This is a genomic window from Synechocystis sp. PCC 6714 (genome assembly GCF_000478825.2).
Lineage (GTDB): Bacteria > Cyanobacteriota > Cyanobacteriia > Cyanobacteriales > Microcystaceae > Synechocystis.
In genome coordinates, this window is sequence record NZ_CP007542.1 from 461,374 (window position 1) to 922,746 (window position 461,373).

Genomic DNA, 461,373 nt, shown 5'->3' on the forward strand with positions numbered 1-461,373 from the left:
GGAACTGCTCACTAGCCGGGATACCAAAATTTGTCACCAGTTGGCCGCTGAAACAGAAATTTTAAACAGTAGGCGTAAGGGCCTGCAAAAATCGGTTACTACAGAGATTGACAAACGACTTCAAAATATTGACTTGTCCACTACCGGGGTGATTATTCTCACTGATCCCCAATGGCCCACTGGAGTACTGGGGTTGGCCGCTAGCCACGTGGCCCAGACCTGTGGCCGCCCTGCCATTTTGCTCAACACCCAAGACGGAGAAATTGCTAAGGGATCAGCCCGTTCCATTGCCAATATTGATCTTTACTCCTTATTACAAAGTCAACGGCATTTGCTCTTAGGTTTTGGCGGCCATCCCTTTGCCGCCGGTTTGAGTTTACCCCTGGATAAATTGCCTTTGTTCAGCGAAGCGGTGAACCAACAATTTTGGCAGAGCTATGGAGCCCAAATTAGTTTAGATCCCATTTTGCCGGTGGATCTCCAGGTAACAGTGGCGGATCTAGGGCAAGAACTTTTTCGAGAATTTAATTTGCTCGAACCCTACGGTATGGGCAACCCCGCCCCCAAGTTACTGCTGGAAAATGTGCAGGTGCAACGGCCCAGTTTTCGCAACATCAAAGACCGCACGGGCAATAAAGTTTCCTACCTTAAAACCAGTTTTTCGATAACGGACTATCCGCCCAAAACCGATGACAATGGTCAGCCCATTCAATGTCCAGGGATCTGGTGGGGTCACCATCCCGATGAACTGACCCAAAATGAGCCACTGGATTTAGTGGTGGAATTAGACTTCAACACCTACGACCGACAGTATGAAGTGCGCCTGATCGATTTCCGTTTACATCAACCCCAACGGATTATCCCTAGTCAAACTAGTGCTAATTTAATTGACCGCCGTTCCCCCCATTTCCCAGACCATGGTCTTGCTCCCCAAGGTCATGTTCTCCGCACTTGTCCCAGTAGTTGGTCAGAATTACGCCGGGCCTACCAACAGGCGATCGCCGCCCAGCAACCTCTGGTGTTGGATTATCGTTTTCAACCCCAATGTCCTGAAACCATAGTGGAAGAATTGAAAGCACAATGGCACAAACAACAAAATCCAGAGCTTTCTCCCCTCAGCTTGCAAAAACAGTGGGATTTTAGCCATGCCCTGGCTTGCCAAATCCTTACCCTACTCAAGCAGTACACTCCAGCGCTTGCGCCCGGTATTCCCTGGCCGAAAACTTTGATCAGACAAATTGAGACTTTAATTGCTGAAGAACAATTCCAAAAGCAATACTTTAGCCAAGTCCCCCTCACCCCTGAGGTTTTGACTACTGTGGCTGACAGCATCTAAAAATTGTTTTGCCATGCTGTGAATTTAGTGTAAGATTGTTAACTGTCCGTTGAAAGAACAGACAAGGCTTGGTAGCTCAGTTGGTTAGAGCAGGGGACTCATAAGCCCAAGGTCGGCGGTTCAAATCCGCCCCGAGCCATTTTTGTGTTGCAAAATTTTTGCCCAAAACCCTTGACCCGCTTGGTTTTTCGGATTGTTGCGCTTTGTAAATGTGAGTAAACCTTCAGAAATGTTGGTAAATGTGAGTAAATGTTGGTCTGATTTTAGGCAATATTTAGGCAATGAAAAAACTAGAGGCGGCTAACCAAAAGCTAAAAGCAGGCAAAGTACATTTAACTCTGCAAGAATTTGGTGGTTGGTTGTCAGCTCGGGGAATGTTCCCCAGAAAAGATGGCGGGGAAGGAAAAACCCAACAAAGATTGCCTTTGGGGATTACGGCTACCCCGGCGGGGATTGACCGGGCCTTTGCCCTTTGCCTGGAAATTAGGGCGGCCCTGGATTGCGATCGCTTCCGTTGGGCTGACTGGCTCCCTGACTATGCCCCAGAAAAATCTACCTTTGGGGATTGGATCGAGGCTTTGGGGGCGGATTACTTAGCCAAGGGGGGTAAGCAAAAAACTTGGGAGAAGGAATATTTGGGGAAATGCTTTAACAAGGTGGATTGGTCGGCCCCGTTGGATGGGGAAGTGTTGCGGACGATCGTCATTGCTTCCCCGGCGGATTCTCGCACCCGGCGGCGGTTGGTAGGAGCCTATGCCCAATTACTCAAGTTTGCAGGGTTGCCCGATTGCGTTTCGGAATATCGGGGGAAGTATTCACCGCTGACCCCGGTTAACCCAAGGAATTTGCCCCCTGACTCCCTGTTATTGGATTTTTGGGCGGGGTTGGATGCTGACCCCTGGGGGACGGTGGCAGGGTTGATGATTGTCTATGGTCTGCGAAACTATGAATGTTTTTGTTGTGACCTGATTGATTACCCAACCCTGTACGTTGACCGGGGCAAAACCGACCGGGAACGCTTTGTTTTTCCTTTGTTGCCCCAATGGGCGGAAAGGTTAGATCCGTCCCTGCCTTTGCCCGATTGCCATGGGGACAATGAAGCTTTGGGAAGTCGCGTCACCCATGCCTTTAAGCGATTGGGGTTAACCGTTGCCCCCTACAATATCCGCCATTGTTGGGCGCGGCGGGCTTTTGAACAAGGTTTGGCCACTGACTTGGCCGCCGCCCTGATGGGCCATGGGGAGGAAGTACACAGAAAAACCTACCAGCGTTGGATCGAGAAACAATCCTTTTCTGATAGGTTCTATGGGAGTCTTAAGGGTTAGTTAGCCAGTAGCCTGGCCACAAATTCTGCCACAGTTCCCAAGACGGGGCTAAGAACAACAACAGAAGCGGCGGCGATGATGATGGTTCGGGAAGTTTGTCCCTGTTCTTTGACCAGTTGAAAGAAGCGATCGTCCCAGCGTTTAACTTCTTCCCTGAGTTTTTCCTGATTTTCTCTGATTTGGTGCTCTAAACTGTCGAGCCTTTGATTATTAGACTCCACCAAGGTAATGATTTTTGCTAGTTGGTCTTGTTCAGTCATGGCGGGTTATTCCTGGTTAAAGGGGCCAGCTGGCCCCTAGGTTAATTTTAGTTGTTGCTTAAGCTATGTAGAATTTGTCGAATTTCTGAAGCTTGATTGCCACTCAAGCTATATGCCAAGGATCCGTCTTGGTCGTGGACAAGCATCCTTTCCCCTGTGTCGACAACGGAGGCAATCTTGTCCAGATTAATGAAGATCCCATTTTTGCCGGTGTTTGAGTCTGGTTGAAGATAAATAAACATGACAAAAACCCCTGGTTTTCCAGGGGCGATAGGGTTTAAACGATTACGGCGGAAATGTCTTTTTGATTGGCGATCATTGCGTCTAGGTCGGTGTAAATTTCCCAGCCTAGGGCAGTGATGATGTCTTGATCGGCTTGGACTAGCCAGGAAAACCGCCAGGGGACGATTTTTAGGTGCTTTTCAACGTTGACATACCCTTGTTTGTGCAGTTTGCGCTTGACCAGGTTGTAGGTGTCAAGGGCACAGTCGGAATGGGTAGCGATGGAAATGGTAATCATGGGAAAATTAGGTTAGTAAGTGAGTGGCCCCCTGGTTTGGGGGCTTTATTTTGTCTATTTGCCGGGGGCCAAGACTTTCTGGATCTTGGTGTATTCCTCAAAGGTGAGAAGCCCATCACGGTAATACCGCTCGGAGCAACTCCCCAGGTCAACAATTTCCATCCCAGCGGCAAGGGTGGGTAGGAAGAATCGGATTCCCTCAAGCAATAGGCGTATGGCAGGTTCCCGGTTCCCAGTGAACTCTAGGAACATGATCGCCGCGTCGCACAGCTGGGAGATGGATCGCACGTCAGCCGGTGTTAAATGACTCATAGTTATTCGGTTGGTTAGGTACTGTATGTCTAATAATAGACATGGCTAACTGATATGTCAAGTATTAGACATGGCTAACTGATTAAGTAATTATTAGACATGGCAAGCTAATATGTCTATTAGTTGTCATGGAGATTGATTATGGCTTTTGAATTAGTGAGGTTTAGCATTGCAAGCCCTTATGTAGAGATATTGGACAAGCAAAGGGAGGAAGGCGAATCAATTCACCAAGCCGCCAAAAGATTAATTTCTAATCTTCTGGAAGGCGATCGCCAATCATCCTCCCTGCCCCCCGACCTAGGCGATCGCCTAGGGGCGCTTGAGGATCGCCTTGAACGGGTAGAAGAAACCCAAGGTCTGTCCCCTAAAGACCTGGAGCGGTTGGCCAGCATTCTCAGAGGAGATTTGGGGCTTGGTGAAATTGGCGATCGCCTGGAAACAATCGAGTCCCGGTTAGAAAAATTTGAAAAGCATCTTGACTGGGCCAAGCGGGAAATCTTGGATCAGCGAGGAAAAATAAAGAATAAGACACCCTAGCTCAAACCCTTATACAGTAAAGCTTTGAGCCCGTCTTATTCTCTGTCTTATTCTTTTTTTTAGATGAGACATTATTTTTTTATTTTTTCTGAACTCCTTGCACAGCAAGGCTTTTACCCCGTCTTATGGGGTGTCTTCATCTCCGTCTTAGTTCAAAGCTAGTATAAGACACCCCAGGACTATCACCGGCGAAAAAAACCGCCCCCATAGGGACGGTCAAAGGATGTAAGTCAAGGGCTAAACTGCTATACGTTCCAATTGGCGCGGATCCTGGGTTTGGTGGGAGTCTTGCCAGGAACATCCTATTAGTTGCTCAACAGACTTCCCAGACCGCAACCAATATTCCATCAGTCGCCGCCATTGATCTAGTGATAGCCTCGTATCTGTTCCATTTTTTGCGTTGTAGTAGCTTTTTCTTGTCAATCCGATTAGCTCACAAAATCGAGTCACAGGAAGACCAAGCTCCTTTCTAATGGTTTCCAAATCTTTACATCCTTCGCTGTTGACTTTTCTAACACTATCCATTTTAAATAATGGTGTGTAGATTTTACACACTCGACTTTTATTTCTGGGGGCTGTTCTTGGCGGATCACCCCCGGATATCCTTATTTTCTCCTATGAACCCCAAAACCGCAAAAAGACAAAAAACCCCCTTTGGCTGAAGGGGGCTAGCAAGACTGCAAAAGTTAAAAACTTAGGGTTTATGTAGCAGAAGAACACGTCATCTAATACTCTTCATTATATTATGGCAAGCCGGAAAACGCAAGTACAGTCACAAGAAAAGCCAGCTTATTTTCTAGAATGGGAAGCATCAAAAGTAGCCCCAGAAATTATAGATAAAAATGTTACTTTTCTAGAAGGAAACAACGCCTATGAAGCCCTCTTATATTCGCTGGGAGAGGAAGCCAGGACAAATTCCGGTCAATTACGACAGAAATATTTACTGCGTTATAATCACCTTTTTGCTGGTGGTTGGTTTTGTTCAACTCTTGATCCTCTGGCTAACTTTTCTCGTACTGACTGGGGCTGTTTCAAGCCCTTAGAACCAAAGGAAAAAGACGGGAAGACAATCAAGTATGAGCATCCCCCCAATACACCCCCCAGGGCATTCTTTCTAGAAATTGGGGAAGCTCAATATCAGAAAATTTCTGAGCTTTGGGAAGTGGGAAAGACGGGTAAATTTTGGGAATGGTTACAAGCTAACCCAACCATTCCCCTAATCATCACAGAAGGAGCCAAAAAAGCCGGGGCATTACTTAGCGCAGGTTACCCAGCTATAGCGTTGCCAGGGGTGAATTCTGGTTATCGAACGCTAGATGAGGAAAAATATCTCATTCCCGAAATCACGAAAATGGGCCAGCCAGGGCGGGAAATTATTCTCTGCTTTGACCAAGATAGCCGCTTTAAAACCCAAAAGATGGTCAACCGGGCCATTCTGGAAACCGGGAAATTATTGTTAAATCAAACCGGCCGGGTTTCTGTAATGGATTGGGAACCGGCGCAGGGGAAAGGCATTGATGACTGGATCGCCGCCCATGGGGAAAAAGAACTCCATCAGCTAGTGGAGAACCGGCTAAGTTTAGCGGAATTTGGCGAAAAGAAAATCAGGAAAGTCCGAAAAATTACCCAAAATGCCCATTTTTTGGATTTTCTCAGGGAAACAGAACTTGATAAAAAACTTAAATACAATCTGCTCAGCCTGGAAATTGAACTGGATGGAAAACAGTTTGATGACCCCGACTGGTTTTATATGTGGTTTTGCGATCGCTATTCTGTGGAGGTCAGCGAAAAAATATTCTTTGGAGGAGTGAATTATTTTGCTCAGTCCAATAAATATCACCCTGTCAAGGATTACTTGGAATCCGTTGCAGATCTCCCCCCAGTTGACCTGGATAACGCGGCCGCACGCTATTTTGGACTGACTGATCCGATCTCCAATATTTTGTTGAAGCGATGGTTAATTGGGGCGGTGGCCCGGATACATAAGCCCGGATGTAAGCTTCAGGGGGCTTTGATTCTTTACGGTAAAGGGGGGCGGGGAAAATCCACCTTCTTTGAGAAATTAGGCGGCCCCTTTTATGGGGGAGACGTTGACGATATTCGCGGCAAAGATAACCTGCTCAAACAACATAACTATTGGATTATTGAATGCCAGGAATTTGACCAGATTACTTCCAGAAGTCAGGCGGCCGCCCTCAAGGGCTGGATCACCACAGATACCGACCAGATCCGCCCCCCCTATGCGAGAAAAGCATCCCCCCACCGCCGGGGCTTTGCGATTGGTGGGTCAGTTAATGGGATTGAATTTTTGTCCGATCCCACTGGCTCTAGACGATTTTGGATTTTGGATGTTGGCAACAAATTTGTTAACAATGATTTGTTGGAAAGTGAAAGGGACAATCTTTGGGCCGCCGTGGTTCAGGCTTATATCGCTGGGGAACGTTGGCACTTGACAGCCGAGGAAGAAAACAAAGTTTCGGATAGTAACAAACGCTATGAAGTTTCTGATGAGTGGACTGGGATTATAGAGGAATATATTTCTGGTCGTAACGCATTGACAGCCATGGAAATTTTAACTGAGGTTTTGGAGTTTGAAGAAAAAGCCATTACAAGAAAAGAATCTCTGCGAATAACAAACATTCTTACTTCCCTAGGTTGGGGGAAAATTGGGCAAAGGCGGGAAATTTACCAAGGGAGATCAAGACGGGGTAACTGGTGGGTTAGACCAGAGGTTATGGAGGCAATGGAAAGCGGAAAACTCAGTCCCCAAGCCAGTATCGCGGAAATTAAAGGGCTGTATCTTTCTGAGCTAAATCAGGAGGGTGTCTTAACCCCCCCGTCTTATTCTCCCCCCCCGTCTACATCTCCAGAAAGTAGTATAAGACGGCTAGAACCCAATGATAGGAACAAAAATGGGCAAGTGTCTTATACTACCCCTAAAATTGAGCAAAAAAAAGAAAAAGAAAAAACTTCCCCCGGAGAGAACGGGAGCTATGCAAACGAAAAAACTAATAAAACTCCCTTGGGGATACTGGATGATTCCCACAGAGAAAGCCAGATAGAAGAAATAAATGGCTATAAAGAGATATTGGGGTTAACTACTGAAGACTTATGCAAAAAAGCCCAAGAATTAGTGGGGAAAGACTCAATCTTTGATTGCTCCCCCGCCGACTTGATAAACCTAATTTACTGGCTAAGGAGGCAATTACCATGACAAAAAAAGAAATCAAGGGCCTGGTCGATTACTTAACCTACCTAGATGAAGTCTTGCAACAGCTAGGCACTTGGGAGGGAAGCACTGGTTACTGCGATTACCCAATTAATCTCACTCATTGCGAAAAATATCATCTGGCCAGGCTCACCCTGCCCAAGTTCCGCGAAATTAAACGCCACCTAATCGCCATCCATGACAAATTGCCAAGTGAGGGTGAGGATTTTTAGCCATGGGGAAAACCAAATTAAACAAACGGCTCTGGTTATCCACCACTGAAGCGGCTCAAAAATTGGATCGCCATCCTAGTTGGTTCCGAGCCAGGATCAAATCCGGTACATTTAGGGTAGGCATCCACTACCGGAACACTAGCGATGGTGTTCGCCCCACTTATGAGTTCTGCTTAGATGAGATAGACAAGCTGTATGAGTAGATATGCAGACCAGTTGCCCATAGTAACCGAGCCATCCGCGGCCAATTTTTTACTAGGGACGGACGAAAACGACCCCAGAGCATTGGTAAGGATTCCGACTGATGTCATACCAGATGAATTGCCCATTGATTGGGAGAACGCAGAAATAGGTAAGTCCCTGAAATGGGATGGGGAAAAGTTTGTTTTTTTTTGCCTTCCCCTCCTAGTTCTGGGGGAAGTGGCGGCGCTGTTATGGGCTTAGTGATGCAGTCAGCCTTTGCCCATGTTCTGTATGAAGAACCTGTTAGTTATGACGTTATTGGAAGGGGATTTTAATGCCAACAATTTATGTAAACGGAGGCTCACCAAATTACACAGGGGCAATTTTTACCAACGCTAATGAATTATTAGCATTGATAAAACAAGGATTAGAAGACGCTGGTTGGGCAACAATTACCTACGATGTGGGGGTCAACCTATTTGCCAAAGGAACAACTCTAGTTAACGCTCATAGTTGTTGGGTAGAATTTGCCATTTCTGGGGGGACTTTAACCATTCGAGGATGGTTAGAGGAAGCAAAAACAAACGGCTCTCCAAATTCTATCCATACCCACACCTTTACCCCAGAAGGAACCAATAGGCTATGGCTAACTGCTGATGAAGACAGCGGTTGTATCTGTATTTTTAGTGATAGCACGGGGATAAGTGCAGGGACTCATTTTGGCTTTTTGCAACGTATAGATCCAACTGACCCATGGTCTTGGATGATTGGCAGAATTAGGTCTGATGGACATAATTTTGCATATTCCGCCAAGGCAAAACACAATAATGTAAATTGGCGGCAATTAGGCCTTGACTATAGTTTAGTTACTGACTTTAACACTGCAAGTCAAGTTATCCCCATAACAACATTTGACTTAACGTGTCATGGCAAGCCGGGGGGTACAGGAGGCGGTTCTTATCTTAATACTAGCTCTGCAAATGCTTTTTTAAGAGTGCAAGAGGGGCGGCGAAACTATAATAATCAAGCCGCTATTAGTCAATATTATTATTTGGAAGGCATTGGAGCATCTACTGGTTATAGTGTCAATTCAAGATTATATTTTCGGGGACTTGTAAAATTTGCTTTTTGTGGCGTTGCCAGCGAAGCTGATGTTGCACAAGTTTTAGATTCATTAACAGGGAATAGAGTTTTGTCCACCGGAGGGACTATGTGGCAGGGGATGAGGATTTTGTAAATGACTTGTTGTATAGGAAAAGCGCGGATTTATTATAAAGAACCTATTGGCTTTAAATTCAAATATTCAGGTTCAGCAAATGGGGAAGTGACAGCACAAGAACCGCTCATTCACAACTGTAATTTAGTTTTTCCTGAAGAAGACGAAGAAGGATTACCAAATGTTATTTACAACTATGTCTATACTGCATCATGGAAAACAACTGATAATTATTGGCTGCACTGGTATGGTGACTCTCGTCCTGAATCTGGTACGTATAATGGAACAAAATCTAATGTGATTGGGCCTGTATCCTTAATATCTGTGACTAATGAAACTCAAACACAATATGGAGTACGCAAAACTCAAGTAATGAGACTATACAGCAATGGAAATTTTCATTCCGAAATAGGACTGCCTTTTGTTTCTCATATAGACCAAAATTATTCAGTGTCGGTACAAGGCAGTTTAGTCCCAGTTAACGGAGATCCGCCAAAAGAATTCCCTAAACCGACTTATACTTTCAAAGTGATAGGAGAAGAAACGGGAACAATTTACCGGGAAATATCAGGGCTAGAAGAATGCCCCGAAGTAAACAATTTGGGCTGTGTAATGGGGGAGGAAAAATACGTTGACACCTACATGGGAGGTATAAATGGAAAGTTATTAAGATTTATTCCTGGCTTCGCAAAAATTCCAATTCTTACAGAATATAAAGAATGTATAAAAACAAAAAAGACCAATAATTTATTAGGTAATCCAGTTTTAAATGTTTTGAAATATTTAGAAGCGGATATTGTTGATATAGGCTGGAAAGATATAGGTTTTGAAAGTGGAATTTTATCTATTCCAATTATTGAAGGTTGCCCCGATCCACCAGTCAGGGTTGTTTGTTGTCCTGATGGAGATTGTGACCCCAAAGAAAGGTGTCCCCCGGATACAGATTGCTCCCTCGATTGTGGAGATTTTGTATGCTGCTACAAAAATGGCAAAGTAATAAAAACGGTTAGAAAATAATGGCTAAATGTCCCCCCCAAGGGCCGAAAGGCGACCGTGGCCCGGCTGGGCCTCAAGGTGAAAGAGGTGAAAGAGGTTTTCGGGGCCCAGAAGGCCCTCAAGGTGAACGTGGCCCAAAGGGTGACAGAGGTGAGAAAGGGGAGCGTGGCCCAGAGGGAAAACAGGGGCCAAAAGGCGACCGTGGGGAGAAGGGAGATAAAGGCGATCAAGGTCAACGGGGCCCAGAAGGGAAGCAGGGGATACAAGGGCCACGGGGTTGGATGGGGAGAACAGGCCCCAAAGGCGACAAAGGCGACAAAGGCGATCGTGGGCCACGGGGATTACCCGGAGCAAGGGGGCCGGCGGGCAGACAAGGGCCGGCCGGAAAAGACGGCAATGGGGGGATAACAATTCCCATCATCATTACTAAGATTGTCCCCACCCTGAAGGTGGAATTAAAACCCCAGATTGCTTTGGAAGTGGCCCTTCAGGTGAAGGCTTACTTTGAAGCAAACCTGAGTGTCATTGCCAATTTCATTTACGCCAAGTTAGAGGCAAATTTATTTGTCAGACTCCAGGCCAGTGTTGAGGTTTGGCTTCAGAACAACATCAATTTGTTTGTGGCGCTAATTTACGCCAAGCTGGAAGCCAATTTGTATCTGCGGCTTGAGCCAAATATCAAAATTTATATCGACAACAATCCTAAATTTCGGGGGCCAGATGGTGCCAAGGGTGAGAAGGGGGACAAGGGCGATCGCGGTGAGCGGGGTTTGCAGGGATTACCTGGTCAAGATGGTGCCAAGGGTGAGAAGGGGGACAGAGGCGATCGCGGGGAACGTGGGGAACGCGGCTTACCCGGATTGAAGGGGGATAAAGGTGAGAAGGGGGACAAAGGCGATCGCGGGGAACGTGGGGAACGCGGCTTACCCGGATTGAAGGGGGATAAAGGTGAGAAGGGGGACAAAGGCGATCGCGGGGAACGTGGGGAACGCGGCTTACCCGGATTGAAGGGGGATAAAGGTGAGAAGGGGGACAAAGGCGATCGCGGGGAACGTGGGGAACGCGGCTTACCCGGATTGAAGGGGGATAAAGGTGAGAAGGGGGACAAAGGCGATCGCGGGGAACGTGGGGAACGCGGCTTACCCGGATTGAAGGGGGATAAAGGTGAGAAGGGGGACAAGGGCGATCGCGGGGAGCGTGGTTTACCTGGCAAAGATGGGCTAACAGACTTGACCTTTACTCCCCGGTTATTCTGGAACCCGAATAACAATAGGCTTGAGCTAAGGCTCACCATCAATGGCACTACAAAAACCACTACCGTAACCATCCCCATGGAATGCGATTTTTCAGAATTAATCGAATATTTACAAGACATTCAAGACAAAGTGACCATTACTCCAGACATTCAAGCCGGGGAATGTGGTGATCCTTCTGAACCTGGGGACTGGTATCAGTACATCCCTGGCACCGCAGTACCGGCGGGGGGATTAGAGGAAGCCTTTACCCTGCTATCGAATCAAATTAAGGAATTACATGAAACGGCCTGCCAGGGAGTACAGCCAAAAGTCCCTGTCAGAGATTTGCCCCAGGTGATCGAGTGCGTGAAAGATGAAGAAACTGGGGATGTTCAAGTTCAAGCCATGAGCCTAGGCGATATGGAAACAAACCTGGGTTTTGTTCCCCCCTGGGCCATTGGTGTTGCCAAAGATGTCATTGCACCATGGGCGATTGACCAAGCTTTAAATTGGTTGGGGAACTGGTTGACGGAACAGACCAAGATTAACCAAGAAATAATTTGCAAAATTGAGGCTGGGGGAGACTGTAGCGTTCTACTCCCTGATCCGTCGGCGGTTTGGAACACTAAGGGGAGTTATTTGCTGTTTTACTGGTATTTGGAGGGACAACCCAACTGGAAACACACCACACAATTGGCGGAACCGATAGATGCCATTACCAATCCGGGTGATCCTGCCTCTGTTTGGGCTACCTATTTTGCGGGGCTAGAAATCAAAATTGGCAATCAATGGGCACAAATTTATACGGCTGATAAACGACGGCGATCGCCCTTGTACAGGGGATGGTTTTGGGATAAGCAGGAAGCGGAAGACAAACTTTATCAAATTGCCGCCCTATCTAAAATTCCTATCAGGGAATTTAACAATCCCAAATTTACAGAAGTGAAAAACCAAACTGTTCACTTGACCAACCAAGGCAAAATCATGAAGCTACGCAAGGTTTGTGTGGCGGTTAAAACGGAAGATTCAGATCAAATAACCATTGTGAGGGGATATGAGCGCCCACAAGAGAACTAATGGGCAATGGGGAACTGCCCAACGTCACAGTGTTTTTGCCTTTTACCCTAGGGAATTCACCCCCCGCCTTCCCCACTACAAAAAAATTCGTTTCCCGGAATACTGTCGGTTGAAAAATATCAGTCGAGATCAGGCGAAAACGTTGATCAATAAGAAATGGTTGGCTGTAACAAAAGTTCACGGTCGCCTATGGGTACATGAAGTTTGCCCCGACGAAATAAACCAATTTTTCGGGTGTTCCCCGTAGAGTACGAAGGAGTCTAACTTTGGTTTTTCCTTGTTAGCCTTTGGAAGGATTGCCATGATTGGGGTAGTTTATCTAGCTCAATCGGAGAATTTTAATGGCTTTTCAGATTTTCCCTGTTGTAGGGGGTACAGCCGATTTTGACGGGCTTTTTATCCCTGTAGGGGATTTGCTAAATGGTGGTATTGAAGGGGCTAGCGAATTTGCAGATGCGGAACCGGCGGCCCTCAAACGAGATAAGGGGCTATTTGCCGTTTGCGAATTAGTAACTGCGTATGTAGCAGGACTAGCCCCTGGAGTGGCATTAGGCATTTCCGCCAGTCGTCCCAATACTTCAACAGTTAACTATCAATACGGTTTAACCGTACAGCTATACGAAGTTTTAGGGGAAGGATCCCCCTTGGCTCCTCTGCCTGTTCCCAGTGTCGGGGAAAATGCGGGCATTGGCGATTTTTCCATCGAAGATATTTTTCCCAATGCGGTGAAAGTGGCCGCCGCCGCCGATCCTGGTGGCTCTGGAATCTTGATTGAATCCGCAAGTGTGGCAAATTTTGGCGGGCCTTCCCATGCCTCTCTCAACTTAACGACTGACTCTCGGATGTACTTTGGGGCCTTATTCCGATACATGGCCGCGAGTACCGATCTTCCCTTGCGTACTGCCAGCGTTGCCAGTGCCGTAACTGCAAAATCCGCCGCCGCCCCGGTTACGTTCTTCCCTACTGCGGCTATGACTGCGGCCACCAATCCCACCACGGACATTGCCGCCGCTGATTTACCCCGGACAGTCTTTGTTCAGCAATCGGGCAGTGTAACTTTCAATCTGATTGCCTCTCCCCCTGATCCGGTGATGGATCTTGAATTGAATAGCGTCACGATCTAGTCCTACTAGGCCGATGCTCAACTCGTTTAACTTTATGTAGGGTTTAAATTATGTCACGGTACGATCGCTCGCACATGATGGCCACTTATATCGATGATTTAGGCATCGAACATAAGAATCAAGCCTTCAAAATTCAGGGTAACGCCCCTTTGTTGGATGCTTTTTACCAAGCCAGAACAGTAACGGTTTGTTCTAGCTCTCGTTTGTTTAAATTTCGTCATTTGCTGGCTACGTTTGCAGATGGACGGCAATTACAATATCCGGTGCCTGACCCTGGCAATGCTCTCTCTATGGCTCAGCAAATAGCTGGGGAAGGGGCGGCCTGTATTGATCTTGTAGGAGAAGAATGGGGTTTTATACCTAAGCAAATCATTCCAGGGGACTATCGTGACACTCCTTATTCTGGATTGCCGCCCCGTAAAACCTATAAATCAATCACATTTGATTACACCCCAGCTGTTGTGGGAATCGAATCTGTTCGGCTGTCCACCAGAATTCCCACCGACAATGGGGATTTGGAAGCTTGCCAGCAGATCGGTTTGGAAGGAGTGGTGGAAGGGGGTGGCATTTGTAATGCGGCTGGTTTGATCGAACCCCGCCACTTGATCATTCAAGCCCGCGCGGTGGATGCTTTCAACTCAGAAAACTTCAGAGAAGGTAAAGTTAGTCGTAGGGTAATTGTTTCTAGCCCCTTGGCAGTCATTGCTACTGGTAATGCCGCGGCTGAGTGCGCGGAATGCTTTGGCTACAAAGGAGAATCTATTCCTAACATCCAATTAGTAGCTGGTACTGCTGACTAATGGCCCGCTACGTCGGTGATTATGAATCCGACAGTAGCAAACGGTTTCCCCGCGTTGCTTTATCTGTTGGATTTGTAGAGGTGACCAGGGGAGAGATCCAAGGGCAGTTTGAGGTTAGCTCTGAGGCTGACGATCGCCGTTATCTCCCCGGAATTTGGTTCAGCAACACCGATACCGCTAACCCAAGGCTGGGGACTTGCCGATTGCCCCATACTCCCCGGTATGCATTGCTTTGGGTAACTAACACACTGTATTTACGGGTTCCAGTTTTTTGGCGGCCAGGGACGACACTGTATAACCAATTTTTTATTGCTCTGGCTTTTGATTTTGAAAACAGTTTGGTTTCTTTGGGGCAACGGGGAGAGGTTGTTTCTAGTAATTGGCTGAGGGTTTACACAAAATGAGTGCAATTGAGCCAGCAAAAACCACTCGCACTTGGGAAAATCGGATCATGGTCTATGACCGGGATCTGTTGGGACAAACCGTCAACGTTCGTGTGCGTTTTCTGGTAGGGAAAGAACCCCAAACGCCCCGCCCATCAGCATTGGAAGCCCGATTATCTAACGAGGCAGGATGGAAAGCCCCCAGCCGGAATGGTTGGGAGCCACGGCAATTGTCGGCCTGCTTTGCCTTACCAGATAACCCCAATCAAGAAACTAATCGCACCGTGTATAACCCCTATCGCCCCGGTGATAGCGGGCACAATGCCTTAATTCGTCAAACCTTTGCCTGGCCAGGGGTCTTATCCCTGACCTACACCGGGGAAACCCTTAACAAGAAATATGAGGCTTTTGTATCACCATGATTACGGAATTAGTTATTAAACTTCGCCTGGAATCCCTACGCCCACTGAATTCCAAAGTAGCTGAAGAGTACATTTCTGAGTTGCTATTGGGGGAAGATGACAATTTTTTCGGAGGGGAAACGAAGCTTTATGCGATCGCCCTCCCTGACATAGATATTTCCCTGGAGGAAGTCTAGTGGAACTATCCGTTATCTATGACGGTGTTCTAGACCCCTCATCATTTAATCTATCGGAAACATTCAGAAATGCTCAATTTTTGTATTTTTCCGCCGGAAATGACTTTAACTATGAGCTAGAGATTGGGGTCAGTTTGGTGCTTTTTGCTCCCACCATTGGGGGAGGTGACCAGGCAAAGCTTGCCGCTGACCTGGGGGTACTGAATTCCAATCAAATTATCCCTTTGACCAGAGAGGTAAGCGAATCTGGCTTGGATTACCAACTAGCCTTTGGGGTTGACACTTCTGTTCCTGGTTTCCGGGCCTACGTCTGGACTTCTGAAGTAACCCAGGAAGGATTATCCGAGGCGATCGCCCAACTGCAAGAGAACACTTTGGACATTCTGGAAAACCAAGCTACCCAGCTGGCCACCCAATTGGCCATTGGTGCCAACCAGATAGCCCAAAATCAAGCCCTTTCTTTAATTGGCACAGGGTTAATTCCCCTCACCGCCGGAGTAACTGCCCCTGTCCCCTTGATTTTGCAAGGCTCAAGCCTCCTTTTATTGCCAGGAATTTAACCATGAATTTAAACGTCTTCACGGTTTTAGAAACCGACCGGGCCGCCAGGGAATTAGGGCTGGATCTCCCCTATGCCGCTTGTATTGACATAGCAGAAGAAATTGTCCGGTCTAAATTTCCGGTCTGCGTCCGAGAACATTTGCAGAATTGGGAGGAAACTAAATGAGTCATTCGTATAACCAATCAGCTTATTTAGCGGCTCCCTATAGCTTTGAAGCAGTCGAAAACCCTGAAACGAAACAACTTAGACCGCTATCAGGCATAAGAACTTTCTCAAAATTCAACGGTGGGGCCATGACTGCTGACGAAATAAAAGCTTGGGAAATGCCCACCGCCGTGATAGTGAAAAGTTTTTGGGTCAGTTATCCGGTAAGCCCTGAAGGAACTATCACAGTAACTCTCTTTAATCCTTTGGGACAACAACAACAGAACTTGATTTTTAACACTGACAACAATGGGCAAAAGCTTAATAATGCCTGGGCTTATAGCTTTGATGCCCTTTTTGCTATTCCTAGGGATTGGAAAATGCAATTTAAGCCATCCGTTGCTATAAATTCTGTCATTGCCTATCTAGAACCATGTCTATTTTTTGATAATCAGCTTGGATTAAAAGTTAGCTAAGAGACTATTTTTATGATGTTATTTGCTACTACCGATGCTGTTATAAATGGTCTTCTAGCTTCTGGTGATAAGCCATTAACATTAGGCATTTTAGCTTACATTGTTTATTTGCTTTATAAGGCTAATCAAACCTTAAGTGCATCTGATAAGAAGCAAACCATCGCAATAAAATGGCTACAAAGAAATTTACAAAATCTACACATAAGAGTAGAAAACTTAGAACGATTCAATCAAAGGACTCACCCTGAAGAATGGCGGGCTCCCCATGACATTGGCACAACTTCTACAATTTTGGATTTAGATAATGATTAAATTACTAGGCAATCACCAAATTTTAACCAGTAATAAACATGGCAAAGTCAGGCTAAATTTTCTTCCTTTGCTGGATTCTTTTTACACAAAACATGGAGAAAGTATTACCCATTTTTTATTCGCTCATTGGAACAAACTCTTAGAGTTGCCCGCCTACTATGACCCCATTACAGAGAGGTATTTTGCTGCCCCAGAAAGTCAGATTCAAATTGTGGCAACGGATCACTTTTGGGAAGGGGTACAGCGGGTTGATGGCTCCCCCCTGCCCTCCAGTTGCTTGGTCTATCCCAATGCCACAGCGGAATGGATAGACAAAACCTTAGTAATTGATAGGGCTTGATATGGCTACCCTCAACACAATCCTAAGCATTGCCGCCGCTGAAATTGGGGTCACAGAATCCCCCAGAAATAGCAATCGTACCAAATATGGGGCTTGGTATGGCATGAATGGTCAGCCGTGGTGTGCCATGTTTGTTAGTTGGGTATTTGACCGGGCCGGCTCTCCCCTGCCTGTCATGCAACAGGGAGCGCCCAGCGGAGCCGCTTATTGTCCTTTTATTGAGCATTACGCTAAACGCCAGGGACGATGGTACAGCAAACCCCAACCTGGGGACTTGGCTCTGTTTCACTTTGGCAAGCGAGAAGCCGTTCACATTGGCATTGTGGAAACAGTCATGATTGCCGGTCAATTTAACAGCATCGAGGGCAATACCAGTGCAACTAGCAATGACAACGGCGGGGCCGTCATGCGGCGATCGCGTAATGTGAGCCAATGCCGGGGATTCTACCGCCCCGTGTTTGGCCCTAAAAAGACTGGGGTGGATGCCTATTATCGTCTGATCCGATTGACCGACCCTTTTATGTGGGGGGAAGATATTCGAGCCTGGCAAATCCAAGCCAATTGGTTTGGGTATGGTTTAAACCCTGACGGTGTGTATGGGCCAAAATCCGAAACAGCCTGTAAAAAATTCCAAGCTACCCGCGGCTTGGTAGTGGATGGTGTAATTGGTGATATTACTTGGAAAGAAACCTTCAAAAAGCTTAATTAGTAACGACTAAGCAAGTTTTTCCGTTTGGAAAAAATGACCATCATTGGGATTAAAACTACTAAGTTATAAAAAAAGTGAAGTTCAATTCGTGGAAACCAAATTTCCCCAATACACCAAGGATTAGGCACCGTGGCTAACAAGATGGTATGTTCCCCTAGGTGTAAGGTTTGAAGCATTAATGCAGTCAATCCAAACAGCGACAAAAATACATATAACCCAATTTCCATTATCACTGCATAGAGAAAATGGAGCCATTGTGATCTCATTAATTCAGGAAAATAAACTCCGAGCAATCCTAAGCAGTCTGGACGCTCCCAACCCAATAAATAAAGTTGGCTCAACTGGAATATATGCTCAGCAAAATGAATTAAGCAAATAATGATAAAAGCAAAAATTATTTTATTTTTCATACCATATCACCTAAATTTAAATTTATTTCTGGAGCCTCAGTAATAATTTGCAACTTGTAATCAGCGTAGTCATATAGTTGCCCGTCAAACCGATAAATGAGACCAGATTCAGCAAAGCCCCCTGCCACAGAACCCAGCCCCGCCGTTGAGATTTTATCAAGCAGGGATTCCAAAAGGGCTAATGGGGTTGTGCCTTCCAGTTCAATTTCTATTTGGGTCGGGCTGATGGTTAGCCATCCCATTTATTTTTTCCTCTAGCAAATGGATACATAAAGGATCTAGATTAGGGTTTAAAGTACAAACTTCTTCTCCTTCAAAAACCCCAGCTATAATCAAATGACCGTGTTCACCCTCATAAATTAAATATCTTAAAGGAACAAAATAAGTGTTTTGATATTTTTCTGGAGTTTCATATTCATAAAGCAATTTTCCAACACGAAAGATAGGAATTCTTGGATGTTTTTTGAATGAATTTTCTTGCATATTACTCTCCAATCAGGTTAGTTTTTGATAATTCATAAAACGTCAATAGCCATTTCCAATATAAAACGGATTCATCGCTAGAAAGAGCTTTTCTAACAAACCAAAAGGAAAAATTATCGTCTGATCGGGGATTGTAAAAAGCCAACGGGGAGCTGTCAGAGTCCAATAATTGCGCCCCGTCGGAGTCAAGTAGAAAACCTTGGTAATAGCTGAAAACCCGCAGAAACACCGCGGCTAAAACAGCGGAGGGATAGTCATTCCCTGGGCTTAGCCCCACGGCGGTTAAATTTTCCCTGGGGATAATTAACTTGCCTCCCGCCACCGTTGCCCCTGGGCCAAAAAAATCAGCCAGTTCCACTAGACCACCAGATCAGGATCTAGATCGGCTGATGTATCGGGGATATAAATCGCCACGTTGTAATTGAAGCTAATCTGATTTTCCCCGCCCCTAGTTTCAAACTGCTTAAAGGGATCTCCTACAATCAAACCCTCGGTGGGATCTGTGTTGTCTGTCCCCTGAGTAGATCGCCAGTGGAGAAGAAGGGCGGCTGCAATCCTGTCGGCCCACTCATCAATGGTGAGATCAGTAATTAACGATGGATCGGTAATGCCCGCAAGATCATCAATGTCAAAAGTAAGTGTCTTTGCTGTTTCGTCAAATGTGGCCGCCGCGCCAAACCTTTGTATTAATGTTTGAGCCATGGGAATAGGGGGGTAAAATCTTGGACTTTTCAGGATCATTTTAACCCCCTTGACAACAAATTTTCTTCATTTTTAGGCAATATTTAGGCAATGACTTTTTACGATAAGCTGGAATGTAGTCCCAGAAAAGCTTTTAATTTTTAGCCCAGGGGACTCATAAGCCCAAGGTCGGCGGTTCAAATCCGCCCCGAGCCATTTTTGAGTTGAAAAATCTTTGCCCGAATTCCTTGGCCCGCTTGATTTTTAGGATTTTTCTGCTTTTTAGGTAATGAAAAAATTAGATGGGGGGAGAGCAAAACCCAGCAAAGATTACCTTTGGGCATTACAGCCACTCCTGCGGGCATTGACCGGACCTTTACCTTTCCCCTTTGCCTGAAAATTAGGGCAGCGGCGGATTGAGCAACAATCTTGTGCTGATGGGTTCTATGGGAGTATTAAGGTTTAAGGATTGGGGAAAAATCCAAACTTGATGATCGCGCTAATCACAACAGTGAAAATAATTCCAATCAGGGCCCATATTTGGGATTTTTGGAAATCCCTGAAATCTTTCTTAAGAGTTGATAGGTCAGTCTTAACCGGCGCCAAATCGACTTTGATCTGAGTCAGATCGCTATTACATGCAGTCTAAGCAAGCATCAATTTTGCCCAGAACATCTTTAAGGTCAGTTTCGATGGTAGCCATAGGTTTGTCTCCTGGTTAAAGGGGAATTGCTCCCCCTGCATAAAGTTTAATCAAATATCTGGTTTAAAAGCTCTACATCATTCAATACAGACATGAATTTTTGTCCCTGACAAGGCGGGAAACTAATTGGTTTTTGTTGCCAATTTTGACCACAGCAGTGATTTCGATATTCTTCTAAAATTTTTTTGTCTATCAGTGGAGCAACCTAGTTGTCCCAGCAAAATTGTAGGGGACTAAAGGAACCTTCCGTGACATGTTCCAGTGAATAGTGATGGTGATATTTGGGTAAAGTCTAGCAAACAAGCTCTAGGAGAAAACGGTAACTACATCTGCAATCAAAAGGGAAAACTTTTTCGACTGAGTGAATTTGCAACAATTTGCTATCTTTATCCGTCAACACTTTTCTTGTTGTTGAATCATACATTGAATGCTCGAATCCGTCGCCGACATTTTCAACGCCGGAGCAAAATACGTTATCCCTTTTCTGCTCTGTGGTATTCCCTTTTATGGCCTAGTGGTCAAAAAGGTTAAAGTTTACGAAGTTTTTGTGGATGGGGCCCAGGAAGGCTTCACCATTGCGGTGCGGATTATTCCTTTTCTGGTGGCCATGCTGGTGGCGATCGCCATGTTTCGGGCTTCGGGAATGTTGGATCTGTTGCTGACGTTGCTCAGTCCAGTGTTAAGCCTGGTCAATTTTCCTCCAGATAATTTGCTCCTAGCCTTAATGCGTCCCTTATCCGGTAGCGGTTCCTTTGGCATTTTCGCAGACTTGGTAGAGCAACATGGCCCGGATTCCCTGACCGCTAAAACTGCGGCTACTATGTTTGGTTCCACGGAAACCACCTTTTATGTGCTGGCGGTGTACTTTGGCTCAGTGGGCATCAAGAAAATTCGCTATGCTCTCCTAGCGGGTCTAATGGCCGATGTGGTAGGGATTTTTTCCGCAGTTTATATTTGCCAATTTTTATTTGGTTAGTGCATGGTTAATTCAAATATATAGCTAAATGAAATAAAAGTGGGGCGGATGGTATGTATAATGGTATATTATGAATAATGACTAAACTAATAAGCAACTTATGGCATACGATCTAGATTTACGGCTAAGAGTAATAAGTTTTCTAGAAGAAGGGAATGGTGTAACGAAGGCATCAAAAATATTTAAGGTAGGTAGAGAGACAATTTATAGATGGTTAAGCCGGGAAAATCTGGAACCAACGAAGGTAAAGAACCGGCGTCGGAAGATAGATATAAAAGAGCTGGAGAAAGATGTGATGGAAAATCCGGATATGCCGATGAAAGAGAGAGCAAAGAAATTCGGTGTAACTCCTAGTGCACTGTCATATAGATTTAAAGAAATGGGAATTACGAGAAAAAAAAACAGTTACTATATAAAGAAAGAGATGAAGAAAAAAGAGCAGAATATCAAAAAATCCTGAAAGAGCTAATTCTAATTTATGGGGTTGCAAGCCTTGTATTCATAGATGAGGCTGGTTTTGAGGAGTTTGCCTCTTCAGTGTACGGATGGTCAAAAAGAGGAGAGAGAGTATATGGGGAAAGGCAAGGAAAAAGAGGAAAGAAAGAAAACCTTGTGGCAGGTAGAAGAAAAAACAAAAAAGACCTGATAGCACCGATGCTATTTAGTGGAAGTTTAAATGCCGAAGGTTTTGAAGGATGGCTTGAATTATACCTGATACCTGCATTAACAATTCCATCGGTATTAATTATGGATAATGCGCCTATTCATAGAAAGAGTAGGATTAGAAAAATAGTGGAAGAGGCAGGACATACAGTTTTGTTTTTACCTACCTACTCGCCAGATCTTAATGACATAGAGCATGATTTTAGTGCATTGAAAAGAGCAAGAACATACGCCTCTCCAGGTGTAAGCATAGATGAAATTATCCGTAACTACTGTGTAGCATAATGTCCTATAGTTATTTTAACTAGCTATAATTGAGATAAAATTCGATGGGATTAAATTTGCCAAACGATTATAGTCAATTCAAATAAGATTGAGATGACCAAAGTCTTTACCAAAGACGCTTTTAGCTTTAGTCAGTGTCTTACTTTCAATTAAATCAACTATATTTTCTCTCCTAGATATGCCTGGTTTTTAATCAAGTTGATCATGCTGAAGTTCTGACTATTTTTCAGTTATGTTTTGGCAAGCTTGGGCGCAAAGATCAGCCACTTCTAGGGCATATAAACTGGCCGATAAATCCACATAAAGGGGCTTACCGGTGGTTAAATAGTCCAACACTGCTTCTGTATCCTGTTTGAATAGTCCCCGACGACTCCCAACAGGGATTTCTATTTCCGTTTGTGCTTGAATTAACTTGCCCGTTTCCCCAATAAAAATTAGGGTGCCCCGATCGCCGTGGAGGGTGAAAGTGCGCTCACTCTGGTGAAATACTTCCCCTTTACCGTAGATAACTTCTGCTTTTAGACCACAGTCAAATTGTAAGTAGGCCGTGGCTAAACAGGCCCGAAAATAGTCCGGATTAACCTGGGGCCAAAAACGACATTGGGCATCTACCCGTTGCACCGTACCAAATAAATCCGTAAACCGGCTGATGCGGGATAGGGCCGCCACCAGGGGAAAACCAAATTGTTCATGGTGATAGGTCCAGCGTTGGGGAGCGGGATCCTGTCCCATGATGGTGCTGTAGCGGGCGTAGAAAACCTCGCCGATTTTGTCGAGATTGTCCCGAATGGCTTGGTGTACTCCTCCCAACAGTTCAATATGCTCCACGTGCAGTAATTTGCCGCTTTCCTGGGCTAAATGTTGCAATTTCTTGCCCATGCTATGGCTCAAAGCGAGGGGGTACTCCAGCACCACATGTTTTCCCGCTTCCAGAGCCGCCTCGGCGATCGCCCCATGGAGTTGGTTAATGGTGGCAATGAGGACTAAATCCACTTCCGGATTATTGACCAGCCCCTGCCAAGATTCCTGGGGAGTAACGCCAAAGGTATCCTGAAACTTAGCTGTGTTGGCTTCACTGTTGCCCCAAAACGTGACCAACCGACTACGGCGATCGCCCTGGAAAACTTCCGCCCGACGTTGGGCCGCATAACCGGTGCCAATGATACCAACCCGTACCGGCGTAGCCCCAGCAGGAAAATTTTCAGACATAGAACATTAGTAAAGTTAAAAAAATGTAGACTAAGCCATTGTCCCAGACTGCCTAGGCCTGCAACAGTGCAATCCCTTGGCAATATTCAAATTTGCTTCAATCCCCGCACCAATCTCTCAATGGCAATGCTAGCGGTATCCTGCCGTAGGGCGCCATAGGCAATACGTAGATAACAACCATTTTCTATGCCAAAGGTGGAACCGGGTAACACCCCCACCTTAAATTCCCCGATCAGCCTTTTAACCAGTTCCACATCCGACAGGGAGCTATGGACTTCCAGCAAACAATAAAATGCCCCCTGGGGCACCACCAAACGGCAACGGTCGCACAGTGGATCCAATGCCTCTAGCAATTGCTGGCGACAGGCTGCCATCTCCGGCAAAAATTGTCCTGAATAGCCTTTACCCACCTCTAAACAAGCAAGGGCCGCATATTGGGAGACCACCACTGGACAAATTAGATTGGTATCCTGAATTTTTCTGACCGCTAGCAATAACTCCTGGGGAATAACCATATAACCGACTCGCCAACCGGCCATCCCATAGGCCTTGGAAAAGCTGTAGAGGGAAATGGTATGGTTTCCACTGCCAACTACGGCCCCAGGGGAAAAAATGGGGGTTTGGTCGTAGGCAAAATAATCGTAGGCCTCGTCATGGATATGGTAAATACCCCGCTCCCGACAAAGTTGGTTCACCGCCCGTAAATCCGCCTCTGGATAAATAGCCCCGGTGGGATTATTGGGAGAAATGGTCACCACAGCCCTAGTCCGAGAGGCGATCGCCTGGGCAATTAGGTCCGGTTGCAGTTGGTAATTTCCATCAGTGGGCACCAACACTGGTTGACAACCCGCTATTCTGACCGCCATTTCATGGTTAAAGTAGTACGGAGTATTGAGGATGATTTCATCCCCCACCTCTGTGATGGCTAGCACCGCATTTAAAAAACCCATATTGGCCCCAGCGGTCACTATTACAGCCTGGGCAGAGGAAACATTGATGCCATTATCCCGTTGTAATTTTTCCTTCAGAGCCGCAATTAAGCTCGGTATGCCTGCCACCGGCTGATACTGATGTAAGGGAGCTTGGACTAAACTTTCCTGGACCGCCGCCGCCACCTCTTTGGGGGGAGGATAGAAAGCCACCCCTTGACCGAGGGAAATAGTGCCGGGGGAATCCGCAATCCATTGCCCCACCACCGGAATTACAGGGGACTGCACCGAATCCATACGGCTAAAGGCTGTTTCCATTACCATTGTGAATCTGAACCCATTGGTTTACGTTAACCTTCCATTCCACTATTGGGAAACACCATGGCCGCCCAGATAGCCCTCATTGCCCACGACAACAAAAAAGACGCCCTCGTCAACTTTGTCCAACAGCACAAGTCCCTTTTCTGCCGCTACGACCTCATTGCCACCGGGCAAACGGGGGAATTGGTCAGGAAAAAAACTGGGTTAGATGTGGAAAGTGTTGCCCCAGGCCCTTTGGGAGGAGATGCCCAAATCGCCACCAAAATTATCGATGGGACCATTGCCGCCGTCATTTTTCTGATTGATTCCCTCTATGCCCAACCCTACGAGCCGGACATCCGGGCCCTATTGCGGCTGTGTGAAGTGTACAACGTTCCCCTCGCGATCAATCTCGCCACCGCCAAAGCAGTGATCAAGCTATTGGGCAAAAAAAAGACAGGGCACCTAATTTTTAATCCCGTAGCAGGGCAGGGCAATGTGGAACGGGAGCTAGATTTAATTAAAGAGCATTTACAGTCGGAAATTAATCTCAAAATTACTTTCACCAGTGCCGATGTTAACGTCACCGACCAAACCAAGGAAATTGTTGAGAGCATTAAACATATCAACGAACATTCCAATGGGGAAGGAGACAGTTTTATCATTGCTTCAGGCGGGGATGGCACCGTATCCGGCGTAGCGGCCGCCCTGATCAACACTGGCATTCCTTTAGGCATTATTCCTCGGGGCACCGCCAACGCATTTTCCGTGGCCCTGGGCATTCCCACCCAAATTGCCGGAGCTTGCCAAACCATCAACCGGGGCATTACCAAAGTGGTGGATACAGCCCTGTGTAATGACATTCCTATGCTTCTTTTGGCGGGGGTCGGCTTTGAAGCAGAAATGGTAGAAAAGGCAGACCGGGAACTGAAAAATAATCTGGGGGTAATGGCCTACATTTTTGCGGGCATTCAACAGGCCAGGGAACAGGAATTGTTTGAAGCTGAGATCGAAATTGACTCCGAAACCACCACCATGGAGGCCAGCGCCATTACGATCGCCAATGCGGCCCCTCCCACTTCGGTCTTTGCCCAAGGGGGAGGACAGGTGTCTTTTACCGATGGGTTGCTCGACATCACTGTGGCCAGTAGCCAAACCGCGTTGCAGGGCCTACGGGTGGTAACTAATCTCTTCACCTCCGCCCTGTCGAAAAATCCCAGTGATAATGAAAACGTAGTGCATCTCAACGGAGAAAGCATTAAGGTTACAACTAACCCCCCTCAAAAAATCGTTGTGGATGGAGAAATCATCGGTACTACGCCAGTGGAAGTTAAATGTCTCCCCAAAAGCCTGAACATTTTTGCCCCGGTGGAAAATAGTTGAACTTTGGGCCCACAATGCTCTCCCTGGGCATAGTCCAGCACCAAGTAACCCTGGCATAATGAGCCATGGCTGGGGTCAAGATCCGCCCGATCGCCTTACTGCAACCGCCCTAACGGTTGCCTGAGTCCAAGCCTGGATGATTGCCGTTGTGATTTACCGCCAGTCATCCCCTAAACCCCCATAGGTTTGGTACGCCTAGCTCAGCTCTTTTGTTATTTATTCAGTCAATCAATTCTAATGACCTTAACCAGTGCATCTGCCCCCATTTCCCTTTTGCCTGAGCTGGACTTCCCTCCCCTTCCCTACCAAAGACCCCTACTGATGATTGGCCACGGCACCAGGGACGAAGACGGTCGCCAAACCTTTCTAGATTTCGTGGCCGAGTACCAAGCATTGGATCATTCCCGCCCGGTGATTCCCTGCTTTTTGGAGTTGACTGAACCCAACATTCAAGCCGGGGTAGAGCAATGTGTTGCCCAGGGCTTTGCAGAAATTTCCGCTCTGCCCATTTTGCTCTTTGCGGCCCGCCACAACAAATTTGATGTGACTAACGAGCTGGACCGTAGCCGGCAGACCCATCCCCAGATTAGTTTTTCCTACGGCCGCCATTTTGGCATTACGCCGGCAATCCTTGATTTATGGAAAGCTCGATTAAGTCAGTTAGACAGTCCCGAAGCCAATCCCCGAGGCATTGCCCGGCAAGATACGGTGCTTTTATTTGTCGGCCGGGGTTCTAGTGATCCCGATGCTAACGGTGATGTGTACAAAATGGCTCGGATGCTGTGGGAAGGCAGTGGTTACCAAACGGTGGAAACCTGTTTTATTGGCATCAGTCACCCCCGTTTAGAGGAAGGATTTCGCCGAGCTAGGCTATACCAACCGAAGCGAATTATTGTTTTGCCTTACTTTTTGTTTATGGGGGCATTGGTGAAGAAAATTTTCAGGATTACGGAGGAGCAACGGGCCGCCTTTCCTGAGATTGAAATTCAGTCCTTGCCAGAAATGGGTATTCAGCCGGAACTTTTGGCCCTAGTGCGGGAAAGGGAAATTGAAACTCAGTTGGGCCAGGTAGCAATGAATTGTGAGGCTTGTAAATTCCGCCTAGCTTTTAAAAATCAAGGTCATGGCCATAGCCACGATCACCATGATCACAGTCATGGGCATCATCACCATGGACACAATCACGACCATGGTCATAGCCATGGGGAATGGGTAGATACGTATATCGAACCGATCGCCTACCACGAAAAAATTTGGCAGGCCCCTTAACCCGAATTGCAGTTGGTCAAAATTACATCCTATAGTCATTTCAAATAATTTCGAGACTGCTTAAGTCTTTATTGATAAGCTTTTCGATGAATTTGACTGCCTCAGTCTTACTAGAAACGACTATAAATATCCCCCGGTGTAAAAGCCGGGAATTTTTTGTTTTACAGCAATCCTTGACTCTATTTCAATGTTTATGGCTCAATGCCAAAGAAAGCAAAAAAAGACCCCGTTCCGAAGAATCAGGGCCTTTGCTAACTGAACTAATTATTTAGCTAATTCTAGAGTTGGGGAATTAACTGTTCCTTAACGGGAACTTCAGCATATTCCGCTACAATCTGCCGGAACTCCTCGCCGTCAATGGTTTCTTTTTCAATTAAAAGATCAACCAGGCGATCGATTACTTCCCGCTGTTCTTGGACAATTTTGCGGGCCATTTGGTGTCCTTGTTCCGCCAAAGAACGTACTTGGGCATCAATGCGGGTAGCTACCTCTTCAGAGTATTCCGAACGATTCATTAAACCACCACCGAGGAATACTTCCCCACCGGAACTTTCCAGGGAGATAGGGCCAAGGTTGCTCATGCCGAAACGGGTCACCATCTGGCGGGCCATTTCCGTCACCTGTTGGAGGTCACCGCCAGCCCCGGTGGTTACTTCGTCGTCCCCAAAGACTTCTTCTTCTGCGGCCCGACCCCCCATGGCTCCAGCAATGCGGGCCATCAGTTGGGCTTTGGTAGTTAAACCCTGTTCTTCATTGGGGGTGAACCAAGTTAAACCTTGGGCTTGGCCCCGGGGAATCAGAGTTACTTTTTGCACCGGATCATGGTCTTTGAGCAGAGTACCGACAATGGCGTGGCCCACTTCGTGGTAGGCAATCAAACGCTTGCTCTTATTGTCCACCAGGGGCGTACCTTCCATACCAGCCACGACCCGATCTACAGCGTCATCAATTTCCAACAGGGTAATGGCAGATTTACGACGGCGGGCAGTGAGAATAGCCGCTTCGTTGAGCAAGTTGGCCAAATCAGCGCCACTAAAACCGGGGGTACGACGGGCAATGGAATCGATGGAAACTTCCGGAGCTAGCTTTTTATTGCGGGCATGGACTTCCAAAATTTCTTTACGGCCGCCGTAATCGGGAGCATCCACCATCACCTGGCGATCGAACCGACCGGGACGCATGAGGGCAGAATCCAACACATCGGGACGGTTGGTAGCGGCAATGATGATAATGCCGGTATTGCCTTCAAAGCCGTCCATTTCCGTTAGTAACTGGTTGAGGGTTTGTTCCCGCTCATCGTTACCCCCACCAATGCCGGCCCCCCGTTGACGACCTACAGCGTCAATTTCGTCAATGAAGATTAAACAGGGGGCGTTTTCTTTGGCTTTTTTGAACAAATCCCTGACGCGGGAGGCACCGACGCCGACAAACATTTCCACAAATTCAGAACCGGAAATGCTGAAGAAAGGAACTCCGGCTTCTCCTGCGATCGCCTTAGCGAGGAGAGTTTTCCCGGTACCCGGAGGGCCCACCAGTAGGACACCCTTGGGAATTTTTGCCCCCACTGCGGTGAACCGTTCCGGCTGTTTGAGGAAAGTTACCACTTCTTGCAATTCTTCTTTGGCTTCGTCAATGCCGGCCACATCGTCGAACATCACGCCGGTTTTGGCATCCATCTGGAACCGGGCTTTGGACTTACCAAAGTTCATTGCCTGACCAGGACCACCGGGCATATTGCTGGAACGACGGAAAAGGAAAAAGAGGGAAGCAATTAGTAAAACAGGAAACACCAAATTGCCCACAAAGCCCCAAACCATGCCATTGTTGCGGACAGGATGGGAATCAAGGCGGATGTTGGAGTCCCGTAGACGGGCAATCAATTCCGGGGCATTGCTGGGGAGATCAACCCGGGAACGGAGGGTACGGTCCACTTCGGGGTCACTAACTTGGACGATCGCCGTGCGGCCATTTTCATACAAATCCACACTGGTGATGCGGCCAGCGTCCACATATTCGAGGAAGCGACCATAGGTCATGCGGGTGTTGGCGGTGTTGGAGCCGAGGTTGGTATCTGCTCCCCCAAAGCTCCCCTGCCAAAAGAAAAAGCCTACTACCAACAGGGGTAGGGACCAAAGTAGCGCAGTTCTCCAGGAAAATTTCATATGTTAGCTCACCTTAAAAGTTAAGACGGTCGTAGGATTTAGTGTAATCGTTTAATTATGGAACGGAGGCTGGCTCCCCGACCCGGTGGAATTGGTCAATTTCGTTGACAATGGACTTTTGTAACAAAATCTTAACTAAATGTAACGTAATTCTCATAATTACGACAACCCCCTAGCCCTGGGCAGATCACCGTAGGGTCTGCCGAGTGGGAAATTTGCTAGCTTGGGGAGTAATCATCGGGGCCAAGTCACCATGGGTCAGACCGTCACAGACAAGAATCTAACTCTAGAAGAATTTTTTCGCCTTCCAGAAGGGGAAATTAATTACGAATTACAGGACGGCAAGGCGATCGCCAAAATGTCACCAAAACGCATCCACTCCAGTCTCCAAAGAACGTTACTCTTTCTCCTGTCTGATTGGGGAAATAGGCAAGATTGTCCTTTGCCTGGCGAAGCCTATCCTGAATGGGGCATTTGTCTAGAAAAGGATGGGCAAGATTGGGCCCCGGTGCCCGATGTTACCTATATTTCTGACCAAAAATTAGCTCCTTTTGCCTTGGAAAATGACTTTTGCCCTGTGGCCCCGGAATTGGTGGTGGAAATTATTTCCCCCGGTCAATCCTTTGACGTCATGACCCAAAAGGCTTTGGATTATCTGGCCGCTGGAGTGGAAAGAGTCTGGATTATTGGCGATCGCTACCGCAGTTTGACTATTTTTGCCCCCGATCGCCCACCTATGACTTATCAAGGTGATCAGCTAGTGGAAGATGCTCTCTTCCCCCAGTTGACTTTTACGGTCAATGAATTGTTTACCAAAGCCAAAGTTTAATATTCATTAGTCGGCCGGTTAGACCAACCCGTGAACGCACCTAAAGTTGGGGCCGTTGCCTGGGGCTGAATGCCCGCAACCATGTCATCCCAAGTCCCCGTCTGGGTAATTACAGTGTTGGAGGTATTAGAACCACATCCCCCGGAATTACTGACCTGTCTAACCATTACCGTTCCCCGCACACCACCATTGCCACCACTCCCCGACACACCATACTCATAATTTGGGCCGAGGATAAAAGCATCCATAAAGGAACCACCCGCTAAACAAATTTTAGGCAAGTTACTTAGATTCGCTGGCAGTGGAGCACGACCATAAATGTTGAAATCTGTTATGACATAGTTACTGCACGGGGTTTTAGCACCTGTTGCTTCGTAGGGAATAGGACATTCGTGGACAATCTTGCCATTACCCCCCAGGTCAAGGTTGCCGGTCAGATGGAAAATAACCATAAAACGCTGACCACGATTGGGATTAGTTACTCCTCCTATAGTAGGACGGGTATCCAAGGTTTCCACCCGCATTTCTTTACCTCCACCAAGACTAATAGATGTAACACAGTAGACATAGGCCGGCAGAGTATTGCCATTGTTTAGAGTTATATTCGTTCTAGTGTCGGTATAAACATTGCTGGCATCCCGCCTTGGTATGGTCAGATTAGCGTTAACACTGCCCAAATTATTGCAACTACTCGGTGCTGGGGGTAGAGCTGGCATGTCGGCATTAGTATATTTGGCAGTATAAGTACTGCCTGTGGGAAAACTTACCCCAGCTAAGTTACCGCTACAGTCATTTACCAGCACGTCACCAGCAATGGTGTTATTGCCCGCCACATTACCACCACTGGTATGGGTCACCCATAAACCGGGAATGCCAAATGCTTCAGGGGGCCCCGGTCTAACGGGAATTTTGACCTCAACCCGGGAAACAGCCTCATTTGGTTGCCCCGGATTAATGGACCCTTCCACGGTTAATACCCCCACTCCTCCGTTGGGAAGAGGAACATTGCCGGGGGGTAAAATCGCGCCATTGGCATCGGTATATCTGTAACCCACTAAACGGAATTGCCCTTGGGGCAGAGTTTGCCAATCAGAAGAGTTGGAAATGGCCCGGACATCGGTCAACAGGGCATCATCGATTAGTTTGCAGGCTATGTCGCTACCTGACCAGTTGCGAATTTGGGTTTCCGTTAAATTCTGCCAGTTAGGTACTACAGTGCCGGTTCCCGTGCTGACATCACTGCAGGTTTGCCCCGCTGTGCGTAGGGGAAGATCTCGACAAGCGGGCAAGGTGGCCAAAAAACGCCTTTGGGGCTCGTTTAATAGGTTTGTGATCCTAGCTACACCAGCTTCAGCCGCATTCTGAGCCTGGCTAGTGGCAGCTTTATTAGTGGAGTCATTTTGCTGAAACATTGACCTTTGCAGGATGACAATGCCAATGACCGTTAACACAAGTCCTACCATGATCACCATGGGCATCACAAAACCATCATTCCCCAGGGAGCGCCGTTGGCGGTTTTGAGAAATAATTATTAAGTGGAAAAATTTGTAAGGATTCATAGCGGTTGCCCAACCCAACTCAGGGAGAGAATTTAGCCTATTAGTCCATACAAAGTCACAACCACGGCCAATAGGCTATCTCCTATTATCATCCAAACTGAAGCGATGGCAAGCTAATTTTTATGACGGCGATCGCCAAAAAGTAGGCTAATTCAGCAAATACCGTAAGTAGTCACAACAACCAAATTAAACTTCAGTAAATATAGCTAGAAAAGAGAAGCATTTTTTTCAAAGTACTATTTAGCTGGAACAAAAAATATCTCCATTGTGCTGTCCCCGGTCCAGGGATCAACTAATCTACGACGGGCTGTCAAACATTGTGATAGGATTGGGGGAACAAGGAACGTCCTCGCTCGCCGTTTGTGGCTGTAGGGCAGGGCGTCAACCCAGCACATTCAATCAGAAGTCTCTTAAAATTGCCAAGGATATGTCTAAAAAGTTCTTAACAATCATTGCCGGTCTTTTGCTGGTGGCCTCTAGCTTCTTCTTGTCCGTTAGTCCTGCCGCCGCCGCCAGTGTAACCGTGAAAATGGGTTCCGACAGTGGTGCCCTCGCTTTCGATCCCAGCACAGTGACCATCAAAGCCGGGGATGAAGTGAAATGGGTAAATAATAAACTTTCCCCCCATAATGTTGTTTTTGCCGCTGGTGATGGTGTAGATGATGGCGCCGCTGCCAAGTTGTCCCACAAAGGTTTAGCCTTTGCCGCCGGTGAAAGCTTCACCTCCACCTTCACTGAGCCCGGTACCTACACCTACTACTGTGAACCCCACCGTGGTGCTGGCATGGTTGGTAAGGTAGTCGTTGAATAATACATATTCTCAATTCAGCCATCCAATTAACTAAAAATTTTTATGGTTTGGCGATCGCATCTCCTGATGGGGGTGCGATTTTTGTTTTTTCTTGCCTCAGGTGCCCGGGCACCAGGGCTCAGACTAAAACAATATGAAAGGAAAAATTGACCACAAACCAATCTAATTTTTTTGTTTTTAGGATACTTGCACGTGTGCAAAAATTGTTCATCGTCGTTTGTCTGAAATAGCCACCTTCATCCCCATTTCTTAACCAAATACAAGATTATCAATAATCTGTCGTAGTTGGCCATTATCTCTAAGCTCTAAGGCAATTCGATGATTTTTGGAAAAATGCTCCACTAGCACACAGGCTTCGCCCCCAAGGTGTTCAGCATGTCTCTTATCAGCTCCCCCACAAGCATGAGCAGGATAATGGATTTCAACTTGTGTTGCGTAAGGCTGCAAATTCTTCAAATCTAGACAATCATCAAATGAAACCCCAGCAAAAGTTGCATTTGTGTTTGCTGTGAGACGACTTAAGTATCGACAGGTGTTATCAAACCGATTATCATGCAGAACCGAATTCTTAGTCTCATTTAAAACAGTCTGTGGTGCAAAACTGACTACCCTATCGAACTTGAGAAGATGACCAAATAAAATAACTGCATAACCACCAGAAGAACAACCAATACCAACAATTTTTCGATATTTCTTCCGTCTGATTAACCTCTCTAGCCACCCTAGGGTTTCCTGCATCGTCTTGGTTTCGTTCTTAATGCCATCTAAATAGTATCGACATTGAATATCTCGAATAAATAGCTGGTCAATCTGTGTATATTGTTTAAGGAAATTATGAAAAACAAAAGTCGGAATCGAATCTTTGTCACCGAAACCAGCAAAGGATACCAGCAAAGTATCTGAATGATGATCTATATACCAGTAATTATCTGTGTCAGACCAAGGTTTTTTTTTTCGATCACTGTAGTCTAGATCATAACTGGTATTATTGATTGCATCTTCAAACAATTTTGGAGTCAGTAAATTGGGTATATATTGTTTGAGTGAATCAGTTGATTGAAGTTTACTTTTGCCTCCATCTTCGTCAAACATAAATGATAGCAACGTATATCTTTGCCCAGAAATAACCGGTTTCACGCCATGTAAAAGTTCAGGTTTAAAAATAATACCGCTGCCCTTCTTTAACTTAAATTCTTGGCGGAGAGTGGGAAAATAAAGTTCCCCACCTTCATAGGCTGCTGGATCAGACAAGGCAATAACAAAACTTAGTTTTCTGTGCTCCATTCTCCCCTGAATGTCAGTATGCAAATTGTAGTGACCTTTTTCTTGACCATCATAAAAACCAATTTTCCAACGTTCCCTATATTGAATCGCAATACCAAACTTTTCTTTTGCTAAACTAGCCACGTTATTGAGAACAAAAGTATCAATGGGACTACAGTCCACTGTAGAGAAAAAACAATCACGTCTGATCTTTTGATTGGGATCGACACGGATACCAACTTTAGATTCTTTAAACTGGTATTTTTTCAGGGTTTCAAAAACATATTTAATCAAAGAATCGGGAAGTAAGTTTTCTACGACAATATAATCACTCATTTTTTAATCTCAACCTGAACTCATTCACAAAAGGGGGATGAAACTATAAGCTCTCTCTCTCCTGTTAATTTTAGATTAAATTACAGAGGATTATTATGAAAGAGAGAAAGTGGAAAATTGTTTGCTTTTACTTTATAAGTAACATCATCGTTTTCGCTGTCTCGTTGGTGCTGAGTAGTGTCTGTCCTATTAAAGTGTACGTGACGTCCTCTCAAATGCGGGGCCTTATGGTTCCCAGTGAACTCCCATTAGCTAAACTGGGAGATGGACTCAATCCAATTGAGTTAGCTATCAAAATTTTCAGTTGCCATGACCCTTCGATCGCCGGTAGAATTCCAAGACCAATTTGATGTAATTGTGGTGGGGGCGGGCCATGCGGGCTGTGAGGCGGCGTTGGCAACAGCTCGGTTAGGTTGTCGCACCCTCTTGTTAACCCTCAATTTGGACCGCATTGCTTGGCAACCCTGTAATCCCGCGGTGGGGGGGCCGGCTAAATCCCAGTTGACCCATGAAGTGGACGCCCTGGGGGGGGAAATTGGCAAGATGGCTGACCGCACCTATCTGCAAAAGCGGGTGTTAAATATTTCCAGAGGCCCAGCGGTGTGGGCGTTGCGAGCCCAAACGGATAAGCGAGAATATGCGGCGGTGATGAAAAATATTGTTGAAAATCAGCCCAATTTGTCCATTCGAGAGGGCATGGTCACGGATTTGGTGCTGGGGGACAATGATGAAATTGCCGGTGTGCAGACCTATTTTGGCTCCTGTTTTGGGGCCAAAGCAGTGGTGATTACCACTGGAACTTTCCTAGGGGGCAGAATTTGGATTGGCAACAAATCTATGCCAGCGGGGCGAGCTGGGGAATTTGCGGCGGAAGGGCTTACGGAAACCTTGAATGAGCTGGGCTTTGAAACAGGTCGTTTAAAAACAGGAACTCCGGCCAGGGTGGACCGGCGATCCGTAGATTATAGTCAACTGGAGCCTCAACCCCCAGACGAGCAGGTAAGTTGGTTTAGCTTTGACCCGGAAGTGTGGGTAGAGCGTGAGCAAATGAACTGTTACTTGACTAGGACTACGCTAAAAACCCATCAGCTTATTAAAGATAATCTCCATTTATCTCCTATTTACGGCGGTTTTATTGACTCCAAAGGGCCCCGTTATTGTCCTTCCATTGAGGATAAAATTGTTCGTTTTGCTGACAAAGAAAGCCATCAAATTTTTATTGAGCCAGAAGGTCGAGATATTCCGGAATTGTATATCCAAGGTTTTTCCACCGGGCTACCGGAAAATGTGCAATTAGCCATGTTACAAACTCTACCGGGGCTGGAAAATTGCGTCATGTTGCGGCCGGCTTACGCAGTGGAATATGATTTTTTACCGGCTACCCAGTGTTACCCCAGCTTGATGACCAAGAAAGTGGCGGGACTATTCTGTGCGGGACAAATCAACGGTACTACGGGCTATGAAGAAGCGGCGGCCCAGGGCTTGGCAGCGGGTGTGAATGCAGCTCGCCATTGTCAACAAGAACCTTTAATAATCTTTTCCAGGGAAGAAAGTTATTTGGGCACATTGATTGACGATTTATGCACCAAAGATTTGCGGGAACCTTACCGTATGCTCACCAGCCGTTCCGAATATCGTTTAATTTTACGTTCTGACAATGCGGATCAAAGGTTAACCCCTTTAGGACGGGAAATTGGCCTAATAGATGATCGCCGTTGGCAATTATTCCAAGCAAAACAGGCCCAGATCACGGCGGAAAAAGAAAGGTTGTATAGCACTCGCATTAAGGAGCAAGATACAGTAGGTAAAGAAATTGCTGATTATACCCAACAAAAAATTAAAGGTTCCATCGTTTTAGCAGATTTACTACGGCGGCCGGGCTTTCACTATCCGGATTTAGAAAAATTTCAATTGGGTAATCCTGACCTAAGGCCAGAGGAAAAAACCAGTGTGGAAATCGAGATTAAATATTCCGGCTACATCAAACGGCAACAAACCCAAATTGACCAAGTTAGTCGCCATAGCCAAAAACGTTTGCCCGCTAGCCTGGACTATATGACCATTGAAACCCTGTCTATGGAAGCTAGGGAAAAGTTAAATCAATTTAGACCCCTTACCATTGGCCAAGCTGGTCGTATTGGGGGCGTTAACCCCGCCGACATCAATGCCCTTCTGGTCTATCTAGAAACCCAACTACGGCGATCGGTTCCTCATTGAAGAGCAGAGGCTAGAAAAGAAGGGCTGAGGGGGATTTTAATTACAATTGTCGTCCCCTGACCCTCCACTGAGTCTACTTCTACTTTCCCCCCCTGAAACTCCACATAGCGCTTGACAATGCTCAATCCTAGACCCGTACCGGGAATGTCCCCCACATTACTGGCCCGGTGAAAGGCTTCAAACAATTTTTCCTGGTCTTGGGGGGGAATACCGATGCCTTGATCCTTCACCACAAAAAGTAAATGATTGTCTTGTTTATTAATATTTAGGCTGACGATACTGCCGGGGGCGGAATACTTAATAGCATTGCTCAAGATATTTTCCAAGGCATGGCGGAGAAGCTTCACATCCACCAGGGAAAGTTCTTCCGGCTTCAAGTGGTAGTTAAATTGCAGATGATGTTCACTGCCCAAGCCACAGCGAAAACCTTCTATCAAATCATTACCCAAGCTCCATAGGTTGACATTGCCCAGATTAATTTCTAATTTATTGGCATCGTAACGGCTGATGGAAAGCACATCATCAATTAACTGCTTCAATCGTTGGCTAGCATTTTGGATATTGCTGATGTAGTGTAGTTTTTTTTCTGGGGAAAGACGGTCAAAATATTTAGATAGTAGTTCTCCAAACCCAACAATGGAAGTCAATGGAGTACGAAATTCATGGGAAACAATATCCACAAATTGGCTCTTTGCTTCATTTAACTCCCGTTCTTTAATCAAAGAGCGACGTATTTCAATTTCCGCCCGTTTTGTATCAGTAATGTCTTGGGCAAATACCACTACCCGCGCTGATTCTGATAGATCATCTACCAAAAATTCAATGGCCTGCACCCAAATTTCTGTACCATCCTCTTTTTCCATGGAAAAGACTGTCCATTCTCCTAGGGAAAAACTGTCTTGCCCCAGATTTTCTGATTCCTCTCGTCGGTGAAATTTTTGCCAGAGAGTTGGGTCGCTATACATTGCCTGGGGAGTGTGACCCGTTAAGTTTTCAAAAGCAGGATTAATATAGTACCATTTGCTGAAATCCATCGTCCTCATCCCAAAGAAAATTGGTAAATTCTCCACAATACAGCGCAGGGTAGCTTCGTTATCCTGGATAATTTGCAGTTGTTTTTTTTGTTCCGTAACGTCGTGGATCAGAGCTAAAACATTAGTTTGTTTGGCAGATTTAATCAGCGCAGTGGAAATTTCGATAGTCCGCAATGCCCCGTCCCGGCGCATAATTTGCCACTCTTCCTTGATCATATCCACCCCAAAAATCACTCCTTTCATTCTGGCGATCGCCCGTTGTTGGGATTGGGAATCAGGGTATAGAGTATTGTACCAACCATATTGATTAATTTCTGCCTGACTATAGCCAGTGATGGCTTCCATAATCGGATTCCAAACAGTAAATTGGAGGAAAGGAAATTCATCAATGGGCTGGTAAACACATAGCCCTTCCACCATTTTTTCTAACAATTGCTGACGGAAATAGTTTTCCCGTTGCAGTTGGGCTTGAATATTTTTTTGCAGAGTTATATCATGGACTATACACTGAATAATTGAATGATTTTCATAGGTGATTACACTGGCTGAAATATCTACGGAAATCAGCTCGCCAGTTTTTTTCAAGACCTTGACATCAGTTAACTCTGCAATTTTCTTTCTTTTCAGAGTACGCCAAAATTTACGTTGTTGCCCATAGAATTCCAAAGGTAAAAACTCAAAGTCCTGTAAAGAACGGCCAATTAATTCCTCCTGGCTGTAATCAATTAAGTCCACTGCTCGATGGTTAACTTCTAAAATAACGAAATCAACCGTAATTAAAATAATAGCGTCACTGGCATACCGCACCAGAGCTCGGTATTTTGCTTCTTGGGTGGCAAGGTCAACGCTAACTTGCTCCTTTTCAATAATTTCTTGCAATAGCTGACGGTTACTCGCTTCCAACTCACTAGTTCTTTCTTCAACTAGAATTTCTAGGTTTTCATTGATAGTTTTGAGCTGGATTTCAGCCTGCTTACGTTCCGTAATGTCAGCAAAGGTGACTATCACTTCCTGGATAGTATTTTGGTTATAAAACTCAGGGTAAGCGTTAACCTCAGCCCAAAATATTTGCCTAAGATCGGCACGATAGAAACCCATTTCAAAGTTTTTAAGGGGTACCTGCTTAGCTAAAACCTGGGCTATGGGAAAATCTTTCTTTTCTAGCATTTCCCCTTCTTGATCAAAAAAGAGCCAATGCTTATCATCTAAATTTCTTCCTTCTAAATCCGTTAGCCCCAGGAATTTTTCCGCTTTAGAATTAGCATAAATAATTTCAGTATTGGCTTTATGAACTACTACTCCGTTATCAAGATTTTCTAGAAGACGATAATATTTGTCTTGATTTTCTCGTAACTCGTTTTCCATGCATTTACGATCAGTAATGTCCCGTAGGGAAACTAATTTTGCTGGCTTTCCATACCATTTAATCTCTGTCAAACTGACATCAAAAGTATATCTAGTATTGTCATCTCTAGATAAAGTTAGTTCAATATTTTGCTCAGGGCTCCAAATTTGATCGACTAATTCCTCCAGGGGACGGTTAAGTAACTCTACTGCCTGGCTGTTGGCGTAACAAATATAATCATCTTGGTCTAAAACTAAAAGACCATCACTAATATTGGCAAAAATATCGCGGAAGTTAGCTTCACTGTTTCTAATAGCCTGTTCTGTTCTGGCCAATTCAGAAATATCTCTGCAGTCGTAGAGGTAGATGCCATCGTCAATGGCAACTTTTTTAACATTAACTAGTAGGTGATGAATTTTGCCCTGCTTATCAAGGATGTCGTGAACCAGGTTACAAATTTCTCCTTTCTCTTTTAACTCATACTCGTTGAAGTTGAATTCTCCCAACAAAGTTTTGATATTATCCATGGCTTCTACTTCTGGTAAAGAATAGCCAAAAATAACGTGAACATTAGGAGAAATAAAAGTCAAATCCCCCGACAAATTAGTGATAAAAACAGCGTCGGAGATATTGGCTAGAACTATTTTATTTAGTCTTTCTGATGAACTGAATTCATTTTCTAGTTGTTCGACTTCTACCAAGCTTTTAAGATAATCATTTTGGTGTTCTAGAGCTTGCTTCTGCTGAAAAAAATCTAAATAAAATTTAACTTTGTTGCTAAATAAACTGAGATGAAATGCTTGAGAAAGAAAATCAATTGTGCCCAAGGTCTCAATCTCTGCTGTCGCTTTGGTAATGATTTCTTGATGGGCGAAAAAAACAATAGGCGTTTGGTTTGCCAGGGGAAAGGAGCGGAAAATTTTAATTATGTCCAGTGCTCCCCACTCTGATTGGGTCTCGGTCAGGATAATGAGGGCGAATTCCGTAGTGGCGACTTTGGCGATCGCCTCTTGGCCAGAGTTGAATATCACTAGCTCCATGGGCAGATGTTGCAGGGCCTGTATTATGGCCTCCGGCTGAGGATCCACCAATAGGACTTTGGGGCTAGGAAAAATCGGCATGGGTTTCAAGTTCGACCGTTAATAAGCAGTGAGACGAGGAAAATTCCGGTCTTCAGGAGGAGATGTCGGCTTTCCCAGCGGGCTCTGCACTATCCCCTGGACTAGAATGTTAGTCTCTAACAATTTTTGAATTTTCAAAGTTCCCTATGACCACTTTAACGCCCATCCATGTCATCGGTGGAGGTTTAGCTGGTACGGAAGCCGCCTGGCAAATTGCCCAAGCAGGGGTTCCCGTTATTCTGTCGGAAATGCGCCCTGAGCGCCTCAGTCCGGCCCACCACAGTCAGGATTTGGCGGAGTTGGTTTGTAGCAATTCCTTTGGGGCTAAAGCCGGCGATCGGGCGGCGGGACTTTTGCAAACGGAGTTGAGGCAATTAAATTCCCTGATTATCACCACAGCTGATCGCTATGCAGTACCAGCCGGGGGAGCTTTAGCGGTGGATCGGGGGGTTTTTAGCCAAGCCTTGACCGAAAAAGTGGCCAGCCATCCCCTGGTGGAATTACAACGGGGAGAAGTGGCGGCAATTCCCCAAGACGGCATTACAGTACTGACTACGGGGCCCCTCACCAGTCCAGCGTTAACGGAGGATCTCCAGCGGTTCACTGGCATGGAATACCTGAGCTTTTTTGATGCGGCTAGCCCCATTGTGGTGGGGGATTCCATCGATAAGGAGGTGGCGTTTTTTGCTTCCCGCTATGACAAAGGAGAAGCGGCCTATCTCAACTGCCCTTTTAATCGGGAACAGTATCTCCATTTTTGGCAGGCTTTATGTAGCGCCGAACAAGCACCGCTCAAGGATTTTGACCGGGAAACGGCCAAGTTTTTTGAAGGTTGTTTGCCCATAGAAGAGTTGGCCCAGCGGGGAGAAGACACCATGCGCTATGGCCCGTTAAAGCCCGTTGGTCTATTCGATGCTCGTTGGGGGGATTTTCGAGATCCGGCCAATAAACAGAAAAAACCCTACGCAGTGGTGCAATTGCGCCAGGAAGACCGGGCAGGCAATTTGTGGAATATGGTAGGTTTTCAAACCAATCTGCGCTGGGGAGAACAGGTAAGGGTTTTCCGGTTAATTCCCGGCCTGGAAAATGCTGAGTTTGTCCGCATGGGGGTAATGCACCGTAACACTTTTATTAATTCACCCCAACTATTAACCCCTAGTCTCCATTTTGGCGATCGCCAGACTTTATTTGCGGCCGGACAGTTAGTGGGAACAGAGGGCTACGCGGCCGCCACCGCCGGAGGATGGCTAGCGGGCACCAATGCGGCCCGATTAGCTTTGGGTTTACCCTTGCTCACGTTACCCGTTACCACCATGATGGGAGCACTATTTAACTTTATTAGTTCTGCCGATCCAAAGCATTTTCAGCCCATGCCACCTAATTTTGGCATTTTGCCAGAATTACCCCAACGTATTCGCAATAAGCGGGAACGTTACGGTCAATATCGGGATAGAGCTTTGGCCGATTTACAAACTTGGCAAGTAGGTATTAAAGATTTAGCCCTGTGTCAGGTTTAAGTAAAACCTTTGTCGAGCTTCCCAAACGTAACAAAGATGTTCAATTTCCCCCCACCCCCACGCAAAACTCCGAGCAAAGCAATAGATCAAAAATGGCGATCGCCTTTTGCCTAGCTGGTGATAGCAACTACAAAAAATATCAGTCTAGAATTGAAACAGAACCACAATTAAAGAGGAATCCAATGACAGACACGGCCCTACTAGAAAAAATTAATGCCCTCCCCGATGCCATGAAACTTGAGGTGGAACACTTTGTCGAGTTTTTATTGGCTAAGCAGACACACATCAGTCCAGAACAAGCTCTATCTAGCCATCAGACCAATACCAGTAAAAAACGAGATGGCTTTGGTATCCTTAAGGGAAAGATTTGGATGGCGGATGACTTTGATGCTCCATTAGAAGAAATGCAGGAGTATATGTAAGCAATGCAAGTTATTTTAGACACGCATGTTTTTATTTGGTACATCGAGGGAAATCAAAAACTTTCTCCACCACTGAGGCATGTGATTGAATTTGCGGCCGATGAGATTTATTTGAGCATCGTTAGTCTCTGGGAGATTGCTATTAAACTCAGCATCAACAAACTGAGGCTCAATTATGCATTTGCTGGTCTAGAGAATTTGCTTGCTAATCTCAATATTTCGGTTTTGAACATCACATGGCAACATTTGGAAGCTTATCGAAATTTGCCCTTGCATCACCGGGATCCCTTTGACCGCATGATTATCGCCCAGGCTCAGCACCACAATTTTTCCGTCATTAGCAAAGACGGGAATTTCAAAAAATACAACGTTAATTTAATCTGGGAATGGGAACAATAACCCATTGATTATTGATTTTTATTCCCTAAACTTTATCGATTAAATGCCTTTGACTATCGCCCCGAAATCCCCCAAGATTAGGGCATAATTACGAATCAGACCGAGTAAATTAAGGCGATTTTGCCGTAGTTCGTTGTTTTCCGCCATCACCAAGACACTATCTGGCCCGTCGAAGAAGTCTGCTACGGTGGGAGCTAGCTCGTGCAAAGCATTCACCAAGGTTTCGTAGTCGCGGCTTTGCTGCACTTCCACTGCTTTGGGGTAAATGGCCAACAACGCTTGATAAACTGCTTTTTCCGAATTTTGTACTAGTTGAGGCGCATCAATAACCGGGCGAGGATCCAGTTGATCCGTTGGCAAAGTCCCCTTACTAGCTAGCTTGGTGGAACGATTAACGGTGGGATAAATCGCTTCTAAATGACCATTGTCCCGTAATTCCTGTAGATATTGAGCCCGCTCCTTACCATCCTGTAAATCCGTTAATAGGCGGGCACCATAGTTGGTTTCTCCGTTGCCCAGTACGGCATTGACTAAGTCGTAATCGATGCCCTGTTCATCCTGGAGTAGGGTTTGCAAACGTTGTAGGAAAAAAGTTTTTAAAGCTTCCAGGGGTGATTCTTTGTCGGGGTGGGAGGTGACAAAATCCTGGCAACCCTGGGTTAATAACGCCAACAGGTCGATGTCTAGACCGGCCGCCCAGGCCACGTTAATCACTGCATTAGCTGCCCGCCGCAGGGCAAAGGGATCGGAAGAGCCGGTGGGGAGTAAACCTAAACCAAAAATGCTCACCAGGGTATCAAGGCGATCGGCCATGCCCACCACTTGACCCGGTAAACCTTGGGGCAAATCATCATCCTGGTGCCGAGGGAGGTAATGCTCCACAATGCCCTGGGCCACCGCAGCCGATTCACCGCTGACGAGGGCATATTTTTCCCCCATAATGCCTTGTAGTTCGGGAAATTCGTACACCATTTGGGTGACCAGATCCGCTTTACAGAGCATGGCGGTGCTATCGATTTCCCCCCGTTGTTGCTCCGTTGCCCCCAACTGATCGGCGATCGCCGCGGCCATTTCCATAATTCGGTCCACCTTATCTCGCATGGTGCCCAATTCTTCTTGGAAGGTAACTGTTTCTAGTTGGGGCAGGTAACTATCAAGGCTGTCGTCGCAGTCCGCTTGGTAGAAAAATTTAGCATCGGCTAGGCGAGCCCGGATTACCCGGCCGTTACCCGTCGCGATAATCTCTCCTTTACTGGGATCACCGTTGGCAATGGTGATGAAATGGGGCAATAGCTGGCCATTGTTGTCCACCACGGGAAAATAACGTTGGTGGGTGACCATTACGGTGGTAATCACTTCCCGGGGCAAGCTGAGAAATTCTTGGTCAAAGGTGCCTAACACTGCGGTGGGATATTCCACCAACTGCTCCACTTCATCCAGCAAGTCGTCATAGATAATTGCTTCCCCGGCAATGGCGGCGGCTTGGCTGGCGATTTGTTCGAGGATTATGGCCCGGCGCTCCTCTGGGTCCACCACTACCCCCGCTTGTTTTAACTGGGCTAAATAATTCTCTCCATGGTCTAAGCTAACTGGTTCTGGATGCAAAATGCGGTGCCCCCGGGACAGGCGATCGCCGACTAGGGTGGTGGAGCCATTGTCAATTTGCAAAGGCAAAACCTGGTCATCCAACAGACAAACCAACCAACGAATGGGACGGGGAAAGCGCCAATCTCCGTCTCCCCAACGCATGAACCGTCTTCCATCAAGGGTTTTAAGCCAGGTTAAGGCCAAACTGGGTAATAAATCCCGGCTAGCCTGGCCCCGTAATTGCTTATTGACAAAAATAAAATCCCCTTTGGGAGTAGAACGGACTTCAAAATCCTCCGGGCTAACCCCCTGTTTTTTAGCAAAGCCCAAGGCTGCGGGGGTGAGTTGACCATCCTTAAAAGCCGCACTGGCCGGTGGTCCCTTAATCTCTTCTAGGCGATCGGGCTGTTGGGCGGGCAAACCCTTAATTAATACCGCTAACCGCCGGGGGGTGCCATAAATTTCCACCGACTCCGGTTGCAAAAATTCCGCCGTCAAACTTGCGGGAATGGACCCTTGCCACTGGGTGATCGCACTGCGAACAAAGTCGGCGGGTAACTCTTCGGTGCCAATTTCAAATAGAAAAGTTTGCGGGGGCATAGGGCAAGGGATCAATGGGTCGGTTCGGGACAGCAAAAGTCACCACCAATAACCATATCAGGCAAGTTGAGATGGGGCATAGGGATTTTTAGCAATGACATGAAATCAGTCAATTTACGGGCAGATGCTTGCACCATCATTTCTGGACTAGGTTTTAATGGTCAGTGTTGACCGTTGACCAATGGCTGCCTACTGAACCCTAGACCAAAAACATAACCTTAATACCAAAGTTTTTATGAAAGCCCTCATCCTCTCCGGTGGCAAAGGAACCCGATTGCGTCCCCTCACCTACACCGGGGCAAAGCAGTTGGTACCTGTGGCCAATAAGCCAATTCTTTGGTATGGCATTGAGGCGATCGCCAAAGCTGGCATTAAGGACATTGGCATCATCATCAGCCCGGAAACGGGGGAGGAAATTAAAAGTGTTACCGGCAGCGGGGAAAAATTTAATGCCCAGATTACCTATATTTTGCAATCGGAACCCCTGGGATTGGCCCATGCAGTGAAAACAGCGGCGGATTTTCTGCAAGACTCTCCCTTTGTTATGTATTTGGGCGATAACTTAATTGAAGACGACCTAGCACATTTTCTCAGCCATTTCCAAAGCAAATCCCTAGATTCCTTAATTCTGTTGCAACAAGTTCCCAATCCCGCCGCCTTTGGGGTAGCCACGGTTGATAACCGGGGTAAAGTCCTGGCCCTAGTGGAAAAACCGGAGCATCCCCCTTCCAACTTGGCCCTAGTGGGACTGTACTTTTTTGCCCCCACTATCCACCAGGCGATCGCCAACATCGAACCGTCGGGCCGGGGGGAATTAGAAATTACCGATGCAATCCAATATCTGATCAGCCACGGTTATGGGGTGGAATCCCTACAGCTAGAAGGATGGTGGCTGGATACCGGTAAAAAGGACGACCTACTGGCCGCCAATCAAATTATCCTCGATAGTCTGGTGAAGAAAAGCATTCAGGGTACCGTAGACCATCAAAGCAAAATTTCCGGTCGGGTGACCATTGGCCCCCACAGTCAAATTATCAACAGCGTCATCCGCGGTCCCGTGGCGATCGGCAGCCATTGCCACTTGGAAAACTGCTTCATTGGCCCCTACAGTAGTATTGCGGACAGCGTAATAATTAGGGACGCAGATTTGGAACATAGTGTGGTGCTTCAGGGAGCCTCCATTGTGGCCATCCAGCAAAGAATTGTGGATAGCGTCGTTGGTAAAAACGCTAGGATTTCCCCAGCACCCCGCCGTCCCCAGGCGCTCCGTTTCCTCATTGGTAACGATTCCCAGGTGGAGCTAATTGGTCCACCGTCCTAGCCCCAACGTCCAAACTACCCAGCAACCTAGACCAGTTTTGCTAGAATGGTGCCAATCTAAATCCCGTGGACCTAGCCATGTAGATTAATAAATCAACGGGATAGGTGCTCTCTATGGTTAGCCGACCCTTATTCACCGGGATTTGCATTAATCTAGAGTCTGTATTATAAAGACAACCGTGGGTTAGTTTCTTAACCTTTCTTAACTTTGATCCCTAGTGATCCTTTAACCGTCCATCCACAGGAGTCCAACGCCCCTATGCCCGAGCTTGCTGTCCGCACCGAATTTGACTATTCCAGCGAAACCTACAAAGACGCCTACAGCCGCATTAACGCCATTGTCATTGAAGGCGAACAGGAAGCCTACAGCAACTATCTCCAGATGGCGGAACTCTTGCCGGAAGACAAAGAGGAGTTAGTCCGTTTAGCAAAAATGGAAAACCGTCACAAGAAAGGGTTCCAAGCCTGCGGCAACAATCTCAAAGTTAGCCCCGACATGCCCTACGCCCAGGAGTTCTTTTCCGGTCTCCACGGCAATTTCCAAAAGGCCTTCGGCGAAGGAAAGATTGTCACCTGTCTGTTGATCCAAGCCCTAATTATCGAAGCCTTTGCGATCGCTGCCTACAACATTTACATTCCTGTGGCGGATGACTTCGCCCGGAAAATCACCGAAGGGGTAGTTAAGGACGAATACACCCACCTCAACTATGGGGAAGAATGGTTAAAGGCTAACTTTGCCACCGCCAAAGAAGAACTGGAACAGGCTAACAAAGAGAATCTCCCCCTAGTGTGGAAAATGCTCAACCAAGTCCAGGGGGATGCCAAAGTTCTGGGTATGGAGAAAGAAGCCCTAGTGGAAGATTTCATGATTAGCTATGGCGAAGCCCTGAGCAACATTGGTTTTAGCACCAGGGAAATCATGCGTATGTCTTCCTACGGTTTAGCCGGGGTTTAAACCCGGTCGAGCACAGATCAAACCATTGAAACCACTAAGCCCACAAATCCTTAAACTGTCTGGATCTGTGGGTTTTTCCCTGTTTTTAGAGTTCTTTAGCAAAGCTGGCCCATGCCAACGGGAAGACCGTCAAATTGTGCCATACTGTGTAAAGCTTTATGGCTACTGGAGTCGTTAACTGAGCGGAAAGCGATACCTTCCCCCATCTATTCTGACTATCATCAATGTTTGGTCTTATTGGTCATCTTACGAGTTTAGAACACGCCCAAGCCGTTGCCGAAGATTTAGGATATCCTGAGTACGCCAACCAAGGCCTGGATTTTTGGTGTTCTGCTCCCCCCCAGGTAGTGGATACTTTCCAAGTAAAAAGTGTGACGGGGCAGGTGATTGAAGGTAAATATGTGGAGTCCTGTTTTTTGCCAGAGATGTTGACCCAACGGCGCATTAAGGCAGCCATTCGCAAAATCCTCAATGCCATGGCCTTGGCCCAAAAGGTTGGTTTGGACATTACCGCCTTGGGGGGATTTTCCTCCATTGTTTTTGAAGAATTTAACCTCAAGCAAAATAATCAAGTCCGTAATGTGGAACTGGATTTTCAGCGGTTCACCACCGGGAACACCCACACTGCTTATGTCATTTGTCGTCAAGTGGAAGCAGGGGCCCAGCAGTTAGGCATTGACCTGAGTCAGGCTACGGTGGCCGTTTGTGGTGCAACGGGGGATATTGGCAGTGCGGTGTGTCGTTGGTTGGATAGCAAACATCAAGTTAAGGAATTATTGCTCATTGCCCGTAATCGCCAGAGATTAGAAAATCTCCAAGGGGAATTGGGTCGGGGCAAAATTATGGATTTGGAAACGGCCCTACCCCAGGCAGACATTATTGTTTGGGTGGCTAGTATGCCTAAGGGAGTGGAAATTGCCGGTGAAATGTTGAAAAAGCCTTGTTTGATCGTCGATGGGGGCTATCCCAAAAATTTAGACACCAAGGTACAGGCGGAGGGGGTGCATATTCTCAAGGGGGGTATTGTGGAGCATTCCCTCGATATCACCTGGGAAATTATGAAAATTGTGGAGATGGATATTCCTTCCCGACAAATGTTTGCCTGTTTTGCGGAGGCGATCTTGTTGGAGTTTGAGGGCTGGCGCACTAACTTTTCCTGGGGCCGCAACCAAATTTCTGTCAACAAAATGGAGGCGATCGGTGAAGCTTCCGTTAAGCATGGCTTTTGTCCCCTTGTGGCCCTGTAGGCTTGGGAAGCTAATTTTGTAAGTGGGAAATTGCAACTCGGCAAACACTTTCTAGGGAAGGAGATTTGGTGCTTGGGATCACAATTGTTAACTTGCTCTTTACCTGGCAATTGCGGGGAAGGGTTATGCTGACTTTTGATGGGATCTGGCTTCATATGGGTAATGCCTGAACGGTTCAAGTAAGATAGTTTCCCCATGCAGATTAAGCCCGATCGCCTGGATTGATTTTTGAGAGTTGCCTGATTTTATGTTTGTCAACAGTTCCCCGATCGCCGATGGCCTGATTGCCTTGGCAGGATTAGATTCCCAACCCCTCCAGTTCTATGGCAAGGGTGATATTATTCCGCCCAAAGAAAAAGGTTGCTGGCAAATTTACCGAGGTATTCTACAGGTCAGTCAATGGACCGCCGGGGGGGATGAGGTGCTGATGGGCTGGGCCCAACCCGGTAGTTTTGTGGGGCTGGATTTCACTGCCAGCCAACGGGAAACCTATCAAATTCGTGCTTTGACGGATGTGTATTTACGGGGCTATTCCCGGGAAACCATCACCAACAATAGTCAACTCTGTCGCTTGGTGCTTGACCAAACCCTACAACAGGTACGCCAACGGGAGGCTTTACTGGCGATCGCCGGTTATAAACGGGTGGATGAACGGCTGCAGGGATTGTTGAATCTATTGGGGCAGGAGTTGGGGCAACCGGGGCCGGGGGGTATGCATTTATCGGTGCGGCTCACCCATCAAATGTTGGCCAATGCCATTGGCACCACTAGGGTCACCGTCACCCGTCTCCTGGGAGAATTTCAGACCAAAAGAAAAGTTAGTTTAGATGGCGATCGCCATTTGGTCATTGCTTTAGAAGACTAGATTCTGGATTTCAACCGGATTGGTCGGAGGTTTTTTGCTAGCCTGGATCCAGTTGTTGCACAGTTGAGGAAATGGCTATGGTCTGGGCAAACCTTGGGCACCGTTGTCGCTGGGTAGGGTTTCTAACGGTGGGAAGCACAGTACTGGGTTTGATACCAGCCCATTTAGCTAACTTAATTACCCCAATGGCGATCGCCGCCCCACTGACTGGGTTGCAAACATTACCATCCCAATTTTTACTGGCGGAAATTATTCGGGGTTGTCCCAGGGCAGAAGTGGTTGAAGCCTATGAGACTAAAACCTATCTAGCTTATATTTGCCAAACTTATGAGGGACAATTTTTCTACCGGGGTGTCAATAAGAAAAATGGCGACCAGATCAATGTGATGGATGTGCTCAGCACCGACAGCGGCACCTACTATGCCACCAATGGAGCCTATACCTATTGGGTTGATCGAAAACAATTGCGGGTCACTAAGAATGGTAAAACTATTTTCTCTGAACCTGTTCTAAGGTAGATGGAACTAGTTAGCTCTATTTAGCCCAAGTCCACCATGCAATTGCACCTCTCCACCTGGCCCGAAGTTGAAAGCTATTTACAATCTTCCACCGGCATCATTTTCCCCATTGGTTCCACGGAACAACACGGCCCCACCGGTCTGATTGGTACAGATGCCATTTGTGCAGAGGCGATCGCCAAGGGAGTGGGGGAAACTACCGGAGCCATGGTGGGGCCAACTATTAACGTGGGCATGGCTTTGCATCACCTTGCTTTTCCCGGCAGTGTCAGTTTGCGTCCCAGTACCCTGATCCGAGTTGTTGTCGATTACGTGAGTGGTTTGGCCAATGCCGGTTTTAGCCGTTTTTACTTCATCAATGGCCATGGGGGGAATATTGCCACCCTCAAAGCCGCTTTTTCCGAAACCTATCACCATTTGGGCAACCTTGGCCATGGCCAAGATGTCCGTTGTCAGGTGGGCAATTGGTTTATGGCCAGGGGCGTTTACCAGTTGGCCAAAGAACTCTACGGCGATCAGGAGGGTTCCCACGCCACCCCCAGCGAAGTGGCCCTAACCCAATTTATTTACCCTGAAGCCATTAAAAACGCACCGTTGAATCCGGAAGTTGCCTCAGGCCACAGCATCTACAGTGCCCAAAATTTTCGGGAGCATTATTCCGACGGTCGCATGGGTTCTAATCCGGCCCTGGCCACCCCAGAGCATGGCCAAAGGTTCTACGAAGTGGCAGTGCAGGAATTAAGTGAAAGTTATCAGCGTTTTTTAGCGGAAAGTTAACCAGCAATGTCCCAAGTTTTCCCAATGGAAAATCCTTAAACTTTTTGTGTTGACCGCCAGTAACAAACCCTAGTAACCCTAGTAATAAACTAAAGTGCTGGATTGGCGATCGCCAAGGGGACCTAGCCGGGTTAAGGTGAACATTGCCCCCGTAGTTGATGGTCTATCCATGCCCGCCATGTTGGAAGAACTTAAACAATCCCCCCCCTGGCTCCGGCTGAGCTTACTGTTTCCCCTCTTTTTCCTCAACGGCTGGTTGATCTACAAAGCCTTAGGTTTTCTGCAACCCCTCAGTAGTTTGCTGGTGGCGGCGGCCCTGCTGGCTTTTTTGCTTGATATCCCTGTGGGAATATTGGCGGAAAAAGGATTTAAACGACCCTGGGCGGTAATTGCTGTTCTACTCATTGCCCTGATTGTCATCAGTTTGTTTTTATTAATTGTCATTCCCCTGGCGATCGATCAATTGGGGCAATTGTTGGATAACTTGCCCGGTTGGCTCCGTTCCGGCAATGCCCAACTTTTGGTACTACAAGCCTGGGTGAATGAGCATTACGCTAACTTACAGGTGGATCTCCAGCCCCTCATTAGTCAAGTGATTCAGAAACTGAGCCTGATTCTCAACTCCCTTGGTAATCAGCTATTAGGGCTAGTGGGGGTCACCATCAGCACCAGCATAAATGGGCTAATTTTATTGGTACTGACCATTTTTCTAGTTCTCGGGGGAGAAAAAATTTGGGATGGCATCTTTAGCTGGTTTCCCCATCCTTGGCAGAGGGATTTACAAAATTTAATTCGGGACACCTTCGAGGGTTATTTTGCTACCCAGGCAATTTTGGCTGGCATTCTAACAGTGGCGCAAATGGTGGTCTTTAGTTTGCTCCAAGCTCCCTATGCCATTCTTTTTGCCATCACCATCGGTTTAAGTACCCTAATTCCTTTTGCCAGTGGGTTAAGCATTATTACCATTAGTCTTTTACTAATGTTAGAAAACTTTTGGTTAGGGGTGAAAATCCTCTTGGCGGCAGTGATTGTGGGGCAGATTAATGATAACGTTATTTCCCCTCGTTTAATGGGTAACCGCACTGGTTTGAACCCCGCTTGGATCATTGTTTCCTTGTTTGTGGGGGGCAAATTAGGGGGAGTTTTAGGGTTGTTGGTGGCGGTGCCCCTGGCCAGCGTCATTAAGGCCACCAGCGATCGTCTACGGGGATTACCGGAAAAATCCTTAGATCAAACCGTGGAAGTTTCCGTTCGCTCAACATAGGTTTTCCAACATAGGTTTAAGCCTGACAATTTTCTTTGCAACTATCCTTTAGTTTTTTGGCTTTTTGCCCATTGCTAATTTTCCCCATGGACCAGGATCAATACCTCAGTAGTTACGATTACCAACTGCCTCCCCAATGCATTGCCCAAAGTCCCGCTGTCCCCAGGGACCATTCCCGCCTGTTGGTGGTCAAAGATCAATTCACTGTGAACCACGAACATTTTTACGATTTGGGGAATTATTTGAATTCGGGGGATTTATTAGTTCTTAATGACACCAAAGTAATGCCAGCCCGGCTACACGGTAAAAAGGACAACGGCGTGGCGGTGGAAATTTTACTGCTGACAGAATGTAGGGAAAACCAATGGATTGCCCTGGTTAAACCTGGCAAAAGATTAAAGCTGGGGGCAAAAGTTAAATTTACTGCTCGGGATGGGGAAAAGCCCGATCTCTGGGCTACTATTCTGCAACGGGACGAGGCCACTGGGGGGCGATTGCTCGAGTTTGCGTTGGAGCCAGGTCAACGGCTTTGGGACGTACTCCCGGACTATGGCGAAATTCCTTTTCCCCCCTACATCGGCGATCGCCAAGCTACGGATGATCAGTATCAGACCATTTATGCAGAAAAGTTAGGGGCAGTGGCGGCCCCCACAGCGGGATTGCATTTCACCGAGGAATTGTTCACAAAACTAACTCAACAAGGGGTACAAACAACAAAGGTTACCCTCCATGTGGGCATTGGTACCTTCCGTCCGGTGGAAACAGAAAATATTCTCAACCACGTTATGCACCAGGAATGGATAGATGTGCCCCCAACGGCGGTGGAGGCCATTGCTCAAACTAAGGCCAATGGAGGGAGAATTTTTGCAGTGGGCACCACAGTGGTGCGCTGTTTAGAAGGCATGGCCCAGGAGTGCAATTTCCCCTCGCAGCCGTTGCAACCCTTTCGAGGCCAGACGGATCTGTTTATCTACCCTGGTTACCAATGGCGCTTGGTGGAGGGATTAATTACCAACTTTCACTTGCCTAAGTCCAGTTTGCTGATGTTGGTCAGTGCCCTGATCAGTCGCCCCCGGTTAATGGCAATTTACGAAACGGCGATCGCCAAGGGTTACCGGTTTTATTCCTTCGGGGATGCCATGGTAATTTTGCCGGAAGCTTGCCAAGGTAGGGAAACAGCGGAAAAAAGCTAGAGGGCAAACCAGTCCAGAAATTAGTCTAGGTTCAGTGAAGTTTTCCTAGAAGTAGTCCAGTTTTTCCAAGTCAAACTGGGCCGTTACCTGGGCTAAACAGTCTAAATTTTCCCGCTCAGTATCTGTGAGATAGGGCACAATTCCCACAACGGGCAAATGGGTAAAGGACTCCAGCATCGACGGAGTGGCCCAGTCCTCTAACTTCGCCTCAGCATCCGGGGTAGCACAACTAAGCACCAATCCCTTTAGTTTCACCTTTGTTTCCCTTGCCAAGGCCACCTGGGCGATCGCCTGGCCCATGGCCCCCAATTGCACCGGCACCACCAAAATGGTTTCCAAGTGCCAAAGGCCCGCAATATCCGCCACCGTCAGCTCATGGGTGACGGGGGACCCCAAACTCCCCAGGGCTTCCACCAGCACATGGCCATGGTTTTGTTGCATTGTCTGCAAAGTCTGCCACACTACCCCTAAATCAATGGTTTTGCCTTCCTGGTCAGCGGCCAAAGGAGGGGCTAGGGGAGCGGCAAATTTCAGCGGCGTCACCACATCCCAATGGGTTAGATGGCCAAATAATTTTTGGTAAAGTTCATCATCCCCCAGCCCTGTTTGCATCAGCTTCATTAATCCGAAAGACTGATCTTTGCCATACCTCTGCCAGTAGGCCGCCAAGGCTGAAGTGGTGACCGTTTTCCCCACCCCGGTGTCGCAACCCACAACTAACAAAGTTTTTTGGTCAACGGCTCGGGAAAAATTCGACATGGGGAGCAAAAACAGAGGGGGAAAGTTATTTTGGACTTCGCAAAACTTAAGCAGATAGGCGAGGAAAGAATCCGCTATGATTGGATGGGAACCCCTTGGTTAGTCTGGGGGGAACACCGTTAATTTGCCATGACATGGGGGTAAAGTGTCTGCCGTGAGCCGTATCGCCACTTTAACACGTCAATCGATGCTGTCTGCCTTATCTGACAACAATCGTTTACGTCTTTTTTCCGGATCATCTAACCCATCTTTATCCCAAGAAGTGGCCCGTTACCTGGGCATGGACATCGGTCCAATGTTGCGTAAACGCTTTGCCGATGGTGAACTCTACATCCAAATTCAAGAATCGATCCGGGGCGGTGACGTTTATTTGATCCAGCCCTGTTGCCATCCGGTCAACGATAACCTGATGGAATTATTGATCATGATCGATGCCTGTCGCCGTGCCTCAGCCCGCCAGATCACTGCAGTCTTGCCCTATTACGGTTATGCCCGGGCAGATCGTAAAACCGCTGGCCGGGAATCCATTTCCGCTAAGTTGGTGGCCAATCTAATTACCGGCGCTGGAGCCCAACGGGTGTTAGCCATGGATCTTCATTCGGCCCAGATCCAAGGTTACTTTGACATTCCCTGTGATCATATGTACGGTTCCCCCGTTATTATTGACTATCTAAAAAGTAAGCAACTAAGTGACTTAGTGGTAGTTTCCCCGGACGTAGGGGGCGTAGCCCGGGCCCGGGCCTTTGCCAAAAAGCTAAACGATGCGCCCTTAGCCATTATTGATAAACGTCGTCAGAGTCATAACGTGGCAGAAGTATTAAACCTGATTGGCGACGTGGACGGAAAAACCGCCGTGTTAGTGGACGACATGATCGACACCGCTGGTACTTTGTCGGAGGGTTCCCGTTTGCTCCGGGCCCAGGGGGCTCGCCAGGTATATGCCTGTGCTACCCATGCTGTTTTCTCGGAGCCGGCCATCAATCGTCTTTCCGGTGGCTTGTTTGAAGAAGTGATTGTCACCAACACCATCCCCGTACCCGACGACCATCAATTTCCCCAACTGACCACCCTTTCTGTGGCTAATTTAATTGGAGAAGCAATTTGGCGTATTCACGAAGAAAGCTCCGTCAGCAGTATGTTCCGCTAGAAAAAATTGTTGTGGACAATGGTAAAGCTGGATAACTGGACTGGCCGAAGCTGGGACGGGGTGATAGTCTTGGTTAAGTAATTTGAAGCTAATGCCGTCCTGGGCCATGCCTTGGTTCGGCGTTACCTTTGGCTATGCTAGTAGTTGGGTGGTCAATGCCGTCATCCAGTTATTATTTTGGGATTTGTTTGCCAGCTTTGCTCTGCGCCTAATTCTATTGCCTCAATTGCTCAGTCTTGAGGAATTCTCAATATAGATTTCCACTGGGCATTTCCCCTTTTCCATCTCAATTTCCTCGGAGGCCAAGCCATGTCTATGCCATCTATACCTAAATTTTCCCAAGCCAAATTTTCTAAAAAACTACTCGCGCTCCTCTCCCTCAGTGGTGTTTTAGTGATGGGCTTGCCTGCCATCAGTTTTGCCCAGGGCAACTCTGGGTTCACTATTTTTAGTGGGGTGGATAATCGTAGTGATATTTTAGATTACTACTTACAATTCAACGGTCGTTCCGGCCAAAGGGATCGCTACAAATTGTATATCCCAGCTAAAAAAATGACCCAAGGGGCGAAGGTTTTATATGTTTCCTATCCCGAAAATTTTGACGGTACCTTCGATGTGGAGAAAGTTCGGGTAGAAACTAAACGCCAGGGTAACATTGAAATTGAAGACGTAGTTTGGGACAAAGAAAGCCGCTTTCTACAAATCGTTTTGGCGCAACCAGCAGAACCCAATAGCCAAGTGACCATTACCCTTTCCAATGTTACTAACCCCAGCTTAGGAACTTATTACATGGTGGCCGATGCCATGGTATCCGGTGATATTCCCGTCCGAGTTTATTTAGGTACTTGGATTGTGAGCATTAACCGATAGTTGGGTTACCCCGTGGGAGACTTTTCCGGGGTTTCAATTTACAACGCTTTTAAAGACCGGTCAAGAAGAATTGTTGTCCGTAACTTCTGATCCTGTGAGTTTAAATCATCCCTCAGGTTGGATTCGCGGTATGTAATCTTGCTTGTGTGATTTTTGCCAATGGCATTTCCTTGGTTTTTAGCAATTGTATTGACTAGCGAGAATTTTGATGATTACCCATTGCCGCCGAACCATTGCGGCTATTTTTCTGGCAATTTTTACTTGGCCGATCGCCCCTGGGCAAGCTTCTCCTCCGAGGCCGGTGGACAGGACGGTGGAGTGCGAAATTTTGGTGGTAGGCGGGGGATTAGCCGGCGCTGCGACAGCCTATGAAAGTTTGTTGGCGGGAAAAAACGTTTGCATGACGGAATTAACAGACTGGGTAGGAGGACAGTTAACCTCCCAGGGCACCTCTGCGCTAGATGAGAAGCCGACCCAAACAGATAAACTATTCTATCCCCGGGGTTATCTGGAGCTAAGGCAACGGATAAAAGATTTCTACGGCGTTCAAAATCCCGGTAAATGTTGGGTAAGTCGCTCTTCTTGTTTTTTACCTAAAGATGGCCATGACATTTTGATGGCCATGCTCAAGGATGCGGAAAAAAAAGGCCGAGGTACTCTGCAATGGTTCCCCAACACTGTCATCAAAGAACTAGTTTTAGCCCCCACCGCCCCAGGGGAAGAAGGAGAGGAAATCATCCAGGCGATCGCCATTCAGCATCAACCAGCCCCCAACGCACCACCGTTGAACAGTCGGTTTTTATCTCAGACCATCGAAGATAGTTACCGTTACGAAAATTCAGAGCAACTCACTAAAACCATCATTAACTTCACCGCTCCCCAAGCTAACCAGGGTAGAACAGCCCAATGGTTGGTGGTGGAAGCCACGGAAACGGGGGAGTTAATTGCTCTGGCCGATGTGCCCTATCGGGTGGGAGTGGATCCCCGCACCTACCTAGACCCGTCTTCCTCCAGTGTGGAAGGTTTTGCCTACTGCACCCAGGGCTTCACCTACACCTTTGCCATGGAGGCCACCGCAGAGCCCCAGCCCCAACCTGAACCAGATTTTTACCAAAGATTTACTCCCTATTACAGTTACGACCAATCAAGATTTGATTTCGATGCTTTATTTACCTATCGACGTATTTGGAGTCCCGATGGGCTAGGTATTTTTGAGCCGGCTACCCCTAACCGGCCGAAAAATCGTTTTGGGGTCAGTCCCGCCCAACCGGGGGAAATTTCCATGCAGAACTGGTTGCCGGGGAATGATTACACTCCCGGTACCCCAAAGGACAATTTTGTTTATACCAGGGAGCAACTGCAACAAACGGGACAACTGGAACCAGGGGGATGGTTGGGAGGCCTGCGGACGGAAAGCCTAGCTAATGGGGAAAAAATTGCCTTGGGTTTCTATCATTGGTTAGTGGCGGGTGATACGGACGCCAAGTTGGGGAACAACGTCAAAAAGCCCAACCCTAATAATCGTTTGCTGACGGGGCTGGATAGTCCCATGGGTACGGAGCATGGTTTATCAAAATTTCCCTATATGCGTGAAGGACGCAGAATTATTGGTCGTCCCGATTTCATTTATCCCAACGGTTTTGAAATCAATGAAACAGATATTTCCCGCCAGGATTTTAAAGACGATTTTTACCGGCAAAATCTTTCTCCCCGGGATTACCGTCGTTTACATGCAGAGCTAGCGGGCATTGACGGTTTGGATGTGCTGGATGGGAACCTTTCCCCCGATGCAGTGGAGCGTCGTCAACGGGCCACCATGTATCCTGATTCCGTGGGCATTGGCCATTACAACATTGATTTTCATCCCTGCTATTTGGAATATCCAGTGGAAAAACCGGGTAACATTGAACGCCCAGGGGAACGGCAAGCCCATACTCCCTCCTATCCATTCCAAATTCCCCTGCGGGCTATGATTCCCCAACGCATTGATAATCTCCTTGTCGTGGGCAAAACCATTGCCACTAGTCATATTGCGGCGGCGGCTTATCGAGTCCATTCTTTTGAATGGTCTTCTGGGGCCGCGGCGGGTATTGTGGCGGTGGATGGGTTGCAAAATGATTATTTGCCCTATCAATTGGTAAATCAAACCGCTTTAATTGCTAATCCAAAATTGTTGCAACTACGGCGCAAAATTGACGGCACGGACAATCCCACTGTATTTCCCAACACATCCATTTTCACCAGCTTTGAAAACTGGAAGTAGACAATTCTTGGTAGTTATCTAGATGAAAAACAGCAGAATTTGATCCACCAAATCGACTTCGTCGAGGGCGATGAGGGCTACCCCAGCGGTGATTACACTAATACCAAGCCAACGGGCCAGAGGAATGGTTTCCTTGAGCAAAAATTTCGCCCCGAATAAACTCATCACGTACCCCAAGGCCCCCGCCGGCCGGATCAGGCTAATATCCGTCCAACTGAGCAGGGAAATAAAAGTAACAAAACTGATGGTTTGACAACCAATACCCCCTAAAACCGAAGGATGGGAAAGAATACGACCAATTAACCTGACCATTTTCAGGGGCGATTGCAACCTCACAGGGCCAATTTGTTTCATGCCCCGGGCAATGAGTACGTCCCCGGCGGAGTCGGTGAAAATTAAAATTAAAATACCCAACCAAACCCTAGAAAGGGCGATGCCCACAGGAAATAACCACAATGGCGATCGCCGGGAAGAATTAACGGTAACAGAAGGAGTTGGGGAAGAACCAAACTTTTCCCCCATCAAGCGAGAGCGGTTGCGATGTTCCGACCAACAGACAATAAAAACGCCACTGGCGATCATGAAAGTGGCCAGCCAGCGATAAAAGGACACATCTTCCCCCAGGATTAGCCAAGCGAGGAGGGCATTGAGGATATAGCTAGAAGAAAAGAGGGGTAAAACTAAGCTCAGATCCAGTCGGGATGTGGCGGTGAAATATAAAAACAGGGCAAACAGTAAGGTGATTACCCCAAAGACAATCCAAGGGGAAGTGAGCAGATAAAGAAATAGACCCCACAAACCCCAGAGGCTATAGTCCTCCACCGCGCCGAACACTTTCATGCCCCGGCTGAGCCAAATATCCCCCAAAACCTGGGTGGTGACCATGGTTAGCAGTAAACCAATGGTTTTCCACTCCGTTAACGTTAAACGTTTAGCTCCACTGAGCAAGGTTGTCCTCCACCTCGTAAATGCTGACGTTCAATGTTTCCCACCATTAACTAAAAATTAGCCCACGAACATGGCCAGGCCATCTGTGGCCTTAAGCTGGTGATCAGCTGCCCGTTCAGGATGGGGCATCATGCCCAGCACATTACCTCCACTATTGCTGATACCAGCAATATTGTGCAGAGAACCGTTGGGATTGCTATCTGCCGTCAATTCCCCCTGGGTGTTACTGTAGCGGAAAAGAATTTGGCCGTTATCTTCCAAAGCTTTTAAGGTATCTTCATCGGCAAAGTAGCGGCCTTCCCCGTGGGCAATGGGGAGAGTAATTACCTGTTGGGATTGGTAACCTTTAGTCCAGGCGGTCTGGTTGCTTTCCACCCGCACGGTCACCCGGTCGCAAATAAAATGTAAATCCCGATTACGAATTAAGGCCCCCGGCAATAGCCCCACCTCCGTTAGCACTTGAAAACCGTTACAGATACCCAACACCCTTTTTCCCGCTTTGGCGTGGTCAATGATCGCCTGCATAATGGGGGAAAATCTGGCGATCGCCCCGCAGCGGAGATAATCACCATAGCTAAAGCCCCCTGGCAAAACCACCACATCCACCCCTTGGAGATCCGTTTCCTGATGCCAAATGAATCGGGTTGGCCGGTCCAACAAACCGGCGGTGACAGTGGCAATGTCCCGGTCGCAGTTAGAACCGGGGAAGACAATAATACCAAAGCTGGTCATGGCGTGACGGCGCCTTCTAGGGCGGTAATTTCAAAGCAATAATTTTCGATCACCGTATTGGCCAATAGTTGGTCACACATGGTGTCCAGTTGTTGGGAAGCGGTGGCTTCGTCCGGGGCCTCGAGGGTCAACTCAATATATTTACCAATTCTGACTTGGGCAACGGAATCGTAACCCAATTGTTGTAAACCTGATTGCACTGCGGTACCGGCCGGATCGAGCACAGAGGGACGCAGGGTGACGTAAATACGACAATGGTAGGAATGGGACATGGAGGGCCTTACCGGGGAATCTGCCACTGTTAATCCTGCCTTAGAAAGTCTTTCTCGGCAAGGTTTGTGCTTCGGGGGAGCTTCGATGGGGATGCTTGGCAATTAGTAACCTAGGCTGATAGCACCGGGCGGGATTATTGCTCGCCCCTGGTTGACCAATACCACCAGTTCTCCTTGGGGAGTAATGGTTTCAATGATACCAAGGCCATTAGCCCAGCTAATTTCCCGACCTCGATGGGCAAATAATTGGAGATAATCTGCCAGAATAGCTGAAATTCCCTGCCGTTGATAACGTTGCCAACCAAGGGTGAGCCCCGCTAGGGTAATTTCGGCCAAATCCGTCAGGTTAGTTAAACTGTCAATTGATTCTGCCTCGCAAAATGGCCCTAGGGCAATGCCGGTAGCCGGTGGGGGGTTAATCCAGTTAATGCCCACTCCAATGATGGCATTGGTGATTATGCCCTCACTGATTTTGCTTTCCGTTTTAATCCCGGCCAATTTTTTACCCTGCAACAGTAAATCATTGGGCCATTTGAGTCGTACAGGAATACCGTGTCTAACCAGAGCATGGGCAATGCCCCAGGCACTCCATAAAACTAGGTGAGGGCTATTTGCCGCAGGTAAGTTGGTTTCCAACCAGAGGGATAGGTACAATCCTCCCGGAGCAGAGTGCCAACTACGCCCCCATTGCCCTTGGCCAGTGGTTTGTTCCCTGGCGATCGCCACTAGGGGGGGTTGATAACCCTGATGCCGTAAATTCCACAGGAGTTTGTTAGTGGAGTCGGTGCAGACAGGGGCAATTACCTTTAACCCGGAAATAATATCCGGACAAGCTAGGGTCATGGGTTGGCCATGGCCTTCCTGCCAAGCTTGGTTTAGCCAATCCCCGCTCACCGTGTTGTTGATTTCTGCCATGGCAGTTTGAACAGAGAACCTTAGGGCACCACCATTACTGGACAGGGAGAAAGATTAATCACCCTGGCGGTAACACTTTCCGCGGCCCCTTCCGTGGTGAGGCCCAAACCCCGACAGCCCATGATAATCAAGTCCGCATTTACTTCATCGGCCACATCACAGATAGTGAAGGAAGCCATCCCCTCCCGTTCAATGGTTTCTGTGGCAATGCCCTGTTGGGAAAAAACAGCCCGGGCCGCCTCCAACAATTCGGCCACCATTTGGGGGGAATTCATCCCGTGGGCTTCATGGTCTTGGCCAGGGGGATTTTTTTCCACCACCGACAGCAAAACCAAACGGCTTTGGTGGATCTTGACTAAATCCGCCACCATCTGGGCCGCATCCCTGGCTTCCCGGCTCCGGTCTAGGGGAAATAAAATGGTTTTGAACATAATTACACCTCCGCTATCCTCTACCAATAACGCGATTAGGCGATCGCCAGCAATTAATCGACATCAAATTTTACAGGCATTGCCGGATCGTTTGATAAACCGAGAAGATTCAAATGCTGTTTAACTAAGAATTAATCCCTTTCTCTGCGACTAAAACCCCCATTAAACCAGCGGCAATGGGATAGTGGGTTGCCTTGGTAAAACCAGCCCCCAGGGCAAGTTTGATTTGGGCAGAACCACGGGGGAAGCGGTCTAAACTGGGTTGGAGATAGGCATATTCGTCGGTTAACTGCCATTGTTTTGCCATGGGCACCACCACATTGGCCAGGTACCAACGCTGAAAATTTTTCACTAGGGCATTGCTGGGTTGATGGAAGTCGAGAATAGCTACTTTTTTGCCTGGTTTCACAACCCGGTGCAATTCCTTGAGGGCCTGGGGAATATCCCCTACATTCCGCAGACCGTAACCCATGGTGGCTCCGTCAAATTCATTATCAGCAAAGGGTAAGGCCAAAGCATCTCCTTGCACCCATTGCATCGGTAATTGAGTATATTGGCGTTGATGTTTGCCAGCGGCGATCGCCAATAGTTCAGCACAAAAATCCACCCCCACAACTACTCCACTGGGCCCGACCACCTTTGCCCCCTGGAAAGCTAAATCCCCACTGCCACAGCACACATCCAGGAGGCGATCGCCAAGGACAACACCGCTCCATTTCACGGCCATGGCTTTCCAAATATGGTGCTGGCCAAAGCTTAAAAATGAGTTAAGGTCATCATATTGGGATGCAATGCGGGCGAAAATTTTCCGCACATTCTCTTGGGTCGGCTGGGCTTGGGGGGAATTACTCATCCAACTTTCCGGATTCTTTTTGACGTCACGTGAATTACTAATGATCCTGCGGTACAGGAAGTTTCATTATTTATCCGCAAGAGCACAACCAATAACTGCTTACGCTTTTTTGAACTTTCACCACTATATCGCTCTTCTATCAGAGAAGGAAAGACAAAATAGAGAAAAAGAGCTGAAAGGCAGAGGTCCTATATGATTGCGCCGCGAGAAGCAAAAGAAACAATAGAATTTATAGACAAATATTGTGAAGCCTACAGAGACTTGTTTCCAGAAGTGAGAGGTTTCGAATATTTCAAATATTTACATTTAGAATTAATTGTAGATATAAAAAGGAGAAGATTTGCAGAAATGGCGAGGGTAGTGGGACTAGAAAATAGACAATGATTTGACTATTTCTTTAATCATATTTCCTGATAAATAGAGGAAGCAGGAAGAATTAATATAACTTTGAATTTGGCAGAATGGGAAGCGATACCAATCATTATTGATAAAACAGTAGTCAAAAAAGAAGAGAAAAATAGACTATATAGCCCGCCATTATATTGGGAATCCAGGAAAAATAAAAAGCGGTTGAGCAAAATTATTGTATGCCCAAATACTAGGGATGTGTTAGATTAGCCATTGTAAAATTTTAATAAATTGTGCTCATTGATCTAACGTAAGCTTGAAATCAATACTGAGATAACGATATGTGACCAAACTCACCTAATTTTTCTGCCAAAACAGAAAAGAACAGAGCTAAAACAGTCAAGAAAGCTTCATCTTACTAATTAATTTACTATCTCCAAACTGCCCACGGAGGAAGTGTGTAGGCGGTGAAGTTGAAGGGAAAAAGTGGTGGAGAGCAGGTAAAAGCCTTATTTACCGAGGATTTAGTCCCCATCTATGGAAGCCTGAGAATAGGTCGATTAGCTATAATGACGGACATTGCCCATGTCTGATTTTTCGCCGTTCACACTATCTACCGCTGATTTTTTATGTTTCTTGAAGAACTGAAACCCATCACCCGTGAGCTTTGCCAACAGCCGATCGCCTTTGCTGGGGGATTTGTGTCCGGGGTACTGCGGTTAAAATTGACCGATGATCCCCTGAAAAAATGGTTACAAAAACAAGGGGTAACGGACTTTTCCGGTGCGGACATTGACCAGAATTCCCGGGATAATCGCCCCCAAAGCATTGACATCGACTGATATTGAAATACCGCTATGGGTTCCAGGGGAAGGTTACACCTCCCCTAAAAGTCCACTTCCCACATACTATCGAGCAAAACAGCAGCCCGGAAGCTTTTACCCAGTTGACGTTGGGCGTAGTAACGCATCAGATTTTCCGCCTTAACCCAGTCCCAAGCACGAAAATTTTTCTGGGCGATCGCCGGTAGGTATTGCTGGGGGTTAGGGAGAGAACTTTGGTTTAATTGTTGCAACAGGCTCAGTTCCATGGCCGTTAACCGTCGCAGGTGGGGAATAGGCCCCATATCCCCGGAACTACAGAGATCGACAATGCCCCCTAACTCTGGGCTAAACCCAACCCGCCATTGGCGATCATAAAAATTAGGACTAACGCTTTGGGCCGTGATGGCACAGTGATGAAATTGGGGTGCAAATCCTTCCGCACCGAGGCAATGGAATAGCGCTTGGGCCAAATGGCCGTAAAGATTTTCCCCGGTGGCTTCCGTTTCTAGCCGCCGCAAGTGCTCCGTAAATAGCTCGTAAAGGGATGCTTGGGCACTGGCTTCCGTCCCTAGGGCCAGAATTAGTTCGATTAAATATTGCCCCGCCGCCAAGTTACAGACATTTTGTCCCAGGCCAGGATAGGAATATTGGGTTTCCGCTTGATTAATGCGGTCTAAATTTTTACCTGAAAATAACAGAAACTGGTTAACCACAAAGAGCTCCGTGCGACCCCTGAGGCTAGATTTAGGTTTTCTTGCCCCCGGAGCAATGGCACGGATTAACCCATGGTCAGGCGAAAAAATAGTAACCAGGCGATCGGATTCCCCAAAGGCCATACCTTTAACAATAATGCCTAGGGTTTGGTACGTACGGCTCAAATTAATCTTTGATCATTAACTCAGTCTTTGGCGTTTCAAGAAAAGTCAAACTGCCCTTTTCTCCGTCCAATTCTACTTCACCACCCACCGCTAACACTGCATTAACAGCACCATGGCCAAAGGGTAAATCCGCCACAATGGGTATACCTAAATTCCCCAGGCGATCGCCAAGTACCTCTTCCACTGTGCAACTGGGGAAACCGTTAGGAGCCTCACAGCCACTGAACTGCCCCAGGGCAATACCCGCCAATTTGCTTAAATTGCCCGAAGCTCGCCATTGGGTTAACATACGGTCAATGCGGTAGGGCGCCTCCCCCACATCTTCGATCGCCAAAATTACCTTGTCAAAATTCGGTTGCCAGTCAGTACCCAAAAAATGGGTGGCAACGGTTAAGTTACCAGCGATTAAACGCCCTTGGACCTTCCCTAGGTGCCAACCTTTGCCTGTCAATGGGGCGAGGGGAGAACCTTGGAGATAATTATGGAGTCGTTCCAAGGCCCAATCCGGCTCATCGCCGAGGGTGGTTAATACTGGCCCGTGGAGGCTAATAATGCCCGATTTCAGCAGACTCCATAAAAGGCCAGTCACGTCGGAAAAACCAATTAGCCATTTGGGTTGATCAATTTCTGGCCATTGCCAATTTTCCAGTAGCCGGGCCGAGCCATAACCCCCCCGACTGCATAGAATACCTTTGCAATCTGGATCCAACCAGGCATTGAGTAAATCTTCCCGCCGTTGTTGATCCGTTCCCGCTAGGTAACCAAGGCGATTTTCGTAGCCCTGGCTGAAGGTAACTTCGTAACCCCACGATCGCCAAATTTCAACCCCTTTTTGAAAGTCCACCAATTCCCGCAAACTACCGCTGGGGGAAACCACCGTTAGGCGATCGCCTGGTTGCAGGGGGGCAGGTTGACGAAATTTTTCGGGCAAGGAAAACATTTTTGAAAGACTTGTAGGAATTTATGGAACAGAATTTCCATCTAACCATGTTGGGCTAAATATTCCGCCAAATCCTCAATCAGTCTGGGTAATTCCGCCTCTGTGGTTAAACGAATGCGCTCATCCCGCACTGTTAACAACACCTTGGCCGCAAAGGGACTGGGGTAAATATTAGGATTACAAAACACCTCCAGAAACACTTCTCCACTGTGGCAATATTCCAAATTCCTCTGTTTTTCAGGCCTGCCCCCTTGGTTCACCTGGGCACCGATGGCTTTTAACTGATTGACTAACTGGTTAATTTCCCCCTGGAGGGCGATCGCCGCTTCAGTACTAAAGGGAAAACGAACGGAACCTTGGAGCAAGTTGAGGGTGAGGGGAGCTGTCATCGGCACAATGGGGCGGGGAAGTTGGTTGGCAGAACTGGAAAAGACAAACTTTGGCTTTCAGCATCTTTTCCAGGGTACTGCGCTGAATGGAAATTGGAGCAGAACATCTTTAGGAATCTTCTTTTACCATGGAGGCATGATGTTGATATTTCCGCCCAAGGGAGAAGGTTATTATGTGCCAAAACTGCGGTTGTAGTGCGGTGGGAACCGTTGCCCATAGCCACCACCATGGAGACGGAAATTTTACCCATAGCCACGATGACCATTCCCATGCCGGACATCATCACCATAGTCACGCTCTAGAATCCATCCCCAACAACGGTTTAGACCAGCAGACGGTGACCATTACCCCCGATCGCCAGTCCATCACCATTGGCCAAGAGATTCTCAGCAAAAACGATCATTTAGCGGCAAGAAATCGAAGCTACTTCCAGGCTAAAGGTTTACTGGTAATGAATTTCCTTTCTTCCCCTGGGGCCGGCAAAACTGCCCTAATCCAAAAAATGGTCGGCGATCGCCAAAAAGATCATCCCACCGCAGTCATTGTGGGGGATTTAGCTACGGATAATGATGCCCAACGTCTCCGCAGTGCCGGGGCGATCACCATTCAGGTAACCACGGGCAATATTTGTCATTTGGAAGCGGCAATGGTGGCCAAGGCGGCCCAACAGTTGGATCTAGACAACATCGAAGAATTGATTATTGAAAATGTCGGCAATTTAGTTTGTCCCGCCGCCTACGATTTGGGGGAAGATTTGCGGGTCGTACTATTTTCCGTTACCGAAGGGGAAGATAAACCCCTCAAATATCCGGCCACATTTAAATCAGCCCAGGTTATTTTAGTGACAAAACAGGACATTGCCGAAGCAGTGGGTTTTGATGAAGAGTTAGCCTGGCAAAATCTGCGTCAGGTAGCTCCCCAAGCCAAAATTTTCGCTATTTCCGCCCGCACTGGAGCAGGGTTACAGCCCTGGTATGACTATTTACACCAATTTCGATTGGAACTCCCATCTCCATCTGCCGAACTAGCATTGGCCTAGGGGGCTGGGGGAAAACATGACTTTGACGCACCAAGGGCTCCAGGCCGTAGTTAGTGCGGCCCAAATGCAGAGCATTGAAAACTGGTTATTTGACCGGGGTATGCCCGTGGCAGCGTTGATGGAAAAGGCAGCTCTGCACATAGCCAACAGATTGCAAGTCCTCTATCCCCTAGCTAAATATCCCCGCATCGGTGTAGTGGTGGGGCCAGGCCATAACGGTGGCGATGGCTTGGTGGTGGCCCGGGAGCTCACTTTGCATGGCTACCACGTTAAAGTTTTCCAATCCTTAGAACAGTTAAAACCCCTGACCCAAAACCATACTAATTACGCTAAAAGTTTAGGTATTCCTTGGCTGGATGGGGTCAACGCTTTGGCCCATTGCGATCTAATTATTGACGGGCTGTTCGGCGTTGGTTTAACTCGACCGATCACCGGGGCGATCGCCGATCTGATTACAACCATTAATATTCTCCCTATACCCATTGTTAGCATCGATTTACCATCGGGTATCCATACGGATACAGGGGAAATTTTAGGCGTGGCGGTGCAGGCGGAGCGGAGTTTTTGCCTTGGCCTCTGGAAACGGGCCCACTTCCAAGACAGGGCTTTGCCATACCTAGGACAAACGGAATTGCTCAATATTGGTTTACCCCCCCAGGCGATCGCCGAGGTTTTGGGGCATGGCTGGCCGCTACAAGTCCTTAGCTCTGACCAGGGCAAAGAAGCGTTGTTCCCAAGGCGGCCCCTGGTTACCCATAAATATCAGCAGGGTCATTTGTTACTCATCTGTGGTTCCCAACAATATGCCGGCGGAGCGTTATTAAGCTGCTTGGGAGCAAGGGCCACTGGGGTAGGCATGGTGACTGTGGCAGTGCCTAAAAGTGTTACAAGCCTCATCCATAGTCAATGCCCAGAAATGCTAGTCCACGGTTGTTTGGAAACCCATTCCGGGGCGATCGCCGGGTTAGGAAATTTAAACCTTGCCAGTTATAGCGCCATTGCCCTGGGGCCGGGATTAAGTCTTGACGTGGGGCCAGTGGTGGAAGAGGTTTTAAATGTTGCCTGCCCCCTAATTTTGGATGCCGATGCCCTGAACAAAGTCGCCCAACAGAAATTACTGCCCCTGTTAGCCCAAAGGACAGCTCCCACTGTACTCACTCCCCATGGGGGGGAATTTAAACGACTTTTTCCCGACCTTGACCAAGGCGATCGCCTCACGGCCGCCCAAACAGGAGCGGTAAGGAGCCAAACTACGGTCTTACTCAAGGGGGCCAAAACCATCATTGCTGACCCCACCGGCCCCACTTGGCTGATCAAGGACAGTACCTCCGCTTTAGCTCGGGGCGGCAGTGGTGATGTCTTAACTGGATTAATGGGAGGAATCTTAGCTCAACCATCAGATTTGCCCCTAGTCCAAAGGGTGGCAGGGGTCGCTTGGTGGCATGCCCAGGCGGGAATTTTTGCCGCCCAACAAAGAACGGTGTTGGGGGTAGATGCCCAACATTTAGCTGAGTATCTGCTCCCAACCTACCGGAGATGGACTGCTGGGGAAAGCATCACCGATCGCCCCGGTCTTGTTCCCCGCTGTACTCGGCCTTTCGATGGCTAACCGGCTGGAAATTAGCCCAGAGTAGGGCCGCAATGCCAATGTTAATGGAGACGTCCGCTAGGTTGAAAATGGGGAAATTAATTAGGCGGAAATCCAAAAAGTCGATCACATGGCCGAGGAAAAATCGGTCAATGCCATTGCCCACGGCCCCCGCCAGGATACAACCATAGCCCAATTGTTCTAGCTTCCGTAGGGGAACCTTACCGGCAAAGATAATTAAGCCCACACTTACCCCCAGGGAAAGCCATTTGAGCCAACCCGCTCCTCCCCGAAAGGCGCTGAATGCCGCTCCGGTGTTGAGCACATAGGTGAAATGAAACACCCCCGACCAGAGGGGCAAACTGGTGCCCACGGGGGCCATGGCCTGGCTGACCCAGAGTTTACTGAGCTGGTCCAAAACAATACCGGCGATCGCCACCTGCCAGAAGAGGGGATTTTTAGCGAGGGAAAAAGACCGGGCCATCAATAAAATAAAATTCTCCGCAAAAAGTAAGCCAACACGGCGGTTAAACAGACCAGGATAATCTGGCCGGGCAGGGCCATGAGGGAAAAGGTGATCAGGGCCTGGGGCAAGGCTGACAAGGGCAAAATGGGGGGATTACCCAGTTTTAGTAAAGCCATCAGCACCAGATAAACCATACCGGCACCGTGGATGACGCCCAAACCCGCTAAGCAACTGAGGGCTAGGCTTTCAATTTTGGTGGGGGAACGGTAGGCTAACCAACCACAGAGCCAAGCTCCAGGAATAAAGCCCAACAGATAGCCAAAGGTGGGTTGTTGCCAATAATCCCAGCCCCCCCCATGGGCAAAAATGGGCAACCAGGCTAGCCCAAGGGTAATGTAGCCCAACTGGGCGATCGCCCCGGCCCTACTGCCCCCCACACAGGCTGTGAGCAACACTGCACCCACCTGATAGGTTGTGCCAAGGGGATGGGAGTAAATGCCCGCCTTCCACCATTGCCAAGGGGGATTGGTGGCAAATACCTGGACAAAAGTACAGAAAATAGTCAACAGCAGTCCGGCGATCGCCAACAGGACTTCTGCCACCAGGGAAGGCTTGGGGAGTTCAATCTCCTCCGTCACTAGGTCGAGGTCAGACTCAGGATTGGTATTCACCGGGGATAGGGGCTTCTCCCCCTTGGAGGCCAAGGGATGCCAATAATTTTTGATCTTGTTCTGGGGGTTGGCCCAGGGTAGTTAAGTAATGGCCCACTAGCATAGCGTTAATGCCTGCTTTTAGCCCTAAATCCTGTAGTTCCCCCATCACCGCCTCCCGGCCCCCGGCATAGCGAATAATCTGCTGGGGCAAAATAAAGCGAAAAATGGCGATCGCCTTGAGGGCATCATAGGGATTTAACTTTTGTTGTTCCCCCAAAGGAGTACCGGGACGGGGATTGAGCAGGTTAAGGGGCACCGATTCCACCTCCAGTTCCCGCAGAGCTAAGGCTAGATCGATACGGTCTTCCCAGCTTTCCCCCATGCCCAAAATACCGCCGGTGCAAGCTTGAATGCCCGCCGCTTTGAGGTTTTTCACCGTATCTACCCGGTCTTGCCAAGTGTGGGTAGTGACAACTTTGTCGTAATAGTTAGCCGATGCTTCCAGGTTATGGTTATAACGGGTTACCCCGGCTTCCCTCAACCGTTGGGCTTGTTCCGGGGTTACTTCCCCCAGGGCACAGCAGGGCTTGATGTTGGTTTCCTGGACAATTTGCCGCACCGTGGCGAGAATTTGTTCAAATTCTTTATCTTTAGGGCTATGGTACTTGGGGCCCCGACCCTGGCTAACTAAGCAAAAGCGTTTGGCCCCCGCCGCCGCCGCCGCCCTTGCCTGCTCTAAAATCTCGGCTTGGGTTTTCAGACCATAAATGGGGGAGTTGGGGTCTGGATGGTGACTGGATTGGGAGCAAAAGCCGCAGTTTTCCGAACAGTTGCCGGATTTAACATTGATGATGCTACACAGATCCACTACGTTGCCACAGCAGGCTTGGCGAATGTTATTGGCCGCTTCACAGAGCAAAAGAATATTCTCTTCCCCCTCGATCGCCGCCAACTGCAATGCCTCTTCCCGCGTTAGGCGATCGCCGTCGATAATGCGCTGACTAAGGCTGGTCAACCAGGTTTCCATTGCCTCGCTGGGCTCAGCCGGGGAATTGGTGGGGGAAGGAGGACGAGAAGATGCTAGAACCACGGCAATGTTGGGTTAGGGGTCTGAATCGAGATTAAAGGGCATTTTATCACGGTGGGCAAAGGTGCCAGAGGTTGGGCTAATCCTTACCCCGACGTTTGAGCTCCATTTTCACTGCTTCCACCACCGTTTCAATTACCTGTACCCGGGCGAAATATTTATCATTGGCGGATACTACCGTCCAGGGAGCAGCAGGAGTATTGGTGCGGGCCATCATTTGGTTCACCGCTACGTTGTAAAGGGGCCATTTTTCCCGGTTACGCCAATCCTCATCGGTGAGTTTGTATTGCTTAAAGGGGTTGTTTTGCCGTTCTTCAAAGCGGGCTAACTGTTCTTCGGGACTAATATGGAGGAAAAATTTGACCACCACATAACCTTCCGCCGTTAATTCCGCTTCAAATTCGTTGATTTCCCGGTAGGCTCGCAACCATTCCTTTTCCCTAGCAAAACCTTCCACCCTTTCCACCATCACCCGGCCGTACCAACTACGGTCAAAAATACCAATTTTTCCACCGGGGGGAATCCGGCGCCAGAAACGCCAGAGGTAATGGAATCGGGCTTCTTCCTCCGTGGGGGCAGCGAAAGTATTGACCTGGTAACTGCGGGGATCTAGGGTATCAGTTAACCTTTTAATGGCTCCCCCCTTGCCCGCCGCATCCCAACCTTCAAATAAGGCAATTACCGGCACCTTTTCCTGGTAAATTTTGGCTTGCAGTTTACGCAATTCAATCTGGCTGTCCCGCAATTTTTGTCGATAGTCATCTTTACTTAATTGGACAGTCAAATCCACTTTGGCTAGAAAATTAGGTTCCGTGGGCAAAAGTTCGCTCTGGGAGGGGAGATGGGCGACTTGAGTGTTGGCTCTGACCCGTTTTTGGTCTAAGGCTTGGACAATCACCGCCACCAATTGGGACAATACTTTTACCCGAGACCACCGTTCACAATCCCCTTCCACCAAAGTCCAAGGGCCGTAACCGGTGCTGGTGTAGGTGAGCATTTCCTCCACTAGGGCGGCATATTCCTGGTAGCGTTTTTCCTGTTGCCAATCCTCCGGCCGCACCCGCCACATTTCCAGCTCGTCTGCTTCGTACTTTTTCAGGCGTTTTTTCAACTCTTTTTGACTGATATGCACCCAAAATTTGGCGATCGCCGCTCCATCTTCCACTAACTGACGCTCAAAGGCGTTGATGTCCCGCATGATTAGGGGGACCTGGGGGGCCGGCACCCGGCCGAATAATCTTTCCTCTAGGCAATTGGTGTACCAACTGTGATAAAAAAATCCCAAACTTCCTTTGGGGGGAAGCTTTTGCCAAAAACGCCAGAGCACAGGGTACATTCGCTCCTGTTCGTTGGCCGCAAAGGTGGGGTTAACGGAAAATCCCCTCGGGTCCATATAGTTAACGATTTTCTTCAGCAATGTACCTTTGCCGGCGGCGGCCCAGCCTTCCAAAACAATAATCACCGGAATTTGCTCTTCCCAGCAGGACTGTTGCAAACTCCGCAACTGTTGCATCAAATCTTCCAGCTGTTCTTTATAACTTTCTTTATCTAGTTTGAGGGAAAGGTCAAGGGCGTCTAACATAGGCGATCGCCAGGGGTAGGATTAATTATTAGGGCTAAGTTTAACTTTTAAGGGATTTGGAGGCCATGGGCGGCCAATCCCCTAAGTGCCTGTTTTAAAAGTAATGTTCTCCCACCCCACATCTCCAGCAAATTTGGGGGACGTTGAAGATTTTTCTCCCGAGAATCAGGGGCTAGGGAAGTTTTTCAAACACTTTTTAAACGCTGAAGGGATATTAGCAAAGGACAGGTCATAGCGGAGATTTACTCGGGTTGGGGTTGGCTCGATTGTTGGAAAATGCCCCAGATGGCTTGGCCGACGCCATGGAGTAACACCATTCCGCTATAGCCAATATTATGTGTACGATATTGAGTTACGGTAATTAGCAATAAAAGAATTTAAGTTGTTTTATCCGAAGCTGAACTCGATCAGTACTGGAGAGGTGGAAGGGCGCTTTAAGTCATTTCAAATCAGCCAATTGAATGCGAGGGTCGGTGAATTTCAGTAATAAGTCCGCCAGGAGATTGCCCACAATCAGTAGGGTTGCCCCCATCATTAAACTACCCATCACTAGATAAAGATCCTGGGCTGTCACCGCTTGTAAAATCAGGCGGCCCAAACCGGGCCAATTGAAAAAGAATTCGGCAATGAACGCGCCACTGAGGAGACCGGCAAACTCAAAGCCCAGGATGGTGATTAGCGGATTGATAGCATTGCGGAGGGCGTGGACGTAAATAACTCGGTTTTCTGGCAGACCTTTAGCCCTCGCTGTTTGGATATAGTCTTGGCGCAACACATCTAACAGTTGTCCCCGCATTAGCCGTTGTAGCCCAGCAAAACTAGTAATACTCAAGGCCAGGGTAGGTAAAATCATGTGCCAAGCAATGTCCCAGACTTTGTGGGGCCAGGAAAATTCGGCAAAATCAATGCTGGTCATGTCCCCCACCGGCAATAGGGGAGAAACGGATTGAGCAAGGAATAACAGGAGCAAAGCTGTGATAAAGCTGGGAAATCCTTGGCCAATGTAGCTAATTACCCGCAAACCTCGATCTAACAATGTATTTTGCTGAACAGCACCCACAATACCCAAAGGAATGGCGATCGCCCAGGTGAGAATGATGGACGTGATGGCCAACAGTAGGGTGGCAGGAATCCGTTCCATTAATAAGGAGGCAACAGAACGGTTATAGACAAAACTTTCGCCAAAATTAAATCGGGTCACCACTTGGGTGAGCCAGCGCCAATATTGCACATACCAAGGTTGGTCTAGGCCAAATTGAACTTTTAGCTGTTGGATGGTTTCCGGGGAAATTTTCGGATTTTGCTGGAGGGTATCGAGGTAACTGCCGGGGGCCAACTGGATAATGGCAAAGCTTAATAGGGATGCCAGTAGTAAGGTAATCAGTCCTTCTATTAACCGCTGGACAACATAGGCCAAGTCGTCATTTTGGAGCCAACGGAGGGGATTACGCATGGATTAATTGACCAAAAACTGCTGGTTAGATCCTGTCTAGGGATTGCTCCTAGCCAATATACCCTAAGGCTTTTATCGGTGCAGATGCCGATCGCCAAGGGGCCATGGGTCATCGGAATCCGCTAAGGTTAGGAACGTATTTTGTTTGACAGGAACTGAGCCGAACTATGGGAGCTATCCAAGCCATTCGTGGAACCCGTGACATTGTGCCCCCGGAAACCAACTATTGGCAATGGGTAGAGGCGATCGCCAAACGCATTTTAGACCGGGCTTTATACCAAGAAATTCGCACCCCTATTTTTGAGCAGACCACTCTGTTTGAGCGGGGCATTGGGGAAGCCACCGACGTTGTGGGCAAAGAAATGTATAGCTTCACCGACCGGGGCGATCGCCCTATTACCCTAAGACCCGAAGGCACAGCGGGGGTGGTACGGGCTTATATTGAACAGAATTTACAGTCCGCTGGAGCAGTACAACGATTGTGGTATACCGGGCCTATGTTCCGCTACGAAAGACCCCAGGCCGGTCGGCAAAGACAATTCCATCAATTGGGGGTAGAAGTATTGGGCAGTGCCGATCCCAGGGCTGACGTGGAAGTGATTGCCTTAGGCACCGACATTCTCAAAGCCCTTGGTTTGAGTAACCTTTCCCTCGCCTTAAATTCCGTCGGTAATGGCGGCGATCGCCAAAGATACCGGGAAGCTTTGATCGCCTACTTAACCCCTTTCAAAGATGAACTAGATCCCGATTCCCAGGACCGGTTGGAGCGCAATCCCCTGAGAATTTTGGACAGCAAAGCTAAGCGCACCCAGGAAATTGTCCAGGATGCCCCCAGCATTTTGGATCATCTCGGAGCGGATTCCCAACGGCACTTTGACCAAGTACAACAATTACTGACGGACTTAGGCATTGCCTACCAACTTACCCCCACCCTGGTGCGGGGCTTGGATTACTACACCCACACTGCCTTCGAAATTCAATCCAGCGATCTGGGGGCCCAGGCCACCGTTTGCGGTGGCGGTCGTTACGATGGCCTAGTGGCGGAATTGGGCGGCCCCGTTACCCCTGCCGTGGGCTGGGCCATGGGATTGGAGCGTTTAATTATTCTTTTGCAACAAATGGCCACGCCTCCCATTGCTGGCCCGGATTTTTACCTTGTTTCCAAAGGAGAAAAAGCAGAACCCCAAGCCCTAATTTTGGCGCAACAATTACGCAACCAGGGATTATCCGTCGCTTTAGATCTCAGCGCCAGTGCCTTTGGTAAACAATTTAAGCGGGCTGATAAATCCGGGGCGATCGCCTGCTTAGTGTTGGGGGAAGGGGAAATGGCAACAGGCACAGTACAACTTAAATGGCTGGCCAGCAAAACCCAAGAAACAGTGCAGTTGGAGGATTTAATGGGGGACATTACGGAACTCAAACAACGTTTAGCGGGACATAGGGGAAAATAACCCCACCTCACCTCTAACTTTTCTGTGACCTGCCATGACCCCATGGACGATTTGGTTTAAAACCGCTGACAACCAAAGTTGGCAACCCCTGGATTCCTGCCGCTCTCTCCCCCTGGGCCATTACCGTCTAGCGGCCCGTCTGGCAGTACCCCATAAGTATGTGCAATGGCGTTGGAAATTTTTTTCGGCCACCGGCAAAGTTGAAAACCACGATTTCCAGGGGCGCACCAACCAAGAAGGACTTATTTCCCTGTTGGATCTGCACACCGTCCAACCCGGCACCTGGCAACTGAATGCCCAGCCAGACTTATTTGATCAGCTTTGTGGAGAAACCTGGCAAATCCGTTTTCAATTCCAAATTGTTAGTCCTGCCATGGCTACGGTCACAGTACCGAAATTGAATGCTGAACCAGAGGAATTTGAGCCGGAGCAGGAAACAGAGGCAGCAAATAACGCCATTGTGCCCCATCCCATGCGTCCTATGGTGGTGCCAGAGCTTGATCCAGAGCCCGTCCCGGTGCTTCAGTGGCACAGAAAAACAAGGGTAAAATTAACTGAAAATGAAGCAGTAGAGTCTAGTAACTCTCTGGAAATAATAGGGGTAGAGGGAAATACAGAAAACATAGAAAACAGAGTGGAGGAGAAAACTGTGGAATCGATGGCTACCACAGCCCCGGGCACTGAGAAGACGATGGAGGAAAATATGGACGATCAAATCCTTGAACCGGTGGTAACAATCGCCGCCAATGTCGAAGCAAGGGAAAAACAAGTAAAAGAAACAGTACAGGAAGAAATTCTAGAGCCGGTGGCGGCCATGGCCTCGGATGTTTTTGCAAAAAAAGAAGAAATACCAGAGGATCAACAGCCAGAAGCTTTGGTAGTAGCAAAGTCATCAGCTGATACTGATGCCGAAGACCAGTTAGAAAAATCAGAGCGTTTTAACCCTTTCCGTTCCATCAGCTACTCTGTGGAGCTAATTTATCCAGAATTGGAAAATCCCATCCAGGTGGACATCACGGTTATAGTGGACGAAAATCGCCGCCCGGCCAATCTGAATTTGCCCGATCCCCGCAGGATGATCAGTCCTTTGCATCGACGGCCCAACAAGTCCCGATCGCCTCTGCCCCCCAAATTAACGTCTACGGTGGATTAATTTCAATGCCAAATGGGGGAAATTGAGTTAGAGACTGGAATTGCCTGACTCAAAAACAGATCCCTGTAATATTGCAGAAAACACCCTGAATTAGTGAATTGCCCCCAGACCGGTTGTAATAATCATCGTTATTAAGGTTACTATTGTACCGATTAGCTTCGGGACTATTAACAATTTCATTCCTCACATTTTCAAAGGTACTGCCTGCGATGACGGCATTGCGATAACCCTGTAATCCTTGTGAGTCAGCGTTACGACCTAGGTATTCTTGGTAAACCACATCCAATGCTTGCTTGAAGTCTTGGCTATTAACCAAATCCCGGCGGGCTTGGGCTAGGGAATAATTAGAATTATTTACAAACTGATTATAATTCCTTAACTCACTGGCACTGGAATTGCGTCCCAATACCTGGATATACATATCATTGAACTGCCGCTGATGTTCAGAATTATAATTGCCTTGGTTATAGTTATCACGGTTATTATAATTGCGATTTCGAGCTTCGGTACTATTGCTAATCTCATCCTTAATATCAGCCAAGCTTCGACCATTAACAATTAAATTACGGTAACTTACAAGGCTGTTATTATCAAGATTTTGTCCTAAATATTCCCGATAGAAATTATTAATGGATTGATAAAATTCTTCACTATTAATTAGGTTTTCACGAACCTGTACCGAAGACCAACCTTGACTGTTAATAGTTTGGGTAAAGTCTCGGATTTCATTACTGGTGGCATTGCGTCCCAACACTTGCAGGAACAGATTGTTAATTTCCGACTCACGATTATAGCGAATGTTAGACCGCCTATTGTTATTGGCTTGATAGCGGAAACTGCCATAGTTGGGGCAATTAATAACATTATTGTTCCGTAGACAACTAATCTCAGTCGGGCGGGAATTATACCGGTGATTGTTATTGGTTTGATAGCGGAAACTGCCATAATCGGAACAATTAATTACATCACTGTTCCTTACGCAGTTAATGGTTTCAGATTGCGCCATTGCCGGAGCTATGCTAGTCAGGGATAATAATAGGAGAGTAGCTGTAGATAAAGTTAAAGTTTTCATTGATAAAATACGAATTCCTATGTCTTGATCTTGACAAAGAAGTGGGTCATTTATCGTTGGAATTGTACAAATTGATTGACTACAGTGATAAATATATTTAGATGTTGAAAATATAGTCTCAATAATCCAGGGCAAAATAATAAATAATGCCAATCCCTAACCTAATTCCAAACAGGCCAGGCCGTAGATGTCTTCCAAGGGGAGTTGGGGCGGATTGCCCTTGTACATGCGTAAATTTAACAAGGCCAGTTCAAAGCCCCGTTCTTCCAATAGATAAATGGCATCTTGATTCACCTCTGGCACATCAATAAATACTGGCCCCTGGCGATCGCCGAGTAATACATCTAGCAAAGCTCCTGCTAGGGCGGTACTATCAGCCATCAAGGGACCCAACCGCCAGCCCTGGGGACTGCCATCATGGTCATCGGGCAATAAACATGGCCGAATGCGACCGTAGCCACAACAATCCCCTTGGCTATCTAGGATAACCATTACTTTTCCTTCGGGGCGTTGTAACCATTCATGCAAAAACAATGGCCGGGGAGTGGCTTCGTGGCGGGCATCGTAGGCTTGCACTTTGGCTTCCATTAGTTCATTCCCAGCCATGAGTTGATAGCCAGGGGGTAGATCTGGAGCAAAACTTGGCCGGACACAGGAACGGCGATCAGCAGGGGGTAAACGATAGCGGCGGGTGTAATAGGCGGGATGAAAGCCCCATTTTTGATAATCTTCCACCCTAGTTAAGGCCGCTTCCAGACCAACACAGCCCACGTCCTGCAAATGGTCGATCGCCGTTTGCCACAGAGCCACCCCAAAACCCCGACCTCGATATTCCGGCTGGACTAGAAACAGGCCAATAAAGCCGTAATTGTAGTCGTAACGAACCCCGGCAATGCAACCCACCGGCACTCCTTGCCATTCCCCTACCCACACCCCAGCGTTATCGGTGTCACAAAAAATCCCCACATCCCCTATGCCTGGACAAAAGCCTTCTTGCTGGGCCCAACGGGTTACCAACGGGCGATCGTCAACTTCCATGGGACGAATTAGGTAACTCATAGATTAGGGCGAAACAAAGGAGGAATCAGTCAAGGATTTTATAACATCGGTGCCAGGGCGATCGCCATTATTGTGAGTTGTAATTTTTCGGCGATCGTCTACTACAAGATATTTATAATCATGGTGCATTCCCAACAATCTATTAGCTGAGTAGGAGTAGGAGAAATTTCACCACAAGATCAGCGATCAAACTAAACTAATTTAAATTTTTATCCCTGTGCAATAAATCCAGAGAGGTTTTTGGGGATATAAAATATTGCTTCATGCTCACTAAAAAATATTTTCTGATGATATACTTCTACCGATACTTAAAACAGTGTTATCTATGTCACTCACTAGATTTCTAACCCATGGTTATTTTCCATATGAGTTACCTCAATGCTTTTCTTCGAGTTCATATGGTCAGTTGATTGGCAATCTAAATAGTACAAGTGCTATTCCGAATAGTTTGCTAAAACCAACAGTACCAGGTAGTAGTAATCGTTTTAGAACCGCACCTCTACTCAAACATAATTTAGCAAGAGTTAATAGATTTCGTCGAATTTTAGGTGTTCCTAATCCCATTCTCTACATGAATTTATGTAAAGAAATTACAGACAATTGGGAAGAGATTAATTCATTTATAAAAGGAAGCTCGCTCTCTTATACACAACCAGCTTTCACTAATAACGGAAATAGGGCTTTTAATTATAATTCTCTGCCTTCTAATCTTCCACAAATTAGGGCACATCATCGCAGTAATGGGAAATATCTTCTTGTAACGGATATACAACAATTTTATCCTTCTATCTATACACACTCTTTACCTTGGGCACTTCATACAAAAGATGTGGCAAAAAGTCAAAGAACAAACTACCAGTTAACTGGGAACCGACTGGATAGATGTGTTCGTAATATGCAAGATTCGCAAACTATGGGATTGCCATTAGGTCCTGACTCTTCAAGAATATTGTCTGAAATGTTATTGACTGCTGTCGATATGGAATTACTCAAAGAATACCCTGATTTAAAAGGATTTCGAAGAATAGATGATTATGAATTGACCTTTAGAACAAGAAGTGAGGCAGAGACAGCACTGGGCATTTTGCAGGGAATTTTGTCGGAATTTGAATTATCTCTTAATGAATCAAAAACACAAATACTAGAGTTGCCTTTACCTTTAGAAGAGACATGGACATTTACATTTAAGAATTTTAACTTTGAAGCAAGATCTCCTTTGTCAATTATTCAAAATTTAACAAGCTATTTTGGTTTAGCTTTCGATTTAGCACCTAAGCATCCACAAAGCTCAGTTATTGGTTATGCCATATCTCGTATTAAGAATGAAGATTTTTCTAATAGGTTGGTCTGGAAAGTTTATCAGAATTTATTGATACAATCAATGATCGCTGAACCAGGAGCTATTCGATATGTCTTGTTTGAGCTTCAGAAATACAAGAAAAAATTTTCTCTTAGAATCGATCAAGACAAAATTCAGGATGCTCTAGAACAGATGATTCAGTCACATTACGCTTTAGGCCATGGGAGTGAAATTGCTTGGTCTATTTGGGCTACAATTATCCTAAACGTACAACTAAGCGAATTGTCATGCAATATAATTAGTCAAATTAATGAACCATTAGTCCCTTTGTTAGCTTTACATGCTGAGTCTTTAGGGTTAACTAAAATCGCTTTAGATCACACACATTGGTCTTCCTTAATGACTGAAGAAGAATTATGGGGAAATAACTGGCTACTATGCTATGAAGCAAATGTCAAAAATTGGCTGCCATCTGTTGGAAATGTAGATCATGTTAATAATGATCCTGCATTTTCATTCCTCAAAGAAAACAATGTAGTATTTTATAATCTTAATGCAATTAGTATAGCTCATTCTCAATGGGAATCTCGTTTCTCCATTTCAGACCTTGTTGGTTATACTTCCTCTGATGAAGAAAATATGGGTGAGATGAATTCTGATTTTTAACTAAGATCGTAATTTACAATAAATCATAAATTTTCAAAACTACACATGTTCAGATCGTGTAGTCAATGAAATGTAACGCGCCATATTTTTAATGACAGTAATCAATTAATCAAGAGTTTCTGGATCAATGCCCAACTCCCGCAGTTTTGCTACTAACTTTTCCGCTTTTTCTTCAGCTTGAATCACTTTTTCTTCTGGATTAGGTAACAGCTTTCCTTGAAGATCCCACCACCGTAACCAAGGCAATTCCATGTTTTGATAGGTTCCTTGCCAAATGCCTAGCGCAACTTTTAATTCTGGAATTTCATACTTTCCATAGGCGTTCGGATTCATTAATTCATAGTGGCTACCGACCAGGTAATATAGCTCAACACTCGCCTTTTCCACCTCGTAGATCCCGTAATAAGCCGGACGAATAACCGTTTCGTAGATCCAAAATTTGCCAGTCCAAGGGGTGCGATCACGTTCCTCAGAACCATCACCAGAAACGAACTCTAAAACGATCTGCGGCGGGATGATTTCTTGCCATAACACATAGGAGCGTCGGCCCTTGCCATTGAGTAACGGCGGCACATTTGGCACATAAAACCAGTCTGGGGCTTCGGCTCCCCGCTGTGGTGGTTCGGTTAAACGCCAATAAATGCCGCTATCTTGACCGATGGTGTACTGTCCATCAGCATGAATTTGATCCAAGACTGGACGGATCGCACTGGTCAGCAAAATACTTTGGGGATGTTCCTGAAAATTCTTCACGAAAGTACCGTCTTCACAAGGAAGCTGGGTGTGATCGGGCAGGGGCGTAAATGTTTCCTTGGCAAGCATGGGACTATGCTCCTTGGTGGTTGCCTAATGTTCCTTGATCCTAGCGAATTAATGTCTTTGGCGTAGAAAATTTAAGAGCCTTTCAAATTTGGCAAGAATCAGGGCGATCGCCATTATTGTGAGTTGTGATTTTTAGGCGATCGCCAACTTCCATGGGAGGAATTAAGTAACTCATAGATTAGGGCAAAACAAGAGTTAAGGATTTAATCACAGCAGTGCTAGGGCGATCGCCAAGGTTTAGCTCAGCCAAAATTAACTGGACAATAACCTCGCTAAAATAGTCGGGAAAACGGTGCATTTCCTGGGCATGGTCTAGCAAAAAGGTGTGGTAATAATGCCCCAGGGATTTTTCTAGTTTGATGAGGCTCTGGAAAAAATCTGGTAATTCTCGGAGACGGTGGGGATAATTATGCTTGAGAATGTTTAAAAAATGGCGAAAATGACTGCCTTCATCCTGCACCAAATGTTGAGCGACTCTGGCAAAGCTTTTACCAAAGGGTTGGTAATATTCCCGTAGATCTCGACGATAGGAAAACATAGACCCCAACTCGTCAAATACCAGGGTACTAACAATGGTAAACTCGTCTTGTAAAACCCAAGCAATAGGTTCTAAGCTAGGCGATCGTTGCTTAAAATTGGTCTCTATGGCGGTAACACTAAGTCCAGATAAACAACTATAAATGTGTCGTAAAGCTTGATAATGCTTTTGTTCATCTCCCAACCACAGGGGCAATAAAGCCATCAAATCTGGGGACAATTCCCCTGAACGAGATAGGAGATAATTGTAAAGAAATTGAGCATCACCCTCTGAGTAAACGTCCTGACTGAGTAGAACGCAAAAATTACTTTTAAGGGCAGGATTTAAACTCTCTAAAATACTTGGGGATAGTTGATAATTCAGAAGTGCTGAATGATAATAAAGTTCACTATGGTTAACTTTTGTTGCTTTGCTTAGGGCTTTACCAATGTCTAATGAGTATGTTTTCATTTTTGTTTTTTGATATATGACGTTCTATATCAACTGTTTATACCCAACTTCTGCAAAAAACGCCATAAAGATAATATACTTTATTTAATGCGAGCATCATAAAACCCTCTAAACCCTTTCCACACCTCCCCACCTTGTCTAACATTATTGTTGGCTAAACATACCCAGTATTCGTTCATTTCATCATTGTTAGCATATTTTGGCAAAGGGAATTTTTCCATAGATTGCAAAAAAGATAATTGCTCTGAAGATAGCATTGGACATTTTTTTTGGTATTCAATTTGAGATAAATCCTGCATTGTTAATTTTATATTTAATTCCACAACTTCACCAAATTTTAAAATTATGGGGCTAAAGACAACACCCATCCAGATAAATGTCAATAAAAAGTTTACTTTAGTGAAAAACTTTGAAAGTTTAAATGCGAGCCAAACAAAACCCAAAGGAACAAGAGCCATGGATGCGACCCATTGTCTAGTCATTATCCAATAATTACTCCTGTAAGAAATATAAGATATAAAAACTGATATTATTAGAGCGAAAGTTATTAGAAGAATGGGAGTTGTAATCTCTTTAATATAAATTTGCTTATATTTTGGTAAATAAAGAACAACTAAAACAGAAATAAGACTTATGAAAATCACCGGATATATTAGCTTTTGTAAAAATTCAAAGTGAGTTAATTCAAAAAATACTTGTAGCAGTTTATCTATTTTTATCCATTCAAAAGGATCGAATGATGTTTTAGCAGTGGGGTTTCCCCTTAACCAAGTTAGTGATCCAACTAAAATAAATAACCCTGATCCAAATAAACATAAAGGAACATTAATATGCTCTAAAATAGATTTAATGGAAATTTCTTGTTCTGTTTCAATTAGTTTTTGTAAATATGTAAATAGTATTATTCCTAACCAATAAAGGCAAAAATATGGATGGAAAAGAATTCCCATTGAAATGGAAAGTATTCCAAAAATTTTAAAAATTAATTTAGATCTTACATCCAAAAGAGTACTGTAATAAGCAAGACTACAAACAACAGAAGAAACTAATGGCATATATGGTCTTGCTTCGCCAACAAAGTACATTAACTGAGTCTGAGAAGATAAGGCAACAATGCCCATAAATTGCCACAGAAATGGCATCTCCCAAAGACGAAAAAGATAAAGTACTGCTAACATCATCGCTAAACCAGAAAATAGACTAGGAAATCTTAGCCAAAAAGTATTAGCTCCAAATATTTGCATTAACCAGTAGTCAATAAGCATATAAATACCTGTTTGGCCGTGATTAATTCCTAATATAGACTGGCGGATGACTTGCCAAGATTCTCCGGTTGTTTGGTATGCTCCCAAAGCAAAATGTAAAAATTCATCTATCCAAAGTGGTCTGCCAAAAGATGAATACAGAGCCAGACAAAATAAACAAAAAACGAATAAAGTAACATAATAAATATTGAAATTAGTTAGTTTAACTCTCATGACTTTTTGTTTAATGTAATTAAAATTTTTTCCATACAGCTAAAATAGACTTGCCAAATTTATACTTCAATATGGGATCAAAGACTTTTGAAACTGGAATCATCCATGTATCCCATAGTTTGACTTGTTGTAAAGTTGGTATGCTTTGTTTTAAAAAATGATTACTTGCCGAGGCAATTAATCCAACAGAATCAATATATTTTAAGTTGACTAACCTAAGTTCTGGTGGTGTTAATCGTTTGATCGTTTGACGATTATATCGGCGGAAGTGACCTACGGATTTATCAAAAGGGGAAAATAACCACTGGTGGGCTGGAGCTAATACAACTAAAAAGCCCCCTGATCTCAAATTTGCCGTTGCTCGCTTAATTTCAGCAAAGTCATCTTCAATATGTTCTAAGACATCAATATAAATGATTGAATCAAAACAATAGTCAAATGAAATATTAGCTAGTGAACCATGTTTAATTTCACAAATTTGTGGAAGATTTTTTTCTGATTTAAGCATATCAATCATCAATTCATCTGGCTCTAAGCAGACCCACTTTTGTTGGTTCTGACTGCAAAGTATTTTAGTTGTACTTCCAATGCCAGCCCCTACTTCTAATACATTTTCACCTAAATATGAGTAAATTATTCTATGATAATAGTTTTTCCAATTTCTGGCTAATCTAAATAATTCTAGCTCAGAGCCAACGTAGCTATAATTTTCCATAGGTTAGAAAATATCCTCTACTGATAATATAAAATAAGAATAATCTCTACTTGGTATAAAACCGATATTATTGCGTCCTACTAAAACTAAAAAGATAAATGAAAGCGCAATCATAAATACTTGTAAAATAAGAGATAATAAGATAGTTACTATGTAAGAAGTCCATCCAGGTATAGCAAGGTTTGTGGTTAAGCGGATTCCCACAACTATGAGTATGGCTATTATCATCAAACAGATCATCATACAGGAAACTATTAATAAACGAACTCCAACTATTTCACCATGAACAGAGATTGCACTTAAACCATGGGTAATAAGCGATGTAAAGTTCATTTGAGATTTACCGTAATAACGAGTCCCTCGACGGGTATTTATATCATCATTCATCAACTTTGATTTTAGAACACCTGCAGCATAATGATTCCACAATTCGGAAACAACTACTAATCTATGGAGCAGATTAAATGGAATGATGCTAAAGTTGCCAACCCTAATATCAAAACCAGTTAATAAATGGTAGGTTGTATAATATGCGCGATAGAATAATTTAAACAGAAATGATTCTGATCTCTGGCTTCGGCGGGCAAAAATAATTTTTCTGTAGTCGTTTTCCACACATTTTTGAATTAGAGCAATACAATCTTGAGGTGTATCCTCGCCATCTGCATCCATAACTAAGACCATATCTCCTGAGTAAAAAGCTTCAGTATAGGCTAACCCGATAGTTATCGCGCGTTGATGACCGATATTCCTTTTGAGTCGAAGAATTTTAAAATTTTTGATTGCTCGCAAACCCATATTGTCAAATAGTCTTTGTTCTTCTGGGAAATTTGACGCATCGTCGACTACTAATATACTTGCCAAAATTTTGTAACGAGTTAGTAGAGTATCTAAATCTTCTAATAGTTTTCTGACAGATTTCCAATCATTAAAAACCGGAATAATAAAAATAACCTCTTGAGAGTTATCTTCTGTTGAGATAAAATTATCATGAAATTCTATGTTAAACATAAACTTTATTGAACTTATTTATTTGATTAATCAAGACCAAGAAAAGAACTCCTATAATTTCTGAATAATTTTTCTATAGCTTCCCAGCCGATGGTGTTGAATAGGTTCCTTCTCTGTGTTAGTTGATTGTTGTTGAATGATGAATTTTGCTGACTTTTTTAAGATTTTTTCTGAAACTTTAGTTGAGTTACGCCTATTTGCAACCAAATGATCTGGTGTATATTTAATCGATTTTTTTAATATTTTCAATTTTTTCAATCCTGGCGATCGCCGATGAAAATCTTCATCCATAGCGACAAAATCTAGCCCGGACAAACAACGATAAACCCGCCGCAGAGCTTGATAATGTTTTTGTTCATCTCCCAGCCATCGGGGTAATAAAGCTAAAAAATCTGGGGATAATTCCTGTGAATGAGATAATAAATAATCAGATAAAAATTGAGCATCCCCTTCAGAATAAACATCTCGACTTAGTAAAATACAAAAATTATCTTTTAACTGAGCTTGCCCACCATTAAAAGTATTTATCGGTAGTTGATAATCCCTGGTAAATATTTGGTCCACATCCCAATCATTTAAGCAAATTTTTTGGCTGTGATTTATTGGATTATTGTCCAAATCAATAATTTTCATAATCAATCACTTATCCTAAGCTTTAACACAGATTATTTAACCAATTGATAAAAATTCTTCTGCCACGATATGGGGAATAATCAAACAATGACGACCTGTAATTTGAGAAGTATCTCCCCGTAAAATAATGCCAGCCGCCGTATCATCAATAACCCAACTCCCCACCATGTAGTGATAGTCAAAGGCCTGGGGCAGTTCAATATATTCTTGGATAATAAAACCCTCTTCACCATAACCATAGGTAGGCCGTTTTTCCACTGCTCCGGCCCCCAACTCAATGGAAACACCAATGCCTTCCATACCTAACAAAGGTTTACGAACGTGTAAACCCTGCAATAGTAAACGGGTTGCTTCGAGGGAAATATCGCTCTCAAAATAAGTGGGCAGGAGATATTGAGCATACTCACTATCTTTAAACCGTTGCCAAATTAAAGCCATCGCCCCTTTGTTAGATAAAATTTGTTTCCATAAAGGTTCAATTACTTTTGTATCTCCCACGGCTAGGCGTTGGGCTAACGCCTCAGTGCAGCCAGCATTGGCCATATCATTTTGCAAATCTGACCAGTCATACATTTTCCATAAAATTGGAATTCTTTCGTTAGCATGGTCAATGAAATAACCATCTTCATCTAAACCCAAACCCCTTTGAGTTAATTGACCCCGATCATTTTCTAAACCCCTTAGATAAACCAATTGGGTGTAAACATTTTCATCCACCTCATCGTGGAGAATTTGGATTAATTGCATTGCCATTTCACTATCTTCTTCTAGTTGTTCATCTACCAGAAAGGAAATGCCTGTGCGGAGTAAATCATATTCTTCATAAATTCTGCGCCATTGCCCCGCCGTTCTTTCCCAATATTCATTAAACTGACTAGCATTGGCCGGTAAAGCATAGGCCCCTTGATTGTGGTTGCGTTGGTAGTCCACTAACCAATTCCATTGGTAAACCGTTTCCGCTCCCAACAGTGGCGTTTCCCCATTAATTTCAATTAATTTAATCTGACCATCTTCGGTGACCACTAGATCAAAACGGGTAGCTAAACTTAAATCCTCCACCGGGTCGGTGCGATGCCAACTATTTTTCAGGGCAGGCCAATATTCAGGGCGAATTTTTAGCTGGGCCAATCTTGCGTCAACGGCAGAGTCATCATCCTCATCAAAAAACCAGTCCAGAAATTCCACACACATTTGCCATAGTTTTTCACTAGCAATGGCGATCGCCGTTTCTTCTTGGGGGGTGAATTGGATGGCAAAGGGTTGGGGTAGGGCTTCCACCCAATATTTTTGGGCTGGATCACTGAGCACATCAGCTTGGTAAGCATTATCCTGAATATGTTGGCGCCAGCGGGGACGACGGCTAATTTTTATCGGTTGCATTATTTACCTCCCCGGCCAGTGCCCTTAAAAGTAGAACCAAAACCCTTATTGCTACTGCGGCCTGAAATAGTGCCCTTCGCGGCGGTGCCCGATGGCCTAGGGGGAGCGGGGGCAGTGACAGCTTTGGAAGTGGAAACTTTGCCCGTGGTAGTGCGGGGCACACTAACGCCATTGGGGGTAATTAACTGATCCGGATTTGTCCCCCGATACACAATGGATGGTTGCAACACCCGCCGTTGTACCCCGCCAGAGTAGATGTAGGTGTAATTACTGCCGTAGGGATAAAAGTAAGCTCCGCCAAAAATCGGACGATAACCGCTGGTGTGGTAGCCACTGGGGGTAGGCTCACAAATTACCCCATCATTTTGACAATCGGCTCGACTACCATAAACCGGGGCATTCCGTTGGTGTTCCTCCTGGGCCGCTTTCATTTGGGCTTCGCAATCTTCGGGCCGAATGGGAGGAGGTGTGGGGGCGTTGGTCAATTTGCCCGCTTTATGGGCTTCCGTCAGGGCTTTATACTCATTGGCCTGATTGGCCATATCCTTTTTGCATTCCGCCACGCTGGTGTAGTAAAGGGCTTCAATTTTTTCTTTACTTTCAGCAGCGCCACCCTGGTTGGTTTTGGGATTATTGTCTTTACAACTGGTGCTTACCATGGCCAACACCGCGACCATCGCTAGATATTGCCTAACCTGTTTACGATAAATGGGCCGAGAAATGTTATCGGGGAAATGATTTGGTTCCATGGCGATCGCCGGGTTAGGCAGTAATGATGGAGTTATTGTATTGAGATTTTCTGGGGATAAACTAATCGGTAAAAATTATTTACGAAAGAATCACAAAGATTGACTAATTTCAGCGCCATTGGTGCCAAATACGAGTTTTGAATAGGGTTGATAGGGGTCGGGGATTGTTAAGCTAGGGAAATATGGACTGCTAAATTGTCATTCAATCTTGAGAAAACACCGTGCTAGACGAACAAGCCAAGAAAACCCTCCTACGCAAAATTCCCCACGGCCTCTACGTCTGTGGTGTTAGGTCCGGAGAGGAGGCCAATGGTTTCACCGCCAGTTGGGTGATGCAGGGTTCCTTTGACCCCCCCCTGGTGGTTAACTGTGTGCGCTCTGATTCCATTTCCCATCGGCTATTGCAGGAAAGCGGCCAGTTTGCCCTCAGTTTTCTGGCGGCGGACCAAAAAGATGTAGCAGCGCAATTCTTTAAGCCCCAACGACGGGTGGGGGACAAGTTTGAAAATTTTGACGTGCTTGATGCCCCCGAAACCGGTTGTCCTGTGCTCAAAGACTGCCTCGGTTATGTGGAATGCCGAGTGGTGGGGTCTGTAGCCCACGGCGATCACACCGTTTTTGTTGGTGAAGTCATTGGCGCCCAAGTCTTTAATGAGGGCAAGCCCCTATTACTAGAAAGCACCGGCTGGAACTACGGCGGCTAGTTAAGGCTAGCTAGATAGTTATTAGGTTAGACCCCTAAGAAGGTCTTTAAAACGCGCCTTGCTCCCCAAGTTTGGGGGAAACGAGACAAAAGTCTCATCAATCCTCCACAGCTTCTAGCCAATTGTCCCCATTAGTATGGAGTAAATGCTCAGCCGCTTCCATTAAGTCAGGCATTAACTCTTTAATATCTTTTTTGTTTTCCAGGTAGGTTTTGAGGGCTACCAGGGGATCAAGGGCGGAACCTACCCCCAATTCTGGCAATCGCGGCCGGGCCAATTGGCTGACTAATTCTGGGCGGATGGTGTAGGAATGGCTCGATTTCAAACCCTCCTGTAATTTGCGATTATCTATTTGTTCTAACTGTTCAGAGCGGATTTGGTAAATTAGCCGTACCACCGCACCATCAATGGTTGTTTTGGCGATCGCCATTAATAATTCAGCCTGGGGATCTTCGGCCTCCGTCACATCGACCTTAATGGTTTTAAAGGGACGGGCGGGCAGGGGACAAAATTGCCAATTTACTTTTCCCTTGCCAATTTCCAGCCAAATATAGCCTTTATCTTCCTTTTCTTCACCAAAGTCCACCCGCTCAATGCTACCGGGATAAACAATGGGGGGATTGTTGTGGGGATTGAGATTTTGGTGTTTGTGGACATGGCCCAAAGCAATGTAATCAAATTCGGGCCGATTAATTAAAGCTAGGGGAATAGTAAAACCTTTACCTACGGAGAGGGTTTTTTCTGCCCCAAAGGTGGCTCGATCCGCCATTAAATGCCCCAGCAAAATAGTGGGCAATTGGGGGTCTAGGCTCCGAATTTCTGCCTCCAAAATTGGCTGTAACTTTTTCAGTAAGAGCAAATTAATAGCTTCTAGGGATAACCCCTCCGTTTCCGGCCGGGTCAGCAGAGTGGAGCGGGTCAACCAAGGCAAGGTGATAATTTGTAGATCTCCATTGGCGCTGGGAATTAGATGGGTGCCAAGGCGATCGCCAACGATGAAGCCAGGTACCGCCAGGGTGCGATAGATGCAAAGACTAGCTCCCCCACTGCCCTGGGAATGCTGATCATGGTTGCCCACTAATAGGACAGTGGGAATATGGGCATCGGCCAAACGGCGAAATTCAGCCGCAAACGCTTCCTGAACGTAGGGGGGCGGGGTGGCATCGGGAAAAGCATCCCCCCCAAAGAGCACCACATCCGCCGGCTCTTGAATTGCCCGGTCAATGCAAAGCCGTAAACTCTGGATGAAATCTTCTAACCTCGTATTTAGCCCCGTAGCCGGATTAATGTGCCCATGGGAAAAACCACTGCCCAGATGAATGTCAGAAAGATGCAGGACTTTTAACATGGCAATAATCTTCCAATAATTCCAACAAAAAAGGGAAGACGTTTTGTCCTCCCTTCATCCTATGGTAGTGGCCCACTGAGGGGAGCTAACTATTCCACACCGGGGGCAATCAATTCCCTTGTTTCGCCGGGGATGACCACCACTTGGTTGTCTTCGCCAATGTCCACCAGCGCTTGGCTGCCTTCCTTGAGACGGCCCGAAAGAATTTCTTCCGCTAACACGTCTTCCAGCAGGCGCATAATGGCCCGGCGGAGGGGACGGGCACCGTAGGCGGGGTTAAACCCTTCTTCCACAATGCGTTCTTTGAACTTGTCGGTGACTTGCAAAGAAATTTCTTTTTCCACCAACCGGGCAAACACATCCCGCAGAAGGATTTCGGAAATTTCCTTGACTTCCTCTTTGTTCAATTGACGGAAGACGATAATTTCATCCAGACGGTTCAGGAACTCGGGACGGAAGTAGTTTTTCAGTTCTTCATTGACCAGGGAGCGAATGCGATTGTACTGGGACTCCGCCTGGTCATCGGCAAAGTCAAAGCCCAAACCGCCGCCACCTTTTTCAATTACCTTGGAACCGATGTTGGAGGTCATAATCAACAGGGTGTTTTTGAAATCCACTGTGCGACCTTTGGCATCGGTGAGGCGACCATCTTCCAAAATTTGCAACAGCATATTGAAGATGTCGGGGTGGGCTTTTTCAATCTCGTCAAACAGCACCACCGTGTAGGGACGGCGACGTACTGCTTCCGTCAACTGACCCCCTTCGTTATAGCCCACATAGCCGGGGGGGGAACCGATCAATTTAGAAACGGTGTGCCGTTCCATAAATTCCGACATGTCCAGGCGGATCATCGCTTCCTCGGAACCGAAGAAGTAAGCCGCCAGAGCTTTGGTCAACTCGGTTTTACCCACCCCGGTGGGACCGGAGAAAATGAAGCTAGCAATGGGACGGTTGGGATTTTTCAACCCTACCCTGGCCCGACGAATGGCCCGGGATACGGCTTTAACTGCATCTTCTTGGCCGATTAACCGTTGATGGAGGGTGTCCTCCATATGCAACAGTTTTTCGGATTCCGATTCCGTTAATTTGTTAACGGGGACTCCAGTCCAAGAAGCAACGATATGGGCAATTTCTTCGGAAGTTACTTCCGGTTCACCACTGTCCCCTTCCGCTTTTTTGGAAGAGGCGATCGCCCGGATTTGTTTTTTAATTTCGTCTTCCCGGTCTTTTAGTTCCCCGGCTTTGTCAAAGTCTTGGTTGCGGACGGCGTCATCTTTTTCTTTGAGAATTTGCCGCAATTCCTTGTCCAACTCCTTGGCGGCGGGGGGCAATTGGGAATTGATCAAGCGCACCCGGGAACCGGCTTCGTCAATCAAATCGATCGCCTTGTCGGGCAAGAAACGGTCAGAGATATAACGGTCGGAAAGTTTGGCGGCGGCCTCCAGGGCTTCGTCCAAAATTTTCAGTTTGTGGTGCTGTTCGTAACGTTCCCGCAGACCGTAGAGGATTTCGATGGTTTCTTCCACGGAGGGTTCCCCCACCATCACGGGTTGGAAACGCCGTTCCAGGGCCGCATCCCGTTCAATGTGTTTACGATACTCATCGAGGGTGGTGGCGCCAATACATTGCAACTCACCCCGGGCTAAGGCGGGCTTGAGGATATTGGCCGCGTCGATTGCCCCTTCGGCAGCACCGGCTCCAATCAGGGTATGGACTTCGTCGATGACGAGGATGATGTTACCGGCTTGGCGGATTTCATCCATGATTTTTTTCAGTCGTTCTTCAAATTCCCCTCGGTATTTGGTGCCGGCCACCAGCAAACCGATGTCCAGGGTCACCACCCGCTTTTCTTCGAGGATGTCGGGAATATCTTTGTTGGCAATGCGCTGGGCTAAACCTTCGGCGATCGCCGTTTTACCCACCCCCGGTTCCCCAATCAGGACAGGGTTATTTTTGGTGCGGCGGCCCAGGATTTGAATCACCCGCTCAATTTCTTTTTGGCGACCCACCACAGGATCCAACTTTCCTTCGGCGGCCATCTGGGTCAGATTGGAACCAAATTCGTCCAAAGTCGGGGTTTTGGTGCGGCCACCACTGCCACCACCGGCGGCTACTTCGGCCGTTTCCCCCAACATACGGATCACCTGGGTGCGGACTTTGGAAAGATCAACCCCTAGGTTTTCTAATACCCGGGCGGCTACCCCTTCCCCTTCTCGAATCAGACCCAACAGTAAATGTTCGGTGCCGATGTAATTGTGCCCCAGTTGCCTGGCTTCCTCAAGGGAAAGTTCCAGCACTCTTTTAGCCCGGGGGGTAAAGGGAATTTCCACGGCCACAAAACCTGATCCCCGCCCGATAATTTTCTCTACTTCGATGCGGGCGTCTTTGAGATTAACCCCCATGGATTTGAGAACCTTGGCGGCGACGCCAGTTCCTTCGCCAATCAAGCCGAGCAGAATTTGTTCCGTGCCAACGAAGTTATGTCCGAGGCGACGAGCTTCCTCCTGAGCAAGCATGATTACTTTAATGGCTTTTTCTGTAAAGCGTTCAAACATAACCTAAATCCATCACCTCAGCGTGCCCTGTGTATTGCTGATTCTAACATAGCGCTTTTACTGTGCTGTTGCCCTGGGTACAGCCGTGGGTGTAGGTTTAACGGTGGAATGGCGAACTGCGTCTGTGGGGTTTTCCTCACCTCCATTGTTCTGTTAACCACCGATGAAGCTGTGCCTTTAACCGAAAAAATTGCCCATGGTTTCCCCCCAAATGGTGAAGAATATCTGTTTGAAGTGGCAACGATAAAGTCGGCGATCGCCAGATTTCAGCAATTATTGGCGAGAAAAACCAGTTGAATTGGACTCTCCAAAATGATTATTCAGCCAATCATTCCGGTGAAAGTGAAAATTGCTCTAGTTGTGGGCTGCAACAGCGGCACTGTTTTCCAACACAGTTTTCCGGGCCCATTGATCCGCCGCCAAAATAGTCTCTAAATCGGGGTTAGAAGTGTTCTGACCTGCGTAAAGATCACAGGCTTTTTCAATCAGACGGGGAATATCCAGAAAGCTAATTTTTTCTTGCAAAAACAACGCTACCGCCTGTTCATTGGCCGCATTTAACACCGCTGGCATGGCTCCACCGGCCCGGCCCGCCGCATAGGCCAATTGCATACAGGGATATTTGTCATGATCTGGCTCCCGAAAACTTAAACTACCAGCTTTAACTAAATCCAACGGCTCCCAGTCGGTGTAAATCCTCTCCGGCCAGGACAGGGCATAGAGCAACGGCAGACGCATATCAGGCCATCCCAACTGAGCTAACACCGACGTATCTTGTACTTCAATCAGGGAATGAATAATGCTTTGGGGATGGATGACAATGTCTATATGATCGTAATCCAAGTCGAACAAATAATGGGCTTCAATGACTTCCAAACCCTTGTTCATCAAAGTGGCGGAGTCAATGGTGATTTTTTGCCCCATGGTCCAATTGGGATGTTTGAGGGCATCCTGCACTGTCACAAAGGGCAATCTTTCCACTGGCAAATCTCGGAATGCCCCCCCGGAAGCGGTCAGAATAATCCGCCGTAATCCCCCGTCCGGGACCCCTTGCAAACATTGAAAAATAGCGGAATGCTCTGAGTCTGCCGGCAATAACTTCACCCCCATTTTTTCCACCAGGGGTAACACCACCGAGGCCCCAGCAATTAAAGTCTCTTTATTGGCTAAGGCAATATCTTTCCCCGCGGCGATCGCCGCCATGGTGGGCAATAAACCAGCACAACCGACTATTCCAGTTACCACACTTTCCGCATCGCCGTAACGGGCCACCTCCACTACCCCTTCCTCCCCCACCACATATTGGGGTTGGTAATTAGTTAGCTTGGCCACTGCCGCTTTTAGATCTGGCAATTTTTCGGATTGGCGAATAGCAACGATTTCCGGTTGAAAATTGGCCACCTGCTCCGACAATAGGGTCACATTACCCCCAGCGGCCAAACCGACCACCTGAAAAGCCTCGGGATGATGGGTAACAATGTCCAAAGTTTGGGTACCAATGGAACCGGTGGAGCCGAGGATAGAAATACGTTTCACCATTACCGCCGTTGCTTGAGCTAAAACTAATCCTCCCAATCTTAAGGGGTTGCTGCCCATCTGAGAAGAAAAAACTCCCCCAGGTTTTAACCTAAGGAGGAGCAAAATTATTTATTCTCTATGTTTCCAATAAGCCAAAACTTAGAGGCTGTTCTATAAAGTTATGACCCGATCCCTAAATCTCCTCACTAAAGCTCTGGCAAGTCAGAAGAATCTCCCCCCACAATTGGGGGGCCGGGGGGGCTTTTCAAACACGTTCCTAAAAACGAAAAATTAACCCCAATCTACACAGCAACAGAAGTGCGGGAAGTGGCGGTCAATTCACCTTTGGCATACTTAGCGGCGTAGTCGTCCAAGGTCAATTGTTTGATCTTAGAAGCGTTACCAGCGGTCCAGAACTGTTGATAGCGGTCAGCACAAACCTGTTTCATGTATTTGATGGAAGGTTTGAGGAAGTGACGGGGGTCAAAGTTCTTAGGATCCTTAGCGGCGGCTTCCCGGAAAGCGGCCGTGATGGCCAAACGGTTATCGGTATCGATGTTTACTTTGCGGACACCGCTCTTAATACCTTTTTGAATTTCTTCTACGGGCACACCATAGGTTTCGGGGATAGCACCACCGAATTCGTTAATCATATCGATCCATTCCTGGGGAACGGAGGAAGAACCGTGCATTACCAAGTGGGTGTTGGGCAACAGGCGGTGAATTTCTTCAATGCGGCTGATGGCCAAAACTTCTCCGGTAGGTTTGCGGGTGAATTTGTAAGCACCATGGCTGGTACCGATCGCCACGGCGAGGGCATCAACTTGGGTTTTGTTAACGAATTCCACCGCTTCCTCAGGGTCGGTCAACAGTTGGGAGTGGTCTAATTTACCTTCAAAACCGTGGCCGTCTTCCGCTTCCCCTTGGCCGGTTTCCAAGGAACCTAAGCAACCCAATTCCCCTTCCACACTGGCCCCAACGGAGTGGGCAACTTTTACCACTTCAGCGGTAACGTTAACGTTGTACTCAAAGCTAGCGGGGGTCTTGGCGTCAGCTTCCAAGGAACCGTCCATCATCACACTGGTGAAACCGTTGCGGATGGCGGAATAGCAAGTGGCGGGGCTATTGCCATGGTCCTGGTGCATAGCAATGGGAATGTGAGGATAGGTTTCGACCGCCCCTAAGACCAAATGGCGCAGAAAATTTTCCCCAGCGTAGCTCCGGGCACCACGGGAAGCTTGCAAAATCACAGGGCTGTTGGTTTCATCAGCGGCCTGCATGATCGAAATGATCTGCTCCATGTTGTTGACGTTGAAAGCGGGAATGCCATAACCATTTTCCGCCGCATGGTCTAACAGCAATCGCATTGGGACGAGAGCCATAAATCCTCCTAAGTTCTATTGCCTAATGTGTATTGGGGTCGCAAGACAAGTCTTTATATGGGTCTCATCTTAGGCTAGTTTCTGTCCCTTGACAATTTTTAATGATCTTTTTAGTCCTGCCCCAGGGAATTTGTGCTAGGGCATTGAAATCAATCCACACCAACATCCCCACCCTAGTCTATGGCTGAATAACCAAGTTTAGGATGGGGGAGAATTCGGGTAACTGATTCTGGATTTAGCAATGTTCCGCCCCGGCGATCGCCATTGGGGATCAGGGGATCAAACGGTTCAAAGGGTGGCGAATACTTCCTTGGCCACTGCAATGGTCTGGTCAATCTGGTCTTCGGTGTGAGCCAGGGAGGGGAAACCAGCCTCATACTGGGAAGGAGCTAGATAAACGCCCCGTTCCAACATGCCCCGATGGAAACGGGCAAATTTATTGGTGTCAGCCAACTTAGCATCTTCATAGTTTCTTACGGGACCAGGGGCAAAGAAAATGCCGAACATGGCGCTGATGGAACCGCCGCAAACCTCATGACCCGCATCCTTAGCCGCCGTTAGTAGCCCTGCCACCAGACGTTTAGTGATTTTGTCTAAATATTCGTAGGAGCCTGGCTTTTGCAAAATTTCCAGGGTTTTAATGCCCGCTGTCATGGCCAAGGGATTACCGGACAGGGTACCCGCTTGGTACATAGGACCGGCTGGGGCCACCATGGCCATAATGTCTTCCCGACCACCGTAGGCCCCCACCGGTAAACCACCACCAATGACCTTACCGAGGGTAGTCAAATCCGGGGTAATGCCAAACCGGGCCTGGGCTCCACCGTAGGATACCCGAAAACCCGTCATCACCTCATCAAAGACCAGCAAAGCACCGTACTCCTTGGTCAGTTCCCGCAAACCTTCTAAAAAGCCCGCATCGGGGAGGATAAACCCTGCATTACCCACCACTGGCTCCAGAATCACCCCGGCAATGCTGTCGGGATTTTCCACGAACAGAGCTTTAACCGCTTCCAAATCGTTATAGGGAGCAGTCAAGGTTGCTTTGGTGGTGTTACTGGGCACCCCAGGAGAATCGGGAAGACCAAGGGTTGCCACTCCGGAACCGGCCTTCACTAAGAACATGTCGGCGTGGCCGTGGTAACAGCCTTCAAATTTAATAATCTTTTCCCGGCCCGTGAAAGCCCGCATCAGGCGCAACACAGACATACAGGCTTCGGTACCAGAGTTGACAAAGCGCACCATTTCAATGCTGGGCACAGCGTCGATGACCATTTCCGCCAACACATTTTCCTGGGCGCAGGGAGCGCCAAAACTGGTGCCCTTATCCAATGCTTCCTTGAGGGCATTGATTACGTCGGGGTGGGCGTGGCCGCAAATGGCGGGCCCCCAGGTGCCCACATAGTCTATGTATTGATTGCCATCTACGTCCCAAATCTGTGCCCCTTCTACTCGATCAAAAACAATGGGTTGGCCGCCGACGGACTTAAAGGCCCTCACCGGAGAACTGACACCGCCCGGCATCAGATGTTGAGCCGCTGTAAAAATCTCTTCTGATTTGGTGGTAATAAAAGGGGTTGCGTTAACCAATTCGCGTCTCCTTTGGGTGTAAAGACTGGCTATAAAAATTTATCAAACCTGTGCCCGCAACAAAAATAGACGGGGATAACTCCACTGTACAGAATTTTGGTGCCCCATTGAACAAACTTCCGTTGTACTAGCTGACAATTCTATTCATTGGGGGCGATCGGATGAGAGTTGCTCCCAACCCCAACAACTGTGGAGATAAGTTGGGGAAAATTTCCGCTTTTTACCTCCATTCTCCCTAGGGAGTTGATTATTGTCGCAAAAGCAAATAATACATTTTCCCGTTGTCGCTCATTAAACCGGCCCGATCGCCAGGGACTTGGCCCGTGCCCATAAAAATATCTACTCGGCCAGGACCTTTGATGGCACTGCCGGTATCCTGATCCATCACAAAACGACTGACATCAACTTTTTCCCCCCGACAATCGGGGACGGGGGCCGCCAAAACGGCGATCGCCCCTGGGGGCATCAGGGATTTATCCGTGGCAATGGACCGTTCAGCGGTAACCGGCACACCAATACTGCCCTTGGCGGGGGTGCTGGCGGCGGCCTCTTTGAAGAAAATCATCCGATTGTTACGGGGAATAAAACGACTCATTTCAGCGGGATTTTGCTCAAAATATTCAATTAGCCTCGGTAAAGTTACTTCCCCTGGCTGAAAAATTCCCTCGGCAATGGTTTCCCGACCCAAACTAACGTAGGGATAATCCGTGGCACCGGCAAAAGCAATGGAACTTTGGCCCCCACCCACCCAGTTGATTTTGGCGGAACCCTGCACTTGGATTAGATAGGCATCCAAACGGTTACGGAACCAGGCAATTTCCCGACCCCGCAACTGACTAGATTTGCCCCGGCCATCAATGCCCTCCAGCTCAACCCTAGTGGGGTGAGGCTTGGACCAACGGGAAAAATTGGTGGGCAGACCGTAGATGGGATAGCGGTACTCTTCCGTTGGTTGGCGGCTGGCCGTGTAAACCGGCTCAAAATAACCGGTGAAATGGACGGTGCCCTGACCATCGGTGCCGATCGCCTGGTAAAACTGAAATTCCCTCGTAACGGCGGCTTGGAGTGCCTCAGGGTTGGGGGACTGTTGCAATAGGGTTCTAAAACGCTGGAGGGAACGGGCCACCCGCTCCCTAGTCACCCCCGGCACAGGATAATTTTGGTAAGCCCTGGCTGCACTGGCGGTTTTCAAATAGGCCAGGCTGTGGTCAATGGCCCGGAGCAGGGACTGTTTATCCCCCGCTGAACAATGGTTACCCCACAACTGTTCATCAAAACCCACCTGGGGTGCCAAATTTGTCCCACTCACGGGCATCAAGGGACGGGATTGGGCTCTGAGGATAGGGGCATTGATGCCGAAAACTAACAGCAAAGCCAGTAGTGGGAAAGATTGCTTGATCATTGTTAGATTGTGGAGATTGTCGGCCGTTATCGGCCATGGAAAAATTTGTTGCTCCCCCAGTGGGACGATGGAGATTGCTGTCTAGAGACCTAATTTACCCTAATGGAATTGTTGAGGACAAAATGTACGGGCCGGTGTGCCAAACTGTCCAGATTACCGGCTTGAAAAAATGCACTCCATTGTGGGCTTTTTAAGCTAAATCAACTCTAACCAAGGTGGGCACAAATCTTCGACCTAACCTGCCATGGGTAGATTACCCGTTTCCATCACTGTCGGGGTAATAAAACCCCGCAAAGCTGGCTCCTTCATGGCAGAAGTAAGTGCTTTGCCTTGGAGTAAAACTCCGAATTTACCCAAACCGCTGGGATCAATCAACTGATGCAAAATAGCCCGGCGGGAAAAAATTTCGTTCAAATCGTACTGCCCGTTCGACAGGGCCGCTAGGCGATCGCCAAGGCCGAGGTTCATCAAAAAAGGTCCCTGTTGGGTAAAGTTCAAACGGGTCAGACCATAGCATTCTCCCCACCATTCCAGGGCGGTGAAATTAACATGGGCAGTGACGTCCTGTTGGCCCAAATTGACAAAAGGATTATCGTGGTGCCGTTGTTGGAAATAACACTGCAAAGTGCCCCCTCGGCGTTGGGGATGGTAATATTTCCCCGCTGGATGACCGTAGTCCACCGTCAGGACCCATCCCTGGGTTAAAACTCTGGCAATATTTTCCAGGGCTTGGTGGGCGGCCAGATTGACTTCCGTTTCATAATCCTCTTCGTAGGGAGGGCAGGTTAATTGCAGACCAAAGCTGGCAAAGTAGTCCACCAATTTTTCGGTGGAAAGTCTGTCCCAAACACTGATCAGCCCCTCTGCCTCCGCCTCAATATACTGCTCCTTCAAAATCCCTTGTTTGATGCCTACCCGATGGACGGGCAGAGCGTCGAAAAATTCATTGCTAAAACAACAGCCCACTAGGCTGTCATCGCCCAACCCAGCCCAGGTTCGCCATTGTACTTTGCCCCTGGATTGCCAAGTGAATAATAACTTGGCCTGTCTTCTGCGGAGGGCGGCGGACTCTTCGATGATGTGGTACTGTAACGCGGCAAAAAACTGGGGGTATCGGTTTTCTGCGTGGGCTAACACTGTTTGGGCAAAGGCCCCAGTGCCCGCCCCCAACTCCAAAATGTCAAATTGAGCTGGTTCCCCCAACCTTTGCCACATTTCCAGGAATTGTTCCGTTAGCAGTTCCCCAAAATCGGGTCCCAAGGCGATCGCCGTGACAAAGTCTCCTCGAATACCAATATCCACCTGGCCGCTACTGTAATAACCATAATCGGGCTGATAGAGCACCCACTCCATAAACTCCGCAAAAGTGAGCCGTTGTTGGGGACTTTGGCGGATATGGTCAAGGAGAGCAGGGAGAATATTCTGGGCCATGGATAGGGAGGAACGGGAAAAGTCAGGGAGAAGAGAGTTCAATTACCTTGCAATTTTCTGCCACGCATTGACGATCGCCTGGAGGAAAAGTTCAGGCTAATGGAATGCCTAGGCCACTGACCAGGATTTTTGACAATTGTTCATTAATTGTTCACCAAAACGGTTACCTTGATCCCTGGCTAAGGTTGCAAAGACAAACAATTCCTTAACCATTGCCAGCATCCATCAGGTAATCTTGTTGGGAGTATGTGTCAGACTTAAAGTCAATGCTAGCCAAGCTTTAAACCACTATGAACCGCCAGGGAACCTATCAGGGCAGTGACCAAGAAACGGAAATTCGTCGTCTCAAGGAATTGATGCCGGCTTCCGGGCGCATGCTGGTTAAACTGGATTCCCAGCCCAAGCAGTCCCGGGTGATCGATTGCAATTTCCCTAAGCCTTGGCAATTTGGCGATCGCCTGGTGAAAATTAATTTTAATCTTTGGTGGGAATTGACCATCCAGGAGCGGGATCTGCTCATGCTGAGTGTGGTCTGTCGTTTAGTTAATATCCGTTGGTTTAAACCGGATTTATACCAGGGTTTAACGGTGGCGGGGGCGATCGCTGTGGGGGTACAACTTTGGCAGAGGGATGGCGTGGGAATGGTAGTGGCCGGAGGGTTAACGGCCTTAGCAGCCCAACAAATTTGGCGGGGTTACCAAAGTAATGAACGGGAAATCGAAGCCGATGCCCAAGCGCTTAAAGTGGCGGTTCGCCGGGGCTATGACCAAAAAGAGGCCATCCAGGCCCTATTAACGGCGATCGAGAACACCGCCCGGATTGAAAACCGCAGTACCCCCAGCTTCAATGAACTGTTGCGCTGTCAAAACTTACGCCTCATGCTCAACAGCCAAGCCAGCCCCGATCCCTCCCTATCCCGCAATTTCTAAGACGGGTTGAGCTTCCTTAATCGCCACAATCCTTTTCATCACTTCCTCCACTACTTTGTCGGGAGTAGAAGCCCCGGAAGTTACGCCTACCGTAATTTTTCCCTCTGGTAGCCAGGGTTCCAGCATCTCCAGCTCCTTGCCTAGGGGTTTATGCTCCACCCGATTGCCCGGTCCAATGCGATCGCCGCTGTCGATGTGAACAGAGGGGATACCATGTTCCACCGCAATTTCCTGTAAATGGGTGGTGTTAGAAGAATTAAAACCACCAATAACCACCATTAAAGACAGGTCTTCTTTGACCAAATCAAACATGGCATCCTGTCGTTCCTGGGTGGCATCACAGATGGTGTTAAAGCTCATAAAGTGATTGTTGAGCTCCGTGGGGCCATATTTTTGCAACAGGGTTTTTTCAAACAATTTGCCAATCATTTCCGTTTCACTTTTAAGCATGGTGGTTTGGTTGGCCACCCCCAAACGAACTAAATCCTGGTCTGGATCAAAACCAGCGGAATGGGCATTGGCAAAATAAGCTAAAAACTCTTCTTTGTCTCCACCGTGGAGAATATAGTCACAAACCCTTTGGGCTTCGGCCATATTTAAAACAATTAGATAGGTACCAGCAAAGGAGCTAGTGGCAATGGTTTCCTCGTGGTTGTATTTACCGTGGATGATGGAAGTATGTTCTTTCTTTTTATGTTTTTCCACCGAATTCCAGACCTTAGAAACCCAAGGACAGGTAGTATCGACAATGGTACAGCCCCGGTTGTTGAGCAGTTGCATTTCCTCCACACTGGCCCCAAAGGCCGGCAGAATGACCACATCGCCCTTGGCCACACCGCTAAAATCCTTTTCCCCGTCAACCACATCAATAAAATTAACTTCCATTTCCCTTAGCCTTTGATTGACCGAAGGATTATGGATAATTTCGTTGGTAATCCAAAGCCGTTCCTGGGGAAAATGTTGGCGGGTCTCATAGGCCATGGCCACTGCCCGTTCCACCCCCCAACAAAAACCGAAGGCCTCCGCCAAGAGAATGGTGACATCCCCCCGTTCTAGGCGGTAATTATTCTGGCGAATTTCTTGGATTAGATGGCTCTGATATTCCGTATTCATCACCCCCATCACCTCTTCCCCATGGCCAAATCCCTTGCGATGGTAATTGTCGGAGTGGTGCAGAGACCGTTTAAAAGCTTTGGTATCCATAGAAAAACGAGAATGTCACCGGTATTATGTTTTTCCATTCTGACATCCTCTCCCCCCAACTGCTAGACAAACTCAAGGGAGATTGCTATTTCTCAGATGGCCGCGATCTAGATGGAAGGCCCTTGATCTCTTTGGCGACATTCTCCCAGGTGGGGTTCCCAAACTGAAAGCGCCCAGTTCCTATGTCCAAAAACAGTCGTCCCCAGGTCTTACCCATCATGTTCTATCCGAGCCCACTAGAATATCACTTGATATCTAGATGCCCACTGGCGGATAGCTCTCTGGGTGTTTTCTCCATTTCGGGAGAGGTTTCCGAGTGCTCTCCGGTACCTGAAAATATTCTATTGTTTCATTTTCATTCAGCTTTGTTAAAGCTTATTGACCTGCTTTATAGAGTTTTCGATGCCCTTGCCCTTTTCTATTTTTTTGCTCTAAAGTGCCAGACTATTTCGCTGGAATTTTTACGATACAGCGGATTTACAACCTGAAAGTTAGAACCAACTATACCAAAAACTATGGGGCTGTTTGTTGCTCGAAATTCATCTCGACACTCAATTAAAGATTACAGTGCGAGCCTTCTTTCGACATTAAGGTAAAATTGGTCAGCAATTCCAGCTCCTCCCTCAGTTTGTTACAAACCGCAGACTGTCTCTCCTATGCTCCGTTGGGGAACATTTTCGGGCTTGATGGGGTTAACAATCCTATGCCGCATTGACTATTTGTCCTATGAATTGGAACTTTTTCCCGCACTCCCTCTTGGCCTTGGCCGTTGGTGCCGCTCTCACTCCCCTTACCCCCCTATCCGCCAGCACTTTCACCGAAACGGCGATCGACCAAACCGAAGTAATTGCGGTGGCCCGTCCCTACGGCGTTGAAACTACCAAGTACGACCTGTTGGTAATCGAGCAAATTCCCGGCAAAAATAAATGTTGGGACGTGACGGCGGGAGCACCGGCCATGGTGGATCCCCTTTTATTAAATTTTGATTTCACTGGCCACTGTCGCCGCGCCACGGACAGCAACGGTTATTCCATTCGCATTGATGGCCAGGACTATGGCTTAGATTACTTGCTGCGCCTTGTGCCCAGGGGCAATGATTTGGTTTTGGTGGCTACTTCCCGCAACGGCCGGGGCCCCGAATTGGTGGTGGGTAGTACCAAAGGCATTGGTGCAGGTTTCATGCAGGTACAGCTCAATCCCGGCTGGCAATTTACCAAACGCACTTATGAAGGTCAGGTTTTAGGACATTACTACATCAGTGGCACCCAGGCCGCCATTTTTGGGGGTAGCACCGTTAGTCCTGTGAATATAGAACAGATCAGCCCAGAAAAACAAGAAATTATCGCCCCGGAACCGGTTCAGTCCATGGAAGAGGCCCCTGCTGCGACGGGACCAACGGAAACCGAGACAGAAATTATTATTCAGCAGGAAGTTCCCGCCGATAACCAGTCCGGCATGGTGGTGGAAGAGGAAAGTGTTAACACTGTGACCGACGTGACCGAAGAAAGCTCCGTTGCCAAGGAACTGGAAACCGTTGCCCCCAAGCCCGCCCCTGTGCCTAGGCCCAATTCTCCCCGTCGCCGTACCCCCACTCCAGCGGATTTTCGTCCTTAGTCTGACGTAAATCAATCAATTTTGCCGTTTACTTTTATTGCCTACTATGCCCTCTGCCGCCATTTTGAGTCAGTTCCAAGTTTTTGATAACGATTTACCCGAAGACATTTGCCAAAAACTTTTATCGGCCAAAGAGGTGGCGGTGGACACGGAAACCATGGGTTTAAATCCCCATCGGGATCGTCTCTGCTTGGTGCAAATCTGTGACCCAGAGGGCAATGTGACAGCTTTACGCGTTGCCAAAGGCCAAGAGGAAGCCCCCAATCTGACCCGCCTCATGGAAGCACCGGGGGTAACTAAAATTTTCCATTTTGCCCGCTTTGACACTGCCCAACTGAAACATACCTTTGACATCAAAACCTATCCAATTTTTTGTACTAAAATAGCCAGCAAAATTGCCCGGACCTACTCTTCCCACCATGGTCTGAAGACGTTGGTGCAGGAATTGGTGGGGGTGGAACTGGATAAGTCTTCCCAATGTTCCGATTGGGGGGATGCCGCTAATTTGAGCAAAGCCCAATTGGCCTATGCCGCCAATGATGTCCGTTATTTGATTCCCCTACGGCACAAATTGGAAAAAATGTTAGCAAGGGAAGATCGGCTGCGGTTAGCCCAACGATGTTTTGAGTGTTTGCCGGTAATGGTAACCCTTGATTTGGGTATGTACGGCAATGTATTTGAGCATGGTGGCCCGGGTTAACTCGACTCAAGAACGTTGAAATCTGAGGGCTTCAATGGACTGAGCTGTGAGGAAAATGCCTAGGAAAATGTAACTAGCGAATAGTACACAACTTTTACTATTGATCACGCCTTCGATTAAATCTTGGTAACTCTGGAACAGGGAAAGGTAAGCAAACACATCGGCGATCGCCCCGCCGAGATTTTGGGCAAACACGTCCATAATCCAAAGCATCAAAATTAAAACAAAGGTAAGAATATAGGCAATAATAACGTTTTCCGTCAGGGAAGAAATAAACATTCCCAGGGAAAGCACGGCCGCCGCCACCAAAATAACCGCCCCATTAGCCACTAGTACCAAGCCGCTGGGTAGGGGAGGATTAGTGGCAGAAAAAATAATAATTTGGTAAACCCAAAGGGGAATTAAAAGTACCGAGAAAAATAGTAATGCTCCCATTAATTTCCCCACCGCCACCACCCAATTAGTGACCGGAGAAGTGGCTAGCAATTCCAGGGTGCCCCGCTTTCTTTCTTCGGCGTAAAGTCCCATGGACAGGGCGGGCAATAGCACCAAAATCAGAGAAATAATTAAACCCAGGTAACTGGAAAGGAAGTCTCCTGCCACATCCACCGGTTCAGAAAAGCCTGACTGTCGCAAAAATTCGACACTGGAGAGAATTTGGCTCAGCATTAGAGAAAAGAAAATGCCCGACATCAACCAAAAAATGGCGGCAATGCCATAGGCAAAAGGAGAACTGAAGTAACTTAATAGCTCTTTACGCAAAATGGCGAGCAGATTGTACAGGGTAGTCATGGGCAAATGTCGGCTATTTATGCATTGCTGAACTAGTCTGGGTCAACCCGAATTCTATCCTAGGGAACTGGAACTTTTCCGACTTTACCCCTATCCTAGGGCTATCCCCTCAGGGAATTTGGGTGCAGAGGAGTAAATTTTATGGTCTTGAGTCGAGACGTTAAACTTTCCCCGGAAAAGAGTTCCAGGATTCCATCGACGTTATCCGGCTATCGTTTAGCAGAGTTAATTCGTCAGCGGGCTTGGGTGGAAATTGACCAGGCAGCCCTAGTTCATAACGTGCAACAGTTCCGTCGACTTGTGGGGCCAAAAACTAATTTGATGGCGGTGGTCAAAGCTGACGCCTATGGGCATGGGGCTGTCCGGGTGGCCCAAACTGCGTTACAAGCAGGGGCCGATTGGTTGGCGATCGCCACTTTGGGGGAGGGCATTGAGCTAAGGGAAGCGGGCATTACAGCGCCGATTTTGATTCTTGGTGGTATTAACAGCCCGGAAGAAATTGAGGCCATTGCCCATTGGCAACTGCAACCCACCCTCTGTTCTCCGGAACAGGCCGAATTGTTCAACAATATTTTGACTAAGTTGGGCCGGATTTTGCCGGTGCATCTCAAATTAGACACGGGTATGACCCGCCTCGGCACGCCCTGGCCCCAAGCGGTGAAATTTGTGGGTTTGGTGCAATCTTTACCCCAGCTACGGTTAGCTAGTTTATATTCCCATTTGGCCACGGCGGACGACCCCAACACCGCCACTATGCTCCAACAACAACAACGATTTGCTACGGCGATCGCCTGTTTACGCCAAGCCCATTTACCGGTGCCCAAGCTTCATTTGGCCAATTCTGCCGCCACCCTCCATGGTCCGGCCTGGCATTACGATATGGTCCGGGTGGGTTTAGGTTTATATGGACTATATCCCGCTCCCCATTTAGGCGATCGCCTAGATTTAAAACCGGTACTAAGGGTACGGGCAAAAATCACCCAGATCAGAACCATTCCCCCCGGTACCGGTGTGAGTTATGGCCACCAATTTGTTAGTGACGAAACTATGCCCATGGGGGTGGTGGGCATTGGCTATGCGGATGGAGTTCCCCGCAACCTTTCCAATCAGTTGGAAGTACTTCTGAGGGGCCAACCAGTGCGACAAATTGGTGCCATTACCATGGATCAAATGATGGTGGATTTACGGGGCATTGATAATCCCCAGGTGGGGGAAGTGGTTACCCTGATTGGCCAGGACGGCGATCGCCAAATTACCGCAGACCATTGGGCTTCTAGTTTGGACACCATCTCCTGGGAAATTCTCTGTGGCTTCAAACACCGTTTGCCCCGTATTCTCGTTTAACGTATTTGGGCACGGGAAATTGCCGACTCCAATCTTAATAGGAGTGAGCGGGGAGCCAAACGTCGTGGTTTGCCGTTGGGGGCTAGGTGCATGGCACTCTCACCATACATTTGTTCTGTATTGTGACCTGTCAAGTTTGGCCATAGTAATCGCTATCCCTTAGTTCTAATGTGTCCCCAATGGCCGTGCCAGTGTGGTAGGCCGCCAACAGGACAGGGCAGGTTTTTCCCCAAGCAATGTTGCCACGATAATCCAAGGCGATCGCCCCTAGGTCGGTGTTATTTTCCAGGGCTTCCGTGATGGATTTTTCCATCGCTTGGGCCAGATCTTGCCCGTCTTTGACCCGGATTACCACCTTGGCGGCTAAACATTCGTTGATGATGTCTTCCCCCACCCCGGTACAACTAACCCCAGCAAAACGGGTGGCATAGTTCCCCGCCGGCATAGCGGAATCGCTCACTCGGCCAATGCGTTCCAACCCTTTCCCTCCGGTGGAAGTGCCCGCTGCAATTTTGCCGTTACTATCCAAGGCCACTACACCGATGGTGCCCTTTCTCGCCTCAATGCCCGCTGTGGGATCGGCAATTAACCGGGCCATTTTTTTCCGCACATCTTCCCCCCGTTCTTCCATCCATTCTTGAATACGAAAATCCGTGGCGGGATCATAAATGGGCAATTGCATTTCCCTGGCTAAATCCGCCGCCCCATAATCAGACAAAATCCGGTCTGTCTGACCCTGCAAAAATTGGGCCATCTGGATCGGGTTCTTAATGCGGGAAACGTTGATTACCCCACTAAAATTCTGGCGATCGCCATCCATCAAAGAAGCACTCATGCGTACCTGGCCGTCGGACTGGAGCACTGAACCGGTCCCGGCATTGAAACGGGGTTCATTTTCCAACAGTTCACAACCTTGCACCACCGCTTCTAGGGCACTGCCCCCCGCTGTTAGCGTTTGATATACCGCTGCCACAATCTGATGTAGAGATTGACGTACAGTGGCTAGGCCTCCTTTATCATCGAGGGAACTGGCACCGCCATGGATAATTAATTTGGGGGTCATAGGTTTGGGGACAAAGGTGTGTATGAAGAATAGGTCAGCATTAACGGATTGAAGATGGCATAGGAAACCGTTAGTGATTATGGGTCGAAGTCGGAAGGGAAGGCAGATCCAAACTTTTAACTAAATATCCAAACGGCTGTAAATTTCCGCCAGGTTACTCAGATGTTGTTGGGGGTCAAAGCACTGGTCAATTTCTTCGGAAGAAAGCAATGCCTGCACCTTGGCATCGGCCCGGACTAACTTTTCAAAATTTCCCCCTTCCGTGTTCCAAGCTTGGTGGGCAGAACTCTGCACAACCCGGTAAGCTTCTTCCCGATTCATGCCTTTTTCCACTAGGGCTAACAGCACTTTTTGGCTGAAAATTACCCCGCCGTAAACGTTCATATTACGTTTCATATTTTCGGGATAGACCAACAGATTTTTTACCAAATCGGTGGTTTCCTTCAACATGAAATGGGTCAGAATACAGCAGTCAGGAAAGGCCACCCGCTCCACGGAACTGTGGGAAATATCCCGTTCATGCCAGAGGGCCACATTTTCCAATGCCGCCACCGCATGGCCACGAACCAAGCGGGCCATTCCCGTTAATCGTTCTGAGCGGATGGGGTTACGTTTGTGGGGCATAGCGGAAGAACCTTTTTGTCCTTTGGAAAAATATTCCTCCACTTCCAATACATCGGTGCGTTGCAGGTTACGAATTTCCACCGCAAACCGTTCCAAGGAAGCAGCCAGCAAAGCCAACTGTTGCACGTACTCTGCGTGGCGATCCCTAGAGATTACCTGGGTGGAAGCGGTGTCCGGCTCTAGACCTAATTTCTGACAGGCGATCGCCTCAACTTTGGGGTCAATGTTGGCGTAGGTACCTACGGCGCCGGAAATTTTACCCACCGCAATGGATTGGGCCACCCGCACCAAACGATCTCGATTTCTCAATACTTCTGCCAGCCAGCCGGCCAGCTTAAAGCCAAAGGTGATCGGTTCAGCGTGGATGCCATGGGAACGACCCACCATAACGGTGTAACGATGTTGTTGAGCCTGGTAACGGATGGCCTGAATTAGTTTTTCTAGCTCTTCCAAAATCAGGTCTAGGCTGGCCACCAATTGCAACGCTAGGGCTGTGTCCAACACATCCGAGCTGGTTAACCCTAAGTGAATGTAGCGTCCTGCATCCCCCACATACTCATTGACATTGGTTAAAAAGGCGATGACATCGTGGCGCACTTCCGCCTCAATTTCCAATACCCTTTGGGGATCAAATTTAGCTTTGGCCTTGATTTCCTCCACCGCTGACTGGGGAATATAACCCAACTCTGCCTGGGCTTCACAGACGGCAACTTCCACGTCTAGCCAGGTTTGTAGCTTGTAGGTGTCCGTCCAAATTTTGCCCATTTCAGGCAGGGTGTAGCGTTCGATCACAGGGCCAATTCTCCAAATAACCGCTTAATTTTACTATTTGGCGGCAACCATCGTCAGATATTGGCATTCCAACCACTAAAGCAAGGGTGTTTTTCCAGGTTTTTTGTAACATGGGAGATGTTGCATTTGTGCCACCCAGAGCAGGGCCTGTATCCATGACCATCACCAGTTCTGCACCGATCCCTACCCAAGATCAAACCCTTGTGCTGCCCGGTCGCCACAGTTGGGACGCTTTTAAGGCTATTCAGGCGGTGATGGAACAACAGCCAGGGCTAAGGATTACCTATCTAGATGGAGTAATTGAGTTCATGACCCTGGGGGAATACCACGAATCAATCAAAAGTGTGATTGCCATTTTGTTAGGCATTTATTTTTGGCAACGGGAAATTGCATTTATTCCGGTGGGTAGTGCCACCCGCGAATCGAAGGACGAATCTGTGTCTTTCGAGCCGGACGAGTCCTATTACTTGGGTGAAAAAAAAGCCCATCCCGATTTGGCCATCGAAGTTAATGTCAGCAGTGGCAGTGTTAAAACACTGGAAAAATATCAACGGCTTGGCATTGGTGAAGTCTGGATGTGGCAAGACAAGAAGTTTTCTATCTACTTTCTAGATGGCGATCGCTACCAAACGGTCTCCAAAAGCCAACTGCTTCCAGATTTGGATATTACCCTGCTAGGAGAGTGTGTACTAATGTCTTCCCCGTTAGAGGCGATGCAAAAGTTTGCCAGTCAACAAACATAGGCGGCGATCGCCTGGGTTGACCTGGTTTAAACCTAATTTTTTTTGGCAGATTTAGGTTTTTCTAGGGGACCATTAACCAAGCCATTGAAGCCATAGATTTCTCGACTGCCAGCATAGGCCACTAAATTAACCGTTTTTTCGTCCCCTGGTTCAAAACGCACCGCCGTTCCCGCTGGAATATCCAACCGCATGCCCCTGGCTAAATCCCGGTCAAATTGTAAAGCGGTATTGACTTCGTAGAAATGGTAATGGGAACCCACTTGAATAGGGCGATCGCCAGTGTTGGCTACGTTAATGGTACAAGTGGGGCGGCCCACGTTTAGTTCTATGTCACCTTCGGGGGTAATAATTTCGCCGGGGATCATGGTTGCAATTATGGTTAGTTGAGCTGTGAATGTTAGTCGATTAGCTTAGGCCTGCCAAGCAAAAAATAAAATACTCCCCAACAGTAACCCTAAAAACAGGTCTGTGGCCATGGCATAGTTTTCCTTTAAGCTTCAGTAGCATTTTTTTTCACCGCCTTAAACATACCAAAGCGACAAAGTCCGGTGCCAAAGGCAAGACGCATTAATAAAATAGTCGGTACTTCCCGCACGGATTTGATGAAACCAGGAAGGCCGTATTGCAACCAGCCCTGGGGCCGGATCATGCCCTGCCAAATGGTATCTAACCAAGCGGGGAGGGTGGGCACAGTCCAATCGGCGGTGGTGACCTGGCCCTCGACTAAACCAGTGGCTTCGAGGTTTTCTGCAAAGCCTTCAATGCTGGCAAAGGCGGGGTGGGACCATTGATCCAACAGTTGCCGCATCACGGGTTTTTCCCAAAAGTTTAACGGCACCTGGCGATCGTCCCGTTGATTCCAATCCGCCACCACCAAAATGCCTCCTGGTTTAACTACCCGCAGTAACTCCCTAGCAAATACAGCTTTATCGGGCATATGGGGCCCCGCTTCCACCGACCAAACCACGTCGAAACTAGCGTCAGGAAAAGACAAGGCCATGGCATCATCCACCGCAAACTTGGCTGTTACATCGGGGGGAGTTAATTCCGTCGCCCGTTTGACCTGTTGGGGGCTAATGGTGATGCCGGTGACATTAAAACCATAATCCTGAGCGAGAATGCGACTGCTACCACCAATGCCGCAACCCACATCCAGCACGGTGGTGCCTGGGGGAAGTGTATCTAAGCCTCCCCACTGGGCCATGGCATGGACAAAATCAATTTTCGATTGGATAAAATCCTTTGCCACTGGAGGATCGCCATAATGGCCAAGGTGGATATGATCGCCCCAGTAGTATTCCAAAATCCCGTCCTCCGTCCATTGGTCGTAGGCATTGGCCACGGAATCGGCGGATTGATAGCCCCGGGCAGTAAACAAATATAATCCAGCGGCGATCGCCAGGAAGAGGGAAAACAAACCAGCAGGGAACAGCAAAGACTCAGCCATGGAATAGTTAAAACAGTGGGAAAAACAAAATATCAAACTTGTTTAGGGTAACAAAGTTGGACAGGGCCATGAATCGCTTCCAATCCATTGTGGGTCAAGACCAAGCCATTGCCTTACTGCACCAGGCGATCGCCCAGGGACGCATTGCTCCGGCATATTTGTTAGTGGGGCCGGAGGGGGTAGGCAAAAGTTTAGCCGCCAAGGCCTTTGGGGAAACCTTGTTGATGGGATGGGGAAGTCAACCCGATCGCCAGGAACGCTTTTTTGCGGGCAATCATCCTGACCTCCTCAAAATAGAGCCAACTTTTCAACACCAAGGTCAACTATTAACCGCCAACGAAGCAGAGCAAGCCGGACTAAAACGACGGGCCGCTCCCCTGATCCGGGTAGAACAGATTCGGGAAATTAATCGTTTTCTCAGCCGTCCCCCCCTGGAAGCGGACAGAGCCGTCATCCTGATTGAAGAAGCCCAAGCCATGAATGAAGGGGCGGCCAATGCTTTGCTGAAAACCCTGGAAGAGCCGGGGCGAGCAACTTTAATCCTCCTGGCCCCCAGCGTCGATGCTCTCCTACCCACCATTGTTTCCCGTTGCCAACGCATTCCCTTTTACCGTTTAGGGCAAAGTAATATGGCCAAAATTCTGCAGAGGCTGGGTCGTCAGGAAATTCTCAACCACCCCGAACTGTTGGCGATCGCCCAGGGGAGTCCCGGAGTCCTATTTCAAGCCTGGGAACAGATGCAGAGTATCCCCCCGGAACTGCGGCAAAAGTTAATTCAGCCCCCGGCCAATCCCCTAGAAGCCTTTGATTTGGCCAAAATGGTGGACAACAACTTGGACAACGGTGGCCAACTTTGGTTGGTGGATTATCTCCAATACCATTACTGGCAAGGGTACCGACAACGACCATGGTTGGAAATTCTCGAAAAAGCCCGTAAATATCTGGCGGCCTACGTTCAGCCCCGCTTGGTGTGGGAAACCACCTTTCTTGCCCTATACCGTCTGCAATGCTCCGGCGATCGCCCATAAACAGGATTGTTCTCCTTGAACCTTTCTAATGCCAAACCTCCCTGACAATGGGAGCAAAATAGGCACAAAAAGGGCTTTAGCTAGGGAAAGACGGTATCCTATGCTACATAACTGTTTCTTAACCTGCTCGTAGTATTGGGTCTTATTTGTTTCCAGCGGATTTACCCTGGGAATATCTTTCCTTGTTGACCTAAATAAACTGCGGATAAAAACTTTTTAAGAGCACTGTTTCCGCCCGATCAACTCCTCTCCACCAGCCAACAAGCATATTTAGAATCCTTACGAGGTAATAATTCTTCGCGTATGACTAACCCTTTTGGAAGACGTAAATTTTTGCTGTATGGATCAGCAACCCTAGGCGCAAGTCTATTGCTCAAAGCCTGTGGCGGTGGCACCGAACCCACCACCGAACCTACTGAGTCCCCCACCACCGGTACTGCTCCCACCGGAGAACCGATTAAAGTGGGTTTGCTCCATTCCCTCAGTGGCACCATGGCCATTAGTGAAACCACCGTAGTGGAAGCGGCCGAATTGGCGATCGAGGAGATCAATGCGGCCGGCGGTGTACTGGGTAGACCAATCGAAGCCATTAAAGAGGATGGTGCTTCCGATTGGCCCACCTTTGCCGAAAAAGCGGCGAAGTTGATTGACCAAGATAAAGTGGTCAACGTCTTTGGTTGTTGGACTTCCGCTAGCCGTAAAGCTGTACTGCCCGTCTTTGAAGCCAAAAACCACATGCTTTGGTACCCAGTGCAGTACGAAGGCCAAGAATGTTCCAAAAACATTTTCTACACCGGTGCCGCCCCCAACCAACAGATTGAACCGGCGGTGGACTGGTTACTGGAAAATAAAGGCAAAAAATTCTTCCTGGTGGGTTCCGATTACGTGTTCCCCCGCACTGCCAACACCATTATTAAAGAGCAGTTAAAAGCCAAAGGTGGCGAAACCGTTGGGGAAGATTACCTACCCCTAGGCAACACTGAAGTTACCCCCATCATCACCAAACTCCGGGAAGCTCTGCCCGATGGCGGCGTAATTTTCAACACCCTCAACGGGGACAGTAACGTTGCCTTTTTCAAACAGATCCAAGCCGCTGGTTTAACCCCCGACAAATATCCCGTTATGTCCGTGAGTGTGGCAGAGGAGGAAGTGCGCCAAATTGGGAAGGAATACCTCCTGGGCCAGTATGCTTCTTGGAACTACTTCCAAAGTGTGGACACCCCTGCCAACCAGAAGTTTGTGGCCGCCTTTAAAGCTAAGTACGGCGAAGACCGGGTGACCAATGACCCCATGGAAGCGGCCTATATTTCCGTTTACCTCTGGAAGGCAGCGGTGGAAGCGGCCGGTGATGTGGGTGAAACCCCTGAAGGGCTAGAAAAAGTCAGGGCAGCGGCGATCGGCAAAACCTTTGATGCCCCGGAAGGTATGGTGACCATGCAACCGAACCACCATATTTCTAAAACCGTCCGCATTGGGGAAGTGAATGATGAAGGTCAGTTCACCATTGTTTGGTCCAGTGAAGGCCCCGTTGATCCCATCCCCTGGAACCAGTTCGTACCGGAAACCAAGGGTTTCACCTGCGATTGGACCCGCACCGATGTGGAGAACCCCGGTAAGTTCAAAGCCAGCTAGGTTGGCATCATTTTTAACCGAGTAAATAGCTATAACACTGATCACTTGTTTGATGGTTTGAGTTATTAGGGCCATTGGCTCCATTGATTTCCCCATGATGGGATTTGAATGGGCCAGTGGTTTTTTCTTGCTCCATTCGGGATGATTAGGTCAAGATAGGGCCCTACGTTTATTCCCTTGGCACCCATGGCTAAAGCCCGGACAAAATTTGTGTGCTCTGCCTGTGGAGCGGACCATGCCCAATGGTTTGGTCGTTGCCCCAAATGCCATGAGTATGGAAGTTTACAGGAGGAAATTGTCAATGCCGTTTCTAGTGGTACCAATCACCGTAGTTTGGGAGCGCAAAAATCCCGTTCTTCCAAGGTAAAAACCGGGCAACCCCAGGCGGCTTTAACTTTTTCCCAAATTCGCCAGGAAAATCAAGGGCGTTTCCCCTCTGGTTACGGGGAGTTGGACCGGGTTTTGGGAGGGGGCATTGTACCAGGGGCGTTAATTTTAATTGGGGGAGATCCGGGCATTGGCAAATCTACCCTGTTATTACAGGTGGCATTTCAGCTGGCCACCCGTTTACCGCGAATTTTATACGTTTCAGCAGAAGAGTCAGGAGAACAAATTAAGCTCCGGGCCACCCGCTTAGGCATCACCCAAACCGTTGAGCAGAGCGAAGCTAAAGATGGAATAAACAATCTTGTCCATGATGGCAATTTATTTGTTTTACCAGAAACCAATTTAGAAGATATTTTGCGGGAATTGGAAGCTCTCCAGCCCCAAGTGGCCATCATTGATAGTATTCAAAATTTATATTTTCCTGCCCTTAGTTCGGCCCCGGGTTCCGTTTCCCAGGTGCGGGAATGTACAGGTTTATTAATGCAATTGGCTAAACGGGATCACATCAGTTTATTCATTGTGGGCCATGTCACAAAAGAAGGGGCGATCGCCGGGCCGAAGGTGTTGGAACATTTGGTGGACACGGTGTTGTATTTTCAGGGCGATCGATTTGCGTCCCACCGTTTACTCAGATCGGTAAAAAATCGCTTTGGGGCTACCCAAGAAATTGGCATTTTTGAAATGGTGCAATCGGGGCTAAAGGAGGTGCTCAATCCGTCCCAATTATTCCTGGGCAGTCGGGAGGAATTTATGTCCGGCACGGCTATTACTGTGGCCTGTGAAGGAACTAGGCCCTTGGTGGTGGAATTACAAGCTTTAGTGAGTCCCACCAGTTATGCTTCCCCCCGGCGATCGACTACGGGGGTGGACTACAATCGCCTTTTGCAAGTGCTTGCTGTGTTGGAAAAACGCCTAGGAGTGCCCCTCTCCAAATTGGACGCGTACCTATCCGTGGCGGGGGGCCTGGAAGTGGAAGAACCAGCGGTGGATTTGGCCATGGCGATCGCCTTGGTGGCCAGTTTCCGAGACCGGGTGGTGGATCCAGAAATGATTATTCTGGGGGAAATTGGCTTAGGGGGGCAAATTCGCCCCGTTTCCCAGCTCGAAATTCGCTTAAAGGAAGCGGCTAAGCTAGGGTTTAAAAAGGCCATTGTCCCCAAGGGCCAAACGGGCACTGAATCCGCCGGCATTAAACTCATCCCCGTGGGCAAGGTCTTTGCGGCGATCGCCGTAGCCCTACCGGCCAAGGAAGACATCGCCAGCAACGGCTAAAATCTGATAGATGGACAAAATTCACCTCAGACAAACACTACTGCAACAGCGGCGGCAATGGTCTAGATTTCAATGGCAACAGCAGAGCATTGAGCTATGTGCCCAACTCCAGCAATGGTCAGTTTTTCAGCAAGCAAAGCTAGTCTGTGCCTATTTCAGTACCCAACGGGAGCCAGATTTACAATCATTATTTGAGCGTCTGGGGCAAACAAAGCTGTGGGGCTTTCCCCGCTGCGTACAAAAAAACCTCGTCTGGCATCCTTGGCAGTGGGGACAACCACTCACCACCGGCAGCTACGGCATCAAAGTACCAGCAGCACAGACTGAAATATTGTCACCCATGGAAGTAGATCTGTTATTAGTACCCTGTCTAGGAGGCGATCGCCAGGGATACCGCCTGGGTTACGGCGGAGGCTACTATGACCGGCTATTTATCGATCCCCTCTGGCGGGCAGTACCAAAGGCCGGACTGCTTTTTGAGGTGGGTCTGAAGGAAAAGTTACCCCGTGACTCCTGGGATATTCCCCTACCAACTCTGATAACGGAAAAACAAATTATAGTCATTTCAAATAATTTCGAGACTACTTGAGTCTTTATTGACAAGCTTTTCGGTGAATTTGACTGCCTCAGTCTTACTAGAAACGACAATATAGTCAATCAAAGTAAGATTGAGACTACCAAGTCCTATACCAAAGAGGCTTTTAGCTCCGGTCAGTGTCTTACTTTCAATTAAATCAACTATATTAATATTTGTACTGGAAATCAATGACAGCAAGGCTATGGCTTCCATGCCGAATAATTCCGTCCCCTAATTGAAATAAATCCCCAATCTGCTAAAAAATCTCTGTGTTCAGGGCCTTTTTCAAAGCACTAATGCCCTGTTTAATACGGCGGGAAACGGTAATTACACTAACCCCCATCACCTCAGCGGCCTCCCTCTGGGTCAGGTCATGGAGAAAGACAAATTCCACAATGCGGCGGGTGCGTTCCTCCAGACCAGCTAAAGCCTGTTGTAAACGGATTTGATCCTCCAGGCTGAGTTGAAAACTACGGAATTCATGGTGGGCCAAACAGTCCCCCAAGTTAACCTGACCATCATCGTCTCCGTTGACTTTGATGTCCAAGCTCAACAATTCCCGATTCTGTAAAGCTAGCTTGGTCGCCTGCCAATCCGTCAGAGGAACCCCCAGCATACAGGCCGTTTCCTCATCCGTGGCAGCACGGTCATATTTGAGACGAAATTCCTGCTGAACGACGATCGCCTGACGGCCCAAATCTAACCAACGGCGAGGAATACGTACACAGTTACTTTTGTCCCGCAGAAAATGTTGAATTTCTCCCCGAATGTAGGGAATAGCAAAGGAGCTAAAAGCATTTCCCTTACTGACATCAAAGCGTTCGATGGCCCGGATCAGCCCTAAACATCCCACCTGGGATAAATCTTCAAAACTCTCGGTGCACTGACTTGTCCAATGGTGGGCTTCTTTCCTTACCAACCCCAGGTTAACTTCCATAATCCGATTGCGTACGTCAACGCTATGGGACTCTGCGTAGACTTTAAATAGCCTCAGGGTCTCAAGTTTGAGGTTGTGGTTGGTGGCATTGGTCATAGTTGTGGGTTTCGACACCTCTGGTCAACCTTACCGATGTTTAGGCGGCGCCCACATCAGCAAATATATGGAAAAAATAACAAATTTTTGCCAACCAACATCCCAGCAAATACCAAGGAAAATCGGCTTTATCTACAGTTGGAAGCTATATTCCCCAGAGTATTGCTTAGAAATTCAGTCTGCCCTTTTCATCGGCAGCAACGAAAAGATATGGCTAAGAACCCAGTCCAATTATAGAAGTATTTCAACAGTTGAACAATAACATGCCGAAAAAGTAAACAATTCTTTAGGCAAACTAAAGCCCCAGGCATTGTTTAAGCATCTGTTGGGCTTGGTATTGATAGCCTCCCCCAAACAAATTGAAGTGGTTAAGTATATGGTACAAATTGTAGAGAATTTTCCTTTGTTGATACCCCGGCTGAGCCGGGCAAATTGTATGGTAGCCCTGGTAAAATCCAGCGGGAAAACCGCCAAACAGTTCTGTCATGGCAATATCGACTTCCCCATCGCCATAGTAGGTGGCAGGGTCCAGAATCACCGGTTCCCCAGTGGTTAAAATGGCACCATTGCCAGACCATAAATCCCCATGCACTAAAGCTGGAGTCGGTTGGCGATCGCCTAGCAATTGCTTCACCTTCGGCACTACCAGGGCCGGAGCTGGAAAGTTCCCCCCCCGCCGTCGGGCTAGGGTTAGTTGATAACCAAGACGCTGCTCCGCAAAAAAGTCTGCCCAACTATCTGTCCAAGGATTGGGCTGGGGAGTGGCCCCAATGGTGTTATCAATCTGCCAACCAAATTGAAGGCTGCCCCCCGCTTGATGCAGAGCCGCCAAGTTTTGCCCCATGCGGTACCAACTATCATGGCTACCCCGGCCAAACTCCAACCACTCCAAAACAAGGTAACTATGGCCCGCTGCACTGCCATGGCAAATAGGACGAGGAACCCGTATGGTTTTGGTCGCCGCCATCCCTTCCAACCCTAGGGCTTCGGCTTGGAACATGGGCCACTGGTGGGCTTGGTTCAGCTTGACAAAATATTTTGCCTCCCCGTCCATCAGGCAATAACCCTGGTTAATGCAGCCGCCACTGACCGATCGCCGTTCTGTGCCAGTGAAGGATTGCCCGGTGGCTTGGCTAATTTGTTGGGCAATGGTTTGCCAGAGGGAAGGGGAACTCACAGCAACAGGGAAGATAAGAACAGGGCAAGGGGATTGCTAAGCAGGGCTGGAGGGGGTAGCTAAAAGAGGATCCAATTGGCCTTGACTATCCAGGCTATAGAGTTGGTCACAGCCGCCAATGCCCTGGTTATTAATGAAAATTTGTGGCACTGTGCGCTGGCCCTCCGACCGTTCGGCCATGGCTTGTCTACCCTGGTCATCACCATCAATTTTGTACTCGACAAATTTGACTCCTTTCCACCAGAGTAAAAGCTTGGCTCGGATGCAGAAAGGACAGGTTTGCCAAGTATAAATTTCCACTTTTGCTTTGACCCCATCAGCTTGGCGGCCACTAAGTAGGGGAAGCCAGTTAAACAAATTAGCCATGGAATTACCGGAAAGTTTTGATTGATTACGATTACACAAGATTAATTTTGATCATGCTAGGGATTTTTAAAGATCGCTGGGATGATCGACAATCTCGCCATCGGCCCTAACCCACACCAGCTCACCGATCGCCATGGCTTGGGCATAGGCATTCAGTTCCTCCGGAGATCGCCCACCGAGGTCTAATTCCACCCGGCGATCGGGATAATGACGGCGTAATTGTTGGGCGTGGCGAAAAGCGGCTCCTTCGGCCGAATCATCCACCGGGCAAACTAGATAATCAATGGCAGCAGTGCTAGTGGGTAACGTGCCCGATGCCAACAAACATTGGTGCAAGTCTTCAATATTTAGGGAGAAGCCGGTGCCGGGAAAGGATTGTTTTTGGGGATGGTAGTGGCTCAGCAACTGGTCATAACGTCCTCCCTGACCCAGTACATAGCAGTTGTCGGTTTGGCGACTCACCGCCTGGAAAACCATGCCAGTGTAGTAATCAAAGGGTTGCAACCAACTCAGATCCAAGACTAAATTCAATGGGCCATCGCCACTGGCGGCCACCAAAGATAACAATGCCTGCAGGCGATCGACCCGGTCTAAACATTCCCCTTGCAAGCTCAATTGACCTAACCTAGCCAATACTTCCTTCACAGAACCCCGCAGGTCAAACAATTGCAGAGCCAGGTTTTTTGCCTCATCGTCAGGATAGGGCAGTTGGGACAGTTCCACATAGTCCAAGCGAGTGATGCAATCCCGCACAGCAGTTTGCAGATGGGTGGGTAATTTGGCCAGCAGACTTCTGGTCAACCCCGCATCCCCCAAAATTAACTGCCAATCGGTCAAGCCCAATTGGGTCAGGCAATCCGTCAACAATAGAAGAATTTCCGCGTCAGCCCGAACGCCCCCGGCAAACAGCAATTCTATGCCCGCTTGGAAAAACTCCATTTGCTTACCGTGGTAGCCTTCCGGGGGATTACGAAAGACATTGGCCCGATAACACAATCTTTGGGGTTGGCTGTCGGTCATGCGGGTCACCACTGCCCTAGCAATGGAGGCGGTTAATTCGGGCCGTAGTCCCAACCGTCCTTCGCCACTGTCCTGGAGTTGAATAACTTTGTTGGCGGAAATGGCCCCGCCGGCCACTAGGGTATCCAACCATTCCAACGTCGAGGTGACGATGCGCTGGTAACCCCAACGGTGAAAGGTTTTTTGTAGTTGGTCGTTGATGCAGGCTTTCTGGGCCACTTCCAGGGGCAATAAATCCCTGGCTCCAGCGGGGGGATGATGAATCATGGTGATAGGGCTTTGGCTCGGATTCTCCTCAGCCTCCAATATAGTGTTTTCCCGCAACTCAGAGGAAGTTTGGGCGAATTTAGGCTTAACTTTAGGCGATTTAGTTAAAGCCGGGAACTGAACTACAGTTTGGCCTAAAGTGTTGGCTCCCCGGGCAAAATGTCCCTTGAACTATTGGTATTTTGCCAAATGTTCCAGCAATGCCTGGCCCATAATTTCCACCGGTACTTCCCTACCTAGCCAAATTCTCAGCGCCGCCGCCCCCTGTTCCACCAACATTTCTAAGCCGTCGATGGTCACTAACCCTTGCTGCTGGGCTCCCCGCAAAAACTCGGTTGGCCTTGGAGTGTAAATTAGGTCGTAGGCGATCGCCGTGGGAGGTAGTTTTTCTAGCCAAGATTGGTCAACGGGGGACTGATGAACATGGGGAGTCATGCCGATGGGGGTTCCATTAATCAGTAAATTAGTTTTTCCTAACACTCCAGGTAATTTTTCCCAGGGCAGAACTCGCAGAACCTGTTGAATTTTTTGGTCCGTCCAACTGTTAGCAAACTGAGCCAATTTTTCCTCGCTACGCCCCACCACCACAATTTCTCCACAGCCCAACTGACTCAGCCCCACCACCACAGCCCGGGCTGCTCCACCGTGGCCCAGAATAACCGCTGTTAGGTCTCCCCAATTTCTATTCAGTTTTTTCAGGGGAGCTAAAAAACCTTCCACGTCCGTATTTGTACCCCGCCAACCGCCGTCTTCCCACCAGAGCGTATTGACTGCCCCCACCAGTTGGGCTGTTGTGCTCACCTGGGTCAACAACGGTATGACCGTTTGCTTATGGGGAATGGTCACACTCAAACCCTGCACTCCACTGACCCCCAAGCCATTGATTGCCACCACTAAGTCCTCCGGGGCAATGGGAAAAGCGGTATACACATGATCACTGGCGATCGCCTGGAGCACCGCATTGTGCATCACGGGGGAAAGGGAATGGCTAACAGGGTGGCCAATTACACCAAGGAGCTTAGTTTTACCGGTGATGGGAAGCATGGAGGACAATTGTTAATTGCAAGGGAGCCATGTTATATTACTAAATCGCTAGGACGTATAGCTCAGTTGGTTAGAGTACATCGTTGACATCGATGGGGTCACTGGTTCGAATCCAGTTACGTCCATTAGTTTTTGTTTTTTCCCGTACAGTGACATGGGTTTCTCTGTCGGTACTGTATGAACCGATGTAATGGCAATACGGAGGAAACAGGGGTCTTACCAGGACGTACAAAAACATCCATGGTGGAATAAAGAATAGGGCTGGAAAAATATACTCAATAACACGAAACCAATAATTCGGCCATCAAGAAATTTCTACTGTCTAAAAGACTTAAGCAGTCTCGAAATTATTTGAAATGACTATGTTTAATAATTTAATAAGCTTAAGAGGGTGATAATAGCTTCGGGAAGGCAAGTCTTTTGTCACAATTATCTTCGCCTTACTACTTAGACTGATGAAAGAGCGATAACTTTCTAGTTGCCCAGGTCAATTGCCCTTTCAGATTAACCTGGACAACATTTCGCTACTGGTAACTTTTAATGACCCCAGGCCAACGGCCATATTTGAAATAAAAACCGCCTAAACAAAGGGCAATAATCAAAATAGTGCCGATCGCCAAGTAACTGGGGACAAAAAAGCTAGTTTCAATAACGTTAATTTGTCCGGGTTTTAACTGCCATTGGCCAGGGATTTTTGTTAGTATCTCTTGCCCTGGAGCAGATGGGCTCTGGAGAGTCAGAGGAGTTTGTAAATTAAAGTTAAGGTCAATCAGAGAACCAGGACTAAGGATAATATTACCCTGGTTGGATAAAACCCCGAGGGCCCGCAGGTCAACGGTTAACTTGAGATGATTACGGTCTACCAATAGCCAGTTACTTTGCTCTAATTCCAGTTCCGCTTTTAGATTAAGTAAATCCAACTGATCCGGTTCCGGCGCTCTTCGGCCTTTGGGGAGTTGGGGATTGAAAAAGCGATTGAATTTTTCCACTAACTCCTGACCACTGCCAAAGGGAATAGTCACCACTAAAGTTTGCTCCGACGGGCGATCGGTATGACCGTTCAAATCCCTAGCCCGCTGGTCTAAACTTTTGAGCCAACGATCTGCTTCCGCTTGACTCAGGGTGGTCAACTGTTCTCCCAAAGTAATATGTTGGACAATCTCCCCATAATGTTGCTCCGGAAAACGGATCCCCACGTCGTAATTGACACAACCCGTCACCAGACAGCAAACGACCACAAGCATCGGTAGTAAGCGTTTAAACCATTTCTGGGGGGCCATAATTCGCAAAGCCTCATTGATTGGGGAGAGGTGGACATATTCAAGGGTCGACAGCCAGTATATCAATCCCCACAGCTCCAAAGATAGTTATTTGTACCATTAAAGCAACCCTTCCTTGGGATAATTTCCCTCAAAAACGAGGCTTGTCAGGCTTTTTCCTTGGCTAAGGATTTTGATACAATCAGATCTCCCATAGCAGGAGAAGATTGGAAGTGACCGTCAAACCGGATTGGCTCCGAGTCAAAGCACCCCAGTGGCAAAGGGTGGGCAGTGTTAAGGATATTTTACGGGATTTACAACTGAATACTGTCTGTGAAGAAGCTTCCTGTCCCAACATTGGTGAGTGTTTTCAAGCCGGTACAGCTACCTTTCTGATTATGGGTCCTGCTTGCACCAGGGCGTGCCCCTACTGTGACATTGACTTTGAAAAACGTCCCCAACCCTTAGATCCCACGGAGCCGGAAAGATTGGCCACCGCAGTGAAAAGGCTAAACCTCAAGCACGTGGTCATTACCGCCGTTAACCGGGATGATTTGCCCGATGGAGGAGCTGCTCAATTTGTGGGTTGCATTGAGGCCACACGTAAAGTTTCGCCGGGTACTACCATTGAGGTCTTGATTCCCGATTTATGCGGCAATTGGCAAGCTTTGGCAACCCTATTGAAGGCCGCGCCGGAGGTTTTGAACCACAATATGGAAACGGTCCCACGGCTTTATAAACGGGTGCGACCCCAGGCAGATTATGCCCAATCTTTGGAGTTGTTCAACCAAGCTAAACAGATTTTGCCCAAGGTTTATACTAAGTCTGGCATTATGGTGGGGCTAGGGGAAACCGATGCAGAAGTGCGTGGGGTGATGCAGGATTTGCGCCGGGTAGACTGTGATATTTTAACCATTGGTCAGTATCTCCAACCCAGTCAAAAACATTTAGGGGTTAAGGAATTTGTTACCCCGGAACAGTTCGATGCTTGGCGGATTTATGGTGAATCCATTGGCTTTTTACAGGTCGTTTCCTCCCCACTAACCCGTAGTTCCTACCATGCGGAACAGGTACAAGCCCTAATGGCCCGTTTCCCCCGTTAAGGTGCTGGAATTTTTTGTTCAGAATTGTACTTCTGCTTAGGAAAAATTATTGTTCCAAAGGTAATATAGCTCCCATCGGCGATCGCCGCTCCTGGGCCAATGCCCACCCCCGCACTGACAAAAACGTTATCACCAATAGTGATACGGTCAACGTAAAGCAGAAGATTGTCCCGTTTTGGTTTAATGACGTGGCCTAGTAGGGTAACTTGGTGCCCTAATATCACGTGGTCGCCAATGTGTAGTAAACCCCGGTCTAGAATTTGTATGCTGGGAGTCCAAAGGACGTTTTTGCCAATGGTGGCGCCCCATAGTCGGAGCCAGAGGGAAAATAAACCGGGCACAAAATGCAAAACCCTTTCCAGGCCAGGAAAAGTGTTGTAGATAAGTTGAATTTGATACGTTCCCCACCACGGAATATAGTTTTTGCCCACCAGATAGCTAAGCCCCGCTTGTAGGGGATAAAAAAGTTGATGAATCCGATAGGTTAATAAAGGTAAGCCATAAATAATTAAGATGAGTAGGATTAGCCAATACCAATTCCCAGTCTCTATCCAGACCACAAAACAAGTCAGAGTTAAAGTAACAATTAGGCCGGGAAATAAGGACAAGAGCCTACTTAACAAAGTCATGGGGGAATAGAGTTGTTTGATAATCGGAATTTAACTCTCTTCATCGTTTTCCATTGCTGGAGCCCGTTAGTATGACGGTAGAGTTTTCTTGAGAGACCGGGCTTTATAGTGCCATTCCTGGTCATTTTGTTGGGAAATTGCTCTGTCAAGCCATTACTTTCCTAGGACAAATCGTCACCAGGGCCCATTAAACCACCGCCACGGCTGGGACGTGTCAGGGGAGAAATGCCCTACCATGGGGAGTACGTAACGAAATATTAAGCAAGTTACTGTGCTTGTTTCCAGACCCATGACGCCGATCGCCATTCTATTTTCCACCCCATTTAAGCGTTTTCTGCGGGAAAAAATACTCCTGGGCAATGCCCCCAGTTGGGAGTTGCTGGCCATCCTCAGTATTTACTTTGTCCAAGGGGTGTTGGGGCTTTCCCGTTTAGCGGTGAGCTTTTTCCTCAAGGATGAACTGGGGTTGAGTCCAGCAGCCATGGGCGCCCTAATTGGTTTGGGAGCAGCTCCTTGGATTATTAAACCCGTCCTGGGTTTACTGTCAGACACTGTGCCCCTGCTCGGTTACCGACGGCGATCTTACCTCTGGCTGTCGGGGTTAATGGGTAGTGCTGGTTGGCTCCTGTTTGCCTACTGGGTTCATAGTGGAATCCAAGCAGGGTTAGTGTTGCTTTTTACCTCCCTCTCCGTGGCGATCGGTGATGTCATTGTCGATTCCCTAGTGGTGGAGCGGGCCCAGCGGGAATCCTTAGCCCAAGTGGGGTCATTGCAATCCCTCACCTGGGGGGCCGCCGCTGTGGGGGGCATTATCACCGCCTATGCCAGTGGCGCTCTGTTGGAGTGGTTTAGCACCCGCACCGTATTTGCCATCACCGCCATTTTCCCTTTACTCACCGTTGGAGCGGCTTTTTTAATTAGTGAAGTTTCCAATGCTGAGGAAGAGGAGAAACCCAAACCTGGGGCCCAGATCAAATTGGTCTGGCAAGCAGTGCGACAAAAAACCATTCTTCTGCCCACTCTGTTTATTTTCTTTTGGCAGGCAACCCCCAGCGCAGAGTCAGCTTTCTTCTATTTCACCACCAATGAGTTGGGCTTTGAGCCGGAATTTTTAGGACGGGTACGCCTTGTCACCAGCGTGGCGGGATTGATCGGGGTGGGTCTTTACCAACGCTTTTTAAAAACTTTGCCCTTCCGGGTGATTATGGGCTGGAGTACGGTAATTTCCAGTCTGCTGGGGCTGACTACCCTGATTTTAATTACCCATGCTAACCGAGCCATGGGCATTGATGACCATTGGTTTAGTTTGGGGGACAGCATTATCCTCACCGTAACAGGTCAAATTGCCTTTATGCCGGTGTTGGTGTTAGCGGCCCGCCTCTGTCCGCCGGGCATTGAAGCCACCCTCTTTGCTTTATTGATGTCGGTGATGAATTTAGCCGGGGTCTTATCTTTCGAGTTGGGGTCATTGCTGACCCATTGGCTGGGGGTGACGGAAACCCAGTTTGATAATTTGGCTCCGTTGGTAATTATCACTAACCTTTCCACTCTCTTGCCCCTGCCCTTTTTGGGACTTCTGCCTGCGGGGGATCCCCAGGTAATTGGAGCAACGGAAGAGCCAGAAAACCCTGGCGATCGCCAGGTGTTGCCTTCTGCGGAGGTATTTGAACACCATACAGCGGGAAGTTTGAACGACCAAAACTTTTTGCCGGAATTCATGCCTGAAAAAAGCTCCAGCCATTCCTAATGCCAAAGCAATGGGATTTCAATCCTTTGCACCTGGAGGCAATACTTTAGACTGGGGAAAGGATTATTTTCTCTTGAAAGGGTTTTTGGTTGAACCATTAAGTTTTTTACCCTGGACCTGGGGGATAACTTGAAGGTCTAAAACTTTTCCTAGGGCTCTGGTAAAGGTCAAGCGATCTGGGCTGGTTTACCTTCATAATTGGAGACTTAAGGGATTCTCCCCCATGGCCGTAACTATCTAACTAAGCCCAGTTAGCCGGTTAGCCTGTATATTCCCCTGTTCAATCCAAGGCTATCAAGCCCAGAACCTAGCTGTGATCCTGTAATTTCTGAATTTTGTAACAATGTGGCTTCTTTTGCTCATCCTTGCTGTCATCACCTATTTTGTGGTTAAAAGCAATGCGGCGCCCATTACCCGCACACCCATTTGGATGTTGTGGTTAGTGTTGATGACCCCGGCAACCCTTTGGACAATTTGGGCAATGGTGTATGGCCCCGATGCCCCTCTACCACCCCTACTGCTCCTGGGGCCATTTTTGGTTTGTCCTCTGCTCTATTGGTGGCTGGTGCAAAAGGGCCGCATTGTCTCCGATAAGCAAACCCAAGGCAATGGTGTCACCGCCCCCGATAATCTCCAGGGCAAGGACGCAAAACCAGCGGAGCAAGCCCCCCGTCCCATTAATGCGGCGGAGGAAAAATCTTTACGGGATTGCTTTCCCTGGGGAGTGTATTATCTCCAACAGTTGGATTATCGGCCCCAGGCTATTCTTTGTCGCGGAAAATTGCAAGTAGCGCCGGAAATGGCCTATGAACGGGTTAAGAGCAACGTGGAAGATGCCTTTGGCGATCGCTTTTTGGTGCTATTCCAAGAAAGTTTACAGGGTCAGCCTTTTTTTGCCCTGGTGCCCAACCCCGCCCAGGCCAAGGAAGATAATGTTAGCAACGGGGAAAAGCTCCATAAACCCTGGTTAGCCTTGACTTTACTAATGCTGACGGGATTTACCACCACCATGGTGGGGGCAGAAATGGCTGGGTTGACCCCCGCAGAACTCCAGGTGGGCATTCAGACATTGAAGGTAGGTTTACCCTACAGTCTCGGCATTTTGACCATTTTAGGTTGCCATGAATTGAGCCATTACTGGGCGGCGATACACTACAAAATTCGCACCACTTTGCCCTATTTCATTCCCATTCCCTTCTTTTTAGGCACTTTTGGCGCTTTTATCCAAATGAAGTCTCCGGTGCCCCACCGCAAGGCCTTATTTGATGTGGCGATCGCCGGGCCGTTGGGGGGCTTGGTGGTGGCGTTACCAATTTTATGGTGGGGGTTGACCCAATCCACTGTGGAACCAATGCCGGAGAATACCAACCTGTTGCGGTTTGATGCCCTGGATTACCGCTTTTCCCTACTGATGACCCTGATTAGCAAAGCGGCTTTAGGCAATCAACTGGGGGCTAATACGGTGTTAGACCTCCATCCCCTGGCGATCGCCGGTTACATTGGTTTGATTGTTACTGCACTGAATTTAATGCCCTTTGGTCAATTGGACGGGGGCCATATTATCCATGCCATGCTGGGGCAACGGGCGGCCGTTGTGACTGGGCAAATTACCCGGGTGGCTATGGTGCTGCTCTCCTTTATCCGTAGTGATTTTTTCATCTGGGCAATTATTTTGTTACTCATGCCCGTGGGGGATCAGCCAGCATTAAATGACGTTAGCGAACTAGATGACCGCCGGGATTTATTAGGCATCGTGGCGATCGCCATTTTGATCTTGATCCTTTTACCAGTGCCTCCCCCGGTAGCCCAGTGGTTACAAATATAGGAATAGGGTTGAAAAAATTACTAAGGCAGTTGAAATTAGTCCAGAGCCTATTTTGAAACCGTTAATTTACTCCCCAAATCCCCCTAGGAATTTCAAGCCGATTGCTCCCATAATTTGGTGGCTAGGGGACCTTGGGCAACTCACCTCTAGCGGTTGATAGGGAAAAAATCGTAGCCCGTCATATGGCTGGGGGAAGGTTTGATTTGCACCAGGGTAGCTTGCCCGGCCCGATCGCCATTGGGCAAAAAGCTCACTTTCCCGTTGATGGTGCTAGAAACAAATTCCGGTTCTGTCAAAGCCTTTTGTAAACCTTGACGACTAGGAGCTATGGCCAAGGCATTAGCCAGTGTGTAAACCGCATCGTAGGTGGCCGCCGTACGCCAAGACACATCTCCTCCCCAAAATTTCCTGGCCGCCTGGGCAAAAGGTCGATTGGTTTCACTCTTAGAACTCCAGGGAATAGCCACCGTTAAACCCACCATGCCCTGGCCCTGCTCCAACGTTTTAATCGTAGACAGGGGACTATTGCCATAGAGCTTTAACCGCCCCTGGTTGGCAGTCCCAAGGCCAAAGGCCCGGTCTAGGCGATCGATATGGGGCAAAATGAGCAATCCTTGGGCACCACTGGCCACAATTTCCGCCATTTTGGCTTGGCTGTTAAAATTAGGTTCACTCAGATCGCAGACCGTGGGAGCCAACTGGCCACCTTGAGCCAATAAACCAGTGGTAAATTCTTGGTAAAAAGAAACGCCATCCGGAGCCTTGGAATCGTAACAGACAGCGACTTTTTTGGTATCTTTACTCACCTGTTGCACTAGGGTTTGGGCGGAAGTGTTGATTTGGGGAATGACCCGAAAAATATGGTCGCCCACATTGGTAATACCGTTGGCATCGCTGGTGGCATTGACCAGCACTAATCCCCCCGCTTCGTAGGTGGGGGCCGCCCCCAGGGTGGCACTACTGGCATTGTGGCCCACCACCCCCAGAATCTGCTCCTGTTTGACTAAAGCTCCGGCAAATTGTTGGGCTAAGTTGCCATCGTTGGAATCGTTAATGATGGTGATGTGTAAAAAACGGCCATTAATACCTCCTTTTTGGTTAATTTCCTCCTGGGCTTGGGCTGCTCCCCGCAGAATTTCCTGGGCAATGTTGAGGCTACTGCCCACCGGGGCCACCACCGCTATCTGGAGAGGATTGTGGCCCAAAGCTCGTACGTTGTTAAGGTAAATCCAGGCTTCCGGGTCATTGGGGAACTTTTCCAAATGTTGAGTTAATTTTTCCAACGCTTCTTCGTTTTTACCTTCGGCGATCGCCTTGGAAGCAAATAACTTGGTTTCATTGTCCATGGTGGGCACGAGCACCTTTTCTCCCGCGCTGACATTGGCCTGTAATTCCCTGGGTATATTGCCAGTGGTGGATAAACCAGGAGTGACAGCGGCAGGATTCATTCTGTTAAATAAAAACCAACCTCCTCCCCCCACAATGCCCAGGGTGACTAACAACGCACCGATTAAAATGGGAATCTCGTTTTTGTTGGACATATTGGCACTCACACTTAGGGGCGACCAACCAAATCAGACTTGGCGGATATCGACAGTATTCTTTCCAACATACTAGTGCTGGAGAGCAGAAAAAAGTCTCTCGCCAATTGCGGGGCTTAGTCTAATCGGCAGCAGCGTATCCATAGCCATTGACAAACGGATCACCTAACCTTGAATGGGGGAAGACACTGCCTTTTTGCTCCAGACAGTGCCGGGCTGTTATTTCTTTTTGAATTCTGACAGTAAAATAGTACTGACACTCTTAAAAACTAAAAGTGGTGCGAATTACCCCCAAGACTAGGGTGCCATTGGCATTGTTGTAGTCAGCATTGGGCACTACCACAATACCGGGGGTGATGGAAAGATTATCATTGACGGCCCATTGGAAAAAACCTTCCAGATAGACAGAACTATCCACGTCAGTGGTGGCAATGTCGTCGGGAAAAACAATCGAACTGCTACTGACCCAGGGTTGCATACCGACAATAATGCCCGCCAGATTGTCTTCTTTAAAAATATCCGGGAACGCAAGGGTCACTGCCCAATTCCAAATGTCTAAACTGCCCCGGCGAATGCTAGTGTCCTCAAAGTTAATAGCATTAAGGGTGCGGGCTTTAGTTACACCGCCCCAACCCCCCAGAATAAAATAGTCACTCAGTTGCCAGGAAAGGGCCGCTCCATAGGCATTGTGGGAAGTATTGGCCGCTTCGCCAAAGGTGGTTTCGGTGAAATAGCGGAAGTTGGAGCGCTGACTTCCCGTGCCGGTGTCTAGGGTGTTGTAGCCATGGCCATAGGTTAAAGCTACGGTGAGATTATCGCTGAAGTCGTAGTTTAACTGGGCGATCGTGCCGTAACCGCCGTTGAAAAGTCCTTCTCCCTGGGAGGGATCATTGCCCGTAGAAGCAAGGTAACCCAAGCTGAGTTGGAACCGATCCCAGGTGCCCTGTAGGGCCGCCCCGGTGCCTTCCCCTAGAAAATAAATAGGACTACGGGTACCAAAGGATGTCAAAGCACCAAAGGCTCCGTCTCCGTCCAAAATGTTCACGGTATTGGTGAAATCATCGAAGGCGCCCCCAGCGGCAAGGGCCCAAAGGCGAATGTTTTCCGTGGCGGGAAATGTGTAATACAAAACGCTGTTGCTTAGGTTGCCATCCTCCGGTTCCGTTGCGCCCAAGACTGGCTGGAAAGTACCGGCCACGGGGCCATAGTCGGCGAGAGTTCCGCTGGATAGACGAATGAAGAGATCGTCATCACCCCGAAAACTTGTATTGAGTTCCAATCGGCTACGATAGCCCAAAGTGGTATTTCTGGCGATCGCCTCGGTGCCGTTATTTTTGTCCCCACTGACAATGCCACCCAGGGCCATCACCACTTGCCCACTTAATTTGGTGGTGGTGGAAAATTGATGGTCTTCTAGGTAACTTGTGCGCACTTCTAGATTGTCGATGCGGGTTCCTAGGGCAGCCAATTCCCCTTCAAATTCCTGGGCCAACCGTTTTAGTTTGTCTATGTCTTCCCTTAACACCGCCACATTTTCCTGCACTAAACGCTCCATTACGTTCATGCAAGCATTTAACCCAGCGGCGAATTCCCAACGGGACAGGGCCCGATCGCCACGGAAAGTCCGGTCTGGGTAACCGACAATGCAACCATAACGCTCCACTAAACTCTGCAGTGCTTCATACGCCCAGGCCGTGGGCTGGACATCCCGCAGTTCCGACACTGAAGTGATTTGAGATAGCGAATTGGGCTCAGCCCTATCGTCAAGGAAACCATCTAGTCTTAGACGATTCGACGATGTTGAGGTCTCAATCATTTGGGCTTGTACTAACTGATTTGTTCCAAAGGCGATCGCCATCAAGGCACCTAAGCCCCACACTAGTAACAGTTGTCCTAACATACGAGTCCTCACACTTTAAAGATTAACCAACAAATTATCGAGAATATAGGCAACAACTAAGAAAAAAAGCAATGCCCTTCCTCCCCATGCCCATCACTGGCGAATGGGCTCAATAATGATAATCGTTATCATAGCACGGGCTTTTCTGGAATTTTGGATAAATACTTTCACCAAACCGATTACGCCCAAATCTTTACTGGCCAAGCTCTAACCACTCTTCCGACCGCAAATTAGCCACCAGACTAAACTGATCATTGCCCAATGGCTTAATTACGTAAGCCATCCCTTGGGGGTCGGGGTAAATGCCTGTTGTTGCTTCAAACAAATCATCGTGGCCGACAATAATGGTATTGGTCCCCTGGGCAGGCTTCTGGCTTAAAAAGGGACTGAGTAACGCCTTCATTTGGGCAATTTGTTCCGGACTATAATCTTCCGACTTCGGAAAATTCAGGTCAGCATTCTTTTCGTATCTTCCAAAAGCTAAATCCGCTGTTTGCCAAGCTCGACAATATTGACTCGAAAAAACCTGTCCATAGGGAATACCGTATTTTTCAAACCCCTGGCCGATCGCCTTGGCCTGTTGCCATCCCGTTTCACTCAAAGCCCGTTGCGTTGAGCAATTCCCCATTTCCGCTGTAACTTGATCTGCATAATCTTTTTCAGTCTGGGCGTGGCGGATATAAATCACATATCCCCCTTGCTGTAATTCTTCTAGCAAATCTTTCTTATTTAACTGGTCTTGAAAATCACGATTGGCTTGTTCGCCGGGAGTCATTTCCTCAGCCCAAGCCTGGGTAAAGTCCACTTTAAGACCGCCAATTAAGCGGGAATTACTTTCAGAAAAAGACACGCCCATGGATTGCACCCACAATACAACGCCGAACAACAGGAGGCGATTAATCCATTCCATAGATAACTCTTTAATGAAAATTATTTTTATTTGGTTCCGGCAATCATCCTAGGGGTAAATAATATTTATTGTCAATAGTGAGCTAAGTCCCGGTCGAACGATACTGAGTCCTGTTTCTGATCTTGATCAATGAATTAGGAATAATTATGAACGGCAACCAAGTAAAGAACAATGCATTTGCTCTTTATAACCATCTGTTTATCTAGATATTTGGTGATGGAAAATATTTTGAGAAAGAATTAACTCCCCATTTATGGTAGCTGTGGTAAAAAAAGTAGAAATATACTTCAGGGTTAAATAATGAAAGTTGGGAGAAGATATAGATGATTTAATTGAAAGTAAGACACTGACCGGAGCTAAAAGCCTCTTTGGTAAAGGTCTTAGCCATCTCAGTCTTACTTTGATTGACTATAAGTCTTGTTCGCGAAAACCACAGACTGGGAGTTGAAGTAGGAAAACTAAAACAATAACAAATACATCCAAAAAACAAAAGAGCAATTTTGATCAGTTGGCCGACACCGCCATTGGTGCTGGGGCGATCGCCTTTTGGCCGCTGTTAACAGTGGGAAAATATTCTTGCTAGAGTTGAGAACCCTTAAAACCTTGTCCCATAATTCTTTGCCTAATATAACCTCTGCCCCCACTGTCTGGGCAAAACCCCTGCAAATTGGCTCCCTGACCCTCCACAGCCGAGTATTGCAATCTCCCTTATCGGGGGTGACGGATTTAGTGTTTCGCCGGCTAGTACGACGCTATGCTCCCCATTCCATGCTCTATACGGAAATGGTCAGCGCCACGGAAATTCATCATCTACGCACTTTGCCCCAGGTGATGGAAATTGATCCCCAGGAAAACCCTATTAGTATCCAACTGTTTGACTGTCGCCCGGACTTTATGGCAGAAGCAGCCCAAAAAGCCGCAGCCCAGGGAGCTCAATCGGTGGACATTAACATGGGCTGTCCAGTCAATAAAATTACCAAAAAAGGTGGCGGTTCTTCCCTTCTGCGGCAACCGGCGGTGGCCGAGGCTATTGTCAAAACGGTTGTGGCGGCGGTGGATGTGCCCGTTACCGTTAAAACCCGTCTGGGCTGGGATGATGGGGAAATCAACATTATCGAATTTGCCCAGAGATTGCAGGATGCAGGGGCACAAATGTTGACCCTCCATGGCCGCACCAGGGCCCAGGGTTATAAGGGCCAGGCCCGCTGGGAGTGGATTGCGAAAGTTAAACAAGCTCTGACCATTCCCGTCATTGCCAATGGCGATATTTTTTCAGTGGAAGCGGCGATCGCCTGTTTAGAACAAACTGGGGCAGACGGGGTGATGTGTTCCCGGGGAAGTTTGGGTTATCCATTTTTAGTGGGGGAAATTGAGCATTTTTTTAAAACCGGAGAGAAGCTAAAGGCTCTCACTGTGGCGGACAGATTAACCTGTGCCCAGGAACATCTACAAATGCTTTGGGAACATAAAGGACAACGGGGACTTTTTCAAGCTCGGAAACATTTAGCTTGGTACTGCAAAGATTTTCCTGGAGCGGTTGCGTTACGGGAACAAATTTTTCAGGTCAATTCTGTGCAAGAAGGCAAAGATATACTGGATAAAGCAATTAATTCGCTCCAATAATCTGGAATAGAAGTGATGGAGTCCCTTATGGGATTAGGCTACTTTTGATGGGAGCCATCGCCCTTTCTATGACTTTCTCAGCATCCCATTTGTTTTAGTTTTCTAGTTATCCCTCTTCCGTCGATCTCGGAAACAAATTTAAACTTGAATCGCTGAGGTTCTTACCGGGTATATCTCTCAAGATTATTTGAAGAGAAAAAATAGGAGATGGAATTTTTATTGGGTACGATCCCTAAAACCTACGCTATCAAAGAGTTTTGGTGATTTGGTCTGAAATTTCCTGCTCAGACTGACGAAAGAGGGATAAAAGATTTTTGACAAGGAGATTAAAGTTAAATTGATGAAGGATAAAATGATTTTCTAATAGTTAATTATAATTAGAGAAAACCTAATTCTTGAAATGGCTCATCAGCATGGCAGAATTGCGTCTGTAATGATTTTAGCCATTGGGCCTCTTGGTGGCGATCGCCAATTATTTCTAAGACTCGGATGGGGGTAGGGCTAATTGTTTCCAATTGTTCTTTTAATGACCCAAGATCGGTAATTACGTGGTGATCCACTCCATAGGTGCCACAAAGTTGGGCAAAATCAACCGATTGGGGAGTAGCAAAATATGTTTCAAACACATCCTCACACTGGGCAATGGGTAAGGTTTGAAAAATACCACCGCCGTTATTGTTGAGCAAGATAATAGTTAAATTACCTCGCATTTGGCTTTGATTTAAAAAGCCGTTACTGTCGTGCAATAAAGATAAATCTCCGGTTAATAACACCGTTTGATGAATACTGCGGTGGGAAATTCCCATGGCGGTGGAAAGGGTGCCGTCAATGCCATTGGCTCCCCGGTTAACAAATATCCGATGGCGATCGCCGTTGGCAGGCCAGAAAAATTCCAGCCAGCGGACAGGCAAACTATTAGCCACCAACAAATTGGTTTGGGGCGGTAAACAATGGACTAATTGACTGACCATTGAAGGAGTATTGCCACCGGGATTTATGAAAGCAGAAGCAATTATTGCTTGACTCTTTGCCTGTTTTTCTTGCCAATTATGGGTATATTCTTTTTGGATTGAATCAATGGGTAAAATATTAGTGTGTAAATAATCTGCCAATTGTCCTATCGTGGCAAAGGAATAAACAGTTTGCCCTTGCAGAGGATCTAAATTTTCACCATTGCAGTTAAAAACGTAACGGGGACAATTAATAATGCTTAGCCAATTCCTTAATGCCTTGCTAGTAGGCAATTCACCAATTTGAATAATTTGTTCTGGTACCAATTGTTCTGCCCAACTTTGACAACGGACGAGAAAGTCGTAATTGGTAATTAAAACAGTTTCTCCATCGTCATAGTTACGCAAAGAACAGAGGGCATCGCATAGTACGGGATAGTGCAATGCCTTGGCGATCGCCAAAATATCAGTTAACAGGGCGTGTGCTTCACCACCGGGAATAACCCCAACTAGAATCAAACCTATTTTGGGGAAATCCCATGGCAGTAAAGGGACAACGGGGGAAGAAAAATTAATCGGCAAAGCTGGCCATAGTTGATTAAACTCCGTTATTCCCCAGTAAAAACTATTGGCATCAAATTTCTGCGCTAAAACCTGCACTGAGTCATCGGCGAGGGGAGCCAACGGTTCGTCAAAGGGACAGTTGAGATGAACTACCCCCAACCTTGGCCAAAAACACTTTTGCCAACCATGGAGCACTGTTTGCCGCAAATAATGGCAAAAATCTAAACTCGCTTCCGGTAAGGCCAACTCCGTTTGCCATTGGGGATAATGGCCATAAAGTTTGGTTTGGTCAATGGTTTGCCCCGCCCGGCAGTGACGTAATTTCGGTGGGCGATCGCCAGTGAGCACCAACAAAGGCACCTGACTGTAGTGGGCTTCAATAATGGCTGGCAAAAAATTAGCTGCCGCTGTGCCGGAAGTACAAACTAATAACGCTGGTTTGCCTGTGCGTTTACCATAGCCCAAAGCAAAAAAACTGGCAGAACGTTCATCTAAACTAACAACGCAATCAATTTCCCCATGGCGGGCCAATGCCACCGTTAAAGGACTAGAACGGGAACCGGGACAAATTACAGCTTGCCGGAGTCCCAACCGGAATAAGGTTTCCACCAATAAAGAGGCAGCCAAACCGTTGAGATTAGTGAAATCAACCATGCCCTACGCTCGAATTCATCAGGCTGGAGGAAGGCTGATTTTGCCCATTATTCCCTTGGCTTAGGTTAAGTATCGCCACCGTTGCGGCCGCAATTGCCACCAGCACTCCCCCAGCAATTAATAATTGACTAGTTTTAGAAAGGGACTGGAATTTAGCCGCTAATCCCCCTGGTGGTGGACTGGTATTTTGGTACTTTCCCATTGTTGCGAGCTGGGGAGACGGTTCTAGGGGCGGATTGAGGGGAATTTCTTCCGCCGGTAGGGGAGATTTGGGGCCAAAGGAGGGAGAAGTGAGTGATTCCCTCGGATCCTGTTCGGGCACAGAATGCTCCTGCTCCAATTCTATTTCCTTCGGTTTTGCCACTGCTTTTTTACTGAAATCGGGATAGGCGATCGCCTTGAGGCCCAATTCCGTATCCCCGGTAAAATCATCTTCTAGGGAGAGTTCTTCAGCGCTATCTTCCGTCGCCTGGGCCGCCGCTTTTTCCGCCTGGGTGGGAGTGGGAACGGAGGGGGCAATCTGGCAATGAATCAAAGCCACGGAAACATTGTCATGGCCATTAACCTGGTTGGCCAACTCTATCAATCGAGGCACTGCTTCTGCCAACGGGCGATCGCCCTGGAGCACGGGCAGGAAATCATCTTGCCAATACTGTTCCACCCGGCTATTGTCGCATAAACCATCGGAACAGAGCAAAAACAGGCAATTTGTTGGCACAATCAACCGCTGAACAATCGGATGCAGTTGGCTTGAGGGCCCCAGGCCCACCGCTTGAGTCAAAGCCCCCGATCGGGGTAATTCCACTGCATGGTGATAGAGCATCAGTCCCAGTCGCACTTCCCGAGAAGCCACATCATCATCCACTGTCACCTGTTTGCAACTCTCCTCCGTTAACCAATAGCAACGGGAATCCCCCACATTGGCCAGGAAAAATTGCTGAAAGTCCGCCAGGGCCATCACCAGGGTGGTGCCCATTCTTTCCCGCTCAATCCTTTCCTCTCGGTCATTGCGACGATTGAGTTGCTCGTTAACTTCTTCAATATCTTCTTTGAGATGCTGGATGAAACTGCGGATTTGCTCCGGATCGTTCATCTGCTTTTGAATTTTGGAAATGACACGGATGGGTAAATGCTCAATCACCCACTGGGAAGCAATTTCCCCCCCTTCCTGGCCCCCTACCCCGTCACAAATCAGGGTCATGGTGTTGGCCAATTGTTGCCCTTCAATGGGGATTTCACTCACAGGGAAACAGGCATCTTCGTTATGGTCTCGACTGGGACCAGCATCGGTCAAAGCAAAAACTGTGTAGCTAAAATCGTACTGCTCCGCCAAGGATTGAATGCCCGTGTCCAATACCCGTAACAAATGATCGGCATGGGGAATTTTGCCCTGTTTTAACTTTTGCCAGAGGGTCTGACAAAAATCGGCGATCGCCGGATGGGCATCGGTCAACAAAGGTTGCCACACCCCGGCCAGATATTTTGTCTCGTAAAATTGGTGGTCGTCTAACTTCAACTCCTGGAGAAATACCTGGGGACCCTGTACCCTCAACCAATCAAATTCCAGCAGACTGGAGACCACCCCCTGGCGTTGCAATGGTTGCCAAAGGCGGACAATTTGCCACAGCCAAGTTAATTGTTGTAACGGCGAGGCATGGTGCCACATTTCCCCCAAAGAAGGTAACAAACGCTCGTAAACCGGCTCCCCTCCATCGTTTAAGGGCACTGGGCCATAATCCAACAACCAAACAGATAAGTCTTTTTCTTCATCCCAGCTGGGGAAATAGTCATATACCTCCGGCACATTAAGCCGAAAGGGAAGGAGCTTTTGGTAGGGCAAAATGTAATCGGGAATTTCCTCCGGCCCCTCCACCCCCAAAGCCGGTGTGGTGTCCAACAATACATGGGGCCGCACCAACAGATAACGATCCAGCAGTATTTCCCCGGGTTGGTACGCCTTGATCCATTCCCCCACCGACCACAGGTAACGTTTCAACAGAGGGGTTTGGCAGGTCTTACACCGGCGATCGCCTAGATCATTGGGGGCTTGACAATCACGGTTGGAGCAGTGGACGGTCGGCACAGCATTACCCCTCGAACAAATTTCTAATCAATTTTAAGGAAATATGCAATCCTAAGAACATTTCCCAAAAGTTGTAATAGGCTAAAAGAGAAAAAACTGCCATTGTTTGCAAAATTGCCACAAGAGGATTATGAGCGCTGAAGCTGTCATCGAAAACCGAGACTATACCCTAATGATCGATAAAAGCAGTAGTATGGCCACCGCTGATGATCCCAATGGTCCCACCCGCTGGGAAATAGCCCAAGCTTCGACCATTGCCCTGGCGCAAAAATGCGAAGAAATTGACCCCGACGGCATCACTGTTTATCTATTCTCTGGCCGCTTCCGTCGTTATGACAATGTTACCGCCGAGAAAGTTGCTTACATCTACGCCAACAACGAACCCATGGGGCGCACTGATCTGGCCGGTGCCCTCAAGGACGGCCTGGACAATTTTTTCCAAAGACGGCAGGCCGGACAAACTAAACCCAATGGGGAAACCTTTTTAATCATTACCGATGGGGAACCCACTGACCGCAAAGCAGTTATCCGTTTAATTTTAGAAGCGAGCCAAAAAATTGACCGGGATGAGGAATTGGCCATTTCATTAATTCAAGTGGGTAGAGATAAAAAAGCAACGGCCTTTTTCCAAGCTTTGGATGATCAATTACAGGCCGCTGGGGCTAAGTTCGACATTGTGGACACCGTTACCATTGAAGATATGCAGGGCATGACTTTGAGCGATGTTTTGCTTAAGGCCATTACGGATTAGGGAGTGCCCGGGCCATGGTGCTAGTTTCATTCTCCCAATGGCCCAAATGCCTTGGGCTATCTCCGTTGAGGTTGACCTTGGCGGGAGTACTTACCCTTGGTTTGACCCCTGGGGTTGATGCCCAAGTCGATCGCCTCTGCGTAGGGGATTTGCAACAAAAGCTGGAAAACCATTTACAACAACCGGAATTGAGCCGGGCCCAATGGGGCATTGCCATTCAACCCTTAGTAGAGAGTCAACCCGTTTATCAACATCAGGCCGATCGTTTTTTCATCCCCGCTTCCAACCAAAAGTTAATTACCACCGCCATGGCCCTGCAGGAATTGGGGCCGAACTTTCGCTTTACCACTCAGGTTTACCAACGGGACGGGGACAGAAAAGTACAAATTATCGCTGGCGGTGATCCCAGTTTTGATGTAGATGACCTAACGGCGATCGCCGAGGCGTTAAAAAATGCGGGCGTGGAAGTGATTGAAGAATTAGAACTGGTGGATGTCATTGCCCCAGAAGATTACCAGCGCCCCAGTTGGGAATGGGACGATTTGCACTACGGTTATGCTCCCCCAGTAAACGGAGCAATTTTAGCTGGCAACCAAGTTATCCTTACCCTCCACCCCCAAGCCTTGGGGGAACCATTGGGTCTTGCTTGGTCTGATCCCTTGGCTGGTGAGCAATGGCAGATTATTAACCAAACCCAAACACAACTTAACCCCAGTAAATCTCCGCAAGTACGACAAGTTTTTGGCCGGCGCCAATTAGTCATTACAGGCAGCCTGCCTCCCCAGGGGGAACCCCGGGCCATCACCTTAGCGGTGGCTGATCCCCCCCAGTATTTCCTGGCTAGCTTGCAACAAAAGTTAGCGGCACAAGGAATTTCTGTAGGGACTCAAACCGTTAGCACTGATGCTACGGCGATCGCCGGTGCTCCGCTACTGACCATAACCTCTCCTCCCCTGGGGGAATTGATCAAAACCATTAATCAAAACAGCAATAATCTTTACGCTGAAACTTTACTCAATGCCCTGCAACCGCCACCCCATTCCCCGGACGATTGGGATAATCATTTAGAAAATCTTGGTCTGTCATCCACTTCCCTGGGTTTCAAGGACGGTTCCGGCCTTTCCCGGCAAAATCTGGTCAGCCCCCAAACCCTGGTGCAACTGTTAATTAACCAAGCTAAAAGTCCCACCTCGGCCATTTATCTCGACTCCCTGGCCGTTGCCGGGCGATCGGGCACTTTGCAAAGTAGTTTTACCGATACTCCTTTGGTCGAAAAAGTCTGGGCTAAAACAGGGACACTCACGGGGGTAGTTTCCCTAACCGGCTATGTGGAAAACCCACAATGGGGCACGGTAGTGTTCAGTTTTATGGTCAACAATAGTGACTTGGGAGCACCTCTGTTAAGAAAAGCCATGGAGCAGATGGTGCTTTGGACTGCCCAAGTTGAACAGTGTCAGTGAGGGCTGGTCAGTATTTCAGCATTAAGGAATAATCAATTCTTCCCCAGAAATTTGGTCGACAGACTAACTTGCCGGGTTCAAGGGGAGTTAATTTTCCCGCCATAGTCAGCGTCTAGCGCTCAAACAGAGGTAGGAATCCACTACTCTACCGGTGCGCTGGCAATTAACCAAGAGATAATCACACACAGGGCAAGCGGTTTCCGTGACAATTTCCTTTTCAATCAAACACTGTTGGCGCACCGCATGGCTACCGCAGTTGGGACAGTGGATCGTCTGCTTGGCCAGGATTGGGGGGGCTTGGAGCGGTTGATGACGAATGATCATGGTAATTGCTCAGAATGTTAAAGGAATTTAATTAAAAATGAAGTCAAACGGGTTAAAGTACGGCGCTAAAAGACGATAAAATTTTTCTAAAGTTTATAAAACAAAGCAAGATTTAAGGTTGAAATAAATGGGAGACCAAAAACTATTCCCATACTGTTTGGTTTTGATCCCTACGGTAGTTAAGCCCATTTGCGCCCGGTCAGCCCCATCCCAGCCTTGGTAACTAGCCAGGGAAAACCGCGACACCAACGAACTTTCTCAGCCCCAATGACCAACTCAGACTAAAAAGTTAACATTTGCCAGGGACTGTTTAGATTTTCTTAACTATTAATTAAGCTTTGCTAGACAATGACCATGGGACGACAAGGACCGGTTAAGTCTTTGATCCCCGGTGGTTTTCCCTTCGTTCCCTAGGTTAAGTATTTTGGATGTTCGATTGCAGAGTCTATTTAGTTATACAAATACTCGGTGTTGTAGAGAAGGCATTTGTTGGCGCACCTGTTTGAGCCGGTCTGGATTGATTTCAGCGATCGCCAAGCCTGGTTTTTCCCCTGCATCGGCCAGGATTACGCCCCAGGGATCAATGATCATGGCGTGGCCGTGGGTGTAGCGCCGTTCGTAGTGACGGCCCGTTTGGGCTGGGGCAATAACGTAGCAAGTATTTTCAATGGCCCGGGCCTGGAGCAGCACCTGCCAATGATCCTTGCCAGTGTAGGCGGTAAAGGCAGCAGGGACAAACAGGACGTCGGCCCCTTGGCGGGAAAGATAACGATACAGCTCAGGAAAACGAACATCGTAGCAAATGGATAAACCCAAATTGCCAAAGCTGTCGGAATGGTACACAGGAGGATATTTTTGCCCAGCCATCACCGTAGCGGATTCCCAATAGGTATTACCGTCGGGTACATTGACATCAAATAAATGGGCTTTGTGGTACCGGGCCAACTCCTGGCCATTGGGGGCAATCAAGGTGGCTGTGTTATAGGCTTTCCCTGTTTCCCCCGCCACTGGGAAAGGAAATCCCCCCGCCAGGATAGTCACTTGGAACCGTTGGGCCATGGTTTGCAAAAATTTCTCTGTTGCCGTGGCGATCGCCGAGGCCTGTTCCAGCTTTTCAGTCTCATTGCCCAAAAAAGCAAAATTCTCCGGTAAACCCACCAATTCTGCCCCCTGTCGCACCGCTAGATCGATCAACTCCTCTGCTTCTTGTAAATTCTCGTCTAGGTTGGGGCGGCTGGTCATTTGTAGGGCAGCGGCTAAATAGGGTTTCATGAAAATTCCTTGTCAGAAAGAGGCAGTGGGGGCTAGCAGTTCATTTTATCCTGATCGGGTATAGGGAAGGAACTCGCTCCAAAAAAGGGAGAAGGGGCTTCACATCTTAAGATATTATGGAGAAAAACTTCCTTAAAGTTCTGCTTTTGCTAAACTAAAGTCCCCCGCTTTTTAAGATTGTAAATTTACACATATTTTTAAGGATCTGTTTTTACCCTCACTGATAAGAATTTCTAAGGAGAATAACAAGATTTACTTAACAGTTCCCCTTGGCAATCTACTCCCCAGAGTTTAGCGAGGTAACCATTAATATTGACCATCCCAGGCACGGTGGTTAACCCAAATAAATATTCTCCATTGCACTTTTACAAACTTTTTTGCTCGAATGCTTGATTCTTCAGTACCTACTTTTTCCGTTACCACGCCTCTGTACTATGTCAACGATGTGCCCCACCTAGGTAGTGCCTACACCACAGTGGTGGCGGATACTTTGGCCCGGTTTAAAAGACTACAGGGTTATGACGTTTTGATGGTTACTGGCACCGATGAGCATGGCCAAAAAATCCAACGTACCGCCGAAGCCCAAGGCCTCGATCCCCAAACCCATTGTGACCAGACTGTACTTAAATTCAAGGAACTATGGCGATCGCTCAATATCCACTATGATCGTTTTAGCCGTACTACCGATGCTAGGCATTTAGCCATTGTCAAAGACTTTTTTCAACGGGTTTGGGACAAAGGAGACATTTATCTAGCGCAACAACAGGGCTGGTATTGCGTTGCCTGTGAAGAATTTAAAGAAAAAAGGGATTTATTAGAAGATAACCATTGCCCCCTACATCCGAACCGTAAGGCGGAATGGCGGGACGAAGAAAACTACTTTTTTCGCCTCTCCCGCTATCAAAAAGCGCTGGAAGAACTTTATGGCCAAAGGCCAGAATTTATCCAGCCCAGTAGTCGTCGCAATGAAGTATTAAACTTTGTTGCCCAGGGATTGCAAGACTTTTCCATTTCCCGGGTCAATTTAGACTGGGGTTTCCCCCTGCCCAATGATCCCAACCACACCATTTATGTCTGGTTTGATGCCCTTTTGGGCTATGTCACCGCCCTCTTGGGTGAGAATGAAGAGCCTAGCTTGACCAATGCCTTAGCTAAATGGTGGCCGATTAATTTGCATTTAATTGGTAAGGATATTTTGCGCTTCCATGCAGTCTACTGGCCCGCCATGTTAATGTCGGCGGAATTACCGATCCCCGCCCAGGTTTTTGGCCATGGTTTTCTCACCAAAGATGGTCAGAAAATGGGCAAAAGTTTGGGTAACACCGTTGATCCCCTAGATTTGATTAACCGCTATGGGGAGGATGCGTTCCGCTACTATTTCCTCAAAGAGATTGAGTTCGGTAAAGACGGGGACTTTAATGAGCAAAGGTTTGTCAATGTGCTCAACGCAGATCTAGCTAATGACCTAGGTAATTTGCTCAATCGCACCTTGGGTATGGTGAAAAAGTATTGCCAGGGCCAGGGACCCCAGGTGATGGGGACAGATTTGGCACCGGATAATCCCCTCAAAGCTTTGGGCAGTCATTTGGGAGAACGGGTGAGCAGTGCCTATGAACGGTTATCCTTCACCGATGCCTGTGAGGCAATTTTTACCCTGGTGCGGGCCGGCAATAAATATATTGACGACATGGCCCCTTGGAAATTGTTTAAACAGGGTAGTCAAAAGGAGGTGGAAGATGTACTGTACAGCGTGCTGGAATCCATTCGCCTTTCTGCCTATCTTCTCTCCCCCATCATTCCCCGTTTGAGCACGAAAATTTACCAACAGCTGGGCTTCAATTGGGATTTTGACCAGTGGAGATCGCCCTTGGAGCAAGCGGAAGAATTCAACCGTCACCAGTCCTGGGGACAACTTGGTATCAACCAAAATTTACCTCCGGCTGAGCCAATTTTTATCAAACTGGAGTTGCCAGAAGGGGAGTAGAATCAAAAACTGACCCCCTGGGTCAAGGTTAAATTTTTAACATTTTTTTAACAGACTTTAACATTTTTATAATTTTCCCAACCAATTGAACCAAATTTTTTGCCCTTTTGATCCTTGAGAAACTTTTTAAAAACCCCTTTAAATTCAAATTTAATCATTTAGGAACACCATGTTTGAGGACTTTGAACAAGATGCACTGTTTACACCGGATCAGTTATTAGAAAACCGGGGTAGGGTGGCCATTTTCATCGATGGCTCTAATCTTTTCTATGCGGCATTACAGTTGGGCATTGAAATTGATTACACCAAGTTACTGCACTGTTTAACCGGCGGTTCTCGTTTATTGCGGGCTTTTTTTTACACTGGAGTGGACCGCAGTAACGAAAAACAACAGGGATTTTTGCTCTGGATGCGCCGCAATGGTTACCGGGTCATTGCCAAGGATTTAGTCCAGTTACCAGACGGTTCTAAGAAGGCTAATTTGGATGTGGAAATTGCCGTGGATTTAATGTCCCTGGTGGGTTCCTATGACACAGCAGTGGTGGTGAGCGGCGATGGAGATTTGGCCTATGCAGCGGATGCAGTCAGTTATCGAGGAGCCCGCATTGAGGTGGTGAGTCTCCGTTCCATGACCAGTGATAGCTTGATCAATGTCTCTGACCGCTACGTAGACTTGGACAGCATCAAGGAGGAAATTCAAAAACAACCCCGTCCCAACAGCAGTTATCGTAGCGCCAATGTGACGCCGCTCCTATCCCAAGAAAAATCCCCCTAAAAGCCCATTCAATTTTTTCTGTCTCTATTCATTGCAAAGGATCTTTGATCTTCCTTATGGATATTTACAAGGAAATTCCTCGCAATTGTTGGTACAGTAAAGTAGCTTGCAAATCTGTCATACCGGCAATGTAATCGGTTACTTTCAGAATTTTGGCATAGTTATCGTCGTCGGCGGCTACTTGGTGCTCTGGGGGCAACATGAATCTAAGTAGTTTCCCTTTAGGTCGGGGTTGTTTCTCCAACGTGGCAGTGAGGAAATCCGTTAATAAATCCCCTAATACTTCAAAGCCAGCAATTTTTATCCTAACCACATTGGCATGGTGAAAAACTGCATTGGTGGTTATGGTTTCAATTTCCTTTAGTTGGGGAGAAAAACAACTCAAAGCCACCAAGGATTGGTCAAATTTTCCCGCCAGAATATCCGGCTCATGGTCAAGGAAAATTTGTGCTACTTCTTTCACCAGTCGATTAATGGCTTTAGCCCGCAATCGTTTGATCGTTTCCACTTCACTGCCGTCGTACTGGTTTAAGTCAATGTCAGCAATGCTTTGTAGCTTATCTTTGACCGCTGCAAAGGGCAGATAGCCCATATGAAAACCATCTTCTAGATCGACGATGGAATAACACAGGTCGTCCGCTGCTTCCATCAAAAACGTGAGGGGATGGCGACACCACCAAGCGACCTTTGGCGATCGCCGAATGAGACCCACGGTTTCCGCTACTTCAGTGAATAGATCTTTTTCAGCTTGGAAAAAACCGTATTTTTGTAGACTTTTGCCGGGATGGCGGGCCAGGGTTCTTTGGGGAATGAAAGATTCCCGGGGATATTTGGCAAAGGTAGCCAGGGTAGTGCAGGTTAGTTGCAGGCCCCCTGGGCGATGGGGCAAACCCAGCTTAGTCAAAATGCGAAAGCCTTGGGCATTGCCTTCAAAGCGGTCAAAATCAGCTTTTTCCAGGGGATTAATTAGGGCACCGGAGCGATTTTTGCGGGCATACCATTTTTGAAAAGCCGTTTGAATGGCGTCTTCCCCCGCATGGCCAAAGGGGGGATTACCAATGTCGTGGGCTAAACAAGCCGCAGAAAGAATATCGCCAAAGTCCGCCGCTTCGATCGCCTGGAGTTGATGGCGTTTAATGATTTGATCCCCTACCATCCGCCCGAGGGAACGGCCCACGCAAGACACCTCCAAACTGTGGATCAGCCGGGTGCGGACATCGGCATTTTTGGACAGCGGAAAAACCTGGGTTTTATCCTTCAGCCGACGGAAAGCAGTGGAATAGACAATGCGGTCATAGTCCTTGAGGAAGGAAGTGCGCTCAAATTGATGCTCCTCTAGCTGTTGTTTGCCAAGGCGTTTGCGGGAAAGTAACTGTTGCCATTCCATGGGATTAATACTGTTGGGGACGACGGGACTGCACCTGTTGCCAGCGCAAAACTAAGCCAAGATTAATTTGTTTGGTCAGCCAATAAAAAATGGTCAAAACCACCACAGTGACGCTAATGGCTAAGAGGGGACGGTGATGGGAAAGGGTTTGGGCTAAATTTTGCCCCACATCTTTGGGGTCAGTGACCACATGCCAACTGTTTAAGCGCAGAAATCGACCCAGATAAATCCCGATCGCCGAGAGCACATGGGCCATTAACTCCATGGGGAAAATCCAGGCTGACCATTGCCGTTGCCCCAGGTAATAACCGACGTTGAGCAAAGACATGACATAGCATTGCCAACCCACATTTAAAAAGAAAAAAAATTGGGGCGTAGCGGTGAAAATCATGACGCTAGTGGGTATACCCTGCCGCACCAAACGAAAATAGTGGATGATATCCGTCAGAATGTAGGGGGCATTGGGCAAAAAAGCCACAAATATAGTAAAAATTACCCACCACAGTGGCGATCGGGGCCAGGGTTTTCGTTGCGGATTTTGCCAACGGAATAACCAAACGCTTAGCACTAGGGGAATAACGGCCAAAAAAGTGTTCCAGGCAATGCGATCGCCATTAATGGCCAATACCTGCCAAGACAGCCGCAGCCAAGAGATAATCAGCTCCATAATCCCAAATCCTAATCCCTCAGCACATAGCCTACCCCCCGCACGGTCTGGATTAAACGGGGTTCCCCCGCCGCCTCTAACTTTAATCGCAGGTAGCGGATATAAACTTCAATAATGTTGGAATCCCCCGTAAAGTCGTATCCCCAGACCCGTTCCAAAATTTGTTCTCTGGTTAACACCTGGCGGGCATGGGAGAGGAGATAGTCTAATAACTCAAATTCCTTGGCGGTGAGATCAATCAGGCGATCGCCCCTTTGAATTTCCCTCGTACTACGGTTAAAGCGCAGATCGGCAAATTGTAAAATTTCGTCGGTTTCCGTGTGGGTGCGCCGTAATTGCACCCGGAGGCGGGCAAAGAATTCATTGGCATTAAAGGGTTTGACAATATAGTCATCGGCTCCAGCATCCAGCCCCATCACCCTTTCTTCCACGTCGTCCTTGGCGGTGATCAAAATAATCGGAATGCGACTGCCCATTTCCCGCAACCGTCGGCAGAGGTCTAGTCCCGATAATCCCGGCAGGTTGCCATCCACAATGATTAAATCCGGGGGAAATTCCTGGGCTAAGGTGAAGCCCTTGAGACCATCCCTAGCCACGGTGACATCATAGCCTTCATACTTGAGCTCCAACTCCATAAATCGGGCTAACTTTTCTTCCTCTTCCACAACCAAAACACGGTGACTCATGGCAAACTAAGCGATTGCATAGCAAATATGTTCATGGTACTGCCCCCGTTGACAGTTAAAGGAGAGTTGAAAGACGGTTAAAGATTAGTTGGCCAATAATAATCTGGCCACAAACCCAGCGACAGTTCCCAGAACGGGGCTAAAGACAACCACGGAAGTGGCAGCGATGATAACTCTTAGGGCAATGCTGATAACAACATTTGCTCAGCAGTGGCTAAAGCTTCCGGTAACTTACTGGCATCCTTTCCGCCGGCCTGGGCTAAGTTGGGACGACCGCCGCCACCACCGCCAACAATTTTGGCAATTTGGCCGATGAATTGCCCTGCTTTGAGTTGTTTAGTCTTAACCAACTGGGGACTGAAGGCCGCCACTAGGCTGACTTTACCCTCTTCGGGAATGGAAGCCAGCACCACCGCACTTTCCCCTAATTTTTGTTGTAGTCGTTCCGCCGCAGTTTTCAAGGATTCTGGATCAATATTGCCCAAGTCCGCCACCAGCAGTTTGAATGCCCCTACGGTTTGTGCTTGGGCAATTAGTTGATCGGATTTCCGCAGAGCCAATTCCTGCTTAACGGCCTCCAACTCTTTTTGGGTTGCTTTCAATTCCTGTTGCAGATTACTGACCCGATCAGGAATTTCCTCTGGTTTCGCTTTGAGGCGATCGCCAAGCTCTTTGACCACCGCTTCCCGCACATTGAGGTAATCCAACACCGATGGCCCGGCCACCGCTTCAATGCGCCTTACCCCGGCAGCAATGCCCGTTTCCGCCACTATTTTGAATAAACCAATTTCCGCTGTATTGGCCACATGGGTGCCACCACAAAGTTCTAAAGAAACCCCCGGCACATCAATCACCCGTACTTCTGCACCGTACTTTTCCCCAAACATGGCGATCGCCCCTTTGGCTTTGGCCTCGGCAATGGGCATCACGGCCACTTCCGTCCCATGGGCTTCGGCAATCCATTGATTAATTAAATCTTCAATTTGCTTTAACTCTTCGGTTGTCACGGCCCGGGGCGAGTTGAAATCAAAACGCAAACGGTTGAAATCCACCAAAGAACCGGCTTGGGAAATATTTTCATCCACTACTTTTTTCAAGGCCGATTGTAGTAGGTGGGTGGCGGTGTGGTTTGCCTGGGCCCGACGGCGGCAGGCCCGGTCAATGGTGGCGGTGATGGTTGTGCCAACTTGAACTATACCTCGTTCTACCCGACCAAAGTGAATAAAAATACCCGATTCCCGTTTCACATCTTCAATGCGAATGAGCAAATTATCGCCGTTGAGAAAACCTTGATCGCCAATTTGACCGCCGGATTCCCCATAGAAAGGAGTTTGATCCAAAACGATTTGGACGGTTTGCCCTGCTTGCGCTTGCTCTACCAATTCCCCCGCAATTAAAACTGCCTTAACTACCGCTGAACTTTGTAAATCGGTGTAGCCCAAAAATTCCGTCGGATGGATATGGTTAGCCAATTTATCCAAACTTTCCTGCACCGTTAAATCAATGGTCTCATGGGCCGCTTTGGAACGTTCCTGTTGTTCCTGCATGGCTATTTCAAACCCCTCCACGTCCACAGTAATGCCCTGTTCTTCAGCAATTTCCTGGGTTAATTCCAAAGGAAAACCAAAGGTGTCGTATAAAGTAAACGCATCTACTCCAGCAATTTCTTTGACCCCTTCGGCCATTAAATCCGCCAGTAACTTTTCCCCCCGTTCCAGGGTTTTTAAAAAGGCCGCTTCTTCCCGCTGTAACTCCTGTTCAATCAAGGTTTTTCGTTCCAAAACATTGGTATAAACTGGCTGGGCTAGTTCAATGGCAGTGGCCGCAACTTTAGTAGTGAATTCCCCGGTAATACCTAGTAAACGACCATGGCGGACAACTCGGCGGATCAAACGGCGTAACACATAACCCCGTCCTAAATTGGAAGCACCGATACCGTCAGCAATCATGTGGACAACGGAACGGACATGATCCCCAATAACTTTTAGGGAAATTTTCGTTTTTTCATCGGCCTGGGCGTAATCAATCCCAGCTATGCTCGCCGCTGTTTGAATAATGGGAAAAATTAGATCTGTCTCGTAATTATTAGGTACTTTTTGTAAAATCTGGGCCATTCTTTCTAGGCCCATGCCGGTGTCAATATTTTTCTTCTCCAGGGGTGTTAAATTGCCCGTATTATCACGGTTGTATTGCATGAATACCAAGTTATAAAACTCGATAAATCGGCTATCATCTTCCAAATCTAGTTTCTCATCCCCCAATTCCGGATGAAAATCATAGTAAATTTCCGAGCAAGGGCCACAGGGGCCAGTGGGGCCAGAAACCCAAAAGTTGTCATCCGCTCCCATACGTTGAATGCGGTGGGCAGGAATACCAATTTCATCCCGCCAAATGGCAAAGGCTTCGTCATCTTCTTCAAACACACTGACCACTAACTGTTCCGGGGGCAGTTGAAATACTTGGGTGGATAATTCCCAGGCCCAGGCGATCGCCTGGGATTTAAAGTAATCGCCAAAACTGAAATTGCCCAACATTTCGAAGAAAGTATGGTGACGGGCGGTGCGGCCCACGTTTTCAATATCGTTGGTGCGGATACATTTTTGGGCAGTGGTGGCCCGGGGAAACTCCGCTGGCTTTTGTCCTAAAAAGATTGGTTTAAATGGCAACATCCCCGCAATGGTTAACAATACCGTGGGGTCCTCCGGCACCAGGGATGCACTGGGCAAAATTTGATGCTGGCGATCGGCAAAGAAATTTAAGAACTGTTGACGAATTTCGGGGCCGCTGAGGACGGGCGGGGTGGTGGTCATGGTCTAGGGAGAGATTTTGAAGATTATGCTTTGGGACACTATGTTCCATTTTCGCATTTCGGGGTGGAACCCCGGCCATTGGCGAATTGCTTCTAGGGGTTTTGACAATGGAGATTGATGTTAGTAATTACCTGTTGCTCCTGTTGGCCAATGGTGGTCACCTGTTTTTGGGCCAACTGGGCAGTCAAAATATCCTTACTTTCCAGAGCCTTAACCATGGTGCGGGTAGCTGACCCATTGCCCTGGTAAATACTAACTAATTCTCCTTGATAGTTAGCTAGCACCGGATCTTCAAGGTTGAGCCGTTCTATTTTTGTGGCAGTAGCATCAAACGAATCAGCGATTTTCAGTACTTCTTCCACTGAGGTGGTATCTCTATATTTAGCTCCTTCCTCCGCCATTTGTTTGGTAATTAAAATTAGCTGTCGACATTGGTCCGCTTTGCTGACTCCACAACCGATTAAACCCAGGTTTAGCCCCAACAGCAACACCACAGCCCTACCAAGGCGCAATGGTATCCGGCAGGGGAAATCAGCAAATTTTACGGCAATGGACAACGGCATAGGGACAGATGGGGAGATGGATCCTAACGGGGAACCATCTTAGCAAAACCGTCCGGGGTAATTGACCTTTCAAACCCCAGGCCAAAGGGGGGACAGCCGGGGCAGGAAGGCGATCGCCAAAGCGGTGAGCAGTAAACAGATAATACCGGCCAGACCCGCCAGGGGCTGATTGGCTTTGCCCACCCAAATATTGCCGTTGCTGCAAGGATAAGTGATTAAACCAGTGGCATCACAGGCCGCCAGAGCAAATACCCAACCCCCATGGAGTCCCCAGGCCAAGGCTAGATTGCCGCCATCCACCAGACGGGCCCACACCAGGACCATCCCCAATAGCCACAGACCGGGCAGTTGGTACGCTGTTAACCGCCGCTCCCAAAGTAGGTGGAGCACCGCAAATATGGCGCTGATTACCATTGCCGCTACCCACGCAGGTAAATCCTGTTGCAATTGATTTTGGAAAATACCCCGAAAAATCAACTCTTCCACCAGGGCGATCGCCAGGGCCAGTATGAGGAAAAGCGGGGACAGTTTGACTAAATCCCACCATTTTTCCCGATGCCATTGCAATAAACCGATTTTGCCCTGCACCGCCAAGGTTAAACCTAAACCAAGCACCGCCACCACTACGGCGATCGCCAAGGAAAGCAACTGTGCAGAGCTGAAATGCAAACCGTAATCCCCCAGGGATTGATACTCCCATTGGGTCACAGCCCAGATGGGTAGGGGAGAAACGCAGTAGAGCGACAGAACTAAAGGCAATTTTTGAGCCGGAGTGACCGCCTGCCAAGGTTGCCAACCTAATTTACGCCCCAGCATAAGAGCAATGGGATACCATAGCACTAACCAACTTACTAAAAAAGCAGTAATTTTTAGTAGCCCCGGCCATGTCTGCCACATTGTTGCCAGATTTTCCATCGGTCTCCCCAACGGCGATCGCCAATTTTTCTCTCAACAAAAGCAAAATATGCAAGGGCCAGCCTGGCAGTACGTTCGCTGTCGTACCTAATTGATAAAAAAGGGGAGGAACCTTTTTATTTCAGGCCTCCCCCCCAGCGAAAAACTACCGAGTCCCCCTTGCTTAGAGAACCACATCAGGGAAATTTACACTTCCTCTTCGTCGTCGCTATCGGTAATTTGCTTCAGGTGAATATGCTTATAACCAAGTTTGATCTCGAACTCATCCCCGGACTTGAGACCCATTTCTTGGGTGTAGGTAGAGCCAATAACAATCTGTCCATTTTTGTGTACACTAACCCGGAATGTTGGTTCGCGGCCTCGACCATCTTTGGTACCAGAGGGATCGAGGGGAACCCCTTTGGCCGCCAGAACTGCGTCATAGAAGTCCGTCAAATTTACCCGCACTTGTCCCTCCTTGGAAGTGGAGTAGTAACCACAGGCTTTGGCTGTTTCTCGGCGGGGCAGATGGGAGAGTTCTTTAACTTTATTAAGTAATGCTTTGCCGGTTAGTGCGGTGGAGGCGTTTGGCATGGGATTATTTTTTCCGTTGAATGATGCTTGATTGCAGAGACTCGTTTTTTCAAAAGTCTACATGAGACAAAATATAACATTAAACCTTAGCTGAAAAACTTTTTTTTCAAACTTTTCAATTGTTTAGCTGGGAAATTTTTGCCTTTGAAAAAAGCAAGCCTTGACCACTGGCAAGTTTTGTTCTACCGATTTTTTGCCGCTATGGAGCAATAATGAGTTAGGTTTGGGCAATACAAGCTAGCTAAGGGTTCACCTTTCCGAAAAGTGACGATTTCTTCCTTAGATTGGCGATAAAATCCAGTGAAGCCCTGGAAGAAGATATTTTTCTGTAGGGGAAACCATGGGCTAGGCTGGATTCACTACCCGACCCATGTCATGCATTTATTAAGATTGTTCTGGTTTTGAAGCTTCTATGGTTTTTGCCCCCCTTGATTCTGGCTCTACCCCCCTCCAACCCTTTCCCACTGCCCCTACCCGTCAACAGCTACGACGAATGAATCTCTACCTAGATCAACTCCTGTTGGCTTTAGTGGCCCTGACTGATGTAGATCAAATCACCTGGACAAAAATTCTGGAAAAAATTTCTGCTTCCACCCCCGCGGGCTATCCTTTGGGCAAACATTATCCGGCCCCCACCCTTGTCCCTGGACAGTTAGATGGGGAAGGCATTCGTCTTCTGACCATGGCGATCGCCCATTTGGGGGGGCATTACCAAGAACTTCTGCGGCGATCGGTCAGCTTGATTGAGCAAACCAAGGAACAAGGTAAAAATCCGTTGCAAACTGTACTGCTGAAGGAATACGCTGAGAAATTTACCATCGCTTGGCAGGCATATCAGAATAAACAAGGGGAAGAAGGGAATTTATCTTCCTTAGTGCCCACGGAAGAACGGCTTCTCTCCCTACTAACGGAATTATTTTTCTTTAGTAGTAAAGATGGAGCCCGACGACTCTGGAGCGTACTAACAGCCATGGCTTTTCCCCTCCCCTAGCAATTGGGCAAGGGAGAATGGCAAAATTAAGGATTAAGAAGTTCCATTAACTGAATGGACAAATTTCACAGAGGAAGTATTCCCTATGGCTGCAGAGTTCCCGTCCCCAGACTCCGAAGAAGTGCTAACCATTGCCCATTTACAGGGCATTCAGGAGCGACGCCAGGAACAAAGAATGTTGGCCTTTTGCCAGGTGTTTAATATGGCCGGGGAACTGGTGGGGGTATCCTTTGATCTAACTCGTCAGGGTATTTGTGTCAGTGTGCCCAACGACTGGCCCCAGGGCAGTGACTTTGAAGTCAAACTCCGGCGCATGGACAACGAAGCTTTGCCCACCATTACCGTCAAGGTCAACCCCATGTGGCGTCAGTCTCGCAACGAGAGTTTTGATGAAATTGGCGGCAAAATCATTGCGGTGGATTCCCCCGAAGCATTCGCCACTTTTCTACAATATTGCCAACAGGCGGGCCCCAGTGGTTTGGTGGAACGCCCCAATTCCTGACGATCACCCCCAGCTTTATCTGTTGATTTTTTCTCCCTATTCCCTGGATCGAATCGGGGGATTTTTCTCCATACCTCATATACCCATAATTGTCAGAGTCTGATAGGATTTAGCAAAGTATTAAAATTTGTAAAGAAAATTAAGATGCGAGTTTTGGTGGTAGGCGGCACAGGCACCCTGGGCAGGCAAATTGTTCGGCAGGCGATCGACCAAGGTCACACCGTTGTTTGCCTAGTCCGTAGCCTGAGAAAAGCAACCTTTCTCAAGGAGTGGGGGGCCACCATTGTGGGGGGAAATATCTGTAAGCCGGAAACTCTGCCCCCAGCCCTAGAAAATATTGATGCAGTCATTGACGCTTCCACCGCCAGGGCTACCGATTCCCTCACCATCCGTCAAGTGGACTGGGAAGGTAAGCTTAATTTAATTCGAGCAGTGCAAAAAGCCGGTATCAAAAAGTTCATCTTTTTCTCCATTTTGCGGGCAGCGGAATATCCCAAAGTGCCCCTGATGGATATCAAAAATTGTACGGAAAAATTTTTAGCCCAAACGGATTTGGATTACACCGTTCTGCAACTGGCGGGTTTCATGCAGGGTTTAATTGGCCAGTACGCCATCCCCATTTTGGATAACCAATCGGTCTGGCAAACCGGCGAGAATACTCCCATTGCCTATATGAACACCCAGGATGTGGCCAAATTCGCAGTGCGGGCGGCGGAATTGGACAGTGTGGCCCGTAAAACCTATCCAGTGGTGGGTAGTCGGGCTTGGGGGGCGACGGAAATTATTCAACTCTGTGAAAGAATGTCTGGCAACACGGCCCGCATTTCCCAAGTGCCCATGGCGGTGCTCAGATTTATGCGGGGCCTTACCCGCTTTTTCCAGTGGACCTATAACGCATCCGATCGCCTCGCCTTTGCGGAGGTGTTGGCCAGCGGTAAAGCGTTAACGGCGGATATGGCCCCGGTGTACGAAGAATTTGGCCTTGACGCCAAGGAAACCACCACCTTAGAAGCCTATTTGCAAGAGTATTTCGGGCGTATTATCAAAAAGCTCAAAGAACTGGATTATGAGGTTAATCCAGCCCAAACGGAGGGCAAAAAGAAGAAAAATAATTTCTTTTTCTAGATTTGATGGGCAAATTTGATAGTTTTATTTATAGCCTGGTTTGTCCGCTCCCTGTTCCCTGACTCCCTAGGATCTCGCCCCTGTGCCAAAAGTCGGCATCATTTTCAACGACGATAAGCCCACCGCCTGTAGCGTTGCCCAAGAATTGCAGGAGCAACTGCAAAGCAGTGGGTTCACAGTGGCGATGGAAACTGGTTCTGGTGGCCTGCTGGGCTACTCCCAACCCGATCGTCCCATTTGCCATACCCGCATCGAGCATTTGACTCCGCCCCATTTTGACGAGTCCATGCCCTTTGCCATTGTCCTGGGGGGAGACGGCACTGTATTGTCGGCTTTCCGTCAGTTGGCCCCCCTAGGCATTCCCCTACTGACCATTAACACGGGTCACATGGGCTTTTTAACGGAAATTTATCTGAATCAACTGCCCACGGTGATCGAACAATTAATTGCTGGTAACTATCAGGTCGAAAGCCGTTCCATGATGACGGTGCGGTTGATGCGGGAAGAAACCCTATTGTGGGAAGCTCTTTCCTTGAATGAAATGGTGTTGCACCGGGAACCCCTCACCAGCATGTGCCATTTTGAAATTCGGGTGGGACACCATGCTTCCGTGGACATTGCCGCCGATGGCATCATTGTTTCCACCCCCACGGGTTCCACGGCCTATTCTCTCAGCGCTGGGGGCCCAGTGGTTACCCCCGATGTACCGGTATTTCAGTTAGCGCCCATTTGTCCCCATTCCCTCGCTTCCAGGGCTTTGGTTTTTTCCGATCTGGAACCGGTAACTATTTTCCCTGCTACTCCCAACCGCATGGTGTTGGTGGTGGATGGCAATGGTGGTTGTTATGTTCTACCAGAAGACCAGGTTCATTTGTCGAAATCACCCTATGCGGCCAAGTTTATCCGCCTGCAAACGCCGGAATTTTTCCGTATTCTGCGGGAGAAGTTAGGCTGGGGGTTGCCCCATATTGCTAAACCGACTTCGGTGGAGTTGCCATGAATTTGCCCCGCTATTCCCGCCGCCATTTTCTGCAGTCCGCCGCCGTTGTCGGCCTTGCCACTGGTTTGGGGGGATGCGGATCTGGCCAGGGCAGTAGCAGAGAAATTCAGTTTTTAAACCGTTCCCTGCCCCCCCAGTTAATTAATCAATTTCAGCGACAGTTTCCCCAAGCTAAGAAATTGAATTTCAAGGCGATCGCCAACCTGCAGAGTTTATTTGACAATTTGCAAACCTGGCAAAATGCCCAAAATTCAGATACGTCCAAAGGACTGTGGCGTAACAGACCGGGGGTAAATCAGACCCCAGCAGCCCAGTTGGTCACGGGCGGAGATGTGTGGCTGGAACGGGTGATAAAAGGAAAACTCATCCAACCCTTTGCCCTTGATCAGTTGAGTCAATGGCCGGAATTATCATCACGGTGGCAATTGTTGGGGCAACGCAATGACCAAGGCTTACCTGATCAAAACGGCAAAATTTGGGCTATTCCCTACCGTTGGGGCCCCACCATGATTATTTATCGCCGCCAACCCTTTGCCGATCTGGGTTGGGAACCAAAGGATTGGTCCGATCTGTGGCGGCCAGACTTAAAGCAACACATTGCCCTGGTGGATGATCCCAGGGAGGCGATCGGTTTGACTCTGAAAAAGCTAGGCTATTCCTACAATGTCACCAATCCCGGAGCTATTAATGCCTTACCCTCCGCTTTGCAGGAATTAGCGACCCAGGTGAAGTTTTATAGCAACAAGTATTACCTCCAAGCTCTGCTCAACAGGGACGTGTGGCTGGCTGTGGGTTGGTCAAACGAAATTATTCCCCTGCTGAGAAATCAGTCGGAGTTAACTGCCATCATTCCCAGTTCTGGCACATCCCTTTGGGCTGACCTCTGGACCATGCCCGCCGATGCTGAAGCTGCTGAAATTACTTATAAATGGCTGAATTTCTCTGCCCAGCAATCCAGCCTAGAGCAAATGGCCACTTTCAGTAACGCCCTGGCAGTGCCCTATCAAAACCTGGAGGTTTCTGCCCTGAGCACTAACCCCTTATTAGCTTTTTCACCGGAGTTACTGGAGCGCTGTGAATTCCTCGCCCCCCTGGATAGTGCCACCGCCAACCAATACAAGCAACTCTGGCAAACCATGCGGGGAGACTTAGGATAGTGTTTGTCAAAATCTATGGCGCGGGGATACCCCCGGATTCATCCGTGGGGAGTGTCAATCTATCGATTGAGCTAACTGAACAGAGCAACTATCCTGGTCGATATGCATCCTGCTTGGGAAGCATGGCGGTAGATAATATCCCAGGGAATATTTAGGGAACACCAAGTTTGAAACCCTGAAACTAAAGCTGGTGACGGGATTTGAACCTGCGACCGACTGATTACAAATCAGTTGCTCTACCACTGAGCTACACCAGCATCTCTGATACAGAATAGCAGAAGATTAACCCAGAGGCTCTGGCTAATTTTTGCCCTTGAAAAACTTCTTTTAACGATCCGTAAAACCCAGTAAAACCATGACTACTTTAATTGTCGCCACAGGGAACCCAGGTAAACTAGCCGAGATGCAAACTTACTTAGAGCCCCTTGGTTGTCAATTGGCCCTCAAGCCGCCGGAAATTGAGGTGGAGGAAACCGGCAGTACATTCTATGAAAATGCTTGCTTAAAAGCTTCCCAGGTCGCCAAGGTGCTGAATCAATGGGCGATCGCCGATGATTCTGGTTTAGCGGTGGATGCGCTGGATGGGGCACCGGGTTTATATTCCGCCCGTTACGGCAACAGCGATGGGGAAAGAATTGCCAAATTGCTCCAGGCTCTAGAAGGGGTAAGCCAAAGACAAGCTCAATTTATTTGCGTAGTGGCGATCGCCGCCCCCAATGGCAGTATTCAACTAAGTAGTGAAGGCATTTGCCCGGGGGAGATCACCCACAATCCTAGGGGCGACCATGGTTTTGGTTATGATCCAATTTTTTGGGTACCGGAACATCAAAAAACCTTTGCAGAAATGACCAAGGTAGAAAAACAAACAGTAAGCCACCGGGGAAAAGCGTTTAACCAACTCATCCACCAGTGGCCTGGGTTGAAATTTGACAGTCTTTGATGGCGGTGAAGGGCAGAATGCTGGGGATAGGAGAACAAAAGATAAAATTAATTGTCTCAATTTGCCCAACATTAGCGGTAACCGGGCAGCCAATCCCAAAAAGATTAGATAGCTTCGGTGTCCTTTTCCCCTGTCCGAATCCGTACCACTGAATCCACCGGGCTGATGAAGATTTTACCGTCACCGATTTCCCCAGTGCGGGCCGCCGACACCAACTTGTCAACAACCATGTCAACCTGTTCTTCATCGACGACAATCTCAATTTTGAGTTTTTGGAGAAACTCAACGGTGTATTCAGAGCCACGGTAACGCTCTGTTTGACCCTTTTGACGGCCAAAGCCCCTAACTTCAGAGACCGTCATACCAACGATCCCTGCATTAACCAGCGCAATTTTGACTTCGTCTAGTTTAAAGGGGCGAATAATCGCTTCTACTTTTTTCAAACCTGGTACTCCTCGTGCAATGATCTGGTTGTTGTCTTATTTATAAGGCTAGCCAGACACTTTTAACATGTTCTGGAAAAGTTTTTTTGTAAAAATCAGTACCGTTTGGCAGTGCCTATGGTCGAACAGAAGGCATTTTGGTGAGAATTATCGAAACAAAACTACTATTCTTTTGGCAAAAGAATCCGTTACCCTAGAGGAGTGAACGGCATTATGTTTAACTAACGTGCTTCATTCTGCCCCGGGTTTGGTCAACCCTTTGCCCAGGGCCCCTAGCTGGAATATCAAAAATTTTTCTCTCTATGCTTAAGATGCTCAAGAATTTACCTCTACCTAAAAACATTGCCTGGCGATCGGTCTGGGTGCGGGGCACTTCAGTGGTAATTATTTTTGTCCTCGCCTTTGCCCTGGTCTTCACCCCTACCTTTGAAGCGGAAGCTCGCCGCAGCGGTGGCCGCATTGGGGGCGGTTCTTTCCAGGCCCCCAGCCGTAATTACAGTAGTCCTAGCGGTGGCTCCTACCGTTCCGGTGGCACCTACGGAGGCGGTGGCTTTGGTTTTCCCTTTATCATTCCCTTCTTTGGGTTTGGGGGAGGATTCGGCGGTATCTTTGGCATTTTGATTATGATTGCGATCGCCAATGTGGTGATCAATGCCATTCGTAATGGCGGCGGCGGCAATGGCGAGGGGGGGGGAGCCTTAACTAGCAATGATCCCCAGGTGGGTATTGCCCAAATTCAGGTGGGTTTACTGGCCAGTGCCAAGGAGCTGAAAAAGGAACTGGATGAATTGGCCCTGTCCGCTGATACTGGCACCGCCAATGGTCGTTCCCTAGTGCTCCAGGAAGCAACTTTAGCCCTACTCCGTCATCCTGAATATTGGGTTTATGGCTCTAGCCAGAGTGACAAAGTGCGTTTGAGCGCCGCAGAAGCCGCCTTTAACCAATTGGCTCTGACGGAACGGAGTAAGTTCGCCGACGAAACCTTAAGCAATTTCAATAATCAGCTACGCCAGGCCGGCAGGGCCCCAGCCATTGGGGGAGATGAACCAGGATCGGTGCCTGATGGTGCAGGAGAGTATATTCTGGTCACCATTATTGCGGCGGCCCAGGGCAATGTGAACCTGCCGGCAGTCAACGACTCGATTCAGCTTAAGCAGTCTCTTCAAACCCTCGGCGGCATTAGTAGCGATCGCCTATTGGCCATTGAGGTGCTCTGGACTCCCCAGGCGGAAGGAGACACCCTCAGCAGCAACGACATTATCAGTGAATATCCTGACCTGAGATTGGTGTAGTGGATTAGACATAGTTGATTTAATTGAAAGTAAGACACTGACCGGAGCTAAAAGCCTCTTTGGTAAAGGATTTGGCCGTCTCAATCTTACTTTGATTGACTATACAACTGAAGATTAAATTTCTAAGGGCCTAGGTCAGTTTACCTGGGCTTTTTTGTTACACCCTAACAAATCACCAAAGGGGCTTGGCCAGTGAAAAATCGACTTTTCAGTCTTCTCTGACCCCGGGTAGTCAACAGAACCTCAACTGCTTACGCTAGGACTATAGTTGATTTAATTAAAAGTAAGACACTGACCAGAGCTAAAAGCGTCTTTGGTAAAGACTTTAGTCGTCTCAATCTTACTTTGATTGACTATAACAAAGCTTTTAACCCAGTTTTATGGTCGTTTCTAGTAAGACTGACGCAGTCAAATTCACCGAAAAGCTTGTCAATAAAGACTTAAGCAGTCTCGAAATTATTTGAAATAACCATAACAAAAGGGAAAATTTATTTTTTGCCTAGTTCCTGGGAACGGCGATAGGCCGCCCGCACTGCCTCAATGACAGCAGAGCGAAAACCCATCTTCTCCAATACCGCTACCCCAGCAATGGTGGTGCCCCCCGGACTCGTAACTTTATCTTTAATCTGGGCAGGGTGCTCTTCCGTTTCCTTAATCAGTTCCGCTGTGCCTAAGACCGTTTGCAAGGCCAATTTATGGGCGATCGCCCGGGGTAAACCGGCCAAAACTCCACCGTCCGCCAGGGCTTCGATCATCAGGGCCACATAGGCGGGGCCAGAACCGGACACCCCTGTGACCGCATCCATTAAGTTCTCTGGTACTTCCACCACACTGCCCACTGCGGAAAAGATAGCTTTGGCTTTGGTCAATTGTTCCGGCTCTACCATTTTGTTAACGGCGATCGCCGTCATGCCAGCCCCAACGGTGGCGGGAGTGTTGGGCATGGCCCGAATGATGGCGTGGTCGGGAAAACCCTTTTGAATTCTTTGCAGAGAAACGCCGGCCAAAATGGAAATCACTAGGGGACGGTTGGCGCCTCCGGCTAAGCTGGCCAGCACCCGGTCTAGCACCTGGGGTTTGACTGCCAACAGCAGCACTTGAGAAACATTGGCCGCCTCTTGATTATCGGGGGAAACTTTAACTTGATAGGTTTTTTGTAAGTAGTCCCGCCGGGCACCGTGGGGTTCCCCCACAATTATTTCTTCTGGGGCATAGGTTTTTTCTGCAATTAAACGGGACAGGATGGCTTCAGCCATAACCCCTCCCCCGATGACACCAAGTTGAATGGACACTGTAATTTTGGCTTTTCCTTTCCGGAGAATATCCCAAATTATACCCCGAACCCCACCGGCCCCCCATGGCCAAGCAAGGACTGGGAGGGGGAAATAGCCAGGGAGCAATGGATTCGATTAGCTGGCGTTGGGTAGTAAACCGTTATGGCGCAACAGAGGAGCCGTTTCCGGTTGTCGTCCCCGGAATTTTTCAAACACCACTGCGGGGGCTAAGCTTCCCCCCAGGGCTAACACGGTGTCCCGAAAACGTTTACCCGTGCTTTGCACAGCGGCTTCATTATCCAATCCGGCTTCCTCAAAGGCGGCAAAGGCGTCGGCACTGAGCACTTCTGCCCATTTATAGCTGTAGTAACCGGCGGCGTAACCCCCGGCAAAGATGTGACCGAATGAACAGAGGAAAGCATTTTCCGGCAAGGGAGGCAAAATGGTGGTAATTTTCCCTAGGCGATCGCCAATTTGCTCAATGGTTTCCGGGCCATTGGGACGATAGCGATGATGCAATTCCAAATCCACCAGGCTGAAATTAATCTGCCGGAGCATGGCCGAGCCGGTCATAAAGTTGCGGGTGGCAAGGATTTTTTCGTATTCCGCCTGGGGTAAAGCTTCCCCGGTTTGGTAATGTTTGGCCAAGCTGAACAGGGTGGTCGGGTCGTAGCACCAATTTTCCATGAACTGGCTGGGCAATTCCACTGCATCCCATTCCACGTTATTAATGCCCGCCGCACCGCTGTAATTAACCGTGGTCAGCAAATGTTGCAACCCATGGCCAAACTCGTGGAACAAAGTGGTTACTTCATAAAAAGTCATCAGGCTGGGCTGATCCCCCACCGGCGGCGTTTGGTTACAAATCAAGTAGGCCACCGGCAACCGCAGGGACTTTTGACCATCTACTAACTCTTGACCCCGGTTTAAGCAATCCGCCATCCAAGCACCGCCCCGCTTTTCCGCCGGCCGGCTATAGGCATCTAAGTAAAAGTTGGCGATCGCCGTGCCCGATTCATCCAAAACTCGGAAAAATTGCACATCGGGGTGCCAGACCGGAACCGGATCTACACTGGGTTGAATAGTTACCCCAAATAACCTTTTTGCCAGAGAAAATAAACCTTCCAAAACTTGGGGCAGGGGAAAATAGGGCCGCAGAGCCTCCGCATCAAAATCAAATTCCTGTTCCCGTTGCCGTTCCGACCAGTAGGCAATGTCCCAATGGTGTAGTTCTTCCACCCCAGCAAATTTTTTCAAATCAGCAAATTCCTTTTCCGCCGCCTTGTAACTTGGGTGCCGTAACTCCTCCAACAATTTTTCCACCGCCGCCACATCGGGGGCCATTTTGCGGGACAAACTCAACTCCGCATAGGTGGCAAAACCCAACAACTGAGCTTTTTCCAGCCGTAGCGCCAAAATTCTTTCAATCAAAGGATGGTTATCCCACTGGCCATCCGCCGCCCGACGAATAAAGGCACGATAAACTTTTTCCCGGAGATCCGCCCGCTGACTATATTTCATAAAGGGAAGATAACTGGGATAGTCCAAGGTAATTACCCAGGGGCCATCTTCTGGAGTAGCCTTTTCTTCCCCCTTTTGCTGGGCTGTTTGGGCCGCCAGAGCCAACAAACTGGGGGGCAATCCGACAATTTCTTCTGGGGTATTTAGCTTCAACTCAAAGGCTTGGCTAGCATCCAAGACATTATTGGAAAATTTGGTGGCTAATTCCGCAAGTTCCAATTGAATAGCGTTAAACCTGTCCCGTTTTTCCCCCGTTAAACCTACGCCTCCTAGTTCCGCTTCCCGAATATTACTTTCCACAATCCGTTGCTGGGCTGGCTCCAATTTGTCCCATTCGATGCTGTCCCGCAGGGCCACAAAGGCTTCATAAAGGGGACGGCTTTGCCCCAACCGGCTAATGAAACCCACCACCAAAGGTTGCACTTGTTCAAAGCCATGGCGTAATTCGGGGCTATTTTTCACCCCCATCAAATGGGAAATGGTGCCCCAAGTCCAACTCAGTTTTTCCTCTAAAGTGGTCAAGGGTTCCACCAATCCTTCCCAGGTGGGCTGCACAGTTTTTTCCAACTCGGTCAATTGAGCTTCTAGCTCCTGCACCAAAGTTTCCACCGCTGGTTCTACGTCAGTGGCTTGAATTTTGTCAAAAGCAGGTAGACCTCGGCCTTGGAGCAGGGGATTGGCAACGATGGCGGTAGTCATAGGGAGATATTATCGAAAATTTTAACGGAAGGGAAAGTCCCACAACCAATAGTGGGTAATGCTCCTAGATTAACAATCGTCAGCAATATTTTCAGGGCGCAGAACCGCACTTGACAAACAGAAATATCTATTAGTCAGTAGATAAGACATTAAGGTATCAGTCGCCAAGAACACTAATACTTTCTTGTGGCTGAATTTTTACGCTCATCTGTTTTGCCGTTCTTCAACGCCTTGCTCACTGGGAAATTGCGATCGTAGCAAATAATTTTTTCGAGTGCAGCAATTTGTTATGCCCTCGATCTTATAAGCTCCGCAATCTCGGCCGCAATTTCATCAATGGTATGAGTTGCAGTACTTCTGGCAACCTTGTCAGCCAATGACGGGCTAAAATTAACAACTTGCTGCTTGGTTATGTTGTGCCAAATAGGGAGTAAGACCTGCTCTCCGGAGACTGTTCTGGTAACAATCCCGTCAAGCTCGTAATTGGTCCATCCCTTTGAAATAAATGACGGAGAAAGAACCACCAGACCAACCCGACTATTAGTTAATCCCTTGTCAATTTTTTGCCTAAGGCTGTCTCCGATTCTCAGCGTCATTTCGTCGTACCAAACGTTCAAGCCTTCGTCTATCAAGGCATTCGCAAGCGGCCGGACGAAATCATCTTTATCTTCAGAAGCATGAGATATAAATACATCGTGTGTTTCTCCACCGGTTTCAGTTGGCGGAGGAACATTGTCACGAAACAAGCTGGGCACTTCAGAGAGTGGGCGTTCTCGGATTTCAGGTAAAGTCCCCGGCACAACACGAACAGATGCATTTGTGCTGCCGCGCAATCCCTGCATGTCTACGACTAAATACCAATGCCCAGAATTTGGAACGGCAATTCTTACCGGTGATTTCTTTGCCAAGCCACCATAGTACTTATACTTTTGTCCGGTTTTATATTTATTGAAATTCGAGCTATCCATTAGTCTTACATTGGCACCGCCAGTCAAAATGACTTCAACTACTTCACCTCTTTTAATGTTACCCAAATCATACTTTAAGAAATTCAACATCGACTCCTTTCAGGCATAACTAACAACTATACTAACATTTTGTGTCTAGTCAACGCTTAGAGGACAAAAAGTAGAGAATTTCCGTATATTTACCCTGTAGATAAGGATAGTTAGAAACATTCGGTGTAGAGGGGAGAGGGGGATTATTAAGATGCTCTTTTGATCCTTTAGAAAGTGTTTGAAAATTAGGCTCTAAGCCGGAACAGTGACTGTTTTTGTCCCTGCCAGATTAAAGGCGCTGTGGGCTGCTTTCAGGGCATCCACTCCCCTCTCCTGGGGAACTACACAGCTAATTTTAATTTCCGACGTGGCAATCATTTCAATGTTGATATTTTCCTGGGCCAGGGCGGCAAAGAAGTGGGCCGCCACCCCCGGATGGCCAATCATGCCGGAACCGACAATGCTAACCTTGGCGATGGCTTTGTTGACTACCGCCGCTGCATCGGGCCAATTTTTGACCAAGGGTTGCAAAATCGCCTCAGCCTGACTGCTATCTCCTTCCGCAACCATAAAAGCAATATCCCGGCAGGGGGTGCCTTGATTAATGCGACAGCGTTGAGATTGGATAATCATGTCCACACTGATGTTGGCCTCTGCTAGGGCGGTGAATAGTTGGGCGGCCATGCCAGGGCGATCGGGTACGTGGCGAATGGCGATCTGGGCTTGGTCTTGGTCTAGGGCTACCCCCCGCACCGCTGGTAAATGGGAAGTGTCCGTTTGGTTTTTGGGAGGAGATAGGGTTACCCCAAAGGCATTGGACAAAGCGGCGATCGCCCGGTCCGCATCCCGTTGATCAATGACACAACTAACTTTGACTTCGGAAGTGGAAATCATTTCAATGTTGACCCCCACATCAGCCAGGGTTTTAAACATTTTGGCGGCAATGCCAGGGCGACCAATCATACCGGCTCCCGCAATGGCGATTTTGGCTATGCCTTTTTCGACAATAATTTCCGCTTCTTGATCCGCTTCGGGGTAACTGCGGAGGGCTGGGGCAATGGCGCTGGTGATGGCCTCGGCGGTGCCCAATAGGTCTTTGACTACGGTGAAAGCAATGTCATTACTGTTGCCGTCGTGGATGGATTGAATGATCAAATCAATATCCACCTGCTGTTGGGAAATGTCCCGGAATAATCGGGCCGCTACCCCCGGGCGATCGGGCACCCGTAGGAGAGCCACTTTGGCTTGGTCAGCATCGTATTCCACCCCGTCCACCGCCTTGGCAATTTCCAGTCCCACCAGGGAACGATTTTGCACCGGGGGAGCCACTACCCTTGTCCCCGGTTCATCGCTCCAACTGGAACGCACCACCAAAGGAATGCCGTAGTTACGGGCAATTTCCACGGCCCGGGGATGGAGCACCTTAGCCCCCAAACTGGCCAATTCCAACATCTCATCACAGGTAATTTCCGCCATGAGTTGAGCTTCCGGCACCAAGCGGGGATCGGTGGTTAAAATACCCGGTACATCCGTGTAAATTTCGCAAAAATCCGCCTTCAACGCCGCCGCCAGGGCCACTGCGGAAGTGTCTGAGCCCCCCCGCCCCAGGGTTGTAATTTCCAAATGCTCCACACTGCTAATGCCCTGGAATCCGGCCACTACCACCACTTTCCCTTCCTGTAGATGGCGTTCCAGGCGATCGGGACGAATTTCCAAAATACGGGCCCGGCTATGTTCCGCTTCCGTGACGATGCCCACCTGGGCCCCCGTTAAGGAAATGGCGGGCTGATCAATTTCCTGCAAGGCTAAGCTTAGCAAGGCAATGGACACCTGTTCCCCGGTGGAAAGTAACATATCCATCTCCCTGCGACAGGGATTGGGGGAAATTTGCTGGGCTAAATCCACTAAAACGTCGGTGCTTTTTCCCATGGCCGAAACCACCACCACCAGGGAATTCCCCCCTTGCACAGTGCTTTTAATGCGTTGGGCCACCGCTTGGATACGCTCCACAGTGCCAACGGAGGTGCCGCCAAATTTTTGAACGATTAATGCCATGGTGATTTCGGGTTAGGGCTGGGGAAAAGTCGGCAGTTCCCCATGGTATCAAAAAAATCAAGCTGGCTATTATTTCTTGACAAAACCCTGTTGACTTCCAACCAATCCTGGGGGATGATGATCTTTCGGTAAGCAAAACCACCGCAAGCGGAACTGGCGGAATTGGTAGACGCGCTAGATTCAGGTTCTAGTGTTCGTAAGGACTTCCGGGTTCAAGTCCCGGGTTCCGCATCATTGATAAAAGTCAGAGCTCAAATTGTTGGCCCCGTTTGACGAAGCCTAAAAAGCCGTCTTCCACCGCTGGAGGCAAGGGCCCCGGCTGGTAGCCATAGAGCCACATCTTTGCTTTGATGGCCGCGGGCAACTTACGTAGTTCGTTGTAGTGGGCATGGACTGGGCTGGGGTAAGGGGAAATTTCGCAATCGTGGAAAATGATGTCCGCCCCATGGAAATATTGCCCCAGGCGATCGTAGCTAAATTTGGTGTCGTTGCTGAAGAAGACCTTAGTGTCACTAACGGCAAAAAAAAGACCATAGGCGGGCATCAACATGGACCCCGTATCCACATGGTTAAGTTTAATTAATTGGAAAGTAATGTTTTCCCAGGTGAAGGTTTCCCCTGGCCCCAAAGCATGGATGTGAAAATAGCTATCAACTTCTGTCATGCCACCCTCAATGGCCTCCATGCCCCCCGCCAAAGAACGCTCCCATAAATCCGCCGCAATGTCCTGACTTAGATATAAGTTGGGCTTGCTACAGCTGGGGTCAAACATGGTACTAAAGCCTACGTACTCCAGTCCTCCCACATGATCTGAGTGGAGATGGCTAACGTAAATATCGGTGATGTCCCGGTGGCTCAGGCCGAGGGCATAGAGGGAAAAACGAATGTCAGTGCCACAATCAATCAAAAACTTCCTGCCGTTATCGAGGGCGAGAATGGCATTGGACTGAAAATTGTCTGCCCCCACCGTAAACGCAGAGCCGGAGCCAAGAAAGGTTAAGTTAGCGGCCACAATCTAGCCCCCCTTTGTAGAGGCAATGGCGGCGGGCTGGGCCAGTGCTCCTTGGTAGAGTTGATGAAAACGCTGGGCGATGTCGGTGGGCATTGCAGAAAAATGGACGTAAAAACCGTGACTTTCTCCAGGGGCTAAGTCTAATACTTTGGCGTAGAGTGCCGGTGTTTTTCCTGGCTCTCCATCTTCCCTCAGGTTAATTTTAATATTGGTTAGACTGTCTGGACAGTGTTGTTCTGAAGAAATTTGAATAAATCCCCCTTTAGCGGAGATTTGGCGCAATTTGCCGGGGATTAATGCATCGGTGACGTGTTTTCCTTCCAAACAGACATATTCTAAGGACAATGGCTTGGGTATGGGCAAATATTTTTGTTCTTCCACCGCTAGGGAGAGATTATAGGGTTCCCCCACGCCGGCAACGTCCCAAATAACAACGGGATCTTTCACTCCTTTGGGTTGTACGGTTCTGTTCCCGTTAACCTGGACTCGATCGCCAGCGGCGTTAAATGTGCTTTCGGAAATAAAAATCTGCCCCCCGGTGGTGTAGGACTCAATGCGGTAGGTGAGGTTCACCTGGGCTCCCACAACGCCGTATTTGGTGCGTTTTTCGGAACCGATGTTGCCCACTACCACTTCGCCCGTATTGATGCCAATGCCCATTTCCAACGGTTGTAGCCCTAACCCCGTCACCTGTTGATTTACTTCCCGCAGGGCCAGTTGCATTTCCACCCCACAGGCCACAGCCCGGAGAGCGTCATCTTTCTGGGAGGTGGGAGCGCCAAATAGGACTAGGATGCCATCCCCCATAAACTCGTCAATGGTGCCGCCATAGCTGGTGATGACATCGGCCATTTTGCCAAAATAAATGTTGAGCACCTTAACCACTTCTTCTGGATTCAATCCTTCGGAGGTACTGGTAAATCCCCTTAAATCCGAGGTGAGAATGGTGATGGGCCGGCGATCGCCTCCCATTTTTAGTCCTTCGGGGTTTTCCAATAGGGTTGCCACCACCTGATCGGTCAAATAACGGCCAAAAGTGTTGCGGACTTGAACCCCTGCCCGGGCCATCCAAGTGACAATGAAGACCCCAGAGCCTAATAAACCCAACATGGGGGGAATAACCGGCAACCACCACCCTACCAACAATGCTCCATAGGTGATGGCCAACAGCGACCCTACACTCCCCACAATGGCGGCGATGGGTAACCACTGCCCCCCGGAACGCCTGGTGGCATAGCGTAACTGCCAGGTAATTACCGCTCCCAGGAAAGACCAGAAACCCACCCAAAGCCATTCCACTGGTTCAGACCAATTTTTCAGGAGGGATTGACCTTCAACTCCAGCATTAATGATTTGACTGACGATGTTGGCGTGGATCTCCACCCCCGGCACCGCCCTAGACAAACCAAAAGTACTGCTATTGGGGGTGAAATATAAATCCTTAAAGCTTTCTCCCACCTTGCCCAAGAGGATTATTTTGCCCTTGCCCCAATCCGTCGGCAATCGATCTTCCAACACATCGGTGAGGGAAACTTTGGGAAAAGTGGATCGATAATCAATCAACAATTGAAAGCCCCCATCATCGGCACGGATATAACCACCGCTGTCCGACTGGAGAGGCGAAAATACCACTTGGTTTAAGCGAAAGTCATCACTACCTTCCCGCACCGGTTCCGGATAAATTTCCAAATCGTCTAAAAAACGCAGGGCCAGGTGTAATCCAAAACTGTAATGGGGTTCCCCGTCCCGCACCAAATAAATGAAGCCCCGGCGGACAATATTGTCGGCGTCAATAATTAGATCATTAGCTCCGACTTGGTTATTTTCCTTTAACAACGGCGGAGGATTAACGGTTTCAACACCCGGTTTCCCGGCCACCTTTTCAATGCCCACTAAATTGGGGGTATTGACGAATACTTCCCCTAATTCCTCTGTGCCCGGTGGCATAGGTAGGTCCCTATAGAGGTCTAACCCGATCGCCGCCGGTTCTTGGGCCTTCAGCTTGGTGAGGATTTTGGTCAATAATTGGTCATCAATGATGGGGGTATTGAGGTAGGTGACGTCCTGCTCATCAATGCCCACAATAACAATGCGGTCATCTTCCTGCCTTGGTAACAACCTGACTCCGGCGTCGTAGCTCTGCCATTCCAACACCTGTAAAATGCCACTAAAACGGAGCAAAATCACCATGGCGGTTACGGCAGGGGTTGCAATCCAAATACCCCGGGACTGCCAAAGAAACTTTTTCCAAGCCGCTGGTATGCTCCAACCCATTAATCTTCTCTAAATATTCTCTTTTCTTTTTTTGCTGATCAGTGGGCCACCGCGGATTTGTCAGCCATCTGGCAACATTCCACCACCGGAGCTTCAGCCCAACTTGTAAATCCTCCCGACTGCAAAAATTCCTGCCATTCCCCCGGTTGCTCCTTGGCGATCGCCGCTAGGGCATTGAGGGCATCCAACCAGAGCCCCTGTTCCGCATAAAATGACGCCTTTACCAGGGAAGAATCCCCCGTACTGGGGGGTTGATCCACAGGGGTGTAATTCACCGTCAACTCCACTGTCAGATTGTCTTCCGTACTATTGGCATCACAAATCAGGGTCAAGGTAACGTTGTAAAAATCGTCCTCAATGGCACCGGTGGGAAGATTGACGGGAAAACGCACAATCCCCCCTTCCTTGGGCACAGGGAAACTTGCTTGGATTTGATCTTTAGTGATGGGATCTGCCAATTGCACCTGGGCCGTTAGTCCTGGCTGGGGGGGCACATAGGCATAAATAAAAGTTTCCTTGCTGGCGGTATTGTAGAAACCGTCCCCCTGGTTATAGTCATGGGGAATTAGCAATTGAAAGGGTAAATCTGCCTTGGTCAAGCAACTGCCGCCGCTAGTTTGCCGTACTCCACCACCGCCACTGGTGGCCGTTTGTCCCCTGTCGGTATTAGCTTGGGGAAATTTAAGGGCTAACCAATTCGATGAAGTAACACCCGCATCCCTGGGAGCATTATTTTCAGCCAAAGCCCCCACAGGCGTTAATGCAAAGGGAAAAGCGAGGGCCAAACCCATCAAACCGGCAACAAGCAAATTTCCTGGACGGTCAGACATAATTAACGTTTCCTAGCCAAAGCAAAGGGCAAAAACAAAGTCGTTTTTATCCAAGATAACAAATTATTTCTCCATTACTGTTGTAAATGCCGGTTAAAAAATTGGTTTATTTCCTGAAAAACCGCCGCTGATTCCGGGGTAGCAAATTGATAGAGATATTCTCCATGGGAAAGCCCCTCAAATATTTGTAAGTCCACCATCACATTACTTTGTCGCAGTTTTCTTTGCAGTCGGGCTGTGTCGCTGAGCAGTAAATCCCTAGTGCCGCTAATGAGTAGGGTGGGGGGTAAGTTTTCTAAATCGTTGTACAAGGGGGAAATGAAGGAATGGGTGAGGGGGAATTCCCCTGCATAGAGTTGGGCCAAACCTGCCAGTAAACCGTCATAGCTAATGGCAGTGCGGTCCACATATTCATTGGTGAAGTAAGTGTCTCCGGTTTTGGTTAAATCTACCCAGGGTGACAAGGGGGCGATCGCCGCTGGTAGGGGTAAATTTAATTGCCGCAGTTGACAGACTAGAGCCAGTAATAAACCACCTCCCGCCGAGGTGCCGAACAGGGCTAATCGATTAACATCATGGGTTTTCACCAACTCCTGCCATACTGCCAAAGCATCTTCCAATGCCCCTGGAAAAGGGTAATTAGGAGGCTGGCGGTAATCAATACTAATTACTTCCACCTGACCATAGTGGGCTGCTAAAATGGCTTCCCCCGTAGCCAATTCTCCCCCGGCTAAAGCGTAACCGCCACCATGGAGATGCACCCAAATTCTCTGGCTATTTTCCGGACTAATGATTGGAGGAGTAAGGCGATACGTATTGATCCCGGCGATGCTTTCCTCGGTTAGCGTCACTGGAAATTGTTGCCGTAATTGTTGCCATAAAACTTGGCTAGCTTGGTCATAGGCGGCAATGAGATTTTGCCAGGCTTGTTTATCCTCCAGGGGGGGGACATTTTTGATTGCTTCCATGGCTCCCTCCAAAGGTGTGGCGATCGCCTCTTTTAATAGTGGGCTAACGCTGACGGGGACGGGTAAGGAACGAGATGGCAATGGGCGGGGGGCATAAACCATGGTTTGGTCAGAAATAAAATAATTTTTGTATCAAGTTAATGTCAAAATTCAACTTTAAAATCTGCCAGGGATAATAGCCTAATTTAAGCTGGGGATGAACTAGCTTTGCCTATGGAAAAGTCTCTGTATACTGGATCCAATGCTAACCAAATATATGCAGTGGAATACCAATCATGACTAATCAACCCAACCAAGTGGATCCAGAGAGCAGAAACTGGGCCATGATCGCCCATCTGAGTACCTTTTCCGGCTACCTGATACCCTTCGGTAATATCATTGGCCCTTTGGTGGTGTGGCTGATGAAAAAAGATGAGTTGGAATTTGTTAATGATCAGGCCAAGGAAGCATTAAATTTCCAAATTAGTATCTTAATTTATGTCATTGTTTCCGCTGTCTTGATTCTGTTGTTAATCGGTATTCCCCTATTAATTGCTGTCCTGGTTTTTGATTTGGTGGTAACAATTATGGCAGCCATCAAGGCCAATGAAGGCATCCGCTACCGTTATCCGCTCAAAATCACCTTTATTAAATAGTTGTTGAACAAATAAGAAGTTAACCGATAAGATACCGGCAGTTTATTTGTTACCTATTTAAATTTGCTTAAGCCTTTAAACTACTACCGATAGGCTTGGCTTGATTAATCTGCCAAAACCCTTGTCGGTAGATAATGTTCGATAAAATCCACCACAGTGCTTAAACCAATAGCTGTTTTCAAATTAGTAAACACAAAGGGTTTTTCTCCCCGCATTTTTTTTGCATCCCGATCCATTATTTTTAAATCCGCCCCCACCATCGGTGCTAAATCAATTTTATTAATCACCAACAAATCTGATTTGGTAATGCCTGGGCCGCCCTTACGGGGAATTTTATCCCCCGCTGCTACGTCAATGACATAGAGGGTTAAATCCACCAGTTCGGGGCTAAAGGTGGCCGCCAAATTATCTCCCCCACTTTCCAAAAACACCATATCCAGGGGCACAAAACGGGCTTCTAGATCGGCGATCGCCGCTAAATTAAGACTGGCATCTTCTCGAATGGCCGTATGGGGACACCCCCCTGTTTCCACCCCCAGAATGCGATCGGGAGTCAATGCCTCTGCCCGGACCAAAAATTGGGCATCTTCCTGGGTGTAAATGTCATTGGTAACCACGGCCAACTGGTATTTTTGCCTTAAACTTTTGCAAAGAGCCTCCAAAAGGGCAGTTTTGCCTGAACCTACCGGGCCGGCAATACCAATACGTAGGGGAGTTTGGGCCATGATAACAATGGAAAAATGAGAAATGGAAGATAATCTCTATTTTAACCCTTAGTTGAAAGTGTAATTTTCCTTTCTTTCCGTCAATTTACTGGGGCGGAATCGGTTTAGTCAGTGTTAAAATTTGTCCACCATCGAGGGTTTTTCAACATTTCCTAACTTTTTTACCCCTAGCAATATCCGTAGATTTTCGTGAACTTGCGCCAGCGTCGACTGCACATTCTGCTGATTGAAGACCAGCAATCCCAGGTGGAATTGTTGAAGGTTTTACTGGAGAGTCAGTCTTTTTTGGTTGCACGGTTACAGGTCTCCCAAACCCTTTCCCAGGGAATTGATCGACTCCAAAGGGGGGTTTTTGATGTAGTGCTACTAGATTTGTTTTTACCTGATGGTCAGGGTATTGAAGCCTTGGTTTCCATACAAAAATTTGCCCCCCATATACCCATTATTGTGCTAACAGCAGTGACGGATTTAAATATGGGTTTAATAGCTTTGCAAAAGGGAGCAGAGGATTATTTAGTCAAAGAACATCTCAAGGAAAGTCAGATTGCCAAAGCAATTCTCTATGCTCTGGAAAGAAAAAAAGCTAAACGAGAATTACAAGTACAGATTGAGCGGGAACGGTTGATGGCCCGCATTGTGGAAGAAATTCGCCAGTCATTGGATTTGTCGATGATTTTGCAGACCACAGTGGACGAAGTGCGGAAATTTCTCCAGGCAGATCAAGTGGCCATTTACCATTGCCATTCCCCCACTATGGGTAGAATTTTGGTGGCGGCCCCCAGTTCTTCCCTCCCAGTCAATGGCGATCGCCGTCATAGTTCCCAACGCGGCCCGGATTCTAACGGTGAACCGACGGAGCCAATCCCCGCTCGAACCATAGCTCCCCTTAATCAGCTGTCCCCGAGCACAATAACGCCGGCTAAGGCCAAAAATGGAGTGCTCACGGTGCCCATCTGGCAGAAAAAGCCCAACCAAGATGATCGCCTTTGGGGTCAAATTATTGTCCGGGTGGAGGAGAAAAAACGTCAATGGTTACCCTGGGAAGTGGAGTTCTTGCATCATCTCAGCAGTCAAGTGGCGATCGCCATTCAACAGTCAGAATTATTTACCCAAGTGCATTACCTAGCCAACATGGATGGGTTAACGGGCATTGCTAATCGCCGTTATTTAGACTACTTTTTGGAGCAACAATGGCAAAAATTAGCCAAGCATCATCAATATTTCAGTTTAATTTTGTGTGACATAGATTTTTTTAAACAATATAACGACACCTATGGCCATTTAGAAGGGGATGAATGCCTAAAAAAAGTGGCCAATTTACTCAAAAAAGTGATGCGTCGGGGAACGGATTTAGCGGCCCGTTACGGGGGGGAAGAATTTGCCCTGGTATTACCCCAAACCAACGGGGAAGGCTGCCAAAATGTGGCGATTCATCTCCAAAGCGTTTTTAAACGAGCCCAAATTCCCCACCACAGTTCCATTATTGAACCCTATCTCACCCTGAGCATTGGTAGTGCCACCATGGTACCGTCCCCTAATCTGTCACCAAAAGAGTTAATTGACCGGGCTGATCAGGCATTATTTAAAGCTAAAAAAGCTGGCCGCAACCGCCATGTTAGTTATCACGATTAATTTGGTAAAGATAATATTGTTCTTCTTGAATAAAGCTATGGCGAAATTGTTCTAGAGGAGTAATGGTTAAACCGGGCTGGGTTATTTCTAGGGGGTAATTTAACATCAAAATTATCGGGGACTTTAGTTCTGTGTCTAACTTTTGCTCGATTTGTGCCAGAATTTCCTGTTGATTAACTTCCCGACGTTCGGCAGTGAAAATTACAAAACTTCCCCAGGCTTGGCTTTCTGGGTAATAAATTTTTCTGTTTAGGTGGGCGGCAATGGGGCTAGCCATAAAATCATTACTGCCCACTAAAGTTGCTTCTTGTAGTCCTTGGTTGACTAAATAATCTGCCACTGCTCGACTGGCGGAATAGGGTAAAAGTAAGTCCCTGCCATAGCCCACTAAACCGCCAATTAATTGACAAACTAAAATTACACTGAAAAGATAGGGAATTGCTTTTTGACTCCATTGTTTAGCCCTAAATAAAAATTTTTCTTTCAATAGGGGAGTAGGAAAGAGGTAAAACTTCAGCCAATAACTAGCAATTAAAACTAAATACAAACTGCCAAAATGCCGGGGAGCTCCCAAAAATCTGCCATAGGTAAATAGTAAAATAGCTCCACTACCTAACCAGTAAAACAATAAAATCAGTGGGTAATCACTGAAATATAAGGACCAAATTGCGAACAGGATGAGGGAAAAAATGCTGAAAATGGCCAGATCTAACGGTCGGCGATCGGAAGGGACTAAAATCGTAATGTAACCATTCCAAACTCGGCTGAGCGCCTGCCCCAAACGGTACCAATCCCATTGTAAAACCCACTGATCCGCCCCACCGTGGAGGGTGCTGTCCCCCGGTTGCACCATTACCAACACCGATAGCGCCATAGCCCCGGCAAATACTAGAATACTCGTCAGTTTGTCCCACCAGGGGGCTTTTAACGTCACTCCCAAGGGTTTTTGCCAAATCCATTCCACCCCCAAGGCGATCGCCAAACAAAAACTAATCATCAGGGCATAGGCGTTGCTATTGGCCATGAAAGCCAGACAAAAAGCCAGAGGTAAATAGGTTTGTTTTCTGCGGGGAAATAGGGCACAAAAGGCGCACAATCCCAATAGTCCCAAAGCATAATTGCGACTGATCAGTAAATATTCATAAAAGGGCAAATAACCAAGGCAGAAAATTAACTTTTGCCAACGGGGAAAGGGGCTGTAATGCAGAAAAATGGCGATCGCCGCCATGGCCAGGGTGAGATGAAATAACTGCATGGCCACCAAGTTGGGGGTCAGTTGATTTAGCCCCCAGAGCAAACCGTACCAAAGCAGGGGATGACCTTCGTAACGCACATTGCGCCAAAAATCTGCCCAATCAACGCTATCCCTGGCAATTAACCAGCCATTAACCTCATCCCGCCAAGGGGCATGGTTTAACGTCCCGATCAACCCCAGGCAAAAAATGCCCAGCCAGAGCCACCATTCAAACTGCGGCAGGCGATCGAGACGACGGGCAAGATTCAGTTTGACCATGGGGAAAAAGTTTAATTTGTTTGCTAGACACCGTAAATCAGCATTACCAATAGGGGCGTAGCTAGGGTGAGAATAACAGTTAGAGGGGCGCCAATGCGGGCAAAATCCGTAAAACGGTAGCCCCCAGGGCCGTAAACCATAGTGTTGGTTTGGTAGCCAATGGGGGACATAAAGCTGTTGGAAGCAGCGAAGGTGACCACAAACATAAATGCCAACGCATTTAAACCCAAACTTTGGGCCACCTGAAAAGCAATGGGTAACATCAACACCACTGTGGCATTGTTCGACAAAATCTCCGTTAACAGGGCTGTGGCTAGGTAAAACAGCAGTAACAGAGCGTAACCAGAAAGGTGGCCCCCTGCGTCGGCCAAAAAGCCAGCAAACCAGGCGGTGGTGCCGGAATTTTCCATGGCGGTGCCTAGGGGAATTAAACCCGCCAACAGAAAGATTACATCCCAACGGATGGCACCATAAATTTCCCCTGGCTTCAGGCAGCCGCTAATCACCATGGCCATTACCCCAGCCCAACTGGTGACGCTAATGGGCAAAATGTCAAACCCAGCCACGATAATGACCAAGGCCACAATGGCGATCGCCGTTTTTGCTTTATCAAGGCGGAGATTATCCAGGGGTTTTTCTTCCAACACCAACAATTCCCGGGTAGTTTGCAAACCGAGGAAACTTTCCCTAGGCCCCTGGAGTAATAGTAAATCTCCAAATTTTAAACGCACTTTCCCCAACCGCTGGCGAATTAATTCCTCCCCCCGGCGAATGGCAATCACTGTGGCGTTATAGCGTTGACGAAAGCGTAAATCCTTCAGGGTGGAACCAATCAAACGGGAGTTGGAGAGAATTAGTACCTCCGCCACCTTTTCTTCGGAGGATTCCAGTGGTCCCCCATTGCCCCCTTCCGTATCAACAAATTGCACATCAGCTAAAATTTCCACCCCCCGTTCGTCCTTAATTCTGAGCAAATCTTCCCGCCCCGCCCGCACCAGCAAAATATCCCCCATGGTCAACATCCGATCCGCCAACGGTTGGGGGAAATGGGTATCGTTATGGATAATTTCCAGCACATCAATGTCAAATTTCCGCTGAATTTCGCTTTGCCGCAGGGTTTGGCCAATCAGACTAGAACGGGGAGGAATAATAATTTCACTGACATAGTCTTTAATTTGATACTCCGCCGCCACATTACCATCGGAAATATTACGTCTAGCCGGTAATAGAATCGGGGCCGCCAGGATAATGTAGGTCAAGCCCAGGGTAAAAGTGAGTAAACCCAGGGGGGTGAACTGGAAAATACTAAATTCCTGCCCAGTCAATTTTTCCGCCAAGCCGCTGGCAAGAATACTAGTAGAAGTACCCAGGAGGGTGATCATCCCCCCGAGAATGGTGGCATAGGAGAGGGGAATCAATAGTTTGGAAACGGATATTTGTCTTTGCCGGGCCCACTCTTCAATGATGGGCAAAAAGATGGCCACGATCGCCGTGTTGTTAAGAAAGGCAGAACTGGGGCCGACAATCATCCCCATCAGTAAAAGTTGTCTGCGTAAACTATTGCCGCCAAATTTGATCAGGCTATCGCGAATAATTTGGATAATGCCAGTGCGGGTGATGCCGTAGCTTAAAATGAACATGGCCATAATGGTGACAGTGGCGGAATTACTAAACCCCGCTATTCCCTCCGTGGGGGTGACCAAACCCAGCACCATTAAAATCACAGCCACCAGAATGGCGGTGGTATCAATGGGTAACCATTCCAGCACAAACATCATCAACGCAAAAACAATAACTGCCAGAGTGAGGGGAATTTGATAGTCTGCCAGCCAGGTTTGCAAAAAGGCCATAGTTATCCCAAAAAGGTAATTACACAAATTCTTCCCCATTGCCAGCGAGTTCACAAGAGGAAATATTCCAATCCACCATGCGTGTCATTCTCTGTGGTTACTACGGTCAAGACAATGCCGGGGACGAGGCGTTATTGGTCTGTTTATTGCAAATGTTACCCCCCTGGGTTGAGCCGGTGGTGCTATCTGCTAACCCCCCAGTTACCAAAGAGAGATACGGCGTTGAAGTTTGTTATAACCGGGACTGGGGCAAAATTTGGCAACTTTTAGGGCAATGTGACGGTTTTATCTGGGGTGGCGGCAGTTTGATGCAGGATGTGACCAGTGTGGCCAGCCCCCTCTATTACGGTGGTTTGATGGCGATCGCCCAGATGCGGGGACTAAAAACCGTTGCCTGGGCCCAGGGCATTGGTCCCCTAAGACGGCCGCCGTTGCGCTGGTTTACCCGGCAGGTGCTCCGGGGCTGTGCTGGCATTAGTGTGCGGGATGAAGTGTCCCTAACATTGGTTCAACAATGGGGACTAAACGCTCTCCTCGCCGCGGATCCGGTTTGGTCCCTAGACGCTGAAAAGACCCCTTCCTCCCCCAGCCCATTGCCCGTGGTGGCGGTTAATCTGCGGAGCCATGGCCTGTTGACCCTAGAACGATTAGCGGTCATTACCGAAGCCCTAGGCAATTTTCAACAACAGACCCAAACCCATATGCGGCTCATTCCCCTGCAACAGTCCCAGGATTTGGCCGTTGCCCAGGCGATCGCCGTGGAACTACCGGGGAGCTACGAAATTCTTTACCAGCCAGACCCCAGACAATGCAAGGGTTTATTTCGGGGGGCGGAATTCACCATTGGCATGCGACTCCACAGCTTAATTATGGCAGCAGCGGAAGGTAGTACCTGTTTTGCCCTCAGCTATGACCCCAAAGTTAGTCGTCTTATGGCGGAGGTAGGGCTGGCTGGTTTGGAATTGGCTGATCTACCCATGGACAGCCAGCAACTGAGCCAACTTTGGCAGCAATGTTTTCAACGACGGCAACCTTGGATGGGGCAAGGAGCCCTGCAACGATCTGCTCTCCAACACCAAGCCTTGCTGCAAAAAGTTTTTGCTGGCTAGCTTTTTCGATGGAAGTGTGGTAAGAATAATAGCCCGTGGGAAACAGTTCCCCGTTCTGCCGGAACCTTAAGCTTTATTTAACTATTGCCCTGGTTCCAAAGCCCGAATATGTCGCAAGATAGATTGCAAGCAAAGACGACTGTCCTAGGCTAATATCTAACCCGCGACTTCCATAGCCTTGACTGTAGGGTTTCAGTTTTAAACTGGTTGCAAAGTTTTGGTCTGTTGAGCTGTGTTCCGCCGTTGCCCGGTGGCCAAAACCTTTGATATTTGGGTGTGTGGAATAAAAAATTAGTCCTTCTGTCCATCGTTGACCTAGTGACGAGGGGTTGGGGGGGATTGTTGCGCTGGCTGTAGCAAAAAATTCCGTCAAAATTCAGCCGATTCGAAATAGAGCCCAAATTTTAGAAAATATTTTTTCTGTCCTCCATGAGTCAGCCCAATTACTATCAAAACCTTTTAAATTTCCTCCGCCAAGACCTTTCCTTGTCCGCAGAGTCCCTGGCGATCGCCGAACGTACCGCCTTTAGCACCACCGATAATAGTAACAATTTGCCTATCATCCTCTGGCAATACGGGCTCATTAGCCTGGAGGAATTAGACCGGGTTTTCGACTGGCTAGAAAAGTTTTAATAGGGCCATCTCCATGGCGACGATCGCCGAAATCAACGATAAACTCAGCCGGGGCAAAGCAACGGTTTGGACAGCGGAGCAGGTCAAGGCTGGGGTGGCCGAACTGGGGGTGGCCAAGGTAGCTGCCTTGGTGGATGTGGTCTGTACCGGCACCTTTGAGCCGATGGAATCCTCCGGGGCGGTGATCAACCTCGGACAAACGGATCCACCCATTAAAATTCGTCAATGTTGGCTGGACAGTGTGCCGGCCTATGCTGGCTTTGGGGCGGTGGATTTGTATTTAGGGGCGACGGCGGCGGCGGATACTGTCAGTGGCGGCGATAATCTCAATGAAGGGGAAAGTCTAGCGGAAAGGGGCGGCGGCCATATCATTGAAGACTTAATTGCCGGTAAGAGCATTCCCCTGCGGGCAGTGGGTCAAGGTACCGACTGCTATCCCCGCACTAGCCTAGAAACCATAATCAGCATCGACCGCATCAATCAGTTTTACCTCTACAATCCCCGTAATCTCTACCAAAATTTTATCGTTGGCGTCAACGGTGGCGATCGCCTCCTATACACTTACCTTGGCCCCCTGCAGCCCCGCCTAGGTAACGCAGTTTATTCTAACCCCGGCGCCATTGCCCCCCTGTTTAATGACCCCCTCCTCCAGGCGATCGGCATTGGCACCAAAATTTTTTTGGGGGGAGGCGTAGGTTACATTGCCTGGGAAGGCACCCAGCATTTCCCCTTGCAAAAACGTTTAGCTAACCAAACCCCCATCGGCCCAGCGGCCACCCTGGCCTTAATCGGTGATGCTAAACAAATGGATGCTCACTGGGTGCGGGGCTGTTACCTGAAAAATTATGGCCCTTCTTTAATGTTGGGGGTGGGGGTGCCCATCCCAGTGTTGAATGAACAGGTCATTGAGCAATGTGCAGTCAAAGATGAGGACATTGTCGCGCCGGTGGTAGACTTTTCCATTCCCCGTCGAGTCAGGCCCACCTTTGGTTTAGTCACCTACGGCCAGCTTAAAAGTGGCAAAGTTACCATTGAAGGCAAAACGGTGCGGGTAGCCCCCCTGGCCAGCATTGCCCGCTCTAGGGAAGTGGCGGAAATCCTCAAAGCTTGGTTAGAGGCTGGTACTTTTTCCTTAACGGAGCCGGTGGCTCCCTTGCCGATGGATCGTATTTTCCTAGCCCAGGATCCCATCGGTAATTTATCGATCTAGAAAAGGATTAGAACCCGAAGCGGGGTAGGGGAATGGAGACCGGCAAACTGGGAATGGGGATAGGGGGGGAGTAGCTGGCGCCACCGGTGGAACAACTCAGTCCCGGCAAAAGATTGGAACACATGGTTTGCAGAGCACCGTCGGGGGTAATGGGAATGCTGAAACCGTTGAATAGACTACCACTCAGCAGGGCCACCAATTCTTCGGGAGCCATGGGAATAACAGAACCGAGAATGCCTTCTAAAACACTGACCTTTTCCCCTGCTTTAACCCTGGTGGTTTGCCCCGGATTTTCCGGATCGCTAACTAACACAGCCCCCTCCAAAACTTTAATTTCCCCCGATTGACCCTCATTTTTCTCCATCACATACACTGTGCCAGTTACTGCCACGCTTACCCCCGCCATGCAACCATTGACAGGGCCACTAGCTAGCAATTTACCCCGCTCCAATTCGACACATTGACCCACAATAACGCTGGCATTCTGACTCAACCGACCAGCGGCACCATTGTTAAACAGTATCCCGGCTCTGGATTCTTTGGTGACAATCACCTGGCCAAATTCCGCTTGGTCATCTACTTTGGCTTGGATTTCTTCGATGTAAACCTGGGGTCCATCCAGAATTTCCTGCACCACCGCCTGACTAATCTGAGCTTGACTGGGGGCCACTAACCATCCCAGGGCCATCAAAGGAGCAGACCCCACCAGACTGAGGTTAAGAATTTTACGAATTTGGGAGTTGGATAGATGGGAACGGGTAATCATCGGAAAGCACTGGGAAAAGGGTCAGTGGAAGGACGTACAAGTACAATCGGTTAGGGTGACAGAGGCGTTGGCCTTTGCCGCCTCCATCTTAGCTGTTCATTAACTGTTTGACCGGAGAAAAAGTGGCTATGGCAATCCGTTTTGGGCTCAACTTAATCCTTGCCTCGGTGGCCGTTATTGCAACTTTTTGGGCGGGGCCACAGGGTAGAACTTCTTTGGCCCAGGCTGACCCCAACAGTGCTGTTGATCAAACAGGAAAACCGGAGGCCATAAACGCCCAGGAATATTTTAAGCGGGGTTTAAGCCATTACCAAAAATCAACTTTAACGGATTTTCAATTGGCACAAAGTTCCTGGGAGCAAGCTTTAGCCCTCTGGAGACAGGAAAATAATCTAGCTCAGGTGGCGGTTACTTTAAATTTTCTTTGCTTAGTTCAGCGTCAGTTAGCTCCTCCAGCGGTGGCTTTAGCTTGTTATCGGGATTTATTAACCACAGCAGAGACCCTGGAAGATTGGCAAACCCAGGCTAATAGTCAGGTGGCGATCGCCCAATTGCAATTACAGCAGGGAGATTACCAAGGGGCATTTGAAAGTTTAGAAAAGTCCTTACCCCTTTGGAAGCGAGCCAATTTTAAAACCGGTGAGGTGATTAGTCACAATGAGTTGGGGCAGATATATGCCACCCTGGGGGCAACCGAACAAGCTAACTATTTTTATAATCAAGCTTTGGCCCAGGCGCAATCTTTGGGCAATTGGGGCAATGTTGCTGGCATTGAACATAATTTGGCCCAGGTAAAATTAGCCGCAGGGGATATTGATGAAGCCCTAGCCCTAGAGGAAAGTGCTTTTCAACATTGGCAAAGTCTAATTGATGATCTTGGTGGTCGGGCCACACCGGATCTTAGCCGAGGTCAAGCGGCGGGATTAAATAATTTAGCTTTTATGCAAGTTCAAAATAAGCAATTTAATTTAGCCCAAGAAAATTACCAAAAAGCATTAACAATCTGGCAACAATTGGGGGATAAAAACGGTGAAGCTAGCAGCCTAAACAACCTGGGTTACCTTGCTTTTTCACAAGGGGATTTATCTACAGCGGTAAATTACTATCAACGGGCTTTAACCCTACGCCAAATAAGTGGCGATCGCCTGAAGGAAAGTTTAAGTCGCTATTGGTTGGCGGTGGCTCTCAAAAAACAGGGAAATGCGGAGCAGGCAATGACAGAAATAGAAAAGGCAATTTATTTGCTAGAAAACTTAAGGCAAACCATTGGCAGTGATGATTTACGCAGTAGCTTTTTAGCTTCCAAACAGGACTATTATCAATTTTACATTGACCTGTTGATGGAACAACATCAAAAATATCCTGATCAAGGGTGGGATGGAAAAGCGTTACTGGTGAGTGAATCTGCTAAAGCCAGATCTTTGCTCGATATTTTAGCCCAAACCCCAGGTAAGTTAACCAAAGGAATTGCACCAAAACTTTTAGGACAAAAGGAAACCATTGAACGGCAATTAAACACCTTGCAGGAAAACAAAATTAAGTTATACAGCTCCAATTATGACCCCAATCAACAGGCGGAACTAGACCAAACCATGGCGGAACTCCTGCAACAGTACGACCAAGTTTTGGGACAGATTGAGCGGGAAAGTCCTAACTACAATGCCCTTACCCGTCCCCAACCGTTAAACTTACCCCAAATTCAAGCCCTACTGGACGATAAAACCCTGTTGTTGGAATACGCCCTAGGGCAAGAGCGTAGTTATTTATGGGTGGTGGGTCAATCTAGCCTGGAGAGTTACATTTTGCCCGGTACCGATGAATTGGATAGTGCCATTAAAAACTTTCGCCAGTCTTTTTTAGAACCTACCCAACGACTACGCCGTCCCCTAGCGGTTAATCAAGGGGCAGATTTGTATAAACAGCTAGTGCCAGCGTCGGCCAAAGTTGCCGACAAAAGATTGCTCATTGTGCCCGATGGCGTGTTGCAATACCTTCCCTTTGGTGCTTTGGTGACGGATAATCCCCCCGGACAAACCCCAACTTATTTAATCGATCGCCATGAATTGGTGACTATGCCTTCCGCTTCCACTTTGGCAATTTTGCGGCAAAATACCGCCCAGAGGGAACCAGCCCCTAATTTATTGGCCATTTTTGCTGACCCCGTTTTCACCACCAACGATGAAAGGTTAGGAACGGCGATCGCCCGTCGGCCAGAAAATTTACCAATGGATTTGGAACTTTCCGCCCGGGATGCGGGGGTATATTTTGACCGACTACCCTACACGGAAAAGGAGGCAGAGCAACTAATGGCCCTATTTCCCGCCGAAGCCAGCTTAAATGAACTAGGCTTTGAAGCCACGAGGGAGCAGGTATTTTCCCGGGCAATGGAGCAGTACCGCTTTGTTCACTTTGCCACCCACGGCATTCTCAATAGCAAAAATCCCCAACTGTCGGGACTTGTACTTTCCCTCGTCAACCCAGAGGGAGAACCCATCAACGGCTTCGTGCGTTTATACGATATTTTTAATCTCAATTTACCAGCGGATTTAGTGGTGCTGAGTGCCTGCCAAACGGGACTAGGACAGGAAGTGCGGGGGGAAGGATTGATTGGCCTGACCAGGGGGTTTATGTATGCCGGGGCCGCCAGGGTAGTGGTCAGCCTTTGGAGTGTAGATGACGAAGCCACTGCCCGTCTCATGACTGAATTTTACCGGGGCTTATTGCAACACAATATGACCCCCACCGCCGCCCTGCAATGGGCCCAGCAACGGTTAAAGGAAGATCCACGGTTTGCTTCCCCCTATTTCTGGGCTGGTTTTACCCTCCAGGGGGAATGGCAAAATTTGCGTCCGGCAGATCAGTTGGCCGTCGAAGGATCACCGCTGGCTTCATCGGTGCCGACAAAAATAATCGGCACATCGCTAAATTGACCCAAACCGACGGAGTCAAACAGTTCCACCAATTCATCCCGTTGCTCCGGCAGACTGGCCACAATCATCAATGTATCTTGCCAAATGCCTTGGTTGGCATAGAGGCTAGCTTTGGCCAGGGGTTCATTGGTTTCTTCAATTTGCTCTGTTATCTCAACGCTCAATTCCTGGCGCACGAGCCCCGCTTCCACCGCACTGCCCACGACTTGGTTGTCAATGGTACAGTTCACCGCGAATGCCCAGGCATACTCCCCACCAGGTTCCAGGGCAATGTCCGTCGGCACGGCGATCGCTAAAATAGTTTCCCCTTCCGGCACCGTCACCGCTTGTTCATGGATTAAGGCTCCGTCTCCATCCACCAGGACAAATTCCCCCTCTACTCCTCTATTGGCCGGTACATAGACAAACAAACTAGGGGTAGCTGTAGCCGTAAACGTGTCCTGACCGGGGGCGACTATTCTCAAATTTGTGTTGGCCTGGGTAAAACAACTACCCCCCCTAGTGCCTCCTCCTCCGGAACTTTGGGTGGTACCCCGATCGCCCGCTTGGGGAAATTTTAAGCTCACGAGGGTTTCCTCTGGGGTCACATTAGAAGATAAATCATCAAACCCAGTGGCGATGGCCTGGGGAACGGTTACCGTAAAGGTCAGGGCACTGGCTAAAAGCAAATTGAGAGGATGATTAACCATGGCAAAATCTAGGGATCGAGGACTTGTTGTTCCAGCTTAGCCTACGGTAACCCAGGGCAACGAGTTGATGTTCGGTGAAGGAATTGACCAATCAAAATGTCCTTCTCTGCAAGTGAATGGGCTTACTGTGCAGTAAGAATGGTTTGAGGACGATAAATGCCCACTTTTGGCACCGTTTGGGGAACAGGGGGCTGATAACTGCGGCCAAAGCCATAATCCCCCAACCACATTAAGCCGTGGCGTATATTCTCCGTTCCCCCCTCAGCGAAATATTGCCAAAGGCGATGGACTGCCTTCAATGGCACCGTGGATTGGTCCATAAGGGTTGGATCAGGGCGATCATCCCCCGGCAAGACAAATAGTTTCAGTGCTGGTTTTGTCTCCGTCAACTCTGCTAACACTTCCAGGCCGTAGGGCCAATAACTTTTCCCCCCCAACAATCGCACCACAACCACTTCAGCCTGGCTAAGCACCCGATCGCCATAATCATCGATGGAAAAGGATTGTTGCAAATTAAGCAAATTACAAACCCGCATCGCTGGAAAATCTTTGGGCAACTGGGGCCACACACTGCCGATCGCCTGAATATCGGTGTCGGCGGCAGTTAGAAAAATAATGGGGGCAGGAGTTTGCTCAACGATGATAACCCCTTCCATGGCTGGATTCCAACCGCCGGGAAGACTAGCAAGACGATGCATAATAGTTAAAAATAGAGAAAGTATATCGGTAAAAATCTATGGGCTAGCAAGGAATTAGCCAAGTAATTTTCCGAAAAAAATCTTAGATCTTTAAAAATACTTAGATTTTGACGAGTTCGGCAAAAACCTAGGCATGATGGGAAGTGAGATCCATGGGGCTTGGTCGTTGAATGCCGTCGCCCAGTCTATGTTCAATTCGGCATGCTACCTGCTTTTTCCCCTATTTTCCGTCGCCTCCTACCAGCTATCACCTTTGATCGCCTGCTCCGTTTTTGGCAGACCTTAGCCCAGCAAACGGGGGATCATGTACAGTGCTTTGTGGGGGATCTACCTACCAGTCTCAAGCCGTCCAACGGGCCGTCGGTGCTCGATGCAGAAATTGATCACCGTTTTGCTCTGTTAGTCGGTGCCGGACAGCGGGCCCTATTAGAGGGGGAAAAAATCTCTCCCCACCATTATGCAGTATCGATTACGTTTGCCCAGGGTATCATCGAAGATTTCATTGACAAGCAAAATTTGCCCGTTACCACTGGGGGGATGACCCCCCTGCCGCCGCTTCAATCCGGTTCCACCATCAGCGAGCAGTTAACCCTAGGGCTACTGGAAATCCTCAACAGTGATAGCACCAGCTTTTCCCCGGAGCCTTCCCTCCAGGACAGTTTACAGGCTAGTCAAGTCAAAGTGCTGAGCCAGGTAATTGCCCAAATTCGCCAAAGTTTGGACCTGTCGGAAATCCTCAACAAAGCGGTAACGGCGGTACAGAAATTTCTCTTTGTCGATCGCCTAGTCATTTACCAATTTCATTACAGTCAGCCATCCCTCATTCCCCCTAGTACAGAACAAATTCCCGCCCCCAAACCCCGGCAACAGTACGGTGAAGTAACCTACGAAGCTCGGCGATCGCCGGAAATTGACACCATGCTGGGGGTCATGACCGAAAATGACTGTTTTTCCCAGGTATTTAGCTACGAACAAAAATATCTTAAAGGCGCAGTGGTGGCAGTGAATGACATCGAAAATCACTACTCCTCTTCCTATTGTTTGGTGGGGCTACTGCAACGCTACCAAGTGCGGGCCAAATTGGTGGCCCCCATCATCGTGGAGGAACAGCTCTGGGGTCTACTGATTGCCCACCAGTGCCACCATCCCCGCCAATGGTTGGATAGTGAAAAGAATTTTCTCGGACAGATTGGCGAACACCTCGCAGTGGCCATTTTCCAATCCCTACTGTACAGCGAAGTACAAAACCAGAAAAATAACTTTGAAAAGCGGGTCATTGAACGGACAAAGGAATTGCGGGATACCCTTTTAACCGCCCAGGCCGCCAACCTACTTAAAAGCCAATTTATTAACAACATTTCCCACGAATTACGCACCCCCCTCACCAGTATTATTGGGCTTTCCGGTACCCTGCTCCGGTGGTTTGACCATCCCACATCCCTGCCGCCAGCTAAGCAACAATATTATCTGCTTAATATCCAAGAAAATGGCAAGAAATTGCTGGATCAAATTAACGGTATTATCCAACTTTCCCAACTCGAATCAGGCCAGACAGCCCTCAACTGTCAATCTTTTTCTCTCCATACCCTAGCCCAAACGGTGATCCATTCTTTGCTGGGAATAGCGGCCAAACAACAAATTCATCTGGAGTTGGATTACCAAATTAACGTGGGACAGGATCAATTCTGTGCTGACCAGGAAAGGATTGACCAAATTTTGACCCAATTACTCAACAATGCCCTTAAGTTTACCCCCGCCCAGGGGACGGTAATTCTAAGGATTTGGAAGGAAAATAACCAGGCTATTTTTCAAGTGGAGGACACGGGTATTGGCATTACTGAGCAACAGCTGCCGGTATTATTTGAAGCTTTTAAAGTGGTGGATGATAGCTATGGTAGCTTCTACGAAACCGGTGGGGTGGGGTTAGCTTTGACTAAACAGTTGGTAGAACTCCACGGTGGCTACATAGAAGTGGAGTCTAGCCCTGGGCAAGGAACAATTTTCACCACAGTTATTCCCCAACAAAATTTACCCGTATCCACCAAAGGACCCATGGAGGAAAGGCTAGATATAATTATGCCTTTTAACTCCAGTGTAATTGTCATTGAACAGGATGAGGAAATTGCCACATTAATCTGCGAACTATTGACCGTAGCAAATTATCAGGTGATTTGGTTGATTGATACCACCAATGCCCTGCAACAGGTGGAGCTACTACAACCAGGGTTGATTATTGCGGATGGGGATTTTGTCGATGTGACAGAGGTGACCCGGGCGATTAAAAAATCCCGGCGTATCAGTAAGGTAACGGTGTTTTTGTTAAGTGAATCCCTTTCTTCGGCTGAATGGCAGGCTTTGTCCCAACAGGGCATTGATGATTATTTGCTCAAACCTCTCCAGCCAGAATTACTATTACAACGGGTACAAAGTATTCAACAGGAACCACCCCGTTGATATTCTCCCATCAATCAACAGTTCTAGGGGGACGATCGCCAGTTGGGGGGAAACTCAGTTTTCGGGTTTGCTCGCCTCGAAATACCCGTAAGATACTAAGATTGAGGGGAGTTGCGGAAAAACCCATGAGTAAATTTGATAGCGGATTACCCAGTGTCCGCCAGGTACAAAATTTGATCAAAGATCAAACGCCGGTGGACGTTAAACTGCTGACCGGGGACTCCCTTAGGGGCGTGGTGCGTTGGCAGGACACCGATGCCTTGGGGTTAGTGGATGACTCCGAGCGTTCCACCATTGTGCGTTTAGCGGCGATCGCCTACATTGCCCCCCGCCATTAATAGCCAATGCAAAGCCATGGGTAGCAATTTGACTAGATTTGATCAGACAATTTGATAATTGCCTTGATTGAACAACTACTTTTAATTTTTAGCCTTAGCCGGTTCCCAATGTCAGTCTAAGCCCATTGTAGCCGTCCTAGTTTTTACCAACCTATCCTACTCGTATCAAGCTAGCCTTTCCACCTTGAACCATATTGCCCATGAATATCCAAGAAATTGTCGCTAAAGCACTCCGGGATGGGTATCTAACCCCCACTATGGAAGCAGAAGTGGGTCGCCTTTGTGAAAGTGGAGTGGACTTGGAGCAAGGGGAGTATGATGCCCTTGATCGCCTAATGGCCGCCCTATTGGCTGGGGAAGTGGTGGCCATGCCCCACAAACAGTTTATTAACGTTATGGAAGAAATGGTGCTCACGGAGGTGGTGGCCCAGATATCCAAATACCAAAAAACGGCCGAAAAACAGCCGGATATTGCCGATATTGCCGCCTATGCCCTTAACCGCCTGCCTCCCCTCTATGCCACCTCCGAAGAAGGGGCTGAATATCAACGGCAACGGGCCTCCGAGGAATTAGAATTTCTCATTCAACAGCAGGTTAAAGAAGGTTTGGGTAGATATTTCGACCGTCCCAAAATCGCTGACCGGAAGCCCCTGGAACCATTAGTGAAACAAGATCTGATCAGTCAAATGGCTTTGTTATTGGAAGCCCTAGCCCAGGATTGAGGGCAGGATAGCACAAATTAAGAACTGCCATAGGCCGTAGTTTTCCTCCCAGCCTCCGGCCATAGGATTGATTAATCTATCGGTGGTGATCCTTTGACTGGTCGCATTACCCAGCAACTTTTGCCCTGGTTAATTTTGGTTATCTTCATACTTGTTCAGGGTAACCACCGCCGATGTTGTCGATTAATTGGGCCTAGTGCAAGATGGGTTTTCGTCACTCTCAACGCTTTTTAAGTTGGATTTTAACCGTTGTTCTCGCCGCTACTGTCACCGTCGCCATTGCTTCGCCGGTGCGGGCTCAATCCTGGATGAATTTACTGCTCCAGGGACTACAGGTAATTCAATTGTCCAATCTTTCCGACCAACAGGAAGTACGGTTAGGGCAACAAATTAATCAGCAACTTTACCAACAGAGGCAATTCCGTCCCCATGGCGATCGCCAACTGCAAAATTATGTCGACGAAATTGGCCAACGATTAGCTCGGGCCAGTAGCCGCCCCAATATTCCCTACACCTTTCAAGTGGTAGACGATCGCCAAATTAACGCCTTTGCCACCATGGGGGGGTTTGTCTATGTTAATACTGGCTTGATTGCCGCCGCCGAAAATGAAGCGGAGCTAGCCAGTGTCATCGCCCATGAAATTGCCCACATCGCCGAACGCCATGCAGTGACTCGAATGCGGGATGTAGGCTTATCCCAGGGATTAATTTCTGCCGCTGGTATGCGGGAAAATAACATTGTCCAGATGGCTATGCAACTGGGCTTTAACCTACCTATGAGCCGAGAAGATGAACTCCAGGCCGATGCCATGGGACTAAGGAACCTAGTGCGGGCGGGCTATGCTCCAGTGGGTATGGTTAGCTTCATGGAAAAACTCCAACGGCAAAGGGGAGCCGCTCCAGAATTCCTCAGCAGTCATCCCCTAACCCAAAACCGCATTAATTCTTTGCAAAGGGCCATTCCGCCCCAGTACCTATACCAAGGAGATGGATTAGATCCCCAAGCCTACAGCCAGCGCATTGGCCGTCAATCTTCGGTTCCAACCCTCCGTTAGGGCAACTGCTCCAGCAAAATGGTAAAGGTAACGGTGGAACCCAGTCCTTCTCCCATACTGAAAAAAGCCACTTTACCCCCCATGTTTTCCACCAACTTTTGGGAAATTACCAGCCCTAACCCAGTGCCTCCATAGGCTTTGGAATGGGAACCGTCAATTTGCACAAATTTTTTAAATAACTTCGACTGTTGCTCCAGGGAAACCCCAATGCCCGTGTCCCCCACGCTCACTTTCAGCAGTCCCGGTTTTTCGATGCCTTCCCAAAGGATGGTGCGGGGAACCACTTCCACGGTGACGGTAATGCCCCCTTCGTGGGTAAATTTGAGGGCGTTGCCAACAATGTTGAGCATTACTTGCAGGAGCCAGCGTTGATTGCCATAGACCAACAGGGGCCCTTGGCTGGGAGCAGTGAGGCTAAAGCTGAGGCCTTTATTTTGGGCTTGGGGCAGGGCAAAATTTTCCGTCGCCTGGAGCACTTCGCTAAAGTCCACCACTTCCAACTCAATGCCCACCCGGCCCGCTTCGATTTTGGCCAGGTCGAGAATGTCGTTGATTAAATTTAGTAGTAGTAGGGCAGATTGGTAAGCTTCTTCGATGAATTCATGTTTTTCCGCTTCTGAATCAGCCATATCATCTAAAATCAGCCGCAGAAAACCAATAATGCCATTTAAAGGAGTACGGAGTTCGTGGGTGGTACTGGCCAGAAATTCACTTTTGAGCCGGGATGCTTCCTCCGCTGCTTTGGTAGCTTGTTTTAATTCCTGGTAGAGAATGGCATGGGCGATCGCCGTGCCGGTTTGTTCGGCCAATTCCTGTAGCAGAGCTTCCGTTTCTGAATGCCAGGGGCCAGGGGCTGGGCCTAGCTGTTGTAGACAAAGATAACCATTGGGCTGGTCTTGGTAGAGGGTGGGAAAAACCCAAAGTCCGGCCAGGTCTTCCCCCTGAAATTGGATATCGTAGAGGGCCAGGGGTTGATGCTGTTCAAATAATTGCTGCCAAATTTCACTGTCCTCCGGCACGATTAGGTTAGTGAAAGCCGGCACCGTGGGCTGACAAAATTCCGCTTCAATTTGCAGATGACGACTCTGGGCATCCCTGGTCAACAATAGACAGCGGCTCACCCCCAGGGTGGAACCAATGCTATTCACCGCCTCTTGCCAAATGGTGGGAAGATGCAGGCTGTTGCGACGAATTCTTTTGGCGATCGCCGTCAACTGAGAAATAACAGGGGGATGCAGGGGATCCAAAGAGGAAATTCGTAGGTTGGATTCCGTCAAATCGCTCTGCTGTCCCATGTCAAAAATAGTTAGGTGGTGGAGTCAGCGGGGGCGAGGGTCAACTTTTTAGTTACCTATCAGTTACCTAACATCCGCCCTGGGAAACCCAAAAATCAGTCGTTCCATTCTCCTCGGGGAGGAATAGGAGGATTGCGGCGTAAATTGCGGGTTAGCTCATCATCTCGTTCTTTTTCACCCCTTAACCATTGCTTAACAGCCATTTCAATTACCCGATTCGGCTCATTGGTTAAATGCTGAATTTGATCCATCAGATCCGAGTCCAACTGAATGGAAACTTCTACTTTTTCGGAGTCCCGGAGCGAAGCGGTGGTGTGGTCATTCATGGCGGTAGAAACGAGGTCTTCACCAATTATAGTATCCCATCAGTTTCAGGCCAGGCAGATATAATATATGGAACTTCAGGAAAAGTTACCCATTGGGAAAATCCCCCCGGATTGAACAATTTTTGTAAACTTCCTGCCGTCCCAAGCCATCAACGCCAGTTCCGCAACTCCGCCATGTTAGACGCCGTTATCATTCTCCTCTCCATTTTTACCTTTGCAGGGGTCGGCTTCGCCGTGGTGGATCTGTTACCTAGTTCGGTACAAACCCAAATCTCCAACATGGATGCTCTCCGCTGGCTGGCAGCGGGTTTTATGTCCATTATCGGCCTGGCGATCGGCTTAGTAGCCCAAACCACCTACCGCAGACTGGAAAATCAAATTCGCCAAACCCCCATTGAAACCATTCTCACCAGGGCGGTGGGCCTAGTAATTGGTCTGCTGATTGCGAACCTAATGTTGGCCCCTATTTTTCTTTTACCCATTCCAACACAATTTTCCTTTCTAAAACCGACTCTAGCTGTATTTGGCAGTATTATTTTTGCCTTTCTTGGCATCAGTTTGGCGGACACCCACGGCCGCACTTTTATGCGCTTAATTAATCCCAATAGCATTGAAACCATGTTATTGGCCGAGGGCACCCTCAAACCCATCGCCCCTAAAATTGTTGACACCAGTTGCATTATCGATGGCCGCATTGAACCTTTATTAGCCACAGGATTCATTGAAGGTCAGGTGTTGGTACCCCAGTTTGTTCTGGCGGAATTGCAACAATTGGCCGATGCCAGCAATGACCAAAAACGGGTGCGGGGCCGGCGGGGATTGGATATTCTCGGCAGTATCCAAGCGGAGTTTCCCGACAGCATTGTCATTCATTCCGCCGACTATGACGATATTGCCACAGTGGACGCTAAGTTGGTGCATTTAGCCCAGGAAATTAATGGTATTTTACTCACCAACGATTACAATCTCAGCAAAGTGGCGAATCTGCAAAAGGTACAGATTCTCAACGTGAACGATTTGGCCCAGGCGGTGCGCCCCATTTACCTACCTGGTGATTCCCTGGAGTTGAAAATTGTCAAACAGGGCAAAGAAGCTTCCCAGGGGGTGGGCTACCTAGAAGACGGCACCATGGTGGTGGTGGAAGAAGGACGGAACTATGTGGGGTCAGAATTGCAGGTGATTGTCACGTCTGCTCTGCAAACCTCCGCCGGTAGGATGATTTTTGCTAAAACCCCTTCAGTGTTGGCTTCTTGACCATTTCCCCGTAGCCCTAGTGATTATCTATTAGGAAGTTTGAACCGTCGCCCCTGGTTGCTTTGGCCCAGTAATTTTTCCAGTTAAAACAACTAAAAAGATCAGGCAAGGCCACCGACAGCCCTGATAATGGGAAAGAATTGTCGCAAGAGGGTATCAGTCCGCTGTGAAACCCCGTTATTTTTTTGTTCTACTGACCGCCGTTGTCGTTTTTCTTTTGGCCATAGCGGGTTGGGGCACTGCCCTAATGCTAGGCAATAGTCCTTTGAACTTGGCCCAGGGGGGGGTGAGCCGTGGCCCCATGGCCCCAGGGTTAATTCCTGGGCAATCACCCATTATGGTGTCTTTGCTGGTTAATCCCGATCGCCTGGAGGCGTTTACCCAGTTGGCAGTTAATCCTGGACGGCGGGGGCGTTCCCATCGGGAATTGGCGGAGTTGGAGCAGAGTTTACTAGCTAAAACGGGGTTGGACTATCGCCGGGAGGTCAAACCCTGGTTGGGGGAGGAAGTTAGTCTGGCGGTGACGGATTTGGATTATGACCATGATGGGAGCAATGGAGCTCAACCGGGTTATTTACTAATAGTCCATAGTCAGGACCCGGAATTAAGCCGGGAATTTCTGCAACTCTCCTACGCCACAGCGGCGATCGCCGGAGATACGGATTTGGTTCTTGACCGTTACCAAGGGGTAAAAATTACCTATAAACGCCCCGTTAACCCGGTGCCCAACGGCGATTTGCTTGCCAGTGCGGTGGTGGGGGATTATGTCCTCTTTGCGAACCATCCCCAGGTATTGCGCCAGGCGTTAAACAGTTTGCAGGCCCCTTCCCTCAGTTTGGCCCAAACGGAAACTTACCAAACAGCCCTAGCTAGCTTGACAGCTCCCAAGCTGGGACTGGTTTATGCCAATTTTCCCGCCCTTGCCGCTTGGCTTGGCCAACGACCTGCCCTAGACAAGAACTCCGACCAAACGGCGATCGAGCAGACGTTAACGGTGGCTTTATCGCTCCAAGCCCAGGGATTAGTGGCCCATACGGCCCTGACGGGGTTATCCACCAATAACCCGGGGGAAAAAGCGGAAAATGTAACTGCCATTAAAACCAATTTAGTTAACCTACCCCCCACTAGTAGCTTGGTGATTAATGGTCAAAACCTGGCCCAACAATGGCAACAATTGGCCGATGGTTTAGCTCCCCATAGTCCTCTACAACAAGCCCTAAGCAAGTTAGTAGGTGACTGGCAACAAACCATAGGTTTAGATTTAACCACGGATATTTTTCCTTGGGTGCAGGGGGATTATCAATTAATCTTTTTGCCCAAAGTTAATCCGAGTCAAAGTGATTGGGTATTTGCTGCCCAAGATCTGGATGCTACCGCCACCGATGTAGCTTTGGAATATCTGGATCAATTGGCGATCGCCGCTGGTTACCAATTATCAGCTCTAGAATTACAGGGACAAAAAGTTATCGCTTGGACTAGCTTACAAACCCTAGCAAAGGAAAATATTACTAGTTTGCAGACCCAGGTACGGGGCATTCACTGCCGCGTGGGGGATAGGGTGATTCTAGCCAGTTCCCTCGAAGCTCTATCCCAAGTGTTGGATAAAACTGGCCCTTCCTTGGCGGAGCAAACAGAATTTCAACAAGCATTATCTACCCTACCCGGTAACAGTTATGTTTACCTTGACTGGCAAAGGGGAGAACAATTTTTTAGCCAGCAATTGCCCATACTCAGGGTCTTAGAACTATCCCTCAAACCTTTGTTTAAAAATTTACGTTCTTTGACCATTAATCAGGATCCTACTTCCACTTCCATCAGCAACAGCACCATTTATTTAAACTTGGGAGTTGATTAGCTTTGGGAAGTTCCCTACCCATCTGAATTGGGAGGAAAAGTTTAGGGAAATTTCCTCTGTTATTACCGAATTATAGTCAATCAAAGTAAGATTGAGATGGCTAAGGTCTTTACCAAAGAGGCTTTTAGCTCCTTTCTATTTTTACTTTCAATTAAATCAACTATAAGGTTATTCTGCCCTTGGTAAAACTTTGTCAATAAACCGTCAAAGATCTATACCTCCTTCACTAAGTACCACGTTGGGATTTTGCCCCATACGAAGAATGTGGGCCGCCGTATTGTGTACGCCAAATTCTGCCCCCAGTTGAGCTCCCAAGGTGCCATGGATAGCCATATAGGCCATTAAAAACAACGCAAAACCAAGATAAGCCCAGCTAACTTCATTGCGACAGTTGGTGCGCCAAACAAAGCGTTGATAGCCCCGCCAAATAGTTGTGCCCACCATCATGACCAAGAGTAAAATTCCCCCTACGCCGTGGAGTAACATGGTGGTGCCGGCACCAATGCCCCAATCACTGACCTGATCGGTGGGGGGTTGGGCCAAAAGGATTTCAAAAAAACCCGCCGCCACTGTAAAAAAACTAATGCAGGCACCGGCTACGGCATTGTACCAACCCACATCAAAGAAATTTTGCCGTTGGGCTGGGATAGCAAAACCTTTAAGAATTGGCCGTTCCAAGGGGAAAAATACGCCCGCAAAATCAAAAACCAGGGCAATGATAAATAATCCCAAACTAAAATGCACCAAATTAGGGTGTAGGGGAAAACGGTAGGGTAGGCCGTTGGTGCCTAGCTGGAGGCCAATTTCTTTAAGTTGGTCAATCAGAGAAGGGTTCATTGTGGAGTGAGTTCGTCGAGTTGGAATTAAATGGGATGGGAAATGGGAGATGAAAACTAAAAATTAGGGAATAATGCCTTCTTTGGTGGCTTGAACCACAGGTAGGGTATGGAGACCATATACCCAGTCCACCAGGGAACCGAGAAAAATTTGAATGCAGACTAAGATCATAAATACGGTGGCTAACATCAGGAAAGGGAGACTGGTTTTCAGCGGGTTACGCACCCTCAACACTCCTCTCCAGGCCGTTAGCCCCGCCAAAATGGCCGATAAAGACCACCCGTTGACCGTATGCCAATCCAATGCCGGTTGAGCTGCTGGGTAGGGCATGGCCAGGGCCGCTTCAAATTCGCCAAAAATTACGGCAAAAAAAATGGCGATCGCCGCTGTGAGCCAATTCCACCAAGCTACTTCAAAGAAGCGGGGCTTTTTTTGTAGATAACCGACAAGTTCACTAATGTAAGCAAAGAAAACCATGCCAATAACAAAGTGGACAATGATGGGGTGTAGGGTATCGGGATAGGGTAAATTTTGGTCGTTGAGGCTGAACATGGGCAACTTCCGCAAAGGTATTTTGGATCGGGCAAAAACCAGAGGAATCCTCCTAAGCAAACAGATTCAACTGAATAGCTTTTCGGTGGGTTGACGCTTCACAGGATGTCGCCGTCGAGGCATTCCGTTACACTAATCCCTACAAATTCAGTTTCTGCTTCATAGCACCAAACTGTACCATAATGCTCTCCATTGTCCAGAAATACGCTGTATCTGGGGGTAGATCTTTCGGTTTAGCCTTGGTTTTTCCCTCGACAAAAGGTCAATATGGATTAACATCTATTTCCCTATTCGCTAGCGAAATTTTGTCCATGGCAATGATCATTTCCTCCCCCTCCAGTGACCCAATAACAACGGCACCAGCGGAGCCAGTGGTGGCCATGGAGAATCTCAGTCATTTTTACGGCAATGGTAATCTTCGCAAACAAATTTTATTTGACATTAACCTCCGCTTGGAGGAAGGGGAAGTGGTGATTCTTAAGGGTCCTTCGGGATCGGGGAAAACGACGCTGTTGACCTTGATGGGGGGTTTGCGTTCTGCCCAGAGTGGCAGCTTAAGGGTATTTGGTCAGGAGTTGAACGGTGCGAAAAAAAAACAGCTGGTCAATATCCGCCGTCACATCGGTTATATTTTCCAAGCCCATAATTTACTTGAATCTCTCACTGCCCGCCAGAATGTGCAGATGGCGATCGAACTTCATCCCCAATACGATGACCATCGGGCCAAGGAATTATCCCTGGCAATGCTGGAGGCAGTGGGTTTAGTGGACCATGTCAACTATCATCCCCATAATCTTTCCGGTGGACAAAAACAGAGGGTGGCGATCGCCAGGGCTTTGGTTTCCCATCCCAAAATGATTTTGGCCGATGAACCGACAGCGGCGTTGGACAGTAAATCGGGCCATGATGTGGTGGAATTAATGCGACAATTGGCTCGGGAACAGGGATCAACTATTTTGATCGTCACCCACGATAACCGTATTTTGGATGTGGCGGACCGAATCATTCAACTAGAAGATGGACAACTTTGCTCTAGCACGGTGGAGTAAAGATTAATTAACCCACACCCAAAACTGAGCTACGAAGTAAATATAATAAATGCAATGAGTGGAATTTAGATAATTGGAATTAAACAACCAAGAGGGAGTTTTGGTGGAAATATAAAAAAGCCCAATCAAACTTAACTGACCAATAAATTAATCGCCTCAAAACCTAGCAGTGGTTGCATGACCCAAGAGCTCTACCAACTTTTACTTATCGAAGACGAGTCGGCAACAGTGAAAATGATTCTTGACTTTCTTGAGTCGTCGGCCGTGTCTCCTTTAGCCGAGCGTTTGCTGGTACAAGTCACTGCGGTATCGGATTTGGATGAAGCGGTAAAAGTTTGCCAAAAACAAGAATTTGAAATCATTCTACTAGATTTATTCCTGGCTGACATTGAGGGGATTGATGCTTTAGTTCAAGCTCGTAAAATTTTTCCTGAACAGTCAATTATTGCCTATAGCCAGAGTGAAGATGAACAATTGGTCATCCAATCTTTTCAACATGGTGCCGATGGTTATCTGCGGTTAAAAAATCTAGATTCCTACCTACTTTATTACGAACTATTATCAGTTTTACAAAGAAAAATATATCAAAGTAAAAGTGAAAGCCAACGCAGTTTAGCCAGTCAGCAAAAAGAATACCTTGACCTAGAAACTTTAATTAGTTCCACCACCAGTGTCACAGCCCGGATGTTTGGTTCCGACACCATCAAGGATTCTTTCCCAGAATTGTTCGAGGAATTAAAACAAACCTATGGCAACTTGCTAGATTTGGCTTTGGAACAACGGGCTTTTAAGGTAGAACACGATTTATCTAGTCGATTGAGAAATCTAGCCGATCGCCTGGGTTTTATGAAAGCTAGTCCCCGGGATATCATTCAAATTCATACCACTACCCTACGGGAAAAAAACCGTGATACTAACATAGTCAAATCCCAAGCCTACGTTGCCGAAGGAAGACTGATGGTATTAGAATTGATGGGCTATTTGGCTAGTTTCTACCGTAAATATTATGTTAGCCTAAACAATCTAAGTATTTCTTCACGATTACCGCCCAAGGATAGTTCCTAAGTTAGGTAAATAACTAATAAGTCTACTTTGGTTGTTCGGTTGCTAAATATACCAAACTTAACCAAATCTTAATACTAGTTTCACCTAATGCCACTCCTTGCTCTGTTCTATCCCAATCACCCCTAGCTCTTTTATTTCTCTTTATTTCCCCTGGATTAACCCCCAATTTAGCATTATTAACACAATATTATTTTGGAATTATTTTGGAGTGTTAATTGCCTCTACTTAATCTAGATTTATCTGACCAAATCTGCGGATTGATCTTGTTTGCTATCCCCCAGAAATATGAATAAGATTGTATTGAGACTTTATATCACAGGGAATTCTGTCCGTTCTCAACAGGCGATCGCCAACATTTACCGCATTTGTCAGGAAGATTTGGGAGAGCAGTATCGGGTTGAAATTATTGATGTTTTGGAGCAACCCCAACGGGCGGAGGAAGAGAAAATTATGGTTACTCCTACCCTGATCAAACACTTACCTCCTCCCTTACAAAGGATTATTGGTGACATGTCCAATACGGAGAAAGTTTTACTGGGGTTGGACATTTTACCTGAAGGTTAATTGAGTTAACCCTGGGGAGAATTGATGCTTGGCCCCTAGGCGGTGGAGCAATATTGAGTAATGATTAAAAATTGGGCCCATCACTTTGCCCATTATCTACTCCGGCGATCGCCAAAGCTCCAGTTTTCCCCGAATTATGTTGTCCAACTCTGACCAACACCGAGCCGTCCAAGCCCTCTACAACACCTACCCCTTTCCCCCAGAACCCCTGTTACAGGAACCTCCACCGGGTTACAACTGGCGCTGGCACTGGGCTGCGGCCCATAGTTTTTGTCTGGGAAGGCGACCTTTTAATCAAAAGATTCGTATTTTGGATGCGGGCTGTGGCACCGGAGTGGGAACGGAATATTTAGTTCACCTCAACCCAGAAGCCGAGGTTCATGCCGTAGATATTAGTGAAGGGGCTTTAGCTGTGGCCCAGGAACGGTTGCAAAAGTCCGGTGTGGGCTGTGGGCGGGTGCATTTCCACCATTTATCCCTAGAAAACCTTGCCAGTTTGCCGGGGCAATTTGACTACATCAATTCCGTTGGCGTACTACACCATCTGCCTGACCCCGTTGCCGGTATTCAAGCGGTGGCGGAAAAATTAGCCCCTGGTGGTTTGTTTCATATTTTTGTTTACGCGGAAATTGGCCGTTGGGAAATTCAACTGATGCAACAGGCGATCGCCATTCTTCAGGGGGAAAAACGGGGCGATTATCGAGATGGAGTGGCGGTGGGCCGGGAAATTTTTGCCAGTCTGCCAGACCACAACCGCCTAGTAAAACGAGAAAAAGAACGGTGGTCTTTGGAAAATCATCGGGATGAATCCTTTGCGGATATGTATGTCCATCCCCAGGAAACTGATTATAATATCCACACTTTATTTGAACTAACTGACGCCGCTGGGCTAGAATTTTTGGGCTTTTCCAATCCCGATTATTGGCAACTTGATCGCCTCCTGGGTAAAGCACCGGATTTAATCGAACGGGCAAAAAATCTAGGGGAGCGGGAGCGGTATCGCTTGATCGAATTATTAGATCCAGAAATCACCCACTACGAATTTTTCCTCGCCAAACCTCCCATTACAATCAGTGATTGGTCGGACGATAAAACCCTACTCAACGCCAAACCCAATCTCCATCCTTGTATGACTGGTTGGCCCAGCCGCAGTTTATTTGACTATAACTATCAGCCGTTAGAGTTAACCGAAGAGGAATTTAAATTGCTCCAAGCAGTGGAAACCCAGACAGAAATTCAAGCAAACGTGGAAAAAATTCTGGCTGACCTAGGCGATCGGGCAATCGACTTAGGATTGGTGCGGAGCTTACAAACTAGGCAACTACTGACCCTCGGAAATTGATTTAAAAGTCCAAAGTCCCCCAGCATTGCCAGAGCTTTGATTGGTCAACTGAGGAGAAAAACTAAAACTTGGCAGACAGGCTCTCAGCTATAGCTAGGGACTAGAATTGGAAAGTCACTCCGGTCACAGAGAGGAGACTGTCATGGTGCAAGCTGTTGATCGTCCTAAGCCATTACCTTTAAATATTCCCGAAGAACTAGCACTGCAGGTCACGCCGGCACAATTCGCTATTCTAGCAGCGGAAAATCGAGATTTAAAGCTTGAACGTACAGCAACGGGAATATTAATCGTGAATCCCCCCACTGGCGGCGAATCAGGTAATCGTAATTTTAATTTGACTACTCAATTCGGTATCTGGTGTGAAGCTAACGGTCTCCTCGGCAAGGGATTTGATTCCTCCACTGGGTTTGAATTGCCCAACGGTGCCAATCGATCGCCCGATGCTTCTTGGGTTATGCAGGGGCGCTGGGAATCCCTCACCCATGAACAAAGGCAAGGATTTATTCCCCTCTGTCCCGATTTTGTAGTGGAATTACGCTCTAAAACCGACAGCATCAAAAAACTGCAGGAAAAAATGCAGGAATATATGGAAAATGGTGCTCAGTTGGGCTGGCTGATTGATCCCCAAAATAAACGAGTAGAAATTTATCGTTCCGGACAGCCGGTGGAAGTTCTAGAAAATCCAGCAATCTATCTGGAGAAGCTGTTTTGCCAGGATTTATCCTTTCTCTGCAAAGAATTTTTCGAGTTTAATCACTATACTCTTTGCCAATTTATCTATTGAGATCCGCCAACTATTGAGATAATTTTTTTGAAGTGATTACTTCAATTGGTCTCAAAGTACTGTCGCCAATTTTGAAGCCCTTACGCACAACTTTGGTAATAGTTTTTTCTTCTAAGTCTTCCCTTACTTCAGTGTCAACAACTTGGCAAAAATTGAAGTCTGGCTTATCACCACCAAATTCTATGAGATTGACTTCTCGACGTTCTAATATAGTCAATAATTTACTTTGGATTGTTCCCAGAGATTTGGGTAGACGTTTAATAAATCGAGGATTAGGTTCTGGATTTTCTTCGAGATAAAGCAATAGAGATTCTAGCATATCGAATAATTCTAGAAATTCTAAAAATAGGGCTTCACTAGCAGAACGATTGGATTTTTCTTCTTCTTTTAGTAGCTGGGCTAACAATCTTTTTTCCTTGAGTAAGCTTTGTAAATCTGCAAGAACTTTATCTCGATAATCAGGGGTTATTTGAAGCAAATTTTGTTGATTGTTCATAGATTTATTTAGAGTAAATTACTGATGCTTTTATTAAAATCTGCCATCACCTTAGCATGGAATTCATCTAGATTTTCATTTTCAATTTCTTCAATAAGCTTAAGTTCTGGCGTTGGTTTATCAAGTTCAGAGATATCGTAACGTTTAAAGCGTAGAATGGGAGGTAATGCTGGCAAAAGATAGTCGGCAACTAATCGATCTTCATTATTTTTTACGAGTTTATTTCGTGCCGCAGTTAAAATTTTAGGATGACGTTTTTTTTCTTTCATCCTTGCTTTAAAAGCCTTTTCGATTTCATCTTTAGAAGCGGCAGGGGAAACACCGAGAATATCGTAGGGATTGTTAGACATGGAATTATATTTTCTAGAAGATAAAATTTTGAGTTTTTTGAGCTTTTCAAGAGCCACTTTTCTTAGTTCTTCTCTAATCCGTCCATTATCACCTATCATTAAGTTAGTTGCCTGAATGATTTCCCCTGCCAATTGATTTACTTCTTCATATTCCTTGATTGTAAATTCCCTCTCTTGATTGAATTGATCAATTAATTCTTCCACTTCTTTTGCAATAGCAGTATCTTGATCGCCCCGCCCAAGGGCACAACTTACCCTCACAGACTCATCATTACGAAGATGAGCCGTCAACTGCAGCGCCTCGTTTTGCTCGTCAATTTCTGCTATTAAGACAATTTCTGTTCCCTTGGGGTAGTGTTTATCAAGAGCCAAATAAATTTGTCCAATTGACTCATCAATAAATGGGGAATTTGGCTGATTTTCAACCTCATCAGGAGAAAATAACTTAAGATTAATAAATCGCTGACCATCAGCTTTTGTTTTAATTATTACTGATGTCTTTAATGGCAAGTACTCTCCTTTTTGAATTAAAAGAAAGCGCGGATCATCTGGAAATTCAATATAACAATTTCGAGAAACAGTAAGATTCTTGTCCACTAAACCAGCAGCGACAATAGCAGCTCCTTCTGCAATCGCATAAATGGGTCGAGGATGGACAACCACCTTATCGTAACCAAAGACCTGTTTCAAGTTTTGCTGAACAAAAGGAATTAATGACGATCCACCCACCATTAGGATAACGTCAATATCGTCTTGAGTTATGCCTGCATCCTCAATTGCCTGCTGGCAAATTTTTATTGTCCGGTCCACTAAAGGTAGAATTAACTGCTCAAACTCTGAGCGCGTAATAAAAGGCATAATAAAAATTAGCGAACCAAACTCATCTATTAAAGGCTCTGCAATACAAATTTGTGTTTCTGTTCGATGACTTAAGTCAATTTTGACTTGTTCAGCGACCAGCTTAAAACTGTCTATCAATCTCTTTTGTTTTCTACTAGGCATTCTGGCGATTAAAGCATCAATATCATCTAAATCTTCTTCTTGAGCAACTTTTTGCTTAACTAATTCGATGAGCTTATTGTCAATATCATCTCCCCCTAACCATAAGTCTCCTGCTTTTCCTAATTCACTAAACCAATCCCCGATAGCACTAATCACAGAGGCATCAAAAGTTCCGCCCCCCAAATCATAGACAAGAATAGTTTGACAGTCGTCAGAGCCAGGTTTAAATCCGTAGGAGATGGCAGCGGCAATTGGCTCATACAGTAACTCTTTAACTTCCAATCCTGCTCGTTTGGCGGCATTCTGCATGGCATATCGCTGTTGATCGTTTAAATAGGCCGGAATTGCAATAACTGCTTCTGTTATCTTTGTCTTCTGCCCTTGGTTTTCTTGATAAGTCTCGGCATTTTTAACAACTTGCTTAAGAATTTGTGCGGCAATATCCTCGGGTTCGTATTCTTTCCCCCCCAGGATCACAACTAAACCATCTTCCTTTCCTTGGCTAGGGGCTTTAATCTTGTAACTCAAGTGCTGAGTTTGCCATTGGACAATAGGATCGCTATTGTCTCGCCCCATAATGCGCTTAATGGAATCAATGACATTCTCAGGGTCTTGCTTAAGTTGGTAGTAAGCTTTCTCTCCAACAATGATCTCCCCATTATCCAGTGCCACAACGGAACGAGTAAGTCCCTTACCTGCCTCATCAGTTACTATCTCGACTTGAGCGAATTTAAAAGCCGCAACACAGTTGTTCAAGCCAAAATCAATGCCAATCGTATTTACCATATATTCAAACCTCAATAAGGAATCCGTAAAGCTCGATAAAATTCTCGAAAGGCAGGTTCATGGGGAGCGATTTCATAAGCCCATTTTCCCAATTGCCGAATTCCATCAGCATCCATAGAGCGATTTTCAGCCCCCTTTATTGCTATATCTATGAATAATTCTGCCGCAGCAAAACGAATTTTAGGATTAGATGAATTTTTGGCAAAATTGACCAATCCTTCAACATTTCCTGCTTTGATTAATTTGTCAAATTTCTGAGCATCTTGATAATCTTTTACTTTTTGACATAATTCCAAGACTACGGGATTATGAGGATCTATTTTCTTAAGTTGATTGAAATTTTCTAATGCGGAGTCATTGCTAATCTTATCCTTTGCCCATTGTTGTCGAATTGCTTCTGCTTTATATTCTGCTAAATAACTTCTAGAATTTTGGCTTTGCAGTAAATCATACCAAAACTCAGCAAATTCAAGATGTTCGCTAAAATCATCAATTTTTCTGCGTTGGGCCGAGCAAAGTTGATCAATATTTTCTCGCCATTCTGAGTTAGATTGGATGCATGATTTAATATTATTTAATGACTTGATAGATCGCCGCCAATCAAATTGCTGAAGATGATAACGCCCTTCATGATAGTTAACAAAGTTAGAGCTATAAATTTCAGCCGGGGACTGAGGGGGATATATCGGTTTAAGATGAATGGCACGAAGAATATGATTGTCCAAGCAAGCCGCTACAGCAAAACCCCAGTCGCTATACAATGCACTCAGTTGCTCATTAGGAAAATTAAGGTTTGAAAAGAGATGAGAATATTGATAATAACAACCAGGTAAAATTGTTAGCTGATTAAATTTCATCCCTCGCAAATTAGTTTCTTGAAGTGTATTTAACACCATCAATTCTAGTCTTAGACCATCCTTCAATCCCTCAACTCCTATTGGATCTTTTTGTTTGAATTTTTCTATTAAATCGTCTACCAACTTAACTAACTTACTCTGGAGAGTTTCAAAGTTAATATTTTCTGTATCCATCCAAACAATATCATGCAATTTTGGATTATGTTCCAAGTTAGCCAATAATGTAAACCACAGACAGATAAACTTAGCAAATAAAGAGAGATCTGCTTCATCATTTTGCGTAATTTGCTCGTGCAATGCTATGGTCAGATTATGAAGTGTCGTTATACTAGGGTTTTCCAACCATTCCTTTTCTGACAAATCAATTAGTTCTTTGCTTCCTTTTTTATTCCAGTGCTCAGCTATCAGCCATGGCTCGATATGTTGAGCCATGTTCCGTTCAACAATACTGTCACTACCAAATTTTTGTAAAAATAATTGGCTTTTATTTAACGCTGACTGATGTTCAAGATTTTTAAGATCAACCTCAATATCTTGGATACTAATAAGTCGATCTCTTTTGATTAAATCTTTAAGAATATTTAATTGCTCTTTGATTTCAGGATTCTGTATTTTACGCCATTCACGGCTAGCTTGTTGCCATTCCTTCAAGCTGGCATAAATAAATCCTTTCAAATAAGCTGAGGTGTCGCAATTTAGCTGGGCTAAGCATAAAAATGCCTCTTGATATTTTTGCGTTTTAACATAAATTGTAGCAAGCTTTAATTGTATATTACTTATGTTAAAAGATTGGTCAATAGATAAAACATCTTCAACAACGGCCGAATAAACTATTTTGGCTTCTTCAAAGTTATTCTTTTTTTCTAGGGTGATAGCTTGTCGAACTTTAGCTTGTACATCGATAATTTTGGTTAACTTTTGTAAAAGATTTTTGCCATCGGATCTTCTGAATTCTAAAAGTGAATTTTTACATAATTCTACAGACGCTTCCAATTGATTGTTAGTTGCCAATAAACGAGCTTTTTTTAGGTTATTTTCGTATTTTTCTTCCCTTTCAATTGAAGCATTATAATCGGAAATTCTTGCATCTAATTGAGATGTAGGTATAATAGCTTTTGCTTCATTAATTATGACAAGAGCTTTTTTAAAATAAAGTTGGCTGGCTAATTGTTCCGCATTAATTAATTTTTCTTGAAACTGTTCGTGCTTTTGAATGGTATTGTTTAAATTGTTAATTGATCTTTCTAAGGTTTCGTCATAAACAATTTGTTCAGCTTGCTGATATAAACTTTGTGCTTTGTTTAGATTTGGTAAACTTTGTTGGTCACAAGGATTATTTTTGGCTATTTCAACTAGTTGATCAGCTGATCTAATTAATTCTTTCGCCCGATTAATATCTTGTTGCCATTGCTGGTGCCATGTGCTCAATAGCTCAAGTTTGTTTCCTAAGAATTGATTTCTGATCCATTTTTCTAATCCTGAAGGACTAGATTCCCAAATCGATAAAGTTGACTTGGCCAATCTAGTGGCTTGTACTATTTTTTTTCTTCTGACAAGATAATCAATATCTTGCAAAAATTTGTTTGTTTGTCTACATTTTTCAATGAGCCTAAAAACTTGCACCCCAAAAATAAACTGGGTTAGTCGGTCAACGAATTGAGTGATAATATTCATAAGCATTCACTATTAGGATTAGGAATCAAAAGCTTATCGCCAATTTCAAGAAAATCTTCTCTTCCTTCAAGACTTGGATTTTTTTGAACAATCAATGTCTGTTGTTCAGCATTGCCATAGAAGCGCATGGCAAGTAAAGATAAGGAATCTCCTCCCCTAACGACATACTCAAATCCTTGATTACAAGTTTGGATTGAAGAGGGTTTGGTCGTAGCCTGAATTGTTTCCGTTTGGGCGATTTTATCTTGAAGTTGGCCGACTTTATTTTGAAGTTGACTAACTGTGTTTTGTGTTGGCCAGTAAACTCCAATACCCCCCAGAACAATTCCCAAGGCTAGAAAGGCGATCGCCGTTAGGAGTAACCAGGAAGGAACACCTGAACTTTTATTGATGACGGAACTCTGGGGACTAGGAGCAACGGGTAAATCCATTAGTCCACGGATCAATGTCAAATCCGTTTCACAGTTTGGGCAAATGTCCTCTACCACTCCAGGGCGATCACAGACGGGACAGGGAATTTTAACAGTCATGAATATTCTAAATATGGTTGAGCTTATTTTGTTAACCCAGTGGCAACAGTGCCAGTAGCTATTTCTTGATCAAGATACTTTTCGACATCAGGAGATAGTTGTTGTAACAAACTTTGAACTTCTTGCATATCATTATGTTCAAGTGCATAAAGCATTCGAGCAAATTTATCGGTCATGGCATTAGCCGCAGTTGGATTAATTTGAAGAGCACGATTAATTGAAACTCGGCATAGCAAAATTAGGTTAACCAGGTCTGGGAGATTTTCGTCTTCCCGTTTTGCGTCCTCCACAAACTTTTGTAGCCCAGATAAATTATCCTTATCAATGGCATCTTTTAAATTTGCCACTATGTTTTTAATCCTTACCTGTTGCTCTTGGGGAATTGCAGAGTGACAATGCTCGATTACAAATTCAAAACGTGAGAGGAAGTAGTAAGCCAAACCATGATCTTCAGAGATACAGGTACGAAACTCTTTAAGTTTTTCATTGGCTACCCTTCTACGATCTTCCAAGACTCGTCCGTCACTTCCCATCATCGAATTACTAGCTTGAACGATTTCGCCAGCCAATTCATATACTTGCTCAACCCCCCGAGTAGTCAACTGACCTTTTCTGTTTAACTGGTCAATTAATTCTTCTACTTCTTTGGCGATCGCCGTATCTTGGCCACCTCTTCCAAATGAACAACTTACTCTCACAGATTCATCATTACGAAGATGGGCAGTCATCTGCACCGCCTCGTTTTGCTCGTCAATTTCCGATAAAACAGTAACTTCTGTCCCTTTAGAGTAATGTTTGTCAAGGGCTAACCACATTTGTCCAATCGGCTCATCGACGGATGTGTGATCTAGCTGATTTCTGACTTCATCTGGGGAGAAAAATTTGAAATGAATTAACCGCTGGCCATCAGCTTCAATTTTAAAAATATGGGATTGTTTAACTGGTAAATCTTCGCCTTTTTTGATTAAAACAAAACGTGGATCATCGGTAAGCTTAATGCAGTAATTACGGGAAACGGTTAAGCTTTTTTCTACTAAACCAGCGGCAACAATACCGGCACCTTCAGCAACTGCATACATTGGTCGGGGATGGACAACTACTTTATCTTTTCCAAACGCTTCTTGGACTTTTTGCTGAACAACGGGAATTTGGGAAGATCCCCCCACCATTAAAACAATATCAATTCCGCTTTCAGACTCGTTGGCATCTTCGATCGCCTGTTGACAAATCTTGATACTTCGCTCAACTAAGGGCAGAATCATCGGCTCGAATTCTGAACGAGTTATAGCGCATTTAATAAAAAATAATGCACCGAATTCATCTATTAAAGGCTCTGTAATTTCAATGTTTGCTTCTGTACGATTACTTAAATCAATTTTTGCTTGTTCAGCTGCTAGCTTAAAACTACCTATCAACCTTTTTTGTTTTATACTAGGCATCTTACCAATCAAAGCATTAATATCATCCAAATCTTCTTCTTGAGCTACTTTTTGCTTAACCAACTCGATGAGCTTGTTATCAATATCATCCCCGCCTAGCCATAAGTCCCCGGCTTTTCCTAATTCACTAAACCAATCCCCAGCCGCACTAATCACAGATGAGTCAAATGTTCCACCACCGAAGTCATAAACTAAGATAGTTTTTACATCATCTGAACCAGGCTTAAAGCCGTGGGAGATGGCAGCGGCTGTTGGTTCTGATAATAGTTCCTTAACCTTTAGCCCTGCCCGTTTAGCTGCATTCTGAGTGGCATAGCGCTGTTTATCATTGAAATAAGCTGGAATGGTAATAACTGCTTCTGTTATTTTCCCCTTCTGTTTTTGACTTTCTTGATTTTCCTGATAAACCTGAGCATTTTTGACAACTTGCTTGAGAATTTTCGCTGAAATATCTTCGGGTTCGTACTCCTTCCCCCCTAATATGACGACAAGACTGTCCTCTGTGCCCTGACTGGATTGTTTGATTTTATAACTTAAATGTTCACATTGCTTCTGAACAATAGGTTCACCGAAACCACGCCCCATAATTCGCTTAATCGAACCAATAACATTTTCTGGGTCTTGCTTAAGCTGATAGTAGGCTTTGTGTCCAACTATGGTCTCACCATTGTCAAGTCCCACTACTGAGCGGGTTAGACTTTTCCCACCTTCGTCAGTTACAACTTCGACTTGGGCAAATTTAAAGGCCCCTACCGAATTAGTTGTTCCCAAATCGATGCCTATGCAGTTGCCCATAACTAAATACCAATATCAACTATAGTAGAAGTGCTTTTCGTGCAATCGTTCCATAATGTTAGCAACTGAATCAGCTAGAGGATCATAGTATAAAAAACTTTACATTCTTAGCTTGATGAAGCGGACATCGTATCGACCAGATGTATGTAAAATGCCCGCAATGACTCCTTACAGCGTAATCGTTGTAAGAAATGAATGAACGACTCTTTATGTCACGAGGTCCTGACATTTTTAGTACCCAACCACTACTTTGATTGGATGGGATATAAAAGACCGAACTATAAAACCCCTTTGGAACTGGGAATGGTATCAGCCCGACGGGGGTCAACTTCGATCGCCATGCGCATGGCCCGGGCAAAGGCTTTGAACGTGGCTTCGATAATGTGATGGGAATTAATACCGTCAAGCTGGCGGATATGGAGGGTCATTTGACTGTGGTTAACGACGGCCACAAAGAATTCTCGCACCAGTTGGGTGTCGTAGGTACCTACCCTTTCCGTGGGAATTTGCAGACCATAGCTGAGGTGGGGTCGCCCGGAAAAGTCCAATGACACCTGTACCAGGGCTTCGTCCAAAGGAGCAATGAAATGGCCAAAACGATTAATACCCCGGCGATCGCCCAGGGCTTCGGCCAAGGCTTGACCAAGGGTAATGCCCACATCTTCGTTGGTGTGGTGATCGTCAATTTCAATATCCCCGGTGGCGTTCACTTCCAAATCAATCAGACCGTGGGAGGCAATCTGATGCAACATATGATCTAAAAACGGAACCCCAGTGGCCACATGGCACAGACCATTACCCATCAAATTCAAACTCACCCGCACATCAGTTTCTTTGGTGACTCGATGCACCGCCGCGGCACGGGGAGAAAAGTTGGGGACAAGCAAGGATGGGGTGGAGGACTCCGGCATGGGCAACAGTTTATGTGAATTGAGGAGGAGACAGACTAGGTAGAATAGGTCTGCACGGGGAAAGGTACTTCTGTCGAAATTTCAGAATAAATTTCCCCCATTACCATGCTAATCCACCGGGAACCACCGTTGAGCAATCAGATAAATAACATTCAAGGGGAATTTGGGGCTATTCACCATCTCTCCCCATCGGTTCAGGCGTCGACTGGTAGTGCCAAACTTTCTGCACAGAGCCACAGAGCTCTGGGGACGTGGAAACAGCCTTTCCATTTACCACCCTTAAGATTGAGCAACACTTCCCCCCGCCGGTTGAGGTAGCCAAACCATTCCCCATACTCCGGATCAGCGAAATGACTCCAGGCATAGTCGTGGACCCGCTCAAACCATTGCCAGCATTGCTCCCGCCCGGTAATTTGATGTCCCTTAGCTAGAGCAACGAGGGTTTCTAGGTGTACCCACCAGAGTTTTTGGTCCCATTCCAATTGTTGGGGAGGGTGACCCTGGCGATCAAGAAAATAAAAGATACCGCCAAATTCTTCATCCCAGGCATATTCCAAAGTGTTCAAAACCACTTCAATGGCTTGCTCTAACAACTGGCGATCGCCGTTCCGTTGGGCAATGTCCATCATGAACCACATGGCTTCGATGCCATGGCCGGGGTTAAGCAAACGCCCTTCAAAACTATCAACAAACTCCCCCGTGGGGGTCACGGCTTCCCGCATTAGCCCCAGTTCCGGATCAAGGAAATCCGTCATCACCTCCTTAACGGTTTGGGTTAACACCTCTTCCACGGTGGCAGGGGGTAATAACCATTCCATTTCCAGGGTGAGGTTAGCTAAAATCATTGGCACCGCTAGGGATTTTAGAGGTCGGGTGCCGGGGTAGGATTTTTCGTATTGGCCCTTAGGGTTATGCTGACGGCGTAGGACGTTATTGTAGGCCTGTAGAGCAATGGTTTTAGCTTCTTCTTCTGCACTGGCCAGGGCATATTGACTAAAGGCCATGGCGGCGAAACAATCAGAAAAGACATTATAGGGTTGTTTAAGGGGCTTTCCTGCCTGATCTAAGGCAAAGTACCAATTACCATCTTTATCCCGGCCGTAGCGGGCCAAAAAATCAGCACCGTGGCGGGCAATTTCTAACCATTGGGGTCTTGATTCCAAACGGTTGTAAAAAACAGCAAACTGCCACACCTGACGGTTTTGTAACCAAATGAATTTATCGGTGTCAAAAACTTGTCCTTTACGGTCTAAACAGGTGAAATACCCTCCCCCTTGGTGATCAAGGGAATATTTTTCCCAAAAGGGTAACACGTCCTCGTATAAAGCCTCTTGGTATCGTTGGGCTAGCTCCTGACGGCGATGGGCAATCATAGACTTAAAATTTTGGGATTAATGTTAGCGTTGGAGTCCTGGGAAAAATGGCTTGCTTTTCAGACAACAACACAACATAACATGAGTAGGCAAAAATACGGTTTCGACCTGGGGGAGTTAGAACAGTTTTTTTTCGCTGCAGGTAACTGTGAAAATTTGTTAAAAATCCTTACGTTGTCAATAAAAAGTGGGATTAATTTCGGCATTTAAACCATCATTAAATAAAGGAGATATTTTTCCCTTCCTCCGCCCAGTATTCCTGCCATGATTTGCCCTAACCGCCCCTTTTTGTTTGCTCTAATGGCGATCGCCACCGCTGGTTTATCCCTGTTAGCCCCGGGTCCAGTGGTAATTTTGCCCGTTGAAGCGGCCCTAACTCCGCCATTTATTGCCCAGGAACAGAATTCTGCCGCCGCCAGAGAACAAAAATTACTAGAGGGCTTCGACGAACTGGAGAGTGGTTCTCCCCTCAAGGCGATCGCCATTTTCACCCAGGTGATCGACACCGACAATGGCAATGCCGATGCCTACAATTTGCGGGGGGTGGCCTATATGGTGATTGAACAATATTCCCAAGCATTGGCGGATTTTAACCAGGCCATTGCCCTCAGCCCCAACGATCCGGCCATCTATTTCAATCGGGCTAACGTCCATGGGGTGATGAATAACTACCAAGGGGCGATCGATGATTGTGGCCAGGGTATTTTGCTTGATCCCCAGGATGCGGATCTTTTTATCTGTCGGGGCCAGGCCCAGTTGGGGTTAGAACAAACTAATCAGGCCATTGCCGATTTTGACCAGGCCATAGAAATCAATCCCCGTTCTGAGGAAGCCCATTATTTTCGGGGTATGGCCCATGCCATGGTGGGTAATTATGAACGAGCTTTAGCTGACCTAGGCCGCACCATCCGCCTCAATCCCTACAATGCGGATGCGTTTATTCTCCGGGCTGGTATTCGATCAGAGCAGGGGGAAGTGGAGGAATCCCTGGACGATATGATCCATGCCATTAATTTGCTCGATCGCCAGGGACAGGGGGAAAGGGCAACGGAAATTCGGCAATTGTTGGGTTATTGACGGATTTTATTGATCCCATGGTGGGATCGAGCGGAAAAAATTAGTGGAAAATCAGCAATTCCTGACGGGGGTTAAACTGCCGATAATTAACTCGAAGCAGAACTGCTATGATTGACCTCTGAATTCGAGCATATGGCAGGCTTTTCCTATGGCTGACTGGCAGGTAATTGAGGGCAATATCACCGCCCCCAAAGGGTTTAAAGCAGCGGGCATCACAGCAGGTCTAAAACCTTCCGGTTCCCCTGACTTAAGCCTAATTTACTCGGAAACCGAGGCTATCGCCGCCGGTGTATTTACCACCAGTCAAGTGCGGGCAGCCTGTGTGGATTATTGTCGCCAACGGTTACAGGCCAGGGCCAGCGCTAGGGCCATTTTGGTTAACTCTGGCCAAGCCAATGCGGGTACCGGCAAACAGGGCTGGGACGATGCGGTGGAGTCAGCCCAACTGCTAGCCCAAGGGTTAAACATTTCCCCCGAAAGTATTCTGCTCGCTTCCACTGGGGTAATTGGTCAGCGGATCAAAATGGAGCGGTTACGCCAGGGCATCTCCCCGTTGATTCAGTCCCTTTCCCCCACCGGCGGAGATAGTGCGGCCAGAGCGATTATGACCACCGATCTAGTCCCCAAGGCGATCGCCCTAGAAACGGAAATTGACGGTCGCCCGGTGAGAATGGGGGGCATTGCCAAGGGTTCCGGCATGATTCACCCCAACATGGCCACCATGCTGGCCTTTGTCACCTGTGATGCGGCGGTTTCCACTGCTCTTTGGCAACAAATGCTGAGCCGGGCCACCCAAAAAACCTTTAACCAAGTGACGGTGGATGGGGACACCAGCACCAATGACAGCCTATTTGCTTTGGCCAATGGGGAATCCCGCACCGCCGCCATTACGGAAATGGGCCCCAACGCCGAAAAGTTAGAAGCCATGCTCACCGCTGTTTGTCAACATTTGGCCAAGGCGATCGCCAGGGATGGGGAAGGGGCCACCTGTCTGATGGAAATTCAGGTTACTGGGGCCCCCGATGACCAAGCCGCTAGGGCTGTGGCCAGAACCATTGCTGGTTCTTCCTTGGTTAAATCCGCTGTCTTTGGTCGGGATCCCAACTGGGGACGCATTGCGGGGGCAGCGGGCCGGGCTGGTGTTAAATTTGACCAAAATAATTTGCAAATTAAGCTGGGGGACTACATCCTCATGGACCAGGGACAACCCCTGGAATTTGATCGCCCTGGAGCCAGCAATTATCTTAAACGGGCGGCGGCCGGTGCTTATTTACAGGAAGACACGGTCTTAATTAAGGTTGATCTGGGCACTGGTTCGGGCCAGGGTACTGCCTGGGGCTGTGATCTTAGCTACGATTATGTACGGATCAATGCGGATTACACGACCTGATCGGTTTTCTCCCTAGGGTAGGATCTAGTTCCATTGCCTCGCCCCGTTGTCAGACTAGTATCTATGACCCGTTCCATTCCCCAAATTCGTGAGCAGTTGACCCAGATCGAACATCAAACAGAAATTCTGGGACATCATTTTGCTGCAACTTACCATCAGCATGCCCAGCGTCTAGGGGAAATTCTCCAACAGCAGGCCGTCTACGCGGTGTATCAAATTTGCACCCAAATTTACCCCGATGCTTTTCTCCAGCTAGACTACAATCCTCGCCATAAATTTCAGACCCAACTCCAGAAGGCGATCGCCAACTTTTATGATCAACTGCTGGCAAACCTAGAAAAAGATGGTATTTTCCTCGACTCCTCCCGTCAGGAGCAAATTCTGGCGGAGCCGGAGAGTGTAGGGGATGAAGCGGAAGAATTGAGTCTGTTGGAGAGTGGGGAAAATGGATCGGAACAAGGGCCAGCCGAAGAAGATAATATTCCGGATTTAGAAGAGATTAAAGATTTTCTCAGCCAGGCTTTACAAAAAGAAGGCCTATCTTTAGAAATGCTCCTGCCTCAGGGATTTTCCGCCACGGACACTAACGTTCCTCCTGTAATTAAAACCCCGGAAGATTTGCATAACTGGCATCTAAAGGTGGAAAAAATACTGCACCGCAGTCTGGTGGTCCTGTCCATGAAAATTAATCGTTTACTCACCGCTGCCAAAATTATCCCGCCCAATTTGCCCCTCCATATTCTGGAGATGGCCCTACAGTCTCAGGACGATCGGCTTGCCCCCAATCGGGAAAAAATGCCCCACGTAGTCAATCTTTTAATTGAAAAAGCGCAAAGACCAGCCGCTGAAAGTGACAAAGAACAATCCAGTGAATCAACGGAAGAGACAACCGATGATAATGGGGACGAAGAACTTTCCTCCGAAGCGATGGAGGAGTTGATTTCCCGCTCCAAACGAGGGCAAATTAGCCGCTTGACAGCCCTTAATTTACGGCTGAAGGATTTGGAATTTAGTGATGTTAATCTCGGCTTAATTCGCAAGCAAATCCTCACCTATTTGAAAGACTTAAATAAACTAGAGAAACAATATCGTCAACTGGAGCGGCAACAGGTGGTCGCAAAAGCCGAATTAGCCTGGCGTAGTACTTGGCAAAATCAAGATGGCACTGGGAGCTAAACTTTGGTCGCTCGGTTACGGTTACCTTCCACTTCCCGCACCTTTTTACCCCGCCAAAATAGGCGAATGGGGGAACCGAAAAAACCCAATTGTTTACGGAACTGTTTTTCTATGTAACGGCGATAATTGTCGTTAAAGCGGTTCGGGTCGTTGACAAATAAGGCGATCGCCGGTGGCTGGGTGGAAACCTGGGTGCCGTAATAAATCTTGCCCTGCTTACCCTGACGGGTGGTAGGAGGAGAGTGCCAACCAACGGCTTCTTCCAGAACTTCATTGATTACAGCGGTGGTGACTCGACGGCGGTGTTCCTGGGCAGCAATATCCACACAATCAAGGATTTTTTGCACCCGCAACCCGGTTTGGGCACTAACAAAAATCATCTCCGCCCAATCCATAAAGTAAAGCCGAGCCATTAACTGTTCCCGATGGTCATAAATGGTATAGGAATCTTTTTCCACCGCATCCCATTTATTGATTACCAAAACCACCGCCCGGCCATCTTCAATAATGCGCCCCGCTAACTTCAAATCCTGTTCTGTCACTCCATCTAACACATCCAGCACAAATAGCACCACATCGGCCCGCCGAATAGCTTTGAAAGCTCGGTTAATACCAAAAAATTCGGCACCATAGTCCACATTCTTTTTGCGCCGAATCCCCGCCGTGTCAATTAAGCGATATTTCTGCCCGTTGCGCTCCACCACCATATCAATGGCATCCCTGGTGGTACCGGAAATGGGGCTGACAATGGCCCGCTGTTCTCCAGTCAAAGCATTAAGTAAACTGGACTTGCCCACATTGGGACGACCCACGATCGCCACTTTAATTTCGTCTTCGTCCACTTCTTCCTGGGTGGCGGGTAGATACTCCAACAAGGCATCCAGTAAATCCCCTGTGCCACTGCCATGGATAGCCGACATGGGATAGGGTTCCCCCAGTCCCAAATGCCAAAATTCCGCCGCCTGAATAGCACCCTGGTCGGGAGATTCACATTTATTAACCGCTAGAATAACGGGCACCGACTGTTGCCGGAGCCACTGGGCAATTTCCTCATCGCTGGCGGTGGGGCCCTGCTGACCATCCACTACAAAAATGGCTGCTTTTGCCTCCGCGAGGGCTAAGTTAGCCTGCTCCCGAATTTCCGGTAAAAACTCACTATCGTCGTTAAACACTAGTCCACCGGTATCCACCACCTGAAAATCCCGATCCCGCCAAAAGGCTGGGCGATAGGTGCGATCCCTGGTGATGCCAGGTTGATCGTGGACAATGGCCTGCTGGTTGCCCGCTAAACGGTTAACAAAGGTGGATTTACCCACATTAGGGCGGCCGATAATGGCAACGATGGGAAGAGACATAGAAAATGTTGAGGACGAAAAATTGACAATGGTGAAGAGAAAGCTAGGGCTGTGGCGAGATCGCCCTGGAAGAAGACATTTATTTATGACTTAATCGAGATTAATGCTTGTTTTGATAAATGGGGATATTATGTCTTCTTATTGGTGTGAGTTTGAGTGGGGGACAATTGCATGACTTTCAAAAAACCGGCTCAGGTGCTTGGTCTTCTTGGGGCATGGTTGGTGCTAGGTGCCTGGAGCAATGACACAGATCACCATGGTATCAGTTCTCCGTTGGCTTTGGCTGATATACCAGCCCCCAGCGGGCAATTTTCTCCCTCGACCAGTAATGGAAGTCATCATAATTTAACCGCCACCATCCCCTCAGAAACCCTAATCAGTCAACGCTCCCGTAGTTCTGGCGATCGTTCGACTTTGATTATTGAGGGAGAAGAGGACAATTTTGCCGTTCTCCAAGCTGTTACCCTCACCGTTGACAATGTCATTTTGCATATTAATGGTCAACAAACTGCCGCCCAACTTACCCTAGACCCTCGTACCAATCGCCTCGCCCTAGTGATGGAAGGGGTAAAACTAGCCGATTCCATTCCCATTAATCAAGATAATGCCGGCCCGGATGGCACCCTACTGAAACGTCGCCTCAGAATTAAACAATTGGACCGGGGAGTAGTAGAAATCAGCCTCAATGCCCAGGAACAGGGTTGGGCCGTCCGTGCCCATAGCCAAGGTTTACTCCTCTCCCCCACGGCGATCGCCAACACCGCAGAAACAGCAGTAATTACAGAGGAAGTCAGTCAAGGGAAATTATCTGCTGAAGAAGTTTTAATGCTTTCTCAAGCAACCGCAACCCATGAAGAACAGGTAGAAGAAAACCTAGAAATAAAGGCAACCCAGTCACCGCCACAGGTTATTACGGGACAGTCTTCCTCGGTTAATCAAACTAACGAACTTGACATTATCACTGGCCCCCTTGACCCTGCCATCCCTGCCACAGAAACTAGTATTGAAACAGTGGAAATAAGCGCAGAAAACAATGGCCGTGGAGATACAGCAGAAATAAAACAGACACAGGAAACAGAAGCAACGGAATCTGAAACCGCGGAAACCGATGTCATTGACACCGCCCAATTTATCCCGGCAGAAATTGCAGATAATCCCCCAGAAGAACAAACCAAGATTACCACTCCCCTATTGCGTCAGCCTTTGCGGCTATTGAATCTACCCACCGCTAACCAACTTTTGCAGGGAGAGGTGCTAGGTACGTTCGGCCAAACCCAAACCTTTGGTGGGCCAGGGACGGGCAATCAAACCTATTTTATTTATGCGGACTGGGGGCTAACCAATGACCTACAAGTGGGCTGGTCTTTCATGTACAACGACGACCCGACCTACAATGCTGTCAATGGCTCTTTTATCGAACAGCTATATCAGTCAACTGGACCTAACCTAAAATACAACATCTACAGCGATGAAAATTGGGGAATCAGCGTCCTAGGTTCCATTGAACAATTCCAAATTTACAGTGGTCCTGGGCTATTCAATAATGCCAATTCCCCCACCTTGAGTAGAACCGTTGCGGGAACTGTACAAGTCCCCATTTCTTATAACTTGAGTGAACAGTTTCAAGTTACTTTTACACCGGCAGTTAATATTTTTTCTGACAGTCTCAATAGTATTCCTTTTTATGGCACTGTCTTTAGCGTAGGAGTGGGGGCAAATTGGCGTGTTTCCGACCAACTTTCCCTCTTTGGTAATACGATAGTCCCATTGTCTGGGGGGAATTCTATCAACACATCTAGGGAAATATCCAAAACTCCCATTTGGTCTTTCGGCGCTAACTATGCCTTTAGCAAAGCAGTGGGTTTTGAATTAAGTTTGACTAACTCTTTTGGTGGTACTCCTGCCACTGGAGTTTTAACTCTACCCACCGCCGCTAACGAAATTTTGTTGGGAGCCCAATTCAAAATCGCTCCCTTGGCCAAGGAAATTTACCATATTGACTACACGGATCGACAGAAAAGATTGCTGTTTGATTGGTTTACTCTAACAACTCCCTACGTTTTTCCCACCGATGACTTCGGTGTCCGCTTTACGGCGGATACAGGGGGAAGTATTGGTGGAGGAATTTTCTACAGTGTGTTGCAAAACTTTCAGATGGAGCTCCTTCTTTCCTATATCGGAGGTTTTGACACCCAATCGGTCATAGACTCGTCCCAGGGAACAGCCACTCAGTGGCGCCTGGGGGGCAAACTTTTATTTTTAAACCAGGCCGACGGGGACCCTCTTTCAATCAGTGGCCGTTTAACGGGGGGGCGTGACATCAGTGAAGAAGAACAAGGATATTTTATGCTCGAATTTCCTTTTATGTATGAAGTCAATAACCAATTAGCCCTACTATTTTCCCCTAAGGCGGCCATAACCGGTGGCAAAACTCCAGTGGGATTAGGATTAGGAGCCAACTATCAGATATCCCCTGCCATACAACTCATTGCTGAAATTACCCCTATTGTTACCGGAGAAAGACTAGTTTGGTCAGCAGGTTTAAGACTATTTCCCCTAGAAAACCTAGCCCTTGATTTAATGGGTACCAATGCCACCAGTCAGCTTGATTTAGGAGAGCTGATTGCCGAGCCTGGCACGCGCTTTTCGGCTGGCATACAGTGGCGCTTTGGACAAAACTAAAACCCTAGTAAATAGTCAAGCAAAAAGCACCCCCCAATGATAGGAGAGTGCCATTTGCAGATTATTCAGTTGATGTTACATCAAGGAATTAACCGTTGATAGCAGGAGCGGTCAAAGCCACAGGAGCTTGCTCCCCAGACGCTAAGTCAAGGGGGAAGTTGTGGGCATTGCGTTCGTGCATTACTTCAAAACCGATGTTGGCGCGGTTCAACACATCAGCCCAGGTGCCGATTACACGACCTTGGCTATCCAAGATGGACTGGTTGAAGTTGAATCCGTTCAGGTTGAACGCCATGGTGCTTACGCCCATCGCAGTGAACCAGATGCCGATTACAGGCCAAGCACCCAAGAAGAAGTGCAAGGAGCGGCTGTTGTTGAAAGAAGCATATTGGAAGATCAACCGACCAAAGTAGCCGTGGGCAGCAACGATGTTGTAGGTTTCTTCTTCTTGACCGAATTTGTAACCGTAGTTCTGGGATTCAACTTCAGTGGTTTCACGAACCAAGGAGGAGGTCACCAAGGAACCATGCATGGCAGAGAACAAGCTACCACCGAATACACCAGCCACACCTAACATGTGGAAGGGGTGCATCAGGATGTTGTGCTCAGCTTGGAACACGATCATGAAGTTGAAGGTACCGGAAATACCCAAGGGCATACCATCAGAGAAGGAGCCCTGACCGATGGGGTAAATCAAGAAGACAGCGGTAGCAGCGGATACGGGGGCAGAGTAAGCCACACAAATCCAAGGACGCATACCTAAGCGGTAGGACAGTTCCCACTGACGACCCATGTAGCAGAAAATGCCGATGAGGAAGTGGAATACTACCAACTGGTAAGGACCACCGTTGTACAACCACTCATCTAAGGAAGCGGCTTCCCAGATGGGGTAGAAGTGCAAACCGATAGCGTTGGAAGAAGGTACAACAGCACCAGAAATGATGTTGTTACCGTAGAGTAAAGAACCAGCAACGGGCTCACGGATTCCGTCGATGTCAACGGGGGGAGCAGCGATGAAGGCGATGATGAAGCAGGTGGTCGCAGTTAAGAGGGTGGGGATCATCAAGGTACCGAACCAACCGACATAAATCCGGTTGTTGGTAGAGGTGACCCACTGACAAAACTGTTCCCACAAGGAAGCGCTTTCGCGCTGTTGGAGAGTCGTAGTCATTTGGTTATGATTCCTTATGTATTTGTCAAGGTTCAGATTAGAACTGACTGTTAACAGTCTACAGAGTTAATGAGAGCTTTGTAAAGCTTTGTAACAGCAAGTTAACATACGCAGTACTTATCTTTTCCATAAGTTCTGCTTTTATTGTGTTTTGTTGTTTTGTTGTTTTGTCGGGGAAGACTAGAAAAAATTCCTTGGGGTGGGCGTTGAATTTTTCCCGGATAGGGCTCGGTTTTTGACGAAGAAGGCGGCAATTGAGGAGGGGATATTTTTGGTAGAGACGTTTTGCCCCTGGGAGAACAGATTCCCCTTGCCATGGGCGACGACAGGCCCTTACTACTTCAATTTCAAAACTGTATTCTGTGACGGGAAAGCCATCGTCAGAAAAAATCAATACTTTAGTCAGTTTAAGCAATAGTCGGGGATGCAATTTTGTTCCATGTATTTATGATACTCTTGAATTTGTTCGTTACATTGCTCCTGGGTCCAGCCACAGTGGTCCATTAACGTTTGGCAAATACCGGCTAGAGTGCTGAAGCCGTAATCATTGGTCACCATGGCGATCGCCGTGCGTCGTCGGCAAATATCCACCAGGGTGTGGGCCATTTCTGTGCGTATTGAAAAAACGATCTGCGCTTTGATATCCGGTAGGGAAGGGAGAATAGATTCCCCTAACTCCGGTGCTTCATGCACTAAAGCTAAAACTTCCCCCGCCCTGGCTCCGTATAAGCAAAATAAATGTTGGATGGAATGGCGTTCCAGATGATCGCCGTATTTATCCATAGCAGTTTCCAAAGTAAGGGGATAGGCCTCTGCCCCCGGTAAAGGTTCAGTTAAAGTTTTACAGGGGGGAACGGTGCGCCCCAGTTTTTGGCAAACCCGGTCAACCATTTCCTGGCCCACCTGACGATAGGTCGTTAACTTACCGCCAATCAAAGAGATTAGATTCTCAACCCCATCAGGGCTGTGGTCGTACAAAATATGGTTACGGGTAATACTGCCCGCTTTTTTACCGTCGCTGTAGGGCAGAGGCCGCACCCCGGAATAGGTAAAGCGCACGTCTTCCCTGGTTAACTGGGCCGCCGGCATAACCCGATTAGTTTCCGCAATTAGATAATCAATTTCGTCGTCACTAGCTTTGACCGAATCGAGTGAGCCTTCATACCGATGGTCGGTAGTACCAATTAAATATTTACCTAACCAAGGAATAATAAAGTAGGGTCTTTTATCGACAAAAGCTTCCACATACAGTGCCGAAGTTGGTGCCCCCGGAAAGGGATCGACAATAATATGGCTTCCCTTAGTGCCACCAATTTTTCGTCCGTTAACGATACTAACGGGATTTCCCCCCTGCTGAGCTAGACCACAAACCCGGTCCACCCAGGGCCCAGCGGTGTTAATGACGATCGCCTGGGAACTATTAACGATAAATTTTTCTCCAGTCAGTTGATCTTGGCAATGGATGGCTGTGATCAAGTTATTGTCTTCTTTCTCCAAACCCTTCACCGCCACATAATTGAGCATGGTCGCCCCAGCCGTTTGGGCCGATAGGGCCACTTCTAAAGCTAGGCGCTCCGCATATTCCACCTGGCCATCAAAATATTGGGCTCCTCCCTTTAAGCCTTTTTTCTCCGCCGCTCGAAATAATTGCCGAAACTGTTGGGGCCTTAACATGCGATGGGAAGGCAAAGTTTTATCAAAACTGAGAATGTCGTAAAGAATCATGCCCGCTTGAATTTCCCAATAGGTTCGGCTCGACCAGTCATAAATGGGGATAGTTAATTGCAAAGGTTGCACCAAATGAGGGGCGCTGTGGAGCAAGACTTCCCGTTCCCGCAGAGATTCCCGCACCAGATTAAATTCAAAATATTCCAGATAGCGCAGGCCGCCATGGATTAAGCGGGTGGACCAACTGCTGGTGCCACTCGCAAAATCATCCTTTTCAATCAGCAGGGTTTTTAGTCCCCTTAGGGCCCCATCCCGGGCCGTGCCAACCCCATTAATGCCTCCCCCAATCACAATTAGGTCATAGGCCGTATTTTGGATCTCTGGGAAATTACGCATGGTGGGTAATGCTCCAATGGCGAATAAATTAGGTTGGGGGTTGAGGAAAAATAGCTGTGAAAAAGTCCCCTAAACTTTAACTCTGAGTGATTTTTTAGGGGGATAGGAATAGGTTTGCAAAGCCCCCTTGAACTCCCCACTATGGGGAGAATTTTTTCAGATTGATATTTATTTATGCTTGGGGCGGCTCCCCCAATACCACATCGGCGTAGGCTTCCCGCAGTAGGTGGTTAGCCCATTGCTGAACGTCATAACGTTTAATGGCGGCATACATTCTGCCCATACGTTTTTTCTGTTCTTCCCGATCCATAGCCAGGGCCTGATCAATAGATTCGTCCATGCGGCTAGAAGCGTAGGGATTGGTGAGCAACGCATCGGGTAGTTCCACCGCACAACCGGCAAATTCTGAGAGAATTAACACCCCTTCCTCGCCGTTTTTGGCCACTACATATTCCTTAGCCACTAGATTTAAGCCGTCCCGCAGGGGAGTAATCCAAGCAATGTCAGCGGCGCAGAATAGGGCAATAAGTTCTTCGTAGGCCAGGGGAGAGGTAAACAACTTCACCGGAGTCCAGGACAGTTTGGCAAAGCGACCATTAATTTTTCCGGCTAACCGTTCAATTTCGTTTTGGGCGTTGCGGTAAATTCGCATACCTTCCGCTGCTTTTGCCACCGGCACCACCAAGCTAATTTTCCCCTGGAGTTCAGGACGACGCTCTAGTAAACGCTCGTAGCACATCAGCATTTCTTTCGTGCCTTTGACGTAGTCCACCCGACCAGCGGAGACAATTAACCTTTTACCGCCTAAGTCCTGTTTAATTTCAGCAATTTTTTCCTGCACATTTTCCTTCGCCACGATCGCCCGAATATTGGCCGGATTAGTGCCCACGGGGAAAGCATCAAGGTTAATTAGGCGATCGCCATAGCGCAGTTGGGTGGTGAGTTCTGGTTCCGCCAGGGCAGTGCCGTAGGGAGTGAAAGCTTGATCCACCGGCACCCGACGGGTAATTTCCACCGGCTTGAGACTGCGGGCCACTGCCACAAAATTTTCCACATAACGGGGGATATGAAAACCACAGAGGTCACAGGCCAATAGACTTTCAACGATCGCCTCCCGCCAGGGCAAAATATTGAAAATATCCACGCTCGGAAAAGGAGTGTGATGGAAAAAGGCAATTTTGGCTTTGGGTTTGAGCTGGCGGATATAGAGGGGCGCTAACCAGAGATTGTAATCATGGACCCAAAACAGAGCATCGTCATCGGCATCTTCACAGGCCGCCGCGGCAAACATTTCATTAATTCGTTTGAAATTTTCCCAATCCGAAGAGTCGTAGGTGAACTGCCAGGGGAAGGAGTGGAGGATAGGCCAAAAAGCTTCCTTGGAGGTGATGTGGTAGAAATTTTTCACCTGCTCCGCCGTCAGGGGCACCCGCCGCACTGTACAACGATCGCCTAGGCCGTCAATGGACATTTTTTCCTGGAAATCTTCCCTTTGCTTGGGGGAAACCTGCTTCCAAGCCACCCAGGTACTCTGTTCCGCATCGGCAAAAAAACTTTTCAGGGTAGGCAAAATCCCATTGGGACTCTTCTTCTCTCGATACACCGTTTTGCCATTTTCCCTGACTTCATCGTAGGGCTCACGGTGGTAGAGGATCACAAGGGATGAATTCATAAAATCAGCGGTCTCCAAAAGAAAGAATCAAACAAAGTAACTATTGGGCGTGTCTAGTACGGCTAACGTACCCGACTTCCCGGAACCCAAGTTAATTCCCGCCGGGGCAATTTAGTACGTTGAATAAAACTTTTCACCGCTAATATCGGTACAGAAAAATTGATTACGTCCTGGGCGAGTCCATAGACATCGCGTTCCCCCGTGGGGACAATTACGGTGACGGCCCATAAATCTTTGTTAAAGATTACTTAACCAGTCAGTAAAATGCCGTAACACTAATCACCTTTCTCCCCTGGTCCCGTGGGGAATAGCAACGGCAACCTGCCAATCTTTGGCTTTTGGTGAGCCGTAACCAAACCAGAGAAAAAGTAGTTACTTGTTAAGTATAGTAACAGAAAAAGCTTTTCTGGCAAGATTTCTACTTCTGAGGCTGGGAGCATCACCTGGGAAATTCTCCATTGATTGCGGTAAATTCTATTTTTTTTGTTAACCTTAAAACTATTGGTATGGGCAGGGTGAATTAATTTTTTCCTATTGCTTGATCGCATTTTCCTGTCTTTTTGACTCCCATTTAGCCAAGATGACTTTTATAGTTTTGTTATGGAGTTTTGATAACATTGAGCTTTATCCCCGATGATCACCTGGCTGAGAACAATAAACATTCTGAACTAATTTGCCCAGGGTCTATCCCGGGATTGCCAGTGATTTTACCCCCATAGATAGGGAATGGTGGCGCTGAAGATCCTTCTGCCCTAGCAAATTCGGCTTGTTTTGAGCTTATTTTTGAGTATGAAAGAATTAAATCGTATCCATCTTGTCGAAGAAGAAACAGAAAAACTAATGGCTTGGTCCCGCAGAGTCACGGAATCGCCGGAGAACTTTTTCCAAGCGGCCCGGGAAGTGGTGAAAAAATTGGGGGCCCATTACCGGGATGACGGTCTGACCCAGGTGGGATTTTGGGTGCCTCGGTTAGCGGGGGAAGGGGCTTTTACTGAAAAGTTAATTTACCTAGAAGTGTTTACGCCCCTGGGGGAAATCGATTTCCAAGCGCCGGAACAGACTGGCTTGTTTCGTTGGGAAAGGATTGAATTGCCGCAACAGGGGGAATTTGTTTGGGCGGTGCTGTCGGGGATGCAACCTGGCACTAGGGATCAAGCCGGTTCTTTCTATTGGTTGCGCTATTACGACTCCATTTTGTCCAACACGTTGGTCATCCGCGACCCGCTGGCCTATTCCCTGCCCTACGGCATTTTTGCCCCAGCAGAATTGTACGATCTGGAAAAAATACAGAGGGAACGGGCGGATTTAGATTATCTGCGGCGATCGGCCGCTTTGAACCGTTGCCAGGAAAATCCCGAAAATGTGTTTGATCCCGACCAACTCCAAGCCCAACGGGCGGCGGTGCTCAATCCAGCCATTCCCGTAGATCAAAATTTACATCCCGATGAATACAGTGAGACGGCCATTTGTCGGGTGGGGGCTGTTGGCAATATTTTACAAATCCATGTCAATACCGCTTCCCCCGAAGGCACCTTAGCGGGGTTAACCAAAATATACCAACGGTTGGGGGAAAAACTTGTCCGGGAAGAACCCCTCAATGATGCGGAGTATAACTATTTGGGCTACGACGCCATCCAACTGTTGCCCATTGAACCCACCATCGAGTATCGTCTGGAGGATTTTAACCAAGACCACGAATTTTTCTCCATTGCCGGGGAAGAGATTGAAGAGATAGAGGTGGAGGAGGGAGCCGTGGTGGTGGAAGAGAAAATCAAAGTTACCCTCCGCAAGCCCAATACCCAAAATTGGGGCTATGATGTACCGATCCTAGGTTCTGGGGCCACTAACCCCGCTGTGTTGGGGACTCTGCGCCCCGATGAATTGGTGGATTTCATTGCCACGTTACACAATTTTCCCGGTGGCCCCATCCAGATAATTTACGATTTGGTCTATGGCCATGCCGATAATCAGGCGCTGGAATTGCTCAATCGACAGTACTTTAAAGGCCCTAACATGTATGGCCAGGATTTAAACCACCAGTTGCCCATTGTTCGGGCAATTTTGTTGGAAATGCAACGGCGCAAAATTAACACTGGGGCCGACGGTATTCGGGTGGATGGGGGTCAGGATTTTCGCTTTTTTAATCCCCTGTCTGGGCGGGTGGAACAGGATGATGCTTACCTGTTGGCTATGAGCGATGTGGTGCAGGAAATCCAAGGCCGTAAAAGGTTACTGTTCACCATTTTTGAAGATGGCCGTCCCTGGCCCGAGGAAGGTTGGGAAGAAAAATCCACCTACCGGGAGTTAATTGAACTGCGGCCGGAATCCTACCAATGGGGACCACTAATTTTTGCCCATAACACCCCTTCCCTCAAGGGTTTTTGGCAACGGAAATGGGAACGGGTTTGTGAAGTGATGTACAAAGGCGATCGATGGATCACCGGCTGTGGCAACCACGATACGGTGCGCCGGGGCAACCAAATTGACCATCATAATGCGGAAATTAACTGGAATTTGGGCCAAACCTTACCGGAAGTGTTGCACAATGCCTACGACAATCCGGCGACGTTGCTGTGGGTCTATGGCTTTTGTCCAGGGCTACCGATGGACTTTTTAAATGCCATGATGCATAGTCCTTGGGGCTTTTTCCGCAATACCGACGAACGCTATGGGGTCAAAGTGGCTTTTGAAGAAGCGGGCTTTCTCGATTGGCAAATTTCCCCGGAGCTATACCAACATCCCCAACTATTTCCCCAACTGAAAGCTTTGGGTTTTGGCAATTTGGAGCTGTTGCAACGGTTTATGAAGGCGGTGGGGGATGCCATGGTCAAAAAGGATTTTCAGTTGGAAGCGGTGGCCAAGGCCTGTCGCCATTGTTTGGGCTATGAACCGGAGGAAGACGGGGAAACGGCGGCCTGTGACCTAGATTTGCTCAGTCAGTTCAAGCATGCGGAACAACCGGAATTTGTCACCCGTTTGGATGTGCCCAAGTTAAAAAAATTTGCCCGGGCTTTTATGGAGGATGGCCACGAAGCTTGCCGGGTTTCCTACTACTTTGACCAAGTGAACCCGGAACGGAGTCGTTTCAATTGGGCGTTACGCAATTATCGCCGCCAAAATCCCTGGTTACGCCATAATCTCCAGGACGGCGATCGCTTTAACCGGATTCAGGAAAATGGCCATACTCTCTTTTACGGGCTACGTACCAATCCAGAAACGGCGAATAATGCAGATCCTGACAAAGTAGTCATGGTGACCCATATGGAGGGAGAACCGGCGATTGTTACTTTGGGGGACTGGTTGCAACTGGATCTACAGGAATGGGAAGTGGCGATCGCCACCCCGGGGGTGAATGTGGATTCCACAGCAGATTCGTTGCGGGTGTTTGAGTTGCGGGACGGCCAGGGTTTGATTTTACGTAACAGTCGTTCCCAGGGGAATCCTAGGAAAAATGGGAAAGAAATATCTGATTAATATTTGTTTTTTATTTATTGCAATAATTTTGGGGAGACATTTTCATGACAGCCAAGCAAAATCAGTATGTGATGGCCCTGGATTTGGGCACCACAGGCAATCGAGCCATTTTGTTTGACTACGAGGGCAACATTGCGGGACAAGTTTACAAAGAGTTAACCCAGTTTTATCCCAAGGCCGGTTGGGTGGAACATGATGCCCTGGAAATCTGGCAGGATACTAAAACTGCGATGCAGGAGGTGGTGCAAAAAAACGCTATCCAACCGCAACAAATTGTGGCGATCGGCCTCACTGTCCAGCGGGAAACTTGCTTACTGTGGGATAAAACCACCGGCCAGCCCCTCCACCCGGCGATCGTTTGGCAGGACCGGCGCACCGCCCATTTTTGCCGAGCATTGGAGGCTAAGGGGTATGTAGAAGAAATCTATGACCGCACGGGCCTTGTGTTGGATGCCTATTTTTCGGCCACCAAGCTCCATTGGCTGTTGGATTGGGTCAAGCAGAACCGGGCAATCGATCCGGCCAACCTATTGGCGGGCACCGTTGATAGCTGGGCTCTCTGGAATTTAACCGGCGGCAAAGTCCACCGCACGGACCACAGTAATGCTAGCCGTACCATGGTGCTCAATTTGCACAGTTTGACTTGGGACGAAAAATTGTTAGATCTGTTTGGTATTCCCGCCCACATCATGCCGGAGGTTCAACCTAGTTTGAGCTACTTCGGCGTGACTGACCCAGAAATTCTGGGGGTAGAAATTCCCATTACCGCCATTTTCGGTGACCAACAGGCGGCCCTCTATGCCCACGGCTGCGATCGCCCGGGGCTACTGAAATGCACCTACGGCACAGGGGCCTTTTTAGTGGCTAATACGGGCTCAAAAGTTACCCGTTCTCAGCATCGCTTACTTTCCACCGTGGCCTGGACCCAAACCAACTCCGATCAAAGCTTAAAAACTGACTACGCTTTGGAAGGAAGTATGTTCACCGCTGGCTCCTGTGTGCGATGGCTCCGGGATAAGTTGGGATTAATCGATTCAGCCAAGGGCAGTGAAACCCTTGCTCGCAGTGTGGATAGTAATGGCGGGGTTTACTTTGTGCCAGCCCTGAGTGGTTTGGGGGCTCCCCATTGGGACATGAATGCCTGTGGCGCTTTTTTCGGCCTCACCGGCGGCGTGACCAAAGCTCATCTAGTACGTTCTGTCCTAGAGGCGATCGCCTTCCAAGCCAGGGAAGTGGTGGAGGCCATTAACCAAGATAGCCCCGCTCCCATTCGACAGCTGAAAGTAGATGGAGGAGCCTGTAACAACGACTTTTTGATGCAATGCCAAGCAGACGTTTTAGGCATTCCGGTGGAGCGCCCGGTGGTGTTGGATGCCACTGCCCAGGGGGCCGCTTTTGGGGCCGGGCTAACGGTGGGTTTCTGGCAAGATTACCGGGCTTTAGTGGAAAATCGGGTCATTGACCGAGTATTCGAGCCCGGGGAAAGCTCCTCCAGCGCCCAGGCTAATTTTTCCGTTTGGCAGGGGGCTGTTGGTCGAGCGAAAAATTGGGTCGAGTCGGCGGCGGAGTAGGTTTTTTTCAGCCATGGACTGCGGGAAGATAAGCTTAATTCATTGCCCATTGCCACCCATGCCCGTTTACAAAGGTGCACCCATTGCCCAGTGACATTGCCCCCATCACCAGTACCCAAAACCCCCTGGTTAAAAAATTGCGGCAACTGCACCAAACCAAGGGACGCAAACAACAGGGCCAGCTTTTGCTGGAAGGAACCCATTTGGTGGAAGTGGCCCTAGCCCAGGGCAAACGCTTTAACCATGGCTGTTTCACCGCAGTGTGGCAGGAAAAAAATCCCGCCCTAGTCGATCGCCTAGTGGCCCAGTCCGCCCAAAGCTATTTGGTCAGTGGGGAAGTTTTAGCAAAAATGGCCAGTACCGTTAACCCCGACGGCGTGGTAGCCACCTTGGCTATGGATCAATTTTGGCGATCGCCTCCCCCCAATCCTCAGTTGGGCTTGGTGCTGGAACATCTACAGGATCCAGGTAACCTGGGCACCATTCTGAGAACCGCCGCCGCCACTGGAGTAGAAGGGATTTGGTTAACCGCTGACTGTGCTGATCCCACCAGCCCGAAGGTTCTACGCTCATCCGCCGGCAGTAGCTTGCTTTTGCCCCAGCAACAACTGGAATCTTTGCCGCCATTGTTGGAAAAATTCCAAGCCCAGGGACTGCAACTGATTGCCACCGTGCCCCAGGGCTCCCAAACCCTCTGGGAAATTGATTTTCAGCGGCCCACTATAGTAATTTTTGGCAGTGAAGGCCAAGGGCTCAGCGCTCCAGTGCTGGCAATGACTACCCATCAAGTGGCCATTCCCCAGGCCCCGGCAGTGGAATCCCTCAACGTGGCGATCGCCGTGGGGGTAATGCTCTACGAAGCGAGGCGACAACAATGGTCGGTGTCAACACCAGGATAAGTTCGGTTCTTTGCCCTCCGATTTTTTCCTGAAATTGTTACAGTGTGTGTATCCCATCGGGATCAATCCCAAATCGAGTTCCATTACTAGAAGAGGAGATTCACCGTGACCCATGAACCCCAACGTCCCCAACCACTATTCGCCGGCAATGAAGCCCCAGGCAAAGATAGTTTGTGGACCTATGTTCAAGAATTAAGCCCTGAAACCATCGCTCAACTGTCCCGCCCCGATTCCCAGGAAGTGTTTCAGGTAATGGAGCGCAACATTATCGGTCTGTTGGGAAATTTACCCTCGGAGCACTTTGGGGTAACCATCAGCACCAGCCGGGAAAATTTAGGCCGTCTTTTAGCTTCCGCCATGATGAGTGGTTATTTCCTCCGCAACGCCGAGCAACGGTTGGGCTTTGAACAGGCTTTTAAAAGTGCCGGCAACAGCAATGACGGGGGCAATCCATTTAGCTAAAATTGGGCTAACCGGAACGAAAAGCAAACGCCCCGAAGCCTAGGATTTTTGACCTTGCCTCACAACTGAATCCTAATTGCCATCGTCAAAACTCTGTTCCATCACCCTTTGACGGGCAGTTTGCAGTAGGGCTTGGTAACTGGGTGAGCTCCGAAGATCAGCAAAAATTGTTTCCCCTTCTATCAAGCCCAGGTAGGCGGCTGGGTACCATTCCAACACTTTACCCAAGGCGTAAATGCTTTCTGCGTAATTTTTTTGCAGCACCTGGCAAAGGGCAATCTCATACCAACTATAGTCGTCGTCTACTTCCACATCTAAAGCCCGGTGATAGCAGGCGATCGCCGCTGGATAACGGTAAAGTTTTTGCCATAGTTCCCCTTGCCGAAACCAAGCCCAGTAGTCATTGGGCCGGATTTCCACTGATTTCTTATAGCATTGCAAAGCTTGGGAGTAATGACCCCAACGGCGGAAACAATCTGCCTGGCGATACCAAGACCAAAAATCATCCTGACGAACGGTTAATGTTCGCCGAAAAGTGGCGATCGCCGCTTCGTACTGGCCGGAGAGTCGGTAGGATTCCCCGAGGCGATAGGTGGCCCAATAATCTTTAGGTAAATAATTTAGAGCCCTTTGGAAACAAGGGATAGCCCGCTCAAAATCATCAATTTCGTTGAGGTACACACAACCCTGGTCGTACCAGGCCCAATAATTGTCCGGCTGAATTTGGCAAGCATTGTTATAGCTTCCGGCCGCATCTTCATAGCGCCCCAAATGTTCCAGGGTGATGCCCCGTTTGTACCAAGCCCAATAGTCCCCAGGGTAGTAGTCCAAAGCCCTTTCGTAGCTGAGCAAAGCATCGTTATACTTCCCCTGTTGCCAGAGGGTGTTCCCCTGTTGGTACCAACCTTTATAACTATCAGGGCGGCACTCAAGAGGATTAAAAACAGTGGTGCGAGGCGATCGGAAGGTCATAGGAAGGCGACCGGGGAAAATGACAAGGAGACAATGTCAAAAAATTTTTTCTGAAGTGACGGCGAATTGAAGGGACCTAGCGCCTTTGAATCCATATACCAAAATTGTACAAACTCCTGGGGCAATCGCCGGATTTATCTGCCTTCCTTGTCAGGGTTAGATCACATTACTCGATTAACCAGCCGAACAGTTCCCCCAAGGTTAAATCCGTGGTCTGGGCAAAGCTTGACTCCATTTCGTCAAAAATTTCTGGCGATCGACTGGGTTGATAGACAAAGATGGATTTTTCTTTCGGATTAATCAGCCAACCCATCTCAGTGCCATCATTGAAGTGAAATAAAATACTCTTTACTACTTTTGTTTGACTTTCTTTAAAAGGCAATATTTCAATCATCCAATTAGGCGGCAGGTATAGTTGATTTAATTGAAAGTAAGATAATAACCAGAGTTAAAAGCCTCTTTGGTAAAGACTTTAGTCGTCTCAATCTTACTTTGATTGACTATAGCTATAAATCTAGGTCGTCAGCCATAAATTGTTTGTTAATTGACTCATCTTTTCGACACACTATTATACTCACATATACGCACAATGTGCCTCGTCCTTATTTCACTTAGCTATACTTTGGATCGTCGGAATTTCAACTTTATACCAGAGCTTAATTTATATGATTATATAGCTACAAGTTGAGTAGTTTATTGGATTAATTTCTGATGTAGCCGGTTTCCACTAAAAAAGCTCGGAGTGCATCGGGGTAGGAGTTATATTGAACTTCTCGCAAACAATTACTTTGATCGTCATATTTTTGGCAATCTGTTAGTCCCCAGTCCGAATTTTTATCGTAATACTTCAACATTGTTTGCCAACCTTCATCCAGTTCTCCGATCAGAGCTTTGTTGGCCACATAGGCTGCCAGAAATCCATTTCTTTCGGAATCCTGGGCCATTATTTCTGGTAATTCTTTCGCCATGGAACGGGCATTTTCCTGATGAATGAATTGAAACTCAGGTTCAAAGGTGGAATTAACAATCTGATTATTTTTAAGTTGCCAAATCTGGGCTGGGGCGGCACTACCAGCATAGGAAGAAAAACGGTAAAGGAAACTATTATCCACCTCTACGTACTCATCCAAATTATCATTATTGAGGTCTTCCGCCGGATGGGGGCCACCATTAAAAAAGCCAAATTCCTGCACCGACCATTGACTGCCATCTTGGTTGCCGGTGACTACTTGGACTGCATTACAACAGTGGGCTCCCCCGGTATAGGTGGCAAAAAGCACCGCTGGATAAGGATTGCTCGGATCCATATCGGTAATCTGGATTAGAGCAATGGGCATGGGGGACTCTGTGCCTTCTAGGGTGGCGACGGTTTTATTTTTAAATTTAACGGTGACAGTGGGAAACCAACTTTCATAGCCATCATTTTTCTCTTGGCGATAGCTGATGCTGGCACTCACATCACCCTTTTCTACCTTTCCGTTTAATTTTGGTTCATCACCGTTGGGATCGAAAGTCTCGAAAATATATGTGTCTAGGTTTTGAGCCAGTTGCATTTCTCGGCGATCGCCAGCGATTGATTGATGCTGTTTTTCGGTCTGAGGAGAGGATGGATTAATGGCACAGGCAGACAGTGGCCAAACGGAAGCTACTGCCAATCCAGCCATTGTTAGGTAGAAACCTTTTTTGATAACCATCTCCGTTGATCCTCAAAAGACTGAATTATTGATTGCGCCTAGCTTCCATTGTGACAGGAATTTTCGAGGGCGATAATTTTTTTGCTCAGGCGGTAACTAAACTTAAAGCTTCCCCGGTGAGGCTAAAGGCCCGGGCTTCGGTAATTCTCACCGGCACGGTTTTTCCTAACAGTTCACCAATATTGCCTTGGAAGAAAGTTAAGCGGTTACCCCTGGTACGACCCATCACCTGCCCTGGACTTTTGAGGTTTTCCCCCTCCACGAGCACTTCCTCTACCCGGCCGAGGTAACGCTGGGAACGTTCCATGGCTTGGATAGAAACCAAATGGTTTAACCTTTGCAGGCGATCGCCTTTGACTTCTTCGGAAAGTTGATTATCCCAAACGGCGGCGGGAGTACCGGGGCGGGGAGAATAGGCGGCGGTGTTGAGCAGGTCAAAACCCACTTCTTCAACGAGTTGGAGAGTATTTTCAAATTGCGCTTCCGTTTCCCCCGGAAAACCCACAATGACATCAGCACTGATGGAGGCATCGGGCATATAGCGGCGGATTTTTTCAATGATTTGCAAATATTTTTCCCTGGTATAGCCCCGTTTCATGGCCTTGAGAATGTCGTTATCCCCAGATTGGAAAGGAATATGGAAATGTTCACAGACCTTGGGCAATTCTTGGCAAGCTTGGATTAACCGTTCGGTGAAATAACGGGGATGGCTGGTGGCAAACCGCAGGCGATCGATCCCATCAATGTCATGGATATGGTAAAGCAAATCCGTCAGGGTATGGAGATGGCGACCCGATGGAATTGTACCGGGTAAATCGCGACCGTAGGCATCAATGTTTTGCCCCAGTAGGGTAACTTCCTTAAAACCTTGCCCCGCAAGAACTACCATCTCGTCATAAATCGCCTCTGGGGTACGGGATTGTTCTACCCCCCGCACATTGGGAACTACGCAATAACTACAGCGCTCATTGCAACCGTAGATAACATTCACCCAAGCTGTAACTGTACTTTCCCGTCGGGGTTTGGTGATGTCCTCCATAATATGGAGGCTTTCCGTGGCTACCACCTGGCTGCCGGCCCACACCTGTTCCAATAATTGATCTAAACGATTAGCGTGCTGGGGCCCCATCACTAGATCCAATTCCGGCACCCGTCGCAATAGCTGTTCCCCTTCCTGTTGGGCCACACAGCCCGCCACCACTAGGGTCAATTGCGGTTCCGTTTGTTTGCGCTTGGCCTGACGACCGAGATAGGAATAGACCTTTTGCTCAGCGTTGTCCCGGATGGTGCAGGTATTGTAAAGAACTAGATCTGCTTGGTTGGGGTCATCGGTGTAGGTCATGCCCAAATCTTCAAGAATGCCCGCCATTCTCTCCGAGTCTGCCTTATTCATCTGACAGCCGAAGGTGATGATGTGGTAACGACGGTGGGAAACATTCATGGCAGTTAGGGGACAAAGCAGTGAACAGCACAGTCCTTGATTATACTTTCCCGTCTTGACCCCTGGCCGTCCCCCAACCTGATAAATTGGACAGATATCAGTGATAGAAATTTACTCGGATTTAATATGAGAGCTCTGGTTATTGGCGGTGACGGTTACTGTGGTTGGGCCACGGCACTGTATCTCTCTAACAAAGGCTATGAAGTTGGTATTTTAGACAGTTTGGTGCGGCGTTATTGGGATGCCCAGTTGGGGGCCGAAACATTGACACCTATCGCCCCGATCCGTCAACGCTTAGACCGCTGGTATGAGTTGACCGGCAAGAAAATTGACCTGTTCATCGGTGACATTAACGATTATCCCTTTTTGACCAACTCCCTGCGTCAGTTCCAACCGGATGCGGTGGTGCATTTTGGTGAACAACGGTCAGCCCCCTTTTCCATGATTGACCGGGAACACGCGGTGCTCACCCAGGCCAATAACGTGTTGGGCAACTTGAATTTACTCTATGCCCTCAAAGAAGATTTTCCCGATTGTCATTTGGTCAAACTGGGCACCATGGGGGAATACGGCACCCCCAACATTGACATTGAAGAGGGCTACATCACCATTGAGCATAAGGGCCGCAAAGACACCCTGCCCTATCCCAAGCAACCCGGTAGTTTCTATCACCTCAGCAAAGTCCACGACAGCCATAACATCCATTTCGCTTGCAAAATCTGGGGTCTGCGGGCCACGGATTTGAACCAAGGCATTGTTTACGGGGTGCTGACGGAGGAAACGGGCATGGATGAAATGCTGATCAACCGTCTTGATTACGATGGGGTATTCGGCACCGCTTTAAACCGTTTTTGCATTCAAGCAGCCATTGGCCATCCCCTGACGGTCTACGGTAAAGGTGGCCAAACCCGTGGTTTGTTAGATATTCGGGATACGGTGCGCTGTATTGAACTGGCGATCGCCAATCCAGCGGACCCTGGCCAATTCCGGGTATTTAACCAGTATACGGAACTGTTTAGTGTCGGTGACTTAGCCCAAATGGTACAAAAAGCTGGGGCGGACCTGGGGCTAAAAGTTGAGATTGACCACCTCGCCAACCCCCGGGTTGAGTTGGAAGAGCATTATTTCAACGCCGTTAACACCAACCTATTGGATCTGGGACTACAACCCCATTACCTATCCGATTCTTTACTGGATTCCCTGCTGAACTTCGCCACCAAGTACAAAGACCGGGTGGACCAAAAGCATATTCTGCCCAAAGTTACCTGGCGCGGCTAGGTTTACATTCTCCCTACCCTCACTACCCGGTGGGGGTTTTCTTTTTGTTGAATATAGCTTAAGTATAATTAATTTGATCTTAATTTGAGAGTGAAACCCATGGCTGATCCCCTCACCCCTGCTATCAGTGACCGCATTTGTAAGCATATGAATGAAGACCATGCTTCGGCGATCGCCCTTTACGCCCAAGCTTTTGGCCAACAAACTGGGGTGGAGTCCGCCCAAATGCAGGCCATTGACCCCGAAGGCATGGATTTATTAATACATAGTGACGGACAAATTAAAACCATCCGCATTGCCTTTGAGCAACCCCTCCAGGATTCCGAAGACGCTCACCAAGTATTAATTGCCATGGCCAAGCAGGCCCGGAGTCTTGCCAAATAGCCAATTTGCTTCGAGTAAACTACTCCTCCCTGTGAAAGCGAGGAAAGGGGATTCCCCGTCACAATGGTTAAATTTTCCCATTGGGGCCCATGGTCTACATTTCAGCGCCGGCCAGGACGAAGTTAAGGGTTTGAGGTGATCATTTTCCCAAGGGTCAATTCAGCCTATTTTTTATAATTCAGCCTATTTCCATGAAGCTTTCGGTCATCATTCCGATTTATAACGAAATTCAAACCATTGAAAAAATTCTCAAGAAAATTACTGGGGTGCTGCCGCAAGTATCGAAGGAAATTGTCATGGTGGACGATGGTTCCAAGGATGGCACTAGGGAATGGTTGGTGGATACTTTTGGGGACCCCGCACAGCATCCGGTTTTAGCCAATCTCGATTTGGCGGGACAATTCCAATGCTTTCCCTGGGGTCAGCCCAGTCAGCCCAAGGAAACCAATGGCGATCGCCAGGGGAATAGTTTTGTTATGGCTACGGAATGGGAAGTAAAAGTGATTTTCCATCGCCAGAACCAGGGGAAAGGGGGCGCCCTCCGCACAGCCTTTGCCGCCGCCACCGGGGATGTGTTGATTATCCAAGATGCCGATCTAGAATACGACCCCGAAGATTGGGGCCCCATGTGGAAATTGATCGACGGAGGTTGGGCCGATGTGGTCTATGGTTCCCGTTTCTATGGCAATCCCCATCGAGTACTCTATTTCCATCACTATTTAGGCAATAAATTAATCACCAGTTTGATTGATTTAGTCTGTAATATTAACCTCAGCGACATTGAAGTTTGTTACAAAATGTTTCGGCGGGAAGTGTTAGAGGGCCTGCGCTTAACCTGTAGTGATTTCGGTTTTGAAGTTGAATTTACAATGAAGGTAACCCGATCGCCAAGGCGATGGAGAATTTATGAGGTGGGGGTGGCCTATTATGGTCGTACCTTTGCTGAAGGAAAAAAAATCAATTGGCGGGATGGGGTTAAAGCTTTGGGCTACATTGCCAAATTTTGGTTAACCAATGCTTAATGTTCGGCCATTTCTGCCCTCCGGAGGCACACCATGCACAGTAAATTCTGGTTCGAATTTCTCCAAGCTTTGCCCAGCATACCGGCGGAGACCAAGCCTTTGCTGGCGATCGTAGAAGCTAGTCCCGTAGCGGAAGAATTAATCATTGCCCAAGACCCCAATCAAACGTTAGGGGACAACAACTCCACCAATGGCGCCCTGGGAGGTTTATCTCCCCTGCTGTTTTTTCCTGTGGTGATTATTACGGTCATTTTTCTCATTTTAGTGACCGTTTTCCTTTACACTCGCTTTTACGTCATTGCCCCCAACAATGAAGCTTTGGTCAGAACCGGCGGTGTTTTTAAAAAAGAACAAATGGTCATTCTCCATGGGGGCTGTATTGTTATTCCTGGCTTCCACGAAATTACGCGGGTCTCCCTACGGGAAATTTCCATTGACGTGGTGCGGGCCGGAACCTTAGCGGTGCGGACCCAGGACTATATGCGGGCCAATATGCGGGTAACTTTCTATGTTTGCATTACCCCCAATCGCAATGAAATTTTGACAGCGGCGGCCAGGCTTTCTAAAAAGGGACAAATTTCTGAAGAAAATATTAAAGATGCCCTGGAAAAACGGGCCGATGATGCTATTCGAGCGGCGGCGAAAAAGAAAAAATTAGCGGAGTTAGATTCCGATAAGTTGGGCTTTGCCGACGAAGTATTGAACTTAATTCAGGGGGATTTACTCAAGGTAGGTTTAACCCTCAATAACATTGCCATTTCTGAAATTGAAGAAAGTGATACCTACGACGAAAATAACTTTTTTGATGCCCAAGGCGTGCGGTTACGCACAGAAACTATTCAGCGTTCTATTCAACAAAAGAAAGAAGTGGAGCTCACCACCAGGGTGGCTATTGAACAGGGGGAATTAGAAGCAGAGAAAAAAAGTTTAGCCATCAAACGGGAACAGGAAGATGCCAATATTACCCAACAAAAAGAAATTGAATTATTAAAACTAGCCCAGCGCAAGGAATTGGAATCCCAAGAGGCCCAACAACAGCGAGAAATTCAAGAAGCCAAAGATAAGGAAGAAGCGAAAAAGCAACGCAATAAAATTCTCCAGGAACAGGCCGTAGAGGAAGAGCGGATTCAAAAGGAATTAGCTATTCAAAATAGTCAAATTGCTTCGGCGATCGCCTTGGAGGAAAAAAATAAAGAATTAAAGGTGGCCCAGGCGGTGCAAAAACAGGAAGCGGAAGTGGCGGAAATTCAACGCCGTAAAACCATCGAAGCTTCCCAACTGCAAGCGAAGGCGGAAATTGCCCTGGCGGAACAAAAAACCCAAATTACAGAACAAACAGCGGCGATCGCCATTGCCAACAAACAAAAGGAACGGTTAGAGGCGGAAGCTCTGCGGGCGGAAGCGGAATCCGGGGTTATCACAGCCCAGGAAGTGGAAGCAGCGGAACGGACCCAAAAATTAGCCGTGATTGTGGCCCAACAGGATGCCCAACAACTCCGCATCGCTGAACAAAACGTGGTGGAAATAGACGTATTCCGGCGGCGACGCCAGGCAGAAAGTGCTAGACAGGCGGCGGAATTGGAAGCGGAATCAATTCGCACCTTGGCTGATGCTAACCGTCACAAAGCCATGGCCGAAGCGGAAGGGCAAAAGGCCATTATTGAAGCCCAAAATAGTTTGAGCAATGCTAACCGGACAGCGGAATTACTGAAAACCATCTGGCCGGAACTGGTCACCCAATTGCCAGATTTGCTCAAGGCTTTAGCACCCCAGCCGGGGGTGTTGGGGGAATCCCGCATCTATTCTTTCCCTGGGCTAAACGGGGGTAGTGGTGGGAATAACGCCGGCGATATTAATAAACTACTCCTCTCTACCAGTGGCCTAACTTTGCTCAATGGGCTATTAAACGAAGGCAAACTTGGCCTGGTGGTGGATCAAGTGAAATCGTTATTGCAGGATCCTCTCACTGCCACTAATTCCCCCCCAGTTTCTGCTCCAGCCCCAGCGGCAACCGGTGCAAATATTAGCGATAGCGAGATGACAGCGTTGACTAATGTGGATTTTCCAGTGGGGGAACTTTGATGGGGATCAACGGCGATCGCCAAATGGCAGGGGGTAGCGGCACATTACCAAAGCCCCTAATAATGGGATCTGGATAACTGGACATTAGACTTGGACAACCCAGGTTTTTTCGGTTAATCCCTGGAGGCTTCCACCTATTCCTGTGCCCAATGTTAGACCTAGATTTACTGTTCAATTCCTCCTTTGCAGCGGCCGTCAAAACTCCGTTGATGTTGCTGGTGCTCATCGCCCTAGAAGCAGTGCTGTCGGCGGATAATGCCATTGCCCTGGCCACCATTGCCCAGGGTTTACCCAATCCCGAACAACAACGGCGCGCTTTAAATGCGGGTTTATTTATTGCCTACGGTCTGAGGATTCTGCTCATTTTGACCGCCTCCTTTGTGTTGCAATATTGGCAGTTTGAATTGGCGGGGGCTTTATACTTGCTCTGGCTGGTGGGCAGTTACTTCCTATCTCCGGATGAAGGAGAAAATCACCACAAGACCTTTGAATTTAGTTCCTTTTGGCAAGCCATTCCCCTGATTGCCTTCACCGATTTGGCCTTTTCCCTCGATAGTGTCACTACGGCGATCGCCGTGGCGGATCAGTTGTGGCTAATCATTGCCGGGGGCACCATTGGGGTTATTGCTCTGCGATTTTTGGCAGGTTTATTTATCCGTTGGTTAGACATTTTTACCCACCTCAAGGATGCTGGTTTTATCACGGTGGGTTTGGTGGGTTTGCGCTTATTGATCAGGGTCATTAATCCTGACCTCGTGCCACCGGAACTATTGATGATCACCATGATTGGGTTGTTATTTGCCTGGGGCTTTTCTGAGCGTCGCCCCCCTGAGCTAGTTGAAGAAATTAGCCAAGGTGGAGAGAAATAGGCAGATTGAGCTCGAATTTTAGGAATATTTTATGGATTTGTTAGAGTATCAGGCTAAGGAACTGTTCCGACAGGTGGGCATCCCCATTTTGCCGTCCCAGACTGTCCAGAATACCACTGCCCTCAAACGTCTACAAATTCCCTATCCCATGGTGCTCAAGTCCCAGGTGCGCGCAGGGGGTAGGGGTAAAGCCGGGGGGGTAAGGTTTGTAGAAAATACCATCGATGCCATTGCCGCCGCTTCGGCCATTTTCCATTTACCCATTGCGGACGAATACCCGGAGGTAATTTTAGCGGAGGCCCGCTACGATGCCCAATCGGAATTATTTTTGGCGATCGTACTGGATTACCAACGGCAATGTCCTGTATTGATGGGGTCTAGCAAGGGGGGCATTGATGTGGAAACCCTGTTGGAGCATATGCAGAGTGTTTCGCTCCGTACTAATTTTTCTCCCTACTTGGCCCGGCGGCTAGCAGTGAAAATGGGTTTGACAGGGCCGTTGGTGGCCACGGTGAGCAGCATTATCGAAAAAATGTATGAGCTTTTCATCGCCTACGATTTAGACGTAATTGAAATTAACCCCCTGGGCATTAATGCCGATGGTGGTGTAATGGCCCTGGATGGCAAAATTACCGTCAATGACACCGCGATCGCCCGTCATCCGGATTTGCTCAATTGGCGATCGGAAAAATGGACTAGGGCGGGACAAAGTTGGCTACCGGGGGACCTAGCCCGGGGTCAGGTGGGCTTAATTTGTAACAGTGAGGGATTGGCCCTCAGCACTTGGGACTTGCTCGGTTCCTTGGGGGTCACTGGTGCCTATCTATTGGATGAAAGTCGCACTGACATGGCCTTGGCCACCCAACTGGAACAAGCATTTGATTACCTCAGCCAAGCCCCCCATCTCAAAGGTATTTTTGTTAATTTGGCCACCAGGGAAGCCGCGACCTCAGCCCTAGCAGAGGATTTAAGGGCCTTTTTGCCCCTTCCTCCCCACCCCCCTAGCGAAGACCGGAGTTTGCGGAGTACCGGCCCTAGCCTTCCCCACCGGCAGCGTGTACCCCAACGACAGGTTTACACAGGGGAAGTTTTACCGATAGTTATCCGCTTCAGCCGGGGTAATTTAGATAACCTTAAGCAGATATACCACAACAGCCTCGTCCATTGGCACAATGATTTGGAAACGGCGATCGCCAAAATGCTCAGTTTAATTCCCCAGGACAATGGACTTTCCCGGGAACAAAATAATACATAATAGCTATTTGTAAACGCCCCGGCGACGATGATGGAAGTTTGAACGGTTATAGTCGTTTCTAGTAGGACTGAGGCAGTCAAATTCACCGAAAAGCTTGTCAATAAAGACTTAAGCAGTCTCGAAATTATTTGAAATGACCATAAAATTTAAACGGTTAAAAGCTTAAAAGTAGCCAGGCCCATTGGTGATTTTGCCATCTTCATCCCATCCGTCCAGAAGTTGTTTAATTGCTAGGGGGTAATGATAATTTTCCCTTGGGTGTCCATGACCATAATGTCCCATTGGCCGTCCTGGGCCACTTCAAACGCAATGCGATCGCCATTGGCATTGATGACGGGATTTCTCGTGTCGGCGGCCAGATCGGCGGTTAAATTACGCTTCTGTTCCGTTTGGCGATCGTAAAGGACGATGTCGGTTTTTCCCTGGCGACTGAGGTTAAAGACAATGTAGCGTCCGTCTTCGGTAATGCTGGGATGACTGGCCACCTGGTCCAGGGCATTGAGGCGGGGCAGGGTTTCCAGGCGATTATTTTGGAGATTATAGAGATAAATTCCCTGGGTACCGTTGCGATCGGAGGCGAAGACGAGAAAAGGGTAGCTGACGTGGGGAAGGATTTCCTCCGAGGCACTATTTACCCCCCGGCCACTGCGGTCAAAGGAAAGGTTCAGGTAACGAGGATAGCCACAGCCCCCCAATAAAAGTACTAAACCTGCCCAAGTTGAAGATCGCTTGAGCAAGTTAGCAAATGTTTGCAGGTAAAGTCGGGGAAGTGGGGTATCCATATCCCTTTTATTTTCCCACCTCGACCCTAGTTAACACGACGCAGTTTAGGGAGAACTAAAATTCCCGCACCGTGGGTTGGCCGTCGATGATTTCCCCTACTAAAATCACATCCGCTACCCCCACAAATAAGCCATTTTCCAACACGCCGGGGAGATTGTTGATGGTTTTTTCCAACTCCGCTGGGTTCGCAATGGCATCAAACTTAACGTCAATGACCAGGTTGCCTTGGTCGGTGACCACAGGGCCAGCTTTTTTAACCCCCATGCGTAGTTCGGGATTACCACCTAATTTGGCTAAAGCGCGCATTACGGGGGTCAGGGCCATGGGAATCACTTCCACGGGCAGTAAAAAAGTGGAGCCTAATTTGTCCACCAATTTGCCGCTGTCCACCACCACCAGGAAAGTTTCCGCCAGGGCATCGACAATTTTCTCCCTTGTGTGGGCGGCTCCTCCCCCTTTGATCAAATTTTTCTGGGGGTCAACTTCGTCTGCTCCGTCGATGGCAATATCAATGCGGTCAACCACATCCAGCGTGGTGAGGGGAATGCCATATTTACGGGCCAACACTTCCGCTTGAAAGGAGGTGGGAATACCTACCACATTTTCCAATTCCCCTTTTTTAAGACGATCGCCAATGAACTCCAGGGCGTAGGCGGTGGTGGAACCGGTGCCCAAACCGACAATGGAATTGGATTTAACCCGATCAGCGGCAGCTTTACCCACTGCTTGTTTCATCAAGTTGGCCGCATCTAATTCAGCCATAAAAATTTAACCTCCGTTGCTTTGTATTTTAAATTTTTTAATTAATGGAATGGATCCGTTAGCGTGACATTAGGCAAAATCCCATCACTCCAAATTATCCAAGCTTTGTTTCGGTTCTATGGTGTTTTTTGATCAAACCCCAAGCAGGGCAAGGCAATCCGGCGATCGCTGGAGTTAATGTGGGGAAAAACAGGACAACAGGATGAAAAGATTTGCTAAGAGCTTAACCTACTGGGCCGCAGTCAATTTTTCTTTCAGTTGGGCCAACTGGTCTGCCCAGCGGGGGTCGGGTTGGAAGCTTTCGGTGCTAGTGGTGACGCTGGCACTGGTGGCAGTAGCCTTTTTATTACCCCGTTTTTTGTCGGTGCGGGGTTGTTTGATTGTTTTTTCTCCACTGGGGGCGGGGGCGTCACTGCTCCCTTCTTCGTCATCTTTTGAGCGGGGGTTAGCCTTTTCAATTTTTAAAGGGCTATCCATAAAAGATTGACCATTGTATTTCTCGATGAATTCATCCGCCGCTTCGTCGGTGGAAACCGTTACAAAAGCAAATCCCCGGCATTTACCCGTCTTACGGTCCTTGATAACTTTGGTGGAAACGACGGCATTGGCCTCCGCAAACACTTCCTGTAGTGCTTCCCGCTCAATGGATTCTTTGGGTAGGTTACCGACGTAAAGACGAATGGACATGATCTAAATACCTCCGGGGATATTTTCTGTAGGGGAAATTACTCGGGCAAAGAACCCTGGTGAATATTAAAAAAGTTGACTATTGACTTGGTGGGCTAACAGTTAACCAAATGTACGATAATCCTAGGCACCAGGCCATGGGGGCAGTGCCCTCTGTCCCGGTTACTTTTCTTAATAATATCGGCTATTGTCCTTAAAACCAAACAGTTCTGTGCCATGCTGTCATGGCAATGGGGATTAATAGCGGGGAATGGTGGCATCAACCAAACGGGAATAGGCATCAATTCCCCCGACTACATTTTTGACTTTGCTAAAACCCTGATCCACTAACCAATGGGCCATTTGGTCTGAACGAATACCATGGTGACACAGAACTACGGTTTCTTTGTCGGGATTGTAGCGTTCCTGAATAGTACCTGACCATTGGGCAAAACAACTTAAAGATAGGGTTTCAAACCCCGGCAGGGCCGCAATTTCCACTTCATGGGGTTCTCGCACATCAATTAACTGGCGATCGCCGCTGGGGTCAGCCAACATCAAAGCTAAATCCTGGACGGAAATCTCGCTGGGCATGGAAGTCATGGCGGTGGAAAGGGAGTAAAAAGCATGGCCGTCAGGGGCGGGTGGTTTGCCCAAGGATCTGCTCGTTGAGTTGTCTAATTTGAGTGCCAGGATAGTAAAAAGCCAAAATTTGTTCCGCGGACCAGCCCAATTGGGACAATTTATAGGAACCAAATTGGCTCATGCCCACCCCATGGCCAAAGCCACCACCGACAAAAAAGACACTCTGTAATTGTTGGTTGGCATCGTAGGTGGGTTCCAGGTAAAACAAAGTACTACGGGGAGGGCCAAAGGCACTGCGGGCTTCATTTTTGGCCAATTCTACCACCCCCTTATCCGTCAGCACTTCCAGGATTAAAATCCTTCCCGATGGCGATCGCCGAGTGACCTTCATATCGTAGATTGTGGTGAAATCTGCCAGAGGATGACGCCGGTTAGTCAGATACTTTTTCAGATCCTGATTCAACTCCGCCAACGTCGCTGGATAGCGCCAGCGTAAAAACTTCCGCCCCGTTTCGTTAAACCCCTCTTTGAGGTCAATGAATTTACGAAAAGTTGCTTCATCGGCCAAGCTTTGGCTAGATAAATTCCAAATCGGCTGGGCCGAATCGATGACTGCCTGTAAATAGGGCCGCTCCTCCCCATTCCACACGTCACTAAATTTCGCCGTCACCCCTCCCGCCGTGGAGGAATAAAGGGCATCCACCAACTGATTGTTGTAGGTTAACACCTGCCCCGCTGTTTGTTTAATGGCTTCGTCTGCCCTAGGGGTGGTGCCACTCAAGCCGTAATAAACCTGACAATGGGTGGTGGCACACAACTCATAACCATCGGCGGCAAAGCGACGACGATTTTGCAACGCATAGGTGCGGGCAATGATGGTTTGGGCCTTAGCTGCCGTGGGGGGAGCACCGGGGCCAATTTCATGGGGAACTACGCCCCGGAGATAGGTTTCCAGGGGCACATGGTTAACCAATGTGTAATTACCGTAGGAGTTGGGCTGGAGTTGCAACCAACCGCCATAGACGAATTTTTTCTCCCCTTCTGTGACCTGAATTTGATTTTGGGGAGCGGTGACAGTCAATCGGTCAGCAGGGTAACTTTGGCCATTGATAATTAACACAGCTTGGGGCTTACTATCCAACAGCACACTTTCAAGGTAGGGCAATTGGTAGCCCTGCTTTTTTAGATCCGCCAGTAGCCAACGGCGCACCAGGGGGCTGTCATACACATCCCGTTTAGCCCACACTTGCCAACGTCCCGGTTGGGTCACTTCCACCGCCAGGCCTTTCCCTTGCCAACTAAGGGCATCATCCTCCGCCGTTTCAAAGGTGGCATGGTCCCCCAACACCAATACTTCCGTCAGTTTCCTGGGCACAGCCTGACGGCTGATGGCAATGGTGCCTTGTTTGCCCTGGAGGGTAATTTTTTCCCCTTGGTGATTGACAGCGGTAAAGGTTAGATTGTCATTGCCCACACCGCTAATGGTGATCTGGTCTTTATCCTCATCCCCAAACCTCTGCACCACCCCCACCTGGAGCAAGACATCCTTGGCCAGAACGGGCAAACTCCCCCCAGCCATTAAACCCAGGGCAATAACTACGGTGCCTAAACGTTGAACGGTAACCTTTAATAAATGACGGGTGGGGGAAATAAACATAAACAATCAACGGCGATCAATACTAGCTGGGGCAATCAAAGGCAATCTCGCATCCTAACCTATCACCTTTGCTCCTTTATCTGGATAATGGGGGGACACTGGCCCGGGGCTAACGCCGATCGCCAAAGGGTTTGTGTTATTTTGGGGAAACTGTGTAAGTGGCTTTCAGCACCGGCATTTTTTCCCAATTTTGCCCCTATGCAGACTGGGAGCGTCGAAGTTTTTCTGGATGGCGATCGACCTATGGCAATGGATTTACCCCTCAGACTAAGCGATAGCCCCTCCCTGGGGCAGGTTTTTACCCCGGTCAATGTGGCAATTTTGGCTTCCCTTGGTCTCCACGGCTTTATTTTGGGCTTAGCTTTACCCCATTGGCAATGGCAGGAATCCACTGGGGAAAGTTTGGAAGACCGAAATCCCGTTGGTGTGATCGAATTAACCCCCGCTGAACAGAGTCGTTTACCAGAGACAGATATTTTTTCTGCCGGTGCCCTTTTTCCCACTGCTCCTGATGGCAGCGCTCCTGGTGCCATTGCCGCAGATCCCAATTTGCCCACTCCTCCCGGCGGAGACTATAACTACTCTTTGCCCTCGGGGCCGGGCATTATGCCACCACCACCGGCCATGCCCAATCTACCGGCTTATCCCAATCTGCCTCCCTTAACCAGCTATGGCAATTTGAGCCGCTTGCCCATTACTAATCCCCCCATTCCTTCTCTGCCCCAGATACCTTCCACTAGGCAAATTCCCCGTCCCCCAGGCCTCTTTTCTCCCACTCCAGACCAGGGAATTAACCCCCTCGGCCCAAGCCCCAACCGACCTAATTTTGGGTCCCTGCCCCCTTCCCAGGGCACAGGCTTTATTACCAGAGCTCCCCAAGGCACTAATACTCCCCAGGAACCGGGCTTGACAGCGGAGGGGGAAGATACTTCACCGGAAAAATTACGGGAAAATACGCTGGTTTCCATTGCCCAGCAGGGCCAGGCTTTAAAAGCGAAAGATACTATCAACGGCGCCTATCCTCCCATTGCCTGTCGTAATCGCACAGAGGCACAGGTGGTTTATAACCTTTTCCCCAATGGTCAAAGGGATTTAGTCGGCCGTTCCCGCTACCCCATTTTTAATCAATTGGCTGAACAGGCGATCGCCAACCGTAGTTATGGTGAACCCACCCAGGTGACAGTTTCCTTTAAATACGATGCTGAGCTTTGTGGGGGCATAAACCAATTTATCCCTTCCGGTGGGGAAAATCCTTCACTGCCCACCGTGCCTCCCCCTTCCCAAACCACGCCGGCTCCCGCGGTGACACCAGCCCCCGGCATTGCCCCTACCCTGGAACCCCAGCGTCCCCGACCGACAACTCCCCCTATTAGTCAGCCTCAAACTGCCCCGCCGGAGGTGAGATCTTCCCCCATTCCCGATGCTCCAGTGCCCCGGCGACAAACCGCCAGTCCCGCCCCCAGTGCTCCCCCGGTAAATGTTGTCCCAGTGCCGACCCGTTCCGTCCCGACCCCGACGGTTACCCCAGCCCCAACTTCCTCTCAACCTTCTTTGCCGAAAACTAAAGGGGAAATGTTGCTGGAACAAAATCAAGCTCCTTCCATCGTGCCGCCCCAGCCCAATGGCAATAATGGGGAAACAGAAGCAGACGAACCCCAAAGCCAAGCCCCTAGCCTGAACAATAACAATGGTTTGCCGGGGCCTATCCAGTCCAAAAAGTAATGGGTTTAGAGTCCTAGAAGATGAATATTAACCAACCCAATAACTATGGTGGATTTAGGTCGGGCCGGGGAAAGTTTTGTGGCGGCCTGGCTTGGACAACAGGGTGGGGAGATTTTGCATCAGCGTTGGCGATCGCCGTGGGGAGAAATTGATTTAATTGCCCATTTTCCCGGGACAAAAATCCTCGCTTTTGTGGAAGTGAAAACCCGCAGTGGCGGTAATTGGGACCAGGGGGGATTGTTGGCGGTCAATGCCCGTAAACAGGAAAAACTACGGCAAACGGCCAGCTATTTCCTTGCCAGTCAGCCCCAGTGGAGTGATTTGAACTGTCGTTTTGATGTGGCGATCGTTTTTTGTTTGGGTAATTTGGGAGCTAAACCAATCCAAAGCGAGGAAAGCCCCTCCGCCAACTTTGAACTGGGCCAAGCCATGGTCTGGCAAGGTTATCACCTCCAGTTAGAGCAATATTTAACCGATGCTTTTGGGGGCTAGAAAGAGAGGGAAAAAATTCGGACTCAGCTACTCTGCAAACGCCGCCGCAGATGGTCCAATGCTTGGCAGGCACTCAAATATCTAATCCATTCCCGTCCTCGGCGATCGCCAAATTGCAACAAAATATGGCTAGCTTGACCATGGGGATCCGCCAGGCCCACATACACCGTCCCAACGGGTTTTTCTGCCGTCCCCCCCCCGGGCCCAGCAATGCCGGTAATGGCAATGCCCCAGTCTGTACCCAGTCTTTCCTTCACCCCCAGGGCCATGGCTTCGGCGGCGGCTTCACTAACCGCCCCACAGTATTCGATAATTTCTGGGTCAACCCCCAATAGTTTAATTTTCACCTGGTTATCGTAGGCGATGACTCCCCCCCAAAAGTAGTCAGAACTGCCGGGCTGATCGGTCAACAACGCTCCCAAACCACCGCCAGTACAGGACTCTGCCACCGCCACCGTTTCTCTCCGTTGTCGCAATAATTCCCCCACCACCGATGCGATGGTATCTTCATCCTGACCGAAATAGTCCAAACCGGCGATCGCCTTAATTTGCTCCACCACCGGATCAATAATTTCCCAGGCCAGGGCTTCGGAGGAAGCGGCACAGGAAACCCTCAAACGCACCTCTCCTTTACCGGCGTAGGGGGCCACGGTGGGATTGGTCAAATTGAAAAAATCCGTTACTTTCTCCGCCAGGGCCGATTCACCAATGCCCCGAAAGCGTAGCACTCGGCTGTAAATACTAGTTTTTCCCCAACCCTGGCTTTGGAGGTAGGGCACCGCCACCCCCTGCCACATCTGGCGCATTTCCGAGGGGACTCCAGGGAAGGTCAAAATTAACAAATCCGTTTGGGGGTGCCAGATCATGCCGGGGGCCGTTCCCGTCGCGTTGGCCAATACCTCCGCCCCCTCAGGAAGCAGAGCTTGTTTACGATTATTAGCCGCCATGGGTCGCCCTGTTTGGGCAAATTTTGCCTCAATGTCGGCGATGACAGCCGTGTTTTCCCGCAAGGTCGTCTGAAAAAAATCCGCTATGGTTTCCGTCGTCAGATCGTCCGGCGTAGGCCCCAAGCCTCCGGTAAAAATGAGAATCTGGGCCCGTTTCTGGGCAATGGCGATCGCCTGTTTGATGCGCTCCGGGTTATCCCCCACCACGGTTTGGAAATAATGGGGAATGCCAAGGCGGGCCAACTCTTGGGCTAAATATTGACTATTACTGTTAAGGATTTCCCCCAGCAATAACTCGGTGCCAACACAGATAATCTCAGCCGCCATGGAATTAAGCCTGCTAACAAGAAAATATCACTGGGTCATTAAGGTGATCAAAACTACTTCTAGGGGAGAAGTTAAATTTAGCCCTATCCATCTCAGCATTGCGAAGCTAATCCAAGCAGATTTTTAACATCTGAGATCGATTACCGAACGTTTCTACCAAAACCCTAACCACTCAGATGGGTTTTAGCGAATTCTCCCCAGGAAACAATTAATAGAAATTAGGTTGATGGCGGATCAAGTTTAAGAACTCTTCTCTGGTTTTCTGCTCATTTTGGAAAGAACCAATCATGGCACTGGTCACTGTCCAGGAACCGGGTTTTTGTACTCCCCGCATTACCATGCACATGTGGGTGGCTTCCATCACCACTGCTACTCCTTGGGGATCGAGGATTTCCTGCACTGCCTCAGCAATCTGTCTGGTAAGGCGCTCCTGTACCTGGAGACGGCGGGAAAACATTTCCACAATGCGGGCTAATTTGCTCAGTCCCACTACTTTTTGGTTGGGAATATAAGCCAAATGGGCCTTACCCATAAAAGGCAACATGTGATGTTCACACAAACTGAAAAAATCAATGTCCCGCACCAACACCATTTCGTTATGACCTTCGTCAAAAATGGCGCCATTAACCAACTTTTCCAAGGATTGATCATAACCCTGGGTCAAAAACTGCATCGCTTCCGCTACCCGTTTGGGGGTTTTTAGCAGTCCTTCCCGCTCCGGATCTTCCCCCACCGACTCCAGCATGACGCGCACGGCGTCCATCATTTTTTCTTTATTTAACTCAACATTTTCGGGATGATATTTTACCTCTTGCCCATTGTGGGTATTACGGTCAGGTAGGGAGGAAAGCTGATTCACTAATTTGCCGGTGTTCATGCCGTTATTGATGGAATGGGAAGAAGCAATGGTCACAATAAACTAGAGGTTATGGGGATATTTTTTAGTCCTAATGCCCCAAGCGCCTTGATTGTATCGAATGATGCAGTCTCTAAAATTGTATCCGTAAAAGACCTCCGCATCGCCGACGGGTCTGGATTATGGGTCATAATCACAGTCAAGCCAGATGACCCCTGGAGGCCAACTCCGGGGCTAGAGCAATAAAGATTAGGAATTCATTAAGAAATGTAACAATCGATGTTCTAAATCATACCATGCCTCCACTGCCTGGCAGGGTAAACAGAGGAGACTTTCCCCTGTTACAGTGTCAGTGACAGGACAACTTTTTGGCATTGGTGCAGGTGGTGAGCCATGGCGGCCCAGATCATTGAAATTCTTTCCCCGGAGGAGATTCGGCGTACCCTTACCCGTCTCGCTTCCCAGGTAATTGAAAGAAATAGTGACCTGTCGGAATTGGTTCTATTGGGGATCTACACTAGGGGGGTGCCCCTCGCCCATCAGCTTGCCCAGCAAATTGAAATGTTGGAACAAGTTAAAGTACCCGTCGGGGCGATCGATGTGACCCTCTACCGGGATGATTTGAAAAGGATCAAAACCCGCACCCCGGCTAAAACAAAAATTCCCCTCAGTTTGACTGGCAAAAGGGTTGTGTTGGTGGATGACGTGATCTATAAAGGTCGCACTATCCGAGCGGCCCTCAATGCGGTGACGGAGTATGGTCGGCCCCAGGTAATTCGTTTACTAACTTTGGTGGACCGGGGGCACCGGGAATTGCCCATCCACCCTGATTTTGTTGGCAAAACCCTACCCACAGCGGCGGAGGAACAGGTAAAGGTCTATTTACAGGACCCCGATGGTCGAGACACGGTGGAATTAATTAAAGGTTAATTTTCAGCTCAAAATGCAGAATTTTTTTGTCATTGGCTTGCAATCCTGTTTGCGGCTTTTCGGTGCGTTTTGGATTTTTGGTGGATTTTTGACCCTGCAGGCGGCGCGGGAATCCCTCTTTTTAGACCGGGCTATAGAGGCGATCGCCTTAAAAAAACAGGATAGGTTGCTGAGTTATTTTTTATTTTTGGGTAGCATTCTCACTTTAGCCACTGGGGCAGCGTTGGTTTTGGCCAGTCGTTGGGTGTTTTTCCCCTTAACCCTGTCCATTGTTTCCCAAATGGTTTATTTCTCCTTGCAAAAACGTCGATTTGCCCAGGCCCAAACGGACGAAGAAAAGGAGGATGCCCAGGTACAACCCACCACCATCAATGCTTTTAAGACTTCTTGCCTAGTGGCGATCGCCTGTGGCATTGGCTGGGCTGTGGGGGCGATTAAATAGGATTCCAGCCGGGATTTTTGGTCAATAAACCTGGATATGGGAACGGGTGGCGATCGCCGATAAAGCCTATACAATGATTGGGATCGAACACCCCATCACGTCTCGGACAGTTTTACCTATGCCACGCCGCAACGACTTAAACAAAATTATGATTTTGGGGGCTGGCCCCATTGTTATTGGTCAAGCTTGCGAATTTGACTATTCTGGAACCCAAGCGTGCAAGGCATTGAAAGAAGAAGGTTACGAAGTGGTGTTGGTAAACTCAAATCCCGCTTCGATTATGACCGACCCGGAGTTGGCGGATCGTACCTACATTGAGCCGCTGATTCCAGAAATTGTCGAAAAGATTATCGAAAAAGAACGGCCGGACGCAATTTTACCCACCATGGGTGGACAAACGGCCTTAAACCTGGCGGTATCTTTATCCAAATCCGGGGTACTAGAAAAGTATGGGGTGGAATTAATTGGGGCCAAACTGCCGGCGATCGAAATGGGGGAAGACCGGGAATTATTTAAACAAGCCATGGCCCGCATTGGGGTTCCCGTTTGTCCTTCTGGCATCGCCAGTAGCATCGAAGAAGCTCGGCAGGTGGCCCATGAAATTGGTTCCTATCCGTTAATTATTCGGCCCGCTTTTACCTTGGCGGGTACGGGGGGCGGCATTGCCTACAACCAGGAAGAGTACGAGGAAATGGTGCAATACGGCTTAGATCAGTCCCCCATGTCCCAAATTTTGGTGGAAAAATCTTTGCTGGGCTGGAAGGAATACGAGCTGGAGGTGATGCGGGATTTGGCCGATAACGTGGTCATTATCTGCTCCATTGAAAACTTTGATCCCATGGGGGTACATACGGGGGATTCCATTACCGTCGCTCCCGCCCAAACTTTAACTGACAAGGAGTATCAACGGCTGCGGGACTATTCCATTGCCATTATTCGAGAAATTGGCGTGGAAACAGGGGGATCAAATATTCAGTTTTCGGTCAATCCTGCCAATGGCGATGTGATTGTTATTGAAATGAATCCTCGGGTTTCCCGTTCTTCGGCTCTGGCTTCTAAGGCCACAGGTTTTCCCATTGCCAAATTTGCGGCCAAGTTAGCAGTGGGCTACACCCTCAACGAAATTTCCAACGACATCACTAAGAAAACCCCGGCTTCCTTTGAACCCACCATTGACTATGTGGTAACCAAAATTCCCCGCTTTGCCTTTGAAAAATTCCCCGGAGCAGAGCCGATTTTAAATACCCAAATGAAATCCGTTGGGGAAGCCATGGCCATTGGTCGTACTTTCCAAGAATCTTTTCAAAAAGCCCTACGTTCTTTGGAAACAGGACGGTTCGGCTTCGGTTGCGATCGCCATGAAACCTTGCCCACCCTTTCCCACCTACGCTCCCAGTTGCGGACCCCCAATCCAGAGCGGGTTTTTTCCTTGCACCATGCATTTAATTTGGGTATGACGGTGGAGGAAATCCATGAGCTAACGGCCATCGATCCTTGGTTTTTAGACAAACTAGAAGACTTGGTCAAAACCGAAAAATATATGAAACAGCGGCACCTCAATGATCTAACCGCTGAAGATCTGCGCTACATCAAACAACAGGGTTTTGGCGATCGCCAGATAGCCTTTGCCACCAAAACCACCGAAGACGAGGTGCGGGCCTACCGTAAATCCCTGGGCATTATTCCCGTGTATAAAGTGGTGGACACCTGTGCGGCGGAATTTGAAGCTTTTACCCCCTACTACTACTCCACCTACGAACCAGAGGAGTGCGAAGTATTGCCGTCGGACAAACCTAAAGTAATGATCCTCGGTGGTGGCCCCAACCGCATTGGCCAAGGCATTGAGTTTGATTACTGCTGTTGCCATGCCGCCTTTTCCCTCAGTGACGCAGGCTATGAAACGATCATGGTCAACTCCAATCCAGAAACTGTTTCCACCGACTACGACACCAGCGATCGCCTTTATTTTGAGCCGTTAACTAAAGAAGACGTTTTAAATATCATCGAAGCGGAAAATCCGGTGGGCATCATCATCCAATTCGGCGGTCAAACCCCTCTGAAACTGGCAGTTCCCCTACAGGAATATTTAAATAGTGCTAACTGTCCAGTGCAAACCAAAATCTGGGGCACTTCCCCCGACTCCATCGACACCGCCGAAGACCGGGAGCGGTTTGAAAAAATTCTCCACGAATTGGAAATCAATCAACCCCCCAATGGCATTGCCCGGGATTATGAAGAATCCAGGGTTGTCGCCAACCGTATTACCTATCCCGTGGTGGTGCGGCCCTCCTATGTGCTGGGAGGAAGAGCCATGGAAATTGTCTATTCCGATGAAGAATTGGAACGGTACATGACCTATGCAGTGCAAATCGAGCCGGATCATCCCATTCTGATCGACAAATTTTTGGAAAATGCCATCGAAGTGGATGTGGATTCCCTCACCGATAAAACGGGCAAAGTGGTCATCGGCAGTATTATGGAGCACATCGAAGAAGCGGGCATTCATTCTGGGGATTCCGCCTGTTCCATTCCCTACACCAGCCTTTCCGATGACGTACTAACCACCATCCGCCAATGGACCGAACAATTGGCCAGGGCTTTAAACGTGGTGGGTTTGATGAATATTCAATATGCTGTCCAAGGGGATCAGGTTTATATCCTCGAAGCTAACCCCCGGGCTTCCCGTACAGTTCCCTATGTGAGCAAGGCCACCGGCCGTCCTTTGGCAAAAATTGCTTCCCTAGTCATGTCCGGCAAAACCCTAGAAGAACTGGGGGTAACGGAGGAATTTATTCCCCAACACGTAGCAGTTAAGGAAGCAGTGCTCCCCTTCAGTAAGTTCCCTGGGGCAGATACCCTACTCGGCCCAGAAATGCGTTCCACCGGAGAAGTGATGGGCATTGACAGTGACTTTGGTAAGGCCTTTGCCAAAGCAGAATTAGGGGCAGGGGTAATTTTGGCCACCAGTGGCACGGTGTTTGTTTCCATGAGCGATCGCACCAAAGAGACCGCCGTACCTGTGGTTAAAGATTTGATCGATCTCGGTTTTAAAGTGGTGGCTACCTCCGGTACCCAAAAAGTGTTGGAAGACCATGGCATCGAAGGGGTAGAAGTAATCCTCAAGCTCCACGAAGGCCGCCCTCACATCATCGACTGGATTAAAAACGGCTGGATTCAATTTATTATCAATACTCCCAGTGGGGAGGAGTCCCAGTTAGATGGCCGCACCATCCGCCGGGCCGCCTTGGATTATAAGTTACCAATTATCACCACGATCGCCGGAGGAAAAGCCACTGTGGCCGCTATCCGTAGTTTGCAGGAGCATCCTTTGGACGTGAAAGCATTGCAGGACTATCTTGGCTAATTTGTTATGGTTGGGACATTCTAAGCTGATTAAGCCTAGCTTATCCCATACAACAGAATAAAAAATGACTTTAACAAGTGATTCAATTCATTGGGCAATTAACTTTTTATATCGTCATTCCGATGGTGATCTTTTTCCGAAAATTTTGGAAATGGATGCCGTTTATAATATGGCGGATGAATTTGTAAAATATGTTGAGAATCAAAATTTAGATTTAGATCATTTTAAACCTGGTTCTTGTCGTAGATTTATTGTTCCTAAAGATGAATTGGCATACCGCCAAGCTACACAATTAGATCCACAAGATTCAATTATTCTTTCTGCGTTAATCTATCAATATGGTCAAGGAATTGAAGATCGTAGATTAACAAAAGAAAAGGTATTTAGCTATAGATTTAAACCAGATTCTCAATCAGGCTTTTATGATAGTCAAACCTCCTGGAACCAATTCTGGACAAGCGCACACGAGCTAAGTAATGATTTTGATACAGTTTTATATTGTGATATTGCTGATTTTTATAATCAAATTTATCATCATACTGTAGAAAATCAATTAATTGCGTCAGGTTTTTCAGATCAAGAAAAAAAATGGATAATTAATTTAATAGGATCAACAACAGCAAAAGTATCTCGTGGAATACCTATTGGCCCTCACGCTTTACATTTAATTGCAGAAAGTACCATGATTCCTATTGATAACTGTTTGGTTTCTAAAGGAATTAACTTCATTCGTTTTGCCGATGATATCATTGTTTTTTGTCAATCCAGAAATTCTGCTAAACAATTAGCCTATTCCATTGCATCAACACTAGACAAACAACAAAGATTAACACTTCAAAAGCATAAAACCAGAATATATAATTCTGAAGAATTTGAAAAGCTCTGTTTATCTATGATTGAAGACAGACCAATTTCCTCGGATGAAGATAGGATATTAAAAGTTATAAGGAAATATTCTGATGGTAATCCTTATCTTGCAATTTCTTTCAATCAAATTAATGACGAGGATTGGCTATCCATTTCTGATGAAATAATTACAAAGATCATTAAAGAGTATCTTGATAAAGACCAAGTGGATTATATTCGTCTTCGATGGTTTTATCGGAGATTAACACAAATAGGTCATCCTGGTGCCGTAGATATTTCACTACAAGAAATTGAGAACTTAAGTCCTTGCCTTGCCAATATATGTGTGTACTTTACTTCTGTGCAATCTATTGAACAGGATAAATGGATTCAAATTGGAGAAAGATTATTATCTCTCTTAAATTCTGATGAAATTAAGGAAAATGAATATCTAAAACTTTCTCTTTTAAGTCTTTTTACTAAAAACGAATATATTAATCACTTCTCAAAATTAACTGAACAATACGCATCGAGTGACCCATTTGTGAGAAGAGAAATTCTACTGGCTGCGAAACAAAATTATGCTTTTGATTGGCTTCGAGATTACAAAGAAAATTATCAATCTATGGACCCTTGGCAAAAAAATGCTTACTTGTATGCCATTTCTGGTTTCCCACAAGATGAAAAAGAGTATTTTATAAAAAATGTATGTACCTTGATCAGACCTTTTGAAAAAGTTTTAGCTAAATGGGCAAAGAAAAAGAATAATTCTTGTTAAAAATGTTTTTTTGATTTGAATAGCATAATCAGTAATTCCGCAAGCCATGTTAGCGTAGGGAAACTGAAATTTACCACTACTTATCATTGAGGAAAACTTAAGTGAAAGCCGAACTAACCGCAATCATTGAAGCCGCTGAAGAAGGGGGATATTGGGCAATTTGTCCGGAAATTCCTGGAGCCAACGGCCAAGGTGACACCATAGCAGAGGCAAAAGCCAGCTTAAAAAGTGCTATTCAACTGATTGTCGAAGACCGCCTGGAGGATATTCGTCGAGGGTTAACCAAAGAGGCTATTGAAGAAACGATTCTAATTCCATGAAACGTAAAGAATTAGAGAAAAAATTACGACAAGCAGGTTGTTATCTTAAGCGAGAAGGTTCTTCCCACTCTCTTTGGATTAATCCTCAAACTGGAATTATTGAAGCTGTCCCTAGGCATACAGAAATTAAAGAATTTTTAGCTCAGAAAATACTCAAAAATTTGAATGCGGAATAGTCTTCATCATTTAGATTTAGAACAAAGCAACCATTTTTTGTTAGATTCCAAAATCTGGTGGAAGTATTGCGACAATGGAATAAGCGGTGTAAGGGTTCTGGCCTCTTTTTGCCAGAGAATCATTCCCCCACTAGTTTCTCGTCAACCATTGAGGGTTTAATGGGTAATAGAGGGTTAATGTTGCCTTCCTGCCCAGTTCTTCCCTTGGTCCCATGCTGAAAAAATCCCTATCCACCACCGTCGTTCTGTTGGTTTTATTGCTCAGTTTTACCCTCACCGCCTGTGGAGGGGTAGGCATTGCTAGTCTACAACGCTACAGCGACACCAAAGACGGCTATGAGTTTCTTTACCCCAACGGTTGGATCGGTGTGGATGTCAAAGGGGCTTCCCCGGGGGTGGATGTGGTATTTCGGGATTTAATTGAGCGGGACGAAAATTTAAGTGTCATTATCAGTGAAATCCCCAGCAGTAAGTCTTTAGCCGATTTAGGGTCCGCCACCGACGTGGGTTACCGTTTTATGAAAACCGTCAATGAAGCCTCCCAAGGCGATCGCCAGGCGGAACTAATCAGTGCCGAGGAAAGGAATGAAGAAGGGCAGGTTTACTACAACTTAGAGTACAAGGTTTTGGTGGGGGATAGTGTGGAACGCCACGACCTGGCCAGTGTGACTACCAACCGGGGCAAGCTAATTACATTTGACTTATCTACGGCGGAAGACCGCTGGGAAACCGTTAAGGGTTTATTCGAGACTGTGGCCAGTTCTTTCCATGTTTATTAAACTGGGTTGAATAAGTTGGACTGGGCTGACTGAACTATGCTTCCGGTCTTAGGCCGAAATATAGCCAATCAAAGTAAAATTGGGACGGCTAAGGTTTTTACCAAAGACGGTTTTGGCTCTGTTTAGTGTATTAAATCAACTATAAGTTGTAATCAGTGATTGCCCAGCCTATAGCCACCTGTTCAGACCAATTTCGAGTAGAGTTTGGGCACTAGCTCCGCTCCAGTAGCTCAAAAAAACGATAATGGGCCAGTCCGTCCAAAATACCGGCAGCATAACGTTTTTCCGAAAAATAAATTGGCTCAATCTCCGCTAGGTTTGACAACTCTTCGTGGTGGCGGTTGGCTACGACAACAGAAAGGGTATTGCCTCGCATCATATCTTCATCAGCTCCCGATCCCCCAGCGGTGAAGACGTGCTCTAGGGGAATGTTCCATTGCTGACTCAGCCATCGCACCGCATAGCCCTTGGAAGCTCGGATGGGTAAAATATCCAGAAATTGGCCAAAGGAAATAATTGTGTTGACCGTCTGTTCCCCCTTGTGTAATATTTGCCGGATCTCTTCTAGGCTAGGGGCGATCGCCGCGTCGTAGAAATAGCTAATTTTGTAGGCGCTGAGTTCTTCCTTCGCTTGGAGGGTTAAACCGGGCAATTCGGCCAGAAGACGCATAATGGCGTTGCGATTCCATAAATAATCAATGTGATTGCGCCAACTCTGATCGAGGATCAAATCCGGAGAAGAATAAATCTCGGTTCCCATGCTGGTGATCAACATATCTGGTTGGGGAATGCGATACTCCCGCAAAATTTTCAGCACCGAATCCAATCTTCTCCCAGTGGCAATGCAAAAGCCCACATTTTTACGGTGTTGATACAGCACCCCCAGCAACTCATCCAACGTTTGGCGATCGCCAGGTAATCCTCCTTGTAATGCCCCCAGCAAATTTTGATCCAAACTGGTAACCAACGCACCGTTATAGTACAAAGTCCGCCGCCGCTTTAAATCACTGCGTTTCAGCACCGAAGACTGTTGCGCCAGGGCATTGAGGGCCGCTAGGTAACTTTCAACGTGGGAATGCCAAGAATAATGGCGCTTAACCCCTGCCAAACCATTGTTAGAGAGTATTTGCCATTGTTCACCATGGTTCAACACCGTTAATAACTTATCGGCAATATCCCTTACATCCAAAGGATTAATCAGATAACCATTCTGACAATTTTTAATAATGTCCACTGGGCCCCCATCCTCCGTAGCCACAATGGGCACCCCACTGGCCGCCGCCTCAATCAAAGTCAAGCCAAAGGGTTCCGTTAAAGCAGGATTGATAAACACCCCCTGGGACAAAGCAGTGAGACGAAACAGGGCATACACATCTTCCGCCTGATTTTGTTTGGGGTAAGCTACTTTGCCGTAAAGATCGTAACGATCAATGGTCAACAATAAATCCGTCAGTACTTCCCTCGGCCCCTGGTCTAAATCTGTGATATCGTCCCGATTGCCCGCCACAATAACCAAGTTAGCCCGGGCCTGTAACTCCGGGGACTGACCATAGGCTTCAATTAAAGTGTGGATATTTTTGCGGGGATCCGGTCGGGACAAAGCGAGAATGATAGGCTTACGGGGCTTCCGGAGAAATCGTTTCAACTCTCGAACAATGGGCGTTTCCCACTCATTCCCATTGGGGGGATAAAACTTTTCTAAATCAGTGCCCGGGGGAATCACCAACATCTGATCTGGCTGGTAATAATCGTATTGGGCGTACTGTTCCGCAATTTCTTGATGGGTACTGGTGATTACCCTTACCGCTGACCCCAGGGTTTCTTCCTCCGCGTTAATCCGGCGGGCCATGTTATAGCGGGTTTCAATTTCATCGGCTTTGATGCCACTTAGCAGGAGTCGGGTGCGTTTACTGCGTCCCAGGGAATGTCCTGTGTGTACCAAAGGAATACCTAGCTGGTGGGAAAGTCGGGTGCCCACATAACCCGCATCGGCATAATGGCTATGGATTACATCGGGCAATTGGGGTTGTGTTTTTAGGTAATCCAGGGCATGGTCAGCGAAATTGTCCAAATAATCCCAGAGCATTTCCTTGGCAATATATTCCTCTGGGCCACACTCAATGCGGATAATCTGGGCCCGATCGCCGATTATTTCCCTGGGTTGGCCATAATCTGCATCTACTCTGGGATCTTTAACTAAACGGGTCATTAAATCCACCCTAGCCACCTGGGGATTTTTTACCAGCGCTCGAGCCAGTTCCAGCACATACTTAGTTTGCCCGCCGGTATCCGCATCTCTACCTAGTTCAAGGTTTTCTCCCCGAATTAAACCGTGGACACTAATTAGTAAAATGTATTTGGATGAATAGTTCATAAGCCTTACAAATTACCATAATTACTGGTGAGGGATGCCACAGGTTACCACGGGGACGATTTTAATGCCTCCAATTAATCAATTTCCTGCTCCAGTCCTGCTAGAATGCCGGCAATCTCTGCCCCGAACTCCCCATGATCCATATTAACTGGCAGGCCCTGGCCGCAATTTCTGAGTTACAGCCCTATTTTGCCGAAGATTTTGCTGGTTTTCAGCAACAAATTGAACAACGTCTGCCGGGATTAATGGCAATCTCCGGGGAAGAATTAGATAACTTAGCGGTTTTGCGGGTACTGGAAATTTGTAATGGTTGTTTGCAGTGGGCTTTCCGCCGCCAGGATGAACATTGTTTATCGGTGGAGCAAACTAGGGAATGTATGCAAACGGTAATTGGCTTTATTAAGCTTAAAAAAATCACCTGTCCCAGCGGCAAAATCATTGGCTTTACCCCGGCGATCGAACAATTAATTGAAGAAGGAACCCAGCTTTATCGCCAGGCTTTCAAACAAAATAATCAAGTAGCCAAACAAGAATATTACGCTTACTCCACTGCCCAGTTCATTGCCTACGGCGGCGATCGCCTGGAATGGGCCCAGGACTTAGTAGAAAGGGAATTTAGCCCTCTGCTTACTCCCCATTTTATTCTCCGGGGGAGAAAATATATTGCTCCCTACTTACAGGCGATCGTGACAAAATCTGTGTGATCAACTAATATAGCCAATCAAAGTAAGATTGAGACGACTAAAATCTTTACCAAAGACGCTTTTAGCTCTGGTCAGTGTCTTACTTTCAATTAAATCAACTATAAACCTAATAAACCAACTCAAAGTAATAGATCGGGATCAAGGAGAAAAACAGTGAACTTCTCCGGTTTTTGTTCCACTAACATCACATGGCTAGCAGATTTTAGGGTGTCATTTTGGCGATAGGAAGCGGGCAACTGTCGAATTTGTTGGGGTAACACGTCCATTAGAGTGGGAGCATTATTAACTAAAAGACAAAATTCCTCCCCACTACGGTTTTTAGTCAGAATAAAATACTGTTTTGCCTTATCTGTAGGCGGTTGGGGCACTCCGAAAAAGCGACGATGGAGATCCACCATCGTGACGGAGCGATTTTCCAGATTAACTAAGCCAGTGGCGGATAAGCGAGTGCCATGGGTGGGGCTATGGGGCAAAATTTTCACCACTAGGGCAATGGGCAAAGCTAGATTAAGTTTCCCAATGGCAAAAAGGAGAAATTTTTCCGGTCGAGCCGAGGGAGCAAAAGGTTGACCAGGGTTAGCCGCAGAATAGGCAACGGGGGGTGAGATGGCCATACTATGAAAACAGGTAACTGATAACTTTTAACTTTTAGGTGGTAGCTGATAATTGACCACTGGCAAGCAGCTCATTGACAGCAATGAGAAACTGTTGCTCAATGTAGGGCTTAGTGAAATAGGCATTGGCCCCCAGGGTCATCGCCAACTGTCGATGCTTATCACTGCCCCGGGAAGTGAGCATGGCCACCGGAATTTTGAGCATATCGGCATTACGCCGCCGTTGTCCTAGGAACTCAAACCCATTCAGATTGGGCATTTCCACGTCGCAAATAATTAAATCAACGTCACTGGTTTGGGCTAGAGTTTTCAGCGCTTCCTGGCCATCCTTAGCCTGCATAACTCGATAACCGGATTTTTCTAGGGTGAAAGCCAAAGTCCGCCGTAGGGCCGCCGAATCGTCCACCACTAAAATGGTGGCCGGGTGGGTACCATCCCTTAGCCCAGCTCCATCTTCAGAATCAGAGAAGGATAACTCCGGCGTTGCCAATTGGTCAGAACCCCTCTGCCAGTGCCATTCCAACAGCAGAGCGCCATTGACCACTGGAATCAGGGTCCCGTCGGCTAGGATAGTCGCCCCATAAAGATAGGACGGAGCCGGTAACAGGGAGGAAAAAGGCTTAATTACCAGTTCCTGTTCCGTCACTAGACGATGGACCTCCAGGGCGTAGTACTGGTCCCCCAAGCGCAGAATGATTAGGGGCGGATGCCAGCCATCCGGTTGAGGGACAGTGGTCAGCAGTTTACTACCCTGCTGGGGAGTCAGGGGACAATGGTACGGCAACAATTGGTCCAGAGGGTAGATGGGGATGGTTAACTGTTGCCAATAAAGGAACTTTTGCCCACCACTGGTTTTGAGCTGGTCTGCCCTCGGCACCATTAACTCCGCCACACTATCAGAAGGAATGGCGATCGCCGTTAAGGCGGTATTATCCTGGCCCACTGAGCAGACTAACAGCTTGGCAATGGTGAGGGTCAGAGGTAAACGTAGGGAAAACACAGTACCCCGCCCAGGCCGGGAAGAAACCACCACGTTACCCTTGAGGGCTTGTAATTGTTGGCGCACCACATCCAGCCCAACGCCCCGACCGGAGAGTTCGCTCACCTGATCTGCGGTGGAAAAATTGGGCTCAAAAATTAAACTATGGACCTGTTCTGTGCTTAACCTTTGCCCCTGCTCCTGGGTGACTAGGCCCCGTTCCACGGCCCGTTGGAGAATTTTGTCGGGGTTTAGGCCGCCCCCATCGTCCCGCATTTCAATGACAGTCTGGTTGCCTTGGTGATAAGCATGGATTTCGATGGTGCCGGTTTCAGGCTTACCGGCGGCGAGGCGTTGTTCCCGGGACTCAATACCATGGTCAAAGGCGTTGCGGAGGAGGTGCAGGAGAGGATCGTAGAGTTTTTCGAGGGCTAAACGATCCACCAATACCGCTGTGCCCTGGAGCTTGATTTGCACCGGTTTGTTGAATTTACTGGCCATATCCCGGAGGAGGCGGGGAAAACGGTTGAGAATTTCCCCTAGGGGCAACATACGAGCCCACATGAGCTCATCCCGAAGGGAGAAGAGCATTTGCTTTTGGGCATCGACGGTTTGGTTGGAGGCCCGGGCAAAGAGGACAATGTCGTCCACGGTCTCTTCAAGTTGCATCATTTCCTCAAGAATTTCCTGCAACTGGGCTGAGAGGGAGCCATAGGAATCCATTTCCAGGGCATCGAAGGTGTCATTGAGCCAATCCGTCCGTTGGGGTCGGGGACGGAGTAGACCTTCGCCCTCGGGCAAAGCCACCAATTGATCTGCCAATTGCCTGAGTTTGAGGGTCATGGCTTGGAAATTGCCAAAACGGAGCAACAAAGAGCGCACAGCGCCCTGCAACTGTTGGTTTTGCAAAGAAAGGCTATTGCGGTTGATGGCCAGTTCCCCGACCCAATTATTCATCCGCTCCAGGCGTTGGAAGTCGACCCGGATGGAAAGGTTAGCGGGGTTTTTCTCCCTGGGCATACCCCGCCGTTCTGGTACTTGACGCACTGGGGGAATATCGGTGAGGACGGGGGCATCCGCTGTGGGTCCTGGGGCTGGCGGTTCTGGCAAGGATGGTAGGGTAGCAAAAGCTTCTTCCACAGCTTGGACTAGGGCCAGGGTTTCTGTGGTGGAGTCAGTTTCGGGCTCTGTGGTTATTATTGCTTGGGTGATGGCGCTGTCTGGAGTCAGCCCACCAAAAACTTCTTCTAGGGATGGGGTCGGGGGTTCTTCTGGAAGGGAGTCGAACCTCAGTTCCGCTGCCAGTTCACTTAACGGGTCTACTAAAGCTGGTTCTGGGGCATTAACTGGCTCCTCTGGTGCCAGGACCATGGGTTCCGTTGGACTGTCTTGCTCTTCATCGTCGTCACCAAAAAATAGCTCACTGAGCCGTTGGGGCCTGGGCACGGTGGACAATGGCACGGGGTTAGATGGGGCCTGACTTTGACTAGCCAAAGCCATAAGAGGGGCGGAGGGTTCCCCTCCCCGTTGGCGATCGCCGTTTTGGAGAACTTGCACGGAGCTATTTTGCCAATCCAGCAAAGCTTGGTCTGCAATGGCGGATAACTGCTGTGGGTTAAGGGCCAATGCCCGTTGTACGGTTTCACAAATGGCTTTAAAGCCAGGTAGATTGAGAATTTCCCCGAGTCCCAGAAAAATTTCCGCTTGGCTACCCAAAACCTGCTCCAACTCTTCCCGGTTTGCCTCCTGCTGGGCCCGGCGCACTGCTTCCATGCCCTGGGCAACATCCACTTCAAACACGGAGGCCACCACATCCACGCCCAAGTCTGCGGAGCTGGGCAAAAACTGTTCCCCCGCTACCAGATGCTCCCCTAGCTGGGCTTCCAGGTTGGTGATGGGCCCTAGGGCCGTTTGCCAGGCCGTTTCCGGGTCGTAGTAACCATGGTCGATTTGTTGCTCCAGGGGATTACGCAAACAGTCAAAGCCTTGCAGGAGTAAAGTTTCCAGGGTTTGGTCAATTACCACTTCTTCACTGTAGAGGGCTTTAAAAATGTCTTCGAGCCGATGGGCAATCTCCTTAATGGTTTCTAGCCCCACACTGGCAGCTCCCCCTTTGAGGGAATGGGCGGCCCGCATGATGCTGTGAACAACGGCGGCGGAACGGTCTTGGCCAATGGCCAACAGCCCCGTTTCCATTTCCTGTAGCAGGGTGGGTACTTCTTCGATAAAAAATTGGTAGCCTGGTTCTTCTAAATTGACCCTTTCTGGCCCCACTGTGGGCAGGCGATCACTGGCGGGAATAGCGGCCTCGGCTCCATTGAGGGGCTCCCCCAGCTCCGCTAAATCGAACTGGCTGAAGACATTATCCTCAGCACTGCTGATGACGGTGGGAATTTCCCCCAGCTCAGGAAATGCCATGGCCATCCATGGATCACTATTTTCCCCCAATGTCTCTTCGTCAAAACCACCAAATACAGTTTGCAACTCCAACTCTGCGGTTGTGCCTAATTCTACCCCGGCTGTTTCTACTCCGTTGACCAAAGCTATCAAGGCCGGACTGGGCTCTCCCCCCCGTTGGCGATCGCCATGGGCCAAGACCTGTTCACAACTGTGGTGCCAATCCGCTAGGGCCAATGGAGCTAATTGGGTTACCGCAATGGTAGGGGAATGCAAACCCTGGGTCACTAGGGCCGCAATTGCTTTGAAACCGGGGAGGTTCAAAATTTCTGCTAAACCAGCAAATACTTCTGTTTGGGCAGTGAGGGTTTGCCGCAGAGCCATTTCATCTCCCCCGGCTAGGGCAGCGCTAATTTCTGCTAGGCCCGTTTGAATATCCACTTCAAAAAGAGAAGAGACAATGTCCACCCCCAGGTCGGCGGAGCTGGGCAAAAACTGTTCCCCCGCCGCTAGATGTTCCCCCAGTTGAGCTTCGATTTGGCCAATGAGTGGTAATGCTTGCTCCAACACTTGGTGGTGGTCCAATTGCCCCGTGGCTATTTGGGTAGTGAGGGCACCTTTAAGGTAATCAAAGCTTTGCAGTAGTAGCCCTTCCATGGTTTCATCCACCACTACGGCTTCGTTGTAGAGGGCTTTGAAGATGTCTTCGAGACGGTGGGCTAGTTCTTGAATGGCGGGCAGTTGGACGCTGGCGGCTCCTCCTTTCAGGGAATGGGCCGCACGCATGATTGTGTGGACTTGGGGGGCGGTTCTACCTTGGCGCAGGCTGAGCAGGGTGGACTCAATTTCGGTGAGCAGTTCAGGGGCTTCTTCGATGAAAAATTGGTAGGCGTGGTCACGGATGTCGGAGTTGAGCATGGCAGGGGCGGGGCCAGGGGTTAGGGGAGGGACTGGAGGGCGACGGTGAGCTGTTGCCAGTGTTGTTGGGTGATTTCCAGGTGTTGGTTGTGGCTGGCAAGTTGTTGGTTACTGTGTTTAATGCTGGTGGTGAGCTCCCGGGCTTGGGATTGGATGGTGACAATCAGGGCTTCGATGGCGGCGGTGGCTTCAGCGGATTGGGCTGCCAGGCTGCGTACTTCGTCGGCAATGACGGAAAAGCCCCGGCCTTCTTCTCCGGCCCGGGCCGCCTCAATGGATGCTTTGAGGGCGAGGAGGTGGGTTTGGGCGGCAAATTGGCGGATGGAGTTGATGGAGTTGGCGATTTCTTGGGTGGAACTGTCTAGTTTTTGGAGTTGTTCGCCGGTGGCGGCCATGGTTTCCCGCACTTGGCCCATGGTTTGGAGGCTCTGCTGTTGCCCCTGGGTAATTTTTTCTTGCAGAAGGGCGTTGGTTTCGCCTTGGGGCTCGGTTTTGCTTTGGCTGGCAATGGTGGGCATAGGGCTTTTGGAGGTATTAGTTATCGGGGTTCGGTGTCTAGTTATGGGGGTCCCCATTGATGGTGCGGGGGGATTTATTTGACTTTGAACTGTTTCACCGTCTCCTGGAGGGATTGGGCTACGGCTAGCAATTCTTTAAAAGTGGCGGATACATTACTGGCTTCGGTGGAGTTTTTGTCAGCGATCTCCGCTACTTGGGCCATGGTTTGGGTAACGGATTGACTGGTTTGGGACTGTTCGATGGCGGCGGCGGTGATGGCTTCGACTAGTTCACTGATCTGAGCGCTGACGGCGGTGATTTGGTTCAAACTGCGGCGGGTTTCTTCCACTAGACGGGTGCCGGCCACCACCTGTTCTGTGCCCGCTTCCATGGCGTTGACCACTTCGTTAGTTTCCGCTTGGATGCTGGCCACTAGTTGGGAAATTTCCGCTGTGGCTTCGGCCGACTGGCGGGCGAGGGAGCGGACTTCGTCGGCTACTACGGCAAAGCCTCGACCTTCTTCTCCGGCATGGGCCGCTTCAATGGCGGCGTTTAGGGCTAGGAGGTTGGTTTGGTCGGCAAAGCTACCAATGAGGTTCACCACTTTGGAAATCTTTTGGGATGATTCCCCCAACCTTTTTACTTGTTTAGCGGTGGCGGCTACGGTTTCCCGAATAGCCAAAATACCGTCCACTGTGCGGTTCATGGCCTCTTCCCCCTGATCCACCGTTTGGGTAGCCCGTTGCACTGCAGATTCGGCTTGGGCGGCGTTTTCCGCCACCTCCTGGATGGATTGGTTCATCGCTTGGAGTCTTTCCAGGGCTCCGGCCACTTCTTCTGCCTGCTTGGTAGCCTGCTGGGCCATTTGCCGCACTGCCAACTCATTGGTGTCAGTGGTGTCGGAGAATTGGGTAGCGGCAATTTGTACCTGGGTAACGATGCGCCGCAGGTTTTCAATGGTGGCATTGTAGGAGTCGGCGATCGTGCCAATTTCGTCTTCAGTGACGTGGGCACGGATGGTCAAGTCACCCCGGCTGACGGGGTCTACTTCCATTAACAGTTCTAAGGCTCGCTTTTGCATTTTTTCGCGGATTTGCCGTTGCTCCACTTCTGCTATTTTTTGTTGGGCGAGGAGGTCAGAGCGCTCCAATGCTAGCCCCACCTGTACGGTGAGCTGGCCAAACAGGTCAATTTCGTTTTGGTGCCAGTCCCTGGGACCGGAGCATTGGTGGGCAATCAACAATCCCAATAAATTGCCTTTGTAGTTGATGGGGGCGACCAAGTTAGCTTTAACTTCAAAGGGTTTGAGCTGGCCGATGTGGCAGGGGGTAAGCCCGGCGTTGTAGATATCCCTGGTGGCTTGGATGCGGCCAGATTTGTATTTTTCCACATATCTGTCGGCAAAGCAGGGGTCCGCGATGGTTGCCCCCAGGGCTTTGGGGTAATCTTCCGCCACCGATTCGACAATGACTGTGCCCGCCCACCTTTCATCGAACCGATAGACGATTACACGGTCAGCTTTGAGGGCAAGGCGGATCTCCTGGGCCGCCACATCGAAGACCTGTTCACTGTTGATGGCGGCAGAGATTTTTAGGGTTAATTCTTTAAGAATTTGGGCTTGGTGGGCACTTTCATTGCGTTCTTGAATCAAGTTAGCCCGGTCCAGGGTGGTTTGCAGCTCCTCAGTCAATTGTTGTAGAAACTGTTTTTCCCTGGTTTCCCATTGGTGGGTCCTTTGGCAATGATGGGCCATGAGCAGACCCAGGGGGTAGCTATCTCGATAGAGGGGCACACTCAAGCTGGCTTTGACTTGGTGTTGTTGCAACCATTGCTGTTGACCTGGACCCAGGTTGGCGCTGGCGACATCGTTGAGGGCCACTATTTGACGAGGGAGTTCGGAGTCTATCCAAGGGTGGGCCTTGCTTTTGTCGATTAAACCCTGTACGCCAAAGTCCAGGGCTTGTACCACCATGGCATCCCGTTGGTAGCGAGGGTGATAGTAAAACACTAGGCGCTCGCAACCAAATAGCGCCCTGGCTTGGTCGAGGTTTTTTTGGATGACCCCTTGGATTTCATTGGTGTCGGAAAGGTTAGCCCGGGAAAGTTCTGTCAGTAATTCTGCTTGCTTGAGGGATAAATGCTGTTGCTGTCGCAGTTGCTGAATTTGGGCACTGAGGGCTTGGATGGTCTGATCGGCGATCGCCAGTTCGTCCCCAGTTATGGCAGGAGGTTGGTCTAGATTTTCTTGAGCATCTTTGGCCCTTAAGGCTAGGGCTGTCTGAGCTTTGGTATTTTCCCCCACTATCCAATAGGCCACCAGGGCTGCCCCCACCGCGGTGATCAGCAAACCAATCAGAATTTGGTCGCGGATTTGTTTGGTAGCGGATTCTTTGACCTGTTCTTCCGTTGGTGACACTGGCAAGTTGTCCACACTGCTAAGATTGAGCCCCCCAATCACCCCGGCGGGAATTAAGCCAATCAACAAAGCCAACAGCACCGCCTTATTACGGAGGGAAAGCCCCCCACTTTGGGCAGATATTTTGGTTGGGGAAGGTACTGAAACCGATAAAGGAGCAGAGTCTAGGTTTCGGGGATTGGTAATCGCCGTCAGGGGGGCCATGGGGGGTAACTCCACTTTGGGTAGGGATACTGGGGGGGTTAGTTCCGCCACCGATTGGGTCAGGGCCACCAGGGCATCGGTGTCAATGGTTTGACTAGGGTTAGTGGCGATGTCTTCCGCGGTGTCAGTCACTTCCATAGTTTCCTCGAGAGCCTGGGCCATCAAATCCGCCCCATCTATGCCCGGCTCTTCTGCCAAACTTTCCAGAGCCACCGGAGCCTGGACAAAATCGTCAACACCATTATTTTTTTCGCTAGACCATGGATCTAATGCACTAAATAAGGCATCTGCTTCTTCTCCTTGTTCCCCATTGGTCGCGAGGGAATCGGCGAAATTGCCATCTCCTGACACATCATTGTCAGTTTCTGGATCCTCTGCCAGTCCAGCAAAAAGAGTATCTTCACTCGGTTGGTTTCCTGGGTTGGCCACGGATTCGGCGGAGTCAGGGCGGCGATCGGACGAAGGAGTTTGAGTCATGGTGGAGATTTACTGGTCAGGCAGAATGGGGGTAAGGGAGAAGGGGCGCTATTCCTGCCAAAGTCCTAAAACTCTAGCCGAGGATTTTGCTGTTAAGGGCCATGGGGAAGGAAAATGGACGGAAAAAAACCATAGAGGTTAATGTTGGCCCACTATCGGTGATAGTCGACCAAAATTCCAGTCAAAGTTTAGAGAATTTAGACAGTGGTTAGCAAACGGACAAATCAATTAGTTTAATAAACTCAATAAAAATCAATAAAAGTTAATTCAGATTTGGCCTAGCTGTGGGCCGCAAGACGCTCTGTCACCGCCTGGCCATCCAGTACCACATGCATTGCCCCATCCTGGCTAACCCAAAAGCCCCGGACATAGGGAGCCAGTTCAGCATTAACACTGGCGGGGGGAGGGGATTGGATCCGATCGGTTTCGCACCAGGTAATATCCCCCACACTGGTAACCACTAGCCCCACCATTTGATTACGCTGATTCGGCGATCGCCGTCTTTGGCCCGGGTCGGAGTCAAAAGGCACGGCCCCATTCAAAATGATAACTCGATAGTTAGTGCGGGAGCCTAATTGGCGATTCCAGGGAGTCAGCCCCAAAAATGCGCCAAAATCAATCACCCAGAGCACCTCTCCACGCCAATTGTGTACCCCCATGGTCCAGGGAGGCATGTGGGGAATTGGGGTAATCTGCCCCAGGGGCACCGTGAGGATCTCCGTCAACTGGAACAGGGGCAAAATAAGATTGGTGTCCGGTTCCAGCGTAAATTGCAAAAACTGTTGGCGGGGGTTCTGGATGGTCCCCGGCATGGCATTGGAAGAAAAAGCGTCGGCGGACAAAACAATCACTCCTGGAGTTTGGAATTGGGGGCACCGGCAGTTTAAAAGCTTGGCCGCCCTCTATATTGGGGATTGCAAGCGGGCAACCCATGGAGGTCGAGAGGGGTAAATAATTGCCCAGAGTCGGCATTAAAATGCCGGCAAAGAATTCTAGACAAACTGTTTGATCACCGTGTTGAACTCTTCCTGGTCAATGGGCTTGGTGATGTAGGCGTCCGCCCCTTGGCGTTTGCCCCAAAATTTATCCATATCGGTGGCTTTGGTAGAACAAAGAATGACCGGAATGGTTTTAGTTTGGTCTTTGTCCTTCAGTTCCCGACAGATCTCGAAACCACTACGCCCCGGTAGAACAATGTCTAAAATGATCACGTCCGGCGTTACTTGGGCTAGTTTTTCCAAGGCTTCTTCCCCGCTGGTGGCAGTGGTGACATTGATGCCCAGTTTTTGACAAAAGTCACTGATGATTGAACGTTCTGTGGAGGAATCGTCAATAACAAGTGCGCTGCCCATAATGTTGCCTCAGTTCTTGATTAGTCGAAAATAAAGTGAACAGTAAACAGTTATAAATCCTAAACCAAATGGCAAAAGCCCTGGCCGGGAATATATTCAGGAAGACCCATGCCCTAGGCTGAAGCTATTCCACTGGCACCGATGCCTGGTCATGGAGATGTTTTTTAATCGTTTGTAAAACCATATCCGGGTTAACGGGCTTACTCAAGAAATCGGTGGAGCCGACCATTTTGGCCCGTACCCGATCAACAATGCCGTCATTACCAGTGAGGATAACGATGGGAGTGTTTTTAAAAATAGATAATTTACGCAACTGGCCGCAAATCTCGTAACCGTTGGCATTGGGCATAACCAGATCCAAGAAGATTAAATCCGGTTTCCGGGCCAACAAAATGGCGATCGCCCTCAGGGGATCATTGACCCCCACAAATTGGTAGTTAGCCGTGGTGAGAATTTTCTCCATGGTCTGACAAATCAGGGGACTGTCATCTACGCAGGCAATTAGGGGGCCACTGGGCACATCTGGCTGGGCCACCACCCCCTTCACCGGTGGAGCAATGGGAGGAGGTAAATCGGGGATCTTAATCAGCTCCACCAAGCCCAACTGGAGATAGGGTAACAGGGAAGTGGTAACGCTCAGCACGTCTCGTTTCATCCGCACCGACAAATCCCGCAGGGACTGATTACCGTCTAGTAACTGTTTCAGGGTTTGGAACACCTGGGGCGTCGTTCTTTGCCGTAACTGTTCCGCTTGACGAATAACTGGGGCGGCGTTGGGGGAACGATCGGCAATCTTTGCCCCTTGCCACTTACTCCACAATTGCTGAGACTCTGCGATCATCTGGTCGGCATCAATGAGCACTAGCCTGGTGGAAAGCAAATTATCCTGGCGCAGATCACAGGCCACCTCCATGGATTGGGTAATATCGAACAACACCTCCACCACCGTAGCTCGAATTAACCGAGCAGCCTGCTCCCTGGTCACTTTCTGTTGTTCCACCCAATGACAGAGCAGCTGATACTCCCAACAAATTTGTAAATCCTGGGGATCGATGCTAGCCAAATCAGTTTGGACAGATGCCAAATTGGCGGCAATTTGGGGCAGATAGGAGGCAATTTGCCTGCGCCAGCGACGCACGGTGTGGGCTCCCCCGGTGGCATACATAATCCGGCCCATGTAGAGGTAAAAAGACCACTGTTCCCCCGTGGCACTGGAAAGAATTACTTGTCCGCTAAAGCGGGGTTGCTTCAACCCATCGAAGAAGCTTGCCTGTCGGGAAGCCGTAAATTCCTGAATTGGAACCGAGTGGGAGGAGGGGTTGGAAGCTGTCATTTATCAAAAGGGGTGCAGGTCAACAGCGGGACAGAAGGATGCCATTTCTATAAGCTTGCCTTCAAAGGGGTGCCGATCGCCAAGGTACGCAAGAAAACTTCATCGACCTTGGTGAAGTCGACTCTGGCAGAAGCTTTTGTATTGTCCATTATCCCACAGTCTTAGGGGAGATCGCCAGCATTGCTCCCTGCCACCAAGGCTGTAAATGGGGTACAAACAAGAGACAATTACCAAGACAAACTTCTGATAACCACACCACATATGTCTCCAACTTCTCCCCGTCTGCATTATCAAGTGGCGATGGCGGTCCCCCAGACCCATTATTTTGAGATCACTCTAAAAATTCAAGGCTGGCAAAGAGAGTTGTTGGATCTTAAATTTCCTGTTTGGACACCGGGATCCTATTTGGTGCGGGAATATGAACGGCATTTGGAAGCTTTTCAAGTTGTTAATGCCACTAATCAACAGCAGTTGTCCTATCAAAAGTTAGGCAAAGCCCACTGGCAAATTGAGACCAAAAACGTAGAGAATATCACCGTTTCCTACCGGATTTATGCTGATGAATTGACGGTCAGAACTAACCATTTAGACCATAGCCATGGTTTTTTCACTGGGGCGGCTTTATTTTTTTATCTGCCGAGTTTTGAAAATATTCCCCTCACGTTAACGGTGATTCCCCCTAAACAAAATTGGGCGATCGCCACGGCTTTACCCTGTAAGGAAACGGATTTAAACACCGGAGCAAAAACTTTCTTCGCTAAGGATTTTGATACATTGGTGGACAGTCCCGTGGAAGTGGGTTTACATAGGGACTACGCTTTTACCGCCGGGGGGAAGGGGCATCATTTTATCGTTTGGGGTGAAAGTAATCTAAACGGGGAGCAATTGGTCAAAGATACGGAGAAAATTATCGCCGTCGAAGCAGAACTATTCGGGAATTTACCCTACGACCATTACTGGTTCATTCTCCACACTGCCAACCAGGGCTATGGAGGCTTAGAACATAAAGATTCCTGTGTATTGAATTACGACCGCTTTGGCTTTCGAGATCCGGAAAAATATCAGCGTTTTTTACAATTAGTAGCCCACGAATTTTTCCATCTTTGGAACATTAAGCGCATTCGTCCCATCGCTCTGGAAAAGTTTGACTATGACCAGGAAAATTACACTCCTTCCCTCTGGTTTTCTGAAGGTACCACCAGTTACTACGACTTACTAATTCCCCTGCGGGCCGGTCTTTATGATCGCCAGACGTATTTAAAAAATTTAGGCAAGGAAATCACCCGCTATCTCACCACCCCAGGGCGTTTGGTACAACCTTTGGCGGAATCCAGTTTTGATGCTTGGATTAAGCTCTACCGGAGGGATGCCAACAGCGACAATAGTCAAATGTCCTATTACCTCAAGGGGGAATTGGTGACATTAATGCTGGATTTACTGATTCGGGAACGGCATCAAAATCAGCGTTCCTTTGATGATGTTTTGCGAGTAATGTGGCAGAAATTTGGGCGGGAAGAAATTGGTTTTAGTCCCGAACAATTGGAACAAATAATTAGTGATGTGGCAGAAACGGATTTAACAGATTTTTTCCATACTTATCTCCACACTACGGCGGAGCTACCGTTAAATGAATATCTCCAACCCTTTGGCTTAAAAATTAATCCCGTCAAGGAAGATCTGTCTCCCTATTTGGGTATCAAAGTTAAATCGGAAGCGGGACAGGAAAAAATTACTTTTGTGGCCGCCTATTCCCCCGCCGCTCTGGCTGGCATTAGTGCCCAGGATCTGTTGCTGGCGATCAATGGGGTGCGGGTCACCGCCGAACAGCTTCCCCTGCGGCTGAAAGACTACCAAGCCAATGATATGATTCAGTTAACGGTGTTTCATCAAGACCTATTGCGGACAGTGGATGTTGTGTTGACATCTTCCCAAGCAAGCCGTTACGAAGTGGTGCCCATTGCCGACCCCTCGGACAGCCAACTTCAAAATCTGGCGGGCTGGCTAGGTAATTCCTAATGCCCTGGAAAAATAGGTAGTACACTATTCCCCTTGGGATGACCGGGGTTAAGTCCAGGGAATACAAGTCTTTTTTCTGATTTTCTGATGCACAAGTTTTTGCCGATCGCCTACTTTGAAGAGAAGTTTGTCCCCTTTGAGGATGCCAAAATCTCCGTTGCCACCCATGCTCTCCACTATGGCACAGCGGCCTTTGGGGGTTTACGGGGTATTCCCGACCCGGCGGACCCTAGCACCATTCTGCTGTTTCGTTTGGACCGCCACGGCGATCGCCTCAGTAAAAGTGCCAAATTTTTACACTACGACATCAGTGCCGAGAAAATTAAAGGAGTTATTGTTGATTTCGTTAAAAAGAATCAGCCCGATAAATCCTTTTACATCCGCCCATTGGTCTATAGTTCCGGTTTAGGCATTGCCCCGCGGTTACATAATCTGGAAAAAGATTTCCTCGTTTACGGCTTAGAAATGGGGGATTATCTGGCCGCCGATGGGGTTAGTTGCCGCATCAGTTCTTGGTATCGCCAGGAGGACCGTAGTTTTCCGTTGCGGGGCAAAATCAGTGCCGCCTACATCACCTCCGCTCTGGCCAAAACCGAAGCAGTGGAATCAGGTTTTGACGAAGCTATTTTGATGAATTCCCAGGGGAAAGTTTGCGAAGCCACAGGCATGAATGTTTTCATGGTACGGAATGGGCAAATTGTCACCCCTGGTAACGAACAGGATATTCTCGAAGGCATCACCAGGGACAGTATTCTCACCATTGCTGCGGATTTAGGCATTCCCACCTGTCAGCGCCCCATTGACAAGTCCGAATTAATGATTGCCGATGAAGTCTTTTTAAGTGGTACGGCGGCTAAAATCACCCCCGTTAAACAGATTGAAAACTTTGCCCTCGGTGGCGATCGCCCGGTTACGGAAAAATTACGGGAGGTGTTAACAGCGGTGACAGAAAACCGGGAGCCAAAATATCAAGATTGGGTATTTAAAATTTCCCTTAACTAACTGCAAGTTGACCTCCCCCATCCCATCCCTGAGACTAACCCATGTTGGATCAAAGCCAAGTTCAAAAGATTGCCCATCTAGCCCGTTTAGAAATCACCCCAGAGGAAGAAATTCAATTCGCTTCCCAACTTAGTAGTATTTTGGATTATTTTGAACAATTGAATGAACTGCCTACGGAAGGGGTAGAACCCACCACCAGGGTAATCGAAGTTAGCAATGTGCTCAGAGGCGATCGCCAAGTCAGTTGGGGCGGAGACGAGGCAGAAATGGCCCGCCAAGCTTTACTTGATAATGCCCCGGAACCGGAGGGGGACTTTTTCCGAGTGCCCCAAATTATGAGCAGTGATAACTAACCCTATCCCCGCAAACCTGACAGGCATGGGATGAAACCCTTGGCTCGTCGGTATTAAACTAGATTGGTTTACCCCAACCGGCGTCAGACTTTCTCTGTCAACATTGACGTACAAAAAGCATTTCGATAGCTAATCCAACTGATAGTGAGACATCATCATAGGTTGAAACTCTCCCCTCCCAAAAGTTGCAGAACCTATCCTTGTCTCAGTCCTGTTCTAGCCATCAGCCCCAACGGAAAAAAGCCAGAGCTCCCCTGCCGGAATTGCCAACTGACAATGGGACCAAATTGAACTAAACAAAACTACCGAACTCCCCGGGTAGGATTCGAACCTACGACCAATCGGTTAACAGCCGACCGCTCTACCACTGAGCTACCGAGGATTGACTCAACGATTCAACATCATAGCAACTAAGAGATCTTTTACACAAGTCTTTTCCTAAAAAAATGTCAAAGTGCCGGAGCTAAGCTTCTTCAGTCCAGTTTGTCCCACTGGCCCTATGGCAGGGAAGCAATGTTGACCGTTATGCTGAAACAGGCTCCCGTTGTCCATCCCATGGGGGAACAGACCGATTTACCTTTCCTCACCCGTCAATTTTTTATGCTGACCCACCACCGTCGTCCGGTTTGCCTATCGCTCATTTCCACTGATTTGCCCATTCTTTCCACGTTGGAAACTGCCGCCACTCTTTACCAAAAAGATCTGCACCGTTTTCACCTGCTCCTCCACCAGGAAAAGGACGAATGCTCCGGTGCTAGTCAGGGCATTTCCCCACCGACCCAACTGCTATGGTTAGAACTCTCTCCCCAGCGCATTGTCTTGACCCGTCAGGGTGATAGTCAATTTTCCTATCGTCATTTTTGGGAACAGGGAGTTTACGGTATTAGCCGCTATTGGCTTAATGAACAAGAAAGGCATCTGAGCGATTCTTTTCGGTTACAAAATTACACTAGGGACATTACCCTGCGGGGGGCACCGCTACCGGAATTTTTGCGGGTGGAATATGAACTCTGGGCCGCCAAACAATGTTTGGGCCACTACGTATTGCATTTGGAAATTTATCATTAACCTTCTATCTTCAATTTGGCGATCGCCGTAGTCATATTTTTGATCCGCCATTGATTCAACTAAGTATTCGGAGTTTATGCACCAAGCCCAGGCCGAAAGGTTACTATTTACCCCTGCTTCCCCCCAAACCGATGCGGTGCCATTAATTTTTGCCTTTCCGAATATCTACAGTGTGGGCATTACCAGTTTGGGCTACCAAGTGATTTGGTCAACCCTGGCCCAACGGCCCGATGTGCAGGTTAGTCGCCTTTTTACCGATGCCCAAGAAGCTTTACCCCGATCGCCGGAGTTGGTGGGTTTTTCCTTTTCCTGGGAGCTGGACTACAGCAACATTTTAACCCTGTTGGAACAGTTGCAAATTCCCTTACTGGCTAGGGAGCGGGCTTCTGGAGATCCTTTGATATTTGGGGGCGGCCCGGTGCTGACGGCTAACCCCGAACCGTTTGCGGATTTTTTTGACCTAATTTTGTTGGGGGACGGGGAAAATTTACTGCCGCAATTCATTGATGGTTACCAGGCGGTGCGTCCCTGTTCCAGGGCAGAAAAATTGGAAAAACTAGCCCAAATTCCCGGTATTTACGTGCCTAGTTTATACGAGGTGCTTTACGAATCGGCTGAGAGCAAAATTAGCCAAATTAAGCCCCAGAATAGTATTATTCCGGCCCAGGTGGCCAAGCAAACCTATCGAGGTAATGTTCTATCCGCTTCAACGGTGGTGACCGAAAAAGCCGCTTGGGAAAATATTTTTATGGTGGAAGTGGTACGCAGTTGCCCAGAAATGTGTCGTTTTTGCCTAGCTAGTTACCTGACATTACCCTTTCGACCAGCGGATACGGAAAAGTCTCTATTACCAGCCATTGAGCGGGGTTTAAAAGTAACCGATCGCCTGGGATTACTGGGGGCATCGGTGACCCAACATCCGGAATTTAACCAATTGTTAGATTACCTAGGAAAACCCGAATTTGATCACGTCCGGCTCAGCATTGCCTCGGTGCGAACTAATACTGTGGATGAAAAATTGGCCCAGACTTTAACTAGAAGGGGCACCAAATCCCTCACCATTGCCGTTGAAAGTGGTTCCGAAAAACTGCGGCAGATTATCAATAAAAAGTTAAGCAACGAAGAAATTTTCACCGCCGCCCAACGGGCCCAGGCAGGGGGATTACAGGGGCTAAAATTCTATGGCATGGTGGGAATTCCTGGAGAAACCATGGAGGATGTGGAAACCACGGTTACGTTACTAAAACAGGTGAAAAAAGTCGCTCCGGGGCTACGTATCACCTTCGGCTGTAGTACTTTCGTCCCCAAGGCCCACACCCCGTTTCAATGGTATGGGGTCAACCCGGAAGCCAAGCAACGTCTGCAATTTTTGCAGAAAAATCTGCGTCCCTTAGGCATTGATTTTCGGCCCGAAAGTTATAACTGGTCGGTGATGCAAGCCCTAATTTCCCGTGGCGATCGCCGTTTATCCAAATTACTGTTACTAACCCGCCACTATGGAGATACGTTGGGAAGTTTTAAGCGGGCTTTCAAGGAATTAAAGGGACAATTACCCAGCTTGGCGGATACGGTACATGCAGATTGGTCGATTACGGATCAACTGCCTTGGCACCATTTACTGGGGCCTTTACCCCAAACCACTTTGGTAAAACATTTACAAACTGCCCAGGAATTTTTTTAAATTTCCCTCAGCCAAGCTTGGCTCTGGCCAACTTACCCTGAGCAATTTCCCCTAAAGTATCAAAAAATTCTGGATAGGAAATAGCGGCCGCTTCGGCTCGGTTAATAATTGTTTGGCCCCCACTCCCCAAGGCGGCGATCGCCAATGCCATGGCAATGCGATGATCCGTCAAACTGTCCACTTCTGCTCCCTGTAGCGGGCTTCCCCCCTGAATTTCTAGCCCGTCCGCAAATTCGGTGATTTTAACCCCCATTTTGCCCAATTCCGAAGCAATGGCCGCCAGGCGATCGCTTTCTTTGACCCTCAGTTCTGCTGCATCTTCAATGCGGGTAATGCCCTCTGCAAAGGCCGCCGCCACCGCCAAAATCGGAATTTCATCGATCAGTCGGGGGATAATTTCGCCGCCAAAAGTGCAACCCCGCAGGGCGCTGGATTTTACCAGCAAATCCGCCACTGGTTCCCCCGTTGCCAACCTTTGATTTTCCAAGCTAATATCTGCCCCCATCTGGGTCAAAACTTCCAATATCCCTGTGCGGGTGGGATTAATGCCGACATTTTCCACCAACAATTCTGACCCAGGTAAGATGGATGCCGCCACCAACCAAAAGGCCGCTGAGCTAATGTCCCCCGGCACTACCACCCTTTGCCCCGTTAAATGGGCCGGGCCATGGACAGCAACGCTGTGGGTTTCTGGGTCAATGGTCAACTTGGCCCCAAAGGCCTGCAACATTCGTTCACTGTGGTCCCGGGATAGGGCTGGTTCTGTGACCATGGTGTCTCCTTCCGTGGTTAACCCCGCCAGTAGAAGACAAGATTTTACCTGGGCCGATGCAATGGGGGAATGGTAATGGATCGGTTTTAGTTGACTTCCCTGCACTGCCAACGGCGCAAACTTACCGTTACTCCGGGCCCAAATTTTTGCCCCCATTTGTTGCAAGGGTTGAATTACCCGGGACATGGGACGATGACGGAGCGAATCATCGCCGGTAACGGTGAATAAACAATTCTTTTGCCCTGCCAGCAAGCCCAACATTAAGCGCATGGTAGTGCCGGAGTTGCCCGCATCTAAAACAGTGCTGGGTTCCTGTAACTGCCCCAACCCCCTACCTTGAACAATGATTTTTTCCGAATTCAGGGCACTAATTTCTGCTCCCATAGCCCGAAAACAATGGGCAGTACTGCGGGGATCTTCCCCCAACAACAATCCTTCAATCACCGTTTCCCCCGTGGCGATCGCCCCCAACATCAAGGCCCGATGGGAAATGGATTTATCCCCCGGCACCCGCAGACGGCCCGTGAGAGCTATTCCCTGGGCTGGGGGATTAACGGTTAACTGTTGGTGGGATTGATAATTGTTTAGGGACAGCAAAGCCATGGGGAAAAAAGTTATGGGCAGGGAAGATCAAGCTAAATTGTATTTGTATTTCCGGCCGCCGCCAAATTTTTCCCAGGCTGTGAGGGAGACAAAAACCCCGCTACCATGGTGGGTACAGGGCCAAAAATTTGTTAACTTTAACAGGCGATCGCCCACTAAACTATTGCTAAACCAGAGGCCAAACCCATGAAATGCCATCCTTCCCCCTGGAAATCAATTCTTTTCGCTGGCACCGTCTTTGCCCTGGCTGTTCCCACTGGGGTGCAGTCCCAATCCTATGCTCCCATGGAACCATTCCCGCAGGATTTACCGGCCACGGGGAACATTAATGATCTAAATGGTTTACAAGAACGGCAGGTGCAAGATTGGTTCACCCCTTCCAACATTAGCACCGAGTCCCAAACCCTGCTGGAAATTAACACCACCAATGCCCCTGGTCTGAGCATCAATGACCGCAGTAGTCAGATTAAAGAAGAAAATGATTGGCAGAGAACCTCTTCCGGAGAACCCAAACAAACGGGTTCTGGTTTTCCCTTAGGCACTTTTTAGTATATTGATGCTGGCAAGATTGGCATTGACTGTTGGCTGTTCAGTATTAATTCGGATGGCTAAGTTTTTAGGGGCACTCACTTCGGGGACGCCGGTGACTGCCGATGGGGGAGGGACCTCCGTTGAGGGCGCAAGTCTTGTACTGTCTAAATCCCCGTTGGGTCGCAAGCCCATGCTGTGGCAATGGTCAGTGTTAGATAGTTTACATTTGTTATTTTAGTAAGCACTTTTTCTGTGGAAATTACTTTTCTTGGCACTAGCTCTGGCGTTCCCACCCGTAACCGCAATGTTTCCAGCATTGCCCTCCGTTTACCCCAAAGGGCAGAAGTATGGTTATTTGACTGCGGGGAAGGTACCCAACACCAGTTCTTGCGTAGTGAGGTCAAAATTTCCCAGTTAACCCGAATTTTTATTACCCATCTCCACGGCGATCATATTTTTGGATTGATGGGTTTATTGGCTAGCTCCGGTTTAGCGGGCACTGGCCAGGGCATCGAACTCTATGGACCAGAAGGTTTAGCCGATTATTTAGAAGCTTGTTGCCGTTTTTCTAGCACCCACTTAGGTAAACGCCTTAAAGTCCATACCATCAAAGAAAATGGGCTAATTTACGAAGATAAGGAGTTTCAAGTCCACTGTGGTTTGTTGAAGCATCGCATTCCTGCCTATGGTTACCGGGTGGAAGAGAAGCAACGGCCAGGGCGTTTCAATGTGGAGCAAGCGGAGGCTTTGGGCATTCCCTTCGGCCCTATTTACGGCCAGTTAAAACAGGGAAAAACCGTCACCCTGGAAGATGGTCGTAAAATTCGAGGTCAGGAACTTTGTGAACCGCCGGAACCGGGTCGGAAATTTGTTTACTGCACTGATACGGTCTTCTGTGAAGGGGCGATCGCCTTGGCCCAAGGGGCAGACTTGTTGGTGCACGAAGCTACCTTTGCTCATCAGGATGCCCAACTAGCTTTTGACCGGCTCCATTCCACTTCCACCATGGCAGCCCAAGTGGCTTTGTTGGCAAATGTCAAACAGTTAGTCATGACCCATTTCAGCCCCCGCTATGCCCCCGGCAATCCCCTACAGTTGGAAAATTTGTTGGCGGAGGCCCAGGCTATTTTTCCCAACACCCGTTTGGCTAGGGATTTTTTAACGGTGGAAATTCCCCGCCGAAAAAGTGACCAAGTTCCAGCGCTATCAACATCTCAAACGTCGGCCCCGTAACTAACCTTGGCTCGATAAAGTAAAGCTTCGTTATGACGGTAACCGATGTAACGCACTAACACCATCGTCCCCAATTCCGGCGGTGGTTCCGGGCCAATGAATTCATGGCATTGGGGATCGTAGGGCACCATTTCCCCCACAGTGGCGATCGCCTCCACTTGCCATTGTTGGAGCAGGGCGGCAATGGGTTTAGTGAGGGGCAAAAGTTTCTGGGCGGGCCATTGGGCATTTTGTTGGGCAGCGACGGCGGCGGTGGGCCATTGCAGTAACCACGGCTCAAGGATTTCCAGGGCTTGCTGTTGCCATTGATTTGCCAATTGTTGGGGTTGATCAGCTAATTGTTGTTGCAGTCTGTCATATTCCCTTTGCAAAGCCTGAATAGTCTGGTGTGGTTGCGGATTTTGCCCATCCACCGATGGATTTTGGGTCGTTCCCGGCGGTGTTTCTGTTCCGCCCAATTGTCCCCATAATCCTTCCAGAGATAACCCCAAGGCGATCGCCAATTTGACCATAATGCCGATGGGAATTTGAGCGATCAGACCCCGCTCTAAACGATACAGATACCAGGTTGAAATACCTGCGGACTCCGCTAATTTGGGGAGAGAATGATAGCCAGCTTGATGGCAAAGATTTTGTAAATTTTTTCGATAAGGAGTATTAGTCATAAAAAATTATCTAGTCGTTATAATTAGGTTTTAGATTTAGTTAATTTATTGTTTAATTTTGCCAATAAATTTTTTAATTTTAGCCAAGCGATTCTTCTACGGGTTAAGGGCTGAATAGTTCGATTAAAAGTAGGATGATAATCAAAAAATTCGTTAATATTTAATAGAATTATCCTGAGCCGTTCCAAAATATTTTCCCGACGATACTCCGCTAATAGATTCAGGTCTACCCGGCGCCAAGGTCTGGAACCATCAACTACTCCGAGGATCCTTTGGCAGTCATAATCTAGGGCATAACCTGCTATTTTTTCGCAGTTAAATCCAGGGTCGAGATAATCAGACAGTCCCCCATTGACGCTGGAAAAAACGTGGCAACCACAGGCCATCGCTTCCATTGGTTGTAGGCCAAAACCTTCGCTTACCCCCTGTTGAGCCCAGTATTCCGCTGAATCGTAGAGATAAACCTTAGCCCGATTGAATATTCCAGTTAAATCTTCCACATAGCTATCAATTACCTTTACCTTACATTGACTCTGTAAAGCGGGAATTAATTGCTTTAGTAAATAATGGGAAGATTTGCGGGCCTGGACCAATACATCAATGTCCCTGGCCAATCCCAAATCACTAAAATCTTCAGAGATATGATTGGGCAAATAATACAGCAAAGAATGCGGCGATCGTTGTCCCCAATAGCCCATAGTATTACGACTGATACAAACAATGGGCAAAGCAGTGGGCAAGTTAAAACCGTAGCCAGTGCTGTGGGCGTGGTAAATTACCTGATATTTCTGCAATTTTTTTGCCAATTTGGGAATATCAAAGCCCCAACTAATAACAAAAATTACCTGGCCTAGATTTCCTTGGGCTAGGATATCATCTAAAAACAGAGTGTTTGGTTCCCTCTGTTTATAGGTAACAATGGTGGCGGGACAAATTTCTTGTACCAGCTTGATGATTTTTAATTCTGCCCAAAGACCACCACAGGCAAACTTTCCTCCTAATCCTGGTAATAAAAAATAAAGTTTACGCATTAAGTTTTTACTAAAATTTAAATAGTTAACGATTAGCTAACAGAAGGCAAAACCAGCATAGATCGAGACCTTTTTGCTCAATATTCTTAGCTTTAAGCAAAGACTACGGTGCGGTTATCATAAACTAGAATTCGGTGTTGTAAATGTAATCGCACTGCCCTGGCCAGCACCATCCGTTCTAAATCTCGACCTTTGCGGATCAAATCTTCCACATTGTCCCGATGGCTAACCCGCACCACGTCCTGTTCAATGATCGGGCCTTCATCCAGTTGGGCTGTGGCATAGTGAGCAGTAGCCCCAATAATTTTTACGCCCCTTTCATGGGCACGATGGTAGGGATTAGCTCCAGGAAAAGCGGGCAAAAAAGAATGATGAATGTTAATAATATTAGGGAATTTCTCAACAAAATCAGTGGTTAAAATCTGCAGATATTTAGCCAAAACCACTAGGTCAATTTGATATTGCTTCAATAGGTCTAATTCCGCCGCTTCTTGAGCCAGCTTGTTTTCTTTGGTAATGGGCAAACAATGGAAATCAATGGCAAATTGGTCAGCAATGGGTTTTAGAGCGGGATGATTGCTAATAATGACTGGAATTTCGCAACGCAACTCCCCCGATCGCCAGCGCCAGAGAATGTCCAGTAGACAATGGTCTTGCTTGGAGACCCAAAGGGCTAAACGGGGTAACTGGTCAGAAAAATGAATTTGCCAAGTGGCTTTGAGTTGCTGGGCCAATTGTGACCAGGCTGCTAATAACTCCGGGCGGGATAACCGAAAATTGTCCAACTGCCACTCCACCCGATTCAAAAATAACCCACTGGAAAAATCCGTATGCTGGTCAGCATGGATAATATTGCCCTGATTTTGATAAATAAATTGGGCAATCTTGGCTACAATCCCCGGTTGGTCAGGACAGGAAACAAGGAGCGTTGCGGTGAGGTTTGGCATTAGAAACGACGGAATACAATCCTAAAACAAAGATGTGTTCAACAATCAGCCCACTTTGTCATTTTGCCACTTACTGCCCCCAGGGGATTTTTCTGACTATGATGGGGAAAATTGAAAAATTTGCCCTAGCTCAAAATACCTCAGTTTTCCTTAGTTGTTCTTCCTGATACTCCGCTAAATTACCCCATGGCTAAAATTCTTCCCATCGATCGCCGTCAGTTAATCCAATACGGCGGAGCTTTCCTCGGCACTAGCTTGATGGCCACCATACTAGGCAATCAAATGGCTGGTAACCCGGCGGCTCAGGCCCAGTCTACTAACCAAACGCCCCAGCAACTATTAACGCAATTGATGGAGGGCAATGGGCGTTTTACCGCACAAAAAAGGGTTAAGGCCAACCAAGACCTCTATCGTCTTGCGCAAGTGGCCCAAGGACAAAATCCCTTTGCCGCTATCCTCAGTTGTGCCGATTCCCGAGTACCACCGGAAATTATTTTTGATCAGGGTTTGGGGGATTTGTTCATCTGTCGCATTGCCGGCAACATAGCCACTCCCCAGGAAGTGGGAAGTTTGGAATTTGGCACCCTGGTTTTGGGGGCAAAGGTGTTGATGGTGTTGGGACACCAAGGCTGCGGGGCCGTTAAAGCGGCTATGGATGGGGGAGAATTACCGGGACAAATTGCCAGTGTGATCGAAAAAATTGATATTGGTTCCGTTACCGATGACAGCAGTAATGCCGCCAGCGTGGCCATGGCCACCAAAGCCAATGTTGAACATCAAATGGCCGTACTTGGGCAGTCCCCGGTACTGGGCCAGTTAATAGCTGAAGAAAAATTAGTATTAGTGGGAGCTTATTATAACCTTGACTCCGGCGCTGTGACCCTGTTGTAGTTCAGTCGATTAAAAAGTCTTCGCCGGAATCGCTTTGGTTGGCTTCCCATTCCACATTGGGCATGGACTCAAAAGCCTGCCGCACATAGGATTCCCAGAGGCTACGCATTTTGGCTAAATAGGGGTCTCCCAGGCGTAGTTCCAGGGTATGGCGGATGGAAAAATGATTAGCCTCCACCATGGTCAGATTAATGGGGGGCCCCACGGAAATGTTCGACTTCATCGTGGAGTCAATGGACAGCAAAGCGCATTTGGCCATAGCTTCCAGGGGGGTATCGTAGGTGATGGTGCGATCCAATAAAGGCTTACCGTACTTAGTTTCACCAATTTGTAAAAAGGGTGTTTCCTTGGTGGCTTGGATAAAATTTCCCTGGGGATAAATTAAATACAAAGCCTGTTCTGGTTCCCCTTTAATTTGTCCCCCCACTAAAAAATTACACTGGAAATCAATGCCATCTTTTTCTAGCCAAGGACGATCTTTTGCTTGGATTTCCCGCACCTTTACCCCCACATAGGTGGCGATTTCATGCATGGTGGCAATGTTGTGGAGATGTTCCCCTTCGTCCCGCTGAATATCCCGGTCAATCTGATGGAGCACCGCTTGGGTGATGGCTAAATTGCCAGAAGTACAAAGGATTAAAACCCGATCGCCAGGGAGAGAATAGTCAAATAATTTGCGGTAGGCGGAGGTGTAATCTACCCCTGCATTGGTACGGGAATCTGCCCCCATGACCAGGCCAAAACGATTAATCAAACCTAAACAGTAGGTCATAGCCAAAGTGTGATGATTGCGATTTCAGGATGAAGTGAGACAATTTTCCAGCCAAGCGACAATTTCTGCCGCGGTGGTTTGGGATTCCCGTAGTTGAAAATAGGGCAATGCCACAGTTTTCGGTGCCGGCTCAATGCCTAAAATGGCGATCGGGCCGTGGAAAGTAGCCAAACTCTGCCAAAGCTGTTGTAAATCCGGGGTAGGGGGACTCGATTGCTCAAACAATAGCAAAAGAGTATCGTGTTTTTTCCGTTGTAGTTGATGCCAGTAGAACCGCAACTTAGATAAATTATCGGGGATAGTCCCATCAAATTCGGGGCAATTTTGGTCCAGCATTTGGTCATAGATATCCACACTGGGATTATCTACACTCAAAAACTGACTAGTATCAATCCAAATTACCCGACAGCGATTTGGAAGAGCATTTTCCTTCTCTAGGGCTTGGGCTAAAGAGTAATGGAAAAAAGACCTTTGCTTAGAACTTTTACCGGGAATAGTGGTGCCGGATGTTGCCAGGGGAGTTTGATGCCAGGCTTGGTAAAAATCAGCATAGGTCATTTGTTGGGCACAGTGCCAAAAAATCTGCCAGTGCTCCGCGGAATTTTCTCCCTGGGGCTGGACACACAGTTGCCGCAACTGATAAACCACCATCGGCAACAATTTGCGGGGCACAATCTGAACCAATGCCTTGGCCACATCTTGGCGCACCCTAGGTTGAGGATTTTTCAGCAATAACCCCACCAGAGTTTGAGCTACTTCCCGATTGTTTTGGCCAATTTTTGCCAGGGCTTTTACCACCGCCCGGAGGATTTCCCCCTCGGTATTAGTGGCGGCGACTCGGATTAGCGCGGCCAGCACAGCAGGGTTATTTTTCCCCACTAGACCTAAATTTTCAGCGGCGGCGAGGCGAATATTTTCGTTATCACTGTTTTGTAGAAGATTAATTAACACCATTAGGGCAGAAAGATTGCCGGGATCAATGGTGGCTAAACTGGTGGCTGCCTGTTGTTGGCTGTAGGGGTCCTCTTTTTGGCGGAGGAGGCGGAGCAGGGTGTTGATGGCGGTGGGATTACCCGGGTCAAGGCGGCCCAAAATTTCCGCCCAAATTTGTAGATGTTCACCAGCTTCGGTATTTTCCAACAGGTACACCAGTGAAGGTAAAACATCAATGTTATGGGCATCAATTTTCAGTAGAGCCTGGATAGTTTCATTAAGCAACCAGTCCCCCTCTTCACTGCGGGATTCGGCCACGACCTTTTCCACCAAGGTTGTGAGGGCGGCAATCGCCGTGGGGTCGCCCTGGGCTATTTTGGCTAGACTACTGACAATTAACCAACGGACAAAAACATCCTCTTCTGCCAGTAACAAATCTGCCAAACTGGCCACCACCATCGCGGATGGAGCCCCCACCTCCCCTAGACTGTAGATAGCCTGTTTTCGCAGGGGCAGAGGTTGATCCAGTTGGATATATTGTTGCAGAATCACTAGGGCTGTGGGATTGCCGGGGTCAATTTTTTCCAGACTTTCCGCCATCTGGCAAACAAAGGCTCCGGGGGGAGAAAGCCGGAGTTTTTGAAGCAAACTGGCAATAACCAGGCCATGATTTTTACCCACAGTTTCCAGGCATTGCAACACCTGACGATGGTGCAGGATGGAAAGTTTAGGGGAAAGAAAATCCAACAGTGCCTTAAGTACCATTGGGTTACCCACACCGCAGTGGGCTAACGTCTGCAGAGTCAAGCTGTAATCCTTTTGGTTGGGATGCAATTCCACCAGTAGGGTTGATAGGGCCTGGGGGTTAGGAGGGTCAATTAAAGCCAACGACCCGGCAATGGCAAAGCGTAGGCTAGATTGTCCATGTAGCGCCAATTGTTGTGATAAGAGCTCGATCGCCTGGGGATAACCCTGGCCCCACTGGCCTAACCACTGGCAACATTGGCCATAAACCCGGTCATCCTCGGTGCTTTCAAGGGTTTTGAGTAATGCTTCGATTACAGGGGGGCGATGGGTGGCCGCCAACAGTTCCATAGCCCATTTTTGCTGGTCGCTATTACTCCCCGCCGTGGCTAAACTCCGGTCTATTAGCCGAGCGACGATCTCATCTGCTTGGGGGAGTTCAGGACATTCCCGTAGAGCTAGAGCGGCCACTTCCAATGCCCGTAGGCCATAAAAATTCTCCGGGCTGCAGCGGTCGTCAAAGTCTAACAGGGCTTGAACGAAGGCTTCCTTATCCCTGGGGGCAATATCTTCCCTCCCCCACCAAAAGGTCAACACCCCCTGCCATTCCCGGGCAAAAATACGGTAGTGATGGCTATAAACGTCCAGGAAAAAGCGCCAATCGGCGATCGCCAGGGCCCCAAAGTAATCCTGAAAAGTATCATCGACAAAGCCATAACCCCCTTCCCAAACTCCTTTGCGGACAACGCCCTTGGGCATTAACCATCCCAACTGCAACGCTAGCCTCAATATGGGGGAGTCTTTGCCAAAAATCCGTTCCACCTCCGCCTGGGGTAGTGGCCGATGGTCGTCCTGATTAAGGATTAATATCTGCTGCGCTAATTTGCCCAATAGTCTGGCTAATTCCTCCTGCTGGGTTGCTTTCGTGGGTACCCATTCGCTTTGCCAACGGTAAAAAGCTTGGCTTAATTCACGGTACAAAGCCCCGCTACTGAGGGGGAAATCCCTGGGTTGCTCCCGCCAAAAACGACAACATAGCATCAACCGCCGGGGCCGGGCCAAATAACGACGTAGATGACTCACCGCGGGATCGGCCAGTGCTGCCACTAGCCCTACAGCTAAAGCATTAGGTTTGCCCTGGGTTTCTTTTTGGGTCGGGCGATCGCCGGTGAAATAATCTTCAATGGCTGTTTCCACGTCGTCAGGATACAACAATTCCCCCATGCGGTAGCAGGTAAAACCAGCTAAGCCCCGGGGATCATTGCGCTTGGTATCTGGGTGACAACTCAACAACACCGGAACGGTGGCTAGTTCCGCCAAGCTATCCTTGAGCCAAGTTAGTGGGCCCTGGGCCGGAGATATTTGGCCTGGATCAGCAAGGGTCTGGTCAATCCCGTCTAACACTAGCCAGAATTGTCCTGCCTGCAGGCCCATATGCAAGCTATCTCTCCAGATTTCCGGGCTAATTTGGTCATTGAGGGCCATGGCTTCTTTCAACCAAGGGCCAAAAAGATAATCCTTAAGGCTTTTCTGTTTAAACCGGGACGGACTAAGCCAGATGGGCAAAAAATCCCCCTGTCCCCCTTGGTAACTTTGCCACAATCCCAGGGCAAAATGTTGTAGAAAAACTGTTTTTCCAGCCCCCCCTTCCCCCAGGATAGCCGAGTAACTGTTCCTTTCCCCTCCCTGGGCGATCGGAGCCAATAAACTGTCTAGAAATTCTCGAGGGCTGTAGCTAACGGGTCTGTTATCCCCAGCAACCCCATTGGCAGTAACCCGGAGGGAACGGGGAATGCGCCCCGGCTGTTTAACGGCAAATTCTGGTTGGGTTTGCACCGAAGTGCAGGGCAGGGCTCGGTGGAGCAATTGTTGGCAGACGGTGGCCCAGTCGGGGGTGGGAATGGTGCTGGACACGGCCGGGGAATTTCCTTGGCTAGGGGGGTTGTTTGCTATCCCCGAAAGGCTAGAGGAGTGGACCATGGTATTTGCCAACAAGGTGGGAAGGAGGCAGGAAGGGGGACGATCACCGGGGATCTTGAGGATCTTAAAGACAAAGTAAATTCCCTCTGGCATTCACTCTATCAAATCTACCCACCTCCTAACCGGCCAATGCTCCCTAGAGGGCACCAATGGAAGCTTGGAAACCTGGTCGTTGTACCAAACGCTGGACATAGTCCGCCACTGCCGGATAAGCGTCAAAATTTAGTTTGAGCATGATGGGGACATAGGCCAAAATTGATCCCACCGCCACATCCACCACGGAAAAATTTTCCCCGAGAATAAATGGGGATCGCCCGAGAATTTCTTCTAAAGATTTTAATAGGCGAGGCATTTCCTTTTCCCTAACCGCTTCAATGAAAAGACCATTGGCCAAGGTGGAATTGGCGAACAAGATCCACTGGTTAACCCGGGCCCTCACCTGAACGTCGGCGGGAATGGCGCTGGCCTTTTCCGCTAGATAGAGCAGAATTGCCCCCGATTCCCACAGGTAAAAGTCTCCATCGGCGATCGCCGGCACTTTACCAAAGGGATTAATAGCCAAATAGGCGGCTTGGCGGTGCTCCCCTTCCTTGAGGTTAACGTTGACAAATTCGTAGGGTAGGGCAAGTTCTTCCAAATACCACTGGATAATAGAAGCCCGACTTTGGGGCGCACCATAAAGTTTAATCATTGTTTTTCCTCCGAATTGCTCCTGTTTAATCCTAGATGTTGTACCGGGGGGGAGAATGAGTTCCCACCAGAGTTTGGCGAAAAAGTTGATCGCCCTAGGGAAGGCTAAAAACCACCATATCCTGTCCCACCACCGGCGATCGGGCAATGAGATTTCCTCCTAGATCGTAGATCCATAACCGTTGAAAAGAAAGCTTTTGGGCCCTCTGCCACAGGGCGTCCAGGAGGGTTTGCTGCTGTTTAGGGGACAATTCCTGCCACGGATCCCCCACCGTCAAAGTCAAACGGCTGGCTGAAAAGTTAGGCTCAATGCGTTGCATCAGTTGGGCAGGGTAAAGGCCTTCCAAATCCACCAATTCTCGCTTAATTACCGCTAACAAACTCTGTTCTGGGGTCAAGGGAGCTAGGGGCAGGGGGGAAATGGCCACTGGAGCGGGGGGAGATGGGGCCTCTAATACTGTGGGCAGCCCAGTTTCTTCGGCTAAATTGGTTGTCTTTTCCGGAGCTACATTGACGGTATTCGGCGCGGAATCGGCCAGGGGCACTGGGGGTTGCTCTTTAGTCGGTAAAAGCGTTGCCACTTTGCCCCATTGAGTTGCCAATTGATCCCAAAGCGGAGGCAGATTGAGGGGCGGAATACCAATCCAGAGGATAATACCTACCAGAATTCCCAACATAGCAGTGGCAATGGTAGCTAGAATGCCGAATCTCCCTTTTTTAGGGAGTTTAATTTTATTAACCTGGGGGGAAGCGGTAACATTTGCTGCCACAGATTCAGCAAAAAAGTCGTCCCATTGTTCCGTTTGAAGATCACCAGAGGTGGAGCCTTGTTGCAAAGGAGGAGGGGCAGAAGTGGAGACACTATTGACCAACACCGCCAAACGACTGGCCGTAGCTTGGAGACGATCAACCGATGCCCGGGGCAGTTGAAGACTCTGTTGGGGATTAGCCTGTAATTTCTGGATTACTTGTTCGAGTTGGCCCAGGGTAGCTTCCAGTTGGGATGTGAGGGAGGGATCTGATGGAGGGAGTCGATCAGCCATGGAGGTGTTTGCAAATACTGGGCAAAGAACTCAGGGCAACCCTGGTGGAGCAATTAGCGATTCTTACTGATTGATACTGGGAATGGCGTAGTCGGCTTTAAAACTTGGACTCCAGGGATTTGAGATATTCGGTGTTAACGCCGGACTCCCGCACCAAAGCAATTTTGCCCGTCCGGGCCACCTCTTTGATGCCAAATTTGGCCAACATTTGGAGGATTGCCACCATTTTACCCGGATCCCCCACCACTTCGATGGTCACTGTGTCTTCGGAAATGTCCACAATGCGGGCCCGGAATACTTGGGCCAGTTCAATCACCTCTGCTCGGTTGGGGGCACTGGCGCTAACTTTAACCAACATCAGCTCCCGTTCTACACAGGGGGTTTCGGTGATGTCCTGTACTTTGATTACGTTCACCAGCTTGTAGAGTTGCTTGGTCAACTGTTCAATGGTGTTTTCGTCCCCTGGTACTACCATGGTAATGCGGGAAACGTCCCCTTGTTCTGCTGATCCCACCGCCAAGCTCTCAATGTTAAAACCACGGCGGGCAAACAGGCCGGCAATGCGGGTAAGAACTCCGGCTTCATCTTCAACTAAAACAGAGAGGGTGTGTTTCATGGGGGCAAAGAAGGCGATCGCCGGTGGAAATTTTGACTGGACACCACCAGCTTAAATTGAGCCAGAAGGGTATGAATTAATGAAGTTTATCGATAAATCCAGCCTCCTATCCTACCATGGTCGCCGGGGTAGGACGAAGGTTAACTTGCTTTTTGCAAAATTCCTGACTAGAGTTAGGAAAGCTAAAGAGTAGTCCGTCGGATCTTAAGCGATCATTTTTGACCTTGCCATAGACTTTTATGCGTGATTTACCCACCCCGGAAGCACCGGAAGTGACCAATGCTGCCCCAGCGGAACCACCACCGACCTATGTCAAGTTGGCCATGCGTAACATGGTGCGGAAAAAGGGCAAATCCCTAACCCACTTTTTCCTCTCCGCCAGTGCTCTCCTTGGTGTGTTGGTGGGTATTTCTTACCTGACCCGTTAAGACCATGGCCCCTACCTCCCTAAACCAAATTGCGGTGGAACTCAGCCTACAAACAGAATTGGCTGGTTTGGCTGTGTCTGGTTGGGTAGGGGAGTTATTGGCCAATCCGTGGCAGGAATGGTGTAGACGCTGGTTGGAATCTCTAGCGGATGATCTGCCCCCCGCCCCCGGCTATGAAGTTACCCTGTTACTGACCGGCGATCGCCAAATCCAAGAGTTAAATCGGCAATTTCGTCACCAGGATAAGCCCACCGATGTCTTAGCTTTTGCCGCCCTGGAAGGGGATTTTCCCTTAATAGAATCCGAAGAAATGGGGGAACCCCTTTATTTGGGCGATATAGTGATTTCCCTAGAACGGGCTGGCCACCAGGCCGAAGAAAGGGGCCACAGCGCTGGGTTAGAGGTAATCTGGCTAACCGCCCATGGACTGCTCCACTTGCTTGGTTGGGATCATCCCGATGAGGCCGCCCTCACCGCTATGCTGTCCCAGCAATCCCATTTATTAACCTTAATCGACCAAAATCCTCCCCTATTCACCTAAAACTTGAAACTTGTAATCCAGGTTACATAGGAGAATTTTTCTGTCGACTACACTGCTCGGAGTCGTAGCTCATGAAATCGGTATATCCCATGTCTTCCCCATCCTCGGCGGTTTTTGCTGATCAGGGTTTATCCGGCAAGGCTAAGCAGACCCAATCCTCTCCCCCCTTGGCTCTGGTGGTGGCTGCCCCCAAGCCCGGCCCTAAAAAGCCGTTGAGAAAAAATGCCTGGCAGGTGGCCCCCAATCTGTTGGTGAGTTTTCGTTACGCTTGGGCTGGGGTTCGTTATGCTTTTGTCACCCAGCGCAATTTTCGTATCCATACATTTATGGGGATGGCGGTTATCACAGCGGCCTTTCTGTTGCATTTAGCGGCGATCGCCGTAGCGGTGTTGGCCCTGACCTCTTCTTTGGTGATGATTTTGGAGTTGTTAAATACAGCTTTAGAGTCGGTGGTGGATTTAACGGTGGGGCAGTCCTACCATGAACTTGCCAAGATTGCTAAGGATTGTGCGGCCGGAGCAGTATTATTGGCGGCGATCGCCTCGGTGATAGTGGGGGGATGTTTATTATTACCACCACTGCTATCCTTGATGGTCTAATCCCCATCCACATTCGACGGCAAAGGAGCATCCCAGTTGATTCTGGTCATAGATAACTACGATAGTTTTACCTACAACCTCGTTCAGTATTTAGGCGAATTGGGGCAAAAGTATGCCGTGGCCAAGGATCTGCAGGTCTATCGCAATGATCAGATCAGCCTTGAAGAAGTAAAATCTCTCCAGCCCGATGCCATTGTCATTTCCCCTGGCCCTGGCCGTCCCGATGATGCGGGCATCTCCTTGCAGTTAATTGAAAAACTGAGTCCCTCCACGCCCATTCTAGGAGTCTGCCTGGGACACCAGAGCATCGGTCAGGTATTCGGAGGAAAAGTGGTGGCCGCCCCAGAATTGATGCATGGCAAAACGTCCCAAATCTACCATCAACAGCAGGGGATTTTCGCTGGTTTAACTAGTCCATTGCAGGCAACCCGTTACCACAGCCTGATTGTTGAACGGGAAAGTTTGCCCGACTGCCTAGAAGTTACTGCTTGGTTAGTGGATGGCATGGTGATGGCCTTTCGGCACCGGGATTATCCCCACGTGCAGAGTGTGCAATTCCATCCCGAAAGTATTCTCACCAAGGAGGGGAAACAAATGCTGGAAAACTTTTTGCAGGGTCTCGGTTAGGAACTTTCCTCGAAATTTTTCCCGAATCAGTCAAGGTTTAACCATCAACCAACTCACCCCCATTGCTCCATGGCATTCCTAGCCCCAAGGTGATAGGCTGGGTCAGTGTTTTTGGGTACGCTAGTCAACCTTTAAATTATCTATGTCTGATACACAAAATACCGGTCAAAGCCAAGCCAAGGCCCGGCAGTTGCTGGGTATGAAGGGGGCTGCCTCGGGAGAAAGTTCTATTTGGAAAATTCGCCTCCAGTTGATGAAGCCGATCACCTGGATTCCCCTTATCTGGGGGGTGGTCTGTGGGGCCGCTTCTTCCGGGGGATATGTTTGGTCTGTGGAGGATTTTCTCAAAGCCCTCACCTGTATGTTGTTGTCCGGCCCCTTAATGACGGGTTATACCCAAACTCTGAACGATTTTTACGACCGGGAAATTGACGCCATTAATGAACCCTACCGCCCTATTCCTTCGGGGGCTATTTCGGTGCCCCAAGTGGTGGCGCAAATTTTAATCCTGTTGGCGATGGGCATTGGTGTTGCCTATGGTCTGGATGTGTGGGCCCAGCACGATTTTCCCATTATGACGGTGCTGACTTTAGGGGGAGCTTTTATTGCCTACATTTACTCTGCTCCACCATTAAAGCTAAAGCAAAATGGTTGGTTGGGTAACTATGCTTTGGGAGCCAGTTACATTGCTCTGCCTTGGTGGGCGGGCCACGCCTTGTTCGGTACCCTCAACTCCACCATCATGATCTTGACTTTGATTTATAGCTTGGCCGGTTTGGGCATTGCCGTGGTCAATGATTTCAAAAGTGTGGAAGGAGATCGCCAGTTGGGGCTAAAATCCTTGCCGGTAATGTTTGGCATTGGGGCAGCAGCTTGGATTTGCGTGATCATGATCGACGTTTTTCAAGCGGGCATTGCCGGTTATCTCATCTACGTTCACCAACAGCTTTACGCCACCATTGTTTTGCTGCTGCTTATTCCCCAGATAACGTTCCAGGATATGTACTTTCTCCGCAATCCCCTGGAAAATGATGTTAAATACCAAGCCAGTGCCCAGCCATTTTTGGTCTTTGGCATGTTGGCCACTGGGTTAGCCCTCGGCCATGCAGGGGTTTGAATTCTGTAGCTGAAAGGTTAAATCACGCTCCAAAAGCTGCCAATTCCAGGCCCAGGAAGCCAGTAAACAAGCAGGCCAGGCCTGGTTTTTCTATCCAACGGGGGAAATGATTTGGTAAATTCCCCCGGGCGATCGCCGTCCTAAACCTAAAGGGGATTAACCCGCACCACATTGCTCTGGTCAATATTGAACCATTCTTGCAATAGATCGTGGTTTTCTGTGCTAGAGATTACCTCATCCACAAAGCGCTTCCAGTCCCGATCGCCCCTGGGCAGAATACAAGCATAAAGTTCCGTGGTGATCGGTTGATAGGGTCCCAAAGCATATTCTGAAGGGGTCTTTCCTTGCTTCAGCAGTTCCCCCACCAACAAAATGCCATCACTGACCACGGCGGTTACCTGGCCTGCGTCCAATTGGGCAATACCCTCCTGACGGTCTTTCACCGGTACCCATTTAGCCAGGGGATAAATCTGGGGAATAATGTCAAACGTAGTGGTGTTTTCAATGTAGGCAATGGGAATATCTTCTAGGGTGCCATTGATATTAAAATCGTCCGCGTTTACTTGCTTCATAAGAAACTTGGCCCCAGAAATGAAAAATGGAGCCGAAAAGTCCACTAGCTCCAACCGCTCCTGGGTAATGGTGGTGGCTTCACAAACTATATCCAATTCGCCGCTGGCGATCGCCTGAAAACGATTCTCAAGGGTGACTGTATTTAAATCAACGCTAATGGTCTGGCCCGTTTCTTCCGCCAATTTCAAGCCAATTAAAGCCATTAAATCTACTCCATAGCCCTCTAGCTCCCCATTAGGCAGTTCAAAACCAAAGGGCACTGCATCGGAACGGGTCCCAACCCTTAATTCCCCTGTGCGGGCCACCTTCTCCAACACCGTTTCCGCTTGGACCGGGGCGATCGCCATTAAGCCAGTGGTAAAAGTCAAAGCTAGCAAAGCAAAAGCACTTTTGAGCAACATAAATTTTAATCCTTAAATCCGCTTCAATTGACCAAGGGTCGGTCAAGGCTCAGGGTAGCGCAATTAGTTTGCTTCGGCCCAGAAAAATTTTACAGTCCAGAATAATATCCAGACGCGTTGCTAGAGAACCAGACCTCAGAAAGTGCTCTTATGCAACTTTGCTAACACATCATAGGCCCTGAAATCCCCTGCCCGTCGCAGAAATCTAAGGCGATTTTCAATTAATAATTTGGCATCCGCCCTAGTGATGGGTTCAAACTGAGTATTGTTGGGGGTAGTTTTTACCAAAAAAAACAACCTTTGGGCGTAAAGGGTAGTGAAAATTTCCTGATTATCATCCAAAAAACAGATCTGATACAAAAGCCCGAAGGTCGGATGGTTAAGGTAAATTTCGTTACTCATTGAGATCGGAGAGTTAGGGCAGGGATGAATTGCCAACTAGGGATAGCTATCACTGGCTAGAGAGTAATCTTACCCCGTCCTGTCTCTCCTTAAGCCTCTGGGGTCAATCAATCTAAAATTTGCTGTAGTTTTTGATACGACACAAACTATGGGATTTAGGAACGAGGGGGAAGGGGATGTACCTCATCTTGATTTTTGAAGTACATAGATTCTTGCGGAGAATCTGATATCGGCACCAACGGTTTCATACTGCGGATAGCGCCTAGGGCTTCCTTGATCATCACCGCAGAAGGAACGGCCACAATTACCCCCAGTAGTCCACCGATTCTTGCTCCGGTCAACAGGGAAATTAGTACCCAAAAAGGATTTAGTCCGGTCACACTCCCCAAAACCCTGGGGGCAATACCATTTTCGACAATTTGTTGGATCACCAACGCCACCGCCAGAAGTTGTAATGCCATGCCAATGTCCCGTAGAGCTACGAGAAAGGTAACCAGCACAATGCCCACCGACCCACCAAAGGGAATCAGGGCCATCACCCCCACCGTTAGGCCAAATAGTAGACCAAAGGGGACTTTGAGTAGTAAGAATCCAGAAATTAGCCCCAGGGCCATGCAAGTGGCAGAAACTAATTGGCCAAGAAAATAATTTTGGAAACTGCGGCGCAGGGTATCGGAAAAAGGCTTTTGAAAACGCTCCGGCAACCAACCAATGATACTTTGCCAAACATCGTCCGTGTGTAGGAGCAAATAAAAGGTCAAAATTATTGTTAGCAGTACGTCGAGCAAACGTACCACAGTGAACACGGTGAGGCTCAAAGCTAGGTTTAAGGTACTACCGGCAAGATTCTGCAACTCAGCGGCTAGGCGGCTATTAATTTGGGGAATTAGTCCGTCAAAGTTAACTGGCCAACCGAGAATTTCGGCTTTTTGATCCAGCAACACCAACTGTTTTTGCCCTGAATCTAGCCAATCTGGCAAACGGGCTACCAACTGTTGAGCCTGGGAAAGGGCTAGGGGAATGAGGGTCACCCCCAGGGCGGTGAAAATAATTAGGGCAGTGAGAAAAACGAAGCTGGCGGCCACAAATCTTTTAGCCCCCTGTTTTTCTAGCCAAGCCACTGGGTAGTTAAGCAAAAAAGCAATAACGGAGGCTATTAAGCTAATGACAAAGAGAGATTCAAAATAGCCAAAAATGGAGGATAGGGCCCGGGCATTGAGCACCATCAGGGGTGCCCCCAGTACTAACACCAATAGGCGGGTGAGGGCATTGAGGGAATTCCACCATTTGAACAACCAATTTTGGGACGGGGGATTGGGATGATTGTTGGCTGGTTCTGTCATAGTGGGCGGTCCCATGGTGAGCCTCGACACATTGGGTCGTGGGGAATGTCAAATCTTGGAGGTCAGGGGCCATTTAGCCTTCATCATCTGCCTCAGTCCAGAGTTGTAAAACCATTGCCATTGGGGGGAAAATCGCCAGAGGAGAGTGGTAAACACCCCACAGGTGAGGGAAAGCCCTAGCAAGATGAAGGTAACTGGGGTGACGACTCCTATGGTGAACCAGGAGGCAACGTGGAGCCCCATCACTCCGCAGGACGCTAAGGTAGCAATGTAGGCAGTATTAACTGACCAGCGGGGTTGACCTAGGGAAATTAAGCCTGCACAGATTGTAGTGCAAAGCAAAATTGAAGGTACGAGAAAGGCGCAAATACCAACGCAGTTGCCCCGAGAAAAATCAGCTAACCAGTTAATCAAATTCATACTCTCAAAAAAACACATTTAGTGGCGATCGCCCACAAGCCCGTGCCGCCCATTATATAGCAACAGCCCAAGGAGGGCATGGCCACCATCGGGGGGAAAGTGGCGCTGAGGAAATGAAAAATTGAGATGCTTAAGGTGGTTTTTGCTATGGTTGTCAGAAAGGACAAGCCGGGATTGAGAACCAATTCTTCGGCCAACTTCGGTAAAGTTTCAACTTCATCCCCCCCTAACTCCCCATGGATACAAACGACTGGCTAAAACAACTCTTGATGATTGGCGTTGGCACCACCACCCTAGTGGCAGAGAAACTTAGTGACGTGAGTGAACAATGGGTGAAAGAAGGAAAAATCAATGCAGACCAAGCCACCGCCTTTGTGGATGATTTGATGAGCCAAATCAAAAGCGAGCAGGGACAAATTGAGGCCAACTTGGAAAGGCAATTGCGTAACATGCTGCAGGATTTGGGTTTACCCCGTCAGTCAGAGATGGACGAGCTCCGCGGCAGAATCGATCGCCTAGAACGGCAAATCCGGGACCTGGAAAACCAACGTTGGCGCTAAGCTTGGGCAGTAACCGCATTGTCACCCCCCAACCTAGGAATACGATGATAGAGCCTATGGAGAATAGGGAACTCGAATCCCTGACCTCTGCGGTGCGATCGCAGCGCTCTACCAACTGAGCTAATTCCCCGAACTGACCCTCCATTCTAACATTCGATGCTGTTGTTCGTCATCTGCTTCAATTTTGGTCTAGCCCTAGGCAATATATTCCTAGCAGTTAAGCTTTACTCGGTTTACCGACAATTGCAACGATTAACTAAACGGTTAGATCATTGGGAACACTGTTGTCACAACCTTTTTGCCCCTGCCCCGGCAATGTTGTCCGATTTTACCGCAAAGAATCGACAGATACGTCAAAAGTACCATCTTTTCTTAAAGCGCTGGTCTATGGTCAAGGGAATTTTACAAATTTGGCAATGGAACAATGGAAGTCTTTGGTGGGTTAATTTGGCCAATGAGTAGGGAAAAATACCATGGCCGTAGACCCAATTTTGGGTCAATCAGCTGAGTGCCAGTAATTTCTGATTATCGTCGCAGTAACCCTAAAACAATCAACCCATCAAGAAACTATGAAACCCAAAGTGGCGATCGCCTGTCAAGGTGGGGGCAGTCAAACTGCTTTCACCGCTGGTGTGATGAAGGCTCTGTTCGAAAACAACGTCCAAGACCACTTCAATATTGTTAGTTTAAGCGGTACTTCCGGAGGGGCAATTTGTGCCTTACTGATTTGGTACGCCCTCAAGAAAAAAGAAAATCCTGTTTGGCAAAGATTGCTAGACTTCTGGCAGGATAACACTGCCCAAACCTATCAAGAAAGATTTTTCAATGATTTTGTCATTAGATCCCTAGAATTGACTAGCAAAGGCATAATGCCCCAGTATAGCGTCACGCCCTACTCTCCCCTAGCTCAAACTTGGTTAACCTCTGCCACCCAGGGATTAAGAAGTCGTTTTACTAATCTAGAAGAACTTTTACAAGCCCATGTTGATTTCCCAGAATTGACAAGTTGGGGCCAGCAATTGGAACCGCCTATTCTGTTAATTGGAGCCTGCAATATCCTCACCGGGAAGTTACATAAATTTAATTCCCGTCAAGAGGCAATTAAAATAGAGCACTTGCTTGCTTCCGCCTGTGTTCCTAACATTTTTCCCACCGTTGTGATTGAAGAAAAAGGAGAGAAAAAAGCCTACTGGGACGGACTATTTTCTGACAATCCCCCCATTCGCTCTTTATATCGCAGAGATTTTGTTGGCATTGAGAATATTCCCCAGGAAATTTGGGTAATTAAGATTAATCCTACCCAAACCGACAAAATTCCCACGGAAGCTGACGACATTGCCGATCGCCGTAACGAGTTGGAGGGAAACGTATCTCTATTTCAAAGCCTGGATCAGATTGAGTTTCTCAATTACCTATTTTTAAAAGGAGCTTTTAAAGAAGAATTTTTACAGGAAACTGGCATTAAAGAACCATTTAAAATTCCCAAATCATTCCCCGAAGATTGCGATCAACCTTACCATATCCCTGCCATCGAAATGTCATCAGAATTAGCTAAAAGTTTAAACTACGAAAGCAAGTTAGACCGCTGTCCTGAAAACATCAATCGATTAATTGCTGATGGAGAAAAGCAAGGAAAGCAATTCATCGACGCTAGATTTAAACAAATGGGTATTGATTAGGTCTGAATAGACATGAACAGAAAAGTGAAAGTCTTAATTCTAGGGTTGATAACGACATTTTGCTTGATTTTCATTACCCCTATTGTGGCGTCCCCAAATATTGCTTCCCCCCAAATCAGTTCTTCTCCTGACCTTTTATAGTCGTTTCTAGTAAGACTGAGGCAGTCAAATTCACCGAAAAGCTTGTCAATAAAGACTTGAGCAGTCTCGAAATTATTTGAAATGACTATAGTCGGGAATCGCACAAGCCCTACACTATCCTCCCTGTGGTGTATCTAGATTGTCCCTGCGAAAATTGAATCTTATTGCCCACTTAGCCACCCTATAATTGTGCCAAAATCAAGGCAGTCACCTGGTCTACCATCGGATTTCCATCTACCGTCAGTAATTTTTGTTTGCCGGCATAATATTCCAAAAGATGGATCGTATACTCACGGAATCTACCAATGCGGGTGGTAACAGCTTCTGGATGATCATCAAAAAGGGAGCGGTTCAGGGAACGTTCTAGCATGGCCTCTTCGCTGATTTTCAGGTATAAAGCCCAGTCTAGGGGTTGGGCCAAATCTTCCAGTAAGAAATCTAATTCCTCTGCTTGGAAAGCAGTGCGGGGATAGCCCTCCAAAATCCAGCCCTGGCTAACATCTTCCTGGACTAATCGTTGTTGGACAAATTCGATCATCATTGGATCGGGTAATAATTCCCCTTTTTCCATATAGGGTTTGGCCTTAACTCCCAGGGGAGTGGCACCGGCAATGGCCTCGCGCAGAATCCCGCCCATGGAGATCAATGGCAAATTCAACTGTTGGCTAAGGTTGTGGGACTGGGTACTTTTCCCCGCCCCTGGGCCGCCGAGCATGACTAATCGCATAATTATGGGTCTGGTTTTTGGTGAATTTGATAGGTTTGATTAATGGTTTTATGCACACTCTGTCCGGTTACTTAGGTTGGGGCTAGAATTTGTTGAGCAAAGTTTTTAATTGGCTAAAGTAATTTTTCTAGACCGTAAACCAGACCTTTGAGTTCTACTACTTTTCGGATGCCCAGGAGTACCCCCGGCATATAGCAGCCCCGGTCGGTGGTGTCGTGGCGAATGGTGTAGAGTTGCCCCGGTGAACCGAATAATACTTCTTGATGGGCGATTAATCCCGGTAAACGAATGCTGTGGATGGGAATTTGCCCTGGCCCCAATCCCCCTTTGGCTCCAGCAATAGTTTCCTTTTCTTCCACGGCCGCTGGGTTAAAGGTTTTTCCCATTTCCGCTAACATCTGGGCGGTTTTAATGGCGGTGCCGCTGGGAGCATCGGCTTTCTGATTATGGTGTAATTCAATAATTTCCACATGGTCAAAGTACTGGCAGGCCTGGACGGCGGCCTGTTGCATTAACAGCACTCCAATGGCAAAGTTGGGGGCAATCAGACACCCCGTACTAGCTTTTTCGGCAAAGTCTCCCAGGTCTTTGATTTGTTGCTCACTCAATCCGGTGGTACCCACCACGGGCCGCACCCCATAGGCGATCGCCGAACGGACATTGTCATAAACACCACTGGGATGGGTAAAATCCACCATTACCCCTTGAATTTTTTCTTGGGTGGCCAACACCAACACACTCTGGAGATCGGCAAGAACTGGCACCTCCAAAGGGCCAATGCCCACCACTTCACCAATGTCTTGACCTTGAAGACTGGGATTATGATCCACTGCTCCCACTAACTGAAGATCTGGAGCCTGGGCTACGGCTTTAATTACTTCCCGGCCCATTTTTCCGGCCGCACCGTTTACTACTACAGGAATTAAATCATTGCTAGCCATAATTGCCCCAGCTTTACCCAATTACTCAATTAATTAACCTTCTCTATTGTTGGGCAACGGTTAACCCAGGGCAAGCATCGGATGGTTTCAGGAAGAGAAAAGGGAAACCGCTATTTGCTCCCGGATGCGATGGAGATCTTCCCTAACCCGGAAATCCTCCAGTCGTTGGATTACCTGGCCACGGTTAAAGAGAATCAGAGTGGGAAGATTTTTCAAGCGGTAGGCGTTGGCTAAATGCAGATTGACATCGGCATTAACTTCCACACAAACGAGTTGTTCTCCCCATTCCCCGTGGAGGCGGTTGAGCAAAGGTTTAACAAAGTGACACAGCCCACACCAGGGAGCCCCAAAGTAAACCAAAATCGGCTTTGGGCATTGAAGAACGAGATTATCAAAGTTGTCTTCGTTAACGGCTAGCATGGGCTTATTTCTAGCGGACTGATCCCTTATTCCCCATGCTACAACCATTTTTGCCCCCAAAGGGAGGAATGATCCCAACTGATCCCCCTTGGTTCAATGGCTCAGACGACGGGCGATCGCCGTTTGCCAGGTTTCTGCCATGGCGGCTAAATCAGAGTCAATTAAAACTGTATTATCGGAGGTTAAAACAGTTAGGTTAGTGCAAGAGGAACCCACAACGCCCAGCTTTTGCCAGTGATCATTTAAAACCCCTTGTAGATAGTTTTCCCACACTGATTGGTATTGGGCATCAATGGAAACAATAATCCGACTGGCTGATTCCCCAAACAGTAATTGATCTAAGCGTTGCTCATTGGCATTAATCATCACTTCCGCCCCTAAATTGGCGCTGATACAAGACTCGGCCAAGGCCACCGCCAATCCCCCTTCGGCACAATCGTGGGCCGAATTTAACCAACCTTGGCCAATGCCATGGCGACAGGCTTTTTGCACTGCTTTTTCCAGATCAAAATCCAAGCTAGGGGGTTGGCCCGCCACTGTTTGATGGATAACGGCTAAATATTCTGAACCTCCCAAAACATTCTGGGCATTGCTACCTAATAAGTAAATTAAATCCCCTGTTACTTGCCAACCTTGACCAACGGTTTTAGTTAAATCAGGAATTAACCCCACCATGCCGATTACCGGGGTGGGATAAATAGGCTGGGGTTTCCCCTCCCCATCCAAGGTCTCGTTGTAAAGACTGACATTACCACCCGTAACAGGTGTACTTAAGTTTTCACAGGCTTCGGCAATGCCTTGGCAGGCGGTGGCCAATTGCCAATAACCGACGGGATTTTCTGGGCTGCCAAAGTTTAAATTGTCGGTCACGGCTAGGGGTTCTGCCCCCACACAACTAAGGTTACGGGCCGCCTCTGCTACGGCCAGCTTTGCTCCTGCATAGGGATGAAGATAAACGTAGCGGGGGTTACAGTCGGTGGTGGCGGCCACGCCAATGGTACAGTCCGCCGGATTTGCATTGATGGGGCGAACACGGATAACAGCGGCATCGGCTCCCCCAGGCAAAAGAACCGTATTATTCTGGACTTGATGGTCGTATTGGCGATAAACCCATTGTTTGGAGGCAATATTAGGGGTATCCAAGAGTTGTTTTAAAACATCGTTCCAACTCAGTAATTGACCATTAATTTCAATGCCCTGTTGCTGTGCCATGGGTAATTGATCCGCTTGCCATTGCCATGCCTGTTGGGCGTAATCCGGAGCATTTTCCGGTAACTGTCGATGGTAAACAGGGGTATTATCAGCCAGGGCCGTAGCGGGAATTTCCGCCGCAATTTCTCCCTGGAAAAAGATCCGCACAATGGGGTCCGCAATTACTTGCCCCGCCACCACCGCTTGCAAGCCCCAACGATGGAAGATGTCGATTAATTCCTGTTCCCGTCCCGGTTGGGCCACAAATAACATCCGTTCCTGGGACTCAGACAGTAAATATTCGTAGGGCACCATCCCCGTTTCCCGCACCGGAATTTTATCTAAATCCAATTCGATGCCTACCCCACCCTTGGCTGCCATTTCCGAAGTGGAACAGGTAATTCCCGCCGCTCCCATGTCCTGGGCCGCCACCACTGCACCACTTTTAAAGGCTTCTAAACAGGCCTCTATTAAAGATTTCTCCAAAAATGGATCCCCCACCTGCACCGCTGGGCGATCGTCCATGGATTGATCCGTTAGCTCGGCACTGGCAAAACTGGCTCCCCCCATGCCATCCCGCCCTGTGGTGGAACCGACATATAAAACTGGATTGCCTATCCCAGAAGCCCCGGCTTTAACAATTTCTTCCGTTTCCATTAGACCCAAAGCCATGGCATTGACTAGGGGATTACCGGAGTAGGCAGGGTCAAAGTAAATTTCTCCCCCCACGGTGGGTACTCCAACTGCATTTCCGTAATGACTAATGCCATCCACAACCCCCATGAAAATGCGTCGATTCCTGGCATCGTCCAAATTGCCAAACCGCAAAGAGTTCAAAATGGCGATCGGCCGGGCTCCCATGGTGAAAATATCCCGCAGAATGCCCCCCACTCCGGTGGCCGCTCCTTGGAATGGCTCCACTGCGGAAGGATGGTTATGGGACTCGATCTTGAACGCCAGCCTCAGGCCATCCCCCAAATCCACTACCCCAGCATTTTCTCCGGGGCCGACCAAAATTCTTTCTCCAGTGGTGGGAAATTTGCCGAGCAAAGGCCGGGAGTTTTTGTAACAGCAATGTTCTGACCACATCACCCCAAACATCCCCAACTCGGCTTTATTGGGATGGCGGCCGAGCCGTTGCACAATATCTTCGTATTCTTCGGGCTTAATACCTTCAGCGGCAATTTCAGCGGGGGTAAAAGGGGCAGTCATAAAAATAGGAACGAAGGGGTTGGGCACTCCAGGCTCATTTTATCTGACATTGCCGAAAAACAACCCGGCTAGATGGTTCGAGGTAGAATGTGCCTAGTGTCCAAAGGGTTTGAAATCCGAGCCCCAACCCGGACTACCCTTTTAAAAACTGACTTTGATGATCCATGGCCGATTCCGAGCTACAGCCCCGTCAGCATCCCATTTCTCCCCCCAGTCACCCCAAACAATTCCGGGCGATCGGGGTGGTATATGGGCGCTACTATGCCAGCGAGGAATCTACCCAAAGGGGAGTATTGGTGACAGAAACCGGCGACATTGTTGAGGCGGTACTATTAGGAAAAACTTTTAGCTTGTTTAAACGCCACGCCAATCTAGAAGATCCTCATTTTTGGGTGGTGTACCCCCGACTACGGGACAAGGATGATCATCTTCATTTTCAATTGGCAGGACTATGGGAGCCGGAAAATCTTGGCCCCGGTTTGACCTCCGCTTCCAGTCCCAGCCCTTTAGCTAGTCCCGAAAAAGAGCGTCCTTACTTTTCCATCCGGGGAGAAGTGGTGTTTGTTTCCCAGGCAAGGGAAAATATTGTTGTTAAAGTCCGTCAATCTCCTAAACCTCCTAGCAAACGTCCCCTATTTTTTAAGGTAAAAATTAGTGGAGTTTTAAAGGATGCGGAAGGAGAGATTTGCCGCCGCCCCCTCAGGCGCTTTTGGGACATTGAAGCTACATTACAGAACAACGAATTGGTGTTGGAAAATGCCACCGATCTTGGCCCTCTGCAACGACGCTCTAGCCCTGCCAAGCCCACAGCAAAAACCCTACCTAAGACTAAAACCAACGGGTCAAAGCCGGTTAAAAAATCCGCCATCAGCTCCCCAAAGTCGGCCCCGGTTAAACGTCGCTTATTTTAGTTTTGTCAAAGTAAATGGCGCATCCAAAAGTAACTGGCAATGGATTTAGCGTCGATCATTTCTCCTTCGGCGATCGCCATTTCGAATTGGTCAAATTCCATTAACACCACTTCAATGTCTTCGTCTTCATCCTGAGCGGGGGGATTGGGTAATTTTTCGAGATCCGTGGCGAGATAGGCGTAAATAATTTCATCGGAATAGCCCGGAGCCAGGGGAAACTGGCCAATGGTTTGCCATGTGTGGCCACGATAACCCGCTTCTTCTTCCAATTCCCGTTTAACGGTTTCTGCTGGATTTTCTCCCACTTCCACAGTGCCAGCCGGAAATTCCAACAACCGCCCCGCTAGGGCAAAACGATACTGGCGCACCAATACCAATTGTCCTTCCTGAGTAATGGGGACCACTAGGGCTCCCCCTGGGTGTTGAATTAATTCCCAGTCCCCCACCACCCCATTGGGCAATTGCCTGCGACTAACTTCAAAGTTGAATTTGCGCCCCCGATAAAAAAGTTTTTGCTGGAGTACCGGGGCAATTTCCAAGGAACGGGCAGATTTTTCTGGGGCAATCATTATCGGTTGGTTAGACAAACAATAGTTCTGAATCGACAATTGGCTATCAACTTAGTCTTGATCAGCTTTCCTCCGGTACCGGTTGGATGGGGGCTCCGTCCTGCACCCTCAATAGACCGGCGATGATAACCCGATCGCCCGGTTCTAACCCCGTCAACACTTGATAGTTACTACCCTGGATACTGCCCAGGCTAACGGCTTTTTGTTGGGCAATTAGCGATGGGTCCCCCGTTTGCTCATTTTCCTTTTCCTGAACAACATAGACAAAGGATTCCCCCCCAATGCGGGTGACGGCAACGGTGGGCACCACTAGTCCTGTGCTTTCATCCCAAATGATACGGGCTTGCACCAATTGACGATTGAGCAATGCTTGGTCTTGGTTGTTAAAGGTGGCCCGGGCCAAAACGCTCTGACCATCGTTGTCTACGTCGGGGGAAATGAAGCTGATTTGTCCCCTGGCGATCGCCTTTTCCTGGCCATCAAGAATTTCCACCGTCAAACCGGATTGTAATCGAGATGCTTGGGCCAGGGGCACGGCCAAATTTAGATCTAACTGTTGATTTTCGGTCAAATTGGTCAAATCATCGTTGGCCTGAACGTAATCCCCCAATTTCACGGGAATATACCCCACTACTCCGGCAAAGGGAGCGGTAATTTCCGACTTATCTAGGCGGGCCTGGAGGGTTTTGACGCTGGCCAGGGCCTGCCCTACCCGAGCCCGAGCTTGGGCAATGCTTTCCGGCCGCTCCCCGGCTTGTAAACGATTTAAATTTTGCCGTTGGGCATCCACTTCCGCCGTTAACCTTTCCACATCGGAGCTACGGGCCTGCTTGAGCTGTTGTAACCTCCGTTGGGCCGCTTCCACATCGGCGATCGCCTGCCGTTCTTCCTTTAACTGTTGATCATAGGCATCGAGGGAAATCACCCCTTGATCCCGCAGATTACGAAACCGGCGCACCCGTTCACTGGCCAACTCCGCCGCTGCTTTAGTAGAATCCAATTGGGCTTGGGCCTGGGCAATTTCCTCAGGACTTGCTCCCCCTTTAGCATTGGCCAAACGGGTTTGGGCCTGGCGTAATTGGGCTTCCGCCGCCGCAATATCTTCCCGACGACTGCCTGCTTCCAACTCCGCCAATTGGGCCCTTTCCGCCGCTAGATTAGCCTGGGCTTCTAGTAACTGGGTTTGTAGAATATCGTTGTCAATGCGGAATAAAACCTGTCCCTTCTGTACCCGTTGGCCTTCCCTGACCAAAATTTCTTGAACTCGCCCATCAATTTCCGAATCAATTTCTGTGCCTTTGGGGGCTTCCAAAGTTCCCATTAGGGTGGTGAAATCTCTCACATTAGTGGGTTCTAGCACTTCCCATTTCACCGGGGCTGGGGGCATTTGTCCCATCATTGCTCCGGCTGGCGGCCCGGCTGGACGGGATTGGAACCACCAATAACCTCCGCCCCCTAGCAACAGTAATCCCCCCACCGCAACCCATAGCCATTTTTTTGCCCTGGAAGCTTGGGGAATGGGCTGAAAGGAAAGACTCTGTTTGCCAGTATTTTGCTCCTTTTCTGGCTCAGCGAACGTTTCAGGAAGTAAGGGGGGCTTAGTCATGGGGAAGAGGGGACTAAATGGGCTAATCTTTAAAAAAAGTTTACATGGAGACCAAGCCCTAGGGTAGCCGATTTTTCCCTTGGTACGCTTCGTTCCTAGGGAGTATTTGGAGATTTTGGGGTTTATTTATACCCAAAAGCTGGGGAAAACGGTCTGACTGGGAACTATTGCCATTCTGTGGTTGCCCGGCCCAGAATCTTTGCACTGACAATCTCTATCCCTACATCCAAAAGGCGATCGCCTAGTTTTTCAGATTATCCACCCTAAGTTTTAACCAGTTTTTCGTGCAATGACCGCAGATAGAACCCAAGCAAAAGGACAATTGATTGTGCTGACCGGCCCCAGTGGGGTTGGCAAAGGTACCTTAGTGCAAATGCTGTTGGAACACCAGCCCCGTTGGTTTTTATCCATTTCCGCCACCACCCGATCGCCGAGGGCGGGGGAAGAAGACGGTAAATCCTACTATTTCTTGGGTAAGGAAGAGTTTCAAACTTGGATTGCCGAAGAAAAATTACTGGAATGGGCTGAGTATGCGGGCAACTATTACGGCACTCCCCGACAACCAGTGGAAGAACAGATCGCCCAGGGCAAAACCGTGTTGCTGGAAATTGAAGTGCTGGGGGCCCGGCAAATTAAGCAGACTTTTCCCTCCGCCCGGCGGATTTTTATTTTGCCCCCCTCTGTGGAGGTGTTGGAGGCAAGGTTAAGGGGCCGTGGTTCCGACAGTGAAACGGCGATCGCCAAACGTTTGGCCCAGGCCCACCAGGAATTGCAAGCAGCGGGGGAATTTGACTACCAACTGGTGAACGATGACCTAGACCAGGCATTGCATCGCTTAATGGAGCTAATTGATGGGGGAAACCAGCCCCAGGATTAAAATAAGGCCACTGCCGCCCCAACCCTGTAAAATTGGTCTGATTTTATTGTTCAGGAGGCAGAGGGATTGGCTACTCGCGTCATCATTGTTCGCCACGGGCAGAGCACCTATAACGCAGAAAAACGCATTCAGGGTCGCAGTGATCTATCGGTGCTCACTGACAAAGGCAAGGCCGATGCCCAAAAGGTGGGGCAAACCCTTAGCTCCCTGGCGATCAATAAAATCTATTGCAGTCCCCTGCGCCGGGCCAAGGAAACAGCCCAAATTATCCAGGCCAGTTTTGCCCAACCACCGGAGTTGATTCCCAGCGAAAATTTGTTGGAGGTCAATCTACCCCTGTGGGAAAAAATGACCAAAGACGATGTGGCCCGCCAATATCCCGAAGAATACCGCCTTTGGCACGAAGCTCCGGATCAATTGGCCATGACAGTGGATGGGGTGGAGCATTACCCTGTTGCTTCCCTTTACGCCCAGGCCCAAAGGTTTTGGCAAGATGCCTTGGCCGGAGCAGAAGGACAAACCCTACTGATTGTGGCCCACAATGGCATTAACCGTTGCTTGTTAATGAGTGCCATTGGCATGCCAGCTTCCCATTACCAAGGCCTGCAACAGTCCAACTGCAACATCAACGTGTTGAACTTTAGCGGCGGCTGGGGCGATCCGGTACAACTGGAATCCTTGAATCAAACGGCCCACATGGGACTACCTCTGCCCCCTCCGCGCAAACATGATAATCGCCTCCGTTTGCTCCTCATTCGCCATGGGGAAACCCAGTGGAACCGCGAAGGACGTTTCCAGGGCATTCGCGATATTCCCTTGAACGAAAACGGTAAAAACCAAGCTCAAAAGGCGGCGGAATTTCTTAAGGATGTCCCTATCAATCTAGGCATCAGTAGTCCCATGGCCCGGCCTAAGGAAACGGCGGAAATCATTCTGCAATATCACCCCGATGTGGAGTTGGATTTACAACCGGAATTAACGGAAATTTGCCATGGCTTGTGGGAAGGCAAGCTAGAAACGGAAATTGAAGCGGAATACCCCGGATTATTACAACAGTGGAAAGATGCCCCCGCTACGGTGCAAATGCCGGAAGGGGAAAATCTGCAACAGGTCTGGGACCGGGCAATCGCCTGTTGGCAGGATCGGGTCAAATTCTATAGCCAAGGAGATGGCTCCACGGTGGGGATTGTGGTAGCCCACGATGCCATCAACAAAGTTATTTTGGCTTATTTATTGGGGTTATCCCCAGCCCATTTTTGGCAGATTAAACAGGGTAATGGTGGGGTGAGTGTGATTGACTATCCCCAGGGTCTGGATAAACCCCCGGTGATTCAGGCTATTAACCTAATGGGCCATTTGGGCACAGTGTTGGATAAAACCGCTGCCGGGGCTCTCTAGGCCTGGTAAATTGGCAACTAGCGCTCCCATTAGTTCTAGTTCCGTAACTGCCTTTTTGCCATGACTCACTTTGGTTTACTCTGTCCAGCCACCACGGGACATCTCAACACCATGTTGCCCCTGGGTAGGGAACTGCAACAACGGGGTCATACCGTAACTCTGTTTGGGGTGCTGGATGCCCAGGCTAAAACCCTGGCCGCCAGTCTGAATTTTCAGGCGATCGCCGAGGTGGAATTTCCCTTGGGGGCCCAGGCAGAATTTATAGCCCAGTTGGGAAAACTCAGTGGGCTTAAGGCGTTGCAATACACTGTGGCCACGATTACAAAAAAAGCGGAATCCTTCTTGGCGGAAGCCCCGGGGGTGATGACCCGGGCCGGTGTAGAAGTTTTATTGGTCGATCAAGTTTCCCAAGAAGGGAGCACCATTGCCGATCGCCTGGGCATTCCCTTTATAAGTATATGTAGTGCTGTAGTTCTTAATCGTGAGCCCACCATACCGCCCTATTCCACCCCTTGGCAATATGATCCCCGTTGGTCGGGGCAACTGCGGAATCGCCTTGGCTATGCAGTCTTAAATTGGGTCACCAAACCGATTACAGAATTGATCAATGATTATCGTCGTCGCTGGAATTTACCCCCCCAATTTAGCCCCAATGACCGCTACTCCCAATTGGCGCAAATTAGTCAGCAACCGGCGGCCCTGGAATTTCCACGACAATGTTTACCGTCATGCTTTCACTTCACTGGCCCTTTTCACAGTACAGTCGGCCGGGATGTTTCTGATTTTCCTTGGGAGAAATTGACCAATCAACCTCTCATCTACGCCTCCCTTGGTACCATTCAAAATCAGTTAGTGGGCACGTTTGAAACCATTGCCAAAGCCTGTCTAGGTTTAGATGTTCAATTAGTCATTTCCTTGGGGGGAGCCAAGCTGGAATCTTTTCCTGTACTACCGGGCAATCCCCTCGTTGTCCATTACGCTCCCCAACTGGAACTGCTACAAAGAACCGCCCTCACCATTACCCATGCCGGTCTCAATACCACATTAGAATGTCTCAATAATGCAGTGCCAATGGTGGCCATTCCCATTGCCAATGATCAGCCAGGGGTGGCGGCCAGAATTACTTGGGCCGGAGTGGGGGAATTTATCCCATTAAGTAAACTCAATGAGACAAATCTACGGTCGATCCTCAACAAGGTTCTAACGGAGGATTCCTATAAAAAGAATGCTCTCCGGCTTCAGCAAGCAATTAGGACTTCTGGGGGAGTTGCTAAGGCAGCGGATATTATTGAACGGGGGACAATGGGGGCAGGAAGTCGATCTTAGGTTAGTAAACTTTGAGCTTTGCCAAGATGGAAAATCACGATAACCTTAAGGAACTATTCTGGCGATCGCCCTGAGATTTTATGGTTTTCCCTTCCCCTAATGGTGGTGGCTCCGACCACGGTAAATCTAATTTTGACGAATACGATGACATCACAGGAGCTCGTCGGGAAGAGGCTCTGAAAAAAGCCCGCAACTGGTTTGTCATTTTGGTGGTGGGAGGACTGGTGCTGGGGATAGTGGTGGCTTTTGGCGTGGTGCAGGTTCTTAATAGCTTGGGATTAACGCAAAAACCCGATGCCCCCCTCCGTATTGAGATGGAGCGGGAAAGTCCACCGCAGCAATAGAATATTGCCAATCTCCGTTGCCGAATTTGCTGGGCGATCGCCCTTGGTTGAGGTCCATTAGCCCAGCAGAGGCCTCCACCAGGCTTCATTGTCCAAATACCATTGCACTGTCTGCTTTAACCCCTGTTCCACGGTCACTTTGGGCTCCCAGCCTAATTCCTGTTTAATTTTGCTGGCATCAATGGCATAACGGCGATCATGCCCTGGGCGATCGGTTACATAGGTGATTAATTTTTCGGCCGGCTGCACAGGCAAATGGGGCACTAATTCATTCATTAATTGACATAAAAGTTTAACTAATTCAATATTTTTGACTTCATTATTGCCGCCAATGTTGTAGGTTTCCCCTGGTAAAGCTTGGTTCAAAACCAAGTCCAGAGCTTGACAGTGATCTGTGACATAGAGCCAATCCCGTACGTTCTCGCCGTCGCCGTACACTGGTAAGTTTTTCCCCTGTAAAATATGCAGACACATCAGAGGAATTAACTTTTCAGGGAATTGATAGGGGCCGTAATTGTTGGAACAATTGGTAATTAAAGTAGGCAGACCATAGGTGTGAAAATAGGCCCGCACCAAATGATCACTGCCAGCTTTGGAAGCGGAATAGGGACTATTGGGGGCGTAGGAAGTTGTTTCTCGAAAACCCGGTTCATCGGGGGCTAAACTACCGTAAACTTCATCGGTGGAAACATGGAGAAAACGAAACTGGGCTGGTCTTCCCTGCCTCTGCCAATGTTCTCGAAAAGCTTCTAATAGGGTGAAAGTGCCCACCACATTGGTTTGCACAAAGGTCCCAGGGCCAAGGATGGAACGATCAACATGGGATTCCGCCGCAAAATGGGCGATGGTTTCAATCTTTTCTTCCTTCAACAATTTATCCAACAAATGGCGATCGCCAATATCCCCCTGAACAAAACGGAAATTAGCTAATTTTTCCAAAGGGGCCAGGGTTGCTCGGTTACCAGCATAGGTAAGGGCGTCTAAAACAACAATGGGGCGATGGTCATAGGCTTGAACGCAATGGTAAACAAAATTAGCACCAATAAAACCGGCCCCACCGGTAATCAGAACGGGAGTGTTGGCCATAGGAAAGAACGATTAAAAACGCTTAAATCAAATGGGGACGCTGTCCAAAAGTCTTTGCAAAATTGCCTTGGGATCTTTGCCGCTCGCAGGAATTAAACGGTGGGCCAAAACATGGGGAGCAACAAATTTCACATCATCATCAATGGCATAATCCCGTTCTTCCAAAAAGGCAAAAGCTTGGGTCGCCCGTTGCAGAGCTGTAGTACCCCGCGGACTAACCCCCAAAGTAACATCCTCATCAGTCCGGGATGCCCGCACCAATCGCAAAAGATACTGTTGCAAGTCTTCCGTCAATTTCACCTGCCGCACCGCTTTTTGTAATGCCTCCACTTCTTCCAGGGAAATGCAGGATTCCAAATCCCCCACGGCGATCGCCTCTGGATTTTGTTGCCGCTGGAGCATTTTTAGTTCTTCTGCTTCCGAGGGGTAACCCAAACTCAGGGAAAGGGCAAAACGATCCAACTGGGCTTCCGGTAGGGGAAAAGTGCCCTGGTACTCAATGGGATTTTGTGTGGCAATGACAAAGAAGGGATGGGGCACCAATCGGGTCTCACCATCAACTGTTACCTGCCTTTCCTCCATTACCTCCAACAAAGCGGCCTGGGTGCGGGGGGTAGCCCGGTTAATTTCATCGGCTAGCAGAATATTTGCAAACGCTGGGCCAGGCAAAAATTCAAACTCACGACTACTGGGGTTCCAAATGTTAGTGCCAGTAATATCGGTCGGCAATAAATCGGGGGTGCACTGTACCCGTTGAAACTTGCCATTAATGGACCGGGCCAGGGACTTGGCCAGGAGGGTTTTGCCCACACCGGGTACATCTTCCAACAGAGCATGGCCCCCGCTCAGTAGGGCCACTAGCACCAAACGAATGGCCTCATCCTTGCCCACAATGGTTTGACTAAGATTTTGGGTCAGGACGGAAATCTGTTCTCGCATAGGGGAAGTATCGCGCCGAGGGCTAAGGTGGTTTGGATAACAAATCAACAGCTTTCACTGTACCTTACCCGATGTGCCCAAGGTAACTGTGTATTTGCAGAGTCCACTGGTTTAGTATTGACGGGCAAAAGGTTGAAAAAATTCCTTGACAGTCAACTAAACAGCAACTTTATGGACAAAATTTACTTTTTTAATCTAGTAGTCATTAGTTCGTTGTAGGTTTAAAAACTGGGTAAATTCCGGTTTAAAAAGCAATTTAACTACGCCCGTAGGTCCATTTCTATGTTTAACAATTAACAGTTCTGCTACCCCTGGATCCGGCGTGTCAGGATTATAATATTCATCTCGATAAATCATCATAATCAAATCTGCATCTTGCTCAATGCTGTTATGAACGATGATGTCATTCGCAACAAAATTATGTAGACTTGGCACAGTTAAATCAAAAACTTCTTCGATTCCAGCTTCGGTGACAGAGGTAATGGTATCCCAATAAATATCACTCTGAGACAATTTGTTTACCTCAGCTAATTCTATTTTATTACTTGTATATTGAATTGCATGGCGAGGCAAAGTACAGCCATCACCAATCAAGTGCCCCAGTAGTCCCAGTTCCTCATCACTCATTAACTGTAAAGCATGACTTTCTAGTTTACGGGGCAGGGCAATATACTCCTGTAAAGATAACTCATCTAATCTCTTCCAACCATCAATAGTTAAAAATTTATGATTTGCCGTTGCTTTAATAGTTCTACCTAGCCGAGTTTTCAAAATGTAAACCAGCTTTTTTCCAGTGCAAAATACACGACTAACTTTAGCTGATTCTAGTTTCATTGTCTGTTCATTAATTGCCCATACTTCAAAATCTTTTTGATCTACTAGATCTCTAATAGAGGCTCTTTTACTTGTAACTAAGTTAACTAAACTATCTCCACTAATACAACCACTTTCTCTCAAATCTGACATCATTGGTCGCTTATTAGTTCTCGATTCCACCGCTCGACTCAGCTGAGATAACGCAATTACCGGCGCATTAATTTCCCTAGCTAAACCTTTGAGGGAACGGGTAATTTTTGATAACTCCTGCACCCGATTATCACTGCCGCCCTCCATTAGTTGTAAATAATCAATTAAAACCATGCCCAAGGGACCTTTTTGCTCACTTTGCAGACGTCGAACTTGGGAACGCATTTGGGTCACGGAAATACTTGCCGTATCATCAATGTAGATAGGCAAACTAGAAAGGGTGCCCATGGCTGCCGTTAAAGGCTCAAATTCTGCTTGGCTAAAATGCCCCGTCCGCAGACGATTACTATCAATTAAAGATTCACTGGCCAAAAGTCTTAATGCTAACTGTTCCTTAGACATTTCTAGGCTAAAAATAGCCACTGGCAAATTTTGATTTTTGGCAATATTTGCGGCAATTCCTAAGCCAAAAGCTGTATTATGCACACAGATATCATTGGCAATGAAGTTATGGGTTTCTGGCACTGTCAAATCATAGACTTGTTTTAAGCCAACGGATTCAATGGAAACAATTTCATCCCAATAAATATCACTAGTCGCCAATTGCTGAAAGGGAACATTTGCCAAGGAGTTTGATAGCTTTAGTAAGCGAGCTCTTGTCAAAGCTCTTTTGCCTACATGAAGATTACTGCAATTAATAATGCCGGAACGCTTAGCTAAAGAAGACCAAGATTCATTTTCTTTAGATAATTTTAATTGTTCCCAAAGCTCGATAGGAATAAGATCACAGTTAGTCTGATAGTTTCTATTGATTAGTAAAGATTGAATAGCGATAAGTTGCTCTTCCTTACCAAAAATGCCAATTTGCTCAATAAAATTTTTAATTGAATAAGCATCAGTAATATCCAATTGCCAAGCATTTCTTAATTGATCATTATATTTAACTGCTTTTCTTTTGAGTTTTGCAATAATACTAAATCTCAAAAGAAGATGCTGAACTTGTCGAGCTAATTTTTCACTGACACTGCAATAACCTAGCTGAATTTGCTGACTTTTAAGAATGCTAGCCCAACCGTCCGTGGCAAACAAGCGATTTAGAAAGAGAGCCAGTAAAGATTTCTCCAATTGAAAAACTAGATCAGGAATAGTTTTGGTATGGGCGGTTTTACCATCTACCCCCAGTTCTTCTAGCCAAATTTTTATACTACTAGCTCCATTTTTTATCAGTTCCGTTTCCTGGGCTTCTGGAGGCAACAATAGACTGGGCTCAACTCCTAAAGCCTGGCAAAGTAATTTGAACTTATTTTTCTCTGGAAAACAATAACCTTTTTTCCAATTATCAATGCTGGCAATGCTGACTTTTACTTTACTAGCTAATTCTTTGGTTTTTAAAGATCTAGTTTTAATTATGTTATTAAGATTCTCACTAAAAATTTCTCTTTTCCGAGCGATTACTTTTACATTCTTAGAAATTCTTAAGGTCGGAGTGCGGGTGTTGTTAGAAGTTTCAACAGTAAGTTTAATACCTGGAAAATCCCTAGTTGCCTCCTCAAAATCTGCCCTAATTCTAGGGTTAATATTAGTAAATCGAGGACAGGATCCGGTAACATCTCCATCACCAATCAAATATGCCAATAATTTGACCTTACCAGAATTTAAAATTTTGTTGCCAAAACAAGGTATGTGACGGGGCACAGCAATTTTATCCCCTACTTTTAAATTGGCAAGGGTCTGCCAACCCATTATTGTGAGATAGGGATGGGTCAATGTAGTTTCCAGAGAACGCCCCAATCTTGTGGTGACACGAAAAACTGGTTTAATGCCATCGTCAATGAAGTCTGAAGGCTTGGTCCAATCGAGTTTCCAATCTTGGTTAAGGGTTAATAACTCTGCTTTCTTTTGCTTATAAATTTCGGCGATTGTACAAATACGTCCATTTGCTAAAACAATTTCTGCATTGGCCGCACAGCACTTACCCATTGATGGCCGACCAGCCAAGATAATTAAATCTGCCCGCTGTAATCCCCCTGTCATCGCATCGAGGTCATAGAACTGAGTTTCTACCCCTGGACTGGAAAGTTTTTCGTGTAATTTATCTAGTTCAATGAAAGTGTTAACTAAGGTTTCCGATAGGGGGACTAGTCCTGCCTGGGGACGGGATTGGGTCAAGCGAAAGATTTTCTGTTCCGATTCGTCAAAAATTACTTCTAATTCTTTGCTGGTTTCATAACCTAAATCAACGATGTCATACCCCGCTGCAATCAATTGGCGGCGCAAATATTTATCCATTACTAGGACAGCAAAACGGTCAATGTTCGCCGCTGAAATGGTGCGATCTAACAATTGGGTTAATTTGATCATGCCCCCGATCGCCTCGAAATGATGGTGATCTTGGAGCCAACTGCTGACGGACATCAAATCTGTGGGCTGACTTTGGCCATGGAGACTGAGCATGGCCTCATAGATCAAACGATGGGCTTTGACGTAAAAAGCGTCCACCACTAAGAGGTCAATGATGCGACCTATGGCCTCTGGATCGAGGAGAATACCCCCCAGGATGCACTCTTCAGCTTCAATGTTTTGGGGCGGTAGGGCGGGGTTAGCAACCATTAAGTTGGAATGATTCGAGACAGTCTAATTCTCAGCTAATGGAGAAAATATTTTAAGCGGTGTAGGAAGAAACCATGGCGGGCTGTCGCTCTGGAGTCCCGTATCGGTTGGCATAGAAGGCTAGAATTTCCTCGATTATCTGGCGATCGCCGGGGGCAAAATCATCATTAAAGCTTAATTCGATCCCTCCGACCTGACTGTTGTAATAGTCAAACTCAGTAAAAGTGGGGGCGAAGAGGGTGGCTGTTACTCCGGCAATCTGTTGCACGTGGGCTGCTATTTCTCGGTAAACGGCGAGGGGCAGTTGAGGAAAACAAATAATTTCGCTATGCAAGGCAGTGGTGACCAACAAAAACTTCTCATATGCCCATGATATAGCGAATACCCCGCCCATGATGCTTTGGGGCTATAAAGCCTTTAATCGTAGGATGCACTGCGGTTTTGCTCAAACTTTTTTTCGAGCGGTGAAGAACTGAGTAATTCTCGCTCAGCCTCTAATTCCAGGATTTTGGTCTCAATTCTTGCAAACAAACTGCTGGCACTGGCGTTGTTAAAATTGCCGGTAATCTCTTCGATTTTTTGGGCGGCGATCGCCGATTTCAGGCGGGCTAAGTAAAGACTCTTTTGACTTTTGAGTTCCAGATATTTGCGCTCCAACTTTTGTAGGTCCCCCCGCACCCGTTCAATGATGGCCCGTTGTTCTGTGAGGGATTCTCCCAGAGCTTCCGTATGACTTTGGTAGGAACGCTTCTGGGTTAACGCTTCCCTTGCCAATTGTTCATTACCTCCATCCAAAGCTGCCTGGGCCTTTTCGTACCACCGTTGGGTAATCAGTTTCTGGGCTTCCCTCTGACGTTCCGTGCTTTTAAACGTGGCAATGGCTTGGGCCAAGGCTCGTCGTAACTCAATTAACTCCAGCTCCATTTCCCCCAATAAACGTTCAAGCAGTTCCTCTGGGGCTTCCTGTTGCCGTTGCCAATGGCTCAACTGGGACTTCAACGCCCGTCCAACCCGATTTAAAAGTTCCATAGCAAAGGGGTCAAACCCTAGTAGGGTGCTTGGTTAAGGCTTTCTAGTTCTTGCACTAGCTGTTGAGTGGCCGGGCTTGTGCCAGCATCAGCGGTACTTCCCCCCTGATTATAAATTCTGGTTAACTGTTGGCGGGTTTTCTGATTAAAAGATTGACCTTCACCACCACCAGTGGCGGGTCCTGGGGCAGTTGCGTTGGGCAACTGTTGGTAGATTTGCGATTGCACATCGCCACCGGCCGGAGTTGCAGAACCGGAAACATTAGCATTTTGGGTGGCGTAATTAGCCTGGGCCACCGGGGGTGGGGGGGCAATGGCACTGCCCATACCGGCACTAATGGGCGGAGGAGGGGGAGGAGGAAGAGGAGGAGTCGGGGCTTGACGAATGGGTTGAATAGCAATGGTGGGCAATGGTGAGCCTGACTGACTAGGCCGGGGGGAGATAATAGGGCCGGAGCCGGCTGCTACATAACGGGGATCATTCAAATAGGGGCTATAACCGGCCATGGGCACTGGCTGGGCTGGGGGGATCATTGCCGGAGGTGAAGAAACAGAAGGATTTTGATGGGCGATCGCCTGGGGGGAACGGGGAATAGATTGTTCCGGCTCCCGCACCACCACTACCTCACTGAGCTTTTGTAAGTTAAGGCGAGGGGAAACTTCCGCCACTGGAGGCAAGCTGGGGGGAATGGGGGGTAAACCGTCAAAGTTAGCCACTGTCATCGCTGGCCCCGGCACCCTCGCGGTCAAACCGTAGATGGTCAATAGGCCATTGGCCGCCACCAACATCAGCAGTCCCACCAAACTCCAGGGGGTGAACAGGCGGGCGAAAAGTTCCTCTGTGGAAGTGGGGGATTCTTTACTCTGGGGAACTGGGCGATCAATGAAGCTGAAGGCAAAACTCTCCGTTGCCTCTAGGGGAGAATCCAAAGCCGCCAAGCTTGACTCCCCCGGTTCATAGGTTACCCCAGGGTTAGTTTCCTCCTCGGCCATCAATTCTGCCTGAATGCAGTCGGACTCGTTGGAAATAGAGGAAGATTTATCAACGGCGGAGTAGTCGGTCATGGCAGGGGCACCAATCAACGGCGGTTTATTCGGGGCCAAGTAAGCTTAGGCAAACCGATGGATGTAAAGCAGCATTTCTGGAGGTGGGAGTCTGAGCGACATTCTAGCCCAGGCATGGTCCTAATTGACATCCCCACCAAAGACCCAGTTTGCATCAAGGGGGTTCCTACAACGAAACCTCCTAACCCCAATAACTCTCAAAACTCTCCGCATCATGCATAGGCAGATTGCTATCTCAAAAGTGGTGAGTTTCCATCATTATGCGTCTGAAGTGTTACAGGACAGGAATGGTAAAATTGGAGTAGAACATGGCCCGGTAAAGGAATTTTTCCAGTCCCTCACCAGCCATAACCATTCTCACAAATCCTGTGAATCGAGCTGAACAAGTGTCTGAGTTTCCCCTTCTACTGATGGGCCCATGATCTTTGTTTTTTAATCAGTTTGTTCCTTTGATTTAACTGGAGAGCAGTCCTTTTTGCCTTGGGGCAGCCGATTTTTGCTGCTCAAAAATTCTTCATTAGATTTGGGCTTTGAGTCTATGTCTGTTTCTTTACCTGGTTGTGGGCCAGAGGAATTTTTGCAGAAAGTGGCAGACGCAATGCCAGGGGTATCATACTGCCTTGTTCAACACAGTGATGATTCTGTTGCCTTTACCTATGTAAGCTCCAAAATTGAACTTGTTTACGAAGTCAGTGCCGCCGCCGCGCTGGCCGATGCGGAAACACTTATAAAGCAAATTCATCCCGACGACCAAATTCGCCAAAGCCAAGCCCTAGCCCATAGTCGGGCTACCCTTGAACCGTTATCTTCAGAATGGCGCATCATCACCCCGTCAGGAAAACTCAAGTGGTTACGCACCAACTCCCAACCCGAAAGATTGGTCAATAATGACACTGTCTGGTTCGGCGTAGTGTTGGATATTACGGCGGAAAAGCAAACCCAACAGGAATTAATTCGATTAAAGAACTTCCTTCAACAAAGTGAGCAAAAATTTCGCCTGGTTTTTGAAAATGCCAACATTGGTGTTTGTTTAGTAGATCTCCAGGGCAACTTGATTAGGGTGAACCGGAAGATGGCCGATATATTCGGCTATACCCCAGAGGAAATGCAATCTATGGGGGTCAATGATTTAGCCATGCCGGAAGATAAGCAAATTAGCACTCAAGCAATGAAAGAAGCGATCAATAATCATACAGACTTTGCTACCTTTGAAAAAAGATATATTCACCGTGAAGGTTATGTTATTTATGGTGAAGTTTCCACATCTTTGGTACGGACTATTAACGGAGAGCCACTATATTTTATTTCCCATGTTAAGGATATTACTAGGCGAGTCAAATATGAACAAGAAATCACCAAATCCAGAGATGATGTTAGCAAAATCAATCAGCAGTTAGAACAGAGGGTCAAACTTCGAGCTGCAGAAATATGTGAACAACAGCAGTTACTACAACTTTATTTTGATCAATCTATCATTGGCATGGCCATAGTTTCCGTCGATAAATTTTGGCGCAACGTCAACCGCAAATTCTGCGAAATGGTAGGTTATTCCCCCGGGGAACTGCGAATAAAAACCTGGGCAGAAATTACCCATCCCGATGATATTCAGCAAGATTTGGAAAATTATCAGCGCCTATTGAACGGAGAAATAGATGGCTACCAAATTGATAAACGTTACATTCACAAGAATGGTCATTTTGTCTATGTCAACCTTGGGGTACAAGCTAACCGCCATCCCGATGGCAGTTTAAATTTTTGTGTGGTTATGATCCAAGATATCGGTGACCGAAAAGCCATGGAAAATAGTATTTCTTTGGCTTTACAACGGGAAAAGGAATTAAATGAACTGCGTTCCCAATTTATTACCGCCATCTCCCACCAATTTCGGACTCCTTTAACGACTATTTCCTGTGCCGCCTCAATTATGGAAAAGTTTCAGGAAAAAATCACAAGGGAAAAACAAGCACAGTATCTAGAATCAATTCTCAGAGGAGTTAAGCATATTGATGAGTTGATTAATGATATTACCACCATTAATCTCAACAATGAAGAAATTGAGCCCATGGTGGTTGATGGTGATCTGCTGGCTTTTTGTGAGAGTTTAGTTCGTAAAAATGAATATCTCCATGCACCTTATCAAATCTATTTTTCTGCCCATTTAATTTCTAAATGTGAACAACCATCAATTAAATTTGATCCAGTTTTGTTGGCACCAATTTTAAATCATTTACTTACCAATGGCATTAAGTATTCCCTGACTGATTTTACAATTAATTTTCGTCTCCGGGAATCTGCTGACACGATCATTTTTGAAATTGAAGACCATGGCATTGGCATTCCCCCGGGGGAGCTAGATAAAATTTTTGAGCCGTTTGAGCGGGGTTCCAATGTGGGACATATTGCGGGTATTGGCATTGGTTTGACGATCGCCAGAAAATTGGTAACCTTCTATGGGGGCAAAATCGAGATTAAAAGTGAGCTGGGGCTGGGCACAACGGTGCGTTTATCCATTCCTAAATAGCCATCCACTGGTCCAGATCTCGTCCTCTTTTCCGGCCTGCTAGTTGGGAAAAGTTTATTCATCCTTTTGGAAATAATGCTGATTATTGCCATGCTTTGCCTGGGGTTATTGCTGTCCCAGGGGGTAGCTAGTTTGATTTTGCTTAGTCGTTTGGTTAAGGGAGCCCAACGGCGATCGCCATTGAAACCAATATTTTTGCCGAAAGATGGTGCCCGAAATGTGTCGGTGGTGGTGCCTACGTTGAATGAAGCGGCCCGGTTAACGCCCTGTCTGGTGGGTTTGGCACAACAGGGGCCACCGTTGCGAGAGGTTTTGGTGGTGGATAGTCGTTCTACCGATGGCACCCAGAGCTTAGTTCAAACCCTGGCGAAAGATAATCCCCGTTTGCGACTGTTGACCGATGATCCCTTGCCGGATAATTGGGTGGGTCGACCCTGGGCCCTCAACTACGGTTTCAACCAAAGCGATGGCGCTAGTGAGTGGATTTTGGGCATTGATGCGGACACCCAACCCCAACCGGGGCTAGTGGCCAGTGTGGTACAAGCGGCGGAGGAAGAAGGCTACGACATACTTTCCCTTTCACCCCAATTTATTTTGCAATCGGCCGGGGAATGGTGGCTCCAACCGGCACTGCTGATGACTTTGCTTTACCGCTTTGAATCCGCAGGAGTGAGGCAACAGGCTCCGGAAACAGTTATGGCCAACGGCCAATGTTTTCTCTGTCGGCGATCGGTGTTGGAGGCTTTGCAGGGCTATAAGCTGGCGGCTCGCTCCTTTTGTGATGATGTGACTTTGGCCAGGGCGGCGGCCCAACGGGGCTATCGGGTGGGTTTTCTCGATGGAGCTAACCTGATCCGGGTAAGAATGTATGAAGGTATTGGCGAGACTTGGCGGGAATGGGGGCGGTCTTTGGATTTAAAGGATGCGACGGTGCCGACCCGGCTATGGGCAGAGGTTATTTTTTTGGTACTGGTGCAGGGCTTGCCCATTTTGCTTTTTTCCCTATTGTTGATGCTCTGGGGGGAAGATTTTGATTTTTTGACCCTCCGCTTGGCGATCGCCCTCAATGGATTGCTACTTTTAATCCGTTGGGCCATGTTGATTGCCATTTATCCTTCCTATTACCGACCTTCGGGGCAGGGAGCTTGGAGTTATTGGCTTTCTCCGTTGGCTGATCCTTTGGCGGTGACCAGGATTATTCTTTCCGCTTCCCAAACCCCAAAACAGTGGCGGGGTAGAGTTTACTAAGGTTTACCTCAGGCAAAGTTGACATCATCTCTTCCATAAAAGGAAAGGGATTCCTAAACCTCACGATTTAGGTTGCTGCTTCGTAGTAACGGCCTCTACTCCCTAGGAGTTTTATGGCCTTACGTTTACGACCCAGACTATCCCCCCAAGCCCTGGGGTTCTTCGGTGTCGATTTTCGACGGAAAGATGTTATGGGTTGACTCAAGGGATGGACTGCCCATTGCCCTATCCTCTTTTCTCTGTTTATCGATGTCTATCGATTTGTCTGCGCCGCCAGTTTTAGTGGACTTCGCTCGTTAGGCTTTCTTAATCCATTGTCTCGGGGGGGTCAGTGACCACTTCCACTCTATCTTGTCAAGTCGTTCTAAAGCACGGGCTTTTAGACCCATTGTTTTGATAATATCTGTTTACGATGTGCCCAGGCCATGGGAGCGATCCGTCTGCCCTGAATATGGAAACTAAAAAGGACCTAATAGTCTCTTTATAATCTAAGTGAATCCTTACTTTACTTTGGGCTTTTCTCCTTTGGTGAATGATATGCTCCCTTTGAATGCGATGAATCCCCGTCAATCCTTTAGCTCTAAGTTTAGTGGTGCGCTATTGGTAAGCACCATGGCCTGTTTGGGTCTGTGGACACAGGAAGCATTAGCTCAAATTGGTAGTCCATCCCCCGGTCAATTACAACAAGTTAGCCCTCAAAACGCTCCTTCGGTTCTCCCCCCGGAGAGTGAATATACCCTCGGTCCTGGCGATCGCCTCCGGGTTGATGTGCTGCAGGTGGAAGGGTTATCTGGGGAATATCAGGTCTTGGTTGATGGCACCATCGGTTTTCCCCTCATTGGCACTGTTAGAGTTGTCGACCTAACCATCCCGGAGCTAAACCAACTTTTGGTTAATCAGTACGCAAAATATATCCGCCGTCCCTTGGTCACCGCCATTCTGACTGTTCCCCGGCCCCTAAGTATTACCCTTGCCGGTGAGGTAAATTCCCCGGGCGCCTATGCCCTGGCGATCGAAGGTGGTCAGAAGTTTCCCACCCTGACCCAAGTTATCCAGCAGGCCGGTGGTCTCACCCCGGTATCTGATATTAGTCGAGTGCAACTGCGGCGGCAAAAAGGTAACTACGAAGAAAACTACAGCATCAACCTGTGGGAACTACTGCGGGAAGGAAACTCCCGTCAAAACGTAACCTTACGGGACGGGGACATCGTCATTATCCCTAGTAAAACAGCTACAGATCCGAGGGAAGTTCGACAATTAGCCGACGCAAATTTTGGCATCCGCTTTGAGCAAGAAATCAACGTAGCGGTGATTGGAGAAATTTTTCGCCCTGGTTCTTACAAACTTTCCCCTGCCATTCGAGCTTCTAGCATTGGTGAAGTTGGTGGCGGCGGTGGCGGTGGTGGCTCAAGTCTGAACGTAGAAAATACCCAACCTGTGCGTTTAACCCAAGCTATTCAGGAAGCAGGGGGCATTAAATCCCAGGCGGATATTCGCAATGTCGAAGTGCGGCGGGAAAATCGGGATGGCAACTTCGAGTTAATTGTGGTGAATCTTTGGGAACTTTTGGACGAAGGGAATTTAGATAAGGACGTTATTCTCCAAAACGGCGATGTCATCACGGTTCCCCAAGCTAAACAACTTTCACCAGATGAATTTGAAGCCATTGCCACTGCCAACTTTTCCCCTCGCTCCATCACTGTTAACGTTGTCGGAGAAGTGCGACGGGGAGGTGCGATTCAGCTCCAGCCGAATTCAACCTTGAACCAAGCAATTTTAGCAGCTGGTTCTTTTGATCCTATTCGAGCAGATAAAGCTAGTGTTGATCTGATTCGTTTAAACCCCGATGGTACAGTCACGAGGCTTAATATTGCCCCAGATTTTGGTCTTAACATTAGTTCCGACAGAAACCCGACTCTGAGAAATAATGACGTAGTCTTGGTTAACACCAGCGGTTTAACCCAGGCTACCGACACCCTAAGGGAACTATTTAGCCCCATTGGAGCACTATTGGGAGGAGGAGGTCTTAGTTTAATCAACCTAATTAATTAATAACTAGCAGTCAAGATTGATTGATAATAGTGTCTATATTTTCTAGATAATTGGTGCTATCAGAATCTCCCTATTTGAACATAACTTTTAACTTTGATAACCAGTTTACTCAACTTCTAATAAAAATTGAATATTGAGCGATATTTTGATAATAATCATTAGTAAACTACTTGTGGATATGATTGATGAATCATAGCAAAAAGATTACAGAAATCTATCAGGACTTGGTATTGCTAAGTCGATCTAAATCTAGTCTAAGAGATGATTTTTCTACACTCTCGACATTATTTTATCAATTTATTAAAGCTTTTGCAAAGTCAAAAAATATAGTTTTTAAGAATTTTTATGCACAATTTAGATATTGTGTTGGTAAAATAAATCTAGATGAGCAAGATATAAGCAATTTTGAGGCTTTTCGTAAATTTATCCGTAGAGGTTTTTCGGAAAAGGTAAATAAAGTTGCAATTGAACAGGGGATTTTGTTACTCCAGAAACTGTGTCTGCAAACAGTTCAAAGTTCTAATTTAATAGAGTTTACTTTTGACAATAACAAGTATAACAATCAATATTTTACCGCGCTTTTTCAGACAAGGCGATCGCCGTCTACCAAGTACCTAAAGCTTTTATATACAGGGCATCATAGGAGTCAATCAAAGCGGGCATTTCGTATTTATGGTTTTGATTTAGAAAACTTACAAACTAATATTACGATAGATTGTGATTGGTTTAATACTCCCCATTTATTTTATCTGACTGATTTATTAAAAACTGATTCTTTGATCGCTTGCCATAATTTGATTTCAACAAATGAAAACAGATATAAAGCCAACTCTCAATCATTGATAGTAATAGAGCCGGATTTTCTGGTGGATGCCAGTGCTATCAGTGAGTGTTTTGGCAACAAAAATACAAGCAGTAATATTTTTTGGTTGACTAGACTAGTAGGAGAATTAGCTGGTAGTGCAGCTTTTAAGGGAACTATTGTGGGTTATTACCTAGATGAATTAGTCAGAAATAAGCAAATTAACATTGCTCAGATTTTTACAGATTACAAAAAATCAGACGCTCTGAGATCCGCTTACCTTGGGGAGCAGGAAATGACAAATATCCAAACATCAATCTCCCAAGAACATATGCCCAACATCAGTCAATTGGTAGAAAGGCTACAGGAAGAAAACTTGAGAATATGGATTGAACCCACATTTTTTTCACAACATTATGGCTTACAAGGAAGATTAGATTTATTAACTATTAACTCAAATGGATTTAAAGATATTATTGAACTAAAAAGTGGTGGTCCTCCCCGTCCAGGTAGAGAATGGAAAAATCATAAAATGCAGGTGGTAGCTTATAACATGATGTTGGAAAGCACCTATGAGAATTATGTCGGTAGCAAAGAGATATTTTATTCCAAATCAGATCAGCCCCGCAGAAATATTGTTAGCGAATCTCAAGAAAAGAATGAGTTAATTAAAATTAGAAATGAAATTGTTTGCCAAATTTATCAGTTAGCTACGGGGGATTTTAGCAACTTAGATCAGCTTAAAGCTGATGGTGCTGGAGAATTACCAGAATATAATCAACGACGTTTAAAACGTTTTCAACAAAATTACCAGCCAGAAAAGTTGACAACAAACTATTATCAACAGCTACTCTCGTTCATCCTAAGGGAATTAATTAATAGTAAAACATCAGATCATCAGCAAGCAAACTTAGAAGATAAGCATCAAAAATCCATAGGCTTTGCTAGTTTGTGGTTAGATGATTTCAATGTTAAACAGAATAATTATCGCTTAATTTATGATCTTCAACTAACCAAGATTGATAAACAAAAAAGTTATCTTTCATTGGCGTTGACTCAAGCTGATGTGCCCCATTCATTCCGTTCCGGTGACATGGTAATTATTTACCCCAAAATAGATGGGGTGTATGAACCGTTAAAACAACATATTTTTAAAGGTTCGATCAAGGTAATTAATCAAGGGCAAATAATAGTTTCTTTATTCAATAAGCAAAATGATTATTCATTTATTGAGCAATATGCCTTTTGGGCTTTAGAGCCAGATATTTTCGAGCGCAACTACTGGAGTAGTATTGCATGTTTGCTGGAAATATTGTCTTGTTCCATGGAGAGAAAACAAATACTTTTAGGATATTTGGAACCAAAAAAGATACCAATAGATTATCAGGTAAATACTTACTTAACTAATGATCAAAATCAAATTATTTGCGAAGCTCTACAAGCTCAGCATTATTACTTACTCCAGGGACCACCAGGTACAGGAAAAACTAGTATCTTTTTGGTTAATTATGTAACAGAACTACTCAAATCAAATAAAAAAAACATTTTTATCCTTGCTTTTACCAATAAGGCAGTGGAACAAATTTGTAAAGCTCTTAAGTTCCCACGGTATGGAGAGCCAATAGATTACCTGCGTTTAGGCAACAAAACTGTAGTTGATGAAAATTTGCTGGCTGAAAAATTAACTGGGGATAATGCGGATCTTTGGCGCAAGTGCTTACAAGAAAATCAAGTATTTGTCACCACCGTTTCTACCTTTAAAGATAAGTATTTATTACTCAGGGAGTTTGTTGGTGAATTTGATCAGCTAATCATTGATGAGGCTTCCCAATTAACGGAGGCGGATGTGGCTGGAATCGTGGTTTTATTCAACAAGTTTGTCTTGATTGGTGATCAAAAGCAATTGCCGGCAGTAATTACTCAGAATGAAGAAGAATGTCGGGTTGAAGTGGAGCCATTCCGCCGCTATGCCATTAACATTACTGATTGGAAAATGTCCTTGTTTGAAAGATTAATTACCAATGCTAAAAATAAGGGTTGGAGTCATTGTTATGGGCAACTAACTGAGCATTATCGTATGCACAGAAATATTGCTTCATTGATAGCCCCTCATTACGATCGCCCGTTGATGGAACAGAGAGAGGAACAGAGAAAAATTGAGCTAGGTTACGAAAATAATGATAATTACTTGTTAAGGGAATTGAGTAAGAGCAGAACTATTTTTATTGAGACTCCGTCGGAAACTGGTATTCAGCGAAAGAATACTAATGAGGCTATCATTGCGGCTAGAATAGTCAAAACTTACTGGGAGAATAAACTTTTGCCAATGGCAGAAATTGGCATTATTGCTCCTTTTCGGGCCCAGGTAGCGGAAATTAATCAACAGTTGGAAAAAACTTTTGCCGGTGCTGACTTTTTAATGGATTCCATCGTTGTTGATACAGTGGAAAGATTCCAGGGAGATGAGCGAGAATTAATTATTTTTTCTACTACCATTTCTTGGTCTAAGCAAGTTAAAAATATCCAAAGCATCGCTGACTACGATCGCCAAAGTACGGACCGGAAATTGCTGGTCAGTATTTCCAGAGCAAAAAATAAGCTGATTATTTTGGGCAATTCATCCCAGTTACAGTTTGCCTTGGCCTATAGGGAATTAATTCAACGCATTGAACAAGACAATGGATTAATCAACTTAGAAATAGGACAAAAAATAGTAGATTCCTGTGGCGAGAGGTTATGGAGAATGGGCTGAGGTTCCTGGCCCGGCTGTCTCGATTAAGTTTTGCGACTATTTCGCCCTATCCGTCCATAAAAGGTTCCCAAACTTGCTATAAGAGGATCTAGAGTCCAGTCCAGTGGCGATTGGCATTGATGTTCTTGATCGAGGAGACGGTGGATGACCCCATTGGAATTGAGTTACCCCTTAATTGGATTGGTTTTGGCCCTAGGCAGTGGCATATATGTCTGGAATAGTCGTCGTGCCCTAGAAAAAAAACTCGCCCAATCCCAACCCTCCGAGGAGTCATTAACTTCAATCCCTGCTCCTCAAACTCCGGCGATCGCCAAGGAAGTTGTCCCCAACGATGGTGGGGAGTCACCGGAGGAAATTATCCATGCCAAGGGGAAATTACGCCGCTTGGAGAAAGAATTGCAATCCCTCCAGAGCAGTTTAGAGAAAGCTTTGGCTGAGCGGGATCAATTGACAGAAAACTACCAAGCCCAGGAAAAAATGGTGGCCGCCCTGCAACATCAGTTGGCCCACTATGACGACATCCAAAGCGAAAAATTTGTCGGCTTGCAAAAGCTCAATCAAGAATTGCTCCAGGAAAATACCAACTTGTCCGATCGCCTCAAACAGGCGGTGAATGAAGTGGCGGAAACCCGGCCCAAGTTAGTTCATTTGAATTCATTGATTGCCCGTAATCAACAGTTGAGTGACCAACTCGGCTACGTAGAACAAAATCAAGCCAAGGCGATCGACCAACGTTTGGCTTCCCAGGAAAAACTCTGGCAACAACAACGCCGGGAAGAGCAGGAAAGCTTGAAGAATCAGCTTGTCCAAGCAGAGCAAAAGGTACAAACATTAACCACGGAGCGGGATCAAGCCCAGCAAGAATCACACACTTTAAAAGAAAAAACCCAGTCAGTCCAGGCAGAGGTGACAAATTTACAAACCGCCCTCGATCGCCTAGTGCAACAGGAAGAACAGTGGCAAGGGGAACGGGAGCAACTCACCGCTAAACTAAACCAACTGGAGGAAGCGCAAAAAGAATTGGCCCTAGCCAACGCCGAATTAAAACTGAAGCTGGAAACAACCCAGGCCGAAGGCGATCGCCTCAAAGCGGAAAAAAAAGAACAGTCCACAGCCCTACAATCCGCTGAGGAAGAAGTAACTCAACTGCAAAAGGAATTGGCGGCCCTACAGGAAACCCTAGCTAAGGCTAAAACCGCTTCTCCCTCTGAAGTTCCAACTAAACTTAAAGCCGTTGAAACTAAGCCGCCGCAGGAAACCCCCCCCGTGTCTGCTGCCCCCGCCCCGGCGACCGTTGAAGCTCAACCGGAATCGCCCAAATCTGCTACCGCAGAAAAAGTTGAACCGGAATCAGCCCCAGTCGAACCAGTTGCCCAGGCCGCCAAAGCACCTGCATCTCCAGCGAAAAAATCTCCCCCTAAGGCTGTTGCGCCTGTTGATGTTGCACCCGTTCCAGATGAGACAAAACAGAAAGTTCAAGGGGGGGAGCAAACCGAGCCGTCTGAGGAAATTAAAAATGTTGTCCCAGTGGCATCTAGCGAACCCGTTACCTCCAAGGTAGAAAGGGCAGAAATAGCCGCTGACGCTGTCACCAAGTCGGTAGCAACCACCCCCAGTGAGCAGGAGGGCGTCCATCCCCTAGCGGAGAAAAAAATCGTTATCCTTGGCACCCTCAACGCCATGAACCGGGAAGAGGCCAAAACTAGGCTCCAGAACATCGGCGCAGAATGTACCAGTGCCCCCAGCAGTAAAACCGATTACATTGTGGTGGGTAAAGCTCCAGGGGCAAAACTGAAAAAAGCTCAGAAGCTTGGCATTGCCCAATTGTCAGAAGCACAATTCTTGGAATTGTTGGGCGACTAGGGCGAAATCCATAGGTGGAGTTAGACTACCCACTAAATTTCCAAAACATGGTCGATTAAACCTACTACCTCCCATGGTTGTTCCGATGGATCCTTGGTAAGCATGGGGAGATGTAACAAAAAATCTCAGACCACAAACCAAATGATGGCTAAACCCAATAGGGTCAATACCATCATCAAATGGTTCATCCAGTCATCAAAGTTCCAATCTTTAAACATAATGGTTTTGGTGGGGAAAGGCCACAGGGCTTTATTCTCTCCAACTATACGGCGATTATTCGGTTTCCGCGCACATTTCCATGGAAAACTCTGTCCCCATAATTCCCCCTGAAACTATTGTTGATAGTTGCCAACGTTTAGGCCTTGGGCGCATTCAAAGGCATCTGTTTCTCTGTTGTGACCAAACCAAATCAAAATGCTGTAGCAAAGAAGATGGCTTAGCCACCTGGGATTATCTGAAAAAACGTTTGCCGGAGTTGGGGCTTGATTGCACCCAGGCCAGTCGGGAGGGGAACATTTTCCGCACTAAGGCTAACTGCTTGCGGGTTTGTCAGCAGGGGCCTATTTTACTGGTGTATCCAGAGGGCATTTGGTATCGTAACGTCACCCCCACAGTAATGGAAAAAATTCTCCAAGAGCATATTTTGCGGAACCATCCGGTGGAGGAGTATCGCTTTTTTACCCATGCTCTTCCCCCTTTATAAGTTATCAAAATGGCTATAAAAACGAGACGGTTCTAACCAGCGTAAAATTTCTTTTTGTAACCGTCTTAAATCCTGGGAAAACGAGTTTTTCAACCATTGCCCCACCGCATCTAAGGGGGAAAATTCCTGGCCTGTTTCCCATTGAATATCTTGACCCAAGGGAGTCAGGTGATTGCCGGGGAGAGGACAGTAGGCCACCAGGTCAGCGGTGTTTTGATTTAAGATTGGCCTTAAGCCTAGGGTTTGATCAATGTCATCGTTGGAAAATTTGATTAATAAATTACGGCGCACCCGATAATTTTCGGCAATTAAAAGGTTAGTTTCCTCCGGCGATGGGGTGAATTCAAAATTTAAATCCACCTGGAGATTGAACTGGCTGAGTTGTTTTTGCACTCCCATCAGTAGCTTGTCCAGTTGTAGTTGGGCTAGTTGTTCCCCAAAGGGAATGGCCTGTTTAACTGGATAATTGTTAAAGGCAATGAGGATATTGCCGTCCCGCTCCACTTCGTACAGGCTGCCAATGAGCAAATGCAACTTGCAACCGAGGCTGTGGCCCAAACCGTACACCGGCAATAGGCCATTGGTAATTTCTCCCTGTTTTTGCAGTCGTTCCAGGATAATTTCAAATCGATTCAACACACTGCGGGCGATCGCCCGATGGTCGAAGGTATTGAGAAAAGGGGTGGCCACCACCACATAGCCAGCTTTGCCTAGTTCCGTTAGCAGCCAACGATAGGCCACATTGGGAGCAGTACCCACAAAGGCTCCCCCGAGAAAATGCACCACGGCGATCGGTTGGGGCGGCACCAGAACCCAACTACCGGAAATTTCACGCCATTCCATCGAAGTCCATTACCTCTGTGAGAAACTTACCCATGCAATAACCACCGCTATTTTAACGATCTTTCCTCCTTTGGTCGGCGCTGTAACTGGCTTGGCAAAATTCCCCCCAACGGCTACCTTGGTTAGGATTGACCGGTAGATTGTGCTGTGAGGAAAATTTGTCATGGAATTTACTACAAAAAAAGGGGGTTCCCTGCCAACAAACTTACGGGTTCTCCTCCCCTGGTTACAAGTGATTGGCAAATCCGGTTTTTTGGCTTTAATTATTTCCCTGGCTTGGACTTTATCCGCCCAGGCGATGGAATTACGGGTTGCTATCAGTAAGGGCGTTAGTAATGTCAGAGTGGGCAGTTCCACCCCAGCCCTAGTCAAAAATGCTGGTGGGGCTACCATTGGCCGCTTAGATTCCCTGGTGCCCGCCAGTGCCACTGCCTCCGGTCGCAACATTAACCTCGGTGGCATGCAGGCTTCCCAAATTACCATTGAACCCAGCGGCGATGGCCGTGTTTGGATCGGCGATCGTTGGTATCGGGGTAAAGTGCGTTTAATCCGCCAGGGCAATGGGGTAAGCGCTGTTAACTTGGTGGATATTGAAGAGTATTTATACAGTGTGGTGGGTTCGGAAGCCATTCCATCCTGGCCCCTGGAAGCTTTAAAAGCCCAGGCCGTGGCCGCCCGCACCTATGCCATTTACCAAACCAGCAAAGATAGTAATCGTTATTATGACCTGGACACCACCACCGCCACCCAGGTTTATAAAGGGATGAATAATGAATATGTCAGCACGGTGGAGGCCGTAGAAGCCACAGCGGGCCAGGTGATGACCTACAACGGCAAGGTGATTTTGGCTGCGTTCCATGCCGCCTCTGGGGGCCATACGGAAAATGTTGAGGATGTGTGGATGTCGCCTTTGCCCTATCTACGGGGGGTGGTGGACTATGACCAAGGTTCACCGGTGTTTAGCTGGAACCAAACCTTCAGCAACCGTGATTTGAGCCGACATATTGGCGGCATCGGCACTGTTACCGGTTTAACCCCCCTAAAAGTTACCCCCAGGGGTCGCGTTGCTTCCATCCAAGTCAATGGCACTGGGGGGCGAAAAACTCTGACTGGTAATGCCATCCGTCAAGCATTGAAGCTCCGCAGTACTCTGTTCACCGTGTCAAAAAACGGTGATAATTTCACTGTTACAGGCCGTGGTTCTGGCCATGGCATTGGCCTAAGTCAGTGGGGAGCCTACGGTCTAGCCCAAAAAGGTACTCCCTACCAACAAATTTTGTCCCATTATTACCAGTCCGCTAGTTTGACCCAATTAAATCGCTAGGACTGTCCTGCCATGGCTTTAGATTTTTCGGCCCATCCCGGAGTGGCTCTCTCGGCGATCGCCTATCCTGACCGAGTAGTTGCATCGCCGGAATCTAGTCATTTGTTGGTCATGCTCCACGGTTGGGGGGCCGATGCCAGGGATTTGCTAGATTTAGCCCCTTTATTGGATTTACCTAATCATCAATGGCGGTTTGTTAATGCGCCTTTCGCCCATCCCCAAATTTCCGGAGGGCGGGCTTGGTACGATCTAGAAAGTCAGAATTTCGGAGGATTACCCCAAGCACGACAGGCTTTACGGCATTATTTATTAAATTTGGCAGAGGAAACGGGCATTCCTTTGGCCAGGACCATATTAGGCGGTTTTTCCCAGGGGGGAGCCATGGCCCTGGATGTGGGTCTCACATTGCCCCTGGCTAAGATTTTTTCCCTCAGTGGTTACCTCCATTTTCAGCCGGAATCTCAACCCCAGGCGATCGCCCCTATTTTGTTGATCCATGGCACGGAAGACCCGGTAGTCCCAGTGCAAATGGCCCAGCAAGCCAAGGTTGAACTAGAACGCATTGGGGCCTCCGTGGAATACCATGAGTTCCCTATGGGCCATGCCATTCCTCCCATGGCGTTGGCTCGGTTGAGGTCTTTTTTAAGTTGAAGCGTGTTGCCTATCACCTACAGTCCCGCTTATACCCTGGTTCCCACCTACGAATGCTTTAATCGTTGTAGTTACTGTAATTTTCGCCAGGATCCAGGGCAGGATAAATGGTTAACGGAAAGTGTTGCTAAACAGCGATTGGAAGGTTTGGCAGAGCAGGGGGTAAGGGAGATTTTAATTCTGGCCGGAGAAGTGCATCCCCAATCATCCCTTAGAAAAGCTTGGTTTGAACTTCTTTACAATCTGGCTAAAATCGCTCTTGATTTGGGCTTTTATCCCCACACCAATGCGGGACCCTTAAATCGGCAAGAAATGGCTAGTTTAAAGGAAGTGAATTTTTCCCTGGGATTAATGCTGGAACAGGTATCTCCCCGGTTATTCACCACGGTTCATCGCCATGCCCCCAGCAAAGAGCCCCAACTCAGGCTAAAACAGTTACAGCTAGCAGGGGAATTGGCCATTCCTTTCACCACTGGCTTGCTATTGGGCATTGGGGAAACTGATCAGGAGGTGGAAGATAGCTTAATGGCGATCGCCAACATCCAGCAACAATACGGTCATATTCAGGAAGTAATTTTGCAACCCCACAGCCCCGGGAAAAAACAAACGGATGACATTCCAATCTATAGCCCTCAAAAACTGGTGCAAGTTGTTGCCCTAGCGAAGGAAATATTACCCCAAGGCATTACCTTACAAATACCGCCTAATTTAGTGGGCAATTTTTCTGATTTACTAGCATGTTTAGCTGCCGGTGTGAGAGACTTGGGGGGCATTGTTCCCATCGATGAAGTAAATCCAAATTATCATCACCAATCGGTCAATCAACTGAGTCAATTGCTAGAAGAAAATGGTTATTTACTACAACCGAGGCTTCCCGTCTATCCAACCTATTTTACTTGGCTAATTCCCCCTTTACAGGATCGTTTGGCCGATTATACAATGGGTAATTTATTAAGTTACCCCATTGGTGGAATCCCGGAGTTTAGTTAGTAAGCTTAATGATTTTCAAAATAAACAGCAGGCTTCGTACCACAATAGTCACAATTGGATGACATGAGCCGGTCAAATATAATTGTGGTCTCAAAATTTGGTTGTGAAATAAATTTTGGCTTCATTTTAAGGGCAATTCTTTGCCCAGAGTTTCCGATAATATAGTCTCTACGAACCAAACTATCCTCTTCCTCAACTAGCAAAATTACGTTTTTAGCATCAACGATTCTCTCTGGTTCCCAAGGTAGATAAAAGTATAAGCCTAAGTTGTTTTGAGATAAAATAAATTGGTTATTTTTCAATATATGTTCTTGCCAATAATCAGGAAAATTTGCCTCAGAATATAACCTGTAAATCTTCGGAGAAAATTGCCAATCCGAGGGAAAAAGATAAATTGACTCTAGTACTAAAGGTAGACTCCAATCGAAGGGATTGATCTGTTTACCTGTTGCTAAGCTCGGAGCTTGTACTAAAATCACTGTATTTTCTTGTAAGTCAGATGACAAAGTAATGACATCTTTTATAAAGGCCTGTTGTAATTGCCAACTCAGACGATATTGATACTGAATATCTAGACAAAAAGTGAACAATAGTCCCAACTGTAGTGATAATAGTGATAACGCTAAGTATCTCTTAAATTTTTCTGTACGTGTGGCAAGCAAAAGTAAAATCCAAAAGCAAGCAAATATAAAAGTTGTGCCCAAAGAAGCAGAAAAATGTACTCTCGATGCGCGGCCGTCAATTACTGTTACCGATAGCAATAGAGCTGAAGGATATGCCAGAAATGTCATCAGCAATCCCACCATTAGCCAGCGCCTCCAAAATGTTAGAACACAAGTATTATCTTGTCTCCAAGTTAAATTGAACAAGTTTATTAAGATCACAAAAAATAGTATTGAGCTAATAACTAAAGCCGGCCAATAATGACCAAGGAGTTGATTTAAAACCTGTATGGGGCGCAGAACAAATGAGCCGAGAGAAACCAAGGGACCTAATGCCACTTGTTGAGTGATTTTCTTGAGTGCAATAATACCTCCCATTTCACTAACCCTTGATTCCCCTGCTAACCGACGAATTAAGAGATAAATAATAGCGATGACAAAAACAGCTATGTAATGGACTATTTTCTGGCGTCGGCTACTGTGTTGAGGACGAAATAGCGGTGCACTAAAAAAAATCAGGAATAGACTTTCATAATTTAACAAAGATAAAATTGCGAATAGATAACTTGTTCCTTTTAAACCAAAATTTAATATTTCTGAGCTAGAAATGGTAATATACAAATGGAGTGCTAATAATATGCATAATAAGGCTGTTTGAAGACCAAAAAGATGCTGAAGTAAACTAAAAGTAGTGTCCGCTGGGTAGAGACAAAAAAACAAGCTTGCTATCAGCGCACCATAGGTACTGTGGGTCACTCGACGCACAAAAGAAAACCATAGACAAGCATTAAGACTAATGAGAATAAAACCAATTACATATAATGCTTGAATACCTCCTAATTTAGCCCCCCAGAAGGGAATAAAAGTTAGAAAGGCCATGTGAAGGGGCCTACCCTGCCAAAAAGTTTGCAGTGCAGAAGTGAGGCGCCACCAATTTTGCTCTAGGCTATTGTTAATGGCAGTACTAGTAAAAGCCCAGTCATCTTCATAAAGACCAAAATCTTTGACTAATAAAAAACGAGCAAACCAAGTAACAACTATTAAAAGCAAATAAATCCAAATATTCTTCGAAAATGAAAGCAAAAAAGATAATAGAAACTGTCTTTGATTTGCGGTGATATGACGCATATTATTAAATATAAATTATTGAGTTTATTTAACTGCCACATAGTTATGGGAAACTGCTAAAAGTTCCTTTTTTGTAAAGCCCTTACTTATTAGCTCAATTAAAACATCTGGAGTCAGTAATGTTTCTCCGTCTTGCCAAAGTTCATTACGAATCAGTTTGTTAACCGGTAACTGGCTAGCCCCATTGATATAACAACTAGCCGGTAAGCGATTAAAATAATCAGAGGATAAGAAATTGACTAGATTTTCTGCATAGGAAACTAAATCACCATCAACCAAAGGCACTGATAATAGCTGTTCTTGTTGCAGAATATCTATCCAATCCTGAAGGTCAACAGCAGTTTTATTGGCGTAGATATAATTTTTTATTTCAGTGGGAGAAAGACGGAGATGAATCCAAGGAAATTCACTAAATAGCCCTAAATATTTGAGATGATGTCCTTCTGCTGAATTCCATAGAGGGGCCGCTACCGTATAAATCAAGCCACCGGACTTAGTGACCCTGTAAATTTCTCTAAAGGCCGATAATAAATCGTGAATGTGTTCCAATGTTGCTACGGAAAAGACCAGATCGTAGCAATCTGACTGCCGTTCCATTGCCTCAGCGGACTCCCTAAAATAAGTCACCTTAGGATGGGAGAAATCTCTTCCCAAATCTCGGCACACATCTACCCCATGGACCCAACCAAAATCAGTGAATTCAGCGCAGTCTAAACCCTTGCCACATCCTACTATCAGTACACCACGCTGGCTAATTTTCTGCCATGGTAATTGCTGTAGGCAGTCTTTAGCAAAATAGTTAACGTAACCCATAGCTTATGGTCATGGTTTTGCCAGTCATGTCAGCATATCCAGGAACAATTTATACCGCAAAATAAGTGGCAGGCATAATTGCATTGCACCATTTTAAAGCTTGATTAAAGATTTCGTAATCCTGGAAGAAGAAAACATTGCCCCAGGAATTTTCCAAAGAATAGTCTGAGTTGCAATAAAAACTGATCTCATGTTGACCCCAAATGCGATAAATGACGATATGCCAGCGATAGTCCCTTTGGCGCATAGCTGGTACTAGGTCTTTTAGGTAATTCATTGCCCCCGTTTGTCCAAAGGGGAAAGTGGGATCCCAAAACTCCGCCAACACCACTGGGTAACGGAAATTTCCCATACCCTTGATAACTTCCAGGTCAAAACCCTCTGCGTCAATTTTGACTAAACCAATGTCATCAGGTAGAATCCCAGCTTCATGCAGACTAGCTAAGGTTTTGACTTCCACCGCAATACTATCCTGAAAGGCTAAGCCTTCAGTGAGGGAATGGCGAGTCAAACTGCTGTAAAAACTGGCATCATCAAATATTTTCTCTTCTGTTTGATCCACGACTAAATGTAAATCCCTAGTCTCATTGGCAGATCCTAGGGCATAGCCGAGGGCATGGAAATTGTTATTTTGTCCTAATCTTTCCTGTAACTGGGCTAATACTGGTGGAAAAGGTTCAAAGGCATAAACTTCGTAGCCTGTTTGCAACAATCTAGCGGAGACATCACCCCGATTAGCTCCTACATCGATCGCCCGTTGGTGGGGTAGATAGGAGTAGAGATAGACCATCAACTCAATGTCGATCGCCTGGAAATAGCTGGGGTCGGTGACTACTTTAAATTTTTGATCATGGACATCGGCGGCAATTTGGGCTAGGGTTTCCCGCAGAAACACACTTTGTTGCTGAGTCCCTTCCTGTAAAGCTAAAAATTTATCAATTAGAATTTCTTGGTGGTGCTGTAGGTTGCTGAGGACAGGCTGAAACTCCTGGTGTAATAGTTGATATCTCTGCTGGGATTCATCCCTAATATTTTTAAATTCTTGGTGTATGTAACCGTTGCTTCTCTCTGATTCTTCCCTGATTCGTTGAAATTCTTGGTGGATGGCATTAATCATTTGTTCGATAATAATTTGCCGTTGTTGCCCACTTTCAATCAAGTATTGGATAGTTTTAACCGTATCTAGGGCGGATTTAATTAGAAAGACTTGATTTTCCAAAATTCGATCAATATTTCTATTTTTCTCCTCTAGGTCTAATCTTATTTCTTCTTGGTTTTGTTGGGTCGTTATTTTAACTTGGTCAACGGTTTCTTGAAGATTATCTAATTTTTGCAGAAACAGATCTTTTAATATTTTGACTTTTTGGACAAGACGATTATTTTTTAATAACTGTTTGATCATTATGCTTGGAAGAGAAGGGAACTTGATTAAGATGCGGCAAAAAATAAAGCTAAATTTTACGGCTAGTTTCGGGTACTAACAAATCCTGACGGATGAATACCACTTCTTTCTGCAATAGGGTACCATCAATGGGCGATCGCCATTCGCCGGTTTCGTCGTAATAACGGAAACCCAATTGATCCAAGAGGTTGAGCATCTCCAAAAAAACCAGGGCATTTTCGTCGTAGCGGACATAGGAAAGTTCTGCTATCACTAAATCCACCTGATCGAGGAAACTTTTTGCCCCGGCGAGGACAATGTGTTCAGCACATTGCACATCTAGTTTAAGGATGCCCCGGCCCTGTAGATTTTCTTCTTCCGCTACCTGGTCTAGGGTTTTAACTTCCACTGTCACCGTTTCATAGTCCCGAAAGTCTGCTGGAGTGAGCAGAGAACTGCCATAGAGATCCGGAGAAACCTGGAAACTAAGTTGACCCGATTGATCGGAAACAGCAATTTCGAGGAATTTAGCTTGGGGAATATTTTTCAGATAATAATTGCGGGCGTTTTGCTCATAACGGTTAATCAAAGGATCAATCAAAACAAACCGAGCTTTGGGAAACAGTTGACTAGCAGTGTGGGACCAAATGCCATGGGAAGCTCCCACATCCATCACAAAATCAGGATGGTAATCATTGACCTTTAGGCGCCGCATTACTTGGTATACCTGGGCATAATCCTTGTAGATTAGGCTAGGCACTGGGGGTTCAATGAAATGTACCAAATCAATGGGCGATCGCCGAAAGAGAGACTCAAAACGCCCATCGGCGGCCTGCCCCTGGGCCAGGGAATCCCAAATCCAGGTGTCAATATTGTAGTCACCAAATTTTTCTGCTACGGCCACTGCATTTTGCCGCAAAGCCCGTTGACGTTGGGGGTCTAACAGCTCCGCCACGGCAGAGCCAAAACTTTCTGGAGTATAGTCACAAACCACACCGACTTGAAAACGATTGATGAAACTAGCGGCGGAGGTTTTTTCACTCCCCATCAGAATTATCGGTGTATTGGCGGTGGCCAGAGCAAATAGAATTCGTCCCGGTAGACTAAGTTGGGAAAGTTGGGGCTGATCATCCCGTTCATCCATGGTGCCGGTGGGAACCACCACAAAGGGATATTCCTTGAGTTTTTCCACCAATTTATCTTCGGGAAAAAGTCCTTGGGGATAAATACCCTTAGCGTGCAAATCCTCGTCCGATTCTGTGAGCCAATAATATTGAGAATTACCATACCAATCCAATTGAATGCCCGCTTCTTTCGTGCTGTGGCAGAGGTCAGCAAACCACTGTTGGCTCCAGATACTGCCTAGGAGGGCACCCCGCTGTTGTTGGCAATTTTCTTCTAGGGGCTGAAATACTTCCGTTTTAATTAAACCGTGGGGCACCACCGCCGGTAGAATCCAAAACTTTAAGCCAAATTTATTTTCGTAGGCATCCCTTAGTTCGGGGTGGGTGGCAAAACGCACATCGGCTTTTTGTAAAAACTCCTCCATCAAGACGTCGGGAATATTATTGACCCGAATATTTTGGTCGTCCATAATCCAGATGGCCAGGGGCACCCCAAACAATTCTTTAATGGCGATCGCCGTTAACACATCCTCCCTATAATAGGGCACGCAAAAAATCCGACTAACTTCATGGTCAGCGAAAATATGGCCGATATTGGTGAAAACTTCTTTCCGGCTCCAGCCCCGTTGGGGTAGATAGTAGGATTCCAAGCCAAAACTATGCTCTCCGCCATAGTGATTATCAGAGCGAACAGAGATAATTTGGGCATCATTGGGAAACACCCGTTTGATCAAAGCTCCTGTGCCGTGGCGATAGGTAACTTCATTGGGGGTAATGATCACACTGGCATCGGTGATCTTGGCTGGCTTTTGCTGGGCTTCAAAACGGGCATCGGCAGCCTGGCCTTGGGCGAGGGAATCCCAAATCCATTGGGCAATGCCATCGGCGTTGAGGTTTTGGCCTAACCTAAAAGCCCGTTGGCGAATAGTTTGTTGACGTTCTAATAGATAATCAATCTTCCGCTAACTCAGCCTCGCTAAAATTAAGCCAATCCCGGTTAGGATTGCCATACCAGTGGATTTTTACCCCCGTCGCCCGGCATAAAGATCGTAGTTGTTCCAACCATTGTTGACTCCAGACATTGCCAATCATTACCCCTTGGGGACCTTCCGGCGATCGTCGCTCAGGTAAATACGGTTCTGTGGCAATCAAATGACCCTGTACCACCGGAGGCACAAACCAAAACTTGCGCTTAAACTTAGCCTCATAGGCATCACAGAGGGGACGGGAAATACCTAAACAGAGGTCAGCCCGATACAATAATTCGTCCACTAAAGCATCTGACACCCCAGCGGAGTAAATGTTTTGATCGTCCATGATGAAAACACACAATGGACAGTTATACATTCGCTTGAGGGCAATGGAAATTTGATAATCTTCCGGGAAATAAGGTACTGATAAAAGTCTGCGGGGAGCATAATAGTGCAATAGCCACTGCACCTGTTGGGCAATGGTGGTGAAATTATTGCCCTCTACTAAAAAATGGCGATCGCCAAACTCCTGTTGCCCGCCGTAAAGATCATGGGAGCGAATTGTCAATAGCTCGGCGGAATTGGGAAAAAGCCTCTGTAACAAAACCCCCACCCCATGGTCGGCATTAACTTCACAATGGCTGACAACTATGTCTCTTTCCAGAGAATGAATACTACGGCCGAGGGATTGGAGAGCATCGGCCAATTCCTGTTGCAGGGCATAAGAATTCTCAGTTAATTCGACCATAGTGATAATTAAGGACGGTTAAGAATCAGTAAAAGCAATCAATTTCAATTGCCTACCACGGGCTTTGACCCTGGCATCATAGCACACTGGTAAGATTGTCAATAACCGAAAAAAAGCAACAAAAAGCGACTTCCCCTATAGAAGAAATCGCTTTAAAAATAGTTTCTGTAATTTTAAGTTTTGATTGAGTTAGCTCAACAAAGATAGATAACTCGCAAAACTTAAGCTGTGGTTAAAAGCCGTGCAAGCACCTAAGCTTCTTTTCGGGTAGAAAGGTCACCAACCTTAGCAAACACACCAAATTCCACCTGCTCTTCCAAACCAGGATCAACCCCAGCAAATACGTCACGGAACAGAGTCCGGGAACCATGCCAGATGTGGCCAAAGAAGAACAGCAATGCAAACACAGCATGGCCAAAGGTAAACCAACCCCGGGGACTGGTGCGGAATACACCATCCGAGTTGAAGGTTTCAGTGTCGAAGTTGAAGGACTCACCCAATTGGGCTTTCCGGGCAAATTTCTTCACATCACTGGGATTGGTGAAGGTTTGGCCGTCCAGGGAACCACCGTAGAAGCTGACCGTAACACCGGTTTGTTCCACACTGAATTTAGACTCAGAGCGACGGAAGGGAATGTCCGCCCGAACAACGCCATCTTCATCGGTCATGATCACAGGGAAGGTTTCAAAGAAGTTGGGCATACGACGCACTTCCAACACCCGACCATCTTTATCTTTAAAGACGGGATGACCAATCCATTCCTGGGCAATGCCATCACCACTGTTCATGGCACCAGTACGGAACAAACCACCTTTAGCGGGGCTGTTACCAACGTAATCGTAGAACGCCAACTTTTCAGGGATGGTAGACCATGCTTCAGACAAAGAAGCCCCTTCTGCTAACTGGCTATCAACTCGCCGTTGGATTTCTTCTTGGAAATAACCTTTATCCCACTGGTAACGGGTAGGACCAAAAAGTTCAATGGGAGTGGTGGCGTTACCGTACCACATGGTACCGGCCACAACGAAAGCAGCGAAAAATACCGCGGCAATACTACTGGACAATACGGTTTCAATGTTCCCCATGCGGAGAGCTTTATACAAGCGTTCGGGGGGGCGTACCGTGAGGTGGAAAAGACCAGCAATAATACCAACAATACCAGCGGCAATGTGGTGAGCCACTACACCACCGGGGTTGAAGGGGTTAAAACCTGCCGGTCCCCATTCCGGTGCCACTGGTTGTACATGGCCTGTCAGACCATAGGGGTCGGAAACCCACATGCCAGGGCCCCAAACTCCGGTTAGGTGGAAGGCACCAAAGCCAAAGCAAAGCAAACCGGAGAGGAAAAGGTGAATACCAAACATTTTGGGCAAATCCAAAGCGGATTCACCGGTACGGGGGTCGACGAATAATTCCAAGTCCCAGAAAACCCAGTGCCATACGGCGGCCAGGAACAGCAGACCAGAGAGGACGATGTGGGCGGCGGCTACTCCTTCGAAGGACCAGAAACCGGGATCCAAACCAGTTTCTCCGGTGACGCTCCAGCCATTCCAGGAACTGGTGACACCGAGGCGGGCCATGAAGGGCAGAACGAACATGCCTTGCCGCCACATGGGGTTGAGCACAGCATCGCTGGAGTCAAAAATGGCCAACTCATAGAGAGCCATGGACCCAGCCCAGCCGGCCACAAGGGCGGTGTGCATTAAATGGACAGAGATGAGTCGCCCTGGATCATTCAGGACAACTGTATGAACGCGATACCAAGGTAGTCCCATTGACGCTCCTTCTAGTAACGAATAGTGTTTTGGGTCTTAAAAGACGTTTTAATTTTTATTCTGCGTTGGGTAAATAAAACCCTTGTCTATAGGTTGTGTTAACCGAACAAGACGGACAGAGTCAAGTTTTATCCATTATCCCTTACAAAGTGAGAATATTTTGAAGGATTGTAACGAGCGGCCAGGATTTCTGCAAGATGCCCAGGGGGTGAGCAAAGGGATTAAAAAGCCTAAGGATAGTGTGGTTAGCCCTACCTTAGGCTCTGTTGCCAATTGGCGATCGCCTATGGACTATGGCGTAGCTACGATGAGCTCGCCAGCGACGACATTTTTGTGACTGACCCTATGGCGGGTGTGAACGAAGCTGGAGTCATAGAAGACTATCCCGATCATCGAACAGTAGCCTCTATCTTGGTTTTATAGAGAAATTTACAGAATCAGCCTATCCATACGGTTTGGGGAATACTCCAAAACGCAAATTCCACCGCCGTTTTGATTACTGCTTACCGGCCCAGTGACAACAAAAGGGAAAACAACTACAAAACAAGAAAATCAGAAACACCAGAATCCGAACAAAAATTATTTACGAAGGGGAATATATGGCAGAAACTCAAGTTGAGCTAACCTACACTGAACCATGATTGGCCACCCTACTCGTCTCTCACAGAAGCTCAAAAAGTTGATCAACTAAGGCTGGCCTTCGGCCAACATGATTTAAAACCGCTTCTGGTTTTGCTCGTATTTACCATCCGACCCTGGTTGTGGTCGCTTAATAACAAGCCGATTTAAACAGAGAAAAGTGATGAACTGCATGGCACCAATGGGTTACAACAAAAAGGCCAAATGGCGATCGCCTTGGGGGTTTTCATTTTACCGATGGCAGAAGTGATAGAGTTAAGCAAAAAATATTCTGATCGTTTTTAGCTATTTATGAGTAGTACTTAAGGGAACTTCTTGATGTTCTTGTGGTATCCCCCAAAATTCCTGTAGTGTGGGCCCATTTTTCACTCGGCGATCGCCAAAGAGAAAATTAACCAGCTCATGTACTAAAACACGACGACCCATCAAGGTAAACCAATACATTCCATGTCGCGAAGCCCCATTTGGTTGAAAAAATGACCGCCATAACGCTTTGGGTCGAGTTTGTAGCAAAATTTCAATCAACTTTACCCACAGGAAAATTCGCCATGGAGGCATATGCGGAGTTGCTAAAACTTGGTGCTTATAGTCCCATTTGGTTTGATCAAGCTGGATAACACGCCTTTCCGATGCAATGCGATAGAAACCAGTCCAACGATGGGGCGTAACGTACAATGACATAATTTGATCGGGATCGTAATACAGTAACTGTTTTAAAGCCCGAATAAAATCACCGTCTCTAACCTCTTCAAAATCGGTTACCCAAGTAGCAAGAGAGAGAATATTATGCTGTCTTAGTAATCGAATTGCTTCACGATCAGTACTTGTTTTACTTCCTTTTCGTATATGCTTGAGGGTAGCTTCATCGGTATTTTCCATACCCAACAAAAATCGCTCGACTCCGGCTTTATGATAAAGGTGCAAAATATCAGCATCCCGTACAATATCATCTGCTCGGGTTGAACCGATAATCGTTATGGATATATTTTCAGCAATGATTGCTTCGCAAAATTCTCGCCAAATAGTTTTATTTACCGTTGGATTTTCATCAGCCAAATTGAATAATTGCACACCATGAGTTCGATGGAGCCAAGCAATTTCTTGGGCAAATTTTTTAGGATCACGATGTCGCCAACGGGCCCAAAATCCCCTTTGTCCGCAATAGTTACACAAATGGGGGCAACCTCGGGAAAATTGGATAACTACGGCCTGTTTGCCGCCATAATAACTATATTTTTTCAAATCTACGAGTTCCCAGCCGACACGATAGGCATCAAGGTCTTGAATCATGGGAGCAGGAGGCGTTTCAATGATCTGTTCGCCGCGACGGAAGGCGATACCTTCTACTCTACCTAAATCATTCTGGTTCTCAAGGGCGGCTATCAGTTTTGGCACAGTAGCTTCACCTTCGCCCCGAATAATAAAATCAATTTGGGATTCTTTGGTTAGGATGTCATGAAAATGATAAGTTGGAAAAACGCCACCATAAACAATTATCAAGCTTGGCAATCGTTTACGTAAAAGCAACGTTAGGCGGCAAACGATGGGGTGGGCGGAAGTTGACCCAGAATGCCCAATTAAAAGTAATTGCGGGCAATGAGCATAAACTCGTTCTAAGATTTCATGATCCTTAAGCGGACCAAATTCAGCATCGAGGAGAGTAACATCATGACCAGCATCCAACAATGGGCCACCAATACTTAAAAGCCCCAGAGGTGGCAGTTGTTCCTTTGGGATTCGGCTACCAATGGCCGGGTGGGGTGGGTTTAAAATGAGAATCCGCATTATTTATTTTATTCACTTTTGTCAGTCAGGATTCAGAATAGAGGCGATCGCAAAAAAAAACAGGTATGAGCCATACTTTTCAGCAGATTTTACAAGAAAATTATGAACACCAGAACCCAAACAAAAATTATTCACGAAGGGAACCATATGGCAGAAATCGAAGTTGAGCTAACTTACACCGATCATGATTGGTCTCCCTACTTATCTCTTATAGAAGCGCAAAAACTTGATCAACTCAGGCTGACCCTGCGTAAAAATAATATTAAAACTGCTTCTCGTCTTGCTCGTATTTACCATTTGACCCCCGTTGTGGTCGCTTAACAAAAGGTCAATTCAAATAGAGAAAAGCGATGAACTACCATGGCAACAGTGAATTACAACGAAAAGGTAGGATGACGATCGCCTTAGCGGGGTTGCAACGGAGATTATCTCAACTGATCAAAGATTTGCGCCATAGCTGTTTAAATATTCTGGCAGAAGTGGAGGCCCGCATCGATAAAATCATCTCCAAATATGAAAGCTAGCTGAGCTAGGATTAATAAGCTAACTTTAGAGTGGCGTGATTAAGGGGTGCCGAGAATGAGTTCAATGGCTGATAAAGTCGCAATTGTGACGGGGGCAAGTTCTGGTATTGGTCGTGCAACTGCGATCGCCTTCGGCAAGGCTGGGGCAAGCGTAGTAGTAGTGGCTCGCCGCGTAGACAAGGGAGAAGAAACCGTTAGACTCATCACAGAAGCAGGTGGCAAAGCCGTATTTGTTCAGGCAGATGTTACAAAAGCCTCTGACATTGAAGCAATGGTTCAAAAGACAGTTGAAACCTACGATCGGCTTGACTATGCATTTAATAATGCTGGTTCTGGAAGCTCTAGGAAAATTGTTGACTTATCGGAAGCAGATTGGGATTTTGAAATTAATGCCAATCTTAAATCCGTTTGGTTGTCAATGAAGTATGAAATTCCTGTGATGCAGAAATCAGGGGGAGGGGCAATCGTAAATACGTCTTCTCAAGGCGCCCTCCTTGGCGTTGCAAATTATGGAGCTTATGGAGCAGCTAAAGCGGGAGTAATTGCCCTTTCTCGTACAGCAGCGGCCGAGTACTCTTCTGATCGAATTCGGATCAACACCGTTAGTCCTGGCGCTGTAAAAACTGATTTGTGGGCAGGAGCACCTCCTGAAATGCTCGATCAAGTTGCGGCGGGGATTCCGTTACAACGCATTGGTGTACCAGAAGATATTGCTGAGGCCGTGGTTTGGCTTTGTTCCGATGGGGCGGCGTTTGTGACTGGGCAGAATTTAGTTATTGATGGTGGATTTACTGCTGTTCAAAGGTAGCCTAATACTTTGAGAGGTATTCGTATATTCATATAGGCAAGATACAAGCATGATGACACCGCTAGATGAAAAAGAAACCGGACGAATTGAGGCCTTTAGCGATGGAGTCTTTGCAATCGCGATCACGCTACTGGTTTTGGAAATAAAAATTCCGACCCATAGCACTGTAGAAGCCTCTAGTTTAGCTTCAGCTTTGCTATCTCTCTATCCAAGTTATCTGGCATTTTTGACAAGCTTCGTCACAATTCTTGTCATGTGGGTAAATCACCATCGAATTTTTAGTTTAGTTCGACGGAGTGACCACGCCTTTCTCTATTGGAATGGCCTATTGCTAATGTTTGTTACCTTTGTGCCATTTCCTACGGCATTGCTGGCGGAGTATCTACTGCACCCAGAGGCGAAAATTGCTGCCGGTGTTTATGCAGGAACATTCTTAGTAATTGCCATTGTATTTGCCGGACTTTGGAAGCATGCTTCGAGGTTTGGACGGCTACTAGGCCAGGGAGCAAAACAAGAAGATATTGAGGGGATAACAAAACAATACCGTTTTGGAACACCGTTATATTCAATTGCCTTTGTACTATCATTCGTATCTGTGTGGCTAAGTGTAGGTCTGTGCGCTGTACTAGCTATATTTTTTGCGTTTCGAGGATTTTCGTTCAAACGCTTAAATGAAGACCCATATTAGCTCTAGTCGCATTCTAGCCTAAGTCTGGGTCTGTCACAGTCGTCATGATGGATTAATTTCTTTGCAAATATGGCCAATTCGATTAAGAGTGGGGACAGTATGACGGGCTCAAATACTTTTGGCAAAGGAATTATAGAAGATATCGTCATCTCAATCTTATTGCAAGCAATTATACATCGAATATACATCGAAAAAATGGGGAGAGCTGTAAGCTTTGAGATTAATTAATGGCATCGGCGGATATTTTGATAACAGTTTCTAGCTTGGCAAGGCGACTTTGAAGATCTTGGTTTTCCTGTTGTAATTTCTCCAAGCCCGTTTGTAGATCTTTGATTTTTTCGTCACTGCCAATTTTGCCTTGGACCTTTTTCACCGCTTCTTCCGCCATGCGCCGTACCCGACCATCGGGGGTTTGGTTAGCCAAATTCTGCAAAATACCGATCGCCTTGGGGGTTTCCATCTGGCCGAGGGCGGAGGTGACTGAGACTTGGGTCAGGAAAAATTCTTCCCGGGCGATCGCCTTTAGTTGCTCCAGAATTTCCGTCAGCTTTTCCGGAGATTGACCAACGGAAACGGCCCCTAAAGCTCGAATGGAAGCGAGTCTCAGAGGTTGGGGCACACCATTGGCGGTGTAGGTCAAAATGTTATCCACTGCTTTGGGGGAAGTGGTCAATTGACTCAGACCGGCGATCGCCCCACAACGGACCACTTCATTCCAACCGGCGCGGGTTTGCAAAACGGTGGTTAATTGTTCAATAATTTCCAGTTCTTTTTCCTTGAGCAGACCGGAGCCAAACCCACCGAGGCTAGTGGCCGCCGCTGCTTCAGCGTAGTAACTCGCTTCTCCCTGGGCAAGGCAATTTTTAATTGCTTGGTAACTCGCTTCAGTTTTAATTTTAGCTAACGCGGCAATAATTGCCCGCCGCACCTTGGGATGGTCATTTTTGTCTAAACCCGTGATTAATGCCACCCCCGCTTGTTCTAGGTTAATTCCGGCTAATTGTTCGGTAATTTCTACCCGCACGCCCCAGAAAGGCTCTTTTTGTAATCTTTCGCCTAGAAATTCCACCGCTTCCAAACCGCCTTGTTTGCCAATGGCGATCGCCGCTTGAATGCGGGAGATGGGATCGGGATCATGGATGCATTGCGCTTTTAACTCCGTTAAAGGATAGGCTAATTCCATGGTTTTGAGAAAATTATTACCCTGGTCAAAGCTAATAAAATCTGGCTTGCGAGTTAAAGGAAAATAAAAAACCTGCTCCCGTTCTTTAAGTTGCAAAGGAATGATTTGATTGGTAATCTTTTCTCCGTCTAAAAAATTAAAGGCTACGGGGATTTTTAAGTTAAATAAATCTTTGTGGTCACTATCGGCTTTTGCTTGGGTTTGGGTCACAGTTAACTTGGCTAATTTATTGTCATTATCCCAACTGTAACTAACCTTAAATTCGGGATGGCCACCCCGGAAAACATACTGATCAAAGAGCCAAAGTAAATTGAACCCAGTGGCCTTTTCAATAGCCCGTAGTAAATCAATGGTTTCCACCGTGCCGTGGGCATGGTCGTTAACAAAGGTGTGGACAGCTTTAAAAAATAGCTCATCCCCCAATACGGCCCGGATCATGTGGTAAACACAGGCTCCTTTTTCGTACAAATGGCGATCGTAAAGTTCGATGGCTTCCCGGTAAATATGGGTAACAATGGGACGGCGGTAACGGGAACTATCCTCTGCCAAGTAGTTACGGGCTTCTCCCAACAGGTAATACGCCGCTTCATCCTGGCCATATTCGTGGTCTGTCCACAAAACTTCAGCATAGGAAGCCATACCTTCCTTGAGCCAAGCATGGGACCAATGTTTAATAACAACTAAATCCCCAAACCATTGGTGGGCCAATTCATGGGCCACTAAACTTTCCGTATTGCGGTTATCTAATGCCGCCCGTTCATCAAGTAAACACCGATCCATTAACAAGGTGGTGGAAGTGTTTTCCATGCCTCCGAAAATAAAGTCTGCTACACAGACTTGGTCATAGTTGGGATAGGGATAGGGGTAGCCGAAAGCCTGATTAAAAAACTCGATCATACGAGGAGTTTTGTCCATGCTCCTCTGCCCATCCGCTTCCCGACCTTTTTCGACGTAGTAGCGCACCGGAATATCGCCATAATGATCTGTTATTTCGGCAAAATCCCCGATCGCCAAGGTCATCAAATAGGTAGGGTGAATTTCGGTTTGGGACCAATGGAAAATTTGTTCCGAGCCCAGATCTTTTTGCTCAATTAAACTGCCGTTGGAGATGACTCGGTAGGGTTTTGCCACCTGTACCCGAATTTCCGATGTGGCCAATTGCCCCGGATAGTCAAAACAGGGGAACCAGTAACGGGAATCCTCATCCTCCCCCTGGGTCCAGACTTGCACTGGCTTATCGGGATAATGGCGATCGGGCTGGATAAAATAGATGCCCCGGCGGGGATTTTTCAATTGGTATTGAATTTCTAGGGTTACCGGTGCTGTGCCCAGGGGTTGCAATAGGTTAATGGTTAACTTTTCCCCGTCCTGATTAAAACTCTGACTTACCCCTTTAATTAAGACCCAGGCAATTTTCAAATCCACCGCATCCAACACCAATTGTTCAATGCCAGGGCGCACGGGGGTGAGGGTAAGACGACAGACCCCCTGAAGATGCCGTTCTTCAAGATTGATTTTCAAGTCCAAAAAAATATGATTGACCTGCCCCGGGCGATCGGGGTTGTAGTGGGGCTTAGCACCGGGCAATTCAAAACTTTTCCGTTGGTTGGACTCGGTATCAAAGGTTAAAAACGACATGGGGTAAGTTTTGCCGGGTTGAGGAAAGGGTACTTTTCAAACCATAACCCTGAAAGTCTTTCCCTGACAAGCATGGAGACAAAATGGGCATAAACAAGAAAAATCCCCCTAGGGCAAGGAGGATTGAGTAAAACTATGGGTTTATTATTTAGTCAATTGTTACTGTTCGATGAGCCCAGAACTTACTTCCAATTTTTAGCCACAATTTCAGCCAAGTCTACCACCCGTTGGGAATAGCCCCATTCGTTGTCGTACCAAGCAATGACTTTCACCATGTCACCTCCCATTACCATGGTCAGACTACCATCCACAGTGGAGGAACAGTCTGTACCCCGGAAGTCGCTGGAAACCAATTCCAAATCAGTGTAGTCCAAAATTCCCTTGAGGCTAGTGGCCGCGGCTTCCTTGAGCACCCCGTTAACCTGTTCGGCAATGGTGTTTTTCTCCACTTGCACCACCAAGTCCACCACGGAAACGTTGGGGGTGGGAACCCGCAGGGCAATACCGTTCAATTTGCCTTGGAGTTCGGGGATAACGAGGGCGACCGCTTTGGCTGCACCGGTGGAGGTGGGCACGATATTGACAGCGGCGGCCCGGGCCCGGCGTAGATCCCGGTGGCTAGCATCGAGAATCCGTTGGTCCCCGGTGTAGCTGTGGGTGGTGGTCATGGTCCCTTTGATGATGCCAAAATTATCGTTGATTACCTTGGCGATCGGGGCAAGGCAGTTGGTAGTACAGCTAGCGTTGCTAATTACTTGATATTCTTCGTGTTTGTATTCATGGGCGTTGACCCCTACTACATAGGTGCCAATGTTGGGGCCTTTACCAGGGGCGGTGATTAAAACTTTCTTGGCCCCAGCTTGGACATGTTTGGTGGCTCCTTCGTTGGTAACAAAAACGCCGGTAGCTTCGATGACTAGGTCTACGTTCCACTCCGCCCAGGGCAAATTGAGGGGATTACGGTCAGAAACACACTTGATGGTTTTGCCATTGACGGTAATGGAGTTATCGTCGGCGCTGATGTCCGCGTCCAACTTGCCCAGCATGGAGTCGTAGCGCAAAAGGTGAGCATTGGTTCTAGGATCAGAGGTGTCGTTGATGCCGACTACTTCCAACTGGCTATCGGTGCGCCCCAACCAGCAACGGAGAAAATTGCGTCCGATCCGTCCAAATCCGTTAATTGCTACTCTAGTCACGTTCGTCTTGCCCTCTCTGTTTTAGCTCAGTACATTTAAGGATTATTAATGACACCAATCATATCCTATTGCCTGAACACTTAGATCCCGAATTTAAAAGGCGGGGTGGGGAATCTTTTTGCCTATCTCTACGTCCCCATTTACCGTCAACTCTAGGTTTCATCTATGCCTGGAGGGGTAGTTTTTGCTATGATGTCGCTCAATTACAGGTGCGGTGAACCGGCAGGTGATTGTAGACGTTAACATTTCTGGCTTGTGAGGAGCGTTGCTGTGGGTGCTGTGGATTTTAGTGGTCGTCCTTTCCATTTCCTGGGAATTGGGGGCATTGGTATGTCGGCTTTAGCCTACGTCCTCGCAAAACGCCATTTACCTGTGTCGGGTTCCGATCTGCGCCGCAGCCACATTACCGATCGCCTGGAGTCGGTGGGGGCAAAAATTTTCCAAGAGCAGGTGCCAGAAAATCTAGAGTATTTCCAGTCCCTCCAAGTCAGTCCGGCGGTAGCTGTGTCCACGGGGTCCCCTGGTCTGGGATTAACCCTCGAGCAAATTGCAGAGTCCGCCAGCAATGGAGTGAATAGCAACGGCCATTACCAAACCCATTGTTTACCCCAGGTAGTCTGCTCCACGGCCATCAATGAAGGTAATTTGGAATACCAAGGGGCGATCGCCAGGAATTGTCCTATCTATCATCGCTCCGACATTTTGGCAGCTTTGATTGGTGAGTCCCGGGGCATTGGGGTGGCGGGTACCCATGGCAAAACCACCACTAGCAGTTTAATTGGCTACGTTTTAAAAGAGGCTGGTTTGGACCCCACCATTGTGGTAGGAGGGGAGGTGGATGCTTGGCAAGGCAATGCCTATCTTGGTTCGGGGGAATACTTGGTGGCGGAAGTGGACGAGTCCGACGGCTCTTTGACTAAGCATTATCCTGAAATTGGCATTGTCACCAACATCGAGTTGGACCATCCTGACCATTACGCTACTCTGGCGGACGTAGTGGAAATTTTCCGCAGTTTTGAGTCCCATTGCCAAACGCTCATTGGTTGCCTGGACTGCGGGGTGGTGCGGCAACATCTTTCCCCTACCATCACCTACAGTTTGGAAAATCGCCCCGGGGCGGACTACCAAGCCCGACAAATTTATCGCCAGGCCCATGGCAATGAGGTAGAAGTATGGGAGCGGGGAGTTTGTTTGGGCACCATGACTGTTACTTTGCCCGGTGACCATAACATTAGTAATGCCTTGGCCGCCGTGGCGGTGGGTCGTTTGCTGGGTTTGGATTTCCCCGTTATTGCCAAGGCGATCGCCAACTTTAATGGAGCCAAACGCCGCTTTGAGTGCAAGGGCTACTGTAACGGCATTACCTTCATTGATGACTATGCTCATCACCCCAGTGAACTACTGGCAACCCTGGCCGCCGCTCGCCAAAAGGTAGCCCATGGCAAATATCAGCGGGTGGTGGCTATTTTTCAACCCCATCGCTACAGCCGCACCCACACCTTTTTGGCGGAATTTGCCACTGCCTTTAAAGATGCAGACCTAGTGGTTTTAACGGACATTTATAGTGCGGGTGAGCAAAATCCCCACAATATTAAAGGAGAAGATTTAGCTAAAGCGGTGGGCCAACACCATGGCCATGTGGTTTACCAGCCCCAATTAACGGAATTGCAAGAATTTTTACCGAAGATTTTACAAAGCGGTGACTTGGCCCTGTTTTTGGGAGCCGGCAACCTCAATCAACAAATTGGCCCTGTGCTGGCGGCCTGTGCCTAGGCTGGACAGGCTAATCTAGGGTCAACTGTGATTGTTTTTCCTTGTTCCGCTAATTTTCCGCACTACCGCCATGATTATTTCCTCCGCTACCCGTCCCACCTCCATGGAAACTCCGGCGATCGCCCTGGCGGGGACAGCGACCATTATTCAACCCCAAACCTCCTTGGCGGAATTCACTACCTATCGGGTGGGAGGTAAGGCGGAATGGTATGCGGCACCCCGTTGCCCGGAGGACTTAACCGCTGTATTGGCCTGGTTTCAGGGTCAGGATTTACCGTTAACTTTTTTAGGGGCCGGGTCAAACCTATTAATTAGTGACCAAGGCTTGCCCGGCTTAGTGCTGAGCACCCGTTATCTGCGGCAAAGCAAATTTGAAGAGGAGCAGGGGTTAATTACCGTGGCCGCGGGGGAACCGATCGCCAAAGTAGGTTGGCAGTGCGCAAAACGGGGTTGGCAAGGATTGGAATGGGCTGTGGGAATTCCCGGTACGGTGGGGGGAGCTGTGGTTATGAATGCTGGAGCCCATAATCAATGTACCGCCGAAACCTTGGTGAAAGCCACGGTAATGGCCCCCAATGGTAGTTTAGAAGTTTTAACCAACGAACAATTAGGTTTCACTTACCGCACATCGAATCTGCAAAAACATCTCGGCGATCGTCTTGTGGTGGACGCCACTTTCCAATTAACGCCGGGATTCACCAGGGAAGAAATCATGGCCCGCACCACCCGCAATTTACATCAACGCAAAAGTACCCAACCCTACGATAAACCCAACTGTGGCAGTGTGTTCCGGAATCCCACTCCCCTCTACTCGGCCCGTTTAATCGAAGAGTTAGGGCTGAAAGGTCACCGCATTGGTGGGGCAGAGGTATCCCAACGTCATGCCAACTTCATCGTCAATATTGATAACGCTAAAGCCCAAGATGTGTTTAATTTAATCTTCCATGTGCAGGGGGAAGTGGAAAAACACTGTGGCATCCGATTAGAGCCGGAAGTGAAAATGTTGGGGGATTTCAATAGTTAACACCTGGACAGAGGGTTTTGCCGCAAGCCTAATTTGTGCAATAATCGGAGTTTGCGCATAAATTACCGTATTCCTTCCTGCAACAGTTATGGCTAAAAAAGGTAAGGGGGCACGCCTCGTCATCACCCTAGAATGCACCGAGTGCCGCAGTAACCCCGACAAACGTTCTAATGGCGTTAACCGCTATACCACGATGAAAAATCGTCGTAACACCACCGCCCGGTTAGAACTGAAAAAATTCTGTCCCCATTGCAACGGACACACCGTCCACAAGGAAATTAAATAATTTTTCCTGCTATGCAATTGCTCCCCCATAGTTCGGTATCCGCTTTGTAACCGAGATGCCCAAACTAGCAGCCCATCAAATCATCTTCGCTAATCTCCATGAACTACTACCGTAAACGCCTTTCTCCCCTCCCCCCTAATCAGCCCATCGACTATAAAGACACAGAACTGTTGCGTAAATTCATCACCGAGCGCGGTAAGATTTTGCCCCGACGCATCACCGGTTTAACTGCTAAGCAACAACGGGATTTGACCACCGCCGTGAAACGCTCCCGTTTGGTGGCTCTGTTGCCTTTTGTCAATAAAGAAATTTAATTTTCCGTCTTTGGGGCAGGAATGGCTCCGCAATGGGGGCAATCAGGGGCAAGCAAATGCCTTCTGACCAACAAATTGACGGACAAAGGTGCTTCTAACTCCCCTGCCATTTGGTGGGGGATGTCTCTTTTGCTCGGAAATATGACTTTGGCGATCGCCGTTCGGTGCCCTCCATCTACTCCCCTGGGGCACATATAATTTACAATTGTTTAGATTGTGGCTGTTTCAAATGGGCCTCCTCTTTGGCCTGTCGTTGTGGAACCAAGTCCAATTAAGGCACAGAACTCCGACCGGCAAACAACACCACCCCATAACCTATACATCCAACCGCCCCTATGTTTGCTGTTGGCTAAAATTTACACGTAAATTCCTATGGAAAAAGATCTCACTCGTTACCGCAATATTGGTATTTTCGCCCACGTAGATGCGGGTAAAACCACCACCACCGAACGGATTTTGAAATTAACCGGGAGAATCCATAAACTCGGCGAGGTACACGAAGGCGAATCCACCATGGACTTCATGGAGCAAGAAGCGGAGCGGGGCATCACTATCCAATCGGCGGCCACCAGTTGTTTTTGGAAAGAGCATCAACTAAATATCATTGACACCCCTGGCCACGTGGACTTCACCATTGAAGTTTACCGCTCCCTCAAAGTACTGGATGGCGGTGTGGGGGTATTTTGTGGTTCCGGTGGTGTGGAGCCTCAGTCGGAAACCAACTGGCGCTATGCCAACGATTCCAAAGTTGCTCGTTTGATTTATATCAATAAGCTTGATCGTACTGGAGCAGATTTCTATCGGGTGGTAAAACAGGTGGAAACGGTGCTGGGGGCTAAACCCCTGGTGATGACTCTGCCCATCGGTACGGAAAATGACTTCGTTGGTGTGGTGGATATTCTGACGGAAAAAGCCTATATTTGGGATGATTCCGGCGATCCCGAAAAATATCAAATCACCGATATTCCCGCTGACATGGTGGACGATGTGGCCACCTACCGGGAAATGCTGATCGAAACAGCGGTGGAACAGGACGATGAGCTAATGGAAAAATACCTGGAAGGGGAAGAAATTAGCATCGACGATATCAAGCGTTGTATTCGTATCGGTACCCGCAAGTTAGACTTTTTCCCGACCTATGGTGGTTCCTCCTTTAAAAATAAAGGGGTGCAACTGGTGCTAGATGCCGTGGTGGATTATTTGCCCAACCCGAAGGAAGTGCCGCCCCAACCGGAAGTGGATTTGGAAGGGGAAGAAACTGGGAAGTTTGCCATTGTCGACCCGGAAGCTCCCCTACGGGCCCTGGCGTTCAAAATTATGGACGACCGCTTTGGTGCTTTGACCTTCACCCGGATCTATTCCGGTACCCTGAGCAAAGGGGACACTGTGCTCAACACCGCCACCGGCAAAACGGAACGCATTGGCCGCTTGGTGGAGATGCACGCCGATTCCCGGGAAGAAATTGAATCTGCCCAGGCTGGGGACATTGTGGCGATCGTGGGGATGAAAAACGTGCAAACGGGCCACACCCTCTGTGACCCCAAAAATCCGGCCACGTTGGAGCCCATGGTCTTCCCTGACCCGGTAATTTCCATTGCCATCAAACCAAAGAAAAAAGGCATGGACGAAAAATTGGGCATGGCCCTGAGCAAAATGGTGCAGGAAGACCCCTCCTTCCAGGTGGAAACCGACGAAGAAAGCGGTGAAACCATTATTAAAGGCATGGGGGAATTGCACTTGGATATCAAAATGGATATTCTCAAACGCACCCACGGTGTGGAAGTGGAAATGGGTAAACCTCAGGTAGCCTACCGGGAATCCATTACCCAACAGGTGTCGGACACCTATGTCCATAAGAAGCAGTCCGGTGGTTCTGGTCAGTATGCCAAAATTGACTACATCGTGGAGCCTGGGGAGCCCGGTTCTGGCTTCCAGTTTGAGTCTAAGGTTACCGGTGGTAACGTGCCCCGGGAATATTGGCCCGCAGTGCAAAAAGGTTTTGACCAGAGTGTGGTTAAAGGGGTTTTGGCCGGCTATCCTGTGGTAGACCTCAAGGTTACCCTCACGGACGGTGGCTTCCACCCCGTGGACTCTTCGGCGATCGCCTTTGAAATTGCCGCTAAGGCTGGTTACCGTCAGAGCTTGCCCAAAGCCAAGCCCCAAATTTTGGAACCGATCATGGCGGTGGATGTGTTCACCCCGGAAGACCATATGGGAGATGTCATCGGCGATTTGAATCGTCGTCGGGGCATGATCAAATCTCAGGAAACTGGCCCCATGGGGGTGCGAGTAAAAGCGGATGTGCCTTTGAGCGAAATGTTCGGCTACATCGGTGATTTACGCACCATGACTTCGGGTCGCGGTCAGTTTTCCATGGTGTTTGATCACTATGCTCCCTGCCCCACCAACGTGGCCGAGGAAGTAATCAAAGAAGCCAAGGAACGACAAGCCGCCGCTTAATTCGCTTATAGTTAATTTAATTGAAAGTAAGACACTGACCGGAGCTAAAAGCCTCTTTGGTAAAGACCTTAGTCATCTCAACCTTACTTTGATTGACTATAATTCTAAATTTGACTGTCCCAAATGTTTTCTGCCCCCATTTTCGGGGGCTTTTTTGTTTTTGGGAGGGATAACTTGGACTTCCCCTCTGGCAAATCACAAAAGAGTAAAGCTTAGCATTTCTTTATAAATCCCCACAAACTAGGCCGGATAATAATTTTTCCCCTTCGGAAACTATGGAGTAACAATGGAAACTGTCTTGTCAGGGATCGGAGAATTGGCAAAGATGAAAAGCAACATCAAAATTTTTCCTTAAAATTTTTCCTTGGGTTTTTTTCCTAATTTGCTTTTAGGCTTTCCGCCGTATCCTTGAACATTTTTCCGTTAATTAACGATGGTATCCACCTCCCTCCCGACTCAGTTAGAAACCATTCGCCCCGGCATCAAAGCCCCTGTTAAAGAAACCCTGCTCACCCCCCGTTTCTACACCACCGATTTTGATAAAGTTGCCAATATGGTGTTGACTCTCCAGGATGAGGAAATTGAAGCGGCGTTGGAGGAGTTGCGGGCGGATTACAATCGCCACCATTTTGTGCGTAATGATGACTTTAAACGTAGTTTTGATCACATTGATGGCACTACTCGCCTAGCATTTATTGATTTTTTAGAACGGTCTTGTACGTCTGAATTTTCTGGTTTTCTACTGTTTAAGGAATTATCCCGCCGTCTTAAGGGTCGTAGCCCCAAATTAGCAGAAGCTTTTGCCCTATTGGCTAGGGATGAAGCTCGCCACGCCGGTTTTATTAACAAGGCCATGGCGGATTTTGGTCTTTCCCTCGATTTACGTTATCTAACCCAGAAACGAACCTATACTTTCTTTCCACCGGAATGGGTAATTTACACTGTTTATTTGTCGGAAAAAATTGGTTACTGGCGTTATATTTTAATGTTCCGCCATCTGGAAAAAAATCCTGATCACAATATTTATCCCCTGTTTAACTATTTTGAATGTTGGTGTCAAGATGAAAATCGCCACGGGGACTTTTTTAAAGCTTTACTCCGTTCCCAAACCGCCCTCTGGAAAACCTGGCAATCCCGACTCTGGGCTCGCTTTTTCCTTTTGACTGTATTTGTCACCCATACTTTGACCGTGTTTGAACGGACAGATTTTTATCAATCCGTCGGCCTAGACGCCAAGCAATACAACATTGATGTGGTGAAAAACACCAATGAGACCGCCGCTCGAGCTTTTCCAGAAGTTCTGGACACGGATAATCCCCGATTTTTTCCCCGTCTAGAAGCCTGTGCCGCCGCCAATGAAAAACTAACGGCGATCGCCAATGGTGACTCCCCTAAATTAGTTAAATTTTGCCAAAAATTGCCCTGGATTACTGTAATTATTTGGCAAATGCTCTGTATCTTTTTGCAAAAACCAGTCAATGCAGAAGCCCGTCGGGGTGTGGTGTGCTAATGGCTTTATTTTTTGAAAAGCAAATCAAAGTCTAACTAAATTTAACTAACATTTAACTAATAGTTTTAACTTTGCCTGACTAAATTTTACTCCTTTGGAATTCACTCCGATTTTTGCTCATCATTCTTTTTGGTAAAAACTATGACTACCCTTGCCCAGAAACTTCGTCACGGTACCCAACAGTCCCACACCCTGGCGGAAAATACAGCCTATATGAAATGCTTCCTCAAAGGTATTGTAGAACGGGAACCCTTTCGTCAATTATTAGCCAATTTATATTACGTTTACAGCACGTTAGAGGGCGCATTACGACTAAATCGAGATAATGCAATTATTAGCGAAATTTATTTTCCTGAGCTGAATCGCACCGATAATTTGGCCGAGGATTTAGCCTACTATTATGGTCCCAACTGGGAACGGGAAATTCAGCCAACCCCCTGCGGCAAAATTTATGTTGATCGACTTAAAGCCCTTGCCAAAGGCGACCCTAAATTACTCATTGCCCATTGCTACACCCGATATTTAGGTGATTTATCCGGTGGTCAAAGCTTAAAAAATATTATCCGTTCTGCCTTGCAATTGCCGGAGGGAAAAGGCACCGCCATGTACGAATTTGATAGTTTGCCTACTCCGGTTGCGCGCCGTCAGTTTAAAGAAATGTACCGTGATGCTTTGAATAGTTTGCCCTTAGATGAAGCAACCATGGATTGCATTGTGGAAGAAGCTAATTATGCCTTTGCCCTCAATCGGGACGTGATGCATGACCTAGAAAGTTTAATCCGAACGGCGATCGGGGAACACACCTTTGACTTATTAACTCGTCAGGATCGTCCTGGTAGCACGGAAGCCCAAAGCACTGCTGGCCATCCTGTAGCCTTAATGGTGGGGGAATAGGTTAAACGGGGAGATTGAGAGAATATTGATTTTTGCTTAAATGCTCTCCATGACAATTTTTTCTAAGCAAAAAATCAATTAAATATAAACTCTGCTAGTCAAGTTTTATTACTTTCTTGATTTTGCAATTTGATATTCATTTCACCTAAGAAAAAAGCTAAAATATTCTTTCCATAATTAAAAAAAATAAATACTTTGATAAAAATTTGTTTAAATAATTTCGATAATATCTAAATTTATGAATACCGCATTTCCTGCCATCGAATTTAATGCTGAATTATTAAATAAATATAACCAAGGCATTCCCCGCTACACTAGCTATCCTCCAGCCACAGAATTGACTCCGGAATTTGATCTCAGTGATTTTAGGGCAGCCATCAACCTGGGCAATTATAAAAAAACGCCCCTATCGCTCTATTGTCACATTCCTTTCTGTGCCAAAGCTTGTTATTTTTGCGGTTGCAATACCATCATTACCCAACATAAACCAGCGGTGGATCCCTACCTCAAAGCAGTGGAAAAACAAATTGCTATGGTGGCACCTTTACTAGATAAACACAGACCGGTCCAACAATTACACTGGGGTGGTGGTACACCTAATTATCTCAGTTTGGAGCAAGCAGAATTTTTATTCACTACCATCACTAATGCTTTTCCGCTGGCAGAAAATGCTGAAGTTTCCATTGAAGTGAATCCCTGTTATATAGACAGAGATTATATTTTTGCACTGCGTCAATTGGGATTTAATCGCATTAGTTTTGGCATCCAAGATTTTAATCATCAAGTACAGGAAGCGGTTAATCGAATTCAACCGGAAGCTATGTTATTTGAGGTAATGAATTGGATTCGGGAAGCTAATTTTGACAGCGTCAATGTCGATTTAATTTATGGTTTGCCCCATCAAAACCTCGTTACATTCCGAGAGACTTTGCGTAAAACAGCTCAGCTTAATCCTGACCGCATTGCTGTGTTTAATTTTGCCTATGTGCCCTGGCTCAAACCGGTACAAAAGAAAATGCCAGAGGCGGCCCTTCCCCCAGCAGCGGAAAAGCTAAAAATTATGCAAGCTACCATTACTGATTTAACTGAACAAGGCTACTTTTTCATTGGCATGGATCATTTTGCCAAACCTAATGACGAGCTGGCGATCGCCCAACAACAGGGGGAATTGCACCGTAACTTTCAGGGTTATACTACCCAACCAGAATCGGATTTGTTAGGTTTTGGCATCACTTCCATCAGCATGTTGCAGGATGTATATGCCCAAAATCATAAAACATTAAAATCTTTTTATAATGCCCTAGACCGTCAGGAAATTCCCATTGAAAAAGGCTTTAAACTGAGTCAAGATGACTTGATTCGTCGTACTGTAATCAAAGAGTTAATGTGTCAATTTAAGCTCTCTGCCCAGGAATTAGAAGACAAGTATAACCTTGGTTTTGATTGTGACTTTAACGACTATTTCGCCAAAGAATTAACTGCCTTAGATGTCCTAGAAGCTGATGGTTTACTGCGTAGGTTGGGAGATGGGTTAGAAGTTACACCCCGGGGTCGGATTTTAATTCGTAACATTGCCGCTGTGTTTGATACCTATCTGCAAAGTAAGCAACAACAGCAGATGTTTTCCAAAGCTATTTAGTAAGCTTAATTAACCCGTATTTTTTTAAGGCAAACTAAGCTTGCTGATATAGCAAAGATTAGGAAGATTAGGACTAATAATCACTGAAACCCTTTCCAAATATAGTTAATTCAAATAAGATTGAGATGACTAAAGTCTTTACCAAAGACACTTTTAGCTTTGGTCGATGTCTTACTTTCAATTAAATTAACTATAAGAGTTTTAAAATTAAAAATTTCCTAAGCAGCCCACTTTTTTCCATAGTGAAAAAACGTACGTCTTTAAGGGAGAGTTTTATTTTACCTCCACTTCTATTTCTTCCTGGGATTGGAAAAAACGGGGGTAAATTTCTTCGCAGAAAAATAAAGTACCCGCGGTAACACAAAAAGGAATAGTTACTAAGTTAACCAGAGGAATGCTGACCCAAACTAAACTTGCTAGGGCAAAGCCAGCACTCAGGGGTAAAGATTGAAAAATCAATAGTAACTTACGACGAAACCTGAGACGGCGGCGTTCGAGGGGAGGGTCAAAAAAATCTAAGCAAGTTAATAAAGATGTAGAACTAATGCCTACTAATGTGGCAAGGGGAGTACCAAATGCAGGCAGGAGGTTAGTGGAAAAACCAATAATGGTAAAAATAATTAATAAAACTATTTTTTTCAGTTCAAAAGCCAAAGCCCGTTTGATGTCCTGTAACAATCCCACTTCCTGAATGGTTAATTTACCTAGCAATTTTTTTTCCAGCTTTTCTGATAAGACGCTATACCAAGGGGAACCTAATAATCCCCCCACTTGGGAAAGCAAAAATCCCGCAATAACTAGCAATAGTAAGCGTATTAGCCAGATATAAAGAAAAAAGATAAATTTTAGTATTGGTAAGATATAAGGCAGTATTTGAGGGATACGTTGGCTTAAAAGCTCAACCCAATCCTGGGCATAATCACGTAGTATATCAACACTATCATTGCCTAGATTTAATAGTTGCCAATAAAGTAACACACCTAGGCTAATATTAATAATTAAAGGAATAATAATATAAACTAGTAATCCTGGAGTTTCACGTAGAATTTTGAATGTGCGGAGTGGATAAGTAAAGCCTTTGAAAAATCCCATATTTTTTATACTCCCTCCAATGCTGCCAATAAAGCCTTGGCTTTTTGCAATGATTCTAACCATTCCTTAGTTGGATCACTATCGGCCACAATGCCCGCTCCTACTTGTCCTGTTACTTGTCCAGGGGTGAATAAAAGGGTGCGAATAAGAATATTTAAATCTAAGTTACCCCGTTGATCCCAATAGCCGCAGGAACCATAAAACAAACTCCGTCGCACTGGTTCTAATTCTTCGATAATTTCTAGACAACGCACCTTGGGACAGCCAGTAATGGTGCCACCGGGAAAAAGGGCTTTGACTAAATCCACTCCGGTTTTGCCTGGTTGTAAAATTCCCCTTACGTTACTAACTAAATGGGACACATGGCTGTAACGTTCGATCGCCAATAGCTCATCTACTTCCACCGTGCCCCAGGTGCAGACCCGCCCGAGGTCATTGCGCTCTAAATCAACTAGCATGATATGTTCTGCCAATTCTTTTTTATTGACCAATAGTTCCCGCCGTAATTGTTCATCTTCGTCCAAATTTTTTCCCCTGGGCCTGGTGCCGGCAATGGGTCTGGTTTGGGCAATATTTTTCTCTAGTTTCACTAATCTTTCCGGTGAACAACTAACCACATCTCCCCACGGCGATCGCCAGTAACTAGCGAAGGGGGAAGGATTGATAGTTTGTAGATGTTCATAGACCTGCCAACTGTTGAGTTTTTGCTCACTTTTAGCAATGAAACGTAGTGTTAAATTAGCTTGGAAAATATCCCCCGCTTTAATGTATTGTTTCGCTTGGTTGACCATGGCTTCATATTGATTTTGGTCAGTGGTGTAAGTCAAATTTAATGGGGGAAATTGGGGCTGTGAAATTAAGTTATCTTCCTCGGCTAACTGAGTTTGAAAAAGCTTAATTTGTCCCCGGTCGGTGGTGGCCAACCACAATAATTGTTCTTGGTGATCTAAAATCGCAAAATTTTCAGGTTCGTACCAATAAGCCACAGGAAAAGGTAAATCGTCAGCCTTTAAATAAGGTAATTTTTCTATGGCCCAGGCGGTATCGTAACCTAGCCACCCCAACCAACCACCATGAAATGGCAGATGATCGGGAATATTTTCTGTCAAATTTACATTATGATTAAATCGAAAAAGTTGATTTAAGACGCTAAAAATTTCTTGCAACCTAGGGGTCAATAATCGACCCTTTCTTGGTGGGCCGGCACAGAGGGAATAACGCCCTAGATGGGGATAATCCGGCGAAGGGGGGTAGGGACTTTCCAGCAAAGTGGCAATGCTTCCCTCGCCAAACAATTTACTGAACACTGCACTGCCAGTACGACCTTGTAAGGGTAAACAATCCCAGTGCCAAGGTTGCGGTTCCTGCAGGGCCATCTCCCGGAGATCCGCTATAGGGTGCGCCATTAGGCCATGCCTCCCCACACTACCCGAGCGCCCCAAAATAGAACCAAGGTTCCCAGCACTAACCAATCTGCCCGGACAATGCGTAATTGATGCCATTGCACCTGATGCTCATTGGGACTGGTAAAGCCCCGCACTTCCATGGCGATCGCTATCTGCTCTGCCCGCAGTAAAAGATTTTCTAGTAACCTTTCCACCACTAAAATCCAAATTTGAGCGCTGCGTTTAATGCCTAATTTTTTCCAATTAATGGCTCTGGTACGAATGGATCGAAAAAGATTTTGAATTTCTTCCATTACTAAAGGAATAAAGCGTAGAGCCAAAGTCAGAATTAAGGTAATTTCTGTAATGGGCAATTTAAAACGTCGCAGGGGGGACATCAACTCTTCTAACCCCGCGGTAATTTCCTCCGGGGCAGTGGTAAGTAGATATAGGTTAGTGCTGTAAACTAGGGTAAAAATTAAGGTGCTAATGCGAATACCCAACTCCAAAGAGCGACGGGTTACTAACAGTTTGCCCCATTCAAACAAGACGTACTGATAGGGGGTGGTGGGAACAGTGATTTCACTAGCTGGCGATCGGGGTTGCCCCAACACAGTAAAACCGTCGGGGCTGAAGGTGGTTAACAGAAAAATTAGACCGGAAAAAAACACCAATAGTCCCATTTGTTGCTTCCATACCCGCCAAGGAATACGAACCCCTAGGGTTAGGACTATTAAAAAAACAACAATGCCGATGCGCCAAACAGCGTTCGCTAGCACTGGGGCTAACAAAAAGCTCATCAGCCAAGCCAGCTTTACCCTGGGGTCAAGGCGGTGCAACCATGTCACCGGATTTTCCAAATATAAGCCGATGGGTAAAGACCGCATCAAGTCCATAGCAAGGCCTGCCCTACAAAGATTGGTTCCCTAGCATTTTGCCACAATCCCATCAGCCCAGGGCTTTCCCCACTCCATCCCCGGCTTGACTTAAACTCCGGGCTATTTTCGTCAACTGGCCACAGGCCCGCAAAGATCCTGAAATTAAATGACCCCCAGCAAGGGGACGGCTCAATAAGGCTTTGGCCAAAGGCAAAGGTTGCAAAACTCCTTGGGCATCAAAAGCCTTGCTCAGATCCGGCAAATCCTGATCCACTGTGTCGCTCACCACCCGCACAATAGCCACGGGGATTTGCATCTTTGCCCCAAAGGCTAACACCGCTGTATTTTCCATATCCACCACCTCGGCCGCCGATTGTTGCCCCAACAGTCGCTTTTCCTCCCCTCGGCAAACCACCTGGGACACTGTAATGCCTTTTACCAAAGGAATTTCCCACTGATTTCCCAATAGTTGATTAATTTGTTCCATCAATCGGCGATCGCCAACGTATTTTTGCTCGGAATTATTGCCATCGCGCCAAAATTGACATTCTTCCACCCAGACCATCTGGCCAATGCCGTAATGGGGAGATAAACTACCCGTGACTCCCATCACCAATAATGCCTGGGGTTTATTCTGCTCTGACCAGGTTCGACCCAGATTTTCCAAGAAGGATTGCACTCCATTGACCCCCGCTGGCATGGGTTGCAGATGTATATGGCCACTTTTTCCTAGCCCTTTGGCGATCGCCTGGGCTTCGGCCCCCCGGGGAGCCAGAATCAATAAAGAAACGGTTTGACCATTGAGATTATCTGGAATCATGTGTTAATCTTAATTCTTGCAAATGATTCTTATTTAAAGTTTGGTGTCAATCCCTGCTTTAAGTGGTTTAAAGCTGAGTTTTAAACGGGATCAGCCCTGTAAAAATTGTTTCCGCACCGGTTTCTATGACAGTAGCCTACTCCTCCCCCATTGCCCCCGCCTCCCTAGACCAATCTGTTTTAAGGGTACAGGACATAGGTAAAACCTTTCGAGGGCAATCGGCTCCGGTGCTCAAGAAAATCAGTTTTAGCTTAGCATCGGGGGAAATTCTCGGGCTTCTGGGACCATCGGGCTGTGGCAAGACGACTTTGTTGAGAATCATTGCAGGCTTTGAAACCCCCACCAGTGGCACCGTTCATTTGGAGGGGGACTGTGTTTCTGGAGACCATTGCCTGACCCCCCCCGAACAACGACAAACGGGCATGGTTTTTCAGGATTACGCCCTTTTTCCCCACCTCACCATTGCCGATAACATTGCTTTTGGTTTGCGTCACAGATCCCAAAACTTGAAACGTCAGCAGATCCAAGCCCGCATTGCCGAAGTGCTGCATTTAGTCGGACTTACAGGTTTGGAGAAACGCTATCCCCATGAACTGTCCGGCGGCCAGCAACAACGCATTGCCCTAGCCCGAGCCCTGGCACCAAAACCCAACTTAATTCTGTTGGATGAACCCCTGAGTAATCTGGATGTGCAGGTACGCCAAAGGTTACGACACGAAATTCGCCATATTCTCAAGGCTACAGGCACCGCCGCCATTTTTGTCACCCATGACCAGGAAGAAGCCATGGCCATTTCCGACCGCATTGGGGTGATGTATCGGGGTAATTTAGAGCAAATTGGCACTCCGGAGGAAATTTACCGATCGCCAGCGTCCCGGTTTGTGGCGGAATTTGTCACCCAGGCTAATTTTGTCCCGGCCCGACGGGAAGGAGAATTCTGGTCTACGGAGTTTGGCCAATGGTCTTTATCTTTTCAGGATATCCAGCCGGAACTACCTTCAACGGGGGAGATTATGTTGCGGGAAGAGGAAATTGAGCTCAGCCCCGCCAGTGATGGGCCTGTGGTTATCAGCGATCGCCAATTTCTTGGTCGAGAGTATCGCTACTGTTTAGAAACTGCCGCTGGCCGGCAAATCCATGCCCGCACTTCTTTACAGACAGTAATTCCGGTGGGCAGTAAGGTTAATTTAACCCTAACGAATCCTTCCCCCCCCATATTTGTCCATGCTTAGGGGAGTTTTAAGGAGAATTTAACTATTTGGGTGGCATTGGCTAGTGGACAGTCTAGAATGGGCGGTGTTGTGGCCCCACCATTGTCGTGAGTGACTCTCCCTTAACGATTTTGATTGTTGATGAAGATCCCGTGTTTCGCCTGGGATTGGTCACCGCTTTGGGGAGGGAGCCTGATATACAGATACTGGGAGAGGGGGAAGGACTAGATAATCTACGCCAACAACTGGAAACTTTAGCACCAGATACTTTGCTGATTGATCCCCAGTTTCCCCGCCGTGCCCAGTCCGGTTGGCCCCTAGTGCGTCAATTGCAAACCGCCTATCCCCAGGTCAGCATTTGTTTGCTCACCGCCAGCCTAGAATATGATCAACTCCTGGCCGCCAAAACCCAAGGCATTGAGGCCTACTTTCCCAAGGGAACGGCGATCGTCGACTTGGTAGCTGGGTTAAAACAGGTCCGCGCTGGACAAACCCGTTGGCCCAGTTTACAAACCGTCCATACACCTCCCCTAAGCCCGTGGGAAAAGTTGATTTGGCCAATGTTCCGGGATGGACTTAGGCAAATTGAGCAGGGACTCCAGCAAACCCAAGCTAGTTTACAAATACCATTCCTATCGGATTTTGACCGACTTTTTTGGCAGGGTAGACAACGGGAACTCAAATTTGCCCGGTGGTTGGTGCGGAGTTTATTGCCCCATCGCCTCAAGACCTGGCATAAAGCCGCCAACGTTCTCGCTCCTTCTTCTTCTCTCCCCAGCCCAACCCCCACTCCCCGCCGCTCCGGGGTTAAAGCCATCACCCTACGCCCCCCTGGTAATTTGGCTCCCCTGGGACAAATTCTTCAGCAACTCCCGTTACAGGTGGAAAACCTTACCTCCATCCCCCTAGAGTTAGATATCCTCCAGCCCCTCAAGCGTCAGGAACTTCTTTCCCTGGCGCAACAGCAACTAGAAACCACAATTAAAGAACTCCAAGCCCTCCGGATTACACCAGCCCAGTTACCGGACAATTGTCTATCCATTGTGGGGGAAATGTGGCGGTCTTTGAGCCTCACTTTTTTTGGTAAATACTGTCAGCCTAAAAGTGAATTCACTCTGGAACAAATCCAATCTTTGTTGGAAATTTATCAACCGATTATTAGTCAGGAAAAATTAACTAAAATTCCTTTTGTGGTGCCCCTTTTTCATCACCTCCTCTTTGCCGAGCCCTTAATGGTGAATCAAAAAGAATATGCTGTGGAATCCTCCGAAGCAAGGCAATATAGCGATTTATATGCCCAAAACTTAGTTATTCAATTGGCCAACAGCACTATGGTTTTTATTTTGAACTATTTTGCTGATTATGAAGCAATTAAAATTGCTCTTTATGAACAGTCAATGCTTTCCTCACGGCAGGTAGCAAGATTTCGCAATGATTTGGCTTGGTACTATCAATTTAGTCGCTATTGGCTCCATCCCAAGCAAATTTTTGAGAGTCAACACACCCTCTTTTACCTTACCCCCACAGGCATTATGACCACCCAGGTCTATGCTCCCCGGCAACGGGAATTGGGCCAACTCCGGGCAATTCCCTGGTTTGTTACCATTGTTTTAGAGTGTCGAGATGCCCTTTCTCCCCGCTTGAGGGCCGTGGTGGAGTTTTTAGGCAATGGTGTGGTGTTTCTCCTCACCCAAGTGGTAGGCAGGGCGATCGGGCTAGTGGGCAAGGGCATTATCCAGGGCATTGGCAATACCTGGCAGGAGAGCCGTAGTCAACAAAAGCGGCCCAATTGATCTACTAATTTCGCCATTATCCCATTTGACTTTTGCTAATAAAATTAACAAATTTATCCACCATATCGGGGTTGCGCCAGCCTCGTTTGGCCTCCTCCTGTAAAATCTCCACAGCCTGGACTGTGTTCACCGCTTCTTTGTAGCGACGGTTATTGGTCAGGGCAGTGAAAATATCAATAATTTGGAAAATCTGTGCCAACAATGGTATTTGCTTTCCCTTCAGTCCATCGGGGTAACCACTGCCATCCCACCGTTCATGGTGATAAAGCATAATTTCCCCCACCGCCCTCCGTCCAGCTAAGGGTTCAAAAATCGTTGCCGCCACCCGGACATGGTCCCTAACACAATCCAATTCTGGGGGACTGAGGGGCCCCTGCTTAAGCATAATTTCGTCGGGCACCTGAAGTAAGCCCAAATTGTGGAGACGGGCGGCGAACATCAGATCATCAATTTGTTTTTGCTCTAGCTGGAGAAATTGGCCAAAACCCTGCACCAATTGGCTACAGGTAATTTGAGCTTCCCCCACAGCATAGCGTTCTTCCACCACCGCTGCTAGGCGAAACAGAACCTGTTCAATCTGGGTAACGGATTCCGCCAACTTCTTCTTCTGAATCAATAAATCTACCTGGTTGAGTAGTTCCACCCGTTCTAGGGGTTTGAGCAGATAGGCATCGGCCCCACTGGCCCGGCTGAGCAGACGACATTGGGGGTCGTCCATGGCATTGGTGAGAATGATGGGAATTTTTTGGCCGAGGGGGCTGTGCTTGATTGCCTGACATAGTTCAATGCCATTGTGATGGACTAAATTGACATCCATCAACACCAGGTCCGGGGCAACTTTTCCCACCTGTTCCACCACCTGGTCACAATCCCCTGTCTGGGGGGTCTCCCCTTCAATAATTTGGTAATTGTTCAAACGCAAAAGGTCGACGGTGGCGACACGACTGTAGGGGTGGTCATCCAGCAGAAAAATACGGAGGGGAGATGACTGGTTCACGGCTAGAGGGGGTTAAACGTAGTCTGTTTCGTCATTCTCTGTCTAAGGGGTTTGGGATCTCCCTGGGCCACAATTTTGCCGTCTTCCAACAGAAAAGCTCCGTCGCAGTAGCTTAGCTCGTCTAAACGATGGGTCACCCATAGGGCTGTGATGCCTCTTTGTTGAACCAACTTTTGCACTTGCAAGACTAATTCCTGTTGGCTTTCCCGGTCTAGAAGGGCCGTGGGTTCATCCAGTAACAGGACAGAGCAATGTCTGGCGATCGCCCCGGCAATGGCAATGCGTTGCTTTTGACCGCCGCTGAGGGCATAGATGGGACGACGGGCCATGTCAGCTAAGTTAACCGCCTGGAGAGCTTCCCCCACCCGCACCTGTACTTCATGGTGGCTGAGTTTTTCTTTGACTAAACCAAAGGCAATATCAGCTCCCACCGTGGGCATGACTAATTGATGATCAGGATTTTGGAAGACAAAACCCATGGGTTCCGCCAACTTAACTAGGCCCGAGTGGGGGGTGAGCAGACCAGCCAGCAGACGTAACAGGGTTGATTTCCCACTGCCATTGGTACCTAACAGCATCCAGAATTGTCCCCGCGGCACTGCCAAACTACAGTCCTGTAGGCCAGGACGGTCTGGAGACCACTGAAAACTTAGATCCTGGGCAACGATTGCAGGGACATGGGAAGGCATGAAATCCGAATGGGATGGACTATAACCATTTTAAGGCACCCAAGAAGATCACGTTAATCGAACATTAACATTGAAGAACGTTAATGCGAAGAAAATAATCTTATCCAAGCTTTGTTTTATACTATTATTCAAAATTGGGGAGCGACAAAATTTAAGTAACTGGCAATTATTTTCTCCCCCCAAAAGAGACTGACCATTGCCCCGATCGCCAAAAAAGGGCCAAAGGGAAAACTCTGTCGTCGTTGCAATGTGCCCAAAAGTAGCTTCAAACCGCCGTAAATAGAACCAATTAAACAGGCGATAAAAGTGGTCAAAAGTAGCGATTGCCAACCTAACCAGGCCCCCACCATGGCCGCCAATTTGGGATCACCGTCCCCCATGCCCTCTTTGCCCAACAGAAAACTGCCTCCCATACGGATTAGATCAAACAGCCAAAGCCCTAATACCGCCGAGGCGATCGCCTCTATTAAAGGAGCAATGAAGTTACCGCTTTGCCAACCTAGAAGCAAATGAAACAGTAAGCCCACCACTAGGCCCGGTTTAGTCAACCTATTAGGCAAAGTCATCGTGTCCCAATCAATTAGGGTCAGGGCAATCAAAAAACTAATTAACGTCCAGTAGCCCAGGGTCTCCCATTGCCAGCCAAAATGCGAAAATATCAACGCAAATAAAAGCCCAGTGGTTGCTTCCACCAATGGATACCGCGGGGAAATCCGGGTTTGGCACCAACGGCATTTACCTCTTAACCAAAGCCAGCCCAGCACCGGTACATTTTCCTTGGGGCCAAGAGAATGGCCACAGTGGGGACAACGGGAAGGGGGATGCACGAGGGATAGACCTGCGGGTAAGCGATAGGCGACCACATTGAGAAAACTACCCACAGCACAGCCGAAGGCAATAACAAAAAGCAGAACAATGGGAACAAGGAGGGAATCCATGCTGATCTTGGCAAAGGAAGGACAGTCAGAAAGCTAGATTAAATGTAGTCCGTTTTGCTCAAGAACCACTAAGGGCATGTGGGCCCCTCCCCGGCGTGTATAGTTTTAATGTTCGTCAGAGTTTTGCTTCGGAGTAACTGAGCATTGATTCCAGAGCTTTCCTAGGGTTCAAACACCAGTCTTCTCCCCGTAGATAGCCTATATTGCCTCCTGGGCAAACGGCTCTGAGGGGAAGATTATTTTCATTGAGATAGCGATAAATTTTTGCTAGACTAGCCTGCTGACGGAGCCAATGAAACGTTTTTGCTTGTTTGATGGTCCTTAAATTTCCTTCTCCATCGGGCAGTAAATGACGACCAGTGAAAAGAATGCCCCCTTCTTCCCCCCAGTAATAGCAGCTAGAACCAGGGGAATAACCGGGAGTCCAAAGGGCAGTGAGGGATGGGGTGATGGCCAGTTGTTCCCGAAAAGGATCAATCTTTACTCCCGGCAGAAGATATGCTTCTTGTTCCTGCACTACCACCTGACAACCTAAACTTCTCTGGATGGCTTTTACTTTTGGGCCATGGCCGTCTCGATGGGTCAGACAGAGCCAACGCACAGGGCCTTGTTTCTCCAACCATAATTCATTGTCTTCATGCCAAGCAGGGCAATCGATCAATACATTTCCCTCCTCAGTAATTAATAAGTAAGCAGTGCCCCCTAGGGTGTCTCGGTTGGGAGCAAAACGATACAGGTTGGGCAGAATTTGACGAGGTAATTTGGCGATCGCCATGGAAAAATAAGTTACGTGTAGGGAAGGATTTGGAGGACAGACAAAAATCTTGTCAACGGGTTAGAGATACCGACTAATCCCAAACCCAACTACTTTAGCTCCTCAAGTTGTTTTTCCCTCATCTCACTGGGTTTTTTAATATCTGGTTGCGGGGCCATCTCCATTAATTTTTGGTTGATTTGCTCCCTAGTGTTCTTGCTGTAGCTAGCCCAGGGATCTGGCAAGAACATGTCACCGATGCTAATAAAAGCCAAGCCAGCAATCACCACCGGAATAGCAAGAGAGCGCAAAATTTTGAATAGACTCGCCATAACGCTATGCCCCAACAATCAAACATTGATTGGATTACCTATTTTTCCATTGTAGGATAGGCACCATGGCAGTACCGGCCAAAACCCACTGCAAGGCTGTCTAGTGTCTGCGGGCTTGGTTTAAACTGGATCAACATAGGTCCAACTCCTTAGTCCCCCTTATGCGGACTTCTGTACAGACCCCCATTCGTTAACCCCCAGCGATTTTGAGAGGATAAGTAAGACATGGGATTATTTGACCGTCTAGGCCGCGTCGTCCGGGCTAACCTCAACGACCTCGTCAGCAAAGCCGAAGATCCGGAAAAAGTGCTGGAACAGGCCGTTATTGATATGCAAGAAGACCTGGTGCAACTCCGCCAGGCCGTTGCCCGCACCATCGCCGAGGAAAAACGAACTGAACAGCGCCTCAAACAAGATACCCAGGAAGCAAAAAAATGGGAGGATCGGGCGAAGTTGGCCCTCAGTAATGGGGATGAGAATTTAGCCAGGGAAGCCCTAGCTCGCAAAAAAAGTCTGACGGATACGGCAACGGCATACGAGGCTCAGCTGGCCCAGCAAAGGACGATGTCCGAAAACCTGCGCCGCAACCTAGCAGCTCTGGAAGCAAAAATTTCCGAAGCTAAAACCAAGAAAAATATGTTGCAGGCCAGGGCTAAGGCGGCTAAGGCCAATGCTGAGTTACAACAAACCCTAGGGGGCCTAGGCACCAGCAGTGCCACCAGTGCCTTTGAAAGGATGGAAAATAAGGTATTGGATATGGAAGCCACTTCCCAAGCCGCCGGGGAGTTGGCCGGTTTTGGCATCGAAAACCAGTTTGCCCAGTTGGAATCCAGTAGCGGAGTGGAAGATGAATTGGCTGCTCTGAAAGCTTCCATGGCCGGTGAAGCTTTGCCGGGCACTTCTGCGGCTACCCCCCGACTGGAAGCATCCCCGGTGGATTCCTCTGTTCCAACCAGCAATGCCAGCCAAGACGATGCTGTGATTGACCAGGAGTTGGATGATCTCCGCCGTCGTTTAAGGGAAATTTAGCAGAAAGTTGTCCTTAGGACGAAGTTTTATTCTTCCGGTGACAGCACAGATTCAGACTCAATCCTCTCCCGCCAAGAATGATCAATCTCCTAGGGGCTTTTTTGGCGGGCCCGAAAATCTGCAATGGTCATTGCCAAACCTTGATCCAAGGGAATGGTGGGTTGCCAATCTAGATATTGGTTCGCCAAAGTTATATCCGGTTGGCGCTGTTTGGGGTCATCTTCCGGCAGAGGCTTATAGGTCAACTCAGTGTTGGGGTTGATCCGCTGCTGGATTTTTTCCGCCAGTTCCAAAATAGTATATTCGCCAGGATTGCCCAAATTAACGGGACCAATATAATCGCCGTTCATTAAACGGATTAGACCCTCTACCAGATCTGACACATAGCAAAAACTGCGGGTTTGGGAACCATCACCAAAAACCGTTAGGGGTTGGCCTTGTAATGCTTGCACGATAAAGTTACTCACTACCCGACCATCGTTTTCCAGCATACGTGGTCCATAGGTGTTGAATATCCGTGCCACCCTTATGTCAACCTTGTGCTCTCGATAGTATTCAAAGGCTAAGGTCTCTGCCACCCGCTTTCCTTCATCGTAACAAGCACGCGGACCAATTGTATTAACATTACCCCGGTAGCTCTCCGGTTGGGGGTGAACATCGGGATCACCATACACTTCAGAGGTGGATGCCAGCAAAAACCTGGCTCCGACCCGTTTGGCCAAACCCAACATATACAAAGTTCCCATCACATTGGTTTTGATGGTCTTAACGGGGTTGAATTGGTAATGGACAGGGGAGGCTGGACAAGCTAGATGATAAACCTGGTCGACTTCCAGGCGAATGGGCTCGGTAACATCATGGCGGATTAGTTCAAAATTGGAATTATCTAACCATTTGACGATGTTGCGTTTGGTGCCAGTGTAAAAGTTATCAAGGCAGAGAATTTCGTGGCCCTGGGCCATCAGGCGATCAATGAGATGGGAACCGATAAAACCTGCTCCCCCTGTGACCAAAATCCGCATTGTTCCCCCGAGCTGTTCTATTCAAATGGGATCAGTGTAGCATTTTGGCAATTTCTGAGCACTGACCAAACCGATATTTTGCCCCTGGAAAGACGATATTATAAATACGAATTGTTATTGATTAGTACGAAAATAGGGTTTAGAAAATTAATCCAATAGCCCTGGAATAGTTTTAATTTCCAATCGCTGCTCTGTTAGCTCAACGATGGGGACAATCGCTTCCACAAAGGGAATTAATACCTCTTTGTCTGGATTTTGATCCAAAGTTACCCCAAGTAAATCATTGCCAAGACTGTAGAAATCCGTGACTACTCCGAGGCGATCGCCTTTGTCATGGTCGTAAACGATTAGACCGAGCAAATCAGTAACATGGAATTCCCCCGGCTCCAGCGGCAGGCGATCGGTGGCGGGCACCAACAGTTGGCAATTGACTAAAGCTTCTGCTTGGTTGCGGTCGATGATTTCGGCAAAACGCAAAATGTAAAGGTTTTTTCCGGGAATTTGTTTGCCTTTTTTCAACGTCAAGGGTTGGGGGCAATCCCCTTCATTTTTTCTAATCCACCGCTGACCCTTGGTTAAAAATCTGGCGGGAAAATCGGAAGCAGATAAAACCCGCACTTCCCCTTGAATGCCCTGGGGAGCAACAATGGTGCCAATTTCTAGCCAGCTTTCTTTTTCCGTGGTGTCAGTCATATTTTTTCTGGTCCTGTTCCTTGTGCCATCGGCTGAATCTCAAAATCCTTGGCTTGGGTGTGTAGTTTCCCTTTCCGACATCGTAGTTTAGCTTAGCAAAGTGCTAATAGTTTAGGAGCGCAGCATCTTGATAGAAAATTTCATCAGAAGAATGGATCTGAAACCCCGCCTTTCAAGGCGGCTTTGTGCTGGGATTTTAGCATGGTAGGCATTATCACATTACGTGAGCTAGAATGTGGTGCATGGAAAAAGCTTACCGCTACAGGTTTTACCCAACACCGGAACAGGAAAATGTCCTGCGCCGCACGTTGGGCTGTGTGCGGTTGGTGTACAACAAGGCTCTCCATGAGCGGACCCAAGGTTGGTACAACCGCCAAGAGAGAATTGGGTATGTTTAAACTTCTTCGATGTTGACAGCATGGAAGAAAGAGGAAGAACTCGATTTCTTAAATGAGGTGAGTTGTGTTCCCCTGCAACAGGGGTTACGCCATCTTCAAAAGGCTTTCACTAACTTCTTTGATGGCCGGGCAAAATATCCCAACTTCAAAAAGAAACACCAAGGAGGTAGTGCGGAATTTACCAAGTCGGCGTTCAAGTACCGGGATGGGCAAATCTATCTGGCAAAATGCCTTGAACCATTGGACATTCGTTGGTCAAGACAACTACCCAAAGGATGTAAACCATCTTCAGTGACGGTGCGATTACACCCATCAGGACGCTGGCACATCTCTGTTCGTTTTGATGACCCAACCATCAAACCCTTACCAGTCACAAACAAAGCTGTAGGGATTGATTTGGGAGTAACAAGCTTGATTGCTACCAGTAATGGTGACAAGGTTACCAATCCAAAACAATTTAAGAAGCATCACCGTCGTTTACGGTTGGCTCAAAAACGCCTTGCCCGGAAAGAAAAGGGGTCTAAGAATAGGGAAAAGGCACGACGTAAAGTTGCCAAAATTCATCTTAAGATTACTGACTCCCGAAAAGACTTTCTCCATAAATTGACCACTCAACTGGTGCGTGAAAACCAAACCATCACCGTTGAGGCCTTGATGGTCAAAAATATGGTCAAAAATCCAAAGTTAGCCCTCTCCATTAGTGATAGTGGCTGGGGTGAGTTTGTGCGTCAATTGGATTACAAGTGTCGTTGGTATGGTAGGAATTTGGTCAAGATTGACCACTGGTTTCCTTCCTCCAAACGGTGTAGTTCCTGTGGGCATATCCTCGATAAGATGCCCTTAAATATTCGTTCCTGGCAATGTCCAAGTTGTGGAACAACCCACGATAGGGATACCAATGCCAGTAAAAACATTTTGGCCGCTGGACTAGCGGTGTCTGTCTGTGGAGCGACCGTAAGACCTGAGCAGAGTAAGTCTGTGAAGGCAGGTGCTATGAAGCAGAAACCTGGACCGTGAGGTCTGGGAATCCCTTTCGTTCACGGAAGGGAGGATGTCAACAGCAAAATATTCCGCCGTTGTGGATAGGTCCATCTCGGTTAAAGAAGATGGTGATAGTGGCTTGTATTAACCGTTACCCCAAAGCTCAAAATCAAACACAACTGCTACCATGGGGCCTGGTAATCACCAATTATTTTTAGTAAGGTTTTATGAGCGATCTAATTGTTATCGGCTACGACGACGAATATAAGGCGGAAGAGGTACGCCTTGCCCTGGCTAAACTGCAGGTGGAGCATTTGATTGAAATGGAAGATGCCGCCGTTGTCGTCAAAGACCAAAAAGGTAAAGTAAAGCTCAAGCAGGCCATCAATCTCACCAGTTCCGGGGCGGTTAGTGGTGGTTTTTGGGGCCTATTGATCGGCATTTTGTTTTTCTCTCCCCTCTTGGGGGCCGCGGTGGGGGCTGCTAGTGGTGCATTGGCCGGTGCTCTTAGTGACATTGGTGTGGATGATAATTTCATGCGGGAGTTGGGTGAAACCATGTGCCCTGGTACATCCGCTCTATTCGTTCTAGTTAAAAAAGTTACCCCCGATAAAGTCTTGGCCGATGTAAGTAAATACGGGGGTAAGGTGCTGAGAACTTCCCTGTCCCAGGATGAAGAGTCTCAATTGCAAGCAGTACTAGATCGCCATGGCCTATTGGATGGTGGTCCCGCTGGAGAATAATTCTCCCAAGCAAAACAGAATATTGCCCTGAGCATAGTCGTTGATTCCAGTACATTTGATTTGGTCTATGGTGAGGTCAAATTATCCAACAGCATGGTCTTGGCTAATCCTAGTCAAAGAATAATATTTAAATTTTGTTTACTCCCCGTCTTGGCTGGCCTTGGTGGGGATTTTAGTTTTGCCTAAAATTGTGTTGGATCATATTGGTCATTTCGTTGGGGAGGAAATTATGGTTAATATTTTCAGAATTTGGGCGATCGCCGCCAATGGTTTTCGGGAAGTAATTCGGGATCGAATTCTCTACATAATCGGTTTTTTTGCCATTTTGATGGCCCTGGCCCTACGCATACTGCCAGAGATTTCCGTAGGGGCCGACGGCAAAATTTTCCTTGACCTGGGTTTGGCCGCTACATCCCTATTGGGGGCGATCGTGGCTATTTTTGTTGGCACCGGGCTAATTAACAAAGAAATTGAGAAACGGACTGTGTTAGTGCTGATTCCCAAGCCCCTCAGCCGCAGTGAATTAATTATTGGTAAACATTTGGGCTTATCTGGGGTACTGGCGGCCATGCTAGCGATTATGACCAGCATTTACCTGGCTATGTTGGCCTGGGCTAAAATTCCTTTTTCCCCCACAGCCATTCTCATTTCCCAGGCTTTTCTCCTATTGGAGTTGGCCGTCCTGACGGCGATCGCCATTTTATTTGGGGTATTTACGAGTTCTATTTTGGCCACCCTGCTCAGCTTTGGAGTGTACTTTATGGGCCATATAAGTCGGGATTTACTTAAATTGGGGGAAATTACCAAAAATGCCAATATCGAAACCCTGACCAAATATCTTTACTTGGTGTTGCCCAATCTAGAAAGATTTAATCTCAAGAATGAGGCGGTCTATGGAATTTTGCCTTCCAGCAGTGAACTGTGGGCTGACCTACTCTACGGCATTCTTTACATTATTTTGATGCTTACGTTGGCTAACCTGATTTTTGCCCGAAAACAGTTCTAAGAAATTGTCAGATTGTCATTCAAGACCCGGGCAATTTCTCGCACATGCCTAAGGTCTGAACCGCAACAAGCGCCAAAAACATTAGCGGTAGGAACTTTTTGTTTAAGCATCCAATAGGAGTGAGCCAATTCCACCGGGTTACCAATGTCGAGAAAATCTGCTTCATCTAACTCAGCATGACTGCGACGGGAGGGATTACAACGGAACCCCCCCAATCGATGGGTCCAAACATCCTCTGTAATTACCCCAGAAAAGTGGTCTGGATGGGCACAGTTGACCATAAAATAGGCTGCTCCTTGGTTGGTAGCTTCATCAACCCTGGCGATCGCCTCTGACAAAGGAATACCCATAGGCAAATGGCCATTGGTTTCCAGGGTGAAAGAGATGGATACGGGCAGGGAAAATTCTTGGCTAGCCCGGACAATGCCGATGGCCTCATTAACACTAGTGAGGGTAAATGCGCCCACAATATCCACACCGGCTTCTGCCAACCAACTGATTTGTTGTCGATGATAGGCCTGGGCCGATGCCGCATTACTGAAATGTTCACCACCATAGGCATCACCACAGGGACCGACTAGGCCGTTGATCAGTAGGGGCTGAATTTGGTCAGCATAAGTCTGTTTTAATCCTTGGACAAACTCCACCGCCTCAAAGTTGGCCCGCCGAATTTCGTCCAGGGTCGCTCCCAATTCTTCCGCAAAAAATGTTTGGGCCCGCCAGGTGGGGGCATCGAGCAAAAAGCCAAACTGCTTTTCTCGAGCTAAATCTAAAAAGCCGTGGAAATAACTGGTTAATGCCTCCCGACCAACGACATCGAACAGTAAGGTATGGGCGGCAAAAGCGGGCAAATTAAAGCCCCGATTAAAAATCATGTCCGTCTCCAGTCCACCGTCCAAGAGAAAAATTTGCTCACATTGATGGGGAAGATTACTCATTTTTGGGAGCCAACTCATATCTGCGGATTACTTGCGTTCCTATTATGCTTGTTGGGTCTAGTCATGACGATTCTGATACCTAGAGCAAACGGCAAAGTCGCTGATTGCTGAAACTACCTAATTAACCGAGTAAATAACTTCTCCAATTCCACCCAGACGAACATTAAGCTGCTAAAGCCAAAGCAGACTAGTAGTTGATGGGGACTGAGCCAATCGGTGCCAAAGAAATGTCTGAGGGGTTCAAAGTAAACTAAGGACAACTGGAGAATGGTGGTAATAATTACTGCTCCCCAGAGGTAGGGATTAGTCAAAGGATTCATCTCTATGGTTAAGCGATGGCTGGAGCGTACCGCAATGGCGTGGCCCATTTGGGCAATACAGAGGGTGGTAAAAACCATAGTTTTCCAACTGCCGGGCACACCGGCTAGCTCAGCGCTGTGATAGGCCCAGACCATGAGGGTGACGGTAACTACGGCAAAAACTAGCCCAATGCGGATAATGTAGGCTCCTAGTCCCCTGGAAAAAATACTCTCCTGGGGGTTAAAGGGGCGGCGCTGCATAATGTTTGGTTCCCCTGGTTCCATGGCTAAAGCTAGGGCTGGTAAACCGTCGGTGACGAGATTCATCCAGAGAATTTGTAGGGGGGTTAGGGGAACTCCGGATAAGCCCAGTAGGGGAGCAGAAGCAATGGTGATTACTTCCCCCACGTTACTGCCCAAAATATATTTAATGAAGCTACGAATATTGCTATAAACTACTCGTCCTTCCTCGGCGGCGGCCACAATGGTGGCAAAGTTATCGTCCAATAGAACCATGTCGCTGGCTTCTTTGCTCACATCGGTGCCGGTGATGCCCATGGCAATGCCAATGTCCGCTTGCTTGAGGGCCGGGGCATCGTTAACCCCATCCCCCGTCATGGCCACAAAACGATTACAGGCTTGGAAAGCTTTGACAATGCGTAGTTTATGTTCGGGGGAAACCCGGGCAAACACACTGACTTCTTCCACCTGGGCTTCCAGGTCCTTTTGGGATAGCTGTTCTAGGGTCTGACCTGTCAAAAACCGATCGCCGGCTTGGTTAATGCCCAAATCCTTGGCGATCGCCAAGGCGGTGAGGGGATGGTCCCCGGTAATCATCACGGTGCGGATGCCGGCAGCGAGGGATTTTTCTACCGCTAGGCGTACTTCTGGTCGGGGCGCATCTAGCATACCCACCATACCCAACCAGATCAAATTATCCTCGGCGGCAATTAAATCTGGAGTACTGGGAATTTGGCGGAGGGATTTACAGGCAAAGCCCAATACCCGTAAACCCCGACTGGCCATGAGATTGTTGTCACTCAAAATTTGTTCTTGGTGCTGGGGGGCGAGGGACACGGCATGGCCATCGATGTGGATTTGCTTACACTGGTGCAGAAGTAGCTCCGGTGAGCCCTTGGAGAAAATTAGGTAGGGAGCGGGGGACAAAGCCAAGCTATGTAAAATTTCTTCCAAATCTCCCGGGAATGCTCCCCACTGGGACGGTACAGCCACCACTACCCCCATGCGTTTTCGCTCCGAGGAAAAAGGAAATTCCCCCCGACGGGTAAACATTGGCCGCAATTGCCCTTGGTTAAAACCAAATTTACCCGCTAAGGCCAGCAATGCTCCTTCGGTGGGATCACCAATAACTTGGCACTGGGGATTATCTGGGTCACAGTTAAGATCGGAGTCGTTACAGAGAACAGCGTTAAGACAAAGTAGTTGCACCGCCAGGGACCAAGCTTCCCCAGTGGATTTCGCTCCACCATCCGCTAAGTCGATAATTTTTCCTTGGGGTTGGTAGCCTTCTCCACCAATGCCGAGGCGATCGCCGTGGGTCAACACTTCCCGCACTACCATTTTGTTTTGGGTCAGGGTGCCGGTTTTATCGGAACAAATCACATTGACGGAACCGAGGGTTTCCACCGCCGGTAATTTGCGAATCAGGGCATGGCGTTTAACCATACGTTGGGTGCCCAGGGCCAGGGTAACGGTAATCACCGCCGGCAGTCCTTCCGGTACCACTGCCACTGCCATGCTGAGGGACGTTTCCACCAATTGCCGTAGTTGCCCCCAACCACTCTGCCAAACCCCAAGGATAATAACCAGGGTCACCATTAGGAGAGAACCGGACACCAAGACCCCGGCTAAGTTTGCCATCCGTTTTTGTAGGGGAGTAGGTTCCGGGGCCACCGCCTGCAACATCTGGGCGATTTTTCCTAATTCTGTGGCCATGCCGGTGTTGGTCACCACCACTTTGCCCCGACCCTGGACTACCTCCGTACCGGAAAAGACCATATTCTGGCGATCGCCTAGGGGAGTATGGAGAGGTAAACCTGTGTTGCTAACTATTTTTTCCACTGGTTGGGCTTCCCCGGTCAGGGCCGATTCCCGCACTAGTAAGTTAGCCGCTTCGATAAGTTGACCGTCGGCACAGAGTTGACTACCGGCCTCTAGCAAAATGATGTCCCCTGGCACTAAGCTGGCCGCCTTGACCTCCTGGCGATCGCCATCCCGCAGTACCTGGACTTTTGGGGAAGCCATTTTCTTCAAAGCTGCCAAAGCTTTTTCCGCCCGACTTTCCTGGAAATAACCTAATAGACCGTTAAGGATAACAATGGCAAAAATGGCGATCGTGTCCTTAAAGGGAAAACCCTCAATGGTTTCTTCCCCCAACCGCAAACTGATCAGATCTAGCACCCCAGAAATAATTGCCACCCCGATCAACATCAAGAGCATTACATTGGTGAACTGATCGAGCAAAATCTGCCAATTATTACGTCCGGCGATCGCGGTGATCTCATTCAGCCCATAGGTGCGCTGTCGTTCTACCACAGTCTTTTCCACCAATCCCCAACTGGGGGCGGTGGTCAACTGGCGCAGGGTCTTTTCAATGCCGTAGCTATACCAAGCCTCCGCCTTTCCTGGAGATGCGGGCACATTTGGGTCAAACATCCAGTAATTATCTTAAATTTGAGATTCAAATTTTAATGCGAATTTTTTTAGTAGTTCAATTTCTATTCTAAAGCCCAGCTTTTGGGGGCCTACTACAATCGACCGTAATTGTTTACACTGAACTTCAAGCCTTGTTCATGCGTTGAAATACCTAGAGAACCCTTCCATGCCCAAAAATATCGTCGTTGCTCCCTCCATTTTGTCAGCGGATTTCAGCCGTTTAGGTGAAGAAATCAAAGCCGTAGACCAAGCTGGGGCTGACTGGATCCACGTTGATGTGATGGATGGCCGCTTTGTGCCCAACATCACCATTGGCCCCCTGATTGTCGATGCCATCCGCCCTTTAACCCAAAAGCCTCTGGACGTTCATTTGATGATCGTTGAGCCGGAAAAATATGTGGAAGACTTTGCCAAGGCCGGCGCTGACATTATCTCCGTTCATGTGGAGCACAACGCTTCTCCCCATTTGCACCGCACCCTTTGTCAGATCCGGGAATTGGGCAAAAAAGCTGGGGCTGTGCTCAACCCCTCCACTCCCTTGGATTTTCTGGAATACGTGTTGCCAGTTTGCGACCTAATTTTGATCATGAGCGTCAACCCTGGTTTCGGCGGCCAAAGTTTTATTCCTGAAGTCTTGCCCAAAATCCGCTCCCTCCGTCAGATGTGTGACGAACGGGGTCTAGATCCGTGGATTGAAGTGGATGGGGGGCTCAAACCCAATAACACCTGGCAAGTCCTCGAAGCTGGGGCCAATGCCATTGTGGCCGGTTCTGCTGTGTTCAATGCCCCCGATTACGCCGAGGCGATCGCCGGAGTTCGCAATAGCAAACGCCCAGAGCCCCAATTAGCAACGGTGTAAATTAATGCAGAAAATCCGCACGAAAACGATTTAGACACCGGGAAACGAGAGATTATAGGGTTAGAGCCCCATTGCTCCCACAACAAAACCCCCGGAAAAACCTTCTGGAACACAAACGAGGTGGAGATTTAATCCACCTTTTTTCTTTGCTTGATTAAGTTTCAGGCGATCGTTAGCCCCCGGCCACTGCGGGCACAATGCTTACCTCATCCCCCGCGCTCAGAGCCGTATCCGTACCTTGCAAAAAGCGAATATCTTCCTCATTAACATAAAAATTGAGAAAGCGGCGGGGCTTACCTTCCTCGTCACATAGGCGAGCCTTAATCCCTGGGCAATTGGTTTCCAGGGCATCGATCAACTGCCCCACATCAGCAGCTTCACAGTCAATGGTGGCTTGACCACTAGTGAACTTTTGTAGCGGAGTGGGAATAAGAACTTTAACCGTCATGATATTTACGAAAAAAAGAGGACTGCTCAACCGGGACAACACCGGAGAAGCCACCACATCGATTAGAACGCTAAAGTCCCTTCAACGTCAAGTTGGTTATCCAATCTCTAAAAGATTTTAAGTACTAATAAAGTTCGTACTTCAGCAGAGTGCAGGGCAAACCGCCATTATTGACGGGAAAACGGGCGGAGGTTCTCAATCCAATCCTTTTTGTCAAAGCTTTATTGCCACTGAGAATAAAGGCAGTCCAGCCCTTAAATCTCTGTTTGAGCACATCGCCTATTTGCTGATAAAAGTCCCCCAACGCTTCTTCTTGGCCAATGCGCTTCCCATAGGGAGGATTGCAAATCAGCATCCCTTCTGCGGCTGGCGGTTCAACCTCGGCAAAATCAAGCCATTGCCAATCAATTTTTCCTGCCAACTGGCATTGTTGGGCATTGCTTTTTGCTTCCTGAATTGTCTCCCGATCGCCGTCACTGCCCCACAGGGGAGCAGGAAGAGTATCTTTCTCCTTAGCCCTAGCTTCATCAAGGAGGCACTGCCAGAGGTCTGGATCAAAATCGGGCCATTGTTGGAAACAAAAACCAGGCTGAAATTTACCAGGGGCAATGTTTAAACTCGCCATGGCTGCCTCTAACAGAAAAGTACCGGAGCCACAGAGGGGATCATAAAGGGGTTGCTCAGGGGTCCATTCCGCCATGGCTAACAAAGCAGAAGCGAGGGTTTCCTTGAGGGGGGCCTGACCCATGGCCGGGCGATAACCCCGACGGTGCAAACTAAACCCAGTACTATCCAAACTCAATTGGCAATGGTTTTGGTGAATGTGGGCATTGATGACAATGTCCGGTTGACTAAGGTCAATGCTAGAACGGCGTTGGTGGCGATCGCGCTGTTGATCCACAATGGCATTTTTTACCTGGAGGGCGGTGAAATGGGTATGGTTAAGCTGGGGATTTTTGCCAGTGCAATTAATTTGTAGGGTTTGCTCCGGACTGAGATATTCGTCCCAATCTATTTTTTTGATACTGCGGTGTAAATCCTGGGCGTTAAAAGCTTTAACGGTGGCAATGGGCATCAACACCCGGTAAATTAGGCGAGACCAAAGGTTAATGCGGTATAACAAAGCCCGATCGCCGGTGAAAGCCACCCCTGCAAATTCCGGTTTTACTTGTTCTGCTCCCAATTGGCTCAATTCTTGGGCAGCGATCGTCTCTAATCCCCGGGCCACAGTGGCGAAATAGGGCCTGGTTGTTGCGGAAAGGGAACGGGAATCTGCCATGATCTAAGGGGAAACAGTGGGGAAGTTAGGGACAATATTGGTAGCGAGAGGGAAATACTGATCAGGACTCGAAACCCAGATTGCGAGAGTATTGCAACCTCAAATTAGTTAGCCCCAATCCTGTTACGAAAGATTAAATTTGCAAAATCCCCTCTGGCATCACCGTTAATAATTCCCGCCGTTGCAAACCTTCTTGGTGACAAATGGCATTGGCGGACAGTAAGCCACTGCTGATGGCCCGCTCCATCAAACCACAGGGAAAAGGCATTTTTACCCAATCCCCTGCAAAAAATAGGTTCGCCACTGGAGTTGCGGTTTCCGGGCGATCGCCGTAGCTGTTGGGGGGAAAACCGGAGAAATTTTTCTGGTTAACCAATTCCCGGTGCAACAGGTTGGCCGTAGCCAAGGAAGGGACAATTTCATACAATTCCTGCTCAAAGGTGGCTAGCAAATCCCCTTGGGTGGGAAATTCTTTTTCTTTGTAGCAATAGGCGTGTAACTCCACCACACTGCCCCCGGTGCGCTCGGCCCAGGCGATAAATTGATTTTGGATGCGGTGATAGAGGGTAATACTGTCGGTGAGACGATAGCCGGATAGGGAAGCGAAGTTACTGTGGGGCCAGTCAAAGTCTTGGTCAAACCAGAAGCGAGCCACCGCAAAGGGATCAGCCACTGCTAGATTTTTCACCTGCTGGACAAATTGGGGGTTAACATCTCCATCCAGGCGATCGGCCAGGTTTTTCATACCCACCACGTCCGCTGCCAACACATAATAATCCGCCTTTAACGTTGTCGTCGGTGGTTTATTTTGGGTGCGGGAAACTAACTGTACTTCTTCTCCATTACCCCCCGGTTGAATGGCAAACTTGGCCAAATTTCGCTTAGCCGGGCCCTGGACTACTTTTCCATCGCTGTCATACACGGCGCCGTGGCAGGGACAGACAAATTGACCATTTTCCTGTTTGGCAACGGTGCAACCCTGGTGACTACAGGTGAGGGATAGAGCCTCTTTTCCTTCTGGCTTAGCCCAATAAACCCGATCGCCAGCGCCGTAATAAACATTATCTCCGGGATTAGCCCGGGCCAACAGGTCGTTACGAGTTACTGTGAAAGGCACATCGCTAACTGGATCATCCCCCTGGACATATTGAAGGGATTGGATTTTCCCCTGGTCACAATTAATGGCACTGACGGTGGCTTCGGTGATAATTTCCCCACCGTTAGCTTGAATCGATTGCACCATGGGCATCACCAAACTGGTGACCATATCGTCCTTGGTGCCGTTGAAAGCCAGGCCTTCGGGATTACCGAAAAAGTAGAAATGGAAAAATTGCATCAATTCCCCCGCACTCAAAACATCGGGGGCATTAAGGCTAGATTTAGCAAAGGGCAAAAAGTAGAGATCATATAAGCCCTTGGGAAATCCTTTGGCTACCCAATCGCTCACTGTGATACTGTCTAGCTGATCATAGCTTTTGGGAATCTGGAACCCCGTAATAGCCCGGAATACCTGCCAATGGGATGGCTTGGTTAAATTAATGCCCCAGCGCAGACGATTGGGGGAAGAAATGGTCAGGTCAACAATGTTCCAGGGAAAGGCAGAATGACTGGGACGAAACACCTCCGGCTCGTAGCCTTCTTTAAACACCAGGGAGTAGAAATCCAAAGACCGGAAATTGTCGGCGATCGCCAACTCATTCACAATGCTTTTTAGATTGTAATATTGGGGAAAAAAACCGTGGAAACCGTGCTCCATCTGGAAAGTTTCTTCCCCCACCTGGATGGGCCAACCCGCCACCTTGCCTCCCAAATTCGGGGACTTCTCCAACAGGGTGACCTTAAAACCCCGTTTACTCAGTTCATAGGCCGAAGCTAAACCCGCTAAACCGGCCCCCACCACCACCACCGACTTGGGCTGGGACAAATATTGGGGCAAATCCAGGCGATCGGTGTCGTACCGGGCAGGTTGGGGCTTAGCTAAGCGGGAATAACCAATGGCGCCCCCCAGGGTACCTACCCCTAAAAGTTTTAGCGCAGTGCGACGGGAAACAACGGTGGAATTAGGATTGGGGGATGGTTCAGTCATGCAAAGGGCAGACGGTAAAAGTGAGAGCTAGGGGGGCATTAAATAGTTCAGCCCTGATTCTAATCGCTCTACCCCAAAACTTTCTACCCAAAAATTAATTTTGAATTTAGTGGAGGTGAGCGGTAAACCCTACGCCTTGACCCTTAATTCGGCAGTGGAATGAAGAGGAACACCGACCTTAATTTGTACTTTAGGTCCATTGTCCTGATAACTAACTCAGACAAATTAGGGGCTTGGCAATCAATCGTCGGATTGGATGATTTCGGAGAAGCACTATCAGATTCTACTAAAGTATTGGATCTGGAAAAATATCCAGGGGAACTGAGATAATAGTTAGTGGTGATGGTTTTGCTGCAATCCTAGCCCATCAGTTGTTTTATGCTCGACCTAACAGCAATTATTGATCAGCAAACCAATGGTATCAATTACGATATCACCACGGAAGATTTGATTGTCAAACTTCGAGAGTGGGATAAGCAATATGGCATTGAAATCAGTGAAGTTTCCTTTGACAGTCTCATAGTCCGCTTTGAGAACTTACCGGGGGATTTAGAAGCCCTAGCTCGGGAAATCTATGAGTTTTGCCCTGACGTCATTGACCAGGGGTTTGGCTGTTTTGACGATGCCCTCCCGATGATGATGGCTTCTGGCCAGGAAGTTCCCCCAGAAACCGAGGCTTTGCTGACAGGAGTGGATTGGAATGATCCCGATTTTGGCCTAACCATATTGAAAAATTCTCTACATCAAGACCGAGCAGTTTTCCTGTGGTGGGATTAGGTTCAGTTATTTGGAGGCGATCGCCTGACGGATATGGGGTTAAGGGGTGTTGAAAAAACGAATATTTATAGTATTAGTGTTTTGATTAATGAAGCTTTTTCCTATACAATTACTAAAGTAAGCACTAAAAAATAATGAAATAAAAATGAAGAGAAAATGAAAAAATTATGAATTAATTTGGAGTAAATGATTGACAGAAAAGTTTGATTTTTCTAAAGAGAAACAGCTTAGTTTATGATAAATTGAGCAGTGGTTCACCGTGTCGATATGCCATTGGGCAATTTATGCTAACTGCTTTTACTGCCGGTTTATTGTTGATAACTATCTCGGAATTAGGGGATAAAACTTTTTTTATTGCCATGATTTTAGCCATGCGCTATCCCCGCCGTTGGGTGTTAGTCGGAGTAGTGGGAGCATTGGCCACAATGACCATTTTGTCAGTGTTAATGGGACAAATTCTTACCTTTCTGCCCACTAGATATATCAACTATGCCGAGGTAGCTCTTTTTTTGATTTTTGGCACAAAGTTATTGTGGGATGCTTATTGGATGAAAGCCACGGCAAATCTAGAGGAAATGGAAGATGCGGAAAAAGCCATTGCCTCCGGCGAGAAAAAGCTGAAAATCGTACCCCGGGGATGGGGCATTGTGGTGGAAAGCTTTGCCCTCACCTTTGTAGCGGAATGGGGCGATCGCACTCAAATTGCGACCATTGCTTTGGCGGCGTCCAATAACGCTTGGGGAGTATCGGCAGGGGCCATTCTTGGTCATACCATCTGTGCGGTGATTGCGGTGATGGGAGGAAAATTTGTGGCAGGGCGTATTTCTGAGAAAACAGTGACTTTGATCGGTGGTCTTTTATTTTACTTATTTGCTGCGATTTCCTGGTGGACCAAGGTTGCTTAGGGCTTGGATTCGTTGACCAACCATTACCACTGATGGAATCAAATTCCTCTACCGACCGGAACGATACGGAATGTTAAGATAGGTCGTTGAAGGATTGCTCCCTTCTTGGCAAAAAGTCGAGAGAACGGCGATCGCCAGACCATTAAATTCCCCATTTAGACTGCCCATCGGTTCCCTACCCCAAGTCCCATGTTTAAAACCCTCTTTGGTGATCCCAATACCCGCAAACTGAAAAAGTTTCAGCCCTACGTGGCGGAGGTCAATCTCTACGAAGAGGACATTGAAAAGCTGTCTGACGAAGAGTTGAAGTATAAGACCGTCGAGTTTCGGGGAGCGTTGGATAGGGCCCGCACCGATGCGGAAACAGAGGAAATCTTGGATGAAATTTTACCCGAAGCTTTTGCCGTAGTGCGGGAAGCGGGCAAGCGGGTACTGGGTATGCGTCACTTTGACGTGCAACTGCTGGGGGGCATCATTCTCCACAAAGGGCAAATTGCGGAAATGAAAACCGGGGAAGGGAAAACGTTGGTGGCCACTCTGCCTTCCTATCTGAACGGTTTAACGGGGAAAGGGGTCCATGTGGTGACGGTGAACGATTACTTGGCCCGGCGGGATGCGGAATGGATGGGGCAAATTCATCGCTTTTTGGGCTTGACAGTGGGTCTAGTACAATCTGGTATGACTCCGGAGGAACGGAAAAAGAATTACGCCTGCGACATCACCTACACCACCAACAGCGAACTAGGCTTTGATTATTTGCGGGACAACATGTCCACCGCCATGATTGAAGTAGTACAGCGTCCCTTTAACTACTGCATCATCGACGAAGTAGACTCGATTTTGATTGACGAAGCCCGTACTCCTTTGATTATTTCTGGTCAGGTGGAACGGCCCACGGAAAAATATTTGCAGGCGTCGGACATTGCCGCCCAGCTAGAGCCGGAAATCCATTATGAAGTGGATGAAAAACAGCGTAATGTACTGATGACCGATGAAGGATTTGAGAAGGCGGAACAATTACTAAAAACCACTGATTTGTTTGATAAAAATGATCCCTGGGCCCACTACATTTTCAATGCGATCAAAGCGAAGGAATTATTCCTCAAGGATGTGAACTACATTGTCCGTAATGGGGAAGTGGTAATCGTGGATGAATTCACCGGCCGGATTATGGTGGGACGCCGTTGGAGTGACGGTCTGCACCAGGCGATCGAAGCGAAGGAACGGGTGGAAATTCAAAAAGAAAGTCAGACTTTGGCTACCATTACCTATCAAAATTTCTTTTTGCTTTATCCCAAACTTTCTGGCATGACGGGGACCGCCAAAACGGAAGAAACGGAGTTGGAAAAGGTTTATAACCTCCAGGTGACCATCACCCCCACCAATCGTCCTTCTAGCCGTCAAGATTGGCCCGATGTGGTCTATAAGAACGAGGAAGCGAAATGGAAAGCGGTGGCGTTGGAGTGTGAAGAACTCCATCGGCAGGGTCGTCCCATCCTGGTGGGTACCACCAGCGTGGAAAAATCAGAAGTTATTTCTCGGTTGTTGCAGGCCAGTGGCATTCACCATAACTTGCTCAATGCCCGGCCAGAGAATGTGGAACGGGAATCGGAAATTGTTGCCCAAGCAGGACGTAAGGGGGCGGTGACCATTGCCACCAACATGGCTGGTCGGGGTACGGACATTATTCTGGGGGGGAACTCGGACTATATGGCTCGCCTTAAGGTGCGGGAATATTTGATGCCGAAAATTGTCCGTCCCGAAGATGATGAGTTGGGAGTTGGGGTAACAGGTTGGGTGAGCGGCCGGGAAAAACCCCAGGGCTTTGGCAATCAAAATGGCAAGAAAAAGGTGAAAACCTGGCAGGTATCCCCGGACATTTACCCCACCACCATTAGCCAGGAAACGGAGGAATTGCTCAAAAAAGCAGTGAAGTTTGCGGTGGACCAATACGGACTGCAAAGTTTGACGGAACTGGAAGCGGAAGATAAATTGGCGATCGCCTCGGAGAAGGGTCCCACCGATGATCCGGTCATTCTCAAACTGCGGGAAGTGTACAACCAAATTCGTCGAGAGTACGAAGTATTGACCTCGGCGGAACATAAAGAAGTGGTGGAATTGGGAGGATTACACGTAATTGGTACGGAACGCCATGAATCCCGTCGGGTAGATAACCAACTGCGGGGGCGGGCTGGTCGCCAAGGGGACCCCGGTTCCACTCGCTTTTTCCTGAGCCTGGAAGATAACTTACTCCGCATTTTTGGCGGCGATCGGGTGGCGGGACTGATGAATATGTTCCGGGTGGAAGAAGATATGCCCATCGAGTCGAAAATGCTCACCGGCTCCCTAGAAGGGGCCCAGAAAAAGGTGGAAACCTATTACTACGACATCCGTAAGCAGGTGTTTGAGTATGACGAAGTAATGAATAACCAACGGAAGGCCATCTATGCGGAGCGCCGTCGGGTGCTGGAGGGTTTGGATCTAAAAGAACAGGTATTGGTCTATGCCGAAAAAACCATGGATGAAATTGTCGATGCCTACGTCAATCCGGAATTACCCCCCGAGGAATGGGACGTGGAAAATATGCTTGATAAGGCTAAACAGTTCGTTTATTTGCTCGAAGATCTAACAGTGGAGGATCTGGGGGATATGACCGTGTGGGAAATGAAAACCTTTTTCCACGAAGAAGTCCGCAAAGCCTATGACCTCAAGGAAAACCAGGTGGATAAGGTGCGTCCGGGGCTAATGCGGGAAGCAGAACGGTATTTTATCTTGCAACAGATCGACAATCTCTGGCGGGAACATCTCCAGTCCATGGAGGCTCTCCGGGAGTCCATTGGACTACGGGGTTATGGGCAAAAAGATCCATTGATTGAATACAAGCAGGAAGGTTACGAAATGTTCCTGGAAATGATGATCGACATTCGTCGCAATGTGGTTTATTCCCTCTTCCAGTTCCAACCCCAGCAACAACCCCAAACTGTTTAATAAACCTAGGTTTGCCTATCTAGATGCTATTCAGCCACAGCCGGAATCAGCCACTGGGGCATTTGGAGTGCTAAAAAATCGATTAACTTCTCTGAGGGAATGGGTTGGGCAAAATAATAACCCTGCCCCCCGTCACACCCCAGCCAGTGCAGTTGGGTCAAATGTTTTTCCGTTTCAATGCCCTCAGCAATTACGTCCAATCCTAGGGTGTGGGCTAGGGTAACAATGGTGTGGACAATGGCGGTGTTTTGGTCGTTGGGCTCCATGGCGTTAACAAAGGAGCGGTCAACTTTAAGGGTCGTAATGGGAAAACGGTGTAGATAACTGAGGGAAGAATAGCCAGTGCCAAAATCATCGAGGGAAATTTGAATATTTCTGCGTCGCAGATTCAAGAGTACGTCGGCAGCTAGATCTAAATTGTCAATCAATAAACTTTCTGTAATTTCCAGTTTGAGGTCCTGGGGAGCCAAATTGGTGGTGGCTAGAATTTCGTCCACCGTTTGGATAATTCGCTGATCTCGTAGTTGACGCACGGAAACATTGACACTCACCTGAAGGTAGGGCAGCCGGGGGAAATGCTGCTTCAGTTTCAGTATTTGCTGACTCGCCTCCCAGAGAATCCAGTCCCCCATGGGCACAATCAACCCTGTTTCTTCGGCGATCGCCACAAATTCCCCGGGCAAGAGTAAACCTTCTTCGGGATGTTGCCAGCGCAAAAGGGCTTCCACTCCTTGCAACTGCCCTGTTTTTAGGCACACAATCGGCTGGTAATGTAACCTCAACTCATGGCGATCGATCGCCCGACGCAAATCATTCTCCCGCTGGAGCCTCTGGACAGCATGGTGGTGCATGGTCTGGTTAAAAATGGCATAGCGGCCCTTCCCTGCGGCTTTGGCTCGATACATAGCGGTGTCCGCATCCCGCAAAATATCCTGGGGATGACGGTAGTAGGCATGGTTAAGGGCAATGCCAATGCTGGTATTGGTAAAAATTTCCTGGCCCTTCAGGTTAAAGGGTTTTTGTAGTACGTAGTGAATTCTTTGGGCAATGGCCACCACATCTTCGGGACAGGTGATGTTTTCAATCAACATGGTGAATTCGTCCCCCCCCAACCGAGCCAGGGTATCTTCCGGGCGCAAACATTGACGCAGGCGGTGGGCAATGCCCTGGAGTAGTAAATCTCCGCAGCTGTGCCCCAAACTATCGTTAATAATTTTAAATCCGTCCAAATCCAGGAACAGCACCGCAAAACGAAACTCCTGACGGCGTAAATTCCTTTGTAGAGCATGGCCCAGGCGGTCGAGAAAGAGTAGCCGATTGGGCAAATTAGTTAGGGGATCGTGGTTGGCGTTGTAGTGGAGTTTTTCCGCCGCTGATTTCCGTTCGGTAATGTCGCTGTCAATGCCATCGATGCGGATGGGACGGTCTTGGTTATCCCGCACCAATTGGCTACGGCGAAAGAGCCATCTTTCCTTGCCCGCCGGTTGAATAATACGATACTCCAATTCCGTGTGGCCCTTTTCCATCAGCAATTGCAGATGACATTCCAACAAAGGGCGATCGCCGGGATGGACCCCTTCAAACCAAAAATTCTTACTCTGGTAACAGGTTTGGAGGCACTGACCATAGACAATGGCTGTGGCAGGGTTGAGATAAAGGGTGGCAAAACTGACCGCATCCGCTGACCAAACCACATCTTGGATAGAACCTAAAATGCCTTCTAGGCGTTGCTCACTGGCGGAAAGGGCCTGCTCCACAGATTTCCGGGCGGTGATATCTGTTAACATGACCAACTCGCCCCGATAGTTGCCCCATTCGTCATACCAAGCACTGCGGGACACTAAACCCCAGAGCACACTGCCATCCCTCCGTTGGAGTTGTACATCATAAACCTGGTAATGGTTCGGCAACACGCAACTGGGAAAAGATTGGAGGCATTCCTGATGCTCCTGTTCTGACTCCGGCAAATGGTGGATGGCCAGCACAAAGGCAGTGATGTTTTTATCTAAAATCTCCTGCACCGAATATCCCAACATATCGGCCAACTGTTGGTTAGCAAAGATAGTTTGCTGCTCTTGGTCTAAAATCCAAATGCCCTCGGAAGTCAGCTCTACAATGTGGCGGTATTTTTTCTCACTTTCGGCCAGGGCATGGCGGGCTTGGTATTGTTCTGTAATATCCCGTAGGGAAACCAAAAATGCTTTGCCCTTTTGCCAATGGATGGAAGAAACTCGCATTTCCGCGACCACCAAACTACCGTCGGGGGGAGTGAGGGTAATTTCGGTAACTTGATTGGCCACAAAAGGTATGCCAAAGGGTTGTTGGAGTAGTTCATGCTCCCGCCGTTTAAACATCTCTTTGGCAGCCGGGTTGACAAATTGGATAATTCCCTCTTGATCGACAATTAATAGCCCATCGGTGATGGTGACAATCATGCTACTGAAGAATTCTTCACTGGCCCGTAGCTGTTGCTCTGCTAATTTTTGTTGGGTAACATCGGTTTGAATACCGATGAAATTAACGAGGAAGTTTTGCTGATTATAGATAGGGGAAAGGTATAAATGATTCCAAAAAAATGCGCCATCTTTGCGATAGTTTTTCAGCACTACTTCGCACTCCTGTCCGTGGGCGATCGCCGTGCGGAGTTTTTCTAGTTGTTTATTTTGTTCCCCTTGGCGGTCTTCATTGAGCAGAAAACGACAGTTTTGCCCAATCACTTCCTCCCGATTAAAACCGGTAATAGTTTCAAAGCCTTGGTTAGCATAGACCACCAAATTATCTGAGCCCAGGGCATCGGCGATCAAAATGCCGTTAGAACTGGCATCAATGGCCTGTTGCAACAGCAATAATCTCTCTTCGTACTCCTGGCGGTCGATGGCCGCGGCAAGGATATGGCTAGCCACCGTCAAAAACTCAATTTCTTCCTCAGTAAATTTACGAATAGTCAGACTGTAGACGCCCAAAACCCCAAACGCAGTCCGGGGCCCCGCCACCATTAAATTTATGCCGCTGATAATACCGAGGTTATGTAGTAAAGGAGAAGCTCGAAACTTTTGACTTATCCTTAAATCTAGTTCAATAATAGGCTCATACTCTTCCACCCGGCGATCGCCATTATGTTGAATGGTATAGCCAGCATAGGAACGATTAGTGGCATCAATGGTATAGTTGCCCACCAAAGACTCCTCCCAACCATTCCCGGCGCAGAGCAATAGGGCTGAACGATTTGGCAACAATTCCCAGATGCCGCAATAATCCACCCCTAGAGTGGCACAAATCAACTCTGTAGCTTGGTCAAAAAACTCGTACAAATCCCGGCTCAGCATGCCCCACTGTCCCAAACGGGCTAGGGCTCTCTGTAGACCAGAGGCATGGGACGGGGACGACGGCAATCTCTGTCTATGGTATTGGCTCAGTTCCTGGGCTAATTCTTCCCTGGCCGCCTCCGTTGCTGCTAACCGTCGTTTGAGATGCTCAATTTCCCGTTGTTGTGGATGCTCCAAATTAGTGGCAATCTGTTTTTGTTGATGTTGATGAGTTTGCCCAAGGGTCCAAAAACCATGGGAAAGGGGCGACTCTACCAAGCTTCTCTGTTTAGCAACCCACCAAGGCACCGGAGGAAACTTGAAAAGAGACCAAATATTCATTCAATACATTTGAGCGAAAAAAATCTTCCCCGGGGCCATCATACCTGCGGGGAACATAACTAAATTATAGGTCTTGGCTCCTCCCCCCATGGGGATCAGGGGTGGTTTAGCAACAAATTGTGATGTTTGCTACCAAACATTTAGGGTGAACTAGGAGTCGGTTTTGGGCAGTCCTGGAAAAGCCCCAAGTTTCCCTCCCAAAACTCGGTAATTTGGTTGACATCAGGAGGAGTTTCCCCGAATCCAATCCACCCAGGCTAGGAAGGTTAATCCGGTATCCACTCAGTTGACATCATCCCTTCCGTAAAGTAGAGGCATTCCTAAACCTCACGATTTAGGTTGCTGCTTCGTAGCAACGGCCTCTACTCTCCAGGGGTTTTATCGCCTTACGTTTGCGAGCCAGACTGTCCCCCCAAGCCCTGGGGTTCTTGGGTGTCGATTTTTAACAAAAAGACTGTTATTGGTTGATTCAAGGGATGGACTGCCCATTGCCCCATCCTTTTTTCCCAGTCTACCCATTTGTCTGCGCCGCCAGCTTTACTGGAATCCGCTTGTTAGGTTGTCCGAATCCATCGCCTCGGGGGGGGGGTCCGTCACCACTGCCACCGTATCTCGTCAAGCCGTCCTTTTGGACCCATTCTCTTGATAAATTACAGGGAAGCCACCACTGGAGGATTTTGCTGGGACTTCTGCAGTGCCGCATAGAGACGGTTTAGTGCCCCCAAATAAGCCCGGGCCGAAGCGACGATAATATCGGTATTGGCCGCATAGCCAGTATAAATCACCCCGTTATGGCGCAGACGAACGCTCACTTTCCCCAGAGCATCAATACCTTCGGTGACGGAGGTGACGGAATATTCCAGTAACTCATTGGGTAATTGCACAATTTGATTAATGGCCTTATAAACTGCGTCCACAGGGCCCGTTCCGATCGCCACAGCGGTTTCTTCTTCCCCGGCAGGGGTACGGATGGTTAGGGTGGCGGTGGGCACAGAAGGCTCGCCACAGGAAACCTGTACCCGTTCCAAACGGAAGAGTTCGGGGGGTTGGCGAATTTCATCGTTAACAATGGCCTCTAGATCCCAATCGGTAATTTCTTTGCGTTTATCCGCCACTTCCTTAAAGCGAATAAAGGCGTTATTTAATTCCGTATCGCTCAGGTCAAAACCCAATTCCTTCAAGCGAGTACCGAAGGCATTGCGGCCGGACAGCTTACCCAACACAATTTGGTTATTGGTTAAACCGATGGATTCCGCATCCATAATCTCGTAGGTGAGCTTATTCTTCAGCACCCCATCCTGGTGAATACCGGACTCGTGGGCAAAGGCGTTGGCCCCGACAATGGCCTTATTGGGTTGGACCATCATCCCCGTTAACTCGGACACCAAGCGGGAAGTGGCGTAAATATGCTTGGTGTCAATGTTGGTCAAAGGTTCGGTGGAATCGGCGGGGCGACCTAAAAAGGGGTTGAAATAACTGCGGCGCACATGCAAAGCCATGACCAATTCTTCCAAGGCCGCATTGCCAGCCCGTTCGCCAATGCCATTGATGGTACATTCCAGTTGCCGAGCGCCATTTTTCACCGCTTCCAGGAAATTAGCCACCGCTAAGCCCAAATCATTATGGCCATGGACGGAAATAATTGCCTGGTCAATGTTGGGCACGTTATCGGCAATGCCTTTGATTAAAGCCCCATACTCCGCGGGGGTCGTGTAACCCACCGTATCAGGGATATTAATGGTGGTGGCCCCAGCGGCGATCGCCACTTCTAAAACTTGGTAAAGAAATTCGGGATCACTGCGCCCCGCATCCTCCGGGGAGAACTCAATGTCATCGACTAAGGATTTGGCATAGCTCACCATTTCCGGCACGATCGCCAACACTTCCGCTCGGGTTTTCTTTAACTTGTGCTCCAAGTGAATATCCGAGGTAGCTAAGAAGGTGTGAATACGGTGTTTAGCCGCCGGTTTTAACGCTTCCGCCGCCGCTTTGATATCTTTTTGGGTGGCCCGGGCCAAGCCACAAATCACCGGACCAGTTTCTGTTCCTACGGTTTGGGCAATTTTTTGCACCGCCTCAAAATCCCCAGGACTAGCAAAGGGGAAGCCCGCTTCGATAATGTCTACCCCTAAACGGGCTAGGGCCCTGGCGATCGATAGTTTTTCTTCCACGGTCAGGGTGGCTCCGGGGGACTGTTCCCCATCCCGAAGCGTGGTGTCGAAAATCAAAATGCGATCGGCAGGACTACTCATAATAAACGCACCTTTTCAAGGGTGAAAAAGACACAAATAGAACCCCATTCTATCTTGTCTATCTAGACGTTGGCATGGGGAGAGGGGGTAAAATCGGTAGCGATTGGTTTCCCCTAATGCGTTAAGGAGTAATTTGCTTCACCGTCCCATTGCTGTTTTTTCTCCCCATCTGCTTCCATAGCCCATGAGCCATAGCCGTTTCAAGTCCGCTAAGTCCGCCATGCGAAAGTTCAAGACCGAACAACGGAAGTTGGGCAATCGGGTTTCCCAGCGGACTCCCCCTAGGGTTAATCGTTGGTTTAAATGGATGGCTCCGGGATTGTTTGTCAAACGTTGGATGGTGATCAGCGCCGTTGGTTTGACTCTAATATTTTTGGGCTTAGCCATCTGGGTTAAGTTGACCCCAATTTTTCGCATTACGGAATTTGTTTCCGACACCCTCGGCTTTTTGACCAATCTTTTGCCCAATTATGTGTCTGGCCCGCTAATTTTGGCCTTAGGGCTTTTTTTTGTCTTTTGGGGCCAAAGCCGCACCGTTGGATACATTTCGGAGGTGTTGCAACCGGACAATGACCAGGAATTGGTGGATGTGCTGTTGGCCCACCGTCGCCTTAACAAAGGAGCAAAAATCGTGGTGGTGGGGGGCGGCACGGGTTTGTCTACCCTACTGCGGGGCCTGAAACATTACAGCGCTAACATTACTGCCATTGTCACCGTGGCCGATGACGGCGGTTCCTCCGGGCGTTTGCGGCGGGAAATGGGCATGTTACCCCCAGGGGATATTCGCAACTGCATTGCCGCTCTGGCGGACGAAGAAAAGTTACTAACGGAACTATTTCAATACCGTTTTAGGGCGGGAGATGGGCTTTCAGGCCATAGTTTCGGCAATTTGTTCATCACTGCCATGGCGGAAATTACCGGCGATTTGGAAATGGCGGCGATCGCCTGCTCGAAGGTGTTGGCGGTACGGGGGAAGGTGCTACCGGCCACCCTAGAGGATGTCAAACTCTGGGCAGAAATGGAGGACGGCCGCTATGTGGAGGGGGAATCCAACATCCCCGAAGCCCAAGGACGCATTCGTCGCATCGGTTGTTTACCGGAATCCCCTAGGGCCCTACCAGCGGTGCTCAAGGCCATTCGGGCGGCGGACTACATTATCATCGGCCCGGGCAGCTTATACACCAGTATTCTGCCCAATTTACTTATCCCCGAAATTCAAACGGCGATCGCCAAGGCCCAGGTGCCCCGCATTTATATTTGCAATGTGATGACCCAACCAGGGGAAACAGATAATTACACCGTCTCAGATCACTTAACGGCGATCGACCAGGTATCTCCGGAAAAACTATACGACGCAGTGTTGGTGCAAAGAAACCCTCCTTCTGCGCCGGTGTTGGAGAAATATGCCGCTGAAAATTCCCATCCTGTGTATCTTGATCGGGAAGCAGTTATCCAAAAAGGATGTCGCATTGTACTGGCCAATGTGATGCAGGAAGACGAAAAAAGTCATCAGGTACGCCATGACCCCCAAAGGTTAGCAAGGGTATTAATGCGCTGGTATGGCGGTCAGTAAGTTCAGGCAAGACTGGAAAGTTCTAACTGTTTGTGGAACAGGAAATCCCTAGAGTGATTCTGTATAATTCCTGTCTGTAACCTTTTTAGCACTGGGAGTATGCCAATATTAGTAAAAGGTTTTAAACTATTCTCTAGGGCGGTCAAGTTGCAGGGATATTCACCTTTCTTTACCGAGGCGGAAAACAGGTCTGACATGGCAAATCTTTTAACAGAGCTTTTAGTTGACTATGGCAAATTCTGAACGGGCCTACTGGTTAGCCTGGAGTCAAATTAAGGGGGTCGGGCCGATCCTACTCAAACGTCTGGCCCAACACTTTGAGTTACTGGAAAATGCCTGGAAAGCTAGGCCGATTGCCCTGGGGGAAGTGGAGGGTTTTGGCCATAAACTAATTGACAAAATTCTTGAACAAAGACATAAATTAGACCCATTTGAATTCTTAGAACAGCATCAACAAAAAAATTCCCAATTTCTCACCCCCGCCGACCCTGATTATCCCCAATTACTCTGGGAAATTCCCAGTCCGCCGCCGGTTTTGTACTATCTTGGCCGTCTTGATGGCCAGGAAAGTCGGGGGCAAATTCCCGGGGTAGGTATTGTGGGTACCCGTTACCCCACCGAGCATGGTAGCCGCTGGACCAGAAAAATTAGCCAGGCATTGGCAAAATCAGGCTTTACAGTTATTTCCGGTTTGGCCGCTGGCATTGATGCCGATGCCCACAGTAGTTGCCTCCGGGCCAATGGACGCACGATCGCCGTTTTAGGCACTGGGTTAGATTTAGTTTATCCGCCCCAAAATAGGCAATTGTTCGAGCAAATTGCCGCAGAAGGACTAATTTTAAGTGAATATCCCGTGGGAACGAAACCAGAACGGGGTAATTTTCCCGCCCGCAACCGCATCATCGCCGGGTTAAGTCGAGCAATATTAGTTATGGAAGCTCCTCCCAAATCTGGAGCATTGATTACGGCAGATTATGCCAACGACTTCAACCGGGATGTGTTCAGTTTGCCCAACTCCCCCGATATTCAAGAGGCCCACGGCTGTTTGCACCTACTCCACAAGGGGGCAGAAGTAATTCTGTCAGAAAATCAATTGTTGGCCAGCTTGGGAGCGATACCTTTACTGGATCAGTCGTCGGATCAAGCCAATGTCAATGGCAGACAACACAGTCCAAAATCCCAAGAGTCCTGGCAAAGTCAAGAGTATTTTTCCGCCGCAACCCTTGCCAGTCCCCATGGCAATGTGACTAATAAATCTTTTACCGAACCCCCCAAGGATCTAGACCCCAAGCTAAAAATAATTCTGTCCGCAGTGCAGGGTGAATCTACGGCCCTAGACCAAATCGTCAGCGTCACCGCCCTGGGCATCGGGGAAGTTTCTGCGGGATTGTTACAGTTGGAAATTATCGGTCTGATCAGTCAACAGCCGGGTATGCGTTATCAAAGAAGGTGAGTACCCAGAAGCACCAAATTAGGTTGGGTTGAGATTAATCGACTGTTACCGCTGTTCCCGTTGCGGTGATTAACAACAATGCTCCCCGGTCGTCAATGTTGATTGTTCCGGTGTTTACTGCCACCCCAATGACCCCATTGGCTCCCAATTTTTGGGCCCTTTCAGTCAATTCGGCGATCGCCTCTCGATGGCCTTTTTCAAAAATTTGTTCGTAGCTACCGGTTCTACCGCCAATTAAATCCCGAATGCCTGCAAAAAAATCCCGCAAAGCATTGGTGCCATATACCACTTCGGCGGTGACAATGCCATGGTAGCGAGCAATGGTCCGGCCTTGAACAATATCCGTTGTGGAAGTCAGCATAGTTTTAAGATTTTGTTTTAATAATTTTTAACCTCAAGGTTTATTAATGCTACCACCTCTAAAAATCCAAGAAATGCCCACAGTAATTAGGATTGCAAAATTTCGTTTTCATTTTTACTCAGACGAGGGATTGGAACCGGCACACATTCATGTTCGCTCTCCTGATGGTGAATGTAAATTCTAGCTTGAACCAGCAATACTGCTATCTTCTAACCATGGTATTCCTGTGCGTTAGTTGCGTAAAGTAGAGAAATTAGTTTATGAAAATCATCATTTTTTGAGGAACGCTTACCATGAATTCCATCACCGTTGATTCCAAAATTGTTATTGAACCCACTGCGGTTAGAGCATGGGCGGAGAAACGAATGGTATATGTTGAACTCAGTGATGGACGGATCTTTGGCTTTCCTGGCGATCGCTTCCGTATCCTTAAAGAAGCTACCAATGAACAACTGGCAAAGGTCAAAGTTGAAGTGAATGGTTATGCCCTCCGCTGGGAAGAGTTAGATGAGGATATTACTGTCCCTGGAGTAGTGGCCGGCCATTTTCAGTTGCCTTTGACCTAAGGCGATCGCCTTACCCTAGACTAACTGGGCAGGTCTTGTTGATCAGGTCAATGATTTTTGCGCCAATGCCAATCTTTTCCTGACAATTTTGCGTTTTCTAACAATTCGTCGAAATTCTGTATCTAATATGGCAGTATGATCGAAGAAGATCCCCATTTTGCATTGTATTAGGAACTATCTGTTATGGCCTTACAACTCGGTGATGTTGTCCCCGACTTTACCCAAGAATCCAGCCAAGGCCCCATTTCTTTCCATGAGTGGGCCGGCGATAGCTGGGTTGTTTTATTCTCTCATCCTGCGGATTACACTCCGGTTTGTACCACTGAATTGGGCACCGTAGCTAAGCTTAAGCCGGAATTTGATAAGCGCAACGTTAAGGTAATTGCCCTAAGTGTGGACGACGTAGAATCCCACAAAGGCTGGATTTGTGATATTGACGAAACCCAAAACACCACTGTTAATTATCCAATCTTGGCCGACGGCGACAAAAAGGTGTCGGATCTGTACGGCATGATCCACCCCAATGCCCTCAATAATTTGACGGTGCGTTCTGTCTTCATCATCGACCCCGCCAAAAAATTACGCTTAACTTTCACCTATCCCGCTAGCACTGGCAGGAACTTTGATGAAATTTTGCGAGTAATTGACTCCCTCCAGTTGACCGACTATCACCAAGTAGCCACTCCGGCTAACTGGCAAGATGGCGACAAATGCGTGGTAGTGCCCTCCATTTCCACCGAAGATGCTAAGGTTAAATTCCCCAAAGGGGTGGAAGAAATCAAACCTTATTTACGTCTGACCCCCCAACCCAACAAATAGGTCTCAATTAGGCCAATGCTTTGGTATTTTCGGCTTTCAACACATTACTAACAAGCTTTTGAGCGGAGAGGGAGAAAAATCATCTACCCTCTTTTTTATGGGCATTGCAGAAAATTCGATGATTCAGGTTCTCGATCGCCAATTGGTGGACTTAATTGCGGCGGGGGAGGTGATAGATTCTCCGCTGGCGGTGGTGCGGGAGTTGGTGGAAAATGCCTTGGATGCCGGGGCTGACAGGATTTTGATTCGTCTTTGGTGGGAGCAATGGCGCTTGGAAGTGTTGGACAACGGCCAGGGCATGGAGTTGGCGGAATTAAAAACTAGTGTTTTGCCCCACGCCACCAGCAAAATTAGTACCCAGGAAGATTTACAAAGGATTAAAACTTTGGGATTTCGCGGAGAAGCCCTCCATAGCCTGGCCCAAGTGGCCCAGCTGACCATCAGTAGTCGTAGTCTGGCCGCTCCGGATTGCGGCTGGCGCATTATCTACAGCCCCCAGGGTCAACCAGAGCAGATTGAGCCGGTGGCGATCGCCGTAGGTACACGGGTAGAAGTGGGGGAACTGTTTGCTGAATTTCCCCAACGCCGGCAGGCCTTTGCCAAAAGTCAACAATTTTGGCGACCGATGGTTAACTACCTCCAACAAATGGCCCTGTGTCATCCCCAGGTAACCTGGCAACTGTGGCAGGACGAACGGTTACGGCTAAATATTAGTCCCAGTCCCAATCCCAAAGCTATTTTGTTGCAATGTCTTAAATCCCTCCGCAGTGGCCACCTTGGTTACACTAAGCAATCCCTGCCCCTCCCCCTTGATCTGGAAAATCAGGCAACATCGGCCCAGTTAAGCGTAACTTTTGGCTATCCTGACCGCTGTCATCGTCCCCGCCCAGATTGGTTAGTTATTGCCATTAATGGTCGACCGGTGAATGTACCGGAATTAACCCAGGTCATCATGGCCAGTTTTCACCGCACCCTACCCCGGCAGCGTTATCCCCTCTGTTTTGTCCATTGGCAATTGCCGCCCCAGTGCATTGATTGGCATCGTCACCCCGCTAAAACAGAAATTTATCTCCAGGATTTACCCCATTGGCAAGGGCAACTTAAAGCCCTTTTGCACCAGAGTTTGGCCGTTGTAGATAATGGTGCCACTCCCCGCCTGAATCAATTACTCAAGGCCGCTGAACCCAAGGGAGTGTATCAGCTACAAGCTTCCACCTCTCTCACGGAAACGGTGCTGGGCCATGCCAATGTTTTTAAGGCGATCGCCCAGGTTTGTCAAACCTACATCCTAGTGGAACATAAACGGGGAATATGGTTAGTGGAGCAACATGTGGCCCATGAAAGGGTTTTGTTTGAGCAGTTGCAACGACATTGGCAGTGTTTGCCTCTAGATCAACCTTTGGTGTTGCAAGGGTTTAACCCAGAACAGGTGGAACGGTTGCAAAATTTAGGGCTGGAGATAGACCCCTTTGGGGAAGATATTTGGGCTGTGCGGAGTTTGCCGGCCCTATTGCAAGGACAGGCGGAAATTATTCCCATTCTCCAAGAACTAAGTCAGCTATCTTCCCTCTCCACCGCCCAAGCGGCGATCGCCTGCCGTAGTGCCATTAAAAATGGTACGGAATTGGACCGTAGTGCCATTAATAAATTAATTGAGCAATGGCAACAATGTGATAATCCCCACACCTGTCCCCACGGCCGACCCATTTACTTAGCTTTGGACGAATCCTCCTTGGCTCGTTTTTTCCGCCGTAATTGGCTGGTCAGCCCCAAAGCTTCTGGTCCCTGAATGGCCATCAATCATTGGTGGTTTGGCTTGCTCTTGGTATCACCGATAACAAATTTATGGAACAGAGCAAGGTTAACTATAGAGGCTAACCTGGTTTTCCCCACAGCATTTTCGGCCTGAGCATCGGAAATGGTGGGTTTGAGCCTGGATTAGGCCCACTTTTCTCCAATTCTAGAAAACATTGTGTCAGTACTCCTAGAAGGCATTTTTAACGGTTTAAGCACAAGTTCAGTGTTACTGATTGCCGCCCTGGGGTTGGCGATCGTCTTCGGTCTGATGGGGGTAATTAACCTGGCCCATGGGGAGTTGATGATGTTGGGGGCCTACAGCACCTTTGTGGTGCAGAACATTTTCCAGGGTTTTGGTGACCCCTGGTTTGACCTCTACATTTTTGCCGCTTTGCCCATTGCTTTCCTGGTGGCGGCCATCGCCGGTTTAATTTTGGAAAAGCAGGTTATTCGTTATCTCTACGGTAGACCCCTGGAAACGTTACTGGCCACCTGGGGGGTGAGCCTGATTTTGCAACAGTTTGTCCGCAGTGTGAACTGGATTATGGTTTTGGTGGTGGGTCTATTTTTGCTCTTATATTTCGGCGGCACTTGGTTAATTAAGCGGCAAGCCGGGGATAAACCCTGGCTAGGCAAAGCCCAGGTCATTCTTTTCTTCCTCTCAGCGGCGATCGCCGGCATTGGTGGTTTTGTGGTGGCCCAGGCCAATTCTCCCCTGTGGAATCGGGCTTGGTTTGGGGCCAGAAACGTCAACGTCAGCGCCCCCACTTGGTTACGGGGAGGGTTTGCCATCGGTACTTTCCAGGTACCCTACACTCGTATTTTCATTATTTTTCTGACTCTACTCTGTTTACTGGCGGTGTATCTGATTTTTTATCGCTCCAACTGGGGCCTAAGAATCCGGGCGGTGACCCAAAATCGGAGCATGAGTGCCTGTTTGGGCATTCCCACAGGCCAGGTGGATGCTTTGACCTTTGCCCTTGGTTCCGGCCTAGCGGGCATTGCGGGCTGTGCCATTAGTTTTCTGGGGGCGGTGGGGCCCAACATTGGCCAAAACTACATCATCAACACCTTCATGGTGGTGGTGGTAGGGGGCGTAGGTAACCTGCTGGGGACAATCATTGCATCCTTGGCGATCGGTGTATCCAGTGACTTGATCGGCAGTGGCACCCTGATTCGTCTGTTTCCCCCAGAGGGAGCATTGCAACCCCTGTACGAATTCTTTACCTTTTTTGCTACCACAAGTATGGCCAGGGTTTTAGTCTTTGCCCTGATTATTCTTTTTCTGCAAATCAAGCCAGCGGGTATTTTTCCTCCTAAAGGCAGGACGGCGGAATTATAATCCTCCGGGGAGAACGGAAATTCTTCTTTCGCCCGATTTTGTCTGGACTTACTCTTTGACCTAATCAATAACTAAATTTAGCTTCAGCAACCTCTGATTTTCCCTATGCAAAATTCTGCCCCTCCTTCTGGTTCTCCCCTGGCCAAACTGCTGAAAAAGTTGGGTTGGAGCGACTATGCCCTGTTTGGGGCGGTGCTAGTTTTTGCTTGTATTCCTCTGATCATCGCCCTTTTATCTTTGTCGGACGGGGTTTTGAGTGAGTGGTTATTAAAAAATTTCCCCTTTCTAAGGTTGCGGCTGATGGGGCGTTTCCTTTCCCTCGCCATTATTGCCCTGGGCATTGATTTAATTTGGGGCTACACAGGATTACTAAGTTTAGGCCATGGCATTTTCTTTGCCTTGGGGGGTTACGCCTTTGCCATGTACCTCAACCTCCAGTTGCCGGAGGGCCAATTGCCGGAATTCTTCGGTCTCTATGGGGTGGACAAATTACCCCTTGTCTGGCAACCATTCCATTCCCTACCGATAACTCTGCTGGCCATGGTGTTGGTGCCAGGGGCGATCGCCGCCCTGTTGGGCTATCTAATTTTCCGGAACCGTATTAAGGGAGTATATTTTTCGATTTTGACCCAGGCGGCCCTGTTGGTGTTCTACAACTTTTTCAACGGACAACAGAAACTAATCAATGGCACCAATGGCCTAAAAACCGATACGGAAAGAATCTTTGGCTATCTCGCCAGTTCCGATGGAGCCCAACTGGTATTTTATGAATTGACAGTATTAGCGTTGTTACTCGTTTATCTTCTCTGTCGTTGGCTCACCAGTGGGCGCTTTGGCCGTATCCTCATAGCCATTCGGGACGATGAAACCAGGGTAAGATTTACGGGCTATGATCCCACCGGCTTCAAGGTATTGGTATTTGGCATTTCCGGGGCGATCGCCGGTCTGTCGGGGGGGCTATACACAGTGCAAACGGGGATTATCACTCCAAGCATTATGGATGTGGCATTTTCCATCGAAATGGTCATTTGGGTTGCCGTCGGGGGCAGGGCCACCCTCGTGGGGGCTGTGTTGGGAACCCTGTTGGTGCGCCTAGCCCAGAGCAGTTTGAGCGAGCAGTTTCCCGAGGTTTGGCTCTTTTTCCAAGGGGCTTTGTTCCTGATTGTGGTTACTGTTCTTCCCAACGGCATTGTGGGTTGGTGGCAAGAACGGGGTATCGTGCAATTACGGAATTTGTTCCGGGGTAAACCCCAGTTGGCAACTTTTCCTAGTTTGGAAGAAGATCCTTTGGTACAGGAAGAGCGCAAACAGTTTGAAGGAGAGCCAAAGGAGCCGTAGGCTTTTCGAGCTTGGGTAAACCTTAGAGCTTGTTTTAAAAGTTATGACCTTCCCCTAAATTTCCTTTCTAAAGCTCCGGCAAGTTTGGGGGACTATGAAGATTTTTCCTCTGGAATTGGAGGGCCAGGGGGTCTTTTCCAGGCAACCATTGCAACCGTAATTTTTCCATCTAGGCAACGGGTCAAGCCATGGCAATGGGTATGTTAACCTGGTCTAGTTTTATCCCGTTTTCCTATGACCGCTTCTGGGTCCGATCGCCAATGGCCTAGGGGAGCCACCCCCTACCTGTTTTTGTTACCTGCTTTACTCCTGCTGGGAGTGACCGTTTTTTTGCCAGCATTACAGGCTTTTTCCCTCAGTTTTACCCAATATGAACTGGATTTGACCAAAGTACCAGCTTGGGTGGGACTGGCTAATTTTGAGCGGCTCTGGCGGGATAAAGTTTTCTGGCTGACCTTTCGTCACACTTTGCTTTACCTGGTGGGGGTAGTACCCTTACTGATCATGTTGCCCCTGGGATTAGCCATTTTGGTCAACCAAAAACTGCGAGGCATCACCTGGTTCCGCATGGCCTATTACACCCCAGTGATTATCTCCATTGTGGTGGCGGGCATTGCCTGGAAAGCACTCTATGCCTCCAATGGTATCCTTAATCAAATACTATCCCTCGTGGGTTTTAGCAAGGGAATTCCCTGGCTCACCAGCCCCAATTTAGCCCTCTGGAGTGTGATGGTGGTGACGGTGTGGAAAGGATTGGGGTATTACATGGTCATTTACCTGGCGGGACTCCAGGCTATTCCCCAGGAACTCTATGAAGCCGGGGCAATTGATGGAGCAGACGGTTGGCGAAAACATTGGGACATCACCATTCCTCTCATGCGGCCCTATTGTTTCTTAGTCGGGGTTTTATCTTCCATTTCTGCCCTTAAGGTTTTTGAAGAAGTCTATATCATGACCCAGGGCGGCCCCCTCAACGCTTCCAAAACTGTGGTTTACTACGTTTACGAGCGGGCCTTTCAGGACTTGGAAATGAATTATGCTTCGGCGATCGGGCTGGCGTTATTTTTGGTCATTTTTATTTTTTCGGTGATTAATCTAAAACTTTCCGGTGGTAACCTGCCGGCCCGCTAAAGCTATTAGGAGACATAATTAATAATTGATTGACCCTGACTGAAAAAAATGGACACATCCAGGAGGACATTATGATGGAATTCCCCGATGTCGTAGTGGAAGAAAAGGAAGTGCAAAAAGCATGACAACACTATATGAAACCGACTTCAACCTGTGGATAGAGCAGACCGTCAACCAACTCAAAAGCGGTGACATCAAGCGCTTAGACTTGGACAACCTCATTGAAGAAATAGAATCCATGGGACGGAATAACAAAAGGGAAGTACGAAGCCGGTTAATTATCCTCATGACTCACCTACTGAAATGGCAACACCAACCCGAAAAACAGAGCAATAGCTGGATCTACACCATCAAAGAGCAACGCTTACAACTCAAGCTAATCCTGCAAGACAGCCCTAGCTTGAAGCCTTTTTTGCAACAGGTCCTAGATGATTGTTACCAAGATGCCCGAAAGGATGCAGCCCAGGAAACCAAATTAGCCCCCGACAACTTCCCCAAAGAATCCCCATACACCCAAACTCAGCTCCTAGACCCCGACTTTTTCCCCGAATCAGAATAAATACAAAAAAGCTTTCTAAAACAATGACCTTGTCCTGAAAAACTGACACAAAAATTTCATATTGTCGTCACAGCCCTGCCATACCCGTCCCCTACATTAATAAATGTCAGCCCAAGCCGTTTTCCCAATTGCTCCTCACCGGGCTGACTTTTTTCCCCAGATTTGTTTTCAGCAATAGTTCAGCCAATAAGTGCCATCAAGCCATGAAAGATATTTCCCTCCATCCCTCTAAACAAACCCCTTCTAAAATTTCCTTGGCCTATCTGGGGCTAGTCCTGGTGGGCATGGGCATTGGCGCTGGAGGGACTTTCGTTTTAACCAATCCCCAATGGATCGATCGCCTGGCGGACAATACCGTTATCTCCCCCTTAGTAACAAGTCAGGGCCAGACCACTGAAACCCAAAGTGTAGCGGAGAATTTACAAAGTCGTTTAGCTCCTAGGGAACCTAGTAATTTTGTGGTGGACGTGGTGCAATCGACGGGGCCAGCGGTGGTACGCATCAACGCCCAGAAAACCATCAAAACCCAAGTGCCTGAAGGCCTTAACGACCCCTTTTTCCAACGATTTTTTGGTTCCCAAATGCCACCTATGCCCAATGAAAGGGTACAACGGGGCGCTGGTTCCGGCTTCATTGTCAGTGATGACGGAAAAATTTTCACCAATGCCCACGTGGTGGATGGAGCTGATGAGGTGACCGTAACCCTTAAGGACGGTCGTTCTTTCCCCGGTCGGGTGATGGGTTCTGATCCTTCTACGGATGTGGCGGTGGTCAAAATCGAAGCGGATGATTTACCCACAGTGGCCCTGGGGAACTCCGATCGCCTGCAGGTGGGGGAATGGGCGATAGCCATTGGCAACCCATTGGGCTTGGACAATACAGTAACCACAGGTATTTTGAGTGCCACTGGCCGGCGTAGTGCCGAAATTGGTGTGCCCGATAAACGGGTGGAATTTATCCAAACCGATGCGGCCATTAACCCCGGTAACTCCGGCGGCCCTCTCCTCAATGCCGACGGCCAAGTGATTGGCATGAACACGGCCATCATTCAAAATGCCCAGGGCATTGGTTTCGCCATTCCCATTAACAAAGCCCAAGAAATTGCTGAACAGTTAATTGCCACCGGCAAAGTGGAACACGCCTACCTCGGCATTCAAATGGTGACCATGACCCCGGAACTACAAAATCAGATTCGTCAGGAAACCGGCATGGATGTGCCTGTGGATAAAGGGGTGGTGATTATGCAGGTAATGCCCAATTCCCCAGCGGCGGCCGCTAACCTCCAACAGGGAGACGTACTCCAATCACTCCAAGGCCAAGCAGTGGAAAATTCAGAACAGGTGCAATCCCTAGTGGCTAAACTGGCGGTGGGCGATCAAGTAGAACTAGGCGTTCTCCGCAACGGCCAACGGCAAAATTTGACCGTCACCATTGGTGCTCTGCCCAGCGCCCCTCCCCAATAAACACCCATTGCTAGGACAAACGGGGGCTTTTCTTCTACACTCTTAGGATGTTGGAGGCAAAGCCCCTTTAGTTTTGCGCTTGTTTTCATCCTTAACAAAACCCTTAATAAATCCGTCAATCCCTAACAATTAATTAGAATTATGGTTTGGACCAAAGCCCTCGCCCAAAGTGATCTCCCCCCCGGTAGTCGTCAGGTGGTTAAACTGAACCAACAGGCGATTTTGTTGCTCAATGAGGGGGGCACGATCCACGCCGTCAGTAACCAGTGTCCCCACCTCAAGTTACCGATGAAAAGTGGCAAGATTAAGGATGGAGCCATTGTTTGTCCCTTTCACCGTAGTGCTTTTGACCTTTGTTCTGGGGCAGTCAAAGAATGGAGTCCTTTTCCGCCAGTGGTGGGTAGCTTAATGGGCAAAATGTCCGCGGAAAAATCCTTGCCCGTGTTCCCTGTGCGGGTGGAAAATGGAGAAGTTCAGGTCGATCTGGGAGCTTAAGAGCAAAAGCTAGTGCTTATCCCCTGTTAAATCAGTAAAACGAAAACGAGTATGACGTTAACAGTTGTGGCTGAAACTGCTCCTCTGCGGGAGAATGACGGCGTAATGTTGGTTGGCAACACCCGTGTCCCATTGGACACTGTAATTACTGTGTTTAATCAGGGGATGACAGCGGAGGAGATTGTTTGTCGCTATCCTTCACTGAATCTGGCTGACGTTTATGGCACCATCTCCTTTTACCTGAACCATCAAGAGGAGGTAGAAATTTACCTAGAAAAGCGCCGACGGCAATCGCAAGAGATTCGAGTAATGAATCAAACAAGATTTGACTCGAAGGTTTTGCGGGATCGATTGCTGGCTCGTAAAACAGACTATTAGAGATGTTAAGGTTTCTTGCCGACGAAAACTTTGACAATACAATTCTGCGGGGTCTATTTCGCCGTAATGCAAGCCTTGATATTCTCCGGATACAGGATGTGGGACTTTCTGGCCAAGCGGATCCGGTTATTTTGGAGTAGGCAGCCCAGGAAGGTCGTATTTTACTAACCCATGATGTCGCTACAATCACCAAATATGCCTATGAGCGAATCAGAAAGGATCAGCCCATGCCGGGGGTAATTGAAGTCAATACACTTGCTGTAATTGGTAGAGTTATTGATGATTTCTTTTGTTGGTGGAGTGTGGTCAAACTGGAGAGTTGGAAGGACAAATACTTTATCTTCCTTGGTGAGATCGCTCTGCCGAAAAAAACGATCATGCCAAAACTCCAATGATTTACAGCAAACTTTAGGATTGTGAGCTAATTCATTTAACTAGGATTTGAATCAGTTTTGACCAATAATTCCCAACCCCTACCCGTTGACCCCCAGGACAATGGCTTTCCCCCTGTAAATTTCCAAACCCATTTCCAGGGCAAGATGGAGATGTTTGCCTCTGGCCCGGAGGTGGACGATTATCTACAAGCTCACCAGGGTTGGTTCCGCCGCTGTGCCCAGCCCATGGAAGCAGAACCTTTGGGAGAGCACGGTTATGTGTTGACCATTGGTAAGTTTGGCGCTTTGGGCTTTGATGTGGAGCCAAAAATTGCAGTGGTACTGGAGCCGCCCCAGGATGGCAACTATCTGATGCATACGGTTCCCTTTCCCAATGGCCCCCATCTGGGTTACGAGGTGGATTTTTTGTCCAATATGACCCTGCATCAGGTCAATGGCGATCGCCTGACGGAAAAGACGTTAAAACAATTTGAGCAGGCGGAAATTCCCTGGCCGGAAGTGATTACCCAGGTGGAATGGGATTTAAAAATGGCTGTGGCGGTGCAATTCCCTAGCTATATTTACAAACTGCCCATGAAGTTGATCCAATCCACCGGCGATCGCCTATTAACGGAAATAGTTCGCCAGGTGTCCCCCCGTTTAACCTACAAAGTGCAACAGGACTTCCACCAGGAAAGGGGTTTGCCTTTGCCGCCCAAAAGTGGTCGTTATTTCGAGCGGGTCAAACCCACCCAGGGGGAACTATCGGAACCAGAGACAGAAACGGAAGTCGAATTCTAATCTGTCCGGACCAAAAGGTTTGGGGAATTAAGTAGATCACCTTTAAAAACAACAGACCAATTTTTTAGCGTCCATGGCCATGCCCTTTGCCCAGTCAATGAAAAAACCCTTGCCTATTCTGCTCAGTTTATTGGGGCTAGGGATATTGGTGGTGGGAATTTTTGCCTACCGTTCGGCCTATGGCCCGCCCCGGCAGTCGGAATTGGACAAATACACCGTTATGGCGACGGAATCCCCCCTAGAGGTGGAAATTAAGGCCAGTGGCACGGTGCAACCCCAACAAACCGTCAATATCAGTCCCAAGGCCCCCGGTCGTTTGGTGCGGTTGTTTGTGGAACAGGGGGACATGGTGAAAAAAGGTGATCGCATTGCGGTGATGGAAAATCAGGAATTTTTTGCCGACGGGAAGCAGTCGGAAGCCCGTTTACAGGAGGCGATCGCCAGATACGAACAAGCTCGCATCAGCATTCCCGCCGAGATTGACCAACTGCGGGCCCAGGTCAACCAAGGTCGTACCCGCATTGCCCAGGCCCAATCCCAACTGGCCAGTGCCCAAGCCCGTTTAGAGCAGGCCCAATCCCGTATTCCCAGTAACATTGACCAACTCCAAGCCCAGGTGGCTTCGGCCCAATCCCGTCTCAAGCTGGCGGAAAATCGCCGTAACCGTAATCAATCTTTACTCCAGGAAGGGGCCATCACCCAGGATCAGTATGAAGAACTCTCCAACGAATTTTTAAATGCCCAAGCTAGTCTGTTTGAAGCCCAAAGTCGTTTGAACAATGCCAAAACCACCGCTTCCCCCGAAGTGGGACAGATTCAGCAAGAGATTAGTCAACTTCAAGGGGCGATCGCCGAAGCGGAACAGGGGGTAGCCGCCCAAATGTCCCAATTGCGGGAACGACAGGACACCGCTAAAACAGAATTAGCCACCCTCCAGGCGGCGGCCTCCCAAGCCGAAGCCCAACTACTACGGAGCAAAATCGCCTACGAAGATACGTTTATCTTGGCCCCCTTTGACGGCATCATCACCCAAAAATTTGCCACCGTAGGAGCCTTTGTTACCCCCACCACCTCCGCCTCTAACACTGCCTCCGCCACGTCCACGTCCATTGTGGCCCTGGCCCAGGGTTTGGAAGTGGTGGCCAGGGTGCCCGAAGTGGATATTTCTGCCCTCCGTCCAGGACAGATGGTGGATATTGTAGCCGATGCTTTTCCCAATGAAACTTTTACTGGCCGAGTAATTCGGGTAGCCCCCGAAGCCATTGTGGAAAATAACGTCACGTCCTTTGAAGTAACCATCGGCCTAGCCACTGGCCAAGAACAATTACGTTCCAAAATGAATGTGGATGTGGTTTTTAAGGGGGACAAGTTGACCAATGCTTTAACTGTGCCCACCGTGGCCATTGTGACTGTGGGGGGCAGAACCGGTGTGATGGTGCCTGATGGGGAGGATAAACCCCAGTTTAAACCGGTGACCATCGGCCTGGTATTAGACGACAAAACCCAGATTCTGGGGGGATTAGAGCCTAGAGAACGGGTATTCATTGACTTACCGGAGGACAGTCAGGATACCCTCAGCCCACCGGAAAACTCAGGTGAATCCGGCAATTAACCAAGCCAAACAGTATCAAATACCAAGGGAGCCCTAAGCAGGCTCCTTTTTTATCGTGACCGATGACGGCAAAAATCTTTTTGTCAACTTTAGTTTACAAAAATTTACAAAGCTGTTACATTTATTTACATAAGGCAAAGGAAGTCTCCCCCAAGAGCAAGCCAATGCCCCCAGGAATGATTAGTTCTCTTTGTTGTTAGCAGGAATTATTGCCATGTTTGCCCCCATCGTTATCTTGGTTCGTCAACAATTAGGCAAAGCTAAGTTCAATCAGATCCGCGGCAAGGCGATCGCCCTACACTGCCAGACCATCACCAACTTTTGTAACTGGGTGGGCATCGATGCCAAACAGCGCCAAAATTTAATCCGTTTGGCCAAATCCAACGGCAAAACCCTGGGCCTACTAGCTTAGTTTTTCCCCAGACTCGGTTAAATATAATTTTGTCTAGTCAGCCATCAGAATTTCATATTCGATTTCGCAACCTAACTTGAATTTGACTCTCAATCTCCCTCCGCATCGTATATCTGGGGGATTTATTTTTTGCAAGATCCATGTGAGTTGGGAGTTTTATTAGGTTAAAAAATTTAGCAATGGGATTTATAGTCGTTTCTAGTAAGACTGAGGCAGTCAAATTCATCGAAAAGCTTATCAATAAAGACCTAAGCAGTCTCGAAATTATTTGAAATGACTATATCAAGCTAATTTTTCATATTTGCAATTTTTAGACCCTAACTAAGAACCAGTGCCTCCGGAAATAGTTTGTATCTGATTGAGAATACTATTTTCTTTGGTGCTGTATTTCAAAGAACGGGCCAAGGATAATGCTTGTTGATAGGCAGTTAAGGCCGCTCCGGGTTGCTGGGCATTGATATAAAGTTGGGCAATTTTTTCGTAGGTAATCATCATGCCATAGTAGTTATAGGACTGCTGTTGTACCTGCAAAAGTTGTTTATAAATTTCCAAGGCATAGTTGGCTTGTTCGCTGAGCAGATATAGGTCCCCTAATTTATCCAAGGCGATCGCCGCCGTGCTCAGTTGGCGGATAGACCATGCCAAAGTATACGCCTTTTGATAGGTTTGGCTCGCATTTTCCGCCTGTTCCAATTCCAGATAATGATCGCCAATGGCAATTTGAATATCTGGTACTAACTCTGGTTTACCATCCTGCAATCTTCTTTGCACCAGTTGCTCTTTGATGCGAATGGCATTATTTGGCTGGGCAGATTGTTGGTAGATTTCCCCCAATTTTTGTAGGTAAATACCTTCGTAATAACTATTGCGGGCGTTGGTGGCCCGAGCTAAAAGGACTTCATAAACTTCGGCGGCGGCGGGGTAGTTAAATTTGGCTAGATATAATTCCCCCAGCAGGGAGAGGGCCTGGTTTTCCCGGCGATAATCCCCCTGTTGTTGGGCCTCTCGACGAATTTGTTCATAAACAGCGATCTCCGCATCCAGACTATGGAGTTGATCGTAGGCTTTGGCAAAGGCCGTTAACAGTTCCGGGCTCATGGCCTTGTCTTTGGTCAGGGAGAGTTGTAAATCCTCCAAACGCTGACCGATGGCCATTACATCTTGGTTGCGCCCTTGCTCCCAGGCGATCGCCCCAATACGTCCCAGAGCCTCAATTTCCGCCAAATCTCCCAACCGTTGTCGTCCTCGTAAACTGCGGTAACGCACCTCAAAAGCTTGGTCCCCCTGGCCCGCTTGATCCAAAACAAGCGCTTCTGCTTCCAATGCATCCACGGCTTCCTTCAATCGTCGCCGTTGCAAGGGAGTGAGGTTTTCTCCGGAAGGAATAAGGGGATCGGTGGGAAAAAGACTGGGGTCAAAGGGATTTTCACTGGGGCTGAGGGGCTCCGGAGTGATAGGGGGAGGAATATAGGGGGTACCCTGGGCTTGGACCGGAGCAATGTTTAGGGCACCACCAATCAAAGCGGCAAGCACAATTAACCAGAGCAGGGAAAAGCCGGATTTTGCTGGCACAGACCATTGCCGACGGCCCAGGGATAGGGATGGATGCATAGGGGAAAATAATCGGGACACGGGGAGCTTAATTCTGAGCAAAATCTTCGAACTGATCGAAACGATCATCCTGGCGATCGCCAATGGGCCAGTCTTCGTTCACTCCCCCCACAATTAGACGCCGGATCGAGACGTAATCCAGGGAAAGCTGGTACAGCGCGTTGATCAACACGTCCAGGGCAATAAGATCACTAGTACCCAAATCAAACCAACAGCGACCCCAATGGTCTTGGTACTGAAAATCCGCCATATTGTGCATGGGGGCCATCATGGAACTAGAAAGACTAGCGCTGTCGTAGTCCAAGTAATTTAAATCTATGCCCGTGTCCTGTACCTGAAGATTTTCCGCATTGAAGCCCCCCAGTTTGCCCAAATAAAACCAGGAAGCAAACAGTTCTTCGACGTATTGTTGCTCCGCCGGAGAGGGATTAGTTTCAAATTCTAGCCAAATCCAAAAATCAAAGGGATTTACTTCCCGAAATTGCACTTCCATAGGTTGGGGAGATTTTTAATTGGTAATGTGTGAATTTTTTAAGTACAAAAAAACGGAGAGAAACGGGCCCAATTGCGGCCCTGCAACGGCAAGTTTAGAAAAACTTCCGAGATTTAACCCAACGGAAGATCCGGGTAATCGAAGATGAAAAAAAGGTTAGATAGGATTCAAATGTAGGGGGTGATGTCTTCTTTGCAGTCATCGGCCAGGTAGGACAGGGCCCGGAACCTTAGGCCAATTAGCTGTTCATAGAGGGGGTTAAGTTTGCAGAGGGGGGGAATATGGACAATTTTGTGCCCAAACAGTTTAACATCCCGCTCGAAGGGACATTGGGGGGGCACCAGATGACAAATGAAATGGGCTAAACGGGGGTCATGGATGGCCATGCCGTCTAGCCAATCCTTGACAGGGTGAAGTAGATCGGGATGGGGATGTTCCTCCATTTCAGTTCGATCGCCGTTGGGATCACAGATGGTATGTTCCAATGACTCCAAAGCGTCAATTTTTATCCCGAGGGCTTGACTAAATTCCCGCAATAGTTGTCCTTCCACCGGAGAATAAAGACCGTCGGCGATCGCCACCAACACCGCTGTGCGGAGAAAATTTTCCGCTGTTTCCTTATCATTGCCCAAACCTTCCAATAATTCCGCCGGGGTAATGGTCTTGAATAAAACTTCATCCTCTTTGTTGCCAAAACCCATCTCCTGGGTAAGGCCGGTAATCATTTGTTGCTCCGATTCACTGAAGTCCCCATCACTCCAGGCAATGGTCAACAATCCCCTCAACCAGGTGGAAATTTGGACATCGGTGTAACGGCTCTGGGTACGATTGGCCATGATTTTTCCCGGGACAATTATTCGATAATCAAAGACTTAATCAATCTCTAACTGAAGTGTAGCTTAGAATACGGAGCCCCTTACCCTACTTTTCTAAGCTAAAAGAAAGCTAATTTGCGCCCTCCACCTCCCCTTGGTCCCATGCCCCCTCTGCAGCTCCTCCGCTCCCTTTCCGCCCTACCGGACATTAATCCAGTGGTGGATTTTCCGGCCCCCAATCCGGCCCCGAAATCGACGGTGGGGGGGGATGCTTTCCCCAGTGTCTATTCCACCTTGGCTCCCCATGCCCTGACCAACTTGGTGTTTAAGCATTACGACATTGAAGTGCCCAAGGGGTGTCGGTTTTGGCATCGGGGTCTGAGCGATGTTTATTTGGTGGAAACCCTAGCGGACGACTATATTTTGCGTATTTCCCACCAACATTGGCGCACGGAAAGTGAAATTCAGTTTGAGTTGGATTTGCTCAACTTTTTAGCGGATCGGGATGTGCCGGTGGCGGCCCCCCTAAGGCATCGGGATGGAGGTTATGCCCTGGAGATTAATGCCCCGGAAGGTAAACGTTATGCCAGTTTGTTTCCCTATGCCCCCGGTGGCGTGGCGATCGGTGATTTGAATAAAACCCAAGGATTTTTGTTGGGGGAAATGCTGGCCCAACTGCATCAAACGGCCCAACGGTTCAAACCTTCTGCCCACCGTCCTCCCCTCACCCTCAGCTATTTGCTGGACGATTCCCTCCATGTTATTGCTCCTTTTCTACACCACCGACTGGAGGAATGGCGCTGTCTGATCGACATTTCTATGGCTATCAAAACCCAGCTAAAAACTATTCCCACCCACGTCCCCTATTGGACCATTTGTTGGGGAGATCCCCATAGCGGCAATGTGCATTTCACCGCCGAAGATCAGATGATGCTGTTCGACTTTGACCAATGTGGGATGGGCTGGCGGGCCTTCGACATTGCCAAATTTCTTCAGGTTTCTATGCAATCTGGCCTGGGGCGCAACATTCGGGACGCTTTTTTAAGCGGATATAACTCCATTGCTCCCCTGACTGTTTTGGAAGAAAACTGCCTCCAGGCTTTAACCCAAACAGCTTTTATTTGGTCCTGGGCTATCCATGTGCAAACGCTGAAGTTATCGGACTATAGTCGGCTCCACAGTGGCTACTTCAAGCGAAGATTAGAGACATTGCAACAGTTGGGTTCGACGGATTGGCAATTGTTTTAACTGATACGAGCGGGAATTCCCCTTCCTCGCATGTAGGTTTACGGCGATAAGCAGAGAGAGGATGAAAGCGAGTCTGACTTCTGCTGGGATAGAACAGTCTTGAGCACGTCTCCCTAAGCGAAAACCAAGCTAAACAGGCAGTGTTGCAAGAAAAAGTTTGTGGCCTTCGGAATGAGGGTTTTCCGCCTATCGCCAGAATGTAAGACCTGCTGTTTTTCGGAATAGAGAGCAGTTCTTTGGGTAGGAAATTCCTTCCTCGCTTTAGCAGGGAGGAGTAAGTTCACCATGGTTTCCCCCCAAAGCCTTAAGGGGGGATTTACAACTTGATTTGTTGACTCTAAGCCACATCGTCGTGGGCGAAACGGTTATAGAGAAAATCGAGGGCGTAGTTCCGTAACTGATAATAGGTGGGGTCTTCCATGATGCGGTCCCGGTCCCTCGGCCGAGGAAAAGGAATGGTCATAATTTCCCCAATGTTGGCATGGGGCCCATTGGTCATCATCACTAGGCGATCGGCTAGGAATAAAGCTTCGTCAATGTCGTGGGTGATCATTAACACTGTGCAGCGGTGCTCATTCCAAATTTGCAGTAACTCTTCCTGCAATTCCTCCTTGGTGATGGCATCCAACGCTCCGAAGGGTTCGTCCAAAATTAGTACCTGGGGACGAATGGCCAGGGCCCGGGCAATGGAAACCCGTTGCTTCATGCCGCCGGAGATCTGCCCCGGTTTTTTGTCCATGGCATCGGTTAATCCCACCATGGCTAAATGGTCCTTGGCGATCGCCCGCTTTTCCGCTTCTGTTTTCTGGGGGTGCACTGCATCGACAGCAATGTAAACGTTTTCCAAGGCGCTTAACCAGGGTAAGAGGGCGTAATTTTGGAACACCACCATGCGATCGGGGCCGGGCTCACTGATCACTTTACCGCCGACCTGGACCACCCCTGCGGTGGGTTGGGAAAAACCAGACACCATATTAAGTAGGGTGGATTTGCCGCAACCGGAGTGGCCGATCACACAGATAAATTCCCCTTCATTGACGCTGAGATTGACATTTTCCAGGACTGTATAGGGGCCTTTGGTGGTGGCGTAAACTTTAGAAACGTTTTCAATGGTGATAAAGGAATGGTACTGGTTGGGCTGTGCGCTCTGGAAGGATGGATCCATGGAAGTTTGGGAAATGGTGGTTTGCATGGCGTAATCTCGGTAAACAGAAGCTAATTAGTGATCTGAAAAGTCTTCAATGGCCCCAAGCTGCGGTGGCACTGGTTCGACGGAGGGCATTTTCATTGTCCTCATAACAGCCCTGAGCTAGGCGGCGATGGGGGGATAACTGGGATTGCTGAGGTGGACTTCGGCAATGGTGAAGTTGTTATGAATAGCGGTGTGATTGAGGTAGGCAATGGGGTCATCGGCGTTAAATATTTCCCCGTCAAAAAGGGCGATCGGTTGCCGTTGATAATTCACTTCGTAGCCCAATTCCCGGGCGGCGGTGCTAAATACCCCCACTCGACAGACCCGCTCCAAAATTTCCACCCAGTTGCGGGGAAAGGGAATCTCGCCCCAGCGGGCCATTTGGGTCATCATCCAAAGATGTTCGGTGCGGATGGGACGATTGACTTGATCGCCAAAGAAAAGATGGTGGGCATAATCCACGGGGTTACCGAGGCTACAGGTGCGCCCTTCCGGATCGCCCAGGTGAATGTAATCAATATTAGTGCTGAGGTATTGACGACCCGCCAGCAATGCCCGAATTTCTGGTTCATGGTTGGGATCGGCGCAGTAGGCACAGGCTTCCAACAGGGCTTTAACCAAAGCGACGTGGGTATTGGGGTAGGCGATCGCCCAATCTTCCTTGACTCCCAAAACCTTGCCAGGGTGATTCTGCCAAATTTCCAAATCGGTGGCAATGCTAAAGCCCACCCCCTCCATGGAGGCCCGGAGATTCCAGGGTTCGCTGACACAATAGCCGTCAATGCTCCCGGCTTTCAGATCTGCCACCATCTGGGCGGGGGGAATGGTTTTTAAGGTTACGTCCCGATCCGGGTCAATGTTGTGGGCGGCCAACCAATAGCGCAACAGTAGATTGTGCATAGAAGAAGGATGCACCATGCCCAGGGTATGGCGGGCACGCAGTGTGCCTTCGGCATCGCCATCGGAGGTCAGCAATAGTTGGCGAAAGTCCTCAGCGGTATAAATGCCCTGGTCGTACAATTTTCGACTGAGGGTGATGGCGTTACCGTTGCGGGTCATGGTCAAAGCGCTCACTACGGGAATAGATTGTTCCCGATAACCCCCTGTGGTTAACCAGGTGGGCATCCCGGCCGGCATTTGGGCCGCATCCAAATGGCCTCCGGCAATGCCGTCTACAATGCCCCGCCAACTGGTTTCCCGCACTAGGCTGACCTCATCCAACCCATGTTTGGCGAAAAATCCCTTTTCCTGGGCCACCACCAGGGGCGCACAGGCCACCAAGGGCACATAGCCCAATTCCAAATTGACCTTTTCCAATCCATGCCTGGCGATCGCCGTGGTTTTTTTCGCCCGTAACTTTTTAATCCGTTTTTGTTGATTGAGGAAGTAAATAATTTCACTGCGGAGGCTGTAATAACTGGGATGTTCCACCACTTCCATACGTTTGCGGGGGCGGGGAATATCCACATCCAAAATGCCACCAATATTCGATTCGGGGCCATTGGTTAGCATCACAATCCGATCCGAGAGCAACACTGCTTCGTCCACATCGTGGGTAACCATTACCGCCGTGACTTGATACTGTTCACAAATTCGCATTAATTGTTCCTGCAAATTGCCCCTGGTCAATGCATCCAGCGCCCCAAAGGGTTCATCCAGTAACAATAATTTGGGTCGAATGGCCAAAGCCCTGGCGATCGCCACCCGTTGCTTCATGCCCCCGGACAATTCACCGGGCCGTTTATCCACCGCATGACCTAGACCCACCAAATTAATATGTTCTTCGACAATGGCCTTTCGTTCCGCCGCCGATGCCCCCTTCATTACCTCATCCACCGCCAGCGCAATATTTTGCTTAACCGTCAACCAGGGCAGAAGAGAATAATTTTGGAAAATTACCATTTTATCCGGGCCGGGTTGGCTGATCCGCTTACCTTCCAGGGTAACAATGCCTTCACTGGGTAAATCTAACCCCGCAATCATATTAAGCAAAGTTGACTTACCACAGCCGGAGTGGCCAATGAGGGAAACAAATTCCCCCTTTTTAATTTCTAAATTGATCCCTTTAAGGGCGATGTATTCACCGCCATTGCTGAGGGAAAAAACCTTATCAATTTGCTCAACTGCAACAAAAACACCCATGACTTTGTCTCCAATCAATATTCAATAATCAAAAATCTCTGACCACAACTGTAATAGTTGGTATTACCTTCAAAGAAATGGGTTAATCTATTTCACCCAATTATCACTGTGGCCATCATCTAATCCCGCACAATTAAAGTTTGTAACCAAGCCATAAAGCGGTCAAGAATTAGACCAATAGCTCCGATGTAAATCAACGCCAGAATGATGTCGCTAATGTAATTATTTTGGTAAGAATCCCAGATGAAGAAACCAATACCGACAATGCCAGACATAACAATTTCCGCCGCAATAATTGCCAACCAAGCCAAACCAATGGCAATGCGTAAACCAGTGAAAATGTAGGGTAAGGCTGACGGAATTAAGATTTTGAAGAAAAATTTATTCGGTGATAGGCGCAGGACCTTACGCACATTAATGTAGTCCTGGGGAATTTGTTGAACTCCCACCGCTGTATTAATTAAAATTGGCCATACTGCGGTGATAAAAATAACGAATAATGCCGCTGGTTGATTCTGCTGGAGAGCGGCTAAAGCTAGGGGAACCCAAGCTAGGGGAGGAACGGTACGCAAAAACTGAAATAGTGGATCCAGAGCTTTATTAAGAAAGACATTCAGTCCTACCAAAATCCCCAAACTGATGCCCACGATGGCAGCTAAACTATAGCCAATTAAAACCCGTTGCAAACTGGCCATAGCTTGCCAAAATAGACCGACATCGGTGCCTCCCCGGTTAAAAAAGGGATACATTAAATAAACCCGAGTCCGTTCATTAGTAATTAAATCCGTAGGAGGAGGCAGTTTAATTAAGCCAATGACCGATGCTAATTGCCAAACTAAAAGAAAACCTAAAATACCCACAATGGGAGGAATAATATTGTCCTCATATTTGCGCCAAATTTTATTGAAATTGTTATTTGCAGGGCGGGATTTTCTGACGCTGATAGTCATTTTAGTTCCTCAAGGTAAATAGTTTATTGTCCGATAATTGAGCAAGCTAATTAAAAGCTTTAGGCGAGTTTTTTGATTTTCAAGCTATCTAAATAAGCTTTAGGATTGGCGGGATCAAAAGTTATTCCATCAAAGAAGGTTTCCACCCCACGGGAATCACTGGTGGGAATATCCGCTGCTGCTATGCCCCCTTCCTGGGCCGCTTCTTTCCATAGATCAGAACGATTTACTTTGTCGATCAAAGCCTGGGCCGTATCCAGGGTATTTTGTGGCAGGAAGCCCCAGCGCACACTTTCGGTTAAGAACCATAAATCAAGGCTCTTATAGGGATAGGAAACATTGCCTTTATCGGTTTTCCAATATTGGACGGCTTTTTTGTAATCATTGATATCCGGTTTGCCATCTCCCATGACATAATTGCCCATTAACATTGGCTCTAAAATGGTGGCGGGCACGTTAAAGTATTGGGCACCGGAAACAATTTGGGCCAATTCAGCTCGGTTGCTCTGTTGGTCACACCACTGTTGGGCTTCCATCACTCCCTTAAGTAAGGCTTTAGTAGCTTTAGGATTTTGATCTACCCAGTCGGCCCGGATGGCGAGGTATTCTTCCGGGTGGGAAGGCCAAATTTCAGCGGTGATGGCGGCCATAAAACCAATCTCGTCTTTGACAATCCTGGCGGGCCAAGGGTCTCCGGTGCTGAAGCCGTCCATGGAACCGGTTTTCATGTTGGCCACGGTTTGGGCGGCCGGTACGGTCAGCAGACTGACTTCGGTGTCGGGATCAATGCCCCCAGCGGCCAGCCAGTAACGGATCCAAAAGTCCTGGTTTACTTTGGGGAAAGTGTAGGCGGCCCGGAAAGGAGTTCCCGCGGCTTTTAGACCAGTGATGTAATCTTTGGCTTTACTGGTGTCTAAACCGATGTTTTTCCCAGTCTGATTTTTGGCGATCGCAATGCCGTTGCCCTGGGTACAAAGCATGGCCAACACATACATGGGGACTTTGACATTATTTTTAGTGATTAATCCTTCACTAATTAGATAGGGCATGGGCATTTGCCACTGGCCCCCATCAATGCCCCCCCCAGCGGAACCAATTTCCACGTTATCCCGAGCAGCTCCCCAGTTGGCCTGTTTGGAAATTTCCACGTCTGCCATGCCATATTTGGCAAAAAAGCCCTTTTCTTTGGCAATAATCAGGGGTACCGACTCAAAAATGGGGATAAAGCCTAATTTGACTGCGGTGGTTTCCGGGGTGGTTTCTGGGGTCAATGCAGTTGGGGTGGTACCTGGAGATGGACTGGCGGTACTTCCCGCTCCCGTTGTATCGGGGGGATTGCCCATGCAACCTTTCAGAAATAAAGCCCCTGTGGCAGAGGCTGCGGAGGTGATTAGGAATTTGCGTCGATTGAGAGAACCCATAATTTTGATTGATATTTTCTATGAAAAAAGGCAGACAGAATATGGTGATAAGCGCCATGGATATCCCTGGTTCACAGAAGAGCACTGGGGCTCCTAGGCTAGGTAAACCAGAGGACGCTTGAGACTGTCTGCCCGAGGACAATGACTAATCCAAGGGGACTTGAATGTTTAGATTATTAAGGAAAGATAAAAATAGATAAAGATCCAATTTTATATATAATCAATAGAATCTATCTATAAAAACGTCGGCCATGAAAAATGCCACTCTCCATCAGTTCGAAGTCTTTGCGGCGATCGCCAGAACAGGCAGTTTCACCAAGGCGGCGGAGGAGTTATTCCTGACCCAGCCCACCGTTTCCCAGCAGATGAAGCAACTCACCAGGGCGATCGGAGTGCCCTTGTATGAACAAATTGGCCGAAAAATTTATTTAACTGAAGCGGGGCAAGCGGTTTTAAAGGCTAGCCGCAATATTGGTGTTTGTCTGGATCAATTGCAGGAAGTGATTGCCGACCTCCAGGGCATGAAAAAGGGTCATTTACGCCTAGCAACCATCACCACCGGTAAATATTTCGTGCCAAGACTTTTGGGAGAATTTCGTCAACAATATCCAGGCATTTCAATCTCTTTACAAATTGGCAATCGTCAACAAATTTTGGAGCGTTTGGCTAATAACTTAGACGATTTGTATTTTTTGGGTAAACCACCTTCTAATCTTGATATCAATATTCGTCACTTTTTAGAGAATCCCCTGGTGGTCATTGCTCCCCGCCAGCATCCCTTGGTTAACGAAAAGAAAATTTCTTTGGTAAGGTTGATTGAGGAACCATTAATTATGCGGGAATCCGGCTCTGGCACGAGAATGGCAGTGGAGGAATTTTTCGATGAAAATCGCTTAACAATGAATGTGGAAATGGAAATCAGCAGTAATGAAGCCATCAAGCAAGCGGTGTATGGTGGCTTAGGAATCTCGATTTTATCCTTATACTCTCTGGCATTGGAAGGACTCAATGGCCCCCTGGCAGTACTAGATGTGGAAGGTTTTCCCCTGCAAAAACATTGGTATATTGTTTACCAAAAAGCTAAGCAGTTATCGATTGTTTCTCAAACTTTTTTGGACTATTTATTCGCCAATGATGAAGCAGTTTCCGTTGCACAATTTTTATGAGTACAAATAAGCGGAACTAAAGCTTGGCCATCACCGCTTGAAAAGCTTTCAGATCAAAATGGGTGGCCATTAATTGTTGAATGCACTGCACTTTAACCGGTTCTTGGAGACGCACATTGCCAAAGGCTTGGTCAACAATTTCCACAGTGGTGAGGGTATCTTGGTTGACCGAAAGAATGGGGATTTCCAAGTCCTTGGCCCGACTAATGATTAAAGGTTGGGGGCCCGCATGGCCAGTCAGAATTAGGCAACTGGTGGAGGTTTCCAGGGCCGCTAATTGCAAATCGGTACGATCGCCGCCGGTAACCACAGCTTTGTTTTCCCCTTGACGGAAATATTCCAGGGCAGAGTTGACGTTCATTGCTCCAATGGTGAGGCTCTCCACCATCAAATCCAAATGGTCTTCACTGCAGAGCACCTTGGCGTTCAACTGATGGGCCAGTTCCCGCACACTTACGCTTCTAAGTAGACGATCCTCCGCCAACAGCCCAAGCACTGGGATGCCCTGACTTTCCAAAAAGGGTTTGACCAAATCCTTTGTCTCCGTCAATGCCTCCAGGGGAATGTCATTAATTACGACCCCTTTGAGGCTATCCCCCAGGGTTTGTCGGGCTTTGAGCAGGCCATCCACCACTAAGGGAGAATGATAGCGACCCACCAGCAGAACTGCCGCGTTAATTTTGGCCGCCAACTCGGAAAAAGAAAGTCCAAAGAGACTACCCTCCCAGAGATTACCAGGACCTTCCAGTAACACCAAATCCGCTTTTAAATCCTGAATGGATGCCTGGAGCGCTTCCGCATAGTTAGTTTTATCGTCCCCCTTCAATCGTCGGTTGATGGTATCTTCATCCAAAAATACCAACGGTTTACGGACTTGGGCCGGTGCCAACTCCAAGCTCTGGCTAATAAATTCAATGTCCGCCTCTTCCAATTCCGCCGCCGCCTTAGTCATGGCTGTGCCAATGGGTTTGCCGTAGGCGATCGCCATTCCCTGTTGTTGCAAAAGTCGAGCCAAACCAAGGATAATTCCTGACTTGCCGCTATAGGGCTCCAAAGACCCGACTAATAAACATTGGGGTGAATTGACCACTGGAACGCTCCTAACTATATGAACTAATGGACTAGGCGGAAAAACTGAACTGTTTGACTGATTTAAAGTTAAAAACTGGCTTGACCGATACCGAGTGTTTAATGTCTGTTCAATATTTTATGGGAGTTGGAAATAGGGGTTTTAACGGAGTCCCACTATGCAGTCAATTGCCCAGATAATCAGGTTGATTAATGGTGACGAAGGAAGTTAATCCCCACCCCATCCCATGGGCTAGACCGAGGAAGCGTCATCCAATCGTAAAAGTTTACGGTAAAAGTTTTGGGGAAAATCAATGCTTTTGTTTTCTTCGTACCCTGCAATTAAGTCAATCAAATAGTCCATAAATTCCGAATTAAGGACAGTCATTTCATAACTCAAATCCGCTTGCCCATCGAATTGCATGCGACACCGGGTTAACTCCGACGGTAAACGGGATACAAACCAAGTGGCTACAAAGGAGAGATTCTCGCCCCCCTCGATGCGCCGAGCCCCCTCCACCTGCCCCAATTGATAAAGAGCAAGGGGCAATGGTAGTAACTTCTGTTTATTTTTGTCTGGGTAGTAGGGCTGGTAAACAATGACATCCCTTTTGTCGGCGGGCTGAAGCTGGCTAATGGCGTTGCTAGACATGGGCAAAATGGCAAAACAAGGGTAGGGTGGACCTTTGCCCCCAGTGAAAACCGGAGCAGAATCAAGTTTTCCAGGGCAATTTCGGCTGTGACAACACTGGCCAAATCAAATTCACTCAAATCCGAGGCGTGGAGCCGTGCCAACCACCCAATTATAGGATATTGCGCTCCTGGGGATAGAGACGTTTGCCCCGTCGCCGTTGAGCCCGGCTTAGAGGTATTTGGCCAAGACTTCCATCGTTAAATTACCGGTTTTTTCCCAGGAAAATTCCTTTGCCTTGGCTAAGCTCTTTTGTTGCAGATGTTGCCGCAAATTTTCATCCTTCCAGACGTGCTCCATCCCTTGGTAAATCTCTTGAATGCTGTAGGGATCGACCAATAGAACGGCATCGCCCCCTACTTCTGGCAAGGAAGAAATGGAAGAAGTAATAACTACAGTGCCACAGGCCATGGATTCCAGCACCGGAAAACCGAATCCCTCCCATAAAGAGGGAAACACCAGGGCGATCGCCTGACGGTAAAGTTGTCGCAGTTGATCATAGCTAACGTAGTCTAAACAATGTACTTGGGTCTCAACCCCCAATTCTGCCGCCAAGGCCATTAATTTGGGAGTGTAACGGCGATCGGTGGGGCCGGCCAGAATCAAGTCAATGTCCCGGACGTTGATATTTTGCACAAATTGAGCAAAGGCTCGGATGATCCTGCCCACATTCTTATGGGGATCATGGCGGCCCACAAACAGAAAATAGGGATTCCTCCTTTGGGCTAAATCGTCTTGCCCCAGTTGGAAATGTTGCCGGTCATATCCCAAGGCGATCGGGGTTATTTTATTAGCAGAAATCCCGAAGTAGTCAATCACATCATCGGCCGTTGCTTGGGAATTACACAAAATATGTTCTGCTTGCCCTAGCACCAAAGGCAGATAAAACTTGCAATAGCTAGTCAGGGGTGACTTCCAGTTGGGAAACCGGAGGGGAATCAAATCATGCACCATAACCACTGTGCGACAATCAGCCCAAAGTGGAGCCTCCGGGATGGGGGAAAAAAGCAACGAACCCTTCAACTGTCGGTAGAGTTTTGTTAGCTGAAACTGGGTCCAAACTAAGCGATTAAAATGGCCCCGACTGCCCTGGGCTGGGGTGAGATTATTCGGTACAGTTTGGCAGGGAAAATCCGCCACCAACTGGGAAGTTAGTAGCGTTGGCTTGAGGGGTTTGAGATGGGGAAAAACATTGCCAGCATAGACACTCAATCCCGTCGGTTGGGCCAATAAAAAAGAAAGATTAACCAACAAATGGGATCCGGTCATAACAATGGCACTGACCTACTTTTTGCCGGGAATAGGGCCTCGTCGCCCCTCATCGTAGCTAGATTGCTGCAAAAAGCGTTGGAAATGTTGCACGTAGGGATGGGCGGCCGATCGCCCCAACTCTTCTAAAGCCTGTTGGTAGGGGGTATTGGAACGGTAAATCAAGCGAAAAGCCTGTTTTAACGCACTCAAATCCTCCGCTGACATGCCGGAACGTTGCAGGCCAATTAAATTGAGGGAACGCACCCGGGAAGGATTGCCTTCAACAATGGTGAAAGGAGGCACATCCCTTTCAATGCGACTCATGCCCCCCACCATGGCCAACCGGCCAATGTGGACAAATTGGTGTACACCCAAAACACCACTGATTCTTGCCTGGGATTCGATGTAGATGTGCCCTGCTAAAGCTACAGAGTTGGCGATGATTACTTCATTTTCGATCACACAATTGTGGGCCACATGGGCATAGGCCATTAGCAAATTGCGATCGCCAATACGGGTCACAGCCCCCTCTTCCGTCGCCCGGTTAATGGTGACATATTCCCTAATTTGGTTATCGTTGCCGATTTTAACCCAGCTTTCTCCGCCCTTATATTTCAAATCCTGGGGTTCACAACCGATCACTGCACCGGGAAAAATTCGATTACCCGTACCAATTTCCGTGGGTCCTTCCACCACCACATGGGGACCGATGACCGTATTAGCGCCAATAGTGACTTTCTCCCCAATCACACTAAAAGCCCCCACCTGAACTGTGGCATGTAACTGGGCTTGGGGATGGATGATGGCCGTTGGATGGATAGATGGGGACAAGGTCGCTTCTCCCAAGCGGTTATCAGTCAACATTAATCTCTCGGAATGGGGAATAATCGGAGCAGGAACAAGGGCAAATAACCTCCCCATAGATTAGCAGGCATTGCACCGTTAGATGAAACTGTGGAAGACCGTGATTACTCTTCTGCTGTGCGTTCACTTTCTACGGGTTGATATCCACAGCCAACAACCCCCTGGAGTGGCCCCAGCGGCTTGATCTTCTTTGCAACTCTGATTACAATCCAGTGGTCTGGTGATGGTGTCAATTCAGTCTTGGTGTTAACCCGTATGCTTAGCTCTATCGGTTCTAACGGCTCTCAACATAATTCCAAAAGTTTTAAAAATTATTTTCAACTACTCCGTCGTCCCTTTGCCCCCATTGGTTGTGGCTTGTTGATGGCCAGTGGCATGGTTTTTGCCCCGATCGCCGCCGTAGCTGGGGACTGGAACCAGTTTGATGTTTGTGTAACGGAACTGAAGAGAAATGGAGTCAGTGATGACGCGGCTGCTTCCGGTTGTTCCCAGGCCATTATCCCCAAGGAAATGTCCCAATGCGTCAATATGATTAGCCGTAACACCAACATCACCGGCATTGTAGCTTTGCAATCCTGTTTCCAAGTGCGCCGCCCGGTGGATTTAGGCAATTGTGTGGTGGACATTGACCGGGGCGTAGTGGGACGGAATCGTTCCCCAGAAGGAGAAGATGTCACCATGGCCGCCCTTAACACCTGCCGCCAAAGTTTACTGCCCGGCCGCCATTCGGAATGTGTTCTGGCCCTGAGTCGGGAAGTTTCCGATTTCACGCCCCAAAAGGCCATGAATACTTGTCTAGCGGCGGAGGATTTCCCCCGGGATCTTTTCCCTGCCTACAGTGAAACCCAACCGAATTAGTAATTAGTTTAGTTAAGCTCAAAAAGCTACAGGTTGCTTAACATGGGTTGCAATTGCTGACGGAGATTAGCCGGATAATTCACCACCGCCCCGATGACCACGATCGCCGGGGCTTGAAAATTTTCTGCTTCGATCTGGGCCAAAATGGTGGCAAAAGTGCCCACCAGTTCCTGTTGTTCTGGACAGGTTCCCCACCGGATCAGGGCAATGGGGGTATCTTTTCCCAACCCCGCCGCCATCAATTGGGGCAAAATAGTAGCCAAACTATACACCCCCATATAAATCACAATGGTCTCCGATCCCCTGGCGATCGCCGCCCAATTCACCTCCGGTCGATATTTCCCCGCCGCTTCATGGCCCGTGACAAAAGTGACAGAAGAACTGTAGTTGCGATGGGTGAGAGGAATTTGAGCATAGGCGGGAGCCGCAATGCCCGCTGTAATGCCCGGCACCACCTCCACGTCAATGCCGGCTTTGACTAGATCCTCCATTTCTTCCCCCCCCCGGCCAAAAATGAAAGGATCTCCCCCTTTCAGGCGCACCACTACAGCGTGTTTTTCAGCCAATTGTGCCAATAACTGTGTGGTTTCTGACTGTAACTTGGTGTGTCTGCCCCGCCTTTTACCTGCATCAATTAATTCGGCTTGGGGATTAACCATCGCTAAAATAGCTGGACTTACGAGGGCGTCATAGACCACCGCCTCAGCATTCTCCAACAGACCTTTACCCTTAATGGTCATCAAGCCGGGATCCCCAGGCCCCGCTCCGACTAAATACACTTTGCCCATCAATCCGTTTTGCAACCTAACAACCACCCTTTGTAGAAATTATAGAAATCAAAAAATATTTGACAGTTTTTACGTCATTCACGTCAAGTTTTTAATATTTTACTGAAGGCTATTTGCCCACTAAAGTTTCCATTTTTGTCTCCGGTAAAGCCCCTTGCATTTTGCCAAACCAATCAATTAAATTATCCATTTGCTTAGCCGGGGTCAACACTCCTAAACCCCGCACCACCACTTTTTTTGCACTGTAAACAAAGCGGGACTGGAGATGGGTGGGCAAATTTTCCGCCAATAATTTCCAAGCAGGCTCCTCCATGGGAGTTTCCAAGACAAGATTTTGTTTGCCCTCCACTTTAATGCGAGAAAAGCCTAAAGACTTAGCCAGATGTTTCAGCTTCACCACTTTAAATAATTGCTCCACCGGACTTGGTAACATACCATACCGATCGCCCCAATCCAAGGCAATTTTCGGTAATTCATCAAGGGAATCAATACTAGTAATACGGCGATAAGCAGCCATTTTTTCTTCTAAATCGGGAATGTAATCGCTGGGAATAAAGGCCGTGAGGGGTAAATCTATTTGGGTATCTTCCACTTTGGGAATTTCCTGGCCCTGGATTTCCTTAATCGCATCCTGCAACATTTCCATATAAAATTCGTACCCGATCGCCTCCATTTGCCCCGACTGTTCTGCCCCCAAAAGATTACCTACGCCCCGGATTTCCATGTCCCTGGTGGCCAGTTGATAACCGGAACCAAGTTGGCTAAATTCCTGGAGTGCCCGCAGTCTTAATCGTGCTTTTTCTGTTAATTGTTTTTGGTTGGGATAGAGTAACCAAGCATGGGCTTGAATACCCGATCGCCCCACCCGGCCCCGCAGTTGATAGAGTTGCGCTAAACCAAATTTTTGGGCATCTTCAACAATAATTGTGTTTACCCGGGGAATATCTAATCCTGCTTCGATGATAGTGGTACAGACTAAAATATCTGCCTCACCATCGTTGAAAGCTAGCATGGTACTTTCCAGTTCAGATTCATCCATTTGACCATGGCCAATGGCAATGCGAGCACTGGGAACCATTTGCCGTAGTTGTCCCCCCAGTTCTTCAATGCCTTCAATGCGGGGCACCACATAAAAAACCTGGCCACCCCGGTCTAGCTCGTTGCGAATAGCGGTGCGAATTACTTCGGGATTGTAGGGGGATAAATGGGTTTTAATGGGGCGACGGGACGGGGGCGGTGTAGTAATTAAACTCATCTCCCGAATGCCGGAGAGGGACATATAAAGGGTGCGGGGAATGGGGGTGGCGGTTAAAGTTAGCACGTCCACTTCTGTTTTCAATGTCTTAATTTTTTCCTTTTGATTAACCCCAAACCGCTGTTCTTCGTCAATGACTAATAAGCCCAAATCTTTGAATTTTACCGATGTGCCCAGTACCTGTTGAGTACCCACCACAATATCCAATTCACCGCTTTTTAATTTGGCTAAAATTTCTTTTTTCTCGGAAGCGGTACGGAAGCGATTTAATAGGCCAATGGTGATGGGATAGGGGGCAAATCTTTCTTTTAAAGTGTGGTAATGCTGTTGGGTGAGCACCGTAGTGGGGGCCAGTAATGCCACCTGTTTATGGCCACTAGTTACTGCTTTAAAAATGGCCCGCACCGCCACTTCTGTTTTGCCAAAACCCACATCGCCACACACTAATCGATCCATCGGGCGATCGCCTTCCAAATCCCGTTTTACATCTTGTACTGCTTTTAGCTGATCGGGGGTGGCTTGGTAGGGGAAGGAATCTTCCAATTCCTGTTGCCAAGGACTATCGGAGGGATAGGCATAACCCACCTGTTTTGCCCGTTTTGCATAAAGGTTGAGCAAATCAACGGCTAGCTTTTTAACCGCTTTACGGACTTTATTTTTGGTGGCTTCCCACACTTTGCCGCCCATTTTATGCAGTTCTGGCGGTCTAGTGCCCGTGTGGCGAAAGCGGGATAAACTGTCTAAACTATCGGCGGGAACTCGCAAAATACCGTCGGCATATTGGATCATTAAATATTCCCGATTGGCCAACGCATCCAACTTTAAGAATTTACCAATGCCATGGCTTTTGTGGACTACATAATCCCCAGGGGAAAGTTTATTAATATCAACTTGTTTAGACGTAGCCCGCCGTCGTTTCCGCACATATTCCGGTGTGGCTAAGGCATGTTGTCCAAATAATTCCCGGTCCGTGACTAGCACCAGACGAAAGGTGGGTAAAATAAACCCTTCCAATTCCGCCATGCCGGCATATTTTAGCGCCACCGCTGTCCGTTGAATCTGACTTTTTTCAATGGCGGGATAATCCCTCGGATTAGCAATAAATTGCACCGCACAATCATGTTCCTGCAATAAAGAAACAGTACGACTGGGCTGGGCTGAAATCAACCAAGTACTGTACTGTCCCAACGTCAAACCGCTATAAATTTCCCTTTTCCCCCGTAAAATTTCTGCCAACTTAGCGAACTGGTGGGGCATGGTGGGGATGGGCCGGGCGGAAATATCTAAACTATCGGTATTAACTTCGTGGATTTCCGACAGGGTTATATGGGTAAAATTTTCCCTCAGGCGATCGCCAAGGGTAGAAAAATCCCGATGCAACTGGGGCAAATCCGGCAACTGTAAACCCTGCCAATCCTGGGCCACCGCCTCAAACCACCTTTCACTGTGGGCGGCACATTGCTCCGGCTCATCTAGCACACAGAGGGTTTCCGTCGGTAAATAATCCAGTAAGCAAGCGGGTTCAGCAAAAGCTAGACCCAAAAATCGTTGTAATCCCTCCTTGCCAAATAATTGCTCCGTTTCTGGGTCTTCTCCCCAAGCCGTCAGATCAATATTCTGGGCATTTAACGCTGGTTCAATCACCTGATCAAAACTGGTGGGGGTCAACACCAAACCGGCAAGGTTATCCAAGGAACGTTGGCTAGCTGGGTCAAACTCCCGCACTTTTTCCAGCTCATCGCCGAACCACTCCAGTCGCACCGGTAGCTCCGCCGATACGGGAAAAATATCAACAATGTCCCCCCGCCGACTCCACTGCCCCTCCGTTTCCACGGTTCCCCCCCGTTCATAGCCCAATTGAGCCAGGGTCAACTCTAAACTTTTGCTGTCCATTTCCTGACCCCGTTGTAGGGTCAAGCAATATTGCTGAAAAGTTTCCACAGGCGGTAAATGGGGTTGCAGAGCTTTTTCTGTGGCAATGATCGCCTTGCCCTTCAGCTGTTTACCCTGGATTAATTCTGCCAACACTTGCATTTGCCCCCAAACCATTTCCGATTCGAGCCGCCCAGTGTCATAGGGAGATGCTTCGGAGGTGGGGTAAAAATTTACAGTTTGCCAACCCATCAGTTCTAACTGTGCTGTCCAGCGCCCCGCTTCCTCCAACGTGGCGGTGATGACCAATAAATTTTTCTCCAGAGACTGGGCCAAACTGGAAACAATTAGGCCTTTCGGTAACCGGGGTAGCCCACTCAGTTGCACGTTGCCCCGCTTTTGCAATTTTTCCCGCAGGTCTTTGCTCAGGGGGAGAGTTTGCAGATGACGAATAATGGAGGAAAAGGTCATGGGTCAAAACGGAGGAGACATTAACAAATCTTAGCCTTTTCCCCAGCCATCCAGGGTTTTTGTCCCCACTCCCCCACCATTCTCCTGCAAATCAACTTCCATTAATGCCCCCGACGGGGGTTGGGGGTAATGATTATTATTCACTAACTTAATACATAATTTTGATACTGATTAACTATTTGCAATGGGGTCGCTAAAGAGTCGTTCACATTATTTTCTAAGATTTTTTCCTGGGGAATGACTAAATCCAGGGTTAGAATAATTTGATTACCCTCGTAGGCTAGGGTCAGTTTGTAGGGGGAGATGGCCACGGTGCTGCCGGGATCAGGCATTGTATGGATATTAGATGAAAGAGTCATTGGTGACGATTACGGTAAAGGAGCCAGAGAAAATAGGGGGCACCCACGATCGCCGTAATTACCCCACAGGGAATTTCAATGGGGGCAAAAAGTAACCTTCCTAGAAGATCTGCCAATTCGGTGATGCAGGCACCGGCCAAGGCCGCAACGGGCATTAGTCCCCCCTGGGAAGGGCCTACTAAATGACGGGCAAGGTGGGGGGCCATTAAACCGACAAAACCAATATTGCCGGCGGTAGCCACCGAGGAACCGGCCAGGGCAACGGTGCAGACTAGTAAAAGACCCCGGATTACCTCTACCCGGCTTCCCAATCCCCGGGCCAGATTGTCCCCCAAAGTTAGGGTGTCCAATTCCCTGGCTAAAGCAAAGGATAGGGGGATAAAAATCCCGAGCCAAGGTAGTAGGGGCAATAAATGATCCCAGCCCCGGCCATGGACACTGCCAGTCAGCCAGACTAGGGCTTGGCTAACGATATTAATTTCGCCCAAAGTGATCATTAAACTGGTGAGGGCAGAGGCTAGTGCCGCTAGGCCAATGCCCACCAAAATTAGCCGCAGGGGAGAACTTCCTCGGTTCCAGGCCAAACCATAAACGGCGATCGCCGCTCCTAAACCCCCCAAAAAGGCCGCCACCGGCAAAAGCCATGGATCCACCCCCGGCAGTAAAACAATTAGGGCAACAGCTACCAAACTAGCTCCAGCATTGACACCAATAATCTCCGGAGCTGCTAAGGGATTGCGGGTTAAACCTTGCAAAATACCACCGGCCATCGCCAAACCCATACCCACCAGCAATGCCACCAATGACCGGGGTAATCGCAGGGTGTTGACCACAAAACCATAGTCAGCATTGGGGGACAGACCCAAGATTGCTTGCATCACCGCCAAGGGAGGCACGGGGTACTCCCCCCAACTAATATTGACTATAAATAGCAATAATGCCAGGGCACTTAGCACCCCGATCACCGCCGGCACACGGCGCCCAAGGCGAAAGGATAGGGGCAAGATTCGAGGGCGGATAACAATCCAGGGTCTAGGGGTTGGCATGGGTTAGGCATTTAACGGACGGTTGGCTTCGGGCAATGGCCCCAAGGGTTGGGAGATCGGTTTTCATCGTTTAATTTGTGAGCGGGCAAGGTAAATGAAAAATGGGGCCCCCACCATAGCTGTCATAATTCCCACCGGTAATTCTTGGGGACTAATTACCAGACGGGCGGCCATATCAGCTAGGGAAAGAAAAATTCCCCCCACTACCATGGCGTAGGGTAAAATCCAGCGATAATCAACGCCCACCCCAAAGCGCACAACATGGGGGACCACTAAACCCACAAAACCAATGGGCCCGGCAATGGCAACGGCACTGCCCGCTAGCAAAACTAAAATGCTGGCGGCCCCCAGTTTGACCCGGGCCGTTTGCAGGCCTAGTCCCCTGGCTACCTCCTCTCCAAAGGTTAGTAGGGTTAACTGTCGTCCTAGGGTCAAGGCACCGATCAGCCCAACGATGGTGTAGGGAAGAATAGTTTGTAAACCGTCTAAATCTTGCCCAGCCAGGGAGCCCGCCAACCAAAAGCGAATATCATCCAGGGTGCGTTGACTGAGGAGCAGAATGCCTGTGGTTAGGGAGCCTAAAAAATAGGATAGCGCGGCACCGGCAATGACCAGTTTGATGGGGGTCAGGCCACTGCGGCCAAAGGATCCCAACCAATAGACAACCATGGCAGTAACCGCCGCCCCGGCAAAGGCAAAGCCAATGTGGTTTCCACCGTCACCACCGATCAATGACCCTAAGACCATAGCTAGGGCTGCGCCCACATTAACCCCCAGGATATCGGGGGCTGCTAAGGGATTACGGGTTAACCCCTGGCTAATAGCCCCAGCCACGGCTAGGGACGCCCCCACCACGATCGCCAAAAAAGCCCTTGGTAAACGTACAGTGCGGATAATTAAATGGTCAGTGGAACCGTCAAATTGAAACAGGGCCCGCCACACGGTTTGGGGACTAATATGGGCCGCTCCGAGGAGAATACTGCAGATTAGGCATGCCAATAAAATCAGTGCCCCTAAAACAAGGCCTGATGAGAGATAAACCGGAGATTTTGCCTGAAAACACAAGGGCGATCGCATAACAGATGGGAGGGGACCATTCATTTCAATGGGGAGGAATAATCTAGATTAGTTTCCAATACTTCCCCATAGTGCAATGAAGTTATTAAGAAATATTATCAATAAAAGGAGAAAACGGGAATAGTCTTCCGCCAAACCCGGGGCTTTCCCCACTTTTTCCCTATCCACTGGAGTTCGGAAAAATCTTAGAAATATTTCCTGTGATGGTTCATCTTTGTGCTGAATTGGGACGGGGTACCGGAAAAGCTAATGCGCCCTGCTTCCAGCAGAATGATGGTGTCGGCTCGCTCTATGATGGATGGACGATGGGATATCACCAGACAAGTTGCTGTGTAGTGGGGAGAATGATCGGATTTTTTAGTGCGGTCGAATAACCGTTGCCATAGTTTTTGTTCAGTGGCCACATCCAAGGCGCTGGAAAGGTCATCAAACACCAGTAATTCCGGTTCACGGATCAGCATCCGAGCGGCGGCGACCCGTTGTTTTTGACCACCGGAAAGTCGAACTCCCCTTGTCCCCACTTGGGTATTAAGGCCATGGGGCATCATAGCCAAATCTCGATCAAAAACAGCAGTGGCGATCGCCTCATTCAATCGCTCCGGTGAAATTTCAGCATCTATTCCCAGTAATAAATTTTCCCTGAGAGAAGTGCTAAAAAGCTGGGGAACCTGGGGAGTGTAGGCGGCCCGAGGGGGGACAAAAAAAGTGGCTGGTTCTTGGATTTCTAGGCCATTCCAAACAATTTTGCCTGCCTGCTTGGGCAGTAAACCCAGTAGAGCCCGAATTAGGGTCGTTTTGCCTGACCCAACCCGTCCAGTGATTACCGTTAAACTTCCCCGCCGTAGGTCAAAACTCAGATCAGTGATGCCATTGTTGGTGCCTGGATAGTGGTAAACAAGTCCTTCTACGCTTAATTCCTCCAGGGGGTCAGAGGGGGCTAGGGGAGCCAGGGGCGGTAAAGCTGGTTGGGAACCCAAGATGGGTTTGAGGTAAAGGGGTTGGGGGGAGGTAAGGGAAAATAAATTTGATTTACTAATCTCCGAAGAGGATGAATATACTCCACTTATCAGGGTCGCCATGCGCTCAAGGGATACTTCACTTTGTTTGATGGAAGCAAGAAAACCACCAAAAAATGTCAAAAAATCAGTAACAAAAGAAAGATAGTAAACAAATAAGGCGAAATCCCCAACGGTGAAATTGCCCTGGGGACCAAGACTTTGGGCTGCTAAAAGTAAAATTATTCCGGTGCCAATACTAACAGTGTTTGCAAAACCGGAATTGAGGATAGCATTGAAAACCTGGTCTCGCACCATTAAACGGCGGCGGCGATCGCCTCTTTTTCTTAGCTCTTCTAACATCTCAGTTTCGGCCCCAGCGACCTTGATAGCCTGCACAGCCGTAAACATTTCCCCAATGAATCCGGTTACCTGTTGGGTTCCTTGTCTGCTGGCCCGACGGTAACCCTTTAGACGATGTTCAGCTTGGTGGACAAGGGCGGCAATCAGGCATAGGGGAAGAAAAACCAGCAAGGTCATTTCTCTATTGACGCTCAACAGTAGGGCCACAGAAACCACGGCAAACACCCCAGCGGCAAAGATTTCGTTGGTGCCAACAACGGTGTCTTCAATTTGCAAGGCATCATCCCTAAAGTAGCTGAGAATTTCCCCCGGTGAGATTTTTTGTCCGTTAACGCCTTCCATGGTCAATGCCGCTCCCGGACGGTGTAATAATCCCCGTAATAAGTTATGTCGCACCAATCCACTCATCAAAAAACGATGTTGGGTTTTAGTTACTCTTCCGCTAAAAATTGCCGCCATTCTTGCTAACCCTATCGCTAAAAATAGAGCAATCCAAACCCAGGGAGATTCATGGATTTTGGTTTGATCAGTGAGGGTGTCGAAAAACTGACGAATCAGTAATCCTGGCACTATGGGCAATCCCAAAATAAACAGCCATAATATGGTGTCTAACCAATAAAGTTTCTGGGCATAGCGGATCATCTGCCAGAGCAGTTGATAGATGGACGGCATGGGAGCAGAAAAATTAAGACATAGGGGTTAAAAAGTGTGGGTAAAAAGACCTGTGAATATAGCTAGGGCGCAGGGGGAATGCGGGCAATCCGGCAAGGACGTAATCCTTCTGGTAGCTTATAGGCTGGAACCATGCCATCTTCACTGTCGAGATAAAGTTCGGCAGCACGAATTAGGTCTTCACCGCTATTGATTGGATCTAAATCTCCGAAAAGGTAAGTAGGTTTATGGGTGCCCACATAGGCGATTGCACAGGGTCTGTCACAAATACATAAACAAGAAGTGGTCTCAATTTGTAGTTCCTCTTGGCGGTGCCACTGTTGATGTAATTCTTTGAGCTTATTTAGCAAACAAATGCCGTCTGCTGGAGAGTTGGAATCGTCATTTTCTGCTTTAGCACCACAGGCTTTACAAACCACTAAAATATGTTTTGCCATTGGGTTAATTTTCTCCCACAAGATATTTGAATAGGTCGTCGAGGATGGCGTTGGCGGCGATCGGTCCACTGCCAATCCAATAGCTAGGCACTTCGTAAACTTTGCCGGCTCTGACGGCCTTAAGTTGCCCCCAGAGGGGATCTTGCTGTAGTTCTTGCAATCGTTTTTGTGCTTCCTGATTGGCTTGGGAGGTGTTTTCCCCTGTCCAAAGGAAAATTACATCCCCATCAGCTTGCTCTAACACTTCCCGGCTAATTCTGGCCTGAATGGGATTACCAAACTTTTGCTGGGCTTCTGCGGCACTGATATTTTGGGACGGGGGACGGGTTAGGCCTGCATCCTGCAGCACGGTGCCAGAAAATGAATCCTTCAGATAGAGGTTAATGCCGTCGGGATAGAGGCGAATGACGGAAACTTGCAAATTATTAAGGCGATCGCCCATTTGGGCCCGAAAATCCGCCGAGCGAGCCTGATAGACTTCCAACGCTGACTGGGTGGCGGCCTGCTGGTGAAGAGCGGTGCCCATGGAGACAAAAACTTTTTTCCACTCTCCACTATGTTCAAATGGAATTAGTACCGTCGGTGCAATCTGGCGGAGTTGGGGATAAATACTTTGGTGGGAATCTAGCCCCACGATTAAGTCGGGACTTGCCCCCAAAATTGCTTCTAAATTGGGTTGCTCCCCCTTGCCGATATTTTGAATATTTTGAGCATTATTCATCAGACCTGGCAGTTGGGTTTGAAAATTGCTGGGTACCGTGGCGATCGGCTCCAGGCCAAGGGCGATCGCATACTCGAAGGCCGCCCCATCTAAGGTAATGAGACGTTTAATTTCGGTTGGTACACAACTCTGGTCCACCGCTTGGCTCCCCATTGGGCAATCGGCTGTTTTTTGCCCTGTTTCCCCTGGGGGTTGACCTTGGCAGGCCATTACCAATGCCACCATCAGCAAAGCCATGGCCGGGTAAATTAGTCGGTGTCGTAACAAATGTAATGTTTGAGAAGTCAATCCTTTCCCCTCATTTCATCTAGATTTGAGTGCTTGAGTAATTGCCTAAAATGGGACTGGGGATTGGCCAACAAGGATAGGCGATCGCCATATTCCAGGATTTTTCCCCGGTCTAGAATCAAAATTTGGTCCGCCCGTTCCACTGTCTTCAGGCGATGGGCAATGATCACCCCTGTCCGATGCTCCAATAATCGATTGATGGCCTGATCAATTAACTGTTCCGTCATAGGATCCAGCCGGGAAGAAGCTTCATCGAGGATGACCAAACCAGGATTTTTCAGGAATACCCGGGCAAAAGCGAGCAATTGAGCTTGCCCCGCGGACAATCCCCCGCCATCCGTACCCAATTCCGTCTCTAGTCCTTTGGGTAATGTGGCTAACCAAGGCTTTAGTCCTAGGTAACTAAGGGCTTCTAAAATCCTCTGGTCTGGGATATGTGGATTAAAAAATGTCAGATTATTGCGTATGGAAGTCTGGAACAGTTGCACGTCTTGGGTGACAAAACCAACCCGGTGATGGAAATCCTGGCGGCATATCTCCCCTAGATTGACACCGCCAAGATAAATGTGACCCCGTTGAGGATCATAAAAATTGAGTAAAAGTCGGGCAAATGTACTTTTGCCACTACCTGTATGGCCCAGAAGTCCAAGAACTTGCCCCGGAGGAAGATGCCAAGTCAGATTCTGTAGGGCGTAACGGCAATGTTGATTATTGTCCGCCTGGCCAGGGTCGAAGCATTCCTGTGCTAATTTCCCCATATCCTTTGGGGTTAAAGCTTTGGTGGTTGGGTAACTAAACCAGACCCCTTCCCCCCGCACCGAAAGGGGGCCGTCCGGCAGGGTCTTGGCTTTGCCCGAGTTGGATTTGGGGGGATAGCGGATCAGAGCTTTAATACGGTGGAGACTAGCAACAGCTTGTTGGAATTGTTCTAGCTCTTCCCGAATACGTTCAATGGGTTCCTGGAGCAGACTGGCGTAATAAAAGAAAAGATAAACTGTCCCAATGGTGATACCTTGGACGCGCCAGAGGTAAGCCCCCAAAGCAAGGGCGACGGCGTTGCCCACCGTAAATAAGCCGACGGTGCTCCCCCACAGCAGAGTACTGGTTAACCGTGCTTGGTGAAAGGCCTTGAGCCACTTTCCCATCAGTCGATAAAAGCGGTCCATGACGTAACCCACCGCTCCGTTGCCCCGGATATCTTCCAATCCCCTTAAATATTCAGTGATGAAGTCGTAAAAGTCCGCACTGATGCCACGGTAAATTGCCCAGGGTTCCACCGCCAGGGACTGTAACCAACTGAGAATGCCTAGGGCCAATAGGGCAAATAAAGTCAGACCCAACCCGGCCTGCCATTGCTCAAACCAAAGCACTCCTAGAACACTGATAACTAGCAAGCCATTGCCCAAAACCTGTAGTACAAATTGGGAGAAAAAACGAGCTAAAGCATCCACGTCCCCATCGATGCGTTCCACGAGTTCACCGGAGTTGTGGCTTTTATGGAAATTCAGATCCAGGTTTAGGGTGTGTTGGGCCAGGTTCAAGCGGAGATTATTAGTGGCAGTCCAGGCAACGGTTTCGCTGAAATAGGTGGCAATAATTTCTAACCCCTGACGCACAACGGCGATCGCCATAAATCCCAATGCTGCGACCACTAACACCCGTTGGGGCCCTCCGGCCAGGGCCGTGTCAATGAAATAGCGCAAAATCTGGGGGTTAAGCACCTGCAGGACAATACTCCCCCCCAAGGCGCTCGCCAAGGCCAACACTTGCCCCCACTGGGGACTCAGATAGGCCATTAAAATTTGTCGATTAGACTGGGGTGAGAGCAACATTAATGCTGATTAAAAAGGGGTTGAGGAACTGGAGAAAAAGATGATGGAAATAAAGTTTTTACAAGTAATATAGTCATTTCAAATAATTGCGAGACTGCTTAAGTCTTTATTGACAAGCTTTTCGGTGAATTTTAATGTCTCAGTCTTACTAAAAACGACTATAGAAGTAAAAATTTGAGCTTTAATCAGTTGCTTAAACTAAACTCTGACTGCACGATCAAGAGCAGACAAAAGCTAACTTTGATATTGATCATCCTTCCACACCCCCTCTAGGCGGGTACCATCAGCAAAGGAATAAACGCCCTTGCCATTCTTCTTGCCCTGTTCAAAAATTCCTTCAAAAGTATCGCCATTGGCATAGTCACAGGTGGCCATGCCCTGAAGCTGGTTATTGCTAAATTGCCCCTGACAGCGATCGCCATTGGCGAAAATAAATGCCCCTTGGCCCTCAAACTTTCCCGCCGTGAATTGACCTTGGTAACGATTGCCATTGGCAAAGGTATAAATGCCTTGCCCCTGGGGCTGGCCCCCTTGAACATCCCCCTGATAACCACTGCCATCGGCGAAGCTATATTGCCCTTGGCCGGAGGGGACCCCCTGTTTAAATTCCCCCTGGAAACGATTCCCGTTGGCAAAAATGCGGGTGCCTTGCCCAGAAAATTGTCCATTTTGGAACTGCCCTTCGTACTGTCCACCGTCGGCAAAACGAAAAACCCCTTCCCCGTCCGGCTGGCCATTGTTCAAATTGCCTTCATACTTATCTCCATTGTTGTACTCACAACTCCCGGGGCCGTCCAATTCCCCCTCCACAACGGTGCCTGAACATCGATCGCCATTGACGTAGGTAAAAGTGCCCTTGCCCATGGGCTGACCATCAACAAATTCCCCTTCGTATCGCAGACCCTCCGCTGTGATGTAAATCCCTTGACCATGGGGTTGACCTTGGACAAATGCCCCTTCATAGCGGTCTTGACTGGGATAAACCCGTATTCCTTGGCCGCCAATTTGATCATCTTCAAAAATTCCTTCAAAGTAGCCCCCGTCGGCAAAGGTATATTTTCCTTGACCTTTTTTTTCGCCATTCATAAATTGCCCTTCATAGCGATCGCCATTGGCAAATTGACAGGTTGCTTGGCCATTGAGGGCACCATTGGCAATTTCCCCTTCACACTTGGAACCGTCGGGGAGAGTTAAGTTAGCGGCCAAGGACTGGGATGAGAATGGCCCGAGAACGAAAATAGCACTAACAAATAAACCAATTGAAAAAAATTTAGACATCATTGGACAGAAACTTTGAGGAAAAATTGACTGAATCCCAAGGAAGATCAGAGCTCTGCCGGCGCATCGGAATTGGAATTTTCCGATTGAACTTCCGGTTCAATGCTCGGCGCTGGAGGGGGAGAGGATTCAACCTTAGGGCTAGGGGGAGAGGATGGTTTCACCTCAGGAATGGGAGGAGGGGATGGTTTGGCCGCTGGGCTGGGGGCCGACTCCACCGATAACTGCCTCAATCTTTCTTCCCTTTCCTTTTCTAACTGGCGTTGACGGGCTTGACGTTCCTGCTCCAATTGCCGTTGGCGGGCTTGGTTGGCCTTTTCCTCTTCCGCTCTGCGGGCGGCCTGGCGCAGTTCCTCTTGTTGTTGCCGTCGCTCCCGGGCTTGGCGATCGAAGTCTGAGCCAGCAACGGTAAAGTGAATCACCACGGGGACTGATTTGGACTGACCTCCGGTGGGGGCCGTAAACTTCATTTGTCGGGCGGCCAGGAGGGCCTGACGGTTAACCTCGCCGTTGGCATGGGCATCGGTGATGGTGACGCTGGTGACATTTCCCCCATTATCAACGGAAACTAATACCTTTGCGCTACCTTCTTCCCCCTGGAGTGCGGAGGGATAGCTGGGTCGACACTGGCTAATACATCTAAGGGGCTCTGGTTTAGCCGGGGGATTTGGAGTTGCTGGGGGCCTGGGAGGGGCACTGCTAGCTACAGGATTGGCTGCAATGGGGCCGACGTTTTGCCCGGAATTACGATCGCCGGGGCGCTCTGTGGTGCCTTGACCGGAACCCAATTTGGGGCGGGATTGATTACCGGAACTAGCAATGGGTTTAGTGGCGGTGCCTGGTTTGATGGGCGCGGCCCCCTGGCTGACTGGATTGATGTTGGCGATCGCCGAAAATAGCCCCTGATTAGCGGCGGCATTGCTCTGGGGAGAAGCGGCGGCCCCAGGTCGACTTAAAACGGGTTGTGGGGCTGATGAATTGGCTAGGCTTTGGGGGATTGTGGGGCGAGCTCCGACGGCGGCAAAGGCGGGTTGCTCAGGAATGGGGGCAAACTCCGGTGTTTCAACGGCAGTAAAAGGAACACGAACGGTGCTCTGGGGTGCCCTAGTCAAAGAGGCTGGACTTTCCACCACTGTATTTGGTAGGGGCTTGACCGTCGCAAGGGGCGGAGTAATGGCCTGGGGTAATGGTGGTGAAACAGCTTCGGCGATCGGAGTGCTGGGTGCTGGTAATGGTAGCTCAGGCAAAGGTACTGGATTTTCCACGACCCTATTGGGTACGGGATTGACCGTCGGAGGGGGGGGCGTGATGGCCTGTTGCAATGGCGGCGAAACCGTTGCGGCGATCGGACTACTGGTGGCCTGTGGAGGTGGAGGAGAAATCTTTGGCAGGGATTCAACTTTCGGCTTGGTTAATGGTGGTGGCGTTGGTTCAAGGGCAGGGGAAGGGTCTACCACAATAAATTCAATGGGTTCCACTGTGGGGGCTTCAGCCGGCAAGGGAAATCGCCAAAACCCAACGATCGCCCCGTGAACCAATAGGGAACAGGCGGAACCAACCAGAATAATTTTTTGGCTGTTTTGGTATTGCTGGGACCGTTGCGTAAGGCAAAAAGGAGACATTGACATGGATTTTTTTACATAGATAGACATTTGTGGTAGACCTCAGCTCCACTTTAACTGCATCTATTATGTGAAAGATTATTATTAATAGCTACGATATTATAGACTCTCCCATGGTAGATTAAACATCCCCGTCCCCCCTTTTTACTTTAAACAAAGCTGATAAACCCCTTAATTTAAAGAGTTTAAGCCGATAAACTGATTCATTGTTAAGCAAAGCTTATTGCTCCTTGGTATAATTTATTGAAAATAGTTATCAATTATTATTCTAGCTAGGCAAGGGAGCTAGATGAGAATTACTCTTAATTATGTTGAGTAAACCCAAGAGGTCATTGCATTGGTAAAAATTCTTATGACCGGGGGAATTGTGGCGATTCCACTCCTCGGCTTTTCCCTATTAGCTGTGGCCCTGATTATTGAGCGTGTTTATTTTTGGAGCCAAATCCAGTTACGACAAAATCGGCTGGTTGACGACGTTCTTAAGCTTTATCGCAGTAATCCCCCAGGGGCGATCGCCCTTCTCAAAAAGAATGCTGACCTACCCATGGCCCGGATTTTCCTCGAAGCTCTGTGTTTGGAAGGGGCCACACCAACGGAATTTCGTCTAGCCCTGGAAAGTGCCACCCAAGCTGAATTGCCGCTTTTAAAGCGATTTAATACCCTATTTCAGACAATTATCACCGTTTCCCCTCTTTTAGGCCTGTTGGGGACGATTTTAGGCTTAATGCGTTCTTTTTCTTCCATGAGTTTAGGCAATACTACGGCCGCCAATGCATCGGGGGTCACCGGGGGAATTAGTGAGGCCCTAGTCTCCACCGTTATGGGATTAGTGGTGGCCATTGCAACCCTCTTGTTTGCCAATGTTTTCCGTTCCCTATATCTGCGCCAATTCGCCTTAATACAGGAGCAAACCGGGCAAATCGAATTGGTGTACCGTCGTTTCCATGATCAACCAGAGGAAAAAGAATATGCGACTTCCCGATGAAGCGGAGAGTCAGGGCGAAATCAACATCATCCCGATGATTGACGTAATTTTCTCGATTCTGGCGTTTTTCATTATCTCTAGCTTGTATTTAAGTCGTTCCGATGGCCTGTCCGTTAATTTGCCGTCGGCCCAAACCACGGAAAGCAAACCTAATCCTCAGTTCATTTTAACTGTTAAACAATCCGGTGAGCTTTTCTTGGATGGTCGATCTATACCCATAGAAAATCTAGGGACAAGTATTCTGACCAAAGCCAAAAGTAATGCCAACAGTTTAGTGGTAATTAAAGCCGATGAGCAGGCAAACCATGGCCTGGTGGTGCAGGTGATGGACGAAGTTCGCCAAATTAAGGGGGTTTCCCTGGCGATCGCCACTACGCCAAAAAACTAAAGGGTAATAAAGAACCCGACTAATTAACAGATTTATTGTTCTGGTGTGTGAGGACTAACTATGAATAAAAAAGTATACTTAAACCTAGCTTCATTGTGTCTATTTTCTGGGCTGGCAATGCCTTTGCCCCTGCTGGCCCAAGTGAATCGTCCTGGAGTTGTGCCCCAAATACAAGCCCAGGTGGGCTCAACCCTGATCACAGGGATTAACCTTGAACCCACGGAAAAAGGCCTAGAACTCAAACTGGAAAATAATTCCCCCACTCCGCTCCAGCCCCTCATCTATCCCCAAAATAATCTGCTGATCATTGAATTGACCAATGCCTTGTTGGATATTCCCGGCGGAGAATTTAAACAGGAAAACCCTAGCCCCCAAATTGCGGCGATCGCCATTGCCCAAGGGGAAAATAACTTAGTCCGCATTACCGTGACCGGCATCGACAACAACATTCCCGAAGTGGAAGTAAGTTCTGCTGATCGTAATTTGGTGCTGAGCCTAACCCCATCATCCACGGCAATCGCCCCCGAAACTCCAGAAGCGGAAATTGAAGTGGTGGCCACCCAAGAAGGGCAACAGGAATCTAGCTACTTTGTGCCCAGCGCCTCCACCGCCACAGGGTTGGATACTCCTCTACTAGACATTCCCCAGTCCATTCAAGTTGTGCCCCAACAGGTCTTACAAGACCGGAACGTAACCGAATTGGGGCCAGCCCTCCAAACTGTGCCAGGGGTCAGTCCCAATGGTGGTCGAGGCACCAGTGTTTTTGGCCCTGGTTTTTTAATTCGTGGATTCCCTGTTCAAGGAAGTATTTTTCGCGATGGTATTCCCTATCAATCCCTAGGCCCCTTAAACACCAATGACATTGAACAAATAGAAGTGCTAAAAGGGCCTTCCTCCATTGTCTTTGGGGCCGGGGAACCTGGGGGATCGATTAATCTAATTTCCAAAAAACCTTTGGACGAGCCCTATTACAATGTCGCCGTTTCCCTGGGCAGTTATAACGACTATCGTTTAGATGTGGATTTATCCGGCCCACTATTACCCGAAGCCATTGACACAGTTAATTATCGCCTCAATGTTTCCTATGAAACTTCAGGCAGTTTTCGGGACTTTGTCAACGGTAATCTTTGGGTTGTGTCGCCCACATTAACTTGGGATATCGGCCCGAACACCAAATTAAACCTATACGGGCAATATACCGCCAATCGAGAAACATTAGATGAGGGCATCCCCGCGTCGGAAATTGCCGATTTGCCCCGCAATCGATTCTTGGGAGAGCGTTTTAGTCAATTTGAACAGGATCAATATCTCCTTGGTTACACGTTTAATCACGACTTTAATGAAAATCTCAAGCTCCGCCATGCCATGCAATACTTGGCCTATGCCCCCGTTCGCTATGCGCCCCTCTTTGACTTTTTTGACGCAGAAACCGGTGAGTTAAACCGATTTGAATATTACGCTGGCGGCAACTATCAACGCTTTTTCACCAACGCAGAACTGGTAGGAAAATTCACCACCGGGCCCATTAAGCATCAAGTCTTATTCGGAGTAGAATACCGCAACGATACGGAAACCCCGGAGTTTCAATTCAGCAACGCCTTTGCCCCTATTAATGTTTTCAATCCGGTCTATACTAATACCCCTTTCCTCATTGCCCCAGAATTTTTCCGGGATGATGAAGTCAGACGTTTTGCGGTTTACTTGCAGGATCAAATGGATTTGTTTGATAATCTCAAGCTATTGGTGGGCCTCCGCTATGACACGGCCACCCAAAATCGCTCAACCCAATCCATAACTGATCCCAGGGAAGAATTTAACCAAACAGATGACAAATTAACGCCTCGGGTCGGTATTATTTATCAACCAATCCCCACAGTGTCCCTTTACGGTTCCTATACCACTTCTTTTAATCCTTCCTTTGCCGCTTCCCTTAACGCCGACGGTTCCACTTTTGAACCCCAAACCGGTCGTCAATTTGAAGTGGGAGTTAAGGCTGATATTACCGATAAACTAAGTGTAACTTTTTCCGCTTTTGACATCAGAAAACAAAACGTTCCCACCATTGACCCCGCCAATCCTTTATTCACCATTCAAACAGGGGAACAAACCAGTCGAGGGGTTGAGCTTTACCTCGGGGGAGAAATTCTACCGGGCTGGAACATTGTCACCGGTTATAGCTACCTTGATGCTTTTGTCAGCCAAGATAACACCGATATTGTGGACAATACTCTGGCTAACGTTCCCAGCAACCAGTTCAGTCTCTGGAGCACCTATGAAATCCAATCGGGGGATTTACAAGGTCTGGGATTTGGGTTGGGACTCTTTTATGTTGATCAACGACAAGGAGACTTGGACAATACCTTTGTTTTGCCTAGTTATTTCCGCACCGATGCCGCTGTCTTTTACCGGCGAGAAAACTGGGAACTTCAATTAAACATTGAAAACCTGTTTAACTCCCAATATTTATCTGCATCCAATGGTTTTGACTTGAGTACCTACCCCGGAGCGCCCTTTACGGTGGTGGGTAAAATCGGCGTGAAATTTTAATGCCTAATGGGTTGAATTCCCCGTCCCTTGGAGCGAATTCTCTGGAGGGTTATAGTCCGTCCGAAGGAAAAATTTTGTAATGCCTCATTGATTGCGGTGGGGATACTAATTTTAGTGCTCCGCCCCTTCAATTTACTCACTGCAACCATTGGCCTCGTCGTCGGTAGCTGTGAAATTTTCTGATTATCCAAGATAGAGTTTTAAAAAATGAAAAAAAATGTTTATTACAGCAAAATTGCCGATATTTACGATCAAACTCGCTGGTTGACAGAGCCCATCGCTGAAGAGGTTGCAGATTTTATTCTTGCTTTAGTGAAGGCAACCCCCGAAACTACTTTCCTTGAGCCTGGTGTAGGAACTGGGCTCAATGTTTTTCCTTTGGTAAAACGTGGCTATTCCGTAACTGGTGTTGATGTTTCTCAGGAAATGCTTAACCAGTTTCGTCAAAAGTTGCCTCACATTCCTCCGAATCTAAAACTGATTTATGGAGATGCCTCACAACTATCTTTTCCTGAGAAAAGCTTTGACGTAGTGCTAACTGTTCATATGCTTCATGCTGTTTCCGACTTAGGGATATTTTTGGATGAGATTGATCGTGTCCTGAAACCAAAAGGTTTTTATTTAAATGCTCAATGGGTTACTCCACCCGCACGTCTGGAATTTGAGAAGCATTTCAAAACTATCTTGTCTAAATATCAAGAGCAGCAAACCTTACAACAGTCACTTAAAACAATCAACGAAATTAATGTAGAGGAATATTTAGTGAATAAAGGGTATAAGTGTAATTACTGGATAGCCAAGGAATGGACGGTAAGCAACCCGATTCAAGAATTACTGGGTTTCTATAGGTCACGAGCCTATGGGTTATGCTGGCTCCTTTCGGATGAAGCATTTCAGTTTGCAATGGAAGAGTTTGAGGTGTTTTGCCATAACCACTACGGTTCATTGGAGGTGGAGTTATCGTCTCAAGCACGATTTGAAATATGGGCATACACCGCAAACGCAGGGCAATGAAGTGGTCGGCATAGGGACAGTCATGATTCAGGTTACGGAACACTTTGATGATGGTTTTAATCTGCTGATAGCTCAATTTATTTGAGAATAATTTTCATTAGAAGTAAAATAATGAGTCAATGCATTGTTTTAGATGTGCTGCAGCGCTTTTAACCCAGTTCCTGCCTATGACCCTGTTGCTTTCCGAGTCAGACTACAATGAACTTTGTCAACTCTCCCCTGAGTTTGAACGTTTTGAGGGTCAAGCCCGTCAGCCGGTGGATAACTACGAAACTAATTGCCGACTGCCTACCTATTTAGGCCATGGTCACACCCGGCGCTTTGAGCTTTCTTCGGGGATTTGGTTGGACTTAATTGATAAAGAATTTACCCAGCCCTGGGCACTGAAGATGCCAGCCCATGAGCATTTGGTACAGTTCACCATTTTATTGTCCGGTGCAGTGGATTATGACGAAACCTATCCTACCCTGGGCGCAAAAATGGGCTATTTTTCCGGTAGTGGCATTTCCCCCGGCTACGTAGCTCGGTATGGTAGATTGCGCCATTTTCAGGGCATTAATGTACACCTTCAGCCCCAGGTTTTAGAGCCATTTTTAGCTGGGCAATCCCCATCCCTAGGCCAAGCTTTGCTCAAAACGGACGAGTGGAAAACAGCTTGGTTTCCCGTCATCACCGCTGAAATGCGGACCGTGGCCCAACAAATGTTTCAATGCCCATTTCACGGGGTAACGCGACGAATTTTTCTACAGGCCAAGGTGTTTGAACTTTTATCGCTTCAGCTAGATGGCATTATGGCCGACCAGGGAATGGTGAACTCTCCCACCACCCTTAAACCTGCTACCGTTGAGCGTATTTATGAAGCAAGGGCAAGGCTAATGGCTCAGCTTGAAACACCATCTTCCGTTTTAGAGTTGGCCCAGCAGGTGGGGTTATGTGATCGCACTCTCCGCCGTGGCTTTCGAGAACTGTTCGGTACATCTGTGATTGGTTATCTGACGCAACAGCGCCTTTACCAGGCCAAAGAATTACTCCGTCAGGGCAATTACACCGTCGCTGAAGTTGCCAATAGCGTCGGTTATACCCATTTAGGACATTTTTCTGCAGCGTTTCGCAAACAGTTTGGTATAAGCCCTAAGCAATGGATGCTAAGCAAATAAAGGGTTTTTCCCGTGAGCTTAGGGATTTTTCTCAACTAAAAGTCCGTTTTGGGATCACTGTGGCCGTTTTTTGGATAGACAAAGCCCCCTACAACTACCTACACTAATTCCTCCTAGCTAATTAAGAAGTATTTGCAACAAGAATCGACGTACAGGAGGACGTGACATGCAAACAAGATTGATGCAGTTTGGCTGGACGATCGCCTTTGGAATAGTGATTGAACTGGCGGCTATGCCCCTGGGAGCTCAAGAAATTATTAGTGAGCCATCCCCATCTACAGCAGTGGAACTGGATCAGGGGACATCTTTGGTGCAAGTGCAGGAAGTGCGACTAGAGCCAACGGAAACCGGGGTCGAAATTTTTTTGGTGACGGCGGGAGGGGCGATCGCCTCTCCGAACCTTGAGACGGTGGGCAATGCTCTGATTATTGATATCCCCAATGCTTTGCTGGTCTTGCCTGAGGGACAGGGATTTGAGCAGGTAAGCTCCACTGCGGACATTGCCTTTGTCAGTGTTACCCAAATGACTGATAACCAAGTGCGGTTAGCTATTACAGGGGTGAATGGCCCCCCCGAAGCGGAGGTGAAGTCCAGCCCGCAGGGGTTGCAATTGGTGATTCGCCCAGGTGTTGCCGAGACAACCGCCACTGTTGATGAAGTAGAAGCTCTGCAAATTGTGGTTTCTGCGACCCGCACAGAGGAGGAAATTGCCAATATTCCCCGGTCAGTGACGGTAATTCAACGGGCAGAAATTGAACAACAGACCCAGGTGTACTCTTCCCTGGCGGATATTTTGGGCCAGCTAGTGCCAGGGTTAGCCCCCAGCACCGGCAGTGCTAGTCAATTTGGGCAACCATTACGAGGCCGCAACGTGTTGGTGTTGATCGATGGGGTGCCCCAAACCACCAACCGCAATGCTTTCCGAGATTTACAAACCATTGCTCCCAGCGCCATTGAAAGGATTGAAGTTATTCAGGGGCCAACGGCAATCTATGGGGATGGTGCCACTGGAGGGGTAATCAATATCATTACCCGTGGCCCTGCCCCTGAGCCATTCCTAGCCAGCACCCGCCTAGCCATCAATGCTGATTTTGACAGCCTATCCGACAGTTTAGGGGGGACAGTCGAGCAATATGTGGGGGGAACCCTTGACCACGGTGACTACGCCTTTACCGTATCCTATGAATCCGTTGGCGCATTCTTTGATGCGTTAGGCAATCGCATTCCTCCCGATCCCAATGGCCAGGGGGGGGTATCGGACACCGACAGCTTCAATGTTTTGGGTAAATTGGGCATTGACATCACCGAAGACCAGCGCCTACAACTCACCATTAACCATTTTCAAGCCACCCAAAATACTGATTTCACCGTTGATCCTAGTATTACGGCGATCGCCGGCCGGCAGAGATCCCAGGCGATCGAAGGGCTGGACCTTGATACTCCCCAAACCAGTAACAATACCTTAGTCAGCCTTGATTACAGCCACAGCAACGTCCTCAATGGCAAACTGAAGGGACAAATCTACTATCGTGACTACTTAACTCGTTTTTTCCCCTTTGATGGACGATCCTCCGTTAGCTTGGGCAATAGCATTTTTCAGTCCGAAATTGACTCCACCGAGTGGGGCGGAAGGCTACAAATGGATACCCCCCTCACTGGAGAAAAAAACCTGCGACTACTGTGGGGAGCTGACTATAACAATGAAAATACTGCTCAACCAGTAAACATTTTTGACCCAGCTGTTTTCAATACCAGTGGCGGCCTGACCTACCGCAACACCGGGAAACGTACCTGGGTACCCTCCCTCGACCAAGACAGTCTGGGATTGTTCGCCCAATTAAACTGGCGGGCCAACGATTGGCTTACCCTACTGGGGGGCGTCCGCCACGAACAGGTGGGCCTCTCGGTGGATGATTTCACCACCCTAGCGGGTAATACAATACAGGGAGGGGACTTAAGCTACGATGCCACACTTTTTAACCTGGGGGGGGTAGTGAATGTCACCGATAATGTCAGCTTGTTTGCTAGCTTTGCCCAAGGTTTTTCCCTAGCCGACGTGGGCCTAGTACTTCGTAATGCCCCTGCGGGGTTTTCATTGGCTACTTTGCAACCGGAAGCCCAGCGGGTCAATAATTACGAGGTCGGTGTGCGAGGCAATTGGAATGATCTCCAGTTTTCCTTAGCCGGGTTCTATAACTCCTCTGACTTGGGTACCACCTTCACAGCCCCAGGGGAAATTTTGCGGGCTCCAGAACGAATTTATGGTGTAGAAGCCACCCTGGATGCCAAAGTGGGGGAAAGTTGGCAGTTGGGGGGGACATTTAGCTTATCCGCTGGGGAAATTGACCGCTTAAACAACGGTAACTATACTCCCCTCGATGGTTTTCGCATTGCACCGGTAAAACTCACCGCCTATGTCCAGAACCAAACTACTCCCGGCTGGCAAAATCGGTTACAGCTTCTCTATTCCGGCGATCGTGACGTGTTTGGGGACGATACTGTCTTTGGCCAGCGCGCCGTCAACAGCTACGTCACCCTAGATTACATCAGTAGGATTGATGTTGGTCCCGGTAAGCTTGAAATCGGCATTGCTAACCTATTGAACACTGACTATTTTCCGGTGGTGTCGCAGCTGCAGGTCAGCGAATTGAGTTATGCGGCCGCCCGGGGTCGGTTTCTACGCATTGGCTATGCATTTGAGTGGTAATCGGTTTAGGGGTCCAAGTACCGCTCCAAATCATCTAGTAATAAATGGGCGGCTTGGATACCTCCAGCGGTAGTCCAGACCACATCACTCACGGCATAGGTTTTTCCTCTTTCTACAACCCCCAACTGTTGCCAGAGAGGATGGCTCAACCACGGATTGCTCCTATTACCTTCTGCTTGGCTGGTGTTTTCTCCGGTGTAGGTGAAATAAAACATTGCATCAGCGTCCATTTGCGGAATTTGCTCAAAGGAAACATCTTGGGCAAAGCCTCCGCTGGCCTGACTGGGGGGCCGTTGTAAACCCACCTCCTCGACAATTTGCCCCGGGAAAGAATCCTTTAAATAGATGCGGGCTCCCCCGGAGAGAAACCGGACTAGGGAAATTTGAATATTACGTTCAGTAAATCGTTGGCGTAGTTGGGCTACACGAGCTTGCCAATCGACTAAAAGTTGCTTAGCTTCAGCGTCACGATTGAGAGCTTGGCCGTACAGACGTAGGTTTTCCTCCCATGATTCACCAATAGTTTCTGAAAAAACCGTGGGGGCGATCGCCTGGAGAGAGTCATAAATTTGTCCCTGCCGCACCTGGCTACCCAGAATTAAATCCGGCTGTAGGGCCACGATTTTCTCTAAGTTGGGCTGCATTTCATCCCCCACAACAGGTACCTCGGCCATGGCATCGGCAAGGTAATCGTAGTAGGGATCCCCTTCCCAGGACTTGACGGCTCCCACCGGGGTAATCCCCAAAGCCAACACCATATCTGTGGCCTCATTGGTTAATACCACCACCCGCTGGGGATGGCTGGGCACCGCTGTTTCCCCCCTGGCATGGGCTATTATGCGCTGGGTAACGCCTGGGTTCCCAGGGAGAACGGTTTTGTCTGCAACCACTCTAGACGGTGGACCAGCACAGGCACACAGCATCAGGCACAGGCCAAAGATTATCCATCGACTTTTCATCGTTTTTCTAAACCAAATCAATTTTTTGCAGAGTACGGTGGCACCACGCCCCAGGGTTTTGCTTTTCCCTTGCAGATGTCCGTAGGGCTCAGTCCAGGGCTAGGGAATCGATTCTTGTAGGCATTGACTAATGGGAATACACAATGGTGTTCCGGTGATGGGGTCGCGGATAATGTGGCTTTCTAATCCGAAAACTTGACGCACCAGTTCCGTGGTTACGATCGCCTGGGGTTGTCCCTGGGCTAACAGTTTTCCATCCCGTAGGGCCACCAGGTGATGGCTATAGCGACAGGCTAAATTGAGATCATGGAGCACCATCACAATGGTCCGCCCCCCTGCTCGGTTGAGTTGATAGAGCAGGTCTAAGACTTCAATTTGATGGGCCAAATCCAGGTAAGTGGTGGGTTCATCCAGCAGTAGTGTTTGCGTATCTTGGGCTAAGGCCATGGCAATCCAGGCCCGCTGGCGCTGGCCACCGGAAAGGGTGTCAAGGGAACGGTTAGCAAATTCGTATAGGTGAGTGGTGGCGATCGCCTCTTCCACTTTTAATTCATCTTGTTTTGACCATTGTTGGAGCCAGTTCTGGTGGGGATAACGACCCTGGGCCACCAATTCCCGCACTGTTAATCCCTCTGGAGCGGCGGGGCTTTGGGGCAAAATACCCAGACGTTTTGCCAATGCCTTGGTGGGCAAATGGGCGATCGCCTCTCCTTCTAAATAGACAGTGCCCCCCTGGGGTTTGAGCAACCGTGCCATACCCCTTAGTAGGGTAGATTTGCCACAACCATTGGGCCCCACCAACGTCGTAATTTGTCCGTGGGGAATAGCTAAATCAAGGCCTCGAATAATTACGTTACCGTCGTAGGCCAGGGTGAGTTTACGGGTCGTTAGGGTTATGGCATCAGGGTGATCGAACATGGGAATAAAGGGGAAATCAGGGTCATTAATTGCGATAGAGGGCCAGAAAAAATAGGGAGCACGAAGGATGGCGGTCTTTTCGGTCAGGATGTAAGTTATTTAGTTCTTATCTTGCCTTCGGTACCGTGAGAATTGATTTGATAACGAGCTAGCTTGCGTACCTGACCTATTGATAGATTTAGCTCTTGGGCAATTAAGGCTTCAACTTCCGCCATATCGGTAGATAAAAACTCTAGATCCAGAGTTTTAATGGCCGAGCCGGTGGTTTTAACGCTGACTTTAGTGAAATTTGGGATCGACTTGACCTCGATTTCGATCGCCAGTACCGCCGCCTGCACCTGAATTTGTGTTTGAGCATCGGACTTAAGGGCCTGGGTGGGGGAGTAGGCGTAGCTCAACAGGTGGTGAGTCATTCCCTGGCCGCCAAACCAAAAGATTAGTGCCAAAGCCGGAATTGGCAATCCCATTACGAGGGGAAGCAGTATCCAGCGGCAAAGTTGAGCCGGAGCGTGAGATAACTACAACTTGGACATATTGACTGTTGAGAATAATAAGCAGTAGTTTAGCATAGAGTTTATTCCGGTCTTATATGCTGCGCTCATAGTTATCAGCTCTAAGATTTTGCCGAAAGCCCACTCATTATGAAGATTTTGGTCGTCGAAGATAACTTAGAATTGCTAGAAACTCTCAATACGCTCCTATGTCAAGCAGGGCATGTGGTGGATACAGCCATGGCCTACTCCGTCGCTGAGTGGCTGGCCACAGAACAGGATTACGATTTGCTGGTACTGGATTGGATGTTGCCGGAGGGTACAGGGCTAGAGTTGTGCCAGGATTACCGCCGCCGGGGTAAAACAACCCCAGTGCTAATGTTGACGGCCTGGGACAGTAGTTTTGATCGACTGGCGGGCTTAGATGCTGGAGCCGATGATTATGTGGTTAAACCCGTGGATATGCCGGAATTGCTGGCACGGGTGCGGGCCCTGGGACGGCGGAGAGCCCGTTGGCTGGGTGATTGTATTAGTCTAGGTGACCTCTCGTTGCATCGCTAAAATGCCAATACAAAGCCCCTTGAAAGGCGGGGTTTCAGACCCATTTTTTTGATGATTTTAATCTGAGAGTTTCTCCCGGAGTACCCTTTACGGTGGTGGGTAAAATTGGCGTAACACTCTAATTAATCATCAATCTTAAATGCTGTGTTAAAGGCCCCAATAATGGGTGCTAGGAGTCTATTTCTAAAAAAATTAGCTTTGATTTGATGAAGGAGTGAATTTAAGCCAGAGTTAAACATTGTCTGCTAAAGGGTTGCAAAGTCCGTGATTTTCTTTCAAGAACACTAGAAAACTAATCTAAAATTGGAATGGACAAAATTTTGTCCCCATTCCCCACTGCCACCACCCATGACTGTCTGCAAAAATCCCCTTTGGCTCTACGACACCACTCTCCGAGATGGAGCCCAGCGGGAAGGCATTTCTTTATCGTTGACTGATAAATTAACCATTGCCCGCCGCCTGGACCAATTGGGCATTCCTTTCATTGAAGGGGGTTGGCCGGGGGCGAATCCTAAGGATGTGCAATTTTTTTGGCAGTTACAGGAAGAGCCTTTGGAACAGGCTGAAATTGTGGCTTTTTGCTCCACCCGTCGGCCCCACAAAGCAGTGGAAACAGACAAAATGCTCCAGGCCATTCTCTCGGCTGGAACCCGATGGGTAACCATTTTTGGCAAGTCCTGGGATCTCCATGTGCTGGAGGGACTGCAAACTAGCTTAGCGGAAAATTTGGCCATGATTAGTGACACGATCGCCTATCTACGGAGTCAGGGGCGGCGGGTAATTTACGATGCCGAGCACTGGTTTGATGGCTACCAAGCTAACCCCGATTATGCACTGGCTACCTTAGCCACCGCCCAACAGGCCGGGGCCGAATGGTTAGTGATGTGCGATACCAACGGGGGTACTTTGCCGAGGCAAATTAGTGAAATTACCACCAAGGTTAGGCAAGGTTTGGGGCTAGACGCTCAATGCGACCACCAACCCCGGCTGGGCATCCATGCCCACAATGACAGTGGCACCGCTGTGGCCAATTCTCTGATGGCGGTGGAAGCGGGGGCCACCATGGTCCAGGGCACGATCAACGGCTATGGAGAGCGTTGCGGCAATGCTAACTTGTGTACTTTGATTCCCAATTTGCAACTCAAGCTTCATTTCGATTGTATCGAACCCAAAAAGCTTGTTAATCTCACCAGCACTAGTCGGTTAATCAGCGAAATTGTTAACCTAGCTCCCGATGACCATGCTCCTTTTGTAGGGCGGTCGGCCTTTGCCCATAAGGGGGGTATCCATGTTTCTGCCGTGCAACGCAATCCCTTTACCTATGAGCATATTGCCCCGGAAGTAATTGGTAATGAGCGGCGCATTGTGGTGTCAGAACAGGCGGGCTTGAGCAACATATTGTCTAAGGCGGAGTTATTCGGCATTGCCCTGGATCGTCAAGATCCGGCCTGTCGCACCATCCTGGAAACATTAAAAGATCTGGAACAGCAGGGTTATCAATTTGAGGCGGCGGAGGCCAGCTTTGAATTGCTGATGCGCCAAGCTATGGACGATCGCCAACCCCTATTTTTAGTGCAGGGCTTCCAGGTACACTGTGACCTACTAACTCCGGCGGAAAATCCTGCTTATCACAATGCGTTAGCTACGGTGAAGGTGACCGTCAACGGGCAAAATATTTTGGAAGTGGCGGAAGGCAATGGCCCAGTTTCTGCATTGGATCAAGCTCTGCGAAAGGCTTTAACCCGTTTTTATCCCCAAATTGCCGATTTTCACCTCACCGACTACAAAGTGCGGATTCTAGATGGGGGTGCCGGTACCTCCGCCAAGACCCGCGTGCTAGTGGAATCCAGCAAGGGCGATCGCCGTTGGACTACGGTGGGGGTATCGGGCAATATCTTAGAAGCTTCCTATCAAGCGGTGGTGGAAGGCATCGAATATGGCCTCCGTTTGCTGACCTGCGGACTGACAGACCAAAAAGTGACCAGCACTTGATGGCACTGGGGATGGATTTCCCCCACCCATCAGAGTAAGTGGTTGATTATTCTCCCCCAAGGGTGAGGGGATAACGGGTGCGGCAGGATTCGAACCTGCGACCGTCCGCTTAGAAGGCGGATGCTCTATCCACTGAGCTACGCACCCAAGCAAGGCACTCAAGTTTATTCTCCCATATTTTTAGAGGCTGGAGTTTCACCGTTGCGGGAACGTCCCCAACCTTGTGTCAGAATGGTTAACGGCCGGATTTTGGCCATTGCCAGTGGAATGCTAGAACTTGGTTATCCTTGGTGGGGCTAATCTCCCCCTAGCCAAGTTTAATTCCTGGTTTAAAAGTTTTAATTATTTTTTATTATTGTCCCTTTGCCCATGACTGCCACCCTTGCCACTCCCAGCAAAACCCGCCGCGTTGTTTTTCCTTTTACGGCGATCGTTGGTCAAGATGAAATGAAGTTGGCCCTATTGCTCAATGTCATTGATCCCAAAATTGGCGGTGTGATGATCATGGGCGATCGGGGTACAGGAAAATCCACCACCATTAGGGCTTTGGCAGACTTGTTGCCGGAAATTGAAGTGGTGGCAAATGATCCCTTCAACTCTTCCCCCAGCGACCCAGAAATGATGAGTGAGGAGGTGCGGATCCGGGTGGATAACCAAGAGCCCCTTGCCATTGTCAAGAAGAAAGTCACCATGGTGGACCTACCCCTGGGGGCGACGGAAGACCGGGTATGCGGCACCATTGACATTGAAAAAGCGCTTTCGGAAGGGGTTAAAGCCTTTGAGCCTGGTTTATTAGCCAAAGCCAACCGGGGTATCTTATATGTGGACGAAGTCAATCTTTTAGACGATCACCTAGTGGATGTGCTGTTGGACTCCGCCGCTGGAGGATGGAACACGGTGGAGCGAGAAGGGATTTCCATTCGTCACCCGGCTCGGTTCGTTTTAGTTGGTTCCGGTAACCCAGAAGAAGGGGAATTGCGGCCCCAATTGTTGGATCGTTTTGGGATGCACGCTGAAATCCGCACTGTGCGTGAACCAGAATTGCGGGTAAAAATCGTCGAACAACGGACGGAATTTGACCAAAATCCCCAGCCTTTTTGCGACCATTATCAAACAGAACAGGAGGCGTTACAGGCAAAAATTGTTAACGCCCAGAATTTACTGCCCCAGGTGACCCTTGATTATGACTATCGAGTCAAAGTATCCGAAGTCTGTGCAGAATTGGATGTGGATGGATTGCGGGGAGATATTGTTACCAACCGAGCTGCTAAGGCGATCGCCGCTTTTGAAGGTCGCACTGAGGTGACAGTGGATGACATTAGCCGGGTAATTGTACTTTGTTTGCGCCATCGTTTACGCAAGGATCCTCTAGAATCCATTGATTCTGGCAGTAAGGTGGAAAAGGTATTCAAACGAGTTTTCGGCATTGTTGATGAAGCTTAAAGCTCATTGGCAAAGTTCTAAATTTGTCTTCCTAATTTATCCGCCAAACTTGAAAAATACAGGGGGAACTTTGTTTGATTTTCCCCTTGGAGCATGGAAGGCAAAATAGAAAAGATTATCCAAAGTTATAGGATTTAGAAGCAGTCAAATTCTTGATCAGTCAAGTCCTAAATTTCTCATTAAAACTTCTCTTATTTTTATTGTGTAGTCTATGGCTATAAATTCTGAACCCGATTGGCTCTGGCGGGGAACAGCGGAAATTTTTCCCCATAATGCTGACTCAAAAAATCCCCAGGAAAATTTGGAAGTTTTAACCCAACAGGACAGACCTCTACGGGTAAAACTGGGCATTGATCCCACCGGCACTGATATCCATTTGGGCCATAGCATTCCTTTCCGTAAATTGCGGGCGTTTCAGGATGCTGGCCATACGGCGGTGGTGATTATTGGTGATTTCACCGCCCAAATTGGCGATCCCACCGGGAAATCAGAGGTACGAAAACAATTAACAGCGGAACAGGTCAAGCGCAATGCAGAAAGTTATCTAGCCCAATTGAAACCAATCCTGGATTTTGAAACCCCTGGGCGATTAGAAATCTGCTACAACTCCGAATGGTTGAGCAATTTAGATTTGAGTAAAATTTTAGAATTGTTGTCAACCATGACAGTGGGGCAAATGTTAGCCAAAGAAGGTTTTGCGGAGCGCTTTCAGAAGGAAAATCCCATCTTTTTGCATGAATTTCTTTATCCTTTAATGCAGGGCTATGATTCAGTGGCGGTGAATGCTGATGTGGAACTGGGGGGCACCGATCAAAAGTTTAATATTGCTGTGGGTCGAGATTTACAACGGCATTTTGGCAAAACTCCTCAATTTGGTTTACTGCTACCAATTTTATTGGGGACAGACGGGCAACAAAAAATGTCCAAGTCCCTGAACAATTATGTGGGCTTACGGGAAGATGCCCTGTCCATGTACTCCAAGCTAGAAAAAACCCCCGATCGCCTGTTGGACGAATATTTCGAGCTACTAACTAACTTAAATTTGGGTCAACTACCGGATAATCCCAGGGAATGCCAAAAACTCCTAGCCCGGGAAGTTACCAGCCAATTCCACGGTCTAGAAGCGGCGATCGCCGCCCAGAAAACAGCAGAAGATATCGTTACCCAGGGTAAAACAGGGAATACGGACAGTGTGCCCGAATTTTGTCTGAATGAAGTCACTTTTCCAGTCAAATTAGCCTACCTGCTCAGTGCCAGTGGCCTGTGCCCCAGCAGTAGTGAGGGTCGCCGTCAGATTAAAGGGGGAGCAGTACGTTTAGACGGCGATCGCCTGGGGGATATTAACCAGGAATACCAAAAACCGGAGGATTTGGACGGTAAGGTACTCCAGGTAGGCAAGAAAAAATTTAT

The 461,373-nt window shown here is 47.9% G+C and carries 405 protein-coding genes, 7 tRNA genes and 1 pseudogene (2 of these 413 cut by a window edge); 203 read left to right on the top strand and 210 right to left on the bottom strand.

The window, feature by feature from the left end; all coding sequences use genetic code 11:
* From recJ to D082_RS02070, 3 genes are all read left to right on the top strand, one after another.
* Positions 1 to 1,336 carry the 3' portion of a single-stranded-DNA-specific exonuclease RecJ gene (recJ, locus tag D082_RS02060; protein ID WP_028948656.1) on the top strand. 944 nt of this gene lie to the left of the window's left edge, so 1,336 of the gene's 2,280 nt are visible here — the last part of the coding sequence; its start codon lies off the left edge, out of view; its stop codon occupies positions 1,334 to 1,336.
* 65 nt (positions 1,337 to 1,401) lie between these two features.
* Positions 1,402 to 1,475, top strand: a tRNA-Met gene (locus tag D082_RS02065).
* Positions 1,476 to 1,617: 142 nt separating this feature from the next.
* A complete protein-coding gene (locus D082_RS02070; RefSeq protein ID WP_038529932.1) occupies positions 1,618 to 2,661 on the top strand; it encodes a hypothetical protein in 1,044 nt (347 codons plus the stop codon).
* Here D082_RS02070 and D082_RS02075 read toward each other — a convergent pair.
* The gene (locus D082_RS02075; protein ID WP_038529935.1) at positions 2,658 to 2,921 is read right to left on the bottom strand and encodes a hypothetical protein; all 264 of its coding nucleotides are present in this window, start codon (positions 2,919 to 2,921) and stop codon (positions 2,658 to 2,660) included. The genes D082_RS02070 and D082_RS02075 overlap by 4 nt on opposite strands.
* 277 nt (positions 2,922 to 3,198) lie before the next feature.
* Positions 3,199 to 3,441 carry a hypothetical protein gene (locus tag D082_RS02085; RefSeq protein ID WP_038529942.1) on the bottom strand — a complete coding sequence of 81 codons (243 nt, stop codon included), beginning with the start codon at positions 3,439 to 3,441 and terminating at the stop codon, positions 3,199 to 3,201.
* A gap of 453 nt (positions 3,442 to 3,894) precedes the next feature.
* On the opposite strand from D082_RS02085, the gene D082_RS02095 reads away from it, so the two are divergent.
* The 6 genes from D082_RS02095 (at position 3,895) to D082_RS02130 (ending at position 10,147) form a co-directional block, all read left to right on the top strand.
* On the top strand, positions 3,895 to 4,290 hold the full coding sequence (locus D082_RS02095) for a hypothetical protein (RefSeq protein WP_038529947.1): 396 nt from the start codon (positions 3,895 to 3,897) through the stop codon (positions 4,288 to 4,290).
* A gap of 745 nt (positions 4,291 to 5,035) precedes the next feature.
* The gene (locus D082_RS02105) at positions 5,036 to 7,504 is read left to right on the top strand and encodes a VapE domain-containing protein (protein ID WP_038529953.1); all 2,469 of its coding nucleotides are present in this window, start codon (positions 5,036 to 5,038) and stop codon (positions 7,502 to 7,504) included.
* Positions 7,501 to 7,731 (top strand): hypothetical protein, encoded by a 231-nt coding sequence (locus D082_RS02110; RefSeq protein WP_038529956.1) that lies wholly within the window; start codon positions 7,501 to 7,503, stop codon positions 7,729 to 7,731. Before D082_RS02105 ends, D082_RS02110 begins: the two co-directional genes overlap by 4 nt.
* Positions 7,732 to 7,733: 2 nt before the next feature.
* Positions 7,734 to 7,934, top strand: coding sequence for a hypothetical protein (locus D082_RS02115; protein WP_038529959.1), 201 nt, complete (start codon positions 7,734 to 7,736; stop codon positions 7,932 to 7,934).
* 314 nt (positions 7,935 to 8,248) lie between these two features.
* Positions 8,249 to 9,151 carry a hypothetical protein gene (locus D082_RS02125; RefSeq protein WP_038529966.1) on the top strand — a complete coding sequence of 301 codons (903 nt, stop codon included), beginning with the start codon at positions 8,249 to 8,251 and terminating at the stop codon, positions 9,149 to 9,151.
* Positions 9,152 to 10,147, top strand: a complete 996-nt coding sequence (locus D082_RS02130) for a hypothetical protein (protein WP_038529970.1) — start codon at positions 9,152 to 9,154, stop codon at positions 10,145 to 10,147.
* A gap of 3 nt (positions 10,148 to 10,150) precedes the next feature.
* Here D082_RS02130 and D082_RS18895 read toward each other — a convergent pair whose 3' ends face one another.
* Entirely contained in the window at positions 10,151 to 10,480 is a 330-nt protein-coding gene (locus D082_RS18895) for a hypothetical protein (protein ID WP_238546797.1), read from the bottom strand.
* A 95-nt stretch (positions 10,481 to 10,575) separates the two neighbouring features.
* Here D082_RS18895 and D082_RS17285 point away from each other — a divergent pair, with 95 nt between their 5' ends.
* The 12 genes from D082_RS17285 (at position 10,576) to D082_RS02190 (ending at position 17,886) form a co-directional block, all read left to right on the top strand.
* Positions 10,576 to 12,438: a collagen-like protein gene (locus tag D082_RS17285; RefSeq protein WP_051738645.1), complete on the top strand. Its 1,863-nt coding sequence runs from the start codon at positions 10,576 to 10,578 to the stop codon at positions 12,436 to 12,438.
* A 341-nt stretch (positions 12,439 to 12,779) separates the two neighbouring features.
* Positions 12,780 to 13,562 (top strand): hypothetical protein, encoded by a 783-nt coding sequence (locus tag D082_RS17290; RefSeq protein ID WP_051738647.1) that lies wholly within the window; start codon positions 12,780 to 12,782, stop codon positions 13,560 to 13,562.
* 74 nt (positions 13,563 to 13,636) lie between these two features.
* Entirely contained in the window at positions 13,637 to 14,362 is a 726-nt protein-coding gene (locus tag D082_RS02150; RefSeq protein WP_038529973.1) for a hypothetical protein, read from the top strand.
* Positions 14,362 to 14,766, top strand: a complete 405-nt coding sequence (locus D082_RS02155; RefSeq protein ID WP_038529975.1) for a hypothetical protein — start codon at positions 14,362 to 14,364, stop codon at positions 14,764 to 14,766. The genes D082_RS02150 and D082_RS02155 overlap by 1 nt, the downstream gene beginning before the upstream one ends.
* The gene (locus tag D082_RS02160; RefSeq protein WP_038529978.1) at positions 14,763 to 15,167 is read left to right on the top strand and encodes a hypothetical protein; all 405 of its coding nucleotides are present in this window, start codon (positions 14,763 to 14,765) and stop codon (positions 15,165 to 15,167) included. Before D082_RS02155 ends, D082_RS02160 begins: the two co-directional genes overlap by 4 nt.
* Positions 15,164 to 15,343: a hypothetical protein gene (locus D082_RS02165; RefSeq protein WP_038529982.1), complete on the top strand. Its 180-nt coding sequence runs from the start codon at positions 15,164 to 15,166 to the stop codon at positions 15,341 to 15,343. Before D082_RS02160 ends, D082_RS02165 begins: the two co-directional genes overlap by 4 nt.
* Positions 15,343 to 15,903 carry a hypothetical protein gene (locus D082_RS02170; RefSeq protein ID WP_144428710.1) on the top strand — a complete coding sequence of 187 codons (561 nt, stop codon included), beginning with the start codon at positions 15,343 to 15,345 and terminating at the stop codon, positions 15,901 to 15,903. Before D082_RS02165 ends, D082_RS02170 begins: the two co-directional genes overlap by 1 nt.
* A gap of 2 nt (positions 15,904 to 15,905) precedes the next feature.
* Positions 15,906 to 16,070, top strand: coding sequence for a hypothetical protein (locus D082_RS18485; protein ID WP_158506485.1), 165 nt, complete (start codon positions 15,906 to 15,908; stop codon positions 16,068 to 16,070).
* The gene (locus D082_RS02175; RefSeq protein WP_158506486.1) at positions 16,067 to 16,525 is read left to right on the top strand and encodes a hypothetical protein; all 459 of its coding nucleotides are present in this window, start codon (positions 16,067 to 16,069) and stop codon (positions 16,523 to 16,525) included. Before D082_RS18485 ends, D082_RS02175 begins: the two co-directional genes overlap by 4 nt.
* 15 nt (positions 16,526 to 16,540) lie before the next feature.
* Positions 16,541 to 16,837: a hypothetical protein gene (locus D082_RS02180; RefSeq protein ID WP_238546798.1), complete on the top strand. Its 297-nt coding sequence runs from the start codon at positions 16,541 to 16,543 to the stop codon at positions 16,835 to 16,837.
* The gene (locus tag D082_RS02185; RefSeq protein WP_038529994.1) at positions 16,830 to 17,177 is read left to right on the top strand and encodes a hypothetical protein; all 348 of its coding nucleotides are present in this window, start codon (positions 16,830 to 16,832) and stop codon (positions 17,175 to 17,177) included. Before D082_RS02180 ends, D082_RS02185 begins: the two co-directional genes overlap by 8 nt.
* 1 nt (position 17,178) lies before the next feature.
* A complete protein-coding gene (locus tag D082_RS02190) occupies positions 17,179 to 17,886 on the top strand; it encodes a peptidoglycan-binding protein (protein ID WP_038529997.1) in 708 nt (235 codons plus the stop codon).
* Here D082_RS02190 and D082_RS02195 read toward each other — a convergent pair.
* The 5 genes from D082_RS02195 to D082_RS02210 are packed head-to-tail and all read right to left on the bottom strand — an operon-like array spanning position 17,883 to position 19,481.
* The gene (locus D082_RS02195; protein ID WP_051738649.1) at positions 17,883 to 18,296 is read right to left on the bottom strand and encodes a hypothetical protein; all 414 of its coding nucleotides are present in this window, start codon (positions 18,294 to 18,296) and stop codon (positions 17,883 to 17,885) included. The genes D082_RS02190 and D082_RS02195 overlap by 4 nt on opposite strands.
* Positions 18,293 to 18,538: a hypothetical protein gene (locus D082_RS02200; protein WP_038530000.1), complete on the bottom strand. Its 246-nt coding sequence runs from the start codon at positions 18,536 to 18,538 to the stop codon at positions 18,293 to 18,295. Before D082_RS02200 ends, D082_RS02195 begins: the two co-directional genes overlap by 4 nt.
* Positions 18,498 to 18,779 carry a hypothetical protein gene (locus tag D082_RS18235; RefSeq protein ID WP_144428711.1) on the bottom strand — a complete coding sequence of 94 codons (282 nt, stop codon included), beginning with the start codon at positions 18,777 to 18,779 and terminating at the stop codon, positions 18,498 to 18,500. Before D082_RS18235 ends, D082_RS02200 begins: the two co-directional genes overlap by 41 nt.
* Before the next feature lies 1 nt (position 18,780).
* Positions 18,781 to 19,137, bottom strand: a complete 357-nt coding sequence (locus D082_RS02205) for a hypothetical protein (RefSeq protein ID WP_038530003.1) — start codon at positions 19,135 to 19,137, stop codon at positions 18,781 to 18,783.
* Positions 19,137 to 19,481, bottom strand: coding sequence for a hypothetical protein (locus D082_RS02210; protein WP_144428712.1), 345 nt, complete (start codon positions 19,479 to 19,481; stop codon positions 19,137 to 19,139). The genes D082_RS02205 and D082_RS02210 overlap by 1 nt, the downstream gene beginning before the upstream one ends.
* A gap of 1,109 nt (positions 19,482 to 20,590) precedes the next feature.
* On the opposite strand from D082_RS02210, the gene D082_RS02215 reads away from it, so the two are divergent.
* The 3 genes from D082_RS02215 to D082_RS18905 all read left to right on the top strand — a co-directional run bounded on the left by D082_RS02215 (position 20,591) and on the right by D082_RS18905 (position 22,087).
* Positions 20,591 to 21,139, top strand: a complete 549-nt coding sequence (locus D082_RS02215) for a spore maturation protein (RefSeq protein WP_028948420.1) — start codon at positions 20,591 to 20,593, stop codon at positions 21,137 to 21,139.
* A 100-nt stretch (positions 21,140 to 21,239) separates the two neighbouring features.
* Positions 21,240 to 21,599 (top strand): IS630 transposase-related protein, encoded by a 360-nt coding sequence (locus tag D082_RS18900; RefSeq protein WP_028948682.1) that lies wholly within the window; start codon positions 21,240 to 21,242, stop codon positions 21,597 to 21,599.
* A 77-nt stretch (positions 21,600 to 21,676) separates the two neighbouring features.
* Positions 21,677 to 22,087: a transposase gene (locus tag D082_RS18905; protein ID WP_238546747.1), complete on the top strand. Its 411-nt coding sequence runs from the start codon at positions 21,677 to 21,679 to the stop codon at positions 22,085 to 22,087.
* 219 nt (positions 22,088 to 22,306) lie between these two features.
* Here D082_RS18905 and D082_RS02225 read toward each other — a convergent pair whose 3' ends face one another.
* Both D082_RS02225 and D082_RS02230 read right to left on the bottom strand, forming a co-directional pair.
* The gene (locus D082_RS02225) at positions 22,307 to 23,296 is read right to left on the bottom strand and encodes a Gfo/Idh/MocA family protein (RefSeq protein ID WP_028948647.1); all 990 of its coding nucleotides are present in this window, start codon (positions 23,294 to 23,296) and stop codon (positions 22,307 to 22,309) included.
* A gap of 86 nt (positions 23,297 to 23,382) precedes the next feature.
* Positions 23,383 to 24,543 carry a pyridoxal phosphate-dependent aminotransferase gene (locus D082_RS02230; protein WP_238546799.1) on the bottom strand — a complete coding sequence of 387 codons (1,161 nt, stop codon included), beginning with the start codon at positions 24,541 to 24,543 and terminating at the stop codon, positions 23,383 to 23,385.
* 63 nt (positions 24,544 to 24,606) lie between these two features.
* On the opposite strand from D082_RS02230, the gene mgsA reads away from it, so the two are divergent.
* Together mgsA and D082_RS02240 are read left to right on the top strand one after the other, a co-directional pair.
* Positions 24,607 to 25,908: a methylglyoxal synthase gene (mgsA, locus tag D082_RS02235; protein ID WP_028948645.1), complete on the top strand. Its 1,302-nt coding sequence runs from the start codon at positions 24,607 to 24,609 to the stop codon at positions 25,906 to 25,908.
* A 237-nt stretch (positions 25,909 to 26,145) separates the two neighbouring features.
* Entirely contained in the window at positions 26,146 to 27,177 is a 1,032-nt protein-coding gene (locus tag D082_RS02240) for a sirohydrochlorin chelatase (RefSeq protein WP_028948644.1), read from the top strand.
* Between the two features lie 278 nt (positions 27,178 to 27,455).
* On the opposite strand, the gene ftsH2 is transcribed toward D082_RS02240, so the two are convergent.
* A complete protein-coding gene (gene ftsH2, locus D082_RS02250) occupies positions 27,456 to 29,339 on the bottom strand; it encodes an ATP-dependent zinc metalloprotease FtsH2 (RefSeq protein ID WP_028948642.1) in 1,884 nt (627 codons plus the stop codon).
* A gap of 253 nt (positions 29,340 to 29,592) precedes the next feature.
* Between ftsH2 and D082_RS02255 the strand changes: the two genes are divergently transcribed.
* The gene (locus tag D082_RS02255) at positions 29,593 to 30,168 is read left to right on the top strand and encodes a Uma2 family endonuclease (protein WP_028948641.1); all 576 of its coding nucleotides are present in this window, start codon (positions 29,593 to 29,595) and stop codon (positions 30,166 to 30,168) included.
* On the opposite strand, the gene D082_RS02260 is transcribed toward D082_RS02255, so the two are convergent.
* Positions 30,165 to 31,727, bottom strand: coding sequence for a hypothetical protein (locus D082_RS02260; RefSeq protein ID WP_028948640.1), 1,563 nt, complete (start codon positions 31,725 to 31,727; stop codon positions 30,165 to 30,167). The two genes, D082_RS02255 and D082_RS02260, sit on opposite strands and share 4 nt — an antisense overlap.
* A gap of 427 nt (positions 31,728 to 32,154) precedes the next feature.
* Here D082_RS02260 and petE point away from each other — a divergent pair, with 427 nt between their 5' ends.
* Positions 32,155 to 32,538, top strand: a complete 384-nt coding sequence (gene petE / locus D082_RS02265; protein WP_028948639.1) for a plastocyanin — start codon at positions 32,155 to 32,157, stop codon at positions 32,536 to 32,538.
* Between the two features lie 249 nt (positions 32,539 to 32,787).
* Here the strand turns inward: petE and D082_RS17295 are convergent, their stop codons facing one another.
* Entirely contained in the window at positions 32,788 to 34,137 is a 1,350-nt protein-coding gene (locus D082_RS17295; protein ID WP_051738652.1) for a 2OG-Fe(II) oxygenase, read from the bottom strand.
* Between the two features lie 309 nt (positions 34,138 to 34,446).
* On the opposite strand from D082_RS17295, the gene mnmG reads away from it, so the two are divergent.
* On the top strand, positions 34,447 to 36,354 hold the full coding sequence (mnmG, locus tag D082_RS02275; RefSeq protein ID WP_028949378.1) for a tRNA uridine-5-carboxymethylaminomethyl(34) synthesis enzyme MnmG: 1,908 nt from the start codon (positions 34,447 to 34,449) through the stop codon (positions 36,352 to 36,354).
* Here mnmG and D082_RS02280 read toward each other — a convergent pair.
* Positions 36,348 to 39,854, bottom strand: coding sequence for a PAS domain S-box protein (locus D082_RS02280; protein ID WP_028949377.1), 3,507 nt, complete (start codon positions 39,852 to 39,854; stop codon positions 36,348 to 36,350). The genes mnmG and D082_RS02280 overlap by 7 nt on opposite strands.
* Before the next feature lie 146 nt (positions 39,855 to 40,000).
* Between D082_RS02280 and trmFO the strand changes: the two genes are divergently transcribed.
* The 3 genes from trmFO to D082_RS02295 are packed head-to-tail and all read left to right on the top strand — an operon-like array spanning position 40,001 to position 42,192.
* Positions 40,001 to 41,371 (top strand): FADH(2)-oxidizing methylenetetrahydrofolate--tRNA-(uracil(54)-C(5))-methyltransferase TrmFO, encoded by a 1,371-nt coding sequence (gene trmFO / locus D082_RS02285; RefSeq protein ID WP_028949376.1) that lies wholly within the window; start codon positions 40,001 to 40,003, stop codon positions 41,369 to 41,371.
* Complete coding sequence (locus tag D082_RS18910) at positions 41,359 to 41,793, top strand: DUF2281 domain-containing protein (RefSeq protein WP_238546800.1); 435 nt, start codon at positions 41,359 to 41,361, stop codon at positions 41,791 to 41,793. The genes trmFO and D082_RS18910 overlap by 13 nt, the downstream gene beginning before the upstream one ends.
* Positions 41,794 to 41,796: 3 nt before the next feature.
* Positions 41,797 to 42,192, top strand: a complete 396-nt coding sequence (locus D082_RS02295) for a type II toxin-antitoxin system VapC family toxin (protein ID WP_028949374.1) — start codon at positions 41,797 to 41,799, stop codon at positions 42,190 to 42,192.
* Positions 42,193 to 42,231: 39 nt separating this feature from the next.
* Here D082_RS02295 and glyS read toward each other — a convergent pair whose 3' ends face one another.
* Positions 42,232 to 44,379: a glycine--tRNA ligase subunit beta gene (glyS, locus tag D082_RS02300; protein WP_028949373.1), complete on the bottom strand. Its 2,148-nt coding sequence runs from the start codon at positions 44,377 to 44,379 to the stop codon at positions 42,232 to 42,234.
* 235 nt (positions 44,380 to 44,614) lie between these two features.
* Here glyS and D082_RS02305 point away from each other — a divergent pair, with 235 nt between their 5' ends.
* The 8 genes from D082_RS02305 (at position 44,615) to queA (ending at position 52,518) form a co-directional block, all read left to right on the top strand.
* Positions 44,615 to 45,700 (top strand): glucose-1-phosphate thymidylyltransferase, encoded by a 1,086-nt coding sequence (locus D082_RS02305; protein ID WP_028949372.1) that lies wholly within the window; start codon positions 44,615 to 44,617, stop codon positions 45,698 to 45,700.
* 258 nt (positions 45,701 to 45,958) lie between these two features.
* Positions 45,959 to 46,654 (top strand): aldehyde oxygenase (deformylating), encoded by a 696-nt coding sequence (locus D082_RS02310; protein WP_028949371.1) that lies wholly within the window; start codon positions 45,959 to 45,961, stop codon positions 46,652 to 46,654.
* A 224-nt stretch (positions 46,655 to 46,878) separates the two neighbouring features.
* A complete protein-coding gene (locus tag D082_RS02315; RefSeq protein WP_028949370.1) occupies positions 46,879 to 47,901 on the top strand; it encodes a long-chain acyl-[acyl-carrier-protein] reductase in 1,023 nt (340 codons plus the stop codon).
* 247 nt (positions 47,902 to 48,148) lie between these two features.
* The gene (locus D082_RS02320; RefSeq protein WP_028949369.1) at positions 48,149 to 48,766 is read left to right on the top strand and encodes a Crp/Fnr family transcriptional regulator; all 618 of its coding nucleotides are present in this window, start codon (positions 48,149 to 48,151) and stop codon (positions 48,764 to 48,766) included.
* 77 nt (positions 48,767 to 48,843) lie between these two features.
* On the top strand, positions 48,844 to 49,284 hold the full coding sequence (locus D082_RS02325; RefSeq protein ID WP_028949368.1) for a hypothetical protein: 441 nt from the start codon (positions 48,844 to 48,846) through the stop codon (positions 49,282 to 49,284).
* A 36-nt stretch (positions 49,285 to 49,320) separates the two neighbouring features.
* The gene (locus tag D082_RS02330) at positions 49,321 to 50,061 is read left to right on the top strand and encodes a creatininase family protein (RefSeq protein WP_028949367.1); all 741 of its coding nucleotides are present in this window, start codon (positions 49,321 to 49,323) and stop codon (positions 50,059 to 50,061) included.
* A gap of 94 nt (positions 50,062 to 50,155) precedes the next feature.
* A complete protein-coding gene (locus D082_RS02335; RefSeq protein ID WP_238546801.1) occupies positions 50,156 to 51,325 on the top strand; it encodes an AI-2E family transporter in 1,170 nt (389 codons plus the stop codon).
* Positions 51,326 to 51,411: 86 nt separating this feature from the next.
* Entirely contained in the window at positions 51,412 to 52,518 is a 1,107-nt protein-coding gene (gene queA, locus D082_RS02340; RefSeq protein WP_028949365.1) for a tRNA preQ1(34) S-adenosylmethionine ribosyltransferase-isomerase QueA, read from the top strand.
* A 45-nt stretch (positions 52,519 to 52,563) separates the two neighbouring features.
* Here the strand turns inward: queA and bioD are convergent, their stop codons facing one another.
* Positions 52,564 to 53,277 carry a dethiobiotin synthase gene (bioD, locus tag D082_RS02345; RefSeq protein ID WP_028949364.1) on the bottom strand — a complete coding sequence of 238 codons (714 nt, stop codon included), beginning with the start codon at positions 53,275 to 53,277 and terminating at the stop codon, positions 52,564 to 52,566.
* Positions 53,278 to 53,422: 145 nt separating this feature from the next.
* Here bioD and D082_RS02350 point away from each other — a divergent pair, with 145 nt between their 5' ends.
* The 4 genes from D082_RS02350 (at position 53,423) to D082_RS02360 (ending at position 57,557) form a co-directional block, all read left to right on the top strand.
* Positions 53,423 to 54,424 (top strand): ribose-phosphate pyrophosphokinase, encoded by a 1,002-nt coding sequence (locus D082_RS02350; RefSeq protein WP_028949363.1) that lies wholly within the window; start codon positions 53,423 to 53,425, stop codon positions 54,422 to 54,424.
* A gap of 91 nt (positions 54,425 to 54,515) precedes the next feature.
* Positions 54,516 to 54,680, top strand: a complete 165-nt coding sequence (locus tag D082_RS18490; RefSeq protein ID WP_158506487.1) for a hypothetical protein — start codon at positions 54,516 to 54,518, stop codon at positions 54,678 to 54,680.
* Positions 54,681 to 54,733: 53 nt separating this feature from the next.
* The gene (locus D082_RS02355; protein WP_028949362.1) at positions 54,734 to 55,294 is read left to right on the top strand and encodes a DUF2808 domain-containing protein; all 561 of its coding nucleotides are present in this window, start codon (positions 54,734 to 54,736) and stop codon (positions 55,292 to 55,294) included.
* 208 nt (positions 55,295 to 55,502) lie between these two features.
* Entirely contained in the window at positions 55,503 to 57,557 is a 2,055-nt protein-coding gene (locus tag D082_RS02360; protein ID WP_028949361.1) for an FAD-dependent oxidoreductase, read from the top strand.
* Between the two features lie 18 nt (positions 57,558 to 57,575).
* On the opposite strand, the gene D082_RS02365 is transcribed toward D082_RS02360, so the two are convergent.
* From D082_RS02365 to ubiE, 6 genes are all read right to left on the bottom strand, one after another.
* Complete coding sequence (locus D082_RS02365; protein ID WP_238546802.1) at positions 57,576 to 58,505, bottom strand: EamA family transporter; 930 nt, start codon at positions 58,503 to 58,505, stop codon at positions 57,576 to 57,578.
* 57 nt (positions 58,506 to 58,562) lie between these two features.
* Positions 58,563 to 59,237: a phosphoribosylformylglycinamidine synthase subunit PurQ gene (gene purQ, locus D082_RS02370; RefSeq protein WP_028949360.1), complete on the bottom strand. Its 675-nt coding sequence runs from the start codon at positions 59,235 to 59,237 to the stop codon at positions 58,563 to 58,565.
* A complete protein-coding gene (purS, locus tag D082_RS02375; protein WP_193386677.1) occupies positions 59,234 to 59,536 on the bottom strand; it encodes a phosphoribosylformylglycinamidine synthase subunit PurS in 303 nt (100 codons plus the stop codon). The genes purQ and purS overlap by 4 nt, the downstream gene beginning before the upstream one ends.
* 75 nt (positions 59,537 to 59,611) lie before the next feature.
* Entirely contained in the window at positions 59,612 to 60,424 is an 813-nt protein-coding gene (locus D082_RS02380) for a biotin--[acetyl-CoA-carboxylase] ligase (RefSeq protein WP_028949358.1), read from the bottom strand.
* A gap of 20 nt (positions 60,425 to 60,444) precedes the next feature.
* Complete coding sequence (locus D082_RS02385; RefSeq protein WP_028949357.1) at positions 60,445 to 60,855, bottom strand: universal stress protein; 411 nt, start codon at positions 60,853 to 60,855, stop codon at positions 60,445 to 60,447.
* Between the two features lie 124 nt (positions 60,856 to 60,979).
* On the bottom strand, positions 60,980 to 61,708 hold the full coding sequence (gene ubiE, locus D082_RS02390) for a bifunctional demethylmenaquinone methyltransferase/2-methoxy-6-polyprenyl-1,4-benzoquinol methylase UbiE (RefSeq protein ID WP_028949356.1): 729 nt from the start codon (positions 61,706 to 61,708) through the stop codon (positions 60,980 to 60,982).
* 977 nt (positions 61,709 to 62,685) lie between these two features.
* Here ubiE and D082_RS02395 point away from each other — a divergent pair.
* Positions 62,686 to 62,898 (top strand): hypothetical protein, encoded by a 213-nt coding sequence (locus tag D082_RS02395; protein WP_028949355.1) that lies wholly within the window; start codon positions 62,686 to 62,688, stop codon positions 62,896 to 62,898.
* 44 nt (positions 62,899 to 62,942) lie between these two features.
* Here the strand turns inward: D082_RS02395 and recO are convergent, their stop codons facing one another.
* Genes recO through D082_RS02410 form a run of 3 tightly spaced genes read right to left on the bottom strand, consistent with a single transcriptional unit; the run spans position 62,943 to position 65,087 of the window.
* A complete protein-coding gene (gene recO, locus D082_RS02400) occupies positions 62,943 to 63,758 on the bottom strand; it encodes a DNA repair protein RecO (protein WP_028949354.1) in 816 nt (271 codons plus the stop codon).
* Between the two features lies 1 nt (position 63,759).
* Positions 63,760 to 64,698: an LD-carboxypeptidase gene (locus tag D082_RS02405; protein WP_038530027.1), complete on the bottom strand. Its 939-nt coding sequence runs from the start codon at positions 64,696 to 64,698 to the stop codon at positions 63,760 to 63,762.
* Positions 64,699 to 64,739: 41 nt separating this feature from the next.
* Complete coding sequence (locus D082_RS02410; RefSeq protein ID WP_028949353.1) at positions 64,740 to 65,087, bottom strand: hypothetical protein; 348 nt, start codon at positions 65,085 to 65,087, stop codon at positions 64,740 to 64,742.
* A 173-nt stretch (positions 65,088 to 65,260) separates the two neighbouring features.
* Between D082_RS02410 and hypB the strand changes: the two genes are divergently transcribed.
* Both hypB and D082_RS02420 read left to right on the top strand, forming a co-directional pair.
* Entirely contained in the window at positions 65,261 to 66,127 is an 867-nt protein-coding gene (gene hypB / locus D082_RS02415; RefSeq protein ID WP_028949352.1) for a hydrogenase nickel incorporation protein HypB, read from the top strand.
* 16 nt (positions 66,128 to 66,143) lie between these two features.
* On the top strand, positions 66,144 to 67,736 hold the full coding sequence (locus D082_RS02420) for a bifunctional ADP-dependent NAD(P)H-hydrate dehydratase/NAD(P)H-hydrate epimerase (RefSeq protein ID WP_051738655.1): 1,593 nt from the start codon (positions 66,144 to 66,146) through the stop codon (positions 67,734 to 67,736).
* Here the strand turns inward: D082_RS02420 and lspA are convergent.
* The 5 genes from lspA to D082_RS02445 form a co-directional block, all read right to left on the bottom strand.
* The gene (gene lspA / locus D082_RS02425) at positions 67,684 to 68,199 is read right to left on the bottom strand and encodes a signal peptidase II (RefSeq protein ID WP_028949351.1); all 516 of its coding nucleotides are present in this window, start codon (positions 68,197 to 68,199) and stop codon (positions 67,684 to 67,686) included. The two genes, D082_RS02420 and lspA, sit on opposite strands and share 53 nt — an antisense overlap.
* Positions 68,199 to 68,852, bottom strand: coding sequence for a biotin transporter BioY (locus D082_RS02430; protein WP_028949350.1), 654 nt, complete (start codon positions 68,850 to 68,852; stop codon positions 68,199 to 68,201). The genes lspA and D082_RS02430 overlap by 1 nt, the downstream gene beginning before the upstream one ends.
* Positions 68,836 to 69,924, bottom strand: coding sequence for a biotin synthase BioB (gene bioB / locus D082_RS02435; protein ID WP_028949349.1), 1,089 nt, complete (start codon positions 69,922 to 69,924; stop codon positions 68,836 to 68,838). Before bioB ends, D082_RS02430 begins: the two co-directional genes overlap by 17 nt.
* 76 nt (positions 69,925 to 70,000) lie before the next feature.
* The gene (gene pap, locus D082_RS02440) at positions 70,001 to 71,503 is read right to left on the bottom strand and encodes a polyphosphate:AMP phosphotransferase (protein WP_028949348.1); all 1,503 of its coding nucleotides are present in this window, start codon (positions 71,501 to 71,503) and stop codon (positions 70,001 to 70,003) included.
* 439 nt (positions 71,504 to 71,942) lie between these two features.
* On the bottom strand, positions 71,943 to 72,956 hold the full coding sequence (locus D082_RS02445) for an ABC transporter permease (protein ID WP_028949347.1): 1,014 nt from the start codon (positions 72,954 to 72,956) through the stop codon (positions 71,943 to 71,945).
* Between the two features lie 167 nt (positions 72,957 to 73,123).
* Between D082_RS02445 and hisS the strand changes: the two genes are divergently transcribed.
* Both hisS and D082_RS02455 read left to right on the top strand, forming a co-directional pair.
* Positions 73,124 to 74,407: a histidine--tRNA ligase gene (gene hisS, locus D082_RS02450; protein WP_028949346.1), complete on the top strand. Its 1,284-nt coding sequence runs from the start codon at positions 73,124 to 73,126 to the stop codon at positions 74,405 to 74,407.
* 34 nt (positions 74,408 to 74,441) lie between these two features.
* On the top strand, positions 74,442 to 75,560 hold the full coding sequence (locus tag D082_RS02455; protein ID WP_028949345.1) for a hypothetical protein: 1,119 nt from the start codon (positions 74,442 to 74,444) through the stop codon (positions 75,558 to 75,560).
* A 49-nt stretch (positions 75,561 to 75,609) separates the two neighbouring features.
* Here the strand turns inward: D082_RS02455 and D082_RS02460 are convergent, their stop codons facing one another.
* Positions 75,610 to 76,632, bottom strand: a complete 1,023-nt coding sequence (locus D082_RS02460; RefSeq protein WP_028949344.1) for a hypothetical protein — start codon at positions 76,630 to 76,632, stop codon at positions 75,610 to 75,612.
* Positions 76,633 to 76,788: 156 nt separating this feature from the next.
* The gene (locus tag D082_RS02465) at positions 76,789 to 77,691 is read right to left on the bottom strand and encodes a GNAT family N-acetyltransferase (protein ID WP_028949343.1); all 903 of its coding nucleotides are present in this window, start codon (positions 77,689 to 77,691) and stop codon (positions 76,789 to 76,791) included.
* 325 nt (positions 77,692 to 78,016) lie between these two features.
* On the opposite strand from D082_RS02465, the gene D082_RS02470 reads away from it, so the two are divergent.
* A complete protein-coding gene (locus D082_RS02470; protein WP_081857601.1) occupies positions 78,017 to 79,657 on the top strand; it encodes an RNA-directed DNA polymerase in 1,641 nt (546 codons plus the stop codon).
* A gap of 105 nt (positions 79,658 to 79,762) precedes the next feature.
* Here the strand turns inward: D082_RS02470 and D082_RS02475 are convergent, their stop codons facing one another.
* The 8 genes from D082_RS02475 to D082_RS02510 form a co-directional block, all read right to left on the bottom strand.
* Positions 79,763 to 80,479 (bottom strand): Uma2 family endonuclease, encoded by a 717-nt coding sequence (locus D082_RS02475; RefSeq protein WP_028949341.1) that lies wholly within the window; start codon positions 80,477 to 80,479, stop codon positions 79,763 to 79,765.
* 178 nt (positions 80,480 to 80,657) lie between these two features.
* Positions 80,658 to 81,467, bottom strand: a complete 810-nt coding sequence (locus tag D082_RS02480; protein ID WP_051738656.1) for a hypothetical protein — start codon at positions 81,465 to 81,467, stop codon at positions 80,658 to 80,660.
* Between the two features lie 80 nt (positions 81,468 to 81,547).
* Positions 81,548 to 82,945 carry a hypothetical protein gene (locus D082_RS02485; RefSeq protein WP_038530034.1) on the bottom strand — a complete coding sequence of 466 codons (1,398 nt, stop codon included), beginning with the start codon at positions 82,943 to 82,945 and terminating at the stop codon, positions 81,548 to 81,550.
* A 19-nt stretch (positions 82,946 to 82,964) separates the two neighbouring features.
* Positions 82,965 to 83,660 (bottom strand): bifunctional 2-polyprenyl-6-hydroxyphenol methylase/3-demethylubiquinol 3-O-methyltransferase UbiG, encoded by a 696-nt coding sequence (locus D082_RS02490; protein WP_028949339.1) that lies wholly within the window; start codon positions 83,658 to 83,660, stop codon positions 82,965 to 82,967.
* A gap of 3 nt (positions 83,661 to 83,663) precedes the next feature.
* Complete coding sequence (locus tag D082_RS02495; protein ID WP_051738657.1) at positions 83,664 to 84,671, bottom strand: glycosyltransferase; 1,008 nt, start codon at positions 84,669 to 84,671, stop codon at positions 83,664 to 83,666.
* Positions 84,672 to 84,722: 51 nt separating this feature from the next.
* Positions 84,723 to 85,304, bottom strand: a complete 582-nt coding sequence (locus D082_RS02500) for a hypothetical protein (protein ID WP_051738658.1) — start codon at positions 85,302 to 85,304, stop codon at positions 84,723 to 84,725.
* Between the two features lie 36 nt (positions 85,305 to 85,340).
* Positions 85,341 to 86,684, bottom strand: coding sequence for a glutathionylspermidine synthase family protein (locus tag D082_RS02505; protein ID WP_028949338.1), 1,344 nt, complete (start codon positions 86,682 to 86,684; stop codon positions 85,341 to 85,343).
* On the bottom strand, positions 86,684 to 87,433 hold the full coding sequence (locus D082_RS02510) for a DUF1190 domain-containing protein (protein ID WP_028949337.1): 750 nt from the start codon (positions 87,431 to 87,433) through the stop codon (positions 86,684 to 86,686). Before D082_RS02510 ends, D082_RS02505 begins: the two co-directional genes overlap by 1 nt.
* Positions 87,434 to 87,654: 221 nt before the next feature.
* On the opposite strand from D082_RS02510, the gene D082_RS02515 reads away from it, so the two are divergent.
* Positions 87,655 to 88,137, top strand: a complete 483-nt coding sequence (locus D082_RS02515) for a flavin reductase family protein (protein ID WP_028949336.1) — start codon at positions 87,655 to 87,657, stop codon at positions 88,135 to 88,137.
* Positions 88,138 to 88,234: 97 nt separating this feature from the next.
* Here D082_RS02515 and sbcD read toward each other — a convergent pair whose 3' ends face one another.
* Together sbcD and D082_RS02525 are read right to left on the bottom strand one after the other, a co-directional pair.
* Entirely contained in the window at positions 88,235 to 89,485 is a 1,251-nt protein-coding gene (gene sbcD / locus D082_RS02520; RefSeq protein ID WP_028949335.1) for an exonuclease subunit SbcD, read from the bottom strand.
* Positions 89,486 to 89,574: 89 nt separating this feature from the next.
* Entirely contained in the window at positions 89,575 to 92,040 is a 2,466-nt protein-coding gene (locus tag D082_RS02525; RefSeq protein WP_028949334.1) for an ATP-dependent Clp protease ATP-binding subunit, read from the bottom strand.
* A 108-nt stretch (positions 92,041 to 92,148) separates the two neighbouring features.
* Between D082_RS02525 and D082_RS02530 the strand changes: the two genes are divergently transcribed.
* The gene (locus D082_RS02530; RefSeq protein WP_028949333.1) at positions 92,149 to 92,337 is read left to right on the top strand and encodes a hypothetical protein; all 189 of its coding nucleotides are present in this window, start codon (positions 92,149 to 92,151) and stop codon (positions 92,335 to 92,337) included.
* A 57-nt stretch (positions 92,338 to 92,394) separates the two neighbouring features.
* Here the strand turns inward: D082_RS02530 and dxr are convergent, their stop codons facing one another.
* From dxr to D082_RS02555, 5 genes are all read right to left on the bottom strand, one after another.
* Positions 92,395 to 93,576 carry a 1-deoxy-D-xylulose-5-phosphate reductoisomerase gene (gene dxr / locus D082_RS02535; protein ID WP_028949332.1) on the bottom strand — a complete coding sequence of 394 codons (1,182 nt, stop codon included), beginning with the start codon at positions 93,574 to 93,576 and terminating at the stop codon, positions 92,395 to 92,397.
* A gap of 284 nt (positions 93,577 to 93,860) precedes the next feature.
* The gene (gene fba, locus D082_RS02540) at positions 93,861 to 94,940 is read right to left on the bottom strand and encodes a class II fructose-bisphosphate aldolase (RefSeq protein WP_028949331.1); all 1,080 of its coding nucleotides are present in this window, start codon (positions 94,938 to 94,940) and stop codon (positions 93,861 to 93,863) included.
* Between the two features lie 288 nt (positions 94,941 to 95,228).
* Entirely contained in the window at positions 95,229 to 96,530 is a 1,302-nt protein-coding gene (gene hemL / locus D082_RS02545; RefSeq protein WP_028949330.1) for a glutamate-1-semialdehyde 2,1-aminomutase, read from the bottom strand.
* A gap of 247 nt (positions 96,531 to 96,777) precedes the next feature.
* Entirely contained in the window at positions 96,778 to 97,932 is a 1,155-nt protein-coding gene (locus D082_RS02550; RefSeq protein WP_028949329.1) for a murein transglycosylase A, read from the bottom strand.
* Positions 97,933 to 98,166: 234 nt separating this feature from the next.
* The gene (locus tag D082_RS02555; RefSeq protein WP_238546803.1) at positions 98,167 to 99,405 is read right to left on the bottom strand and encodes a class I SAM-dependent methyltransferase; all 1,239 of its coding nucleotides are present in this window, start codon (positions 99,403 to 99,405) and stop codon (positions 98,167 to 98,169) included.
* A gap of 248 nt (positions 99,406 to 99,653) precedes the next feature.
* Between D082_RS02555 and D082_RS02560 the strand changes: the two genes are divergently transcribed.
* Complete coding sequence (locus tag D082_RS02560) at positions 99,654 to 100,292, top strand: DUF3318 domain-containing protein (RefSeq protein WP_028949327.1); 639 nt, start codon at positions 99,654 to 99,656, stop codon at positions 100,290 to 100,292.
* Here D082_RS02560 and D082_RS02565 read toward each other — a convergent pair.
* A complete protein-coding gene (locus tag D082_RS02565; RefSeq protein ID WP_028949326.1) occupies positions 100,275 to 101,495 on the bottom strand; it encodes a 4-hydroxy-3-methylbut-2-enyl diphosphate reductase in 1,221 nt (406 codons plus the stop codon). The two genes, D082_RS02560 and D082_RS02565, sit on opposite strands and share 18 nt — an antisense overlap.
* A 726-nt stretch (positions 101,496 to 102,221) precedes the next feature.
* On the opposite strand from D082_RS02565, the gene D082_RS02570 reads away from it, so the two are divergent.
* Both D082_RS02570 and D082_RS02575 read left to right on the top strand, forming a co-directional pair.
* Complete coding sequence (locus tag D082_RS02570) at positions 102,222 to 103,109, top strand: DUF3747 domain-containing protein (protein WP_028949325.1); 888 nt, start codon at positions 102,222 to 102,224, stop codon at positions 103,107 to 103,109.
* A gap of 46 nt (positions 103,110 to 103,155) precedes the next feature.
* Positions 103,156 to 103,809, top strand: a complete 654-nt coding sequence (locus D082_RS02575; protein WP_028949324.1) for a ribonuclease D — start codon at positions 103,156 to 103,158, stop codon at positions 103,807 to 103,809.
* 6 nt (positions 103,810 to 103,815) lie between these two features.
* Here the strand turns inward: D082_RS02575 and D082_RS02580 are convergent, their stop codons facing one another.
* On the bottom strand, positions 103,816 to 104,601 hold the full coding sequence (locus D082_RS02580; protein ID WP_028949323.1) for an ABC transporter permease: 786 nt from the start codon (positions 104,599 to 104,601) through the stop codon (positions 103,816 to 103,818).
* Positions 104,602 to 104,742: 141 nt separating this feature from the next.
* Here D082_RS02580 and alr point away from each other — a divergent pair, with 141 nt between their 5' ends.
* Positions 104,743 to 105,945, top strand: a complete 1,203-nt coding sequence (alr, locus tag D082_RS02585; protein ID WP_028949322.1) for an alanine racemase — start codon at positions 104,743 to 104,745, stop codon at positions 105,943 to 105,945.
* A 130-nt stretch (positions 105,946 to 106,075) separates the two neighbouring features.
* On the opposite strand, the gene D082_RS02590 is transcribed toward alr, so the two are convergent.
* Positions 106,076 to 107,008, bottom strand: coding sequence for an isoaspartyl peptidase/L-asparaginase (locus tag D082_RS02590; RefSeq protein WP_028949321.1), 933 nt, complete (start codon positions 107,006 to 107,008; stop codon positions 106,076 to 106,078).
* Positions 107,009 to 107,128: 120 nt separating this feature from the next.
* Positions 107,129 to 108,424, bottom strand: coding sequence for an adenylosuccinate lyase (gene purB / locus D082_RS02595; RefSeq protein WP_028949320.1), 1,296 nt, complete (start codon positions 108,422 to 108,424; stop codon positions 107,129 to 107,131).
* Positions 108,425 to 108,534: 110 nt separating this feature from the next.
* Between purB and D082_RS02600 the strand changes: the two genes are divergently transcribed.
* Positions 108,535 to 109,167, top strand: a complete 633-nt coding sequence (locus D082_RS02600; protein WP_038531257.1) for a Uma2 family endonuclease — start codon at positions 108,535 to 108,537, stop codon at positions 109,165 to 109,167.
* 32 nt (positions 109,168 to 109,199) lie between these two features.
* On the opposite strand, the gene ureB is transcribed toward D082_RS02600, so the two are convergent.
* Both ureB and D082_RS02610 read right to left on the bottom strand, forming a co-directional pair.
* Entirely contained in the window at positions 109,200 to 109,541 is a 342-nt protein-coding gene (gene ureB / locus D082_RS02605) for an urease subunit beta (RefSeq protein ID WP_038530042.1), read from the bottom strand.
* A gap of 116 nt (positions 109,542 to 109,657) precedes the next feature.
* On the bottom strand, positions 109,658 to 110,614 hold the full coding sequence (locus D082_RS02610) for a 2-methyl-6-phytyl-1,4-hydroquinone methyltransferase (protein ID WP_028949317.1): 957 nt from the start codon (positions 110,612 to 110,614) through the stop codon (positions 109,658 to 109,660).
* A 68-nt stretch (positions 110,615 to 110,682) separates the two neighbouring features.
* Here D082_RS02610 and D082_RS02615 point away from each other — a divergent pair, with 68 nt between their 5' ends.
* The 4 genes from D082_RS02615 to D082_RS02630 all read left to right on the top strand — a co-directional run bounded on the left by D082_RS02615 (position 110,683) and on the right by D082_RS02630 (position 115,522).
* On the top strand, positions 110,683 to 111,642 hold the full coding sequence (locus tag D082_RS02615) for a DNA polymerase III subunit delta' (RefSeq protein ID WP_028949316.1): 960 nt from the start codon (positions 110,683 to 110,685) through the stop codon (positions 111,640 to 111,642).
* 303 nt (positions 111,643 to 111,945) lie between these two features.
* The gene (gene urtA, locus D082_RS02620; RefSeq protein WP_028949315.1) at positions 111,946 to 113,274 is read left to right on the top strand and encodes an urea ABC transporter substrate-binding protein; all 1,329 of its coding nucleotides are present in this window, start codon (positions 111,946 to 111,948) and stop codon (positions 113,272 to 113,274) included.
* A gap of 186 nt (positions 113,275 to 113,460) precedes the next feature.
* A complete protein-coding gene (radA, locus tag D082_RS02625; RefSeq protein ID WP_028949314.1) occupies positions 113,461 to 114,933 on the top strand; it encodes a DNA repair protein RadA in 1,473 nt (490 codons plus the stop codon).
* Between the two features lie 10 nt (positions 114,934 to 114,943).
* A complete protein-coding gene (locus D082_RS02630) occupies positions 114,944 to 115,522 on the top strand; it encodes a 5-formyltetrahydrofolate cyclo-ligase (RefSeq protein WP_028949313.1) in 579 nt (192 codons plus the stop codon).
* Here D082_RS02630 and D082_RS02635 read toward each other — a convergent pair.
* The 6 genes from D082_RS02635 to D082_RS02660 form a co-directional block, all read right to left on the bottom strand.
* Positions 115,499 to 115,723, bottom strand: a complete 225-nt coding sequence (locus D082_RS02635; protein ID WP_028949312.1) for a hypothetical protein — start codon at positions 115,721 to 115,723, stop codon at positions 115,499 to 115,501. The genes D082_RS02630 and D082_RS02635 overlap by 24 nt on opposite strands.
* Positions 115,724 to 115,766: 43 nt before the next feature.
* Entirely contained in the window at positions 115,767 to 116,543 is a 777-nt protein-coding gene (locus D082_RS02640; RefSeq protein ID WP_028949311.1) for an RNA polymerase sigma factor SigF, read from the bottom strand.
* A 295-nt stretch (positions 116,544 to 116,838) separates the two neighbouring features.
* Positions 116,839 to 117,720 carry a fructosamine kinase family protein gene (locus D082_RS02645; RefSeq protein ID WP_038530045.1) on the bottom strand — a complete coding sequence of 294 codons (882 nt, stop codon included), beginning with the start codon at positions 117,718 to 117,720 and terminating at the stop codon, positions 116,839 to 116,841.
* 36 nt (positions 117,721 to 117,756) lie between these two features.
* A complete protein-coding gene (gene grxC / locus D082_RS02650; protein WP_028949309.1) occupies positions 117,757 to 118,086 on the bottom strand; it encodes a glutaredoxin 3 in 330 nt (109 codons plus the stop codon).
* A 66-nt stretch (positions 118,087 to 118,152) separates the two neighbouring features.
* On the bottom strand, positions 118,153 to 119,373 hold the full coding sequence (locus D082_RS02655; protein WP_028949308.1) for an ATP phosphoribosyltransferase regulatory subunit: 1,221 nt from the start codon (positions 119,371 to 119,373) through the stop codon (positions 118,153 to 118,155).
* A gap of 171 nt (positions 119,374 to 119,544) precedes the next feature.
* Complete coding sequence (locus D082_RS02660; RefSeq protein WP_028949307.1) at positions 119,545 to 120,417, bottom strand: shikimate dehydrogenase; 873 nt, start codon at positions 120,415 to 120,417, stop codon at positions 119,545 to 119,547.
* A 51-nt stretch (positions 120,418 to 120,468) separates the two neighbouring features.
* On the opposite strand from D082_RS02660, the gene D082_RS02665 reads away from it, so the two are divergent.
* A tRNA-Val gene (locus D082_RS02665) sits at positions 120,469 to 120,542 on the top strand.
* Positions 120,543 to 120,941: 399 nt separating this feature from the next.
* Here D082_RS02665 and D082_RS02670 read toward each other — a convergent pair.
* A complete protein-coding gene (locus tag D082_RS02670) occupies positions 120,942 to 121,697 on the bottom strand; it encodes a DUF3153 domain-containing protein (protein ID WP_038530049.1) in 756 nt (251 codons plus the stop codon).
* 185 nt (positions 121,698 to 121,882) lie between these two features.
* Between D082_RS02670 and lipA the strand changes: the two genes are divergently transcribed.
* On the top strand, positions 121,883 to 122,779 hold the full coding sequence (gene lipA, locus D082_RS02675) for a lipoyl synthase (protein WP_255356945.1): 897 nt from the start codon (positions 121,883 to 121,885) through the stop codon (positions 122,777 to 122,779).
* Here lipA and D082_RS02680 read toward each other — a convergent pair.
* A complete protein-coding gene (locus D082_RS02680) occupies positions 122,776 to 123,408 on the bottom strand; it encodes a hypothetical protein (RefSeq protein WP_028949304.1) in 633 nt (210 codons plus the stop codon). The genes lipA and D082_RS02680 overlap by 4 nt on opposite strands.
* Before the next feature lie 271 nt (positions 123,409 to 123,679).
* On the opposite strand from D082_RS02680, the gene D082_RS02685 reads away from it, so the two are divergent.
* Complete coding sequence (locus D082_RS02685; protein ID WP_081857602.1) at positions 123,680 to 125,155, top strand: folate/biopterin family MFS transporter; 1,476 nt, start codon at positions 123,680 to 123,682, stop codon at positions 125,153 to 125,155.
* A 343-nt stretch (positions 125,156 to 125,498) separates the two neighbouring features.
* Positions 125,499 to 126,980, top strand: coding sequence for a site-2 protease family protein (locus D082_RS02690; RefSeq protein ID WP_028949302.1), 1,482 nt, complete (start codon positions 125,499 to 125,501; stop codon positions 126,978 to 126,980).
* A gap of 146 nt (positions 126,981 to 127,126) precedes the next feature.
* Here the strand turns inward: D082_RS02690 and D082_RS02695 are convergent, their stop codons facing one another.
* The 3 genes from D082_RS02695 to D082_RS02705 all read right to left on the bottom strand — a co-directional run bounded on the left by D082_RS02695 (position 127,127) and on the right by D082_RS02705 (position 131,331).
* Entirely contained in the window at positions 127,127 to 128,521 is a 1,395-nt protein-coding gene (locus D082_RS02695; RefSeq protein ID WP_038530056.1) for an ABC transporter substrate-binding protein, read from the bottom strand.
* Positions 128,522 to 128,783: 262 nt separating this feature from the next.
* Complete coding sequence (locus D082_RS02700; RefSeq protein WP_193386678.1) at positions 128,784 to 130,421, bottom strand: iron uptake porin; 1,638 nt, start codon at positions 130,419 to 130,421, stop codon at positions 128,784 to 128,786.
* A gap of 193 nt (positions 130,422 to 130,614) precedes the next feature.
* Entirely contained in the window at positions 130,615 to 131,331 is a 717-nt protein-coding gene (locus D082_RS02705; protein ID WP_028949299.1) for a histidine phosphatase family protein, read from the bottom strand.
* Positions 131,332 to 131,901: 570 nt separating this feature from the next.
* Between D082_RS02705 and dusB the strand changes: the two genes are divergently transcribed.
* Positions 131,902 to 132,954, top strand: a complete 1,053-nt coding sequence (gene dusB / locus D082_RS02710; protein ID WP_193386682.1) for a tRNA dihydrouridine synthase DusB — start codon at positions 131,902 to 131,904, stop codon at positions 132,952 to 132,954.
* A gap of 377 nt (positions 132,955 to 133,331) precedes the next feature.
* Here dusB and menD read toward each other — a convergent pair whose 3' ends face one another.
* On the bottom strand, positions 133,332 to 135,122 hold the full coding sequence (gene menD, locus D082_RS02715) for a 2-succinyl-5-enolpyruvyl-6-hydroxy-3-cyclohexene-1-carboxylic-acid synthase (RefSeq protein WP_028949297.1): 1,791 nt from the start codon (positions 135,120 to 135,122) through the stop codon (positions 133,332 to 133,334).
* Positions 135,115 to 137,205 (bottom strand): PP2C family serine/threonine-protein phosphatase, encoded by a 2,091-nt coding sequence (locus D082_RS02720; protein WP_028949296.1) that lies wholly within the window; start codon positions 137,203 to 137,205, stop codon positions 135,115 to 135,117. Before D082_RS02720 ends, menD begins: the two co-directional genes overlap by 8 nt.
* Positions 137,206 to 137,335: 130 nt before the next feature.
* Between D082_RS02720 and D082_RS02725 the strand changes: the two genes are divergently transcribed.
* Both D082_RS02725 and dacB read left to right on the top strand, forming a co-directional pair.
* Positions 137,336 to 137,956 (top strand): VWA domain-containing protein, encoded by a 621-nt coding sequence (locus D082_RS02725; protein WP_028949295.1) that lies wholly within the window; start codon positions 137,336 to 137,338, stop codon positions 137,954 to 137,956.
* A gap of 14 nt (positions 137,957 to 137,970) precedes the next feature.
* On the top strand, positions 137,971 to 139,416 hold the full coding sequence (gene dacB, locus D082_RS02730) for a D-alanyl-D-alanine carboxypeptidase/D-alanyl-D-alanine-endopeptidase (protein ID WP_028949294.1): 1,446 nt from the start codon (positions 137,971 to 137,973) through the stop codon (positions 139,414 to 139,416).
* 105 nt (positions 139,417 to 139,521) lie between these two features.
* Here dacB and D082_RS02735 read toward each other — a convergent pair whose 3' ends face one another.
* Both D082_RS02735 and D082_RS02740 read right to left on the bottom strand, forming a co-directional pair.
* Complete coding sequence (locus D082_RS02735) at positions 139,522 to 139,740, bottom strand: hypothetical protein (protein ID WP_051738659.1); 219 nt, start codon at positions 139,738 to 139,740, stop codon at positions 139,522 to 139,524.
* A 453-nt stretch (positions 139,741 to 140,193) separates the two neighbouring features.
* The gene (locus D082_RS02740; RefSeq protein ID WP_028949292.1) at positions 140,194 to 141,012 is read right to left on the bottom strand and encodes a carbon-nitrogen hydrolase family protein; all 819 of its coding nucleotides are present in this window, start codon (positions 141,010 to 141,012) and stop codon (positions 140,194 to 140,196) included.
* Positions 141,013 to 141,397: 385 nt separating this feature from the next.
* Here D082_RS02740 and metG point away from each other — a divergent pair, with 385 nt between their 5' ends.
* Both metG and D082_RS02750 read left to right on the top strand, forming a co-directional pair.
* Positions 141,398 to 142,996: a methionine--tRNA ligase gene (gene metG / locus D082_RS02745; protein ID WP_028949291.1), complete on the top strand. Its 1,599-nt coding sequence runs from the start codon at positions 141,398 to 141,400 to the stop codon at positions 142,994 to 142,996.
* Positions 142,997 to 143,165: 169 nt separating this feature from the next.
* A complete protein-coding gene (locus D082_RS02750; protein ID WP_028949290.1) occupies positions 143,166 to 143,771 on the top strand; it encodes an NYN domain-containing protein in 606 nt (201 codons plus the stop codon).
* 64 nt (positions 143,772 to 143,835) lie between these two features.
* On the opposite strand, the gene D082_RS02755 is transcribed toward D082_RS02750, so the two are convergent.
* From D082_RS02755 to D082_RS02780, 6 genes are all read right to left on the bottom strand, one after another.
* Positions 143,836 to 145,158: a deoxyguanosinetriphosphate triphosphohydrolase gene (locus D082_RS02755; protein WP_028949289.1), complete on the bottom strand. Its 1,323-nt coding sequence runs from the start codon at positions 145,156 to 145,158 to the stop codon at positions 143,836 to 143,838.
* 4 nt (positions 145,159 to 145,162) lie between these two features.
* Positions 145,163 to 145,825 (bottom strand): DUF1361 domain-containing protein, encoded by a 663-nt coding sequence (locus D082_RS02760; RefSeq protein ID WP_028949288.1) that lies wholly within the window; start codon positions 145,823 to 145,825, stop codon positions 145,163 to 145,165.
* Between the two features lie 11 nt (positions 145,826 to 145,836).
* A complete protein-coding gene (locus D082_RS02765) occupies positions 145,837 to 146,511 on the bottom strand; it encodes a response regulator transcription factor (RefSeq protein ID WP_028949287.1) in 675 nt (224 codons plus the stop codon).
* A 176-nt stretch (positions 146,512 to 146,687) separates the two neighbouring features.
* Positions 146,688 to 149,321: an alanine--tRNA ligase gene (alaS, locus tag D082_RS02770; RefSeq protein ID WP_028949286.1), complete on the bottom strand. Its 2,634-nt coding sequence runs from the start codon at positions 149,319 to 149,321 to the stop codon at positions 146,688 to 146,690.
* Between the two features lie 92 nt (positions 149,322 to 149,413).
* Complete coding sequence (locus D082_RS02775) at positions 149,414 to 149,884, bottom strand: hypothetical protein (protein WP_028949285.1); 471 nt, start codon at positions 149,882 to 149,884, stop codon at positions 149,414 to 149,416.
* A gap of 69 nt (positions 149,885 to 149,953) precedes the next feature.
* Positions 149,954 to 150,700, bottom strand: a complete 747-nt coding sequence (locus tag D082_RS02780) for a CPBP family intramembrane glutamic endopeptidase (protein ID WP_238546805.1) — start codon at positions 150,698 to 150,700, stop codon at positions 149,954 to 149,956.
* 7 nt (positions 150,701 to 150,707) lie between these two features.
* On the opposite strand from D082_RS02780, the gene D082_RS18915 reads away from it, so the two are divergent.
* Positions 150,708 to 150,890, top strand: coding sequence for a hypothetical protein (locus D082_RS18915; RefSeq protein WP_238546806.1), 183 nt, complete (start codon positions 150,708 to 150,710; stop codon positions 150,888 to 150,890).
* 95 nt (positions 150,891 to 150,985) lie between these two features.
* Here D082_RS18915 and D082_RS02785 read toward each other — a convergent pair whose 3' ends face one another.
* Positions 150,986 to 151,372 (bottom strand): AbrB family transcriptional regulator, encoded by a 387-nt coding sequence (locus D082_RS02785; protein WP_020862256.1) that lies wholly within the window; start codon positions 151,370 to 151,372, stop codon positions 150,986 to 150,988.
* A 412-nt stretch (positions 151,373 to 151,784) separates the two neighbouring features.
* On the opposite strand from D082_RS02785, the gene D082_RS02790 reads away from it, so the two are divergent.
* From D082_RS02790 to D082_RS02810, 5 genes are all read left to right on the top strand, one after another.
* Complete coding sequence (locus tag D082_RS02790) at positions 151,785 to 152,363, top strand: DUF3038 domain-containing protein (RefSeq protein ID WP_028949283.1); 579 nt, start codon at positions 151,785 to 151,787, stop codon at positions 152,361 to 152,363.
* An 85-nt stretch (positions 152,364 to 152,448) separates the two neighbouring features.
* Positions 152,449 to 152,865 carry a PilZ domain-containing protein gene (locus tag D082_RS02795; RefSeq protein ID WP_144428713.1) on the top strand — a complete coding sequence of 139 codons (417 nt, stop codon included), beginning with the start codon at positions 152,449 to 152,451 and terminating at the stop codon, positions 152,863 to 152,865.
* A gap of 144 nt (positions 152,866 to 153,009) precedes the next feature.
* On the top strand, positions 153,010 to 153,990 hold the full coding sequence (locus D082_RS02800) for an NAD(P)H-binding protein (protein WP_028949282.1): 981 nt from the start codon (positions 153,010 to 153,012) through the stop codon (positions 153,988 to 153,990).
* 82 nt (positions 153,991 to 154,072) lie between these two features.
* The gene (locus tag D082_RS02805) at positions 154,073 to 154,990 is read left to right on the top strand and encodes an NAD(+) kinase (RefSeq protein ID WP_028949281.1); all 918 of its coding nucleotides are present in this window, start codon (positions 154,073 to 154,075) and stop codon (positions 154,988 to 154,990) included.
* Positions 154,987 to 156,147 carry an extracellular solute-binding protein gene (locus tag D082_RS02810; protein ID WP_028949280.1) on the top strand — a complete coding sequence of 387 codons (1,161 nt, stop codon included), beginning with the start codon at positions 154,987 to 154,989 and terminating at the stop codon, positions 156,145 to 156,147. Before D082_RS02805 ends, D082_RS02810 begins: the two co-directional genes overlap by 4 nt.
* Positions 156,148 to 156,332: 185 nt before the next feature.
* Here the strand turns inward: D082_RS02810 and D082_RS02815 are convergent.
* Positions 156,333 to 156,404, bottom strand: a tRNA-Thr gene (locus D082_RS02815).
* A gap of 98 nt (positions 156,405 to 156,502) precedes the next feature.
* Between D082_RS02815 and rdgB the strand changes: the two genes are divergently transcribed.
* Positions 156,503 to 157,087 (top strand): RdgB/HAM1 family non-canonical purine NTP pyrophosphatase, encoded by a 585-nt coding sequence (rdgB, locus tag D082_RS02820; RefSeq protein WP_028949279.1) that lies wholly within the window; start codon positions 156,503 to 156,505, stop codon positions 157,085 to 157,087.
* Between the two features lie 104 nt (positions 157,088 to 157,191).
* Here rdgB and D082_RS02825 read toward each other — a convergent pair whose 3' ends face one another.
* A complete protein-coding gene (locus D082_RS02825) occupies positions 157,192 to 157,530 on the bottom strand; it encodes a P-II family nitrogen regulator (RefSeq protein WP_028949278.1) in 339 nt (112 codons plus the stop codon).
* A gap of 302 nt (positions 157,531 to 157,832) precedes the next feature.
* On the opposite strand from D082_RS02825, the gene D082_RS02830 reads away from it, so the two are divergent.
* On the top strand, positions 157,833 to 158,822 hold the full coding sequence (locus D082_RS02830; RefSeq protein WP_028949277.1) for a DUF1517 domain-containing protein: 990 nt from the start codon (positions 157,833 to 157,835) through the stop codon (positions 158,820 to 158,822).
* Between the two features lie 488 nt (positions 158,823 to 159,310).
* Here the strand turns inward: D082_RS02830 and proC are convergent, their stop codons facing one another.
* The 4 genes from proC to D082_RS02850 form a co-directional block, all read right to left on the bottom strand.
* The gene (proC, locus tag D082_RS02835; RefSeq protein ID WP_028949276.1) at positions 159,311 to 160,114 is read right to left on the bottom strand and encodes a pyrroline-5-carboxylate reductase; all 804 of its coding nucleotides are present in this window, start codon (positions 160,112 to 160,114) and stop codon (positions 159,311 to 159,313) included.
* Positions 160,115 to 160,231: 117 nt separating this feature from the next.
* Positions 160,232 to 162,316: a M3 family metallopeptidase gene (locus D082_RS02840; protein ID WP_028949275.1), complete on the bottom strand. Its 2,085-nt coding sequence runs from the start codon at positions 162,314 to 162,316 to the stop codon at positions 160,232 to 160,234.
* Between the two features lie 287 nt (positions 162,317 to 162,603).
* On the bottom strand, positions 162,604 to 163,374 hold the full coding sequence (locus D082_RS02845; protein ID WP_202963098.1) for a DUF1883 domain-containing protein: 771 nt from the start codon (positions 163,372 to 163,374) through the stop codon (positions 162,604 to 162,606).
* 192 nt (positions 163,375 to 163,566) lie between these two features.
* Positions 163,567 to 165,369, bottom strand: a complete 1,803-nt coding sequence (locus tag D082_RS02850) for an aspartate kinase (protein WP_028949273.1) — start codon at positions 165,367 to 165,369, stop codon at positions 163,567 to 163,569.
* A 147-nt stretch (positions 165,370 to 165,516) separates the two neighbouring features.
* Here D082_RS02850 and D082_RS02855 point away from each other — a divergent pair.
* Positions 165,517 to 165,600 (top strand) — tRNA-Leu (locus D082_RS02855).
* 13 nt (positions 165,601 to 165,613) lie between these two features.
* On the opposite strand, the gene D082_RS02860 is transcribed toward D082_RS02855, so the two are convergent.
* The 4 genes from D082_RS02860 to D082_RS02875 all read right to left on the bottom strand — a co-directional run bounded on the left by D082_RS02860 (position 165,614) and on the right by D082_RS02875 (position 170,555).
* The gene (locus D082_RS02860; RefSeq protein ID WP_028949272.1) at positions 165,614 to 166,381 is read right to left on the bottom strand and encodes an MBL fold metallo-hydrolase; all 768 of its coding nucleotides are present in this window, start codon (positions 166,379 to 166,381) and stop codon (positions 165,614 to 165,616) included.
* Between the two features lie 3 nt (positions 166,382 to 166,384).
* Complete coding sequence (locus D082_RS02865) at positions 166,385 to 168,655, bottom strand: CHASE2 domain-containing protein (RefSeq protein ID WP_028949271.1); 2,271 nt, start codon at positions 168,653 to 168,655, stop codon at positions 166,385 to 166,387.
* A 38-nt stretch (positions 168,656 to 168,693) separates the two neighbouring features.
* On the bottom strand, positions 168,694 to 169,485 hold the full coding sequence (locus D082_RS02870) for a DUF928 domain-containing protein (RefSeq protein ID WP_028949270.1): 792 nt from the start codon (positions 169,483 to 169,485) through the stop codon (positions 168,694 to 168,696).
* Between the two features lie 74 nt (positions 169,486 to 169,559).
* Positions 169,560 to 170,555, bottom strand: a complete 996-nt coding sequence (locus tag D082_RS02875) for an alpha/beta hydrolase (protein ID WP_028949269.1) — start codon at positions 170,553 to 170,555, stop codon at positions 169,560 to 169,562.
* Between the two features lie 173 nt (positions 170,556 to 170,728).
* On the opposite strand from D082_RS02875, the gene D082_RS02880 reads away from it, so the two are divergent.
* Entirely contained in the window at positions 170,729 to 171,088 is a 360-nt protein-coding gene (locus D082_RS02880; RefSeq protein WP_028949268.1) for a DUF4870 domain-containing protein, read from the top strand.
* A gap of 104 nt (positions 171,089 to 171,192) precedes the next feature.
* Here the strand turns inward: D082_RS02880 and ureG are convergent, their stop codons facing one another.
* The gene (gene ureG / locus D082_RS02885) at positions 171,193 to 171,813 is read right to left on the bottom strand and encodes an urease accessory protein UreG (protein ID WP_028949267.1); all 621 of its coding nucleotides are present in this window, start codon (positions 171,811 to 171,813) and stop codon (positions 171,193 to 171,195) included.
* Positions 171,814 to 172,002: 189 nt separating this feature from the next.
* Here ureG and rre8 point away from each other — a divergent pair, with 189 nt between their 5' ends.
* Positions 172,003 to 173,445, top strand: coding sequence for a high salinity-induced biofilm formation responseregulaton Rre8 (gene rre8 / locus D082_RS02890; protein WP_028949266.1), 1,443 nt, complete (start codon positions 172,003 to 172,005; stop codon positions 173,443 to 173,445).
* Here the strand turns inward: rre8 and D082_RS02895 are convergent.
* Entirely contained in the window at positions 173,429 to 174,958 is a 1,530-nt protein-coding gene (locus D082_RS02895; protein WP_028949265.1) for a hypothetical protein, read from the bottom strand. The two genes, rre8 and D082_RS02895, sit on opposite strands and share 17 nt — an antisense overlap.
* A 23-nt stretch (positions 174,959 to 174,981) precedes the next feature.
* The gene (locus tag D082_RS02900; protein WP_028949264.1) at positions 174,982 to 176,808 is read right to left on the bottom strand and encodes an SLC13 family permease; all 1,827 of its coding nucleotides are present in this window, start codon (positions 176,806 to 176,808) and stop codon (positions 174,982 to 174,984) included.
* A gap of 77 nt (positions 176,809 to 176,885) precedes the next feature.
* Between D082_RS02900 and csaB the strand changes: the two genes are divergently transcribed.
* The 3 genes from csaB to D082_RS02915 all read left to right on the top strand — a co-directional run bounded on the left by csaB (position 176,886) and on the right by D082_RS02915 (position 179,760).
* Positions 176,886 to 177,917: a polysaccharide pyruvyl transferase CsaB gene (gene csaB / locus D082_RS02905; RefSeq protein WP_028949263.1), complete on the top strand. Its 1,032-nt coding sequence runs from the start codon at positions 176,886 to 176,888 to the stop codon at positions 177,915 to 177,917.
* A 429-nt stretch (positions 177,918 to 178,346) separates the two neighbouring features.
* Entirely contained in the window at positions 178,347 to 178,550 is a 204-nt protein-coding gene (locus tag D082_RS02910; RefSeq protein ID WP_028949262.1) for a DUF2949 domain-containing protein, read from the top strand.
* Positions 178,551 to 178,563: 13 nt separating this feature from the next.
* Positions 178,564 to 179,760: a homocysteine biosynthesis protein gene (locus tag D082_RS02915; protein WP_028949261.1), complete on the top strand. Its 1,197-nt coding sequence runs from the start codon at positions 178,564 to 178,566 to the stop codon at positions 179,758 to 179,760.
* 7 nt (positions 179,761 to 179,767) lie between these two features.
* On the opposite strand, the gene D082_RS02920 is transcribed toward D082_RS02915, so the two are convergent.
* Positions 179,768 to 180,526 (bottom strand): hypothetical protein, encoded by a 759-nt coding sequence (locus D082_RS02920; RefSeq protein ID WP_028949260.1) that lies wholly within the window; start codon positions 180,524 to 180,526, stop codon positions 179,768 to 179,770.
* A gap of 128 nt (positions 180,527 to 180,654) precedes the next feature.
* On the opposite strand from D082_RS02920, the gene D082_RS02925 reads away from it, so the two are divergent.
* Positions 180,655 to 183,456: a CHAT domain-containing protein gene (locus tag D082_RS02925; protein ID WP_238546807.1), complete on the top strand. Its 2,802-nt coding sequence runs from the start codon at positions 180,655 to 180,657 to the stop codon at positions 183,454 to 183,456.
* Here D082_RS02925 and D082_RS02930 read toward each other — a convergent pair.
* Both D082_RS02930 and D082_RS02935 read right to left on the bottom strand, forming a co-directional pair.
* Complete coding sequence (locus D082_RS02930) at positions 183,384 to 184,145, bottom strand: DUF928 domain-containing protein (RefSeq protein ID WP_028949258.1); 762 nt, start codon at positions 184,143 to 184,145, stop codon at positions 183,384 to 183,386. The two genes, D082_RS02925 and D082_RS02930, sit on opposite strands and share 73 nt — an antisense overlap.
* 122 nt (positions 184,146 to 184,267) lie before the next feature.
* Positions 184,268 to 184,843 carry a cobalt chelatase gene (locus tag D082_RS02935; RefSeq protein ID WP_028949257.1) on the bottom strand — a complete coding sequence of 192 codons (576 nt, stop codon included), beginning with the start codon at positions 184,841 to 184,843 and terminating at the stop codon, positions 184,268 to 184,270.
* 201 nt (positions 184,844 to 185,044) lie between these two features.
* On the opposite strand from D082_RS02935, the gene D082_RS02940 reads away from it, so the two are divergent.
* The 4 genes from D082_RS02940 (at position 185,045) to D082_RS02955 (ending at position 189,412) form a co-directional block, all read left to right on the top strand.
* A complete protein-coding gene (locus D082_RS02940) occupies positions 185,045 to 187,297 on the top strand; it encodes an ATP-binding protein (RefSeq protein ID WP_028949256.1) in 2,253 nt (750 codons plus the stop codon).
* A 125-nt stretch (positions 187,298 to 187,422) separates the two neighbouring features.
* Complete coding sequence (locus D082_RS02945) at positions 187,423 to 187,635, top strand: RNA chaperone Hfq (RefSeq protein WP_028949255.1); 213 nt, start codon at positions 187,423 to 187,425, stop codon at positions 187,633 to 187,635.
* Positions 187,636 to 187,835: 200 nt separating this feature from the next.
* Entirely contained in the window at positions 187,836 to 188,357 is a 522-nt protein-coding gene (locus D082_RS02950; RefSeq protein ID WP_028949254.1) for a late competence development ComFB family protein, read from the top strand.
* Positions 188,358 to 188,560: 203 nt separating this feature from the next.
* Entirely contained in the window at positions 188,561 to 189,412 is an 852-nt protein-coding gene (locus D082_RS02955) for a M48 family metallopeptidase (protein WP_028949253.1), read from the top strand.
* Here D082_RS02955 and D082_RS02960 read toward each other — a convergent pair.
* Complete coding sequence (locus D082_RS02960) at positions 189,409 to 190,707, bottom strand: ATP-binding protein (protein WP_051738660.1); 1,299 nt, start codon at positions 190,705 to 190,707, stop codon at positions 189,409 to 189,411. The genes D082_RS02955 and D082_RS02960 overlap by 4 nt on opposite strands.
* A 95-nt stretch (positions 190,708 to 190,802) precedes the next feature.
* Positions 190,803 to 191,033, bottom strand: coding sequence for a hypothetical protein (locus D082_RS02965; protein WP_028949252.1), 231 nt, complete (start codon positions 191,031 to 191,033; stop codon positions 190,803 to 190,805).
* A 174-nt stretch (positions 191,034 to 191,207) separates the two neighbouring features.
* On the opposite strand from D082_RS02965, the gene D082_RS02970 reads away from it, so the two are divergent.
* On the top strand, positions 191,208 to 192,287 hold the full coding sequence (locus tag D082_RS02970) for a PIN/TRAM domain-containing protein (protein ID WP_028949251.1): 1,080 nt from the start codon (positions 191,208 to 191,210) through the stop codon (positions 192,285 to 192,287).
* A gap of 166 nt (positions 192,288 to 192,453) precedes the next feature.
* The gene (locus D082_RS02975; RefSeq protein ID WP_028949250.1) at positions 192,454 to 194,142 is read left to right on the top strand and encodes a DUF3352 domain-containing protein; all 1,689 of its coding nucleotides are present in this window, start codon (positions 192,454 to 192,456) and stop codon (positions 194,140 to 194,142) included.
* A gap of 204 nt (positions 194,143 to 194,346) precedes the next feature.
* On the opposite strand, the gene D082_RS02980 is transcribed toward D082_RS02975, so the two are convergent.
* Together D082_RS02980 and D082_RS02985 are read right to left on the bottom strand one after the other, a co-directional pair.
* A complete protein-coding gene (locus tag D082_RS02980; RefSeq protein WP_028949249.1) occupies positions 194,347 to 194,979 on the bottom strand; it encodes a DUF2231 domain-containing protein in 633 nt (210 codons plus the stop codon).
* A gap of 63 nt (positions 194,980 to 195,042) precedes the next feature.
* Entirely contained in the window at positions 195,043 to 195,531 is a 489-nt protein-coding gene (locus D082_RS02985; protein ID WP_028949248.1) for a DUF2231 domain-containing protein, read from the bottom strand.
* Between the two features lie 311 nt (positions 195,532 to 195,842).
* Between D082_RS02985 and D082_RS02990 the strand changes: the two genes are divergently transcribed.
* The 5 genes and pseudogenes from D082_RS02990 (at position 195,843) to D082_RS03010 (ending at position 200,304) form a co-directional block, all read left to right on the top strand.
* Entirely contained in the window at positions 195,843 to 196,580 is a 738-nt protein-coding gene (locus D082_RS02990; RefSeq protein WP_028949247.1) for a DevA family ABC transporter ATP-binding protein, read from the top strand.
* Between the two features lie 177 nt (positions 196,581 to 196,757).
* A complete protein-coding gene (locus D082_RS02995; RefSeq protein ID WP_028949246.1) occupies positions 196,758 to 197,645 on the top strand; it encodes a response regulator in 888 nt (295 codons plus the stop codon).
* A gap of 285 nt (positions 197,646 to 197,930) precedes the next feature.
* The gene (locus D082_RS03000; RefSeq protein WP_028949245.1) at positions 197,931 to 198,209 is read left to right on the top strand and encodes a circadian clock KaiB family protein; all 279 of its coding nucleotides are present in this window, start codon (positions 197,931 to 197,933) and stop codon (positions 198,207 to 198,209) included.
* 136 nt (positions 198,210 to 198,345) lie between these two features.
* Positions 198,346 to 199,551 carry a bifunctional 2-polyprenyl-6-hydroxyphenol methylase/3-demethylubiquinol 3-O-methyltransferase UbiG gene (locus tag D082_RS03005; RefSeq protein ID WP_028949244.1) on the top strand — a complete coding sequence of 402 codons (1,206 nt, stop codon included), beginning with the start codon at positions 198,346 to 198,348 and terminating at the stop codon, positions 199,549 to 199,551.
* A 142-nt stretch (positions 199,552 to 199,693) separates the two neighbouring features.
* A pseudogene (locus tag D082_RS03010) lies at positions 199,694 to 200,304 on the top strand (Uma2 family endonuclease).
* Between the two features lie 41 nt (positions 200,305 to 200,345).
* On the opposite strand, the gene D082_RS03015 reads toward D082_RS03010, so the two are convergent.
* The 7 genes from D082_RS03015 to D082_RS03045 form a co-directional block, all read right to left on the bottom strand.
* On the bottom strand, positions 200,346 to 200,831 hold the full coding sequence (locus tag D082_RS03015; RefSeq protein WP_028949243.1) for a nucleotide exchange factor GrpE: 486 nt from the start codon (positions 200,829 to 200,831) through the stop codon (positions 200,346 to 200,348).
* A gap of 8 nt (positions 200,832 to 200,839) precedes the next feature.
* Positions 200,840 to 202,969, bottom strand: coding sequence for an Hsp70 family protein (locus D082_RS03020; protein WP_051738661.1), 2,130 nt, complete (start codon positions 202,967 to 202,969; stop codon positions 200,840 to 200,842).
* Positions 202,970 to 202,980: 11 nt separating this feature from the next.
* Positions 202,981 to 205,500, bottom strand: coding sequence for a hypothetical protein (locus D082_RS03025; protein WP_028949242.1), 2,520 nt, complete (start codon positions 205,498 to 205,500; stop codon positions 202,981 to 202,983).
* Complete coding sequence (locus tag D082_RS03030) at positions 205,497 to 206,030, bottom strand: hypothetical protein (RefSeq protein WP_028949241.1); 534 nt, start codon at positions 206,028 to 206,030, stop codon at positions 205,497 to 205,499. The genes D082_RS03025 and D082_RS03030 overlap by 4 nt, the downstream gene beginning before the upstream one ends.
* Positions 206,031 to 206,053: 23 nt before the next feature.
* Positions 206,054 to 208,264, bottom strand: a complete 2,211-nt coding sequence (locus D082_RS03035) for an Hsp70 family protein (RefSeq protein ID WP_028949240.1) — start codon at positions 208,262 to 208,264, stop codon at positions 206,054 to 206,056.
* 278 nt (positions 208,265 to 208,542) lie between these two features.
* Entirely contained in the window at positions 208,543 to 209,175 is a 633-nt protein-coding gene (gene hisB, locus D082_RS03040; protein ID WP_028949239.1) for an imidazoleglycerol-phosphate dehydratase HisB, read from the bottom strand.
* A 194-nt stretch (positions 209,176 to 209,369) separates the two neighbouring features.
* Positions 209,370 to 210,548: an AGE family epimerase/isomerase gene (locus tag D082_RS03045; protein ID WP_028949238.1), complete on the bottom strand. Its 1,179-nt coding sequence runs from the start codon at positions 210,546 to 210,548 to the stop codon at positions 209,370 to 209,372.
* Between the two features lie 264 nt (positions 210,549 to 210,812).
* Here D082_RS03045 and D082_RS03055 point away from each other — a divergent pair, with 264 nt between their 5' ends.
* From D082_RS03055 to D082_RS03065, 3 genes are all read left to right on the top strand, one after another.
* Positions 210,813 to 211,625, top strand: coding sequence for a tetratricopeptide repeat protein (locus tag D082_RS03055; protein WP_038530082.1), 813 nt, complete (start codon positions 210,813 to 210,815; stop codon positions 211,623 to 211,625).
* A gap of 148 nt (positions 211,626 to 211,773) precedes the next feature.
* Positions 211,774 to 213,015, top strand: a complete 1,242-nt coding sequence (argJ, locus tag D082_RS03060) for a bifunctional ornithine acetyltransferase/N-acetylglutamate synthase (RefSeq protein WP_028949235.1) — start codon at positions 211,774 to 211,776, stop codon at positions 213,013 to 213,015.
* Positions 213,016 to 213,078: 63 nt separating this feature from the next.
* Positions 213,079 to 214,191: a hypothetical protein gene (locus tag D082_RS03065; RefSeq protein WP_038530086.1), complete on the top strand. Its 1,113-nt coding sequence runs from the start codon at positions 213,079 to 213,081 to the stop codon at positions 214,189 to 214,191.
* Here D082_RS03065 and der read toward each other — a convergent pair.
* Positions 214,188 to 215,546: a ribosome biogenesis GTPase Der gene (gene der, locus D082_RS03070; RefSeq protein WP_028949233.1), complete on the bottom strand. Its 1,359-nt coding sequence runs from the start codon at positions 215,544 to 215,546 to the stop codon at positions 214,188 to 214,190. The two genes, D082_RS03065 and der, sit on opposite strands and share 4 nt — an antisense overlap.
* 156 nt (positions 215,547 to 215,702) lie before the next feature.
* Between der and D082_RS03075 the strand changes: the two genes are divergently transcribed.
* A complete protein-coding gene (locus D082_RS03075; protein WP_028949232.1) occupies positions 215,703 to 218,228 on the top strand; it encodes a DUF5777 family beta-barrel protein in 2,526 nt (841 codons plus the stop codon).
* 88 nt (positions 218,229 to 218,316) lie between these two features.
* Here D082_RS03075 and psbA read toward each other — a convergent pair whose 3' ends face one another.
* From psbA to ggpR, 5 genes are all read right to left on the bottom strand, one after another.
* On the bottom strand, positions 218,317 to 219,399 hold the full coding sequence (psbA, locus tag D082_RS03080; protein ID WP_028949231.1) for a photosystem II q(b) protein: 1,083 nt from the start codon (positions 219,397 to 219,399) through the stop codon (positions 218,317 to 218,319).
* A gap of 58 nt (positions 219,400 to 219,457) precedes the next feature.
* Positions 219,458 to 219,814: a hypothetical protein gene (locus D082_RS03085; RefSeq protein WP_038530089.1), complete on the bottom strand. Its 357-nt coding sequence runs from the start codon at positions 219,812 to 219,814 to the stop codon at positions 219,458 to 219,460.
* Positions 219,802 to 221,463, bottom strand: coding sequence for a glycerol-3-phosphate dehydrogenase (gene glpD, locus D082_RS03090; protein WP_028946347.1), 1,662 nt, complete (start codon positions 221,461 to 221,463; stop codon positions 219,802 to 219,804). The genes D082_RS03085 and glpD overlap by 13 nt, the downstream gene beginning before the upstream one ends.
* Before the next feature lie 172 nt (positions 221,464 to 221,635).
* Complete coding sequence (ggpS, locus tag D082_RS03095) at positions 221,636 to 223,135, bottom strand: glucosylglycerol-phosphate synthase (RefSeq protein WP_028946348.1); 1,500 nt, start codon at positions 223,133 to 223,135, stop codon at positions 221,636 to 221,638.
* A 275-nt stretch (positions 223,136 to 223,410) separates the two neighbouring features.
* Complete coding sequence (ggpR, locus tag D082_RS19355; protein ID WP_264868183.1) at positions 223,411 to 223,683, bottom strand: glucosylglycerol biosynthesis transcriptional repressor GgpR; 273 nt, start codon at positions 223,681 to 223,683, stop codon at positions 223,411 to 223,413.
* A 241-nt stretch (positions 223,684 to 223,924) separates the two neighbouring features.
* Here ggpR and gghA point away from each other — a divergent pair, with 241 nt between their 5' ends.
* From gghA to D082_RS03115, 4 genes are all read left to right on the top strand, one after another.
* On the top strand, positions 223,925 to 226,609 hold the full coding sequence (gghA, locus tag D082_RS03100; RefSeq protein ID WP_051738664.1) for a glucosylglycerol hydrolase: 2,685 nt from the start codon (positions 223,925 to 223,927) through the stop codon (positions 226,607 to 226,609).
* 44 nt (positions 226,610 to 226,653) lie between these two features.
* The gene (gene glpK / locus D082_RS03105) at positions 226,654 to 228,180 is read left to right on the top strand and encodes a glycerol kinase GlpK (protein ID WP_028946349.1); all 1,527 of its coding nucleotides are present in this window, start codon (positions 226,654 to 226,656) and stop codon (positions 228,178 to 228,180) included.
* Positions 228,181 to 228,254: 74 nt separating this feature from the next.
* A complete protein-coding gene (locus D082_RS03110) occupies positions 228,255 to 229,079 on the top strand; it encodes an RNA methyltransferase (RefSeq protein ID WP_028946350.1) in 825 nt (274 codons plus the stop codon).
* A gap of 105 nt (positions 229,080 to 229,184) precedes the next feature.
* Positions 229,185 to 229,541 (top strand): DUF760 domain-containing protein, encoded by a 357-nt coding sequence (locus D082_RS03115; RefSeq protein WP_028946351.1) that lies wholly within the window; start codon positions 229,185 to 229,187, stop codon positions 229,539 to 229,541.
* A 72-nt stretch (positions 229,542 to 229,613) separates the two neighbouring features.
* On the opposite strand, the gene D082_RS03120 is transcribed toward D082_RS03115, so the two are convergent.
* The 4 genes from D082_RS03120 to miaB all read right to left on the bottom strand — a co-directional run bounded on the left by D082_RS03120 (position 229,614) and on the right by miaB (position 233,648).
* Complete coding sequence (locus tag D082_RS03120; RefSeq protein ID WP_028946352.1) at positions 229,614 to 230,513, bottom strand: tetratricopeptide repeat protein; 900 nt, start codon at positions 230,511 to 230,513, stop codon at positions 229,614 to 229,616.
* A 166-nt stretch (positions 230,514 to 230,679) separates the two neighbouring features.
* A complete protein-coding gene (locus D082_RS03125) occupies positions 230,680 to 230,922 on the bottom strand; it encodes a Uma2 family endonuclease (RefSeq protein ID WP_255356946.1) in 243 nt (80 codons plus the stop codon).
* Positions 230,923 to 231,214: 292 nt separating this feature from the next.
* Positions 231,215 to 232,207: a hypothetical protein gene (locus D082_RS03130; RefSeq protein ID WP_038530101.1), complete on the bottom strand. Its 993-nt coding sequence runs from the start codon at positions 232,205 to 232,207 to the stop codon at positions 231,215 to 231,217.
* Positions 232,208 to 232,292: 85 nt separating this feature from the next.
* Complete coding sequence (gene miaB, locus D082_RS03135; protein WP_028946353.1) at positions 232,293 to 233,648, bottom strand: tRNA (N6-isopentenyl adenosine(37)-C2)-methylthiotransferase MiaB; 1,356 nt, start codon at positions 233,646 to 233,648, stop codon at positions 232,293 to 232,295.
* Between the two features lie 126 nt (positions 233,649 to 233,774).
* Here miaB and D082_RS03140 point away from each other — a divergent pair, with 126 nt between their 5' ends.
* The 6 genes from D082_RS03140 (at position 233,775) to D082_RS03165 (ending at position 240,538) form a co-directional block, all read left to right on the top strand.
* Positions 233,775 to 234,926, top strand: a complete 1,152-nt coding sequence (locus tag D082_RS03140) for an NAD-dependent epimerase/dehydratase family protein (RefSeq protein WP_028946354.1) — start codon at positions 233,775 to 233,777, stop codon at positions 234,924 to 234,926.
* A gap of 99 nt (positions 234,927 to 235,025) precedes the next feature.
* Positions 235,026 to 235,310: a DUF2470 domain-containing protein gene (locus tag D082_RS03145; RefSeq protein ID WP_028946355.1), complete on the top strand. Its 285-nt coding sequence runs from the start codon at positions 235,026 to 235,028 to the stop codon at positions 235,308 to 235,310.
* A 191-nt stretch (positions 235,311 to 235,501) separates the two neighbouring features.
* Positions 235,502 to 236,332, top strand: a complete 831-nt coding sequence (locus D082_RS03150; protein ID WP_028946356.1) for a glycosyltransferase family 2 protein — start codon at positions 235,502 to 235,504, stop codon at positions 236,330 to 236,332.
* 33 nt (positions 236,333 to 236,365) lie between these two features.
* A complete protein-coding gene (locus tag D082_RS03155; protein WP_071880771.1) occupies positions 236,366 to 238,414 on the top strand; it encodes a flotillin family protein in 2,049 nt (682 codons plus the stop codon).
* A 149-nt stretch (positions 238,415 to 238,563) separates the two neighbouring features.
* Positions 238,564 to 239,283 carry a TerC family protein gene (locus D082_RS03160; RefSeq protein ID WP_038530105.1) on the top strand — a complete coding sequence of 240 codons (720 nt, stop codon included), beginning with the start codon at positions 238,564 to 238,566 and terminating at the stop codon, positions 239,281 to 239,283.
* Positions 239,284 to 239,314: 31 nt separating this feature from the next.
* Positions 239,315 to 240,538, top strand: a complete 1,224-nt coding sequence (locus tag D082_RS03165) for an ATP-grasp domain-containing protein (protein WP_028946358.1) — start codon at positions 239,315 to 239,317, stop codon at positions 240,536 to 240,538.
* Between the two features lie 230 nt (positions 240,539 to 240,768).
* Here D082_RS03165 and D082_RS03170 read toward each other — a convergent pair whose 3' ends face one another.
* The 5 genes from D082_RS03170 to D082_RS03190 form a co-directional block, all read right to left on the bottom strand.
* Positions 240,769 to 241,320, bottom strand: a complete 552-nt coding sequence (locus D082_RS03170; RefSeq protein WP_028946359.1) for a TolB family protein — start codon at positions 241,318 to 241,320, stop codon at positions 240,769 to 240,771.
* Positions 241,321 to 241,375: 55 nt separating this feature from the next.
* Positions 241,376 to 242,083 carry a ribose-5-phosphate isomerase RpiA gene (gene rpiA, locus D082_RS03175; RefSeq protein ID WP_028946360.1) on the bottom strand — a complete coding sequence of 236 codons (708 nt, stop codon included), beginning with the start codon at positions 242,081 to 242,083 and terminating at the stop codon, positions 241,376 to 241,378.
* A gap of 228 nt (positions 242,084 to 242,311) precedes the next feature.
* Entirely contained in the window at positions 242,312 to 242,770 is a 459-nt protein-coding gene (locus tag D082_RS03180) for an RNA-binding protein (RefSeq protein ID WP_028946361.1), read from the bottom strand.
* Between the two features lie 237 nt (positions 242,771 to 243,007).
* Positions 243,008 to 243,352 (bottom strand): rhodanese-like domain-containing protein, encoded by a 345-nt coding sequence (locus tag D082_RS03185; RefSeq protein WP_028946362.1) that lies wholly within the window; start codon positions 243,350 to 243,352, stop codon positions 243,008 to 243,010.
* A 31-nt stretch (positions 243,353 to 243,383) separates the two neighbouring features.
* A complete protein-coding gene (locus D082_RS03190) occupies positions 243,384 to 244,991 on the bottom strand; it encodes a SpoIID/LytB domain-containing protein (RefSeq protein WP_028946363.1) in 1,608 nt (535 codons plus the stop codon).
* 198 nt (positions 244,992 to 245,189) lie between these two features.
* Here D082_RS03190 and D082_RS03195 point away from each other — a divergent pair, with 198 nt between their 5' ends.
* A complete protein-coding gene (locus tag D082_RS03195) occupies positions 245,190 to 246,713 on the top strand; it encodes a hypothetical protein (protein WP_028946364.1) in 1,524 nt (507 codons plus the stop codon).
* Between the two features lie 45 nt (positions 246,714 to 246,758).
* Positions 246,759 to 247,205 carry a YraN family protein gene (locus tag D082_RS03200; protein WP_028946365.1) on the top strand — a complete coding sequence of 149 codons (447 nt, stop codon included), beginning with the start codon at positions 246,759 to 246,761 and terminating at the stop codon, positions 247,203 to 247,205.
* 23 nt (positions 247,206 to 247,228) lie between these two features.
* Here D082_RS03200 and D082_RS03205 read toward each other — a convergent pair whose 3' ends face one another.
* Complete coding sequence (locus tag D082_RS03205) at positions 247,229 to 248,479, bottom strand: competence/damage-inducible protein A (protein ID WP_028946366.1); 1,251 nt, start codon at positions 248,477 to 248,479, stop codon at positions 247,229 to 247,231.
* A 208-nt stretch (positions 248,480 to 248,687) separates the two neighbouring features.
* Positions 248,688 to 249,392: a GTP cyclohydrolase I FolE gene (gene folE / locus D082_RS03210; protein WP_010873633.1), complete on the bottom strand. Its 705-nt coding sequence runs from the start codon at positions 249,390 to 249,392 to the stop codon at positions 248,688 to 248,690.
* Positions 249,393 to 249,728: 336 nt separating this feature from the next.
* Here folE and pyrR point away from each other — a divergent pair, with 336 nt between their 5' ends.
* The 7 genes from pyrR (at position 249,729) to psbP (ending at position 256,970) form a co-directional block, all read left to right on the top strand.
* Entirely contained in the window at positions 249,729 to 250,265 is a 537-nt protein-coding gene (gene pyrR / locus D082_RS03215; RefSeq protein ID WP_028946368.1) for a bifunctional pyr operon transcriptional regulator/uracil phosphoribosyltransferase PyrR, read from the top strand.
* Between the two features lie 13 nt (positions 250,266 to 250,278).
* Complete coding sequence (locus D082_RS03220; protein WP_028946369.1) at positions 250,279 to 250,707, top strand: hypothetical protein; 429 nt, start codon at positions 250,279 to 250,281, stop codon at positions 250,705 to 250,707.
* Positions 250,708 to 250,825: 118 nt separating this feature from the next.
* A complete protein-coding gene (gene carB / locus D082_RS03225; protein WP_028946370.1) occupies positions 250,826 to 254,071 on the top strand; it encodes a carbamoyl-phosphate synthase large subunit in 3,246 nt (1,081 codons plus the stop codon).
* A gap of 64 nt (positions 254,072 to 254,135) precedes the next feature.
* The gene (locus tag D082_RS03230) at positions 254,136 to 255,695 is read left to right on the top strand and encodes an RNA-directed DNA polymerase (protein WP_028946371.1); all 1,560 of its coding nucleotides are present in this window, start codon (positions 254,136 to 254,138) and stop codon (positions 255,693 to 255,695) included.
* A 101-nt stretch (positions 255,696 to 255,796) separates the two neighbouring features.
* A complete protein-coding gene (locus D082_RS03235) occupies positions 255,797 to 256,015 on the top strand; it encodes a type II toxin-antitoxin system HicB family antitoxin (RefSeq protein WP_028946372.1) in 219 nt (72 codons plus the stop codon).
* Positions 256,012 to 256,191, top strand: a complete 180-nt coding sequence (locus tag D082_RS03240) for a type II toxin-antitoxin system HicA family toxin (protein WP_028946373.1) — start codon at positions 256,012 to 256,014, stop codon at positions 256,189 to 256,191. The genes D082_RS03235 and D082_RS03240 overlap by 4 nt, the downstream gene beginning before the upstream one ends.
* A 212-nt stretch (positions 256,192 to 256,403) precedes the next feature.
* A complete protein-coding gene (gene psbP / locus D082_RS03245) occupies positions 256,404 to 256,970 on the top strand; it encodes a photosystem II reaction center PsbP (protein ID WP_028946374.1) in 567 nt (188 codons plus the stop codon).
* A gap of 211 nt (positions 256,971 to 257,181) precedes the next feature.
* Here psbP and D082_RS03250 read toward each other — a convergent pair whose 3' ends face one another.
* The gene (locus tag D082_RS03250; protein ID WP_028946375.1) at positions 257,182 to 259,344 is read right to left on the bottom strand and encodes an HAD family hydrolase; all 2,163 of its coding nucleotides are present in this window, start codon (positions 259,342 to 259,344) and stop codon (positions 257,182 to 257,184) included.
* A 134-nt stretch (positions 259,345 to 259,478) separates the two neighbouring features.
* Here D082_RS03250 and D082_RS03255 point away from each other — a divergent pair, with 134 nt between their 5' ends.
* On the top strand, positions 259,479 to 260,048 hold the full coding sequence (locus D082_RS03255; RefSeq protein ID WP_028946376.1) for a hypothetical protein: 570 nt from the start codon (positions 259,479 to 259,481) through the stop codon (positions 260,046 to 260,048).
* A 119-nt stretch (positions 260,049 to 260,167) separates the two neighbouring features.
* Here the strand turns inward: D082_RS03255 and D082_RS03260 are convergent, their stop codons facing one another.
* The 7 genes from D082_RS03260 to D082_RS03290 form a co-directional block, all read right to left on the bottom strand.
* Complete coding sequence (locus D082_RS03260) at positions 260,168 to 260,662, bottom strand: CheW domain-containing protein (RefSeq protein ID WP_028946377.1); 495 nt, start codon at positions 260,660 to 260,662, stop codon at positions 260,168 to 260,170.
* Positions 260,663 to 260,696: 34 nt separating this feature from the next.
* Positions 260,697 to 264,956: a hybrid sensor histidine kinase/response regulator gene (locus D082_RS03265; protein WP_028946378.1), complete on the bottom strand. Its 4,260-nt coding sequence runs from the start codon at positions 264,954 to 264,956 to the stop codon at positions 260,697 to 260,699.
* 20 nt (positions 264,957 to 264,976) lie between these two features.
* A complete protein-coding gene (locus tag D082_RS03270; protein ID WP_028946379.1) occupies positions 264,977 to 265,474 on the bottom strand; it encodes a methyl-accepting chemotaxis protein in 498 nt (165 codons plus the stop codon).
* Positions 265,475 to 265,548: 74 nt separating this feature from the next.
* Positions 265,549 to 268,551, bottom strand: coding sequence for a methyl-accepting chemotaxis protein (locus D082_RS03275; protein WP_028946380.1), 3,003 nt, complete (start codon positions 268,549 to 268,551; stop codon positions 265,549 to 265,551).
* A gap of 278 nt (positions 268,552 to 268,829) precedes the next feature.
* Entirely contained in the window at positions 268,830 to 269,393 is a 564-nt protein-coding gene (locus D082_RS03280; protein WP_238546809.1) for a chemotaxis protein CheW, read from the bottom strand.
* A gap of 150 nt (positions 269,394 to 269,543) precedes the next feature.
* On the bottom strand, positions 269,544 to 269,903 hold the full coding sequence (locus D082_RS03285) for a response regulator (protein WP_028946382.1): 360 nt from the start codon (positions 269,901 to 269,903) through the stop codon (positions 269,544 to 269,546).
* 124 nt (positions 269,904 to 270,027) lie between these two features.
* Positions 270,028 to 271,236 (bottom strand): response regulator, encoded by a 1,209-nt coding sequence (locus D082_RS03290; protein WP_028946383.1) that lies wholly within the window; start codon positions 271,234 to 271,236, stop codon positions 270,028 to 270,030.
* A gap of 261 nt (positions 271,237 to 271,497) precedes the next feature.
* Here D082_RS03290 and D082_RS03295 point away from each other — a divergent pair, with 261 nt between their 5' ends.
* The 3 genes from D082_RS03295 to gatC all read left to right on the top strand — a co-directional run bounded on the left by D082_RS03295 (position 271,498) and on the right by gatC (position 274,607).
* Entirely contained in the window at positions 271,498 to 273,252 is a 1,755-nt protein-coding gene (locus D082_RS03295) for a M61 family metallopeptidase (RefSeq protein WP_028946384.1), read from the top strand.
* An 87-nt stretch (positions 273,253 to 273,339) separates the two neighbouring features.
* Positions 273,340 to 274,254, top strand: a complete 915-nt coding sequence (locus D082_RS03300) for a branched-chain amino acid transaminase (RefSeq protein WP_028946385.1) — start codon at positions 273,340 to 273,342, stop codon at positions 274,252 to 274,254.
* A gap of 41 nt (positions 274,255 to 274,295) precedes the next feature.
* Positions 274,296 to 274,607, top strand: coding sequence for an Asp-tRNA(Asn)/Glu-tRNA(Gln) amidotransferase subunit GatC (gene gatC / locus D082_RS03305; RefSeq protein ID WP_028946386.1), 312 nt, complete (start codon positions 274,296 to 274,298; stop codon positions 274,605 to 274,607).
* A gap of 310 nt (positions 274,608 to 274,917) precedes the next feature.
* On the opposite strand, the gene D082_RS03310 is transcribed toward gatC, so the two are convergent.
* A tRNA-Asn gene (locus D082_RS03310) sits at positions 274,918 to 274,989 on the bottom strand.
* 131 nt (positions 274,990 to 275,120) lie between these two features.
* Between D082_RS03310 and D082_RS03315 the strand changes: the two genes are divergently transcribed.
* Together D082_RS03315 and D082_RS03320 are read left to right on the top strand one after the other, a co-directional pair.
* Positions 275,121 to 275,675, top strand: coding sequence for a hypothetical protein (locus tag D082_RS03315; RefSeq protein WP_238546810.1), 555 nt, complete (start codon positions 275,121 to 275,123; stop codon positions 275,673 to 275,675).
* Between the two features lie 76 nt (positions 275,676 to 275,751).
* On the top strand, positions 275,752 to 277,356 hold the full coding sequence (locus D082_RS03320; RefSeq protein ID WP_028946388.1) for a radical SAM protein: 1,605 nt from the start codon (positions 275,752 to 275,754) through the stop codon (positions 277,354 to 277,356).
* 7 nt (positions 277,357 to 277,363) lie between these two features.
* Here the strand turns inward: D082_RS03320 and aroA are convergent, their stop codons facing one another.
* Positions 277,364 to 278,731: a 3-phosphoshikimate 1-carboxyvinyltransferase gene (gene aroA, locus D082_RS03325; RefSeq protein WP_028946389.1), complete on the bottom strand. Its 1,368-nt coding sequence runs from the start codon at positions 278,729 to 278,731 to the stop codon at positions 277,364 to 277,366.
* Between the two features lie 27 nt (positions 278,732 to 278,758).
* Positions 278,759 to 278,929 carry a hypothetical protein gene (locus tag D082_RS18495; RefSeq protein WP_158506488.1) on the bottom strand — a complete coding sequence of 57 codons (171 nt, stop codon included), beginning with the start codon at positions 278,927 to 278,929 and terminating at the stop codon, positions 278,759 to 278,761.
* Between D082_RS18495 and D082_RS03330 the strand changes: the two genes are divergently transcribed.
* A complete protein-coding gene (locus D082_RS03330; RefSeq protein ID WP_028946390.1) occupies positions 278,918 to 279,280 on the top strand; it encodes a hypothetical protein in 363 nt (120 codons plus the stop codon). The genes D082_RS18495 and D082_RS03330 overlap by 12 nt on opposite strands.
* Before the next feature lie 234 nt (positions 279,281 to 279,514).
* Entirely contained in the window at positions 279,515 to 280,495 is a 981-nt protein-coding gene (locus D082_RS03335; protein ID WP_028946391.1) for a ribonuclease Z, read from the top strand.
* Here the strand turns inward: D082_RS03335 and D082_RS03340 are convergent.
* From D082_RS03340 to purU, 3 genes are all read right to left on the bottom strand, one after another.
* Positions 280,477 to 281,160 (bottom strand): helix-turn-helix transcriptional regulator, encoded by a 684-nt coding sequence (locus D082_RS03340; RefSeq protein ID WP_028946392.1) that lies wholly within the window; start codon positions 281,158 to 281,160, stop codon positions 280,477 to 280,479. The genes D082_RS03335 and D082_RS03340 overlap by 19 nt on opposite strands.
* 23 nt (positions 281,161 to 281,183) lie before the next feature.
* The gene (locus tag D082_RS03345) at positions 281,184 to 282,191 is read right to left on the bottom strand and encodes a glycosyltransferase (protein WP_028946393.1); all 1,008 of its coding nucleotides are present in this window, start codon (positions 282,189 to 282,191) and stop codon (positions 281,184 to 281,186) included.
* Between the two features lie 92 nt (positions 282,192 to 282,283).
* Entirely contained in the window at positions 282,284 to 283,138 is an 855-nt protein-coding gene (gene purU / locus D082_RS03350) for a formyltetrahydrofolate deformylase (protein ID WP_028946394.1), read from the bottom strand.
* A gap of 186 nt (positions 283,139 to 283,324) precedes the next feature.
* Here purU and D082_RS03355 point away from each other — a divergent pair, with 186 nt between their 5' ends.
* Positions 283,325 to 284,029 (top strand): carbonic anhydrase, encoded by a 705-nt coding sequence (locus D082_RS03355; RefSeq protein ID WP_028946395.1) that lies wholly within the window; start codon positions 283,325 to 283,327, stop codon positions 284,027 to 284,029.
* 1 nt (position 284,030) lies between these two features.
* Here the strand turns inward: D082_RS03355 and D082_RS03360 are convergent, their stop codons facing one another.
* The 5 genes from D082_RS03360 to ilvN all read right to left on the bottom strand — a co-directional run bounded on the left by D082_RS03360 (position 284,031) and on the right by ilvN (position 290,807).
* Positions 284,031 to 284,801 (bottom strand): peptidase, encoded by a 771-nt coding sequence (locus D082_RS03360; protein WP_028946396.1) that lies wholly within the window; start codon positions 284,799 to 284,801, stop codon positions 284,031 to 284,033.
* A 24-nt stretch (positions 284,802 to 284,825) separates the two neighbouring features.
* Positions 284,826 to 288,458 (bottom strand): HEAT repeat domain-containing protein, encoded by a 3,633-nt coding sequence (locus D082_RS03365; RefSeq protein WP_238546811.1) that lies wholly within the window; start codon positions 288,456 to 288,458, stop codon positions 284,826 to 284,828.
* 136 nt (positions 288,459 to 288,594) lie between these two features.
* Positions 288,595 to 289,149: a glutathione S-transferase family protein gene (locus tag D082_RS03370; RefSeq protein ID WP_028946398.1), complete on the bottom strand. Its 555-nt coding sequence runs from the start codon at positions 289,147 to 289,149 to the stop codon at positions 288,595 to 288,597.
* Positions 289,150 to 289,243: 94 nt separating this feature from the next.
* The gene (locus D082_RS03375) at positions 289,244 to 290,191 is read right to left on the bottom strand and encodes a hypothetical protein (protein ID WP_028946399.1); all 948 of its coding nucleotides are present in this window, start codon (positions 290,189 to 290,191) and stop codon (positions 289,244 to 289,246) included.
* Between the two features lie 97 nt (positions 290,192 to 290,288).
* A complete protein-coding gene (gene ilvN, locus D082_RS03380; protein ID WP_028946400.1) occupies positions 290,289 to 290,807 on the bottom strand; it encodes an acetolactate synthase small subunit in 519 nt (172 codons plus the stop codon).
* Between the two features lie 239 nt (positions 290,808 to 291,046).
* Here ilvN and D082_RS03385 point away from each other — a divergent pair, with 239 nt between their 5' ends.
* From D082_RS03385 to chlG, 5 genes are all read left to right on the top strand, one after another.
* Complete coding sequence (locus tag D082_RS03385) at positions 291,047 to 291,235, top strand: DUF3285 domain-containing protein (protein ID WP_028946401.1); 189 nt, start codon at positions 291,047 to 291,049, stop codon at positions 291,233 to 291,235.
* A 4-nt stretch (positions 291,236 to 291,239) separates the two neighbouring features.
* On the top strand, positions 291,240 to 291,776 hold the full coding sequence (ybeY, locus tag D082_RS03390; RefSeq protein ID WP_028946402.1) for an rRNA maturation RNase YbeY: 537 nt from the start codon (positions 291,240 to 291,242) through the stop codon (positions 291,774 to 291,776).
* Between the two features lie 71 nt (positions 291,777 to 291,847).
* Positions 291,848 to 292,375, top strand: a complete 528-nt coding sequence (locus tag D082_RS03395) for a diacylglycerol kinase family protein (protein WP_028946403.1) — start codon at positions 291,848 to 291,850, stop codon at positions 292,373 to 292,375.
* Positions 292,376 to 292,411: 36 nt separating this feature from the next.
* Complete coding sequence (locus D082_RS03400) at positions 292,412 to 293,002, top strand: aminodeoxychorismate/anthranilate synthase component II (RefSeq protein WP_028946404.1); 591 nt, start codon at positions 292,412 to 292,414, stop codon at positions 293,000 to 293,002.
* Positions 293,003 to 293,144: 142 nt separating this feature from the next.
* Positions 293,145 to 294,119, top strand: coding sequence for a chlorophyll synthase ChlG (chlG, locus tag D082_RS03405; protein ID WP_028946405.1), 975 nt, complete (start codon positions 293,145 to 293,147; stop codon positions 294,117 to 294,119).
* Positions 294,120 to 294,265: 146 nt separating this feature from the next.
* On the opposite strand, the gene D082_RS03410 is transcribed toward chlG, so the two are convergent.
* The 4 genes from D082_RS03410 to D082_RS17300 all read right to left on the bottom strand — a co-directional run bounded on the left by D082_RS03410 (position 294,266) and on the right by D082_RS17300 (position 297,258).
* The gene (locus D082_RS03410; protein ID WP_028946406.1) at positions 294,266 to 295,093 is read right to left on the bottom strand and encodes an amino acid ABC transporter substrate-binding protein; all 828 of its coding nucleotides are present in this window, start codon (positions 295,091 to 295,093) and stop codon (positions 294,266 to 294,268) included.
* Between the two features lie 135 nt (positions 295,094 to 295,228).
* Complete coding sequence (gene pipX / locus D082_RS03415; protein WP_028946407.1) at positions 295,229 to 295,495, bottom strand: transcriptional coactivator PipX; 267 nt, start codon at positions 295,493 to 295,495, stop codon at positions 295,229 to 295,231.
* A 155-nt stretch (positions 295,496 to 295,650) separates the two neighbouring features.
* Positions 295,651 to 296,838 (bottom strand): AI-2E family transporter, encoded by a 1,188-nt coding sequence (locus tag D082_RS03420; RefSeq protein WP_028946408.1) that lies wholly within the window; start codon positions 296,836 to 296,838, stop codon positions 295,651 to 295,653.
* 48 nt (positions 296,839 to 296,886) lie between these two features.
* Positions 296,887 to 297,258: a hypothetical protein gene (locus D082_RS17300; protein ID WP_238546812.1), complete on the bottom strand. Its 372-nt coding sequence runs from the start codon at positions 297,256 to 297,258 to the stop codon at positions 296,887 to 296,889.
* A gap of 236 nt (positions 297,259 to 297,494) precedes the next feature.
* Between D082_RS17300 and D082_RS03435 the strand changes: the two genes are divergently transcribed.
* Entirely contained in the window at positions 297,495 to 297,818 is a 324-nt protein-coding gene (locus tag D082_RS03435) for a phasin family protein (protein ID WP_028946410.1), read from the top strand.
* A 57-nt stretch (positions 297,819 to 297,875) separates the two neighbouring features.
* Here D082_RS03435 and D082_RS03440 read toward each other — a convergent pair.
* Positions 297,876 to 297,948, bottom strand: a tRNA-Ala gene (locus tag D082_RS03440).
* A 26-nt stretch (positions 297,949 to 297,974) separates the two neighbouring features.
* On the opposite strand from D082_RS03440, the gene D082_RS03445 reads away from it, so the two are divergent.
* Entirely contained in the window at positions 297,975 to 298,280 is a 306-nt protein-coding gene (locus D082_RS03445; protein ID WP_028946411.1) for a hypothetical protein, read from the top strand.
* Positions 298,281 to 298,387: 107 nt separating this feature from the next.
* Positions 298,388 to 299,497 carry a patatin-like phospholipase family protein gene (locus tag D082_RS03450; protein WP_028946412.1) on the top strand — a complete coding sequence of 370 codons (1,110 nt, stop codon included), beginning with the start codon at positions 298,388 to 298,390 and terminating at the stop codon, positions 299,495 to 299,497.
* 322 nt (positions 299,498 to 299,819) lie between these two features.
* On the opposite strand, the gene D082_RS03460 is transcribed toward D082_RS03450, so the two are convergent.
* From D082_RS03460 to purL, 4 genes are all read right to left on the bottom strand, one after another.
* Entirely contained in the window at positions 299,820 to 300,365 is a 546-nt protein-coding gene (locus D082_RS03460) for a nucleoside monophosphate kinase (protein WP_028946414.1), read from the bottom strand.
* A gap of 113 nt (positions 300,366 to 300,478) precedes the next feature.
* A complete protein-coding gene (gene dapB / locus D082_RS03465; RefSeq protein ID WP_028946415.1) occupies positions 300,479 to 301,306 on the bottom strand; it encodes a 4-hydroxy-tetrahydrodipicolinate reductase in 828 nt (275 codons plus the stop codon).
* 87 nt (positions 301,307 to 301,393) lie between these two features.
* Complete coding sequence (locus D082_RS03470; protein ID WP_238546813.1) at positions 301,394 to 301,726, bottom strand: co-chaperone YbbN; 333 nt, start codon at positions 301,724 to 301,726, stop codon at positions 301,394 to 301,396.
* A gap of 93 nt (positions 301,727 to 301,819) precedes the next feature.
* Positions 301,820 to 304,129, bottom strand: coding sequence for a phosphoribosylformylglycinamidine synthase subunit PurL (gene purL / locus D082_RS03475; protein WP_028946417.1), 2,310 nt, complete (start codon positions 304,127 to 304,129; stop codon positions 301,820 to 301,822).
* A gap of 164 nt (positions 304,130 to 304,293) precedes the next feature.
* On the opposite strand from purL, the gene D082_RS03480 reads away from it, so the two are divergent.
* The gene (locus tag D082_RS03480; protein WP_028946418.1) at positions 304,294 to 305,040 is read left to right on the top strand and encodes a hypothetical protein; all 747 of its coding nucleotides are present in this window, start codon (positions 304,294 to 304,296) and stop codon (positions 305,038 to 305,040) included.
* 5 nt (positions 305,041 to 305,045) lie between these two features.
* On the opposite strand, the gene D082_RS03485 is transcribed toward D082_RS03480, so the two are convergent.
* Positions 305,046 to 305,609 carry an NUDIX hydrolase gene (locus tag D082_RS03485; RefSeq protein ID WP_028946419.1) on the bottom strand — a complete coding sequence of 188 codons (564 nt, stop codon included), beginning with the start codon at positions 305,607 to 305,609 and terminating at the stop codon, positions 305,046 to 305,048.
* A 61-nt stretch (positions 305,610 to 305,670) separates the two neighbouring features.
* Positions 305,671 to 307,215, bottom strand: coding sequence for an efflux RND transporter periplasmic adaptor subunit (locus D082_RS03490; protein ID WP_028946420.1), 1,545 nt, complete (start codon positions 307,213 to 307,215; stop codon positions 305,671 to 305,673).
* A 289-nt stretch (positions 307,216 to 307,504) separates the two neighbouring features.
* Here D082_RS03490 and gmk point away from each other — a divergent pair, with 289 nt between their 5' ends.
* The 4 genes from gmk (at position 307,505) to D082_RS03510 (ending at position 311,160) form a co-directional block, all read left to right on the top strand.
* Positions 307,505 to 308,092 (top strand): guanylate kinase, encoded by a 588-nt coding sequence (gene gmk, locus D082_RS03495; protein ID WP_028946421.1) that lies wholly within the window; start codon positions 307,505 to 307,507, stop codon positions 308,090 to 308,092.
* Between the two features lie 66 nt (positions 308,093 to 308,158).
* The gene (locus D082_RS03500; RefSeq protein WP_028946422.1) at positions 308,159 to 309,490 is read left to right on the top strand and encodes a histidine phosphatase family protein; all 1,332 of its coding nucleotides are present in this window, start codon (positions 308,159 to 308,161) and stop codon (positions 309,488 to 309,490) included.
* 60 nt (positions 309,491 to 309,550) lie between these two features.
* Positions 309,551 to 310,816: a glycosyltransferase gene (locus D082_RS03505; protein WP_028946423.1), complete on the top strand. Its 1,266-nt coding sequence runs from the start codon at positions 309,551 to 309,553 to the stop codon at positions 310,814 to 310,816.
* A gap of 80 nt (positions 310,817 to 310,896) precedes the next feature.
* Positions 310,897 to 311,160 (top strand): hypothetical protein, encoded by a 264-nt coding sequence (locus D082_RS03510; protein ID WP_028946424.1) that lies wholly within the window; start codon positions 310,897 to 310,899, stop codon positions 311,158 to 311,160.
* A 57-nt stretch (positions 311,161 to 311,217) separates the two neighbouring features.
* Here D082_RS03510 and rfbB read toward each other — a convergent pair whose 3' ends face one another.
* The 6 genes from rfbB to D082_RS03540 form a co-directional block, all read right to left on the bottom strand.
* Complete coding sequence (rfbB, locus tag D082_RS03515; RefSeq protein ID WP_028946425.1) at positions 311,218 to 312,246, bottom strand: dTDP-glucose 4,6-dehydratase; 1,029 nt, start codon at positions 312,244 to 312,246, stop codon at positions 311,218 to 311,220.
* A 27-nt stretch (positions 312,247 to 312,273) separates the two neighbouring features.
* Positions 312,274 to 313,185 (bottom strand): MoxR family ATPase, encoded by a 912-nt coding sequence (locus tag D082_RS03520; protein WP_028946426.1) that lies wholly within the window; start codon positions 313,183 to 313,185, stop codon positions 312,274 to 312,276.
* Between the two features lie 195 nt (positions 313,186 to 313,380).
* Positions 313,381 to 316,761, bottom strand: coding sequence for a replicative DNA helicase (gene dnaB / locus D082_RS03525; RefSeq protein ID WP_028946427.1), 3,381 nt, complete (start codon positions 316,759 to 316,761; stop codon positions 313,381 to 313,383).
* A gap of 52 nt (positions 316,762 to 316,813) precedes the next feature.
* Positions 316,814 to 317,110 (bottom strand): hypothetical protein, encoded by a 297-nt coding sequence (locus D082_RS03530; RefSeq protein WP_238546814.1) that lies wholly within the window; start codon positions 317,108 to 317,110, stop codon positions 316,814 to 316,816.
* Between the two features lie 68 nt (positions 317,111 to 317,178).
* The gene (locus D082_RS03535) at positions 317,179 to 317,790 is read right to left on the bottom strand and encodes a PspA/IM30 family protein (RefSeq protein WP_038530134.1); all 612 of its coding nucleotides are present in this window, start codon (positions 317,788 to 317,790) and stop codon (positions 317,179 to 317,181) included.
* A 17-nt stretch (positions 317,791 to 317,807) separates the two neighbouring features.
* On the bottom strand, positions 317,808 to 318,854 hold the full coding sequence (locus D082_RS03540; protein WP_028946429.1) for a hypothetical protein: 1,047 nt from the start codon (positions 318,852 to 318,854) through the stop codon (positions 317,808 to 317,810).
* Positions 318,855 to 319,392: 538 nt separating this feature from the next.
* Between D082_RS03540 and D082_RS03545 the strand changes: the two genes are divergently transcribed.
* From D082_RS03545 to D082_RS03570, 6 genes are all read left to right on the top strand, one after another.
* Entirely contained in the window at positions 319,393 to 321,375 is a 1,983-nt protein-coding gene (locus D082_RS03545; RefSeq protein ID WP_028946430.1) for a PAS domain S-box protein, read from the top strand.
* Between the two features lie 75 nt (positions 321,376 to 321,450).
* Positions 321,451 to 322,623 (top strand): 2'-O-glycosyltransferase CruG, encoded by a 1,173-nt coding sequence (gene cruG, locus D082_RS03550; RefSeq protein ID WP_028946431.1) that lies wholly within the window; start codon positions 321,451 to 321,453, stop codon positions 322,621 to 322,623.
* 537 nt (positions 322,624 to 323,160) lie between these two features.
* Complete coding sequence (locus D082_RS03555; protein ID WP_238546815.1) at positions 323,161 to 324,675, top strand: SLBB domain-containing protein; 1,515 nt, start codon at positions 323,161 to 323,163, stop codon at positions 324,673 to 324,675.
* A 185-nt stretch (positions 324,676 to 324,860) separates the two neighbouring features.
* Positions 324,861 to 328,229 carry a DEAD/DEAH box helicase gene (locus D082_RS03560; protein ID WP_028946433.1) on the top strand — a complete coding sequence of 1,123 codons (3,369 nt, stop codon included), beginning with the start codon at positions 324,861 to 324,863 and terminating at the stop codon, positions 328,227 to 328,229.
* Between the two features lie 144 nt (positions 328,230 to 328,373).
* Positions 328,374 to 330,092 (top strand): BRCT domain-containing protein, encoded by a 1,719-nt coding sequence (locus D082_RS03565; protein ID WP_028946434.1) that lies wholly within the window; start codon positions 328,374 to 328,376, stop codon positions 330,090 to 330,092.
* Positions 330,093 to 330,390: 298 nt separating this feature from the next.
* A complete protein-coding gene (locus tag D082_RS03570; RefSeq protein WP_028946435.1) occupies positions 330,391 to 330,795 on the top strand; it encodes a ferredoxin in 405 nt (134 codons plus the stop codon).
* Here D082_RS03570 and D082_RS03575 read toward each other — a convergent pair.
* Positions 330,790 to 331,638 carry a DUF1350 family protein gene (locus D082_RS03575; RefSeq protein ID WP_028946436.1) on the bottom strand — a complete coding sequence of 283 codons (849 nt, stop codon included), beginning with the start codon at positions 331,636 to 331,638 and terminating at the stop codon, positions 330,790 to 330,792. The genes D082_RS03570 and D082_RS03575 overlap by 6 nt on opposite strands.
* A gap of 163 nt (positions 331,639 to 331,801) precedes the next feature.
* Between D082_RS03575 and D082_RS03580 the strand changes: the two genes are divergently transcribed.
* Genes D082_RS03580 through cofG form a run of 3 tightly spaced genes read left to right on the top strand, consistent with a single transcriptional unit; the run spans position 331,802 to position 334,603 of the window.
* Positions 331,802 to 332,962: a SpoIID/LytB domain-containing protein gene (locus D082_RS03580; protein WP_028946437.1), complete on the top strand. Its 1,161-nt coding sequence runs from the start codon at positions 331,802 to 331,804 to the stop codon at positions 332,960 to 332,962.
* Between the two features lie 12 nt (positions 332,963 to 332,974).
* Positions 332,975 to 333,613, top strand: coding sequence for an alpha/beta hydrolase (locus D082_RS03585; protein WP_028946438.1), 639 nt, complete (start codon positions 332,975 to 332,977; stop codon positions 333,611 to 333,613).
* A gap of 3 nt (positions 333,614 to 333,616) precedes the next feature.
* A complete protein-coding gene (gene cofG, locus D082_RS03590; RefSeq protein WP_051738666.1) occupies positions 333,617 to 334,603 on the top strand; it encodes a 7,8-didemethyl-8-hydroxy-5-deazariboflavin synthase subunit CofG in 987 nt (328 codons plus the stop codon).
* Positions 334,604 to 334,608: 5 nt separating this feature from the next.
* Here the strand turns inward: cofG and D082_RS03595 are convergent, their stop codons facing one another.
* From D082_RS03595 to bchE, 7 genes are all read right to left on the bottom strand, one after another.
* Complete coding sequence (locus D082_RS03595) at positions 334,609 to 336,393, bottom strand: hypothetical protein (protein ID WP_238546816.1); 1,785 nt, start codon at positions 336,391 to 336,393, stop codon at positions 334,609 to 334,611.
* A gap of 24 nt (positions 336,394 to 336,417) precedes the next feature.
* Positions 336,418 to 337,206: a bifunctional 2-polyprenyl-6-hydroxyphenol methylase/3-demethylubiquinol 3-O-methyltransferase UbiG gene (locus D082_RS03600; protein WP_028946439.1), complete on the bottom strand. Its 789-nt coding sequence runs from the start codon at positions 337,204 to 337,206 to the stop codon at positions 336,418 to 336,420.
* A 49-nt stretch (positions 337,207 to 337,255) separates the two neighbouring features.
* Positions 337,256 to 338,608 (bottom strand): FkbM family methyltransferase, encoded by a 1,353-nt coding sequence (locus tag D082_RS03605; RefSeq protein ID WP_028946440.1) that lies wholly within the window; start codon positions 338,606 to 338,608, stop codon positions 337,256 to 337,258.
* A gap of 49 nt (positions 338,609 to 338,657) precedes the next feature.
* Positions 338,658 to 340,493 carry an FkbM family methyltransferase gene (locus tag D082_RS03610; protein ID WP_238546817.1) on the bottom strand — a complete coding sequence of 612 codons (1,836 nt, stop codon included), beginning with the start codon at positions 340,491 to 340,493 and terminating at the stop codon, positions 338,658 to 338,660.
* Between the two features lie 169 nt (positions 340,494 to 340,662).
* On the bottom strand, positions 340,663 to 341,430 hold the full coding sequence (locus D082_RS18920) for a hypothetical protein (RefSeq protein ID WP_238546818.1): 768 nt from the start codon (positions 341,428 to 341,430) through the stop codon (positions 340,663 to 340,665).
* A gap of 251 nt (positions 341,431 to 341,681) precedes the next feature.
* Positions 341,682 to 343,205 (bottom strand): photosystem II chlorophyll-binding protein CP47, encoded by a 1,524-nt coding sequence (psbB, locus tag D082_RS03615; protein ID WP_028946441.1) that lies wholly within the window; start codon positions 343,203 to 343,205, stop codon positions 341,682 to 341,684.
* A 924-nt stretch (positions 343,206 to 344,129) separates the two neighbouring features.
* Entirely contained in the window at positions 344,130 to 345,629 is a 1,500-nt protein-coding gene (gene bchE / locus D082_RS03620) for a magnesium-protoporphyrin IX monomethyl ester anaerobic oxidative cyclase (RefSeq protein ID WP_028946442.1), read from the bottom strand.
* Between the two features lie 102 nt (positions 345,630 to 345,731).
* Here bchE and D082_RS03625 point away from each other — a divergent pair, with 102 nt between their 5' ends.
* From D082_RS03625 to D082_RS03635, 4 genes are all read left to right on the top strand, one after another.
* Positions 345,732 to 345,950, top strand: a complete 219-nt coding sequence (locus tag D082_RS03625; RefSeq protein WP_028949106.1) for a hypothetical protein — start codon at positions 345,732 to 345,734, stop codon at positions 345,948 to 345,950.
* Positions 345,951 to 345,979: 29 nt separating this feature from the next.
* A complete protein-coding gene (locus D082_RS18505; protein WP_158506490.1) occupies positions 345,980 to 346,153 on the top strand; it encodes a hypothetical protein in 174 nt (57 codons plus the stop codon).
* Between the two features lie 64 nt (positions 346,154 to 346,217).
* Positions 346,218 to 346,961, top strand: coding sequence for a glucose 1-dehydrogenase (locus D082_RS03630; RefSeq protein WP_238546819.1), 744 nt, complete (start codon positions 346,218 to 346,220; stop codon positions 346,959 to 346,961).
* A 49-nt stretch (positions 346,962 to 347,010) separates the two neighbouring features.
* The gene (locus D082_RS03635; RefSeq protein ID WP_028949104.1) at positions 347,011 to 347,649 is read left to right on the top strand and encodes a TMEM175 family potassium channel protein; all 639 of its coding nucleotides are present in this window, start codon (positions 347,011 to 347,013) and stop codon (positions 347,647 to 347,649) included.
* A 220-nt stretch (positions 347,650 to 347,869) separates the two neighbouring features.
* On the opposite strand, the gene D082_RS03640 is transcribed toward D082_RS03635, so the two are convergent.
* Complete coding sequence (locus D082_RS03640) at positions 347,870 to 350,470, bottom strand: M1 family metallopeptidase (RefSeq protein ID WP_028949103.1); 2,601 nt, start codon at positions 350,468 to 350,470, stop codon at positions 347,870 to 347,872.
* Between the two features lie 182 nt (positions 350,471 to 350,652).
* The gene (locus tag D082_RS03645) at positions 350,653 to 351,666 is read right to left on the bottom strand and encodes a type I glyceraldehyde-3-phosphate dehydrogenase (RefSeq protein ID WP_028949102.1); all 1,014 of its coding nucleotides are present in this window, start codon (positions 351,664 to 351,666) and stop codon (positions 350,653 to 350,655) included.
* Between the two features lie 255 nt (positions 351,667 to 351,921).
* Here D082_RS03645 and murC point away from each other — a divergent pair, with 255 nt between their 5' ends.
* The 8 genes from murC (at position 351,922) to hemN (ending at position 361,566) form a co-directional block, all read left to right on the top strand.
* Positions 351,922 to 353,439, top strand: coding sequence for a UDP-N-acetylmuramate--L-alanine ligase (murC, locus tag D082_RS03650; RefSeq protein WP_028949101.1), 1,518 nt, complete (start codon positions 351,922 to 351,924; stop codon positions 353,437 to 353,439).
* Positions 353,440 to 353,509: 70 nt separating this feature from the next.
* Positions 353,510 to 354,463 (top strand): UDP-N-acetylmuramate dehydrogenase, encoded by a 954-nt coding sequence (gene murB / locus D082_RS03655; RefSeq protein WP_028949100.1) that lies wholly within the window; start codon positions 353,510 to 353,512, stop codon positions 354,461 to 354,463.
* Positions 354,464 to 354,551: 88 nt separating this feature from the next.
* Positions 354,552 to 354,749 (top strand): 50S ribosomal protein L33, encoded by a 198-nt coding sequence (gene rpmG / locus D082_RS03660; protein WP_028949099.1) that lies wholly within the window; start codon positions 354,552 to 354,554, stop codon positions 354,747 to 354,749.
* Positions 354,750 to 354,847: 98 nt separating this feature from the next.
* Entirely contained in the window at positions 354,848 to 355,063 is a 216-nt protein-coding gene (rpsR, locus tag D082_RS03665; protein ID WP_010873737.1) for a 30S ribosomal protein S18, read from the top strand.
* A gap of 372 nt (positions 355,064 to 355,435) precedes the next feature.
* Positions 355,436 to 357,523 carry an elongation factor G variant FusB gene (gene fusB / locus D082_RS03670; RefSeq protein WP_028949098.1) on the top strand — a complete coding sequence of 696 codons (2,088 nt, stop codon included), beginning with the start codon at positions 355,436 to 355,438 and terminating at the stop codon, positions 357,521 to 357,523.
* A 433-nt stretch (positions 357,524 to 357,956) separates the two neighbouring features.
* On the top strand, positions 357,957 to 359,033 hold the full coding sequence (gene acsF / locus D082_RS03675) for a magnesium-protoporphyrin IX monomethyl ester (oxidative) cyclase (RefSeq protein WP_028949097.1): 1,077 nt from the start codon (positions 357,957 to 357,959) through the stop codon (positions 359,031 to 359,033).
* Between the two features lie 141 nt (positions 359,034 to 359,174).
* Positions 359,175 to 359,927 carry a heme oxygenase (biliverdin-producing) gene (locus D082_RS03680; RefSeq protein ID WP_028949096.1) on the top strand — a complete coding sequence of 251 codons (753 nt, stop codon included), beginning with the start codon at positions 359,175 to 359,177 and terminating at the stop codon, positions 359,925 to 359,927.
* A 238-nt stretch (positions 359,928 to 360,165) separates the two neighbouring features.
* Complete coding sequence (gene hemN / locus D082_RS03685) at positions 360,166 to 361,566, top strand: oxygen-independent coproporphyrinogen III oxidase (RefSeq protein ID WP_028949095.1); 1,401 nt, start codon at positions 360,166 to 360,168, stop codon at positions 361,564 to 361,566.
* Between the two features lie 273 nt (positions 361,567 to 361,839).
* On the opposite strand, the gene D082_RS03690 is transcribed toward hemN, so the two are convergent.
* The 4 genes from D082_RS03690 to D082_RS03705 are packed head-to-tail and all read right to left on the bottom strand — an operon-like array spanning position 361,840 to position 365,741.
* Positions 361,840 to 362,658, bottom strand: coding sequence for an EI24 domain-containing protein (locus D082_RS03690; RefSeq protein ID WP_238546820.1), 819 nt, complete (start codon positions 362,656 to 362,658; stop codon positions 361,840 to 361,842).
* A gap of 5 nt (positions 362,659 to 362,663) precedes the next feature.
* Entirely contained in the window at positions 362,664 to 364,160 is a 1,497-nt protein-coding gene (locus D082_RS03695) for an anthranilate synthase component I (protein WP_081857604.1), read from the bottom strand.
* Entirely contained in the window at positions 364,064 to 364,939 is an 876-nt protein-coding gene (locus D082_RS03700; RefSeq protein WP_028949092.1) for an energy-coupling factor transporter transmembrane protein EcfT, read from the bottom strand. Before D082_RS03700 ends, D082_RS03695 begins: the two co-directional genes overlap by 97 nt.
* A 52-nt stretch (positions 364,940 to 364,991) precedes the next feature.
* Positions 364,992 to 365,741, bottom strand: a complete 750-nt coding sequence (locus D082_RS03705; protein ID WP_028949091.1) for a hypothetical protein — start codon at positions 365,739 to 365,741, stop codon at positions 364,992 to 364,994.
* Positions 365,742 to 365,866: 125 nt separating this feature from the next.
* Here D082_RS03705 and D082_RS03710 point away from each other — a divergent pair, with 125 nt between their 5' ends.
* The gene (locus tag D082_RS03710; protein ID WP_051738668.1) at positions 365,867 to 366,973 is read left to right on the top strand and encodes an ABC transporter ATP-binding protein; all 1,107 of its coding nucleotides are present in this window, start codon (positions 365,867 to 365,869) and stop codon (positions 366,971 to 366,973) included.
* 86 nt (positions 366,974 to 367,059) lie between these two features.
* Positions 367,060 to 368,745, top strand: coding sequence for a DUF3685 domain-containing protein (locus tag D082_RS03715; protein WP_028949089.1), 1,686 nt, complete (start codon positions 367,060 to 367,062; stop codon positions 368,743 to 368,745).
* 16 nt (positions 368,746 to 368,761) lie between these two features.
* Here D082_RS03715 and D082_RS03720 read toward each other — a convergent pair whose 3' ends face one another.
* The 5 genes from D082_RS03720 to D082_RS03740 form a co-directional block, all read right to left on the bottom strand.
* Positions 368,762 to 369,742, bottom strand: coding sequence for an HD domain-containing phosphohydrolase (locus tag D082_RS03720; RefSeq protein ID WP_028949088.1), 981 nt, complete (start codon positions 369,740 to 369,742; stop codon positions 368,762 to 368,764).
* Between the two features lie 2 nt (positions 369,743 to 369,744).
* Positions 369,745 to 370,431 carry an energy-coupling factor ABC transporter ATP-binding protein gene (locus D082_RS03725; protein ID WP_028949087.1) on the bottom strand — a complete coding sequence of 229 codons (687 nt, stop codon included), beginning with the start codon at positions 370,429 to 370,431 and terminating at the stop codon, positions 369,745 to 369,747.
* A 128-nt stretch (positions 370,432 to 370,559) separates the two neighbouring features.
* Positions 370,560 to 371,369 (bottom strand): A24 family peptidase, encoded by an 810-nt coding sequence (locus D082_RS03730; protein WP_028949086.1) that lies wholly within the window; start codon positions 371,367 to 371,369, stop codon positions 370,560 to 370,562.
* Positions 371,370 to 371,484: 115 nt separating this feature from the next.
* Positions 371,485 to 372,144: an MBL fold metallo-hydrolase gene (locus D082_RS03735; protein WP_028949085.1), complete on the bottom strand. Its 660-nt coding sequence runs from the start codon at positions 372,142 to 372,144 to the stop codon at positions 371,485 to 371,487.
* A gap of 89 nt (positions 372,145 to 372,233) precedes the next feature.
* Positions 372,234 to 372,455: a hypothetical protein gene (locus tag D082_RS03740; protein ID WP_038530149.1), complete on the bottom strand. Its 222-nt coding sequence runs from the start codon at positions 372,453 to 372,455 to the stop codon at positions 372,234 to 372,236.
* A gap of 225 nt (positions 372,456 to 372,680) precedes the next feature.
* On the opposite strand from D082_RS03740, the gene D082_RS03745 reads away from it, so the two are divergent.
* On the top strand, positions 372,681 to 373,484 hold the full coding sequence (locus D082_RS03745) for a PspA/IM30 family protein (RefSeq protein WP_028949083.1): 804 nt from the start codon (positions 372,681 to 372,683) through the stop codon (positions 373,482 to 373,484).
* Between the two features lie 89 nt (positions 373,485 to 373,573).
* Here the strand turns inward: D082_RS03745 and D082_RS03750 are convergent, their stop codons facing one another.
* Together D082_RS03750 and rimM are read right to left on the bottom strand one after the other, a co-directional pair.
* On the bottom strand, positions 373,574 to 374,506 hold the full coding sequence (locus D082_RS03750; RefSeq protein WP_028949082.1) for a UDP-glucuronic acid decarboxylase family protein: 933 nt from the start codon (positions 374,504 to 374,506) through the stop codon (positions 373,574 to 373,576).
* Between the two features lie 147 nt (positions 374,507 to 374,653).
* A complete protein-coding gene (gene rimM, locus D082_RS03755; protein WP_028949081.1) occupies positions 374,654 to 375,199 on the bottom strand; it encodes a ribosome maturation factor RimM in 546 nt (181 codons plus the stop codon).
* A gap of 242 nt (positions 375,200 to 375,441) precedes the next feature.
* On the opposite strand from rimM, the gene D082_RS18925 reads away from it, so the two are divergent.
* From D082_RS18925 to D082_RS03770, 4 genes are all read left to right on the top strand, one after another.
* The gene (locus tag D082_RS18925; RefSeq protein WP_071880772.1) at positions 375,442 to 375,597 is read left to right on the top strand and encodes a helix-turn-helix domain-containing protein; all 156 of its coding nucleotides are present in this window, start codon (positions 375,442 to 375,444) and stop codon (positions 375,595 to 375,597) included.
* A 9-nt stretch (positions 375,598 to 375,606) separates the two neighbouring features.
* Positions 375,607 to 376,614 carry an RNA-guided endonuclease TnpB family protein gene (locus D082_RS03760; protein ID WP_038530152.1) on the top strand — a complete coding sequence of 336 codons (1,008 nt, stop codon included), beginning with the start codon at positions 375,607 to 375,609 and terminating at the stop codon, positions 376,612 to 376,614.
* 191 nt (positions 376,615 to 376,805) lie between these two features.
* Positions 376,806 to 377,321: a DUF1269 domain-containing protein gene (locus D082_RS03765; protein WP_028949079.1), complete on the top strand. Its 516-nt coding sequence runs from the start codon at positions 376,806 to 376,808 to the stop codon at positions 377,319 to 377,321.
* 229 nt (positions 377,322 to 377,550) lie between these two features.
* The gene (locus D082_RS03770) at positions 377,551 to 378,327 is read left to right on the top strand and encodes an ABC transporter permease (RefSeq protein WP_038531303.1); all 777 of its coding nucleotides are present in this window, start codon (positions 377,551 to 377,553) and stop codon (positions 378,325 to 378,327) included.
* Here the strand turns inward: D082_RS03770 and D082_RS03775 are convergent.
* Positions 378,324 to 379,265, bottom strand: a complete 942-nt coding sequence (locus D082_RS03775; protein WP_028949077.1) for a homocysteine S-methyltransferase family protein — start codon at positions 379,263 to 379,265, stop codon at positions 378,324 to 378,326. The genes D082_RS03770 and D082_RS03775 overlap by 4 nt on opposite strands.
* Before the next feature lie 113 nt (positions 379,266 to 379,378).
* Complete coding sequence (locus D082_RS03780) at positions 379,379 to 382,240, bottom strand: cation-translocating P-type ATPase (RefSeq protein ID WP_028949076.1); 2,862 nt, start codon at positions 382,238 to 382,240, stop codon at positions 379,379 to 379,381.
* A gap of 166 nt (positions 382,241 to 382,406) precedes the next feature.
* Here D082_RS03780 and rpe point away from each other — a divergent pair, with 166 nt between their 5' ends.
* Entirely contained in the window at positions 382,407 to 383,099 is a 693-nt protein-coding gene (gene rpe, locus D082_RS03785) for a ribulose-phosphate 3-epimerase (RefSeq protein ID WP_028949075.1), read from the top strand.
* Between the two features lie 172 nt (positions 383,100 to 383,271).
* Here rpe and D082_RS03790 read toward each other — a convergent pair whose 3' ends face one another.
* The 3 genes from D082_RS03790 to D082_RS03800 all read right to left on the bottom strand — a co-directional run bounded on the left by D082_RS03790 (position 383,272) and on the right by D082_RS03800 (position 386,912).
* Positions 383,272 to 383,601: a MoaD/ThiS family protein gene (locus D082_RS03790; RefSeq protein ID WP_193386683.1), complete on the bottom strand. Its 330-nt coding sequence runs from the start codon at positions 383,599 to 383,601 to the stop codon at positions 383,272 to 383,274.
* A gap of 70 nt (positions 383,602 to 383,671) precedes the next feature.
* Positions 383,672 to 384,826 (bottom strand): class I SAM-dependent RNA methyltransferase, encoded by a 1,155-nt coding sequence (locus D082_RS03795; protein ID WP_028949073.1) that lies wholly within the window; start codon positions 384,824 to 384,826, stop codon positions 383,672 to 383,674.
* Positions 384,827 to 384,959: 133 nt separating this feature from the next.
* Positions 384,960 to 386,912 (bottom strand): FAD-dependent oxidoreductase, encoded by a 1,953-nt coding sequence (locus tag D082_RS03800; RefSeq protein WP_028949072.1) that lies wholly within the window; start codon positions 386,910 to 386,912, stop codon positions 384,960 to 384,962.
* A 378-nt stretch (positions 386,913 to 387,290) separates the two neighbouring features.
* Here D082_RS03800 and D082_RS03805 point away from each other — a divergent pair, with 378 nt between their 5' ends.
* The 3 genes from D082_RS03805 to secA all read left to right on the top strand — a co-directional run bounded on the left by D082_RS03805 (position 387,291) and on the right by secA (position 391,582).
* A complete protein-coding gene (locus tag D082_RS03805) occupies positions 387,291 to 387,689 on the top strand; it encodes a DUF4253 domain-containing protein (protein ID WP_028949071.1) in 399 nt (132 codons plus the stop codon).
* A gap of 284 nt (positions 387,690 to 387,973) precedes the next feature.
* Positions 387,974 to 388,594 carry a TMEM165/GDT1 family protein gene (locus tag D082_RS03810; protein ID WP_028949070.1) on the top strand — a complete coding sequence of 207 codons (621 nt, stop codon included), beginning with the start codon at positions 387,974 to 387,976 and terminating at the stop codon, positions 388,592 to 388,594.
* Positions 388,595 to 388,783: 189 nt separating this feature from the next.
* Positions 388,784 to 391,582, top strand: coding sequence for a preprotein translocase subunit SecA (gene secA / locus D082_RS03815; protein ID WP_028949069.1), 2,799 nt, complete (start codon positions 388,784 to 388,786; stop codon positions 391,580 to 391,582).
* A 26-nt stretch (positions 391,583 to 391,608) separates the two neighbouring features.
* On the opposite strand, the gene D082_RS19360 is transcribed toward secA, so the two are convergent.
* Both D082_RS19360 and D082_RS03825 read right to left on the bottom strand, forming a co-directional pair.
* Entirely contained in the window at positions 391,609 to 395,229 is a 3,621-nt protein-coding gene (locus D082_RS19360; protein WP_304413389.1) for an EAL domain-containing protein, read from the bottom strand.
* Between the two features lie 650 nt (positions 395,230 to 395,879).
* Entirely contained in the window at positions 395,880 to 397,481 is a 1,602-nt protein-coding gene (locus D082_RS03825) for a 2-isopropylmalate synthase (protein WP_028949068.1), read from the bottom strand.
* A 184-nt stretch (positions 397,482 to 397,665) separates the two neighbouring features.
* Between D082_RS03825 and yvcK the strand changes: the two genes are divergently transcribed.
* Both yvcK and dprA read left to right on the top strand, forming a co-directional pair.
* Positions 397,666 to 399,054, top strand: coding sequence for a gluconeogenesis factor YvcK family protein (yvcK, locus tag D082_RS03830; protein ID WP_028949067.1), 1,389 nt, complete (start codon positions 397,666 to 397,668; stop codon positions 399,052 to 399,054).
* Between the two features lie 229 nt (positions 399,055 to 399,283).
* Complete coding sequence (gene dprA, locus D082_RS03840) at positions 399,284 to 400,507, top strand: DNA-processing protein DprA (RefSeq protein ID WP_028949065.1); 1,224 nt, start codon at positions 399,284 to 399,286, stop codon at positions 400,505 to 400,507.
* A gap of 34 nt (positions 400,508 to 400,541) precedes the next feature.
* Here the strand turns inward: dprA and D082_RS03845 are convergent, their stop codons facing one another.
* The gene (locus D082_RS03845) at positions 400,542 to 400,868 is read right to left on the bottom strand and encodes a YbjQ family protein (protein ID WP_010872007.1); all 327 of its coding nucleotides are present in this window, start codon (positions 400,866 to 400,868) and stop codon (positions 400,542 to 400,544) included.
* A gap of 73 nt (positions 400,869 to 400,941) precedes the next feature.
* On the opposite strand from D082_RS03845, the gene D082_RS19385 reads away from it, so the two are divergent.
* The 15 genes from D082_RS19385 to D082_RS03915 all read left to right on the top strand — a co-directional run bounded on the left by D082_RS19385 (position 400,942) and on the right by D082_RS03915 (position 413,955).
* Positions 400,942 to 401,052, top strand: coding sequence for a DUF4160 domain-containing protein (locus D082_RS19385; protein WP_369796142.1), 111 nt, complete (start codon positions 400,942 to 400,944; stop codon positions 401,050 to 401,052).
* Between the two features lie 109 nt (positions 401,053 to 401,161).
* Positions 401,162 to 401,434 (top strand): DUF2442 domain-containing protein, encoded by a 273-nt coding sequence (locus tag D082_RS03850; protein ID WP_038530161.1) that lies wholly within the window; start codon positions 401,162 to 401,164, stop codon positions 401,432 to 401,434.
* 183 nt (positions 401,435 to 401,617) lie between these two features.
* Positions 401,618 to 402,253 carry a peroxiredoxin gene (locus D082_RS03855; RefSeq protein WP_010872009.1) on the top strand — a complete coding sequence of 212 codons (636 nt, stop codon included), beginning with the start codon at positions 401,618 to 401,620 and terminating at the stop codon, positions 402,251 to 402,253.
* Between the two features lie 118 nt (positions 402,254 to 402,371).
* The gene (gene mutL, locus D082_RS03860; RefSeq protein WP_238546821.1) at positions 402,372 to 404,042 is read left to right on the top strand and encodes a DNA mismatch repair endonuclease MutL; all 1,671 of its coding nucleotides are present in this window, start codon (positions 402,372 to 402,374) and stop codon (positions 404,040 to 404,042) included.
* Between the two features lie 183 nt (positions 404,043 to 404,225).
* On the top strand, positions 404,226 to 405,392 hold the full coding sequence (locus tag D082_RS03865) for a branched-chain amino acid ABC transporter permease (RefSeq protein WP_028949062.1): 1,167 nt from the start codon (positions 404,226 to 404,228) through the stop codon (positions 405,390 to 405,392).
* Positions 405,393 to 405,497: 105 nt separating this feature from the next.
* Positions 405,498 to 406,730, top strand: coding sequence for an urea ABC transporter permease subunit UrtC (urtC, locus tag D082_RS03870; RefSeq protein WP_028949061.1), 1,233 nt, complete (start codon positions 405,498 to 405,500; stop codon positions 406,728 to 406,730).
* Between the two features lie 234 nt (positions 406,731 to 406,964).
* A complete protein-coding gene (locus D082_RS03875) occupies positions 406,965 to 407,861 on the top strand; it encodes a carbohydrate ABC transporter permease (protein WP_028949060.1) in 897 nt (298 codons plus the stop codon).
* Between the two features lie 121 nt (positions 407,862 to 407,982).
* Positions 407,983 to 408,420 (top strand): DUF29 domain-containing protein, encoded by a 438-nt coding sequence (locus tag D082_RS03880; protein ID WP_028949059.1) that lies wholly within the window; start codon positions 407,983 to 407,985, stop codon positions 408,418 to 408,420.
* Positions 408,421 to 408,623: 203 nt separating this feature from the next.
* Positions 408,624 to 409,883: an HhoA/HhoB/HtrA family serine endopeptidase gene (locus D082_RS03885; protein ID WP_028949058.1), complete on the top strand. Its 1,260-nt coding sequence runs from the start codon at positions 408,624 to 408,626 to the stop codon at positions 409,881 to 409,883.
* Positions 409,884 to 410,024: 141 nt separating this feature from the next.
* Positions 410,025 to 410,378, top strand: a complete 354-nt coding sequence (locus tag D082_RS03890; RefSeq protein ID WP_028949057.1) for a Rieske (2Fe-2S) protein — start codon at positions 410,025 to 410,027, stop codon at positions 410,376 to 410,378.
* A 51-nt stretch (positions 410,379 to 410,429) separates the two neighbouring features.
* On the top strand, positions 410,430 to 410,756 hold the full coding sequence (locus tag D082_RS03895) for a DUF433 domain-containing protein (RefSeq protein WP_028949056.1): 327 nt from the start codon (positions 410,430 to 410,432) through the stop codon (positions 410,754 to 410,756).
* A gap of 2 nt (positions 410,757 to 410,758) precedes the next feature.
* Entirely contained in the window at positions 410,759 to 410,896 is a 138-nt protein-coding gene (locus D082_RS18945) for a hypothetical protein (protein WP_238546822.1), read from the top strand.
* A gap of 312 nt (positions 410,897 to 411,208) precedes the next feature.
* On the top strand, positions 411,209 to 411,931 hold the full coding sequence (locus D082_RS03905; protein ID WP_238546823.1) for a DUF1997 domain-containing protein: 723 nt from the start codon (positions 411,209 to 411,211) through the stop codon (positions 411,929 to 411,931).
* Positions 411,932 to 412,004: 73 nt separating this feature from the next.
* Entirely contained in the window at positions 412,005 to 413,543 is a 1,539-nt protein-coding gene (locus tag D082_RS03910; RefSeq protein WP_028949054.1) for an efflux RND transporter periplasmic adaptor subunit, read from the top strand.
* A 214-nt stretch (positions 413,544 to 413,757) separates the two neighbouring features.
* Positions 413,758 to 413,955: a hypothetical protein gene (locus D082_RS03915; RefSeq protein ID WP_028949053.1), complete on the top strand. Its 198-nt coding sequence runs from the start codon at positions 413,758 to 413,760 to the stop codon at positions 413,953 to 413,955.
* 321 nt (positions 413,956 to 414,276) lie between these two features.
* Here the strand turns inward: D082_RS03915 and D082_RS03920 are convergent, their stop codons facing one another.
* From D082_RS03920 to D082_RS03930, 3 genes are all read right to left on the bottom strand, one after another.
* Complete coding sequence (locus D082_RS03920; protein ID WP_028949052.1) at positions 414,277 to 415,566, bottom strand: lipopolysaccharide assembly protein LapB; 1,290 nt, start codon at positions 415,564 to 415,566, stop codon at positions 414,277 to 414,279.
* Between the two features lie 28 nt (positions 415,567 to 415,594).
* Positions 415,595 to 416,059 carry a DUF3531 family protein gene (locus tag D082_RS03925; protein ID WP_028949051.1) on the bottom strand — a complete coding sequence of 155 codons (465 nt, stop codon included), beginning with the start codon at positions 416,057 to 416,059 and terminating at the stop codon, positions 415,595 to 415,597.
* Positions 416,060 to 416,226: 167 nt separating this feature from the next.
* A complete protein-coding gene (locus D082_RS03930) occupies positions 416,227 to 416,895 on the bottom strand; it encodes a Mo-dependent nitrogenase C-terminal domain-containing protein (protein WP_028949050.1) in 669 nt (222 codons plus the stop codon).
* Positions 416,896 to 417,036: 141 nt separating this feature from the next.
* Here D082_RS03930 and D082_RS03935 point away from each other — a divergent pair, with 141 nt between their 5' ends.
* The gene (locus D082_RS03935; RefSeq protein ID WP_028949049.1) at positions 417,037 to 418,122 is read left to right on the top strand and encodes a phosphotransferase; all 1,086 of its coding nucleotides are present in this window, start codon (positions 417,037 to 417,039) and stop codon (positions 418,120 to 418,122) included.
* A gap of 337 nt (positions 418,123 to 418,459) precedes the next feature.
* On the opposite strand, the gene D082_RS03940 is transcribed toward D082_RS03935, so the two are convergent.
* The 4 genes from D082_RS03940 to D082_RS03955 all read right to left on the bottom strand — a co-directional run bounded on the left by D082_RS03940 (position 418,460) and on the right by D082_RS03955 (position 423,827).
* Positions 418,460 to 419,314: a nitrate ABC transporter ATP-binding protein gene (locus D082_RS03940; RefSeq protein WP_028949048.1), complete on the bottom strand. Its 855-nt coding sequence runs from the start codon at positions 419,312 to 419,314 to the stop codon at positions 418,460 to 418,462.
* A gap of 117 nt (positions 419,315 to 419,431) precedes the next feature.
* Positions 419,432 to 421,456 carry a nitrate ABC transporter ATP-binding protein gene (locus tag D082_RS03945; RefSeq protein ID WP_028949047.1) on the bottom strand — a complete coding sequence of 675 codons (2,025 nt, stop codon included), beginning with the start codon at positions 421,454 to 421,456 and terminating at the stop codon, positions 419,432 to 419,434.
* Positions 421,457 to 421,575: 119 nt separating this feature from the next.
* The gene (gene ntrB, locus D082_RS03950; RefSeq protein ID WP_028949046.1) at positions 421,576 to 422,406 is read right to left on the bottom strand and encodes a nitrate ABC transporter permease; all 831 of its coding nucleotides are present in this window, start codon (positions 422,404 to 422,406) and stop codon (positions 421,576 to 421,578) included.
* A gap of 59 nt (positions 422,407 to 422,465) precedes the next feature.
* Positions 422,466 to 423,827 (bottom strand): CmpA/NrtA family ABC transporter substrate-binding protein, encoded by a 1,362-nt coding sequence (locus D082_RS03955; protein ID WP_028949045.1) that lies wholly within the window; start codon positions 423,825 to 423,827, stop codon positions 422,466 to 422,468.
* 251 nt (positions 423,828 to 424,078) lie between these two features.
* On the opposite strand from D082_RS03955, the gene D082_RS03960 reads away from it, so the two are divergent.
* Positions 424,079 to 424,993 (top strand): LysR family transcriptional regulator, encoded by a 915-nt coding sequence (locus D082_RS03960; RefSeq protein ID WP_028949044.1) that lies wholly within the window; start codon positions 424,079 to 424,081, stop codon positions 424,991 to 424,993.
* A 16-nt stretch (positions 424,994 to 425,009) separates the two neighbouring features.
* On the opposite strand, the gene D082_RS03965 is transcribed toward D082_RS03960, so the two are convergent.
* The 4 genes from D082_RS03965 to lpxA all read right to left on the bottom strand — a co-directional run bounded on the left by D082_RS03965 (position 425,010) and on the right by lpxA (position 428,924).
* Complete coding sequence (locus tag D082_RS03965; protein WP_028949043.1) at positions 425,010 to 426,083, bottom strand: phosphotransacetylase family protein; 1,074 nt, start codon at positions 426,081 to 426,083, stop codon at positions 425,010 to 425,012.
* Positions 426,084 to 426,314: 231 nt separating this feature from the next.
* Entirely contained in the window at positions 426,315 to 426,713 is a 399-nt protein-coding gene (gene ebsA, locus D082_RS03970) for a type IV pilus biogenesis protein EbsA (protein ID WP_028949042.1), read from the bottom strand.
* A 210-nt stretch (positions 426,714 to 426,923) separates the two neighbouring features.
* On the bottom strand, positions 426,924 to 428,021 hold the full coding sequence (locus tag D082_RS03975) for a glycosyltransferase family 1 protein (protein ID WP_028949041.1): 1,098 nt from the start codon (positions 428,019 to 428,021) through the stop codon (positions 426,924 to 426,926).
* A 15-nt stretch (positions 428,022 to 428,036) separates the two neighbouring features.
* On the bottom strand, positions 428,037 to 428,924 hold the full coding sequence (lpxA, locus tag D082_RS03980) for an acyl-ACP--UDP-N-acetylglucosamine O-acyltransferase (RefSeq protein ID WP_081857605.1): 888 nt from the start codon (positions 428,922 to 428,924) through the stop codon (positions 428,037 to 428,039).
* Positions 428,925 to 429,122: 198 nt separating this feature from the next.
* Between lpxA and D082_RS03985 the strand changes: the two genes are divergently transcribed.
* Entirely contained in the window at positions 429,123 to 429,725 is a 603-nt protein-coding gene (locus D082_RS03985) for a hypothetical protein (protein ID WP_238546824.1), read from the top strand.
* 26 nt (positions 429,726 to 429,751) lie between these two features.
* Here D082_RS03985 and cobA read toward each other — a convergent pair whose 3' ends face one another.
* From cobA to D082_RS04040, 11 genes are all read right to left on the bottom strand, one after another.
* Entirely contained in the window at positions 429,752 to 430,540 is a 789-nt protein-coding gene (gene cobA, locus D082_RS03990) for a uroporphyrinogen-III C-methyltransferase (protein WP_028949038.1), read from the bottom strand.
* Between the two features lie 82 nt (positions 430,541 to 430,622).
* Positions 430,623 to 434,111, bottom strand: coding sequence for a transcription-repair coupling factor (mfd, locus tag D082_RS03995; RefSeq protein ID WP_028949037.1), 3,489 nt, complete (start codon positions 434,109 to 434,111; stop codon positions 430,623 to 430,625).
* A 143-nt stretch (positions 434,112 to 434,254) separates the two neighbouring features.
* On the bottom strand, positions 434,255 to 434,470 hold the full coding sequence (locus D082_RS04000; protein WP_028949036.1) for a hypothetical protein: 216 nt from the start codon (positions 434,468 to 434,470) through the stop codon (positions 434,255 to 434,257).
* Positions 434,467 to 435,516: an iron ABC transporter permease gene (locus D082_RS04005; RefSeq protein ID WP_038530174.1), complete on the bottom strand. Its 1,050-nt coding sequence runs from the start codon at positions 435,514 to 435,516 to the stop codon at positions 434,467 to 434,469. Before D082_RS04005 ends, D082_RS04000 begins: the two co-directional genes overlap by 4 nt.
* 63 nt (positions 435,517 to 435,579) lie before the next feature.
* Positions 435,580 to 436,515 (bottom strand): FecCD family ABC transporter permease, encoded by a 936-nt coding sequence (locus D082_RS04010; RefSeq protein ID WP_369796134.1) that lies wholly within the window; start codon positions 436,513 to 436,515, stop codon positions 435,580 to 435,582.
* Positions 436,516 to 436,778: 263 nt separating this feature from the next.
* Positions 436,779 to 438,623: an ABC transporter ATP-binding protein gene (locus tag D082_RS04015; RefSeq protein WP_028949033.1), complete on the bottom strand. Its 1,845-nt coding sequence runs from the start codon at positions 438,621 to 438,623 to the stop codon at positions 436,779 to 436,781.
* A 62-nt stretch (positions 438,624 to 438,685) separates the two neighbouring features.
* Positions 438,686 to 439,060: a DUF1636 family protein gene (locus D082_RS04020; protein ID WP_238546825.1), complete on the bottom strand. Its 375-nt coding sequence runs from the start codon at positions 439,058 to 439,060 to the stop codon at positions 438,686 to 438,688.
* Positions 439,061 to 439,064: 4 nt separating this feature from the next.
* Positions 439,065 to 440,069 (bottom strand): iron-siderophore ABC transporter substrate-binding protein, encoded by a 1,005-nt coding sequence (locus tag D082_RS04025; RefSeq protein WP_238546826.1) that lies wholly within the window; start codon positions 440,067 to 440,069, stop codon positions 439,065 to 439,067.
* A complete protein-coding gene (locus D082_RS04030) occupies positions 440,066 to 441,901 on the bottom strand; it encodes an ABC transporter ATP-binding protein (protein ID WP_028949030.1) in 1,836 nt (611 codons plus the stop codon). The genes D082_RS04025 and D082_RS04030 overlap by 4 nt, the downstream gene beginning before the upstream one ends.
* 234 nt (positions 441,902 to 442,135) lie before the next feature.
* Complete coding sequence (locus D082_RS04035; RefSeq protein WP_081857607.1) at positions 442,136 to 443,179, bottom strand: MORN repeat-containing protein; 1,044 nt, start codon at positions 443,177 to 443,179, stop codon at positions 442,136 to 442,138.
* Positions 443,180 to 443,226: 47 nt separating this feature from the next.
* On the bottom strand, positions 443,227 to 444,807 hold the full coding sequence (locus D082_RS04040) for an energy transducer TonB (protein WP_051738915.1): 1,581 nt from the start codon (positions 444,805 to 444,807) through the stop codon (positions 443,227 to 443,229).
* 346 nt (positions 444,808 to 445,153) lie between these two features.
* Between D082_RS04040 and D082_RS04045 the strand changes: the two genes are divergently transcribed.
* The 6 genes from D082_RS04045 to D082_RS04070 all read left to right on the top strand — a co-directional run bounded on the left by D082_RS04045 (position 445,154) and on the right by D082_RS04070 (position 453,599).
* A complete protein-coding gene (locus D082_RS04045; RefSeq protein ID WP_028949028.1) occupies positions 445,154 to 445,786 on the top strand; it encodes a MotA/TolQ/ExbB proton channel family protein in 633 nt (210 codons plus the stop codon).
* Positions 445,770 to 446,174 (top strand): biopolymer transporter ExbD, encoded by a 405-nt coding sequence (locus D082_RS04050; RefSeq protein WP_238546827.1) that lies wholly within the window; start codon positions 445,770 to 445,772, stop codon positions 446,172 to 446,174. The genes D082_RS04045 and D082_RS04050 overlap by 17 nt, the downstream gene beginning before the upstream one ends.
* 60 nt (positions 446,175 to 446,234) lie before the next feature.
* Positions 446,235 to 448,721 (top strand): TonB-dependent siderophore receptor, encoded by a 2,487-nt coding sequence (locus D082_RS04055; RefSeq protein ID WP_028949026.1) that lies wholly within the window; start codon positions 446,235 to 446,237, stop codon positions 448,719 to 448,721.
* 207 nt (positions 448,722 to 448,928) lie between these two features.
* Positions 448,929 to 449,735 (top strand): class I SAM-dependent methyltransferase, encoded by an 807-nt coding sequence (locus D082_RS04060; protein ID WP_028949025.1) that lies wholly within the window; start codon positions 448,929 to 448,931, stop codon positions 449,733 to 449,735.
* A 167-nt stretch (positions 449,736 to 449,902) separates the two neighbouring features.
* Complete coding sequence (locus tag D082_RS04065; RefSeq protein WP_028949024.1) at positions 449,903 to 450,892, top strand: AraC family transcriptional regulator; 990 nt, start codon at positions 449,903 to 449,905, stop codon at positions 450,890 to 450,892.
* Positions 450,893 to 451,058: 166 nt separating this feature from the next.
* On the top strand, positions 451,059 to 453,599 hold the full coding sequence (locus D082_RS04070; protein ID WP_028949023.1) for a TonB-dependent receptor domain-containing protein: 2,541 nt from the start codon (positions 451,059 to 451,061) through the stop codon (positions 453,597 to 453,599).
* 5 nt (positions 453,600 to 453,604) lie between these two features.
* On the opposite strand, the gene D082_RS04075 is transcribed toward D082_RS04070, so the two are convergent.
* From D082_RS04075 to D082_RS04085, 3 genes are all read right to left on the bottom strand, one after another.
* Entirely contained in the window at positions 453,605 to 454,489 is an 885-nt protein-coding gene (locus D082_RS04075) for an ABC transporter substrate-binding protein (protein ID WP_238546828.1), read from the bottom strand.
* Positions 454,490 to 454,657: 168 nt separating this feature from the next.
* Entirely contained in the window at positions 454,658 to 455,476 is an 819-nt protein-coding gene (locus D082_RS04080) for an ABC transporter ATP-binding protein (RefSeq protein WP_028949021.1), read from the bottom strand.
* A gap of 95 nt (positions 455,477 to 455,571) precedes the next feature.
* Complete coding sequence (locus D082_RS04085) at positions 455,572 to 455,943, bottom strand: hypothetical protein (protein WP_051738670.1); 372 nt, start codon at positions 455,941 to 455,943, stop codon at positions 455,572 to 455,574.
* 174 nt (positions 455,944 to 456,117) lie between these two features.
* On the opposite strand from D082_RS04085, the gene D082_RS04090 reads away from it, so the two are divergent.
* Positions 456,118 to 456,528 (top strand): response regulator transcription factor, encoded by a 411-nt coding sequence (locus tag D082_RS04090; protein ID WP_051738672.1) that lies wholly within the window; start codon positions 456,118 to 456,120, stop codon positions 456,526 to 456,528.
* A gap of 348 nt (positions 456,529 to 456,876) precedes the next feature.
* Positions 456,877 to 458,520, top strand: coding sequence for a citramalate synthase (cimA, locus tag D082_RS04095; protein ID WP_028949019.1), 1,644 nt, complete (start codon positions 456,877 to 456,879; stop codon positions 458,518 to 458,520).
* Between the two features lie 74 nt (positions 458,521 to 458,594).
* On the opposite strand, the gene D082_RS04100 is transcribed toward cimA, so the two are convergent.
* Positions 458,595 to 458,667, bottom strand: a tRNA-Arg gene (locus D082_RS04100).
* A gap of 222 nt (positions 458,668 to 458,889) precedes the next feature.
* On the opposite strand from D082_RS04100, the gene bchI reads away from it, so the two are divergent.
* Together bchI and tyrS are read left to right on the top strand one after the other, a co-directional pair.
* Entirely contained in the window at positions 458,890 to 459,963 is a 1,074-nt protein-coding gene (gene bchI / locus D082_RS04105) for a magnesium chelatase ATPase subunit I (RefSeq protein WP_028949018.1), read from the top strand.
* A gap of 211 nt (positions 459,964 to 460,174) precedes the next feature.
* Positions 460,175 to 461,373 carry the 5' portion of a tyrosine--tRNA ligase gene (tyrS, locus tag D082_RS04110; RefSeq protein ID WP_028949017.1) on the top strand. 16 nt of this gene lie beyond the right edge of the window, so only the first 1,199 of its 1,215 coding nucleotides appear in the window; the start codon lies at positions 460,175 to 460,177; the stop codon falls past the right edge of the window.

Coding starts and splice junctions, on each gene's coding strand:
- D082_RS02070 (WP_038529932.1), top strand. CDS start 1,618: ATGAAAAAACTAGAGGCGGCTAACCAAAAGCTAAAAGCAGGCAAAGTA.
- D082_RS02075 (WP_038529935.1), bottom strand. CDS start 2,921: ATGACTGAACAAGACCAACTAGCAAAAATCATTACCTTGGTGGAGTCT.
- D082_RS02085 (WP_038529942.1), bottom strand. CDS start 3,441: ATGATTACCATTTCCATCGCTACCCATTCCGACTGTGCCCTTGACACC.
- D082_RS02095 (WP_038529947.1), top strand. CDS start 3,895: ATGGCTTTTGAATTAGTGAGGTTTAGCATTGCAAGCCCTTATGTAGAG.
- D082_RS02105 (WP_038529953.1), top strand. CDS start 5,036: ATGGCAAGCCGGAAAACGCAAGTACAGTCACAAGAAAAGCCAGCTTAT.
- D082_RS02110 (WP_038529956.1), top strand. CDS start 7,501: ATGACAAAAAAAGAAATCAAGGGCCTGGTCGATTACTTAACCTACCTA.
- D082_RS02115 (WP_038529959.1), top strand. CDS start 7,734: ATGGGGAAAACCAAATTAAACAAACGGCTCTGGTTATCCACCACTGAA.
- D082_RS02125 (WP_038529966.1), top strand. CDS start 8,249: ATGCCAACAATTTATGTAAACGGAGGCTCACCAAATTACACAGGGGCA.
- D082_RS02130 (WP_038529970.1), top strand. CDS start 9,152: ATGACTTGTTGTATAGGAAAAGCGCGGATTTATTATAAAGAACCTATT.
- D082_RS17290 (WP_051738647.1), top strand. CDS start 12,780: ATGGCTTTTCAGATTTTCCCTGTTGTAGGGGGTACAGCCGATTTTGAC.
- D082_RS02150 (WP_038529973.1), top strand. CDS start 13,637: ATGATGGCCACTTATATCGATGATTTAGGCATCGAACATAAGAATCAA.
- D082_RS02155 (WP_038529975.1), top strand. CDS start 14,362: ATGGCCCGCTACGTCGGTGATTATGAATCCGACAGTAGCAAACGGTTT.
- D082_RS02160 (WP_038529978.1), top strand. CDS start 14,763: ATGAGTGCAATTGAGCCAGCAAAAACCACTCGCACTTGGGAAAATCGG.
- D082_RS02165 (WP_038529982.1), top strand. CDS start 15,164: ATGATTACGGAATTAGTTATTAAACTTCGCCTGGAATCCCTACGCCCA.
- D082_RS18485 (WP_158506485.1), top strand. CDS start 15,906: ATGAATTTAAACGTCTTCACGGTTTTAGAAACCGACCGGGCCGCCAGG.
- D082_RS02175 (WP_158506486.1), top strand. CDS start 16,067: ATGAGTCATTCGTATAACCAATCAGCTTATTTAGCGGCTCCCTATAGC.
- D082_RS02180 (WP_238546798.1), top strand. CDS start 16,541: ATGTTATTTGCTACTACCGATGCTGTTATAAATGGTCTTCTAGCTTCT.
- D082_RS02185 (WP_038529994.1), top strand. CDS start 16,830: ATGATTAAATTACTAGGCAATCACCAAATTTTAACCAGTAATAAACAT.
- D082_RS02190 (WP_038529997.1), top strand. CDS start 17,179: ATGGCTACCCTCAACACAATCCTAAGCATTGCCGCCGCTGAAATTGGG.
- D082_RS02195 (WP_051738649.1), bottom strand. CDS start 18,296: ATGAAAAATAAAATAATTTTTGCTTTTATCATTATTTGCTTAATTCAT.
- D082_RS02200 (WP_038530000.1), bottom strand. CDS start 18,538: ATGGGATGGCTAACCATCAGCCCGACCCAAATAGAAATTGAACTGGAA.
- D082_RS18235 (WP_144428711.1), bottom strand. CDS start 18,779: ATGCAAGAAAATTCATTCAAAAAACATCCAAGAATTCCTATCTTTCGT.
- D082_RS02210 (WP_144428712.1), bottom strand. CDS start 19,481: ATGGCTCAAACATTAATACAAAGGTTTGGCGCGGCGGCCACATTTGAC.
- D082_RS02215 (WP_028948420.1), top strand. CDS start 20,591: ATGCTCGAATCCGTCGCCGACATTTTCAACGCCGGAGCAAAATACGTT.
- D082_RS18900 (WP_028948682.1), top strand. CDS start 21,240: ATGGCATACGATCTAGATTTACGGCTAAGAGTAATAAGTTTTCTAGAA.
- D082_RS02225 (WP_028948647.1), bottom strand. CDS start 23,296: ATGTCTGAAAATTTTCCTGCTGGGGCTACGCCGGTACGGGTTGGTATC.
- D082_RS02230 (WP_238546799.1), bottom strand. CDS start 24,543: ATGGAAACAGCCTTTAGCCGTATGGATTCGGTGCAGTCCCCTGTAATT.
- mgsA (WP_028948645.1), top strand. CDS start 24,607: ATGGCCGCCCAGATAGCCCTCATTGCCCACGACAACAAAAAAGACGCC.
- D082_RS02240 (WP_028948644.1), top strand. CDS start 26,146: ATGACCTTAACCAGTGCATCTGCCCCCATTTCCCTTTTGCCTGAGCTG.
- ftsH2 (WP_028948642.1), bottom strand. CDS start 29,339: ATGAAATTTTCCTGGAGAACTGCGCTACTTTGGTCCCTACCCCTGTTG.
- D082_RS02255 (WP_028948641.1), top strand. CDS start 29,593: ATGGGTCAGACCGTCACAGACAAGAATCTAACTCTAGAAGAATTTTTT.
- D082_RS02260 (WP_028948640.1), bottom strand. CDS start 31,727: ATGAATCCTTACAAATTTTTCCACTTAATAATTATTTCTCAAAACCGC.
- petE (WP_028948639.1), top strand. CDS start 32,155: ATGTCTAAAAAGTTCTTAACAATCATTGCCGGTCTTTTGCTGGTGGCC.
- D082_RS17295 (WP_051738652.1), bottom strand. CDS start 34,137: ATGAGTGATTATATTGTCGTAGAAAACTTACTTCCCGATTCTTTGATT.
- mnmG (WP_028949378.1), top strand. CDS start 34,447: ATGACCCTTCGATCGCCGGTAGAATTCCAAGACCAATTTGATGTAATT.
- D082_RS02280 (WP_028949377.1), bottom strand. CDS start 39,854: ATGCCGATTTTTCCTAGCCCCAAAGTCCTATTGGTGGATCCTCAGCCG.
- trmFO (WP_028949376.1), top strand. CDS start 40,001: ATGACCACTTTAACGCCCATCCATGTCATCGGTGGAGGTTTAGCTGGT.
- D082_RS02295 (WP_028949374.1), top strand. CDS start 41,797: ATGCAAGTTATTTTAGACACGCATGTTTTTATTTGGTACATCGAGGGA.
- glyS (WP_028949373.1), bottom strand. CDS start 44,379: ATGCCCCCGCAAACTTTTCTATTTGAAATTGGCACCGAAGAGTTACCC.
- D082_RS02305 (WP_028949372.1), top strand. CDS start 44,615: ATGAAAGCCCTCATCCTCTCCGGTGGCAAAGGAACCCGATTGCGTCCC.
- D082_RS02310 (WP_028949371.1), top strand. CDS start 45,959: ATGCCCGAGCTTGCTGTCCGCACCGAATTTGACTATTCCAGCGAAACC.
- D082_RS02315 (WP_028949370.1), top strand. CDS start 46,879: ATGTTTGGTCTTATTGGTCATCTTACGAGTTTAGAACACGCCCAAGCC.
- D082_RS02320 (WP_028949369.1), top strand. CDS start 48,149: ATGTTTGTCAACAGTTCCCCGATCGCCGATGGCCTGATTGCCTTGGCA.
- D082_RS02325 (WP_028949368.1), top strand. CDS start 48,844: ATGGTCTGGGCAAACCTTGGGCACCGTTGTCGCTGGGTAGGGTTTCTA.
- D082_RS02330 (WP_028949367.1), top strand. CDS start 49,321: ATGCAATTGCACCTCTCCACCTGGCCCGAAGTTGAAAGCTATTTACAA.
- queA (WP_028949365.1), top strand. CDS start 51,412: ATGGACCAGGATCAATACCTCAGTAGTTACGATTACCAACTGCCTCCC.
- bioD (WP_028949364.1), bottom strand. CDS start 53,277: ATGTCGAATTTTTCCCGAGCCGTTGACCAAAAAACTTTGTTAGTTGTG.
- D082_RS18490 (WP_158506487.1), top strand. CDS start 54,516: ATGCCGTCCTGGGCCATGCCTTGGTTCGGCGTTACCTTTGGCTATGCT.
- D082_RS02355 (WP_028949362.1), top strand. CDS start 54,734: ATGTCTATGCCATCTATACCTAAATTTTCCCAAGCCAAATTTTCTAAA.
- D082_RS02360 (WP_028949361.1), top strand. CDS start 55,503: ATGATTACCCATTGCCGCCGAACCATTGCGGCTATTTTTCTGGCAATT.
- purQ (WP_028949360.1), bottom strand. CDS start 59,237: ATGACCAGCTTTGGTATTATTGTCTTCCCCGGTTCTAACTGCGACCGG.
- D082_RS02380 (WP_028949358.1), bottom strand. CDS start 60,424: ATGGCAGAAATCAACAACACGGTGAGCGGGGATTGGCTAAACCAAGCT.
- D082_RS02385 (WP_028949357.1), bottom strand. CDS start 60,855: ATGTTCAAAACCATTTTATTTCCCCTAGACCGGAGCCGGGAAGCCAGG.
- ubiE (WP_028949356.1), bottom strand. CDS start 61,708: ATGAGTAATTCCCCCCAAGCCCAGCCGACCCAAGAGAATGTGCGGAAA.
- D082_RS02395 (WP_028949355.1), top strand. CDS start 62,686: ATGTTTCTTGAAGAACTGAAACCCATCACCCGTGAGCTTTGCCAACAG.
- D082_RS02405 (WP_038530027.1), bottom strand. CDS start 64,698: ATGTTTTCCTTGCCCGAAAAATTTCGTCAACCTGCCCCCCTGCAACCA.
- D082_RS02410 (WP_028949353.1), bottom strand. CDS start 65,087: ATGACAGCTCCCCTCACCCTCAACTTGCTCCAAGGTTCCGTTCGTTTT.
- hypB (WP_028949352.1), top strand. CDS start 65,261: ATGTGCCAAAACTGCGGTTGTAGTGCGGTGGGAACCGTTGCCCATAGC.
- D082_RS02420 (WP_051738655.1), top strand. CDS start 66,144: ATGACTTTGACGCACCAAGGGCTCCAGGCCGTAGTTAGTGCGGCCCAA.
- lspA (WP_028949351.1), bottom strand. CDS start 68,199: ATGGCCCGGTCTTTTTCCCTCGCTAAAAATCCCCTCTTCTGGCAGGTG.
- pap (WP_028949348.1), bottom strand. CDS start 71,503: ATGTTAGACGCCCTTGACCTTTCCCTCAAACTAGATAAAGAAAGTTAT.
- D082_RS02445 (WP_028949347.1), bottom strand. CDS start 72,956: ATGCGTAATCCCCTCCGTTGGCTCCAAAATGACGACTTGGCCTATGTT.
- hisS (WP_028949346.1), top strand. CDS start 73,124: ATGGGAGCTATCCAAGCCATTCGTGGAACCCGTGACATTGTGCCCCCG.
- D082_RS02455 (WP_028949345.1), top strand. CDS start 74,442: ATGACCCCATGGACGATTTGGTTTAAAACCGCTGACAACCAAAGTTGG.
- D082_RS02460 (WP_028949344.1), bottom strand. CDS start 76,632: ATGAAAACTTTAACTTTATCTACAGCTACTCTCCTATTATTATCCCTG.
- D082_RS02465 (WP_028949343.1), bottom strand. CDS start 77,691: ATGAGTTACCTAATTCGTCCCATGGAAGTTGACGATCGCCCGTTGGTA.
- D082_RS02470 (WP_081857601.1), top strand. CDS start 78,017: ATGTCACTCACTAGATTTCTAACCCATGGTTATTTTCCATATGAGTTA.
- D082_RS02475 (WP_028949341.1), bottom strand. CDS start 80,479: ATGCTTGCCAAGGAAACATTTACGCCCCTGCCCGATCACACCCAGCTT.
- D082_RS02480 (WP_051738656.1), bottom strand. CDS start 81,467: ATGAAAACATACTCATTAGACATTGGTAAAGCCCTAAGCAAAGCAACA.
- D082_RS02485 (WP_038530034.1), bottom strand. CDS start 82,945: ATGAGAGTTAAACTAACTAATTTCAATATTTATTATGTTACTTTATTC.
- D082_RS02490 (WP_028949339.1), bottom strand. CDS start 83,660: ATGGAAAATTATAGCTACGTTGGCTCTGAGCTAGAATTATTTAGATTA.
- D082_RS02495 (WP_051738657.1), bottom strand. CDS start 84,671: ATGTTTAACATAGAATTTCATGATAATTTTATCTCAACAGAAGATAAC.
- D082_RS02500 (WP_051738658.1), bottom strand. CDS start 85,304: ATGAAAATTATTGATTTGGACAATAATCCAATAAATCACAGCCAAAAA.
- D082_RS02505 (WP_028949338.1), bottom strand. CDS start 86,684: ATGCAACCGATAAAAATTAGCCGTCGTCCCCGCTGGCGCCAACATATT.
- D082_RS02510 (WP_028949337.1), bottom strand. CDS start 87,433: ATGGAACCAAATCATTTCCCCGATAACATTTCTCGGCCCATTTATCGT.
- sbcD (WP_028949335.1), bottom strand. CDS start 89,485: ATGTTAAAAGTCCTGCATCTTTCTGACATTCATCTGGGCAGTGGTTTT.
- D082_RS02525 (WP_028949334.1), bottom strand. CDS start 92,040: ATGTTTGAACGCTTTACAGAAAAAGCCATTAAAGTAATCATGCTTGCT.
- D082_RS02530 (WP_028949333.1), top strand. CDS start 92,149: ATGGCGAACTGCGTCTGTGGGGTTTTCCTCACCTCCATTGTTCTGTTA.
- fba (WP_028949331.1), bottom strand. CDS start 94,940: ATGGCTCTCGTCCCAATGCGATTGCTGTTAGACCATGCGGCGGAAAAT.
- D082_RS02550 (WP_028949329.1), bottom strand. CDS start 97,932: ATGATCAAGCAATCTTTCCCACTACTGGCTTTGCTGTTAGTTTTCGGC.
- D082_RS02560 (WP_028949327.1), top strand. CDS start 99,654: ATGAACCGCCAGGGAACCTATCAGGGCAGTGACCAAGAAACGGAAATT.
- D082_RS02565 (WP_028949326.1), bottom strand. CDS start 101,495: ATGGATACCAAAGCTTTTAAACGGTCTCTGCACCACTCCGACAATTAC.
- D082_RS02570 (WP_028949325.1), top strand. CDS start 102,222: ATGAATTGGAACTTTTTCCCGCACTCCCTCTTGGCCTTGGCCGTTGGT.
- D082_RS02575 (WP_028949324.1), top strand. CDS start 103,156: ATGCCCTCTGCCGCCATTTTGAGTCAGTTCCAAGTTTTTGATAACGAT.
- D082_RS02580 (WP_028949323.1), bottom strand. CDS start 104,601: ATGACTACCCTGTACAATCTGCTCGCCATTTTGCGTAAAGAGCTATTA.
- alr (WP_028949322.1), top strand. CDS start 104,743: ATGGTCTTGAGTCGAGACGTTAAACTTTCCCCGGAAAAGAGTTCCAGG.
- D082_RS02590 (WP_028949321.1), bottom strand. CDS start 107,008: ATGACCCCCAAATTAATTATCCATGGCGGTGCCAGTTCCCTCGATGAT.
- D082_RS02600 (WP_038531257.1), top strand. CDS start 108,535: ATGGGAGATGTTGCATTTGTGCCACCCAGAGCAGGGCCTGTATCCATG.
- D082_RS02610 (WP_028949317.1), bottom strand. CDS start 110,614: ATGGCTGAGTCTTTGCTGTTCCCTGCTGGTTTGTTTTCCCTCTTCCTG.
- D082_RS02615 (WP_028949316.1), top strand. CDS start 110,683: ATGAATCGCTTCCAATCCATTGTGGGTCAAGACCAAGCCATTGCCTTA.
- urtA (WP_028949315.1), top strand. CDS start 111,946: ATGACTAACCCTTTTGGAAGACGTAAATTTTTGCTGTATGGATCAGCA.
- radA (WP_028949314.1), top strand. CDS start 113,461: ATGGCTAAAGCCCGGACAAAATTTGTGTGCTCTGCCTGTGGAGCGGAC.
- D082_RS02630 (WP_028949313.1), top strand. CDS start 114,944: ATGGACAAAATTCACCTCAGACAAACACTACTGCAACAGCGGCGGCAA.
- D082_RS02635 (WP_028949312.1), bottom strand. CDS start 115,723: ATGGAAGCCATAGCCTTGCTGTCATTGATTTCCAGTACAAATATTAAT.
- D082_RS02640 (WP_028949311.1), bottom strand. CDS start 116,543: ATGACCAATGCCACCAACCACAACCTCAAACTTGAGACCCTGAGGCTA.
- grxC (WP_028949309.1), bottom strand. CDS start 118,086: ATGGCTAATTTGTTTAACTGGCTTCCCCTACTTAGTGGCCGCCAAGCT.
- D082_RS02655 (WP_028949308.1), bottom strand. CDS start 119,373: ATGATTCATCATCCCCCCGCTGGAGCCAGGGATTTATTGCCCCTGGAA.
- D082_RS02660 (WP_028949307.1), bottom strand. CDS start 120,417: ATGCTTCCCATCACCGGTAAAACTAAGCTCCTTGGTGTAATTGGCCAC.
- D082_RS02670 (WP_038530049.1), bottom strand. CDS start 121,697: ATGGCCCCCCAGAAATGGTTTAAACGCTTACTACCGATGCTTGTGGTC.
- D082_RS02680 (WP_028949304.1), bottom strand. CDS start 123,408: ATGACTTTGTTAAGTAGGCTCTTGTCCTTATTTCCCGGCCTAATTGTT.
- D082_RS02690 (WP_028949302.1), top strand. CDS start 125,499: ATGTGGCTTCTTTTGCTCATCCTTGCTGTCATCACCTATTTTGTGGTT.
- D082_RS02695 (WP_038530056.1), bottom strand. CDS start 128,521: ATGTCCAACAAAAACGAGATTCCCATTTTAATCGGTGCGTTGTTAGTC.
- D082_RS02700 (WP_193386678.1), bottom strand. CDS start 130,421: ATGTTAGGACAACTGTTACTAGTGTGGGGCTTAGGTGCCTTGATGGCG.
- D082_RS02705 (WP_028949299.1), bottom strand. CDS start 131,331: ATGGAATGGATTAATCGCCTCCTGTTGTTCGGCGTTGTATTGTGGGTG.
- menD (WP_028949297.1), bottom strand. CDS start 135,122: ATGGTTGATTTCACTAATCTCAACGGTTTGGCTGCCTCTTTATTGGTG.
- D082_RS02725 (WP_028949295.1), top strand. CDS start 137,336: ATGAGCGCTGAAGCTGTCATCGAAAACCGAGACTATACCCTAATGATC.
- dacB (WP_028949294.1), top strand. CDS start 137,971: ATGGTGCTAGTTTCATTCTCCCAATGGCCCAAATGCCTTGGGCTATCT.
- D082_RS02735 (WP_051738659.1), bottom strand. CDS start 139,740: ATGATCATTCGTCATCAACCGCTCCAAGCCCCCCCAATCCTGGCCAAG.
- D082_RS02740 (WP_028949292.1), bottom strand. CDS start 141,012: ATGAAACCCTATTTAGCCGCTGCCCTACAAATGACCAGCCGCCCCAAC.
- metG (WP_028949291.1), top strand. CDS start 141,398: ATGCTTGATTCTTCAGTACCTACTTTTTCCGTTACCACGCCTCTGTAC.
- D082_RS02750 (WP_028949290.1), top strand. CDS start 143,166: ATGTTTGAGGACTTTGAACAAGATGCACTGTTTACACCGGATCAGTTA.
- D082_RS02755 (WP_028949289.1), bottom strand. CDS start 145,158: ATGGAATGGCAACAGTTACTTTCCCGCAAACGCCTTGGCAAACAACAG.
- D082_RS02760 (WP_028949288.1), bottom strand. CDS start 145,825: ATGGAGCTGATTATCTCTTGGCTGCGGCTGTCTTGGCAGGTATTGGCC.
- D082_RS02765 (WP_028949287.1), bottom strand. CDS start 146,511: ATGAGTCACCGTGTTTTGGTTGTGGAAGAGGAAGAAAAGTTAGCCCGA.
- alaS (WP_028949286.1), bottom strand. CDS start 149,321: ATGACCACCACCCCGCCCGTCCTCAGCGGCCCCGAAATTCGTCAACAG.
- D082_RS02775 (WP_028949285.1), bottom strand. CDS start 149,884: ATGCCGTTGTCCATTGCCGTAAAATTTGCTGATTTCCCCTGCCGGATA.
- D082_RS02780 (WP_238546805.1), bottom strand. CDS start 150,700: ATGCTGGGGCGTAAATTAGGTTGGCAACCTTGGCAGGCGGTCACTCCG.
- D082_RS18915 (WP_238546806.1), top strand. CDS start 150,708: ATGGGATACCATAGCACTAACCAACTTACTAAAAAAGCAGTAATTTTT.
- D082_RS02785 (WP_020862256.1), bottom strand. CDS start 151,372: ATGCCAAACGCCTCCACCGCACTAACCGGCAAAGCATTACTTAATAAA.
- D082_RS02790 (WP_028949283.1), top strand. CDS start 151,785: ATGGTTTTTGCCCCCCTTGATTCTGGCTCTACCCCCCTCCAACCCTTT.
- D082_RS02795 (WP_144428713.1), top strand. CDS start 152,449: ATGGCTGCAGAGTTCCCGTCCCCAGACTCCGAAGAAGTGCTAACCATT.
- D082_RS02800 (WP_028949282.1), top strand. CDS start 153,010: ATGCGAGTTTTGGTGGTAGGCGGCACAGGCACCCTGGGCAGGCAAATT.
- D082_RS02810 (WP_028949280.1), top strand. CDS start 154,987: ATGAATTTGCCCCGCTATTCCCGCCGCCATTTTCTGCAGTCCGCCGCC.
- rdgB (WP_028949279.1), top strand. CDS start 156,503: ATGACTACTTTAATTGTCGCCACAGGGAACCCAGGTAAACTAGCCGAG.
- D082_RS02830 (WP_028949277.1), top strand. CDS start 157,833: ATGCTTAAGATGCTCAAGAATTTACCTCTACCTAAAAACATTGCCTGG.
- D082_RS02840 (WP_028949275.1), bottom strand. CDS start 162,316: ATGACTACCGCCATCGTTGCCAATCCCCTGCTCCAAGGCCGAGGTCTA.
- D082_RS02845 (WP_202963098.1), bottom strand. CDS start 163,374: ATGTTGAATTTCTTAAAGTATGATTTGGGTAACATTAAAAGAGGTGAA.
- D082_RS02850 (WP_028949273.1), bottom strand. CDS start 165,369: ATGGCATTAATCGTTCAAAAATTTGGCGGCACCTCCGTTGGCACTGTG.
- D082_RS02865 (WP_028949271.1), bottom strand. CDS start 168,655: ATGGGTTGGAGCATACCAGCGGCTTGGAAAAAGTTTCTTTGGCAGTCC.
- D082_RS02870 (WP_028949270.1), bottom strand. CDS start 169,485: ATGTCTGACCGTCCAGGAAATTTGCTTGTTGCCGGTTTGATGGGTTTG.
- D082_RS02875 (WP_028949269.1), bottom strand. CDS start 170,555: ATGGTTTATGCCCCCCGCCCATTGCCATCTCGTTCCTTACCCGTCCCC.
- D082_RS02880 (WP_028949268.1), top strand. CDS start 170,729: ATGACTAATCAACCCAACCAAGTGGATCCAGAGAGCAGAAACTGGGCC.
- ureG (WP_028949267.1), bottom strand. CDS start 171,813: ATGGCCCAAACTCCCCTACGTATTGGTATTGCCGGCCCGGTAGGTTCA.
- D082_RS02895 (WP_028949265.1), bottom strand. CDS start 174,958: ATGGTCAAACTGAATCTTGCCCGTCGTCTCGATCGCCTGCCGCAGTTT.
- D082_RS02900 (WP_028949264.1), bottom strand. CDS start 176,808: ATGGCCTTTTTGCAAACCTGGCTGGCAGACTATCAAATTCCCCTCACT.
- csaB (WP_028949263.1), top strand. CDS start 176,886: ATGCGTGTCATTCTCTGTGGTTACTACGGTCAAGACAATGCCGGGGAC.
- D082_RS02910 (WP_028949262.1), top strand. CDS start 178,347: ATGAGTCAGCCCAATTACTATCAAAACCTTTTAAATTTCCTCCGCCAA.
- D082_RS02915 (WP_028949261.1), top strand. CDS start 178,564: ATGGCGACGATCGCCGAAATCAACGATAAACTCAGCCGGGGCAAAGCA.
- D082_RS02920 (WP_028949260.1), bottom strand. CDS start 180,526: ATGATTACCCGTTCCCATCTATCCAACTCCCAAATTCGTAAAATTCTT.
- D082_RS02925 (WP_238546807.1), top strand. CDS start 180,655: ATGGCAATCCGTTTTGGGCTCAACTTAATCCTTGCCTCGGTGGCCGTT.
- D082_RS02930 (WP_028949258.1), bottom strand. CDS start 184,145: ATGGTTAATCATCCTCTCAATTTGCTTTTAGCCAGTGCCCTGACCTTT.
- D082_RS02935 (WP_028949257.1), bottom strand. CDS start 184,843: ATGCATCGTCTTGCTAGTCTTCCCGGCGGTTGGAATCCAGCCATGGAA.
- D082_RS02940 (WP_028949256.1), top strand. CDS start 185,045: ATGCTACCTGCTTTTTCCCCTATTTTCCGTCGCCTCCTACCAGCTATC.
- D082_RS02945 (WP_028949255.1), top strand. CDS start 187,423: ATGAGTAAATTTGATAGCGGATTACCCAGTGTCCGCCAGGTACAAAAT.
- D082_RS02950 (WP_028949254.1), top strand. CDS start 187,836: ATGAATATCCAAGAAATTGTCGCTAAAGCACTCCGGGATGGGTATCTA.
- D082_RS02955 (WP_028949253.1), top strand. CDS start 188,561: ATGGGTTTTCGTCACTCTCAACGCTTTTTAAGTTGGATTTTAACCGTT.
- D082_RS02960 (WP_051738660.1), bottom strand. CDS start 190,707: ATGGGACAGCAGAGCGATTTGACGGAATCCAACCTACGAATTTCCTCT.
- D082_RS02965 (WP_028949252.1), bottom strand. CDS start 191,033: ATGAATGACCACACCACCGCTTCGCTCCGGGACTCCGAAAAAGTAGAA.
- D082_RS02970 (WP_028949251.1), top strand. CDS start 191,208: ATGTTAGACGCCGTTATCATTCTCCTCTCCATTTTTACCTTTGCAGGG.
- D082_RS02980 (WP_028949249.1), bottom strand. CDS start 194,979: ATGAACCCTTCTCTGATTGACCAACTTAAAGAAATTGGCCTCCAGCTA.
- D082_RS02985 (WP_028949248.1), bottom strand. CDS start 195,531: ATGTTCAGCCTCAACGACCAAAATTTACCCTATCCCGATACCCTACAC.
- D082_RS02990 (WP_028949247.1), top strand. CDS start 195,843: ATGGCAATGATCATTTCCTCCCCCTCCAGTGACCCAATAACAACGGCA.
- D082_RS02995 (WP_028949246.1), top strand. CDS start 196,758: ATGACCCAAGAGCTCTACCAACTTTTACTTATCGAAGACGAGTCGGCA.
- D082_RS03000 (WP_028949245.1), top strand. CDS start 197,931: ATGAATAAGATTGTATTGAGACTTTATATCACAGGGAATTCTGTCCGT.
- D082_RS03005 (WP_028949244.1), top strand. CDS start 198,346: ATGTTGTCCAACTCTGACCAACACCGAGCCGTCCAAGCCCTCTACAAC.
- D082_RS03015 (WP_028949243.1), bottom strand. CDS start 200,831: ATGAACAATCAACAAAATTTGCTTCAAATAACCCCTGATTATCGAGAT.
- D082_RS03020 (WP_051738661.1), bottom strand. CDS start 202,969: ATGGTAAATACGATTGGCATTGATTTTGGCTTGAACAACTGTGTTGCG.
- D082_RS03025 (WP_028949242.1), bottom strand. CDS start 205,500: ATGAATATTATCACTCAATTCGTTGACCGACTAACCCAGTTTATTTTT.
- D082_RS03030 (WP_028949241.1), bottom strand. CDS start 206,030: ATGACTGTTAAAATTCCCTGTCCCGTCTGTGATCGCCCTGGAGTGGTA.
- D082_RS03035 (WP_028949240.1), bottom strand. CDS start 208,264: ATGGGCAACTGCATAGGCATCGATTTGGGAACAACTAATTCGGTAGGG.
- hisB (WP_028949239.1), bottom strand. CDS start 209,175: ATGCCGGAGTCCTCCACCCCATCCTTGCTTGTCCCCAACTTTTCTCCC.
- D082_RS03045 (WP_028949238.1), bottom strand. CDS start 210,548: ATGATTGCCCATCGCCGTCAGGAGCTAGCCCAACGATACCAAGAGGCT.
- D082_RS03055 (WP_038530082.1), top strand. CDS start 210,813: ATGATTTGCCCTAACCGCCCCTTTTTGTTTGCTCTAATGGCGATCGCC.
- argJ (WP_028949235.1), top strand. CDS start 211,774: ATGGCTGACTGGCAGGTAATTGAGGGCAATATCACCGCCCCCAAAGGG.
- D082_RS03065 (WP_038530086.1), top strand. CDS start 213,079: ATGACCCGTTCCATTCCCCAAATTCGTGAGCAGTTGACCCAGATCGAA.
- der (WP_028949233.1), bottom strand. CDS start 215,546: ATGTCTCTTCCCATCGTTGCCATTATCGGCCGCCCTAATGTGGGTAAA.
- psbA (WP_028949231.1), bottom strand. CDS start 219,399: ATGACTACGACTCTCCAACAGCGCGAAAGCGCTTCCTTGTGGGAACAG.
- glpD (WP_028946347.1), bottom strand. CDS start 221,463: ATGCGTAATTTCCCAGAGATCCAAAATACGGCCTATGACCTAATTGTG.
- ggpS (WP_028946348.1), bottom strand. CDS start 223,135: ATGAATTCATCCCTTGTGATCCTCTACCACCGTGAGCCCTACGATGAA.
- ggpR (WP_264868183.1), bottom strand. CDS start 223,683: ATGCGATCAAGCAATAGGAAAAAATTAATTCACCCTGCCCATACCAAT.
- gghA (WP_051738664.1), top strand. CDS start 223,925: ATGAAAGAATTAAATCGTATCCATCTTGTCGAAGAAGAAACAGAAAAA.
- glpK (WP_028946349.1), top strand. CDS start 226,654: ATGACAGCCAAGCAAAATCAGTATGTGATGGCCCTGGATTTGGGCACC.
- D082_RS03120 (WP_028946352.1), bottom strand. CDS start 230,513: ATGACCTTCCGATCGCCTCGCACCACTGTTTTTAATCCTCTTGAGTGC.
- D082_RS03130 (WP_038530101.1), bottom strand. CDS start 232,207: ATGGTTATCAAAAAAGGTTTCTACCTAACAATGGCTGGATTGGCAGTA.
- miaB (WP_028946353.1), bottom strand. CDS start 233,648: ATGAATGTTTCCCACCGTCGTTACCACATCATCACCTTCGGCTGTCAG.
- D082_RS03140 (WP_028946354.1), top strand. CDS start 233,775: ATGAGAGCTCTGGTTATTGGCGGTGACGGTTACTGTGGTTGGGCCACG.
- D082_RS03145 (WP_028946355.1), top strand. CDS start 235,026: ATGGCTGATCCCCTCACCCCTGCTATCAGTGACCGCATTTGTAAGCAT.
- D082_RS03150 (WP_028946356.1), top strand. CDS start 235,502: ATGAAGCTTTCGGTCATCATTCCGATTTATAACGAAATTCAAACCATT.
- D082_RS03155 (WP_071880771.1), top strand. CDS start 236,366: ATGCACAGTAAATTCTGGTTCGAATTTCTCCAAGCTTTGCCCAGCATA.
- D082_RS03160 (WP_038530105.1), top strand. CDS start 238,564: ATGTTAGACCTAGATTTACTGTTCAATTCCTCCTTTGCAGCGGCCGTC.
- D082_RS03165 (WP_028946358.1), top strand. CDS start 239,315: ATGGATTTGTTAGAGTATCAGGCTAAGGAACTGTTCCGACAGGTGGGC.
- D082_RS03170 (WP_028946359.1), bottom strand. CDS start 241,320: ATGGATACCCCACTTCCCCGACTTTACCTGCAAACATTTGCTAACTTG.
- rpiA (WP_028946360.1), bottom strand. CDS start 242,083: ATGGCTGAATTAGATGCGGCCAACTTGATGAAACAAGCAGTGGGTAAA.
- D082_RS03180 (WP_028946361.1), bottom strand. CDS start 242,770: ATGTCCATTCGTCTTTACGTCGGTAACCTACCCAAAGAATCCATTGAG.
- D082_RS03185 (WP_028946362.1), bottom strand. CDS start 243,352: ATGACTTCCATGCCCAGCGAGATTTCCGTCCAGGATTTAGCTTTGATG.
- D082_RS03190 (WP_028946363.1), bottom strand. CDS start 244,991: ATGTTTATTTCCCCCACCCGTCATTTATTAAAGGTTACCGTTCAACGT.
- D082_RS03195 (WP_028946364.1), top strand. CDS start 245,190: ATGCAGACTGGGAGCGTCGAAGTTTTTCTGGATGGCGATCGACCTATG.
- D082_RS03200 (WP_028946365.1), top strand. CDS start 246,759: ATGGTGGATTTAGGTCGGGCCGGGGAAAGTTTTGTGGCGGCCTGGCTT.
- D082_RS03205 (WP_028946366.1), bottom strand. CDS start 248,479: ATGGCGGCTGAGATTATCTGTGTTGGCACCGAGTTATTGCTGGGGGAA.
- pyrR (WP_028946368.1), top strand. CDS start 249,729: ATGGCGGCCCAGATCATTGAAATTCTTTCCCCGGAGGAGATTCGGCGT.
- D082_RS03220 (WP_028946369.1), top strand. CDS start 250,279: ATGCAGAATTTTTTTGTCATTGGCTTGCAATCCTGTTTGCGGCTTTTC.
- carB (WP_028946370.1), top strand. CDS start 250,826: ATGCCACGCCGCAACGACTTAAACAAAATTATGATTTTGGGGGCTGGC.
- D082_RS03230 (WP_028946371.1), top strand. CDS start 254,136: ATGACTTTAACAAGTGATTCAATTCATTGGGCAATTAACTTTTTATAT.
- D082_RS03240 (WP_028946373.1), top strand. CDS start 256,012: ATGAAACGTAAAGAATTAGAGAAAAAATTACGACAAGCAGGTTGTTAT.
- psbP (WP_028946374.1), top strand. CDS start 256,404: ATGCTGAAAAAATCCCTATCCACCACCGTCGTTCTGTTGGTTTTATTG.
- D082_RS03250 (WP_028946375.1), bottom strand. CDS start 259,344: ATGAACTATTCATCCAAATACATTTTACTAATTAGTGTCCACGGTTTA.
- D082_RS03255 (WP_028946376.1), top strand. CDS start 259,479: ATGATCCATATTAACTGGCAGGCCCTGGCCGCAATTTCTGAGTTACAG.
- D082_RS03260 (WP_028946377.1), bottom strand. CDS start 260,662: ATGGCCATCTCACCCCCCGTTGCCTATTCTGCGGCTAACCCTGGTCAA.
- D082_RS03265 (WP_028946378.1), bottom strand. CDS start 264,956: ATGCTCAACTCCGACATCCGTGACCACGCCTACCAATTTTTCATCGAA.
- D082_RS03270 (WP_028946379.1), bottom strand. CDS start 265,474: ATGCCCACCATTGCCAGCCAAAGCAAAACCGAGCCCCAAGGCGAAACC.
- D082_RS03275 (WP_028946380.1), bottom strand. CDS start 268,551: ATGACTCAAACTCCTTCGTCCGATCGCCGCCCTGACTCCGCCGAATCC.
- D082_RS03285 (WP_028946382.1), bottom strand. CDS start 269,903: ATGGGCAGCGCACTTGTTATTGACGATTCCTCCACAGAACGTTCAATC.
- D082_RS03290 (WP_028946383.1), bottom strand. CDS start 271,236: ATGACAGCTTCCAACCCCTCCTCCCACTCGGTTCCAATTCAGGAATTT.
- D082_RS03295 (WP_028946384.1), top strand. CDS start 271,498: ATGTCTCCAACTTCTCCCCGTCTGCATTATCAAGTGGCGATGGCGGTC.
- D082_RS03300 (WP_028946385.1), top strand. CDS start 273,340: ATGCACAAGTTTTTGCCGATCGCCTACTTTGAAGAGAAGTTTGTCCCC.
- gatC (WP_028946386.1), top strand. CDS start 274,296: ATGTTGGATCAAAGCCAAGTTCAAAAGATTGCCCATCTAGCCCGTTTA.
- D082_RS03315 (WP_238546810.1), top strand. CDS start 275,121: ATGTTGACCGTTATGCTGAAACAGGCTCCCGTTGTCCATCCCATGGGG.
- D082_RS03320 (WP_028946388.1), top strand. CDS start 275,752: ATGCACCAAGCCCAGGCCGAAAGGTTACTATTTACCCCTGCTTCCCCC.
- aroA (WP_028946389.1), bottom strand. CDS start 278,731: ATGGCTTTGCTGTCCCTAAACAATTATCAATCCCACCAACAGTTAACC.
- D082_RS03330 (WP_028946390.1), top strand. CDS start 278,918: ATGAAATGCCATCCTTCCCCCTGGAAATCAATTCTTTTCGCTGGCACC.
- D082_RS18495 (WP_158506488.1), bottom strand. CDS start 278,929: ATGGCATTTCATGGGTTTGGCCTCTGGTTTAGCAATAGTTTAGTGGGC.
- D082_RS03340 (WP_028946392.1), bottom strand. CDS start 281,160: ATGACTAATACTCCTTATCGAAAAAATTTACAAAATCTTTGCCATCAA.
- D082_RS03345 (WP_028946393.1), bottom strand. CDS start 282,191: ATGCGTAAACTTTATTTTTTATTACCAGGATTAGGAGGAAAGTTTGCC.
- purU (WP_028946394.1), bottom strand. CDS start 283,138: ATGCCAAACCTCACCGCAACGCTCCTTGTTTCCTGTCCTGACCAACCG.
- D082_RS03355 (WP_028946395.1), top strand. CDS start 283,325: ATGGCTAAAATTCTTCCCATCGATCGCCGTCAGTTAATCCAATACGGC.
- D082_RS03360 (WP_028946396.1), bottom strand. CDS start 284,801: ATGACCTACTGTTTAGGTTTGATTAATCGTTTTGGCCTGGTCATGGGG.
- D082_RS03365 (WP_238546811.1), bottom strand. CDS start 288,458: ATGGTCCACTCCTCTAGCCTTTCGGGGATAGCAAACAACCCCCCTAGC.
- D082_RS03370 (WP_028946398.1), bottom strand. CDS start 289,149: ATGATTAAACTTTATGGTGCGCCCCAAAGTCGGGCTTCTATTATCCAG.
- D082_RS03375 (WP_028946399.1), bottom strand. CDS start 290,191: ATGGCTGATCGACTCCCTCCATCAGATCCCTCCCTCACATCCCAACTG.
- ilvN (WP_028946400.1), bottom strand. CDS start 290,807: ATGAAACACACCCTCTCTGTTTTAGTTGAAGATGAAGCCGGAGTTCTT.
- D082_RS03385 (WP_028946401.1), top strand. CDS start 291,047: ATGCGTGATTTACCCACCCCGGAAGCACCGGAAGTGACCAATGCTGCC.
- ybeY (WP_028946402.1), top strand. CDS start 291,240: ATGGCCCCTACCTCCCTAAACCAAATTGCGGTGGAACTCAGCCTACAA.
- D082_RS03395 (WP_028946403.1), top strand. CDS start 291,848: ATGAAATCGGTATATCCCATGTCTTCCCCATCCTCGGCGGTTTTTGCT.
- chlG (WP_028946405.1), top strand. CDS start 293,145: ATGTCTGATACACAAAATACCGGTCAAAGCCAAGCCAAGGCCCGGCAG.
- D082_RS03410 (WP_028946406.1), bottom strand. CDS start 295,093: ATGTTGCTCAAAAGTGCTTTTGCTTTGCTAGCTTTGACTTTTACCACT.
- pipX (WP_028946407.1), bottom strand. CDS start 295,495: ATGAGTAACGAAATTTACCTTAACCATCCGACCTTCGGGCTTTTGTAT.
- D082_RS03420 (WP_028946408.1), bottom strand. CDS start 296,838: ATGACAGAACCAGCCAACAATCATCCCAATCCCCCGTCCCAAAATTGG.
- D082_RS17300 (WP_238546812.1), bottom strand. CDS start 297,258: ATGAATTTGATTAACTGGTTAGCTGATTTTTCTCGGGGCAACTGCGTT.
- D082_RS03435 (WP_028946410.1), top strand. CDS start 297,495: ATGGATACAAACGACTGGCTAAAACAACTCTTGATGATTGGCGTTGGC.
- D082_RS03445 (WP_028946411.1), top strand. CDS start 297,975: ATGCTGTTGTTCGTCATCTGCTTCAATTTTGGTCTAGCCCTAGGCAAT.
- D082_RS03450 (WP_028946412.1), top strand. CDS start 298,388: ATGAAACCCAAAGTGGCGATCGCCTGTCAAGGTGGGGGCAGTCAAACT.
- D082_RS03460 (WP_028946414.1), bottom strand. CDS start 300,365: ATGCGATTAGTCATGCTCGGCGGCCCAGGGGCGGGGAAAAGTACCCAG.
- dapB (WP_028946415.1), bottom strand. CDS start 301,306: ATGGCTAGCAATGATTTAATTCCTGTAGTAGTAAACGGTGCGGCCGGA.
- D082_RS03470 (WP_238546813.1), bottom strand. CDS start 301,726: ATGCTAGCCGTTAACGAAGACAACTTTGATAATCTCGTTCTTCAATGC.
- purL (WP_028946417.1), bottom strand. CDS start 304,129: ATGACTGCCCCTTTTACCCCCGCTGAAATTGCCGCTGAAGGTATTAAG.
- D082_RS03480 (WP_028946418.1), top strand. CDS start 304,294: ATGGCCGATTCCGAGCTACAGCCCCGTCAGCATCCCATTTCTCCCCCC.
- D082_RS03485 (WP_028946419.1), bottom strand. CDS start 305,609: ATGATTGCCCCAGAAAAATCTGCCCGTTCCTTGGAAATTGCCCCGGTA.
- D082_RS03490 (WP_028946420.1), bottom strand. CDS start 307,215: ATGACTAAGCCCCCCTTACTTCCTGAAACGTTCGCTGAGCCAGAAAAG.
- gmk (WP_028946421.1), top strand. CDS start 307,505: ATGACCGCAGATAGAACCCAAGCAAAAGGACAATTGATTGTGCTGACC.
- D082_RS03505 (WP_028946423.1), top strand. CDS start 309,551: ATGACTCACTTTGGTTTACTCTGTCCAGCCACCACGGGACATCTCAAC.
- D082_RS03510 (WP_028946424.1), top strand. CDS start 310,897: ATGGTTTTCCCTTCCCCTAATGGTGGTGGCTCCGACCACGGTAAATCT.
- rfbB (WP_028946425.1), bottom strand. CDS start 312,246: ATGGCCAACACTCCCGTTCTGATTACCGGTGGGGCCGGTTTTATTGGT.
- D082_RS03520 (WP_028946426.1), bottom strand. CDS start 313,185: ATGCGAGAACAGATTTCCGTCCTGACCCAAAATCTTAGTCAAACCATT.
- dnaB (WP_028946427.1), bottom strand. CDS start 316,761: ATGGTTGCTAACCCCGCCCTACCGCCCCAAAACATTGAAGCTGAAGAG.
- D082_RS03535 (WP_038530134.1), bottom strand. CDS start 317,790: ATGGAACTTTTAAATCGGGTTGGACGGGCGTTGAAGTCCCAGTTGAGC.
- D082_RS03540 (WP_028946429.1), bottom strand. CDS start 318,854: ATGACCGACTACTCCGCCGTTGATAAATCTTCCTCTATTTCCAACGAG.
- D082_RS03545 (WP_028946430.1), top strand. CDS start 319,393: ATGTCTGTTTCTTTACCTGGTTGTGGGCCAGAGGAATTTTTGCAGAAA.
- cruG (WP_028946431.1), top strand. CDS start 321,451: ATGCTGATTATTGCCATGCTTTGCCTGGGGTTATTGCTGTCCCAGGGG.
- D082_RS03555 (WP_238546815.1), top strand. CDS start 323,161: ATGCTCCCTTTGAATGCGATGAATCCCCGTCAATCCTTTAGCTCTAAG.
- D082_RS03560 (WP_028946433.1), top strand. CDS start 324,861: ATGAATCATAGCAAAAAGATTACAGAAATCTATCAGGACTTGGTATTG.
- D082_RS03565 (WP_028946434.1), top strand. CDS start 328,374: ATGACCCCATTGGAATTGAGTTACCCCTTAATTGGATTGGTTTTGGCC.
- D082_RS03570 (WP_028946435.1), top strand. CDS start 330,391: ATGGAAAACTCTGTCCCCATAATTCCCCCTGAAACTATTGTTGATAGT.
- D082_RS03575 (WP_028946436.1), bottom strand. CDS start 331,638: ATGGAATGGCGTGAAATTTCCGGTAGTTGGGTTCTGGTGCCGCCCCAA.
- D082_RS03580 (WP_028946437.1), top strand. CDS start 331,802: ATGGAATTTACTACAAAAAAAGGGGGTTCCCTGCCAACAAACTTACGG.
- D082_RS03585 (WP_028946438.1), top strand. CDS start 332,975: ATGGCTTTAGATTTTTCGGCCCATCCCGGAGTGGCTCTCTCGGCGATC.
- D082_RS03595 (WP_238546816.1), bottom strand. CDS start 336,393: ATGCGTCATATCACCGCAAATCAAAGACAGTTTCTATTATCTTTTTTG.
- D082_RS03600 (WP_028946439.1), bottom strand. CDS start 337,206: ATGGGTTACGTTAACTATTTTGCTAAAGACTGCCTACAGCAATTACCA.
- D082_RS03605 (WP_028946440.1), bottom strand. CDS start 338,608: ATGATCAAACAGTTATTAAAAAATAATCGTCTTGTCCAAAAAGTCAAA.
- D082_RS18920 (WP_238546818.1), bottom strand. CDS start 341,430: ATGGTCGAATTAACTGAGAATTCTTATGCCCTGCAACAGGAATTGGCC.
- psbB (WP_028946441.1), bottom strand. CDS start 343,205: ATGGGACTACCTTGGTATCGCGTTCATACAGTTGTCCTGAATGATCCA.
- bchE (WP_028946442.1), bottom strand. CDS start 345,629: ATGCGGATTCTCATTTTAAACCCACCCCACCCGGCCATTGGTAGCCGA.
- D082_RS03625 (WP_028949106.1), top strand. CDS start 345,732: ATGAACACCAGAACCCAAACAAAAATTATTCACGAAGGGAACCATATG.
- D082_RS18505 (WP_158506490.1), top strand. CDS start 345,980: ATGAACTACCATGGCAACAGTGAATTACAACGAAAAGGTAGGATGACG.
- D082_RS03630 (WP_238546819.1), top strand. CDS start 346,218: ATGGCTGATAAAGTCGCAATTGTGACGGGGGCAAGTTCTGGTATTGGT.
- D082_RS03635 (WP_028949104.1), top strand. CDS start 347,011: ATGATGACACCGCTAGATGAAAAAGAAACCGGACGAATTGAGGCCTTT.
- D082_RS03640 (WP_028949103.1), bottom strand. CDS start 350,470: ATGTCGTTTTTAACCTTTGATACCGAGTCCAACCAACGGAAAAGTTTT.
- murB (WP_028949100.1), top strand. CDS start 353,510: ATGATTATTTCCTCCGCTACCCGTCCCACCTCCATGGAAACTCCGGCG.
- rpmG (WP_028949099.1), top strand. CDS start 354,552: ATGGCTAAAAAAGGTAAGGGGGCACGCCTCGTCATCACCCTAGAATGC.
- rpsR (WP_010873737.1), top strand. CDS start 354,848: ATGAACTACTACCGTAAACGCCTTTCTCCCCTCCCCCCTAATCAGCCC.
- fusB (WP_028949098.1), top strand. CDS start 355,436: ATGGAAAAAGATCTCACTCGTTACCGCAATATTGGTATTTTCGCCCAC.
- acsF (WP_028949097.1), top strand. CDS start 357,957: ATGGTATCCACCTCCCTCCCGACTCAGTTAGAAACCATTCGCCCCGGC.
- D082_RS03680 (WP_028949096.1), top strand. CDS start 359,175: ATGACTACCCTTGCCCAGAAACTTCGTCACGGTACCCAACAGTCCCAC.
- hemN (WP_028949095.1), top strand. CDS start 360,166: ATGAATACCGCATTTCCTGCCATCGAATTTAATGCTGAATTATTAAAT.
- D082_RS03690 (WP_238546820.1), bottom strand. CDS start 362,658: ATGGGATTTTTCAAAGGCTTTACTTATCCACTCCGCACATTCAAAATT.
- D082_RS03695 (WP_081857604.1), bottom strand. CDS start 364,160: ATGGCATCAATTACGCATTGTCCGGGCAGATTGGTTAGTGCTGGGAAC.
- D082_RS03700 (WP_028949092.1), bottom strand. CDS start 364,939: ATGGACTTGATGCGGTCTTTACCCATCGGCTTATATTTGGAAAATCCG.
- D082_RS03705 (WP_028949091.1), bottom strand. CDS start 365,741: ATGATTCCAGATAATCTCAATGGTCAAACCGTTTCTTTATTGATTCTG.
- D082_RS03710 (WP_051738668.1), top strand. CDS start 365,867: ATGACAGTAGCCTACTCCTCCCCCATTGCCCCCGCCTCCCTAGACCAA.
- D082_RS03725 (WP_028949087.1), bottom strand. CDS start 370,431: ATGCCTTCCCATGTCCCTGCAATCGTTGCCCAGGATCTAAGTTTTCAG.
- D082_RS03730 (WP_028949086.1), bottom strand. CDS start 371,369: ATGGATTCCCTCCTTGTTCCCATTGTTCTGCTTTTTGTTATTGCCTTC.
- D082_RS03735 (WP_028949085.1), bottom strand. CDS start 372,144: ATGGCGATCGCCAAATTACCTCGTCAAATTCTGCCCAACCTGTATCGT.
- D082_RS03740 (WP_038530149.1), bottom strand. CDS start 372,455: ATGGCGAGTCTATTCAAAATTTTGCGCTCTCTTGCTATTCCGGTGGTG.
- D082_RS03745 (WP_028949083.1), top strand. CDS start 372,681: ATGGGATTATTTGACCGTCTAGGCCGCGTCGTCCGGGCTAACCTCAAC.
- D082_RS03750 (WP_028949082.1), bottom strand. CDS start 374,506: ATGCGGATTTTGGTCACAGGGGGAGCAGGTTTTATCGGTTCCCATCTC.
- rimM (WP_028949081.1), bottom strand. CDS start 375,199: ATGACTGACACCACGGAAAAAGAAAGCTGGCTAGAAATTGGCACCATT.
- D082_RS18925 (WP_071880772.1), top strand. CDS start 375,442: ATGGAAAAAGCTTACCGCTACAGGTTTTACCCAACACCGGAACAGGAA.
- D082_RS03760 (WP_038530152.1), top strand. CDS start 375,607: ATGTTGACAGCATGGAAGAAAGAGGAAGAACTCGATTTCTTAAATGAG.
- D082_RS03765 (WP_028949079.1), top strand. CDS start 376,806: ATGAGCGATCTAATTGTTATCGGCTACGACGACGAATATAAGGCGGAA.
- D082_RS03770 (WP_038531303.1), top strand. CDS start 377,551: ATGGTTAATATTTTCAGAATTTGGGCGATCGCCGCCAATGGTTTTCGG.
- D082_RS03775 (WP_028949077.1), bottom strand. CDS start 379,265: ATGAGTAATCTTCCCCATCAATGTGAGCAAATTTTTCTCTTGGACGGT.
- D082_RS03780 (WP_028949076.1), bottom strand. CDS start 382,240: ATGTTTGACCCAAATGTGCCCGCATCTCCAGGAAAGGCGGAGGCTTGG.
- rpe (WP_028949075.1), top strand. CDS start 382,407: ATGCCCAAAAATATCGTCGTTGCTCCCTCCATTTTGTCAGCGGATTTC.
- D082_RS03795 (WP_028949073.1), bottom strand. CDS start 384,826: ATGGCAGATTCCCGTTCCCTTTCCGCAACAACCAGGCCCTATTTCGCC.
- D082_RS03800 (WP_028949072.1), bottom strand. CDS start 386,912: ATGACTGAACCATCCCCCAATCCTAATTCCACCGTTGTTTCCCGTCGC.
- D082_RS03805 (WP_028949071.1), top strand. CDS start 387,291: ATGCTCGACCTAACAGCAATTATTGATCAGCAAACCAATGGTATCAAT.
- D082_RS03810 (WP_028949070.1), top strand. CDS start 387,974: ATGCTAACTGCTTTTACTGCCGGTTTATTGTTGATAACTATCTCGGAA.
- secA (WP_028949069.1), top strand. CDS start 388,784: ATGTTTAAAACCCTCTTTGGTGATCCCAATACCCGCAAACTGAAAAAG.
- D082_RS19360 (WP_304413389.1), bottom strand. CDS start 395,229: ATGAATATTTGGTCTCTTTTCAAGTTTCCTCCGGTGCCTTGGTGGGTT.
- D082_RS03825 (WP_028949068.1), bottom strand. CDS start 397,481: ATGAGTAGTCCTGCCGATCGCATTTTGATTTTCGACACCACGCTTCGG.
- yvcK (WP_028949067.1), top strand. CDS start 397,666: ATGAGCCATAGCCGTTTCAAGTCCGCTAAGTCCGCCATGCGAAAGTTC.
- dprA (WP_028949065.1), top strand. CDS start 399,284: ATGGCAAATTCTGAACGGGCCTACTGGTTAGCCTGGAGTCAAATTAAG.
- D082_RS03845 (WP_010872007.1), bottom strand. CDS start 400,868: ATGCTGACTTCCACAACGGATATTGTTCAAGGCCGGACCATTGCTCGC.
- D082_RS19385 (WP_369796142.1), top strand. CDS start 400,942: ATGCCCACAGTAATTAGGATTGCAAAATTTCGTTTTCATTTTTACTCA.
- D082_RS03850 (WP_038530161.1), top strand. CDS start 401,162: ATGAATTCCATCACCGTTGATTCCAAAATTGTTATTGAACCCACTGCG.
- D082_RS03855 (WP_010872009.1), top strand. CDS start 401,618: ATGGCCTTACAACTCGGTGATGTTGTCCCCGACTTTACCCAAGAATCC.
- mutL (WP_238546821.1), top strand. CDS start 402,372: ATGATTCAGGTTCTCGATCGCCAATTGGTGGACTTAATTGCGGCGGGG.
- urtC (WP_028949061.1), top strand. CDS start 405,498: ATGCAAAATTCTGCCCCTCCTTCTGGTTCTCCCCTGGCCAAACTGCTG.
- D082_RS03875 (WP_028949060.1), top strand. CDS start 406,965: ATGACCGCTTCTGGGTCCGATCGCCAATGGCCTAGGGGAGCCACCCCC.
- D082_RS03880 (WP_028949059.1), top strand. CDS start 407,983: ATGACAACACTATATGAAACCGACTTCAACCTGTGGATAGAGCAGACC.
- D082_RS03885 (WP_028949058.1), top strand. CDS start 408,624: ATGAAAGATATTTCCCTCCATCCCTCTAAACAAACCCCTTCTAAAATT.
- D082_RS03890 (WP_028949057.1), top strand. CDS start 410,025: ATGGTTTGGACCAAAGCCCTCGCCCAAAGTGATCTCCCCCCCGGTAGT.
- D082_RS03895 (WP_028949056.1), top strand. CDS start 410,430: ATGACGTTAACAGTTGTGGCTGAAACTGCTCCTCTGCGGGAGAATGAC.
- D082_RS18945 (WP_238546822.1), top strand. CDS start 410,759: ATGTTAAGGTTTCTTGCCGACGAAAACTTTGACAATACAATTCTGCGG.
- D082_RS03910 (WP_028949054.1), top strand. CDS start 412,005: ATGGCCATGCCCTTTGCCCAGTCAATGAAAAAACCCTTGCCTATTCTG.
- D082_RS03915 (WP_028949053.1), top strand. CDS start 413,758: ATGTTTGCCCCCATCGTTATCTTGGTTCGTCAACAATTAGGCAAAGCT.
- D082_RS03920 (WP_028949052.1), bottom strand. CDS start 415,566: ATGCATCCATCCCTATCCCTGGGCCGTCGGCAATGGTCTGTGCCAGCA.
- D082_RS03925 (WP_028949051.1), bottom strand. CDS start 416,059: ATGGAAGTGCAATTTCGGGAAGTAAATCCCTTTGATTTTTGGATTTGG.
- D082_RS03930 (WP_028949050.1), bottom strand. CDS start 416,895: ATGGCCAATCGTACCCAGAGCCGTTACACCGATGTCCAAATTTCCACC.
- D082_RS03935 (WP_028949049.1), top strand. CDS start 417,037: ATGCCCCCTCTGCAGCTCCTCCGCTCCCTTTCCGCCCTACCGGACATT.
- D082_RS03940 (WP_028949048.1), bottom strand. CDS start 419,314: ATGCAAACCACCATTTCCCAAACTTCCATGGATCCATCCTTCCAGAGC.
- D082_RS03945 (WP_028949047.1), bottom strand. CDS start 421,456: ATGGGTGTTTTTGTTGCAGTTGAGCAAATTGATAAGGTTTTTTCCCTC.
- ntrB (WP_028949046.1), bottom strand. CDS start 422,406: ATGACTATCAGCGTCAGAAAATCCCGCCCTGCAAATAACAATTTCAAT.
- D082_RS03955 (WP_028949045.1), bottom strand. CDS start 423,827: ATGGGTTCTCTCAATCGACGCAAATTCCTAATCACCTCCGCAGCCTCT.
- D082_RS03960 (WP_028949044.1), top strand. CDS start 424,079: ATGAAAAATGCCACTCTCCATCAGTTCGAAGTCTTTGCGGCGATCGCC.
- ebsA (WP_028949042.1), bottom strand. CDS start 426,713: ATGTCTAGCAACGCCATTAGCCAGCTTCAGCCCGCCGACAAAAGGGAT.
- D082_RS03975 (WP_028949041.1), bottom strand. CDS start 428,021: ATGACCGGATCCCATTTGTTGGTTAATCTTTCTTTTTTATTGGCCCAA.
- lpxA (WP_081857605.1), bottom strand. CDS start 428,924: ATGGGGAGGTTATTTGCCCTTGTTCCTGCTCCGATTATTCCCCATTCC.
- D082_RS03985 (WP_238546824.1), top strand. CDS start 429,123: ATGCTTAGCTCTATCGGTTCTAACGGCTCTCAACATAATTCCAAAAGT.
- mfd (WP_028949037.1), bottom strand. CDS start 434,111: ATGACCTTTTCCTCCATTATTCGTCATCTGCAAACTCTCCCCCTGAGC.
- D082_RS04000 (WP_028949036.1), bottom strand. CDS start 434,470: ATGACTCTTTCATCTAATATCCATACAATGCCTGATCCCGGCAGCACC.
- D082_RS04005 (WP_038530174.1), bottom strand. CDS start 435,516: ATGCCAACCCCTAGACCCTGGATTGTTATCCGCCCTCGAATCTTGCCC.
- D082_RS04015 (WP_028949033.1), bottom strand. CDS start 438,623: ATGCCGTCCATCTATCAACTGCTCTGGCAGATGATCCGCTATGCCCAG.
- D082_RS04020 (WP_238546825.1), bottom strand. CDS start 439,060: ATGGCAAAACATATTTTAGTGGTTTGTAAAGCCTGTGGTGCTAAAGCA.
- D082_RS04030 (WP_028949030.1), bottom strand. CDS start 441,901: ATGTTGCTCTCACCCCAGTCTAATCGACAAATTTTAATGGCCTATCTG.
- D082_RS04035 (WP_081857607.1), bottom strand. CDS start 443,179: ATGTCTAAATTTTTTTCAATTGGTTTATTTGTTAGTGCTATTTTCGTT.
- D082_RS04040 (WP_051738915.1), bottom strand. CDS start 444,807: ATGTCAATGTCTCCTTTTTGCCTTACGCAACGGTCCCAGCAATACCAA.
- D082_RS04045 (WP_028949028.1), top strand. CDS start 445,154: ATGACCGGGGGAATTGTGGCGATTCCACTCCTCGGCTTTTCCCTATTA.
- D082_RS04050 (WP_238546827.1), top strand. CDS start 445,770: ATGCGACTTCCCGATGAAGCGGAGAGTCAGGGCGAAATCAACATCATC.
- D082_RS04055 (WP_028949026.1), top strand. CDS start 446,235: ATGAATAAAAAAGTATACTTAAACCTAGCTTCATTGTGTCTATTTTCT.
- D082_RS04060 (WP_028949025.1), top strand. CDS start 448,929: ATGAAAAAAAATGTTTATTACAGCAAAATTGCCGATATTTACGATCAA.
- D082_RS04065 (WP_028949024.1), top strand. CDS start 449,903: ATGACCCTGTTGCTTTCCGAGTCAGACTACAATGAACTTTGTCAACTC.
- D082_RS04070 (WP_028949023.1), top strand. CDS start 451,059: ATGCAAACAAGATTGATGCAGTTTGGCTGGACGATCGCCTTTGGAATA.
- D082_RS04080 (WP_028949021.1), bottom strand. CDS start 455,476: ATGTTCGATCACCCTGATGCCATAACCCTAACGACCCGTAAACTCACC.
- D082_RS04085 (WP_051738670.1), bottom strand. CDS start 455,943: ATGGGATTGCCAATTCCGGCTTTGGCACTAATCTTTTGGTTTGGCGGC.
- D082_RS04090 (WP_051738672.1), top strand. CDS start 456,118: ATGAAGATTTTGGTCGTCGAAGATAACTTAGAATTGCTAGAAACTCTC.
- cimA (WP_028949019.1), top strand. CDS start 456,877: ATGACTGTCTGCAAAAATCCCCTTTGGCTCTACGACACCACTCTCCGA.
- bchI (WP_028949018.1), top strand. CDS start 458,890: ATGACTGCCACCCTTGCCACTCCCAGCAAAACCCGCCGCGTTGTTTTT.